General features: G+C 62.6%; 453 protein-coding genes, 5 tRNA genes and 2 riboswitches (2 of these 460 only partly in view). Of the genes, 243 read left to right on the top strand and 215 right to left on the bottom strand.

What is annotated here, in order from left to right; all coding sequences use genetic code 11:
* Both P7228_RS09680 and P7228_RS09675 read right to left on the bottom strand, forming a co-directional pair.
* Positions 1–273: the 5' portion of an acyl-CoA dehydrogenase family protein gene (locus tag P7228_RS09680; RefSeq protein ID WP_278015034.1), read on the bottom strand. It extends 867 nt beyond the left edge of the window; the window shows 273 of its 1140 coding nt (coding positions 1–273); it begins with the start codon at positions 271–273; its stop codon lies off the left edge, out of view.
* Positions 274–276: 3 nt separating this feature from the next.
* Entirely contained in the window at positions 277–1470 is a 1194-nt protein-coding gene (locus tag P7228_RS09675) for an acyl-CoA dehydrogenase family protein (RefSeq protein ID WP_278015033.1), read from the bottom strand.
* A gap of 171 nt (positions 1471–1641) precedes the next feature.
* Here P7228_RS09675 and P7228_RS09670 point away from each other — a divergent pair, with 171 nt between their 5' ends.
* The 5 genes from P7228_RS09670 to P7228_RS09650 all read left to right on the top strand — a co-directional run bounded on the left by P7228_RS09670 (position 1642) and on the right by P7228_RS09650 (position 7594).
* A complete protein-coding gene (locus P7228_RS09670) occupies positions 1642–2511 on the top strand; it encodes an SDR family NAD(P)-dependent oxidoreductase (protein WP_278015032.1) in 870 nt (289 codons plus the stop codon).
* Positions 2508–3977: an MFS transporter gene (locus P7228_RS09665; RefSeq protein ID WP_278015031.1), complete on the top strand. Its 1470-nt coding sequence runs from the start codon at positions 2508–2510 to the stop codon at positions 3975–3977. Before P7228_RS09670 ends, P7228_RS09665 begins: the two co-directional genes overlap by 4 nt.
* A 109-nt stretch (positions 3978–4086) precedes the next feature.
* Positions 4087–5421, top strand: coding sequence for an acyl-CoA dehydrogenase family protein (locus P7228_RS09660; RefSeq protein ID WP_278015030.1), 1335 nt, complete (start codon positions 4087–4089; stop codon positions 5419–5421).
* Positions 5421–6509: a Zn-dependent alcohol dehydrogenase gene (locus P7228_RS09655; RefSeq protein ID WP_278015029.1), complete on the top strand. Its 1089-nt coding sequence runs from the start codon at positions 5421–5423 to the stop codon at positions 6507–6509. The genes P7228_RS09660 and P7228_RS09655 overlap by 1 nt, the downstream gene beginning before the upstream one ends.
* Positions 6509–7594, top strand: coding sequence for a phosphotransferase family protein (locus tag P7228_RS09650; RefSeq protein ID WP_278015028.1), 1086 nt, complete (start codon positions 6509–6511; stop codon positions 7592–7594). Before P7228_RS09655 ends, P7228_RS09650 begins: the two co-directional genes overlap by 1 nt.
* A 15-nt stretch (positions 7595–7609) precedes the next feature.
* On the opposite strand, the gene P7228_RS09645 is transcribed toward P7228_RS09650, so the two are convergent.
* Positions 7610–9994, bottom strand: coding sequence for a S8 family peptidase (locus tag P7228_RS09645; RefSeq protein WP_278015027.1), 2385 nt, complete (start codon positions 9992–9994; stop codon positions 7610–7612).
* Positions 9995–10146: 152 nt separating this feature from the next.
* Here P7228_RS09645 and dapD point away from each other — a divergent pair, with 152 nt between their 5' ends.
* From dapD to P7228_RS09630, 3 genes are all read left to right on the top strand, one after another.
* Entirely contained in the window at positions 10147–10971 is an 825-nt protein-coding gene (dapD, locus tag P7228_RS09640) for a 2,3,4,5-tetrahydropyridine-2,6-dicarboxylate N-succinyltransferase (protein WP_278015026.1), read from the top strand.
* 89 nt (positions 10972–11060) lie between these two features.
* Positions 11061–11378 (top strand): hypothetical protein, encoded by a 318-nt coding sequence (locus P7228_RS09635; RefSeq protein WP_278015025.1) that lies wholly within the window; start codon positions 11061–11063, stop codon positions 11376–11378.
* A 63-nt stretch (positions 11379–11441) separates the two neighbouring features.
* Positions 11442–11666 carry a hypervirulence associated TUDOR domain-containing protein gene (locus P7228_RS09630; RefSeq protein ID WP_278015024.1) on the top strand — a complete coding sequence of 75 codons (225 nt, stop codon included), beginning with the start codon at positions 11442–11444 and terminating at the stop codon, positions 11664–11666.
* A 10-nt stretch (positions 11667–11676) separates the two neighbouring features.
* On the opposite strand, the gene P7228_RS09625 is transcribed toward P7228_RS09630, so the two are convergent.
* Complete coding sequence (locus tag P7228_RS09625; protein ID WP_278015023.1) at positions 11677–12939, bottom strand: dipeptidase; 1263 nt, start codon at positions 12937–12939, stop codon at positions 11677–11679.
* 83 nt (positions 12940–13022) lie between these two features.
* Between P7228_RS09625 and P7228_RS09620 the strand changes: the two genes are divergently transcribed.
* Both P7228_RS09620 and P7228_RS09615 read left to right on the top strand, forming a co-directional pair.
* Positions 13023–13313, top strand: coding sequence for a DUF427 domain-containing protein (locus tag P7228_RS09620; RefSeq protein WP_278015022.1), 291 nt, complete (start codon positions 13023–13025; stop codon positions 13311–13313).
* Positions 13310–13750, top strand: a complete 441-nt coding sequence (locus P7228_RS09615) for a cupin domain-containing protein (RefSeq protein WP_278015021.1) — start codon at positions 13310–13312, stop codon at positions 13748–13750. Before P7228_RS09620 ends, P7228_RS09615 begins: the two co-directional genes overlap by 4 nt.
* A gap of 54 nt (positions 13751–13804) precedes the next feature.
* Here the strand turns inward: P7228_RS09615 and P7228_RS09610 are convergent, their stop codons facing one another.
* From P7228_RS09610 to P7228_RS09580, 7 genes are all read right to left on the bottom strand, one after another.
* Positions 13805–14053: an SWIB/MDM2 domain-containing protein gene (locus P7228_RS09610; RefSeq protein WP_278015020.1), complete on the bottom strand. Its 249-nt coding sequence runs from the start codon at positions 14051–14053 to the stop codon at positions 13805–13807.
* Positions 14054–14084: 31 nt separating this feature from the next.
* Positions 14085–14675: a YbhB/YbcL family Raf kinase inhibitor-like protein gene (locus P7228_RS09605; protein WP_347402835.1), complete on the bottom strand. Its 591-nt coding sequence runs from the start codon at positions 14673–14675 to the stop codon at positions 14085–14087.
* 261 nt (positions 14676–14936) lie between these two features.
* The gene (locus P7228_RS09600; RefSeq protein ID WP_278015019.1) at positions 14937–15335 is read right to left on the bottom strand and encodes a response regulator; all 399 of its coding nucleotides are present in this window, start codon (positions 15333–15335) and stop codon (positions 14937–14939) included.
* Entirely contained in the window at positions 15332–16417 is a 1086-nt protein-coding gene (locus P7228_RS09595) for a PAS domain-containing protein (RefSeq protein WP_278015018.1), read from the bottom strand. Before P7228_RS09595 ends, P7228_RS09600 begins: the two co-directional genes overlap by 4 nt.
* Positions 16418–16610: 193 nt before the next feature.
* Positions 16611–17012 carry a GFA family protein gene (locus tag P7228_RS09590; RefSeq protein ID WP_278015017.1) on the bottom strand — a complete coding sequence of 134 codons (402 nt, stop codon included), beginning with the start codon at positions 17010–17012 and terminating at the stop codon, positions 16611–16613.
* A 3-nt stretch (positions 17013–17015) separates the two neighbouring features.
* Positions 17016–17381: a hypothetical protein gene (locus P7228_RS09585; protein WP_278015016.1), complete on the bottom strand. Its 366-nt coding sequence runs from the start codon at positions 17379–17381 to the stop codon at positions 17016–17018.
* Positions 17381–17830 carry a COG3650 family protein gene (locus tag P7228_RS09580; protein ID WP_278015015.1) on the bottom strand — a complete coding sequence of 150 codons (450 nt, stop codon included), beginning with the start codon at positions 17828–17830 and terminating at the stop codon, positions 17381–17383. The genes P7228_RS09585 and P7228_RS09580 overlap by 1 nt, the downstream gene beginning before the upstream one ends.
* 136 nt (positions 17831–17966) lie before the next feature.
* Between P7228_RS09580 and P7228_RS09575 the strand changes: the two genes are divergently transcribed.
* Positions 17967–18554: a hypothetical protein gene (locus P7228_RS09575; protein WP_278015014.1), complete on the top strand. Its 588-nt coding sequence runs from the start codon at positions 17967–17969 to the stop codon at positions 18552–18554.
* 136 nt (positions 18555–18690) lie between these two features.
* Here the strand turns inward: P7228_RS09575 and P7228_RS09570 are convergent, their stop codons facing one another.
* The 4 genes from P7228_RS09570 to P7228_RS09555 form a co-directional block, all read right to left on the bottom strand.
* On the bottom strand, positions 18691–19317 hold the full coding sequence (locus tag P7228_RS09570; RefSeq protein WP_278015013.1) for a protocatechuate 3,4-dioxygenase: 627 nt from the start codon (positions 19315–19317) through the stop codon (positions 18691–18693).
* 92 nt (positions 19318–19409) lie between these two features.
* Complete coding sequence (locus P7228_RS09565) at positions 19410–19925, bottom strand: nuclear transport factor 2 family protein (protein ID WP_278015012.1); 516 nt, start codon at positions 19923–19925, stop codon at positions 19410–19412.
* Between the two features lie 116 nt (positions 19926–20041).
* Complete coding sequence (locus P7228_RS09560; protein ID WP_278015011.1) at positions 20042–20500, bottom strand: RidA family protein; 459 nt, start codon at positions 20498–20500, stop codon at positions 20042–20044.
* A gap of 116 nt (positions 20501–20616) precedes the next feature.
* Positions 20617–21117: a nuclear transport factor 2 family protein gene (locus tag P7228_RS09555; RefSeq protein ID WP_278015010.1), complete on the bottom strand. Its 501-nt coding sequence runs from the start codon at positions 21115–21117 to the stop codon at positions 20617–20619.
* Between the two features lie 133 nt (positions 21118–21250).
* Here P7228_RS09555 and P7228_RS09550 point away from each other — a divergent pair, with 133 nt between their 5' ends.
* Positions 21251–21820: a lipocalin family protein gene (locus tag P7228_RS09550; RefSeq protein WP_278015009.1), complete on the top strand. Its 570-nt coding sequence runs from the start codon at positions 21251–21253 to the stop codon at positions 21818–21820.
* A 1-nt stretch (position 21821) separates the two neighbouring features.
* Here P7228_RS09550 and P7228_RS09545 read toward each other — a convergent pair whose 3' ends face one another.
* The 3 genes from P7228_RS09545 to P7228_RS09535 form a co-directional block, all read right to left on the bottom strand.
* Complete coding sequence (locus P7228_RS09545; RefSeq protein ID WP_278015008.1) at positions 21822–22037, bottom strand: hypothetical protein; 216 nt, start codon at positions 22035–22037, stop codon at positions 21822–21824.
* A 71-nt stretch (positions 22038–22108) separates the two neighbouring features.
* The gene (locus P7228_RS09540; protein ID WP_278015007.1) at positions 22109–22321 is read right to left on the bottom strand and encodes a cold-shock protein; all 213 of its coding nucleotides are present in this window, start codon (positions 22319–22321) and stop codon (positions 22109–22111) included.
* Positions 22322–22575: 254 nt separating this feature from the next.
* Positions 22576–22920, bottom strand: a complete 345-nt coding sequence (locus P7228_RS09535) for an HPF/RaiA family ribosome-associated protein (protein ID WP_278015006.1) — start codon at positions 22918–22920, stop codon at positions 22576–22578.
* Between the two features lie 154 nt (positions 22921–23074).
* On the opposite strand from P7228_RS09535, the gene P7228_RS09530 reads away from it, so the two are divergent.
* A complete protein-coding gene (locus P7228_RS09530) occupies positions 23075–23209 on the top strand; it encodes a hypothetical protein (RefSeq protein ID WP_278015005.1) in 135 nt (44 codons plus the stop codon).
* 130 nt (positions 23210–23339) lie between these two features.
* Here P7228_RS09530 and P7228_RS09525 read toward each other — a convergent pair whose 3' ends face one another.
* Complete coding sequence (locus P7228_RS09525; RefSeq protein WP_278015004.1) at positions 23340–23681, bottom strand: hypothetical protein; 342 nt, start codon at positions 23679–23681, stop codon at positions 23340–23342.
* Between the two features lie 74 nt (positions 23682–23755).
* On the opposite strand from P7228_RS09525, the gene P7228_RS09520 reads away from it, so the two are divergent.
* Positions 23756–24229 carry a YaiI/YqxD family protein gene (locus P7228_RS09520; protein ID WP_278015003.1) on the top strand — a complete coding sequence of 158 codons (474 nt, stop codon included), beginning with the start codon at positions 23756–23758 and terminating at the stop codon, positions 24227–24229.
* Positions 24230–24272: 43 nt separating this feature from the next.
* On the opposite strand, the gene P7228_RS09515 is transcribed toward P7228_RS09520, so the two are convergent.
* Both P7228_RS09515 and P7228_RS09510 read right to left on the bottom strand, forming a co-directional pair.
* Complete coding sequence (locus tag P7228_RS09515) at positions 24273–25175, bottom strand: nucleotidyl transferase AbiEii/AbiGii toxin family protein (RefSeq protein WP_278015002.1); 903 nt, start codon at positions 25173–25175, stop codon at positions 24273–24275.
* Entirely contained in the window at positions 25168–26028 is an 861-nt protein-coding gene (locus tag P7228_RS09510; RefSeq protein WP_278015001.1) for a hypothetical protein, read from the bottom strand. The genes P7228_RS09515 and P7228_RS09510 overlap by 8 nt, the downstream gene beginning before the upstream one ends.
* A 374-nt stretch (positions 26029–26402) precedes the next feature.
* On the opposite strand from P7228_RS09510, the gene P7228_RS09505 reads away from it, so the two are divergent.
* A complete protein-coding gene (locus tag P7228_RS09505; RefSeq protein WP_278015000.1) occupies positions 26403–26741 on the top strand; it encodes a hypothetical protein in 339 nt (112 codons plus the stop codon).
* Positions 26742–26813: 72 nt separating this feature from the next.
* On the opposite strand, the gene thiC is transcribed toward P7228_RS09505, so the two are convergent.
* Both thiC and P7228_RS09495 read right to left on the bottom strand, forming a co-directional pair.
* Positions 26814–28673, bottom strand: coding sequence for a phosphomethylpyrimidine synthase ThiC (thiC, locus tag P7228_RS09500; protein WP_278014999.1), 1860 nt, complete (start codon positions 28671–28673; stop codon positions 26814–26816).
* 36 nt (positions 28674–28709) lie between these two features.
* A riboswitch (TPP riboswitch) is annotated at positions 28710–28824 on the bottom strand.
* 41 nt (positions 28825–28865) lie between these two features.
* Positions 28866–29489: a TetR/AcrR family transcriptional regulator gene (locus P7228_RS09495; RefSeq protein WP_278014998.1), complete on the bottom strand. Its 624-nt coding sequence runs from the start codon at positions 29487–29489 to the stop codon at positions 28866–28868.
* A 125-nt stretch (positions 29490–29614) separates the two neighbouring features.
* On the opposite strand from P7228_RS09495, the gene P7228_RS09490 reads away from it, so the two are divergent.
* The 3 genes from P7228_RS09490 to P7228_RS09480 all read left to right on the top strand — a co-directional run bounded on the left by P7228_RS09490 (position 29615) and on the right by P7228_RS09480 (position 32575).
* Entirely contained in the window at positions 29615–30682 is a 1068-nt protein-coding gene (locus tag P7228_RS09490; protein WP_278014997.1) for a YadA-like family protein, read from the top strand.
* An 83-nt stretch (positions 30683–30765) separates the two neighbouring features.
* Entirely contained in the window at positions 30766–31383 is a 618-nt protein-coding gene (locus P7228_RS09485) for a hypothetical protein (protein WP_278014996.1), read from the top strand.
* Positions 31384–31591: 208 nt separating this feature from the next.
* Entirely contained in the window at positions 31592–32575 is a 984-nt protein-coding gene (locus P7228_RS09480; RefSeq protein ID WP_278014995.1) for a glutathione S-transferase, read from the top strand.
* Here the strand turns inward: P7228_RS09480 and P7228_RS09475 are convergent.
* From P7228_RS09475 to P7228_RS09465, 3 genes are all read right to left on the bottom strand, one after another.
* On the bottom strand, positions 32562–33188 hold the full coding sequence (locus P7228_RS09475) for a TetR/AcrR family transcriptional regulator (protein ID WP_278014994.1): 627 nt from the start codon (positions 33186–33188) through the stop codon (positions 32562–32564). The genes P7228_RS09480 and P7228_RS09475 overlap by 14 nt on opposite strands.
* 66 nt (positions 33189–33254) lie before the next feature.
* Entirely contained in the window at positions 33255–33656 is a 402-nt protein-coding gene (locus tag P7228_RS09470; protein WP_278014993.1) for a hypothetical protein, read from the bottom strand.
* A gap of 23 nt (positions 33657–33679) precedes the next feature.
* The gene (locus tag P7228_RS09465) at positions 33680–35218 is read right to left on the bottom strand and encodes a flavin-containing monooxygenase (RefSeq protein ID WP_278014992.1); all 1539 of its coding nucleotides are present in this window, start codon (positions 35216–35218) and stop codon (positions 33680–33682) included.
* Positions 35219–35350: 132 nt separating this feature from the next.
* Between P7228_RS09465 and P7228_RS09460 the strand changes: the two genes are divergently transcribed.
* Entirely contained in the window at positions 35351–36469 is a 1119-nt protein-coding gene (locus P7228_RS09460; protein ID WP_278014991.1) for an NAD(P)H-dependent flavin oxidoreductase, read from the top strand.
* 1 nt (position 36470) lies between these two features.
* On the opposite strand, the gene P7228_RS09455 is transcribed toward P7228_RS09460, so the two are convergent.
* The 6 genes from P7228_RS09455 to P7228_RS09430 form a co-directional block, all read right to left on the bottom strand.
* Positions 36471–36926, bottom strand: coding sequence for a hotdog fold thioesterase (locus tag P7228_RS09455; protein WP_278014990.1), 456 nt, complete (start codon positions 36924–36926; stop codon positions 36471–36473).
* 6 nt (positions 36927–36932) lie between these two features.
* A complete protein-coding gene (locus P7228_RS09450; RefSeq protein WP_278014989.1) occupies positions 36933–38807 on the bottom strand; it encodes a DUF3604 domain-containing protein in 1875 nt (624 codons plus the stop codon).
* A 94-nt stretch (positions 38808–38901) separates the two neighbouring features.
* Positions 38902–40725 carry a DUF885 domain-containing protein gene (locus P7228_RS09445; RefSeq protein WP_278014988.1) on the bottom strand — a complete coding sequence of 608 codons (1824 nt, stop codon included), beginning with the start codon at positions 40723–40725 and terminating at the stop codon, positions 38902–38904.
* 135 nt (positions 40726–40860) lie between these two features.
* Positions 40861–41784 (bottom strand): MBL fold metallo-hydrolase, encoded by a 924-nt coding sequence (locus P7228_RS09440; RefSeq protein WP_278014987.1) that lies wholly within the window; start codon positions 41782–41784, stop codon positions 40861–40863.
* Positions 41781–43055 carry a metal-dependent hydrolase family protein gene (locus P7228_RS09435; protein ID WP_278014986.1) on the bottom strand — a complete coding sequence of 425 codons (1275 nt, stop codon included), beginning with the start codon at positions 43053–43055 and terminating at the stop codon, positions 41781–41783. The genes P7228_RS09440 and P7228_RS09435 overlap by 4 nt, the downstream gene beginning before the upstream one ends.
* A 79-nt stretch (positions 43056–43134) precedes the next feature.
* The gene (locus P7228_RS09430) at positions 43135–44001 is read right to left on the bottom strand and encodes a MipA/OmpV family protein (RefSeq protein ID WP_278014985.1); all 867 of its coding nucleotides are present in this window, start codon (positions 43999–44001) and stop codon (positions 43135–43137) included.
* Positions 44002–44138: 137 nt separating this feature from the next.
* Here P7228_RS09430 and crtY point away from each other — a divergent pair, with 137 nt between their 5' ends.
* From crtY to P7228_RS09395, 7 genes are all read left to right on the top strand, one after another.
* Positions 44139–45347 carry a lycopene beta-cyclase CrtY gene (gene crtY / locus P7228_RS09425; protein WP_278014984.1) on the top strand — a complete coding sequence of 403 codons (1209 nt, stop codon included), beginning with the start codon at positions 44139–44141 and terminating at the stop codon, positions 45345–45347.
* On the top strand, positions 45344–46912 hold the full coding sequence (locus P7228_RS09420) for a phytoene desaturase (RefSeq protein WP_278014983.1): 1569 nt from the start codon (positions 45344–45346) through the stop codon (positions 46910–46912). The genes crtY and P7228_RS09420 overlap by 4 nt, the downstream gene beginning before the upstream one ends.
* A complete protein-coding gene (locus P7228_RS09415; protein WP_278014982.1) occupies positions 46909–47490 on the top strand; it encodes an LOG family protein in 582 nt (193 codons plus the stop codon). The genes P7228_RS09420 and P7228_RS09415 overlap by 4 nt, the downstream gene beginning before the upstream one ends.
* Before the next feature lie 76 nt (positions 47491–47566).
* Positions 47567–48580 carry a phytoene/squalene synthase family protein gene (locus tag P7228_RS09410; RefSeq protein ID WP_278017745.1) on the top strand — a complete coding sequence of 338 codons (1014 nt, stop codon included), beginning with the start codon at positions 47567–47569 and terminating at the stop codon, positions 48578–48580.
* Positions 48581–48675: 95 nt separating this feature from the next.
* On the top strand, positions 48676–50538 hold the full coding sequence (locus tag P7228_RS09405) for an acetyl/propionyl/methylcrotonyl-CoA carboxylase subunit alpha (RefSeq protein WP_278014981.1): 1863 nt from the start codon (positions 48676–48678) through the stop codon (positions 50536–50538).
* A 4-nt stretch (positions 50539–50542) separates the two neighbouring features.
* Positions 50543–51130 carry a hypothetical protein gene (locus tag P7228_RS09400; RefSeq protein ID WP_278014980.1) on the top strand — a complete coding sequence of 196 codons (588 nt, stop codon included), beginning with the start codon at positions 50543–50545 and terminating at the stop codon, positions 51128–51130.
* The gene (locus P7228_RS09395) at positions 51127–52677 is read left to right on the top strand and encodes an acyl-CoA carboxylase subunit beta (RefSeq protein ID WP_278014979.1); all 1551 of its coding nucleotides are present in this window, start codon (positions 51127–51129) and stop codon (positions 52675–52677) included. The genes P7228_RS09400 and P7228_RS09395 overlap by 4 nt, the downstream gene beginning before the upstream one ends.
* A gap of 51 nt (positions 52678–52728) precedes the next feature.
* Here P7228_RS09395 and P7228_RS09390 read toward each other — a convergent pair whose 3' ends face one another.
* Positions 52729–54006, bottom strand: coding sequence for a multidrug effflux MFS transporter (locus P7228_RS09390; RefSeq protein ID WP_278014978.1), 1278 nt, complete (start codon positions 54004–54006; stop codon positions 52729–52731).
* A gap of 99 nt (positions 54007–54105) precedes the next feature.
* Here P7228_RS09390 and dinB point away from each other — a divergent pair, with 99 nt between their 5' ends.
* Positions 54106–55221 (top strand): DNA polymerase IV, encoded by a 1116-nt coding sequence (gene dinB / locus P7228_RS09385; RefSeq protein ID WP_278017744.1) that lies wholly within the window; start codon positions 54106–54108, stop codon positions 55219–55221.
* Here the strand turns inward: dinB and P7228_RS09380 are convergent.
* From P7228_RS09380 to P7228_RS09365, 4 genes are all read right to left on the bottom strand, one after another.
* The gene (locus tag P7228_RS09380) at positions 55207–55686 is read right to left on the bottom strand and encodes an NUDIX domain-containing protein (RefSeq protein ID WP_278014977.1); all 480 of its coding nucleotides are present in this window, start codon (positions 55684–55686) and stop codon (positions 55207–55209) included. The genes dinB and P7228_RS09380 overlap by 15 nt on opposite strands.
* Positions 55674–56297: a 6-phosphogluconolactonase gene (locus P7228_RS09375; protein WP_278014976.1), complete on the bottom strand. Its 624-nt coding sequence runs from the start codon at positions 56295–56297 to the stop codon at positions 55674–55676. Before P7228_RS09375 ends, P7228_RS09380 begins: the two co-directional genes overlap by 13 nt.
* Before the next feature lie 74 nt (positions 56298–56371).
* Positions 56372–56833, bottom strand: coding sequence for a Dps family protein (locus P7228_RS09370; RefSeq protein WP_278014975.1), 462 nt, complete (start codon positions 56831–56833; stop codon positions 56372–56374).
* A gap of 102 nt (positions 56834–56935) precedes the next feature.
* Positions 56936–57496 (bottom strand): hypothetical protein, encoded by a 561-nt coding sequence (locus P7228_RS09365; RefSeq protein ID WP_278014974.1) that lies wholly within the window; start codon positions 57494–57496, stop codon positions 56936–56938.
* A gap of 143 nt (positions 57497–57639) precedes the next feature.
* Between P7228_RS09365 and P7228_RS09360 the strand changes: the two genes are divergently transcribed.
* Together P7228_RS09360 and P7228_RS09355 are read left to right on the top strand one after the other, a co-directional pair.
* Positions 57640–58434, top strand: coding sequence for an SDR family oxidoreductase (locus tag P7228_RS09360; RefSeq protein WP_278014973.1), 795 nt, complete (start codon positions 57640–57642; stop codon positions 58432–58434).
* Entirely contained in the window at positions 58431–58817 is a 387-nt protein-coding gene (locus tag P7228_RS09355) for a nuclear transport factor 2 family protein (RefSeq protein WP_278014972.1), read from the top strand. The genes P7228_RS09360 and P7228_RS09355 overlap by 4 nt, the downstream gene beginning before the upstream one ends.
* A 13-nt stretch (positions 58818–58830) precedes the next feature.
* Here P7228_RS09355 and P7228_RS09350 read toward each other — a convergent pair.
* Positions 58831–58904, bottom strand: a tRNA-Gly gene (locus tag P7228_RS09350).
* A gap of 148 nt (positions 58905–59052) precedes the next feature.
* Between P7228_RS09350 and P7228_RS09345 the strand changes: the two genes are divergently transcribed.
* Positions 59053–59847 carry an enoyl-CoA hydratase-related protein gene (locus P7228_RS09345; RefSeq protein ID WP_278014971.1) on the top strand — a complete coding sequence of 265 codons (795 nt, stop codon included), beginning with the start codon at positions 59053–59055 and terminating at the stop codon, positions 59845–59847.
* A 100-nt stretch (positions 59848–59947) separates the two neighbouring features.
* On the opposite strand, the gene P7228_RS09340 is transcribed toward P7228_RS09345, so the two are convergent.
* On the bottom strand, positions 59948–60613 hold the full coding sequence (locus tag P7228_RS09340; RefSeq protein WP_278014970.1) for an OmpW/AlkL family protein: 666 nt from the start codon (positions 60611–60613) through the stop codon (positions 59948–59950).
* Between the two features lie 169 nt (positions 60614–60782).
* Between P7228_RS09340 and P7228_RS09335 the strand changes: the two genes are divergently transcribed.
* The 21 genes from P7228_RS09335 (at position 60783) to mmsB (ending at position 78885) form a co-directional block, all read left to right on the top strand.
* The gene (locus P7228_RS09335; protein WP_278014969.1) at positions 60783–61469 is read left to right on the top strand and encodes a helix-turn-helix domain-containing protein; all 687 of its coding nucleotides are present in this window, start codon (positions 60783–60785) and stop codon (positions 61467–61469) included.
* A 96-nt stretch (positions 61470–61565) separates the two neighbouring features.
* Positions 61566–63221, top strand: coding sequence for a cytochrome-c oxidase, cbb3-type subunit I (ccoN, locus tag P7228_RS09330; protein ID WP_278014968.1), 1656 nt, complete (start codon positions 61566–61568; stop codon positions 63219–63221).
* 11 nt (positions 63222–63232) lie between these two features.
* Entirely contained in the window at positions 63233–63994 is a 762-nt protein-coding gene (gene ccoO / locus P7228_RS09325; protein ID WP_278014967.1) for a cytochrome-c oxidase, cbb3-type subunit II, read from the top strand.
* Positions 63994–64155: a cbb3-type cytochrome oxidase subunit 3 gene (locus P7228_RS09320; protein WP_278014966.1), complete on the top strand. Its 162-nt coding sequence runs from the start codon at positions 63994–63996 to the stop codon at positions 64153–64155. The genes ccoO and P7228_RS09320 overlap by 1 nt, the downstream gene beginning before the upstream one ends.
* Positions 64145–65071, top strand: coding sequence for a cytochrome-c oxidase, cbb3-type subunit III (gene ccoP / locus P7228_RS09315; protein ID WP_278014965.1), 927 nt, complete (start codon positions 64145–64147; stop codon positions 65069–65071). Before P7228_RS09320 ends, ccoP begins: the two co-directional genes overlap by 11 nt.
* Positions 65058–66653 carry a cytochrome c oxidase accessory protein CcoG gene (gene ccoG, locus P7228_RS09310; protein WP_278014964.1) on the top strand — a complete coding sequence of 532 codons (1596 nt, stop codon included), beginning with the start codon at positions 65058–65060 and terminating at the stop codon, positions 66651–66653. The genes ccoP and ccoG overlap by 14 nt, the downstream gene beginning before the upstream one ends.
* Positions 66653–67099 carry a FixH family protein gene (locus P7228_RS09305; RefSeq protein WP_278014963.1) on the top strand — a complete coding sequence of 149 codons (447 nt, stop codon included), beginning with the start codon at positions 66653–66655 and terminating at the stop codon, positions 67097–67099. The genes ccoG and P7228_RS09305 overlap by 1 nt, the downstream gene beginning before the upstream one ends.
* Positions 67096–69219 carry a heavy metal translocating P-type ATPase gene (locus P7228_RS09300; RefSeq protein WP_278014962.1) on the top strand — a complete coding sequence of 708 codons (2124 nt, stop codon included), beginning with the start codon at positions 67096–67098 and terminating at the stop codon, positions 69217–69219. The genes P7228_RS09305 and P7228_RS09300 overlap by 4 nt, the downstream gene beginning before the upstream one ends.
* Positions 69216–69368 carry a cbb3-type cytochrome oxidase assembly protein CcoS gene (gene ccoS, locus P7228_RS09295; protein ID WP_278014961.1) on the top strand — a complete coding sequence of 51 codons (153 nt, stop codon included), beginning with the start codon at positions 69216–69218 and terminating at the stop codon, positions 69366–69368. Before P7228_RS09300 ends, ccoS begins: the two co-directional genes overlap by 4 nt.
* Positions 69365–69586 (top strand): hypothetical protein, encoded by a 222-nt coding sequence (locus tag P7228_RS09290; protein WP_278014960.1) that lies wholly within the window; start codon positions 69365–69367, stop codon positions 69584–69586. Before ccoS ends, P7228_RS09290 begins: the two co-directional genes overlap by 4 nt.
* 19 nt (positions 69587–69605) lie before the next feature.
* Positions 69606–70919 (top strand): radical SAM protein, encoded by a 1314-nt coding sequence (locus tag P7228_RS09285; protein ID WP_278014959.1) that lies wholly within the window; start codon positions 69606–69608, stop codon positions 70917–70919.
* A gap of 87 nt (positions 70920–71006) precedes the next feature.
* Positions 71007–72029: a LacI family DNA-binding transcriptional regulator gene (locus P7228_RS09280; protein ID WP_278014958.1), complete on the top strand. Its 1023-nt coding sequence runs from the start codon at positions 71007–71009 to the stop codon at positions 72027–72029.
* A gap of 106 nt (positions 72030–72135) precedes the next feature.
* On the top strand, positions 72136–73632 hold the full coding sequence (locus P7228_RS09275) for a CoA-acylating methylmalonate-semialdehyde dehydrogenase (protein ID WP_278014957.1): 1497 nt from the start codon (positions 72136–72138) through the stop codon (positions 73630–73632).
* Between the two features lie 22 nt (positions 73633–73654).
* Positions 73655–73960, top strand: a complete 306-nt coding sequence (locus P7228_RS09270) for an I78 family peptidase inhibitor (RefSeq protein WP_278014956.1) — start codon at positions 73655–73657, stop codon at positions 73958–73960.
* Positions 73957–74346 (top strand): RidA family protein, encoded by a 390-nt coding sequence (locus P7228_RS09265; RefSeq protein WP_278014955.1) that lies wholly within the window; start codon positions 73957–73959, stop codon positions 74344–74346. The genes P7228_RS09270 and P7228_RS09265 overlap by 4 nt, the downstream gene beginning before the upstream one ends.
* A gap of 47 nt (positions 74347–74393) precedes the next feature.
* Complete coding sequence (locus P7228_RS09260) at positions 74394–75539, top strand: acyl-CoA dehydrogenase family protein (protein ID WP_278014954.1); 1146 nt, start codon at positions 74394–74396, stop codon at positions 75537–75539.
* Complete coding sequence (locus P7228_RS09255; RefSeq protein WP_278014953.1) at positions 75536–75931, top strand: VOC family protein; 396 nt, start codon at positions 75536–75538, stop codon at positions 75929–75931. Before P7228_RS09260 ends, P7228_RS09255 begins: the two co-directional genes overlap by 4 nt.
* Positions 75928–76974: an enoyl-CoA hydratase/isomerase family protein gene (locus P7228_RS09250; RefSeq protein WP_278014952.1), complete on the top strand. Its 1047-nt coding sequence runs from the start codon at positions 75928–75930 to the stop codon at positions 76972–76974. Before P7228_RS09255 ends, P7228_RS09250 begins: the two co-directional genes overlap by 4 nt.
* On the top strand, positions 76971–77765 hold the full coding sequence (locus tag P7228_RS09245; protein ID WP_278014951.1) for an enoyl-CoA hydratase-related protein: 795 nt from the start codon (positions 76971–76973) through the stop codon (positions 77763–77765). Before P7228_RS09250 ends, P7228_RS09245 begins: the two co-directional genes overlap by 4 nt.
* A complete protein-coding gene (locus tag P7228_RS09240; RefSeq protein WP_278014950.1) occupies positions 77762–78019 on the top strand; it encodes a hypothetical protein in 258 nt (85 codons plus the stop codon). Before P7228_RS09245 ends, P7228_RS09240 begins: the two co-directional genes overlap by 4 nt.
* Positions 78016–78885, top strand: a complete 870-nt coding sequence (gene mmsB, locus P7228_RS09235) for a 3-hydroxyisobutyrate dehydrogenase (protein ID WP_278014949.1) — start codon at positions 78016–78018, stop codon at positions 78883–78885. The genes P7228_RS09240 and mmsB overlap by 4 nt, the downstream gene beginning before the upstream one ends.
* On the opposite strand, the gene P7228_RS09230 is transcribed toward mmsB, so the two are convergent.
* The 14 genes from P7228_RS09230 to P7228_RS09165 all read right to left on the bottom strand — a co-directional run bounded on the left by P7228_RS09230 (position 78872) and on the right by P7228_RS09165 (position 94367).
* Positions 78872–79597: an Nmad3 family putative nucleotide modification protein gene (locus P7228_RS09230; RefSeq protein WP_278014948.1), complete on the bottom strand. Its 726-nt coding sequence runs from the start codon at positions 79595–79597 to the stop codon at positions 78872–78874. The two genes, mmsB and P7228_RS09230, sit on opposite strands and share 14 nt — an antisense overlap.
* Positions 79598–79618: 21 nt before the next feature.
* Positions 79619–81244, bottom strand: a complete 1626-nt coding sequence (gene gcvPB / locus P7228_RS09225) for an aminomethyl-transferring glycine dehydrogenase subunit GcvPB (protein ID WP_278014947.1) — start codon at positions 81242–81244, stop codon at positions 79619–79621.
* Positions 81241–82602, bottom strand: coding sequence for an aminomethyl-transferring glycine dehydrogenase subunit GcvPA (gcvPA, locus tag P7228_RS09220; RefSeq protein WP_278014946.1), 1362 nt, complete (start codon positions 82600–82602; stop codon positions 81241–81243). The genes gcvPB and gcvPA overlap by 4 nt, the downstream gene beginning before the upstream one ends.
* 33 nt (positions 82603–82635) lie before the next feature.
* Positions 82636–83007 (bottom strand): glycine cleavage system protein GcvH, encoded by a 372-nt coding sequence (gcvH, locus tag P7228_RS09215; protein ID WP_278014945.1) that lies wholly within the window; start codon positions 83005–83007, stop codon positions 82636–82638.
* A 3-nt stretch (positions 83008–83010) separates the two neighbouring features.
* Positions 83011–84141 (bottom strand): glycine cleavage system aminomethyltransferase GcvT, encoded by a 1131-nt coding sequence (gcvT, locus tag P7228_RS09210; RefSeq protein WP_278014944.1) that lies wholly within the window; start codon positions 84139–84141, stop codon positions 83011–83013.
* Between the two features lie 154 nt (positions 84142–84295).
* Positions 84296–84390: riboswitch (glycine riboswitch) on the bottom strand.
* A 75-nt stretch (positions 84391–84465) separates the two neighbouring features.
* Positions 84466–85386, bottom strand: coding sequence for a sulfite exporter TauE/SafE family protein (locus P7228_RS09205; RefSeq protein WP_278014943.1), 921 nt, complete (start codon positions 85384–85386; stop codon positions 84466–84468).
* A complete protein-coding gene (metH, locus tag P7228_RS09200) occupies positions 85383–87995 on the bottom strand; it encodes a methionine synthase (RefSeq protein WP_278014942.1) in 2613 nt (870 codons plus the stop codon). Before metH ends, P7228_RS09205 begins: the two co-directional genes overlap by 4 nt.
* Positions 87995–89041, bottom strand: a complete 1047-nt coding sequence (locus P7228_RS09195) for a homocysteine S-methyltransferase family protein (protein ID WP_278014941.1) — start codon at positions 89039–89041, stop codon at positions 87995–87997. Before P7228_RS09195 ends, metH begins: the two co-directional genes overlap by 1 nt.
* Positions 89038–89967 (bottom strand): methylenetetrahydrofolate reductase, encoded by a 930-nt coding sequence (gene metF / locus P7228_RS09190; RefSeq protein ID WP_278014940.1) that lies wholly within the window; start codon positions 89965–89967, stop codon positions 89038–89040. Before metF ends, P7228_RS09195 begins: the two co-directional genes overlap by 4 nt.
* Entirely contained in the window at positions 89964–90950 is a 987-nt protein-coding gene (locus tag P7228_RS09185; protein WP_278014939.1) for an ArsR/SmtB family transcription factor, read from the bottom strand. The genes metF and P7228_RS09185 overlap by 4 nt, the downstream gene beginning before the upstream one ends.
* Positions 90951–91503: 553 nt before the next feature.
* Positions 91504–91902: a VOC family protein gene (locus tag P7228_RS09180; RefSeq protein WP_278014938.1), complete on the bottom strand. Its 399-nt coding sequence runs from the start codon at positions 91900–91902 to the stop codon at positions 91504–91506.
* 181 nt (positions 91903–92083) lie between these two features.
* A complete protein-coding gene (locus P7228_RS09175; protein WP_278014937.1) occupies positions 92084–92965 on the bottom strand; it encodes an amidohydrolase family protein in 882 nt (293 codons plus the stop codon).
* Positions 92966–93227: 262 nt separating this feature from the next.
* The gene (locus tag P7228_RS09170) at positions 93228–93788 is read right to left on the bottom strand and encodes a thermonuclease family protein (RefSeq protein WP_278017743.1); all 561 of its coding nucleotides are present in this window, start codon (positions 93786–93788) and stop codon (positions 93228–93230) included.
* Positions 93789–93926: 138 nt separating this feature from the next.
* On the bottom strand, positions 93927–94367 hold the full coding sequence (locus tag P7228_RS09165; protein WP_278014936.1) for a Ros/MucR family transcriptional regulator: 441 nt from the start codon (positions 94365–94367) through the stop codon (positions 93927–93929).
* A gap of 721 nt (positions 94368–95088) precedes the next feature.
* Between P7228_RS09165 and P7228_RS09160 the strand changes: the two genes are divergently transcribed.
* The gene (locus tag P7228_RS09160) at positions 95089–95400 is read left to right on the top strand and encodes a hypothetical protein (protein WP_278014935.1); all 312 of its coding nucleotides are present in this window, start codon (positions 95089–95091) and stop codon (positions 95398–95400) included.
* Positions 95401–95570: 170 nt separating this feature from the next.
* Here the strand turns inward: P7228_RS09160 and P7228_RS09155 are convergent.
* Positions 95571–96763 (bottom strand): IS3 family transposase gene (locus P7228_RS09155; RefSeq protein WP_278014934.1). Its coding sequence is split into 2 segments (ribosomal slippage): positions 95571–96499 and positions 96499–96763, totalling 1194 coding nucleotides; the frame shifts between segments, so codons are not numbered across the junction.
* A gap of 1007 nt (positions 96764–97770) precedes the next feature.
* On the opposite strand from P7228_RS09155, the gene P7228_RS09150 reads away from it, so the two are divergent.
* The 5 genes from P7228_RS09150 to P7228_RS09130 all read left to right on the top strand — a co-directional run bounded on the left by P7228_RS09150 (position 97771) and on the right by P7228_RS09130 (position 103251).
* A complete protein-coding gene (locus P7228_RS09150) occupies positions 97771–98625 on the top strand; it encodes a GAF domain-containing protein (RefSeq protein WP_278014933.1) in 855 nt (284 codons plus the stop codon).
* 236 nt (positions 98626–98861) lie between these two features.
* Positions 98862–99425, top strand: a complete 564-nt coding sequence (locus tag P7228_RS09145) for a hypothetical protein (protein ID WP_278014932.1) — start codon at positions 98862–98864, stop codon at positions 99423–99425.
* Positions 99426–99540: 115 nt separating this feature from the next.
* The gene (locus P7228_RS09140; protein ID WP_278014931.1) at positions 99541–100008 is read left to right on the top strand and encodes a hypothetical protein; all 468 of its coding nucleotides are present in this window, start codon (positions 99541–99543) and stop codon (positions 100006–100008) included.
* Complete coding sequence (locus tag P7228_RS09135; protein ID WP_278014930.1) at positions 99971–102568, top strand: TcfC E-set like domain-containing protein; 2598 nt, start codon at positions 99971–99973, stop codon at positions 102566–102568. The genes P7228_RS09140 and P7228_RS09135 overlap by 38 nt, the downstream gene beginning before the upstream one ends.
* A 2-nt stretch (positions 102569–102570) precedes the next feature.
* Positions 102571–103251: a fimbrial biogenesis chaperone gene (locus tag P7228_RS09130; RefSeq protein ID WP_278014929.1), complete on the top strand. Its 681-nt coding sequence runs from the start codon at positions 102571–102573 to the stop codon at positions 103249–103251.
* Positions 103252–103285: 34 nt separating this feature from the next.
* Here P7228_RS09130 and P7228_RS09125 read toward each other — a convergent pair whose 3' ends face one another.
* Complete coding sequence (locus P7228_RS09125; RefSeq protein ID WP_278014928.1) at positions 103286–105736, bottom strand: ATP-binding protein; 2451 nt, start codon at positions 105734–105736, stop codon at positions 103286–103288.
* A gap of 204 nt (positions 105737–105940) precedes the next feature.
* Between P7228_RS09125 and P7228_RS09120 the strand changes: the two genes are divergently transcribed.
* Complete coding sequence (locus tag P7228_RS09120; RefSeq protein ID WP_278014927.1) at positions 105941–106291, top strand: Hpt domain-containing protein; 351 nt, start codon at positions 105941–105943, stop codon at positions 106289–106291.
* A 2-nt stretch (positions 106292–106293) separates the two neighbouring features.
* On the opposite strand, the gene P7228_RS09115 is transcribed toward P7228_RS09120, so the two are convergent.
* Entirely contained in the window at positions 106294–106893 is a 600-nt protein-coding gene (locus P7228_RS09115) for a response regulator (protein WP_278014926.1), read from the bottom strand.
* Between the two features lie 1885 nt (positions 106894–108778).
* On the opposite strand from P7228_RS09115, the gene P7228_RS09110 reads away from it, so the two are divergent.
* The 3 genes from P7228_RS09110 to P7228_RS09100 all read left to right on the top strand — a co-directional run bounded on the left by P7228_RS09110 (position 108779) and on the right by P7228_RS09100 (position 111748).
* A complete protein-coding gene (locus P7228_RS09110; protein ID WP_278014925.1) occupies positions 108779–109405 on the top strand; it encodes a response regulator transcription factor in 627 nt (208 codons plus the stop codon).
* Between the two features lie 154 nt (positions 109406–109559).
* Positions 109560–110174 (top strand): PilZ domain-containing protein, encoded by a 615-nt coding sequence (locus P7228_RS09105; protein WP_278017742.1) that lies wholly within the window; start codon positions 109560–109562, stop codon positions 110172–110174.
* An 11-nt stretch (positions 110175–110185) separates the two neighbouring features.
* Complete coding sequence (locus P7228_RS09100; RefSeq protein WP_278014924.1) at positions 110186–111748, top strand: putative bifunctional diguanylate cyclase/phosphodiesterase; 1563 nt, start codon at positions 110186–110188, stop codon at positions 111746–111748.
* Between the two features lie 584 nt (positions 111749–112332).
* Here P7228_RS09100 and P7228_RS09095 read toward each other — a convergent pair.
* The 3 genes from P7228_RS09095 to P7228_RS09085 form a co-directional block, all read right to left on the bottom strand.
* Complete coding sequence (locus tag P7228_RS09095; RefSeq protein ID WP_278014923.1) at positions 112333–113238, bottom strand: IS1595 family transposase; 906 nt, start codon at positions 113236–113238, stop codon at positions 112333–112335.
* Positions 113239–113273: 35 nt separating this feature from the next.
* Entirely contained in the window at positions 113274–113945 is a 672-nt protein-coding gene (locus tag P7228_RS09090; protein WP_278014922.1) for a hypothetical protein, read from the bottom strand.
* 338 nt (positions 113946–114283) lie between these two features.
* Positions 114284–114745, bottom strand: a complete 462-nt coding sequence (locus P7228_RS09085; protein ID WP_278014921.1) for an Lrp/AsnC family transcriptional regulator — start codon at positions 114743–114745, stop codon at positions 114284–114286.
* A gap of 118 nt (positions 114746–114863) precedes the next feature.
* On the opposite strand from P7228_RS09085, the gene P7228_RS09080 reads away from it, so the two are divergent.
* The 4 genes from P7228_RS09080 to P7228_RS09065 all read left to right on the top strand — a co-directional run bounded on the left by P7228_RS09080 (position 114864) and on the right by P7228_RS09065 (position 116923).
* Positions 114864–115208, top strand: a complete 345-nt coding sequence (locus tag P7228_RS09080) for a DUF6356 family protein (protein ID WP_347402833.1) — start codon at positions 114864–114866, stop codon at positions 115206–115208.
* A gap of 446 nt (positions 115209–115654) precedes the next feature.
* A complete protein-coding gene (locus P7228_RS09075; RefSeq protein WP_278014919.1) occupies positions 115655–116218 on the top strand; it encodes a hypothetical protein in 564 nt (187 codons plus the stop codon).
* On the top strand, positions 116215–116559 hold the full coding sequence (locus tag P7228_RS09070; protein ID WP_278014918.1) for a thermonuclease family protein: 345 nt from the start codon (positions 116215–116217) through the stop codon (positions 116557–116559). Before P7228_RS09075 ends, P7228_RS09070 begins: the two co-directional genes overlap by 4 nt.
* Before the next feature lies 1 nt (position 116560).
* Positions 116561–116923 carry an excalibur calcium-binding domain-containing protein gene (locus P7228_RS09065; protein ID WP_347402832.1) on the top strand — a complete coding sequence of 121 codons (363 nt, stop codon included), beginning with the start codon at positions 116561–116563 and terminating at the stop codon, positions 116921–116923.
* A gap of 384 nt (positions 116924–117307) precedes the next feature.
* Here P7228_RS09065 and P7228_RS09060 read toward each other — a convergent pair whose 3' ends face one another.
* From P7228_RS09060 to P7228_RS09045, 4 genes are all read right to left on the bottom strand, one after another.
* Positions 117308–117517 carry a hypothetical protein gene (locus P7228_RS09060; RefSeq protein WP_278014917.1) on the bottom strand — a complete coding sequence of 70 codons (210 nt, stop codon included), beginning with the start codon at positions 117515–117517 and terminating at the stop codon, positions 117308–117310.
* A 77-nt stretch (positions 117518–117594) separates the two neighbouring features.
* Positions 117595–118749, bottom strand: coding sequence for a site-specific integrase (locus tag P7228_RS09055; protein WP_278014916.1), 1155 nt, complete (start codon positions 118747–118749; stop codon positions 117595–117597).
* Between the two features lie 278 nt (positions 118750–119027).
* Positions 119028–120284 (bottom strand): VapE domain-containing protein, encoded by a 1257-nt coding sequence (locus tag P7228_RS09050; protein WP_278014915.1) that lies wholly within the window; start codon positions 120282–120284, stop codon positions 119028–119030.
* 148 nt (positions 120285–120432) lie between these two features.
* The gene (locus tag P7228_RS09045) at positions 120433–120573 is read right to left on the bottom strand and encodes a hypothetical protein (RefSeq protein ID WP_278014914.1); all 141 of its coding nucleotides are present in this window, start codon (positions 120571–120573) and stop codon (positions 120433–120435) included.
* A 482-nt stretch (positions 120574–121055) separates the two neighbouring features.
* On the opposite strand from P7228_RS09045, the gene P7228_RS16110 reads away from it, so the two are divergent.
* Positions 121056–121376 carry a LysR family transcriptional regulator gene (locus tag P7228_RS16110; protein ID WP_430732469.1) on the top strand — a complete coding sequence of 107 codons (321 nt, stop codon included), beginning with the start codon at positions 121056–121058 and terminating at the stop codon, positions 121374–121376.
* A gap of 253 nt (positions 121377–121629) precedes the next feature.
* On the opposite strand, the gene P7228_RS09040 is transcribed toward P7228_RS16110, so the two are convergent.
* The 3 genes from P7228_RS09040 to P7228_RS09030 form a co-directional block, all read right to left on the bottom strand.
* Complete coding sequence (locus P7228_RS09040; protein WP_278014913.1) at positions 121630–122001, bottom strand: hypothetical protein; 372 nt, start codon at positions 121999–122001, stop codon at positions 121630–121632.
* 146 nt (positions 122002–122147) lie between these two features.
* A complete protein-coding gene (locus tag P7228_RS09035) occupies positions 122148–122546 on the bottom strand; it encodes a hypothetical protein (RefSeq protein ID WP_278014912.1) in 399 nt (132 codons plus the stop codon).
* A gap of 83 nt (positions 122547–122629) precedes the next feature.
* Positions 122630–123160 carry a DUF805 domain-containing protein gene (locus tag P7228_RS09030; RefSeq protein ID WP_278014911.1) on the bottom strand — a complete coding sequence of 177 codons (531 nt, stop codon included), beginning with the start codon at positions 123158–123160 and terminating at the stop codon, positions 122630–122632.
* 110 nt (positions 123161–123270) lie between these two features.
* On the opposite strand from P7228_RS09030, the gene P7228_RS09025 reads away from it, so the two are divergent.
* From P7228_RS09025 to P7228_RS09015, 3 genes are all read left to right on the top strand, one after another.
* On the top strand, positions 123271–123474 hold the full coding sequence (locus tag P7228_RS09025; RefSeq protein ID WP_278014910.1) for a helix-turn-helix domain-containing protein: 204 nt from the start codon (positions 123271–123273) through the stop codon (positions 123472–123474).
* Positions 123475–123602: 128 nt separating this feature from the next.
* Positions 123603–123809, top strand: coding sequence for a hypothetical protein (locus tag P7228_RS09020; protein ID WP_278014909.1), 207 nt, complete (start codon positions 123603–123605; stop codon positions 123807–123809).
* A gap of 15 nt (positions 123810–123824) precedes the next feature.
* Positions 123825–124235, top strand: a complete 411-nt coding sequence (locus tag P7228_RS09015) for a response regulator (RefSeq protein ID WP_278014908.1) — start codon at positions 123825–123827, stop codon at positions 124233–124235.
* An 81-nt stretch (positions 124236–124316) separates the two neighbouring features.
* Here the strand turns inward: P7228_RS09015 and P7228_RS09010 are convergent, their stop codons facing one another.
* A complete protein-coding gene (locus P7228_RS09010) occupies positions 124317–125300 on the bottom strand; it encodes a PAS domain-containing protein (RefSeq protein WP_278014907.1) in 984 nt (327 codons plus the stop codon).
* A 233-nt stretch (positions 125301–125533) separates the two neighbouring features.
* Between P7228_RS09010 and P7228_RS09005 the strand changes: the two genes are divergently transcribed.
* A complete protein-coding gene (locus P7228_RS09005) occupies positions 125534–125968 on the top strand; it encodes a WapI family immunity protein (RefSeq protein WP_278014906.1) in 435 nt (144 codons plus the stop codon).
* Between the two features lie 87 nt (positions 125969–126055).
* Entirely contained in the window at positions 126056–126262 is a 207-nt protein-coding gene (locus P7228_RS09000; RefSeq protein ID WP_278014905.1) for a dodecin, read from the top strand.
* A 184-nt stretch (positions 126263–126446) separates the two neighbouring features.
* Here the strand turns inward: P7228_RS09000 and cueR are convergent, their stop codons facing one another.
* On the bottom strand, positions 126447–126839 hold the full coding sequence (gene cueR / locus P7228_RS08995) for a Cu(I)-responsive transcriptional regulator (protein WP_278014904.1): 393 nt from the start codon (positions 126837–126839) through the stop codon (positions 126447–126449).
* A complete protein-coding gene (locus tag P7228_RS08990) occupies positions 126836–129187 on the bottom strand; it encodes a heavy metal translocating P-type ATPase (protein ID WP_278014903.1) in 2352 nt (783 codons plus the stop codon). Before P7228_RS08990 ends, cueR begins: the two co-directional genes overlap by 4 nt.
* 208 nt (positions 129188–129395) lie before the next feature.
* On the opposite strand from P7228_RS08990, the gene P7228_RS08985 reads away from it, so the two are divergent.
* Genes P7228_RS08985 through P7228_RS08975 form a run of 3 tightly spaced genes read left to right on the top strand, consistent with a single transcriptional unit; the run spans position 129396 to position 131936 of the window.
* On the top strand, positions 129396–130109 hold the full coding sequence (locus tag P7228_RS08985; RefSeq protein WP_278014902.1) for a VV20781 family protein: 714 nt from the start codon (positions 129396–129398) through the stop codon (positions 130107–130109).
* Complete coding sequence (locus tag P7228_RS08980) at positions 130102–131187, top strand: sensor histidine kinase (protein WP_278014901.1); 1086 nt, start codon at positions 130102–130104, stop codon at positions 131185–131187. Before P7228_RS08985 ends, P7228_RS08980 begins: the two co-directional genes overlap by 8 nt.
* A complete protein-coding gene (locus P7228_RS08975; RefSeq protein WP_278014900.1) occupies positions 131184–131936 on the top strand; it encodes a LytR/AlgR family response regulator transcription factor in 753 nt (250 codons plus the stop codon). The genes P7228_RS08980 and P7228_RS08975 overlap by 4 nt, the downstream gene beginning before the upstream one ends.
* Positions 131937–132040: 104 nt before the next feature.
* Here P7228_RS08975 and P7228_RS08970 read toward each other — a convergent pair whose 3' ends face one another.
* Positions 132041–132640 (bottom strand): outer membrane protein, encoded by a 600-nt coding sequence (locus P7228_RS08970; protein WP_278014899.1) that lies wholly within the window; start codon positions 132638–132640, stop codon positions 132041–132043.
* 999 nt (positions 132641–133639) lie between these two features.
* Between P7228_RS08970 and P7228_RS08965 the strand changes: the two genes are divergently transcribed.
* Entirely contained in the window at positions 133640–134377 is a 738-nt protein-coding gene (locus tag P7228_RS08965) for a DUF3800 domain-containing protein (protein ID WP_278014898.1), read from the top strand.
* Positions 134378–134651: 274 nt separating this feature from the next.
* Here the strand turns inward: P7228_RS08965 and P7228_RS08960 are convergent.
* Positions 134652–134727, bottom strand: a tRNA-Thr gene (locus P7228_RS08960).
* 64 nt (positions 134728–134791) lie between these two features.
* Positions 134792–134865: transfer RNA gene (locus tag P7228_RS08955), tRNA-Cys, on the bottom strand.
* Between the two features lie 125 nt (positions 134866–134990).
* Here P7228_RS08955 and P7228_RS08950 point away from each other — a divergent pair.
* Complete coding sequence (locus tag P7228_RS08950) at positions 134991–135770, top strand: acyl-CoA thioesterase (protein ID WP_278014897.1); 780 nt, start codon at positions 134991–134993, stop codon at positions 135768–135770.
* Positions 135771–135797: 27 nt separating this feature from the next.
* On the opposite strand, the gene P7228_RS08945 is transcribed toward P7228_RS08950, so the two are convergent.
* The 7 genes from P7228_RS08945 to P7228_RS08915 form a co-directional block, all read right to left on the bottom strand.
* Positions 135798–136604: a crotonase/enoyl-CoA hydratase family protein gene (locus P7228_RS08945; RefSeq protein ID WP_278014896.1), complete on the bottom strand. Its 807-nt coding sequence runs from the start codon at positions 136602–136604 to the stop codon at positions 135798–135800.
* 81 nt (positions 136605–136685) lie between these two features.
* Entirely contained in the window at positions 136686–137078 is a 393-nt protein-coding gene (locus P7228_RS08940; RefSeq protein ID WP_278014895.1) for a winged helix-turn-helix domain-containing protein, read from the bottom strand.
* Positions 137075–137491 (bottom strand): JAB domain-containing protein, encoded by a 417-nt coding sequence (locus P7228_RS08935; RefSeq protein WP_278014894.1) that lies wholly within the window; start codon positions 137489–137491, stop codon positions 137075–137077. The genes P7228_RS08940 and P7228_RS08935 overlap by 4 nt, the downstream gene beginning before the upstream one ends.
* A 21-nt stretch (positions 137492–137512) precedes the next feature.
* Positions 137513–138025, bottom strand: coding sequence for a hypothetical protein (locus P7228_RS08930; protein ID WP_278014893.1), 513 nt, complete (start codon positions 138023–138025; stop codon positions 137513–137515).
* Between the two features lie 24 nt (positions 138026–138049).
* Positions 138050–138382 carry a hypothetical protein gene (locus P7228_RS08925; RefSeq protein WP_278014892.1) on the bottom strand — a complete coding sequence of 111 codons (333 nt, stop codon included), beginning with the start codon at positions 138380–138382 and terminating at the stop codon, positions 138050–138052.
* 24 nt (positions 138383–138406) lie between these two features.
* A complete protein-coding gene (locus tag P7228_RS08920) occupies positions 138407–139018 on the bottom strand; it encodes a helix-turn-helix transcriptional regulator (protein ID WP_278014891.1) in 612 nt (203 codons plus the stop codon).
* A gap of 51 nt (positions 139019–139069) precedes the next feature.
* Positions 139070–140269 (bottom strand): LL-diaminopimelate aminotransferase, encoded by a 1200-nt coding sequence (locus P7228_RS08915; protein ID WP_278014890.1) that lies wholly within the window; start codon positions 140267–140269, stop codon positions 139070–139072.
* 146 nt (positions 140270–140415) lie between these two features.
* Between P7228_RS08915 and P7228_RS08910 the strand changes: the two genes are divergently transcribed.
* The 3 genes from P7228_RS08910 to clpS all read left to right on the top strand — a co-directional run bounded on the left by P7228_RS08910 (position 140416) and on the right by clpS (position 143802).
* Positions 140416–142305 carry a PHA/PHB synthase family protein gene (locus P7228_RS08910; protein ID WP_278014889.1) on the top strand — a complete coding sequence of 630 codons (1890 nt, stop codon included), beginning with the start codon at positions 140416–140418 and terminating at the stop codon, positions 142303–142305.
* A gap of 108 nt (positions 142306–142413) precedes the next feature.
* Complete coding sequence (locus tag P7228_RS08905) at positions 142414–143202, top strand: phasin family protein (protein WP_278014888.1); 789 nt, start codon at positions 142414–142416, stop codon at positions 143200–143202.
* Positions 143203–143472: 270 nt separating this feature from the next.
* Entirely contained in the window at positions 143473–143802 is a 330-nt protein-coding gene (clpS, locus tag P7228_RS08900; RefSeq protein ID WP_278017740.1) for an ATP-dependent Clp protease adapter ClpS, read from the top strand.
* 3 nt (positions 143803–143805) lie between these two features.
* Here the strand turns inward: clpS and P7228_RS08895 are convergent, their stop codons facing one another.
* Positions 143806–145089: a hypothetical protein gene (locus P7228_RS08895; RefSeq protein ID WP_278014887.1), complete on the bottom strand. Its 1284-nt coding sequence runs from the start codon at positions 145087–145089 to the stop codon at positions 143806–143808.
* 126 nt (positions 145090–145215) lie between these two features.
* On the opposite strand from P7228_RS08895, the gene lptF reads away from it, so the two are divergent.
* The 4 genes from lptF to P7228_RS08875 all read left to right on the top strand — a co-directional run bounded on the left by lptF (position 145216) and on the right by P7228_RS08875 (position 148402).
* Positions 145216–146436 (top strand): LPS export ABC transporter permease LptF, encoded by a 1221-nt coding sequence (lptF, locus tag P7228_RS08890; RefSeq protein ID WP_430732467.1) that lies wholly within the window; start codon positions 145216–145218, stop codon positions 146434–146436.
* A gap of 12 nt (positions 146437–146448) precedes the next feature.
* Positions 146449–147546, top strand: a complete 1098-nt coding sequence (gene lptG / locus P7228_RS08885; protein WP_278014886.1) for an LPS export ABC transporter permease LptG — start codon at positions 146449–146451, stop codon at positions 147544–147546.
* An 11-nt stretch (positions 147547–147557) separates the two neighbouring features.
* Complete coding sequence (locus P7228_RS08880) at positions 147558–148076, top strand: GNAT family N-acetyltransferase (protein ID WP_278014885.1); 519 nt, start codon at positions 147558–147560, stop codon at positions 148074–148076.
* 71 nt (positions 148077–148147) lie between these two features.
* Positions 148148–148402, top strand: a complete 255-nt coding sequence (locus P7228_RS08875) for a hypothetical protein (protein WP_278014884.1) — start codon at positions 148148–148150, stop codon at positions 148400–148402.
* Positions 148403–148493: 91 nt separating this feature from the next.
* On the opposite strand, the gene P7228_RS08870 is transcribed toward P7228_RS08875, so the two are convergent.
* Positions 148494–149585 (bottom strand): fatty acid desaturase family protein, encoded by a 1092-nt coding sequence (locus P7228_RS08870; RefSeq protein WP_278014883.1) that lies wholly within the window; start codon positions 149583–149585, stop codon positions 148494–148496.
* Positions 149586–149727: 142 nt separating this feature from the next.
* On the opposite strand from P7228_RS08870, the gene P7228_RS08865 reads away from it, so the two are divergent.
* Positions 149728–150885: an N-acetyltransferase gene (locus tag P7228_RS08865; protein ID WP_278014882.1), complete on the top strand. Its 1158-nt coding sequence runs from the start codon at positions 149728–149730 to the stop codon at positions 150883–150885.
* A gap of 126 nt (positions 150886–151011) precedes the next feature.
* The gene (locus P7228_RS08860; protein ID WP_278014881.1) at positions 151012–151503 is read left to right on the top strand and encodes a response regulator; all 492 of its coding nucleotides are present in this window, start codon (positions 151012–151014) and stop codon (positions 151501–151503) included.
* Between the two features lie 228 nt (positions 151504–151731).
* Here the strand turns inward: P7228_RS08860 and P7228_RS08855 are convergent, their stop codons facing one another.
* Positions 151732–152478 carry a Crp/Fnr family transcriptional regulator gene (locus P7228_RS08855; RefSeq protein ID WP_278014880.1) on the bottom strand — a complete coding sequence of 249 codons (747 nt, stop codon included), beginning with the start codon at positions 152476–152478 and terminating at the stop codon, positions 151732–151734.
* A 155-nt stretch (positions 152479–152633) separates the two neighbouring features.
* On the opposite strand from P7228_RS08855, the gene P7228_RS08850 reads away from it, so the two are divergent.
* Positions 152634–153428 carry a response regulator gene (locus P7228_RS08850; RefSeq protein WP_278014879.1) on the top strand — a complete coding sequence of 265 codons (795 nt, stop codon included), beginning with the start codon at positions 152634–152636 and terminating at the stop codon, positions 153426–153428.
* Between the two features lie 78 nt (positions 153429–153506).
* On the opposite strand, the gene P7228_RS08845 is transcribed toward P7228_RS08850, so the two are convergent.
* Entirely contained in the window at positions 153507–155183 is a 1677-nt protein-coding gene (locus tag P7228_RS08845; protein ID WP_278014878.1) for a CHASE domain-containing protein, read from the bottom strand.
* Between the two features lie 80 nt (positions 155184–155263).
* Here P7228_RS08845 and P7228_RS08840 point away from each other — a divergent pair, with 80 nt between their 5' ends.
* From P7228_RS08840 to P7228_RS08830, 3 genes are all read left to right on the top strand, one after another.
* The gene (locus tag P7228_RS08840) at positions 155264–155539 is read left to right on the top strand and encodes a NepR family anti-sigma factor (RefSeq protein WP_347402831.1); all 276 of its coding nucleotides are present in this window, start codon (positions 155264–155266) and stop codon (positions 155537–155539) included.
* Positions 155539–156150 carry a sigma-70 family RNA polymerase sigma factor gene (locus P7228_RS08835; RefSeq protein WP_278014876.1) on the top strand — a complete coding sequence of 204 codons (612 nt, stop codon included), beginning with the start codon at positions 155539–155541 and terminating at the stop codon, positions 156148–156150. Before P7228_RS08840 ends, P7228_RS08835 begins: the two co-directional genes overlap by 1 nt.
* An 87-nt stretch (positions 156151–156237) precedes the next feature.
* Positions 156238–157431: an AI-2E family transporter gene (locus P7228_RS08830; RefSeq protein ID WP_278014875.1), complete on the top strand. Its 1194-nt coding sequence runs from the start codon at positions 156238–156240 to the stop codon at positions 157429–157431.
* Positions 157432–157495: 64 nt separating this feature from the next.
* Here P7228_RS08830 and P7228_RS08825 read toward each other — a convergent pair whose 3' ends face one another.
* Positions 157496–158095 (bottom strand): superoxide dismutase, encoded by a 600-nt coding sequence (locus tag P7228_RS08825; protein WP_278014874.1) that lies wholly within the window; start codon positions 158093–158095, stop codon positions 157496–157498.
* A gap of 87 nt (positions 158096–158182) precedes the next feature.
* Positions 158183–159439, bottom strand: a complete 1257-nt coding sequence (locus P7228_RS08820; RefSeq protein WP_278014873.1) for a dicarboxylate/amino acid:cation symporter — start codon at positions 159437–159439, stop codon at positions 158183–158185.
* 110 nt (positions 159440–159549) lie between these two features.
* On the opposite strand from P7228_RS08820, the gene glmM reads away from it, so the two are divergent.
* Genes glmM through thiD form a run of 3 tightly spaced genes read left to right on the top strand, consistent with a single transcriptional unit; the run spans position 159550 to position 161917 of the window.
* Positions 159550–160887 (top strand): phosphoglucosamine mutase, encoded by a 1338-nt coding sequence (gene glmM / locus P7228_RS08815; RefSeq protein ID WP_278014872.1) that lies wholly within the window; start codon positions 159550–159552, stop codon positions 160885–160887.
* Positions 160887–161111, top strand: coding sequence for a DUF1272 domain-containing protein (locus tag P7228_RS08810; protein WP_278014871.1), 225 nt, complete (start codon positions 160887–160889; stop codon positions 161109–161111). Before glmM ends, P7228_RS08810 begins: the two co-directional genes overlap by 1 nt.
* Complete coding sequence (gene thiD / locus P7228_RS08805; protein ID WP_278014870.1) at positions 161108–161917, top strand: bifunctional hydroxymethylpyrimidine kinase/phosphomethylpyrimidine kinase; 810 nt, start codon at positions 161108–161110, stop codon at positions 161915–161917. Before P7228_RS08810 ends, thiD begins: the two co-directional genes overlap by 4 nt.
* Here the strand turns inward: thiD and P7228_RS08800 are convergent, their stop codons facing one another.
* The gene (locus tag P7228_RS08800; protein ID WP_278014869.1) at positions 161918–162802 is read right to left on the bottom strand and encodes an LOG family protein; all 885 of its coding nucleotides are present in this window, start codon (positions 162800–162802) and stop codon (positions 161918–161920) included.
* 99 nt (positions 162803–162901) lie between these two features.
* Between P7228_RS08800 and P7228_RS08795 the strand changes: the two genes are divergently transcribed.
* The 3 genes from P7228_RS08795 to P7228_RS08785 are packed head-to-tail and all read left to right on the top strand — an operon-like array spanning position 162902 to position 166105.
* Complete coding sequence (locus tag P7228_RS08795; RefSeq protein ID WP_278014868.1) at positions 162902–163981, top strand: phosphotransferase family protein; 1080 nt, start codon at positions 162902–162904, stop codon at positions 163979–163981.
* Position 163982: 1 nt separating this feature from the next.
* Positions 163983–165068, top strand: a complete 1086-nt coding sequence (locus P7228_RS08790; protein WP_278014867.1) for an Rv3169 family protein — start codon at positions 163983–163985, stop codon at positions 165066–165068.
* A gap of 29 nt (positions 165069–165097) precedes the next feature.
* Entirely contained in the window at positions 165098–166105 is a 1008-nt protein-coding gene (locus P7228_RS08785) for a phosphatase PAP2 family protein (RefSeq protein ID WP_278014866.1), read from the top strand.
* 36 nt (positions 166106–166141) lie between these two features.
* Here P7228_RS08785 and P7228_RS08780 read toward each other — a convergent pair whose 3' ends face one another.
* Both P7228_RS08780 and P7228_RS08775 read right to left on the bottom strand, forming a co-directional pair.
* On the bottom strand, positions 166142–167191 hold the full coding sequence (locus tag P7228_RS08780; protein WP_278014865.1) for a copper resistance protein B: 1050 nt from the start codon (positions 167189–167191) through the stop codon (positions 166142–166144).
* Positions 167188–168906: a copper resistance system multicopper oxidase gene (locus tag P7228_RS08775; protein WP_278014864.1), complete on the bottom strand. Its 1719-nt coding sequence runs from the start codon at positions 168904–168906 to the stop codon at positions 167188–167190. Before P7228_RS08775 ends, P7228_RS08780 begins: the two co-directional genes overlap by 4 nt.
* Positions 168907–168976: 70 nt before the next feature.
* Between P7228_RS08775 and P7228_RS08770 the strand changes: the two genes are divergently transcribed.
* Positions 168977–169249, top strand: a complete 273-nt coding sequence (locus P7228_RS08770; protein WP_278014863.1) for a metal-sensitive transcriptional regulator — start codon at positions 168977–168979, stop codon at positions 169247–169249.
* A gap of 9 nt (positions 169250–169258) precedes the next feature.
* Positions 169259–170008: a MauE/DoxX family redox-associated membrane protein gene (locus P7228_RS08765; protein ID WP_278014862.1), complete on the top strand. Its 750-nt coding sequence runs from the start codon at positions 169259–169261 to the stop codon at positions 170006–170008.
* Between the two features lie 40 nt (positions 170009–170048).
* Here P7228_RS08765 and P7228_RS08760 read toward each other — a convergent pair.
* A tRNA-Gln gene (locus tag P7228_RS08760) sits at positions 170049–170122 on the bottom strand.
* A 180-nt stretch (positions 170123–170302) separates the two neighbouring features.
* On the opposite strand from P7228_RS08760, the gene P7228_RS08755 reads away from it, so the two are divergent.
* Together P7228_RS08755 and P7228_RS08750 are read left to right on the top strand one after the other, a co-directional pair.
* On the top strand, positions 170303–171547 hold the full coding sequence (locus tag P7228_RS08755) for a Ppx/GppA phosphatase family protein (protein WP_278014861.1): 1245 nt from the start codon (positions 170303–170305) through the stop codon (positions 171545–171547).
* The gene (locus tag P7228_RS08750) at positions 171544–172209 is read left to right on the top strand and encodes an RlmE family RNA methyltransferase (protein WP_278014860.1); all 666 of its coding nucleotides are present in this window, start codon (positions 171544–171546) and stop codon (positions 172207–172209) included. Before P7228_RS08755 ends, P7228_RS08750 begins: the two co-directional genes overlap by 4 nt.
* A 24-nt stretch (positions 172210–172233) precedes the next feature.
* Here the strand turns inward: P7228_RS08750 and P7228_RS08745 are convergent, their stop codons facing one another.
* Complete coding sequence (locus P7228_RS08745; protein ID WP_278014859.1) at positions 172234–172872, bottom strand: c-type cytochrome; 639 nt, start codon at positions 172870–172872, stop codon at positions 172234–172236.
* A 149-nt stretch (positions 172873–173021) separates the two neighbouring features.
* On the opposite strand from P7228_RS08745, the gene P7228_RS08740 reads away from it, so the two are divergent.
* From P7228_RS08740 to P7228_RS08695, 10 genes are all read left to right on the top strand, one after another.
* Positions 173022–173930, top strand: a complete 909-nt coding sequence (locus tag P7228_RS08740) for a prephenate dehydratase (protein ID WP_278014858.1) — start codon at positions 173022–173024, stop codon at positions 173928–173930.
* Positions 173931–173981: 51 nt separating this feature from the next.
* The gene (locus P7228_RS08735; protein WP_278014857.1) at positions 173982–174680 is read left to right on the top strand and encodes a hypothetical protein; all 699 of its coding nucleotides are present in this window, start codon (positions 173982–173984) and stop codon (positions 174678–174680) included.
* Positions 174677–175948 (top strand): DUF4350 domain-containing protein, encoded by a 1272-nt coding sequence (locus P7228_RS08730; protein ID WP_278014856.1) that lies wholly within the window; start codon positions 174677–174679, stop codon positions 175946–175948. Before P7228_RS08735 ends, P7228_RS08730 begins: the two co-directional genes overlap by 4 nt.
* Entirely contained in the window at positions 175945–176919 is a 975-nt protein-coding gene (locus P7228_RS08725; RefSeq protein ID WP_278014855.1) for an AAA family ATPase, read from the top strand. The genes P7228_RS08730 and P7228_RS08725 overlap by 4 nt, the downstream gene beginning before the upstream one ends.
* Positions 176920–176923: 4 nt before the next feature.
* The gene (locus tag P7228_RS08720; RefSeq protein WP_278014854.1) at positions 176924–178267 is read left to right on the top strand and encodes a DUF58 domain-containing protein; all 1344 of its coding nucleotides are present in this window, start codon (positions 176924–176926) and stop codon (positions 178265–178267) included.
* On the top strand, positions 178264–179328 hold the full coding sequence (locus P7228_RS08715) for a stage II sporulation protein M (RefSeq protein ID WP_278014853.1): 1065 nt from the start codon (positions 178264–178266) through the stop codon (positions 179326–179328). The genes P7228_RS08720 and P7228_RS08715 overlap by 4 nt, the downstream gene beginning before the upstream one ends.
* Positions 179325–180242: an RDD family protein gene (locus P7228_RS08710; protein WP_278014852.1), complete on the top strand. Its 918-nt coding sequence runs from the start codon at positions 179325–179327 to the stop codon at positions 180240–180242. Before P7228_RS08715 ends, P7228_RS08710 begins: the two co-directional genes overlap by 4 nt.
* Complete coding sequence (locus tag P7228_RS08705) at positions 180239–180703, top strand: GNAT family N-acetyltransferase (protein ID WP_347402830.1); 465 nt, start codon at positions 180239–180241, stop codon at positions 180701–180703. Before P7228_RS08710 ends, P7228_RS08705 begins: the two co-directional genes overlap by 4 nt.
* A gap of 128 nt (positions 180704–180831) precedes the next feature.
* Positions 180832–181998, top strand: a complete 1167-nt coding sequence (locus P7228_RS08700) for a mechanosensitive ion channel (RefSeq protein WP_278014851.1) — start codon at positions 180832–180834, stop codon at positions 181996–181998.
* Positions 181999–182079: 81 nt separating this feature from the next.
* The gene (locus P7228_RS08695; RefSeq protein WP_278014850.1) at positions 182080–183045 is read left to right on the top strand and encodes an SDR family NAD(P)-dependent oxidoreductase; all 966 of its coding nucleotides are present in this window, start codon (positions 182080–182082) and stop codon (positions 183043–183045) included.
* Between the two features lie 7 nt (positions 183046–183052).
* On the opposite strand, the gene P7228_RS08690 is transcribed toward P7228_RS08695, so the two are convergent.
* The 4 genes from P7228_RS08690 to bufA2 all read right to left on the bottom strand — a co-directional run bounded on the left by P7228_RS08690 (position 183053) and on the right by bufA2 (position 186012).
* On the bottom strand, positions 183053–183985 hold the full coding sequence (locus P7228_RS08690; protein WP_278014849.1) for an alpha/beta hydrolase fold domain-containing protein: 933 nt from the start codon (positions 183983–183985) through the stop codon (positions 183053–183055).
* A gap of 31 nt (positions 183986–184016) precedes the next feature.
* Entirely contained in the window at positions 184017–184769 is a 753-nt protein-coding gene (locus P7228_RS08685) for an HvfC/BufC N-terminal domain-containing protein (RefSeq protein WP_278014848.1), read from the bottom strand.
* Positions 184770–184795: 26 nt separating this feature from the next.
* Entirely contained in the window at positions 184796–185635 is an 840-nt protein-coding gene (bufB, locus tag P7228_RS08680; RefSeq protein ID WP_278014847.1) for an MNIO family bufferin maturase, read from the bottom strand.
* A gap of 89 nt (positions 185636–185724) precedes the next feature.
* Entirely contained in the window at positions 185725–186012 is a 288-nt protein-coding gene (gene bufA2 / locus P7228_RS08675; protein ID WP_278014846.1) for a BufA2 family periplasmic bufferin-type metallophore, read from the bottom strand.
* A gap of 181 nt (positions 186013–186193) precedes the next feature.
* Here bufA2 and P7228_RS08670 point away from each other — a divergent pair, with 181 nt between their 5' ends.
* From P7228_RS08670 to P7228_RS08655, 4 genes are read left to right on the top strand one after another with little or no spacing between them, the layout of a single operon-like run.
* Positions 186194–186475, top strand: coding sequence for a BufA1 family periplasmic bufferin-type metallophore (locus P7228_RS08670; protein ID WP_278014845.1), 282 nt, complete (start codon positions 186194–186196; stop codon positions 186473–186475).
* A 29-nt stretch (positions 186476–186504) separates the two neighbouring features.
* A complete protein-coding gene (locus P7228_RS08665) occupies positions 186505–186963 on the top strand; it encodes a DoxX family protein (protein WP_278014844.1) in 459 nt (152 codons plus the stop codon).
* Complete coding sequence (locus P7228_RS08660; protein ID WP_278014843.1) at positions 186960–187490, top strand: sigma-70 family RNA polymerase sigma factor; 531 nt, start codon at positions 186960–186962, stop codon at positions 187488–187490. The genes P7228_RS08665 and P7228_RS08660 overlap by 4 nt, the downstream gene beginning before the upstream one ends.
* Position 187491: 1 nt before the next feature.
* Complete coding sequence (locus P7228_RS08655) at positions 187492–188133, top strand: DUF1109 domain-containing protein (protein ID WP_278014842.1); 642 nt, start codon at positions 187492–187494, stop codon at positions 188131–188133.
* Positions 188134–188141: 8 nt separating this feature from the next.
* On the opposite strand, the gene P7228_RS08650 is transcribed toward P7228_RS08655, so the two are convergent.
* Complete coding sequence (locus P7228_RS08650; protein ID WP_278014841.1) at positions 188142–189224, bottom strand: S41 family peptidase; 1083 nt, start codon at positions 189222–189224, stop codon at positions 188142–188144.
* Positions 189225–189386: 162 nt separating this feature from the next.
* Here P7228_RS08650 and ispG point away from each other — a divergent pair, with 162 nt between their 5' ends.
* Together ispG and P7228_RS08640 are read left to right on the top strand one after the other, a co-directional pair.
* On the top strand, positions 189387–190520 hold the full coding sequence (gene ispG / locus P7228_RS08645) for a flavodoxin-dependent (E)-4-hydroxy-3-methylbut-2-enyl-diphosphate synthase (protein WP_278014840.1): 1134 nt from the start codon (positions 189387–189389) through the stop codon (positions 190518–190520).
* Positions 190492–190770, top strand: a complete 279-nt coding sequence (locus P7228_RS08640; RefSeq protein WP_278014839.1) for a hypothetical protein — start codon at positions 190492–190494, stop codon at positions 190768–190770. Before ispG ends, P7228_RS08640 begins: the two co-directional genes overlap by 29 nt.
* 62 nt (positions 190771–190832) lie before the next feature.
* Here the strand turns inward: P7228_RS08640 and P7228_RS08635 are convergent, their stop codons facing one another.
* Entirely contained in the window at positions 190833–191669 is an 837-nt protein-coding gene (locus P7228_RS08635; RefSeq protein ID WP_278014838.1) for a 2OG-Fe(II) oxygenase, read from the bottom strand.
* On the opposite strand from P7228_RS08635, the gene P7228_RS08630 reads away from it, so the two are divergent.
* Genes P7228_RS08630 through P7228_RS08615 form a run of 4 tightly spaced genes read left to right on the top strand, consistent with a single transcriptional unit; the run spans position 191655 to position 195776 of the window.
* Positions 191655–192671 carry a hypothetical protein gene (locus tag P7228_RS08630; RefSeq protein ID WP_278014837.1) on the top strand — a complete coding sequence of 339 codons (1017 nt, stop codon included), beginning with the start codon at positions 191655–191657 and terminating at the stop codon, positions 192669–192671. The genes P7228_RS08635 and P7228_RS08630 overlap by 15 nt on opposite strands.
* A 34-nt stretch (positions 192672–192705) precedes the next feature.
* Positions 192706–193593, top strand: a complete 888-nt coding sequence (locus tag P7228_RS08625; RefSeq protein WP_278017737.1) for a histone deacetylase family protein — start codon at positions 192706–192708, stop codon at positions 193591–193593.
* A gap of 49 nt (positions 193594–193642) precedes the next feature.
* Positions 193643–195097: an NAD(P)-binding protein gene (locus P7228_RS08620; protein ID WP_278014836.1), complete on the top strand. Its 1455-nt coding sequence runs from the start codon at positions 193643–193645 to the stop codon at positions 195095–195097.
* A gap of 43 nt (positions 195098–195140) precedes the next feature.
* Entirely contained in the window at positions 195141–195776 is a 636-nt protein-coding gene (locus P7228_RS08615; RefSeq protein WP_278014835.1) for a murein L,D-transpeptidase catalytic domain-containing protein, read from the top strand.
* 39 nt (positions 195777–195815) lie between these two features.
* Here P7228_RS08615 and P7228_RS08610 read toward each other — a convergent pair whose 3' ends face one another.
* The gene (locus tag P7228_RS08610; RefSeq protein ID WP_278014834.1) at positions 195816–197201 is read right to left on the bottom strand and encodes a L,D-transpeptidase family protein; all 1386 of its coding nucleotides are present in this window, start codon (positions 197199–197201) and stop codon (positions 195816–195818) included.
* Positions 197202–197388: 187 nt separating this feature from the next.
* Here P7228_RS08610 and P7228_RS08605 point away from each other — a divergent pair, with 187 nt between their 5' ends.
* Positions 197389–198285 carry a DMT family transporter gene (locus P7228_RS08605; protein ID WP_278014833.1) on the top strand — a complete coding sequence of 299 codons (897 nt, stop codon included), beginning with the start codon at positions 197389–197391 and terminating at the stop codon, positions 198283–198285.
* On the opposite strand, the gene P7228_RS08600 is transcribed toward P7228_RS08605, so the two are convergent.
* A complete protein-coding gene (locus tag P7228_RS08600) occupies positions 198282–198434 on the bottom strand; it encodes a hypothetical protein (protein ID WP_278014832.1) in 153 nt (50 codons plus the stop codon). The two genes, P7228_RS08605 and P7228_RS08600, sit on opposite strands and share 4 nt — an antisense overlap.
* Before the next feature lie 560 nt (positions 198435–198994).
* Here P7228_RS08600 and acnA point away from each other — a divergent pair.
* The 5 genes from acnA to P7228_RS08575 all read left to right on the top strand — a co-directional run bounded on the left by acnA (position 198995) and on the right by P7228_RS08575 (position 203733).
* Complete coding sequence (gene acnA, locus P7228_RS08595; protein ID WP_278014831.1) at positions 198995–201670, top strand: aconitate hydratase AcnA; 2676 nt, start codon at positions 198995–198997, stop codon at positions 201668–201670.
* Complete coding sequence (locus tag P7228_RS08590) at positions 201670–202101, top strand: rhodanese-like domain-containing protein (RefSeq protein ID WP_278014830.1); 432 nt, start codon at positions 201670–201672, stop codon at positions 202099–202101. The genes acnA and P7228_RS08590 overlap by 1 nt, the downstream gene beginning before the upstream one ends.
* Before the next feature lie 64 nt (positions 202102–202165).
* The gene (locus P7228_RS08585) at positions 202166–202675 is read left to right on the top strand and encodes a rhodanese-like domain-containing protein (protein WP_278014829.1); all 510 of its coding nucleotides are present in this window, start codon (positions 202166–202168) and stop codon (positions 202673–202675) included.
* Positions 202676–202836: 161 nt separating this feature from the next.
* A complete protein-coding gene (locus P7228_RS08580) occupies positions 202837–203217 on the top strand; it encodes a hypothetical protein (protein WP_278014828.1) in 381 nt (126 codons plus the stop codon).
* A gap of 6 nt (positions 203218–203223) precedes the next feature.
* Positions 203224–203733: a hypothetical protein gene (locus P7228_RS08575; protein ID WP_278014827.1), complete on the top strand. Its 510-nt coding sequence runs from the start codon at positions 203224–203226 to the stop codon at positions 203731–203733.
* Between the two features lie 745 nt (positions 203734–204478).
* On the opposite strand, the gene ruvB is transcribed toward P7228_RS08575, so the two are convergent.
* From ruvB to ruvA, 5 genes are all read right to left on the bottom strand, one after another.
* Positions 204479–205522 (bottom strand): Holliday junction branch migration DNA helicase RuvB, encoded by a 1044-nt coding sequence (gene ruvB / locus P7228_RS08570; protein ID WP_278014826.1) that lies wholly within the window; start codon positions 205520–205522, stop codon positions 204479–204481.
* Between the two features lies 1 nt (position 205523).
* The gene (locus P7228_RS08565) at positions 205524–206069 is read right to left on the bottom strand and encodes a DsrE family protein (protein ID WP_347402829.1); all 546 of its coding nucleotides are present in this window, start codon (positions 206067–206069) and stop codon (positions 205524–205526) included.
* Positions 206066–206497: a DoxX family protein gene (locus tag P7228_RS08560; RefSeq protein ID WP_278014825.1), complete on the bottom strand. Its 432-nt coding sequence runs from the start codon at positions 206495–206497 to the stop codon at positions 206066–206068. The genes P7228_RS08565 and P7228_RS08560 overlap by 4 nt, the downstream gene beginning before the upstream one ends.
* Positions 206498–206501: 4 nt before the next feature.
* Positions 206502–206657, bottom strand: coding sequence for a hypothetical protein (locus P7228_RS08555; RefSeq protein WP_347402828.1), 156 nt, complete (start codon positions 206655–206657; stop codon positions 206502–206504).
* Between the two features lie 447 nt (positions 206658–207104).
* Positions 207105–207713, bottom strand: a complete 609-nt coding sequence (gene ruvA / locus P7228_RS08550) for a Holliday junction branch migration protein RuvA (protein WP_278014824.1) — start codon at positions 207711–207713, stop codon at positions 207105–207107.
* A gap of 292 nt (positions 207714–208005) precedes the next feature.
* Between ruvA and aroC the strand changes: the two genes are divergently transcribed.
* From aroC to P7228_RS08510, 8 genes are all read left to right on the top strand, one after another.
* Entirely contained in the window at positions 208006–209076 is a 1071-nt protein-coding gene (gene aroC, locus P7228_RS08545; RefSeq protein ID WP_278014823.1) for a chorismate synthase, read from the top strand.
* Between the two features lie 17 nt (positions 209077–209093).
* Positions 209094–209564: a hypothetical protein gene (locus tag P7228_RS08540; RefSeq protein ID WP_278014822.1), complete on the top strand. Its 471-nt coding sequence runs from the start codon at positions 209094–209096 to the stop codon at positions 209562–209564.
* Positions 209565–209662: 98 nt separating this feature from the next.
* Entirely contained in the window at positions 209663–209947 is a 285-nt protein-coding gene (locus P7228_RS08535; RefSeq protein WP_278014821.1) for a PilZ domain-containing protein, read from the top strand.
* 212 nt (positions 209948–210159) lie between these two features.
* Complete coding sequence (ahpC, locus tag P7228_RS08530) at positions 210160–210726, top strand: alkyl hydroperoxide reductase subunit C (protein ID WP_278014820.1); 567 nt, start codon at positions 210160–210162, stop codon at positions 210724–210726.
* Positions 210727–210899: 173 nt separating this feature from the next.
* Entirely contained in the window at positions 210900–212489 is a 1590-nt protein-coding gene (ahpF, locus tag P7228_RS08525) for an alkyl hydroperoxide reductase subunit F (RefSeq protein WP_278014819.1), read from the top strand.
* A 172-nt stretch (positions 212490–212661) separates the two neighbouring features.
* Positions 212662–214878: a catalase/peroxidase HPI gene (gene katG / locus P7228_RS08520; protein WP_278014818.1), complete on the top strand. Its 2217-nt coding sequence runs from the start codon at positions 212662–212664 to the stop codon at positions 214876–214878.
* A gap of 617 nt (positions 214879–215495) precedes the next feature.
* A complete protein-coding gene (locus tag P7228_RS08515; protein ID WP_278014817.1) occupies positions 215496–216041 on the top strand; it encodes a cytochrome b in 546 nt (181 codons plus the stop codon).
* A 107-nt stretch (positions 216042–216148) separates the two neighbouring features.
* A complete protein-coding gene (locus tag P7228_RS08510; protein WP_278014816.1) occupies positions 216149–216706 on the top strand; it encodes a Pr6Pr family membrane protein in 558 nt (185 codons plus the stop codon).
* On the opposite strand, the gene P7228_RS08505 is transcribed toward P7228_RS08510, so the two are convergent.
* Genes P7228_RS08505 through P7228_RS08495 form a run of 3 tightly spaced genes read right to left on the bottom strand, consistent with a single transcriptional unit; the run spans position 216690 to position 219142 of the window.
* Positions 216690–217244 (bottom strand): Smr/MutS family protein, encoded by a 555-nt coding sequence (locus tag P7228_RS08505; protein WP_278014815.1) that lies wholly within the window; start codon positions 217242–217244, stop codon positions 216690–216692. The two genes, P7228_RS08510 and P7228_RS08505, sit on opposite strands and share 17 nt — an antisense overlap.
* The gene (gene mltA, locus P7228_RS08500) at positions 217241–218449 is read right to left on the bottom strand and encodes a murein transglycosylase A (RefSeq protein WP_278014814.1); all 1209 of its coding nucleotides are present in this window, start codon (positions 218447–218449) and stop codon (positions 217241–217243) included. Before mltA ends, P7228_RS08505 begins: the two co-directional genes overlap by 4 nt.
* Before the next feature lie 33 nt (positions 218450–218482).
* Positions 218483–219142 carry a Tim44/TimA family putative adaptor protein gene (locus P7228_RS08495; RefSeq protein WP_278014813.1) on the bottom strand — a complete coding sequence of 220 codons (660 nt, stop codon included), beginning with the start codon at positions 219140–219142 and terminating at the stop codon, positions 218483–218485.
* A gap of 274 nt (positions 219143–219416) precedes the next feature.
* Here P7228_RS08495 and secB point away from each other — a divergent pair, with 274 nt between their 5' ends.
* The 4 genes from secB to P7228_RS08475 all read left to right on the top strand — a co-directional run bounded on the left by secB (position 219417) and on the right by P7228_RS08475 (position 223447).
* A complete protein-coding gene (gene secB / locus P7228_RS08490; RefSeq protein ID WP_278014812.1) occupies positions 219417–219947 on the top strand; it encodes a protein-export chaperone SecB in 531 nt (176 codons plus the stop codon).
* Between the two features lie 25 nt (positions 219948–219972).
* A complete protein-coding gene (gene murJ, locus P7228_RS08485; protein ID WP_278014811.1) occupies positions 219973–221538 on the top strand; it encodes a murein biosynthesis integral membrane protein MurJ in 1566 nt (521 codons plus the stop codon).
* A gap of 20 nt (positions 221539–221558) precedes the next feature.
* A complete protein-coding gene (gene trpS, locus P7228_RS08480) occupies positions 221559–222575 on the top strand; it encodes a tryptophan--tRNA ligase (protein WP_278014810.1) in 1017 nt (338 codons plus the stop codon).
* A 167-nt stretch (positions 222576–222742) separates the two neighbouring features.
* The gene (locus P7228_RS08475; RefSeq protein WP_278014809.1) at positions 222743–223447 is read left to right on the top strand and encodes a DUF4136 domain-containing protein; all 705 of its coding nucleotides are present in this window, start codon (positions 222743–222745) and stop codon (positions 223445–223447) included.
* A 56-nt stretch (positions 223448–223503) separates the two neighbouring features.
* On the opposite strand, the gene P7228_RS08470 is transcribed toward P7228_RS08475, so the two are convergent.
* The gene (locus P7228_RS08470) at positions 223504–224535 is read right to left on the bottom strand and encodes a winged helix-turn-helix domain-containing protein (RefSeq protein WP_278014808.1); all 1032 of its coding nucleotides are present in this window, start codon (positions 224533–224535) and stop codon (positions 223504–223506) included.
* A 115-nt stretch (positions 224536–224650) separates the two neighbouring features.
* Here P7228_RS08470 and P7228_RS08465 point away from each other — a divergent pair, with 115 nt between their 5' ends.
* Positions 224651–225217: a hypothetical protein gene (locus P7228_RS08465; protein ID WP_278014807.1), complete on the top strand. Its 567-nt coding sequence runs from the start codon at positions 224651–224653 to the stop codon at positions 225215–225217.
* 160 nt (positions 225218–225377) lie between these two features.
* On the opposite strand, the gene P7228_RS08460 is transcribed toward P7228_RS08465, so the two are convergent.
* The 3 genes from P7228_RS08460 to P7228_RS08450 are packed head-to-tail and all read right to left on the bottom strand — an operon-like array spanning position 225378 to position 228028.
* Entirely contained in the window at positions 225378–225896 is a 519-nt protein-coding gene (locus P7228_RS08460) for a hypothetical protein (protein WP_278014806.1), read from the bottom strand.
* 10 nt (positions 225897–225906) lie between these two features.
* Positions 225907–226365 carry a dUTP diphosphatase gene (gene dut / locus P7228_RS08455; protein WP_278014805.1) on the bottom strand — a complete coding sequence of 153 codons (459 nt, stop codon included), beginning with the start codon at positions 226363–226365 and terminating at the stop codon, positions 225907–225909.
* On the bottom strand, positions 226358–228028 hold the full coding sequence (locus P7228_RS08450) for a bifunctional phosphopantothenoylcysteine decarboxylase/phosphopantothenate synthase (protein ID WP_278017735.1): 1671 nt from the start codon (positions 228026–228028) through the stop codon (positions 226358–226360). The genes dut and P7228_RS08450 overlap by 8 nt, the downstream gene beginning before the upstream one ends.
* Before the next feature lie 211 nt (positions 228029–228239).
* Between P7228_RS08450 and P7228_RS08445 the strand changes: the two genes are divergently transcribed.
* Positions 228240–228638: a DUF4345 family protein gene (locus tag P7228_RS08445; protein WP_278014804.1), complete on the top strand. Its 399-nt coding sequence runs from the start codon at positions 228240–228242 to the stop codon at positions 228636–228638.
* On the opposite strand, the gene P7228_RS08440 is transcribed toward P7228_RS08445, so the two are convergent.
* From P7228_RS08440 to P7228_RS08430, 3 genes are read right to left on the bottom strand one after another with little or no spacing between them, the layout of a single operon-like run.
* A complete protein-coding gene (locus P7228_RS08440; RefSeq protein ID WP_278014803.1) occupies positions 228635–229732 on the bottom strand; it encodes a hypothetical protein in 1098 nt (365 codons plus the stop codon). The genes P7228_RS08445 and P7228_RS08440 overlap by 4 nt on opposite strands.
* 3 nt (positions 229733–229735) lie before the next feature.
* A complete protein-coding gene (gene ubiB / locus P7228_RS08435; RefSeq protein ID WP_278014802.1) occupies positions 229736–231292 on the bottom strand; it encodes a 2-polyprenylphenol 6-hydroxylase in 1557 nt (518 codons plus the stop codon).
* A 1-nt stretch (position 231293) separates the two neighbouring features.
* Complete coding sequence (locus tag P7228_RS08430) at positions 231294–232025, bottom strand: class I SAM-dependent methyltransferase (RefSeq protein ID WP_278014801.1); 732 nt, start codon at positions 232023–232025, stop codon at positions 231294–231296.
* Between the two features lie 55 nt (positions 232026–232080).
* On the opposite strand from P7228_RS08430, the gene mutM reads away from it, so the two are divergent.
* The 3 genes from mutM to dnaA all read left to right on the top strand — a co-directional run bounded on the left by mutM (position 232081) and on the right by dnaA (position 235211).
* The gene (gene mutM / locus P7228_RS08425) at positions 232081–232896 is read left to right on the top strand and encodes a bifunctional DNA-formamidopyrimidine glycosylase/DNA-(apurinic or apyrimidinic site) lyase (protein WP_278014800.1); all 816 of its coding nucleotides are present in this window, start codon (positions 232081–232083) and stop codon (positions 232894–232896) included.
* 149 nt (positions 232897–233045) lie between these two features.
* Positions 233046–233306, top strand: a complete 261-nt coding sequence (rpsT, locus tag P7228_RS08420; RefSeq protein WP_278014799.1) for a 30S ribosomal protein S20 — start codon at positions 233046–233048, stop codon at positions 233304–233306.
* Between the two features lie 495 nt (positions 233307–233801).
* Positions 233802–235211, top strand: a complete 1410-nt coding sequence (gene dnaA, locus P7228_RS08415) for a chromosomal replication initiator protein DnaA (protein ID WP_278014798.1) — start codon at positions 233802–233804, stop codon at positions 235209–235211.
* A 160-nt stretch (positions 235212–235371) separates the two neighbouring features.
* Here dnaA and P7228_RS08410 read toward each other — a convergent pair whose 3' ends face one another.
* Positions 235372–236145 carry an SDR family oxidoreductase gene (locus P7228_RS08410; RefSeq protein WP_278014797.1) on the bottom strand — a complete coding sequence of 258 codons (774 nt, stop codon included), beginning with the start codon at positions 236143–236145 and terminating at the stop codon, positions 235372–235374.
* Positions 236146–236253: 108 nt separating this feature from the next.
* Here P7228_RS08410 and P7228_RS08405 point away from each other — a divergent pair, with 108 nt between their 5' ends.
* Together P7228_RS08405 and P7228_RS08400 are read left to right on the top strand one after the other, a co-directional pair.
* Positions 236254–237021, top strand: coding sequence for a HesA/MoeB/ThiF family protein (locus P7228_RS08405; RefSeq protein ID WP_278017734.1), 768 nt, complete (start codon positions 236254–236256; stop codon positions 237019–237021).
* A 68-nt stretch (positions 237022–237089) separates the two neighbouring features.
* Positions 237090–237632, top strand: a complete 543-nt coding sequence (locus tag P7228_RS08400; RefSeq protein ID WP_278014796.1) for a GNAT family N-acetyltransferase — start codon at positions 237090–237092, stop codon at positions 237630–237632.
* 224 nt (positions 237633–237856) lie between these two features.
* Here the strand turns inward: P7228_RS08400 and P7228_RS08395 are convergent, their stop codons facing one another.
* Positions 237857–238573 (bottom strand): NAD-dependent deacylase, encoded by a 717-nt coding sequence (locus tag P7228_RS08395; RefSeq protein WP_278014795.1) that lies wholly within the window; start codon positions 238571–238573, stop codon positions 237857–237859.
* Positions 238574–238608: 35 nt separating this feature from the next.
* Between P7228_RS08395 and dapB the strand changes: the two genes are divergently transcribed.
* The 4 genes from dapB (at position 238609) to P7228_RS08375 (ending at position 240929) form a co-directional block, all read left to right on the top strand.
* Positions 238609–239337, top strand: coding sequence for a 4-hydroxy-tetrahydrodipicolinate reductase (dapB, locus tag P7228_RS08390; protein WP_278014794.1), 729 nt, complete (start codon positions 238609–238611; stop codon positions 239335–239337).
* Positions 239334–239684, top strand: coding sequence for a hypothetical protein (locus P7228_RS08385; protein ID WP_278014793.1), 351 nt, complete (start codon positions 239334–239336; stop codon positions 239682–239684). Before dapB ends, P7228_RS08385 begins: the two co-directional genes overlap by 4 nt.
* A 115-nt stretch (positions 239685–239799) precedes the next feature.
* A complete protein-coding gene (nth, locus tag P7228_RS08380) occupies positions 239800–240447 on the top strand; it encodes an endonuclease III (protein WP_278014792.1) in 648 nt (215 codons plus the stop codon).
* A 62-nt stretch (positions 240448–240509) separates the two neighbouring features.
* Positions 240510–240929, top strand: coding sequence for a hypothetical protein (locus P7228_RS08375; protein WP_278014791.1), 420 nt, complete (start codon positions 240510–240512; stop codon positions 240927–240929).
* Between the two features lie 3 nt (positions 240930–240932).
* On the opposite strand, the gene P7228_RS08370 is transcribed toward P7228_RS08375, so the two are convergent.
* On the bottom strand, positions 240933–242171 hold the full coding sequence (locus tag P7228_RS08370) for a dicarboxylate/amino acid:cation symporter (RefSeq protein WP_278017733.1): 1239 nt from the start codon (positions 242169–242171) through the stop codon (positions 240933–240935).
* Between the two features lie 13 nt (positions 242172–242184).
* Positions 242185–243324 (bottom strand): succinyl-diaminopimelate desuccinylase, encoded by a 1140-nt coding sequence (gene dapE / locus P7228_RS08365; protein ID WP_278014790.1) that lies wholly within the window; start codon positions 243322–243324, stop codon positions 242185–242187.
* Between the two features lie 29 nt (positions 243325–243353).
* Between dapE and P7228_RS08360 the strand changes: the two genes are divergently transcribed.
* On the top strand, positions 243354–243821 hold the full coding sequence (locus tag P7228_RS08360; protein ID WP_278014789.1) for a cupin domain-containing protein: 468 nt from the start codon (positions 243354–243356) through the stop codon (positions 243819–243821).
* Positions 243822–243826: 5 nt separating this feature from the next.
* Here the strand turns inward: P7228_RS08360 and P7228_RS08355 are convergent, their stop codons facing one another.
* Complete coding sequence (locus P7228_RS08355; RefSeq protein WP_278014788.1) at positions 243827–244495, bottom strand: glutathione S-transferase family protein; 669 nt, start codon at positions 244493–244495, stop codon at positions 243827–243829.
* A 262-nt stretch (positions 244496–244757) separates the two neighbouring features.
* Between P7228_RS08355 and P7228_RS08350 the strand changes: the two genes are divergently transcribed.
* Together P7228_RS08350 and P7228_RS08345 are read left to right on the top strand one after the other, a co-directional pair.
* Complete coding sequence (locus P7228_RS08350) at positions 244758–245177, top strand: VOC family protein (RefSeq protein WP_278014787.1); 420 nt, start codon at positions 244758–244760, stop codon at positions 245175–245177.
* A gap of 72 nt (positions 245178–245249) precedes the next feature.
* Complete coding sequence (locus P7228_RS08345; protein ID WP_278014786.1) at positions 245250–245873, top strand: hypothetical protein; 624 nt, start codon at positions 245250–245252, stop codon at positions 245871–245873.
* A 39-nt stretch (positions 245874–245912) separates the two neighbouring features.
* On the opposite strand, the gene yihA is transcribed toward P7228_RS08345, so the two are convergent.
* The 6 genes from yihA to P7228_RS08315 all read right to left on the bottom strand — a co-directional run bounded on the left by yihA (position 245913) and on the right by P7228_RS08315 (position 250231).
* Positions 245913–246578 (bottom strand): ribosome biogenesis GTP-binding protein YihA/YsxC, encoded by a 666-nt coding sequence (gene yihA / locus P7228_RS08340; protein WP_278014785.1) that lies wholly within the window; start codon positions 246576–246578, stop codon positions 245913–245915.
* A 3-nt stretch (positions 246579–246581) separates the two neighbouring features.
* The gene (yidC, locus tag P7228_RS08335) at positions 246582–248387 is read right to left on the bottom strand and encodes a membrane protein insertase YidC (RefSeq protein WP_278014784.1); all 1806 of its coding nucleotides are present in this window, start codon (positions 248385–248387) and stop codon (positions 246582–246584) included.
* A 65-nt stretch (positions 248388–248452) separates the two neighbouring features.
* Complete coding sequence (yidD, locus tag P7228_RS08330) at positions 248453–248662, bottom strand: membrane protein insertion efficiency factor YidD (protein WP_278014783.1); 210 nt, start codon at positions 248660–248662, stop codon at positions 248453–248455.
* A complete protein-coding gene (gene rnpA, locus P7228_RS08325) occupies positions 248659–249060 on the bottom strand; it encodes a ribonuclease P protein component (RefSeq protein WP_347402863.1) in 402 nt (133 codons plus the stop codon). Before rnpA ends, yidD begins: the two co-directional genes overlap by 4 nt.
* 14 nt (positions 249061–249074) lie before the next feature.
* Entirely contained in the window at positions 249075–249209 is a 135-nt protein-coding gene (rpmH, locus tag P7228_RS08320; protein WP_160674864.1) for a 50S ribosomal protein L34, read from the bottom strand.
* Between the two features lie 98 nt (positions 249210–249307).
* A complete protein-coding gene (locus tag P7228_RS08315; RefSeq protein ID WP_278014782.1) occupies positions 249308–250231 on the bottom strand; it encodes an alpha/beta hydrolase in 924 nt (307 codons plus the stop codon).
* Positions 250232–250390: 159 nt separating this feature from the next.
* Between P7228_RS08315 and P7228_RS08310 the strand changes: the two genes are divergently transcribed.
* The 3 genes from P7228_RS08310 to P7228_RS08300 all read left to right on the top strand — a co-directional run bounded on the left by P7228_RS08310 (position 250391) and on the right by P7228_RS08300 (position 254305).
* Positions 250391–251899 (top strand): YifB family Mg chelatase-like AAA ATPase, encoded by a 1509-nt coding sequence (locus P7228_RS08310; RefSeq protein ID WP_278014781.1) that lies wholly within the window; start codon positions 250391–250393, stop codon positions 251897–251899.
* 160 nt (positions 251900–252059) lie between these two features.
* On the top strand, positions 252060–253013 hold the full coding sequence (locus tag P7228_RS08305) for a TolB-like translocation protein (RefSeq protein WP_278014780.1): 954 nt from the start codon (positions 252060–252062) through the stop codon (positions 253011–253013).
* A gap of 92 nt (positions 253014–253105) precedes the next feature.
* The gene (locus P7228_RS08300; protein WP_278014779.1) at positions 253106–254305 is read left to right on the top strand and encodes a serpin family protein; all 1200 of its coding nucleotides are present in this window, start codon (positions 253106–253108) and stop codon (positions 254303–254305) included.
* A 41-nt stretch (positions 254306–254346) separates the two neighbouring features.
* Here the strand turns inward: P7228_RS08300 and P7228_RS08295 are convergent, their stop codons facing one another.
* On the bottom strand, positions 254347–254901 hold the full coding sequence (locus P7228_RS08295) for a winged helix-turn-helix transcriptional regulator (RefSeq protein ID WP_278014778.1): 555 nt from the start codon (positions 254899–254901) through the stop codon (positions 254347–254349).
* A gap of 165 nt (positions 254902–255066) precedes the next feature.
* Between P7228_RS08295 and P7228_RS08290 the strand changes: the two genes are divergently transcribed.
* Positions 255067–255411: a DUF8200 family protein gene (locus P7228_RS08290; RefSeq protein WP_278014777.1), complete on the top strand. Its 345-nt coding sequence runs from the start codon at positions 255067–255069 to the stop codon at positions 255409–255411.
* Positions 255412–255495: 84 nt separating this feature from the next.
* Here P7228_RS08290 and P7228_RS08285 read toward each other — a convergent pair whose 3' ends face one another.
* Positions 255496–256113 carry an HAD-IA family hydrolase gene (locus tag P7228_RS08285; RefSeq protein WP_278014776.1) on the bottom strand — a complete coding sequence of 206 codons (618 nt, stop codon included), beginning with the start codon at positions 256111–256113 and terminating at the stop codon, positions 255496–255498.
* 96 nt (positions 256114–256209) lie between these two features.
* Positions 256210–256335 carry a type B 50S ribosomal protein L36 gene (gene ykgO, locus P7228_RS08280; protein ID WP_007165381.1) on the bottom strand — a complete coding sequence of 42 codons (126 nt, stop codon included), beginning with the start codon at positions 256333–256335 and terminating at the stop codon, positions 256210–256212.
* Positions 256336–256616: 281 nt separating this feature from the next.
* Between ykgO and P7228_RS08275 the strand changes: the two genes are divergently transcribed.
* The 6 genes from P7228_RS08275 (at position 256617) to P7228_RS08250 (ending at position 259749) form a co-directional block, all read left to right on the top strand.
* Entirely contained in the window at positions 256617–257225 is a 609-nt protein-coding gene (locus tag P7228_RS08275) for a DUF4136 domain-containing protein (protein WP_278014775.1), read from the top strand.
* The gene (locus P7228_RS08270; RefSeq protein WP_278014774.1) at positions 257226–258365 is read left to right on the top strand and encodes a M14 family metallopeptidase; all 1140 of its coding nucleotides are present in this window, start codon (positions 257226–257228) and stop codon (positions 258363–258365) included.
* 49 nt (positions 258366–258414) lie between these two features.
* Positions 258415–258777, top strand: a complete 363-nt coding sequence (locus P7228_RS08265; protein ID WP_278014773.1) for a hypothetical protein — start codon at positions 258415–258417, stop codon at positions 258775–258777.
* Positions 258778–258881: 104 nt separating this feature from the next.
* Positions 258882–259016, top strand: coding sequence for a hypothetical protein (locus P7228_RS08260; protein WP_278014772.1), 135 nt, complete (start codon positions 258882–258884; stop codon positions 259014–259016).
* Positions 259013–259342 carry an ArsR/SmtB family transcription factor gene (locus P7228_RS08255; RefSeq protein WP_278014771.1) on the top strand — a complete coding sequence of 110 codons (330 nt, stop codon included), beginning with the start codon at positions 259013–259015 and terminating at the stop codon, positions 259340–259342. The genes P7228_RS08260 and P7228_RS08255 overlap by 4 nt, the downstream gene beginning before the upstream one ends.
* Positions 259339–259749: an ArsI/CadI family heavy metal resistance metalloenzyme gene (locus tag P7228_RS08250; RefSeq protein ID WP_278014770.1), complete on the top strand. Its 411-nt coding sequence runs from the start codon at positions 259339–259341 to the stop codon at positions 259747–259749. The genes P7228_RS08255 and P7228_RS08250 overlap by 4 nt, the downstream gene beginning before the upstream one ends.
* Before the next feature lie 10 nt (positions 259750–259759).
* Here the strand turns inward: P7228_RS08250 and P7228_RS08245 are convergent, their stop codons facing one another.
* Genes P7228_RS08245 through P7228_RS08235 form a run of 3 tightly spaced genes read right to left on the bottom strand, consistent with a single transcriptional unit; the run spans position 259760 to position 261404 of the window.
* Complete coding sequence (locus P7228_RS08245) at positions 259760–260176, bottom strand: cytidine deaminase (protein ID WP_278014769.1); 417 nt, start codon at positions 260174–260176, stop codon at positions 259760–259762.
* A 13-nt stretch (positions 260177–260189) separates the two neighbouring features.
* Positions 260190–260897, bottom strand: coding sequence for a glycoside hydrolase family 25 protein (locus tag P7228_RS08240; RefSeq protein ID WP_278014768.1), 708 nt, complete (start codon positions 260895–260897; stop codon positions 260190–260192).
* A 21-nt stretch (positions 260898–260918) separates the two neighbouring features.
* Positions 260919–261404 carry a UPF0262 family protein gene (locus P7228_RS08235; protein WP_278014767.1) on the bottom strand — a complete coding sequence of 162 codons (486 nt, stop codon included), beginning with the start codon at positions 261402–261404 and terminating at the stop codon, positions 260919–260921.
* Between the two features lie 139 nt (positions 261405–261543).
* Between P7228_RS08235 and P7228_RS08230 the strand changes: the two genes are divergently transcribed.
* Positions 261544–263052, top strand: coding sequence for a replicative DNA helicase (locus P7228_RS08230; RefSeq protein WP_278014766.1), 1509 nt, complete (start codon positions 261544–261546; stop codon positions 263050–263052).
* 9 nt (positions 263053–263061) lie between these two features.
* On the opposite strand, the gene P7228_RS08225 is transcribed toward P7228_RS08230, so the two are convergent.
* On the bottom strand, positions 263062–264246 hold the full coding sequence (locus tag P7228_RS08225) for a phospholipase D-like domain-containing protein (RefSeq protein WP_278014765.1): 1185 nt from the start codon (positions 264244–264246) through the stop codon (positions 263062–263064).
* Between the two features lie 127 nt (positions 264247–264373).
* On the opposite strand from P7228_RS08225, the gene rpoZ reads away from it, so the two are divergent.
* From rpoZ to P7228_RS08210, 3 genes are all read left to right on the top strand, one after another.
* Positions 264374–264718 carry a DNA-directed RNA polymerase subunit omega gene (rpoZ, locus tag P7228_RS08220; RefSeq protein ID WP_278014764.1) on the top strand — a complete coding sequence of 115 codons (345 nt, stop codon included), beginning with the start codon at positions 264374–264376 and terminating at the stop codon, positions 264716–264718.
* Positions 264719–264806: 88 nt separating this feature from the next.
* Positions 264807–265535 (top strand): ParA family protein, encoded by a 729-nt coding sequence (locus tag P7228_RS08215; RefSeq protein WP_278014763.1) that lies wholly within the window; start codon positions 264807–264809, stop codon positions 265533–265535.
* Positions 265536–265605: 70 nt separating this feature from the next.
* Positions 265606–266691, top strand: a complete 1086-nt coding sequence (locus tag P7228_RS08210) for a DUF3667 domain-containing protein (protein WP_278014762.1) — start codon at positions 265606–265608, stop codon at positions 266689–266691.
* A gap of 6 nt (positions 266692–266697) precedes the next feature.
* On the opposite strand, the gene P7228_RS08205 is transcribed toward P7228_RS08210, so the two are convergent.
* Entirely contained in the window at positions 266698–266970 is a 273-nt protein-coding gene (locus tag P7228_RS08205; protein WP_278014761.1) for a hypothetical protein, read from the bottom strand.
* Positions 266971–267009: 39 nt separating this feature from the next.
* Positions 267010–268986 (bottom strand): ATP-dependent zinc metalloprotease FtsH, encoded by a 1977-nt coding sequence (ftsH, locus tag P7228_RS08200; RefSeq protein WP_278014760.1) that lies wholly within the window; start codon positions 268984–268986, stop codon positions 267010–267012.
* 186 nt (positions 268987–269172) lie between these two features.
* On the opposite strand from ftsH, the gene P7228_RS08195 reads away from it, so the two are divergent.
* The 3 genes from P7228_RS08195 to P7228_RS08185 are packed head-to-tail and all read left to right on the top strand — an operon-like array spanning position 269173 to position 270754.
* Positions 269173–269772: a TetR/AcrR family transcriptional regulator gene (locus P7228_RS08195; protein WP_278014759.1), complete on the top strand. Its 600-nt coding sequence runs from the start codon at positions 269173–269175 to the stop codon at positions 269770–269772.
* Positions 269769–270362: an SRPBCC family protein gene (locus P7228_RS08190; protein WP_278014758.1), complete on the top strand. Its 594-nt coding sequence runs from the start codon at positions 269769–269771 to the stop codon at positions 270360–270362. Before P7228_RS08195 ends, P7228_RS08190 begins: the two co-directional genes overlap by 4 nt.
* Positions 270362–270754 (top strand): DUF1761 domain-containing protein, encoded by a 393-nt coding sequence (locus tag P7228_RS08185; RefSeq protein WP_278014757.1) that lies wholly within the window; start codon positions 270362–270364, stop codon positions 270752–270754. The genes P7228_RS08190 and P7228_RS08185 overlap by 1 nt, the downstream gene beginning before the upstream one ends.
* On the opposite strand, the gene P7228_RS08180 is transcribed toward P7228_RS08185, so the two are convergent.
* Positions 270751–271317 (bottom strand): TetR/AcrR family transcriptional regulator, encoded by a 567-nt coding sequence (locus P7228_RS08180; protein WP_278014756.1) that lies wholly within the window; start codon positions 271315–271317, stop codon positions 270751–270753. The two genes, P7228_RS08185 and P7228_RS08180, sit on opposite strands and share 4 nt — an antisense overlap.
* A 185-nt stretch (positions 271318–271502) precedes the next feature.
* Between P7228_RS08180 and P7228_RS08175 the strand changes: the two genes are divergently transcribed.
* The 4 genes from P7228_RS08175 to P7228_RS08160 are packed head-to-tail and all read left to right on the top strand — an operon-like array spanning position 271503 to position 275801.
* Positions 271503–272636 (top strand): ABC transporter permease, encoded by a 1134-nt coding sequence (locus P7228_RS08175; RefSeq protein ID WP_278014755.1) that lies wholly within the window; start codon positions 271503–271505, stop codon positions 272634–272636.
* Positions 272637–272647: 11 nt separating this feature from the next.
* Positions 272648–273379 carry an ABC transporter ATP-binding protein gene (locus P7228_RS08170; protein WP_278014754.1) on the top strand — a complete coding sequence of 244 codons (732 nt, stop codon included), beginning with the start codon at positions 272648–272650 and terminating at the stop codon, positions 273377–273379.
* Between the two features lie 11 nt (positions 273380–273390).
* Complete coding sequence (locus P7228_RS08165) at positions 273391–274374, top strand: efflux RND transporter periplasmic adaptor subunit (protein ID WP_278014753.1); 984 nt, start codon at positions 273391–273393, stop codon at positions 274372–274374.
* Positions 274371–275801 (top strand): efflux transporter outer membrane subunit, encoded by a 1431-nt coding sequence (locus tag P7228_RS08160; RefSeq protein ID WP_278014752.1) that lies wholly within the window; start codon positions 274371–274373, stop codon positions 275799–275801. Before P7228_RS08165 ends, P7228_RS08160 begins: the two co-directional genes overlap by 4 nt.
* On the opposite strand, the gene P7228_RS08155 is transcribed toward P7228_RS08160, so the two are convergent.
* From P7228_RS08155 to P7228_RS08130, 6 genes are all read right to left on the bottom strand, one after another.
* Positions 275771–276748 carry a HupE/UreJ family protein gene (locus tag P7228_RS08155; protein ID WP_278014751.1) on the bottom strand — a complete coding sequence of 326 codons (978 nt, stop codon included), beginning with the start codon at positions 276746–276748 and terminating at the stop codon, positions 275771–275773. The genes P7228_RS08160 and P7228_RS08155 overlap by 31 nt on opposite strands.
* Positions 276745–277551 (bottom strand): peptidylprolyl isomerase, encoded by an 807-nt coding sequence (locus P7228_RS08150; RefSeq protein WP_278014750.1) that lies wholly within the window; start codon positions 277549–277551, stop codon positions 276745–276747. The genes P7228_RS08155 and P7228_RS08150 overlap by 4 nt, the downstream gene beginning before the upstream one ends.
* 10 nt (positions 277552–277561) lie before the next feature.
* Entirely contained in the window at positions 277562–279487 is a 1926-nt protein-coding gene (locus P7228_RS08145) for a DUF3604 domain-containing protein (RefSeq protein ID WP_278014749.1), read from the bottom strand.
* Between the two features lie 71 nt (positions 279488–279558).
* The gene (locus P7228_RS08140) at positions 279559–280185 is read right to left on the bottom strand and encodes an exopolysaccharide biosynthesis protein (protein ID WP_278014748.1); all 627 of its coding nucleotides are present in this window, start codon (positions 280183–280185) and stop codon (positions 279559–279561) included.
* A 69-nt stretch (positions 280186–280254) separates the two neighbouring features.
* Complete coding sequence (locus P7228_RS08135; protein WP_278014747.1) at positions 280255–280707, bottom strand: MaoC family dehydratase; 453 nt, start codon at positions 280705–280707, stop codon at positions 280255–280257.
* A 3-nt stretch (positions 280708–280710) separates the two neighbouring features.
* Entirely contained in the window at positions 280711–281793 is a 1083-nt protein-coding gene (locus P7228_RS08130; RefSeq protein ID WP_278014746.1) for a CaiB/BaiF CoA transferase family protein, read from the bottom strand.
* A 113-nt stretch (positions 281794–281906) separates the two neighbouring features.
* On the opposite strand from P7228_RS08130, the gene P7228_RS08125 reads away from it, so the two are divergent.
* From P7228_RS08125 to wecB, 4 genes are all read left to right on the top strand, one after another.
* Positions 281907–282353: a glycosyltransferase family protein gene (locus tag P7228_RS08125; RefSeq protein WP_278014745.1), complete on the top strand. Its 447-nt coding sequence runs from the start codon at positions 281907–281909 to the stop codon at positions 282351–282353.
* Complete coding sequence (locus P7228_RS08120) at positions 282350–282835, top strand: glycosyltransferase (protein WP_278014744.1); 486 nt, start codon at positions 282350–282352, stop codon at positions 282833–282835. The genes P7228_RS08125 and P7228_RS08120 overlap by 4 nt, the downstream gene beginning before the upstream one ends.
* Positions 282836–282928: 93 nt before the next feature.
* Positions 282929–284209 carry a UDP-N-acetyl-D-mannosamine dehydrogenase gene (gene wecC, locus P7228_RS08115; RefSeq protein ID WP_278014743.1) on the top strand — a complete coding sequence of 427 codons (1281 nt, stop codon included), beginning with the start codon at positions 282929–282931 and terminating at the stop codon, positions 284207–284209.
* The gene (wecB, locus tag P7228_RS08110; protein ID WP_278014742.1) at positions 284206–285363 is read left to right on the top strand and encodes a non-hydrolyzing UDP-N-acetylglucosamine 2-epimerase; all 1158 of its coding nucleotides are present in this window, start codon (positions 284206–284208) and stop codon (positions 285361–285363) included. The genes wecC and wecB overlap by 4 nt, the downstream gene beginning before the upstream one ends.
* On the opposite strand, the gene P7228_RS08105 is transcribed toward wecB, so the two are convergent.
* Positions 285353–285907, bottom strand: coding sequence for a hypothetical protein (locus P7228_RS08105; protein WP_278014741.1), 555 nt, complete (start codon positions 285905–285907; stop codon positions 285353–285355). The two genes, wecB and P7228_RS08105, sit on opposite strands and share 11 nt — an antisense overlap.
* Positions 285908–286132: 225 nt before the next feature.
* Here P7228_RS08105 and P7228_RS08100 point away from each other — a divergent pair, with 225 nt between their 5' ends.
* A complete protein-coding gene (locus P7228_RS08100; RefSeq protein WP_278014740.1) occupies positions 286133–286813 on the top strand; it encodes a polysaccharide biosynthesis/export family protein in 681 nt (226 codons plus the stop codon).
* Between the two features lie 8 nt (positions 286814–286821).
* A complete protein-coding gene (locus P7228_RS16105) occupies positions 286822–287577 on the top strand; it encodes a hypothetical protein (RefSeq protein WP_430732462.1) in 756 nt (251 codons plus the stop codon).
* Here the strand turns inward: P7228_RS16105 and P7228_RS08085 are convergent.
* The 3 genes from P7228_RS08085 to galE all read right to left on the bottom strand — a co-directional run bounded on the left by P7228_RS08085 (position 287547) and on the right by galE (position 291300).
* Entirely contained in the window at positions 287547–288611 is a 1065-nt protein-coding gene (locus tag P7228_RS08085) for a YeiH family protein (RefSeq protein WP_278014738.1), read from the bottom strand. The genes P7228_RS16105 and P7228_RS08085 overlap by 31 nt on opposite strands.
* Before the next feature lie 126 nt (positions 288612–288737).
* Positions 288738–290027, bottom strand: coding sequence for a hypothetical protein (locus tag P7228_RS08080; protein ID WP_278014737.1), 1290 nt, complete (start codon positions 290025–290027; stop codon positions 288738–288740).
* A gap of 268 nt (positions 290028–290295) precedes the next feature.
* A complete protein-coding gene (gene galE, locus P7228_RS08075; protein WP_278014736.1) occupies positions 290296–291300 on the bottom strand; it encodes a UDP-glucose 4-epimerase GalE in 1005 nt (334 codons plus the stop codon).
* A 370-nt stretch (positions 291301–291670) separates the two neighbouring features.
* Between galE and P7228_RS08070 the strand changes: the two genes are divergently transcribed.
* The 3 genes from P7228_RS08070 (at position 291671) to P7228_RS08060 (ending at position 294239) form a co-directional block, all read left to right on the top strand.
* Positions 291671–292180, top strand: a complete 510-nt coding sequence (locus tag P7228_RS08070; protein ID WP_278014735.1) for a PilZ domain-containing protein — start codon at positions 291671–291673, stop codon at positions 292178–292180.
* A gap of 196 nt (positions 292181–292376) precedes the next feature.
* Positions 292377–292802, top strand: coding sequence for a hypothetical protein (locus tag P7228_RS08065; RefSeq protein ID WP_278014734.1), 426 nt, complete (start codon positions 292377–292379; stop codon positions 292800–292802).
* A 462-nt stretch (positions 292803–293264) separates the two neighbouring features.
* Complete coding sequence (locus tag P7228_RS08060) at positions 293265–294239, top strand: cell wall hydrolase (RefSeq protein WP_278014733.1); 975 nt, start codon at positions 293265–293267, stop codon at positions 294237–294239.
* Between the two features lie 42 nt (positions 294240–294281).
* Here P7228_RS08060 and P7228_RS08055 read toward each other — a convergent pair whose 3' ends face one another.
* Together P7228_RS08055 and P7228_RS08050 are read right to left on the bottom strand one after the other, a co-directional pair.
* Positions 294282–294971 (bottom strand): response regulator transcription factor, encoded by a 690-nt coding sequence (locus P7228_RS08055; protein WP_278014732.1) that lies wholly within the window; start codon positions 294969–294971, stop codon positions 294282–294284.
* A 306-nt stretch (positions 294972–295277) separates the two neighbouring features.
* Positions 295278–295769 (bottom strand): polysaccharide biosynthesis/export family protein, encoded by a 492-nt coding sequence (locus tag P7228_RS08050; RefSeq protein ID WP_278014731.1) that lies wholly within the window; start codon positions 295767–295769, stop codon positions 295278–295280.
* Between the two features lie 525 nt (positions 295770–296294).
* Here P7228_RS08050 and P7228_RS08045 point away from each other — a divergent pair.
* The 5 genes from P7228_RS08045 (at position 296295) to P7228_RS08025 (ending at position 303449) form a co-directional block, all read left to right on the top strand.
* Positions 296295–296939 (top strand): sugar transferase, encoded by a 645-nt coding sequence (locus P7228_RS08045; RefSeq protein ID WP_278014730.1) that lies wholly within the window; start codon positions 296295–296297, stop codon positions 296937–296939.
* A gap of 326 nt (positions 296940–297265) precedes the next feature.
* Positions 297266–298633, top strand: a complete 1368-nt coding sequence (locus P7228_RS08040; RefSeq protein ID WP_278014729.1) for an outer membrane beta-barrel protein — start codon at positions 297266–297268, stop codon at positions 298631–298633.
* A gap of 69 nt (positions 298634–298702) precedes the next feature.
* Entirely contained in the window at positions 298703–300844 is a 2142-nt protein-coding gene (locus tag P7228_RS08035; protein WP_278014728.1) for a GumC family protein, read from the top strand.
* 38 nt (positions 300845–300882) lie between these two features.
* Positions 300883–301983, top strand: a complete 1101-nt coding sequence (locus P7228_RS08030) for a glycosyltransferase (protein ID WP_278014727.1) — start codon at positions 300883–300885, stop codon at positions 301981–301983.
* Positions 301984–301994: 11 nt separating this feature from the next.
* Entirely contained in the window at positions 301995–303449 is a 1455-nt protein-coding gene (locus P7228_RS08025; protein ID WP_278014726.1) for a glycoside hydrolase, read from the top strand.
* Positions 303450–303527: 78 nt separating this feature from the next.
* On the opposite strand, the gene P7228_RS08020 is transcribed toward P7228_RS08025, so the two are convergent.
* Positions 303528–303830 carry a hypothetical protein gene (locus P7228_RS08020; protein WP_278014725.1) on the bottom strand — a complete coding sequence of 101 codons (303 nt, stop codon included), beginning with the start codon at positions 303828–303830 and terminating at the stop codon, positions 303528–303530.
* A 602-nt stretch (positions 303831–304432) separates the two neighbouring features.
* Between P7228_RS08020 and P7228_RS08015 the strand changes: the two genes are divergently transcribed.
* The 3 genes from P7228_RS08015 to P7228_RS08005 all read left to right on the top strand — a co-directional run bounded on the left by P7228_RS08015 (position 304433) and on the right by P7228_RS08005 (position 308250).
* Entirely contained in the window at positions 304433–305146 is a 714-nt protein-coding gene (locus tag P7228_RS08015) for a GIY-YIG nuclease family protein (RefSeq protein WP_278014724.1), read from the top strand.
* A gap of 73 nt (positions 305147–305219) precedes the next feature.
* A complete protein-coding gene (locus P7228_RS08010; RefSeq protein ID WP_278014723.1) occupies positions 305220–306362 on the top strand; it encodes an acyltransferase family protein in 1143 nt (380 codons plus the stop codon).
* Between the two features lie 256 nt (positions 306363–306618).
* Positions 306619–308250 (top strand): glucosamine inositolphosphorylceramide transferase family protein, encoded by a 1632-nt coding sequence (locus P7228_RS08005; protein ID WP_278014722.1) that lies wholly within the window; start codon positions 306619–306621, stop codon positions 308248–308250.
* A 33-nt stretch (positions 308251–308283) separates the two neighbouring features.
* Here P7228_RS08005 and P7228_RS08000 read toward each other — a convergent pair whose 3' ends face one another.
* The 10 genes from P7228_RS08000 to P7228_RS07955 form a co-directional block, all read right to left on the bottom strand.
* A complete protein-coding gene (locus tag P7228_RS08000; protein WP_278014721.1) occupies positions 308284–309657 on the bottom strand; it encodes a transporter in 1374 nt (457 codons plus the stop codon).
* Between the two features lie 33 nt (positions 309658–309690).
* Positions 309691–310284, bottom strand: a complete 594-nt coding sequence (locus tag P7228_RS07995) for a peptidoglycan-binding domain-containing protein (RefSeq protein ID WP_278014720.1) — start codon at positions 310282–310284, stop codon at positions 309691–309693.
* Positions 310285–310304: 20 nt separating this feature from the next.
* A complete protein-coding gene (locus P7228_RS07990) occupies positions 310305–311156 on the bottom strand; it encodes a hypothetical protein (RefSeq protein WP_278014719.1) in 852 nt (283 codons plus the stop codon).
* 10 nt (positions 311157–311166) lie between these two features.
* Positions 311167–311820 carry a C39 family peptidase gene (locus P7228_RS07985; RefSeq protein ID WP_278014718.1) on the bottom strand — a complete coding sequence of 218 codons (654 nt, stop codon included), beginning with the start codon at positions 311818–311820 and terminating at the stop codon, positions 311167–311169.
* Positions 311821–312034: 214 nt separating this feature from the next.
* The gene (locus P7228_RS07980) at positions 312035–313084 is read right to left on the bottom strand and encodes a hypothetical protein (RefSeq protein ID WP_278014717.1); all 1050 of its coding nucleotides are present in this window, start codon (positions 313082–313084) and stop codon (positions 312035–312037) included.
* A 23-nt stretch (positions 313085–313107) separates the two neighbouring features.
* Positions 313108–313719 (bottom strand): hypothetical protein, encoded by a 612-nt coding sequence (locus tag P7228_RS07975; protein ID WP_278014716.1) that lies wholly within the window; start codon positions 313717–313719, stop codon positions 313108–313110.
* Positions 313716–314219, bottom strand: coding sequence for a hypothetical protein (locus tag P7228_RS07970; RefSeq protein WP_278014715.1), 504 nt, complete (start codon positions 314217–314219; stop codon positions 313716–313718). The genes P7228_RS07975 and P7228_RS07970 overlap by 4 nt, the downstream gene beginning before the upstream one ends.
* Positions 314220–314440: 221 nt before the next feature.
* Positions 314441–315097, bottom strand: coding sequence for a helix-turn-helix transcriptional regulator (locus P7228_RS07965; protein ID WP_278014714.1), 657 nt, complete (start codon positions 315095–315097; stop codon positions 314441–314443).
* Positions 315098–315625: 528 nt separating this feature from the next.
* On the bottom strand, positions 315626–317497 hold the full coding sequence (locus P7228_RS07960; protein ID WP_278017676.1) for an AMP-binding protein: 1872 nt from the start codon (positions 317495–317497) through the stop codon (positions 315626–315628).
* Between the two features lie 80 nt (positions 317498–317577).
* Entirely contained in the window at positions 317578–318978 is a 1401-nt protein-coding gene (locus tag P7228_RS07955) for a DcaP family trimeric outer membrane transporter (RefSeq protein ID WP_278017675.1), read from the bottom strand.
* A 171-nt stretch (positions 318979–319149) separates the two neighbouring features.
* Here P7228_RS07955 and acs point away from each other — a divergent pair, with 171 nt between their 5' ends.
* Positions 319150–321099 carry an acetate--CoA ligase gene (acs, locus tag P7228_RS07950; protein ID WP_278017674.1) on the top strand — a complete coding sequence of 650 codons (1950 nt, stop codon included), beginning with the start codon at positions 319150–319152 and terminating at the stop codon, positions 321097–321099.
* A gap of 4 nt (positions 321100–321103) precedes the next feature.
* Positions 321104–321736, top strand: coding sequence for a response regulator transcription factor (locus P7228_RS07945; protein ID WP_278017673.1), 633 nt, complete (start codon positions 321104–321106; stop codon positions 321734–321736).
* Here the strand turns inward: P7228_RS07945 and P7228_RS07940 are convergent.
* The 12 genes from P7228_RS07940 to P7228_RS07885 all read right to left on the bottom strand — a co-directional run bounded on the left by P7228_RS07940 (position 321719) and on the right by P7228_RS07885 (position 340890).
* Complete coding sequence (locus P7228_RS07940; RefSeq protein WP_278017672.1) at positions 321719–325081, bottom strand: PAS-domain containing protein; 3363 nt, start codon at positions 325079–325081, stop codon at positions 321719–321721. The two genes, P7228_RS07945 and P7228_RS07940, sit on opposite strands and share 18 nt — an antisense overlap.
* A gap of 100 nt (positions 325082–325181) precedes the next feature.
* Positions 325182–326960: a sodium:solute symporter family protein gene (locus P7228_RS07935; RefSeq protein ID WP_278017671.1), complete on the bottom strand. Its 1779-nt coding sequence runs from the start codon at positions 326958–326960 to the stop codon at positions 325182–325184.
* 10 nt (positions 326961–326970) lie between these two features.
* Positions 326971–327240, bottom strand: a complete 270-nt coding sequence (locus P7228_RS07930) for a DUF4212 domain-containing protein (RefSeq protein WP_278017670.1) — start codon at positions 327238–327240, stop codon at positions 326971–326973.
* A 123-nt stretch (positions 327241–327363) separates the two neighbouring features.
* Positions 327364–328056, bottom strand: a complete 693-nt coding sequence (locus P7228_RS07925; RefSeq protein ID WP_278017669.1) for an exonuclease domain-containing protein — start codon at positions 328054–328056, stop codon at positions 327364–327366.
* Positions 328057–329943: a putative nucleotidyltransferase substrate binding domain-containing protein gene (locus P7228_RS07920; RefSeq protein WP_278017668.1), complete on the bottom strand. Its 1887-nt coding sequence runs from the start codon at positions 329941–329943 to the stop codon at positions 328057–328059. It lies immediately after the preceding gene.
* Between the two features lie 147 nt (positions 329944–330090).
* Entirely contained in the window at positions 330091–330627 is a 537-nt protein-coding gene (locus tag P7228_RS07915) for a molybdenum cofactor synthesis domain-containing protein (RefSeq protein WP_278017667.1), read from the bottom strand.
* 45 nt (positions 330628–330672) lie between these two features.
* Positions 330673–331485, bottom strand: coding sequence for a peptidylprolyl isomerase (locus P7228_RS07910; protein ID WP_278017666.1), 813 nt, complete (start codon positions 331483–331485; stop codon positions 330673–330675).
* On the bottom strand, positions 331478–332179 hold the full coding sequence (gene narI / locus P7228_RS07905) for a respiratory nitrate reductase subunit gamma (protein ID WP_278017665.1): 702 nt from the start codon (positions 332177–332179) through the stop codon (positions 331478–331480). Before narI ends, P7228_RS07910 begins: the two co-directional genes overlap by 8 nt.
* 3 nt (positions 332180–332182) lie before the next feature.
* Positions 332183–332887, bottom strand: a complete 705-nt coding sequence (gene narJ, locus P7228_RS07900) for a nitrate reductase molybdenum cofactor assembly chaperone (RefSeq protein WP_278017664.1) — start codon at positions 332885–332887, stop codon at positions 332183–332185.
* Positions 332887–334413, bottom strand: a complete 1527-nt coding sequence (gene narH / locus P7228_RS07895; RefSeq protein WP_278017663.1) for a nitrate reductase subunit beta — start codon at positions 334411–334413, stop codon at positions 332887–332889. Before narH ends, narJ begins: the two co-directional genes overlap by 1 nt.
* Entirely contained in the window at positions 334410–338147 is a 3738-nt protein-coding gene (locus P7228_RS07890; RefSeq protein WP_278017662.1) for a nitrate reductase subunit alpha, read from the bottom strand. The genes narH and P7228_RS07890 overlap by 4 nt, the downstream gene beginning before the upstream one ends.
* A gap of 1 nt (position 338148) precedes the next feature.
* Positions 338149–340890: a nitrate/nitrite transporter gene (locus P7228_RS07885; RefSeq protein WP_278017661.1), complete on the bottom strand. Its 2742-nt coding sequence runs from the start codon at positions 340888–340890 to the stop codon at positions 338149–338151.
* Between the two features lie 216 nt (positions 340891–341106).
* Here P7228_RS07885 and P7228_RS07880 point away from each other — a divergent pair, with 216 nt between their 5' ends.
* Complete coding sequence (locus tag P7228_RS07880; RefSeq protein ID WP_278017660.1) at positions 341107–341793, top strand: helix-turn-helix domain-containing protein; 687 nt, start codon at positions 341107–341109, stop codon at positions 341791–341793.
* A 4-nt stretch (positions 341794–341797) separates the two neighbouring features.
* Here P7228_RS07880 and P7228_RS07875 read toward each other — a convergent pair whose 3' ends face one another.
* Entirely contained in the window at positions 341798–343012 is a 1215-nt protein-coding gene (locus tag P7228_RS07875; RefSeq protein ID WP_278017659.1) for a porin, read from the bottom strand.
* Between the two features lie 82 nt (positions 343013–343094).
* Between P7228_RS07875 and P7228_RS07870 the strand changes: the two genes are divergently transcribed.
* The 5 genes from P7228_RS07870 (at position 343095) to P7228_RS07850 (ending at position 349206) form a co-directional block, all read left to right on the top strand.
* Complete coding sequence (locus P7228_RS07870; RefSeq protein WP_278017658.1) at positions 343095–343718, top strand: carbonic anhydrase; 624 nt, start codon at positions 343095–343097, stop codon at positions 343716–343718.
* An 8-nt stretch (positions 343719–343726) separates the two neighbouring features.
* Positions 343727–344923, top strand: coding sequence for an NnrS family protein (locus P7228_RS07865; protein ID WP_278017657.1), 1197 nt, complete (start codon positions 343727–343729; stop codon positions 344921–344923).
* A 117-nt stretch (positions 344924–345040) separates the two neighbouring features.
* Entirely contained in the window at positions 345041–346891 is a 1851-nt protein-coding gene (gene ilvD, locus P7228_RS07860) for a dihydroxy-acid dehydratase (RefSeq protein WP_278017656.1), read from the top strand.
* A 21-nt stretch (positions 346892–346912) separates the two neighbouring features.
* Positions 346913–347845 carry an NAD(P)-dependent oxidoreductase gene (locus P7228_RS07855; protein ID WP_278017655.1) on the top strand — a complete coding sequence of 311 codons (933 nt, stop codon included), beginning with the start codon at positions 346913–346915 and terminating at the stop codon, positions 347843–347845.
* Positions 347842–349206 carry a GntP family permease gene (locus tag P7228_RS07850; RefSeq protein WP_278017654.1) on the top strand — a complete coding sequence of 455 codons (1365 nt, stop codon included), beginning with the start codon at positions 347842–347844 and terminating at the stop codon, positions 349204–349206. The genes P7228_RS07855 and P7228_RS07850 overlap by 4 nt, the downstream gene beginning before the upstream one ends.
* 85 nt (positions 349207–349291) lie before the next feature.
* On the opposite strand, the gene P7228_RS07845 is transcribed toward P7228_RS07850, so the two are convergent.
* The 5 genes from P7228_RS07845 to P7228_RS07825 form a co-directional block, all read right to left on the bottom strand.
* Complete coding sequence (locus P7228_RS07845; RefSeq protein WP_278017653.1) at positions 349292–350692, bottom strand: FAD-binding oxidoreductase; 1401 nt, start codon at positions 350690–350692, stop codon at positions 349292–349294.
* Positions 350689–351867 carry an L-lactate dehydrogenase gene (locus P7228_RS07840; protein WP_278017652.1) on the bottom strand — a complete coding sequence of 393 codons (1179 nt, stop codon included), beginning with the start codon at positions 351865–351867 and terminating at the stop codon, positions 350689–350691. The genes P7228_RS07845 and P7228_RS07840 overlap by 4 nt, the downstream gene beginning before the upstream one ends.
* Before the next feature lie 9 nt (positions 351868–351876).
* Positions 351877–353424, bottom strand: a complete 1548-nt coding sequence (locus tag P7228_RS07835; RefSeq protein WP_278017651.1) for an acetolactate synthase large subunit — start codon at positions 353422–353424, stop codon at positions 351877–351879.
* A gap of 211 nt (positions 353425–353635) precedes the next feature.
* Positions 353636–354685, bottom strand: a complete 1050-nt coding sequence (locus tag P7228_RS07830; protein WP_278017650.1) for an AraC family transcriptional regulator — start codon at positions 354683–354685, stop codon at positions 353636–353638.
* A 175-nt stretch (positions 354686–354860) separates the two neighbouring features.
* Positions 354861–354947: transfer RNA gene (locus tag P7228_RS07825), tRNA-Leu, on the bottom strand.
* 178 nt (positions 354948–355125) lie between these two features.
* Between P7228_RS07825 and P7228_RS07820 the strand changes: the two genes are divergently transcribed.
* The gene (locus tag P7228_RS07820; RefSeq protein WP_278017649.1) at positions 355126–356076 is read left to right on the top strand and encodes a complex I NDUFA9 subunit family protein; all 951 of its coding nucleotides are present in this window, start codon (positions 355126–355128) and stop codon (positions 356074–356076) included.
* Between the two features lie 6 nt (positions 356077–356082).
* Here P7228_RS07820 and P7228_RS07815 read toward each other — a convergent pair whose 3' ends face one another.
* On the bottom strand, positions 356083–356562 hold the full coding sequence (locus tag P7228_RS07815) for an NfeD family protein (protein WP_278017648.1): 480 nt from the start codon (positions 356560–356562) through the stop codon (positions 356083–356085).
* On the bottom strand, positions 356562–357563 hold the full coding sequence (locus P7228_RS07810; RefSeq protein WP_278017647.1) for an SPFH domain-containing protein: 1002 nt from the start codon (positions 357561–357563) through the stop codon (positions 356562–356564). The genes P7228_RS07815 and P7228_RS07810 overlap by 1 nt, the downstream gene beginning before the upstream one ends.
* 139 nt (positions 357564–357702) lie before the next feature.
* On the opposite strand from P7228_RS07810, the gene P7228_RS07805 reads away from it, so the two are divergent.
* The 3 genes from P7228_RS07805 (at position 357703) to P7228_RS07795 (ending at position 363740) form a co-directional block, all read left to right on the top strand.
* Complete coding sequence (locus P7228_RS07805; RefSeq protein WP_278017646.1) at positions 357703–359811, top strand: PQQ-dependent dehydrogenase, methanol/ethanol family; 2109 nt, start codon at positions 357703–357705, stop codon at positions 359809–359811.
* Entirely contained in the window at positions 359811–360269 is a 459-nt protein-coding gene (locus P7228_RS07800) for a protein tyrosine phosphatase family protein (RefSeq protein WP_278017645.1), read from the top strand. Before P7228_RS07805 ends, P7228_RS07800 begins: the two co-directional genes overlap by 1 nt.
* 243 nt (positions 360270–360512) lie before the next feature.
* Positions 360513–363740 (top strand): TonB-dependent receptor domain-containing protein, encoded by a 3228-nt coding sequence (locus tag P7228_RS07795; protein ID WP_278017644.1) that lies wholly within the window; start codon positions 360513–360515, stop codon positions 363738–363740.
* A 157-nt stretch (positions 363741–363897) separates the two neighbouring features.
* Here P7228_RS07795 and P7228_RS07790 read toward each other — a convergent pair whose 3' ends face one another.
* From P7228_RS07790 to P7228_RS07770, 5 genes are all read right to left on the bottom strand, one after another.
* Positions 363898–364782: a dienelactone hydrolase family protein gene (locus P7228_RS07790; RefSeq protein ID WP_278017643.1), complete on the bottom strand. Its 885-nt coding sequence runs from the start codon at positions 364780–364782 to the stop codon at positions 363898–363900.
* Between the two features lie 84 nt (positions 364783–364866).
* Positions 364867–366276, bottom strand: coding sequence for an alkaline phosphatase PhoX (locus tag P7228_RS07785; protein ID WP_278017730.1), 1410 nt, complete (start codon positions 366274–366276; stop codon positions 364867–364869).
* A 104-nt stretch (positions 366277–366380) separates the two neighbouring features.
* Positions 366381–367400, bottom strand: coding sequence for an NAD(P)H-dependent flavin oxidoreductase (locus tag P7228_RS07780; RefSeq protein ID WP_278017642.1), 1020 nt, complete (start codon positions 367398–367400; stop codon positions 366381–366383).
* A gap of 43 nt (positions 367401–367443) precedes the next feature.
* Positions 367444–368370, bottom strand: a complete 927-nt coding sequence (locus P7228_RS07775; RefSeq protein ID WP_278017641.1) for a GGDEF domain-containing protein — start codon at positions 368368–368370, stop codon at positions 367444–367446.
* A gap of 239 nt (positions 368371–368609) precedes the next feature.
* Positions 368610–369284 (bottom strand): helix-turn-helix domain-containing protein, encoded by a 675-nt coding sequence (locus P7228_RS07770; RefSeq protein ID WP_278017640.1) that lies wholly within the window; start codon positions 369282–369284, stop codon positions 368610–368612.
* A 171-nt stretch (positions 369285–369455) separates the two neighbouring features.
* On the opposite strand from P7228_RS07770, the gene P7228_RS07765 reads away from it, so the two are divergent.
* On the top strand, positions 369456–370067 hold the full coding sequence (locus P7228_RS07765) for a redoxin domain-containing protein (protein ID WP_278017639.1): 612 nt from the start codon (positions 369456–369458) through the stop codon (positions 370065–370067).
* 1 nt (position 370068) lies between these two features.
* Here P7228_RS07765 and P7228_RS07760 read toward each other — a convergent pair whose 3' ends face one another.
* Positions 370069–371349, bottom strand: coding sequence for an aspartate kinase (locus P7228_RS07760; RefSeq protein WP_278017638.1), 1281 nt, complete (start codon positions 371347–371349; stop codon positions 370069–370071).
* A 54-nt stretch (positions 371350–371403) separates the two neighbouring features.
* On the opposite strand from P7228_RS07760, the gene ubiG reads away from it, so the two are divergent.
* Positions 371404–372162 carry a bifunctional 2-polyprenyl-6-hydroxyphenol methylase/3-demethylubiquinol 3-O-methyltransferase UbiG gene (ubiG, locus tag P7228_RS07755; RefSeq protein WP_278017637.1) on the top strand — a complete coding sequence of 253 codons (759 nt, stop codon included), beginning with the start codon at positions 371404–371406 and terminating at the stop codon, positions 372160–372162.
* On the opposite strand, the gene P7228_RS07750 is transcribed toward ubiG, so the two are convergent.
* The gene (locus tag P7228_RS07750; RefSeq protein ID WP_278017636.1) at positions 372143–373159 is read right to left on the bottom strand and encodes a glycerophosphodiester phosphodiesterase family protein; all 1017 of its coding nucleotides are present in this window, start codon (positions 373157–373159) and stop codon (positions 372143–372145) included. The genes ubiG and P7228_RS07750 overlap by 20 nt on opposite strands.
* 46 nt (positions 373160–373205) lie before the next feature.
* Between P7228_RS07750 and P7228_RS07745 the strand changes: the two genes are divergently transcribed.
* Entirely contained in the window at positions 373206–373358 is a 153-nt protein-coding gene (locus P7228_RS07745; RefSeq protein WP_278017635.1) for a hypothetical protein, read from the top strand.
* A gap of 10 nt (positions 373359–373368) precedes the next feature.
* Here P7228_RS07745 and P7228_RS07740 read toward each other — a convergent pair whose 3' ends face one another.
* The 7 genes from P7228_RS07740 to P7228_RS07710 all read right to left on the bottom strand — a co-directional run bounded on the left by P7228_RS07740 (position 373369) and on the right by P7228_RS07710 (position 377159).
* Positions 373369–373710 (bottom strand): ArsC family reductase, encoded by a 342-nt coding sequence (locus tag P7228_RS07740; RefSeq protein WP_278017634.1) that lies wholly within the window; start codon positions 373708–373710, stop codon positions 373369–373371.
* Positions 373711–373844: 134 nt separating this feature from the next.
* Positions 373845–374327 (bottom strand): crossover junction endodeoxyribonuclease RuvC, encoded by a 483-nt coding sequence (ruvC, locus tag P7228_RS07735; protein WP_278017633.1) that lies wholly within the window; start codon positions 374325–374327, stop codon positions 373845–373847.
* 90 nt (positions 374328–374417) lie between these two features.
* The gene (locus P7228_RS07730; protein WP_278017632.1) at positions 374418–375164 is read right to left on the bottom strand and encodes a YebC/PmpR family DNA-binding transcriptional regulator; all 747 of its coding nucleotides are present in this window, start codon (positions 375162–375164) and stop codon (positions 374418–374420) included.
* A gap of 94 nt (positions 375165–375258) precedes the next feature.
* On the bottom strand, positions 375259–376107 hold the full coding sequence (locus tag P7228_RS07725; RefSeq protein WP_278017631.1) for an alpha/beta fold hydrolase: 849 nt from the start codon (positions 376105–376107) through the stop codon (positions 375259–375261).
* 7 nt (positions 376108–376114) lie between these two features.
* Positions 376115–376462 carry a heavy metal-binding domain-containing protein gene (locus P7228_RS07720; RefSeq protein ID WP_278017630.1) on the bottom strand — a complete coding sequence of 116 codons (348 nt, stop codon included), beginning with the start codon at positions 376460–376462 and terminating at the stop codon, positions 376115–376117.
* Between the two features lie 51 nt (positions 376463–376513).
* Positions 376514–376750: a DUF2312 domain-containing protein gene (locus P7228_RS07715; RefSeq protein WP_278017629.1), complete on the bottom strand. Its 237-nt coding sequence runs from the start codon at positions 376748–376750 to the stop codon at positions 376514–376516.
* 94 nt (positions 376751–376844) lie between these two features.
* Complete coding sequence (locus P7228_RS07710; RefSeq protein ID WP_278017628.1) at positions 376845–377159, bottom strand: DUF1244 domain-containing protein; 315 nt, start codon at positions 377157–377159, stop codon at positions 376845–376847.
* A gap of 49 nt (positions 377160–377208) precedes the next feature.
* Between P7228_RS07710 and pyk the strand changes: the two genes are divergently transcribed.
* The 4 genes from pyk (at position 377209) to P7228_RS07690 (ending at position 379792) form a co-directional block, all read left to right on the top strand.
* Entirely contained in the window at positions 377209–378693 is a 1485-nt protein-coding gene (gene pyk / locus P7228_RS07705) for a pyruvate kinase (protein WP_278017627.1), read from the top strand.
* A gap of 376 nt (positions 378694–379069) precedes the next feature.
* A complete protein-coding gene (infA, locus tag P7228_RS07700; protein WP_278017626.1) occupies positions 379070–379336 on the top strand; it encodes a translation initiation factor IF-1 in 267 nt (88 codons plus the stop codon).
* 43 nt (positions 379337–379379) lie between these two features.
* Complete coding sequence (locus P7228_RS07695) at positions 379380–379532, top strand: hypothetical protein (protein ID WP_278017625.1); 153 nt, start codon at positions 379380–379382, stop codon at positions 379530–379532.
* A 59-nt stretch (positions 379533–379591) separates the two neighbouring features.
* The gene (locus P7228_RS07690) at positions 379592–379792 is read left to right on the top strand and encodes a hypothetical protein (RefSeq protein WP_278017624.1); all 201 of its coding nucleotides are present in this window, start codon (positions 379592–379594) and stop codon (positions 379790–379792) included.
* 24 nt (positions 379793–379816) lie between these two features.
* Here P7228_RS07690 and P7228_RS07685 read toward each other — a convergent pair whose 3' ends face one another.
* The 6 genes from P7228_RS07685 to rpoB form a co-directional block, all read right to left on the bottom strand.
* Positions 379817–380113, bottom strand: coding sequence for a PilZ domain-containing protein (locus tag P7228_RS07685; protein WP_278017623.1), 297 nt, complete (start codon positions 380111–380113; stop codon positions 379817–379819).
* Positions 380114–380284: 171 nt separating this feature from the next.
* Positions 380285–381301: a histone deacetylase family protein gene (locus P7228_RS07680; protein WP_278017622.1), complete on the bottom strand. Its 1017-nt coding sequence runs from the start codon at positions 381299–381301 to the stop codon at positions 380285–380287.
* A 21-nt stretch (positions 381302–381322) separates the two neighbouring features.
* On the bottom strand, positions 381323–382657 hold the full coding sequence (gene gltX / locus P7228_RS07675) for a glutamate--tRNA ligase (protein WP_278017621.1): 1335 nt from the start codon (positions 382655–382657) through the stop codon (positions 381323–381325).
* A 27-nt stretch (positions 382658–382684) separates the two neighbouring features.
* Entirely contained in the window at positions 382685–383170 is a 486-nt protein-coding gene (locus P7228_RS07670) for a hypothetical protein (RefSeq protein WP_278017620.1), read from the bottom strand.
* A gap of 96 nt (positions 383171–383266) precedes the next feature.
* A complete protein-coding gene (rpoC, locus tag P7228_RS07665; RefSeq protein WP_278017619.1) occupies positions 383267–387574 on the bottom strand; it encodes a DNA-directed RNA polymerase subunit beta' in 4308 nt (1435 codons plus the stop codon).
* 79 nt (positions 387575–387653) lie between these two features.
* Positions 387654–391838 (bottom strand): DNA-directed RNA polymerase subunit beta, encoded by a 4185-nt coding sequence (gene rpoB, locus P7228_RS07660; protein WP_278017618.1) that lies wholly within the window; start codon positions 391836–391838, stop codon positions 387654–387656.
* A 354-nt stretch (positions 391839–392192) separates the two neighbouring features.
* Between rpoB and P7228_RS07655 the strand changes: the two genes are divergently transcribed.
* Positions 392193–393263, top strand: coding sequence for a metallophosphoesterase (locus P7228_RS07655; RefSeq protein WP_278017617.1), 1071 nt, complete (start codon positions 392193–392195; stop codon positions 393261–393263).
* Complete coding sequence (locus tag P7228_RS07650; protein WP_278017616.1) at positions 393260–394297, top strand: hypothetical protein; 1038 nt, start codon at positions 393260–393262, stop codon at positions 394295–394297. Before P7228_RS07655 ends, P7228_RS07650 begins: the two co-directional genes overlap by 4 nt.
* An 18-nt stretch (positions 394298–394315) precedes the next feature.
* On the opposite strand, the gene P7228_RS07645 is transcribed toward P7228_RS07650, so the two are convergent.
* Entirely contained in the window at positions 394316–395005 is a 690-nt protein-coding gene (locus P7228_RS07645; RefSeq protein WP_278017615.1) for a DUF4956 domain-containing protein, read from the bottom strand.
* A 121-nt stretch (positions 395006–395126) separates the two neighbouring features.
* Between P7228_RS07645 and P7228_RS07640 the strand changes: the two genes are divergently transcribed.
* The 4 genes from P7228_RS07640 (at position 395127) to P7228_RS07625 (ending at position 396850) form a co-directional block, all read left to right on the top strand.
* A complete protein-coding gene (locus tag P7228_RS07640; protein ID WP_278017614.1) occupies positions 395127–395753 on the top strand; it encodes a LuxR C-terminal-related transcriptional regulator in 627 nt (208 codons plus the stop codon).
* Positions 395754–395940: 187 nt separating this feature from the next.
* Positions 395941–396069, top strand: a complete 129-nt coding sequence (locus P7228_RS07635) for a hypothetical protein (RefSeq protein WP_278017613.1) — start codon at positions 395941–395943, stop codon at positions 396067–396069.
* Positions 396070–396098: 29 nt separating this feature from the next.
* The gene (locus P7228_RS07630) at positions 396099–396644 is read left to right on the top strand and encodes a DUF2975 domain-containing protein (RefSeq protein ID WP_278017612.1); all 546 of its coding nucleotides are present in this window, start codon (positions 396099–396101) and stop codon (positions 396642–396644) included.
* Positions 396644–396850, top strand: coding sequence for a helix-turn-helix domain-containing protein (locus P7228_RS07625; RefSeq protein ID WP_278017611.1), 207 nt, complete (start codon positions 396644–396646; stop codon positions 396848–396850). The genes P7228_RS07630 and P7228_RS07625 overlap by 1 nt, the downstream gene beginning before the upstream one ends.
* 55 nt (positions 396851–396905) lie before the next feature.
* Here the strand turns inward: P7228_RS07625 and P7228_RS07620 are convergent, their stop codons facing one another.
* Both P7228_RS07620 and P7228_RS07615 read right to left on the bottom strand, forming a co-directional pair.
* Positions 396906–398045: a hypothetical protein gene (locus P7228_RS07620; protein ID WP_278017610.1), complete on the bottom strand. Its 1140-nt coding sequence runs from the start codon at positions 398043–398045 to the stop codon at positions 396906–396908.
* Between the two features lie 51 nt (positions 398046–398096).
* Entirely contained in the window at positions 398097–398834 is a 738-nt protein-coding gene (locus P7228_RS07615) for a helix-turn-helix transcriptional regulator (RefSeq protein ID WP_278017609.1), read from the bottom strand.
* A gap of 463 nt (positions 398835–399297) precedes the next feature.
* Between P7228_RS07615 and rplJ the strand changes: the two genes are divergently transcribed.
* Positions 399298–399813, top strand: coding sequence for a 50S ribosomal protein L10 (gene rplJ / locus P7228_RS07610; protein ID WP_278017608.1), 516 nt, complete (start codon positions 399298–399300; stop codon positions 399811–399813).
* A gap of 81 nt (positions 399814–399894) precedes the next feature.
* Positions 399895–400275: a 50S ribosomal protein L7/L12 gene (gene rplL, locus P7228_RS07605; RefSeq protein ID WP_278017607.1), complete on the top strand. Its 381-nt coding sequence runs from the start codon at positions 399895–399897 to the stop codon at positions 400273–400275.
* A 73-nt stretch (positions 400276–400348) separates the two neighbouring features.
* On the opposite strand, the gene P7228_RS07600 is transcribed toward rplL, so the two are convergent.
* The gene (locus P7228_RS07600) at positions 400349–401200 is read right to left on the bottom strand and encodes a helix-turn-helix domain-containing protein (RefSeq protein WP_278017606.1); all 852 of its coding nucleotides are present in this window, start codon (positions 401198–401200) and stop codon (positions 400349–400351) included.
* A 117-nt stretch (positions 401201–401317) separates the two neighbouring features.
* Here P7228_RS07600 and P7228_RS07595 point away from each other — a divergent pair, with 117 nt between their 5' ends.
* Entirely contained in the window at positions 401318–402946 is a 1629-nt protein-coding gene (locus P7228_RS07595) for an MBL fold metallo-hydrolase (protein WP_278017605.1), read from the top strand.
* Between the two features lie 59 nt (positions 402947–403005).
* On the opposite strand, the gene P7228_RS07590 is transcribed toward P7228_RS07595, so the two are convergent.
* Entirely contained in the window at positions 403006–403545 is a 540-nt protein-coding gene (locus tag P7228_RS07590) for an acyloxyacyl hydrolase (RefSeq protein WP_278017604.1), read from the bottom strand.
* A gap of 185 nt (positions 403546–403730) precedes the next feature.
* Between P7228_RS07590 and P7228_RS07585 the strand changes: the two genes are divergently transcribed.
* From P7228_RS07585 to P7228_RS07565, 5 genes are all read left to right on the top strand, one after another.
* Positions 403731–405125: an MATE family efflux transporter gene (locus tag P7228_RS07585; RefSeq protein ID WP_278017603.1), complete on the top strand. Its 1395-nt coding sequence runs from the start codon at positions 403731–403733 to the stop codon at positions 405123–405125.
* Between the two features lie 161 nt (positions 405126–405286).
* A complete protein-coding gene (groES, locus tag P7228_RS07580) occupies positions 405287–405574 on the top strand; it encodes a co-chaperone GroES (RefSeq protein WP_278017729.1) in 288 nt (95 codons plus the stop codon).
* 53 nt (positions 405575–405627) lie between these two features.
* A complete protein-coding gene (gene groL / locus P7228_RS07575) occupies positions 405628–407265 on the top strand; it encodes a chaperonin GroEL (protein WP_278017602.1) in 1638 nt (545 codons plus the stop codon).
* A gap of 138 nt (positions 407266–407403) precedes the next feature.
* On the top strand, positions 407404–407811 hold the full coding sequence (locus P7228_RS07570; RefSeq protein WP_278017601.1) for a baeRF12 domain-containing protein: 408 nt from the start codon (positions 407404–407406) through the stop codon (positions 407809–407811).
* 139 nt (positions 407812–407950) lie between these two features.
* Positions 407951–408973: a serine hydrolase gene (locus tag P7228_RS07565; protein ID WP_278017600.1), complete on the top strand. Its 1023-nt coding sequence runs from the start codon at positions 407951–407953 to the stop codon at positions 408971–408973.
* A 115-nt stretch (positions 408974–409088) separates the two neighbouring features.
* Here P7228_RS07565 and P7228_RS07560 read toward each other — a convergent pair whose 3' ends face one another.
* Positions 409089–409340, bottom strand: coding sequence for a hypothetical protein (locus P7228_RS07560; protein ID WP_278017599.1), 252 nt, complete (start codon positions 409338–409340; stop codon positions 409089–409091).
* 264 nt (positions 409341–409604) lie between these two features.
* On the opposite strand from P7228_RS07560, the gene polA reads away from it, so the two are divergent.
* The 3 genes from polA (at position 409605) to P7228_RS07545 (ending at position 414893) form a co-directional block, all read left to right on the top strand.
* Positions 409605–412439, top strand: a complete 2835-nt coding sequence (polA, locus tag P7228_RS07555; RefSeq protein WP_278017598.1) for a DNA polymerase I — start codon at positions 409605–409607, stop codon at positions 412437–412439.
* Positions 412440–412549: 110 nt separating this feature from the next.
* Complete coding sequence (locus P7228_RS07550; protein WP_278017597.1) at positions 412550–413803, top strand: sensor histidine kinase; 1254 nt, start codon at positions 412550–412552, stop codon at positions 413801–413803.
* On the top strand, positions 413778–414893 hold the full coding sequence (locus P7228_RS07545) for a mechanosensitive ion channel family protein (protein WP_278017596.1): 1116 nt from the start codon (positions 413778–413780) through the stop codon (positions 414891–414893). Before P7228_RS07550 ends, P7228_RS07545 begins: the two co-directional genes overlap by 26 nt.
* Before the next feature lie 15 nt (positions 414894–414908).
* Here the strand turns inward: P7228_RS07545 and P7228_RS07540 are convergent, their stop codons facing one another.
* Positions 414909–417251: a CDC48 family AAA ATPase gene (locus P7228_RS07540; protein WP_278017595.1), complete on the bottom strand. Its 2343-nt coding sequence runs from the start codon at positions 417249–417251 to the stop codon at positions 414909–414911.
* Positions 417252–417634: 383 nt separating this feature from the next.
* Between P7228_RS07540 and P7228_RS07535 the strand changes: the two genes are divergently transcribed.
* The 9 genes from P7228_RS07535 (at position 417635) to P7228_RS07495 (ending at position 424304) form a co-directional block, all read left to right on the top strand.
* A complete protein-coding gene (locus tag P7228_RS07535) occupies positions 417635–418342 on the top strand; it encodes a CoA transferase subunit A (RefSeq protein ID WP_278017594.1) in 708 nt (235 codons plus the stop codon).
* Complete coding sequence (locus tag P7228_RS07530) at positions 418339–418671, top strand: DUF5076 domain-containing protein (RefSeq protein ID WP_278017593.1); 333 nt, start codon at positions 418339–418341, stop codon at positions 418669–418671. The genes P7228_RS07535 and P7228_RS07530 overlap by 4 nt, the downstream gene beginning before the upstream one ends.
* The gene (locus P7228_RS07525; protein ID WP_278017592.1) at positions 418671–419564 is read left to right on the top strand and encodes a hypothetical protein; all 894 of its coding nucleotides are present in this window, start codon (positions 418671–418673) and stop codon (positions 419562–419564) included. Before P7228_RS07530 ends, P7228_RS07525 begins: the two co-directional genes overlap by 1 nt.
* A gap of 10 nt (positions 419565–419574) precedes the next feature.
* Positions 419575–420231, top strand: a complete 657-nt coding sequence (locus tag P7228_RS07520; RefSeq protein WP_278017591.1) for a CoA transferase subunit B — start codon at positions 419575–419577, stop codon at positions 420229–420231.
* Positions 420232–420278: 47 nt separating this feature from the next.
* Complete coding sequence (locus P7228_RS07515) at positions 420279–420947, top strand: ferritin-like domain-containing protein (protein ID WP_278017590.1); 669 nt, start codon at positions 420279–420281, stop codon at positions 420945–420947.
* 40 nt (positions 420948–420987) lie between these two features.
* Positions 420988–422151: a CaiB/BaiF CoA transferase family protein gene (locus P7228_RS07510; RefSeq protein WP_278017728.1), complete on the top strand. Its 1164-nt coding sequence runs from the start codon at positions 420988–420990 to the stop codon at positions 422149–422151.
* Between the two features lie 66 nt (positions 422152–422217).
* Positions 422218–422949 (top strand): hypothetical protein, encoded by a 732-nt coding sequence (locus tag P7228_RS07505; RefSeq protein ID WP_278017589.1) that lies wholly within the window; start codon positions 422218–422220, stop codon positions 422947–422949.
* A 326-nt stretch (positions 422950–423275) separates the two neighbouring features.
* Positions 423276–423818, top strand: coding sequence for a GbsR/MarR family transcriptional regulator (locus tag P7228_RS07500; RefSeq protein WP_278017727.1), 543 nt, complete (start codon positions 423276–423278; stop codon positions 423816–423818).
* Positions 423819–423905: 87 nt separating this feature from the next.
* Positions 423906–424304: a hypothetical protein gene (locus tag P7228_RS07495; RefSeq protein WP_278017588.1), complete on the top strand. Its 399-nt coding sequence runs from the start codon at positions 423906–423908 to the stop codon at positions 424302–424304.
* 51 nt (positions 424305–424355) lie between these two features.
* Here the strand turns inward: P7228_RS07495 and metK are convergent, their stop codons facing one another.
* From metK to hisS, 6 genes are all read right to left on the bottom strand, one after another.
* Positions 424356–425609: a methionine adenosyltransferase gene (metK, locus tag P7228_RS07490; protein ID WP_278017587.1), complete on the bottom strand. Its 1254-nt coding sequence runs from the start codon at positions 425607–425609 to the stop codon at positions 424356–424358.
* Positions 425610–425667: 58 nt separating this feature from the next.
* A complete protein-coding gene (gene lnt / locus P7228_RS07485) occupies positions 425668–427254 on the bottom strand; it encodes an apolipoprotein N-acyltransferase (protein WP_278017586.1) in 1587 nt (528 codons plus the stop codon).
* Between the two features lie 43 nt (positions 427255–427297).
* Positions 427298–427936, bottom strand: a complete 639-nt coding sequence (locus P7228_RS07480; protein WP_278017585.1) for a DUF4167 domain-containing protein — start codon at positions 427934–427936, stop codon at positions 427298–427300.
* A 232-nt stretch (positions 427937–428168) separates the two neighbouring features.
* Positions 428169–428990: a peptide chain release factor N(5)-glutamine methyltransferase gene (gene prmC, locus P7228_RS07475; protein WP_278017584.1), complete on the bottom strand. Its 822-nt coding sequence runs from the start codon at positions 428988–428990 to the stop codon at positions 428169–428171.
* The gene (gene prfA / locus P7228_RS07470; RefSeq protein ID WP_278017583.1) at positions 428987–430054 is read right to left on the bottom strand and encodes a peptide chain release factor 1; all 1068 of its coding nucleotides are present in this window, start codon (positions 430052–430054) and stop codon (positions 428987–428989) included. The genes prmC and prfA overlap by 4 nt, the downstream gene beginning before the upstream one ends.
* 6 nt (positions 430055–430060) lie before the next feature.
* Positions 430061–431323 (bottom strand): histidine--tRNA ligase, encoded by a 1263-nt coding sequence (gene hisS, locus P7228_RS07465; RefSeq protein WP_278017582.1) that lies wholly within the window; start codon positions 431321–431323, stop codon positions 430061–430063.
* Positions 431324–431495: 172 nt separating this feature from the next.
* On the opposite strand from hisS, the gene ppa reads away from it, so the two are divergent.
* The gene (gene ppa, locus P7228_RS07460; RefSeq protein ID WP_278017581.1) at positions 431496–432023 is read left to right on the top strand and encodes an inorganic diphosphatase; all 528 of its coding nucleotides are present in this window, start codon (positions 431496–431498) and stop codon (positions 432021–432023) included.
* Here ppa and P7228_RS07455 read toward each other — a convergent pair whose 3' ends face one another.
* Both P7228_RS07455 and P7228_RS07450 read right to left on the bottom strand, forming a co-directional pair.
* On the bottom strand, positions 432024–433406 hold the full coding sequence (locus P7228_RS07455; protein WP_278017726.1) for a mechanosensitive ion channel family protein: 1383 nt from the start codon (positions 433404–433406) through the stop codon (positions 432024–432026).
* 110 nt (positions 433407–433516) lie between these two features.
* Positions 433517–433882, bottom strand: a complete 366-nt coding sequence (locus tag P7228_RS07450) for a hypothetical protein (protein WP_278017580.1) — start codon at positions 433880–433882, stop codon at positions 433517–433519.
* Positions 433883–434092: 210 nt separating this feature from the next.
* Here P7228_RS07450 and lptB point away from each other — a divergent pair, with 210 nt between their 5' ends.
* The 7 genes from lptB (at position 434093) to trmB (ending at position 440806) form a co-directional block, all read left to right on the top strand.
* Positions 434093–434872, top strand: coding sequence for an LPS export ABC transporter ATP-binding protein (lptB, locus tag P7228_RS07445; protein ID WP_278017579.1), 780 nt, complete (start codon positions 434093–434095; stop codon positions 434870–434872).
* Positions 434873–434892: 20 nt separating this feature from the next.
* Positions 434893–436356: an RNA polymerase factor sigma-54 gene (gene rpoN / locus P7228_RS07440; RefSeq protein ID WP_278017578.1), complete on the top strand. Its 1464-nt coding sequence runs from the start codon at positions 434893–434895 to the stop codon at positions 436354–436356.
* A 180-nt stretch (positions 436357–436536) separates the two neighbouring features.
* The gene (gene ctrA / locus P7228_RS07435) at positions 436537–437232 is read left to right on the top strand and encodes a response regulator transcription factor CtrA (protein ID WP_278017577.1); all 696 of its coding nucleotides are present in this window, start codon (positions 436537–436539) and stop codon (positions 437230–437232) included.
* A 109-nt stretch (positions 437233–437341) separates the two neighbouring features.
* On the top strand, positions 437342–438016 hold the full coding sequence (locus tag P7228_RS07430) for a LytTR family DNA-binding domain-containing protein (protein ID WP_278017576.1): 675 nt from the start codon (positions 437342–437344) through the stop codon (positions 438014–438016).
* Positions 438017–438075: 59 nt separating this feature from the next.
* Positions 438076–439140, top strand: coding sequence for an alpha/beta hydrolase family protein (locus P7228_RS07425; protein WP_278017575.1), 1065 nt, complete (start codon positions 438076–438078; stop codon positions 439138–439140).
* An 81-nt stretch (positions 439141–439221) separates the two neighbouring features.
* Positions 439222–440055 (top strand): class I SAM-dependent methyltransferase, encoded by an 834-nt coding sequence (locus P7228_RS07420; protein WP_278017574.1) that lies wholly within the window; start codon positions 439222–439224, stop codon positions 440053–440055.
* A gap of 49 nt (positions 440056–440104) precedes the next feature.
* Positions 440105–440806 (top strand): tRNA (guanine(46)-N(7))-methyltransferase TrmB, encoded by a 702-nt coding sequence (gene trmB, locus P7228_RS07415; protein ID WP_278017573.1) that lies wholly within the window; start codon positions 440105–440107, stop codon positions 440804–440806.
* A 7-nt stretch (positions 440807–440813) separates the two neighbouring features.
* Here the strand turns inward: trmB and P7228_RS07410 are convergent, their stop codons facing one another.
* The 3 genes from P7228_RS07410 to P7228_RS07400 form a co-directional block, all read right to left on the bottom strand.
* Positions 440814–441926, bottom strand: coding sequence for a DUF1501 domain-containing protein (locus tag P7228_RS07410; protein WP_278017572.1), 1113 nt, complete (start codon positions 441924–441926; stop codon positions 440814–440816).
* Between the two features lie 4 nt (positions 441927–441930).
* The gene (locus P7228_RS07405; protein ID WP_278017571.1) at positions 441931–443376 is read right to left on the bottom strand and encodes a DUF1800 domain-containing protein; all 1446 of its coding nucleotides are present in this window, start codon (positions 443374–443376) and stop codon (positions 441931–441933) included.
* Between the two features lie 167 nt (positions 443377–443543).
* Positions 443544–445808 carry an NADP-dependent malic enzyme gene (locus P7228_RS07400; protein ID WP_278017570.1) on the bottom strand — a complete coding sequence of 755 codons (2265 nt, stop codon included), beginning with the start codon at positions 445806–445808 and terminating at the stop codon, positions 443544–443546.
* 117 nt (positions 445809–445925) lie between these two features.
* On the opposite strand from P7228_RS07400, the gene mutS reads away from it, so the two are divergent.
* Positions 445926–448232, top strand: the 5' portion of a protein-coding gene (gene mutS / locus P7228_RS07395) for a DNA mismatch repair protein MutS (RefSeq protein ID WP_278017569.1). It continues 339 nt past the right edge of the window; the window shows 2307 of its 2646 coding nt (coding positions 1–2307); it begins with the start codon at positions 445926–445928; its stop codon lies off the right edge, out of view.

Raw genomic sequence — 448232 nt, 5'->3', positions numbered from 1 at the left:
GAGGAAGGGCGAAGGTGTCAGGTTGCGCCCGATCTGTTCGAGCACGATCCCGGCTTCGACATTGCCCATGCCCATGCCGCCATCGGCCTCGTCGACCATGATGCCGGTGAAGCCCATTTCGGCAAACTGCTTCCACAGCGCATGGCCGAAACCGTCCTTGCATTCACGGTCGCGCCAATGGCGCAGCTGTTTCGCGATCGCGCCTTCCTCGGCCATGAACTGGCTGGCGCTATCGGCCAGCATCGCCTGATCTTCGTCGTGATAAAGTGGCATTGATCAGGCTCCCGGCAGGTCAAGAATGCGTTTGGAAATGACGTTGAGCATGACCTCGCTGGTGCCGCCCTCGATCGAATTGGCCTTGGTTCTCAGCCAGTTGCGCGAAGGTTTGCCGCCCCCGGTCGCGTCGCTGTCCCATTCGAGGCTGCGCGAGCCGCCCACGCTCATCATCAATTCGTGACGGCGCTTGTTGAGCTCGGTCCCGGCGTATTTCATCATGTTGGGCTGCGCCGGATGTGCCTTGCCGACCTTGACCTCGTCGAGGAATTTCTCGCCCATGCAGGCATATGCGAGCGCATCGACATCGAACATCGCCAGCTCGGCTCGCAGCACCGGATCGATCTCGCCGCCTTCCTTGCCGGCGAGGCGCTTCATCGCCGCGCCGATCGCGGCCGTCCGCGTACCGCCGCCTGCGCCGGAAATCATCTCGCGTTCGTGCCCGAGGAGGTATTTTGCCACGTCCCAGCCTCGGTTGATCTCGCCCACATAGCCGGGGATGTCGTCGCCATAGCTCTTGGGCACCTTCACGTCGTCGAAGAAGGTTTCGCAGAACGGGCTGTTGCCGCTGATCAGCTTGATCGGCTTGGTCGAGACGCCATCGCCCGCCATGTCGAACAGCATGAAGGTGATGCCCTGGTACTTGTTCTCCTTGTCGGTGCGGACGAGGCAGAAAATCCAGTCGGCTTCGTCGGCATAGGAGGTCCAGATCTTTTGGCCATTGACGATCCAGTGATCGCCCTTGTCCTCGCCAAAGGTCTGCATAGAGACCAGGTCGCTGCCGCTGCCCGGTTCCGAATAGCCCTGGCACCAGCGGATTTCGCCGCGCGCGATCTCATTGAGGAAGTGCTGCTTCTGGCCCTCGGTGCCGAAGTGCAGCAGCGCCGGGCCGAGCATCCAGATCCCGAAGCTCGAGAGCGGCGGGCGCGCGCCGATGCGGCTCATTTCCTCGCGCAGGATCTTCGCCTCGGGCGGGGTCAGGCCAGCGCCGCCGTAGTCCTTGGGCCACGCCGGGACGGTATAGCCCTTCGCCACGCAGGCTTCGAACCATGCCTTCTGCGCGTCGTTCTTGAATTTGGCGTTGCGGCCACCCCAATAGATGTCTTCCTCGTCGCGGACGGGTTCGCGCATTTCGGGGGGACAATTCGCTTCGAGCCACGCGCGTGTTTCGGAGCGGAAAGCATCAAGATCGGACACCACCGACTCTCCTTTGGTCACTTCCGGTTGACGCTTACGTTAGGGTGATTCGGTCGAAGGCCGCAAGCTAAGTTCTCGGCCTCCGCCATGCCGTAGCGTCGGCATCGCCGCCGTTGACGCGCCCCTGCTTGCGCCTAAGCTGGTTTCAAATCGAAATGGGAAGGAGAGACCATGCGATTCTCTGGCAAGACCGTGGTCATCACCGGCGCGGGATCGGGCATTGGCGAAGAAGCGGCCCGGTTGTTCGCGACCGAAGGCGCGACGGTCTACGCCAGCGACATCGATGAGGCGAACGGCCGCCGCGTGGCCGATGGCAGCGCGAATGACACGGGTGGATCGATCCGTTTCAAACGCTGCGATGTGTGCTCGCCCGCTGAGATCAAGGCGCTGATGGATCACGCCGCTGGCGAAACCGGCGGGATCGACGTGCTGTTCAACAATGCAGGAGCGCCGGGCGAACGCCCGCCGATCCACGAAATCGAGCCCGACGAGTGGGACCGCACGATGGACCTGCTGTTGCGATCGGTGGCAATGTGCATCCGTTATGCAGCGCCGCACATGATGGGCAGGCCGGGCGCTTCGATCGTCAACGTCTCAAGCGTGGCGGCCGTCGGCCCGGGCTATTCGCCCACCGCGTATGCCGTCGCCAAGGCCGGGGTGCTGCACCTCACAAAGATGGCGGCGGCCGATCTCGCCCAGTTCAACATCCGCGTCAACGCGATCCAGCCCGGCTTCATCAACACGAACATCTTCACGCGCAACCTCGCCGTGACAGACGACCAGAAGGAATTGGCCAAGGGCATGATCGCCCAGATGAGCTCGAACGCACAGCCGGTGAAACGCGGCGGGCAATCGCGCGATATCGCCGAGGCTTGCGCCTATCTGGCGAGCGATGCGGCGGGCTTCGTGACCGGTACATCGCTGCTGGTCGATGGCGGGCTTACGCTCGGGCCGCGCTACAGCTGGGATCCCGATGAGCCGGGTGTCTATGCGCCACTCGAAGCGCTCGAGGAAGAAGCGAGGCAAGCTCAAGCCGAATGAGTCTTTCTCCTGCTGCCCCTGTGATCCCTACTCCACCGCCCGAACGACTGCCGGTCCGGCTCAAAGTCGTGCATGGCTTTGGCAGCATCGCCTATGGGGTGAAGGAGAACGGTTTCGCGACCTTCCTGCTGCTGTTCTACAATCAGGTCGTCGGTCTCGATGCGGGCCTCGTCGGCACCGCGATCATGGTCGCGCTGATTGCCGATGCCTTCGTCGATCCGGTGATTGGCGAGTTGACCGACCGGACGCAGACCCGCTGGGGCAGGCGCCTACCCTGGCTCTATGGCGCACCCATCCCGCTCGCCTTTGCCTGGATGGCCTTGTGGCATCCGCCCGAAGCCAGCGACGCGATGACGATCGTCTGGCTGGTCGGCTGGGCGATCGTGGTGCGTTCGCTCGTCTCGATGTGCGAAGTGCCCTCGATCGCCCTCGTCCCCGAACTAACCGGGGACTACGACGAACGCACCATCCTGATGCGCTATCGCTTCCTGTTCGGCTGGGCCGGAGGCCTGCTGATCCTGATCCTCGCCTATGCGGTGTTTTTCCGCGCCGCCGGGGAGACCGATCCGGCCGGTTACGCCGCCTATTCGCTGACCGGGGCGGTGTTGATGGCGGGCGCTGTACTGCTGTCCGCTGCCGGCCAGCACAAGCGCATTGCAAAGCCCTCGCCGCCGCTTCCCGCAAATACTGGTGGGCTGAGGCAGATTGCAGGGGAGATGCGCCAGACCCTGTCCAACCGCGCTTTTCTGTGGCTCGTTTTCGCCGCGCTGTTCAGCTTCGTGAACCAAGGCATCGCCTTTTCGCTGAGCAATTACATGATCGGTTTCCTGTGGCTGTTCGACCAGGCCGAGAAGACCGCCTATGCGCTGATCCTGTTCGGGACGATGATCGCGGCCTTCTTCGTCGTCGCACCGCTCGCCCGCCGACTGGGCAAGCGCCAGGCGGCGATATTCTCGGGGCTGGCGTCGATCTCCTTCAACACGCTGCTCTACCTGCTCTACGTCTTCGACGTCTTTCCGGAAGTCGCCGGGAAGCCCAGCGTGCTGCTGGTGTTTGCGATCATCTTCATGTCGAACACCTTCGGTATCGCCCTGATGATCCTGTCGAGTTCGATGATGGCCGACGTGGTCGAAGCGTCGCAGTCGGAAACCGGCCGCCGGTCCGAGGGCCTGTTCTTCGCCGGCTATTTCTTCATGCAGAAATGCGCGACCGGGATCGGGATTTTCATCGCCGGGATCATTCTGTCGTCCGCGGCCTTCCCGCGCTCGGCAGCACCGGGGCAAGTCACCCAGGGCGTGCTCGATGGACTCGCGCTCGGCTATGTCACCGCGATACTGGTGATCGGAGCCACCGGCCTGCTGGTATTGCGGCGCTTCCCGATCAACCGCGCCGATCACGAGGCACGCCTGGCCAAGCTCGATGCCGAGGCCAGGGGAGATATCGACGGGACGAGGATCCTGCCTTGATTGGCAGCAATGACAAATCGGGCTTGGCGACCAAGGGTCGCTCTGCCAGTTTCACAGCGAAACGGATTCGCCAGATCAACCGAATGATACATAGAGAAGGATAGACAGGATGGACTTCGAACCGACCGAACGGCAGCAATATTGGCGCGACCGCGTCAAGAATTTCATCGATGCCCATGTCCGTCCCGCCGTCCCGACCTACAAGGCGCAGGATGCCGAAGGTGACAGGTGGAAAGTCATTCCGGTCGTCGAAGAGCTCAAGGCCAAGGCCAAGGCCGACGGCATCTGGAACCTCTTCATGCCGCCGCGCAACGACGGCCACCATCATGTCGACGAAAGCTACGAGTTCGAAGGCCCCGGCCTGACCAACCTCGAATATGCGCTCTGCGCCGAGGAAATGGGCCGCATCGGTTTCGCCTCGGAAGTCTTCAACTGCTCGGCGCCCGACACCGGCAATATGGAGGTGTTCCACCGCTACGGCACGCGCGAACAGAAGGATCAATGGCTGACGCCGATCATGAACGGCGAAATCCGATCTGCCTTCCTGATGACCGAGCCCTTCACCGCATCTTCCGACGCGACCAATATCGAATGCCGGATCGACCGCGACGGCGACGAATATGTGATCAACGGCCGCAAGTGGTGGTCATCGGGTCTAGGTGACCCGCGCTGCAAAGTCGCGATCGTCATGGGCAAGACCGATTTCAGCGCCGGCCGCCATGCCGCGCAATCGATGATCCTGATGCCGACAGATGCGGAAGGCGTGAACGTGATCCGTCACCTGCCGGTGTTCGGCTATGACGATGCGCCGCACGGGCACATGGAAGTCGAACTGAAGGACGTGCGCGTTCCGGTCACGAACATGTTGCTCGGCGAAGGCCGCGGCTTCGAGATCGCGCAGGGCCGCCTCGGCCCGGGCCGCATCCACCACTGCATGCGCACCATCGGCGTGGCCGAGGAAGCGCTGCACAAGATGTGCAAGCGGCTGCAAGAACGCGAGGCGTTCGGCAAGCCGATCTACAAGCATTCGGTGTGGGAAGAGCGCGTCGCGCGCGCCCGGATCGACATCGACATGACCCGCCTGCTGTGCCTCAAGGCCGCCGACATGATGGACAAGGTCGGGAACAAGGCCGCCAAGCAGGAAATCGCCATGATCAAGGTCCAGGCGCCCAACATGGCGCTCAGGATCATCGACGATGCGATCCAGGCGCATGGCGGCGGCGGCGTATCGGACGATTACGGTCTCGCCAATGCCTACGCTCACCAGCGCACGCTGCGGCTGGCCGACGGCCCGGACGAGGTCCACGCCCGTTCGATCGCGCGGATGGAGTTCGCCAAGCACCTGCCCGAGAAGGGTCCGAGCGCCAACGCCCTGCGCGATGGCAAGGGGCCGCAGGCCGACAATGACAGCCTGAGCTCGGGCGATATGGGAGTGGCGCGCTGATGGCGAAGGCTGCCATTCTCGAGAAGCCCGGCGATGGGCTGGTCATCGGCGAGGTCGAATATGCCGAACCCGCCGCGCATGAGGTGCTGATCGACACCAAGGCCTGCGGGCTGTGCCATTCGGACCTGCACTTCATCGAGGGCTCCTATCCGCACCCGCTCCCGGCCATTCCGGGCCACGAGGCGGCAGGGATCGTTCGCGCGGTTGGCAGCGAGGTAAAGACCGTGAAGCCAGGCGACCACGTGGTCTCCTGTCTGTCGGCCTTCTGCGGTCACTGCGAGTTCTGCGTAACCGGCCGCATGGCGCTCTGCATGGGGGCCGACACACGCCGCGCGCCCGACGCGAAGGGCCGCATTGCCCGCGCCGACGGTTCGCCGGTGATGCAGATGCTCAATCTCTCGGCCTTCAGCGAGCAGATGCTGATCCACGAGAATGCCTGCGTCGCGATCGACAAGGATATGCCGTTCGACCGCGCCGCCCTGCTGGGATGCGCGGTGACGACGGGTGCCGGGACGATCTTCAACGCGGCCAAGGTCGTGCCGGGTGAAACGGTAGCGGTGATCGGCTGCGGCGGCGTTGGTCTCGCAGTCGTCAACGCGGCCAAGATCGCCGGTGCGGGCAAGGTTATCGCGGTCGATCCGATTCCGGAAAAGCGCGAACTGGCCAAGGTGCTCGGCGCGACCCACACGGTCGATGCCGTGGCCGACGATGCGGTCAAGCTGATCCACGAGATTTCGGACGGCGGGGTGCATTACGGGATCGAGGCCGTCGGCAGGCAGGCTTCCGCCGATCTCGCTGTGGCATCGCTGCGGCGCGGCGGCACGGCAATCATCCTCGGCATGATGCCACTGGACTGCAAGGTCGGGCTCAGCGCGATGGACCTCCTGTCGGGCAAGCGGTTGCAGGGCGCGATCATGGGCTACAATCACTTCCCGGTCGATTTGCCGCGGCTCGTCGACTTCTACCTGCGCGGGCTGCTCGATCTCGACACGATCATCGCCGAGCGCATCCCGCTCGAGGACATCAACAAGGGCTTCGACAAGATGCGCGACGGACATTCGGCGCGTAGCGTGGTGGTGTTCGACTGATGTCCGGAGAAGCGCAACCGATCGACTACCAGAAGGAAATGGTCGGCACGGTCAAGGTGACCGAACGCGACCAGCTGGACCTCGAACGGCTGACACAATGGTTCGAAGCCAATGTCGAAGGCTTTGCAGGGCCAATCAGCTACTCGAAGTTCAAGGGTGGTCAGTCGAACCCGACCTACCGGATCGACACGCCAGCTGCGTCCTACGTGCTGCGCCGTCAGCCGTTCGGCAAGCTGCTCCCCAGTGCGCATGCGGTCGACCGCGAATACAAGGCGATGACCGGCCTTTACCCGACCGGGTTCCCGGTGCCGCGCACCTTTGGGCTATGCGAGGACCCGGACGTGATCGGGTCGAAGTTCTTCGTCATGAGCATGGCCGACGGACGCAGCCTGTGGAACGGCGCACTGCCCGACAACACGCCGGAGGAACGCCGCGAAATCTACAACGCCATGATCGACACCATGGCCGACCTGCATCTCAAGAAACCCGACGAGATCGGGCTTGGGGATTTTGGCAAGCCGGTCGACTATTGCGCGCGCCAGATCAGTCGCTGGACCAAGCAGTACAAGCTCTCTGAAACCGAGCACCAGCCGAAGATGGAGCGGCTGATCGAATGGCTGCCCGAAACCATCCCGCCGCAACATGAAAGTTCGGTGGTGCATGGCGATTACCGGCTCGACAACATGATCTTCGCGAAGGATGAGAACCGGGTCCTGGCAGTGCTCGACTGGGAACTGTCGACGCTGGGCGATCCGATCGCCGATTTCAGCTATCTCATGCTCAACTGGCACAATCCGGCCGACGGACGGGCCGGCCTGCTCGGCCTCGATATCGAGGCGCTGGGCATCCCGTCGCAGGACGAAGCGGTGGAGCGCTATGTCGCGCGAACCGGCTATCCGGTGCCGCCGATGGACTGGTATTTCGCCTACAACCTCTTCCGGCTCGCGGGGATCATGCAGGGCATCAAGAAGCGCGTGATCGATGGCACCGCGTCGTCGGCCCATGCCAAGCAGATGAGCGAGCGGGTCACTCCGCTGATCGAGCGCGCCTATGAGTTCGCGATTGCCGCCGGAATGCCCGAATAGCGCGAGAGCGGAGCGCTAGAACTTCGCGTCCCATCTCACCACGACACCCGCATCGTCCGGGGCGGCGACGTAGTGTCCCGGCTGTCGACGGTAGAACAGGCTCGCCGCAGCGTTGCCCCACAACAGTGGTCCGCGCCATGCCAGTTCGCCCATCACCTCGCGGCCCCGCGGCGCCAGGTTGAGCTGGCGGATGCCGAAGCTCGCGCTCTCGGTCGCGTAATCATAGGCGATCGGGAGATTGAGGTTGAGCCCACCGCTTTCGACGCGCAGGGGCTGGCTCAACCGCAGGCCGATGCTGTCCGCTTGCGAGAGGAAGCCATGCCGCGCCAGATCGAAGGCCCAGGCATTGCTCCAGATCCGCGAACCACTGGCCAGGAGACCCCCGCCGCGCGGAGTCGTCATCCCCTGGCGCCATTCGGCCCCGACCTGCCATCGTGGCCCAATCGCCCGCCGCAGCGCGAGATCGGCAAAGACACTGTCCGCCCCTGTGATGCCAAGACTCTCGTGGAAATAGCCGCCCAATACGGTGGCATCTTCGTTCCGCCAGCTGAGGTCGAGCGTTGCCACCGTCCCCTTGAACTCGCGGTCGACGGCGAAGCCGATACTCTGGGTCGGGCGTTTCTCGCGCACGCCGAGATAGATATCTTCCCCAAAGCGGGCGTTGCCGTACCAGGTGTCGCCTCGTTCGGCATGGAGTGTCAGGCCCCATGGCCCGAACTGATGACGCAGCGCAATCGCTATGTCGCCTTGCGCGAAATGCCCCTGTTGGCTGCGCGCGTCCGGCGCAATGAGGAATGCAGGGCGCGACAGGCTCGCATCCTGCCCCTGCAATTGCGCAACGATGCCGTCTGCCCCTTGCGCATAGCCGACGCTGAGATCGAACCCGGGCGCCAGTTTCGCGGAGACGCGCGCTGCCAGCACCTTTGACTGCTCGGCATCATCCTGCGTCAGGCTGAGCTGTTGCGACCAGTCTAGGCCGGCGGCGCGACTGCCCTCACCCACCGTGAAGGCAAGTGCGAGGTCGCGATTGCCCGCAGCGACGGTGCGGCCGTGACGCTCAACGGCATTGAAGAGCCGCGGGGTGATCTGCGCACTGCGCAAGCGCGCCGAAATGTCGAAATTGAATGCCCGATCGTATTTGTCGGTAATGATCGACTGGATGTTGGCGACGCGGACGGCATCGCCCATCGGCGCCGAGCCCACCCCCATGTCGCCCGAGGTCGAGACCGGTGTCGCACTACCCGCCATCGTCGTCACCCCCTGGGGCTGGAACGCCTGGTGGATGTTGAGGATGCCGTAGCCATAGACATTGTCGACCCCTGCCGCACCGACGTCCTGCGCCGTGGTGAGCAGCAGTTGCACGATTTCGCGCGCCGTCAGGTTGGGAAAGGCCTGGGCCAGCAGCGCAACAGCACCCGATACCTGCGGTGCGGAGAAGCTCGTGCCGGAAATGAGCCAGCCCGAACCGTCGAACACGACGAAGACACCCTCTCCAAGCGCGGTGAGGAAGTGCTGCGTGACATTGGTCGCCTGGTTGCTGAAGTCGGAAATCACGCCGTTGCTGTCGACCGAACCGACAATGATCACATTACCATTGCCCGAAGCGGCGAGGTCGCGCGCGAATGCGTCTGGCGTCGCGACCCCGTCATTCCCGGACGATATCACAACCACCACGTTGTTTGCCGCGGCATATTGCACGGCCGAGCGCTCGGCCCGCGAACTGCCCTCGCCCCCCAGCGAAAGGTTCACCACCACGGCACCATTATCGACCGCATGGACGATACCCGCGCCGATATCGCTGAAGACGCAGTCGTCATCGGTCGCGCAACTGCCGGGGTCGTCGGCGCGAATTGTCAGGATCGTCGCGTCGTAGGCGATCCCGACGTTCCCCGAGTTGTTGTTGTCGGCGGCGGCCACCAGCGACACCAATGTCCCGTGGTTATCCTCTTCCTGGATCGTGGTGTTGCCGTTGATCCCGATCGAGGCCGAGGAGATCCGGCCGGCGAATTCAGGATTGTTCTGGTCAATCCCGCTGTCGATGATCGCGATGGTCTCCCCGGCACCAGTCGCGCCCCGAACCCAGGCGGTTGGCGCTCCGTGAAAACCAGGGCCGTCGGACCGGCGGAATTCCGAGGTGTTGTAGCCGATCGTGTCGTTGGGCAGCGGCGGCGGCGCATAGCCTGACCCGCCCGGAGTAGGCGTCGGAGTGGGCGTAGGCGTTGGGGTAGGTGTTGGAGTTGGAGTCGGCGTCGGTGTGGGTGTGGGCGTCGGAGTGGGAGCAGGCGCGGGCGCTGGCGTGCTGCGCGTACCTCCACCGCCCCCGCATGCAGCAAGGGCCAGACAGGCCGCAGCAAGCGCGGCCGAACTCGACGAAAACGGTAAAGAGCGGGTTACAGGCATGGGGCGACCTCATTATCCTGCCCCCATTGACCGTATTATCTACGGCAAGGGTTAGCGGCGTGGCAACTTTTTCTACGTCCTTCACGCCTTGCGGCCACCCACCCGGCTCGCTAGCAGCGCTTAATATCCCCCGATTATTGCACGGAGCCATAATGTCAGATGAACTAGCCAGCGCCATCGAGTCTGCCTGGGAACGCCGGAGCGAGATCACTCCAGCCAGCGGCGATGTGCGCAAGGTGGTCGATACGGCCATCGAATTGCTCGACAGCGGCGAAGCGCGCGTGGCCGAACCCGATGGCCAAGGCGGGTGGACGGTTAACCAGTGGCTGAAGAAGGCCGTGCTGCTGAGCTTCCGCCTTAACGACAACCGGGTGATGGAGGGCGGCAGTGCCGGCCAGCCGGCCTATGACAAGGTGCCGAGCAAATTCGCTGGCTGGGGGGAAAGCCGGTTCACCGATGCCGGAATTCGCGTCGTTCCCGGCGCAATCGCCCGGCGCGGCGCCTACATCGCTCCGGGCTGCGTCCTCATGCCGAGCTTCGTCAACATCGGCGCCTATGTCGGGGCAGGCACAATGGTCGATACCTGGGGTTCGATCGGATCCTGCGCGCAGATCGGCAAGAACTGCCACATCTCGGCCGGCACCGGCATTGGCGGAGTGCTCGAACCGATGCAGGCCAACCCCACGATCATTGGCGACAACTGCTTTATCGGGGCGCGTAGCGAAATCGTCGAAGGCGTGATCGTTGGCGAAGGTTGCGTTGTCGCGATGGGTGTTTTCATCACCCAGTCGACCAAGATCGTCTTTCGCGAGACCGGCGAGATCATCCGCGGCCATATCCCGCCCTATTCGGTCGTGGTCCCGGGAACGCTCCCCGATCCCAAGGGTGGCCCGTCGCTTGCGTGTGCGGTGATCGTCAAGACGGTCGATGCGCAGACGCGCGAAAAGACCGGCATCAACGATTTGCTGCGGGATTGATCGCGCTCCGCTTCGACGGAACATTCGGCCTCCGGTCTCGTTGTGGCCCAAGGGGATGCACACGATCCTAAAGAGCGGGAGCGATAGTCATGGAAAAGCAAGGCGACGAAATTCACCTGGACGATACCGAAGCGAAGGCTGGTGAGACATCCGGACACATGCGCTGGGTCCTGGGGATTGGGACGGTACTCGCGATCGTCCTGCTGTCACTGATCTGGATGACGGGTGCGTGGCAGGAAGGTGAAAAGGCCGAGGAAGCCCGTGACCGCGGAGACTACGCCCAGAACTTCGAGGACAGTGGCGACGACACCGATTCGATCGTCAGCGACCGCTTCGACGAAGTGGGCGACGCGGACGGCGCAGAGGTCGACACGCCCGCAGCAACTATCGAGAACGAGACAGAGTAATCGGCCGCGAAAGGCCGGAACCTCGCGCAATGCTTGGTCATTGTCTCCGTGAAGGAGACAATGATGAGTAATTCCAACAGCTTCCAGACCAATCAGTATGTGAAATGGTCATGGGGCAATGGCGAAGGTTGCGGCCAGATCTCCGAACGGTTCGAACGCGAAGTCACGCGCACGCTCGAGGGCAGCGAAGTCACCCGCAAAGGCTGCGCCGACAACCCCGCCTACCTGATCAAGCAGGATGACGGAGCCGAGGTGTTGAAGCTCGGCTCCGAACTGTCCGCGGCCTGAGCCGCCGCGTTCAATCCTTGGCGATCAGCGTCTCGATCGGTGCAGTATCGCGCAGCCGACTGGCAGTGCGCTCGGCCTCGCGCATCACGCGCATGACATTGCGCGAAGCGATCATCTCCAACTCCGCCTGAGAATAGCCGCGCCGCGCCAGTTCGGTGAACAGCGCCGGATATCCGGCAACGTCCTCCATGCCTTCCGGCCCGTTCGGCATGCCGTCGTAATCGCCACCAATGCCGATGTGTGCCACGCCGGCGATATCGCGGATGTGATCGATATGATCGGCCATGTCCGAAATGGTCGCCACCGGCGTCGGATTGCTTGCGTCCCATTTGGTGAGGAGTTCGGCAACCTTCTCCGGCTGGCCCTGCCATAGCGCCTTGAGCCGCGCATCTTCTGCCTGCCGCGCTGCATACCACTCGCGCTGCGTTTCGCTCAGGAAACCCGGCAGCGCGACAACCATGAGCACGCCGCCATTCTGCGGCAGTCGCGCCAGCACGCTGTCGGGCACGTTACGGGCGTGCCCGTTGATAGCCCGGGCTCCGGAGTGGCTGAAGATGACCGGCGCCTGCGCGATGTCGAGCGTGTCGTGCATGACCTTCTCGCTCACATGGCTGAGATCGACGATCATGCCCAAGCGGTTCATTTCGCGCACGACGTCCTTGCCGAAGGAGGTCAGCCCGTTATGCGCCGGCGTATCCGTCGCGCTGTCTGCCCATGGCACGTTCTTCGAATGCGTCAGCGTCATGTACCGCGCGCCCAGATCGTACATCTGGCGCAGCACCGCGAGGCTGGACCCGATGGAATGGCCGCCTTCCATGCCCATCAGCGAGGCGATACGGCCGTTGGCCATGGCCGTCTCGGCCTGGTCCGCGGTGAAGGCCAGTTGCAGCGCATCCGGATATTTCGCGACCAGTCGCTTGGTCAGGTCGATCTGTTCGATCGTGGTCTGAACCGCTTCCGCCTCCGGCAAGTTCGCCGAAGCATAGACGGACCAGAACTGCGCGCCGACCTTGCCTTCGGCCAGCCGCGCTAGGTCCGTATGCATTGGCTTGATCTTGCCGTCCGGCGATCCCGTGTCGAGCGTGTCGTGAAAATCGAACTCGTTGATCTGGTTGTTGGTGCGCATGCGCAAGGAATAGGGAACGTCGTTATGCCCGTCGAAAACGGGCGCCGCTTCGAGTGCCGCATTCGCCACTTCTTCGGGGGTTTGCGAGTGAGCAGCAGTTGCAACCAGGGCAATCGCGCTGGCTAGGCAAGTCATGGCGGTTCTCATTATTTCTCCCACTTGGCGTAATGGCTGCTAGGTTTGCGTTGCCCTCCATAGAGCAACCGGCACCAATGAAAAGGAGAACAGCCATGACTGTCGAAGCCCGCTGGAACGACCGAGTGATCGCCAGTTCGGACGATACGGTCGTGGTCGAAGGCAATCATTACTTCCCGCGCGACGCGGTCGACGACGCCGTGCTCGCCGCCAGCGATACGACCAGCGTCTGTCCGTGGAAAGGCACGGCGCATTATCACAGTCTTGAAGCTGATGGCATGATCAACGAGGACGCGGCCTGGTACTATCCCGAGCCCAAGCCCGCGGCGGCCGAGATCGCCGGCCGGATCGCGTTCTGGAAGGGCGTGGAAGTCAGCGAGGCGTGACTGACGCCCGCGCGCTGATCGATCGACTCGAACTCATCCCGCACCCCGAGGGTGGATGGTATCGCGAGACCTGGCGCGGTCCTGGCGGGCCAAGCGGGCGCGCCGTCGGTACCGCGATCCTGTTCCTGCTCGAGCGTGACCAGCGCTCGCACTGGCACCGGGTCGACGCGCATGAGCTATGGTTGTGGCAGATGGGCGACCCGTTGAGCCTGCATATCGCCGCGACCGAAGCCGATCGGGCGGTGCCGCTCGTGCTGGGCCCCAATTCCGAAGAGGGTCAGCAGTTTCAGGCTGTGGTGCAAGCGGGCCATTGGCAAGCCGCGATACCCGCGAATCAAGGCTCTGGATTCGGCTTTACGCTTGTCTCATGTGTCGTGACGCCGGGATTCGAATTTGCCGGGTTCGAACTTGCGCCGCCTGGCTGGGAGCCAGGCTGAAGAGGTTTGGCCGGCGGCGCGCATCCGCGACCCGCGCCGCCCGAACCATTCAGATCAGCTGAGGTGCTTGGAAACCGCAGCCGTCATCTTGAACATGGAGATCTGCGAAGTGCCGATCACCGCGCCAAGCTTGTCATCGGGATTGATTTGGCGCTTGTCCTTCGAATCCTGAAGTCCATTTGCCTTGATGTAGTCCCAAACCTTGGAGGTGACCTGGGCGCGGGTCATCGGACCCTTGCCAACCACATTCTCCAGCTGCGGCGAGAGGTTCACCGGCTTTTGCAGTGCGTTGTTGCCAGCCATTGTCAGTTCCTTTCCTATTTATGGCCGTTGATCACTCGAAGTCGTCATCGTTCCAGTCGGCTTCTTCTTCATCCGACTTGGTGTATTGGGCGACCAGCGCATGGCTGGCGACGACATGCCCATCCAGGGCTGCGAGCAGTTCCCCCCGGCTCGCCCCTGGCATCAGGGTGAGCGGAAGATCGAGTGCGAACAGCTGGAATACGAATGTGTGGGTTTCGCCCTTTGGCAGGTCGGGCAGGAGCCATTCCGAGTTGCCGAGCGAGTTCTTTCCGGTGCGCGGGGGGACTTCCCCTTCAAGCAGCTTGCCGCGTTGCCCTGCAAGCCCCCACACCAGCCAATGGCAGCGGGGCTCGTCACCCTCGGTCGAGGCATCCTCGACAATCACGACGAGTTCCTGCGTTCCGGGGGGCGGCGCGCTCCATTCGAGCGGCGGCGCAACCGCGTCTTCCTCGTCGGCAGTAAAGCACGGGTCGAGTTCGCCACCGTCGCGAAAGGCCGGACTGGACAGCGCAAGGCCGCCCTTGCCGTGCACACCGGCACTACCGAGCTTGGCAACAGCCAGACCCGAATGCTGGGCAGCTGGCGGCAAAGCCGAAGTCAACCAGTCGGGCACGCTATTCACCGGGGCAATACTCCTTGTTCCGGCCCCCGGTGCTAGGCGTTTCCCTAGGGCGTGACGAGGCAGCCAAGGCGAATTTGCACCGGTTTTCCCCCGATGCAGCGCAAAATTGCGCCGAAGCGAAAGAATCCAAGGGAGAATCTGGCGTCAGAGGGGTTGCTGGAGGCGAAATTGTATCCTGCGCACGGGGAAAATCCTGTGCGCATAACCTGGTGGCAGCGCACCATATCCTGCCGTGGCAGCGAGTCTCAGCCCCCCAAAAGGCTATTCGGCGGCGAGGCGCATGCTCGCGCCCGACCGGGGATCGATCCTCGATAAAGCGATCTCGATGACCTTGTCGGAGGGCGCGGGCTTGGCGATCAGCTCGGCGTCGAGCTCGCGAATGCGCTCGTTGTGGCGATCGAGGTCTGCGGAGTGGAGAATGAAGGGGATGCCAACCTGCTTGAGCGCGTTCGCCACCGGGAAACAGGTCTTCCCCCCGCCCAGGGACACGTCGAGAATGGCGACATCGAGTTCTTCGTCATGCTGCTCGATCAATGCCAGCGCGGCCTCGGCGGTGGTGGTCGAATGCACCGAGCAGCCGAGGTCTTCGGCAGCCATCTCAAGATCCATCAGGATCAAGGGCTCGTCCTCGAGCAACAGGATGTTATAGGTTTCGCTCATTTCCGGTCCTTGGCGGGCAAGGTAATAACGACCGAAAGCCCTTCCGGTTTCCAGCGCCGCTCGATTGTGCCTTGCCCGGCGCGCAGCAGGCGATCCATGATCGCGGTCCCGGTGCCGGGCTGGATTGCCTCCTGGTCAATCGGCGGTCCGCCTCTTTCGCTCCAGGCGATGACCAGCGCGTCACCCGCCTGATCCATGCCCCAGTCGACCGTCACCCAGCCGTCATCATTGGACCACGCGCCGTACTTGGTCGCGTTGGCGGCAAGTTCGTGCAGCATCAGCCCGACCAGGGACACCGTCCCAAACGGCATGCGCGCGCCATTGCCCTTGAGCTCGAGGTGCTGGCCTGCGTCCCCGTAGGGAGCGAGGACCGCCCGGATCGCCTCGCCGATCTGGATACTGCCGCTGGAGGCGTCATCGAGCGTGGTTTCATACGCCCGGCCCAATGCCTGGATGCGCTCGTTGATCTCGGTCGCTTCGGCTTGGATGCCGCGCATTCGCCCGGTGACGTTGACGATGCCGGAAATCACCGCAAACATGTTTTTCATGCGGTGCGAAAGCTCACGCGCCATTGCCTTGGCATGGCGTTCCTCGGCACGCGCTGCCCGGACATCGCTGACGTCCCATTGGCTACCGAAGAAATACACCAGGTCGCCGTCGCTATTGTAGATCGGCCCGAGGTGGAGTGCATTCCAGAAGCTCGACCCATCCTTGCGATAGTTGAGCAGTTCGACCACCACGACCTCTTCATGCTTGAGGGCGTGACGGATCCGCTCGACCGCCGCAGGATCGCTGTCGGGGCCCTGCAGGAACCGGCAATTGTTTCCGATGATATCCTCTTCGTCGTAACCGGTCAGCTCGCGGAAGGCGCGGTTGGCGAACACGATCGGAAGGTCGTCGAGCTTCGGATCGCACAGGCAGATCGCCATGCGCGTCTGCGCCATCGCCTGTTCGAAAAGCACGCCTGAGGCGCCGGAGAAGTGATCCCCTTCATGGCCTTTCTGGAAGCGTTCTGGCGCGTCGTCGAAACGCATGGACGCCTGCGCCACGCGACGCGCGTCGTGATTGTCATCTGTCGTCAATGTAAATGCCTAATCAGTTGCAGCCCAAGCAAGGGGCCAGCGCTTTGCGCTTTATTGCCAATTGGCAGACTAACGGCACAAACGGGCAGAGCGTTCCCTCGTAACCGCGCGCTACTCCGGCAGAGGCGAGTGAAATCTTTGCTTGGCAAAGGCAATTTTCGGAAAATTTTTTTCCGTGGTTACTACGAAAACCCTAACCTGGGGCGGTATCGAACGCCGGAAGGTCACCCAATTCGACCCATGCCTGCTTGCTCTTGGTAAAGATGTGCATCGCGGGCTGCAGGTTCGAAGTATCGTCGAGCGTCCCGGCCTTGACGAAGACCATCTGCGGCAAGCTGCCAACCAGTGAGAACAGCGGAGATCCGCAATCCGGGCAGAACTGGCGGTCGACCGAACCCCCGCTGTCGCCCTTGTCCGCGTAGGTCTTGATCTCCCCTTCATACTCCAGCGCCTCGCGCGGAACGCCGATAATCGCGGAGAAGGAGGAGCCGGCCTGCCTCTGGCAATTCTTGCAATGGCAGATCACGCTCATCTGTGGCTCGCCGGAGATCTTGTAGCGAACCTTGCCGCACAGGCAGCCGCCGGTCATCGCCATAACCTATTCCCCTCCCGCGTCGGCGCCGGTGAACAGGAACGCCAGGAACCCAAGCGCGAAGAGCGCGTCACCGACGAGAACTGCGGCAACGAGCGGTTCGCCATTCTCGCCAAATGCCTCGGGCGCGAGCAGTGCCACGACCCCGACTTTGCCGATGACCCCAGCCCACAGGACCTGAGCGTATCTCAGCGGATCGCGCGCCACGAAATAGTAGACCACGCCGAAACAGAAAACGAGCAGCCCGACGATCCGTGCGTCGACCGAAGCGTCGGGCGTGATCATCCCGGCGAGGCCGATCAGAAAATTGAAGATAGCAGCGATCCAGAAGAAATTGCGCCAGCCACGCGCCACGTCGCCAGATTCGTTCATCAAGGTGTCTCCTCGCCTGAATATTTTTGGACGTCGGTATAGCCGCAGCCTGTCAACTGCCGGTCGCCGATCGTGATTGTAGCCGTGAAAGGATAGGTTCGGTCGCTCATTCCGTCGGAGCATTCGCCCGGCGTGACCGCGATCTGCATCGCTTCCCCTTCGAGCTCGCCCGAATATCCGAGGCCATTATTGCCGGCAAAGCGAGCGACCTGGATGGTCACCCCTTCGATGTTCTCAGGCGTGGTCCACCTGAGATCCTCGCCCGTGATCTCGGCGCCCCAGAATGGCTCCGTACCGACGAGCGTCACGGCCTCATCAGCCGAAATTCCCGAATAGGCCGCCGTGTCCTCGCTAATGCTGTCCGCCTCGGCCGTCGCACTTTCCTCGCTTGTGCATGCACTTGCGAGGAAACAGGCGATCGGCGCCAAGATAATAAGTCTATACTTCAAGGACAAAGCTCCTCCCCCTGAACAACGAGACTAGGCAATCGCTGCCTGCTCCACAAGCGCCCTGTGCGCTGTGTGGAACCTACGATGCCGTTGGCCCGTTGTGCAATCAAACACTGTTTCAGTTGGAGGTAGTACAATGAAGCGCACGCCCATGATCTTGGGCGCGATGGCGCTTGCCATCGGTGCCGGAACGGCGGTTGGCATGTCGACGCCGACCGATCCGCTCAGCCGTTACGGCGACACCTTCGATAACATTCCCCGGCACGCCACGCAGTTTGCCACCGTGGACGAGCAACGGCGGATGATTGCCGCGCGCGATCAATATCCGCTCGTGACGCCGGAAGGCACCATCGAGGTTGCCGAATTGGTTTTTCACGGGCGCCTGCGCGACCGGGTGCGACGCGTCCAATCGCTTGAGGAATCGCTCGACCTGGCGGGCTCTCAAGAGGGCTATTATTCCGCCCGGAATGTGAGTTTCGAGCAGGCCCAGGCGCTCGATGCCCAGCAACCCATTCCTCAACCTTCCGACGACAGATTGGAGACGGCTCGTTTGCAACAGGCAAGCTACGTCCCACTCGAACAGGGCATCTTCGAACAGCGCGTCGCCGTGCGGGAAATTCCGGCGCGCAACATGTCCGCCAATCGCCTTGCCCAGCGCGAGGCGGCAAATGACAGCAGGGCTCGGACCATCGACGTCGAGGCAGAACTCGCCGCGCGGAACTGATCCTTGCGCCATGCGGGCGACCGAACGTGGCAGGATGGCAGGATAAGCCATCTCCCCGGGTCGTAACGGCTCGGTCGCCCGCAAACCGTTATCAACTCCGCACGTTCGGCGACGGTGCGTGCAAGCGCTATCTTGGCTAGCCTTCGAGCAGGACGATGTCCCAACTGTAGCGATTGTCGCCCAGCGCCGTGGCGACCGATGTGGGCGCGCCTGCGCCAAGCGACTTGTAGAGCTCGTCGCGCCGGTTCGCCGCATCGTCTTCCGGGAAATACATTTGCAAGACGTTCCGGGCATCGATGCCGGTTGCGTCCATGTGAATATGCGGCGGCCTGTTCCCGATCGGACTGTCGTAGCTGCCGGGCTTGATCGTGGTCAGCTTCCAACTGCCATCGCTGCCGGTATGGATGCTGGCATAGCCCTGGAAGTCGGGGTCGAGCGGCATGATCGCCGGATCCTGCGGATGGGCGTAGCGCCCTGCGGCATTCGCCTGCCAGATATCCAGCCGTGCGCCGTGGATCGGGTTTCCACGCATGTCGAGCACGCGGCCCATCACCTCGATGACCTGTCCCTTCGCGCGGTTCGCATGACCGGCGATGCGCGTCAGATCCGCATCCGTCTCGCCGCGATAGGAGGTCGGGAAAAACGGCCCCATCGGCGACTCGGCCGTCACCGTTTGCGCCAGCACGCTGGAGGCGCTCGCTGCGCCGACCAATGCGCCCGCCGCGAAAGCTCGGCGTGAAACAACGTATTTGCGATTTGGCATGACCGCCCTCCCCTCATCGATCCAAGGCGACCCAAGGTGGAAGATTAGGCGGTTTCGCGAAGCCTGTCTATCGGATGCCGCGTTGTGGCTTGCTATGCGCCCCTCGCTGCCTTCACCGCCGCGTTGAAGGGCGCGTAGTCGACATAGTCGCGATGCTTCACGACCTTGCCATTCTCGACAGTCAGGATGATGACCATCGGTGTCACGCTCGAAACCAGGGTGCCGTCACCAAGGTCGAGGCCCCAGTCGAGTTCACCTTCGTAGATCGCGAGATCACCCGACACGAAGCGACGAGCGGTCTCGAATTCCATATGCGTGATGCCTGCATATCCGACGCGGAAGCGCTCCATCATCGCCGTGCGGCCTGCCGAGGCCACGCCGCCGAAGACGTAGGTCGCGGTCGGGTCCTCGAAACTCGCGTCGTCGGCTGCCAATGCCTCGAGCCGGTACCAATCGCGGCCGGTGTAAGCCGCGAAATAGGCATCGGCAATCGGTGCAGTCGCGGCTGTCATTTCCCCATAGCCGGGGCGCTCACCCTCCTCGGCAGCGAGCGGAGCTGCGGCGAGCGAAACGAGCGGCAACAGGGCGGCGAACATCAGTCTTGTCATAAATAGGCGCTCCGATGGGAGGGGGCACGACCACGCCTCGCCCCGTAACGGGGCAGCACCGGGTGCCGCCTCTCCCATTCGACCAGCGACGCCCGCCTCTCGACCGGCGAAGGCGCTCAGGCCGCTTGCTTGTAAGCCCAGCACTCGAGCTCGACCCGCGCGCCGAGCGCCAGCCCGTTGGCACCGAAGGCCGAGCGCGCCGGATAGGGTTTCGCGAAATATTCGGCGTAGATGGCGTTGAATGCTGGCCATTCGCTCATGTCGGTCAGCATCACGGTGCATTTGACCACATCCTTGTAGTCGAGGCCATGTGCCGCCAACCGCTCGCCGAGCCGGATCATGATCCGCCGTGTCTCGGGCTCGATGCCACCCGGTTCGACGGTCTGCCCGTCCTCTGCCATCCCAATATCGCCGGCAAAGATCAGCAGGTCGCCCACCTGGACCGCATCGGAAAAGGGGTACGGCAGGGGTGACGGCGTGAACACCGGCCCCTTGTCATGCGCCGCAGCCGACACGGTCAGCCCGGCGGCCAACGCGGCAGCACAGAAGCGAATAAAGGTCTTCGACTCGATCATGGGCTCCTCCCTCTCCCTCCCGGCAGATACACCGCCCGGCCGCGGCTGGGAAACGAAAGCCGACCGACCTGTCCGGCCGGTGTGGATTGACTAGGGAAACGAGCGGGGCAGCACTGTCAGTGCTTCGCGCAAGTCGCACTTGCGGTCGCCGGATCCCAACCGACTTGTCGATCGAAGGCAGGGGCAGCGAAGAAATCGCGTTGCTCTACTATCAGGCCGTTTTCGAGCTTCCAGTATGTGGTGAATGCCACCTCAAAAGGGCAATGGTGGAAGGTACCCGACCAGTTGCCATAGATCACAACCTTGTCACCGGAGGTCACGACCTCGGCAATGTCCCACTTGATATTGCGATAATTGCTCTGTGCCGTTCCGAGTTCGGCATAGGTTTCGCGAAACTCGGATTCGCCATTCATGACAATCTCGTAGGTCGGATCAACGAATGCGATGTCCGGCGAATAGAACTTCATCAGATCGTCGATGAGAAAGCCGGGCTGCTGGAACTTGGCGTAGTACCGGTCGACCAATTCCTCGGCGACCTCTTGACCGATCCCTTCATCCTGGTCGAACTGGCATCCTGCCAGTGCCAACGCCGCGACCAGAGTCACTGCTGTCCGCATGTCCAATTATCCTCCCGTTGCAGCAATCAGGCGGTCCCTTAGCTTGTTCGCGGGACGACCCAGCACAGTTACAATACGGACGCATGTTGCAGCGCCGCACGGAACCTCCCCTTGTCGCAGCGGTTCTCTTGCCATGAACAACAAGACCCTCGCCCTCGCCTTTCTCGCCGGTACCGGCCTGCTCCTCGCCGCCTGCGTCGGCACGCCCGGCCCGGTCGGCAATGCCAGCGTGCCGCAGCCTGCCAAGCCGGTCGAGCTCAACGCCTATCTCGGGAAATGGTATGAATACGGCCGCTACGAAGCGCCGTTCCAGAAGGGGTGCGAGGGCGTGACGGCGGAATACTCGCTGCGCGATGACGAGCGGATCCGCGTGGTCAACTCCTGCTACCAGGATTCGCTGGAGGGCAAGTTCCGGCAGTCCACCGGCAAGGCCAAGATCGTCGAGGGCAGCGAGGGTGCCAAGCTCAAGGTCAGCTTCTTCGGCCCGTTCTACGGCGATTACTGGGTGCTGGACCGCGGTCCGCAAGGGCCGGACGGGCTCTACGCCTGGTCGATCGTGGGCGAGCCGAGCGGCCGCTATTTGTGGATGCTCACCCGCGAGGCGCGACCCGATGGCGAACTGCGCGCTCTACTCGAAGGGCGGGTGAAAGAACTCGGTTATGATTGGGGCCTGGTGCGGCTGACGCAGCAGGCAGCGCCATAAACTAGGTCGCAGGCTCGTCGGCCTGCTCGCGCTTTTCGGCCTTCTCACGCTCGACCTTCTCGCGCTGGACGGCGACCGCGCGCGCCTGGTTGGCGAGACCGCGCCAGGTCTTTTCCGAACGCAATTCGCGGTCGCGCACATTCGCGAGCGTCGCGTTCTTGGCGGCGGCAGCGGCCTCTTCGGCACGCTGCATGTAGAATTCGTAGGTTACGGCCATGGGTGCTCCTAGGTGGGATGGGCGGGCGAAGGGGGGCGCGGCGGCAATCCACCGCACCCCCGCATGCAAAATCAGTCGGCAGCCGACAGGTTGACGGCGCTTTCCTTGCCGTTGCGGCCGGTTTCGACTTCGTAATTGAGGCGCTGCTCCTTATCGAGCGTGTGCATCCCAGCGGCCTGCACGGCCGAAATATGGACGAAGCTGTCGGCCGAACCGTCGTCGGGCTGGATGAAGCCATAACCCTTGTCGGCGTTGAAGAATTTTACGGTGCCTACCTTGGACATGTGTGTTCCTTTCAAAGAACTGAGGTTGCCCGCGCGCGAGATTGCGCGGGGGTCGTGCGTCAAATCGTCCGATGAAAGGAAATCGTCGCCTGGTTTACGCCGGGGCCCAGCCTTGCGATACGCAAAAGGGGCAAGCGGCGGTCTTCAAATCTCGACATCCGTCGCAAATTTCGACGTCAGCGCGGGGGCATTAGCACGGCTTGCCCGGTTCACCTAATCTATTCGGGCGTAAGGCGAATCCGCCGCCGCCGAAGCTAGAGCTGCTTTTCGGGCCGCGGGTCCTTCTTGTGCTTCGTCTCCTTGCCGAAATGCCGCTGCAAGCGCTGGGCGAGCGTGATCGCCGCCTTGCGCGCGGCATCGTCGACGGTCGAGCCATGCTCGGTCACCCCGATCGCCCGGCCACCGCGCGGCCGCGCCTCGAGCGTGCAGGCCTTGTCGTCATGGCCGTGGGTGTGGCGATGCTCGTCATGCACATGGACTTCGAGCCGGGTCAGCCGCTCCTCGAACCGCGCCAGTTTCTCGCGCACCCGCGCCTCGATCCGGGTCGCGACCTCCTGGGTGCCCATCACCGTGCTGTCGGAATAGAACTGGACCTGCATTGACGGATGCTCCTGTTTGGCTGTGGTTCTCTCCTACCAATATGGGAAGCATCGCGGCGGTTCCCAGCGAATTCGAACAGACGAATTGATGCGGGCATTCGCGCAAAAGGGCGTAGCGTGCGCGCGGGGCATTCCGCCCCGACTGGAAACGATCATGGCCAAGGGCCAACGCAAGAAGAGCCGCGAAGCACGCAAGCCCAAGAAGGAACAACCGCCCAAGCACAACGCCTCCAACCCCAGCCTCAAGCCCGGCGCGATCAGGGGGCTGGAGAACATGAAGAACGGCTGAGCCGGGCCGGGCGCGGCCTGCGCCCCCCCGCGAAATCCAACAGGATGGAACACTTGGAACAGGGTCCAGGGCCAAAAAGCCGCATTCTATAAACCTGGCGCGCCAAAGCGTAACTCTGCGCGCCAGATTGTCACCCTGCGCGGCCCGAGCGTGACTGTACGCGGGCGAACTGTGACCCGCCCTGCGCCGGAGTGTGACCCGCGCGCGGCGAAGGTGTGACCCGTTTGGCGAGCAGCGGATGGAGTGCCTTGCCGCGGCGCCTGCGCTCCGCTTTGGCGCCGGCCGCGTCGCGCATCGCGATTTCCCAGAACTCGGCAAATTTCGGAGCGCGAGCGCGCAGGCGATAGGCCGCCTGCCGGCTCATCCCGACGCTGCGCGCGGCGGGAGCGACCTTGCCGGTGCGGGCCAGCGCCTTGAGGAAAGCGGTCGCCTTCTCAGGCGTCCAGCGGGTGTTGTCAGGGGTGGTTTCCATCCGAAAGGGTTACGCATCGATTGGGGCTGTAGGAAAGTTTTGCGCCTACCTCCCCTTCCGTTAGCTAGGCAGGCATGAGCGTACCCGTCACCATCCTCGTCGATGCCGATGCCTGCCCGGTGAAGGAGGAGATCTACCGCGTGGCCGACCGGCACAAGGCGCATGTCCGCGTGGTCAGCAACAGCCCCTTCCGCGTGCCGGTGAGCGAGCGGGTCAAGCGCGTGGTGGTGAACGACAGCTTCGACGCGGCGGACAACTGGATCGCCGAGAACGCAGGAGAGCGCAGCGTGGTGATCACCGCCGACATCCTGCTGGCCGAACGCTGCCTGAAGGCAGGCGCGACGGTGCTGCGCCACGACGGCAAGAGCTTCGACGCCGCCAGCATCGGCAGCGCCATCGCCACCCGCGCGATCATGGCAGACCTGCGCGCCGGGATGGACGGCCCACTCGGAGCAGCTGGCGGCGGCCCGCCGCCGTTCAGCAAGGCAGACCGGTCGAACTTTCTGCAGGCGCTCGACCGGGTGCTGGTGAGGATGGGGCGGGACTAACTGAGTCTGGGTTCCCAGAGATCATCGGACACTCTGGGCAACATCATTCTCCGGAATTCCATGGCCACGAGTGGTAATAATCTCGCACTGTTTCGTAGGACTGCTTGAATTCAGGCAGTTCCTCGACCTCTGATGCCAAAGTCGCCCAATCTCTTTCTGATCTCTCGATCACATCTGGGTCGTCCAGTGAATCTTTCGTCGGCTGGATATCTCTCGACTCACACTTTCTTCGAAATGTTGAGAGGAGTTGCGTTTTATCGAGGCCCTGAATGATCTTTTCCGAGATGAGATAATCCAAATCGAAAACGTCTTGCCTTCTTGCGCGATTGCGTACCTTTTGCTGCAGTATTGCTCGATATTTTTCGGCGACCAAGTCTATTAGAGAATAAGCAAGTATCCTTACCTCGGATCCTTCTATATAGACCTCTTGGACAAAATCGATCGGCTCGTTGAAGCTAATGTCTGCGTGAAGAACCTGAGAACACGTTCCAGCAAGAAGAGATTTCTCTTGTGGGCTTCCTCTTTCGGCGTAGGCGAACTTCGCAGAAATTGCCGGATATGACGCCTCTACAAAAGAGTCTTCTCTAGGTCGAAATTTAACCGATTGAAGATCTAATAATATCTCAGGCATTCCAAGTTTAGCGGTCGCGCGAGGCAACGCTTCGCCGAGCTCCTCCCGAAGCTTATCTGGAAAATCCTTACTGGGTTCAAGAACGGTCGAAAAGTCGATATCTGCGGTGTTACGGCCGCTCGAATATATTGCACCAATCAGAATTCCGCCTTTGAGGAATATTTTTTCGCCGCAACTCTTCGTCATACCCAAGGCGACGAGGAAAACCTCAATCACCTGCCTTTCCAATTGTGTCTTCGTATCCGCCTTGGGGTCGGCGCTCCATAATTCCAGATTGACTGACAGGGCTTCTTCGATTTGCTCAGGACTAGACATTGATCGACATCATCCACCGTTCCGAGAATTGTGGTTCAAAAGGCTTCTCGGGATCAAGCACACGGCTGCTTCCTCGTTGCGCGAACTGCGTCCAGCCTGAGACTGTTTCGTGAGATAAGGAAATGTATTCCTCTAGGATATATCCCGCCCTTACCTTGGCGATTTGACTTCCGGATTGCTCAACGGTTCGAACGATTTCGGACAGGTGTGTTTCGGCGTACTCCTCGTAGACTTCAAGCACATGCGTCATTCCACCACAAAGAGAAGGCTTTTCCACCATATCGAGAAATGTCTGGCCTATGGTCGCCACTCGCTGGCGCGAATTGCGGGTCGTTAGGTGGTCGCCATATTTTTTTGTCGTCAAAGTCTCGAGTAGTCGGCCTCGGACTCGTTTGGGGTGGTGCACGTTGGAGAGCGGCTGAGTTTCATATTTCGGGTAGAATTCGGCCTCTTGGACTTTTTCCTGGATTTCTTTCCACGCGGCTCCCGAAGCCTTTGTTAGATAGAGCGGCTTTGGGCGGCGCGTTGTGAGGTTGTAGATCACCATCGCAGATAGGTGTGAGACATAGATTGCAGGATCCACATGGGTGACAATTTCCGCTACGTCGTTGTCTGGCACTATATTGAGACGCCAAAACCTTCCGTAGTCACGATCTCTAGAAATGATATTTTCAGCACTGAGTGCAGCCTTCGTCGACTCAAGCATGCTCAAGGTCGGTTCATTGCCTCGCAAGTATTTGGTCTCGCCAGCCTCGTACACGCGCACCATCGCTCGAAATATCTCTCTGTCTGCTATCACAGAGAAAGCACTTTGCTGCAGCCGCTCGGCGGTGGCCTCTGCCAAATGCGTCAACTGCCGACGCCTTGCAAATCGGTCCATTTTCCGTGCTGCCCTATACCCTACGTCCTAAGGACGTAGGGTATAGGGCAGCATGTCAAAAGTCAATAGTGTCGGACCAGAAGGTGGATGCAGTTGACTTTGTTATCACCACCCCTTATACGCGTCCTAAGGACGCGTATAAGGGGTGGTGAAGCTCAAGTGGGCACTCCCTGCCTCCGTGTTGCTTTTCGCCGCAGTCAATCGTCCTCCGGCAAATACAACTTCTCGCCCTTGTCACGGTAAACCTCGCTCACCTCCTCCATGCCCTTCTCCGCTTCCGCGGCCTCTTCGGCTGAGGTCTCGGCACGCAAGTTCTCGCTCGCAAGGTAGCTCTGTCCGAATTCTGCTTGGCGGCGAAGTCGCGCAGCTACCGCGCGATCCTGGCCGGGGAGACCGGGCTCTCAGCCAATCACCTTCACGCCTTCGTGCGGCCAGTCTACGTCAACGTCGACGCCCTGACGCTCCCATTCGGCGCGGGTCCAGCACCTGACGGATTCGATGCGGCTGCCGGTCACGGCGGCAATACGCATGCAGTACCGGGTGTCGGCGCTTCCGGCGGGGGCGGTGGCGGGGCGGGCCTCGTTGGTGGCGGCCAGCGGCGCGCTCGCAGCGAGGAGCGCGAAGGCGAGGATCGGTCTGGTGATATGCATGGCGAGGCTCCCGATGGGGTGGTTCTGCGCGCATGATACCACGATTTTGTGGTGGAGGCGAAGCGGTGTCAGCCGCCACCGCTCACCTTGCAGGTGGCCCCGGTTGAGCTAGTCCTCCGTCTTCACGTACAAGTCGCCGCCGTCGCGGTACTTCTCGGCCATCTCCTCCATGCCCTTCTCTGCCTCGGCCACGTCCGATGCAGCGATGAAGCCGGTCGATTCCTGGTCCTGCTTCGCAGCGAAGTCGCGCACTTCCTGCGTGATCTTCATCGAGCAGAACTTGGGCCCGCACATGCTGCAGAAATGCGCGGTCTTGGCGCCTTCTGCGGGGAGGGTCTGGTCGTGGTATTGCTCGGCCGTGTCGGGGTCGAGCGAGAGGTTGAACTGGTCGCGCCAGCGGAATTCGAAGCGCGCCTTTGACAGCGCATCGTCGCGGACCTGCGCGGCGGGGTGGCCCTTGGCGAGGTCGGCGGCGTGGGCGGCGAGCTTGTAGGTCACCACGCCCACTTTCACGTCGTCGCGGTCGGGCAGGCCGAGGTGTTCCTTGGGCGTGACGTAGCAGAGCATGGCGGTGCCGTACCAGCCGATCTGCGCCGCGCCGATGCCGCTGGTGATGTGGTCGTATCCCGGCGCGATGTCGGTCACGAGCGGGCCGAGCGTGTAGAAGGGCGCCTCGCCGCAGGCCTCGAGCTGCTTGTCCATGTTCTCCTTGATCTTGTGCATCGGCACGTGGCCGGGGCCTTCGATCATCACCTGCACGTCCTGCTCCCAGGCGCGCTTGGTCAGCTCACCCAGCGTGTAGAGCTCGGCGAACTGGGCTTCGTCATTGGCGTCGGCGATACTGCCGGGGCGCAGGCCGTCGCCCAGCGAATAGGCGATGTCATAGGCCTTCATGATCTCGGTGATCTCGTCGAAGCGCTCGTAGAGGAAGCTCTCCTTGTGATGCGCGAGGCACCATTTCGCCATGATCGAGCCGCCGCGGCTGACGATGCCGGTGACGCGCTTGGCGGTCATCGGGACATAGGGCAGGCGCACGCCGGCGTGGATGGTGAAATAGTCGACGCCCTGTTCGGCCTGCTCGATCAGCGTGTCGCGGAAGATCTCCCAGGTCAGGTCCTCGGCAATGCCGCCGACCTTTTCCAGCGCCTGGTAGATCGGCACGGTGCCGATGGGGACGGGCGAGTTGCGGATGATCCATTCGCGCGTGTCGTGGATGTTGCGGCCGGTCGAGAGGTCCATCACCGTGTCGGCGCCCCAGCGGATCGACCAGACCATCTTGTCGACCTCGTTCGCAACGTCGCTGGCCACGGCGGAGTTGCCGATATTGGCGTTGATCTTGACGAGGAAGTTGCGCCCGATCGCCATGGGCTCCGTCTCGGGGTGGTTGATGTTGGAGGGGATGATCGCCCGGCCGCGCGCAACCTCGTCACGGACGAACTCAGGGGTGATTTCCTGCGGGATCGCTGCGCCCCAGCTGTTGCCCTCGGGCATTTGGGCGAGCTTCGCGCGGCCGATGTTCTCGCGCTCGGCGACATATTCCATCTCGGGCGTGATGATGCCGCGGCGGGCATAGTGCATCTGGCTGACGTTCATGCCCGGCTTCGCGCGCAGCACGCGCTTGTGGACATTGGGGAACGGCGGGACGCCGCCCGAGCGGTCGGGGCCGAGCTGGCCGTTGTCCTCGGGCTTTACCTCGCGCGCGTCATATTCCTCGACATCGCCGCGCGCCATGATCCACTCGCGGCGCAGCTGCGGCAGGCCCGCCTGGATATCGATATTGGCCTCGGGGTCGGTGTAGGGCCCGGAGGTGTCGTAGACGCGCACCGGCTCTTCGCCGCCCTCCAGATCGATCTCGCGCATGGCGACGCGAACGCCCGATCCGGTGCGCGCGCCGACGTGGACCTTGCGGCTGCCCCTGATGGGCCCGGTGGTCACGCCAATCTCGAGCTTGCTGTTGATGTCGGCCATGCGAAGTCTCTCCTCGAGGCGGAGCACGGACTTCTGGCAGGATAGCCGCCCGCTCCCTCCGCCGATGCTAATCGGTTCAGGTTCGACGGGTCGGGCAGCGCAACCTGCCCCTCTCAGCCAAGTTCGAAAGCTGGCTCCCCGGGGATGGGCTGGATGTAGGCCGTTGGCGGGCGAATGTCTATCGCCGGTGGATCAGGTCGGCTGCGTTTCTGCCTGGAGATCGCGCAGATGCTTGAGCCCCGCCCCGATCGCCGCGGCAAGGCTGTCGACATGTTCGAGCGCGTTTTCGATCCGGCCCTGGCGTTGCGAGCGGGTGATGAATTCGGCCGGCCCCAGCGATAGCGACTGAAACACCGTCGGCGGCAGCAGCGGCAAGGCACCGCTGGCGAAATGGGGCATCGCCCATTCGACGACCGGGCGCTGTATGTCGTTGGCGGCATCGAGCCACAGCTCCTTGTTCGCGCGCAGCCATTCGCTGTCGCTGAAGTCCGCGACCAGCCGCATGAAGCGCTCGATGTCCTGCAGCTGGTAATCAACCGCCCGCCTCGCCCCGGCAGCGAAGGCATCGCACGGATCGCCTTCATGGTGGACGATCGCATCGGCGATCGCGCCGAGATAGAGGCGCCGTTCCTCGATGAATATCTCGCGGACAATCCCTTCCTTCGAACCGAAGTGATGGAAGATCGAGCCGTTCGAGATGCCGGATTTCTCCTGCACGTGCTTCATCGTGAGCTCGTTGAAACCGTGCGCCATCAGGAGTTCACGGGTCGCATCCAGCACCCTGTTTCTCGTCTCTTCGCTGCGTGATTGCACCATCCGGCTCCCTTGGCACGCGCCTGCACGAATGTCACTCTAGACTATTTCTCTAGATTGTCACTCTAGACTTTCACTCCAATTTCGATTAGTGGGTGATTCGTCAACGCCATCAGGAGGATTGAAAAATGCAGGCTTCGACCAACAAAGAGCGGCTCGACCGGCTCAAGATTGCCACGATTTTGCTGGGGGGCGTGGCCGCCTTTGCAGCGATTGCCCCTACCCCTGCCGCGGCGCAGGCATGCACCGACGGCGCCGGCGCCGGTTCGATCCAGTGCGGCGATTTCGCCCAGGCGGACGAATCCGGTTCGAGCGCGGTCGGTGACGGTTCGAGCGCTACCGGAATCTTTTCGACTGCCATCGGCAGCAACACTGTTGCTTCTGACACCAGCGCCACAGCCCTGGGACAGAGCGCTGACGCAACGGCGCAGAACGCCTCGGCCGTGGGTCGTTCGAGCGAAGCCTCCGGGACCAGTTCTACCGCGGTCGGCGCTAGTTCCATCGCCAGCGAGCAGAACAGCACGAGCCTGGGTGCCGCAGCCGAAGCGGGGGCGCCACGCTCCATGGCACTCGGCGCCCTGTCGACTGCGAATGCGACCAGCAGCGTCGCGATCGGCTATGCCTCGGTCGCCGATGAAGAATCCACGGTGTCGGTCGGCAGCGCCAATTTTCAGCGCCGCATCACCAATGTCGCGGATGGTGTGAATGCCACAGATGCGGCGACTCTTGGCCAAGTGCAGACAGGGTTGAGCTCGCTCGGCACCTTCCTGCAGGACCAGATCGACGACACCACCACCACGCTACAATCGCATGCCATCGCGATCGGTGCGGCTAGTGTCCAAATCCTGGATAACGCTGCATCGATCGCCGCCAACAGCGCGATGCTCGGCGACCATGAAACACGCTTGCAAACCCTCGAAGGCCTCGCCTTCAACCTCGACAACACGCTCGATCGTTTCGACGACGAGATCGACGGCTCGACCGCCGTCGCCATCGCCATGTCGGGCAACGCCTTCCTTCCCGGCAAGCGGTTCAACATGACCGGCAACGTCGGCACCTACAACGGTGCCTGGGCCGGCGCGCTGCAGATCGGCGCGCTGGTGAAGGAGAACATCGCCATCAACGCCGGCATCGCAACCGGTTTGAACAAGCGCGGCAAGACGGGCGCCCGCGTCGGCTTCAGCTTCGGCTGGTGAGCCACCCGGCGGGGACCGCCAACAGGCGGCCGGCGCCCTCCAAGTCCAAGTCCAACCAAAATCTGAAATGCAGGAGAGTAACCATGAAAACGTTTGTATCGATTATCGCCCTTTCGCTTGTCGCCACCTCGGCGACGGCCAATGCCGGGCTGCTGAGCTCGGTCAAGAAGATCGCCAAGAAGGAACTGACCCGCGTTGCCCAGAACGCGACCGACGGTGCGGTTGAAACCAGCTGGAATGTCGAGAAGGGTGAAGCCGCCAATGGCAAGCCTTTCCGCCAGGAAGGTGGCACCACCGTTCCAACAGCAGACGATGTGCAGGCTCCCCAGCGTCCGCAGCGTGCGAAGATGAGCCAGAACGGCACCACCGTCGAGACCGCCAGCGAAGTGCAGGCGCCGCAGCGTCCGCAGCGTGCGAAGATGAGCCAGAACGGCACCACCGTCGAGACCGCCAGCGAAGTGCAGGCGCCGCAGCGTCCACAGCGTGCAAAGATGAGCCAGAACGGCACCACCGTCGAGACCGCTAGCGAAGTGCAGGCGCCGCAGCGTCCACAGCGTGCAAAGATGAGCCAGAACGGAACTACCGTCGCGACCGCCAGCGAAGTGCAGGCGCCGCAGCGTCCGCAGCGCGCCAAGATGAGCCAGAACGGCACGACCGTCGCGACTGCCAGCGAGGTTCAGGCCCCGTCGGAGCCGCGCTAACCGGATCCCCTGATCGCGCAGGCTCGACTGCGATCAGGGAAGAATGGAAAGACCAGCCAACCGAGCCTGCATGGCTGGACTTGGGAGAGGCGCGCCACGACCGGCGCGCCTCTCTTTTCCTTGGCGGGTGTTTTTGCATGAGCGCGATTTGCGGATAGTCTGCCCCGCACGGCCTCCGCCCGAGGCCGCCCGCGGGAGAACTGGACCGATGTACACACTCTATGGCGCGCTCGCCTCGCCCTATTCGATGAAGATCCGCAGCCTGCTGCGCTATCGCCGGTTACCCTTCGTGTGGCGTGACGGTGCTGCGACCCAGGAGGCTTTGCGCCAAGTGCGTGCCCCGGTCATCCCCGTGCTGGAATATCCCGACGGCTCGTTCGCCAATGATTCCACGCCCCTGCTCTACGATCTGGAACAGCGGCACGAGGCGCGCGGTGTCGTCCCGCCAGATCCCGCGATCGCCTTCGCCGCCCATCTGCTCGAGGATTTCGCCGACGAATGGATGACCAAGCCGATGTTCGGTTATCGTTGGCTGGAAGAGGTCGACCAGGTGCAAATGAGCCGCTGGCTCGCCTTCGACAACCTGCACGGCGGCGGGTTGAAGACCAGCCAGTCGTGGGCGGAGCAGTTTCGCGCGCGGCAGGTCGGACGCATGCCGATGGTGGGCTGCACGCGCGAGAATTTCGGGTTGATCGAGGCCTCGGCGCGCGCCGTGCTCGACATCCTCGAACGCCGCGTGACCAGCGCGTTCTTCCTGTTCGGCACCCGCCCCAGCCTCGCCGAATTCGGCCTCTACGGCCAGATCTCGCAACTGGCGACCGATCCCACCCCGCAGGCGATGATGCGGGCGGAGTTCCCCTACACCTACCGCTGGTGCGCCCACATGGACGACCTCTCGGGTGTCGAGGGCGAATGGGCCGACGAACCCAGCGATGCCGCGCTCGAGTTGCTGGGCGTTGCGGGAGAAGTCTACGCGCCGTTCCTCGCCGCGAATGCTGCCGCGCTGGCGGCGGGAGCCGAGGAACTGGAAATGGAAGCGATGGGCCACCGCTATCGCCAGGCGCCGTTCAAGTACCAGGCCAAATGCCTCGCCGACCTGCGCGCCCGCTACACCGGCCTTGCAGATGGGGATCGCGCGCGGGTCGATGCATGGATTGGCAGCGCGTGGACCGATTTGCTCAGTCCGCGGTGACCGACCTCGCCTTGTCGCGCAGGGCGCGAATTCCCAACGCCACGAACTCGCCGATGGCCTCGATCTGCGTTTCGAGATCGCCCGAAAAGCGCCCCTGTCGATAGGAACGCGTCGCCACTTCGGCGGGGCCCAGCATCATCGACTGGAACGCCGCGGGCGCCAGCATCGGCAAGGCACCGTTGGCAAAGTGCGGCATCGCCCACTCGATCACCGGCCGCTCGATCGCACTCGCCGCTTCGAGCCAGACATCCTCGTTGCGCCGCAGCCATTCGCTTTCGCTGAATTCGGCGACCAGCCGGTCGTATTCCTGGGGGAATTGCGCGTGATAGTGCATCGCTGCCTTCGCGCCTTCACCGATCGCATCGCAGGGGTCGCCCTTGAAGGCCAGGATCGCATCGGCGACCGAGCCGAGATATCTCTGGCGCTCGCGCACGAACAGCGCCTGGATGATCCCTTCCTTCGATCCGAAATGGTGGAAGATGCTGCCGTTCGAGACACCCGACAGCTCGGAGATCTCCTTGAGCGAGACGGATTCGTGGCCATTTGCGAGGATCAGCTGGGTCGCTGCCTCGAGCACTTTCGCGCGCGTTTCCTTGCTGCGTCTCTGCACCATGCTACCCACTTGGCAGCGCGGGGCGCGAATGTCACCAGCCCTTGCCGCTACGGCTGTGCCGGAGGCTTAACCGAAGCGCAGCATGCCAGCGCCCGCCAGCACGACGCCGATCACCAGCGTGACCAGCGGCCAGCCGCGCCGCATCGCCGCCAGGTTCTTGAGCCAGGTCTGGAAATAGAGGTCTGAAATCGCCATCACCACCAGCGCCTCGAGCATCATCATCCCGCCCATGATCTTCATCACGATCGAGAGGATGTCGGCCGGATCCCACGGCGAGAGCAGATAGACGGCAGCGCCCACGAACAGCTCGATGAAGCCGCTCAGCAATTGCAGCGCGGGCGACTTCTCGATCTCCTCGACCATCTTGGCCCATTTGCCGGGCGAGCGCAGCGCGCCAATCGCCACCGCGATGGCGAAGAGGCCCAGGAGCGTGGCGCTCCAGGCGACCATGTCGAGATTGTCGTACATCCTTCCCCCTTGTCCTTGCTGGCCTAGGCCAATTCCTGCGCGCGTTCACCCAGCGCGCGTTCACCGTCATAGACGAATTCGGCGCCATCGAGATCGATTGTCGGTATCTCCTCGCGCTCGCGCCAATAGTCCTGGTTGTGCCGCCATTCGGGCTTGTCCCCGCGCCGCGGCAGCTTGTCGAGCCCGCGCATCAGATAACCCGGGTTGAAATTGTCGGCCTCGATCCACGGGAGCAGCTCCATGTCCCGATCCTCGGGCCGCAGGGCAACTTCAACCCGGGCTACACCCTTGTCCTTCATCCGGTTGAGCAGCGCGCAGACGAAATCGCCCAGCATGTCGACGCGCAGGGTCCAACTGGCGCGGAAATAGCCGAACACCCACGCCATGTTGGGGACGCCGGTGAACATCATTCCGCGATAGGTGACCGTGTCGTGCCAGTCGATCGCCGCGCCATCGACCTCGAACGGGATGCCGCCCATCACCGAGAGCTGGAATCCCGTCGCCGCGACAATCAAGTCTGCCTCGATCTCCTCGCCCGAGGCGGTGCGCACGCCCGTCTCGGTAAAGCGCTCGATCGTGTCGGTCACCACTGTCAGCTTGCCGGCTACCGCCGCGCGGAACACGTCGCCGTCTGGGCAGAAGGCGAGCCGCTGCTGCCACACGCGATACTTGGGCGTGAAGTGCGGTTCGAATTCGAAATCGGGCTTGCCGGTAAAGGCGCGGACCAGTTCCTTCAGCTCCTCGAACACGGCATCGGGTTCCTCGATGCAGCGCCGCGTCATCAGGTCCTGGTCGTGCATGATCTGCTGGCGCACCACGCGATGGATCGTCGGTTCGTCGATCCCGACTTCGCGCAGGCGGTCGGCCAGCTCGTTCTTGTTCTCAGAGCAATAGAAATAGGTCGGCGAGCGCTGCAGCATGGTGACATGCGCGGCCTTCTCGGCGAATTCGGGCACCACCGTCGCCGCGGTCGCGCCCGACCCGATCACCAGGATGCGCTTGCCCGAGAAGTCGTAATCCGGGTCCCACAATTGCGCATGGACGAAGTCGCCCCGGAAATCGTCAAGGCCCTTCTCGCGCCATTCGGGCGGGATGTAGGGCGTCTCGTGGTCGTAATAGCCCTGGCACATCCACAGGAAGTTGCAGGTGAAGCGCTGGAGGGCGCCATCGCTGAGCCGCTCGGCCTCGACCGTCCAGAGATTGGTGCCGCGCGAGAAGGCGCAGCGCGTGATCCGGTGGCCGTAGCGAATGTGTTCGCCGATCCCGTTCTCTTCGATCACCTCGCCCATGTATTTGAGGATTTCCTCGCCGTTCGCGATCGGGGGGCCGATCCACGGCTTGAAGCGATAGCCGAAGGTGTAGAGGTCGCTGTCCGAGCGGACGCCGGGGTATTTGTGCGTTTCCCAGGTGCCTCCGAAGGTCTCCTTCATCTCCAGGATCTCATAGCTCGCCCAGGGGCACTGGTCCTGCAGGTGATAGGCGGAGCCGATGCCGGAAATCCCCGCGCCGACGATCAATACATCGACATGGATGGCGTCGGGTTGGCTGGCGGGTCGATCCATGGCTTGGTCCTCTCGTGATGATGGCAAGATGCGCGCGCTACGGCCAGCAATCATTGATCGAGGTCAATCCTGCGAAAGACGGGTTGCCGCAAGCAACCTTTTGCGCCAGCTTTGCCGGGAGAGGAGAATTGGATGCCGTTCCGCATGACCGAGATGGTGGGATGCGAATTCCCGCTGTTCGCCTTTTCGCATTGCCGCGACGTGGTAGCCGCCGTGAGCCGTGCAGGCGGTTTCGGCGTGATGGGCGCGGTGCGCTTCACCCCCGAGCAGCTTGAGACCGAGCTCAGGTGGATCGACGATCACATCGACGGCAAGCCCTATGGCATCGACGTGCTGATCCCCGAGGTGCAGGCGGTCGAGCGGCAGGTCACCGCCGACGAAGTCGTCTCCATGATCCCCTCGCAATATCGCGATTTCACCCGCCAGATCCTGCGCGAATGCGGCCTCGCCGAAGACGATGCGACCCCGTTCGGCGGATCGCAGGCGCCCAACACCTCGCTCGGGCAGGAACTGCTCGAAGTCGCGCTCAATCACCCGGTCAAGCTGATGGCCAATGCGCTCGGCACCGCGCCGCCGATGATGATCGAGGCGGGCAAGAAGCACGGCGTGCCGGTCGCCGCGCTGGTCGGTGCCAAAGAACACGCGATGAAGCAGATCGAGGCCGGGGTCGACGTGATCGTCGCCCAGGGCGGCGAAGGCGGCGGCCATTGTGGCGAGGTCGCGACCGTGGTGCTGATCCCCGAAGTGCTGCAGGCGATCGAGCAGGCCGGGGCCGATATCCCCGTGCTCGCCGCGGGCGGCATCATGAACGGCCGTCAGATGGCGGGGATGATGGCAATGGGCGCGGCCGGCGTGTGGTGCGGCAGCGTGTGGCTCGCCACCACCGAGGCCGAAACGCATGAGGTATTCCGCGAGAAGATGGTCGCCGCGACCAGCCGCGACACGATCCGTTCGAAGCACCGCACCGGCAAGTACAGCCGCCAGCTGCGCACCGGCTGGCACGCGATGTGGGAGGAAGCGGGCCTCCCCGCCCTCCCCATGCCGCTGATGATGCTACTGTCGGAACCGGCGCTTCGCGCAATCGACAAGGCCGCGGTGAACGGCAATCCCAAGGCGCAGGAGCTATGCTCCTATTTCGTCGGGCAGGGTGTCGGGCTGGTCAGGGAAGTGACCTCGGCCGGGCAGGTCGTGCAGGACTTCAAGGAGGGTTTCGCCGCCGGTTACGAGACGCTGAGCGAAGCGATCGCCTGATTCAGTTCTTCACGCCGCGCTCGCGCGGGATCACCGCCGCGGTGAAGCGCGAGATGCAAATCAGCTTGCCTGCCTCGTCCTCGATCCGGATCGACCATATCTGTGTCGTGCGGCCCAGGTTGAGCGGGGTCGCCGTGCCGTAGACATGGCCGCTGAAGGCCGGGCGGACGTGGTTGGCGTTGATTTCCAGCCCCACTGCCACCGATAGCTGCGGATCGACCACCCGGCTCGCCGCGACCGAACCGACCGTTTCCGCCAGCACGACCGAGGCGCCGCCATGCAGCCTGCCGAACGGCTGCTGGGTCCGGTGATCGACCGGCATGCGCGCGGTGAGAAAATCGGGGCCGATTTCCGTGAATTCGATCCCGACGTGCAGCGGCATGCCGCTCTCGTTCAGCAGATTCAGTTGCTTGAGTTCGGGCAGCTTGCCCGCCCACCAGATGATCTTTTCGCTCATGCGCGGCTAGTGGCTGTGCGCGGCGCCCATGTCCATCGACTTCTCGCCTGCGCCACCCACCCAGATCGGCGAGCTCCAGCCGCGCTCCTGGATCGTCAGCGCAAGTCCGTCGCGGACCGGCTTGCCCAGCCGGTTGGCTTCCCAGGTCGACCAGCGGCAGGTCGGCCGTTCAAGCACGCGCAGGTAATAGAAGGCGCGGCGGTCGGGATCGTAATCGGGATCCTGCCAGCGCGCCTCGAGCTGGGTCGCGCCGTAACCGGTGGGGATGGCGCAGTTCGCCGTATCGATCCGCGCGCGTGCCGCCGGGCAGCGATGCGTCCGCCGGTCGGGGGTGCCTTCGGCGCAGGCGATGTCGTAGACCTGTTCGCGCAGTTCGCCCCTGGCATCGACCCAGCCGCGGATCAGCTGGAGCCGTTCGAGCCCTGCGCTGTCGGGGTCCTTCATCGCTTGGGCAAGAAAGGTCGGCGCGCCATCGCCATGGCCAGCAAGGTCGCCGCCCATCGCCACGCCGCCGCGATAGGCAAGTCTGGCGAAATCGTCGCGATTGAAAATGTCGACCGGATAGCCGTGCCCGGCGAACAGTCGCAGCTTCACCCTTGTGCCGCTAGTCGCGAAGGTCTCCTTGCGGCGCATCGCGGCATAGATGTCCTCGCGATTGTTCTGTTCGGCCCACACTCCGGCCAGCCCCGCCGCGCTCCATTCGTAGAACGGGGTCGCCGCTGTTCCCTGCAGGTTTTCCTCGCCCGGCCAGACCACCGCACGGCGCCCGTCGGGCAGGCCATCGAGCGCGCCCGTCTTGCCGAAATAGCTCTCTTCGTCGACCGGCCCGCCGCCATTGTGCGTGTCGGACGAGCCGATCAGGCCGAACTTGTAGGGATTGACCCCCATTTGCTGCTCGAGCGTCAGCCCGCGCTGCAGCGCCTGCCGGACGTAGCTGCCGTTGGTCTGCCCCTCTTCGACCGTGCCGAGCAGGATGTTGTAGATCTCGAAATCGGCCCATTCGTCATTGGGCGAGAGCAGCGGGTGGGTGTCCGATGTGCCCTTGACCTGGCTCATCTCGACAATCGGTTCGTTGCGCATGCGCTGCGCCGCATATTCGGCGGTGATCGGCCCACCCGAATAGGTCGTCAGCTCGAACATCCGGCCGTTCGATACGTTCGAATTGTGCGGGATCGCCAGCCCTTCGATTCCCCTGGCGCGCATCGAGTCGAGCCAGTTCCACAGGCCTTCGGGATTCTGCGAATCGAGACTGTTGAACGGCAGGTCGGGGACGTTGGCACCGCGGAACAGCACGATCCGGTGAAGGTTCTGATTGCCCGGCGCGGAGGTGTATTCGTAGCCGTGGAAGGTGGTGAACTTGCCCGGCTCGTAATAGCGCTCTGTCGCGGCGCCGATTTCCGCCCAGGTCGAGCGCATCACGTCCTTGTCATAGACTTCCGCGAGCGGCTCGCCGGTGCGCAGCGTGCCTGCCACCTTGCCGAATGCGGCGGCGATCTTCTCGCGCGCAGTCGAGAACATGTCCCGGGCGTATTCGACCAGCGACAGAGGATGGTTGGGATCGTCCATGGCGGGCAGGACGCCGAGGTATTCGGCGTGATCGGTGACCGCGTAGAAATCGAGCGCTCCGCCCTTCAGCTTGATATCGTAGCCACCCATGTGGCGGATCGTCTCGCCTCGTGCATAGCGATAGGCGTCATCGGGCGTGGCGCGGATGCCGAAGATATAGGCATCGAAGGAATACTTGGTGTGGACGTGGACGTCGCCGAACAGCGCCTGGCGACGCTCGGGTACGTCCGCGCCCGCAGGCACGGCAGCGAGCAAGGCCACGGATGCCAGCGCCGCCGCACGCAGGCGCGCAAAATTCTGTCGGTTTTCCCTCATAGCGACTCTCCCCTTCGCCAATCGATCGGGGAGAGACTGCCCCTCGCCGGGACACTTGTCCAGCGAGGGTCAGGAACTCAAGCTTGCCGTAGCGTCAGGCGCCCTTCTGCTCCGCGATCCAGCGATCGATCTTCGCTTCGAGCACCGCCAGCGGCAGTCCGCCGGTGTTGAGGACCTGCGCGTGGAATTCGCGAATATCGAAATCCTTGCCCAGTGCCTTGGACGCACGCTCGCGCAGTTCCTGGATCTTGAGCGCGCCCACCTTGTAGCCCAGCGCCTGCGAGGGAATCGCGATGTAACGATCGACTTCGGCGACCACCTCGGTGCGGGTCATGCCCGAGTTCTCGAGCATGAAATCCACCGCCTGCTGGCGAGTCCAGCCCTTGGCGTGAATGCCGGTATCGACCACCAGCCGCATCGCGCGCAGTTGCTCGTCCTGCAGCGTACCGTAGCGATTCCACGGATCTTCGAAGAAGCCCATCTCGTAGCCGAGCGTCTCGGCATAGAGCGCCCAGCCCTCGATGAAGGCGGTGGTGCCGCCGAAGCGCATGAAGGCGGGCAGCGCCTCGTTTTCCTGCGCGAGGCTGATCTGGAAATGGTGCCCCGGCGCGCCTTCGTGCAGATAGAGCGTCATGTTGCCGGTCGTCAGGCGGCTGGGCAGGTCGTAGGCGTTGAAATAGAAGACGCCGGGCCGCGATCCGTCCGGCGTTCCCGAGCGGTAGGAGCCACCGGCCTGGAACTGCTCGATCGAGGGGTCGTAAGGTTCGATCTTGAGTTCGGATTTGGGCAGCAGCGAGAAGTAGTCGCCGATCTTGGCATCGACCTGCTTGCCGATGTCGTAATAGGTCTGGGTCAGCGCCTCGCGGCTTTCCGGCTTGAACTGCGCATCGGTGCGAACGAATTCGAAGAACTCGTTGAGCGTCCCGGCAAAGCCCGTCTCGACCCTGATCTTTTCAAGCTCGCTCTTGATCCGCGCCACTTCGCTGAGGCCGAGATCGTGCAGGTAATCGGCCGTCAGAGGCAGCGTCGTCGTCTGCTCGATCATCTGGGCATAGAGCTTGTCGCCGCCCTTCATCTGGCTGAGGCCGATGCTGTCGCGGGCGACCGGCAGATATTCGTCGCGCAGGAAATCGCGCAGGCGGCGATGCGAGGCATAAAGCTCCTCGGTCTTAGCGCGATAGGCTGCGGTCAGACGCGCCTTGTCGGCGTCGGAGAAATCCGCCGGAAACATGGTCGTCGGCCCCATGAACTGGGAATCCTCCAGCGGCGTGTCGATCTGGGTCGTCAGCTGCTCGATCACGATCCCGATCGTCAGGCTGGTTTCCAGCACTCCGCTCTCCATGCCTTCGCGAAAACGGGCGATCGCCCGGTCGTTATAGGCAATGTAGTCGTCGTGACGGCTGAGATTGTCTTCGTAATTGGCGACGGTCTTGAACGGGGCGGCGCCCTTCCCACTGGAGAAATTCGGGTAGAAGGTATGGAAACCGGAGAAGTGATCGACCGGGCGGACTTCGGTCAGCGCGCGGATCTCGTCGGTACTGCCGGCGAGCGATTGTTCCTCGTTATACTTGAACACATCGTAGGCAAGCTGGTCGGTCGGATCGAGCTTGCTGCGATCGATCTGCGCCAGCATCGCGAGATTGAGCTGGGTGTCGAGCCGTCCGGCGAGGAAATAGGAGTCGGTCAGATAGTCGCCCAGCCGGTCGGCGCCTTCCGAATCCCCGCGAAAGATGCGCGATAGCGGATTGAGCTCGAGGCTGCGCTCGTTCGACTCTTCGAACAGCGCGAAAAGCTTGTCGCGCTCGGTCTGCGGCTCGACCGCCTCTGCGGCTGCCTCGGCATGATGGTCGGCCAGCGCCGGGGCGGCAGGCAGCGCCAGGGCTGCACTTGCGAGAAGGGCTTTGCGAATGAAAGTCATGGATTAGTCCCTGGATGTGAGCGGCTGTCACGCAGCCACGAAAATTTGGATGATGCCCGCTAGCGAGCGGCTGGCCGATATCCTGCAAATGCTCTGCGAATGGGCATGGCTGTTCGATGAACGCCCAGACCGCGCTCAATCAAGGCACAATCGATCGCCCCCGCGCGCTACCTTGAAGCCCCGCTCTGTCACCGTGCGACTCTCGGCACTGGCCGGATCGCGGATCGGGTTGGTGTGGTTATAATGGATGAAATGGACCTTGGCGCGCTGCGCGGGCGGCAAGTCCTGCAGCATGTCCATCGTTTCGGTCACGCGAGGGTGAGGGATTTCGGACATGTCGCGGCCGGGCAGTTCGTTGTCATCCCAGAAGGTCGCGTCGAGAAACACGTAATCGAGCCGCTCGATTACGCCTGGAAACGGATCGTCGGCCAGCATCTCCCATTCTTCCCAGCTGTCGATATCGGGGATGTAGAGAAACTTGCCGCTGTACGGGTGGGTCACGGCAAATCCGACAGTTTCCGAATATTCGTCACGATGGGGAACACGCAGTCCTGCGACCATCGAGCCTTCGGCCAGAATTATCGGGAGGTCGGGCTCCATCGCCTTGATGGAGATATTGCCCAACTCGACCAACTGGCTCCACGGACCATTGCTACGCAGGAATCCCGCCATGCGCGGCATGGCATAGACCGGCACGCCTTTGGCGCCGGCCGCCTCGCGCCCGAGCCACGCCAGCCCGAGGTAATGCCCGATATGCGCATGGGTGAGGAAGATTCCGTCGATGCCCAGCCCGCCTTTTGGCGGCGCGATCGCGTCGAGCATGGCCAATTGCTCGGTAATCGCGGGGGTCGCATCGAAGAGGTAGCGCTTGCCCTCGGTCCGATCGATCAGCGCGAGCGAGCTAGGCAACAGGCGTGGGCCAGCATCCCGGGCATTGCCGATCTGTGGAGCGCCGGCATCCTGGCCAGCGCCGAGCACGACCAGTTCGCGCTGGCATTTCGCCGGGACGACATCTGCGGGCACCCCCGCCGCGGCGAGCGCGAAGGCAAGCAGGCTCACTCGATCACCCGCCCCCGAACCATCACGAACTCGACCTTTTCGAGCACCGCGACATCGGCCAGCGGATCGCCCTTCACCGCGATGATATCTGCCGAATAGCCCGGCGCGAGGCGCCCGATCTCGTTATCCAGCCCCAGCACTGCCGCCGCGCCGGTGGTTGCGCTGGCCAGCACTTCGCGGTCACTCATCCCGCCCTTGCGCATCAGCGCCAGTTCACCGGCATTCTCGCCATGCGGGAAGACCCCAGCATCGGTGCCGAATGCTGTCTTCACACCCCATTTGCGTGCGCGCTCGACGATGCTCTCGGCATAGGCGCTGACCGCGCGGATCTTCTCCTCGACCACCGGCGTGTAGAAGCCCTTGCCGAGATTTTCCTTGATCCCCTGAAACGCCATCAGGGTCGGGATCAGCACCGTGCCATTCTCGCGCATGGCCTTGGCAGCGGCTTCGTCGATATAGGTGCCGTGTTCGATCGTCTGCACGCCTGCTCGCGCGGCCGACTCGATCCCGCGCGCGCCATGCGCATGGGCCGCAACCTTGAGGCCAAGCGATTTCGCCGTGTCGGCGATCGCCTTCATTTCGGCATCGCTGAAATGCGCCTCGAGGCCCCTGCCCTGCTGGCTCAGCACGCCGCCAGTGGCGGTGATCTTGATCAGATCGGCGCCGTATTTGGAGGCCTGGCGAACCTTCTCGGCACACTCGACCGTGCCGGTGCAGGTGAAGCCCGAGTCCAGCGCCTCGCTGGTTTCGCGATTGAACCCGTTGGTCTGTTGGCCGTGACCTCCGACGATGGAAATTGTCCGCGCCGAGGTGACGACCCTCGGCCCAGACACCACGCCGTCGGCGGTCGCCCTGCGCAGGGCCTGCGTTACCTGGTCGCTGCGCGAGCCAAGATCGCGCACCGTGGTGAAACCCGCAAGCGCAGTCAGCCGGGCATTCTTGGCCGCGAGCAGCGTGTACCATTCGGGCGAGTCGACCGCCGCGCGCCAGAATTCGCCGCTGGGATCACCGGACAGATGCGTGTGGAGGTCGATCAGCCCGGGCAGCACGGTATGATCGGGCAGGTGGATCATCTCGGCGCCCTCGGGCGTCGGCTGGAATCCGTCCTCGATGCTTACGATTCGCCCGTCGGTCACCGTGATGGTCGCCGGCCCGCTTGGCTGGCCGGACGCATCGGTGATGACCGAGCCGGCGTGGATGACGGTGGTATCCGCCAGCGCAGGTGCCGCGATCAGTGCGGCAGCGGCGGCAAGCATGGGCTTGAACTTCATGTCGGCTGTTCCCCCCTAGAATCGGTGGAAGTGATGCGCCGCGAAGGCGAGCGGCGCAAGGGCTAGCTGAGCACCGGGATCAGAAGGTGTAGCCGATCCCAACTGCCCCAAAGAATTGGTCGGCGCTGCCGCGGATCGAGGTATAAGGCGTGCGCTTGGCGTCGCCCAGCAAGCGCGAATATCCGCCGATCACCACGATTGCCAGACCGCCATTGATCGCATTCCCGTCGAGATCGACCGCCAGCAGCATGTTGGCGCCAAGGCTGTTGAGGCCGCCATCGGCGGTATATTCCGGCAGGCCACTGGCAAGGCTCTGGGCGGGACTGACCGAGTAGTAATAGCCGGCGTAATCGTCATCGACGAATTCGGCGCCCAGCGACAGCGAGAGTGCGGTGCCGCGGTCGAGCGGCGTGAAGTAGGTCACGTTGGGTTCGATCACCATCCCCTCGTGCGCTCCGGCAACGTCCCAGCGCGCATCGACATTGAAGCTCAGGCTGTCGCGCGGATTGAGCGTTCCTGGCAGGCTGATCCCGGCGGCAATTCCGATCTCGAACGCGCGATCGAGTTCGCCCGCCAGCTTCACCACGTCATCCTTGATGTTGTCGGCGCGATCGCTGCGCAGCCTGAAGGTGGGGCCCAGGGCGAAGTTCGGCCCCTCCCGTGAATCGGGGATGAAGTCGAGCGCCAGTCCCGCCGGGCGGGTGTTGATGTCGACCCCGCCAAGGCTGCCCTGGATGATCGGCGCGGGGAAAACGGCATAATCGTCCGATCCATCGTAGCTCGGGCCGATACCGGCGCCGACCCCGACGCGCAGCCAATCGCCGTCGAACACATTCTCGGCCGCAATGTAGGGCGGCGGACCCCCTTCGCCCCCTTGCGCGAGCGCCCCGGTCGGGGTGACGGCGATGGCGCAGGCGAATGCACTGGCGAGAATGGCACTTTTCATCAAGATTTCCTTACGTTGGCTACCATGTAACCAGCGATCGAGGGTTGCCGTTCCAATTATTGTCGATTGCGCGGTCCCGCGCTTTGTCCAGCGTCAAAGATTGCTCCCGCCTCTCCTCTGCCCTAGGCAAAGGCGCAATGAACGGGCGCATGATCGATGTGGCAATAGTGGGGGGCGGACTGGCCGGTGGGCTGATCGCGCTCGCGCTCTATCGCCAGCGCCCCGAATTGCGCCTCGCGCTGATCGAAAGCGGCGACGTGCTGGGGGGAAATCATCGCTGGAGCTGGTTCGCGAACGACCTGTCGGACGATGGGCAGGCCCTGCTCGAAACTTTCCGCCAGGCCGAATGGGACAAGGGCTACAAGGTCGCCTTCCCGAGCTATCATCGCAGCCTCTCGACACCCTACCGCTCGCTGGCAAGCAGCGAGTTTCACAAGGGCCTGATGCGGCTGCTCCCGCCCGAGTCCGTACGCCTCAAGACCGAGGCGACAGCGCTCGACGCCGAGGGGGTGACGCTGGCAAGCGGCGAGCGGATACCGGCGCGCGCAGTGATCGATTGCCGCCTCTTTGTACCGAGCCCGCATCTTAACGGCGGCTGGCAGGTGTTCATGGGGCGCCATATCCGGCTGGCGGAGCCGCACGGGATCGACCGGCCCGTGATCATGGACGCAGCGCTTGACCAGCTTGCCCCTGCCGGAAACGGCGGCGCCTACCGCTTCGTCTACGTGCTGCCGTTGGCGGCGCACGACCTGTTTATCGAGGACACCTATTACGCCGATGACCCCGCGCTCGATCGCAGCGCGCTATCGTCTCGCATCGACGCCTATTGCCGCCGCGGCGGCTGGCAGGATGCCGAGATAGTCGGCGGGGAGACCGGTGTGCTGCCCGTGATGAGCGGCGGCGATTTCCGCGCCTACCAGCGCAGCATCGCCATTCCCGGCGTCGCCGTGGCAGGCGCACGCGGCGGGTTCTCGCACCCGCTGACGAGCTACACCGTGCCCATCGCCGTCGAGAACGCGCTCGCCATCGCCCGCGAGGTCGATTTGACAGGCGCGCAACTTGCGGCTTTCTGCGAAGCGCGGGCGCGCCGGCATTGGGGGAGGACCGGGTTCTATCGCAGGCTCGCGCGGATGCTCTTCCAGGCGGCGGAACCGCATCGCCGCCGCGATATCTTCGAAAGGTTCTACAAGCTGCCCGAAAGTCTCATCGAACGCTTCTACGCCGCGCGCTCGACGCGCACCGACAAGCTGCGCATCCTTTGCGGGAAACCGCCCGTAGCTGTTGGGCCAGCACTGGCCGCGCTTTCGTCGCGCGGCCAACCGTTAAGCGAGAACAGGGTAGCATGACCACGACACCAGCCAGCCTTTTGCAGACGAGCGCGTCGGGCGAGATTTCGGGCGACCGCTCCGCCTACGAGGGCAAGCGTGCCTGTGTCATTGGCGCCGGGTTTGGCGGGCTCGCGCTCGCGATCAGGCTCCAGTCCGCGGGGATCGCAACCACGCTGATCGAGGCACGCGACAAGCCCGGCGGCCGCGCCTATTTCTGGGAGCGGGACGGATTCACTTTCGATGCCGGCCCGACGGTCATCACCGATCCCAATTGCCTCAAGGAGCTGTGGCAGCTTTCCGGGCACGACATGGGCGAAGACGTCGAGCTGATGAAGGTCATGCCCTTCTACCGGCTCAACTGGCCCGATGGGGTCAATTTCGACTATTCGAACGACGAGGACCAGCTCTTCGCCGAGATCGCCAAACTGAACCCCGAGGATGTCGCGGGCTACCAGCGCTTCCTCGAATATTCGGAAGGGGTCTATCGCGAAGGCTACGTCAAGCTGGGCCACGTGCCCTTCCTCGACTTCAAGTCGATGCTCAAGGCGGCCCCCGCGCTGGCCAAGAAACAGGCCTGGCGCAGCGTCTATTCGATGGTGTCGAGCTTCGTACAGAGCGAGAAGCTGCGCGAGGCGCTCTCCTTCCACACGCTACTGGTCGGCGGCAATCCGATGAAGACCAGCGCGATCTACGCGCTGATCCACAAGCTCGAGAAAGATGGCGGCGTGTGGTGGGCGCGCGGCGGCACCAATCGCCTCGTCGCCGGCATGCTGCGCCATTTCGAACGGCTCGGCGGCACCTCGCGGATCGGCGACCCGGTAGTGCGGCTTCACACGATCGGCAGCCACGCGACCGAGGTCGAAACGCAGAGCGGCTGGAAGGAGCGGTTCGACGCGATCGCATCCAATGCCGATATCATGCACACCTATCGCGACCTGTTGCGCGGCACCAAGCGGGGTGACGATTACGCCCACTCGCTGTCCAAGAAGAGCTTCAGCCCGTCGCTGTTCGTGGTGCATTTCGGGCTCGAGGGGACCTGGCCCGGCATTCCGCATCACATGATCCTGTTCGGCCCGCGCTACCAGGGCCTGCTCGAGGACATCTATGATCACGGCGTGCTGCCGGCCGATTTCTCGATCTACCTGCACCATCCCACCGTGACCGATCCGAGCATGGCACCCAAGGGCAAGAGCACTTTCTACGCGCTCGTCCCCGTCGCCCATATGGGCAAGCTGGCGATCGACTGGGACCAGATCGGCCCGATGCTGGAGAAGCGCATCCTCGACGAGGTCGGGCGGCGGCTGATCCCCGACATCCACGACCGCATCGTCACCAAGTTCCACTATGCGCCCAAGGATTTCAGCCACGATCTCAACGCCCATGTCGGCAGCGCCTTCAGCCTCGAACCGCTGCTCACGCAAAGCGCCTGGTTCCGCGGCCACAACCGCGACGACGTTATCGAGAATTTCTACCTCGTGGGGGCCGGAACGCACCCCGGTGCAGGAATTCCTGGCGTGGTCGGGAGCGCAAAGGCAACTGCGGGATTGATGCTGCAGGATCTCGCTGCCAAGGGGCCAGCATGAAACGTCTAGCTGTCTATTGCGGATCGGCGTCGCCCGAGGATCCGCGCTATCTCAAGCTCGCCCGCCAGGTGGGCATATCGCTCGCCTCGCGCGGCATCGGTGTCGTCTATGGCGGGGGCCGGCTCGGCCTGATGGGCGCAGTCGCCAGCGGCGCGCTCGAGGCAGGCGGCGAAGTGATCGGGGTGATCCCCGATGCGCTCGCCAACAGCGAGGTGGCCAACCAAGACTGCACCGAGCTCTATACCGTGTCCGGCATGCATGAGCGCAAGCAGATGTTCACCGATTTGTCGGACGGTTTCATCACCATTCCCGGCGGCGTCGGCACGATGGACGAGCTGTGGGAAGCGATCAGCTGGGCGCAGCTCGGCTATCATTCCAACCCAGTCGGCCTGCTCAACGCCTTCGGCTTTTTTGACGAGCTGATCGCCTTCAATCGCAAGATGGCCGATGTCGGCTTCGTCCGCCCCGCGCACCAGAACATCCTGATCGCGGCCGACAAGATGTCGGACCTGCTCGAGAAGATGGCCGCCTATCAGCCGCACACCCCCATTTTCCGGATGAAGGCCGAGGACCTCTAGCTTGGACAGCGCGCCGCGCCCTCCCCGCAAGGTCGTGCCGCGCATGCTGGCGCCATCGCGTATCCTGCGCCCGACCATGCGCAGCGCGGGCGGCGGTCGCTATCGCGAACCCCTGGTCGCCAAGAGCTACGACATGATCGCGCAGGGCTCGAAGAGCTTTGCCGCCGCCTCCTGGCTGTTCGACCGCGCAACGCGCGAGCGGGTGTGGCTGCTCTATGCCTGGTGCCGCCGCTGTGACGACATCGCCGACGGGCAGACCCTGGGCGGCGAACTGGGCGACCAGAGCGGTATTTCCGGACGGGTGAAGGCCATCCGCGCGCTCACCCGCCGCGCGCTCGATGGCGAACCGACCGCCGATGTCGGCTTCGACGCCTTCGGCCAGGTCGCCAGCGAATGCGGCCTGACGATGGAGATGGCGGATGATGTGATCGCCGGGTTCGAACTCGACGCGGCCGGATGGCGGCCACGCGGCGAGAAGGACCTTGCGCGTTACTGCTACCACGTCGCCGGCGCGGTCGGCGTGATGATGGCGCGGGTGATGGGCGTGCCGAAGGACGATTCCGCCACGCTCGACCGGGCCTGCGACCTCGGGCTAGCCTTCCAGCTCGCCAATATCGCGCGCGATCTCGACGAGGATGACGCCGCCGACCGCTGCTACCTGCCGATGGAGTGGCTGGCGGAAGAGGACATCGAGCCCGGCCAGCTGATGAAGCCGCATCACCGCTGGGAGGTCGCGGAACTCGCCAATCGGCTGGTGCTCAAGATGGACAAGCACCTGCGGGCGGCCAAGCTGGGCACGGTCGGCCTGCCCTTCCGCAGCCGTTGGGCGGTGCTTTCCGCCGCCAATATCTATGGCGCGATCGGCTACGAAGTGCGGCGCCTGGGGCGCGATGCCTGGAACCATCGCGTGGTTGTCTCGCGCTTCGAAAAATTGCGGATCATCGCCGCCTCTTTCTTCGAGGCGCTGCGCAACAACCCGATCCCGCCCGATGAGATGCCCGAATGGACCCGCGCCGACATACTGATCGAGGTGCGGATGGCGGGCCCAATCCCCGAGCCTGATTTCAAGCCATTGCCCGACGAGGAATAGCAACCTCGTTCGCCTCGAGCTTGGTCGAGAGGCGAAGGCGCGCCCGTGTCTCGACTGCGCTCGACACGAACGGAAGCTGGGGCTAACCCGCGCAGATGATTTCAAAGCTCTTGATTGCCAATCGCGGCGAGATTGCCTGCCGCATTATCCGCACCGCGGGCGAGATGGGGATCGCCACCGTCGCGGTCTACTCGGACGCTGACGCCAAGGCGCTGCACGTGCGCAGCGCCGACGAGGCGGTGCATATCGGCCCCTCGCCCGCTGCCGAGAGCTATCTCGTGGGCGAGAAGATCATCGCGGCTGCCAAGGAAACCGGCGCCGAGGCGATCCATCCGGGCTACGGCTTCTTGGCGGAAAACGCAGGCTTCGCGCGGGCGGTAATCGACGCGGGGCTGATCTGGGTCGGCCCCAAGCCCGAAAGCATCGAAGCGATGGGCCTCAAGGATGCGGCCAAGGAACGCATGATCGCCGCCGGGGTGCCGGTGACGCCGGGCTATCTGGGCGAAGACCAGTCGGTCGAACGCCTCAAGAAAGAGGCCGACACGATCGGCTATCCGGTGCTGATCAAGGCGGTCGCGGGCGGCGGCGGCAAGGGCATGCGCAAGGTCGATGCGCCTGAGAACTTCGAGGCCGACCTCGAAAGCTGTAGGCGCGAGGCCAAGGCGAGCTTCTCCAATGACGAGGTGCTGCTGGAAAAGTGGATCACCTCGCCCCGCCATATCGAAGTGCAGGTCTTCGGCGACAGCCACGGCAATGTCGTCCACCTGTTCGAACGCGACTGCTCGCTCCAGCGCCGCCACCAGAAGGTGATCGAGGAAGCCCCCGCCCCCGGCATGGACGAGGCCACGCGCGAAGAAATCTGCGCTGCCGCCGTGCGCGCCGCCAAGGCGGTCGATTACGAGGGCGCAGGCACGATCGAATTCATCGCCGATGCCAGCGAAGGCCTGCGCGCCGACCGCATCTTCTTCATGGAAATGAACACCCGCCTCCAGGTCGAGCACCCTGTGACCGAGGAGATCACCGGGGTCGATCTGGTGGAATGGCAGCTGCGCGTCGCGAGCGGCGAGCCGATCCCGCTGCGGCAGGAGGAGCTGAGCATAAATGGCTGGGCCATCGAAGCGCGGCTTTATGCTGAGGATCCAGCCGCAGGGTTTCTCCCGAGCACCGGACGCCTCCACCATTTCGACCTAGGGGAGTACGGCCGGATCGAAACCGGGGTCGAAGAAGGCGATGCCATCAGCCCAAACTACGACCCGATGATTGCGAAGATAATCGCTCACGGGTCTGACCGGATCGACGCCATCGAGGGCTTGGCGACCATGCTCGCCGGGGTCGAGGTCTGGCCGGTCAAGACCAACGCCGCTTTCCTGCTTCGTTGTTCTACCCATCCCGATTTCGTCGAGGCCGATCTCGACACAGGCTTCATTGCCCGCAACGAAGACACGCTGATCCCCGGTGAAGCGGGCGAAGAGCATTGGCGTACGGCTGCAATGATCGGCATGGCTGAAGTTGAGGACGACGGACTTGCGGGACTTCGGTTGAACGCCTCACCCCGCCTCGTCCTGTCGCTTGCGCACAAAGGCGAGCGGCGCACGGTCGACCTGATGCAGTCAGGGCCGACATTGCCCGCCTCCGGCTTCAGTGACGGTGACCGCGTCGTCATGTTCTCGGCTGGTGAGACCCATGAGTTCGCGCTCGCTTCACGCGATGCGGGTGGCCACCATGCCCATGACGGCGACATCATCGCGCCCATGCCGGGCAAGGTCATCGCGGTCGACGTAAAGGATGGCGACAGCGTCACCGCGGGCCAGCGGCTGATGGTGCTCGAGGCGATGAAGATGGAACACGCCCTCACCGCACCGTTTGACGGCACCGTGCGCGATCTTGCGGCAACTGCCGGAGCGCAGGTCCAGGTCGAGGCTGTCTTGGCGGTTATCGAACCTTCGGACGAGGACTGATTAGGTGGCGAGCTGGCTGAAGGCAGCGGCATGGGCCGCGATTCTGATGCCCCTCACCCTCGTTCTCCACGAGGCAGCACACTATGTCGGCTACCTGATCTATGACCTCCCAAATCCCACCCTGTCCTATGCTTCGGGCGGGTTCGAGGGGATGCGCCAATACTGGATCATGTTGCGGGAGGGCGAGCGCGAAGCGGCCGAGGCGATAGCACCGATTTTCGGCGTCGGCATATCCGCGCTGTTTGGCCCGGCCCTCACTTTCCTGATGGGGGCCGTCGGCATGTATTTGCTGGCCGCCCGCAATTCGATTTTTGGCGGCGCGCTGGCGCTCGCTTGTTTCTGGCGCGCAGGTGCGATTGCGCTGCTTTACGTGCTCGGTAGGCCTGAGCACACCGATGAAGCGCATATCGCCATTACTTTGGGCATCCCGGATGTTCCGAACATGCTTGCTGGCGTAGCCGCGCTGATCGCCGCTCTTTGGCTTCTGTTCACACGGCTGGGCTGGCGCATTGTGCTGGCGATGATCGTCGGAGTCGGCGTTTCGCTGACGGTTTGGATGACCGCGTTGGGTCCGCTACTGCTTCCCGAATGACCTGGGCCAAGGAACTCGAGGAACTGCGCAAGCGCGAAGCGCTCGCCGAGGCGATGGGCGGGCCGGAGAAGGTCGCGCGCCAGCATGGCCGCGGCAAGATGGATGCCCGCGCACGGCTCGCGGCGCTGGTCGATGAGGGCAGCTTTCGCGAGATCGGCAAGATCGCCGGCAAGGGCAGCTACAACGAGGATGGCGACCTCGAAAGCGTCCTCCCCGCGCCGTTCCTGTTCGGCAAGGCACTGATCGAGGGGCGGCCGGTGGTCGCCACCGCCGACGATTTCACCATTCGCGGCGGGGCGGCCGATGCCGGGATCAGCCGCAAGATGGTGCAGGCCGAGAAGATGGCGCACGAGCTCAAGCTGCCGCTGATCCGCATGATCGACGGCACCGGCGGCGGTGGCAGCGTCAAGACGCTCGAGCAGATCGGCGCGACCTATATCCCCGCCGTTCCCGGCTGGTCGGACGTGGTGAAGAACCTCGACACCGTGCCGGTCGTGGCGCTGGCGCTCGGTCCGACGGCGGGGCTTGGCGCGGCCCGCACGGTCGCCAGCCATTACTCGATCATGGTGCGCGGGCTGTCGCAGATATTCGCCGCTGGACCGGCGGTGGTCGATGGCCTTGGCGAAAGCTACAAGGGCTCAACCGACCACCAGCAGGCAAAAGAAGACCTCGGCGGATCGGACATCCACACCCGCAACGGCGTGGTCGATGACGAGGTCGCCAGCGAGGCCGAGGCCTTCGCCCGCGCACGCCACTTCCTCTCCTTCATGCCCGAGCATGTCGGCCAGCACGCCCGCCGCTCGAACTGCATCGACCCGGTCCATCGGCGCGAGGAGGCGCTGCTCAGCCTCGTTCCGCGCGATCCCAAGGCGGTCTATTCGATGCGCCGCTGCCTCGACATGGTGTTCGACCACGGCACCGTGTTCGAGATCGGCAAGATGTGGGGCCGCGCTGCGATCACCGCCCTCGCCCGGCTCGACGGCTGGCCGGTCGCGGTGGTAGCGAGCGATCCCAGTTTCCTCGGCGGGTCGTGGGAGGCCAAGACCAGCGAGAAAGTCGAGCGCTTCGTGAAGCTCGCGGACCAGTTCCGCTTGCCGATCGTCCATCTGGTCGACAATCCCGGCTTCATGATCGGGCGTGAGGCCGAGATGGCGGGGACGATCCGCTACGGCGTCAACGCGATGAACGCGATCTACAAGGCCACGGTGCCGCTCGCCTCGGTGGTGCTGCGCCGCGCCTACGGCATTGCCGGAAGCGCGATGAGCAATGCCGAGACCTACCAATACCGCTTCTGCTGGCCCTCGGGCGACTGGGGCAGCCTGCCGATCGCAGGCGGGCTCGAGGTGGCTTACAAGTCGGAGCTCGAGGCGAGCGAGGATCCGGAAGCCGAACTGGCGGCCATTCGCGAGCGGCTCGACAAGGTCACCTCGCCCTTCCGCAGCGCCGAGCGCTTCAATGTCGAGGACATCATCGACCCGCGCGACACGCGGCCGCTGCTGTGCGAATTTGCTGATCTCGCGTGGCGAAAGCTCAAGAGCGAACCTTGATCCGGCCCGCAGGGCCGCAAGGGCGACCGCCCGCGCCTGAGGTCAAACAGACTAATGCCGCATGATATCGTGCAGCAGCATATAGCGTCGCGCCTCGCTCGGGCGACGGAACAGCTTACCGCGCTCGCTGAACAGCACCAGCGCGAGGCTCACCAGCGAACATAGCAGCATGGCGATCGCCAGCGGGACGGCGGTGCCGTCATAGGCCTGGCCGATCACCGCGCCGAGTACCGCGCCCGTGATCATGCGCAGGCTCATATGCGCCGATGACGCGGCGCCCGCGATCTGCTGGAACGGCTGCATCGCGATCGAGCTGAAGTTGGCGCCGACGAAACCGAGCATGGTCATCGACAGTGCCAGCAGCGGCACGAAGGTCCACAGCGTTTGCTCCGGACCGGCGAAGGCCAGCTGCGCCAGGCTGACCAGCAGGAAGCCCAGCAGCGCGGTGTGGCTTACGCGGCGCGCGCCGAACCGCTCGACGATGCGCGAGTTGGTGAAGCTCGCGATCACCATGCCGAAGACCGAGGCACCGAAGATCAGCGCGAAATAATCGCCCGCGCCGAACGCCTCGCTGATCAACTGCTGGCTTGAATTGAGGAAGCCGAACAGCGAGCCGAACACCAGCGAGCTTCCCGCGACATAGCCGAACGACACGCGGTTGGAGAGCGACTTGCCCATGTTGCGCAGGATGGTCGGCGGGTCGATTTCCTGCACGTTCTCCTCGGCCAGCGATTCGGGCAGCCGCAACCAGGTCCAGATACCTACCGCGATGGCGAGCAGCGCCATGACGACGAAGATCTCGCGCCACCCGGCGACCATCAGCACCAGCTGGCCGATCGCCGGGGCAAAGATCGGAACCGCGAGGAAAATCATGATGATGAGGCTCATCATCCGTGCCATGCGGTCGCCACCGACCCGGTCGCGCACGATGGCGGTGGGAACGACGCTGAGGCCCGCGCACAGGATTCCCTGTGCGATCCTGAGGCCGATCAGCATCCAGTATTCGGTCACCATTGCGCAGGCGAGCGACAACACCACATAGGAAACGAGGCCGAGGAACAGCACCGGACGGCGCCCGAAACGGTCGGCGAATGCTCCCGGGAAGAAGGCGCCGATACCCGCGCCGAGGAAATAGGAGCTGATGACATATTGCCGATCGTTGCCAAGCGCGCCCAGGTCATCGCCGATATGACCGAGCGCGGGCAGCATCGAATCGATGCCCAGCGCCTGCAACGCCATAAGCGACGCCATGAGCACGATCAGCTCTGTCTCGCCAAATGGGCGCTTGGTTGCAGTTGCGGTGGCCATGATCACGAAGTCCTTGGCCACTACGGCCCATCTTGGAAAGCAAGTTTTTCCCGTGACGGGTGAAAGCGCTTCGATCCACTGGTGGTTCCGCTAGCGCAGGACAGCGACTATTATTCGCCCATGAGCGGCGACGACCAGGACGCGGGTGACGAGGCGCAGGGCCTGCGCAAGATCATCCATGTCGACATGGACGCCTTCTTCGCCAGCGTCGAACAGCGCGATAATCCCGAACTGCGCGGCAAGCCGGTCGCGGTCGGCGGTTCGGGCGGGCGCGGCGTGGTCGCGGCGGCAAGCTATGAAGCGCGCAAGTTCGGGGTGCGCAGCGCCATGCCCTCGGTCACTGCCAAGCGGCTGTGCCCCGATCTCATCTTCGTGCGGCACCGCTTCGACGCCTACAAGGAAGCCTCGCGCACCATTCGCAAGATCTTCGAACATTACACCCCGCATGTTGAACCGCTGAGCCTCGACGAGGCCTATCTCGACGTTACTGAAGACCTGCTCGGGATCGGCTCGGCCACCCGCATCGCCGAGCTGATCCGGCAGGAGATCAAGGCCAAGACCAAGCTGACCGCAAGCGCGGGCATTTCGTACAACAAGTTCCTCGCCAAGCTGGCGAGCGACCAGAACAAGCCCGACGGGATGTGCGTGATCCGCCCGGGACAGGGTGCGGATTTCGTCGCCAGCCTGCCGGTGCGCCGGTTCCACGGCGTGGGGCCCAAGGGCGCGGAAAAGATGGCGCGGCTCGGGATCGAGACCGGCGCCGACCTGGCCGCCAAGGACATCGAGTTCCTCCGCACCAATTTCGGCAGCATGGGCGACTATCTCTATCGCGCCGCGCGGGGCATCGACCTTCGTCCGGTCCGCGCGCACCGCATCCGCAAGTCGGTCGGCGGTGAGCGGACCTTCAGCGAGGATATCTCGTCCGGACCGGCGCTGCGCGAGACGCTCGACAACATCATCGACATTGTGTGGGACAGTATCGAGCGGACCGAGGCGAAAGGGCGGACGGTGACGCTGAAGATGAAATATACCGACTTCCAGACGATGACGCGCGCCAAGACGGTCGATCATCCGGTTGCCAGCAAGGCCGAGTTTGCCGCGATGTCGCGCGCGCTGCTCGACGAGGCGTTGCCCCTGCCGATGCCGATCAGGCTGATGGGCCTGACCCTGTCGAAACTCGAAGGGACCGAGAGCGACGCCCCGGCGCGGGACGACCCACAGCTATCGCTGCTCTAGCTTGCGCTCGCGCCAGATCGCCAGCCGCGACCGGGTATACCCACTAAGCGGTTCGGGGAGCGAATGCGGCGGAAAGAAGCGCGCCTCCACCACCTCGCGCCCATCGGCAACTGGCCTGCTATCCGCGATGCCTGCGAACAGATGCGCAGTGTGCGGCGATCCCGAGACTTGCTCCTCGATCACGCCGAAGGAGGTGAGCTTGCCGAGCCTGATGCCGGTTTCCTCCTCGACTTCGCGCCGAGCCGCCTGCTCCGGGCTTTCACCGCGATCCATGCCTCCACCGGGCAGGCACCACACGCTCGGCCCGTAGCTGTGCCTGATCAGCAGGATTGCGCCGTGGAGATCGGTCACGATGACCGAACAGCCCGCGAGCGGAATCTTGCGCCAGCTGCGGTAACGATGCCGCAATCGATGGGCGATGCGAAACAACGCCCGGTGCAGCGACGGCGGAATCAGGCGAAGCATGTGACCGGTTGGCGCGAAGCGGCGAGGAAGCGGGCGATAGGCAGGTCGTTCTCGTCGCGGGCGGCGGCTTCGAACAGTTCGCGTTTTTCGGCCGAGCCGCCCAGCGTGAACAGTATCTCGTCGCTGGCCAGCAGGCTCGGCATCGTCAGCGTGATGCGATCGAAAGGTGCTTCGGGCGGCAACGGATCGGGCGTCAGCCGCCGCATGGCGAGCGGATCGTCCGATTTGGGATCGGTGTTGGGAAAGAGCGAGGCGATATGTCCGTCGGCGCCCATTCCCAGCCAGGCTATGGCAAAGTGCGGCACCTGTTCCATCTCGGTCAGCGTGACGACCTCGGCCCCGACCTGTTCGAACAGCGCGCGGATTTTGCCGGTATTGGAGGCCGGGTGGTCTTCCGGCACGATCCGGTCGTCTCCGGGCCAGACCAGCAGGCGCGCGAAATCCAGCTCGCGCTGCACCAGCTCTTCGAAAATCGGGAATGGCGTCGAGCCGCCGGGGACGGTGATCGCCACCGAGCCTTCGGTTTCGGACAGCGCACGGGCCAGCCGTTGCTCGAGCCAGTCGGCAACGGCAGCCGCGTTCGCGCTTTCGACCATGTTTACATTTGGCATGACCGACCAGATAGCAAAAGGGCCGCTCCCGCCAAGCGGAAACGGCCCCCCGGAGGAAATTCTCCGTATTCGAATTACTTGAGCGTTTGCGTCAGGAACCAGACCCGCTCTTCCGCCATGTCGGTCCAGTCATCGAGCAGGCCGTCGGTGGCATTGTCGTTGGCCTGTTCGGCGAGCGGCTTCATGTCCTTCAGTCGCTTGACCATCGCGGCATTGTCGTCGCGCAATTCCTTGACCATCGCCTCGGCGGTCAGCGTGACATCGTCCTGGTCCTTGACCTGCGTGTGCTTGGCGATCGAACCGACCGAGGTCAGCGTGAAATCGTCGAGCTTGCGCACCCGCTCGCCGATCACATCGATCTGATCGCGCAGCTGGATTGCATGCTCGTCGAACAGCAGATGCAGGTCGCGGAAGCGCGGCCCGGCAAGGTGCCAGTGGAAGTTCTTGGTCTTGATAAAGAGCGCGAGGTGATCGGCCAGCAGGCCATTGAGTTCGCCCACCAGCGCCTTCTTCGCATTGTCTCCGGATTGAGCCATGATTTTTCCTCCTTCGTGGATTTTCCGTACGTGTGTTCAACGGATCGAAGGAGATCGAGTTTCTCGAACAATAATGATCGCTGTGATAGATTGAGTCGATTGTCAGAGGAGTGCCCTGGCCGACAGGGCGAGCACGATCGCCGCAATCGCTAGGGCGCCGCCGAGCGCAATGCGAATGCCGCGTAAGGGCAGGCGGCGCTCAAGCTCCCCTCGCATCATCCAGCCAAGCAACAAGGCGGCAAAACCGCCCAGCGCTCCGCCAATGGCCGCCATCGGCGCGAGCACCGTCGCCGCGGCGAAGGCAAAGATGGCGAAGCGCGCGCCATCACCGATCTGGCGAAAGAACAGCGCCAGCGCGATGGCCCCGAGCGAACGGGTCGGCTCCGTCGGCGCCTTCATCCGGACCGGCCAGAACAGTTCGATCGCTGCGGCAAGCAGCGCGAAGGCCACGAGCATCTGCTTGGCCGCGCTCGGCAGCAACTCGGCGACGGTGAGGCCGGCGGTTGCCATCAGCGCCGCCGTCGCCGTCGATACCAGTGCCCCTGCCGCCAGCAACCCCGGCGCCGGACCGAGCCGCTCGGCCAGACGCGCGACCGTCAGCTGGTCGCGCCCGCCGAGCGAGATCAAAAAGGTCGCAATCAGGGGCAGGAGGAAGGAGTCCATCGCCGCATGGCATAGCGCAGCCGCCGGAGCATCGCTACGCGCCTGTCCACCGTCTTCCCCTATCGGATTGGCGCTTGCACCCCGGCCCGAGCTGCCTAGTCTGCCGCCCAGCAAATCGTGATTGGTGGAAAGGATGCGGGCGGATGAAACTCGAACAGGGAATGGCAGCGGTGGTGACGGGCGGCGCGTCCGGGCTCGGTCGAGCGAGCGCCAAGGCGCTGTCGGATGCAGGCCTGAAGGTGGCGATCTTCGACATCAATGACGAGGCCGGCGAGGAGCATGCGGCGGCAATAGGCGGCACCTTCCACCACGTAGACATCATGGACGAGCAATCGGTCGAGGACGGCTTTGCCGCCGCGCGCGCCGCGAACGGGCAGGAGCGCGTCACGGTCCATTGCGCAATGGCCTCGCAGCGCGGCAAGACCTTGGGCTTCGACAAGGAGACCGGCGGCTACAAGCGCCTGCCGACCGAGGATTATGCCTTCGGCGCCGAGGGTATCCTGGTCGCCAGCTATCGCATTGCGAGCATCTCAGCACTCGGCATGGCCAATGCCGAACCGCTCAACGATGATGGCGAGCGCGGCTCGATCACCCTCACCGCCTCGGTCGCCGCGCAGGACGGCCAGATCGGGCAGGTGATCTACGGCAGCTGCAAGGCCGGCGTGAACGGGCTGGTGCTGCCGATGGCGCGGGACCTGATGGACCTCGGCATTCGCGTCAATTCAGTGATGCCGGGGATCTTCGCCACGCCGCTGATGCTGGGCATGAAGGATCGCAACCCGGCAATGTGGGCGCAGCTCAACGCCAGCGTGCCCTTCCCCAAGCGGCTGGGCGAACCGGAGGAATTCGCCTCGCTGATCCTCGAGATCGCCCGCAACAGCTACATCAACGGGCACCAGTTCCGGCTCGACGGCGCGATCCGCATGCCGCCGAAATGAGCCAGAACCTCCAAGCGAACAAGGCCAATGCCAAGGCATTCTACGACCTCATGTTCAACGAGTGCCTGCCGCGCGAAGCGGTCGAGCGCTATGTCGGTGCCACCTATATCCAGCACAATCCCGAAGTCGGCGACGGGAAAGAGGCGTTCATCGAGTATTTCGAGCGGATGGCCCGCGAATTCCCAGGCAAGCGCGTCGACTTCAAGCGCGCCGTCGCCGAGGGGGAGTTCGTCGTTTTGCACTGCCATCAGACCTGGCCGGGCGATCACGACTATGCAGGGATCGACATCTTTCGCTTCGATAATGAGGGCAAGATTGTCGAACACTGGGATGTTCTACAGGCAGTGCCCGAGACCGCGAAACACGACAACGGAATGTTCTGAGATGCCGGGAAGCTGGAGCGGGTGAAGGGAATCGAACCCTCGTCGTCAGCTTGGGAAGCTGCTGCTCTACCATTGAGCTACACCCGCGGCACGGATTGCGCGCCTTTGCCGCGAAGCTGAAACGCGGTCAATGCCATTCGCACGCCGGCAGGCGCAGAGCGGCTATTCCTTAAGTCAGGTTGCAATTCGGTACCCAACCAAGCAAAGCGGGCTCGCACCGTGGCCAGTGAGGGAGATGCGCGCCGTGAGCCAGTTCGAAATGATTGCCGTCGAGAGCGACGGTCCGGTTACCACAATCACCCTGAACCGACCCGAACGCCTCAACGCCTGCCCGCCGCAGATGGCCGACGAGATTTTCACCGCCTTGGGCGGTCTCGGCGATGCCCGCGCCCTGCTGATCCGGGGTGAGGGTCGCGCCTTCTGCTCGGGCGCCGATCTCGCTGTCAGCGCGGACTCGTCGATCAAGGGGGGGCGGCGCTCGTTCATTTCGCTCCAGCACCATTACAACCCGATGATCCAGACGCTGTTCGACCTGCCGATCCCGGTCGTGGCCGAAGTGTCGGGGCCGGCCGCGGGCGTGGGATGCTCGCTCGCATTGACCGCCGATTTCGTCGTTGCCGGCAAGAGCGGCTATTTTCTGCAGGCCTTCGTCAATATCGGGCTGGTTCCCGATGGCGGTTCGAGCTGGTTCCTGCCGCGCCTGATCGGCCTGCCGCGCGCCACGCAAATGATGATGCTGGGCGAACGCATCCACGCCGAGGAAGCCGAGCGGATCGGGCTGATCTACAAATGCGTCGAGGACGATGCGCTGGCGTCCGAGGCCAGGTCATTGGTCGAGCGGCTTGCCAATGGGCCGACGGTCGCGCTCGGTCACATGAAGCACAATGTGCGGCGCGGACTGATGGCCGACCTCAACACCGCGCTGCAGAACGAGTCGCGCACCCAATGGGCCGCCGGCGACAGCGCCGACGCGGGCGAAGGTATCAGCGCCTTCCTGGAAAAGCGCGGCGCGAACTTCACGGGACGCTAAGGCATCACCGGCAAAAAATCAGGGCCGCCGCCGCTCGAAGCCTCTCCGACCTCTCGAGCAGCAGCGGCCCCTCCCCACAACAGGGGCGACCCGATGGGGATCAGAAGCGGAAGGCGACGCCTGCGCTCAGCACCCACGGATCGAGCTTGTGTTCGGTCTGGATGGCGAGCGTATTGCCCGCATACCAGCGCGCCGTCGTGTCGACGAAGTAGCGCTTCGCATCGAAGGTGATCGCGGCGCTTTCGTTGATCGGCACATCGACGCCTGCCTGGAGCACGAAGCCGAATTCATCGGACAGGGTCGTCTTGGTGACGCCCAGCGGAATGGTCGCCGCACCCGGTTCGACATCGACCCACAGGAAGTAGGTCACGCCCGCACCGACATAAGGCTTAATGCTGGCGGTCGGGAAATGATACTTGGCGGTGAAAGTCGCCGGGATCACCTTGGCATCCGACACCAGTTCTGCACCGGGCAGGCCGGTGGTCCCGTCCACGTCGTGCTGGGTCACGCAGCAGATCGTTTCGAGCGAGACGTTGTCGGTGAAGAAATACTCGATCGCCACGGTCGGGACGTAATTGTCATTGGCCTTGGTCTGCGTTCCCGCGGGCAAGCCCACGATATCCGTGTCGAATTCGGTGATCTTGCCATCGGGCAGCACGCCGGTGGCGAGGATCTTCACCTGCACATCGCCCTGGCGGTCTTGCGCGGCGGCCGGGCTGGCAATCATTGCGAGAGTGGCGACGCCAGCTGCGAGAATCGCTTTCATTAGACTTTCCCTTTGCCCCGCAGCGGTCGCCCCTCGCGACCTGAACCTCCTGCGGTGCGGGGTCCAACTATTCATCCAGCCGATCCGCTTCATTGATCCAGATCAAGGACTGTTCGGCCAGTCTCTCCGATTAACTTCGCCAATGAATATCATGTCGCGAGTGCCGAGAATGGATGTCCGCAAGGTCACCGATGAATTCCTGAAGACTGCGTTCGATGTCGAATGCGGGAGTCGCGCCTCCCGCCAGCTGGGCGAAATAGCGCGCCTGCTGACGCCTTGCCGCGGCACGTCCGCAGCGATCGAGCGCGATCGCGAACAGATCGTCTTCGTGGCCAGCGGCGCGACCAAGCTGGTCGCCAGCGCTTCGGACAACCGCGAGCAGGTGGTCGCCTTCCACTTCGGCGGCGACATCATCTCGATCCCGGCCGATGGTATGCACGCCTACACACTGTTCGCCCTGGCCGACAGCACGCTGCTGATCTTTCCGGCAAGCGAGTTCAAGGCATGCGCGCTGAGCCATCCGGCGGTCCTCCGGGCCATGCTCGAGCGGACGCAGACCGCGCTCTATCGCTGCCGCGACAAGGCCGTCGACCTTGGCCGCAAGAATGCGAAGGAACGCCTGGCCGGCTTCCTCGTCGCCATGTCCGAACGCATTGGGCGGACCGCAAACGGCAAGTGCCGGATCGAGCTGCCCATGTCTCGCCGCGACATCGGCGATAGCCTGGGCCTGACGATCGAGACGATCAGCCGCCAGTTCAGCGAGCTCAAGCAGGCCGGCCTGATCGTGACCGAGGGGCGTTCGGGTGTGACCGTGCAGGATCCGGCGAAGCTCCTGACGATGGCAGGTCATATCTGACGGAGAAGCCGAATTATTTTCGAAATTTGATCTGCATCAATGCAGGTGTCCGGGCGGGGCACTACCACCACCCGGTCTAGGAAGGGGCTAAATCTCATGGAAGCTGTACTCGGCAGGGTAGGACTGTGGTTCCTCGTTCTCCTGCTCGCAATCGCCGCCATCGTCGGGGCGAAGGACGCCGGCTTTGCCGCGCACGCCACCATCGTTGCCATCGTCGCGTTCATCCTGATCTGGGCGACCGCGGGCAGCTATGACCCGATGGCCAAGGCGCAAAGCCTGTTCAAGATGCCTCCGGGCCCGTCGAAATATGACGATGACCCGGTGCGCTGGGGCGTCATTGCGACGATGTTCTGGGGTCTTGCCGGGTTCCTGGCGGGCCTGTTCATCGCGACCCAGATGGTCTTCCCGCAGCTCAACTTCGAGCCTTACCTGAACTTCGGTCGCCTGCGTCCGCTGCATACCAGCGCGGTGATCTTCGCCTTTGGCGGCAACGCCCTGATCGCGACGAGCTACTACGTGGTGCAGCGCACTTGCCGCGCCCCGCTCGCCTTCCCCGGCCTCGCCCGGTTCGTATTCTGGGGCTACCAGCTGTTCATCGTGCTGGCCGCGACCGGCTATCTCCTCGGCGTCACCCAGTCGAAGGAATATGCCGAGCCCGAATGGTATGTCGACCTGTGGCTGACCATTGTTTGGGTCGCCTATCTGGTGGTCTTCGTCGGCACGATCCTGAAGCGCAAGGAGCCGCATATCTATGTGGCGAACTGGTTCTTCCTCGCCTTCATCATCACCGTCGCCATGCTGCATGTGGTCAACAATCTGGCCATGCCGGTGAGCCTGCTGGGTTCGCGCAGCTACAGCGCCTTTGCGGGCGTGCAGGATGCACTGACCCAGTGGTGGTACGGCCATAACGCGGTCGGCTTCTTCCTTACCGCCGGCTTCCTCGCGATGATGTATTACTTCGTGCCGAAGCAGGCCGAACGACCGGTCTATTCCTACCGCCTGTCGATCATCCACTTCTGGTCGCTGATCTTCCTCTACATCTGGGCGGGTCCGCACCACCTCCACTACACCGCGCTGCCCGACTGGGCGCAGACGCTCGGCATGGTGTTTTCGGTGATGCTGTGGATGCCCAGCTGGGGCGGGATGATCAACGGGCTGATGACGCTCAACGGGGCGTGGGACAAGGTGCGCACCGACCCGATCATCCGCATGATGGTGATTGCGCTCGCCTTCTACGGCATGAGCACCTTCGAAGGCCCGATGATGAGCATCAAGTGGGTCAACAGCCTGTCGCACTATACCGACTGGACCATTGGCCACGTTCACTCCGGCGCCTTGGGCTGGAACGGCATGATCACCTTCGCCTGCGTGTACTATCTCGTACCGCGCCTGTGGAAGCGCGAGCGGCTCTACAGCCTGCGCATGATCAACTGGCACTTCTGGCTCGCGACCGTCGGCATCGTCTTCTACGCCGCGAGCATGTGGGTGGCAGGCGTGACCCAGGGCCTGATGTGGGCCGAGTACGGCGCCGACGGCTACCTGGTGAACAGCTTCGCCGACACGGTCGCCGCGCTCAAGCCAATGTTCGCGCTGCGCGCCTTCGGCGGCCTGCTCTACCTCACCGGCTTCGTCATCATGATCTACAATGTGTGGCAGACGATCGCCGGGAACCTGCGTGAAGAAGCGCCGATGACCGAAACCCCGCACGACGAGGCCGCCGATCGCCCGATCAGCGCGGTTCCGGCTGAATAGGATCCCCAGCGATGAGCACTGAGAAGAAAGGCTTTGCCGAGCGCCACAAGAAGCTCGAGCGCAATGTAACCCTGCTTGGGGTGGCCACCCTCGTCACCGTCGCCATCGGAGGCGTGGTGGAGATCGCACCGCTGTTCTGGATCGACAACACGATCGAGGAAGTAGAGGGCATGCGCCCCTACTCCCCGCTCGAACTGGCGGGACGCGACATCTACATCCGCGAGGGTTGCTACACCTGCCACAGCCAGATGATCCGGCCGTTCCGCGACGAGGTCGAACGCTATGGCCACTACAGCCTCGCCGCCGAGAGCATGTACGACCATCCATTCCAGTGGGGATCGAAGCGCACCGGGCCGGACCTGGCGCGCGTGGGCGGGCGCTATTCGGACGAATGGCATGTCCAGCACCTTGAGGATCCGCAAGCGGTGGTGCCCGAAAGCATCATGCCGCAATACGGCTTCCTCAAGGATGCGCCGCTCAAGATCGCCGATGCCTCGGCCAATCTCACGGCGCTGCGGCGGCTCGGCGTGCCTTACTCGGACGAGGATGTCGAGAAGGCCAATGCCGACTTGATGGCGCAGGCCGATCCTGACGCCGACGCCGGCAATCTCGCCGAGCGCTATCCCAAGGCGCAGATCCGCGATTTCGACGGCGATCCCGACCGCGTGACCGAGATGGACGCGCTAGTCGCCTACCTGCAGATGCTCGGCACGCTGGTCGATGTGAACAGCGCCGCCGCGCAGGAGAAACTCGCGACAGAGAAGGGGCGGTAATGGACTACGAAACCCTGCGTCACTTCGCCGACAGCTACGGCCTGGCGATCATGGTCGTGCTGTTCCTGGCGCTGTGCCTGTGGCCGTTCCGCCCGGGCGCGCGCGAGCACAACCAGAAGGCTGCCAATTCCATTTTCGAGGGACAAGACGATGGCGAATGATCCATCCAGCAACAGCCGGATCGACGAAGCGACCGGCACCGAGTTCGTCGGCCACGAATGGGACGGCATCGAAGAACTCGACACGCCGATGCCGCGGTGGTGGCTGTGGACCTTCTATATCACCGTGGTCTGGGCGATCATCTACACCGTGCTCTATCCGGCATGGCCGATGCTCTCCAAGGCGACCGAGGGCACGCTCGGCTGGTCAAGCCGCGGCGACCTCGCCGAACAGATCAGCCTCGCCGACCAGGCGCGGGTGAGCGTCGGCGAGCGGATCGCGGCGATCGATACGACCAAGCTTTCGGGCAATCCCGAACTGCTGCAGCAGGCGGTCGCGGGGGGCGCGGCGGCGTTCAAGGTCAACTGCGTCCAGTGCCACGGCTCGGGCGCGGCGGGCAATCAGGAGCTCGGCTACCCCAACCTCAACGACGATGACTGGATCTGGGGCGGCGACATGCAGGCGATCGAATATTCGATCGTGCACGGCATCCGCCAGCCGGGTTCGGACCAGCGGCAGGGCGCCATGCCGGCCTTCGAGGGCATGTTCAGCAATGCCCAGCTCGACGCGCTGGTCGCGCAGGTCCAGTCGCTCGGCGGCACCGGCAAGAGCAATGCCGTGGGCGCGCAGCTCTACAGCGAGAACTGCGCCATTTGCCACGGCCAGAACGGCGAGGGCGACCGCACTGTCGGCGCGCCGCGGCTCAACGACGCGATCTGGCTCCGCGGCAAGAGTGCCGACGCCATTCGCAGGCAGATCCTCAATCCGAAGATGGGCGCCATGCCCGCATGGGGCGAGCGTCTCGATCCGGTCACCATCAAGATGCTGACCGCCTATGTCCATTCGCTCGGGGGAGGCGAAGACTTCCTGGAGGCTCCGGTTGAAGAACCGGTGGCCGAAGTCAATGAGCAACCCTGACGAAACCAGGCCCGATCCCAAGCCCGGCGACGATCGCGATTGGTCGGTCGTCGTCGAGGATGGGGTGGCCAAGACCAACGAGCCGGTGTCGAGTGCGGTAGCCTCGCCCGGCGCGGCCACGCGGCGGCACGAACCGCACGAACCCCCGCGCACCACCCTGCCCGAAAAGCTCTACGAGAAGCGCAAGGCAGTCCATAACAAGCGGATCGACGGCCCGTTCCGCCGCTTCAAGTGGTTCGTCATGGTGGTGACGCTGGGGATCTACTGGATCACCCCGTGGCTGCGCTGGGATCGTGGACCCTACGCCCCCGACCAGGCGGTGCTGATCGATCTCGCCAATCGCCGTTTCTACATGTTCGATATCGAGATCTGGCCGCACGAGTTCTACTTCGTCGCGGGATTGCTGATCATGGCGGGTATCGGGCTGTTCCTGGTCACCAGCGCGGTCGGCCGCGCGTGGTGCGGCTATGCCTGCCCGCAGACGGTGTGGACCGATCTCTACCAGCACGTCGACCGCTTCATCGATGGTGATCGCAATGCGCGCATGCGGCTCGACGCCGCGCCCTGGACCGCCGGGAAGATCGCGCGGCGCGCCTTCAAGTGGTCGATCTATCTCGCCATCGCCTTTGCCACCGGCGGGGCGTGGATCCTCTATTTCGCCGATGCGCCGACGCTGTTCCGCGATTTCTTCACGGGCGATGCGGCGCCGATCGCCTATGGCACGGTGCTGGTCCTCACCGCCACGACCTTCACTCTGGGCGGTTTCATGCGCGAGCAGGTGTGCATCTACATGTGCCCCTGGCCCCGCATCCAGACCGCCATGCTCGACGAGAAATCGCTGATCGTCACCTACAAGGACTGGCGTGGCGAACCGCGCGGCAGCGTCAAGAAGGCGGCCAAGAACCCCGACCAGTTCGGCGACTGCATCGATTGCCTGCAGTGTGTGCAGGTCTGCCCCACGGGCATAGATATTCGCGAGGGGCCGCAGATCGGCTGCATCACCTGCGCGCTGTGCATCGACGCCTGCGACCGCGTGATGAAGGACATCGGTCGCCCGCGCGGTCTGATCGACTATGCCACGCTGGAGGACTGCGAGCGCGAGGCGGCAGGCGAAACGCCGCGACCGGTGTGGAAGACGCTGCTCCACCCGCGCACCATCGCCTATTTCCTCATCTGGGGCAGCATCGGCCTCGCCATGCTGTTCGCGCTGGGCGCACGCAATCACACCGACCTCACCGTCTCGCCCGATCGCAATCCGCCCTTCATGCTGATGAGCGACGGGTCGATCCGCAATTCCTACACGCTCAAGCTGCGCAATATGGAAAGCCGCCCGCGTGAAATGGAAATCGCGGTCGAAGGGCTGCCGGGCGCCATGCTGTGGACCGATACCATCGCGCGCGAGGATGCCTCGCCGACCCAGCGCTTCATGGTCGATTCGGACCAGATCCGCACCGTGCGGGCCTATGTCATGGCCCCTGCCAACACCGGACCGCGCGATTTCTCCTTCCGCCTCACCTCGCTCGACGAACAACGCGAGCAGGATGTGGTAGAAACGGGCTTTTCCGCGCCAGGAGGCGAATGATGAGCAAGCACTTCACCGGCAGGCACATGTTCTGGATCCTGTTCGCCGGCTTCGGCGTGGTGGTCGCGGTCAATTTCGGGATGGCGGCGCTCGCTTCGCGCAGCTTCTCTGGCGTCGTGGTCGAGAATTCCTACGTCGCCAGCCAGGAATTCAACCAGTGGCTCGATGCGGCAGAGAAGCAGAAGGCGCTGGGCTGGGACGTGGCGTTGTCGCGCGACGAGGCCGGACGCCTGCTGGTCGAGACGACTGGCGTGCCGAGCGGAGCAAAGGTCAGCGCCGAATTGCGCCGCCCGCTGGGCGAGCATGACAGCAGCACGATCGAACTGTCCGCGAGCGATGGCGGTCTGTTCCGTTCGGACGACGTGCTGCCCGCCGGGCGGTGGACGGTGCGGCTACTGATCGAAGCGGGGCAGGATCGCTTTGCGCTGGAGGAACCCTTGGCGTGAACTTCCCAGCCCGCCTCGACGATGCACGCGCCCAGCAATTCGCGGATACGCGGTTCACTGTGCCGGGCATGCGCTGTGCGGGCTGCATCGCCAAGATCGAGCGCGGGCTTGGCGATCTGGAGGGCGTCGAAAGCGCGCGGGTGAATTTCTCAGCCAAGCGTGTGGCGGTACGGCACGATGCCGGGCTGACGCAGGACCACCTCGTCGAGGCGCTCGAACATCTCGGCTTCGAGGCGCAGGCGGTAGCCGACAATCCGCTCGCGACCGACGACAAGGAATCGAAGGCGCTGCTGCGCGCGGTCGCCGTTGCCGGCTTCGGCATGATGAACATCATGCTGCTTTCGGTGAGCGTGTGGTCGGGCGCGGGCGGCGTGACCCGCGAGATGTTCCACTGGCTCTCGGCGCTGATCGCGCTGCCGGTGGTTGCCTATTCGGGGCGTCCCTTCTTCGCCTCTGCCGCCATGGCGCTACGCTATCGCCGCACCAACATGGATGTGCCGATCTCGATCGGGGTCATCCTCGCGACCGCCATGAGCCTCTACGAGACCGCAACCGGGGGCGAGCATGCCTATTTCGACGGCGCGGTCATGCTGCTGTTCTTCCTGCTCGCAGGGCGGGCGCTCGATGCGACGATGCGCAATCGCACCCGCGCCGGGATCGGCGCATTGCTGTCGCGCATGGGCAAGAGCGCGGCCGTGCTCCAGCCCGACGGCTCAACCCGGCGGGTCGCGGCGGAAGAGCTGGAGCCGGGGATGGTCATGCTGGTGGCTGCCGGGGAGGCCCTCGCCGCCGATGGCGTGATCGAGATTGGCGAGAGCCGGATCGACAATGCCATGCTGACGGGCGAGAGCACGCCCGAACCGGTTGTCGAAGGCCGCGAAGTGCACGCCGGCGCGGTCAACCTCGCCAATCCGATCCATGTCCGCGTGAGCGCGGTCGGGGCCGATACCGCACTCGCCGAGATCGCGCGGCTGATGGACGAGGCCGGGCAATCGCGCAGCCGCTATGTCCGGATCGCCGATCGCGCTTCGCGCCTCTATGCGCCCGCCGTGCACTCGCTGGCGCTGTTGTCTTTCATCGGCTGGATGATCGCAGGGGTCGGCTGGCATCAGTCGATGCTGATCGCGATCGCGGTGCTGATCATTACCTGCCCTTGCGCGCTGGGGCTCGCCGTCCCGGCAGCGCAGGTGGTCGCTTCCGGAGCGCTCATCAAGAAGGGCTTCCTGGTCAAGGACGGCAGCGCGCTCGAACGGCTGGCAGAGGTCGATGTCGCGCTGTTCGACAAGACCGGGACGCTGACCCTGGGCGAGCCGCGGGCAGATCTCGGCGCGCTTGACGAAGATGCGAAGCCGGTTGCCCTGGCGCTGGCGCAGGCGAGCCGCCACCCCTTAAGCCGGGGGCTGGCCAAGAGCCTCGCGATCGATGGCGCCACGCCAGCCTCGCTCACCGGGCTCACCGAAGAAGCCGGGTTCGGCGTGCGGGCCAGTCTGGATGGCCTGTCCGTCGCGCTGGGCAAGCCCGCCACCGCGCAAGACGGGCTGGCGAGCGAACTGACGGTTGGCGAGCGGCGCTATCTGATCCAGTTCAGCGATGCGCTCCGCCCCGATGCCGCGCAGGCGATCGAACGGCTCGACGGCATTGGTGTCGAGAGCCGGATCATCTCGGGCGACAAGCGCGAAGCGGTGGCCACCATCGCCCGCGAATTGGGCATCTTCGCCTACCACCAGCAGTCGCCGCAGCAGAAACTCGACGCCATCGCAACGATCAAGCAACAGGGCCATAGGCCGCTGATGGTCGGAGATGGCCTCAACGACGGCCCCGCCCTCGCCGCCGCCCATGCTTCCATCGCACCCGGCACGGCGAGCGATGCCAGCCAGCAGGCCGCCGATGCGGTGTTCATCGGTGACAAGCTCATGCCCGCTGTGCTCGGCGTGCAGGTCGCGCGGCGCTGCATGCAGATCGTGCGGCAGAATTTCGCCTTCGCGATCATCTACAATGTGTGCGCAGTGCCGCTGGCGCTCGCTGGCATGGTGACACCGATGATTGCGGCGCTCGCCATGTCGATGAGCTCGCTGATCGTGGTCGGCAACTCGCTGCGCCTGGCCAAGGCCGCCGGATGAGCGGCCTCGCGATCCTGATCCCGATTGCGCTGGGGATGGGCGCGTTCGGTCTGGCCGCCTTCTTCTGGGCGATGCGCGATGGGCAGTTCGAAGACATGGACGGCGCGGCGCACCGCATCCTGATCGAGGATGAGGACGACAGCGAATGAAGCTCGTCGCGCTGCTTGCCATTGCTTCGCTGGTCCCCTTGGGCACCGGCCCGCTGCCGACAGAGAAGCGCACGCTCGCTGTGGCGCTGTGCGACGGTGGCACGCTCTCGATCCCGCTCGGCAATGATGAGGATGCACCCTCCCCCTGCCCGGCCAAGGCATGCCATGCCGGCACCTGCCGCAAGCAAATTGATTCAGCGCAAAGACGCGCGCGCTGATCCGCTCCAGAGGGGCCTCATGTGGCCCTATCACCCAGACCTGCTCGCGACGCCCGTTCCGCGTTACACCAGCTATCCGACCGCTGCCGAATTCGGCGAGATCGACGCGAGCCTATATCGCGACGCCCTCGAGCATACCGCAGGCGATATCTCGCTCTATCTGCATATCCCCTTCTGCGAGAAGATCTGTTTCTATTGCGGCTGCAACACCAGCGCGGCGGGCAAGACGCAGCGGCTCGAAAGCTACCTCGCCGCCCTACACGCGGAGATTGCGCAAGTCGGCCTGCTGATCGGCAACACGGCCCGCGTGAAGCGCATCTCCTTCGGAGGCGGCAGCCCCAACGCGATCGCGCCGCATGAATTCGAGCATCTGGTCGAAGGTCTAGAGACGCATTTTCACCTCTCGGCGCCAACCTATTCGATCGAGCTCGACCCGCGCACCATGACCGCCGACTGGGCCGCAGCGATCGGTCGGGTCGGCATCGAGCGCGCCAGCCTGGGCGTCCAGACGTTCGCCGCGCACTGCCAGGAGGCGATCGGCCGCGTGCAGAGCGAGGACACGATCCTCCAAACAGTCGACTGGCTGCGCGACGCCGGCGTCACCTCGCTCAATTTCGACCTGATGTATGGCTTGCCCGGCCAGAGCCGCGACGACCTGCTCGACACGCTCCAGCGCACGCGTGTGCTCGGCGCCGACCGGATCGCGCTGTTCGGCTATGCCCATGTCCCGCATATCGTGCCGCGCCAGAAGGTGATCGATACGAGCGCCCTGCCCGATCAGGACGAACGCTTCGCCATGGCCGAACTGGGCTACATCTACCTCTGCACCCATGGCTACACGCCGGTCGGCTTCGACCATTTCGCCAGGCCCGGCGGCGACCCGCTCGCCCACGCCGCGCTAGAAGACCGGCTGCACCGTAATTTTCAGGGCTTCACCGACGACAATGCCGAAACGCTGATCGGCCTCGGGGCTTCGGCGATCAGCAGCTTCCCCGAATTGCTGGTGCAGAACGAGAAGAATACCGGACGCTACCGGATGATCGCCTCTCAGGGCCGGCTCGCTGCGCGCCACGGCATCATACGCAGCGCGGAGGATCGACGCCGCGGAGCCCTGATTGAACAATTGCTCTGCCACGGTCACATCCGCCTGCCGGCAGATATTCGCGCGGAGATCGCGCCCAGGCTATGCGCCTTCACCGTGCGCGGGCTCGCCTCGCTCGACGGCAACGACCTGACGATCCCGACGCGCGGCGTCCCCTATGCGCGGAGCATCGCGGCGCTGCTCGATCCCTACCGGCAACAGTCGCTGCGCCAGTTCAGTTCGGCTATCTGACCCCCGCACATTGCCAGCGGGACCCACTGTGCATAATATGCACAGCCAGAGCGCCAGCAAATGGCGCCGTGGGAGAGAACAGCACCAATGGATCGACCGATCCGCAAGAGCACCGCTTGGGATGTCGCCGAAAAGGCCGGCGTCAGCCAATCGACGGTAAGCCGGGTATTCACCGGATCGACCCGCATCAGCGAGCAGACCCGTGCGCGGGTCATCGCGGCGGCCGAAGCGCTCGATTATCTCCCCGACAAGCGCGCTTCCCGCCTGCGCAGCGGACAGACCGGTGTCATCGCGGTGGTCTTGATCACCCGGGCCGAGGATCGCGCGCAGGAAGTCAATCCATTCACCTACGCCCTGCTCGGCGGGGTGTGCCGCGCGGCATCGGCGCGGGGGTACGAGACGCTGGTGTCATTCCAATCGAGCGCCGACGAATTCTATGGCCGCTATGTCGAACAGCGCGATGCCGACGCGCTGATCGTGCTGGGGACGACCCAGAATCCGGCGGCGTGGGAACATTTCCGCCCCATCCTCCAGCAGGAAGACCATTCGATCTGCTGGGGCCTACCCTTCGACGAGGCGCATTCGGTGCGATCGGACAATCACCTTGGCGGCAGGCTGGCCGCCGAACACCTGTGGAGCCGCGGCTATCGCAATCCCGTGTTCCTGGGGCCGATTGAGGGCACCCAACGCCAGTTCTCCGAACGGCTCGACGGGTTCTGCGAGGCACTCAAGGAGCGTGGCGGCGATGCGCATGTGGTGGGCAATCTCGGCAGCAACGACCGATACGGCCAGGGGCGCGAGGCGATCGAGCGGCTGGTCAGCGAAGGCCGCGAATACGATTCGATCTTCGCGGCCTGCGACTTTATCGCGCTTGGCGCGCTTGAGGCGCTGACCGCCAAGGGTATCGCCGTTCCTGGCCAGGTCGGCCTCATCGGCTATGACGGGCTCGCTGCTACGGCGCATGCCAACCCGCCTCTGACCACGATCAAGCCCGATCTCGAGGAAGCGGGGCGACAACTGGTCGCCCGCGTGCTCGACGAGGAGACGGAAAGCGACACTTCGCTCGCGCCGGTCGAGCTGATTGCCAGGGCGAGTACGCAGCGCGGTTGATCGACATACCGGCCCATCCGAACTGGCAGATCGGATAGTAGCGGGAACTCGTCCTTGCACCTCCCGGTCCGACGCGCCATTGGACTGCGCAAGGAGAATCTAAGACATGCGTCAAGTAGATCATTTCATTGTCGGCGGGGCGGGAGGCTCTGGCGCTCGCAAGCATCAGATCTGGAACCCTTCGACGGGTGAAGTGCAGGCCGAGGTGGTTCTGGGCGATGCGGCGCTGCTCGACCGCGCGGTGGCCGAAGCGAAGAAGGTCCAGCCGGCCTGGGCGGCGACCAATCCGCAGAAGCGCGCGCGTGTGATGTTCAAGTTCAAGGAGCTGATCGAGGCCAATATGCAGAGCCTCGCCGAGCTGCTCTCGAGCGAGCACGGCAAGGTGATCGATGATGCCAAGGGTGATGTCCAGCGCGGGCTCGAGGTAATCGAGTTTGCCTGCGGCATCCCGCAGGCATTGAAAGGCGACTATACGCAGGGCGCAGGCCCCGGCATCGACGTCTATTCGATGCGCCAGCCGCTCGGCATTGGCGCGGGCATCACCCCGTTCAACTTCCCGGCGATGATCCCGATGTGGATGTTCGGCATGGCGATCGCGGCGGGCAATGCCTTCATCCTAAAGCCCTCCGAGCGCGATCCGAGCGTGCCGGTCCGCCTCGCCGAGCTGTTCCTCGAGGCTGGCGCGCCCGAAGGCCTGCTGCAGGTGGTCCACGGCGACAAGGAAATGGTCGATGCGATCCTCGACCATCCCGATATTCCGGCGATCAGCTTCGTCGGCTCGTCCGATATCGCGCAGTATATCTACTCGCGCGGTGCGGCCAATGCGAAGCGCGTCCAGGCCTTTGGCGGGGCGAAGAACCACGGCGTGGTCATGCCCGACGCCGATCTCGACCAGGTGGTGAACGACCTAGCGGGCGCAGCCTTCGGTTCGGCGGGCGAGCGCTGCATGGCGCTGCCGGTCGTGGTGCCTGTGGGCGAAGACACCGCCAACAGGCTGCGCGAAAAGCTGATCCCCGCGATCAACGCACTGCGCGTCGGCGTCTCGAACGATCCCGACGCGCATTACGGCCCGGTCGTCACCCCCGAGCACAAGGCGCGCGTCGAAAGCTGGATCGACACCGCCGAGAGAGAAGGCGCAGAAGTCGTGATCGACGGGCGCGGCTTTTCGCTGCAGGGCCATGAGAAGGGCTTCTTCATCGGCCCGACGCTGCTCGACCGCGTGACGCCGCAGATGGAAAGCTATCAGGAGGAGATCTTCGGTCCGGTGCTCCAGATCGTGCGCGCCAAGGATTTCGAGGACGCACTGCGCCTGCCGAGTGAGCACCAGTACGGCAATGGCGTCGCCATCTTTACCCGCAACGGCCACGCCGCGCGCGAATTCGCAAGCCGCGTCAATGTCGGCATGGTCGGCATCAACGTGCCGATCCCCGTGCCTGTCAGCTATCATAGCTTCGGCGGGTGGAAGCGTTCGGGCTTCGGCGACATCGACCAGTACGGCATGGAAGGCCTCAAGTTCTGGACCAAGGCCAAGAAGGTCACCCAGCGCTGGCCCGACGGCGGCGGCGACGGCTCCAACGCCTTCGTCATCCCGACCATGGGGTAATCTTCGCGCAAGGAGATTCCGGATGCGAACATCATTGATCATCGGCGCGGTGCTTGCGCTGTCGGCCTGCGCCACCACCACGGCAAGCGAGCCTGACGAGCAGGAGCCCAAGCGCATGGGTGAAGGCAATTGCGATGCCTCCGGCTTGCAGGAGCATGTCGGCCACAAGGCCTCGGCCGAAAGCGGCGCGATCCTGCTGAAGCTTTCGGGTGCCAAGACCTTGCGCTGGGGCCCGCCCGATTCCGCCTGGACGATGGACTATCGGACCGATCGCCTCAACGTCAGCTACGACCGCGAGATGACCATCACCCGGATCGCCTGCGGATGAGCGCGCGCCAACACGCGAGCTCCGGTTCTCCGTTCGAGGACCAGTTCGGCTTCAGCCGCGCGATCCGCGTCGGCAATGCGATCAAGGTCGCCGGAACCGGCCCGATCGAAGACGACGGGTCGAGCACGCCAGGCGGCGCAGCCGAACAGGCGGAGCGCTGCCTCACTCTCATTGTCCGCGCGATCGAGCAGCTCGGCGGTTCGGCCTCAGACGTCGTCCGCACCCGCATGCTGCTCACCGATCCGGCCGACCAGGACGCGGTTGGCGCAGCCCACGCCCGCTTCTTCGGCGAGGCCCGCCCGGCTGCGACCATGCTAGGCGTGTCGTGGCTATGCCGACCCGAATGGAAGGTCGAAATCGAGGCCGAAGCCATCATAACGGACTAGCATTCCCGCCCCTTTCCTCTCCCATCACCCACGGCTAGAGCCACAGCATGACCGGACAATTCCAACTCACCGACGACCAGCTTGCGATCCAGGAAATGGCGCAGCGGTTTACCGCCGACAACATCACCCCCTTCGCGGGCGAGTGGGATGAAAAGAGCCACTTCCCGCGCGATGTCATCCAGCAGACGGGCGAGCTCGGCTTCGGCGCGATCTATGTTTCCGAGGAATCGGGCGGCATCGCCTTGGGCCGGCTCGAGGCGGCGCTGATCATGGAGGCAATGGCCTATGGCTGCCCCGCGACGAGCGCCTATGTCTCGATCCACAATATGGCGACCTGGATGATCGACCGCTTCGGCGGCGAGGAAGTCAAGGCGCGCTTCCTGCCCAAGCTGGTGACGATGGAACACATCGCCAGCTATGCGCTGACCGAACCGGGTTCGGGCTCGGACGCGGCGGGGCTCAAGACGACTGCGGTGCTCGATGGCGATCACTACGTCCTCAACGGCACCAAGCAGTTCATTTCGGGCAGCGGCTTCAACGATATCTATGTCGTGATGGTCCGCACCGGCGAGCACAAGTCAAAGGGCATTTCCTGCCTCGTGATCGAGAAGGACACCCCCGGCCTAAGCTTTGGCAAGCCCGAGAAGAAGCTAGGCTGGAATGCTTCGCCTACCGCGCAGCTGATCTTCGAGGATTGCCGCGTGCCGGTCGCCAACCGCGTCGGTGCCGAGGGCGAGGGGTTCAGCTTTGCCATGGCAGGGCTCGACGGCGGACGCCTCAACATCGGCGCTTGCTCACTCGGCGGGGCGCAGCGCTGCCTCGACGAGGCGGTCAAATACACCAAGGAACGCCAGCAGTTCGGCCAGCCGATCGCCGATTTCCAGAACACGCAGTTCATGCTCGCCGACATGGCGACCGAGCTGGAGGCGGCGCGCGCGCTGCTCTACCTCGCCGCCTGCAAGGTGACCGAGAATGCGCCCGACAAGTCGCGCTTCTCCGCCATGGCCAAGCGGCTGGCGACCGACAGCGGCAGCAATGTCGTCAACAACGCGCTGCAGCTGTTCGGCGGCTATGGCTACCTAAGGGAATATCCCATCGAGCGGTTCTGGCGCGACTTGCGCGTCCACTCGATCCTCGAAGGCACCAACCAGGTCATGCGGATGATCGTAGGCCGGGACCTGCTGCGACAGTGAGCGGCTTGCGCTTCTCGATGATGGCATTGGTGGTACCCGATTACGATCAGGGTATCGCTTACTATCATGGTGCGCTGGGGTTCACGCTGGTCGAGGATACCGACATGGGTGGCGGCAAGCGCTGGGTGGTGGTCGATCCCGGCAGCGGCGCCCGACTGCTCCTCGCCAAGGCAAGCAACGACAGACAGAGCGCATCAATTGGCAACCAGACTGGCGGCCGGGTTGGCTTTTTTCTGGAAACTGAGAATTTCGCGGCGACCCACGCACGTTTCATCGCTCAAGGAGTGACCTTTGAGGAGGCTCCACGAAGCGAGCCGTACGGCATGGTCGCCGTATTCAGCGATCCTTTTGGCAATCGCTGGGATCTGATTGAAACCAGGAATGCAGCATGAGTAACGATGTTCTGATCCACCGGCATGGTCGCGTCGGCCACATATCGCTTAATCGTCCCAAGGCGCTTCATGCGCTAACACTCGACATGTGCCACGCGATGAGCGCTGCACTGAGCGAGTGGGCCGATGATGACGATATCGTAGCGGTAATCCTCGATCATGCCGAAGGGCGCGGCTTCTGCGCGGGTGGTGACATTTCCTTCCTCCGCAACTCGGCGCTCAATGACGGCGGCGTGTCAGGGCGCAAGTTCTTCCACGACGAGTACCAGCTCAACCATCAGATGTTCACCTATGAGAAGCCTATCGTGGCATTCATGGACGGCATCACCATGGGCGGCGGCGTCGGTATCGCCATGCCCGCGAAGTTTCGCGTTGCGACCGAGAACACCCGCTTCGCCATGCCTGAGACCGGGATCGGCCTGTTTCCCGATGTCGGCGGCGGCTGGCATCTGTCGCGGCTCGAGGGGCGGCTGGGCCAGTTCCTCGCGCTGACAGGGGCGCGGCTCGACGGCGCCGAGTGTCACTGGGCGGGCATTGCGACCCACTACCTTCCCAGCGACATGCTTGCCGAGGCCAAGGCGCGGATCATCGACAAGCCCGACCGGATCGCCGGAATCCTGTCCGAAATGCCCGGCACGCCGCCCGAGGCGCGGCTCGCAGGCAACATGGCCAAGATCAATCGCCTGTTCGCCTCCGACAGCCTCGAAGAGATCGTCGCTGCCTTGGAAGCCGACGACAGCGAATGGGCGGCGAAGGAGCGCGACACGCTCGGCACCAAGAGTCCGCAGACCTGCAAGGTCGCGCTGCGCCAACTGGCGGAGAGTGCCGCGTTGAGTGACTTCGCCGAAAACATGCAGATGGAATACCGCATCGCCAGCCGCGTGCTGACCCGGCCCGATTTTGCCGAGGGCGTCCGCGCGGTCATCACCGACAAGACCAACGATCCCAAGTGGGATCCGGCCACCCCCGAAGGAGTGACCGAAGAGCTGCTCGACAGCATCTTCGCACCGCTGCCTGCCGCTGAGGAATGGAAACCCCTATGAGCTTCGAAACCATCACTGTCGAAACCGATGCCCAAGGCACCAATGGCGTCACGCTGATCACGCTCAATCGTCCGCAGGCGCTGAACGCACTCAACAGCAAGGTGCTGGAAGAACTGATCGACGCCTTCGCCGCCTATCAGGCTGACGGCAGCCAGCTCTGCGCCGTGCTGACCGGATCGGGCGACAAGGCGTTCGCAGCGGGCGCCGACATCAAGGAAATGAGCGAGAAGGCCGCGGCCGATTTCTATCTCGACGATTTCTTCAGCCCGTGGACGAGCGAGATCGTGAAGAAGACCCGCAAGCCGTGGATCGCCGCGGTCAACGGCTTCGCGCTCGGCGGCGGGTGCGAACTCGCCATGATGGCGGACTTCATCATCGCTTCGGCGAACGCGAAGTTCGGCCAGCCCGAGATCAAGCTCGGCGTCGCCCCCGGCATGGGCGGATCGCAGCGCCTGACCCGCGCGATCGGCAAGTCGAAGTCGATGGAAATGTGCCTCACCGGACGCATGATGGGCGCCGAGGAAGCCGAACGCAGCAATCTCGTCGCGCGCGTCGTCCCGCATGAGGACCTGATCGCGGAAACACTCAAGACCGCCGTGACCATCGCGGGCATGCCGCCGATGGCAACCATCGCGAACAAGGAAATGGTCAATTCGGCCTTCGAAATGACACTCGATCAGGGGCTGATCGTCGAGCGCCGCATCTTTCAGATCCTCACCGCGAGCGAGGACAAGAAGGAAGGCATGGAAGCCTTTATCGAGAAGCGCGAAGGCAACTGGAAGGGGCGGTGATCATTGGGCTTTGCTATCTGGCAGTTGGCTGCTTTCTCTTCTGGATTGGATACCAACACTGGAAGTTCCGCCGAGAGGAAACCGTTGGAGCATTGGAGGCGGCCATTCTGAAGGCCGCCAACGAGGAGCCGCAAAAGCTTTCGAAGCTTGATTGGATTCTGAAATACTTTCAGGCGATCATGGGTTTTATTCTCGGCCCCATATTCGCTGCCTTCGGAGTTATCATCGTATTGAACGAATTGGATTTGCTATGAAAATCGCATTTATCGGCCTCGGCAATATGGGCGGCGGGATGGCCGCAAACCTCGTCAAGGCGGGGCACGAGGTGAATGCCTTCGACCTCAGCGAAGAGGCGCTTTCAGCCGCCAAGGGCAATGGCTGCGCGACTTTCTCCGATGCGCGCGAGGCCGTTCAGGGCGTCGAGGCAGTGGTGACGATGCTTCCAAACGGCGCGATCGTGAAGTCGGTCTATACCGACAGCGTGATCGGCCATGCTCCCGCTGGTGCAGTGCTGCTCGACTGCTCGACGATCGATGTCGCCAGCGCGCGTGAGGTGATTTCCGCTGCCGAAGCAGCAGGTTACGACATGGTCGATGCCCCGGTTTCGGGCGGGATCGCGGCGGCCAACGGCGGCACGCTCACGTTCATGGTTGGCGGCACGGGCGAGGCTTTCGCACGCGCCGAGCCGATCCTGGGCGCGATGGGCAAGGCGGTGATCCATGCCGGCGATGCAGGCAACGGCCAGGCCGCCAAGATCTGCAACAACATGCTGCTCGGCATCCACATGATCGGCACCTGCGAAGCCTTTGCGATGGCGCAGAAGCTCGGGCTCGACCCACAAACCTTCTATGACATCTCGAGCGTCAGTTCGGGCCAGAACTGGTCGATGACCTCCTATTGCCCGGTCCCCGGCGTTGGCCCTCAGAGCCCGTCGGACAACGACTATCAGGGCGGCTTCGCGACCGCGCTGATGCTCAAGGATTTGCGGCTGGCGATGGAAGCAGCCGAGAGTTCCGGCAGCGCCACGCCGATGGGTGCGCGCGCCGCTGCGCTCTACGAGGACTTCAACGGTGCGGGCAATGGCGGTCTCGACTTCAGCGCCATCATCAAGATGCTCTGATTTCTTCTAAGATCCCGGCAAGCCATTCGCGCGGAGCCTGCCGCCGTCCGATATCGGCGACGAATTCCTGCCCGCGCGCGACGCTCCTGAGCCGCCCGCCGCGTAGCCAGCGATCCGCGCGGTCGTGATAACTAAGCCCGCCGCGCCTGAGCCAATCCGGGCGCTGCCACAGGGTGACCGGGCCGCCGGGGACGGTCAGGCGCAATGCCTCTGAAGCGCGCCTCGCTGTCCGCCCCGGCCCACGATAGATGACGTCGTTCCGGTGGTGCATCGCCAAGGCATGCGGGTGTGCAAGATCGCGCAGGTCCTGCGGTACGCCGTCGGCGAGCGGGACCAGCTCGTCGACTTCGAGATAGCCAAAGATGCGGTGGTGCGGTTCGCCGGTTTCCTCCTCGCGGAACAGCCCGAAGAAGAGGAAAACGTCGCCCGCACCCACGCCCTGCCTATCAAGGTGCGTCTGCGCCGCCCCGCACTGGCCGAACAGGCACTCCCCCGTATCGAGGAACATCGGATCGTGGTGGCACAAGTCGCCCGCACCGAACCTGCCGCGGCTCGACGATGCGACATGATCGCCCAGCCCCAGCGCCCCATAGGTCGTCGTCGATGCGGTCCCGGACGGGATCGGCAGGCTTAACGGGCGACCATCAACGATCGGCGAAGCCCCGCCCCCGGCAGCGCTGTCGAACCCCTTGCGGCTGAAGATGATACGCATGGCCGGCCCTGCCGGGCGGGATCAGCTCCCGCCCTGCTCGCTCAGCGTCGGCGTCCCGGCCGGCGGTGAGGGTTCTTCCCAAGCCAGCACCGGTTTGCGCGCGGCCTGCGTCTCGTCGAGACGGCGGCGCGGCGCATAATAGGGTGCCTGCTTCATGCTCTCGTCGCCCGCCCGAGCACGCTCGGCGACGCCGCGCAGCGCGGCGATGAACTGGTCGAGCCCCGCCTTGCTCTCGGTCTCGGTCGGTTCGATCAGCATCGCGCCATGCACCACCAGCGGGAAGTACATGGTCATCGGGTGGTAGCCTTCGTCGATCAGAGCCTTGGCGAGATCCAGTGTAGAGAGACCGCCCTCGAATCCCTTGTCTCCAAAAATCGCCTCATGCATGCACGGGCCGCTGTGGCCGAACGGCGCGTCGAGCAGATCTTCGAGGCTCCGCAGGATATAATTGGCGTTGAGTACCGCATCTTCCGCCACCTGGGCCAGCCCATCCGCGCCATGGCTGAGAATGTAGGTCAACGCCCGAGTGAACATGCCCATCTGGCCATGGAAAGCCGTCATGCGGCCAAAGCTCTGCATGCGTCCGCCGAAATGCTCCTCCGAGAAGCTGTCGGCGCTCTCTTCCTCAACGAGATGGACGACACCATCCTTCGTGCGCGCCGTATAGGGCAGCGGGCCAAACGGGCTGAGCGCCTCGGACAATACGACCGGTCCCGAACCCGGACCGCCCCCGCCATGCGGAGTGGAAAAAGTCTTGTGGAGGTTGATGTGCATCGCATCGACGCCAAGGTCGCCGGGGCGCACCTTGCCCACGATCGCGTTGAAGTTGGCACCATCGCAATAGACGAAGCCGCCGGCGGCATGGACCGCGTCTGAGATCGCCTTCATGTCACGCTCGAACAACCCGCAGGTATTGGGGTTGGTGATCATCACGCCTGCAACGTCCGGCCCGAGGCGAGCCTTGAGCGCTTCGAGGTCGACGCGGCCATCGCTGTTCGCCGGGATATCCTCGACGCGGTAACCGGCAAAGGCGGCGGTGGCAGGGTTCGTACCATGCGCGCTTTCGGGCACGAGAATGACCTCGCGCGCGTCGCCCCGCGCTTCGAGCGCCGCGCGAATGCACAGGATGCCGCAGAGTTCGCCATGGGCACCCGCCTTGGGGCTCATCGCGACGCCGTGCATGCCGGTCAATTCGATCAGCCAGTGGGCCAGCTCGTTGATCACTTCGAGCGCGCCGCGCACGGTCGAGACCGGCTGCAGCGGGTGGACGTCGGCGAAACCGGGCATCCGCGCGACCTTTTCGTTGAGCCGCGGATTGTGCTTCATCGTGCAGGAGCCGAGCGGGAACAGGCCGAGGTCGATGGCATAGTTCTGGCGGCTGAGTCGCGTGTAGTGGCGCATCGTTTCCGGCTCGGTCAGGCCCGGCAGACCGATGGCGTCGCTGCGGTCGAACCCGCCGAGGCGGTTGGCTCCTCCGGTTGGCTCGGGAAGATCGACCCCGGTGTTGCCGACGTGGCCGATCTCGAACAGCAGCGGCTCTTCGAGCATCAGTGCGCGATTACCGGTTACGGTCTTCGGGCCGTTGTGCATCCCGTCATCGGCGGCATTCATCTCGGGCTTCCAGCCGCTCTTGTTGGGCGCGTTCATGCCAGTTCTCCCTCAAGCGCGGAGGCGAGCGTTTCGATATCCTCCTCGCTGGTGGTCTCGGTCACCGCGACAAGCAATGCGTCGCCCAGTTCCTGATGGTCAGGATAGAGCCGCCCGAGCGATACGCCCGCGAGAACACCCTTGTCCGCGAGATTGCGCACGACCTGCCGCGCGTCGCGGCCCAGTCGCAGCGTGAACTCGTTGAAGAAATTCTCGTTGAGCACCGTGATGCCGGGCACTTGCGCCAGACGGTCGGCTGCCTTGCACGCGAGGCGATGGTTCTCGGCTGCAAGTTGGCGGAGCCCCTTCTCGCCGAGCAGCGTCATGTGAACGCTGAAGGCGAGCGCGCAGAGACCGCTATTGGTGCAGATGTTCGAGGTCGCCTTCTCGCGGCGGATGTGCTGCTCGCGGGTCGAGAGCGTCAGCACGAAACCGCGCTTGCCCTCCGCATCGACGGTCTCGCCGCACAGGCGACCGGGCATCTGGCGCACATGCTTGGGATCGCGCACGGCGAACAGGCCGAGGTAGGGGCCGCCGAACTGCAGGCCGACGCCGATCGACTGGCCCTCGCCCACGACGATATCTGCGCCGAGCTCGCCCGGCGACTTGATCGCCCCGAGCGCCACCGGTTCGGTATTGACCGCGATCAGCAAGGCGCCCTTGGCATGCGCCGCTTCTGCGATCTCGGCGAGGTCGGGGATGCGCCCGAGGATATCGGGGTATTGCACCACCACGCAGGCGGTTTCGTCGTCGATCCGGGCGATCAGCCCGGCATTGTCGGGGGTCGCCTCCATCGAGGGCAGACTGTCGGCAATCGTGTCGCCGGTGAACTTCGCCATCGTCTTGACGACCTCGGTGTAGTGCGGGTGGAGCGCACCCGACAGCACCGCCCTGTTGCGGCGGGTAACGCGGGTCGCCATCGCCACCGCTTCCCAACACGCAGTCGAGCCGTCGTACATCGAAGCGTTCGCCACGGCGCAGCCATAGAGCCGCGCGACCTGGCTCTGGAATTCGAACAGCATCTGCAGTGTGCCCTGCGCGATTTCGGGCTGATAGGGCGTATAGGCCGTCAGGAACTCGCCGCGCTGGATGACGTGGTCGACCGTCGCCGGGACATGGTGGCGATAGGCGCCAGCCCCGAGGAAGAACGGCGCGTCGGCCGCAGCGAGGTTTTTCTTCGACAGCGCGCGCATATGCCGCTCGACTGCCATCTCGCTCATGTGCATGGACAGACCCTCGATCGGGCCCCTCAGGCGCGCCTCCTCGGGCACGTCGACGAAGAGATCGTCGATACTCGCAGCACCGACCTTGGCGAGCATCTCGCCCCGGTCGGTGTCGGTCAGCGGCAAATAGCGCATTCTTACTCCTATCCCCTCAACGGGGTTCGCGGATCACAGTCCGGCGACAAAACTCTTGTAGGCGGCTTCGTCCATCAGCCCTTCGAGCTGGCTGGCATCGCCGACGGTCATCTTGAAGAACCAGCCACCGTCCTCGGGGTCGGTGTTGACCAGCGCGGGATCCTCTTCGAGATCCTCGTTGGTTTCTGTGACCTTGCCGTCGATCGGCGCATAGACGTCGCTCGCAGCTTTGACGCTTTCGACCACCGCGGCATCACCACCCTGGTCGAGGTTTGCGCCCACGGCGGGCAATTCGACGAAAACGATGTCGCCGAGCTGTTCCTGCGCATAGTCGGTGATCCCGACCGTCGCGGTATTCCCTTCGACATCGATCCATTCGTGCTCATCGGTGAAATAACGCGGCATAGCTCAACTCCCTCGATAATAATTGTGAGGCACAAAAGGCATGGGTGCGACGGTCGCCGAGAGGCGCTTGCCGCGAACTTCGATTTCGAGCGCGCCGCCCTGTTCGGCATGCGCGGCATCGACATAGGCCATCGCAATCGGCTGGCCGAGTGAGGGCGAGAAGCCGCCGCTGGTGACCGTGCCGACCTTGCTGTTGCCGACGAACACTTCCGCGCCTTCGCGCGCGGGCATGCGCCCATCGAGCTTGAGCCCGACCAATCGGCGCTGCGTGCCCTCGGCGATTTCGCGGTTGATCCGTTCTGCGCCGGGAAAGCCGCCTTCAGTGCGACGGCGCTTGTTGATGCCGAAAATCAGCCCCGCCTCGACCGGGCTGTTATCAGGCGAGAGGTCATGGCCGTAGAGCGGCAGGCCCGCTTCGAGCCGCAAGCTGTCGCGCGCGCCTAGCCCGATCGGCTTCACCTCGGGCTCGCTGCAAAGCAGCGTCGCGATCTGTTCGGCCGCTTGTGCCGGGATCGAGATTTCGAAGCCGTCCTCGCCGGTGTAGCCCGCGCGGGCGATCCAGACCTTGTGTCCAGCGAGGGTGTAATTGGCGAACTTCATGAACGTCAGCGAGGACAGGTCCGGCCCGTCCTCGGCATGCCGCGCCAATGCATCGGCGGCCTTTGGGCCCTGCAGCGCCAGCAGCGCGCGATCCTCTAGGTGATTGAGCGTGATCTCGTCGGGCAGGACTTCGCGCATATGGCCGATGTCGTCCCATTTCGTCGCGCCATTCACGACCAGATAGAGCGCCTCGGGCTGGCGCGAGACCATCAGGTCATCCAGCACGCCGCCATGCTCGTCGAGCAGCAGCGAATAACGCTGGCTGCCGACCTTGAGGGTCGAGAGGTCGATCGGCAGCAATGCTTCGACCGCTTCGTCGAGCCCTTCGCCCGACAGCAGCAACTGACCCATGTGGCTGACATCGAACAGGCCGGCCGAATTGCGCGTCCACTCGTGCTCGGCAACGATCCCTTCGTACTGGATCGGCATTTCGTAGCCGGCAAAGGGGACCATGCGGGCGCCCTGCGCGCGATGCCAGGCATCGAGCGGCAGTTTCTCCAGCGGCAGGTCTTCAGGTGTTTCTTCGTCGCTCAACAATCAGTCCCCGAACAAGGCGCACGGACGTTTCGCGCTGAAACGCACATTACGCGCCCCCTCTGTCGGGAAACCTGAGAGCTTAGCCGGGCGATGAGCCCAGCCTTCCCCTTCGGTGGCAGGCCCAGTTGAACCCACGCTTTCCAGAGTGCCGATCGGTCATGCGGTCCATTGACCTGAGAGTTTCCGGGGCGGTTGCTCCTTCGGTGCCGCAGGCTTGCGCCAGACGGGCTCTCCCGCATGGCCGGATCGCAGAATCGCTCCTGCGAAAGGCGGTTTCGCTCTGCGCGATTCAAGCGGATTGGTCAATCTCTCAAGCGCTGGCTAGCGCCAGTTGAGCCACAGCAGGTAGAGCGCCGACAGCACGATCCACGCGCCGTCGAGCGTCTTCAGGCGCCGTGCACCCAGCCACAGAGCAATGGGGCGGGCGAGAAAGCCTCCTAGCGCCGCGGCAGGTCCTGCGAGCAGCACCACCTCCCACTGGATCGTTCCCGCCTCGAGGTGCCAGATGCTGCCGAGAATGACGCTTACCGAGGAAATCAGGCAGGCTGCCCCGGTGCACAGCAGGACCGGATAGTGCCGGATGAAGAGGTAGAGCGCGACAAGCTCGCCGATACCGACCGAGAACAGGGCAGTCAGGATGCCGCCCGGCACCGCAATCAGGAGCAGCGCCACGAGGTCAAATCGTTCGAGACGTCCCTTCTCCGGTCGCGCCAGGTTCACCGTCCAGGTCGAAACGATCAGCGCCACGCCCAGCACGATGGAGAAGGCCTTGTAGCCCATCAGCACAGCGTGCTGGTCGAAGGCGGTGAGACGCTGGGTCAGCAGCATGGCGGGCAAGGAAAGAGCCAGCACCCCTAGTGCGACCACGAAGAAATCGCGCGGTCGAACCAGCGCATGGAGCGGTTCGGGATCCGGCTGGTGAAACAGCCGGTCGGTCCAGCGCAATGCCCCCATCGTCATGCCAAAGCTCTGGATCGCCATCGACACGCCCACCACTTGCAGCGGCTGGAGATCCATCACGCCCCATTCGCGCGCCGCGTTGAAGACCGGCACGAACACCACGCCGCCGCCGGTCCCGGAAGTGTTGGCGATGATCGCCCCGACGATCCCGACACCGGGCAGAAACCACAGGCTGCGCAGCAGGTTCGTGTCGTAGGGCACGATGAAGAACAGCGCGATAAAAGCCGCCAGCAGAATGCTGCCGCCGATCCACACCAGCCGCCCGCGGGGCAGCGCGCTCAATCCAGATTGGGTCGCAACCATCTCTCGGCGGTCGCCATATCGACGCCGCGACGCCGCGCATAGTCTTCCAGTTGATCGCGGCCGATGCGGGCGACGCCGAAATACTGTGCCTCGGGATGGCCGAAGTAGAACCCGCTCACCGCCGCTGTCGGATACATGGCGAAGCTCTCGGTCAGCGTCAGTCCGGCGTTGTTCGGTACATCGAGCAGGTCGAACAGGATCGGCTTGAGGCTGTGATCGGGGCAGGCCGGATAGCCCGGTGCCGGTCGAATGCCGCGATACTGCTCCTTGATCAATGCCTCGTTGGTCAGCTGTTCGCCGGGCGCGTAACCCCACAGATCGGTGCGGACATGCTGGTGGAGCCGCTCGGCAAAGGCTTCTGCGAAACGGTCGGCCAGCGCCTTCAGCAAGATGTCCGAATAGTCGTCCTTGTCATCCTTGAAGCGCGCCGAGTGCGACTCGATCCCATGGATACCGACGGCAAATCCGCCGATCCAGTCGCCCGCCGGATCGATGAAGTCGGCGAGGCACATATTCGCCCGGTCGCGGCTCTTCTTGACCTGCTGGCGCAGGAAGGGGAGCACGACATGCTCCTCCTGCTCGGGGAGATGGATCGTGACGTCATCGCCGTCGCGCGCGCAGGGCCAGAAGCCGCACACGCCCTTCGCCAAGAGCCATTTCTCGGCGACGATTTTGTCGACCATGGCGTCGGCATCGGCCTTGAGGTTGCGCGCCGCCTCGCCCACCACCGAATCTTCGAGGATCGCCGGGTAATTGCCGTGCAGTTCCCAGGCGCGGAAGAACGGCGTCCAATCGATATATTCGCGCAGATCGGCGAGATCCCAGTCGTCGAACACGTGAACCCCGGGTTCGAGCGGCGGCGCCGCCTTGTCGCTCTGGAACGCATCGTAGAAGTTCGCGCGCGCTTCCTCGAGCGTAAGCAGCGGGCTCTGGCCCTTGCCCTCGCGCACCTCGCGTACGTGCGCATACTCGCCGGCGGTCTCGTCTACGAAGCCATCACGCTGCGTGTCCGACAGCAGCTTGCTCGCGACGCCGACCGCGCGGCTGGCGTCAAGGACATGGATCACCGGGCCATCGTAAGCGGGGTCAATCCGCAGCGCAGTATGCACCTTACTGGTGGTGGCTCCGCCGATCAGCAGCGGGATCGACAGTTCCGCACGGGTCATTTCCTCCGCGACGGTCACCATTTCGTCGAGCGACGGCGTGATCAGGCCCGACAGCCCGATGATATCGGCTTGGTTGTCGGCAGCGCTCTTGAGAATGTCCTGCCACGGCACCATCACGCCGAGGTCGATCACTTCGTAGCCGTTGCACTGGAGCACGACACCGACGATGTTCTTGCCGATATCGTGGACGTCGCCCTTCACGGTCGCCATCACGATCCGGCCCTTCGACTGGTCGGCCAGCCCGCTGGCTTCCTTCTCGGCCTCGATAAAGGGGATGAGATGGGCGACTGCCTTCTTCATCACGCGCGCCGACTTGACCACCTGCGGCAGGAACATCTTGCCGCTGCCGAACAGGTCGCCGACGACATTCATGCCGTCCATCAGCGGGCCTTCGATTACTTCGATCGGCCGCGCAAACTGCTGCCGCGCCTCCTCGGTATCTTCGACCACATGGGCGTCGATACCCTTGACCAGCCCATGCTCGAGCCGCCGCTCAACCGGCCAGCTGCGCCATTCCTCGGCCTCTTTCTCGGCCTTGGCGTCCCTGCCCTTGTAGCTTTCGGCCAGCTCGATCAGCCGCTCGGTCGCATCCGGCCGCCGGCACAGGATCACATCTTCGCAGGCATCGCGCAGCGCGGGGTCGATATCGTCGTAGATGTCGAGTTGCCCGGCATTGACGATCGCCATGTCGAGCCCGGCCGGGATCGCATGATAGAGGAACACCGAGTGCATCGCGCGGCGCACGGTCTCGTTTCCGCGGAAGCTGAAGCTGAGGTTGGACAGCCCGCCCGAAGTCTTGGCATGCGGGCAACGCGCCTTGATCTCGGCCACCGCCTCGATGAAATCGAGCCCGTAGCGGTCATGCTCCTCGATCCCCGTCGCGACGGCGAAGATGTTGGGATCGAAGATGATATCCTCGGGTGGGAACCCGATCCCGGTCAGCAGTTCGTAGGCGCGCGAGCAGATCTCGACCTTGCGCTCCCTGGTATCGGCCTGGCCGGTCTCGTCGAAGGCCATGACGACGACCGCCGCGCCATAGAGCATGCACAACCGCGCCTGTTCGAGAAACGCCGCCTCGCCTTCCTTCATGCTGATCGAGTTCACGATCGGCTTGCCGCTGACGCATTTGAGCCCGGCCTCGATCACCTCGAATTTCGAGCTGTCGATCATCACCGGCACGCGCGCGATATCGGGTTCGGCCGCGATCAGCTTGAGGAAGGTCTCCATCGCCGCCTTCGCGTCGAGCAGCCCCTCGTCCATGTTGACGTCGATGATCTGCGCACCGTTTTCGACCTGCTGGCGGGCGACCTCCACCGCAGCCGTATAGTCGTCGGCCATGATCAGCTTCTTGAAGCGCGCCGATCCGGTGACGTTGGTGCGCTCGCCGATATTGACGAAACGGGCGGTGTTAATCTCAGACATCAGGCAGCAATCGAAAAGGGTTCTAGCCCCGCGAGGCGCATCTCGGGTGCCACGGTTGGGATCTTGCGCGGGGCAGCACCCTCGACCGCCTTGGCAATCGCGGCGATATGTGCCGGGGTCGAACCGCAGCATCCGCCAAGGATATTGGCCCGGCCGTTTTCGGCCCAGCGCCCGAGAAACGCCGCGGTGGTTTCGGGCAGTTCGTCATACTCGCCCATTTCATTGGGCAGTCCGGCATTGGGATAGGCCATCAGCAGCGTGTCGGCGATGTTCGAAAGCAACTGGACATGCGGGCGCAATTGCTCGGCGCCGAAGCTGCAGTTGAGCCCGATCGTCACCGGCTTGGCATGCCGCATAGTGTTCCAGAATGCCTCGACCGTGTGGCCCGACAGGTTCCGACCCGACAGGTCGGTCAGCGTGAGCGAGATCATCAGCGGAATGTCCCGCCCTTGTTCGTGCTCCAGCTCCTTGACCGCCATGACTGCGGCCTTGCAATTGAGCGTGTCGAAAATCGTCTCGATCAGGATGAAGTCGGCCCCGCCTTCGAGCAGCGCCGCGGCCTGTTCGCGATAGACCGCCTTCACCTCGTCGAAGCTCACTTCGCGATAGCCCGGGTCCTCGACCTGCGGCGAGAGCGACAGGGTCTTGTTGGTCGGCCCCATCGCTCCGCAGACGAAGCGCGCGACGCCGTCTTTGGCGGTCGCGTCCTCGCAGGCCTCGCGGATGATCCGGGCGGCAGCGACGTTGATGTCGTGCACCAGGTCTTCCGCCCCGTAGTCGGCCTGGCTGATGCGGTTCGCGTTGAAGGTGTTGGTCGCGAGCACGGTTGCGCCCGCGGCGATATAGCTGTCGCAGATCGCGCGGATGACCTGCGGCTGGGTCAGATTGACGAGGTCGTTGTTGCCCTTCTGGTCATGCGTGAGCCCGGTGGCGCCCGCATAATCCTCGGCCGACAGCTTGGCGCGCTGGATTTCGGTGCCATAGGGCCCGTCTTTGACCAGCACGCTCTTGGCAGCGGCGGCGATCAGCTTCTCGCGCGCAGTCATTTGGCTTCTCCTGCCGGACGCTTGCCGAGCATGTGGCAGATCGCATAGCTCAGCTCGGCACGATTGAGCGTGTAGAAGTGGAACTTGCGCACTCCGCCCGCGTAGAGCCGACGGCAGAGTTCGGCGGCTATGGTCGCGCTGACCAGCTGACGTGCAGCGGGCCGGTCATCGAGGCCCTCGAACAGCCCTTCCATCCAGTGTGGAATCCCCGTGCCGCACAGGCCCGACATGCGCTGGACTGCCGAAAAGCTCAGCACCGGCATGATGCCGGGGACAATTTCGCCATCGATCCCGGCCGCCGCCGCCCTGTCGCGGAACCGAAAGAAGCACTCGGGCTCGAAGAAGAACTGCGTGATCGCGCGGGTCGCTCCGGCGTCGAACTTGCGCTTAAGATTGTCGAGATCGGATTGCGCATCGGGCGAATCCGGGTGCACCTCGGGATAGGCAGCGACCGAGATCTCGAAATCCGCCACCCGCTTCAAGCCGGCAATCAGGTCGGCGGCATTCTCGTAACCGCCAGGGTGCGGCTGGTAATGCTCATGACCTTCTGGCGGATCGCCGCGCAGCGCGACGATATGCCGGATGCCTTCTTCCCAATAATGCCGGGCGACCGCATCGACCTCCTCGCGCGTTGCATTGACGCAGGTGAGGTGCGCGGCGGCCGGGATGCCGGCTTCGTTCTGGATACGGACGACCGACTGGTGGGTCCGTTCGCGGGTCGAGCCGCCAGCGCCATAGGTGACCGAAACGAAACGCGGCGCAAGCGGAGCAAGAGTCTCGACGCTTTGCCACAAGGTTTCGGCCATCTTCTCGGTCTTGGGCGGGAAGAATTCGAAGCTGACATCGATGTCGCCCGCCATGTCTGAGAATAGCGGGCTCTCGAGAGCCAGTTGCGCCTCGCGCATCTGCTGGACGGTTGGGCTCATGCGCTTGCTTCCCGGCGAGTTGCGGTCACCGGCGTTCCGCGCCGTTGCCCGATCCAAATCTTGACCACCAATTCGCGGCCTTCGAGCGCGATCGGCGTCTGGCTGCTGAAACCCGCTTCGGTCAGCAGCAACTTTAATTGTCTGTCGGAGAATCCCAGACGCGCATGTGCATGGCGCTCGCGCAGTTCCTCGTGATCGTGCGCCGCGAAATCGATGATCGCGATCCGACCGCCGGGGCGCGTGACGCGGGCAGCCTCCGCGAGCGCAATCTCGGGATCCTGCGCGAAATGCAGCACCTGATGGAGCATCACCGTGTCGAATTGCTGCGCCGCGAATGGCAGGTCGGTGAAGTCGCCCTGCACCAGCTCGACGCGCTCGGCCGGGAGGTGCTGCAACTTGGCGCGCGCAATGCGCAGCATTTCGAGGCTCTTGTCGAGCGCGACGATGCGTTCAGCCTTGGGCGCAAACAGCTCTGCCATGCGACCGGTACCCGTGCCGATATCGAGCAACTGGCCCAGCGGCGCGTCGCCCAACGCCTCGTCGAGCGCCTTCTCCACCAATCGGTCCGGGCTGTGCAGCCGACGCAGATCGTCCCATTCATCGGCGTGACGCGCAAAGTAACCCTGCGCCGTTTCCTCGCGCGCGGAACGGATCGAGGAGAGTTTGCGTCGATCCTCGTCGCATTGTGCGGCGAATTCCGCATCTTCACGCTCTGCGGTCGCAAGCAGCCGAGTGACCGCCGATGGCAGCGGGGTGGCGCTATCTGTTCCGCCTGGAGTGCGCAGAAAGACCCAGCTTCCTTCGCGTCGCCGTTCGGCTAGACCGGCATCGACCAGGATCCCGACGTGGCGCGAAACGCGCGGCTGGCTCTGGCCCAGCACCTGCGCGAGCTCGCCCACGGCCAGCTCCATCGTGCCAAGTAGGCGCAGGATGCGGAGCCGGGTCGGATCGGCCAGCGCACGGAAGATTGCATCGACGCTCATCGCGAAGCACATATAAAGATATTTTTATGTCTGTAAATTCCGACAGGCCGCGGAAAGCGATCGATGAGGCAAAGAAAACCTCGCAACGGTCCGAACGCAACTTTCCATCGCGACCCTCCAACGGAAGCTCACGGATGGTCTCGCTCGGGAAGTGAGGGAGTGGTGCCGCTTACTGGACTCGAACCAGTGGCCCCATCATTACGAAATCGTGTCCTGTTTTTGCAATATCTTTTTACCACAACACTTTAGGGCCATTATTTTGCGAGATCTTGGCTCGTCCCAGCGGAATCCCAAAGTTGCTTGACTAGCAAGCAACTGGAGAAGCAAGTTTGAGTTCGTTCAGCCGGATGAATTCAAAAATGCGTCCTGCTGCCAACCCACTTGAACTTGGTGCGGCTTGCGAAAGGGTTGCCACCTCTAGCATCAGCGTGATGTCCGAATTTAGGTGACCGCTGTAGGTAGATGAACGACCGACAATGGGTGGAAAGCAGACATTCGCGGGATCGCATGATCGAGGTCCGTTAGGCTTAGAAGCAGACCCGTGCCGGACAGATCAGGCAGGAAAATGAATTCCGCACAGTTTGTTGCCGTCGGGATCACGAAAATAGGCCAGTTCGATGGTGCCCATGGAGGCAGTTTCGCGCGGTCCCGGCGGATCTTCGATCGAGGTTCCGCCAGCGGCAACGGCGGTATCGTGAAGCTGCTTCACCTGCTCGGGCGAGTCGCAGGAAAAGGCGACTGTGCTGCCATTGGCGACGCTTGCCGGTTCGTCGTTGATCGGCTGGCTGACGATGAAGTTGGTTCCGTTGCCGTTATTGTAGATCAGACGGGTATGCCCGCTGTCGGCGATGTTCCGCGTCCCTTTCCCTGCACCCAAGGTGCCGAGCACCGTGTCGTAGAAGCGCTTGGATCGTTCAATGTCGTTCGATCCGACCATGGTGTGAAAAAGCACGCATACTCTCCTGAAGGCTGATCGACTTCCGATCACCATTAGCGGTTTCACCTATCAGGCACGTGAACCGCAGTCACCCCCGGCCCTCGGAATGTCCGCTATTGGGTCGCAAGGCGACTGTCCGCTTTTGCGGACAAAAATACGAGAAGCTGCCTGTCAGGAATCGACCCAATTGCGGACGTTATTCTGTGATCCGAAAAAATCTTTCCGCATTGCCATGGAGGATTGCAGCTTTTTGCGCGTCGCCCAGCCAATCGAAGCTATCCAGCCTTGCGAGAATTGGCTTGATGGGAAGGTTGTCGCTCCCGAACATGATCCTGTCGCCGAAGCCAGCATCTATGAGCGTTTTCAGCGTTGCCTCGTATTGGTCTACCGGCATCGCGCCGTTAGTGATTGAGAGATCGACGTAGACATTCGGGAAGTCGTGCAACAGTTTGAGTGTCTCAGGCCAGAAGGTGTCGTAATCCGCATTCCCTGACCCTACGTGCTGCAGCCAGATCCTGAGGTTTGGATGCTTGGCGAGTACCGGCCGCAAGAGCTCGGGGTTGCCCATTTCAGGGTCGAAGTCCGGACAGCAATTTGGGTCAGACCGCGTACTAAAGCGGCCGCCTGGTCTTGGCCCGCGCTGGGTGTGAATGCCCACCGGAATGTCGAATCTCTCGGCTAGCGCCCAGTACGGTTCTAGACGCGGATTGGCCGGAGAAATTCCGTAGTAGCTTGGACCAAGTTCGTGCAGGGCACGGACCTTGCCCAAGAATACCTGCTCTTCCAGCCAAGCCAAATCGGCCCAGCCTTCAGTCGCTGGAAAGCATTTGTATCGCGGTTCCGAGAGGTTTCGGGGACAGGCGAGGGAAACCCCGACTATGATGCCAGGCATCTGCCAACGATCGACTTCTTCGGGTGTGGTCACGGCAACGACGGCGACAATCACGTCGTCAGACGCCATCTCCACCAACTGTTCCTCGCGAACTGTGTCGTAATCGCCGTCAGGCCACGCTGCATGCCGATGGACATCGATCAGTCCGAGGGACGCCAGAAGTGACGATGCAAGCGTTATTGACACGTAGTCGGCTCCCTCCGCCGGAACTGCACATCTTACGTATCACAACGCACCGCCAATGTCCGCTTCCCACCCATTAGCGGACATCCGGCTCGGCAATGTCCTACGCCGAAAGCCGACCGAAGGACTGATAACCTGCGACATGTTAAATCAAGGCGCGCGACTCATGTGAAAACGGCGCGACCAGCCGAAGTCAAAAAAGGCCGTTCTCCACCGGTTGTACGGGGTTAGATGGCGCAAGAGGTCTCGAGGAGGTGCTTATTACCTAGCGTCGATTGCGGTACGGCTCGCAAGCAACCCCATCATTGTCAGCGTCGAGCTCAGGACGGTAGCCTGGCTGGCCTCGTCTGATCGGGGCGGCGCCAGCTGCGCGTGCGGAAGCGCAATTCTGATAATATGCCGATCCTCGCGAGGACGGATGGGCAGGCGCGAGAGTTTGCCGCTGACGGCGCAAGGCTGGACGCGGCTCGGATTCCGACGGATTGCTCGCCCGATAATCGGCGGGAGTCTCGAATTGAGAACTCCAGATCCCGACGCTTTCCTGCGTGGCTACCGCCTCCAATTCGACATAGGTCTCGCTGAACTGTGGTAGAGCGACTGCCCATCCGGCCCTGACGATTTCTGCGGCAAGATCCCGTCCGCTGACTGTGCAGATCGACACCTGTCGGCCGTATTGATCGAGATCGACCTGGCGGCAGCTCAACCTTCCATTGCGCAAAAGGCTGGCGAGAAATTGTGCTGCATCTTCGCCGCAGCGCCAGGCTTCACCGTTTCTCGAGCAGTGCTGCGACCGTTCTACCGCGTCAATTCCGTGAAGCCGGATCATGTCATCGCCGAATGCAATCGTATCGCCGTCGACCGCCTTGGGCGCGCCCACCATCAATTGCGCATGGGCCGGCGCATAGAGGAGTATCAGCAGTGCGAATACGAGTGGCTTCATCGCGCGCCCCTGCGACTATCTACCTCAGCGTGACTTCTTCTTGCGACCGCGATTCTGGTTCGCTTTCGTTCCCAGTCCGAGCTTCTTGGCAAGATCGCTGCGAGTGGCGGCGTAGCTGGGCGCAGTCATCGGATAGTTTGCCGGAAGCTCCCAACGTTCGCGATATTCGTCAGGTGAAAGCCCGTGGTCTCCTCTGATGTGCCGCTTGAGCATTTTCATCTTCCTGCCGCAGTCGAGACAAACGAGGTGGTCCTGTTTGACCGACGAGCGGATCGATACCGCCGGATCGGGACGCGGCTCTTGCGCATCGCTACCCTTACCCAGGCTTGAGAGTGCGCCGAAAACGCCGGCGATAAAGCCGGGTAGTGCTTCGACCGCGACGCGGTTGTGACCGACGTGCGCCGAAACAATCTCTGACGTCAGGATGATAAGGGTCTCGTTTTCCTTTGCTTCGTCTTCCACCATTGGTTCCTCATCGTTCTTATGTGTCGCTGGCTCAGCCTGAGAGATGTAACCCCTGTTGACCGTGCAATACGCAAGTCTTCTGCACTGCCCGCCCAATGTCAAACCTGAGCAATCGCCATCATAGGGCATCCGGCTTAACATCAACATTCATGTCATCGCCTGACGAGCAGTTTTGAAAATCCGGTTTGGATTGAGGGGCTTTTTCCTACCGGCCCAATTGTATGCATTTCTCAGCCTAGAGGACTCACGATTGGACCGAGCGAGCGCGATCTTAGTTGCCAGAAGTACAGCTTTGTAACGATGTGGACTTTCTCGGTTGTTGCGCCGGCCTCGTGAAAATATCGCAAATGATGCGACCCGTAGGGCTCGAACTTCTTGTTCGGTCCTCAACTCAGCAACCCCGCCCGAAGCCACGCTCGAGGCGGGGTGTTTTTTCGCAAGAAGCGATTGTCCAAGTCGAAATCACCTGGCGCTGACCAATCAGTTCAACCGAACGGCCGCTTGCGCAAGTTGTATGCTGAGCGCCCGCTCTCGCGCAATGGGTTTTCGCATGACCTGAGCGTTGCGAGCTTCCAACACAATCTGGTCCTGCATCTGCAAATCACCTGCCATCAGCCCGAACGCAATTGACTCGATTGTGCACTGCAGCATAACCTTTGCTATGGTTGGTTCGCAAGATTCCACCAACTGCGCAACATGCCCTTCTCAAGGAGGCCAATCAATGAACTTCGAACCCGACAGGCTCGGCGAAAACATTGAAGAGATTGCCACCAGGAGCCACGCAAAGCCAGTCACCGAGGAACTGAGCAAGCTGAAAGAAGCGCTGAAGTCTGAGTTCCCGAAGGCAGTGTGGATCGAGTTCGAATTCCGCCAACAACTTCGTATTCACATCGATGTGCGGACAATCGAGGAAGTGACCCTCATAGAAGCACGTCTGCCGGCTCTCTGCGGGGGGGCCTTTAGCGGCGTGTTCAGTGGCCGGACCCCCAATCATGCATTTCTTCACCGGGTAACCGCGTCGGTCGACCGATAGCTCCCCATTACGGCATTCTTCTTGAGAAACGGCTCGCCCGATCGCGGAAAACGGACCTTCCGAGTCGCGGCATCGAACAATCAGCTCAGCTAGAATGCGCGCGACGCTCCCGATCATTAAACCGTTCAATACAGGAGTTAGATTGCTGACGTCTTGAGTGACCTGCCCCATTAGGGTGGTCCACCGGTTAAGTTAGAGTTCCGGCGGTTGTGGTCGCCCTGCTGGGCGGCCTGAAGCGTAGCGTAAGGCAGTTCAGCAGGGCGAGGCAAGATTGTTTGTGGTGCCGGCGCTCTGTAGCCGAGCGATGAGTGTGGCCGGACGGTGTTGTAATGGATGCGCCAACGCTCGATCAGGATGACCGCTTCCTTGAGCGTGTAGAAGATCTCCCCGTTGAGCAGCTCGTCCCTGAGCTTGCCGTTAAAGCTCTCATTGTAGCCATTCTCCCATGGTGACCCCGGTTCGATGTAGAGCGTCTTCACACCGATCCGGCTCAGCCAGCCGCGCACGGCGTGTGCGGTAAACTCAGTCCCATTGTCAGAGCGGATGTGATCGGGCGGACCATGCCGTTGGAACAGCTCGGTCAGAACCGCCAGCACATCATCGCTCTTGAGCTTGCGCTGGACATGGATTGCCAGGCATCGGCGGCTGTGCTCGTCGATGACAGTCAGCATGCGGAACGCCTTTCCGTCATGTGTGCGGTCCATGACGAAGTCGTAGCTCCAGACGTGACCGGGATATTGCGGTCTGAGACGCACGCATGATCCATCGTTAAACCACAGCCGTCCGCGCTTTGGCTGCTTCTGCGGCACCTTCAGCCCTTCTCGTCGCCATATCCGCTCAACCCGCTTGGCATTGACCAACCAACCTTCATTGCGCAGCAGAGCCGTGATCCGGCGATAGCCATACCGGCCATATTGCTGGGCGAGCTTGATGATCGCAGCAGTGAGCGGCTTCTCGTCTGCGGGAGGCGTTGGTTGCTTCCGCTGAGTAGAGCGATGCTGGCCAACGACCCGGCAAGCACACCGCTGGGATACGCCCAACACCTCCTGCACATGATCGATGGCCAGCCGTCGTCGCGAAGGGCTCAGTACTTTCCCTCAACAACCTCCTTCAGGATCAAGGCGTCCAGCGTCAGATCAGAAACTGCTTTCCTCAGCCGCTGATTCTCCTTCTCGAGATCCTTCAAACGCCGCGCCTGGCTGACCTTTAGCCCGCCATACTCACGACGCCAGCGGTAGTAGTTCTGCTCCGACACGCCCAACGATCGGCTGATCGCGCCAACCTTCTCTTCCTGCGATAGCCGAACCTCGGCCTCTCGCAGCATCGCGATAATCTGTTCTGGCGTGTATCTCTTCCGTGCCATTCATCAGCTCCCTTCAAGCCGTAAATAGCCGAAATCCTAACTCTCAGTGTGGCTCACTTTCCGGGGGGCAGGTCAAGGCGACCGATCGTAAATCGCCTCGATTTTACTGACTGTTAGGCATGCTGATTCAGCGATTTGCTTCGCTAACTGATGTAACGCTGTACTCTCAAATCAACGGAGATTGAAATTATGAGTGTTCGGCGCATTGAAAACATGAAGTTGATTGCACTTGGCGCTGCTCTGGGATTTTGGTTTGTCTACCATGCTTGGGGCACCTCCAAAGCTGATGCACCGGCAATAATCTTTACTATCGCTTGGCTTGGGATCGCAGCTTGGCAGCGGCTTGCAAGCCGGCCAATGTTAGCACCGCAAGGCGCATAGCTCTCTCCCATTAGTAGCGCAGAAATGAGCCAAGTATCCTCTGTTTGCCGGCAATCCAGCCTGTGCCTAGTAAAACTGGGTGCACAGCACCAAGTTCTCGATAAGAGGCCGGGAGCGGAGCGTCAGCCACCGTACATGTCATCACGCTTTAGTCTATCAGCCCGCCGCTAAGTGGTGGGGATTTCGTGGGCCATAGATTCCTTTTCTTGCCTCATCCTCGACGGGCGGACCAGTGCTCTTCCAAGGATTGACGACTGCAGAAGTCTACATTGGCTAGGGGCTAACTGACAGGATGCATCGCAGCCTTTCGCCAAGGTTGACGCTTTCGCATTGATAAGAACGAACATACGGAAGATCTTGTCTACGCCATCGCCACGATACACGTATGGGGCGAAAGATTTTACAACCGCGTTGATCAATTCATCTGGCCAAGTTATGCAACGATGAGTGGAAGTCTCGCTGAGCCGCGGTTCGGATAGGACAGGAAAATAACTGTCCGTCGAGGAGAATCGTACTGGTAGATCGCCGCATTGATGGGCGCCGCGGGGCGCGCGTTGGCGGCACGAAATTGGGCTTGGGGTGACTTGAAACACGAATTTTCGATCCAGGACAGGCGAAGTAGGGCATTGGAGGAATTGATCTTGGGAGGTGCGCCGCCGGGCGTGGCAATCTCAGGGTTATCGCGCCTCGCCACGAAGATCGCCGGAGGCGCCGCGGGTGCAATTACTTACGTGCAACACGGCCGACAATTGTTCTATGCACCTAATGGATTTGACCTTGTAGAAGCGTCACTTGACGACTCCTTCTGCATTCATGGGATTAGCGAAAATGAAGCGCTCCTGGTTGCTGATGCTCGCCAAGACCCGCGCTTCTCGCAAAATCGCTTCGTAACAGAGAAGCCCTTTATCCGGTCATACCTAGGATTGCCAATTTGCGAACATGATGGTGCAGCTGTCGGAATGCTTTGCGTAATGTCTCCGCGTCCTGCCGCTTTCGACTCTGGCCACATCGAGACGCTTAAGCCAATCGTAAAGGCTATTGAAGATCTGCTCGAGCTTCGTTGCGTAGAAGCTGATCTTGCCCAAGCAGAGAACCAGATCGCAGATGAACGCAAGAATTCCAGTCAATTAAGTGCTATCTTGAGTCAAACAGAAGAGGTGGCCGGAATTGGCGTCTGGCAAGTCAAGCTCGACACCCAAGAGCTTGTTTGGTCTGACAAGGTCTACGCGATTCATGGCCATCCGGTCGGAGAGCCGATCAGCGTTGAGCAAGCAATTGAGTATTATGTGCCTGAGGATCGAGATCGGGTCGCCGAAGCGGTAAACAACGCGATTATGTATCGAGAAGAATTCGACTTCGAGGCAACAATCCGAGATGGCGACGGGAAGCTGAGGCGGGTGCGTTCCAAGGGCGAGCGCGTAGATATTGACGGAACCGACGACCGGCTACTGGGTATCTTTCAAGAGGTCGGAGGGCCATGAGCGTAGACACCTTACCTTAGGGCAATTGTCGGTCTTGTGTGAAGGAGTTGCCCGTATCCTGATGCCTAAGCCCGATGCCCTCTATTTGATCAGACATTTCTCCATTGCATGTTCCTGAAGAGGTTTGGCCGACTCGCCAGCCAAGAAAGACTTTCGGCGACAAACAGGTTGTTAACCAAAGTCGCCTAAAGAGTCGTGGCAGGACCACGGACCAACAGGACCAAATCGGGAAATTCATGATGAAGACACTCGCTTTCTCAAGCGCTTCGACACGAGTTGCAATCATAGCGGCAGGAATTCTAGTTGCAGCAAACCCCGCAAAAGCGGAAACACAAGGCACGCTTGGCGCGACATCGCAGGGTTCGATCGATATCCAGGCCTCGGTTCCCAGCCGCGCACGGATTACGAAGCTGGTTGACGTGTCGTTCCTCAATCAAGATCCGACCTCACCGGCCACGAGCAGCCAAAGTGTTTGTGTCTGGAGCAACACCTCTACAGGAGCCTATTCCATCACAGCCACCGGCAGCGGCACGGGCAATGCCTTTACGCTCTCGGATGGTTCGGACGAGGTTGCATATTCTGTCCAATGGAATCAGGCGGCAGGACAGTCGAGTGGTTCTACACTTGCTACGGGCGCCGCATCTGCAACTTTGACTTCAGCAGCAACCCACCAAACCTGTACCACCGGTCCCGCTTTTTCGGCGAGCCTCATCGTCGGAATAGACACAACCGAACTTAGTTCAATGAACGCCGGATCTGTCTACTCAGGTTCCTTGACGCTTCTTGTGACGCCTCAATAACAAGGCTGGAGCGGCGTCGAGGAACGCTCGGGACGCCGTAGAGCTTCACCAAATATTAACCCTGTTAGGTAAGACATGGGTTATGTCGAAAAGGCCACACTCTTTGCGAGCAATTGTGACCCTTGGTTTGCTTGGGTTTGCAATGGCGCTTCCAGGGAAGGCAATCGGTGCCGATAAGGCTCGGGCCAGCGGTTTTACGGACATTTTCTTTGGAGAGGTCGGAGTCTCAGGAGGTGATGTAACCGCCCAGCGCGAATTGTGTATCTATTCCAATTCGTCGAGTGCTCAATATTCGGTGATGGTTACAGGCAGCCGATCCGCGGACGATCTGGTGCTGTCTTCATCCAACAATAACATCGCGCTCGAAATCCAATGGGCGGATCAAGCAGGTCAGTCGAGCGGTCGAATCCTGCGACCGAATGTTTTCGAAAGCGGTTTCACCACAAACGCGCAGAACCAGGGTTGCAAGAGCGGACCCGCGGCTACCGCAACTCTTATTGTCAACCTGCGCGGATCAGAGCTCGGCAAGGCGAAAGCAGGGTCCTATGCTGGTTGGCTTGCTGTCACAGTCTCACCCCTTTGAGTTGGCTGTGATGCCAAACGAATCCAATAACAATTCCAACCGAGCCGACTGGGGCGGGATCTGTTTGGTAGCCGGAATGCTCGCAGGTCTACAGTCATTCCCTGCCCAATCGCAAGACGAGTTGCCTCCTCAGATCCAGACCGGAGTTCCAGCCGAATTCGAAGACCTTAATGAACCGCAGATTGTCCTAGTTGATGCTTACCTCATGGGCCAACGGCTCGGTTCAACAAGGATTGTGACATCTCCGGGCTCCATTCAATTTCTCGAGCCAAAAGACCTCGTCGCCAGGATGGTGGAGATCGCAGAGCCCGACAAGGTGCTCACAGTGCTGTCGCGTGAACAGCTACCGTCCAATAGCGCCCTCGCCTGCTCTCTGGGCAGCGATCCCCAGCTTTGCGGGAGACTAGATGTCTCCGAAGCTGGCGTAATCTACGATCCTAATCGCCTCCGTGTTGACATTTTCCTCAATCCTGCATTGCTAAACGATCCGCTTACAGGAGAAACTGAGTACCTTTCGCCGCAGTCCGAAGGGTTGTCCCTGGTCAGTATGGGTTCTGTCGTACTTGCCGGAGGAGAGTCCCAGCCAGACTTCGTCAACATCCAGAACCAAGTGGTGGTTTCGGCAGGTGCGACGCGTGCGAGGGGTGATTTCGGCTACGCTAGCGAATTCGGCTTTCAGACCGACCATCTGTATCTCGAGACCGACCTTGACGGGGTGAGGCTTCTTGGCGGAGCGATGTGGTCGCAAGGGAGTGCGCTTTCAGGTCGACGAAAGTTCCTCGGATTTGGTTTAGAATCTCAGACAGACACCCGCAGGGACAGCCAATCAGTTGAAGGGAACCCTTTGGTTGTCTCCCTTGATGATCGCTCCCGGGTCGATGTCTTTCGAGATGGCAAGCTCATTGCCAGCGGGACCTATAGATCGGGCAACCAGCTTATTGACACGAGTGCTTTTCCGGAAGGATCTTATGGATTGCTGGTCCGGATTACCGACAACGCTGGGCGCGTTCGTGAGGAAGAGCGGTTCTTCACCAAGTACGCGCGGATAGCAACCATTGGCCACGATCGTTTCCGCCTGCTCGCTGGCATGCAGATAGACCAGCGCGCGCCCGGATCGGTCGTTCCGAAGAACTCCCCTTATGCATTGGCGAATTGGTCCAGGAGGATGAACGAGCCAATCGCGCTTGATGCGACGTTGATACTGGAGAATGAGCGCTATCAGGCCGAGTTGGGAGCATTTTGGCTCACGAAGGACGCCACTGTGAGGTTGGCGGGGATGGTCACAGAGGAAGGAGCGTTGGGTGCTGTCCTGCAAGCCCAGTCAACCGGGAGTTCAAGACTCTCGTATTCGTTCGACATTCGACACGTTTCAGATGGTGCTACTGGCAAAGGCTATCTGATAGGAGCAGAATCAAATGCCGGACCTGGCGATCCACGCTTTGGCAAACTCGCAGGGATCGGCGATTTCAGCCAGATTGCGGGAAGCCTTTCCTATAGCTTGACCGATACCCAATTCTTTCTTTCCGGAAACTATTCTTCAAGCGAACTATCAGGATCTAGCTATGTCGTGGGCCCGGCTTTTCGCTGGCGTGTTCTTGATCGCGGCCGTTTCCGCATTGCATTCGACGGCAGCTTGACGTTCTCGGATCGGGGAGAGAACGGATTCTTCGGAATCAGCTTCAACCTTGTCGGGGGAAGCTCCAGCAGCTCTGCCCGTGTCGGGCAGCGCCTCGCAAGTGGAGCATCGGGCAGTGACGACAGTATCATCGCGAGCCTGGATCAGACTTGGCAACTTGACAGCTTGACCGGTGGACAGTCCAGCTTAGGGGCCTTTGCAGAGTTCCAAGGCCAAAGTGAACAGGTTGGCGGCTCGCTCGAAATGCGCCAGAAGCAAGCGTCAATCTCCGGACAGATTGCTCGGGTGAGCGAGAGCGGAGAGTCGAATCTGCAATATGGCTTGGGAATAAGGACTGGGTTTGTCGCGGGCCAGAGCGAGAAAGCGATTGTAGGCGAGCTTTACCGCGAAGCGATGGCGATTGTGCGGGTCGAAGGAGCCCGAGTGTCAGATAGGTTCGAGGTTCTGGTCGATGAGCATGTTGCAGGGACGATCGAAGGATCGAAGGATCTGGAGATACCGCTTGCCGTATATCGCGCTTATAGCATTCGAATTCGCCCTCGGGATGCAGGCTTAGTATTTTATGATGGAAGCACGCGTGAGGTCGTATTGTTTCCAGGCAACGTGGTCGGCCTCACATGGGACGCCGAGCCCGTCTCGATCTACATTGCACGCGCTGTCGACGCCAATGGAGACCCCATATCTAACGCTTCAGTCATGGCCAAGGGAGGAATAGCGGAAACCGATCCTTCAGGCTTCTTTCAGATCGAGGCAGTTGCCGGTGCGAAGCTTGAATTCGTCAATTCACAAGGCATGCGTTGGTTCGCCCGTTTGCCGGTCGACATCCAAGAAGGCAATCTCCGGAAATTGGGCAACCTGATGGTCACACAGACCGCCGACGCAGAGATCGAAATACCAGCCAACAACGCAGTATCGGGAGAATAGGCATGAAGAAATACGCAGGACTAGTCGCATTTCTGGCAGTCGTATTCTCGTCACCGGCGAGCGCAGAAATGGTGCTTAGCAAAGTTATTCTGGATCTCAATGGCGAAGATCATCGACAAGACGATATCGAAATCTTCAACTCGGGTGCAGAGCGCATCTACGTTGTGGCAGACCCCTACGAGATCATAGCTCCCGGCACCGAGCAACAACTGCGTAAGCCAGCGATTGATCCCGAAGTCTCCGGCATACTCGTCTCCCCTCGCAAGCTGATCATCGAACCGGGTGAAAGGCGAATAGTGCGAGTGGCAATCCTGGATGAGCAGCGCGTCCGAGAGCGCATATTCCGGCTAGCGGTGAAGCCCGTCGTTGGTGATGTTACTGCAAACACCAATGCACTTAAGGTACTTATTGGATATGACGCGCTCGTAATCTCGAGGCCCACCAGTTTAGTGGGGAATATCGAGAGTGATCGTGAAGGCAGAACGCTCACCATCATCAACAACTCTAACATGGCTCGAGAGTTCTTCGGGGCCGTCCAGTGCGATCAAGACGGAGTAAACTGCGTGAAACTGCCCGCCAGACGTCTTTACGCTGGCACTTCCTGGTCCCTCGAACTGCCTTACAATCAGCCAGTCACATTCGATACAGCATGGGCTAGTCAAAACGAGCGCCTGACTTTCTAAGCTGGTTCACCGCAAGGTCAATTGCCGTCCCCTACTAGGCTAGCCATTGCACTAAGGCATCTTTCAACGTTTCCAGCTTTACCGGCTTTGCAATGTGCGACTGCATCCCGGCATCGATAGCGGCGGTGACATCTTCCTCATAAGCATTGGCAGTAAGCGCAATGATCGGCAGCTCCGCTTCAGAGTACCCCAGATTTCTCAGATGCGTTGCGGCCTGATGGCCATCGCAGTTTGGCATCTGAATATCCATCAAGATTAGATCGACCGGGTGTCCTCCATCTTTCGCAGCCTTTACTGCCTCAATCGCCAACATTCCGTCTTCAGCCAAGACGACCTCTTGGCCGCATTTCTCTAGCATCGCTTCCACTAGGCGCCGATTTACCGGATGATCTTCTGCCAGCAGTATTTTTCGCCTAGGGAGCTGCAACCCACTCTTATCGGAACGGACTATGGCCTGATTTTCGGGAGTGTTCATGTCTACCTGCCGCAAGGGCAGGAGCAAGGTGAAGGTCGATCCTTTCCCCGGTGCGCTCGTAACTCGCAGTGAGCCGCCTAGGAGTTCGGCCAACTGCCGAGAAATGGCGAGGCCCAGACCGGACCCGCCATAGGATCTTCGAGCTTCACTTTCGACCTGTTTGAACGGCTCGAAAATGAGGTCCGAGTGGTCCGGAGCAATGCCAATTCCTGTGTCGGACACTGTGATTTCAATCTGATCGCGAACTGTCCCGGCGTGAACGCTGATGCTACCCGAACTGGTAAACTTTACTGCGTTGCCGACAAGGTTGTGAAGAATTTGCCGCAATCGTAGAGGATCTGTCACGAGGTAGTCCGGCAAGTCTTTACTAGCGGTCCACGCAACGTCCAGCCCGCGACTTTTTGCGTTCTGAGCGTGAAACTCTACGCAAAATTTCAGAAGACTGCGGATTTCGCATGTTTGCTCTTCAATCCTGACGGTGCGCGACTCAATTTTTGCGATATCCAGGATATCGCTCAACAGCGACATCATGTTGGATCCAGATTCGGCGATGAGCTCAACTTGAGCCCGTTGTTCGTCGGTAAGGTCGGAAGTCAGCAGCAACTGGGCAAAACCAAGGACGCCGTTCATCGGCGTCCGGATCTCGTGACTCATGTTCGCGAGGAATTGAGACTTGGCAGCCACAGCATTTTCCGCATGACGCCTTGCTCTTACCAGATCTTTTTCGAGATTAACCCTTTCGGTCACGTCGCGGGTCGATACGACGATTTCCTCGGGCAAGTTCGTCGCCGAGTCCCGCACTAACCCGCACGTGGCTTCTATAAATACAGGCCTGCCGAGATCATCGTCCAGATACCTGCGATAGACAAATCGGTCCTTCTCGACTTGACCGCTGACCAGTTGACGCGTTGCCTGTTCGATACGTCCGCGCGCTTCTTCGTGGACGCGCTCACTCGCCACAGACCCGACCATCTCTTCAGGTGGCACGCCCTGAACGTCGATTGCAGAGGGCGACGCAAAGATACACCGGCCAGCTAGGTCATAACGCAGGACCGAATCTGTAATGTTCTCGCAGACTGTCTTATAGTCCTTGCGGCTCTCTTTCAGCGCCTCCAGTGTCATTTCTCTTTCGTGCAGCAGCGCCGCGATTGGCAGGCTGATGACAAAGTTAGTCGCAAGAAAGAGCTGCATTACGATCAATTGCTGCTGACCACCTCCCGGCAGGTCAGAAATCGGCCCCAAATCCAAGAGCGTGCAGACTGTCGAGATTGTCGCGACTTTGATGAGGGAAAATGCTGTGCCAGGTGCACCAAGAAAGAAAGCGTGGATGACTACGACCGGCGCAATAAGGAACAACAAGGGATATTCTGATTGGATGAAGACCAAAACGGTAATCGAAGTACCGCCGATCGTTAGGATGGCCCAAGTTCTGGCTTCCGCGACTGTGAGCCGCTGCCTTCGCGAGATTGCGTCGAGCAGTATCATCAGGACCGGAGCGACTGTGAGCATTCCTAGGGAATCGGTGACTGCCCACATCGCGAAGTCTTGGAATGAGGGAATGCCCCTGCTTGTCGCGAGCACAAACATCGCCAAAGCTGCCGAGAAGAGCGGAGCAACGATCCCAGCCGAGAAGGCAAATCTTCCCAACTGGCGCATCTCGCGCAAATCAGGAGAAAATCCGCAGAGACGTCTGCAAAGGTAGAAGGCAATTGCGATCTCAAGAATGTTGCTCAGCGCGAGACCAACTGCGAGAACAACTGGATCGTTGTGAAGCAAGTTTGCACCAATGTTTCCTGCTCCACACGCGAGAAGAACCAACCAGGGATTCGCAGTGCGCTGACGAAGGAGAAATACGAGCGCGACTGCGTTTGGAACCCAAACCGCCGCTATTCGACCCTCGCCAGTCATGAGCATAAGATCCAGCCAAGCAAAGGCTGCAAAGCAAATGCCGGCCGCAATGGTCGCAAGAAGTCCAGGGCCGAAGTGCTGCCGCTGCTGTCTATTCGCCATGCATCAGACTTCCCATTCCCGGTACTCGTTGGATATTGATCTGCCACATTCGCTTGACTTCAAGAACCAAGTTTCAGGGGCTTGTGCACCGTTTCTTCCGGACAGTTCAAATTTCTCCGCAGCTGGCTTGCGCCAGACAGCAGGAAGATAATAAGTCGTCGGCAAGCAGTCTTCGAGCACAATAACGGTAGAGGTGGAGTGGATATGCCAGAGCCCGAGGGGCTATTCAGCATTGAAGAGTTGCATGAACTGACGTCGCTGATTGGTGCAGATGGGACGCGGGAAATGTTCGAGAAGTTCTTCACGCTTGCCGATCAGGATGCAGCAGATGCCATGGCCGCTTTCCAAGCAGGTGACCGTCATGGGGTAAACCAAGCAGCGCACCATGTTGCAGGCGCTGCACTTGGCCTCTCCTTTCGAAGGATCGCAGTGATTGCACAATCGATAGAGCGGGCCGAGAATGTGTCGCGTAAGGACCTTGGCGACTTGAGCCGCGCGATCGCTGAGACTAGCGAAGGTGTCGAGCAATGGTTTGGCGATCAAGGGTCCGCGTGAGATTACTCGGGATTTCCGCCAGACTGCAGTTTGATAATCGCCTGACCGCGGCTCTTAACACCCAACGCCTTGAGGACAGTCGCCACGTGCTTTTTGATGGTATCTTGCGTTAGGCCGAGCTTGTCCGCGATTCCCTGATTGGACAGGCCTTCCAAGAGCAGTGGAAGTACCCTTAGCGGACCTGCCGGAATCCGGGGTACGTCGTCGCGCATGTCTATTGGCTGGGCCAGACCTCGCCCCTCTGAAATCGTTTGAATAGCCAAGGCCAGATCTTCGCGAGTCAGTTCTTTTGAAAGTATCCCATCAGCACCCAACGCTCTGGCGCCCCGGATCAACTCATCGTTCGCGTTCGCGCTAAAAACAAGCACGGGAACGTCAGGATGGTGACCACGAACCATCGCGAGAGTTCGCAATCCTGAACTGTCGTCAAGGTTCAGGTCGAGGATAAGCAGCTTCGTACATTCGTCATCAAGAAGGCCCAGCAAGGCGCCCAGCGACGTTACTGTCTTGATTTCCGCATCGTCCCATCGCGAACGAATCGCGAGAGTTATCATCGATGAGCAAATGGGATGATCGTCAGCAACGATGAATGTGTTGGCCATGCTGATCGACTACAAAGATGTACTTGCCATGGCAATGACGAGCTGACCACTAACAAGCTTGAATGGGTTCATGATCCTATGCAGGTCTAAGACCAAGAAGCAAGTTGCGCAAAATAATTGCCATTATGACCTGCACGAGCTCGTCCTCGTTCTCTGCGTGTGTTTGGGTAGTCCCACATCCCTCCGCGGTTTCAGGTCTATATCTGCGCCGCAATGAATCGTGCCTCTCGCCCTCAAACCGTAAGGCCAGGCCATAACCTCCTCTTGGCAGTTCAACGCGATAACCGTTTACGGGGGAGAAGTGACGATAGTGTGCGTCGAGTTTAGCTCTGAGCCGCTTAGCCTGTACCCTCACGACTGAGCTGCGAGCGGGATCGAAGTCCTCCCTGCGCTCTAGGACGTCGACGGCAAGGGCGTACTCGCCGGGATCTTCGGTACCGGCGTATGTGTCAGCATCGGCAAGATGCCGCAGCAAGGCCTTCATTCTAGGAGATCGACTCAACGCAGGGGCACGGCAAATCGCCTCAACCTCTTCGTGCATCAGATGACTATTCTTCATGGCTCCACTCCAACTTCCGTTAGCCAGCATCTTTGATGAGATTCCCCTACTTTTGGGTTACCAACTCCGCCTCGAGCGAAGATGCATTGTTTTATATCGTTGATTTATCAGGCTTTTATGATTGTTACATTTTCGTGTAACCGATCAAGGCTTCATACTTTCGTGCCATTGAGTTATGATTCGGTCATGTGGAAGATAATGTCTCTTGCCTCTGCTCTTATCGCTGCAGCCGCTCCCGTCGCCGCATCTGCTCAAACCGCTCATGCCAAAGCAGGGGTGCGGATTGTTACTGGGGACTATAGTGTGCTCTCATTGACGCCTGGGAAGCCAGAGGAGATAGCTGGTAAGGTAGCAGGGCGCCCGGATCGGCAGGTGAGCCAGAAGAAGCTGAGCAATGCAGAGGGTGAGCCAGGTATCGAGACGAACGAGAAGTTCCATCTGATCTTGCTGGAGCAATTGTGATGGTTATTCCACCGAGATTTGCCACACCGAGTGCAATGGCCTCGCTGCTCTTACCTGCTCTATTGCTTTGGTCGAACGAGGCGGGCGCGGCTCAACAAGGGGAGATCGGAGCGCAGTCGACGGGTAAAGTAGGCATCGTACTTTCGCTCCGTGAACCGATCTATGCGAGCGGCCCCACGGAGCTGATCCTCAGTCACGGCGCAGATCGGAAAGATGATCTTTCGAAGAATATCGAGTACTGCGTGAGAACCTCAGGCCGCGCGTCCAGTTTCAGCGTTATGGCACATGGCAGCGGTCCAACCGGAAACTTCGAGCTCGCCTCAAACGGCACCACCGCACCCTACAGCGTCGAGCACTTGGGGTCGCCAAACTCAAACCAAGGGCTTCTGTTGAGGCCGCATCAAGAATTGGCACTTGAGGCCAGCGCTGACCCTAGCCGATGTGCTCCGGGGTCCGTTACGATCGGCACCCTCAAAATTACTCTTGCGGAAGTCGATTTACGAATGGCCGCTAACGAAACCCGAGCCGGAACTCTGACCCTTTTCGTCCGTCCTGAGTAGAGCGAGAGTCCCTACTCATTGATCGCACTGATCAGAGCCCCCTCTCGGGTCTCGACCGCTGCGATCAGCCTCGAAGAAGGGGTAGTCATTCTCTTCCATGAATAAGGTGAGGCCAGCCCTTCGGGAGATGGACTGGCCTCCGGGATTTGACCGATAGCGGAGCAGGACCATCACTCCACCACCTCAAGGTGAGATGGCACTAACGTATGAATTTTCCATTATCACAGCTCCTGCCACTCATACCTTCGGTACTATTGCGGTGAGGGCGGGCGCGGACTAGAGCTCACAACGGGAGGATTGAGAGTTGGCAGCCAAGAATCGAATTCTGATCGTTGACGATCATCCTATTTGCATCGATGCGCTTGAGATTGCCGCCCATCAGGCCGCGAGGGACTTGGTTGCCGATCATGCCGCAACAAAGGCGCAGATGGTCGCGCGTCTCCGAACGGTAACATACGATGCCGTCTTCCTCGATCTGGCCCTGCCCGACGCGACAGGCATCGCTGCTTTGCAGGCTGCCAGGCAAACGCAACCAGACACCTCGATAGCGATCGTCAGCTCAAGCCTTGACGCGCCACTCGTGCGCGATGCAATGGCCGCAGGTGCAAAGGCCTATCTGCCAAAGTCGCTTTCGCTCAAAGAACTCGCGTCGGCTATTGCGGTCGTTCTCCATGGAGGCATCTATTTTCCGGACCATGTTCTCGCATCCTTAGCGCCCGCAGTACGGAATGGCACCGAGGCGTCAGCGAAGCTCTCACGAATGCAACTTCGCGTTCTGGAAGCGGCAGCAAGCGGCAATTCGAACAAGGGTATCAGCGACGAACTCGGTATTGCGGTCCCGACCGTCAAATCGCATCTTTCAGAAATCTTCCGCATTTTGGAAGTCAGCAACCGCAATGAAGCTATCCTAGCCTTCCAGCGCCTGCAGTGAGCTTGCGGTAGAACCATGGCACTTAGGTGGGGGTAAATCACTTCCCTGGAAAGATTTTTTTCATACTTTAGTGCCATTCGTTTGACATGAGGGATGGTAAGTGTGGCATCTGCCCCGTGAGCCTCCCGTTTGCAAAGCAACAGGAAGGCGCTTGATGCTGCATTCATGTCTAGACACCGCAATTCCGCCAGATCCCCGTCGTTCAGACAGGACTTCCCTCCTCATACGCCCAATCAAGCTGGTGTCGCGCAAGGACGAGTTCCTTTGCCTCGTTCGCGACATTTCGGTCACCGGGGTGAGCATACGCAGCTTTCACGACCTTCCCCCAATGGACGACGTCAGACTCGAATCACAAACTGGTGAGACTCTCGAGGCGACAGCAGTTTGGCAGATGGACCGTCGAGCGGGGTTCGCTTTCAAACAGGACATCGATGTAGAATCAGTGATTGCTGAAATGGGGCTGTATCCCAAGCGTCCGCTTCGTTTTGAGCTCTCCACACCGGCCACCCTGTTTCGTGCCGGTCAGCCCACACCTGCCACAATTCTCAACCTCTCCCAGCAGGGTGCAAAACTGCAAACAACGCAGAGACTGTCGATCGGCGAATTGGTTAGGATTGAAGATGGCTCCTTGCCATCTCTTGTCGCGAAAGTCTGTTGGCGTGACGGCGAACTTTACGGGGTGGTATTCGAGACGCGCTTCACATTGGCGGACTTTGCAGTCATGGCGGCAAGAATGCAGCAGCCAAAATTACTGGCCCGCGCGAGTTAGGATTGCTCGGAATGCCAAGCATCCAGCCTTCGCACGAGCGGACCCTCGTATCGCTGCTAGCTGGCGCCAGCGTTGCTATGATTGGGGTAACTACAGCAATCTTGTTCTACTCGATCCAGGGTGTCGGGAACTTCTCTCAGGCCGCTGATGACTTGGTCGTCCGCCTGCTCGCAGTATCGAGCACTGCTACAATTCTGGTAATGAGCACACTACACGGTCAGCTTCGTAATCTTTATTCGATGCTTGCGTCGAACAATGAACTCGCCATGGAAGATGCCAGGCGTGATTCGCTGACAGGTGTTGGTAACCGGAAGTTGTTGCTTGAGGAACTCAAGAGTCGCCAGTCGATGCGCTCAAAAGAGAAACGCCATGCTCTCTTTTTCCTCGACCTGGATCAGTTCAAGCGAGTCAACGACACTCTTGGGCACCATGTCGGCGATGGATTGATCCGAGCGGTCGCTGACAGACTTGCCACCCTCGGCAGCGAGGTGGTGGTAACAAGGCTAGGAGGTGATGAGTTCGCGCTCGTCGCGGATGTCGGTAAAGAACGGAACATCGTGACATTTGGCAACGACATCGTTCGTCTTCTCGCCGGCATGTATCAAATTGGGGACACAAACCTGTCCGTCGGAGTCAGTATCGGTGCAACCTACCTCAAGGATGCGATCGACGCTTCGACCGCAATGAGACAGGCTGATATCGCGATGTATGCCGCCAAAGCCGATGGTGGGGGATTTCGAGCATTCGACAAGAGAATGAGCGTGCAGATCGATCGCCGTGCGTTGATTGAACAAAGGCTGGTCGAACTCGTCAAGCGAAACGGAAACAAGGGGGATTCCAAGGCGACGCTCTCCGCGGTTTTTCAGCCAGTGGTCGACATCGACGGAAAGCTTGTAGCGGCTGAAGCTCTGCTGCGCTTCACAGATGACGACATCGGGTCAGTCTCGCCAGAGGAGGTCGTAGCGGTCGCAGAGCAGGCACACTTAATTGGCGATGTCGGTCAGATTATGGCGCGCGCAGCGCTATGCGCAGCCAGAACGATCGGCGATGCGTCAGTGTGCCTAAATGTGAGTCCGATCGAGTTGCTTGATCCGTCATACGCAAAAAATCTCGAATCTATGGCACGGGCCCTTAAGGTCGCTCCAGAGCGGGTCCAGATAGAAATTTCAGAAAGATCCCTACTAGAGCGCGGTGGCGCCGTGGCCGAGACACTTGCCGAGTTGAGGGAGACTGGGTTTGTTCTTTCGGTAGACGACTTTGGCTCCAGCGTGGCGTCGGTCAATCACCTGAGCGATCACGCCGTTTCGATCGTGAAAATCGACGCAAGGCTCGTTCGGAACGCGAAGAAGGCGCGCAGTGTCGCCGTACTGAGCTCGCTTGTGAAACTAGTCAAATCACACGACATCGCAGTAGTCTGCGAAGGTGTCGCCGACAGCGAGGATGAGGCCATCGCATTGGCGACCGGCTGCTCGTTCTTGCAAGGGTTTCATTTCTCCAAACCGATGGAGATAGGCGCACTGGTCGAAGCTTATGTCAAGCCGAGGTTAGCACCCGGAATGCGCAGCGCTGCCTGATCCCCGCCGACCAAGACGTTTCGAGTGCAATTGTGCCTAATCTAGCCCTTTGCAGTGGATATCTGTCACCAGAGGTAGTGCGGGTTTGGACTGCGCTGCTAGGCTTCAATCCATGTCAACGCGCCACAAAGGCCCGCGGGAAAAGCGGGAGATGCCGGGCTTCGAGCTTTCGGTCATTGTGCTTATTTTGATTGTTGGATACGCAATTGGGGCTCATGCTTGGTGGCAAGTCTTGAGCACAAGTTCTTAAATCGAACTTCGGCGGTCATCTGATCGACTTTGCTGGACAACCGATGTTACGCCAGATGTCTTAGGTTTGGCGGCGTATCTTCCCGCAGGACTTGCATGACCGTCCTGGTCGCTTAGACCGGACGACATCGCGCCCTCGAACTACTTGGCAGAATGTTCTATCGAGCATCAAACGACCGGAAAGCGGGTCGAGGAGAGACTAACCGGCAATCTACGTGTGCTGGTAGATTGGTTGAAACGGCCGGTTTGTCTCTTTAGCTTGACTGCAGAAGATCGGCCGACCTTCTACAAAGACCTAAGGTCAAGCCGAAGAGCACAAGAACAAGTTCCTGCGCCTAGTCGAAGGGCTGGTTTCCCCAGCAGAATGCGCGCTTTACCCGCTCTAACTCATCAAATGAAAAGTCTGGGAATCCCCCAATCAGTTGGTCGAAAACTGATACTTTTGCGTCTCTGCAATTGTACTTGAATTCGGCTTCTGACAGGTAGAGCCAGAAATTTTCGTCGCGTATTCGTCGATGTGCCCTCAGATTTCTCCTGACTTTCGCCCAGTACGCTTCGATCGCGTTGTTCTTTACGTTCTTGCTACTCGCTGCATGCTGGATCGGACATGCCGTGATATGGTTCCAGCCGCGGCGAGAGAGCGAAAGATAGGAACGATGGCCGTCAGTTACCAGAATCGATCCCTTTCGAACGAGGCGCTCGATATTTCCCACCAAGGATGGGATCGTACGGTCAGGTACGGTGCCGCATAAGACTTGACCTTCACAAGATAGGCCAAGGACGATCTGTCTATTATAGCGCTCGGGGCGTTCAGTGCTGAAGCACCTGAAGTTGGCTTCATCAATATGGATAAGCTTCCCGGCGCCCCCGATCTGTTCGTGACGGCGATGCAGGGCTATGTGGACTCTGATCAGTTTGCCGATCCGGTATGCCGTATTGAACCTTACCCCCAAATGCCTGGCCAAGAAATGGGTGCGCACACCATGCGTCGAGTTTGCGAAAATTAGCATGGCATAAAACCACATGCGGAGCGGCAAATAGGTCTGGTAGAATATCGTTCCCTTCACAACAGAGACATCCTCGCGGCAGCTGCTGCATCGATAGGCCATTCTTCTTTTCAATCGGAACCAGCGACCGATCGAATCGCAGTGTGGACATGGCGAGTGATCGCCAAATCGGGTCTCGAATAGGTGCTTGATGCATGCATCCTCGGTCGGAAATCGTAGGAAGAACTCCGTCACACTAGTGTGAGTTGTTGATACTAACTTGGGAGGTGTCACTTTGCGCTCTGGATGAAGCTCTTAGCTTCAATCCTGTCGACATCTGCTTTTCCCAGATCGGGGAAGCGGCCGATCAGATCCCAATAGACACTGCTGGGATTACCTATGCGATTGTGCCTAAACTCAAATTCCTTCAAGTAGGTCCAGAGCCTGCCAGTCGTGACGCGCCCAAACTGTCCTTTGAGGTGCAACTTTACATGCGCAACGAACCCTGGCGCCCTGTCTGGGATGGAAGGGTGACGTGCGGAGTTGTCGTGCTCGAACCAAGCCAATGCTGATCGCGCTCCGATGTCACAGAGCACATCAAGAGTTCGGCGGCACGTCGTCACCTGCATCGCCCCTGCATGACCTCTTTGATTGATCGCTTTGAGAATCGAGTGCTGATCCAGATTTTCAACCACGACAGAAACGATCTGTGAAACGTCGGAAAGAAGAACGGCCCAACACGATTTCACTTGTCGTTGAGACGCGCAAGGCTTTGTCGGAAACTCCACAAGCTTCACGAAAAGCCGTTCTCCTTTTCGACCGACGACTCGGTCATTTTCCAAGGCCGCCATGTGCATTCGTATCCGTGCGGCCATTGTGAAGGCGGCAAAGTAGCCAATTCCCAGTTGCCTTTCGAGAAACCGCGTCGCGACACCCTCCTTCGAGTTTGCGAAGAGCAACATTGCATAGAACCATAATTGCAGGGGAATGTATGTCTTGTTTAGCAAGGTCCCAGTCAGGGGCGAGAAGAGTTGTCCGCAAGAATGGATGAGGTATCTCTCGGAACGCTTGCGAAATTTACCGCTCCCTCCGCAAGCTGGACAGACGGGGTCAGCCCCAAACCTTGTTTCGAAAACATGCTGCCAGCAAGCCTGCTCATTTGGAAACCTGCGAAAGAATTCCGGCAGGCTGGTTACCTTGCAACTAGTCCTGTCGCGATGCTGTCCTTTGATCGGACCTCCAATATCGAAGAGCACTTCCTTAGTTTCTTCCTCGCGTAAGCTTGCCCGATGAAGCTCGCTCAGTTTGCATAGTCGAGCGGTAGAACAGTGGTAGCCTTGATGAGTTCCATCGAAAAGCTCGCGCTCACATCAGAGAGCTTAACCTTCTTAATGAGGCGCTTGTAGATGCGATCATAGCCCTCCATGTCCGGTGCAACGACCTTCAGAATATAGTCGATATCGCCTGCCATACGATGAACCTCAATGACCTCGGGAATCTCCGCCAGAACGCCTGCAAACTGAGCCAGCCATCCCTCACTGTGATCGCTCGTCCTGATAAGTACAAACCCGGTAAGTTTGAGGCCGATAGCTTCCGAATCGAGCAGGGCCACGCGACACCGGATCACTCCGGTCTTCTCAAGACTCTTGAGGCGTTTCCAGACAGGCGTCGACGAGATCCCGATTCGATCGGATATCTCAGCGACTGTTGCCGTAGCATCGCGTTGGATAAGCGCGAGCAGGCGTCGGTCAATGTCATCCATATTCACCCCCACGAGGCCGCTACTGTAGAAATTTATTCTACATCTCTAGACAAAGGGGGTGAAAATTGGAAGAGTTTTGCTCTGGAGCTTGTGTTAGGCTTTCGCGAACGGCATCGCGTTGGAGGCAGCCTTGTACAAGCTATTTAGCGAACATCCGGCTACGGTAGGCGAGACATATTTCGAACACCTCTTGGCGGCAGCAAACTTCGGAATTCGAATGATGCTCGCAGGGATCGCCTGCCTGCTTCATGGTGTTTTCCCTTTCCTATTTGTGAAGACCGGAAGCCGCGCTGTCGCGCAGCTACATGAGTCGATGCTCACCAAGCGGGATCGCCGATTACTGGCGACTACTGATGCAGCAACGGCAACGCCGCAACCACCGCGCTCGAGGGATACCGGGCACCGCCTTTCTGTGCCAACGCAACCGTTGAGCCACTCCGCTGGCATCACGAGCCGCCATTAGCGTGATGAAACAGCAATCTAATGCCTTGCCTCGCCAAGCAAGTTACGGGCTAATTTTCGGAAAGCTGGATCGTTAGCGCAAGGCGCCGCCGGCATCTCCATCTGATCTGAGAATTAGTAGAAAGACCCACGTCGCGACGGGACTTGCTGAACCAATGGAGGGCAAGTGCGGAGAATGCGCTCCTTACAGGTCTTGCAAACCAAGCTCGCCTTCGCGTCAGTGGTCTGAGTGGCCTCTGTGGAATCAACCGCGGTCGCCATCGCTCTTTTATCATTTCCGGCAGCCACACTCACCGTTGGCGGCCTTGGCTTCTCATGCTTGAAGGCCAGTTCCACTTTCCAAAGAGATTGAGTTTCTTACATTCAATCATGCCCTTATCCCGAATGGGAATTGACACCTGACCGATTGGCACAAATAATCGCGATGTGTTTTACTCGGGGGTCGAAATGAAAATCCAAGTCTTTGTCGCAGCATTTGTGCTTTCTTCCGGCGCATTCGCTCAGTCGCAGCCTGTCGAGATCAAAGTTGGTCAATTGCAAGCCAAGGCGCAGGCCAACGCGGAGCAGAAGGAGGCGGAAGCCGAAGCTGCCGCGGATATCGAGACCCGCTACTTGCCTGCCAGCACTATGGTTACTGTCACGCCGCGTGCGGAAATCAGTTCCAAGCGCGTTGAGGAAGGGCACCGGGTTCAGTTCGTAGTGGTTGATGATGTTGTTCAGGATGGCGTCGTTGTCATTCCTCGTGGCACTCCTGTTCAGGCGAACATCCCTTGGAAAACGGGGCGCGCCGTTGGCGGGAAGAGCGGCAAGTTTGAAGTCGCGTTCGAAACGATCCGCCTCAATGGCAAGAGTTACGCAATGAGTGGCCAGCATAGGCAGGAAGGACGTGGAAACACCGTTGGAGCCCTACTTGGCACTCTGCTGATCAGCGGTCGCTCGGCAGTCATGTTGCCAGGTCAGATTGTGAATGCCTTCACAGACGAACCTATCCCCTACACCGTTGCCCAATGATCGTTGCCGCACTCGCTCTTGCGATTTGTCCGCCCGGACCCCGCGACAACTGCGTCGTTGATGGGGACACATTTTGGTGGAGCGGCGAGAAGGTTCGCATTGCCGACATCGATGCACCTGAAGTCAACGGCAAGTGCGAGCACGAGCGTAACCTTGCGCTGGAATCGAGGGACCGCCTTGCAGAACTGCTTGGTAACGAGTTTTCGATCCACCGTGAGGGGCAAGACAAATACGGGCGGACCTTGGCCATTGTGAAGGTCTCGGGTCGCTCCGTGGGTGCCCAGCTCGTACGCGAGGGGCTCGCTCGAACGTGGAACGGAAGGCGCGAGGCGTGGTGCTAAGATGAGACCTTGGGGAGACGACGACCTTGAGCCGGAGGGCAAGCTGTGGATGGAGTTTGGCGTGATTGCGGCCATAATGGCCGCTTCGTTGCTCTTTGCGCTCTTTGCGCTGTTCTCATCCTCTCCGGCGAGTGCTCACGGCGGCGGGCTTGCCGCAGATGGCTGCCACAATGACAACAAGAATGGCGGCCGGCATTGCCATCGTGGTTCGAACGCCGACAAGCCGACGCGCACTCCAAGTGGTGAGGTCTACTATCCCAATTGCACAGCAGCGAGAAATGCTGGAGCGGCGCCTGTCAGGCGTGGCCAACCAGGCTACGGCTCACATCTGGATCGTGATGGAGATGGAGTCGGGTGCGAGTAGCGTTCCTTTGTCCGCTGTTGGATTCAGAGTGAGCTGAACTGGTTGAGCGCTTCATGACCAGGAAGTTCTCTTCGCCGTCAAAGTGGCACCTGTAGGGTCGCAATTGGAATGGCGGGTAGCGCGCGAGTGATCCTAGATGCGCTCCTGAGAACGCCCCTCCGCGAGTTGCATTCGGCAAAGACCTCTCACCGACAGAGTGCTGCGCGCGCCGCGCCGGAAATCACCGATGAAATCCCAGCATTCTGTTCTTGACCCAAAGAGATCCGAGATAGTGCCGCTCACGAAGGAAGGTTTGGAAAAAGCAAAAAAGGGGGCCCGACCCCCCCGAAGGAGCCGGACCCTGGCCAAGCGGCCGAGTTCTTCACGGACATGCCAGCAAGCGCACTAGTCTGCTGCCAGCCGGTAGCGCCCCTGCGCGTCGCGGAACCACGGGCAGCTATCGATTTTCCCAAGGTTGCCATCGTTGAGCGTCATGCCAACGTGGCGCTTGTTGTAACCGATAAGAGTTAGTGCGAGGGTGATCAGCGGCCCTTTGGTGATCCCCTCCACGATGCAGGCAGGGATCAGTGCCATGAGACGATCGGAACTCGTCATTGACGAATCCAGCAAACCATCGAAGTCCCTCAGCCGAGCGACTAGAGCTGGGTCAATGGGGAGCGTGTCGTTTGTCATCAAGCGGCCTCTCCCAGCTTGGCAGCCCCCGCCTCGACCGCTGCCATCAGCGTATCGTTGGCTAGGTGCGAGTACCGCATGGTGCTCTGGTGGTCGCCGTGCCCGAGTATTTTGCCGACAGCGAAGAGGTCAACACCCGAGTTGATCATGAAAGACGCGGCACTGTGCCTCAGGTCGTGGATGCGAAGCCCCGGTAGACCCGCCGTCTTGATTGCTGTGGCCCAAGCTTGCTTCAGCCCGCTGTAAGGTTTTCGAGTAAGCGGGTTTGGCACCAACCATGGGCAGCCAGGAATTCTGACCAAACCTTCGAGCACCTTGGCGGCTGGACCAGACAGCGGAACCCGCCGTGCCTTCCCGGTTTTGCTGTCCGGGATCAGCCAAGACCGCCGTTCGAGATCAACGTGCTCCCATCTGGCATGAAGCAGTTCGGACTTCCTCGCGCCGGTGTAGAGCAGCAGGCTGACGATCGCCCACAGCTGCGGGTTGCTCGACCCTTTGCAGGCCTTGAGCAGTCGCCCAGCTTCTTCAGCGGAGAGATAGCGCTCCCGGGCATTATCGAACTTGAAGCGGGGTACGGCTCGAACCGGATTAATCTCCGCGCCAGAGATGTTCCACTGTCGACCCAGTTCGAAGGAGCGGCCCAGCATCATCCGCAGCTTCTCTACGGTGGCAGGGGCGAACTCTTGCCGCTTCTCCGCCAGCCACTTCGAAATCTCCTGCTGCGTGATCTCGTCCAGCCGGTACTTGCCCCACTTTGGAATGAGGTGGGTTCGGAGCACCGCCTCCGTATTCTCGGGACGCTTCTGATAGGTCCGCGCATGGTCGAGGTGCTGCTTCGCAAGCTCGGCGTAGGTCGGGGTTGCTTTCTTCTTCTCCTTTCGTTCGGCTGGGTTTCCGTCGAGTACGACCTCAGACCGGAGCCGCTGGGCTGCCTTCCTGGCTTGGGCAAAGGTGATGTCCTCGAACCGCCCAATCTTCACTTGGCGTTGGCGTTGGTTCGGGTCGATATAGCGCAGGTAGTAGGTTTTTCCTCCGCTGGCGCGGACCTCGAAAACGAAGCCGGTCGTCTCCGTATCCCAGTAGTCTGTCTTCTTTTTGCCGTACTGGCAGGTTGCGGTTTGACAGAAGGCCGCATCAAGCTTGCGCTTGGGCATAACGTAGTTCCTTTATCTGTGATGATCGCGGACCCGGCATTTTCCGGGCCACTGAGGCCGTCTGCGGGGTCCGCGATGGTGGGGCATGGGCGGCACTCAAATCGTGCTCTCTGAGGCCCTCTGGGGACCCTGGGGCAGCACTGAATCTGAGCTCGCGCCCCGCCGGGCGTCGGTGGGTGGAGGGGGTAGCAGTTGCGCCGACCCCGCTCCGAAAATTTGGCAGGGGGAACGGGAGCCCGACGTTTGCCGCCCCTTCCCCCCACCTTAGGTAGGCTCGACTAGTAGATGTCTTCGTCTTCTTGCGGGCAAAAGGCCTCCCAGGCCTGCTCGGTGGTCTTGAGCGGCACCTGCCAGCGCGTGCGTCCATCGACCCGCTTCGGGGGTCCATACCTTTGCCGAAGGATCGCCCCGCACTCTCGGCACTGCGGATTGGTGGGTGAATTAAACCCGATCGCTTGGAGGACCTGCATGGCGGTCATGTAGCGCGGCGCTCCCTTCTCGCGTTCAAGTGCATCGAGCAGCCGCTCTTCGATCACGCTCACCGCCTGGAAACGCTTGTTATGATCTTCGAGCAACTTCTCTTGGGCGGGGCTGAGCCACCACTCTGCGCCATTGTTCACTTCGACCAGTAGCTGCGCAAAGACTTGCTGCATGTCGATTTCGTGCCGGTAGTCGAGCTTGACGACCGGAATGGTCCAAAAGCGGTTGTTGCCGGTTTGATCGATGAGGAAGTGCGGGTCGTTGACGCTGGCCGCGTAAACTGTCTTGCGCTTCATTTCGATCGGCGACTTTGCGTAGGGTAGCCGCAGCTTGTCGCAGCTATTCGTGATGTGCCCCTTTAGCCGGGCCACGTCCTTCTTGAACGAGCTGTCAAGCTCGCCAATTTCCGTGATCCAGTGGCTGACCGCGATGAACACCGAGTCCTTGTTGTGCGGGTCGAGGTGATGGTCGAGCTTGACGAAGTCGCCGGTTAGTCCTGACGGTACCAGCCGCGCTATCCAGCTTGTCTTGCCGCACCCTTGTGGTCCCTGGAAGGTGAGGACACCGCGCGAGCGAAAATCGTCAACGGCTGCAGCGGCCACCGCGCTTCTGAGCCAGTGGTTGATGAGGAGGCACTTGAGGCCGTTGTGAAACTCCTCATCGCACGTGACCGTCTCGTAGAGTGCGCACAGCCGGTCGGTGCCGTCCCACGGCTTGCTCTCGATCCAGTCGCGCACAGGATTGAGCGGGTTGCTCTCTGCGATCTCCTGGATGAAGTCGCCGAACCATGGACTGTTGAGAGAGTTGAGGTTCGCCAGGCCGATGAGGTCGGAGAACTTGAGAGCCTCGCCGTTCCTCGTGAAGCTCTGCCGCTTCTTGATCACGTCGTAGCTAACGTTGACCTTGCACTGTTTGAGCAGCTGCTCGACGTTCTGCTTAGTCGCAGGCAGCTTGGTCGCGCCTTCGGGCGGCTGGTGCGGAAACGCCTCTCGACTGATCCGCTGTGGGAAGGGCTTTTCGCTTCCCCCTTCTTGATTGCTCGCTAACTTATTCATTTCTTGACCTTTCTCACCGTTCTATCGCGGTGCTCGTTCGTTTGTTGTGTTGTTGGCCGGACCATCCGGCGTTTGTGCGCCACTCGGCGGTAGTTTCTGTGCTGAGCCAGTTCTCTGCGCCGGTCTCGGCACTTCAGGCGAGGGAGTCTCACTTGTCTTCCCCCGCAGCCTTGCCGGTCGTTTCCGTAGCGAACCCTTCGCTAAGCTGTTCGGACTGCCGGTTCAGGTAGGTCACGAGGTCGCGCCAGATCTCGGCGATCCAGGCTCCCGTGTTTCGTAGTCTTGTCATTCTTTTCCTTGCTTGGCCGTTTCCTGGGCCATGCTGTGTGGTTGGTGAAAGGAAGCGTTGTGACACTTCCGGTTTCGCTTCTTGCTGGCATTGATGCGGCCAGCGCCGCTCTCACTTTCGAGCGAGCCAATCATTTGGCTTTCTATTCATGCGCCGTGGCTGATCGCGGTCTGTCAAAGAGCCTGACACCTTCGCCGGAGGGCCAGCGCACCTATTCCGGGAGGGCGAAACCGACTGCCTGTCTCCTGCGCCTTCGCGCGTCATCTTACGTCCTGAGCGGCATCTCAAAGGTAGCGGAAACGATAGATCCGAGGTGGATAAATTTGCTTTCCGCATGTCCAAGCTCAACGGGCCTTTCGCCTTGGACATGCGTTTCATTCATGAGGATTTGATGCTAGCTGCTCGCATCCGAATCGAGCGACAGATTGGAAAGGCCGAGCCGATTTGCCCACAGACGAAGACGCAAAAGGAAGGATTGCTCCATGGCGTACGGCAGGCGCCCGACGGTTAGACTTTCAGATTTGGAATTGTTCGTCGCCGCAGTTGAGTGTGCGACTTTTGACGATGCTGCCACGCGAATGGGTTGCCATCAATCAACGGTCACCAACGCAGTCATCAGGCTGGAGACTTGGCTGCACTTCCCCCTGCTAAGTGGTGATCGTCCGAGGGAGTTGTTGCCTACTGGAGAGGAGTTCTTACCAATCGCCCGCCAAACGATTCAGTTGCTCAACGGTGCTCGTAAGGACCCAACGATAGTTCCGCCGCCTCCCCCGCATATCTCCGGAAGTGACATCAAGATTTGACGGCATGGCAGCTATTTCTTTTGTCCGAGGGTGACCCCGGCTGCGACCACCGCCGCCCCAAGAACTAGTCCAGCCAAAGGGTGGCTTGCGAAAGCCCCGATCACGACTAGCCCAAGAATAGCCTTGAGTGTCTCGGCTGGCGCACGAGCCAAGCAGCAGGCGATGTAGAACCACAGCAAGATCACACCAGCTTGCACGGCAAGTCTGAGAGCGACCACGACCATAACCGCTCCCAAGAACCACGTCAGCACCTTCACGCTTTGACCTCGCTTCGGCAAAGGCGCGCAAGCGGTGAGCGCGGATCGTCCTCGACGAGTAGGATATAGGCGAACCCGTCGTTGCCCACCGTGTAGAGCAACTCCCACCAAGCACCGTGGCGTTCGATCCAGTCCCAGTCCGGCTGGCAGCGCTGTTGGTCGATCCGAGAGACAAACGGGGAGAAGCCGATCGCGTCGACAACTGCCGCCTCATCGTCTTCGGCTTCAACGACGAGCACGTGAGTCAGCTCCTGCAGGCCGCAGTGGAGCGTGTCGGCCAGCCGGTCGGCCAGCAGATCGCGCAGCGCTTCGCAGGGTACGGTGGTTGCCGCTTGTTCGAGCGCGGCCATGGTAGGTAGGTTGAGCATGGGTCTTCCTTTCAGGCATGAAAAAGGCGCCCATTGAGGACGCCGCGTGGTTGGTCGCTGTTGGGAGCAACCGTTGGTTTTCTTCGGTTTGTGAATTCGAGGTTGAAGCGAGGACGTGTCCGTTCGACTTCGGTCGGCTAGCTTACCTAGCGGCTGGTCGGGTCCTGCATCGCAGCACCAATCGCCTCGCAGGCGGTGCGCCAGTCGGCACCGGGATAGGGGTTTGTGGGTACGAAGAGCACCAAGCCGGACCCATCGTCCGACAGGATGAAGGTCAGCTCCAACCAGCCATCATGCTGGCTCGCCGTCTCGACTTCGAGCACGAACCTGTTGCCCTCAACCAGCCGCAAGGGACTTACCTTGTTGAGGTCGCCGAGGGTGTCGCCCGGCTGGGCGATGATAAAGATCGCGAGTTCTTCCAGGGCGTATTCGTCCAGATAGTCGCAAAGGGTTTTGCTGCGTGCATCAAGGCGAGTTCGCAGTTTGGTTTCGAGCGGAGAGTCGAGTGCGTACGCCAGCTCCTCCGCTGTGCGAATTACAAGCATCGGGATTTTCCTTTCGGGCAAAGAAAAAGGCCCCCGGAGGTCATCCGAGGGCCCTGTTTGGTGGGGGGAAGGGGCGGCAGAATTTAACGCTTGGGATCGGGCCCGTACGCGTTGTCGCCCTGCTCGCCTTCGATCAGCATGAAAGCCAAGACGACGAAGGGACCGATGTAGGGGATGAGATTAGCAAGAGCGATCCAGCCGGTGCGCCCCTGATCGTGTAGGCGGCGAACTTGAACCGCCACGTAGGGAACGGCGATTGCCAGCAGACCCAAGAGCCAGAGGGCAGTTGCGGCCTGAAAGCCGATCATCACTCCAAGGATCAGGAAGACCAAGGTCGCAATGTTGGCGGCCAGCAAGAACAACCAAAACTCCTTCCGGCACGACCGCCCTGTGAACTGCGCATACCGCCGAAGCGGAAGGAGCACCCAGGCAAGGTAGTCATCTTCGGCTGGTTCGGTGACCGGTTCCCTTATCGGCGGTGCTGACGTCAGGCGTGGCTGCTGCCCCGACAGAAGCTTGGCCTTGGCTTCCTCGAACTCGGTGTCGGAGAGTATGCCGTTGGCCTTCATCTCGTGCAGCTTCTCGATGCTCCGAAGCGCTTTTTCATCAATCATTGCAGTCTCCTGTCCATGCCGGATGTTTTGCCAATGCGGACGCAAAGGCAAGTGAAAATGAGATTCATAGTCCGTAGTATCTTGGACTACATTTCGGTTCAGTCTGGTGGATGGATGTCCGCTGCCGTCTCGCCACGAACATGAAGGCGCTCAGGAAGGAGCGCGGCTGGTCACAGGAAGCCTTGGCCGGAGAGGCCGGGCTTGATCGGACCTACATCAGCGGGATCGAGCGCAAGTTGAAGAACCCGACAGTAACTGTCGTCGAACGAATAGCCAATGCGCTTGGGTGCAAGCTTGGTGACCTGCTCGACTAACCGAGTACCATATAAGATACCCAATTTTGCGCAGCAGCTTTGCGCCCCGATCCAAGACGTAGTTACCCGAAATCTTAGTTCCTGTTAGCGGACGTTCTCTGTGGTCATTCCGGCCAAGGAGAAAGACAATGGCATACACCCAATCCGATTTGGCAGCGCAGAATCGCTTTCCTTGGTATTTCGGTGCGAAGATCGGTTTAAACTGGTTCCACCTGAACCGATCCTTCTTATGGCAAAAATCAAAGCCGCAGTTGCCTCAGTCGGAAAAAACTTCCGGCTTCCTTTGTCCGCGTCTGAAACCTTCTCTGTTGCCTGTGCGTTCATCAAAAATGTAATCCTAAAGGAAGGTGATGAACGCTCCCGGCGTAGCATTATCGGGACTTAACATCTGGGTCGTGGAAGACGATGCCGTGATTGCGCTGTCGATCGAGTATCTGATTGAAGACCAAGGTGGAAGTGCTTTCGGACCAGCAGGCTCGATAACCGACTGCTTCGAACAATTTGCTGCATTCGACGAACTGCCCGATGTGGCTATCTTGGATCTCGATCTTCGAGGGCAAGAGTCGATGCCGATTGCGAAGCTCTTGCAACGAAAAGGCGTACCCTTCCTTTTCTATACTGGGCACGGCCAAACCGACGCGCTCATAGCGCAGTTCGGAGAAATCCCTGTTTGCATCAAGCCGGTCTCAGAGCAGGAACTTGTCCAAGCGCTGTGCAAACTCTGTTCACGCTCTGCCAAACATGGCCGCTCCACCTACTGAGTATCATTGGATTTGGGCAGTTAAATGGATTTTCGAACCGCAACATTTCGATGATTGCATCACCGATATCTGCGCGCAAAATTAGCCATTCGGCAGTTCGATCCTCGCCTTGATCCCTTCGGGCTCCCAGTCGAACTTAATTGAGCCACCGACACGCTCAAGTAGTCGTGTTATTAAATTAGACCCGCTGCTTCGACTCGACTTCTCGACCGAGGGTCCCTCGCTCTCTCGCCAAAGCATCTCGACAATTTTCCCGCTGTCGTTTGCGCTCCATGTAATGTCTATCTTGCCATACTCGCAGCTCAACGCGCCATACTTAGCCGAGTTCGTTGCGAGTTCATGAAGTGCCAGTGAGAGGGGAGAGAGCACGTGCCGAGAAAGCACGATACTGGCGCCTCTAATCGAGACCTGATGCGGGTCAGGGGCATAATTGCGCACGATACTGTCGCAAAGCTCCGACGTTGACGCAGGTGTATCACCGTCTTTTGTCAGCGTCGCAATATGCGCCAATGATAAGGCTTCAAGCCTTCCAACCGACAATTCAGCAAACTCGTCCATGTCATCTGTATAGCGGGCGGTCGTCCGCATGATCGAGCTCATCACAGTGACGAGGTTCTTCATGCGATGCGCGACTTCGGCATTTGCGAGCCTTTGAATTTCCGATTCCTCAGCCCGCTGAGAGGTGACATCAATTTGCGAGCCGAACATCAGCACTGTTTCACCGTCCTGATCTATGACCGGTCCTATCTGGAGGGAATTAACGAACTCTGTTCCATCTTTGCGATAGTTCACGATGTCGACGGTCGACATGCTCTTTCCGGCAACCATCCTTCGAACAGCGATCACACTTTCCTGGGTCGTGTTGGGTCCTTGTAGAAACCTGCAGTTTCGACCAAGCACTTCCTCTTCCTCGTAACCTGTAAGCTCGAGGAACGCTCGATTAACGTAGATAATCGGATTGTCGGGTTGTTCTGGATCAGTCACACACAGGGCGAGACGCACGGATTGTAAGACCATGTCCAGATTCAGCGAATCAATAAGCTTTTTGCGAGTCGCTTCACTCACGATTCCGCCCCCAACCCTCGGCCTCTTTTCTTCTAACACTAGATCATGAAGGCGCCAAACATGCTGTCGTTAGGACTGCCTGTCCGCATTCGCTCTCTGGGATCGCGAGCTACTGATCCGTATTGATCTCTGACTGTGCTCAAGTACTTGAACTGCTCCTAGGACGCCCTCCGAATCAGGTTCGTAAACGCTTGTGAGTGGGAATTGGATGTCGGTTATGACACAGGATGCGAATGGCTAAAGAACCAGCTTTCAGCCTTTCGGGCCTTTCCATCTGGATCGACGGACGTCAGTTCCCAGGAAGCAACGACTATTGGGACGCCAACTGGTTGAACTTGCGAGTGCAGATGCAAGCCGAAGGTGCCACCGTCAAATGCAGCGGTGCGATCCTAATGACGACTGACTTTGAGAGATTTCGGTCAGATTTGAGGGAGCTGCACAAGAATCTGAAGGGCTATGCGCAGCTTGCCGGACACGAACCCGAACTGAAGCTCATTTTGACGGCAGAGCAGCTCGGACAGATAAACGTAGCGGTCGAAGTCACTCCGGATCACCTAAGCCAATTCCATCGTTTCGAATTAGGTCTCGACCAATCATATCTACCTGGCCTCCTCCACTCTCTGGACCGTATCTTGGTCGAGTTCCCAGTCCTCCATGCTGAAAACTGAACGTTGGCAAGGAGGTCGGAAGCGGACAGTTCAATAATTGATGTGCTATATGGCTATCGACACAACATAGCCTCGGAGAAGCAGACCGTGCCTGATCATGTATACAAAACCATCGAGATTGTAGGAAGTTCGACTAAGTCCATCGAGGACGCAACGCGAGGCGCAATTGCCAAGGCTGGCGAGACCGTACGAAACATGAGTTGGTTTGAAGTAATCGAAACGCGAGGGCATATCGAAGACGGACGCGTGGGCCATTTTCAGGTCACCCTGAAAATTGGTTTCACCCTCGACTGAGGCAGGATTCGGCCCAATTTCAACCGGTCCGCTACGCGCCCCGATTCCGGACGTTCAGGCTTTCCCTGCGGATGCCTGAAAGCGGGCCGGCAGCTTTGCTCCGGTAATGAGCATCGCGAATGTCCGATTATGGGTGAATAGCGGACACCAGTGATCGCGCAAATCAATGCGCTCCTATGTGGCCCTAGGGGCGCCGCGCCATTCCATCGATGATCGGGCAATCCGGCCGAGCATCGCCAACGCAGTGCTCGGCCAGATGGAGCAGGCTCTGACGCATCGCCGACAGAGCCTCGGCCTTGCGCCCGAGTTCGTCCGCTTTCGCCAGCGCGAGGGCTTTCACCTCCGCGCTAGTGCGATATTCGTTGCTCCACAGATCTAGCAGGTCACCGATTTCCGTCATGGCGAACCCCAGGTCGCGGGCATTGGCAATGAAGACGAGGCGCTGCACGTCGCTGTCCGTATAGTCGCGATAGCCGCTGTCCCGGCGCAGCGGCGCCGGGATCAGCCCTATCTTCTCGTAATGGCGGATCATGCGTTGCGAAACGCCCGATGCCCTAGATGCCTGCCCGATGTTCACAGCCGGGCCGCCTTCAGCCGCAGCGCGTTGCCTATCACGCTTACAGAGGACAGCGACATGGCCGCTGCGGCGATGATCGGCGACAGCAGGATACCGAAGTGCGGATACAGGATGCCTGCCGCAATCGGCACGCCCAGCGCGTTGTAGCCGAAGGCGAAGACCAGGTTCTGGCGAATGTTCGACATTGTCCGTTTGCTCAGCACGCGCGCCCGGACGATGCCGGTGAGTTCGCCGCTGAGCAAGGTTACGCCGGCACTCTCGATGGCCACGTCGGTCCCGCTGCCCATGGCGATGCCGACATCAGCCGCCGCGAGTGCGGGCGCGTCGTTCACGCCGTCTCCGGCCATTGCGACGACCCTGCCTTGGGCACGCAGGGATTCGATGACCACCTTCTTTCGATCGGGCAGCACGTCGGCCTCCACCTTGTCGATTCCGAGTCCGTGCGCAACGGCCAGTGCCGTCGTGCGGTTGTCGCCGGTCAGCATGACCAGTTCGATGCCCTCGGCCTTCAGCGCCGTAATGGCTTCGGGCGTCGTTGGCTTCACCGGGTCGGCAATCGCGATCACGCCGCCAGGCTTGCCGTCGACGGCAACCAGCACAGCAGTCGCGCCGGTTTCGCGCAGCCGGTCGGCCTGTTCGGAAAGGTCCGTCGCCGCAATGCCATGCTCTGACAGGAAGTTGGCATTGCCGATCAATACGGCATGACCGTCAACCTTCGCCAGTACACCCTTGCCGGTGGGCGAATCGAAGTCGGTCGCGGCAGGAATGGTGATCGCTCGCCGTTCTGCTTCGTTGACGATGGCCTGTGCCAGCGGGTGCTCGGATGCATTCTCCACGCCTGCGGCAAGCCGCAGCAGGTCGTCCGTGGACAAGACACCAGCAGTCTCGATGGCGACCACCGAAGGCTTGCCTTCGGTCAGCGTGCCGGTCTTATCGACCACTAGCGTGTCGACCTTTTCGAGCCGCTCCAGGGCTTCGGCGTTCTTGACCAGCAGGCCCAGTTCGGCACCGCGACCGACACCGACCATGATCGACATGGGCGTGGCCAGGCCGAGCGCACAAGGGCAGGCGATGATCAGCACGGCCACTGCTGCGACGAGCCCGTGGGCCAGCCGCGGCTCGGGTCCGAACACGGTCCAGGCGACGAAGGCAGAAACCGCCACCAGCAGGATCACCGGCACGAACCAGCCAGCGACCTGGTCGGCCAGCCGCTGGATCGGTGCGCGTGAGCGCTGCGCCTGCGCCACCATCTGCACGATCCGGGAGAGCAGGGTATCGCGCCCCACCTTCTCGGCGATCATCACCAGCGAGCCAGTTCCGTTGATGGTGCCACCGATGACGGAGTCGCCGACAGTCTTGGACACCGGCATGGACTCGCCGGTCACCATCGCTTCGTCGACCGCCGAGGAACCTTCCCAAACCGTGCCGTCGACAGGAATTTTCTCGCCGGGACGGATGCGCAGTACGTCGCCGATCACCAGTTCGTCCAGCGACACTTCCTCGTCGCCATGTTCGCCAACCCTTCGGGCAGTACGCGGGGCAAGGCCCAGAAGCGCCTTGAGCGCGTCTGACGTGCGTTCGCGAGCGCGCAGTTCCAGTACCTGCCCCAGCAGCACCAACACGGTGATTACCGCGGCTGCCTCGAAATACACCGCAACCGACCCATCGTGGGCGCGGAAGGCTGCTGGGAACAGTTGCGGCGCGAGCAGCGCCACCGTGCTGTAGGTCCAGGCGACGCCCGTCCCCAGCGCGATCAGGGTGAACATGTTGAGGTTGCGCGTGCGGATAGAATCGGCGGCGCGCCGGAAGAACGGCCAGCCGGCCCACAGCACCACCGGCGTCGCCAGCGCGAACTGGAGCCATGAGGATACCGGCATGGGCACAAGCTGATGAATGGCCGCGAACAGGTGCCCGCCCATCTCCAGCACGAAGACCGGCAACGTCAGCACGAGGCCGATCCAGAACCGCAGCGTCATATCTTGCAGTTCCTCGTTCGGGCCCGCATCGGGATCGAACATCTCGGGTTCCAGCGCCATGCCGCAGATCGGGCAGGAGCCAGGGTGGTCTTGCCGCACCTCCGGGTGCATCGGGCAGGTCCACATGGTCCCTTCGGGCACGGCTTCGGGCTCGGTCGGGGCGTCGCCCAACCAGCGGTCGGGCTCTGTTACAAACCGTTCGCGGCAGCGCGCGCTGCAGAAATGATACGCCTGCCCGTCGTGTTCGGCGTGATGGGCGGTCGTGGCTGGGTCCACGGTCATCCCGCAGACGGGATCGGTCACCAGTGTGTCGTGGTGATCGGTGTGGGCGTGACCGCCGTGGTTATGGTGACATTCGTGGTGTTCATGCATCGGCTTTCTCCTTGGCCGATGCGACATATGAACCCTGACACGATGTCAGGGTCAAGCCGCAAATTCGGAAGACAGACCGGTTTCGTCGCAGGATTGGCGGCTTTGGGCGACGGCGCCTGCCTTTGCCGTACAACCAGCCATATCGAACGATCAGGAATGAAGGCACGCCAACCCGGCCATGCCGCTGCCTTTTTCAAGGACGATCCCGATGCGGTCGATTGGAGTCACGCTTGCCCTGGTGGCACTCGGCGGATGTTCCGCCATCCAGCCCGCGCGGATGCGCTTGCCTGTCGAATTATCCGCTGCATCGGCGCGGATGGTCTATTCCGGTATCGGCGGTTCCACACGCGGCAAATTCGCCGTGGGTGCATACCATGGCAGCTACGAACGGTCGGAGCAGCGCCTTGCCATTTTCGATGCCTTCGTGCGCAACTACGGCCATTCGGAATTCGAGATCGCGGGACCGGAGATCAGCTCCACCATCGAGACCCGGTGCCAAATGCGCGAGAAGGTGCTCGACTTCGGCATTGCCGAGTTCACCACCCGGCCCATGGCTTATCGCTGCGAGTTCACCGCCGAAGGGCGGGCGATCCCGTCGCGCTTCGAACTGCAGGAGGTATCCCGCGGGATCGGCGGCGCCCTGTCCCGTGAGGAACGTATGGGCGAGATTGCCTTGGGCGGGGAAACGGTGCAAATCCGTTCGGTCCACAAACTTGACGGGTCACCGATCGAAATGGCCAGTCCTATCGGATACGTTTTCGAACAACATGGCGAGCCGGTCGGTGCGGTTGAACTCAACGGCGCGCCGGTGCTCTATCTTGGCAACACCGCCGATCCCGGCCTTGTCCGTACGTTGACGGTAGCGGCCACGACGCTGGCCGTATTCTGGGACCCAGCCAACAGCGCGCTAGACGATGACTGAGAACCGTCTGGCCCGCATTTTTCGCGAGGGAGAGTGGCGCATCGCAACAGGCATCACCGTGAGTGTGTGGTTTGTCTCGTCGATTCTGTTCGTAGTGCCGATGCTGGTCGCTGGAACGCCTGTTTCATTCTATCTCGTTGCTTCAATCCTCGCGATAGCTGTTGCCGGCTCGCTGGTTTCCTTGGTCTTGATGGCTGCGATCTGGCGGTTATTCGAAAGTGGAGTGCGGCCGAAAATCGTGGTCGCCGGGGTGGCCATAGTCCTCGCGGCGATCCTGCTGACCCTGTTGGACCTCGCTGCTGCCGGAATCCTGACGTCGATCCAGCCGGGCAACCAGATGTCGAGTTCATTGACCTTTCGCGCCATCAACAACTTCGCGGTGTTCGTGCCGCACTTCGGCCTGCTGGGCGCGATCTATGCCTTGCTGGCCGATACGCAGCGGGCGGCGCGGCAGGAACGCATGCTGGCTGAAGCCAATACGCAGGCGCAACAGGCCAAATTGTCCGCGCTGCGCTACCAGCTCAACCCGCACTTCCTGTTCAATACGCTCAACTCGATTTCCTCGCTCGTGGTTACCAAGCGGAACAGCGATGCCGAGGCGATGCTCACAAGCCTCTCCGAATTCCTGCGCACCACCCTGGCTGGCGATCCCAATGCCATGCAGACGCTGGAAGGCGAGTTGGAAACGATCGATACCTATCTGGGGCTCGAACGGATCCGGTTCGGCCAGCGACTGGAGATCGTCATCGACTGTCCGGCGGAACTGCGCGAGGCGCAACTGCCGCACTTCCTGCTGCAACCGCTGGTTGAAAACTCCGTAAAGCACGGTCTCGCGCCAAGCGACTGCCCTGTCACCATCCGCGTGTCCGCCCGGGCGCAGGGATCTGAGCTGATGATCGCCGTCGAGAACGATTGCTGCTCCGAGGGCGCTGCAGGAAACGGTACAGGCGTTGGTCTGCGAAATGTCCACGAGCGACTGGAAACGGTCTATGGCGAGCGCGGGCGGCTGGAAACCATAGCGCGGGAAGCGGGCTTCATCGCCATCGTGCGGCTGCCGCTGGAATTCACAAACGCATGAGCCTGCGACTGCTGATCGTTGATGACGAGCAGCTGGCGATCGACCGGCTGCAGGAACTGCTGAGTGCGCTCGACAATGTCACCGTAGTCGGCACCGCCAACAACGCCCGCGCGGCGAAGGCGGCGATTGCAGAACTGTGCCCGGATCTCGTGCTGCTGGACATCCAGATGCCCGGAGGCAGCGGCATGGCGCTGGCCGCTGACCTGCCCGCAGAGCGGCGACCCGAAATCGCCTTCGTCACGGCATTCGAGAACTTCGCGCCCGATGCCTTTGCCGTCGATGCGATCGACTACCTGCTCAAGCCGGTCCGCTTCGACCGCCTGCGGCAGGCGATTGTCCGGGCCCAGCGCCGCAAGGACCTGGTTGCCGCTGCCCAGCGGGGCGAGGCGCAGGCAGAGGAAGCCAGCCGTTTCGTGCGCGAAATCTGGGTGACGATGCGCGACGGCCAAGTAAGGGTCGACGTCGCCATGATCGACTGGATCGAGGCCGCGAAGGATTACGTCCTGCTGCATACGGCAACCCGCAGCTACCTGCACCGGATGTCGATGAACGCACTTGAAGATATGCTCGATCCCAAGGAACTGATGCGCGTACACCGCTCTGCTTTCGTGCGGCCCGCCAGGGTCAACAAGCTGGAGCGACCGGGCAAGGGCAGCGTCAACCTCGTGTTGTGCGATGGCGTCAGCGTGCAGGTGGGACCAAGCTACGTAAAGGAAGTCCTGAGGGCAATTGGACCGGAGGCCGCCTGAGGCCTTCACCCAATGTTTCGACAGGAGGCAAAAAAGCCCGCCCGACCTTTCCAGGCCGGGCGGGGACGCTTCCAAACTCGGGGGGGCGGAAGGGGTGACGATTCTCAGAAGCGCATGCCGGCAGTCAACATGAGCTGGTGGCGGCTAGTCTCGAGGTCGGCATCCGAGAACCTGCCATAGCCGGAGTACCGGTATTCGATCCGGCCGAAGGGAGCACCAAGATCGAGTTCGACACCAGCGCCGAGGCGATAGCCATCCATGTTCTCGCTCACCGACATCGTCTCGTCGTCGAAGGTGTAGGACGCGCTGAAGCGCTGGTTGGTATAGCCGGCCTTGGCATAGGCCAGCACCGTATCGCTCAGCGGCACACCGATGCGCACGCCGGCATAGAGGTCGCGGCCCACCGACAGGCTGAGTTCGTCGCCGTCTTCGAGGATGTCAGCAGCCGTGGCTTTCACAGAGCTGTCAGTCGCTTCGATTTCGGCACCTACGAGCACACCGCCAAGATCAAAGTCGTAACCCAGCGCGATGCCGTAGACGAAACCATCTTCGGCATCGGTGTCGGCACCGGCATCGAACCCGTCGTAGCCGCCGGTAGCGCCAACCCAGGCACCATCGAACGCGTTGTCGTCCTGGGCCATGGCCGGGGTCGCAACGGACATCAGGGCGACGACCAGCGTCGTCGCAAGCAAATTACTCTTCATAAAGTCATTCCTCACTTCGTGACGCTTTCGTCACGTGTTGTCCAAAGTCCCGGTCGACCCGGGCTTCTGCTTGAGGAATGGCTCAAGAACTAAGGCTGCGCGCGGAGCGCGCGCTGAACCTTACCTGCCGCGCGACAAGCTTTGAATCATACGACGAACATTGGTTCTGGCGCGACCAAGTTTGAAATGGATCGTCTGCGATGTTTGGTCAAATATTGCAGTTCTATCGGCTCAAATGGGACGCCAGCGCCCAATGTCCGCTTTTGCCCTAGCCACAATTGAAGGCTGCCCTTCCGCTAGCGGCCCACTTTATGACATTGTGCAGGCAAAGACTGGCAGTTCCGGCAGAAGTGGGTTTGAAGTGGGTTTTGGCTTTTTGTCTACCCAAAGCGACCCACACAGGACCCAAAGCCAGGGCCAGCGGAACGAGCCGATCGCAGTATGTCTCGAATTTTCCTGCTAAAAGGGGTGGTGCCGCTTACTGGACTCGAACCAGTGGCCCCATCATTACGAAAAAGGAATTGCCATTGTTTTTATTATGTTTTTTTGTAAACTTTCCTCCCATTGATACTCTGACCCACCTCAGAAGACCCCAAACAGTGTAAACTTTCTTGATCAGAAATTCGGAGGATTTGTTGTGCCTCAGAGTTCTTCGAAACGAACAAGATTCCCAGCGACACCAGAGATTAGACGAGTGGTCTCTGCAGTGAGATCGATTGGGATCGTTGTGGTCGCGGTTGAGGTGGAGCCGAAATTGATACGAATATTTTCTACTGCAGCTTTGGACGAAAAAGCACCTGAGGAACGGGCTTACGAAAGTTACAAGGCTCTTTCAGATCGATCGAGGATCGACACATAGGTGGCAAAGAAGACTGAACCGAGTCACAGCGTACATGCAATCTAGATGCGCGCCCTAGCAAAACCCGAATGATTCATTTCACAGGGAAAACCTAGAGATACTGGCTGTCCTCCCTGACCGAATTACGCCACCAAAAAGCAATGACGAACACTAAGATCGAAAAACTGCAACCGCCTGTGACGTTCTTTGGCGACGCCAGCAGTAAGAACAGTGCCTATATGGTGGCAGGTGGGTTTGCAGTCTCTGCTCCTCGGATACAGGAAATAGAGGCTACGATCGCTTCCCTTCGCGAATTGATCGGAGGCAAGGAATTCCACTGGGCCGACTACAAAGGCGGACCCTCTCGTGCAGCGTACTCGGTTCTCGTTCAATACGCCTTCGAACTGGTCCACAACGGCCATGCGGCATTTCATGCGATCATTACCCCATTCAAGGGCTACAGGCACAAGAGGTCCCCTGGAGAGAATAAGGACACCAGTGTCAATCGGATGTACTTCCAATTGCTCCTACATAGACCCGCCAGATTTTACGGTCCGAAGCGGGACATTCACGTTCGGCTAGATGCTGGCGCAGATTCACAGGATATCTGCAGAATGCGAAATGAACTTTGCGCTACGGCTTATGAGAAATACCGAACGCGCCCTAACTGCATTAAGAGTCTACAGTCATACCCATCTCATCAGTCTGGAATTATTCAGATGGCTGATGTCGTGCTTGGCGGGATTGCGGCCAAGCGAAATGGCATAAAGCATACGACCGAGAAGGCCGCACTTGCTGACTTGATCCAAAAGAAATCGAAACACCCCGCGTGGGAAATCGATACCGGTAGGAACGCAAGAAACCTGACGATCTGGAACTTCAAAGGATCAAAGGAGTGATGGTTACCCTATAGCCCTATTCTCCATCGGGAGGCACAGGCTCGCAGGCCGTATTCGGGCTATAGGGGCCAGCTACCAGGATAGCACCGCATCTCAGGAACTCAAGATGAACCATTCTGGTCCAACTCGATCCACGATTAATTGCAATGGGGAGAATTATGAATCGAAGAAGTGTTTTCAACCACTTAGGCCTCAATAACTGTAAACGTCCCAAAAAACCACTTCTCTGTGTAAACTCACAGGAGAGGTAAAAGGCTGCTAAGTGATTGAAAAGTGGTGCCGCTTACTGGACTCGAACCAGTGGCCCCATCATTACGAATGATGTGCTCTACCAACTGAGCTAAAGCGGCACTCTCGCCCGGCCCATAATCGCCTTGCGGACGCGCCGCAACGCCATCTTGCGCCAGAAAGAAGTGGAGGCCCGAGCCGGAATCGAACCGGCGTGCAAGGATTTGCAGTCCTCTGCGTAACCACTCCGCCATCGGGCCTCGCCCCGCCCTTTCGGACAGGGAAGCGGCCCTCTAACGAGTCCGCTGGCCGATGGCAATCATTGAGATGGCTTCCGTTACGTCAATCTGGACGAAGCGAGGTGAAATGGTCAGGAGGCATGCGCATGAGTGTCCGCGCGCTTCTAGAACCCGTCACCGGCAGGGCCGGCCCGGCAACGCTATCTGCCGCCTCGAGCTGGCAACAGGGGCGCACGCTCTATGGCGGAGCCTCGGCGCTCATCGCCTACACGATGGCAAAGCGCGCCTTCCCCGACCTGCCACCGCTGCGCGCCGCCCAGATCGGCTTCGTCGCGCCGATCGGGAGCAAGGTCGAACTCGCGGCCGAGATCATGCGCGAGGGTCGCAATGTCACGCAGGTACGCAGCGAGATCCATTGCGAAGGCAAGCTCGCGCTGACCGCTTTCTGGCTGTTCGGTGCCGAGCGCGAACCGAACGCGATCCATCCCGCTTCGCAGGTGCAGGATTGGCCGGGCGCGCCAGAGGCTTTCGAACCGCTGAGCCTCGAACGCGGCCCGTCGTTCCTGAAAGAGAATTTCGAGATGCGCCGCGCCCAGGAATCCTCCGGTCCGGGCGAGCCCGTCGTCAGGCGCTGGTTCCGTCTGGTTGAACGCGATGCGCTAGACCCGGTCAGTGCGATGATCCTGCTGGGCGATACGCTGCCACCCGGTGCTATGCGGAGAATGCAACGGCAGGGGCCGATCAGCTCGATCAACTGGTCGCTCAACCTGCTCGAGCCGAACCCCACCACCCGCGATGGCTGGTGGCTGGGCGAAACGCGCAGCGAACATGCCGATCACGGCTATTCGAGCGAAAGGCTCTCGATGTGGAATACCAACGGAGTGCAGGTGATCAGCGGGCTGCAGTCGGTCGCCATCTTCGGTTGAGCGCCGGATCGGGGCTTCGTGTGGTTTTCAGACGTCGTCGAACTTCGGCGCACGTTTCTCCATACCCGCCATCACGGCCTCGACCTGGTTGCGTGACCGGATAATGGCATGCTGCTCAATGCTCTCTTCGAGCAGGATCGCATCGGTTTCACGGTCGACCATCCCGGCATGGAGCCGCTTGGCCGCACGGATCGCATGCGGGTTGCGGTTGGCAATCTCGGCCGCGATGGCGGTCGCGCGCGCATGTGGGTTCTCGTCGACATGCGTGGCGAGGCCGTATTCCTTGGCTTCCGCCCCGGTGAATTCGCGGTTGGTGTAGACGAGCTCGCGCAGCACGTCGTCACGCACGAGGCCGCGCCACAGGACATAGCCGCCCATGTCGGGGACGAGGCCCCAGCGCATTTCCATGATCGCCATGCGCGTCTCGGGATGGACCACGCGGATGTCGGCACCACTGGCGATCTGGAGCCCGCCCCCGAAGCAGACCCCGTGAACCGAGGCGATGACGGGGACAGGCAGCTTGCGCCAGACCATCGCCGCCTGCTGGGCGCGGTTGGAATTGCCATGGGTGCGCTCGGTCAGGTCCGGCTCGTCAGGCGCAGGCTGGCGACCGAAATTCGACAGGTCGAGACCGGCGCAAAAGGCGCGGCCCTCCCCAGACAGCACCACCGCACGGACGCCCTTCATCTTGTGCAGGACATGACCTGCCTCGATGATGCGTTCGAACATCTCCGGGTCGAGCGCGTTCATCTTGTCGCCGCGAATCAGCCGCACCTGCGCGACGCCATCATCGCCAAGATCTATCGATACCCGCTCGTTTGGAAGCATTGTCATGTCGTGGCCCCGTGATTGAATTTGCGTGCGCAAGGGTGGCACCGGCAATGGGCCCTGTCCAGCGCGGCTTCGCGCCCCAATCTACGTGCGGGTGCTGGTGAAGCGGTAGGAACTCGGTCCCGGAGGTGCATCGATCAGATACCCACCTTCTGGATGGGTTACGATCAGTTGCGCCAGTCCGAAGTGCGACAGCTTGGACCTGACCCGGGCGACATGGACGGCAACACTGTTGGTGTGCGGTTCGTGTTGGATGCGCCACACCTCGGAAAGCAGCTGACGTCGGGTAAGCCGCTCCCCCGGCTGCTGGGCAAGTCTCCAGATCAGCTCGAATTCCCGTGGATGAAGGCCGAGCCAGCTATCCTCGACCCGGCCGTCGCGATGCAACAGGTCAAGTGTCACGTCCCCGACCTCGCGGAAACGTGGCAGCAATTGATCGGCCTCGCGCGAAAGATCGCATGCGGCGCGTGTAGTCAAAGAAGTCCTCCTGCGCGCATCGAGTAGGCGCTGGCATCGGTTATGATGAGGTGATCGAGCAGTTCGATGTCGAGTGCGCGCGCTATGTCCGAGAGCTTGCGGGTGGCCTCGATATCGGCTCGGCTGGGCTTGCAATGGCCGGAAGGGTGGTTGTGGGCGATGATGAGTCCGCTCGCCCTTGCGGCCAGGGCTTCGGCAAAAATCTCGCGCGAACGGGTGCGGATGCAGTCCGAGCTATGACCACGGATGGCCTTCTCTCCGACGAGCCGCCGTTTCGAATCCAGGAACAGCGCGTGGAAGTTTTCCTGCCGGCTGGCTTCCGGCACCAGGCGCATCCTGAAAAATTCGACGATCACGTCGCTTCGCGCGCGGGTGTTCGCGTCCGGAACGGCGACGGTGGCAATTGCATTCACTGTTGCGACCTTCCCATTCGATCAGCTCGCCGGGCTCGGACAGAGACGACCGAGAAAGAAAGGGGGCTGTCCACGCCAGCCCCGGTAGTCACCAAATTCCTTGCGCCTTCGCAGGTGCCGAGCAAAGCCCAGGATCATCGCGACGAGAATGCCCCATGATGGCGCGAACACCATGACCGCGTAAGCGATCGGGGTGATGGATTCGACCAGTTCGCGGGTAAGGTGAGATGTCGCCGAAAGCAGCTGGAAGGCCGCAATCACCAAGGGATACAGCCGGTTGGCGTATAGTGCGATGATCACGAAGGCGATTGCGACGGCTACATCGAGCGCGGCATGGAAAGGGTCTATCGACTCAAGCACGTAATTAGCACCCGAAATCGCGTGATAGACCCAATCCACCGCCTCGATACCGATTAGCCAGGTCAGCGCTACGGCGCGTTCCGGCCCGCCTCCCCATCGCAGCATAGCCAGACACAGGATCAAGGCGCCGTAGGTTTGTACCTCGGCCCGATAGATGAAGATAAGATCTAGCATGCCACAGGATTGGCCTAGCGGCAGTTAGGAAACAACAGTCCGTTCGTCGGCGATCGCTGACGGCGTAATCTCCGTCGGCACGCCTTCGTCGCCTGATGCTTTTTCGCGGGCAACCTTGCTCAGCTCATCGTGGACGCGCAGCAGGCTGGTCGACATCGACATGGCATGTTGTTCGGCCTGGTTGAGGCGCATCAGTGCGCGCTGGCCGGTATCGACTTCGATGGCAGGGTTCTGACGGGCGATCAGCATGGCTTGCTTGAGCTTGGCGAAGGCCAGCATCGATTCATCGGCAAGCGCTTCGGCTTCGCGCATCAGCTTCTTGAGGTTGTAGGCGTCGTTGAGGATCCGGTCGGTCATGGGCAGTCTCCTGACCCGCCGCGCTCAAACGTCAGGTCGTGAATAATCCGCAGGGATGGCTGCCTTGCCCTCGAGAGCTTCGCTCACGGCCATTGTGGCCGTTACCGCCAGGATCACCGCGGCGAGAATGCCGAACGCGATCCCAACGATTATCGCGAAGCGCACGAGTACGGCATGATCGCCATCGAGCACCCCGGGGACAACCCTCGGCTCATCCAGTCGCTCCCACGGAGCGAGATGATCCAGTGGTAAGACATCGCCAAAGACGATCTCTCCCGGGTCGACCCGCCGCGGGTTGTCGCTGACGGAGTGTCCTGAGGGGACCTGATTTTTTGTATATGAAGTTTCGCTAAAGCCCCCTTCACCATCTTCGGGCGACTGGGTCTCCACACGGTAAACCTCAACCAGCTCGTTGAGGCTTTCTGCCCTGTAGATATCCTTCAGGGCTCGGATGTGCTGGTTAATGCGGGTTTCGGATACGCCAAGTTCCTGCGCGATCACCTTGATCGGGACGCGCCGGTCAATTCGCTCCATCACTGCCTGCTGACGGTCGGTCAGCGGCCGCGTGGCTGCGGAAGACATCTGCTTCTCCTCAACATCAATCGGCAGAATCATCGTATCATAGATGTTAACCAACTCACATTTTACGAGTGTGAATCTATACTAACTCTATTTTACAATACCTTACTAAGCCGCCGAGCTGTTGATACCGATCGACGAGAAGTATCGCTTGATGTTGCGCGCCGCCTGGCGCAGGCGCTGTTCATTCTCCACCATGGCGATGCGGACATAGCCTTCGCCCTGCTCCCCGTATCCGACGCCGGGCGCCACGGCGACCTTGGCCTCGGTCAGCAGCCGCTTCGAAAACTCCAGGCTGCCCATCGATTTCAGCGCCGGCGGTAGCGGCGCCCAGGCGAACATCGAAGCCGGTGGAGCAGGAATATCCCACCCTGCCCTGCCGAATGCTTCCACCATGATGTCGCGTCTCTTGTGATAGAGCAGGCGGTTGCTCTCGACGATGTCCTGCGGCCCGTTGAGCGCGGCGCACGCCGCTGCCTGGATCGGCGTGAAGGCACCATAGTCGAGGTAGCTTTTTACTCGCGTCATCGCGGCGATCAGCTGCTTGTTGCCGACCGCAAAGCCCATCCGCCAGCCCGCCATCGAATAGGTCTTGGACATGCTGGTGAATTCGATCGCAACATCCTTGGCGCCCTTCACCTGCATGATCGATGGGGTCGGGTTTCCGTCGTAATAGAGTTCCGAATAGGCGAGATCCGACAGGATCCAGACCTCGTTCTCCTTCGCCCAGGAGACCAGACGTTCGTAGAAGGCAAGATCGACCACTTCGGCTGTCGGGTTCGAAGGATAATTGACCACCAGCACGCTTGGCCGCGGGACGGTGAACGCCATCGCCTTCTCGAGGCTGACGAAATAGTTTTCGTCGGGCGTTGTCGGCACGCTGCGGATAGTAGCGCCGGCCAGGATGAAGCCGAAAGTGTGGATCGGGTAGGACGGATTGGGTGCCAGCACCACGTCGCCCGGTGCCGTGATCGCTGTGGCGAGGCTCGCCAGCCCCTCTTTCGATCCCATCGTCACCACGACTTCGCTCTCGGGATCGAGGTCGACCCCAAAGCGGCGCGCATAGTAATTCGCCTGCGCCCGGCGCAGGCCCGGTATGCCCTTGGACTGCGAATAGCCGTGCGCGGTCGGCTTCTGCGCCACCTCGCACAGCTTGTCGATCACGTGCTGCGGAGGCGGCTGATCCGGATTGCCCATGCCGAGGTCGATGATGTCCTCGCCCGCCTGACGCGCCGCATGCCGCATCGCGTTGACTTCGGCGATGACGTAGGGTGGCAAACGCTTCATGCGGTAAAAATCGCTCTGCATGGTGTCCTTCTTCTGGTTGTCGCGCGACCGGAACGATCGCCCTGCATACGAATCTACGCATATATCGGATGCAGTTGGAAGGCACTTTCGCTATGTCCGACTTAAGCACAAGGGACATTCCTGCGCGACAAAGGCATTGATTGGGCATGGCAAACGATACGAACGAATTCTGGGGCAAGCAGGCCGAGCCCTTCCGGGCATTCTTCGATATGCAGGGCGAAGCCATGCGCGAGATGTTCGGCCAGATGACCCCTCAGGGGCTCTCAGGCGCGATTCCGAGTGCCACCATGGCACCTGGGGACATGGCCGAATGGGCCAAGGTCGCCGGCGAACTCCAGCGCATGTGGCTCGAATTCGTGCAAGAGCGCGCACAGAAGGACATGGCCGGTGCCAATCCGATGGATCCGGCGCAATGGATGCTGATGACGCAGAGCCTGGCCAAGCAGGTGCCGATGGCCCCGCTCGAAAGCGCGCAGAAGATGGCAGGCGATGCGATGCAGATGTGGCAGAGCGTCTTCACCCGCTTCATGGCGGGCGGCGATCCCGAGGATAAGCCCGACCTGCCGCGCAAGGACCGCCGGTTCGCCGACCCGGCATGGCAGGACCACCCCGCATTCGCCCTGCTTCACCAGACCTACCTGATGCTTGCCGAATACTTCACCAAGGCGGCGCGGGATGTTGAGGGTATTGCGCCCGACAAGCGCAAGCAGCTCGAATTCGCGACCACCATGCTGGTGGAGGCGATGAGCCCGGACAATTTCCTGCTCACCAACCCGGTGGTGATGAAGCGGACAATCGAGACCAAGGGGCAGAACCTGGTGCGCGGGATGCAGCACCTGATCAACGATCTGCGGCGCGGCCAGCTGACGCATACGGATAGCGATGCCTTCACCCTGGGCGAGAATCTGGCCGCGACGCCCGGCAAGGTGGTGCACGAGACCCCGCTCTACCAATTGGTCCAGTACAGCCCCTCAACCGAGGAGGTCTACGAGACCCCGCTCGTCATCTTCCCGCCGTGGATCAACCGCTTCTACATTCTCGACCTGACGCCGAAAAAGAGCTTCATCAAATGGGCGGTCGATCAGGGCATCACCGTGTTCGTCGTCAGCTGGAAATCGGCCGACGCGAGCATGAAGGACGTGGTGTGGGACGACTATATCCGCAGCCAGATCGAAGCGATCGATCACGTCCGCGACCGGCTGAACGTCCCGAGCGTCCACACCATCGGCTATTGCGTGGCGGGCACCACGCTCGCTGCCACGCTTGCCGTACTCGCTCGGCGCGACGAGGCCGACAAGGTCAAGAGCGCCACCTTCTTCACCGCCCAGGTCGATTTCGAGAAGAGCGGCGAGCTCAAGACCTTCATCGACGACGGCCAGCTGGAGATGATCGGCAAGCTCTCGAGCGAAGGCTATCTCGACGGGCGCTACCTTGCCGCCACCTTCAACGCGCTGCGCGGCAAGGACCTGATCTGGAACTACGTCGTCAACAACTACCTGCTGGGCGAAGACTATCCGGCCTTCGACCTGCTGCATTGGAACGGCGACGTCACCAACCTGCCGGCCAAGTGGCACCGGGACTATTTGCGCGACCTCTATCGCGACAACAAGCTGGTCGTTCCCGATGCGCTGTCGGCCGACGGCACGCCGATCGACCTCACAAGGATCGAGACACCGGCCTATATCCAGGCGGGCAAGGAAGACCACATCGCGCCAGCTGCAAGCGTGTGGCGCGCAACCCGCCACTTCAAAGGCCCCGTCACTTTCCTGCTCGCCGGCTCGGGCCATATCGCAGGGGTTGTAAATCCGCCGGCCGCCAACAAATACCAGTACTGGACCGGCGACAGCTCCGCTGCTTCGCTCAAAGAATATGTCGAAGGAGCGGATGAGCACCCCGGCAGCTGGTGGCCGCACTGGCTCGACTGGCTTGAAAGCCACGGGGCCAAGAAAGTCCCCGCCAAAGGAAAGCGCAAGCCCGGCGGCAAGGGCGATAAAGTGATCGAGGATGCGCCCGGTCGCTACGTGAAAACGCGCTAACCCACTGTAAACACGGTCTATCTCAGTTTATTGTGCAGTGCACAAAAAATCCTTGACTTCGCAGGTGCAATGCCTATTTTGTGCAGTGCAACATAAAGCGAGGTTTCCATGGCTGACAACGCCAACATTTCGAAGATCGATGCCGCTGCCGAGAAGGCTTATGCCGAAGCAGCTGCGAAGAACAAGGTAAGTGAAACGGCTGTCGAAAAGGCAGTCGAAGCTGACGCGCCCAAGGCCGAAGTGAAGGTCGAAGCCGTCAAGAAGGCCGTCAAGGCCCCGGCCAAGAAGAAGGCCGCTCCCAAGAAGAAGGTCGCCGCCAAGAAGGCTGCGCCTAAGAAGATTGCTGCGAAGAAGCCTGCCCCGAAGAAGGTGGCTGTCGCAAAGAAGGCCGCGCCGAAGAAGGCTGCCGCCAAGAACACCGCTTCCAACCCAGTTTTTCAAATCAAGGACAAGATCATGGCCACTGCAAAGACCACCGATTTCACCAAGACCGCCAAGGAAGTCGCTTCGGACGTCCAGGCTCGCGCCAAGACCGCTTTCGCCAAGACCGGCGAATATGCCAACGAGGTAACCGAATTCAGCAAGGGCAACGTTGAAGCTCTCGTCGAATCGGGCAAGATCTTCTTCGCCGGCGCCCAGGAACTGGCTCGCGCTGACATCGAAACCGGCAAGACCGCGCTCGAAACCGTCACCGCCGACGTCAAGAAGATGGCTTCGGTCAAGACCCCGACCGAGTTCATGCAGCTCCAGGGCGAACTGGCTCGCCGCAACTTCGACGCCGCCGTTTCGTTCGGCTCGAAGCGCACCGAAGCCCTCGTCAAGCTTTACAACGATGCTTTCGCGCCGATTTCGAGCCGCGTCAGCGTTGCTGCTGAAAAGATCAAGAAGGCTGCCTAAGCCTCAGGCGATCTGATGAGTTAGCGAGGTCGGCATCTCCTCTCCCCCCGCCGACCCGTGAACGAGAGCCGGGCGGACCCAGTGGGTCCGTCCGGTTTCTTTTTGCCCTTCCTTAAGGGGTTTGCGGCAAGACCGAGCGCGACGAGGCGAGCGATTGGCCGCACGCACCACCTTGCGAATTTGCATCGCGATACGATAATGGCCCCACGCATGACCGAACCGTACACCACTCTTCCCCTTGCCCGATCCCGACCCTTGGCGGTTTTCGCCATGGCGGGCAGCGATGGGGACGACGCGGATTCGGATGGCCAGGTCGGCGTTGCGACGAAGACCAAGGCACGGCCCAAGAAGCCGAGCCAGTACAAGGTGCTGATGCTCAACGACGACTACACGCCGATGGAATTCGTCGTGCTGGTGCTCAAGCGGTTCTTCTCGATGGACCTCGAGGAAGCGACGCGCGTCATGCTCCACGTCCACCAACGCGGTGTCGGCGTGTGCGGGATCTTCCCCTACGAGGTGGCCGAGACCAAGGTGAACCAGGTGATGGATTTCGCCCGGCAGAACCAGCACCCGCTGCAATGCACGCTGGAGAAGGCCTGAGGTCTACCGGTTGAACTGCGTGATGCACCTGTCGCGCAATTCCAGGCCGCTACGTCCACGCTTCTCATAGCGCTTGTAGCAGTCGATCACACGTACCCAGGCATCCTCGTAGCTGAGCCGCTTGGCGAGCGCGTAATCCTTCAGCCAATCGTCGAAAGGCAGCGAGAACAGCCGCAGGCTCTGGGGCGAGCCGATATTGACGATCTCGCCCTCGCCGCATTTCGATCGCAGCTCACGTACGGCAGCGCTGTCGTCATCGTAGCCATTGGGGCCGCCCCATGCGCCCATCTCCCCGATGCGGTATGTTTCGGCCGCCCATCCGTCGCCTGTGCGGGCGATCAGATAGCCTTCTTCATCGAGCCCAAGCTGCGTGTCGTAACCGAACATCACCAACGGCGATGGCTGATCATGCATGCCGCGGTCGAGGCGGAAGCATCCGTCCTCGAGGACTACGCGGCCGATGCCCAGCGCAGCGAGCTGGATCACGGGTGAGTTCTCGCTGCGGGTGAAGGTGCGCAACAGCGACGCAATCCCGTCTTCGAGAAAGGCCGGCGGCGGCGGCGCAGCGAAGGTGAACTTCACTTCATCGCCCCAGGTCCACCCCTTATCCCTCGCAGCCTGGCGGAATTTCTCTTCGGTCACCCCGGTCTCGACCTCGATGATGCCCCGCTTCGGGTCACTGCTGATGGCAGAGGGCCATTTCATTTCCTGGACGCGCGCGATCCAGACTTGCGACAGCGCTTCGCGTTCGCCCTCGGTCATCCCGCCTTGCCGTGCGAAGATGTCGGGCCTGTCGGTGTATTTCGCCAGCGTCTTGGCAGCGTCGCGCTTGAACCAGACCTCGGCGCCCAGCAGCGTTTGCGGATCGGAGGTCGAGCTCTCGTCGCGAAGCAGATTGATCTGGACGAAGTTGCCGGCTTCCTGCGCACTCAAGACCTGCTGCAGTCGCTGGACTTCGGCCTGGAATTCCTCCGACCCGTTTGCCTCTTCCCACAAGCGAGCCTGTTCCTCTGGGGATGCATCGGAGAGGCGGCGCGCGAAGCTATCGATCGAAGCCGGTTCCGGCGGAGGGTTGGCCGGATAAGGGGTCGCCAGAACTTCGCCGATCGATATGAAACCGCTCGGTTCGAGCTTTGCGCCCATGGGCAGCACGGTCATCTGTCCCTCTTCGGCGACGACCTGGGCTGGCGGCGTTGTAGGATCGTCCTCGCTCACGGTTGCACAGCCTGACAAGGCCAGGCCCGCAAGTGGAAGGAGGAAAGCGCCCGATAGCAATGACTTGTTCATGGCGGGACAACGCTCATCCGCCAAGTTTTCTCCCGAAATCGCAACAGGGCATGACCGCGGAGCTTTTTCGCGCTAGGGGCAGTTTCGAAACGCAACCCGAGCCCCCGCGAGCCCTTGTCGAAATTCTTGCCCGCCATTGATCGTTACATCCTGCGGCTGACGGTTATCCCGATGCTGGGCGTGTTTGCGCTCGCGGCATCGCTGCTCCTGCTCGAAAAGATGTTGCGCCTGTTCGACTTCGTCGCGGTAGAAGGCGGGCCGATCGGCGTCGTGTTCAAGATGCTCGGCGCGCTGATCCCCGAGTACGCCAGCCTCGCGATCCCGCTTGGCCTGCTGCTCGGCGTGCTGCTCGCTTTCCGCAAGCTCGCCACATCGAGCGAGCTCGACGTGATGCGGGCGGTCGGCCTCAGCTACAACCGCTTGCTGCGCGTTCCCTACATCATCACTGCCATTCTCGTGGCGATCAATGTGGCGCTGGTCTTCTACATCCAGCCGGTCAGCCGCTATTATTACGAGCAGATGGAATACGAGCTGCGCTCGGGCGCGCTCGGCGCCTCGATCAAGGTCGGAGAATTCACCACGCTCAAGGACCGGATGGCGCTAAGGATCGAGGAAAGCGAGGACGAGGGTCGCCGGCTCAAGGGCATATTTGCCCGCGTCGCGGATACCAAGGGCCAGGTGCTGTCGATCAGCGCCCGCGAAGGCGCTTTCCTCGCCACCAGTGACAGCCCCGACACGATCATCCTGCGGCTGACCGACGGCACGATCGTGCAGGATAGCAAGGGCAATACCCCCCGCGTGCTTTCCTTCAGCCGACACGATCTGCCGATCGACCTGCCGCGGGTCGAGGATTTTCGCGAGCGTGGCGATGCCGAGCGCGAGTACATCCTGCCCGAACTGCTCCGCATCGGCTGGAGCGACAACCAGCCCGAGGCCAAGCGCGATGCAAGCCAGGCGAGCTTCAACTTCCGCATGGTCGAAGTGGTGATGATGGTGCTCATGCCGCTGCTGGCCGTAGCGCTGGCGATCCCGCCCAAGCGTTCGACCAGCGCGTTGGGGGTATTCGTCTCGATCATCATGGTCGTCAGCTATCACAAGATAAACCAGTACGGCGAAGACCTCGCCGCGCTCGGGCGGTTCGACCCGATCCTCGCCCTTTGGGGCCCGTTCGTGCTGTTCGCCGCCCTGATTCTGTGGATGTACTACCGGGTGGCCTATGTCCCCGGCGGCCAGGCGATCGGCGCGCTCGAAACCTGGTTCGCCAAGCTTTCCAAGCGCCTGCGCCGACTATTCCGGCGGCGGCGGCCCCGGCAGATGGCCGTACTCGAACCGGCTGCGGCGGAATAGGGCAGCTCCACCATGCAACTCGATTTCTTCCCATCGAAGAGCCTCACCCTTTACCTCGGCAAGCTGTTTATCGCCCGCATTCTGGCGGTCCTGATCATGCTGGTGCTGGTGCTGATGATGCTCGACCTGCTTTCGAAGAGCGGCGACATCCTGGCGGTCGAGGGCAACGGCCAGGGCGAACTGCTCACCTATGCCAGCCTGCGCATCCCCCAATTGGTGCAACGGTTCGTGCCCTACTCTGTCCTGCTCGCAACGATCATCACGCTGGTCACGCTTAACCAGAACAGCGAAGTGATCGCGATGAAGGCGGCGGGGCTGTCGGCGCACCAGGTGCTGGCGCCGCTGCTGCTGACCGCAGGACTGGTTTCGGCAGTCAATTTCGCCTTCAACGAGCGCGTGGTGACCCGGGCGACTGCCACGCTGAAAGCTTGGGAAGGTGCCGAATACGGGGCCGTACCGCAGGAATCCAATGTCAGGTCCAACGTATATTTGACCGATGGAGAGGGGATCCTCACGGCCACCAGTATCACCGGGGCTGGCGACCAACTGCGGATGACCGGCGTGACCTGGTATGAACGCGGACAGGGCGGAATGATCCGCCAGCAGCTGCGGGCCGAACGCGCCACCTTCGTCAATCCCGGCTGGCAGCTGGAGAATGCGACCCGTTTCGACGTCCGCAGCGCCGATACGACCACAGTCGAGCGCGTGGTGGTCGGCAAGCAGCTGACCCCGGCGCAGATCGAACTCGAGGCGGTCGATCCCGACGCTCAGGGCTTTTTCGAATTGTCGGACTCGATCGCGGCCTATGAGGCAGCGGGCCGGCGCACCGGCGAGCTCCGGGCCAAATGGTGGCACAAGCTCTCCGGACCGCTCTCTGCCTTCCTCATGCCCCTGCTCGGCGCAGTTGCCGCTTTCGGCCTGGCGCGGTCGGGCCAGCTGTTCCTGCGCGCGATTATCGGCATGGCACTGGGTTTCGCCTATTTCGTCGTCGACAATGCCGCGCTCGCGATGGGAAGCTTTGGTGGCTACCCGCCTTTCCTCGCGGCCTGGGCGCCATTCTTTCTGTTCCTGCTGGTCGGCGAAACGGTTCTGATCCGTACGGAAGAGTAGTGACGGCGGGCATGAGCGAGTTTTCGATCCGTCTCGCCCGCGTCGAGGATGCTCGAGCATTTCACAAGGTCGAGGAAGACGCTGCCGACCTTCTGCGCTCTGAACCCTCCCTCAAGGGCATACCGGTGCCGCCATCAACCAGTGCCGAGGAATACCGGGCAACGATCGCAAAGGGACATTGCCTCGCTGCAACGATTGCGGACGAGGTTGTCGGTTTCGCCGCTGCGGCGCGGGTCGGGAGGGAGTTGCATCTGCACGAGTTGAGTGTCGCACGCGCTCACCAGGGCAAGCGGATTGGCGCAACATTGCTGACGGCACTCAAGATCGATGCTGCCAATTCGGGCTTGCGCGCGATTACGCTCAACACCTATCGCGACATCCCATGGAACGGGCCATTCTATTCGCGGCATGGTTTCGTCGAGATCGAGAATTTTGAAGGCCGCCAGCATCTCGTTCAGTCATTGGACGAAGCGGTCGCGTTCGGCCTCCCGCGCGATCGGCGCTGCGCAATGATACATTTCCTAAATTGAGTGAATTCTCGGAACCTATCGCTTCCTGCCGCATTCCTTTGCCACATTCTTGCCACAAAGGAGTTTCCGGCATGAAGAAATTTGCAGTTCCCGCCCTGGTCGCCGCTCTGGCTCTCGCCGCCTGCGACCAGTCCGAAACCACCGTCGAGGGCGATGAAGTCGCCGCACCGGCTCCGACCGCCACCGAAACCGCTGTCGTGACGGACACTGTCGCAGTTCCCGTGGAAGGCGATGCCGACAAGGGTTCGAGCCTGACGATCGACGGCGGCGATGTTGATGCCACCATCAGCGAAGATGGCGTCAAGGCGGACATCAAGATCGATTGATCCTGTCGCCGGACAATTGCCGAAATAAAGAAAGGCCGCTGCCTCGATGCGAGATGGCGGCCTTTGCTTATGGTGTTCGTAGTCGGTGAGACTAGGCCCGCGGACGCATGGTACTACGGGCAATGCGCGCGACCAGCACCGCCATGCCGGGATGGTTCGCCCCGTCATAGGTCGAGTAGTCGCCGAGTTCCTTCTTCAGCCTCCGGTGCGCCTCGGGCAGGTCATGATAAGGCATCGAAGGCATCAGGTGATGCAGCGCGTGATAGCGCAGGCCAACCGGCGCCCAGATCTCGGCCACCAACCCCGGCGGCGGTACGTTCACGCTGTCGAGGAACTGTGCGGTTACCGTCATTGGCTCGCCCTCGTTCTCCCACAGATGGGCGACCAGCGTGCGCAACTGGTTGAGCACGGCGGTGAGTGAGACGATTGCCAGCGCAATCAGCAAGGGCCGCCAACCGATAAACGGGATGCTGCCCAGCACCACCCACGACCACACGAAGCCGCCCAGCTCCTGCCACAAGACCCGTGGCTTGAGCTCGCCCTCGGGGGGCTTGCGGCGAAATTCCGGATTGATCATCAGCGCGGAGGCGCGCTCCCACACCAGCCTGCGCAGCGGCGGCAGGATCAGGCCCAGCGGGACGAGCACCGCGAACCGGAACAGCAGGCCAATCGGGGCCAACAGTGCAATCAGCACGAAGCCGGGCAGACTCCATGGCTTCATCAGTGCCAGCGGCAGATATTCGGGGTCCTCGACGGTGCCGTATTGGGTGCGCTTGTGATGAAGCGTGTGGACGCCTTCGTACATGAAGCTCGGCACCAGCATGGGAATACCGACCAGCAGGTTCCAGGCGAGACGGAACCCCGGCAGCGCGTCGCGATGGATGTGCGTCAGCTCATGGATGAACATCAGCGCGCGATACAGCGCCAGCGCCGAAACCAGCCCCAGCAAGACCGCCAAGGCGACATTGCCGACCAGGATCGCGCCCGCCATTGCGCCATATCCGACGATCACCGAACCAAGCATGTCGGGCCAGTAATAGGCGCCTTTCGCCACCCCCAGCCCCTTGGTCAGGTCGCGTGCTGCGCGCAGCATGTCCTTGTCGTCGGCCGAGCGGAACTGCTCGCGGGTGGCACGCTCGCGCGGCGCAACGACAGGGGATTCGAGAGCTTGTTCCATAGTCATGTCTGTTTCTTGGACGGCCTTTACCGCACAATGGGGCGGAAGGACAAACCGGTACTCTCTACCAGAGTGATCGATTGGCTTGCTTGACTTCGCTCAATCTAATCGCACAGGGCTAATCCAGGCTGAACAGGAACCCCAAAGCGTGAGCGAAGCCCAGATAGTGATCACCCCCGTATCCGGCAAGAAGGGCCGCGCCCGCTTCGTCGACCTGGGCCGCGAATTCGCCGCGCGCCTGCCGCATTCGGTACCGCAACTGCGCGGCGAACAGCTCGAACTGATCGATTCGGGCAAGAATCCCTTCTTCGGGCATGCCCGTACGCAGCTGTTCGTTGCGGAACGCGGCGGGCGCGATGTTGGCCGCATTTCGGCGCATATCGACGAGCTCGCCCTCGCCATGCCTGCAGAACAGGGGTTTGGACCAGGCACGGGCAATTTCGGCTATTTCGACGCGGAGGATGAAGCGACGGCCCATGCCTTGCTCGCCACAGCTGAGGACTGGCTTCGTACGCAGGGCATGACGCGCGCGCTCGGACCGATCTCCTTGTCGATCTGGGAGGAACCGGGATTGCTGGTGCGTGGCCAGGACCACGCGCCGATGATCATGATGGGGCACCATCCGGCCGAATATCGCGGCTGGATCGAAAGCTTTGGCTACACCACGGCCAAGTCGCTGCTCACCTACGAACTCGACATCAGCAGGGAGTTCCCACCGCTGATCCAGCGCATCGTCAAAACCGGTGAGCGCAACGAGCGGATCAATGTCCGCCGGGTCGACAAGAGTAAGTGGGATCAGGAGGCGGCCATCGTCCTGTCGATCCTCAACGATGCATGGTCGGACAACTGGGGCTTCGTGCCGTTCACGCCGGAAGAGGTGGCCTACGCCGGCAAGAAGCTGAAACCGATCATTCACGAACCGCTCAACATGATCGCCGAACTTGACGGCAAGCCGGTCGCCTTCATGCTGACATTCCCCGATATCAATTCGGAGCTGTCCCGTATCGGCGGCAAGCTATTCCCGTTCGGCTGGTTTCATTTGCTGCGTTGGCTGCACAAGCCCAAGCAGGCCAATATGCGCGTCCCGCTGATGGGCGTGCTTAAGGAGCTGCACAATTCGCGGCTCGCCAGCCAGTTGGCCTTCATGATGATCAGCGAGATTCGTCGCGCCGCCGAGAGCGAGTTCAACGGCCAGCGCGGGGAGATAGGCTGGATCCTCGACGACAATCAGGGAATGGTGGCCATTGCCGACGCGATCAACAGCACCGTCAACCGCGAATACCTGATTTTCGAGAAAGCACTCTAGCGATCGCCCCGGCCTGTTGTGGCCCGGGAGCCACAACCGGAAATTCTCGTCCGGTAACGGGAACTTGGCGAGCCCCGGCGCGCTCCCATAATGCAGGGACATGGCTTCCTGCCCATTGGAGCGCGCATGGACGGAAAAGACCTAGGGGCCAAGGCCAAGATAGCCGCGAAGCCCTTGCGCGCTGCGGCAAGCAAGATCCGCAAGCCTGCGAAGGCCAAGATCGGCCATGTGCTGGTGGTCGAGGATGACGCAATTCTGGCGCTGACAATCGAGCAGGCGCTCCAAGCTGCAGGCGCGAACAAGATCTCGATCTGTGCGGGTGCGAACGAGGCTTTGGAGGAACTGCGGGCTGCCAAGCCGGACGTCGTTGTGCTCGATGTCCACTTGGCCGATAGCAACGAAGGGTGGGAAATCGCCGAACTGCTGTCTGCGATCAGCCCCAAACCTCCCAAGATCATCTTTTCGACCGGCGCGCCGCAGGATATTCCGGAAGAGATTGCCGCTCTCGGGCCTGTCCTCGAGAAGCCCTATGACCCCGAACGCCTCGTCGAACTGGCTCGCAAGCCCCGCCGGCAAGGCATCCTGGCCCTGCTACGTCGCAAGAACGCCAAATCCTGAACATCCTTACGCGTGTCGGATAGGCTCGCCCGGGCCGCGCCTTCTTCGGCGCGTGAAATCCACGCACCAAGAAAAAAGGCCTCCACTCTTTTTGAGTGGAGGCCCTTCGGGATCGTATCACCAGCCGCTTGGACGGGAGGGGGGGTCTCGGCGGTGATACCCTCTAAATGAGCGGCCGCGGGAGCGGTTCCCGGGGCTGAAAAATTTTTTCGAATTTTTTCTGAGGGGTCAGATGAAGGGGCGTTCGAGCTCGGTGTCGCGCTCGTATTGCGCGAACTCGCAGGCTGCATCCATGTCGGGAATATGGATCTCGCCCGGGCGCCATTCGACCAGCCCGCTGTCGAGCAGGGCACGCAGGGTACGGTTCGTGTGAACCAACGACAGCCCCAGCATGTCTGCCACCTGCGACTGGGTGATCGGCAAGGTCAGCGTGTTGCCCTTGTCGCTGATCCCACTGATCTGGGCGCGGTCGACCAGCCAGACGGCCAGATATACCAATCGCTCCTTGGCGGTCCGCTGGCCAAGCGCCACCAGATGCTCTTCGAGTTGCGTTTCCTCTGCTGCTGCGAGCCATACGATATCGTAGGCAAGGCGCGGATGCTGGCCGATGAATTCCGGGAAGCTCTTGCGCTCGAACATGCACAGCCGCGCTTCCACCAGCGCCTCGACCGCGTGATTGGCAGGGCCTTCGAACGCCGATTGCAGTCCGATGAGATCTCCGGGGAACACGAAGTTGACGATCTGCCTGCGGCCGTCGTCCAGGGTACGATAGCGGATCAGTACTCCTTCGAGCACGGTGTAAAGGTGCGGACCGAATTGCCCCTGCTCGATGACCATGCCCTCACGCTCGACCGACATTTCGCCGCGCTTGAAGTCCTGCAAATAGTCGATCTGGCGCTCGTCGAGCGTGCGGAGGCGTGGCTGTTTCTGCAACGGGCAGTTGCGGCAGGCAACAGCTTGTGCACGGCGGTTCATTGGTCAGCCCCCGTTCGGCATCGTCCGACTAGTCATCCAACGGTCTCGGCGTAATGCGTTGGTTTGTCAATTTCCCTTGCGGGCAAGCGCACTTGCAGATGGAACCGAATTCTCGGCCAATCGTTAAGCGCGCGACTCCTACGGGAAGGGAAAACATGTCACTAAGCGAACAGGTTGCTACTAATCTCCCCTATCTCCGCCGTTACGCCCGCGCGCTGACCGGCTCGCAGGCCACTGGCGATGCCTTCGTCAGGGCCACTCTCGAGGCCGCGCTTGCGGACGACGATCTTAAGTCCACCCTCGAGAACGGCAGGGTTCCACTCTATCGCGCCTTCAATAAGGTATGGTCGAGCGCCTATCTCGAAGTTGCCGGAGACGACAGCGGCCAGACCGAGCACGAGGCCGCTGCCAACTCGCGGCTTGGCTCCATTACACCGCTCAACCGTCAGGCTCTCCTGTTGACGACGCTTGAGGACTTCAGCGTCGCGCAAGCGGCAGAGATCATGGATCTCGAAGATGAGACGGTACAGAACCTCGTGCGGGAAGCGATTTCGGAAATCGACGCTGAGTCGGCGACGAGCGTTCTCATCATCGAAGATGAACCCTTGATCTCGATGCAGCTCGAAGACCTCGTCCGCTCGCTCGGGCACGATATCTGCGGCACCGCCGCAACCAGGACGCAGGCGAAGGAAGTGGTGGCCGAGAAGACCCCCGGTCTTGTCCTGGCCGACATCCAGCTTGCCGACGGATCATCCGGTCTCGATGCGGTTGACGACATACTTGCCATCGGCAGCGTCCCCGTCATCTTCATCACTGCATATCCGGAGCGACTGCTTACCGGCGATCGGCCCGAGCCTACCTATCTGGTCACCAAGCCATTTCAGGAGCAGACGGTACGTACCGCCATCAGCCAGGCGCTCTTTTTTGGATCGAGCCGACCGCTCGACTGAGGCGACCCGGGAAGTCCGGAACGAAAACCGGTCGTAACTTCGATGTTGCGGCCGGTTTCTGATTCTCAGCGAGCGGGATCAGTGACCAGTACGAGGCGGTAGCTCGCGGATCTGGAACTCGCCTCTAACCCGGACAGGAATTCGCAGGACGCAGCGGACGCCGGTCTCGGCAAACACGAGTTCGACGGGGTGCTTGAGCTCATGTGCGACGATCTTCTCGATCAATTCGGTGCCGAAGCCCGGCTCACGCAGTTCGGAAACCGCAGGCCCCCCGCTTTCGCTCCACTCCAATTGCATCAGGCCCTCATTCACCAGATACCACTCGACGTTCACCCGCCCCTCGGGCGTGCTGAGCGCGCCGTATTTTGCCGCATTGGTCGCAAGCTCGTGGATGGCCATGCCGAGCGTAAGCGCGTCATTGGGTGCGAGCCCCACATCGGGGCCGTCGAGCACCAGCGCTGTCTCGGGATCATCGACATAAGGGGCCAGTTCCTCTTCGATGATCGCACGAACCGGGGTGACGCCCCATTCCGATTGCGTCAGCAATGCATGGGTGGCCGAAAGCGCTCTCACGCGCTCGGCCAGGCCATCGGCGAATTCGCCGACATCGTCCGTACGACGACGGGTCAGGGAAACGATCGAGAGCACGTTTGCTAGCGTGTTCTTGACCCGATGATTGAGTTCACGCGCCAGCGAGTCGCGGATCGAGTTCTGCTCACGGAAGAACTCGATGGCCCTCTCGTCCTCCTTGGCCTGCTGCGCCAGCAACCGCGAGACCAGCATCAGCAGGCTGGCGACAGCCAATCCGAACAGCAGCGTCGCCATCGAGAGCGACGAGAGCATGTCGACCTTGTTCGATTCGATCTCGACCAGCATGGGCCGATTGGCGATCTCGACTTCCTGGCGCACGATCAAGCCGGTGCGATTCTCGGGCTCGAGCTCCGCCAGAAGGTTTTGCGAATTCGCTTCTCCATCGAAAAAGCGCACGCCGCGTCCGCCGAGAGTATCGGTTTCGATCGAATCCTCCAGGAACTGCTGGGCATTGAAAGGGCTGTAGATGAACCCCTTCAAGTCGAGATCCGCAAAGTCGCGATCGAATACCGGCATGTAGACGAGGAAGCCGGGAGCGTCCTCGCCACCCTCCTGCAGCAGTACGACTTTGCCTGATGCAGTCGGCCGCACCATCCGGACCGCCTCGTCCATCGCAGCGCGACGCATACTTTCCGAGTACATGTCGAATCCAAGGGCACGCCGATTGCGGGCGGTATCGGGTTCGAGATAGGTAACGGGGACAAGGACCTCGGGCGCACCCTTGCTGCGCGTCGTCACCGTTATCCGCGTGGGCATCTCGCTCCCTATGCGCTGCTCGTAGGCAGTGATTTCCGCGGCACTGATCGCTTCCGCCCAGCCGATCCCGTCGGCACCGCGATAGTCGGAGTCGAGGCGGAGTTCGCTCACAAATCGACGGAACAAGGAGAGGTTTACATCGTCCACCGTCGTGAACAGCGCAGCGCCCGCGCGCAGGTAGGACGAGCTGGTATTACCGCGACGTTCGAGGCCGGATACAACCGCCTGCGCGGTCGCGCGCATCAGGGAGTCTTCGCGTTGGCGTTCTCCGCGTTCGATCGCAAAGACACTCAGGCTGGTAATGGCAGCAATGGCAATGAATATTCCGACTGGGATGGCGCGCGGGTATCCGATCAGCCAGCGCGTCGTGCGCCCGCGACCATTTGCCGCACTGCCCCGTTCAGCCATTACGTTCATGCGTCTACAGAAACCCCTTCGTGTGGTGGGAACCAAAGGGACTGCCTATCGTTCCCCAAGCACTTCATTTAATGGCGGGCAATTCCCGGGGACGCAGGAAAGAGGCACGACATGCGAGGGGCATCCAGACAAGCATGACTTCCGAGAAACCCAAAGCGGGAAATACTCCAAACAAGCAGGCCAATAACGCTACCCGATCGCAGGATAAGACACCTGGCTGGGCGGACGGCCTTCGCAAACTTTACGATTCTGTCGTTGACGAACCAATACCGGATAGTTTCAAAGACTTACTTTCCAAGTTGGACGAGTCGGGATCGAGCGGCAGCAGCCAAGGCGACGGGGCCTGATGGCAAAAAGCAAAAGAACGGCCGAAGAATTGGCCGATTTCAAGCGGGAATTGACCGAGGTGGTCCCCCACCTTCGCGCCTTTGCGCGTGGGCTTTGCGGGCGACCCGACATGGCCGACGACCTCGTCCAGGAAACCATGCTCAAGGCGTGGGCGGCACAGGAACGGTTCGAGCCCGGTACGTCGATGCGCGCTTGGACCTTCGTCATCCTGCGCAACGCCTATCTCACCGACATGCGGCGCAATCGCTTCCGCGGTGAATATGACGAAGGCGTTGCCGAGCGAATTCTGACAGCGCCCGCCGGGCAGGAGGAGCCGATCCATCTGTCCGATATGCATCGCGCCCTGCTGACTCTTCCGCCGGAACGGCGCGAAGCACTCCTGCTGGTCGGGGCCGGCGGCTTTTCCTATGAGGAAGCGGCAGAGATTTGCGGCTGCGCCATCGGTACGATCAAGAGCAGAGTCGGCCGTGCGCGTGCCGCGCTGACGTCGATGCTTGAGGATGGCGACATCCCGCAGCGCTCGATCGACGATGCGCGGGCGCACCGGGCGATCCTCGAGGAGCTTGACGAGGTTGCGGCAGGCAATGGTGTCGCAGCCGCCAAGGACTGACATCCGCGCAACGTTGAGCCGGGGAAATTTCGCCCACACAATCGGCGGTCTTGCCCGAAACTGGCCGCTCGCGCAGATAGACCGTCGATGACGAGCGAAAAGCGATCCTCACAGCAGCAGTTGCAGCCCGGATCGGTCGGCGGCAGCAAGCGCATGGCCTTTGCCGAGCAGGAACTGCGGCTGATCTCGGTTCTGGTCATGCTTATCGGCATTGGCCTGTTCCTCGCGCTACCCTTCGTCCTGTCGATCGGGTCGGTCGTTTTCCTGCCGCTCGTCACCGCGCTCATCCTGACGATCCTTCTGTCCCCGCTTGCCGATCGCCTCGCGCGGCTCGGGCTGCCGAATGTCTTGGCCTCCCTCGGTTCCCTGATTGTGTTTCTCGCGATCGTCCTGCTCGCGCTCGGGCTGGTGCTCCAGCCTGCGACCGCACTTTTCGAGCAGCTTCCGCGGATGATGGCGACGATCGGGGAGAGATTTGCCGAATTGCGCGACCGGTTCGCCTGGCTCGGTGCAGCCAACCGCGAACTGTCGGAGATCATTGGCCCTACCGAAGGGCGGGAAGTCGTCCTTGCGAGCCCCAGCATGCTCGAACAGCTCGCCATCGCCACACCGACTGTACTGATCGAGACGCTGCTGACGATCCTGATGACCTTCTTCATGATCGAGGCGCGCGTCCGCCTGCGGCGTCACCTGCTGCTCGATCGCGCCAATATCGGATCTTCGGTGAAGGCGGCGCGGGTGATGCGCGAGGTTCAGGACCGTGTCGCCGCCTATATTCTGACGGTTGCCTGGATCAACGCCGGGGTCGGCATTATCGTTGCCACTGGAGCTTGGTTGATGGGGGTCGAGGCCCCGCTCATGTGGGGAGGCCTTGCGGCGATTCTCAATTTCGTGCCCTACATCGGCCCCCTGGCGATGACGGCCTTGCTGGCCCTGTTCGGCATCGGAACGGCGGAAACGCTATTCATCGGGCTGCTGCCCGCAATCGCCTACGTCGGCCTGCATACCGTCGAATCGAACATCGTCACACCTTCAATCCTGGGCGCGCGTTTCACGATGAATCCCGTCCTGATCCTCATCGCCCTGAGCTATTTCTCGTGGGTGTGGGGGGTGTTCGGCGCCCTGCTTTCGGTGCCGATCCTGCTGACCCTGACCGCATTCTTCGACCATGTCGGCAAGCCGAACCTGATCGGGTTCATTTTTGGTGAGCCGTTATTCAAGACCGACTTACTGGGGCTTGGTAGCGAAGATCAGGAGCGTTCGCGCCAGGGCGCGGAATAGAAAAAGAAAGGCCCGCCCCAACGGATTGGTGAGCGGGCCTCTCGAATTGCCGAAACGCTTTACCTCAGCACGGATATTCCCAGGTGGTTCCGCGCGCGAGGTTCTCTGATGCGAACTTCCAGTTGAGCTTGTGATCGATCACCGCTTCGAGGTAGGCGGGGCGCTTGTTCTGGTGGTCGAGGTAATAGGCGTGCTCCCATACATCGATCGTCAGCAGCGGGTTGAAGTCGCTGTCGGCCAGCGTGTCGCCATCGTGGGTTTCCTCGATCGAAAGCTTGCCGTCCTTTTCGGCCAGCCAGACCCAGCCACTGGCGAAGTGGCCCGCGCCACGATCCTTCAGTTGCTGCTTCAATTCATCCAACGAGCCGAAAGCGTCGTCGATCATCGCCTTGAGTTCGTCCGAAGGCGAGCCGCCGTCTGCGGCCATGGAGTGCCAATAGAATCCGTGATTCCAGCTCTGCGCCGAGTTGTTGAATAGCCCCTGGTTCGAACCTCGCGCACCCGCGATAACCTCTTCCAGCGATTGGTCGCCGTCCACCGCCGCATTGGTCTTGTCGATATAGGCCTGGTGGTGCTTGCCATGATGAAACGAGAGGGTTTCCGCCGAAACCGCCGGATCGAGCGCATCGTCGGAATAGGGGAGAGGCATCAGTTCGAAAGCCATGATTGCTCCATTAAGTGCAGTGATTGAACGTCCTAGGCTAGAACGCTCGGACAGGGGATTGGTTGCAATTCTTATGCGAAATCAGCGCTAGTCTGCGGGGCCCACACGATCAACGGCGCTCGCCACCGCCACGTTCATCGTGACATTGCCCAGCGTGCGCATGATGTCGGGCAACATCTCGACCGCAACCAGCAGCGCGAGGGGTTCGATGGGAACGCCCATCGCCAGCGCAATCGGCCCCACCGAGATCACGAAGCTGATCGAGCCCGGCAGGCTGACCGAACCGATCGAGATGATGAAGGCGACCGCGATCCCTGCTGCGAGCAGCATCGGGTTGAGTGTCACGCCTGCAAGATGCGCGACATAGACGGCTACCGCCATGTTCATTGCCGGACTGGTTGCCCGGAACACCGCCACAGCCAGCGGTAACACGAATTCCGACGTGCTCTGCCGCAGCCCGAGACGATTCGAGCTGTCGAGCATGGCCGGCAAGCTCGCCAACGAGCTCTGGGTCGAAAGCGCGACGGCCTGGGCCGGAATCATGGCCTGCGCGAATGCCAATGGCGATTTCCTGCCGACGAAGAACGCCACCAGATAGGCGCCGAACAGGACGACCAGGCCCATCGCGGAAACCACCAGGATGTAGTGGGCCAATGCGGCGAATGCGCCGCCTCCGCTGCGAGCAGCCACCCCAAGGGCAAGCGCGAAAACGCCGATCGGCGCCACCCACAACACCCAGCCGATGATGATGAGCATTGCATTGCCGAGCGCGTGGAACAGGCCGAGCAGACTCGCACGCTGCCCCTCCGGCAGCCGCGTGATTGCGATTGCCAGGACGGCGAAGAAGATCGTCAGCGGTAGCATCGCCGTGTCCGCCGCCGCCGCGATCACATTGGAGGCCACGAGCGAGGTCACGAAATCGCCAAGGCCCGGCAATTGCTGTTCGCCCTCGGGCACTTCGGAAAGGAACCCTACTGCAGATGTGGGGATCGGAAAGACTTCGAGCAGCAGCGGCATGAGGACCGCGGTCGTCAACCCGCTCGCGATGAGGATAATGAACACCAGGGTGACAAACCGCCGCGCCGCCGCGCCTGCCCGCGCCGCACCCACCATCTGGGCGATACCGAGCACGAGCAGGCTGGCGACCAGCGGAATGATCGTCATCTGGAGCGCACGCAGCCACAGCGTCCCGATCGGCTCTGACACCACCAGGATCCGATCGATGAATGCGGTCTGTCCCAGCAAAGCACCGAGCGCCAACCCCGCCACGAGGCCGAGGAATGTCCACACCACCGGCAGGCGGATGGTGACCAGTTCGAAACGCTCTGCAGGCTGACTTGTCAAAACTGTCCCCCTCCCCTTCCCTTCGGGCGATAACCGCGCCAGAAGCGACTGGCAATCTGGCGGGTCCCAACCATGCCCGCCGCTCGATCGACAAGGGACGCATTGAAGCGATGGTACGCAAGTTTTTCGGCACCGACGGAATTAGGGGCCGCACCAATCAGGATGTGATGACCGCCGCGATGGCCATGCGTGTGGGGCAGGCGGCTGGCGCGCATTTTGTTCGCGGCGACCACCGCCACCGCGTCGTGATCGGCAAGGATACACGACTCTCGGGTTACATGATGGAGAGCGCGCTGGTGGCCGGATTTACCAGCGTCGGCATGGACGTGATCATGACCGGTCCGCTGCCCACGCCCGCTATCGCACTCCTCACCCGCGAAATGCGCGCCGACCTGGGCGTGATGATCTCCGCCAGCCACAATCCCTATGAGGACAACGGGATCAAGCTGTTCGGACCCGACGGCTTCAAGCTGTCGGATGAAGACGAACTGGCTATCGAGGCGCTGCTCGAACAGGAACCGCGTCTGGCCGACGCAACCAGGATCGGTCGGGCTCGCCGCATTGACGATGCCCGCGGCCGCTACATCCACGCAGTCAAGCAGTCGGTATCGGATGACACCCGATTCGACGATCTCAAGGTGGTGGTCGACTGCGCGAACGGCGCCGCCTACCAAGTGGCCCCTTCCGCGATCTGGGAGCTTGGTGCCGAAGTGGTGACGATCGGCGTCACCCCCAACGGCACCAACATCAACGACAAGGTCGGTTCCACTTCGATCGAGGCGCTACAGGCCAAGGTCGTCGAGGAAGGCGCTCATATCGGGATTGCACTCGATGGGGATGCCGATCGCCTGATCGTCGTCGATGAGAAGGGCCAGAAGGTCGATGGCGACCAATTGATGGCGCTGATCGCTACCCGCATGGCGGAAAAGGGTTCGCTGCGTGGCGGCGGAGTGGTCGCCACGGTGATGTCGAACCTAGGGCTCGAACGCTATCTGCAGAGCCAGGGGCTGACGCTCGAACGCACCAAGGTTGGCGACCGTTACGTTTTGGAGCGCATGAAGGAAGGCGGCTTCAACCTCGGCGGCGAGCAGTCGGGGCACATGATCCTGCTCGATCATGCGACGACCGGCGACGGTACGGTTGCCTCAATGCGCGTACTCGCCAGCCTGGTTCGCTCGGGCCAGCCGGCAAGCGAAATGCTCCACCTGTTCGATCCGGTCCCGCAACTGCTCAAGAATGTCCGCTACTCCGGCGGAAAGCCGCTCGAGGACGGCAATGTCCAGCGCGTCATCGCCGATGCGGAAGCTGAACTGGAAGGCAAGGGTCGGCTCGTTATCCGCCCGTCGGGCACCGAACCGGTCATACGCGTAATGGCCGAAGGGGACGACGAGGCGCAGGTCAAAGCGGTGGTCGACCGCATTTGCAAGGCAGTGGAGGAGGCAGCCTGATGCTTGAAATGCGCCCCGACTGCGAGCGTTGCGGAACCGATCTCCCTGCGGAGACGCCTGGCGCCTTCATTTGCAGCTTCGAATGCACCTTCTGCGTCACCTGCGCCGAAGAGCTCGATGATGTGTGCCCCAATTGCGGCGGTGAATTGATGGACCGTCCGACCCGGGCGAAGAAGCTGCATGAGAAATATCCGCCTTCGACCGAGCGGAAATTCCAGGGGTGACCAAAGCGCCGCCCCGCATTCTCTCGATCGCCGGCTCCGACAGTTCGGGCGGTGCCGGGATCCAGGCCGATATCAAGACCATCACCATGCTGGGTGGTTACGCGATGACAGCGATCACGGCCGCCACCGCACAGAACAGCATCGGGGTGCAGGCAATCGCGCCGATGTCAGGCGAATTCGTCGCGACGCAGATCGCCTCCTGCGTCGGGGATATCGGTGTCGATGCGATCAAGATCGGAATGCTCCACGACAGTGAGATCGTGAGCAACGTCGCGCTTGCCCTGGAGAAGATCGATCCTGCCGTTCCCGTCGTGCTCGATCCGGTCATGATCGCCACCTCGGGCGCCGCGCTGATCGCTCCCGATACCGTGGCGATGCTGCGCGACATGCTGTTTGGGCGCGCTACCATCATTACCCCCAATCTGCCCGAACTCGAGCACCTTGCCGGCCGCAATTTGCGCACGGTCGAATTGATGCGCGAAGCCGCGCTGGAAATGGCCGAAAAGCACGGCTGCTACGTCCTCGCGAAGGGCGGCCATACCGAGGATAACCGGGTGATCGACACGCTCCTGGGCCCTAATGGTGAGCGCGCGGTCGCTTTCGACCATGCTCGGATCGACACCCCCCATACTCACGGAACCGGCTGCACCCTGTCGAGTGCCATCGCCACCATGCTCGGTCACGGGCAACCGATGGAGCACGCGGTGCGATTGGCCCGGCAATTCGTCTATCGCGCGATCGAACTTGCACCCGGTTTTGGCGAGGGCAACGGGCCGCTCGGCCATCAAGCCGTCAGGAAGCTGTGATCAGCAATCGAGGTCGTAGAATTCGGCGATGTGACACCAGGCATCCTCGGCCGTTTCACACCAGCGGAACAATTCGAGATCGCGCTTCGAAATAGTCCCTTCCTCCGCAATCGCCTCGAAATTGACGACCCGGCTCCAGAAATCCTTGCCGAACAGCAGGATAGGGATCGGCTTCATCTTGCCGGTCTGGATCAGCGTCAGTAGCTCGAAGAACTCGTCGAAGGTTCCGAACCCGCCCGGAAATACCGCCACTGCACGTGCGCGTAACAGGAAATGCATCTTGCGTAGCGCGAAGTAGTGGAAATTGAGCGAGAGATAGGGCGTGACATAGGCATTGGGAGCCTGTTCGTGCGGCAGGATTATATTGAGGCCGATCGACTCCGCCCCGGCATCCGATGCGCCCCGATTGGCCGCTTCCATGATCGAAGGGCCGCCGCCCGAGCAAACGACGAACTGGCGCTTGCCGTCCTCGACGATTGATTTCTCGCTCGCCAGCTTGGCCAGCTTGTAGGCTTCCTCGTAATACTTCGCCTTGGCGGCGAGGTTCTTTGCGACGAGTTGGTCGTACTCGCTGTCATTCTTCGATGCTTCGAGCCTCGCCTCAGCCTCTTCGGGCGAAGGAATGCGCGCCGATCCATACACCACGAGCGTCGAGCCCACGCGCGCTTCATCGAGCAGCATCTCGGGCTTGAGCAGTTCTAGCTGGAATCGCACCGGGCGCAGCTCGTCGCGCAGCATGAAATCGGTGTCGCGGAAGGCCAGACGATAGGCCGGGTGCTGCGTCTGGGGAGTTTCGTGCGGTCCAGCGTCGTGAAAGGCGGCTTCCTGGCTGGCGGCGTAAAACTTGCGATCGGTCAGATCGCGATCCGAATGCTTCTTATCCATTGCTCCGGCCCTAGGGCGCGGCGCTGGCATCGGCAAGATGTCTTGATCGTTGCGAGCGGCTGGCTGCCGCCATATGGTCCAGCCGGAGAGGGGAGAGGCTTGGCCGAATTTCCGACACGGCCGGACGAAATCACGCCCGCATGGGTGGAAGAAGCCCTGCGCGCGTCAGGAGCGCTCACCCGAGGAAAGATCGCTGCACTGACTTGGCAAGCCATCGGCACCGGGCAGGTCGGCGACAGCGCCCGCTTCACCATCACCTACGCCAGCGAGAGCGACGGTCCGCAAACGGTCGCGGCCAAGTTCACCGCTGCCGATGCCACCAGCCGCGCGACGGCGGCGATGTTCGGCCTCTACCGCAAGGAGGTGATGTTCTACGGCGCCGCCGCACCCCTGCTCGACGTGCGCGTACCGCAAGTCTTCGCCTCGCACCTGAGCAAAGACGGTGAGGAATTCATCCTGCTGTTCGAGGACCTTGGGCCCGCGCGTGGAGGCAACCAACTCGATAGCTGCGGAATCGCCGATGCCCGCCATGCCATCCGCCAGGCGGCCGCGACCCACGCGCCAAGCTGGGGCAGGACGGAGATTATCGAGGCCGAGTGGCACAAGCCGCCGCCCGATATCGGTGTCCGCATTGCCGCGCTCTACCCGCAAGCGCAGGCGGTGTGGCGTGAGCGCTATGCCGAGGCTCTCGAATCCCAATACATGCAGATCTGCGAATTATTGGCCGAATGCGGCGCGATCTGGTTCGAGCGCAACCAGCCGCCGCAATGCCTTGTCCATGGCGATTTCCGTCTCGACAACATGCTGTTCGACATTCGCGGCGGTGCCGAACCCATCGCCATCCTCGATTGGCAAACTGTCACTGCCGGAAATGCCATGACCGATATCGGGTATTTTCTCGGCTGCGGCATCGGCGACGGGTTACGCAGGGGTCACGAGAACGAACTGCTCGACCTCTATTGCGAGGATATGACCGCACGCGGCGTCCCGCTGACCCGTGATGCCATTTGGGACGATTACCGCATCGGCGCGCTGCATGGCCTCTCGACGGCGGTGTTCAGCGCGGCCTTCGTCGAGCGCACCGAACGCGGCGACGCCAATTTCCTGTCGATGGCGCGGGGGGCTTGCGCGCTGGCGCTCGAACATGACAGCATCGGCGCCTTGAAGGAGAGAGCTTGAGATGGTCCTGACCAGGGGAGACGACTACCCGCTGCACCAGACGCCGGAGCCGATCGCCTTCGCCGGCACCGATCGCAATTTCTACGATCGCTATTTCTTCAACGGCTACGCGCCCGACGGCAGCGGGTTCTTCGCTGCGGCCTTCGGCGTCTATCCGCAACTCGATATCGCAGACGCCCATTTCAGCTTCATCCGCGGCGGCTCGCAATTCAGCCTCCATGCGAGCATCGAGTTAGGCATGGAGCGGATGGCGCTGCGCTGCGGCCCGATATCGATCGAAGTGCTCGAGCCACTTAACCGGCTACGGCTGGTGGTCGAGCAAAGCGAGGGTATCGTCGCCGACATCACCTTTACCGGCCGCTCCTTTCCGATCGAGGAGCCACGCTTTATGCATCGCCAGGGCGCGCGTGCCTTCATGGATTACACCCGGATGACCCAGAACGGTCACTACGAGGGATGGATTTCACTGGATGGCGAGAAGGTCGATCTGGCCGAAGGTACCGCGGGGACGCGCGACCGCAGCTGGGGGATCAGGCCCATCGGTGCGCGCGACCCGCAGCCGATCCCTGGCGCGCCTGTGCCAAGCTTCTTCTGGCAATGGATCCCGGTGAATTTCGACGACGGCAGCCTGTTCTTCCACGTCAACAATGATGCCCATGGCGAACCGTGGAACACCCGCGCCGCCTGGGCGCCCGACGGGGCGAGTGCAAGCCAGTTGGCCGAAGGCGAAGGCAGCATGCGCACGCGGTTGTCGTCGGGAACGCGCTGGCCTTCGGGCGGGACGCTGTCGCTGGCCCTGCCGGGTGGGCCCGAGCAAGTCACGTTCGAGCCGCTCGGCAGGTTCCAGATGCGCGGGCTCGGCTACACGCACCCGGTCTGGGGTCACGGGATGCACCACGGCGCGCTGAAGGTCGAGCGGGAGGATCTCGACCTGGACGACCTCGACCCGCTGGCACTCGAAAACCTCCACGTGCAGATTCCCGTGCAGGTGCGCGGCGGCGAACGCGATGGTATCGGCGTATTCGAACAGCTCATCCTCGGGCCGTTCTCGCCGCTCGGGCTTAAGGGAATGCTCGGTGCTGGCTAGGATAAAAGGATAGGATAGGGTTGCGGCACATGTCCGATTTTCGCGGAAAGGCAGCCAGCCTTTACCCTTACTCGGTACCCATCATTCTGACGGGGCTGATAAGCGCAATTGCATCCATCCTCCCAACGAATACCAATGAATACGACTTTCCCCCTTTTATTGTTTTCGCATTCTACACCTTCGTGCTGATCGTAATCTGCCGCCCGCTGTGGTTGGTTTTTTCCCGTCATCCAGAACCTACCAAGCAGATTCTTACGGATATCAAAGACCGCTGGCCGTGGCTGATCGCCTGCCTCGTAAGCGGTTTCTCGCTTGCCCAGACCGTGGACATGGTCATGAGAATAAAGGTGATCATTCCCGAATTGGTCCCGTTCTACGCCGATCCAGTTTTTCTCAAGATGGATAGGATTCTCTTCTTCGGTCAGGATGCCTGGCGGATTAGCCACGCAATTATTGGTACGGGTCTTACACGACTACTTGATCAGATTTATGTTGGCTGGCACTTTTTCCAAGTTGCCCTTTACGTATTCGCTACAGTCAACACAAATCGTATGTTGCAACTCAGGGTCGTAATCACTGTCCAGCTTTGCTGGATATTTCTTGGTGGTGCGATGGCTTTACTGGCCTCATCTGTGGGGCCATGCTTTTACAAGGAATTTTACGGCGCCGAGACATTCACTCCCCTACTGACAACTCTTGAAGAAAAAGGTGCTGACTGGGCAATTCTTGGCTTTTCCTATCTCTTGGATCCGGATTCTGGAATAGGTGCCGGAATCTCCGCAATGCCGTCCATGCATGTTTCCATCGCGACTATCTTCGCCTTGGTGTTGAGAGACTGGAAGCCTAGCTACCAAGTTTTCGCTTGGCTCTATGCCCTGATAATCTTCTTGGGTTCGTTTCACCTCGGATGGCATTATGCCGTAGATGGAATTGTCGCGGCGCTTGCTACAGGAGCCATCTGGGTTGCCACAGGTAAATTGGTCGATCACGTAGGCCGTCACCCAGAGCGGGCAACGAACGGGCAGAATAGGAATTAAGGGATTGCTCGACGGCGCCTGAAGCGCAGCCCCCGGTCAGAACCAGGCGCGCAATCCTAAGAGCAGCTTGATACCGTCAGGGTCTTCGCCGTTGGCGCGCGCGATGTCCGCCGTCTCACCAAGCTTGGCCTCATACTCCACGCCGATATAGGGCGCGAACTCGGGCACGATTTCGTAACGCAAACGCAGTCCGGACTCGATCTTGGTCAGGCCCCCACCGATTTCGCGTTCGGGGATGTCCTGCAGGCTGGCTTCCAGTTCGATACGAGGCTGGAGGATCAGCTGCTGTGTGATCTTTTGGTCGTATTCGCCCTCGATCCGCGCGGTCAAATCGCCGCGATCGGACAGGAAGGCCGCTGCATCGACATGGAACATGTAGGGCGCCAGCCCCTGCACACCGATAACGAAATGACTACGGGTTTCAGGTTTGAGATCGAGGCGGACGCCCGCCTGCAGGTCGAAGAAGGGGCCGATCGCGCGGCTATAGAGCGCCTGCACCTCGGCATCTTCGACTTCGCCCGAGAATTCACCTTCGCCTTCGCTCTTGAGCACGAAGCGGACGAGATCACCGCCGTACCAGGCCTGCGCGTCCCACAGAAATCCCTCGTCCCCACCTTCGGCGGGGATGCGCGCCTCAAGCCGTTCGAGCATGATCATGCCGGTGGGCATGGCGCCGTGCATGCGGTGGTTTTCAGCGCGGGCAGCGGCCATGGCTTCGGCGCCCCAGATCGCATCGGCGGCGTGCTGCGGCCCTTCGAAGGCGCGCGGTGGGATCGCATCTTCCGGCGCTGCGCCGGAAGCGGACTTATCGACCATGGGCATGGCGTGCTGCGAATGGTCCATCGCGCCGGTATCGCCCGCTTCTTTCATCGCGCCGTGCTGCGAGTGGTCCATTTGCGAATGGTCCATCGGTTCGGATGCCGGAGCAGCCTCTTCCTTTGGCGGACATTGCTCAGGCGGTAGGTGCCCCATGGCGCAGTGGTCCATCGCCGGCGCATTGGCCGGCATCTGGTGGCCAGAATGGTCTTGTGCCGCGGCGGGCACGGCCAGCAGCGAAGCGGAAGCGAGCAGCAGGGCGCGCATCATGCTTCTCCCCCAACGGGGAAGGGCCGCACGGTCACCACCTGCATCATGCCCGCGTGCATGTGGTAGAGCAGGTGGCAGTGGAAGGCCCAGTCGCCCGGCTCGTTGGCGGTCAGGTCGAAGGTCACGGTTCCACCGGGCTGCACGATCACCGTGTGCTTGAGCGGCTGGTGCATGTGATCGGCGCCGTTGACCAGTTCGAAGAAGTGGCCGTGCAGGTGGATCGGGTGGGCCATCATCGTGTCGTTGACCAGCTTGACCCGGACGCGCTCGTCGAAGCCGAAACGGATCGGATCGTCCGTGACGGCGGAGAATTTCCTGCCGTCGAAGCTCCACATGTAGCGTTCCATGTTGCCGGTGAGATGGATCTCCATCTCGCGCTCTATCTCGCGGTGCGGATTCATCCGCTTGGCCTTGAGGTCGGTGTAGCGCAGCACGCGGTGCTTGACCTGGTCGAGCCCCAGGCCGGGGAAGTCCATCCGGTCCATCGGCATGGGTGCGACCATGTCGACGCCGGGGCCGACCTTGACGTCGCCCGGCAACTTCGACGTGTCGCGCATGCTGTGATCCATGCCGCCCGATGCCGCCATGTCGTCGTGGCCCATCGCGGCGTGGTCCATCATGCCCATGTCGGTCATGCTCAGCGTCACCGGCTCGCGCAGCGGCGGCGGGGTGGCGATGTGGCCGGCATGCGAGGTGAGGCTGGCAACGCCCATCCCGCTGCGATCCATCGCTTCGGCTACTAGGGCATGGCTGCCTTCGGGCGGGGTGACGATCACGTCATAGGTTTCGGCAGTCCCGATCTGGAATTCGTCGACCACCACATCGTCGACCGGCTGGCCGTCGGCCTCGATCACCGTCATCGGTACGCCGGGAATCCGCAGGTTGAAGAAGGTCATCGCGCTGCCGTTGATGATGCGCAGGCGCACCCGCTCACCCGGCTTGAAGGCCAGCTGGAGATTGTCCGCCGGCCCGTGGCCATTGATGAGGTAGGTATAGGTCGCGCCGGTCACGTCGGAGATATCGCGCGGATTCATCCGCATGGCGCCCCACATGCGGCGCATTTCTCCCGACATCTCGCCCTCGGTTGCGGTCTGCATCTGGCGGTTGAAGTAGTGCTCGCCGACCTTGAGCTTGCGCGCGATCTCGTGCGGATGCAGCGGGGTGAATTCGCTCAGCAGCACGACGTAATCGCGGTCGTAGCGCGGATCGGGCTCGGCGCTCTCGATCACGATCGGGCCATAGTGGCCAGCCTGCTCCTGCAGGCCCGAATGCGAGTGCCACCAATAGGTGCCGCTCTGCCGGATCGGGAATTCATAGGTGAAGGTCTCACCCGGCTTGATTCCCGGGAAGCTCACGCCTGGCACACCGTCGAACTGGAATGGCAGCAGCAGCCCGTGCCAGTGGACCGAGGAATCTTCGCCGAGATTGTTGGTGACATGCAGCCGCACGTCCTGACCTTCGCGCAGCCGGATCATCGGGCCGGGAACCGTACCGTTGACCGCAATCGCATGGCCCGACCGTCCGCCAGTGCCGAAATGATGATCGGCAATTGTCAGGCGGATGTCTTCGCCTGAAAGCTCGCCGAAACCCCGCCGCGCGTGGGTGAGCGAGCCACCCTTGGCCCAGGCCGGGAGCGGCAACGCGCTCGCTGCGGCAAGGCCGACGGTGCTAGTGATGAGGCGGCGGCGGGACAGGTTCAGTTTTGGGCTGGACATAGGGCCTTCTTGAATGAATCGTCGCGCGCCTATATATACCCCCCCAGGGTATTTAAAAGGACTTTCTCCGATGGGCGAACAATCCGCCGCCAAGATCAGGCGCCTCAACCGCATTGCCGGGCAGGTGCGCGGCGTCGCGCAGATGATAGAGGACGATCGCTATTGCATCGATATTCTCCACCAGATCCAGGCGATCCGCTCTGCCCTGGCCAAGGTCGAAAGCCAGGTGCTCAAGGACCACGCCGCCTGCTGCGTCCATGAAGCGATCGCCAGTGGCGACGAGGCCGAGCAGAAGCAGAAGTTCGAGGAACTCGTCGACCTGCTCGAACGCACCCGCAAGTAAGGCTCGACCATGACCACTACCAAGACCGCCACCCTGTATCGCATGGTGATGCCCGATCACCTGTGCCCCTCCGGTCTCAAGGCCAAGTGGCTGCTCGAGCGCGAGGGTTTCAAGGTCGAAGACCACCCGCTCACCTCACGCGCGGAGACCGATGCCTTCAAGGCCGAGCATGGCGTTGAAACCACGCCGCAGGCTTGGATCGATGGGGAGCGTATCGGCGGCTATACCGACCTGCGCCGTCACTTCGGCCGCAAGCTGCTCGCCAAGGGCGAGACGACCTATCGCCCGGTGATCGCGCTGTTCGCAATGACGCTGCTGATGGCGCTGGCTGCGGGCTTCGTTGCGACCGGACAGGCCGTTTCGATCCTTGCTGCCGAATGGTTTGTCAGCTTTTCCATGTGCGCGCTCGCCTATCTCAAGCTGCGCGATGTCGAGAGCTTCTCGACGATGTTCCTCAATTACGACCTGCTGGCGCGGCGCTGGGTGCCTTACGCCTATATCTATCCCTTTGCCGAAGGTCTTGCGGGCGTTCTGATGACTGCGCACTGGCTCGACTGGATCTCGATCCCGGTTGCGCTGTTCATCGGTTCGGTCGGCGCAGCGAGCGTGTTCAAGGCGGTCTATATCGACCGGCGCGAACTCAAATGCGCCTGCGTCGGCGGCGACAGCAATGTGCCGCTCGGCTTCGTTTCACTGACCGAGAACCTGTTCATGATCGGCATGGCGGTCTGGATGCTGATCAAGCCCGCACTGATGTAGGGGCCACGCGAGCCCAATTTTCAATAAGACGAGTGCGGTTTGGATGCCCCGTGAGGATTCGAACCTCAATTGACGGAGTCAGAGTCCGTAGTCTTACCATTAGACGACGGGGCAACAGCATCGCGGGGGCAGCGCCACCTGCGAGCGAGGCGTGCATCTAGTTTCGCGCGCGCCGCAGGTCAAGGCCGCTCTCGCCCAATCGCGCCCCCAACTTGCCCCGATCACCGCAATTGGCTAGCATCGCTCCCAAGTCCTCGTGCCGCTTGGGTACGAGAGGAAAAGAAAGTACTGATTATGGCGGATTATTCTCCGCCGGACGCCAACAGGAGGGCTGGCGGAAGAAGGAACGGCAGGTCCGGCAAGGTAGCCGATTTTCGCTACAAACGTTCCTCGCAGCCCGGCAAGAACCGAGGGCCCGCACAAGATCGGGCCGAAGTACGCGATTCTTCGCCAAAAGATCGACCGCAGCGCACGAAACACCGCGAATCGGCCCGCACGCCGGTTGCGCGGCAGCCCATTCGCAAGACGGGCGGCCCGCACCCGCGCCAGGCCTATGCCGCGCTCGACCTCGGCACCAACAACTGCCGGCTGCTGATCGCCCGCCCCTCGGGCGACGGGTTCACCGTCATCGATGCCTTCAGCCGGGTAGTGAAACTGGGCGAGGATCTGGCCAGGACCGGCAAGCTGTCCGACGCGGCGATGGAACGCACGCTCGGCGCGCTGTCGATCTGCGCGGAGAAGCTGCGGCGCCGCAACGTCTACCTCGCGCGCTCGGTCGCGACCGAGGCGTGCCGCCGTGCCGCCAACGGCCCCCAGTTCATCGAACGTGTCCGCCAGGAAACGGGCATCGCGCTCGACATCATCAGCGCGGAGGAGGAGGCCCGGCTGGCAGTGCTCGGCTGCCATATCCTGCTCGAACAGGGTAAGGGCCCCGCGGTCATCTTCGACATCGGTGGCGGCTCGACCGAGCTTGTGCTGCTCGAACCCGGTGGCCGGGTGCCGCGCATCCTCGACTGGCTGAGCGTACCCTGGGGAGTGGTCTCGCTGACCGATACCGTCGGGCGCAGTGAGGGCGATGCCGGTGCACGCGCAGAGCGCTATGCCAGGATGCGGCAGGTGGTTGGCGAGAGCTTCGCCCCCTTTGCAGAACGGATCGCGGCGGCAGCGAAATCCGATGATATTCGCCTGCTCGGCACCAGCGGCACGGTAACCACACTCGCCAGCCTCCACCTCGAACTGCCGCAATACGACCGCAAGGCGGTCGACGGCCTGATCGTGCCCAGCGAAGCGATGCGCGGAATCAGCGCGCGCCTATCGGGCATGTCGCAATCGGAACGCGGGGAACTGCCCTGCATCGGCCAGGACCGGTCCGAACTGGTGGTCGCCGGATGCGCTATCCTCGAATCGATCCTCGACATCTGGCCCGCCGACAAGCTGGGCGTGGCCGACCGCGGTATCCGCGAAGGCATCCTGCGCAGCCTGATGGCATCCGAACTTCAGCGCCCTGAATCCGGGACCGGCGACAGGGCGGCGAAGTGAGCCGCTCGGGGCGCAATCCGGACAAGCGGGTCAAGACTGCCAAGCGGCGCACCGCATCCTCGACCCGCTGGCTCGAGCGGCAGCTCAACGATCCCTACGTCAGGCAGGCCAAGGCCGAGGGCTACCGCAGCCGCGCGGCCTACAAGCTGCTCGAGCTCGACGAGAAATTCGACCTGCTCCGCGGCGTCAGGCGGGTGGTCGACCTCGGCATTGCCCCGGGCGGGTGGAGCCAGGTGGTGCGCAAGGTCGCGCCCAAGGCCGCGATCGTGGGAATCGACCTGCTGCCAACCGATCCCATCGAAGGGGTGACGATCTTCGAGATGGATTTCATGGACGATGCCGCGCCTGCGGCGCTCGAAGGAGCTCTCGACGGCCCGCCCGATCTGGTAATTTCGGACATGGCGGCGAACACAGTGGGCCACAAGCAGACCGATCACCTTCGCACCATGGGCCTGGTCGAAGCGGCCGCGTGGTTTGCGATCGAGAATCTCGAGAAGGGCGGAGCCTTCGTCGCCAAGGTACTGGCGGGCGGGACCGACCAGGAATTGCTGACCCTGCTCAAGCAGAACTTCGCCAGCGTCAAACACGCCAAGCCACCGGCGAGCCGCAAGGGCTCTTCCGAATGGTACGTGATTGCGCAGAAATTCAAGGGGCGGGACTAACTGCCCCTGGGTATTTGCTCAGGCTTATTCGGCCTCGGCTGCGGCTTCCGCCTCTTCCTGGACTTCCAGCTGCGCTTCGGCGCTGGCTTCGGCATCGACCGGCTCGCCTTCGGCGGCGGGTTCTTCAACCGCAGCCGGTTCAGGCTTGGCCGGGGCACCGCCCATGGTTTCCATGTAGAGCATCAGGTTGGCGCGGTCTTCCGCCTTGCCGAGACCGGCGAAGCTCATCTTGGTGCCGCTGGCGAACCCCTTGGGGCTCTTCAGCCATTCGTCCATGTTCTCCCACGACCAGTTGCCACCGTGGTCGGCCAGTGCCGAGCTATAGGCGAAACCGGGAACATGCGAACCGATCGGAGTGCCCATCACCCCGAACAGGTTGGGACCGATGCCATTGGCGCCACCCTGGTTGATGGTGTGGCAAGCCGTGCACTTGGCAAACACCTTCTCGCCTGCGACCGCGTCGCCGCTCGCCAGCAGCGTACCGAGATCCGGGCCAGCATCGCCGCCACCGCCTTCTTCGACGCCCTCGATGAAGAAGCCCGGGGTTTCCGGACCTTCATGGCTATCGGCATGGAAATACTTCCCGCTGAGGATCGAGGCGCCCAGCGCGACGATGCCGGAAAACAGCACCCAGCCGGCGATAGTGTTGAAGCGATCTTGCATGGTCAGATGTAGTCCGCGAGTTGTGTTGCGCAATTGCGCGAGGCTCTAGTCGCGAGAGGCGCAAGGTGCAAGGGCGATGGTAGCATCATCCGTTGCAAGCTACGCAACTGGGCTTGCGGCCTCCCTCGCGCGCCTCTAGCAGCGCCTTGATGCACAGCTTTCCCGCCCCTGCCGAAGCAATGGTCGAGACCATGCGCGAATCGGCCGCCGCCGAACCCGCCCGCGCGATCGCGTTCCAGGGCTCGCCCGGTGCCAACTCGCACCGCGCTGCAATGGAGGCCTGCCCCGACTGCCTGCCCCTGCCCTGTTTCAGCTTCGCCGACGCGCTCGAGGCGGTGAAGACCGGCAAGGCGGGGAGCGCGATCATCCCAATCGAGAATTCGCAGCACGGGCGCGTGGCCGACATCCACTTCCTGCTGCCCGAAAGCGGGCTGTCGATCGTCGGCGAGCATTTCATGCCGATCGACCATGCATTGATGGGGCTGGGCGACGGGCCGTTCGAGGCCGCCTACAGCCATCCGCAGGCGCTCGGCCAGTCGCGACACTTCCTGCGCGAGCGGGGCATCGTGCCGATGAGTTATGCCGATACGGCGGGCGCCGCCGCCTATGTCGCGGAGAAGGGCGATCCGGCGCTCGCCGCGATCTCGCCCCCGATTGCGGCCGAACTCTACGGTCTCAAGATCGTCGAAGAGCATGTGCAGGATTCGCCCGACAACATGACCCGTTTCGTGATCCTGGCCAGGGACGCCAACGATCCCGCATCCTTCGACGGCGAGAGCACCATCACGACTTTCATCTTCGAGGTGAAGAACATCCCGGCGGCACTCTACAAGGCCATGGGCGGGTTCGCGACGAACGGCGTCAACATGACCAAGCTCGAAAGCTACCAGAAGGGCGCCAGTTTTGCGGCAACCATGTTCTATGCCGACATCATCGGTGCCCCGGGCGACCCGCGGGTCGATCGTGCGCTCGAAGAACTTGCCTTCCACAGCAAGGAATTGCGCTTGCTCGGCACTTATCGCCAGGGCCGCAAACGCGGCGACCAAGCGGTTGATTGAGCGCGCGGCGCTGTTGCACACGCAGCGCTTGCATGCCACCACCAGCGCCGAATGACGACGGGATCGGCGATTGCGACAGCGGGGGAGACCGCGGCCACTTCGGGGGCCGAAGGGTCGTCCGCTTGGCGCAAGCTGCGGGCCGACGAGGATATCCAGTTCGAGCCGGTCAATATTCCCGAGGTTCCGCCCGAACCGCCCGGCTGGTTCCAGAAGTTCCTCGAATGGCTGGGCGAAGTCATCGGGCCGCTTGGCGGGTTCATCGCGCGCAGTTGGCCAGTACTCCAATGGATGCTGCTGGCGCTCGCGGTCGCGCTCATACTCTACATGCTCTACCGCACTTTCGGCCCCACCCTGGGGCTGTCGCGAAACGGCGAGAGCGAGGATGAGATCGAGGAATGGCGCCCGGACCAGCAGGAAAGCCTCACCCTGCTCGAGGACGCCGACCGGCTCGCTGCCGAGGGCCGCTTCGACGAGGCGACGCACCTTCTGCTCAAGCGCAGCGTCGGGCAGATCGCCAGCGCACGGCCCGACTGGGTCGAACCATCGAGCACGGCGCGCGAACTGGCCACGCTCGAACCTCTTCCCGAGGCCGCGCGCAGCGCGTTCGGGGTAATCGCCGCACGGGTCGAGCGCAGCCTCTTTGCCCTGCGCCGCCTCGAACGGTCGGATTGGGAAGCGGCGCGGGCCGCCTATGCCGACTTTGCGCTCGCGAAGATCGGCCACCGCCAGCTTGACCGGGTGCGCGGATGAACGCGCGTCGCTCCTCGCCCTTCAGCATTCGCACCGTGTTGGGCCTGGTGCTGTTCGGAGCAATCGCCTTTATCGCGATGCTCTATTTCATCGGTGCGGGCGACACCGGCAAGGGCGGCAACGATGGCCGCGCGCATGCTGCCTCGAACGGGCTCAACGGGTTTTCCGGTTTCGCCAAGCTGCTCGAACTCGAGGGCTACGACGTCAATGTCTCGCGCTCCCCTTCGGGGCTCGATACCTACGGCCTCCTCGTACTGACCCCGCCCAGCTATTTCGATGCCGAAGAACTCGCCGAATTGCTCGAGAAACGCGAGGATTACGGCCCCACCATCGTGATCCTGCCGAAATGGTACGCCTCGCAGATCCCCAAGCGGCTGCCCAAGAAGGTGCGCGAGCAGATGGACGTCGAGATCAAGGACGGCTGGGTCCGGCTCAATGGAGCGCAAGCAGGCGACTGGACGAAGGATCTTCCCTCGCCTTACGGCTTCACCTCTACGGGCGAAACGCTCGAGGCAGGCGACGGCCGGCAATGGGAAGGCATGGGCTTACGCGGCAAGCTCCCGAGCGGCTCGTTGGTCTATGCCGAGAGCTCGAACGTGCACGAGCCGCTCGTCAGCGATGCGGCCGGACACGTGCTCGCACTGAGCGTCCTCGGCGAAGAAGGAAGCGACTATTACGAGAATGCGCATTGGGCGCTCTTCGTGGTCGAACCGGACCTGTTGAACAATTACGGACTGGCCGAGGCGGCCAATGCGCAACTGGCGACCGCGATCATCGACTATGTCCGCCATCAGGATAACAAGAGCGTCACTTTCGACCTGACGCTCAACGGTTTCGGTGGCGAAGCCAACCTGCTGACCCTCGCCTTCACTCCGCCATTCCTGGCCGCGACCCTGTGCATGATCCTTGCCTTGCTGGTGATCGCCTGGCGCGCCTTCATGCGGTTCGGGCCGGCGCGAGCGGAAGGCCCGGCGATCGCTTTCGGCAAGCAGCGTCTGATCGCCAATGGTGCCGGCTTGATCCTGCGCGGCAGGCGGTTCGGGCTGCTGACTACGCCCTACGTTGCACTGATGGCGCGGCGGCTGCAGGCGAGGCTGGGGCTGGTCAAGCCCGACCACGGCATGATCGACCAGGCGCTGGCCCATCGCCTGCCCCAGGACGAGCCCTTTACCAATCGGGCGGCCGCGCTCCGTAAGGCCCGCCGCCCATCCGAAATCCTGCGCGCCGCCGAGGCGCTTCACGAGCTTGAGAGGAAACTGATCCAATGAGCGATGCCGCAACCATGTCGCTGGCCGAATTGCGCGAGCTGGCGGGCGCGATCCGGAGCGAGGTCGACAAGGCGATCATCGGGCAAGACGCGATGGTCGATCTGCTGCTGATCGCGATGGTGAGCGAAGGGCACGTGCTGCTCGAAGGTCCGCCGGGCACCGCCAAGACCTTCCTCGCGCAGAGTTTCGCCACCGCGCTGGGGCTCGATTTCGGACGCATCCAGTTTACCCCCGACCTGCTGCCGGGCGATATTCTCGGCTCCAACCTGTTCAATTTCCAGACCAGCCAGTTCACGCTCACACGCGGGCCGATTTTCTGCGAATTGCTGCTGGCCGACGAGATCAACCGCACCCCGCCCAAGACCCAGGCTGCGCTGCTCGAAGCCATGCAGGAGAGGCGGTTGACGCTCGACGGCGAGACCCACACGCTGTCGGACCGGTTCATGGTGGTGGCAACGCAGAACCCGATCGAGAACCAGGGCGTTTACCCGCTGCCAGAAGCGCAGCTCGACCGGTTCCTATTCAAGCTGCTGGTCCCCTACCCCGAGGAAAGCGAAGAGGCTGAGATCGTCAAGCGCTATGGCCAGCGCCAGGGGCCGCCGCGTCCCGCCGACCTCGGCGTTAGCGCGGTCGCCGACACGACCCGCCTTGCTGCCGCAAGCGCCGCCATCGGACAGGTGACGGTGGCCGAGGAAATCGTCTCCTACGTGGTTAGGCTCGTGCGCGGTACTCGAAAGCATGCCGAGCTCAGCGTCGGGGCAAGCCCCCGTGCCGCCGTGCTGCTGGCCAATGCCGCCCGCGCTCGCGCCGCGCTCGACGGGCGCGACTACGTGATCCCGGACGACGTGAAGGCGCTCGCCGTGCCGACCCTGCGCCACCGCCTGACTCTCAGCCCTGCAGCCGAAATCGAGGGCCGGGACCTCGAGGCACTGGTCGCCGAACTGGTCGAAAGCACCGAGGCGCCGCGCTGACCACATGCGACTTCCGCGCCTCCCTGCCCTGCCGGTTGTCCCGACCCAGCGTACTGCATGGATCGCCGCAGCCGCGGCGCCGATCGCGCTGGTAATTGCAGCGAGCGCGCCGCAGGCCTGGATCGTCGCGCCAGCCGCCGCGCTGGCATTGCTGCTCGTGGTGGTGCTCGACGGGTTGCTGGCGGGCAAGCTCGCGGTGTGGGAGCTTGCCGCACCTGCCGACACCGAGGTCGGCGAACCGACTCCACTGACCCTGCGTTGCCAGTTCGCTTCGGGCGTCCCGACCCGAATCGATGGCGCACTCGAATTCGATCCGCGGCTGGACCAGGGCGGGCGAGCAGAATTTACCTTGCGCGCCGATCCAGAGGCGCAAGGCTATCGCGGCATCCATCACGCCCAGCCCACTAGACGCGGCACCGCCGCAATTACCCACGCCTGGCTACGCTGGACCGGCCCGCTCGGGCTTGGCGCGAGGCAGGTCGAGCGCGAGCAGACCGAAGAGATCCGAATCTGGCCCGACCTTTCGCCGGTGCGGTCGAGCGAATTGCAGACCTTCCTGCGCGACGCGCAATTCGGCCTCATCGCGCGGCGCATTCGCGGCGAAGGCACCCAGTTCGAGGCGCTGAGCGAATATGAGCCGGGGATGGACCGCCGCCGGATCGACTGGAAGGCGAGTGCCCGCCACACGCGACTCTACGCCCGCGAGAACGAGAGCGAGCGCAACAACCAGATCGTCTTCGCCTTCGACTGCGGCCAGGCCATGTGCGAGCCGGTCGACGGCCTGCCGCGCATCGACCGGGCGGTTTCAGCAGCCCTCACCTGTGCCTATGTCGCGCTCAAGAGCGGCGACCGGGTGTCGCTGTTCGGCTTCGCTCAGCGGCCCGAGGTCGTGACTCCGTTCATCAACGATGCCCGCGCGTTTCACCGGTTGCAGAGCGCCGCCGCGGGGCTCGATTACCATTCGGCCGAACCCAATTTCACATTCGCGCTGGCAACTCTCACGGCGCGGCTCAAGCGCCGCTCGCTGATTGTGCTGTTCTCCGACTTTGCCGACCCTACGGCCGCCGAACTGATGGTCGAAAGCGTCGGTCGGCTGGTCGACAAGCACCTCGTCCTGTTCGTCACCATTGCCGATACGGAGGTCGAGGAATTTACCGCCGCGGAGCCTGCCGACCTGGCGACGCTCGCGCGCAGTGTCACGGCTGACACGCTCGCCCGGCAACGCGCGCTCGTGCTCCAGCGCATGCGCCGCCTCGGCGTCGATGTGATCGAAGCGCCGTGGGATCAGATCGGCTATCGCCTGATCGACCGCTATTTCGCGATCCGCCGCAGCGAGGCGATCGGATGAAGGCCCCGGTTATCTCCAGCTGGTTCGGCAGGCGCGAGATTGCTCCGCCCCCGGATATCGAGAGCGCGGCGCTGCGCTCCGACCGCTTCCGGCTCGAGCGCGAGGGCGACTGGCGACGGTTGGAAGACATCCTGCGCCGCATGGAAGGCGGCTCGCTGCGCCGGGTGAGCGATCAGGAATTGCTCGAACTGCCGACGCTCTATCGCACCGCGGCATCGAGCCTGTCGGTGGCGCGCGAAACATCGCTCGACCGCGCGACGCTCGATTATCTCGAATCGCTGGTTCAGCGCGCCTGGTTCCAGGTTTACGGCCCGCGCCAGGGGTTGTTTGCATGGCTGCGCAGCTTCCTGCTCGGCGGATGGAGCCGCGCCGTCCGCGAGATCTGGCTCGACATCTGCATCGCGGCCTTCGTGATGGTGGCGGGAACGATCGTGGGGTGGCTGCTCGTGGCGCAGGACCAGGAGTGGTACTATCGCCTCGTCCCGACCCAGTTTACCGACACGCGTGTGCCGGGGGCGAGCCGCGAAGTACTGATGGAATCGCTGTCGACACAGGAGGACGCAGCAGGTCTGTCGACCTTCGCGGCCTCGCTGTTCAGCAACAATGCCGGCGTCTCCATCCTGGCCTTCGCACTCGGCTTTGCCTTCGGCATCCCTTCGCTGCTGCTGATGGTCCACAACATGGCGGTGCTGGGCGCCATGATGTGGCTGTTCGCGGGACAGGGGCTCGAACTGCAATTCGCAGCCTGGTTGTCGGTCCATGGGACGACCGAGATCTTCGGCATCATGCTGGCGGGTGCCGCGGGCCTTCACATCGGAAGATCGATGGCATTTCCGGGCGATCGCACGATCCTCACCGCCGCATCGGAAGCCGGCAAGCGCGGGGCGATGGTAATGACCGGGGTAGTCATCATGATGGTGATTGCCGCAGTGCTCGAGGCCTTTCCCCGCCAGTTGATCGGCGGGATGGAAGATCGCTTCATGATAGGCGGCACGATGCTGGTGCTGTGGCTCGTCTATTTCTTCGTCTATCACCCGGTCGAACGCGGGGGTGACGCATGAGCGGCGCTGTCATGACAAGCGTCGTGACCGACAAGCGCCGCCGCGAGATGGTGACGCCCGAGGGGGTGACCGTGCCGATCACCGTCGCCTCGCGCGGGGCGCGGATCGGCGCGTTGATGCTCGATTTCACAATCCTCTTCTTCGGTTTCATGGTCTTCAACCTGCTGATGATCTGGATCTTCGGCGGGCTGGTGGACGAGCTTGTCGAGGGCGTCGAGGAGGATGTGACGGGGGCAGGCGAATTCCTCGTCATTCTCTACATCATCGTGCTTTTCCTCGCGCGCTACGCCTATTTCCTGGTCTTCGAACTCGGGCCGCGCGGCGCAACGCTGGGCAAGCGGATCACCGGCATCCGGATCGCGACCCGCGACGGTGGGCGGCTGACGGCCGAGGCGGTGATCGCGCGTAACCTGCTGCGCGATATCGAACTGTTCATGCCGCTCATTTTCCTGCTGGTCGCACCCAGCGGCGAGGCGGGCAGCGCCGGTCTGGCAGGCCTCGCCTGGTTCCTCCTGTTCATGGCCTTCCCCTTCTTCAACAAGGACGCGATGCGGGCAGGCGACGTGATTGCGGGGACCTGGGTGGTCGAGGCTCCGAGGGCCAAGCTCGCCGACACGCTTTCGACCCAGGGCGGAGCGACGGGATCCAGCGACCTCACCGGCGTATGTTACGAATTCGGTGAGCGGGAACTGTCGATCTATGGCGAGCACGAATTGCAAACGCTCGAGCGGGTCCTGCGCGATGGCCAGCAGGAAGCGCTGGTCGCTGTGCACGACACCATCTGCCGCAAGATCGGCTGGAACCCCGGCGCGGGGGACGAGCGCGCCTTCCTCGAGGCCTATTACGCACAACTGCGTGCGCGGCTGGAAGGCGACATGCGTTTCGGCAAGCGCAAGCGGGACAAGTTCTCGTGATCGCCTATCGCGTGGAGACCGGCGATCTGACCGATCCCGCCATCCTGGACCTACTACGCCTGCACCTGGACGAGATGTACCAGTGGTCCCCGCCCGAATCCGTCCATGCGCTGCCACCGGAAAAGCTGGCCGAGCCGGGCGTGACCTTTTTCGCCGCGTGGGACGGCACAAGCCTGGCAGCAGTCGGCGCGTTGAAGGAACTCGATGCCGAACGCGGCGAGCTCAAATCGATGCGGGCTGCCCCTGGCTATCGCGGCAAGGGCGCAGGAGAAGCCATCCTGCTCCACCTGATCGAGGAAGCAAGGCGACGCGGCTATCGCTGGCTGGGGCTTGAGACCGGCCGTCCGGAGCCGTTCCAGCCCGCCGCCCGTCTCTATGCCAAACATGGCTTTCGCGAATGCGGCCCGTTTGGCGACTATGTGTCGGACGTATTCAGCATGTTCATGTCGATCGATCTGTGATTTCCCGACCTGAGGGCATCTCGAGGCTGGTTGCGCGATCAAAGTTATCCACTGATCCGGTGGGATAATTTCCGCGTTCCGTAGCGTCATGGTAGGCTCGCCGCCTCACTCATTGGGGGAGAGAGCCAATGGATTGGAAATACCGCTTCGACCAGGAAGTGGCTGTGCAACTGGCCGAGAAGATCGGCCTCGCACTCGTCGCGCTGCTGGTCACCTGGGCACTGGCACGGGCCGCAAAATGGGCCTTCGCCAAACTGGTCGACAATGTCGATTTCTTCAAACGCGGCACGGGCAGCGGCACTTCGCTGGGAGAGTCGCTGGGCAAGATCGTTTCGCTGCTGATCTGGCTGTTCGGCCTGCTGGTGGTCCTCAACATCCTCGAGCTCGGGGGTGTGGATGGTCCGATCGAAAGCCTGCTGCAGAATGTGGTTTCGTTCGTGCCCAACCTGCTGTGGGCCGGTCTGATTTTCTTCATCGGCATGATGGTGGCGCGGATCGTCCGCGATATCGTGGTGACCGCGCTGGAAACGGTCGATTTCGACAAATGGGCCAATCGCGGCGGCGTCGACAACGTCACCGGAAACAGCGCCATCAGCAAGACCATCGGCACGATCGTCTATGTCCTGATCGCTATACCGGTCGCCATTGCCGCGCTGGAGCAGCTGGGGATCGAGTCGATTTCCGAACCGGCCAGCGACATGCTGCGGATGATATTCAACGCCATTCCGAACATTATCGCCGCGGCGATCCTGCTCGGCATCGGCTATCTCATCAGCAAGTTCGCGGTGCAGATCATCAAGGAAATCCTGCCCGGGCTGGGCGTCGACAGGGCCCTTGCCGAAAGCGGGCTGGTTTCCGAAGGAACGACAGCTTCGGGCATCATTGCCCGCGTGGTGCAGGTCGCCATCGTGCTGTTTTTCGCCATTGCCGCGACGAGGCTGCTGGGCTTTCCTGAACTGACCCGGATCCTCGACCAGCTGCTCGAACTTGGCGGCCGGGTGATATTCGGCGCAGTGGTGATCGCCTTCGGCTTCCTGATTGCCAACCTGCTCGCGCGCCTGATCGGCGGTGAGAGCGGGGAAGGAACCGCAGCCATGATCGTGAAATGGGCGACCATCGTCCTGTTCGTTTTCATGGGCCTGCAGTTCACCGGCATCGGCGGAATGATCCCGGCCAATGCGCTGACGATCATCATCGCCGGCATCGCGGTGGCTGGCGCGCTCGCCTTCGGCCTTGGTGGCCGCGAATGGGCAGCACGCAAACTGGACGAACTGGACCGCAAGACCCGACCGTAATCCTTACGCGGGACTTGCCCAAGTGACGGGGCGCGGTGGCCATGCTACCGCGCCCCTTTCCATGCCCGAGAGGAGAAGTCGATGAGCGCGTTCGGTTCAACCAGCACTGCGGACGAAGTACTCGCGGGCAAGGACCTCAGCGGCAAGACCGTGTTCATCACCGGCGGCGCTTCCGGGCTTGGGCAGGAGACGGCGCGGGCGATGGCCGCGAAAGGCGCTCATGTGGTGATCGCAGCGCGCGATCAAGCCAAGCTCGACCAGGCCGCTGCCGCCATTCGCGCGGGATCGGCAAGCGATCAGGTCGACACCATTGTCGTTGACCTCGCCTCGCTCGACAGCGTGCGCGCCTGCGGCAAGGAAGCGAACGAGCGCTTCGACAAGATCGACCTCCTCATCAACAACGCCGGGGTCATGGCCTGCCCGCTGACATATACGGCAGACGGGTTCGAAGTGCAGTTCGGGACCAATCATCTCGGCCATTTCCTGCTCACCAAGCACCTCATGCCGCTCGTCGAGAAGGGCGCTGACAAGCGCATCGTCAACCTGTCGAGCCGTGGCCACCATATTGCGCCGGTCGACCTCAGCGATCCGAATTTCGAGAACCGGGAATACCAGCCCTGGCTATCCTACGGCCATTCGAAGACCGCCAACGTCCTCTTCAGCGTCGGCCTGGAGCAACGCTTCGCCGACCGGGGCATTCATTCCTATGCGGTCCACCCGGGCGGAATCGCGACCAATCTCGGTCGGCACCTCAGCGAGCAGGACATTGCCGAACTGATGCAAAGGATCCGGGAATCGGCCGAAGCCGACGGGAAAGAGCCTCAACCCATGAAAACCGTCGAACAGGGGGCAGCGACCACATGCTGGGCTGCCACCGCCGACGAGCTTGAGGGAAGCGGCGGGGTCTATTGCGAGGACTGCCACGTCGCGCCGGTAGACGACGTCAGCCGCACTTCGGGCGTGCGCTCCTACGCGGTGGACCGTCAAACTGCCGACGATCTGTGGGCACTGAGCGAGGAATTGGTCGGCGAAAGCTTCTCCAACTAGGAGGAGCTCAACCGCGCATGAATTCGGCCACTAGCCGGAGGCAATCCTTTGCTTCGCGCGTCGGCAGCAGAGCCATGAAGACATGCGGCGCGCCGGCATATTCGTAGAGCCTGACCGGCTTGCCAGCTTCGGCCGCGCGCTTTGCGTAGGTGCGGCAATCGACCACGAAGAGATCGTGCTGCCCCTGGAATATCGCGGTCGGCGGCAGCTGCAAGAACTGCTGCTGGCTGGCGTAGAGCGGGCTTACCAGCGCGTCTCTTGGATCGCGGGCACCTGCCCATTTTTCGCCCATGACGCGCAAAGCGTCGACCCTCAGCATGATGTCGTGCGGCTCGATCCCCCGCGCAGCTTCGTCTGACAGGGTAACGTCAAGCCAGGGAGCAAACAGCACCAGCTTCCCTGCCTGGGGTCCGCCTGCCTCGGCCAGCCGCAACGCCAATGCCGCAGCAAGATTCCCGCCCGCGCTGTCGCCCATCAGGGTAATGGTTTCAGGCGACCAGTCCTGCGAGATCTTGGCGAAGAGCGCATCGGCCATCGCCTCTGCTGCCGAGTGATCGGCTTCGGGAACCACCGGATAGAGCGGAACAGAGACGCTGGCCCCCGTGGTATCGATCAGCGCCGCAATCAATGGCCAGTGCACCTCGAGGATCGGCAGGATGAAGCCACCGCCGTGGAAATAGAGAATGTGCCCTTCGCCTTTCCCGGACCGCGGATGCAGCGTCACGCATTCGTGACCCTCGCACTGCCAGCGCTCGACCTGGAACCGAGTGTTGAACTTGTCCGGCATCGGTGCGTCTTCGGGCGCCGGACGGGTGGCCAACAGGTGACGTAGTTCTGCGGGATCGTCCGGAAAGACCTTGGGCTGCTTGGAAACAAACCAGGTCAGCAGCCGCATGAGGAGGCTGGGCTTGCGCGCGCGTAGCTCGAAGATGTCGCTCATGCCGCGATGCTCGCTGCACCCGCCGCGACCGTCAAGCAAAGACTTGCGCGATCAATCCTTCGTTGAGCCAGCGGCCAAGCATGGCCCCAGCCCGCATGGCTGCATCCTGCATGGCTTCAGGCGATGCATCCTCGCCAGCCAGTGCAAGGCACAGTTCGCCATAAGGCATGCCTTCGCGCGCCAGTTCGAAGGCGTGGACCTCATCGGCCTCGACCATCAGGAAGGTCGGTCGTTCGCCCTCGCGCCAGACGATGACGCCCCTGCCCTCACCGGAGAAATCCGCCGGCCGCTCGAACTCCTCATCCTTGAGCGCAGTCCACAGCTTGCGCAGGTCATGGCCGACCTGACGGGATACCGCACCGGGAAGGAAGGATACCCGCATCCCGGCCCAATCCTCGTCGTTGAAGCTCGCGGTGGATCGGGCAAATCCCTCCGGATCGAGCGGCGCAATGTCTTCGCCCGTAAAGACGTCGAGCATCGCCCATTCGAGCCAGGCCAGTTCCGCGACTTCGGGATCCTTGGCGAAGAGTTCGGCACAGGTGCTATCGAAACCGCGGCCGGCCTCGTCGATCGTCCAGCTCGTTGGCGGGTGCGTGATGAGATGATGAGCGGCAGCCTGGCGGAAGGCATCCTCGCCCACCCAGCGCGCGGTTCGCTCGTAGGTGCTGCGCAGCGCCTCGACCAGGGCGCCGCGATAATTGTTGCGATAGATCGCAAGCCCGGCTTCATGGCGCTCGCCAAAGCCCGGGACGGTCGGGGCGTCCTCGTCCAGTACCTGAGCCATGAAGGCAGCCTGTTTTGCCGCGAGGCTCATGCTGCGACGCTCGGTCGCGCGCTCCGCGCCAGTTCGCGCGCGTTGTCCAGCTCCACCAACAGCTCGGGCAGCGGCGGGATCTTGTCATCGCGCTCGATCATGGTGGCGACGCCGTGCGGCAGTAATGCCATCGCCTTGGCATAGAGCGCCCAGACTTCGTCGCAGACCTCGCGGTCGTGGGTGTCGATGATGATCTCGCCGGGAGTGTGGCCGGCGAGGTGGATCTGGCGCACCCGTTCGAGCGGCAGCCCTTCAACGTAATCTTCGGCAGAGAAGCCGTGGTTCTGAGCGCTGACGTAGATGTTGTTGACGTCGAGCAGCAGAGAGCAGCCGGTGCGCCGGGCCATCTCGGACAGGAATTCCCACTCGGTCATCTCATCCTCGGGAAAGGTCAGATAGCTCGACGGGTTTTCGAACAGCATCGCGCGACCGAGATGGTCCTGCGCGCGTTCGATATTGGCGCAGACCACCTCTAGTGCCTCACCCGTCAGCGGCAACGGCAGCAGATCATGGCTGTTGTGGGCGCTGGTGCGGGTCCAGCACAGATGGTCGGAGACCCATAGTGGGTCGATCCGCCGCTCGAGTTGTTTCAACTTGTCGAGATAGCCTGCATCGACGCCGCCGGCGGAACCGATCGACATGGAAACGCCATGCAGGATGACGGGGTGTTTCTCGCGCACCTCTTCAAGCACGCGGAGCGGTTTGCCGCCATCGACCATGTAGTTTTCGCTGATGACCTCGACGAAATCGACCGCCACCTCGCCATCGAGAAACTCGGCGTAGTGCGTACGGCGCAAGCCGAGGCCGAAACCGTCGAAGGGGACAATCGCGTTCATGCTGTAATGGCCACTCTAGATGAGTGGTGACCCGGCGTCACGGGGGATGAGGGGGTCCGACGCCGGGTCACCTTGGCGATCTGTTTGGGTCAGCCCAGATCGCCGATCGTTCCGCCTGCGGTCAGGCATTCGCCAGCCTTCATGGCCTTGAAGCCGTGGCCCTTGCATTCGTTCTGGCCCTTGCAGGCGTTCTCGGTGGTGGCGCAGTCAGCCTGGCCCTTGCAGCTGTGAACGCCATAACAATGAACCTTGTCGTCGCTGTTGATCGCGCCGCCCTTGCTTCCGGCGGGGGCTTCGGCGGCAAAGGCTGCTGCCGAAGACAGCGCGATTGCACCTGCGAGCGCTGCGAAAGTGGCCTTGCGGGAATCGATGTTCATTCTTGCTCTCCAAATCTCGTGCCCCTGATTGGGCATGGGCTGGTTCGGAACGCGAAGGATCGGGGTTACAGGCAGGAAAATTTTTCGCCGGCTGTAACGTTGGCAGGGACCGGCGCGAACTCGCAGTCAGTTCCGGCACATCGCCGAGACGCTGACATACCGACCCCTTCGGAGAGAATAAATGAACACCAAGATCGCACACATGGCCGGCCTCGCCCTCGCTGCCGGCATCACCGCTGGCCTGACCGCCACTCCCGCTGCCGCGCAGAAGGCACCGATGGAAAAATGCTATGGCGTCGCCAAGGCGGGCGAGAACGATTGCGCCGCAGGCCCCGGCACCAGCTGCGCCGGCACTTCGACCCGCGACTACCAGGGCGATGCCTGGAAGCTGGTCAAGAAGGGCAGCTGCGAAACGACCAAGACGCCCAAGGGCAACGGTTCGCTCAAGCCGATCAAGCGCTGAGGAAGCCATTTCGGGACTGGAGGTGACGCATGAGCAGCCTGGTATCTCTTTATGACCGACTGGTCGCGCTCGCGACCAGCCGCTGGTTCGAGGGGCTTGCGCTGCTCTTCACCCGCGTCGCCTTCGCCGGAATCTTCTGGCGCTCGGGCCGCAGCAAGGTGGAGGAAGGGAGCTGGCTCGAGATCAGCGACACCACCTACTTCCTGTTCGAGAACGAGTATGCCGGTGTCCCCATCCCGGCCGATTTTGCCGCGCCAATGGCGACCTATGCCGAGCATACATTCCCGATCCTGCTCGTGCTGGGACTGGCGACCCGGTTTTCCGCCCTGTCGCTGCTCGGCATGACGCTGGTGATCCAGTTCTTCGTCTATCCCGAAGCCTGGTGGGCCGTGCATATCCTGTGGGTGGCCATGGCACTGGTGCTGATTGCGCGCGGCGCGGGCATCTTCTCGCTCCACCATGCCATCGCTAAGGTGCGCGGTCAGTGATTGCCGAAGAAGCCACATTCGCCCGCCTGATGGCTGCGACGCAAAAAGGCGACAAGGCCGCCTATAACGTGTTGCTGTCGGAAGCGGGCATGTGGCTGGAGCGCTATTTCCGGCGCCGCGTTCCGCCGACCCAACTCGACGATCTGGTGCAGGACGTGCTCCTGGCGCTGCACAACAAGCGGTCGAGCTACGATATTTCGCGCCCGTTCCTGCCGTGGCTGGCTGCCATCGCCCGCTATCGCTGGGTCGATCATCTGCGCAAGGTCTACAAGCACGAGAGCGATCTGCTCGAGGACGGGCACGGAGTCCAGGACAGCGACGAAGACGTGGTGGAAGCGCGGGTCAGCCTCGAGCGGCTGTTCGTCCATCTCCCGCCCAAGCAGGTCGAAGTAATCGAACTCGTCAAGATCGAGGGGCTCTCGATCAGCGAAGCCTCCGAACGAACGGGGCAGAGCGAAAGCCTCGTCAAAGTGAATATCCATCGCGGACTGAAGCGAATGTCCGCGCTAATTGAGAAAGCAGACTAGAATGAAGCGCGACCGAGACAACCTCATCGCTGGACTCGCCGATGACCTCGCACCCGTGCGGGGTTTTAGCGCCCGGGACGGAGCGGTGCTTGTGACCCTCGCGGTGCTGGCCACCGTGCTGGGCGTATCCTTCTTCCAGGGGCTATGGGCCGGCATTCTCAGCGGAGAGGCAGAGCCGTTCTTCTGGATTACCAACGGCCTGCTGCTGTTGCTCGGGCTGGCGAGCGCGAGCGCCGTCGTCGCCATGGCATCGCCGCACGTCGGTGCCCGCCACGATGCGCCCAATTGGGCGGCGGCGATGGTCGGTATCCTGCCCGTCGCCGCGATCATCAGCGTCATCCCGCATGGCCACGGTCCGAGCGCGCTAATGGACCCGGTTTCGATCCACTGCCTCACCTCCTCGCTCATCGCCTCGACCGTGACGGGCGGTGCGCTGCTCTATTGGCTGCGGCGTGGTGCCCCCGTCTCGCTTGAGAAGGCGGGCTGGTTCACCGGCCTCGCAGCCGGAGCACTGGGCGGGGTTGCCTATGGCCTCTCGTGCCCGCTGACGACGGTGACGCACCTGGGTATCTGGCATGTCCTGCCCGTCGCGATCACCGCCGTTATCGGCAGGCTCGCAATCCCACGCTTGGTCAACTGGTAAGGCGCCGATTAGCTGGCTTTCTTGCGCAATGGGCGCTTGGGTGTCCGCGCGTCCGACAAGGTCTTGGCCTCGTCGGCCGGGATACCCTCTTGCCGCAGGACCCACTCGAGCGCCTGCTCGACGGACACCTCGACATCGGGGGCCACACCGTCGCCTTCCCAGTCCTTGCCGGTGACCGGATCGTAAGTTCGCCCGACCGGTACGAAAACCGTGAACCCGCCGGGCAGAAGATTCTCGCCGCCGAAATGGTTGGCACCATAGGTCGCCTCCCCCACCAGCGTGGCGCGTCCGGTATGCTTCATTGCGAGCGCAAAGTGCTCTGCCGCTGAACCCGTTCGCGGGCCGGTGAGAACATAGACCCTGGCGTCACGCAATTCGCCATGCTCGTTGGGGGCGATCCAATGTTCGCGGACGACTTCCTGCGGAGTTGAGCCGGATTCGATCAGGGTCGGGTTGCCGAACATGCTGCCCATTTCCTCGTCGATCGATCGGCGTGTCGCCATGGTCACCAATCGCGTGGGCTTGTCGAACAACCAGGGGAAGATAACGTCCATCTGGTCGATTCCGCCGCCGCCATTGGTGCGGATGTCGAAGATGATCGCTTCCGCTTCCTTGTGCTCCTCCATGAATTTCGCGGCCTCAGCCGTGACAGCGCTGTCGCCCGGGAAACCGTTGAACCGCACGAAAGCGATTCCTGGCGCGATCCAGCCCGGCTGTTCGACCATGCTCGGGCGTTCTCCCGAACCTGCCCGCGGTTGATGTTCCGCGTCGGCCTCGGCGACGCTGACGCGCAAATGGCCGTCGGACTGGACCGCCTGCAAATCGCTGGTCAGGCGCTCCGCCAGTTCCCGGCCCCCGAGCGAGGCGTAGGCACCACTCGCTACATTCCCGCGGAGCATCGCGGCATATCGCTCGCCGACTGCGGGATAGACGAAGCCCCGCTCCAGTTCGCTGGCCAATGCGCAAGCGGTCGCCTCGCTCGAATTGGCCACCGCGGTCGCGCAGGAGGCCGCACTATCGGTCGATCCATCTTCCGATGCGAATGCCAGTTGCGAAGCGAGTCCTGCGGCGATCAGGGCGCCGTAACTCATGAGCTTGATTTTTCCGTTCATGGCGCAGGACTTTGCCGTCAAGATGTCGATCTGACAATTACGCTTGTAGTCGATAGTTTGCCGTTCGTCGAAGCGGCGCGCGGTTCAGAGCTGTCGCCCATGTCATTGCCCCTTCATGTGCGCGTGACTATATGCCCGGTCATGTCTTCCATCAGACCTTGGCGCGACATCATGCGTCGCAAGAGCCGCCAGATCATGGTCGGTAACGTCCCCGTGGGCGGCGATGCGCCGATCACCGTGCAAACCATGACCAACACGCCGACCGAGGATGCGGTCGCGACGATCGATCAGATTCGCCGCTGCGAGGATGCAGGCGCGGACATCATCCGTGTCTCCTGCCCGACAGAAGAAGCGACCAAGGCCTTTGCGAAGATCACCAAGGCGGCGCGCGTCCCGATCGTTGCCGACATCCATTTCCACTACAAGCGCGCGCTTGAGGCGGCAGATGCGGGCGCGGCGTGCCTGCGGATCAACCCCGGGAATATCGGCTCGTCGGAGCGTGTGGCCGAGGTCGTGCGCGCGGCCAAGGCCAATGGCTGCGCGATCCGCATCGGCGTGAACGCGGGCAGCCTCGAGAAAGACCTGCTCGAGAAGTACGGCGAGCCCTGCCCCGAAGCGCTGATCGAAAGCGCGCTCGACCACATCAAGCTGCTGCAGGATCACGATTTCCACGAATACAAGGTCGCGGTGAAGGCGAGCGACGTATTCCTCGCGGTCGCGGCCTATCACGGGCTGGCCGAGGCAGTGGACTGCCCGTTGCACCTCGGCATTACCGAGGCTGGCGGCTTGATCGGCGGGACGGTCAAATCCTCCATCGGCATCGGTTCGCTGCTCTGGGCCGGGATCGGCGACACCATTCGCGTCTCGCTCAGCGCGGAACCGGAACAGGAAGTGAAGGTCGGCTTCGAAATCCTGAAAGCGCTTGGCCTGCGCACTCGCGGCGTTCGCGTGGTTTCATGCCCGTCCTGCTCGCGCCAGGGCTTCGACGTCATCCGCACGGTCGAAGCGCTCGAGGCGCGGCTCGAACACATCAAGACCCCCATGAGCCTCTCTGTCCTCGGCTGCGTCGTCAACGGCCCGGGCGAGGCCCGCGAGACCGATATCGGCATCACGGGCGGCGGCAATGGCAAGCATATGGTATATCTCTCCGGCGTGACCGACCACCACGTGCAGTCGGACGACATGCTCGACCACATCGTCGAGCTGGTCGAAGCCAAGGCTGCGCAAATCGAAGCGGAGATGAGCGATGCCGGACAAGCAGAAGCAGCAGAGTAGCGTCGAACCCAAAACCCAGCAGGAAGTGCTGCCTGCGATCGACAGCGATAGCGCGGTACCGGCACACGCGGCGGGAGCTCGCTCGGTCGGCGCCATTGCGGCGGGCGCCTTCGCCCTTGGCGCGCTCGCGATGGGCGCGGTCGCGATCGGAGCGCTGGCGGTCGGCCGTATGGCGATCGGACGGTTGCGAATTCGCGACGCCAGGATCGATCGGCTGCGGGTCGGCAAGTTCGAGGTCGGCGAGGATTGAAACGAAAGGTTTGGCCTGGCCCACTGTCACAATCAGTGGACCAAGTCGGCAATCCCACCGAGCTAACGTGCCGGAAATGCCTTAGGCGGCTCATCCGCCCTGAGCCAGCCGGTGATCGACAAGCGCAGGCCGGGCGCATAGGGCGTCACCGCGCTTACCGAGTGTGGCTGAGGTACGGTGAAGATGTTGAGCGCGTTGAACGCTGGGCGGAACGCCTGCTCGATGTCCCCCTTCCTATCCCAAAACTGTAGCAAGCCGCCCCAGTCGGTGTCCCAATCGCGCGTGAAGTTCAAGACATAGGCAGCGAGCCTCTGCTCCGCCTTCACCTCGTCGGTGTGAACCTTCAGAAAATGGGTCGCACGATAGAGTGTCGCCTGACCATCAGCCCAGCGAATGTTCTCCAGACCGGTCAGGGTCCGAGCGAATTCGAGGAACGGTTCGCTGTTGATGAACTCATAGACTGGGAACAGCGACATCGGCGGGATCTTGGGCGAGAAATACGCCGCGAACAAAGGGTAGTAGTTATAAAGGAACTGGTACCCGCTCTGCGCGCCGCGATAGACCTCGCGCTGTATTTCTGCCGCCTGCTGCGGTTGCAGGTTCCGAAGATCCTGAGGTGGCCACTGCTGTACCTCACTCCCCTCATTATAGGTCAGCCACCAATCCACCTCCATCAACCGACGATGTATTTCCTCTGCAGTCTGCGGATCGAAAAAGTCCTTGACCTGCCCACGCTTCCTGAGGGCGTAATCAGCAGATAGCAGCGTTGGATCATTGGCTGGATTGAGCTTGAACATGGCAAGCCAGACCATACGAGAGCAGATCGCGCCGCGCCAGCGTGTCGCTTGTCCGGCACGCCGATTTCTGCCACTTGATCCGGCGACATGGCTACCGCTCAAGAAGTCCTCGTCGACCCCGCCTGGCTGCCCCACCAGTACGACGCCGCGCAGGACCGCGTGCTGTTCCTTCACATTCCGAAGGATATGCGCGAACAGCTGACGTTTCTCGCCGACTATAAACCTGCGACTGCCGCCGAGGCGGTCTGGGTAGCGGGCGCAGATGTGAGGGGCACCGCAATCGAAGCCCCTCCGGTACATTACGTGTTTCATACCGCCTTTTGCCGCTCGACGCTGATGGTGAAGGCGCTGGATCAACTTACGGGGATCTCCGGGCTGAGCGAGCCCATGATCGTCAACAATCTCCAAGCGAATGCAGGCAATGCGAGTGCTCGGGCTATGTTGCCTGAGTTGATGCGGTTGCTGGGTCGCTCTTCCGAAGGCGACCGCTGCACTGTCGTGAAACCTTCAAACTTCGCCAACGGCATTATTCCAGCGCTACTCGACGCTGAAGGCCAGAGCCGGGCTGTTTTGCTCTATGGAACGCTGCGAGACTTCCTCGATTCCGTCGCGCGCAAAGGGCTGCAAGGTCGAATTTGGGGTCGTCGACAATTGCGCCACAACCAGCAGATCATCCCGCTCGAGCTCGGCATGGACGAGCGAGCAATGTATGAGTTGACCGACATGCAGGCAGCCGCCCTTGCCTGGCTGTTGCACATTCGACAGTTCGCGACCTTGCTTGAGAAGTTTCCGTCGAGACTTCGCGCACTCGAGGCCAACGAATTCAACGCGAAGAAGGAAGCGAGCCTACAGGGCATGGCCAACTTCTTCGGGATCCCAGCCACGACAGAGAGCATTCGCGCTGTCGTCGATGGGCCGTTGTTCGGTTCACACGCAAAGCTAGGCGGGGACTACCAGGCAACGATCGCAGACCAAAGGGCAGCGGCCAACAGCAAGGTGACAGAGGAGGAGATCGAGCAGATCGGGCAGTGGATCGAAGTGATCATGAGCCAACTTCGCTTGACACTGCCTCTATCTCACCCACTCCTGTCAAGCGAGGCTTAGTCACGTGCTCCACGTCGTCCATCACGCCGATTACATGGCGCCGCGCCCCGAGCGCGGCACGTTCAAGTTCGACAAGTACTTCCTGGTGATGGAAGCCTTGAGAGAAAGCGGCCATCCCCTCACCGAACATGCCCCTGAGCCGATGCCGCGCAAATGGCTGGAGGCGGTGCACTGCCCCACCTATGTCGACGAGGTGTTCCGCGCCGCGGTCCCGCGCGAGAAGGAACGTCGGATCGGCTTTCCCGTCACGCCGCATATCGCCAGCCGCGTGCGCCACACCAATGGCGGAACCTGGCTCGCGGCCCAGCTGGCAATGAAGCACGGTTATGCCGCCAACAGCGCTGCCGGGAGTCACCACGCGCTGCACGATACAGGCGCCGGCTATTGTGTGTTTAACGACCTTGCCGTTTGCGCAAACCGCCTGATCGCCGAGGGCGCGGCGCGCCGCGTGCTGATCGTCGATTGCGACGTCCACCAGGGCGACGGGACTGCCAGCCTGACTGCCGGGCGCGAAGACATCTTCACCTTGTCGTTCCATGCCGAGAAGAACTTTCCGGTTCGCAAAGCCCGCTCGAGCCGCGATGTCGGCCTTCCCGATGGCATTGACGACGATGGCTACATGGCAGCGCTCCACCGCCATCTGCCCGAGGTGATCGGAAATTTCGAGCCGGACCTCGTGCTCTACCAGGCCGGTGTCGACCCGCATCGCGACGACAGGCTCGGCCGCCTCGCCCTCAGCGATGATGGTCTTGCTGCACGCGATCGCTTCGTCGTGGCCCAGTCGCGCCGACGCGGCCTGCCGATCGCATCAGCGCTGGGCGGAGGTTACGGGGAGGACCAGCGCGCGGTGGCCCAACGCCACGCCAATTCGATGCTCGCCATGGCGCAGGAAAATGCGCGGGTGCACCAGGTAGCGAACTAGTCTAGAGACCGCAGCGGTCGCAGCACTGCAGCAAACGGGAGCTCCATGCATGGCCGATTTCGAAACCGATTACCTCATCGTCGGTGCAGGAGCCGTCGGCCTCGCATTTGCCGATACGCTGGTCGACGAGGATCCCGATTGCCACATCACCTTCGTCGACAAACATGCCAAGCCCGGCGGGCACTGGAACGACGCCTATGGTTTCGTCGCCCTGCACCAGCCTAGTGCGACCTATGGCGTCAACTCGCTCGAATTCCAGACCGAACATATCGACGAGCACGGCCCCAACAAGGGGCTACATGCGCTGGCAAGCGGTACCGAAGTGCTCGCCTATTTCGAGAAGGTCATGAACCTCAAGCTGCTGCCGACCGGGCGCGTCGAATACCACCGATTAAGCGAGTACAAGGGCAGGAACGAGGCTGGCGATGCTCGGATCGTGTCGATCTTTTCGGGTGAGGAAACCACGGTCAAGGTCCGTCGCCGGATCGTCGATGCAACCTATTACCAGACCTCGGTGCCTTCGACCCACACCCGCAATTTCGCGGTTGCCGGGGGAGTGGAGGTGGTTCCGCCAGGACACCTGCCCGAACTCTGGAAGCGCACCGATAACCTGCCCGACCACTACGTAATTCTCGGCGCGGGCAAGACCGCGATGGATACCGGCGTGTGGCTGATCGAAGGGGGTGTCGATCCCGACCGGATCAGCTGGGTTCGACCTCGCGAAAGCTGGCTGTGGAACCGGGTCTACACCCAGCCGGGCGAAGACTTTATCGAGCGCGTGATCGACATGCAGATCGGCCTGCTCGAAGCCGCCAGCAAAGCCGGGAATGGCGACGAGTGGATGCGCTTGCTCGGCGAACAGGGCTACTACCTCAAGATCGACGAGGACAGCGAGCCCGAGATGTTCCACTACGCGACCATCTCGCAGGGCGAGGTCGATATACTGCGGCGCATCAAGAATGTGATCCGCAAGGGGCGCGTCACCAGCATCGAGCGAGGCAAGCTAATTTTCGGCGAGGATGCCGTCGAACTTCCCGACAACACCCTGTTCATCGATTGCACCGCAACCGCAGTGCCGTTCCGCGCGCGACGCAACGACCGCCCCGTGTTCGATGGCGACACCATCACCCTACGCCCGCTACATATTCCGCTGGTGACGTTCAGCGCGACTGTCGCCGCATTCCTCGAGGCGAATTTCGACGACGATGCGACCCGCAATGCCCTCGCCCAACCGGGACCGCTGACCGACACTCCGGCGACATTCCCTTATGCCTTCATGGTGACCATGATGAACCGCGGGGCGTGGGCTCAGAACCCCGAAATCTCAGCCTGGCTCACCAAATCGCGGCTCGATCTTGCCAGCCCGACGATTGCGAAGCTGGTCGCCGAAAACAGCCCCAAACTGGCAGTTCTCTCGAAATTTCAAGAAGCTATTGCCGAGAATATGCCGCATCTGGCGCGTCTTGGAATGCAGGCCAAACAGATTCACGAGGCGCAAGTTTAGGCTATTCACGGGAACGATAGATTTTTGCTATTATTGTGCCGGTATGAAGAGACGCGATCTCCTCAAGGGTTCACTGGTGGCAGGCGCAGGCCTGGCGCTGCCCGCGCGCGTCTTCGCTGCACCGCAAGCTGGCACCAAGCGCGATCGTGCGCTGTTCAAGCTCGCCAAGCGCGAGCTCGACCGCGCCGGCGAGGTGATCTGGAAGCGCGATATCGTCGGGATCGCCGACTTTGGGCTGCATTCGGCTGAGCGGCGATTCCACTTCGTCAATCTCGACCGCGAGGAAGTGCAGAGCTACCACGTCAGCCACGGCACGGGTTCCGATCCCGAACACGATGGCTGGCTCAATCGCTATTCGAATGTTGAAGGGTCGAACGCGACCAGCCGCGGGGCCTACATCAGCTGGGAATGGTACGTTGGCCGGTACGGTACTTCGGTGCGGCTCGGAGGACTGGACTCTACCAATTCCAACGCCTTCGACCGCGCTATCGTGATGCACCGCGCAGCCTATGCCGAGCCCGATCACATTTCGCGCTGGGGCCGCCTTGGCCGCTCGAACGGATGCTTCGCCATGGGCGAGGAACAGTTCCGCATTGCCTTGCTCAACCTTTCGGGCGGGCGACTGCTTTACGCTGATAGCCTCGGCTGGGGCGAAAACAGCGAGATCGACGCAGAATAGACCTGTCGCCCGATCCCCTGAAGGTCGTATCTCCGCGACCTAGCTGGTGCGGAGATCGTCCTCGATCACTATTACCTCTTCGTCGGTCTCATTGGCGCGGTTGGACACGCGCGGCTGATCGAGGCTCGCCAGCACCGGCTCATCGCGGCCGTAGATATCCTTGAAGGTCGCGAGCTTGCCGTTGATGTCGGTCGCGACGGTGAAATAGGTGATGTAGACCGGCATTTCCTTGACGATCGGGACCCGCGTGTACTCGCCCGAGGTTGCGACTTCGACAGCCTCTTCCTTGGTTGCACCCTTGCCCAGGATCGCCATGGTGATCGCGAGTTCGAGCGCGCGCTCGGTCCGGATGCAGCCGTGGCTCAGGGCGCGATCGTCCTGGTTGAACAGGCCGCGCGAAGGCGTGTCGTGAAGGAAAATCGCGTGCGGGTTGGGCATGTCGAGTTTCATGCGGCCAAGCGAGTTGGCGGGGCCGGGCTGCTGCACCACGGTAATCCAGCCGTTCTCGCCCTTGGTCGCCTTGTAACCCGCAGCTTTCGCCCAGCCAGGGTTATTGAGCACCTTCGCTCCAAGCCCCTCACCCTTCACGATCGACTGCGGCACCGTCCAGGTCGGGTTGAAGATCACCCCCTCGACCGTTTCCGCAAGTTGCGGGGTCGCGGTGCGGCCGGGCTTGCCGACGATGGTGCGGTAGGTGCTGATGATCTTGTCGTTGACCGTCAGGCGCAGCTGGTACTCGGGCACATTGGTGATCAGGTACTGGCTGCCAAGGTCGCGCTCGAGCCACCGCCAGCGATCCATGTTGGCGCGGATAAGCTTGCGCTTGGCCGGGTCCTGCGTCTTCGCCAATGCTGCCTTGAGCTGGGCATAGTCCGGGTGCGCTGGGGTCAACTGCGCCAAGGTTCCGGCGATATCGCCGCTTTCGAGCGCCTGCGTAAGCAAGTCGCCGGTGCGCAGGACATCGCGGTCGCGGTCCACCACAAACCATTGCTTGCGTGCATCCATCGGCGTGCGGCCGTCGCGCAAATCCTCGACCAGCCAGCCGAAACTGCGGCTCGCAAGCTCGTCGAGCTCCTGCGACGGGCCCGAAGCGATCGCCGTACGCAGCGCGGCCAGATCGTAATCCTTGGGATCAAGACCCTCGGCCCCGATCCCGTCGATCACCGCGGCCAGCGACTGAGCGTTGCGGACGCTCCAAGGCTGCACCAGCGGGACGATTTTAGCCACCAGATCGCCCTGCACCATCGGTTCGGAGACCATGTCGGGGAATGCGGCGTCGAAACTCTTGGGCGCGGCGGACTGGCTCTGCTCGCCCGGGATGAGATTTTCGGGAGCGGATTCCTGCGCCTGCGCCGCAAAGGCGATGCCGCCTGCGATCGTCAGCGTCGTTGCTCCAGCCAGGAATTTGCCCACCAGAAGTTTCATAAGGTCTTTTCTATCCTTCAACGCGGCCTTTCCGGCCCATTCGGCGGGTCCCGCCACCTGTGCAACGGCCTATACCGCCTGTTGGCTCCCGCTATCAACCGGCCCGGCTTTCAGGACGCTGAATTACCTCGATTTGCGCCCACAATGTGGTGACGCGGCAACGGCGCGCGGCTATGGGACGCGTCGCATGAGCCGCAACCACCTCCTGATGCCCATAGCTGCCGCGATGCTCGGCGTCGCGTGCCTGTCGTTGATGGATGCCTATATGAAAGGCGCCGCGCTCGCGGCCGGGGCCTACAGCGCATCGATCCTGCGCTCGGGCATCGCGACTGCGATCATCTTGCCGGTTTGGCTCGGATCGGGCGCAAAATGGCCGGAACGCAGGGTCATGAAGCTGCACATCCTGCGCGGCACGGTGTCCGGTTTCATGGCTTTAAGCTTCTTCTACGCGCTGACGGAATTGCCGATTGCCGAGGCGATCGCGATATCCTTCATAGCGCCGCTGATGGCGCTCTATCTGGCGGCGATCCTTCTGGGAGAGACGATTCGACGCGAGGCGATCACCGGATCGGTTTTGGGCCTGATCGGTACCTTGATCATCGTCGGAGGCCGAATTGGCGCTGCCGATTACGATTCCGGGACGCTCAAGGGACTGGCCGCCATTACCTTTTCCGCGCTGCTTTACGCGTTCAACTTCATCGTGATCCGGTGGCAGGCGCAGGCCGCAAAGCCGGTGGAGATAACCGTCTTCCACAGCGGGGTCGCCTGCGCGGTGTTGCTGGTGTTTGCACCGTGGTTCTTCACGCTGCCGTCAATGGAGGTGCTGGGAGATATCACGATCGCGGCGCTGCTCACGCTCGGCGGATCGCTCGTGATTGCCTGGGCCTATGCGCGGGCTGAGACCCAGGCGCTGGTGCCGATGGAATACAGCGGGTTCCTGTGGGCGGCGCTGTTCGGGTGGTTGTTCTTCCGCGAAGAAATCACGTTGAGCACGATAGCGGGGACGGGGCTGATTGTCGTGGGTTGCTGGATAGCCGCCCGTCAGCGTCCTGTGGTCCCGCAAACGGAACAGTCAGCGCTCTAGTTCTGGTCGGTGGTATTGGCCGCTTCGGCCGGCTCATTGGCAAAGCTCATGGCGGCGCCAAAGCACGCCGCGACAGCCAGGGCTGCTGCCATCACGCCGGCGCGCACGCTGTTGATCGGGCGGGTCACGCCCTGCGAAGCATTCGTCATCAAGTCTATCCTCATCCGGGCGGAGTTATCGACGCCCTTCCTTGTTGCATTAACGGCGAAGCAAGGGTGATGTTCCGAATTGCGATGTTCCGGTGCTGGGACGAGGTTGTCGGCGGAACAAGTGGTATCCGAAGCCCGGTGCGCCCCAACCAGTCCCCTTCTGGTGCGACCCGAAGGATCCGGCGTTCAGTCCTAGCGGACTTCCGCCTGCGAAGTTTCGTCCTGACCAGTCCCTGCACTGCCCCCTGAAAAAGCAAAGGCAAGGAGGAAGCTACCGACCAGCACCATGCACGCGGCGATTAGGCCTGCGCGCAGACTGGCGATTTCTTGCCTTGCTCCTTCCGGTGCACCCAAGACGGCTTCCCTCAACGTTGTTCCGGGCTTCGGATGCAGGTTTGTAACACGATCGGCGAAGAGATGGGGTAAAGCGTTGTAAAACGGACCCCCTACTATCCTCCCCTTGACCTCGCGCGCCTGAAAGAGCAGGTGCCGCGGCAAGTTTCGCTTCCTGTTTTCCTCCCCAGGGGGCCAGACAACCCATGAAAGGATGACACGCGCCCATGACTCAGGTCGGCAAGGACACGCTCGGTACTCGCTCCAACCTCAATGTGAACGGCAAGGAATACGCCTACTACTCCTTCGCCAAGGCTTCCGAGACCATTGGCGACGTCTCGCGCCTGCCGACTTCGCTCAAGGTGCTGCTTGAGAACCTGCTGCGGTTCGAAGACGGGGGCTTCACCGTTTCGACCGACGACATCCAGGCGATCGCCGACTGGCAGAAGGACCCGAAGACGGGCAAGGAAATCCAGTATCGCCCTGCGCGCGTGCTGCTGCAGGATTTCACCGGCGTGCCCTGCGTGGTCGACCTTGCCGCAATGCGCGATGCGATTGCCAAGCTTGGCGGCGATACCGCCAAGATCAATCCGCAGGTTCCGGTGAACCTCGTGATCGATCACTCGGTCATGGTCGACGAGTTTGGCCACCCCAAGGCCTTCGAAAAGAACGTCGAGCTCGAATATGCGCGCAATGCGGAGCGCTACGACTTCCTCAAATGGGGTTCGAAGAGCTTCCAGAACTTCAGCGCAGTGCCTCCCGGCACAGGCATCTGCCACCAGGTCAATCTCGAACACATCGGCAAGGGTGTGTGGTCGAGCCAGGATGCAAGCGGCGCGACGGTCGCCTACCCTGACACCTGCGTCGGCACCGACAGCCACACCACCATGATCAACGGCCTTGGCGTGCTCGGTTGGGGCGTCGGCGGGATCGAGGCGGAAGCCGCCATGCTCGGCCAGCCGGTCTCGATGCTGATCCCCGAAGTCGTGGGTTTCCAGCTCGAAGGCAAGCTTGCCGAGGGTGTGACCGCGACCGACCTCGTGCTGACCTGTGTGCAGATGCTGCGCGAAGTCGGCGTCGTCGGCCGCTTCGTCGAGTTCTACGGTCCGGGCGTGTCGAACCTGAGCCTCGCGGACCGCGCCACGATCGCCAACATGGCACCAGAATATGGCGCGACCTGCGGCTTCTTCGGGGTCGATGACAAGACGCTCGACTACCTGCGTCTGACCGGCCGCAGCGAGAAGCAGATCGCCCTCGTCGAAGCCTATTCGAAGGAACAGGGCATGTGGTTCGATCCGGCCAACGAGCCGGTCTTCACCAACACGCTGTCGCTCGACATGGCAGCGGTTGTGCCCAGCCTCGCCGGCCCCAAGCGCCCGCAGGACAAGGTGATCCTTCCCGAGGTCGATGAGCTCTTCAACGGCGACCTCAAGACCGTGTACAAGAAGGATGCACCCGCGCGCGTCGAAGTCGAGGGCAAGGACCACGATATCGGCGATGGCGATGTGGTAATCGCCGCGATCACCAGCTGCACCAATACCTCGAACCCCGATGTACTGATCGCTGCCGGACTGGTCGCGAAAAAGGCAGTCGAGAAGGGTCTCAAGCCGAAACCCTGGGTCAAAACCTCGCTCGCACCGGGATCGCAGGTGGTCACCGATTACCTGATCAAGGCTGGCCTGCAGGATCACCTAGACGCAATCGGTTTCGACCTCGTCGGCTATGGCTGCACTACCTGCATCGGCAACTCCGGCCCGCTCGCCCCGCCGATCAGCAAGGCGATCAATGGCAACGATATCGTCGCCGCCAGCGTGTTGTCAGGCAACCGCAATTTCGAAGGCCGCGTCTCGCCCGACGTGCGCGCCAACTTCCTCGCCTCGCCGCCGCTGGTGGTGGCCTATGCGCTGAAGGGCACCGTTACCGAAGACATCACCACCACGCCGCTGGGCCAGGACCAGGATGGCAACGACGTCTTCCTCAGGGACGTCTGGCCGAGCAATCTCGAGGTCGCGGAACTGCGTGCCAGCTCGATCGACCGCGAGATGTTCGAAAGCCGCTATGCCGACGTCTACAAGGGCGACGAGCACTGGCAGGCCATCAATGTCGAAGCTTCGGACACCTATCAGTGGCGCCCGGGTTCGACCTATGTCGCCAACCCGCCCTATTTCGAGGGCATGGACATGACCCCGGCTCCGGTGACCGACATCAACGATGCCAAACCGCTGGCGATCCTGGGTGACAGTGTCACCACCGACCACATCTCGCCCGCCGGTTCGATCAAGGCGGATTCGCCGGCCGGCGAGTACCTCCAGTCGAACCAGGTTTCGAAGGCGGACTTCAACTCCTACGGCTCGCGCCGCGGCAACCACGAAGTGATGATGCGCGGCACCTTTGCCAATATCCGGATCAAGAACGAAATGGTCCCGGGCGTCGAGGGTGGCTACACCACCTACAACGGCGAGCAGATGGCAATTTACGACGCTGCCATGAAGCACAAGGCCGACGGTACGCCACTGGTCGTGATCGGCGGCAAGGAATACGGCACCGGCTCGTCGCGCGACTGGGCGGCCAAGGGCACGATCCTGCTGGGTGTCCGCGCGGTCATCGTCGAAAGCTTCGAGCGCATCCACCGCTCGAACCTGGTCGGGATGGGCGTGCTCCCGCTCCAGTTCAAGGGCGGCGACACGCGCGAGACGCTGGGCCTCAAGGGTGACGACAGCTTCACCATCAGGGGCCTCGCAGACCTGAAGCCGCAACAGGATGTCGAGGTCGAAGTGACCCGCGCCGATGGCACCAGCTTCAGCTTCGTCGCGCAGTGCCGGATCGATACCGCCAACGAGCTCGAATACTACAACAACGGCGGCATCCTGCATTACGTGCTGCGCAAGCTCGCAGCAGATTGATGCGAGGCGCGGCAGGCCTTGCAATCGCGGCGGTGAGCCTCGCGCTCGCCGCCTGCGATGCCAGCGAGGCGGCCGATAGCGCAGATAGTGCCGCCCCCATCGTCGAGGCCGCGCCGACGGTTTCGACCATCGACGCCATGCAACTGCAGACCTTGCTAGAGGATGGCGGTATCCGACTGGTCGATGTGCGAACCGACGAGGAAGTTGCCGGGGGCGTGATCCCCGGTGCCGAACACGTCGTGCTCGACGATTTCGATCCGGCCAGGCTCGATCTGTCGGATGGGCGCGAAGTTGTACTCTACTGCCGCTCCGGACGCCGCAGCGAGTTCGCCGCGCAGCGCCTCGCCGAGCATACGGGCAAACCGGCCCGGCACCTCGAAGGGGGGATCACGGCCTGGGCCGACGCAGGGCACCCGATCGTCCAGGACTGACCCGAATTCAGCGCCCATCCATGTTCGCGACCTATCCTTCCCGCATGACTGGGGAGGAAGCGCCATGTTTCACCAGACCTTACTTGCTGCCGCCATCGCCCTCGCCTCGGCGGCGTTGCCCGCGGCGGAGCAAGAGACAAATCCGCAGATAGATTATCAGGGCTTTCTCGAGCTCACGAGTGAATTGGGCGAGGTTCGCGCGCAACATCGGTTGCCGTTGGCCGAATTTCTCGCCCGAGCGCGTGCAGATGGCGCGATACTTCTCGATACGCGCAGCGCTGCTGCGTTCGAGGCCGGGCATTTGGAAGGGGCGGTGAACCTGCCGTTTTCCGACTTCACCGACGACAAGCTGGCCCAGGTAATTGGTCAGGATGCAGACCGACCGATCTTCATCTATTGCAACAACAACTTCTCGGACAATGTCGCCCCGGTCACGTCGAAGCGCGCGCCATTGGCGCTCAATATCCCGACCTTCATCAACCTGCACGGCTATGGCTACACCAATGTCTGGGAACTCGCCGATGTCGTGGCGATCAGCCAGGTGCCCTGGGTTACCGGCTCCCCGCGCGGATAAAAGAACGGGCGGTATCCCGTAAGAGATACCGCCCGGACCAGTTTTGAAGTTCCGTCAGGGGGTCGGTTCACGCCCCCTTGCGGATCTTGAACTTGCGACGGCCAAGGATCGCAGCGGCCGCCGCACCGAACAAGAGGGTCATCGGCGGAGCCGGTACATCGGTGCCGCTCGAAGAACTGGTGCTCGAACTCGAGCTGCTGCTCGAGGAACTGGAAGAGCTCGACGAAGACGAAGAACTACTGCTCGACGAACTGCTGCTCGATGAACTGCTGCTCGACGAAGAAGACGAAGAACCGGTGCTGCTGGTGATCACGCCGGTGCTGCTGCCGCTGGTCGACATGCCCGATGTGCTGCCGCCCGAGCTCGACGAAGACGAGGAGCTGGAGGAGGAGGACGACGAGCTGGAAGACCCGCTCGACGATCCCGAAGAACTACCGCCTGTGCTGGTGCCGCCCGAGCTCGAGGACGATCCGCTCGAGCTGCTCGACGAGGAAGAGCTGGACGATCCGCTCGACGAACCACCGCTGGTCGAGGATCCGTGACCCGGCTTGCCAGGCTTGCCGCTCGAACCGCCCGAGCTGGACGAGGACGAACTGCTGGAGCTGCTCGAGGACGAGCTCGACGACGAGGAGGAAGACGAGGACGACGAGCTCGAGATGCTACCGGTCGTGCTCGAGACCGAACCGGTCGAGGTCGAGACGTTGCCCGAACTGCTCGAAACCGAACCGGTGGAGGTCGAAACGTTACCCGAGCTGCTCGATACCGAGCCGGTCGAAGTCGACACCTGGCCGGTCGAGCTGGAAACATTGCCCGACGTCGTGCTGCTGGTGCTCGAAATCGCGCCGGTCGAAGTGCTCACTGCGCCGGTGGTGCTCGAGGTCGAGGTCGAAACGCCGCCGGTCGAAGTCGAGACCTGGCCGGTGGAGGTCGAGGTCGATACCTGCCCCGTCGACGAAGTGATGCTGCCGGTCGAGCTGGTGCTCGACACCTGGCCGCTCGACGAGGTGGTCGAAGTCGAGTTGTCGATATCGATGATGATATCCTGGCCCTGCTCCTGACCACCCGAAGTCGAGGTGGTGGTGCTCACCGAAACGCTGCCGCCCGACGATCCGCCGCCGAAGAAGCCGCCGAAGAAGCCGCCGCCGAAGCCGCCACCGAAACCGCTGCCGCCATAGACAACGGGGCCGCCGCCACCACCGCCAACGACAGGCGGGAGCGGGGGAAGTGCAGCCGGGATCATCCGCGCCCGAACGATCGGCGGGCATTCCTCGGCATTGGTGTAGGTTTCGACGATCTCGCCACGCGACTCGACGCTGCGCGCGGCACCGCCATCGAGCGGTGCGCATTCGACCACGCGGTTGGCCACCCGGCGCTTGCGCTTGATCGGCTGCGGGATCTCGCGCTCACGCTGCTTGATGTACTTGATCGGGACCTGCTTGATCGGGACGGGCTTGCCCTTGATCTCGCTGGCATAGGCGGGATTGGCCGTCGCCGGATCCTCGGCCACGTGCACGGCACCGCCTGCTAGCAGGGCGACGCCTGCTGCGGTTGCGGACAGCTTTGCTGCGAGCAGTTTAACCGACATGGACAAATACTCTCACTTGCTTCGCGGAATGCGTCAGACCGGCGGTTCCGGCCTAGCGCCTATTCCTTCCCATGCAGTTGACGCAGGTGAGTACCGCCATCGCAATCGCGTTAACTACGATTAGGCGGTTCGGCTGACGAATTTTTGGCGGAATCGCGCGGGTTCGGGGCGAGTTGTCCCGTATTGGAACCGAAATTCAGCTAATTATTGCTCGAATTTTAAGGATTTCCATCGAACAAATTGCTTTGCGACGTTCCGTTCGAGTTGGTCGGAGGCGCCATTTCGAGGTGTTCCCACCCGGCATCGTTGAGCATCCGGCCCCGTGCCGTGCGCGCCAACAGCCCCAGCTGGATGAGGTACGGCTCGATCACTTCCTCGACGGTATCGCGGGGTTCGGCGAGGCCCGCGGCGAGGGTTTCGACCCCAACCGGGCCGCCCTTGTAAGTACCTGCAATCATGTGAAGATACCGCCGATCCATCGCATCGAGACCGAGCGAGTCGATCTCCAGCCGGGTCAGGGCATCGTCGGCCAGCGCGCGCGTGACCGTGTCCTGGCCAGCGACATGGACGAAGTCGCGCACCCTGCGCAGCAGCCGCCCCGCGACTCGCGGCGTCCCGCGCGAGCGGCGCGCAATCTCCCGCGCGCCCGCAGAATCGATCTGCATACCCAGCAGCCGCGCGCCGCGGGTGACCACCAGCTCGAGCTCGTCATGGCTGTAGAAGTTGAGCCGCACCGGAATGCCGAAGCGGTCGCGCAGCGGCGTCGTCAGCAGGCCCTGGCGCGTGGTCGCGCCGATCAAAGTGAAGGGCGGCAGGTCGATCCGCACGCTGCGTGCTGCCGGCCCTTCGCCGATGATGATGTCGAGCGCCCGGTCCTCCATCGCGGGGTAGAGGATCTCCTCGACCACCGGATTGAGGCGGTGGATCTCGTCGATGAACAGCACGTCGTGCGGCTCGAGATTTGTGAGCAGCGCAGCGAGGTCGCCCGCCTTGGCGATCACCGGGCCGCTGGTGGCGCGAAAGCCGACGCCCAGTTCCTTCGAGATGATCTGCGCAAGCGTGGTCTTGCCGAGACCGGGCGGGCCGAAGAACAGCGTGTGGTCCATCGCCTCTCCGCGCGAACGGGCGCTGTCGATGAACACCCGGAGGTTATCGCGCGCCGCCTCCTGCCCGATGAACTCGGCGAGGCTCTTCGGCCGCAGCGCGGCATCGGGGTCGTCGGCCTGCCGCTCGGGCGAATGGAGGGGGATGGGGTCGGTCATTCTAGAACGGATTCACCGTGTAGCCGCGCTGTTGCAGCAGCGCATGGGCGGTCATCGCCGACAGCCCCATTTCGACGCCGGGGATCAGTTGGTCACTGCTGACGCCATAGGCTGCCGCGCTTTGCCCACAGAGGATGAAGCGCACCCCCTCGTCCAGCATCTCGCGGATCATCGCGGCGCTGGGGTTCTCGCCGGCAAGCTCATGCGCCGCCCAGCCCTCCGCCGACAACAGGTCGAGAGTGGCCTTGCCGTGCACCACGACAGCGACGCGGATATTGTCCGGATCGACGCCCGCCGCCGCATGCATGTTGATGAAGCGTGCCGCGCTCTCGAATCCCCGATTGCGCGCGCCCTCCTCGCCCGGCTTGGACACGTCGAACGCATGGGCGAACCCGGTGTCGGCGGGAACCTCGCCGATCCCCTCCACCGGCGCATGCGGGCCGAAGCTTTCGAACACCGGCCCGGTCTTGAATGCGGACATGTCCTGCGCCGCCGCAGGGCTTGCCAGCAGCGCCAGAAAGATCAGCCTAAGCAACAGCTTCATCATCCACCCTCTTTCCGATTGGGCAGGAACCGGTCCATGCCAAAGGGGCCTGCGCCCGCCGCCGCGAAATGCGCACCGAGAAAGACCAGCACTATAGCAGGCCACCAGCCGCGAAAATCCTCCGCCCAGTGTACCATGACCACGGCGACCACGAAGTTGGCGAACACCAGCACCCCTGCCCAACGGGTAAACAGTCCCAAGACCAGCAGGACTCCGGAGATGAATTGCACCCACACCGAGAGCGGGGCGAGCAGTTGGGGCTCGGGAAATCCGAATGCCGTCAGGAAGTCGACGAATTCCTGCATCCGCGCCGGACTGACGATGTTGTCCCATGTGCCGTAGATCAGGAACGAACCAGTCAAAACTCGCAATGCCGCCAGCGTCAGATCCTGTGCGCCCACCGGTACATTCGGATTCAACCATTCTTTCATCGAATCACCCCGCAGCCCTTTTCAATGCCACGCGGATCAATTCGCTTTCACTCGCGTCCTCGCCCAGTTCGCCTTGCGCCCGCGCGACAGCCTGCGCCGCCGCAGGGCTTGCCAGCAGGCCAATTGCACCAATGAAAGTGGTCGTTCTAGCCTTCAGCAACACTGATCTCCAACCGCAATTCAACCGCCCTGCCTCCCGCGCTCCTATAGGGTTCCCAGCCCAACAGGGAGAAGAAGTAGTCGCCCCATGACCGCTCGTAGGTCACGGCTGCCAGAAACTTTTCCGATCCTTCGCCCCGCGGCTTCGTGAACACCGCGACGTAGCCACTATTCCGACCCCATCCAGTGCAAGACGAGAGATTGTCCGGAGCGATCCGATATAGCCTTCCCACCATCGAATCGGGGCCATCATCCACGCGATAGACAGCTGCATGCGATCGCGGAATTGCTCGAATCTGCTCGACCTTGAGCAAGACTGAGCCGGGTGGCCTGGTCGACGGCGGATTGGCAAAGACGATGGCATTCGGAACGGGATTCTGCCCGCAAGCGGCGGCCGGACTTGCAGCGAAAATAGCCCCGAGCGCCAAAGCCAGAGTTGCGACCCTCCTCACCCCGCTGCCCTTTTCAGCGCCACGCGGATCAAATCGCTTTCGCTTGCATCCTCGCCCAGCTCGCCTTGCGCTCGCGCGACAGCCTGCGCCGCCACCGCCGGCTTGAAGCCGAGGTTCTCGAGCGCGGAGACAGCATCGGCGCTCGCCCCTCCTGCAGGAGAGATACCGGTAACAGCTACGCCAGTAGTGCCGCCTCCCGGCAGCGCCCCGGCCTTGTCCTTCAATTCGTTGACGATCCGCCCCGCCAATTTCGGCCCGACGCCTTGCGCCCGCGCGACCATGGCCGCATCGCCGCCAGCACAGGCATCGCGCAGCTCGCCGGTCGACAGGGCCGAAAGGATCGCCAACGCAACCTTGCTCCCCACCCCCTGCACCAGCGTCAGCATGCGGAACCAGTCGCGCTCGCCCGCTTCGGCGAAGCCCAGCAGCCGCATGTCGTTCTCGGAAACCTGCAGGTCGGTATGCACGGTGCATCCCTCGCCGACCTCGCCCAGTGCGGTGAGGGTCTTGGTCGAGCAATGGACAAGATAGCCCACGCCCTGCACGTCGACGATCGCCCAATCCTCGCCCACTTCGTCGAGCCGCCCGGATAGTTTTGCAATCATGAGCCACTTTCTGCGCTATCGCTTCGCTGCTTGAGCGCGGTTTGTTCTTGCCGCATGGCTTGGGAATGCGCCAGTCCAAACACCCATGTTCAGCCTGCCATCCACAAGTCTGAATGGATGGAACACATGGAACACGGTCCTGATGTTGAAATCCTGGCGCGCGAAACACCACAGTGAAGCAGGCCGAAAGGTGCGCGAGAATGGAGGCATGGCGCGCTTGTGCCACGCGCGCTTGAAGTAGGAAAAGTTTGGTTTGCTCGACACGACCGGATGATCCGCTAAGACAGCGCGCATGAGTTGGAACACCTTCGGACGCGTCTTGCGCTTCACTACCTGGGGGGAAAGCCACGGCCCTGCGCTCGGCGCGGTGGTCGACGGTTGCCCTTCGCAGATCGCCTTGTCCGAAGCCGACATCCAGCCCTTCCTCGATGCGCGCAAGCCGGGGCAGAACCGCTTCACCACGCAGCGGCGCGAGGAAGACCTGGTGAAGATTCTCTCGGGAACCTTCGAAGGCCAGACCACCGGCACGCCGATCAGTCTGATGATCGAGAACACCGATCAACGCAGCAAGGATTATTCGGAGATCGCCAAGGCCTATCGCCCCGGCCATGCCGACTACGCCTATGACGCCAAATACGGCATCCGCGACTATCGCGGGGGCGGCCGGTCGAGCGCGCGCGAAACCGCGGCGCGGGTGGCAGCGGGAGCGGTCGCACGGCTGATCATCCCCGAAGTGAAGATCACCGCCTATGTCTGCGAACTGGGCGGCGACGCGATCGACCGCAGCGTGATCGATTTCGACCAGATCGACCAGAACCCCTTCTTTTGCCCCGACAGCTGGGCGGCCAAGCGCTGGGAGGAAAAGGTCGACGAGGCGCGCAAGAACGGTTCCTCGCTCGGCGCAGTGGTCGAATGCGTGGCCGAGGGTGTACCAGCCGGTTGGGGCGCGCCGATCTACGCCAAGCTGAGCGCCGATCTTGCCGCGGCGATGATGGGGATCAACGCGGTCAAGGGCGTCGAGATCGGTGACGGCTTCGATGCCGCACGACTGACCGGCGAACAGAACGCCGACCCGATGCGCCCGGGCGAAAGCGGTTCGCCCGAATTCGACGCCAACCACGCGGGCGGAATTGCGGGCGGCATCTCGACCGGACAGCCGGTGGTGTGCCGCGTTGCCTTCAAGCCGACCAGTTCGATCCTGACGCCGGTCGACACGATCACCGCTGATGGCGAGGCGACCCAGATCCGCACCAAGGGCCGCCACGACCCCTGTGTCGGCATCCGCGGCACACCGGTCGTCGCCGCGATGATGGCGCTGGTGCTGGCGGATCACAAGCTGCTGCACCGGGCACAGCAGGGCTAAGGAGCTAGCGCGGGATCATGCCGGAATTCCTGCGACGCACCTTTCCCGCCCGGTTCGACAATCATTTTCCGGGCACGCCAATCGCCTTCTACGCTTTCGTGCTGATCGCGGTGGCCACCACCATGCGCAGCCTGATCCATCTCGCGGCACCCGACGGCGGGGCGCAGAGCATCGCCACCATCCCGCTGGCCAGCTATTCGACGGGCGCCGCCGGGACGGTGATCGGCATCTTCAGCCTGTGGGGCCTGTCGCAGACGATCATCGCGGCGCTCTATTGGCTGGCAATCCTGCGCTATCGCGCATTGATCCCCCTGTTCTACCTGCTGCTGGTGGTCGAATATGCGGGTCGCATGGCGATCGGCCATACACGGGTGGTCGAAACCGTCTCAACCGCCCCGGGCTCGGTGATCAATCTGCCGCTGGTGGTTGTATGCTCCGCGCTCTACGGGCTCAGCGTGAGCGGAGCCCAGGCGACCCCACCCGACTGAGGCGCCGGCCGGCACCGCCCCACATGTAAATTCTTTCCTCGCCGCCTATCGCGCGCTCCAGCGTGTGATAATGTTCTCAAAGCTTCGGGAGAAAGCGCTTGAGGACTCGCAAGGATGAGCGGCTCGCCACGAGCCGAGCGATTGTCGTCTCGCTTCCGGGTTCGGACCTGGCGGCAACGATGGTCGATATTTCGCGTACCGGGTGCAAGATCGAGGTCGACACCGATCGCGTGGGCGTCGGCTCGACAGTCGTCATCGAGATGTCCGGAGAAACCATCGCCAGCGGTGAGATCGTGTGGCTGGCGCAGCAGGAATGCGGAGTCGCATTCCACCGCCAGATCTCGGCCGAGCAGGTCGATCGCGTCGCGGCAGTGATCGGCTAGGCAAGATTTCGGGTCAGAACCCGGGCTTATCCCCGCCTCAGTTGACCAATTTGCAAGCGACGGCGCGTTTCGTTGCGCTTTTCGAAACTAACTCTTGCTTGATCGAAAATTTCAATCGCAGTCATCGCTCAAAATCGCTTTTGTGCGTCGCAGCAATGCCTATCTGAACCCGTGAGTTTCAACCCGAACATACAGACAAGAGGGACAAATCCATGGGTATCATCGGTTCAACCATCAAGCCGTTCAAGGCCACCGCATTCCAGGCCGGCAAGGACTTCTTCGACGTCACGGACGAGGACGTGAAGGGCAAGTGGGCGGTCTTCTTCTTCTATCCGGCCGACTTCACCTTCGTCTGCCCGACCGAGCTCGAAGACCTGGGCGAACATTACGAGATGCTCCAGAAGCTCGACGTCGAAGTCTACGGCGTGTCGACCGACACCCACTTCAGCCACAAGGCCTGGCACGACACTTCGGAGAAGATCGGCAAGCTGAACTTCCCCTTCCTCGGTGATCAGAACCACCAGCTCGCGCGCAATTTCGACGTGCTGCGTGAAGGCGTGGGCCTCGCCGATCGCGCCACCTTCGTGGTCGATCCCGAGGGCGTGATCCAGCTGGTCGAGCAGACCTGCGAAGGCGTCGGCCGCAATGCCAACGAGCTGGTCCGCAAGATCCGCGCCGCCCAGTACGTGCGCAACAACCCTGGCCAGGTCTGCCCGGCTGCATGGGAAGAGGGCGAAGAAACCCTCGCCCCTTCGCTGGATCTCGTCGGCAAGATCTGAGCCTGACAGGCTGAGTTCAGGTCGGCGTCGATAGTGGCGCCGACCTCAAGAGCCCGAGCTCTTCTCGGGTCGCTGGAAGGCCCGGGGCATCTCTCCCTCCCCCCCCGCCCCGGGCCTTTTGCCTCCGCCGCATCGCCGAAACCCCGTTCCCGCACGCCGCCCGGAGTCCATCCATGCTCGACGATACGATGAAAGCGCAGCTCAAGACCTATCTCGCCAATCTGCGCGAGCCGGTCGAACTCGTCGCCTCGCTCGGCGATGGCGAGAAATCGCGCCAGACGCGCGAACTGCTGGAAGAGATCGCCGCGCTGCACGACATGGTCAGTGCGACCTTCGACGGAACCGATGATCGCACGCCCAGCTTCGTCATTCGCCGGGCCAGCGATGCGGAAAAGTGGGTGCGTTTTGCGGGCCTGCCAATGGGCCACGAATTCACCAGCCTCGTGCTCGCGCTGCTGTGGGCGGGCGGCCACCCTCCCAAGGTCGATGCCGACCTGATCGAGCAGGTCCGCGCGCTGGACGGCGACTTCCATTTCGAGATGTACTTCTCGCTCTCGTGCCACAATTGCCCCGACGTGGTGCAGGCGCTGACGCTGATGGCGCTCGAGAACCCGCGCATCACCGCGACGCTGATCGAGGGTGGAACATTCCAGGACGAGTTCGATGCCCGCGGCGTCATGGCCGTCCCTGCGACGTTCCTCAACGGCCAGCCTTTCTACAACGGCAAGATGGAACTCGCGGAGATCCTTAGTCGGCTCGACACCAATGCCGATGCCAGGGCGGCCGAAAAGCTCTCCGCCAGGGATCCGTTCGAGGTCCTCGTGGTCGGCGGCGGTCCCGCTGGTGCTGCCACCGCCATCTACACCGCGCGCAAGGGCTTCCGCACCGGCATCGCGGCGGAACGTTTCGGCGGCCAGCTGCACGATACGCTCGGGATCGAGAACCTGCCCGGCACGCCCTATACCGAAGGCCCGAAACTGGCCGGCGAGCTCGAGCGTCATGTCGGCGAATACGATATCGACCTGATGAACCTTGCCCGCGCCGTCGAACTCATACCGGCGAAGCGGGAAGGCGGCTTGCACGAGGTCAGGCTCGCCAATGGCGCCAGCCTCAAGTCTCGCAGCCTGATCCTCGCGACCGGTGCGCGCTGGCGCAACCTCGGCGTGCCCGGCGAGGCAGAATATCGCAACAAGGGCGTCGCCTACTGCCCGCACTGCGACGGTCCGCTGTTCAAGGGCAAGCGCATTGCGGTGATCGGCGGCGGCAATTCGGGCGTCGAAGCGGCGATCGATCTTGCCAAGATCGTCGGCCACGTCACGCTGATCGAATACGACGCCAAGCTGCGGGCCGACGAGGTTCTGCAGGCCAAGCTGCGCAGCCTGCCCAATGTCGAAATCGTGACGAGCGGTCAGACCACCGAGATCACCGGCAGCAAAGGCCGGATGAACGGGCTCGTCCTCAAGGACCGCAACAGCGGCGCGGAGCGCCGCATCGCGCTCGACGGCGTGTTCGTCCAGATCGGCCTCGTTCCCAACACCGAGTGGCTGCAAGGCAGCGGCCTCGAGCTTTCGGCGCATGGCGAGATCGTCACCGACGGAGAGGGTCGGACCAATCTCCCGGGCATCTTCGGCGCAGGCGATGTGACCACGGTGCCCTACAAGCAGATCGTGGTAGCGATGGGCGAGGGTTCGAAGGCCGGCCTCTCGGCATTCGACTATCTCATCCGGACTCAGCCGACAGAGGATGTGGCGGAGGCCGCCTGAGTCTCGTCCGCACCTAAATTGCCCTGCCGCAAGCGGCGGAGCTCAAATCGGGTTTCTCAATCAATCAATAGAAATTAATCGATTAGACAGCTTACTGCGCAAGGCGCATTCTCCCCTCATAAGGCTTGGGCTGTGGTCCGAGTCCCCCCATCTGGTGAGAGGAGAATTTCCCATGGACGCAAAGACAGGCGAAATGAGCGGCGGCTGCCCCGTACACGGCGGATCGATGCGCGGCCTGCTGGGACGCACCAATCGTGACTGGTGGCCCGATCAGCTCCAACTCGACATCCTGACGCAATCGGGCAAGAGCGCCGATCCGCTGGGCGAGGACTTCGACTATTGCGAGGCCTTCAACGCGCTCGATTACAATGCGCTCAAGGCCGACCTCACCGCGCTGATGACAGACAGCCAGGCCTGGTGGCCGGCAGACTATGGCCATTACGGCCCGTTCTTCATCCGCATGGCATGGCATGCCGCTGGTACCTATCGCACCGGCGACGGGCGCGGCGGCGCATCGAGCGGGCAGCAGCGTTTCGCTCCGCTCAACTCCTGGCCAGACAACGGCAATCTCGACAAGGCTCGCCGCCTGTTGTGGCCGATCAAGCAGAAATACGGCAAGCACATCAGCTGGGCCGACCTCTTCATCCTGACCGGCAATGTCGCGATCGAATCGATGGGTGGCCCGGTGTTCGGCTTCGGCGGTGGACGCAAGGACGTCTACGAACCCGAAACGGTCTACTGGGGAACGGAAGAACAATGGGTCAACGAGGGCGTTGCCACGCGCATCCGTCCCGATGAGGGCAAGGCGCTGGAGAACCCGCTCGCCGCGATCCAGATGGGCCTGATCTACGTCAATCCGGAAGGTCCGGGCGGCAATCCGCACGATGCCGAGGGTATGGCGCGCGACATGCGCGAGACCTTCAGCCGCATGGCGATGAACGACGAGGAAACCGTCGCGCTAACCGCGGGCGGCCACGCCTTCGGCAAGGCGCACGGCGCCAAGCCCGCCGATAGTTTCGGCGGCGCGCCCGAAAGCGAGCACCTGGCGCTGATGGGCTTCGGCTGGCTCACCGACAAGGACGAGATCGAGAAAGGCCACATCACCACCTCGGGCATCGAGGGGGCGTGGACGCCCAACCCGACCGAGTGGGGCAACGATTACTTCCGCCTGCTGTTCAAATACGAATACGAGCTCGTCCAGAGCCCGGCGGGCGCGAACCAGTGGCAGCCGATCAATCCGGACCCCGAGGACATGGCGCCCGATGCGCGCGATCCGTCCAAGAAGGTCCCGACCATGATGACCACCGCCGACATGGCGCTGAAGCGCGATCCGGAATATCGCAAGATTTCCGAGCGCTTCCGTGACGACCAGGCGGCGCTCGACGACGCCTTTGCCCGCGCATGGTTCAAGCTGTGCCACCGCGATATGGGGCCCAAGGTGCGCTACATGGGTCCCGAAGTCCCGTCAGAAGACCTGATCTGGCAGGATCCGGTACCGGCAGGCTCGACCCCTTCGTCCGGCACGGTATCGGACTTCAAGTCCAAGGTGCTCGGCAGCGGCCTGTCGGTCAGCGAACTGGTCAAGGCGGCCTGGGCCTCGGCCTCGACCTTCCGCAATTCGGACCATCGCGGCGGTGCTAATGGTGCCCGGGTCCGGCTCGCCCCGCAGAAGGATTGGGCCGCGAACGATCCGGAAGAACTGTCGCGCGTCCTGTCGAAGCTCGACGAGTTGCGCGGCGAGTTGTCGATGGCCGATGCCATCGTGCTCGCAGGCGCGGCGGCGATCGAGAAGGCGGCGAAGGATGGCGGTTTCGACGTTTCGGTCGATGTCACCACCGGGCGCGGCGACGCCTCGCAGGAGCAGACCGATGCGGAGAGCTTCGAGCCGCTCGAGCCGTTTGCCGATGGCTTCCGCAACTACCTCAAGACCAAGGCCGACGTGAAGACGGAGGACATGCTGGTCGACAAGGCACACCTGCTTGGCCTCTCGATCCCCGAGATGACCGCACTGGTCGGCGGGATGCGCGCGCTTGGCGCGATCAGCAAACATGCCAAGCATGGCAACAGCATCGGCGTACTCACCGATCGGCCGGGCACGCTCAGCAACGACTTCTTCGTCAACCTGCTGTCGATGGACACAGAGTGGTCGGTGATCGACGATAGCGGCGACGAGGAATTCCAGGGCAGATGCCGCAAGACCGGCGCCGACAAGTGGACCGCGACACGCACCGATCTCGTGTTCGGTTCGAATTCGCAGCTCCGCGCAATCGCCGAAGTATTCGCCGAAAGCGGGGGCGAGCAGAAGTTCGTCGACACCTTCGTCAAGGCCTGGACCAAGGTGATGGATGCCGACCGGGCAGACATCGCCATGGCGAAATACCGTGGCTAAGTAGCGATCGGCCTGAACCGGTTCGACCCTTTGGGTCGCAGGGAATCCCCGGCAGCCAGTTCACTGGAGGTCGGGGGTTTTCTTTTTCAGGGGTGGCGTTCTAGCACAATGTCCCGCCGGGCGAACCATCGCCCTTCTGCGTCACGATCCAGTGTCACAATCCCACTTCCGCCGCGCAACTCCTGTCTCTCGCGATAGAAATCGTCCACGAGGACTTCGCCCGCAAACACGACGTCATCGACATAATAGGGCCTTCGCCCGGGTTCGCGCACATATAGGTGTATATGCGCGGGCATGGTCATAGCAGGATAGGGGCCGGGCTTGATCGTTTCGAATCGATAGCGTCCGTCTGGTGGGCATAGATTATCACTCCCGGAGCGGGCGTTGTACCATCGCTGCGAAAGACAGTTCCGGTCAAAACCATCGGTTCGCCCGGCTCCTGTGCAGGTCCGATTCGTGCAGTCCAAGAGATGTCCTCGACCGCCATTTCCAGCGTCGCTTCGCAGCCTTCGCAGGCATAAAGATCCTCGCGAGCGCCGTCTTCGGCAGCGGGCGCTCTCCCTGAACATGCGACAACCAATAGCGGCGCAAGAATGCGGATTGCAGGAGGCATCGAAATGTTCAAGATCGTGCTCATGGGACACAGATATACTGGCGTTGCGCGCGGTTTCCACTGGATCATCGCATTACTTTTAGTGTGCCAGATCGCCTTGGGAATGTTAGCCGATGATGCAAGCCCGCCGCGATCGTGGCATTATCTCGACGCGCATGCCCAGTTGGGGATTACGCTCTTCGGTCTGATGCTGTTGCGGGTCGCATGGCGGCTAGGTCATCCACCACCACCGCTTCCCGCGCGCACTCCTGTCTGGCAGGCGCTCCTTGCGGGAAGCGTCCATGGTGCGATCTACGTGCTGGTTCTGTTGCTGCCAATTACCGGTTATGCTTTGTGGATGTGGGACCAGCGCATGGTGCGGCTCTATGGCCTGTTCCCGCTGCCTTTGGTCGACACCTCTTCGGTGGCCGAATTCTGGCGCTCGCTGGCCGGATACGCCCACGAATGGGGATTCTACGTCCTGTGTGGCCTGCTAACATTGCATATCGGCGCAGCCGCGGTGCACGAGCTTCTTCTGCGCGACCGCCTCGTGCGCGAGAGGATGCTCTAGCCGCACTTGGTTGGCGCTGTTAGGAGCCACCAATGGACCGACCCTTTCGATCACCAAAGCGTCTCACAGCGGCTTTCCTTTCCCTAACCACTTTTATGGCTCTCGCCTTGCAGACTACGATCAACGACGACCGCGACGGATCGGCGTTGGTCGCATTCGCACTCCTGTTCCGATTTTTCACCATCTGGAGCAATTTCGCCGCCGGTCTGGTGATGGGTTGGATCGCGTCGGGTCGCCACATTCCGCGGGCGGCGCTGTTTGCGCTCGCGACCGCGCTGACCATCGTCGCGCTGGTCTATTGGGCCCTGCTTGCGGCAGACCATCATCCCGTTGGGCTCGACTGGTGGACCAACCTTGCCTTTCATGGGCTGATCCCAGCCGGGGTGATCGGCTGGTGGATGGTCGTCACGCGGCATGATGCCGCTCGCTGGGCCTTGCTGCCTTTCGTGATGATCGCCCCGGTGATCTACACGATGTTTGCGCTCGGTTACGGCGAGTTGACCGGGTTCTACGCCTATTTCTTCCTCGACAAGAGCGCACTTGGCTGGGGCCAATTGCTGGCCAATATCGCCGGCCTGGCGCTGTTCTTCATGGCCATGGGCGCGGCGCTGATGGGCATCCGATCCCTCGTCGGGCGCGGACCCCGCCCTAGCGTCGCCGCTTGAGTACGAGGTAGAGCGCACCCTCGCCGCCGTGCCGGATATGGGCGCGTCGTATAGCGGTGATCGCATTCTCGTGGCGGCTGGCAGCAAGCCAGTCGAGGATCTTGGCACGGATCGCCCCACGCTTCGCGGCGCGATCAGCAGGGTCGACGGGCCGCGAGCGCCCGGCGATCAGCAGCACCACGCGGGCGTCCATCGCGAGCGCCTGGTCGAGCCCGCTCATCAAGCGGTCATAGGCTGCATCGAGCGAAAAACCGTGCAGGTCGAGCGTGAAGTCAGGCTGGATCGCGCCCGACTTGATCCGCCGATCCCAATGGCCATCGAGGCCGGAATCGTGCTGCATCGCTTGCGGAGCGGGCGGCGGGGCTGGTCTCGGCGGTGCTGGTTTTGGGCTTGGTCTTGCGGGCCTGGCTGGCACCGGCTTGAGCGGCTCGGCCTGCTTTACAGGTGGCCGTACTCGGCCCTCCATCGGAGTGACGCTGGCCGCAAGCTTGGCCCAGGCGGCAGCTTCCTCGTCGCTCAGCCCCCGCGGAATGCTCATCGCTGCGCTTCGAGGCGGGCAACCGTCCCCTTTGGCACAAGCACTAATGCTTCGCCGCGCGCGCTCATCCCGCCCGCGATCCGGCGCGCATCTTCGCCCGCGCCCCAGAAGGTGTCGAACCGGTTGGCACCCTTGATCGCACCACCGGTGTCCTGCGCAATCCACAAGCCGTTCGCTTCCTGGCGATCCATCTTGAGCCAGACCGGCGCGCCGAGCGGCACGAACTTGGGATCGGCGGCGACCGAGCTTTCACGGCGCACCGGCACGCCAAGCGCACCAAGTGGGCCGTCGCCTTTCAGCTCCCGGAAGAAAATCCAGCTCTTGTTGAGATTGAGGATCTCATCCGCCTCGGTCGGATTGTCGCGCAGCCACGCCATGATCCCCTGCATCGAAGTGGGATAGGCCGTATCCGGCCCGATCAGGCCGCGCTGGCGCATGACCGCGCCTATACCGACATACTCGCGCCCGTTCTGCCCGGCATAGCCGATCCGGATCACCTCGCCCGTCGGCGTGCGCAGGCGGCCCGAACCCTGGATCTGGAGGAAGAAGAATTCGATCGGATCGGCCGCCCAGGCGATCTCGAGACCGCGCCCGGCGATCGCACCGCTCTCGATCTCAGAACGCTCGTAATAGGAAACGAACTTCCCGCTCGCATCGTAACGACCGAGCGGCGGGCGCCCGGTACGCTCGGCCTCGGGCATGTCGTCGGGCCACGCGCGCACCAGTTCGGGTGGCATGGAATAGACCGGTTGCTCGCAGCCCGGCTGGCGGGTCCTGCAGCCGGCAATCTCGGGCTCGAAATAGCCCGTGGCGAAGGCCGAGCCATCGCCGACCCGCGCGGTCTCGAAATGCGTCACGAAGAACTCGGTGGCGCGGCCGACCGGCCAGGTCAGGGCGGCATCACAGGCGGGCTTCCAGTCGCCGCCGTTGGTCAGGCCGCTCGCATCAGCGCGGGTCAGCAGTTTGGGGCAGGATTCGAGGAAGCTCGCAAGGCCGGTGCCAGCATCGCCGAGCGTCATGCCGAGCGCACCGACGCTCGGCCCGCGGACCACTCCGGCGAAGTTTGCGCTCTCGACCGAGGTCGCCGACGGCGGGGTCGGGGTAACAGGTGTCGGCGGTGTACTCTCCGGCACCAGCCGCACGCATGCCGACAGGGTAAACAGCGCCGCGAGCGCCAGCCCCTCCGAAGGCCAGTGCCGTATCATCCGCTCCTCCCTCAATGCGGTTGTGTGGGTGAATTAGCCTTCGTCGGTCTCGTCGAGCAGCCAGTCGGGACCGGCTGCATCGATATTGCGCGAGAACGTCCAGATGTCGCGGCTTTCAACGGCGTCGTCGAGCGAGCCGGCGATGACATTGCCATCCTTGTCGCGCGTCACCGCGGCAATATCGGCGATGAATAATACCGCGACCCGCGCGATGCGACCATCGAGACCGGCCGAGTGGATGCGGGTCTCTTCGATCCGGATCAGCTTGTTCTCGAGCGTGTGGCCTGCCGACTCGCGCCCGTCGATCGCAGCCGAGAAACTGGCGTAGACGTCATCGTCGCACAATTCCTTCAGCGTCGCCTTGTCGCCGTTCCAGAAGGCTTCGAGCACCATGCCGTAGGCACCCTTGGCGCCTTCGAGGAAGTTGATGATGTCGAACCGCGCATCGGCAGCAGCAATTTCGCGCACCCCGCGCTCGACCGCCGGTACCGCTCCTTCGAGTCGCGGCATCACGTTACGAGCCGGTTGGGCGACTGCGGCCGTCGGCTGTGCCTCTGGAGTCGAGCTGTCGGGAGCGTCGAAACGCTTGGGTATGACTTCCTCTTCGTGCTCGGCCCGCTGGCCCAGCACAGAATAGAGCCTCAGCCCGAGAAAGGCTGCGATCATGGCGAGGATGACAATTTCAACTATCACGAGTCTACCTGGCAATCTGGCGTTCTAATCTGCACAACGCCGCAATGTTCCCCTTGGTGCCCTAAATAGGGTCGAATTACAATTCGACAACGGCAATTCCGGAGGATTTGAGCCACTGCAAGCTCTCCATTTGTCGCATAGCCCGCTTGAGCCGCTGCTGAACGGCGGGCGCACCATGCATCTGTTGCGAGCGCGCCCCAGCAGTGCTAGGCGCGCCGCCGAGCCGCACCACCTGCGGCAGTCATAGACATCATAGCACGAAAGTTATCTCATCATGGCCGACGAAGGCGACGTCCTCACCGATATCGATACCGCAGCAGCAGCCAATGGCGCCGACACCGGCCCGGCCGCCGGAATCATCACGCAATATGTCAAGGACATGTCGGTCGAAAACCCAAATGCTCCGGCTGTCTACCAGTGGACCGAGCAGCCGCAGATCGACCTGCAGTTCAACATCGGCGCTGACACGGTCAACGAAGAGATCACCGAGGTCGAACTCAAGATTAACCTCTCCGCCACCACTTCGCAGGGCAATGCCTATCTGGTCGAGCTGGTCTATTGCGGCCTCGTCGGCATTCGCAACATGCCCGAAGATCGCAAGCACGCCTTCCTGTTTGCAGAGGCTCCGCGCCTGCTGTTCCCCTTCGCCCGCCGCGTAATCGCCGACGCCGTCCGCGATGCCGGTTTCCCGCCGCTGATGATGGACCCGATCGACTTCAACGGTCTCTACCTCCAGCAGCTCGCCGCGAAACAACAGCAGGACACCACCGCCGCAGGCGAAACACCGCCCGCCGGCGAAGCCTGATCAGGGCGCTAGCGGGGCCGCCCAGGTGAGCCTGCTCAAGAATGTGGGGACCATCGGCGGGCTGACCGCGGTCAGCCGCATTTTCGGCTTCGTCCGCGACATCCTGCTCGCCCGGGTGCTCGGCGCGGGCGGGGTCGCGGATGCCTGGCAACTCGCGTTCCAGCTTCCCAACCTGTTTCGCCGCTTGTTTGCGGAAGGCGCCTTTGCCAGCGCCTTCGTGCCGCTGTTCAACCGGCACATGACCGAGGGAGAGCCGGAGGCGCGGCGGTTCGCCAGCGAAGTGCTCGCGATCCTGCTGCCGATCCTGGTGTTCTTCGGCGGGTTGATGATGCTGGGAATGCCGTGGATCCTGTGGCTCTTCGCCAATGCCGACCTGCGCGCCGATAGCGAGAATTACGCGCTGGCCGTCACGATGGGGCAGATCGCCTTTCCCTATCTGATGTTCATGAGCCTGGCGACGCTGACCGCCGCCGTGCTCAACTCGCTGTCGCGCTTCGCCGCTGCCGCCGCGGCACCGATCATCCTCAACATCTGCCTGATCACCGCGCTTACCTGGGGGGCGATCCAGGCCGACAGCGAGGCGACGCGGCAGATGACCGGCATGTTCCTCGCCATCGCCGTTTCGGTCAGCGGGTTGCTGCAATTGCTGTGGCTCGGCTTCTGGATGCGCCGCGCTGGGTTTGGGATTCCCTTCGCCCGTCCGCGCGTGACCCAGCGCGTGAAGGAGATGGGCGTACTCATCATCCCCGCCGTGTTCGGCGCAGGCGTTTACCAGATCAGCCGCTTCATCGACCTGGCCTTCATCCGCGGCCTGCCCGATGGATCGCTCACTTACATGGCCATGGCCGATCGCTGGAACCAGCTGCCGCTTGGCATTATCGGCATCGCTCTCGGCACGGCGATCCTGCCCGCGCTCAGTCGGTTCATCGCGCGCGAGGAAAATGACGAGGCGCAGCGTCTGCAATCGAACGCGATTGAGCTTGCCATGCTGCTGACCGTGCCTGCCGCCGTTGCACTGTTCTTCACCGGCAGCGCCTTCGTCCGCGTGTTCATGCAGTCTGGCGCATTCACGATGGAGGATGCGGCGATCACGGGAACGGTGGTCTCGGGGCTCGTCATTGGCCTGCCCGCCTATGTGCTGGTCAAGGTACTCACACCCAATTTCTTCGCGCGCAAGGATACCCGGACCCCTGTCATCACCGCCGCGATCAGCCTGGTGGTGACAGTCGCGCTCAATCTCTACCTTGTCCCGCGGATCGGCGTGCTGGCGCTGGCCGTATCCGGATCGATCGGCGCCTGGGTGAATACCGTGCTGCTCTATGGCATCCTCGCGCGCCGAGGCTTCTTCAGCATGAGCCAGCGCGTGGCCGGTCGGATCGGGCGGATCGTGCTCGCCGCAGCGCCGATGGGGGCTGCGCTGTGGTACGCGATGCAGATGGGCGATCCCTATTTCACCGGCACGACCGCCGAACGCGGGTTCTCGATCCTGGCGCTCGCGGCGATTGGTATCGCGACCTACGGGATCAGCGCGGCGCTGCTCGGCGTACTCGACAAGGCGACCGTCCAGCGCCTAATGCGCCGCCAAGCCTAACCCGAACAGAGAATTTATCCATGCGCGTCGTTTCCGGTATCCAGCCCACGGGCAATCTCCACCTCGGCAATTACCTGGGGGCGATCCGCAATTGGGTGCGCATGCAGGACGAGATGGAGCCGGGCAGCGAATGCCTGTTCTTCCTGGCCGACCTGCACGCGATTTCGATGCCGCACGAACCGGCCGAGCTCTATCAGGGCACTTTGGAAATGGCCGCCGCGCTGGTCGCCTGCGGGATCGATCCGTCGCGCTCGGTGCTGTTCAACCAGGCCCAGGTTCCAGCCCATGCTGAATTGCAATGGCTGCTGGGCGGTACGGCGCGAATGGGCTGGCTCAACCGCATGACGCAGTGGAAGGACAAGGCGGGCAAGAACCGCGAAGGTCAGTCGATTGCCCTGTTTACCTATCCGGTCCTCCAGGCCGCCGACGTGCTGCTCTACCAGGCGACGCATGTGCCGGTCGGCGAGGACCAGAAGCAGCATCTCGAACTGGCGCGCGACATCGCACAGAAATTCAACAACGATTTCTGCACCGAGGACGCGCCGGTCTTCACTTTGCCTGATCCGATCGTCCCGCCCGAAGCGGCGCGGATCATGAGTCTCCGCGACGGCAGCGCGAAGATGTCGAAATCCGATCCATCGGAGATGAGCCGCATCAATCTCGTCGACGATGCCGACACGATCATGCGCAAGATCAAGAAGGCAAAGACCGATCCCGAACCGCTCCCGAGCGAGATCGGCGGCCTGGAAGACCGGCCCGAGGCGCTCAACCTCGTCACGATCTATGCGGCGGTGACCGGTGACTGCCCTGACGCGGTCCTGGCGCAGTTCGGCGGACAGGGGTTCGGCGCGTTCAAGCCCGCGCTTGGCGAACTCCTGGTCGAGACGCTTGCACCCATTTCGGAGCGCTTCCGCGAGCTCAAGCAGGACCGCGAGGTACTCGATGCGATTCTCGCTCGCGGGGCAGCCAAGGCGCGAGATATGGGGGGGTCGACCCTCGCTGCCACATACAAGGCACTGGGTCTGGTACGCGGCTAGAGCCCCCTGGGCCCGAGCAAGGGTCTGAAATCGGATAACAATTGTTAAGGCGGGCGTTCAATGGCCATTCAGGCCATCTTCTTTACAACACGCCCTATCGATGACAGCCTGCGTCCGGCATGAGGGGCGGTGCGTTTGCGCGTCAGTTGTTTTCGAAGGATAAACAAATGAAATTCTCGATCAAAGACACTTCCCGCGCGCTCAAGCTCGCCAGCGTGCCGCTCGTGCTCGCCAGCCTTGCTGCATGTGCCACGCCGTTCAAGGCGGACGTGTCGCGCTTCCAGTCGCAGATGCCGGCGCCGCAGGGCGAGAGCTTTGCCGTTGTGGCCGATGATCCGGCGCTCGCCGGCGGGCTCGAATTCGCGCAATATGCCGACTTCGTCGAAGCGCAGATGGAGCGCCTGGGCTATGCCGAGGCCGCGTCGCCCGAAAGCGCCACGCTGCTGGTGCGGCTCGACTACGGTGTCGACAAGGGCCGCGAGCGAGTTCGCACGACCAACACCGGATTCTACGACCCGTTCTGGGATCCATGGTACCGCTATCGCAGCCCGTTCTATCACTCGCGCTATTACTCGCGTTTCCGCCCGAGCGGTTACTGGGGCTACGGCTTCTACGATCCGTGGTTCGGCGGCCCCGAGGTGCGCAGCTATACCGTGTACACCAGCGGTGTGGACATGAAGATCGATCGCGCTTCGACCGGCGAACGCCTGTTCGAAGGCAAGGCCGAAGCGGTTTCGACCTCGAACCGGCTGCAGTATCTGGTTCCAAACCTGGTCGAGGCGATGTTCACCGACTTCCCGGGCAATTCGGGCGAGACCGTGCGCATCACGATCAAGCCGGAGAAGGAAAATACGGTCCGCCGTATCAACTGACCCGGAATTTCAGAGTAACAAAGTAGGGCGGCTCCAGCGATGGGGCCGCCCTTCTCTTATCGGGAATGCCTCAGGACGCGCTGCACTGCCCAACTGATGCAGGTGACGTAAAGCGCGCCCTCCATCATCGCCGTGCCGAGCTGGCTGAACATGTAGAAGCTATCCTCGCCGAACAGCGGGCCCAGTTCTCCCACCGCGATCCGCGATGCGGGAAAGCTCGCCTCGATCTCGGCAAGGCTGCGGCCGAACAGCTTCCCACCCGACAGAACCACTGCGGCGCCCACCCCGGCACCGAACAGTGCGGTCGCGAGGACATGCGTCATGCGGCCCCATGCCAGCCTGCACGCCGCAGCCGTCATCAACCCCGCGGCAACCCCCAGTGCTGCGCCTTCACCCATGCCGGTTACCGACGACAACTCGATCCCGGTCACGGCCGAAATGCCGGACTGTGCGAGCACCTGACCCAGCGCGCCTACGGCAAGCCCGCCGGCACCTCCGCCCAGCGTCAATGCCAGGTAACCTGGGCCGCGCCAGGCGGCGGCTGCGCCCATGCCGACCCCGATGGCAGAAGCGCCCAGAACAGCGAGCGCAATCGTCAGGATGACGACGGTCGCGATCGACCCGAACCCACCCTGGGTCGCCATTATGCCGTAAAACACCCCGCCGATTGCCCCGGCAGCGGCTCCGCCCATAGTTGCAGCACCCGCGATACGACCGCCGGTCGACGCAAGATCGTCGACCTCGTTGGCAGCCTCCTCCGCCGCGTGGTCCTTTACCGCGGCTACGAACCGGTAGCCGTGCTTGGGCACTGTCTGGATGAAGCGGGGGCTGCCCGGCGTGTCGCCCAAGGACCTTCTCAAGCTGCGAATGCACTGGGTCAGAGCTTCGTCGGTCACCGGGATGCCGCGCCATACCTCGCCCATGAAGCGATCCTTGGAAATGAGTTCCCCCGGATGGGCGGCAAGCAATGCAAGCGCATCGAAATAGCGGTTGCCCAGCTCCACGACTTCGGCTCCGCGCCGCAGCTGGCGGTTGGCCAGATCGAGCTCGAACTCGGCAAAATGCAACACGGTGGGCTGCAGGTCCATGCGCTCCCCTCTTCCCGACCGGAGCTATGTCACGCCGGGGCGAAAGGGAAGCTTTTCAGCGATTTCTCAGGATTTCCTCATGTCGCTCAACCGGGAAACAGGCAGTCATGACGGCATGAACGACACCGCAAGCGCAACCACGGACAAGGCTCACAATACCCGCTGCACAAACGGTTGGCGGATTGCAGGATGGGGCGCACTCGGCGCCCTGCTGGCGCTTCCCGCTATCGCCATGCAACTGACGGGCGAGGTGCAATGGACCACCAGCGATTTCATTGCCGCGGCGGTCATGCTGGTCCTGCTCGGCGCAGGGATCGAGCTCGGCTTTCATTTCTGCCGCGAGGGATTGCATCGTGCAGGGGCGGTGCTTTCTGCCTTCGTCGCCTTCTTGACCATCTGGATCGACATCGCCGTCGGGATCATTGGCGATGGCCCGATCAACCTTGCCTTCTATGCCATGCTCTTGGCGGCACTGGTGGCCGCTATCCTCGCGCGCTTTCGCGCCGCAGCGGCGATGTGGATCGCCGCCACGCTGGGCTTCGGGCAATTGGCGGTCGGACTGGCGGCGGAGTTGGGAGGTTACCCCGACTGGTTCGGCCCGGTCTTCTTTGCCGCCTGGTGGGCGCTCGTCGCACTGCTGTTTGGAAAAGCCGCCGCGGAACACAAGTCCACGGCGGCCTGAATTGGGCGCAACTGCGCGCGCGGCCGAGGCGCCTGCGCGGCGTGCACGACAGCCCTTCCCGCGTTTACTAGCGGGCCGGGCGGATCAGCGGATGGCAAGCTCTGACATAAATTCCCGTTCGGGTTTGATGGCCGAAAGCTGGCGCAGACAGACCACGCGATCAAGCCTGCGGCTTCGGACCCAACTCATCCTCGTCCCACATATCGGCGATCGCGATCAGTCGGTGCAGCAGTTCTTCAGGAAGCGGACCGACCTTTCCCAGCTCTGGATGGCCGGGAATCGGGCCTTGCGGAGCGACGCCCTGTTCCAGCGCCCGCCGCGCGGGCGCCACGGCCTCATCCGTCTTGCCGATCGCGTAAAGGATCATGGCCTGCCCGGCATTGCCGGCGAACGGCTTGTCGAAAGGGCGGCCTCGCTCTGCCTGCGCGCGCGCGTCCCAGCGATCGAGCGTGTCGAGCGCCCGCGCGTAGCGCGACGCATCGGCAAGGTAGCCAATCAGGAAGGCATATTGCATCGACACATGCGCCGCGATGGTCGCGTCATCGAGGTCGATCAGGCGGTCGAGCGCGATGAGGCCGTCTTCCTGGCGTCGCGCTTCGAAATGGGCCAGGGCTTCGGCCTCGAGGGCAGCGAGCTGGCGGGTGAATTCGTCCCACTCCTCATCGCTGCATTCATCCATGACGGACCTCTCAGAGCTTGCCGTGGCCCCCGGTCGAACCGAAGCCACCTGCGCCGCGCTCGGTTTCGTCGAGGCTGTCGACCTCTTCCCACGCGGCCTGCGTGACCGGTGCCAGCACCAATTGCGCCACGCGGTCGCCGCGCGCGATCGGGAATGGCTCGGCACCGTGGTTGATCATGATCACCTTGAGCTCGCCGCGATAGTCGCTGTCGATCGTGCCCGGCGTATTGGGCACGGTGATGCCGTGTTTGAGCGCGAGGCCCGAACGCGGCCGCACCTGGATCTCGTAGCCTGCGGGGATCGCCATCGCCAGGCCGGTCGCGACCGCATGGCGAGCGCCGGGCGCCAACGTCACATCCTCGGCCGAGACGACATCCATGCCCGCAGCGCCGCCGGTTGCGTAGCGCGGCAGGTCCAGACCTTCACCATGCGGGAGGCGGGTTACTCTTACGGCAACCCTGTCAGTCATCTTCGCCGGTCGAATTCAGCGCTGCTGCAATCCGTTCGGCGAGGGCCAGGGCAACATCGATCTTGGGCATTTCGTCCAGCTGTTCGATTTCATCGCCCATGACAATGGTGACCTGGTTCTTGTCCCCACCCATGACATCGCCCGAGACGTCGTTGGCAACGATCCAGTCGCATGCCTTGCGCTTGCGCTTGCGGCGGGCGTTGTCGAGCACGTCCTCGGTCTCGGCGGCAAAGCCTACCACCAGCTGCGGACGTTCCTTGCCCGCGGCGACATTGGTGAGGATGTCGGGATTCTCCTCGAGAATGAGCGCCGGCGGCGCGGAGCCGCGCTTCTTCATCTTTTCGGAACGATATTCCTTGGGCCGCCAGTCGGCGACCGCAGCGACCATGACAGCGGCATCGGCGGGAAGCGCTTTCTTGACCGCCTTGTTCATGTCTTCCGCGCTCTCGACGTCGATACGCTTGACCCCCGCGGGCGTCTTGAGCGCAACCGGACCGGCGACCAGCGTCACCTTCGCGCCGAGCGCGGCAGCCGCAGCAGCAATGGTGAAGCCCTGCTTGCCCGACGAGCGATTGGCGATGTAGCGGACCGGGTCGATGGCTTCCCAGGTCGGGCCTGCCGTGACGAGTACGTGCTTGCCCTCGAGCGGACGGTGGTCCTTCGCGACCGCAAAGCTCTCGCCATCGAGCGCGTCCTCCGCGGAGGATTCGACATCGGCCAGTTCGACCGGCGCGGCGGCGGCTTCGCCCGGTACTGGCTCGGGTGCGTCCTTGTTGTCGCTGACTTCGTGATTGATCGCCTCGGCGTCGGTCGGCGGGGCAGACTTCGCCGCACCCTTCTGCGCCATCAGCGGCCCTTCGAGATCGGGAACCGCATCGGGATCGACATCGTCTTCGACCGGGAGTTGTTCGCTTTCTTCGAGCGCCGCCTCTTCAAGCTCGGCAGCGGCTTCCGCCTCGAGGAACTCGGCTTCGATATCTTCGGCCGACTTCTTGGGCGTCGAGCGCGGGATGATCGAGGACAGCAGTCCGCCCAGCCCGCCGCCGCGCGGTGCAACCTCGGGCTCGATCGCTTCGACTTCTTCCTCGACAACCGGTGCCGATGCAGCCTTGGCGGCAGGAGCTTCCACCTCGATGCCGAAGTGCGCGGCGATCGCGGCCCAGATCGCCTCGGGTTCGGGCAGTCGGCCATAGCCGAACTCGCCGCAGGCCATCGCGCCCTCATCCGGGTGCAAGACCTCGACCCCGGCCTGCTTGAGCCATTCGACATTGCGCTGGGTCGTCGCGTGCTCCCACATGCGCACGTTCATCGCGGGGACCGCCATGACCGGCTTGTCGGTCGCGAGGATCAGCGTGGTCGCCATGTCATCGGCAATACCTGCAGCCATCTTGGCGAGCAGGTCGGCGGTCGCGGGGCAAACCACGACCAGATCCGCTTCGCGGCTGAGCTGGATATGCCCCATCTCGGCTTCGTTCTTAAGGTCCCACAGCGTGGTGTGGACCGGATTCTCGGACAGCGCCGCCAGCGCCATCGGGGTGACGAACTGCTGTCCCCCCTCGGTAATCACGCAGGTGACGTCGCCGCCGCCCTTGCGGATCAGCCGGACGAGCTCGCACGATTTGTAGGCCGCGATACCGCCGCCCACGACCAGCAGGATTTTCATGTCGGTGCCGCTCAAAGGACCATTCCCATGCCAGCGGGCAGCGAAACGCACATGATTATCGCCGAGCTCCCCTCGTCAAATACCTTCGCGCCCTGCCTAGCGACGGGACGCGTTCCCGCCAAGCCTGCGGGGATAGTGGTTAAATTTTACCTAGCACTGTCCTAACATCCGGCTAACGTTGGCATCAATCACATGAGGGGGAGATTTCATCATGGCTGTCGTCCTGCGCGCATTATTGTTCCTCGGCGGGCTGTTTTTCGTCCTCATGGGGATCGGATTCCTGTTCGATCCGGTGGGATCAGGGGCCGATTTCGGCATCGCGCCGAATGGCACGCTGGGTCTAGCCTCGATCCGGGCCGACATGACCGCCTTCTTCATCGTCGCGGGCGGCTGCCTGATCTGGGGCGGCTGGGCGCGCAAGGGCGATCCCTTGCTGGTCACCGCCGCGCTGATGGGGATTGCGATCATCGGGCGCTTGCTGACCCTGTTCGTCGACGGACCGCATGACGACTGGTTTCTTCCGATCATCGTCGAGTCGGTGACGGTGATCCTGGCGCTGATCGGCAGCCGGGTGTTGCCGCACACTGCGCTGATGGGCGATGCCGACTAGGCGGGCTTGCGCGCGCTCGTGACCAGGTCGCGCAGTGCTGCGGGCACCCAATAAAGGCCGACGAACCACGCCGGGACAACCATCAGGCCCCAGTAGAAATTGTTCTCGCGCCCAGCGATCATGAACAGCAGGCCATAGCCGGCAAACAGGAGCAGCGCCTCGAGCCCGATGCGCTCCTTCAGAGCGGCCCAGCCGAGCAGGGGCAGAAACATCAGCGGCGCCCCCAGCCAAGCCGGTAGGAGGTAGAGACCGCTGGTCAGCGTGATCGATTCCAGCCATCCCTGTGGCCCGCGCAGGGCGAGCCAGGAAGGTGAAAGCTGATCGGCGTCGCTGGTCAGCTGCGCGACGGTCCCGACATGAATGGCAAGCAGCACCAAGAACAGGAGCGCGAGCGCAACCCATGCCCCGGCCTCACGCCAATCGCGCCGCCACAATGCGAGCGCGCCCATCAGCAACACAAACGGCAGCGCGTGTTCGCGGATTGCGAGCGCCAGTGCGGCCGCGACCCAGGCGGCGCGCCACTTCCCAGGCCGTTGAAGTGCGAGGGCGATTGCCAGCAAGACGCCGGACCAAAGCTCGTGCAACACGAAGTAGATCGGCTTGTAGCTGACGGCGATTCCGAGCAACACCAAGCCCACCGCGATCATCTTGCGCGGCGGGCGCGCAATGATCGGCGAAAGCCTGCGCCACCAGGCCCAGACAAGCAGCAGGCCGAGGATCGCAGCCATGGCCCATACACCCCCGGGGCCCACCGCCGCGCTGATGGTCGCGAGAGTTGGCAGCCGCACCGCGAAGCCCGGGCGTACCGGGAAGTTGCGCGCGCGCTGCTCCTCGACTGCTACGTCGTAATAATTCTCACCCGCTGCCACGCGCTCGATAATGACGTCATAAAGCGCGAGATCGGTGTCGCGGCCGGACCTTTCGTCTGCAGCGACAGGTGCACTGGTCGGCGCGGCGGCTGCCGGTGCTGTCCCCTGCCCGGTCACAGGCGCGCGATATAACAGGGCCGCGGCGAGCAGGACGATCGCCGTGAAGGCGAGCAAGGCCAGCGCCTGCCCGCGCGTCCACTCGGCGAAACGCGTCGCTTCGCCCATTCGCTAGCCGATCCAGCCCAGCGATAGCGCCCCGGCGACCGCTCCTGCACCGATCGCGGCAGCGAGCACATAACCGAGCCATCCGCGACCTTGCCGCTCGCGCCGCTCCCACATCAGTTCGATATCGGGCAGCGGCGGCGGCTCGGGCGCACCGCCCTTGGGCGGGAAGCGATCCTCGATCCGGCGGATCAAGTCAGGCAGACGCAGCAGTGTTTCGGTATCGGTACGGATGCGGTCTGCCAGCGCCGCTTCCGGCCCCAGCTCGTCGCGGATCCAGCTGCGCACATAGGGCGCGCTGACCTCCCACATGTTGATCTTGGGATTGAGCTGGGTGGCAATGCCTTCGACCATCACCATGGTTTTCTGCAGCAGCAGCAAATGCGGCTGGGTCTGCATGTCGAAGTCGCGCGTGATCGCGAACAGCCCGTCGAGCATCTGCCCGACCGAAAGCTCGCTCACCGGCTTGCCGCGCATCGGCTCGCCCACTGCGCGCAGCGCGGTCGCGAACTCGTCGACCGAGTGATAGCTCGGCACGTACTGCGCCTCGAAATGGATTTCGGCGACGCGGCGGTAGTTGCCGGTTGTCAGGCCGTAGAGGATCTCGGCCAGCCACGCCCGTGCGCGCCGGTCGATCCGCCCCATGATGCCGAAATCGATCGCGACGATGGTGCCGTCGTCTTCGACGAACAGGTTCCCCTGGTGCATGTCGGCATGGAAGAAGCCAGCGCTGATCGCCTGGGTGAGGAAGGCGATGACAAGTCGCGAGGCAAGCTGCGGCAGGTCGTGGCCGCGTGCCTGCAGCTCCTCGATCTTGCTGATCTTGACCCCGTCGACCCATTCGACCGTCATCACGCGGCCATTGGTGCGATCCCAATCGATGTCGGGAATGCGGTAACCCTCGATCCCCTTCATCGCCTCGGCCAGCTCGGAGGCCGAGGCCGCTTCGCGCCGCAAGTCGAGCTCGCGGTTGGTCCAGCGCTTGAAATTGGCAATGGTGAGGCGGGGACGCAGGCGCGCGGCCTCGCCGCCCATTGCCTCGACATGCGCCGCCGCCCATTCATAGGTCTGGATATCGCGCTCGAACCGCTCGCGAATGCCCGGACGCAGCACCTTGATCGCGACCTCGCGGCCCTCGGTCGTCACCCCGCGGTGGACCTGCGCGATCGAGGCCGCACCGACCGGTTCGGGATCGATCGAAGCGAAAAGTGCGTCGATCGGCTGGCCGAAGCTCGCCTCGATCACCGCCTCGATCTGTTTGAACGGAACGGGCGGCAGGCTGTCCTGCAAGTGGAGGAGATTGCGCGCCGCTTCCTCGCCGACGAGGTCAGGACGCGTGGCCAGCGTCTGGCCGAGCTTGATCGCAGCCGGGCCGATATCCTGGAATGCCCCGGCATAGTCGGGCACGCGCGGCGGGAACGTCCCGAGCCGCGCAATCCGCGCCAGCCGCTTGACCGGCGGCGGCGTGTTGGGATCGCGTTCGATCCCCTGGAGCGCGCCGTGGCGGCCCATCGTGCGGCCCCATTTGAGGAGCCGAAAGATATGGGTACTTGGCCGCGTCACCCTATACTTTCCAACCCGAGTGGATCGCGACGAGGCCGCCCATGATCGGTTCGACCCGCGTGTTCACGAAACCTGCTTCGCGGATCATGCCCTCGAATTGCGGCATGGTCGGGAAGCGGCGGATCGATTCGATCAGGTAGCGATAGCTGTCCTCGTCACCCGCGATCGCCTTGCCGATCTGCGGGACGAGTTTGTGCGAATAGAGGTCATAGGCCTCCTTGAATCCCGGCCATTCGGTGGTCGAGAACTCAAGGCAGAAGAACCGCCCACCGATCTTGAGGACGCGGTGCGCTTCCTTCAGCGCTGCGGGGATATCGGTGACGTTCCTGATACCGAAAGCAATCGTGTAGGCATCGAACATGCGCGCCGGATAGCTCAGCACCTCGGCATTCTGCTGCGACCAGGTCAGGCCGGTCAGCCCGCGCTCGACGGCGCGCTCGATCCCGACGTCGAGCATGTCCTGGTTGATGTCGGCCACCGTCACCTCCGCTCCGCGCGCGGCCATGCGGAACGCGATATCGCCGGTGCCCCCGGCCATGTCGAGAATCGCCTCGCCCGACTGCGGCTTCACGCGCCGGACAAAGCGATCCTTCCACAGCCGGTGCATGCCGCCCGACATGGCGTCGTTCATCACGTCATACTTGGCCGCGACATTGGAAAAGACTGCGCCCACGCGCCGGGTCTTCTCCTGCGGATCGACATCTTCGTAGCCGAAGGAAACTTTATCAGTCATCGCCGGGCGCCTTAGGATGAATTGCGGGCGCGGCAAAGGGTGTTAAGGGAAGGAAATGCCGGAACTTCCCGAAGTCGAAACCACTGTGCGCGGGCTCGCACGCTTCATGCAGGGCGAGCGGATCACGCGCGTCACGCTCAACCGGCCCGACATGCGCCGCCCGTTCCCGCCCGAACTGGTACAGGTGATGACCGGCGCACAGATTACCTCGCTCTCGCGCCGCGCCAAATACGGGCTCATCCACACCGACCGCGAACAGACGCTGGTCTTCCACCTGGGCATGAGCGGACGCTGGCGGATCGATCCCGAGGAAGACGACAAGCACGACCATCTGGTGATCGAAACCGCGAGCAACCGCTTCGCGCTCTGCGACCCGCGCCGCTTCGGTTCGGTCGACCTGATCGGTACCGGCGCGCTCAACGAATGGGCGCCCTTTGCCGCGCTCGGTCCCGAGCCGCTGGGCGACCAGCTTTCGCCTGCCTACCTCAAGGCGGCACTCTCCGGCCGCAAGCAGGCGATCAAGCTCTGCCTGCTCGACCAGCGCATCGTCGCAGGGCTCGGCAATATATATGTATGCGAGGCGCTGTGGCGCGCCGGGATCAGCCCGCGCAAGGCAGGCGGCCGGGTGACACGCCCGCAGCTCGAACGCCTGGTCCCCGCCATCAAGGAGGTGCTGGCGCAGTCGATCGATGATGGCGGCTCGTCATTGCGCGACTACGCCACGCCGACCGGCGAACTCGGCTACTTCTCCACGCGCTTCGACGTCTACGACCGCGAGGGCCAGCCCTGTCGCCGCGACGATGGCGGCACGATCAAACGGTTCGCCCAGGGCGGCCGCAGCACGTGGTACTGTCCCAAGTGCCAGAAGTGATGGTGGCGCGCCTGCGGAGGGGCGGGAATAGGTTGACGATTCGCCCTCTCGCTACTATGTGCGCCGCTTTCCGGCGTGAATCGCCGTTTTTGCAAACAGATTAATCAGGAAATCGGTCGCCGCTTGGGTGACCCGAAACAAGGACGAACATGGCCAACACGCCGCAAGCCAAGAAGCGCATCCGTCGCAACAACCGTCGTGCCGAAGTCAACGGCGCGCGCATGAGCCGCATCCGCAGCTTCGTCAAGAAGGTCGAAGCCGCTTGCGAAGCCGGCGACAAGGAAGCTGCCGCCACCGCCCTCAAGGCTGCACAGCCTGAAATGGCGCGCGGCGTCGCTCGCGGTGTGCTCCACAAGAACACCGTTGCACGCAAGATGTCGCGCCTCACCAAGCGAGTCGCAGCACTCTGATTCGCTCCGACCCGGCCGGGTCGCGATCGATTTTACAACATTAGGGCCGCCCCGTTTGGGAGAGGCCCTTTGTTTTGTGTCGGATATGTGAACACTCCTGGTGGCCTGTCGAAGCGTAACCCTAGGAAACCTCACGATTCGCACCCGGCCGAACACCAAAATCTATATTTTTCAAATATTTAAACGCAAGTCTGCGGGGTTGCGGCGAGTCAACCGATTTATTTCAGATTTTTTGCACTATCCCCCCTTGTGTGAATCGCTCAGGCGTAGATAAATCCAAATCACACCCGGGGCGGGACAGCCTGGGTTCTTACAGATCGGCTCGATGGGGGGAAGCTCGGGATACCGTTTCCGAGCTAAGGCGAAGCTTTGCCCGTCGCATTAGAATTGGGGTCACTCTGGATGTATTTCCGGAGGCGGGATAGGATTGTCTGAACGATGGCGCAGAACGGCGATAATGGTCGCGCATTTAAACGGAAAGTGGATGAGGATCTGATGGAAGACGCCGAGGCGGTAAATCTCGCTGCCGATTGGGCGGACATCAGCCAGGGGCTGCGCAAGGACTTGGGGCACCAGTTGCACAGCCAGTGGATCAAACCGATCCAGATCGGTGGCATCGACAAGGACACAGGCACGCTCGATCTGTTCCTGCCGACCGAATTCTCGGCCAATTGGGTCAACGACCGATTCCACGACCGGCTGCAGCTGGCATGGAAAATCGCCCGCAGCGAAGTGCGCAAGGTTCGCGTCCAGGTCCACCCGGGCCGTCGCCAGATCCACGAACTGCGTCTCGATGGTGGCCGCCGCGCCGCCAACGATGGCGGCGACACCAGCGCGATCGCAGTTGCCGCAGGAACGATCGGCGATGCCGGTTTCACCAGCTCGGTCGGCCTCGACCCGTCGCTGACGTTCGCTGCCTTCGTCACCGGTGAGGCCAATGTGCTGGCCAAGAACGCGGCCGAGCGCATGGCGGCCACCGAACAGCCGCAATTCTCGCCGCTCTATCTCAAGGCCGCGACCGGCCAAGGCAAGACGCACCTGCTCCACGCCATCGGCCATGCCTATCTCTCGGCACATCCGCGGGCGCGCATTTTCTACTGCTCGGCCGAGCGCTTCATGGTCGAATTCGTCCAGGCGCTGAAGCAGAACCAGATGATCGAGTTCAAGGCGCGGCTGCGCAGCTTCGACCTGCTGCTGGTCGACGACATCCAGTTCATCATCGGCAAGGCTTCGGCGCAGGAAGAGCTGCTCTATACGATCGACGCGCTGCTGGCCGAAGGCAAGCGCCTCGTCTTCGCCGCGGACCGCGCGCCGCAAGCCCTGGACGGGGTCGAACCGCGGCTGCTTTCGCGGCTGTCGATGGGCCTCGTTGCCGATATCCAGGCAGCCGACATCGAACTGCGCCGCAAGATCCTCGAATCGAAGCTCACGCGCTTTGCGCCGCTCGATGTGCCCGGCGATGTGGTCGATTTCCTCGCCCGCACCATCACGCGCAACGTTCGCGAATTGGTCGGCGGTCTCAACAAGCTGATCGCCTACGCCCAGCTGACCGGCCAGGAAGTTTCGCTACAACTCGCTGAAGAACAGCTGACCGACATTCTATCGGCCAACCGCCGCCGGATCACCATCGACGAGATCCAGCGTACCGTGTGCCAGTTCTACCGGATCGACCGCAGCGAGATGAGTTCGAAGCGCCGGGCTCGCGCCGTGGTCCGCCCGCGCCAGGTGGCGATGTATCTCGCCAAGGTACTGACACCGCGCAGCTACCCGGAAATCGGGCGCAAGTTCGGTGGCCGCGACCATTCGACGGTGATCCATGCCGTGCGCCTGATCGAAGATCTGCGGCAGCGCGACGCCGATATGGACGGTGACGTCCGCAGCCTCTTGAGGCAGCTGGAAAGCTAATCAACAGGGGAATTTGGCCCGGGATAGGCGGGGGAATACATCCGCCTCCCTTCGGTTCGCTCCACAGGGTCTCAACATCATGTCGACAGGGTTGTGAACAGCCCTGTCGACAGGCTGTTCGCACGCTATCGACAGCCTATCGACATGCTTATTCACAAGCTCAGCCGGCAGTATATCCGCCGTCGACCACCATTTCGCTCCCGGTCATGAAGGCTGCCTTGTCGGAGGCAAGATAGGCCACTGCATGACCGATGTCGCTCGCCTCGCCCATTGACCCGAGGGCGTGGGCTGCAGCGATCTGGTCCCGGGCCTCATTCGCCCCCACACCCGTCGCCGCTGACACCCCTTCGATCACCTCGCTGCCCATCGCAGTGTCGATCACGCCCGGATGGATCGAATTCACCCGGATCCGCATCGGAGCGAGTTCCAGCGCCGCGCTCTTTGAAAATATGCGGACGGCCCCTTTCGAGGCATTGTAGCAGGCGGAATTCGCGCCCCCGACAAGCCCCATGATCGACGACATGTTGATTATCGAGGTGCCGCCTTTCCACTTGGGCGCACGATCAGCAAGCAATGGGATTGCCGCCTTCGTGCCGAGAAAAACGCCCTCTACATTGACCGCATGGAGCTTGCGCCATTCCTCGAGGCTGGTCTCGGATATCGGCTTCATCTGCAGTATGCCGGCATTGTTGACGAGAATATCCAATCCGCCCGCTTCTGCCTTGAGCCACTCCATCACCTCGGCCCAATCCGATTCAGAAGTAACGTCCTGAGCGCGCGCCATTCCGCCCAATTCGCTTGCCAGACCGGTCGGAGCGGACAGGTCGGTCAGCGCAACCCTTGCTCCCGCAGCCGCCAGCGCCCTCGCCGCCGCTTCGCCAATGCCGCGTGACGCCCCCGTTACAAGGGCGATGCGTCCATCCAGTTCACTCATCCCGATTCTCCCCGCGCAATATTGGCGAGACTGGCCGATCAAGTGAGCAATGTCATGGCGTTTCCATACCCACTCGCCTCGCGCCGAGAACTACCGTATGCGCTCGCCATGTCGCTGACCAATGAACGCCTGGACCGCTTTGCCCGCCATATCGTGCTGCCCGAGGTGGGTGGCGCGGGACAGGTGGCGCTGGCAGGCAAGAGCATCGCGGTGATCGGTCTTGGCGGGATCGGATCGCCGGCCCTGCAGTATCTCGCCGCGGCGGGGATCGGGCGGTTAGTTCTGATCGACGACGATATCGTCGATGCAAGCAACCTCCAGCGCCAGACGATCTTCACCACCCGCGATATCGGCCACGGCAAGGCGGTCGCCGCGCGCCGCTGGCTCGCCAATTTCGACGAGGCACTTAAGGTCGAAATCAGCGACAAGCGCATCGACGCCGGCAATGCGGCGGAGTTGCTGAATGGCGTCGATCTGGTGCTCGACGGAACCGACAATTTCGCCACGCGACTGGCTGTGTCGGACGCCTGCGTCGCAGCGGGGATTCCGTTGCTGTCGGCCGCGGTCGGGCGCTTCCAGGGGCAGGTCGGCGCCTTTGCCGGGCATTTGCCGGACGAAGCCTGCTATCGCTGCTTCGTCGGCGATGCCTTCGATGCGGACGACTGCGACACCTGCGCAGCCGACGGCATGCTGGGCGCGATGGCGGGTTGGGTCGGCACCTTTGCCGCGATGCAGGCGGTGCGCGTGCTGCTCGACGGTGTGAGCACCTTCGGCGATCCGCAATGGGGGCAGCTGCACCTGCTCGACGGGATGAAGCCCGGCATGCGGACGCTCAGGATTGCCAAGGACCCGAAGTGTCGGGCTTGTGCAAGATAACCGCGCCCTGCAATCCAGATGGCGAGATCCGCATTATCGCGCCGCAGAGTAATCGGTAGGTTCAGCCCATGACAGCCATCTCCATATCGCGTGTTCACTTGGACGGGCTTTCCACGCTGGCGGATATTGGACGAAGGACTTTCGAACAGACTTTCGCAAGCGGCAATAACCCCGAGGATTTCTCCGCTTACCTCAGCCGAGCCTTCTCCCATGAGCAACTCTCGCTCGAGTTAAGCAATCCTGGGTCGCGTTTCTATTTTGCGGAGACAGCGAACGGGGTCGCCGGATACTTGAAGGTCAATCACGGAAGCGCGCAGACCGAAACGGTTGAAGGCAAAACGCTGGAGATCGAACGCATTTATGTCGATACCGAAATGCAGGGAACGGGCGTTGGCAAGGCGCTCTTTCAGTTTGCGCTCGAGGAGGCGAGAGCCATAGGAGCAGACGCTGTATGGCTGGGCGTTTGGGAAGCCAATCCCAAGGCTATCGAGTTCTACTCCCGGCAGGGCTTTACAGCCTTTGGCGAGCACAGTTTCGCGATAGGCAATGACTTGCAGCGAGATATCTTGATGCGCCGGGAACTACGAGATTGGGATGGGATCGAGAGCTAGCATGATCGGTCCGATGTTCACCAAGGCGCGGACGTTCCCCTAGAGGCTTTCCTACTCGACACCCTTGATCGCACATTGTGGCGATGCGCTGTCCTGCACTCCATCCTGCCTGGACCACACCTCCAGCGGAAAGTCACACATCAGGGGTATCAGAACCCGCCCTCGCCCTAGGCATTTCACGGAAAGTCACACTTTCCAGAAGAGCGTTCCGTGTTCCACCCGGATCAGCGACCGAGCAATTCCTCCACCCATTGCGGCACCAACTCCCCCGCCCTGCCAAGCCGCGATTCGTGGAACCAGTGCGAGCCCTCGCTGCGCTCGAGGTTCAACTCCAGCGTCCGCACACCGAGGTCGCGCGCATCGCGCACGAAACCCGCCGCCGGATATACCGCTCCCGAGGTGCCGATGCTGACGAACAGGTCCGCCTGCCGCAGCGCGGCGTAGATGCGCTCCATCTGGTAGGGCATCTCGCCGAACCAGACGACATCGGGCCTGAGCGTCGGCGCCTGGCACACCGGGCACGGCGGGCGTTGCCCGGTATCATTGGCCGACATCGGCGCATCCCAGGGGCTACGCATCTCGCACGAGGTGCACAGCGCGCTCTTGAGTTCGCCATGCATGTGCAGCACCCGCTTGGCACCCGCCCGTTCGTGCAAATCGTCGACATTCTGGGTGACGATCAGCAGTTCGCCCGAAAACTCGGCATCGAGCCGCGCCAAGGCTCCATGCGCCAGATTGGGCTCTTTCGTCAGCAGCGCCTCGCGCCGCATGTCGTAGAAGCCGAGCACCAGTTCCGGGTCGCGCGCAAACCCCTCGGGCGTCGCGACATCCTCGACCCGATGTTGCTCCCACAGGCCTCCCGCATCGCGAAAGGTATCGATCCCGCTTTCCGCGGAAATCCCTGCGCCCGTCAGGACAACGATATTGCGAATGTTTGCCATGCCGCCCATGAAGCATGGCGGACGGAGGTCACGCAATGGCGCAATTCGGAATCATCGGACACAAGGGGCGCATGGGGCAGGCGCTGCTCAAGGCGGTTGCCGAAGCGGGGCACGAAGTCTCGGGCGGTGTCGACGAGGGCGAACAGCCCGGCCCGCTCGCCACGCGCTGCGAGGTGCTGGTCGATTTCTCGGCACCAGGAGCGCTCTCCGCCAATCTCGCGGCGGCGCGCGTCGCCGGCACGCCGATCGTGATCGGCACCACCGGACTTACCGACGAGCACCACCGCATGATCGACGATTCCGCCGCCTATCTGCCGATCCTGCAGACCGGCAACACCTCGCTCGGCGTGACGTTGCTGGCGCATCTTGTCCGCGATGCCGCGAGCCGCCTGGGGCCGGAGTGGGACATCGAGATCGTCGAAATGCATCACCGCATGAAGGTCGATGCCCCATCGGGCACCGCGCTTCTCCTGGGCGAAGCAGCCGCTGCCGGGCGCGGGGTCGACCTCGCGTCCAGCAAGGAAAGCGGGCGTGACGGCCAGACCGGCGCGCGGGCCGAGGGAGCGATCGGCTTCGCTTCGCTGCGCGGAGGTACGGTCGCGGGCGATCACAGCGTCATTTTCGCCGGCGACGAGGAGCGGATCACCCTCACCCACAATGCCGAGAACCGCATGATCTTCGCACGCGGCGCGGTGAAGGCAGCCGAATGGCTGATCGGCAAAGAGCCCGGCCGCTATAGGATGGAGCAGGTGCTGGGCCTGTGAAGGCCCTGGCTGCAGGGTGCGGGCTGGCGCTGGGAGTCCTCCTGGCCATCATCGGTTATTCGATCAGCCAAACGGCCGCGGTGCAGGATTATCGCGCCCCTCTGTGGGCAGGATTGGTGGCGACGGTTACTCTCCCGCTGCTCTATCCCATGCTGGTCAGACCGGTAGCGCCATGGCGTTTCGCCCTCGCCTGCACTGTCGTGATGATCCTGGGGATTGCTCTTGTGTGGATGCCGCTGGTCTGGTCTGTGCAGCTCCGCGAACAGGAAGGCGCCGCGGTCATGATTTGGACGGCGTTGTGGATTGTCGCGGCAGCACCTTTCATGCGCAGCGCCACCAAGCGATGACCGAAATCGCGGCTTGGCGGAAATCGAGGGAGTTGGGCGAAGACCATGATCGACGCATTGCTGCGGAGCGCTTCCGCAAGGGAGCTCGATAGTTTGCCGAAATGACGAAACGCTGATGACCAAGGACCAGATCTTCGAGTTTTTCCGCCGCCTGGCGGAGGATAATCCCGAACCGGAGACCGAGCTCGAATATGGCAATTGCTATCAGCTGGTGGTGGCGGTGGCGCTCAGTGCGCAGGCGACCGATGTCGGCGTGAACAAGGCGACACGCGCGCTGTTCGCCAAGGTCGAAACGCCCCAGCAAATGCTCAATCTGGGCGAGGATGGACTCAAGGAGCACATCAAGACGATCGGCCTGTTCAACTCCAAGGCGAAAAATGTCATCGCGCTCTCGCAGCTGCTGGTGGACGAATATGACGGGGAGGTGCCCGATACCCGCGACGATCTCGTCCGGCTTCCCGGCGTCGGTCGCAAGACTGCCAATGTCGTGCTCAATTGCTGGTTCCGCCAGGAAACCTTCGCGGTCGACACCCATATACTGCGGGTCGGCAATCGTACCGGCTTGGCCAAAGGCAAGACGCCCGAGCAGGTCGAGGCCAAGCTGGAAAAGCGCGTGCCGCAGCCGTTTCGCCTGCACGCCCATCACTGGCTGATCCTGCACGGTCGCTACATTTGCAAAGCCCGCACGCCCGAGTGCTGGCGCTGCCAGGTTGTCGACCTGTGCAGCTACAAGCAGAAGGTGCTCGAAAAGCCCAAACGTTGACGCAACTTGTAAATCCCGGCCGATGGGGTCACACTTGCCCGATAAGAGGGGGAGATGAGCTCATGCCAATCCGTCGAGTGATGACTATCGCGATTGCCTGCGGGGCTATCGTCATGCCGGCATCCGCATATGCTCAGGATGCTGCCGAGACGGCAGTGATCCTGTCCGGAACCAGCGGCCAGGCGAAGGCCAGCCGTTCGCTCGGCGATGCGGTCAGGGGCAGCATCAATTCCGCCAGCAGCGCGGTGCGAGCCTCGACCCAGCAGCGTCGATCCTCGAATTCCCGCGCACGGCGCAGCGGAGGCGGGGCGCCGGTCGTGATCGGCACCGGCGACGCGCTCGAGAATACCGACGCCAGTTCCTACACGCTGGGCAGCGGGGCGACGATCCGGGTGAGCGGCAGGCTCAACCCTTCGGCGACAACGCGTTGCAGCGAAAATTGCTCGACCCAGGCCGAACCCGAGGCGCCGCCGGAAGAATAATCCCTAGACGTCGTCCGCGCTGATCATCTCGGCGCGGTCGATCTCGTTGGTGAGCGCGGCCACCGTGGTAGCGACCGCTGCGTCCCCGCTGACATTGGTCGTGGTCCGCATCATGTCCATGATCCGGTCGACGCCCGCCACGAAAGCGATCGTTTCGAGCGGCACGCCCACTGCGCCGAATACCAGCGCCATCATGATCAGGCCGGCGCCAGGGATGCCCGCCGCCCCGACCGCGCCCAGCGTACCGAGGATCGAGATCAGGATGTAGTCGCCCATGTCGAGCTGAACGCCAAAGATCTGCGCCCCGAACAGCGTCGCCAGCCCGAGATACATCGCGGTACCGTTCATGTTGATCGTCGCGCCCAGCGAGATCACGAAACTGGCGACCGAATTGCTGATACCGAGGTTGCGCTCGGCAGCGCGCAGCGTCACCGGCAGGGTCGCGTTCGAACTCGCGGTGGAATAGCTGACCGCGATCGGATCGATAATACCGCGAAAGAACGCGATCACCGGCAGGCGCGCGATAAACTTGATCATGCCGGCGTAGATGATGCCGATAATCAGAAGGCATCCGAGGTAGTTGAGGAACACAAGCTTACCGAGCGCGCCCAGCGCATCGAGGCCGAGCGTTCCGGCGACCCACGCCATCAGCGCGAAGACGCCAAAGGGGGTCAGTTCCATCACGATCATCGTCACCTTCTGCATGATGATCGCGCCCGAATCGAAGATCTTGAGAACCGGCTCGCCATCCTCCTTCGCCATCAGGATGCCGATCCCGAGCAGCATCGAGAAGATGATCAGCGGCAGGACATTGACGTCCGCCATGACCTGGACCGGGCTTTGCGGCACCATGCCGAGCAGCATTTCGCGCCAGGTCGTCTCGTTCGGCTCCGGCACCGCACCCATTTCGATCATCGAGGTATCGACGCCCATTCCCGGTTGCACGAAGGTGCCCAGCGCCAGCCCGAGCCAGACCGCGATCTGGCCAGTGACGACGAACAGCAGGAGCGCGCGCCAGCCGACGCTGCCGAGCTTGCGCAGGTCGCCGATACTGGCGACCCCGGCGACCAGGCTGAAGAAGATCAGCGGGACGACCAGCATCTTGATGAAAGCGACAAAGATGTCGCCGATGATCTTGATGCTCTCTGCCTGCGGCCCCCACAGCCAGCCGGTCAGGACGCCCAGGACCAGCGCCGCGATCACGCGTTGCCACAGCGGTATTGCAAACCAGGCGCGCATCAGGCGACCCTCCCCTTTATTCTGCTGCCAGCGCCGCTTTTGCGATCGCGGTGTAGATACGACTTAGCGCATCAAGGTCCTCCAACGCCACAGCTTCGTCACGCTTGTGCATGGTGGCGTTGCACAGACCGAATTCGATCACCGGGCACACTGCCCGCAGGAAACGCGCGTCCGACGTGCCCCCGCTGGTGGAAGGCTCCGGATCCAGCCCGGTTTCCGCCTTCACCGCCGCCGCAATAATCTGCGAGAATTCGCCCGGCGGCGTGAGGAACGGCTCCCCGTAAATCACCTGCTTGGTCGTCCCCCCGTGCCGCTCGGCGATCTCGCGCACTTTTTCGCCGAGGCTCTCGCCCGTATGGCAGTCGTTGAAGCGGATCGAAACGCGCGCCCTGGCGCGGTGCGGAATGACGTTCGACGCAGGATTGCCGACTTCCATGTCGAGTATCTCGAGATTGCTGGCCTGGAACCAGTCGGTCCCCTCGTCGAGCACCAGCGCATCGAGCTCGGCCAGGATCTTCACCATCCGCGGGATCGGGTTGTCGGCCAGATGCGGATAGGCGACGTGGCCTTCCGTCCCTTCGACCTCGAGCCAGATGATCGTCGATCCGCGCCGCCCGATCTTCATCATGTCGCCCAGCCGATGGACGCTGGTCGGTTCGCCGACCAGACAGAGGTCTGGCTGGATATCGTTGTCGCGCATGAAGTCGATCAGCGCGCGCGTGCCATGCTTGGCGTGGCCTTCCTCGTCCCCGGTGATGATGAAGCTGACCGTCCCCGCATCCTGCGGTACATGCTCGGCCGCTGCGACCATGGCAGCGATGGCGCCCTTCATGTCGACCGCGCCGCGCCCATAGAGCAATTCGCCGCGCACTTCGGGAGCGAAAGGCGCGCTGGTCCACCCCTCTCCCGGGGGCACCACGTCGAGGTGCCCAGCGAAAGCGAAATGGCGCGAACCGGCCGGACCGTTGCGGATCGCGAAGAGGTTTTCTACGGCTTCCTCGTCGGTGCCGACCTCCCCGCTGCCGCGCTGGAAGCGGTGCACTGCGAAGCCAAGCGGGGCGAGCATCGCTTCCATCACGTCGAACACGAGCCCGGTGGCCGGGGTCACGCTGGGCGCCTCGATCAAACGATTGGCGAGCTCTGCGACTTGGTTCATAAATCGCCGACTAGCAGGAGTGTGCCCCGATGCCCAAGCTCGATCTTGACGCCATCCCCCAGACCAATGTGACCGGCTATCCGGCGCCCTTCGACGCCGAAGTCGAGGGCCGCTGGTACCGCCGGCTCGCCCCGCCGGCCGGGCTGACGAAGCTCGGCGCCAGCCACGTCGTGCTGAAGCCGGGTGCGTGGTCGAGCCAACGGCACTGGCATGCCGGGCAGGACGAGCTGGTCATCATGCTCGAAGGCGAGGCCGTGCTGGTCGAGGACGAAGGCGAGAGCACCGTCCGCCCGGGTGACGTGCTCGCCTGGCCCGCAGGCGAAAGCAATGGCCATCACCTGCAGAACCGCTCGGACCGCGATTGCGTTTTCGTGGCGATCAGCGGCGGCGAGCGGGACGAAGATCGCGGCGAGTATCCCGATATCGACATGGTGTTCGAACCCGATGGATACTTCCGCAAGGACGGCACGCCCTACCCGACCAGCCGGATCCCCTGACCGCGCTACTCGGCGGGTTCGACCTCGAACTGTTCGATCACCCAGTCCTCCTCCTCGGAGGCGGCGACCCATTCCTGCATCCAGTCGTGCTCCCAGATCGCCTCCATATAGGTCTGCGCGAAGCCGGGAACGCCGACGCCGTAGGTGACGAAGCGCGATACGACCGGAGCGTAAAAGATATCCGCCGCGCCGAAGGTGCCGAACAGGAACGGCCCGCCCTGGCCGAAACGCGCGCGGGCCTCCGCCCACAAGGTCAGGATTCGGACGATATCGTGCTTGGTCGCATCGGAAACCTGCTGCAGCGCGATCCGCTTGCGCACGTTCATTGGCAATTCGCGGCGCAGCGACATGAACCCGCTGTGCATTTCGGCAACCATCGCGCGGGCCATGCCGCGCGCGGAATCATCCTTGGGCCAGAAGCGATCACGGCCAACCTTGTCGGCGAGAAACTCCATGATCGCGAGACTGTCCCAAATGACTGTGTCGTCGTCCCACAGCACGGGCACCTTGCCCGAGGACGGCTGCACCTCGCCCATCTCGCGCTTGGTATCGGCCCAGCCCTCGCCATAGATCGGCACGGTCAGTTCCTCGAAATGCAGGCCTGATTGCTTTGCGGCGAGCCAGCCGCGCAGCGACCAGCTCGAGTAATTCTTGTTGCCGACAATCAGCTTCATATTTCGCGCGCTCCACCTTGCATCCGTCTTGCGACCTAGGCGTTCATCAATGCGCTGTCGAGGCTGAACGGATGGAACACATGGAACAGGGTCCAAATAGCGTTTCAGGAAGGCATCCGGGACCCGCTTTCCGGCGCGGGCATAAGCGCGAATTTGCTCGATGACGCGGCGGGCTTCTCCCGGTTCCATGTCACGCCTGTGCCCATCGCGCCGCGAGTAGGAAAATCTTTCGAGACTGCGGGCTGCGGTGTATGCGGGGCGCATGAGCCTGCGCCCGTTCCACCTCGCCTTCCCCGTCGACGATCTGGCCGCGGCGCGCGCCTTCTATGGCGGCGCGATGGGCTGTGCCGAGGGACGCAGCAGCGACGAGTGGATCGACTTCGACTTTTTCGGCCACCAGATCGTGGCGCATCTGGCACCGGGCGAGGCCGGAGATCGCGCCAGCAACCATGTCGACGGGCATGGCGTGCCGGTGCCGCACTTTGGCATCGTCCTGAAGCTCGAGGACTGGCAGGCGCTGGCTGACCGGTTGATCGCGGTCGGAACCGAATTCGTGATCGAACCTACCATCCGCTTCAAGGGCGATCCCTGCGAACAGGCGACGATGTTCTTCCGCGATCCGTCAGGCAATGCGCTGGAGTTCAAGGCATTTGCGGACGATGCGATGCTGTTCGCGAGCTAGCTTCGTTTTTACGAGCAAATGTCTGCTAGCGACCCAGTTGCGGACATTGGGAATGGTCCATAGTCTGGTGATATGACGCCGATCGAGAAGCTTCCCCCACCGTTCAAGCGCTTCAGGAAGAAGGGCGGCGTGCTGAAATTCGCTATCAGTCATAACTGCTCAGGCAACCACGAAGAAGTGTTGGCTGCAATCCGGCGTGTAATCCCACACCGCTACGATGTGGACCTAAAGATGATCGAAGGTTTCGGTTACCACAAGATAAGCGAGCGCAAGTTCTTTGGCGATTGGTATGACTATGATCGCGGGAACCTGGTGAAGAAGGGATGGCACACGAAGTCTGATGGCTCCACGCTGGTCGACCCACCATTGAAGCGGCTGGATGGCGTGAGGATTGTCTCTGGGGCGAGCGCCCACCCGGGACCAAACGATCAAGGCCAGTTCGCATATGCGTTCTGTTGTCCACCTTATCCGCTTGATGGGAGACCCAGCGAGACCCAGTCCCTCTTTGAGGAAATCCGCGACTACATTCTTCCGCCAGGTGAGTTGAGCCAAATTTACGATTGGGGTCATCCACAGCTACCGAAGGCATCGCAGTTTTTTGAAGCGGGCTCTGAATGGTGGGGGATGTTTCTCTGGAGCGTATACATCCCGTCCTTGCAAAAGCTGACTGTTATTGCCGGTTCAACGACGGACTGATTTTCCTGTCCGCTTTCCACCCACACTAGGGCGTAGCGCCTAGACCCAATCCGCGCCCAGCGCATCCTCCAGGATCGCCGCGCGTAGCTCTGCGATGCCCATGCCTTTCTCGGCACTGGTCACATGCAGCTCGGGGAAGGCGGCGACATGTTTCTTCGCCTCTTCGGCGACCTTGGCCACGGTCTTGTCGAGTTCCGATTTCTTGACCTTGTCCGCCTTGGTCAGGACGACGCGATAGACCACCGCCGCCTCGTCAAGCATCTTCATCATGTCGCGGTCGACATCCTTCAACCCGTGACGGCTGTCGACCAGCACCAGCGTGCGCGCCAGCACCTGCCGCCCGCGCAGGTAGCTCCTCACCAGTGCCTTCCACTTCTCGACCACCTTGGGCGGCGCCTTGGCAAAGCCGTAGCCGGGCATGTCGACCAGCCGCAGCCGCGTCGGTTCACCCACCTCGAAGAAGTTGAGTTCCTGCGTGCGGCCCGGCGTGACCGAAGCGCGGGCGATGTTCTTGCGCAGTGTCAGCGCGTTGAGCAACGAGCTCTTGCCGACGTTCGAGCGTCCGCAAAAGGCGATCTCGGGCACCTCCGGATCGGGCAGGAACTTGAGCTGGGGCGCGGACAGCAGGAAGTCGACGCGGCCCGAAAAGAGCTTCGCCGCTGCGTCCTCGCGGAAGGCCTTCAGCTTCTCTTCTTCGGGCGTCACGCCTCAGCCCTTGCTCTTCTTTTCGCGGGCCTTGTCGCGCGCGGCCACCATCTCCTGGTCGGCCTTCTGCTTCTCGGCGGCGGCCTTCAACTGCGGATGGCGCGAGTAGAGATAGCTCTGCTGCGCCAGCGTGAGGATGTTGGAGGTTACCCAGTAGAGCAGCAGGCCCGCCGCGAAGGGCGCCATGATGAACATCAGCACCCAGGGCATGAAGTTGAAGATCTGCTGCTGGACCGGGTCCATCGCGCTCGGATTGAGCTTGAAGGTGAGCCACATCGTCACGCCGAGCAGGGCCGCGAGGATACCGATGCCAAGGAAGCCCGGCGGGTCGAACGGCAGCAGGCCGAACAGGTTGAGGATCTTCGCCGGGTCGGGCGCGGAGAGGTCGTCGATCCACAGGTAGAACGGCTTGTGGCGCATTTCGATCGCCAGGATCAGCGCCTTGTAGAGCGCAAAGAAAATCGGGATCTGGATCAGCAGCGGAAGGCACCCGGCGAGCGGATTTACGCCCTCGTCCTTGTAGAGCTTCATCACCTCCTGCTGCTGCTTCTGCTTGTCGTCCTTGTAGCGTTCCTGGATCGCCTTCATCTTCGGCTGGACCGCCTTCATCGCGGCCATGCTGGCGAATTGCTTCTGCGCAATCGGGAACATCAGGCCGCGAATGATGATCGTCAGCAGGATGATCGCAACGCCGAAGTTGCCTGCGAAGTCGTAGAGCTGGCGCAGCAGCCAGACCATCGGCTTGACGAACCATTCGAACCAGCCCCAGTCGATCGCCTTGCCGAAATTCTCGATCCCGGCGTCGGCATACTGGTCGAGCACCACGCTTTCCTTGGCGCCCGCGAACAGGCGCGTCTCGCGGCTGACCCGCTGGCCGGCCGGAACGGTCTCGGGCGCGTAGATCAGGTCCGCACGGAAGAGGTTGTCGCCCAGCGAGCGGAAGCCCGGCGTCGCATCGATACCCTGCTGCGGGACCAGCGCGGAAAGCCAGTAGATGTCGCTGAAGCCGAGCCAGTCGGGGGCCCCGGCCTCCGGCGTGAAGCTGCCGCTCTCGACCAGGTCCTCGTAATCCGGCCCGTATTCGACGGTGTCGCCGAACGCTCCCATCGGGCCCGAATGCGCGTTGAAGGTGGAGGGGCTGGCATTGGCCGAACTGCGCGTGATCAGGCCATAGGGCTGCACCACGATCGGACCCGCGCCGGTATTGGCGACGGTCTGCGTCGCGGTGAGCATGAAGTTTTCGTCGATCGCGTAGCGGATGCGGAAGACCTGGCCTTCGCCATTGTCCCAGCTCAGCGTGACCGGCCGCGTCGCACTCAGCGTTTCGCCGTCGGCCTGCCATACGGTCTTGCCATCGGGCAGCGTGACGCCCTGGCCGATCCAGCCGAACTGCGCGAAGTGCTGGTCCGTCGTCCCCTGCGGCGCGAACAGCTGCACCGGGCGGCTGTCGTCCTTCACCGTCTGGCGGTGATCCTTGAGCTCGATATCGTCGATACGCGCGCCGACGAGATTGATCGAACCTTCGACCCGCGGCGCATCGATCCGCACGCGCTCTTCCGAAGCGAGCGCCTGGTCGAGATCGACCGGCACACCAATACCGGTGGCGCCGGCATCGATGCTACCCGGCGCAGCGATCGGTGCGGTTCCAGCGGCCGCGCCAGTGGCGGTCGGCGCAGCAGCGGTCTGCGTCTGCTCGGGCGCACCGGAAAGCGATGCCTCGGGATAGAAATACCGCATGGCCGTATCCCAGCCGAGGATCAGCAGGAAGGAGAGCGCCACGGCGAGCAGGAGATTGCGCTGATTGTCCAAGATTCGTCTCTTAAAAACTCGAATGTGGGGAGGTGTATTACATAGTCAAGACAGTTGGTGCCCGGTCAGGGCACCGGATCGTGACCATGCCCTCCCCAGGGATGGCAGCGCATTAGCCGCTTGAACGCCAACCATCCACCCTTGATTGCGCCATATTTCCCCAGCGCCTCGATCGCATATTGCGAGCATGACGGGGCATAGCGGCAACTGGGCGGGAGGATGCGGCTCGGGCCCCATTGCCACAGGCGGGCGATGAAGATGAGAATATGCTTCATCGGGTCCGTGCCTGGTTCGGTTTTCCGCCATCGCCCTTGCGAGGCCGCCGGCGCGGCGGATCGCCCTTGCCTTCGGCGGCACGGGCCAGGGCTTCGTCGAGTTCCTGCGCCAACTTGGCAAAATCGCGCTCGATCCCGCGGTCGCGGCCAATCAGCACGTGATCGTGGTCGGGCAGGCCGTGTTCCGGCAGCGCGGCGCGCAGCAATTCGCGAAAACGGCGTTTCATCCGGTTGCGGACCACGGCGTTGCCGACCTTCTTCGTCACCGTGATGCCGTAGCGCATGCCCTTTCCGTCGTTCGGGTGCGCCAAAAGCACGAAACCGGGACGCGCTACTCGCAAGCCCCGGTTTGCAGCAATGAAATCCGCGCGGCGACGTATCACCGCGATTGATTGAATGTCAGTCGATGCGCTTACGCACAAAGGTTCTTGCGACCACGCCGACGGCGAGCGCGCAGGACCTTGCGACCACCCGGAGTCGCCTTGCGGGCGAAGAAACCGTGACGGCGGGCACGCACGAGGTTGCTGGGTTGAAAAGTCCGCTTCATATCGTCCTCGAAATCTAGATAGTGCGCCGCGAACGAATCACCAGAGCACCAACAAAAAGGGCCGCCTGCAAAGGCGACCGCCTGTATGGCGCGTGCCGTTAAGGGAAGGCGCTGCCCAAGTCAAGCCGTGCGAGCTTGATCGGGGCCAATTCCGCGAGCGGCAATTCGGGCGCGCCGATCGCCAGCGGGCCGGTATCGGCAAGACTGACGTCGAGATAAGCGAGCCGGGGCGCGTCGAGCTTGATAGCGCGCGTTCTTTCAGGGGTGATCCAGCCGCGCATGTCCGCGGCGTCGAGCCACAGCGCCTGCACATGCGGAACCGAGTTGGTCATGTCGTAGAACGCCCGCGCCCGTTCCGGCGACATGCCCATGTCCTCGTAGAAATCGAGATAGAGGCGGTTCTCGGGAGCGTCCACGGCATAGTCACCCGGCTCGCGGCCGAAGTTGTCGCGCCAGCTGTGAACCGCGAATTGCGCGCCCTCGTCGATCGTGCGGCGCTCGCCAGCGAGGAACAGTTCCACCGCCCCCGAACGGACCGACCCGCCGTGCGGCACGTGGGTTGCGATGCCCGCCGCGCGGATCTTCCGGGCGAGCGCCAGATTGGCAATGTCGTCACGCGTTCCAGGCGCCTCGACCAGATCGATTCGGCTGATCCCGGGATGGTCGCGCAGCATTGCTTCGAACGCCGCCGGGCTGGCATGGTCGGTCGTATCGACCAGTTCCGCCCGCTCGCCATCGAGTACGCGGAACGGACCATAACGACCAAGGGCATGGTCGACTGCGAAGCGCGGCTGGTGGATCGGGGTTGCGAAACGTTCGAACCGGGTTGCGCCGCGATCGGCGGCCTGGACCGGCGCCGGCTCGTCGGCCACCCGCACCCATTGCTGGGTCGTCTCGTCCCATTCCTCGACCCAGCTTTCGACAGCGATTACACGGGCGGAATACTGGTTCTGGGACTGCGCAGCCGCCGGCATCGCCACGAAGTGGACAAGAGCCAATAGCAAGATGACAAGAGTGCGCATGACTCTCTCATGCGCCCCAGCCCCTTCCGAAAGGGCAAAGCGATATACTTAGGATTTGCTTGACGAGTACTTAGATTACCATCCGTAGCACCTCGACAAGTCCTTCTTAATTCGCCACAAATCGCCCAAGCCGCACGAAGCGGCATAGGGGGTTAAGAAGTGGTCGCGCTGGTCAAGACGGTGGCCTATCTCGGGCTGGAGGCGCGTGGCGTCGAGGTGCAATGCCAGGTCGTGGCCGGGCTGCCGCGCTTCACCATCGTCGGCCTGCCCGACAAGGCCGTGAGCGAAAGCCGCGAGCGGGTGCAGTCCGCGCTCGCCGCGATGGGGCTGGCGCTGCCGCCCAAGCGGATCACCATCAACCTCTCGCCTGCCGACCTGCCCAAGGACGGTTCGCATTACGATCTGCCGATTGCGCTGGCTTTGCTCGCAGCCATGGGCGTGACCGATGCCGAGCAGCTGACCGACTGGATCGCGGTGGGCGAACTGGCGCTCGACGGTCGGATCGTCGCCTCACCGGGCGTGTTGCTCGCCGCGCTGCACGCCAGCGAAGTCGAAGTGGGTCTGATCTGCCCAGCCGGACAGGGGTCGGAAGCGCGCTGGGCCAGCGGCGTGCCGGTGCTGGCGGCGCCCGATCTCGTCAGCCTGCTCAACCACCTCAAGGGCACGCAGCAATTGCCCGAGCCTCCGCGCGGCGAGGTCGAACTGCCGCCGCCCGTAGCGGATCTGAGGCAGGTCAAGGGGCAGGAAACCGCCAAGCGCGCGCTCGAGATCGCGGCGGCAGGTGGGCACAATCTCTTGATGGTGGGGCCACCCGGTGCGGGGAAGAGCCTGCTGGCAAGCTGCCTGCCGGGAATCCTGCCCGAACTGACCCCTCCCGAGGCGCTCGAGGTGTCGATGGTCGCCTCGGTCGCCGGAACGCTTGAGGGCGGCAAGATCAGCCGGGCGCGCCCGTTTCGCGCGCCGCACCATTCGGCCAGCATGGCCGCGCTGACCGGCGGCGGGCTTAAGGTACGCCCGGGCGAGGTCAGCCTCGCGCATCTGGGCGTGTTGTTCCTCGATGAATTGCCCGAATTCCAGCGCCCGGTGCTCGATTCGCTGCGCCAGCCGCTCGAAACCGGCAGTGTCGACGTTGCGCGCGCCAATGCCCATGTCACCTTCCCGGCGCGGGTCCAGTTGATCGCGGCGATGAACCCGTGCCGTTGCGGCCACTTGGGCGATCCCGCGCTCGCCTGCTCGCGCGCACCGCGCTGCGCGGCCGATTACCAGAGCAAGGTCTCCGGCCCGATGCTCGACCGCATCGACTTGCATGTCGAGGTGGATCCCGTAAGCGCCGCCGACCTCGCCTTGCCTCCACCCGCCGAAGGCAGCGCGGAAGTCGCCGCGCGCGTCGCCGCGGCTCGCGCGATCCAGACCGCCCGGGCGGAGAATACCGGCGCACGCAGCAATGCCGAACTCAACGGCCCGGCGCTGGAGCAATGGGCGACGCCCGACGAAGCGGGGCAGAAACTGCTGCTGCAGGCGGCCGAAGCGATGCGGCTATCGGCGCGCGGCTACACCAGGATGTTGCGGGTGGCGCGGACCATCGCCGATCTGGCGGGCGCCGAACGCGTCGGGCGCATCCACATTGCCGAGGCGCTGAGCTATCGGCGGCAGGCGCCGAGAGCCTGAACCGACCCCAAAGAACGCCGGCTTTCGCGATCCATCGGCAAATCATCAGCCCGCCATCGTCAAGGATCGGCGATCGCTCATGGCCTAAGGCGATCAAACCGTCTCTGCTGCAGGCGTCGGCCCTCGATCATGCCGGGGGTCACCTTTCGGGGAGAGAAACATGCCTATCTCGATTTCGCCGAGATTCTGTCTCGGCCTTGCAGCATCCTGTCTGCTGACAACGTCGACCGTCACCCTGGCAGCGCCCCCCTATGAAGAATGGGGCACGCCAATCAACGCCAACAACATGCCGGGGTCGGCGCCCGACGTGAATTCGGGCGCGATCGATGGCTGTGTCAGCCTGTCACGCGACGGACTCGAACTCTATCTCACTTCGTTCCGTGACGGCCTCGCCGACATCTATGTCGCCGCGCGTTCGGATACCTCGCAGGGATTCGGCAGCCCGCAGAAGCTGCCCGGAACGGTCAATACACCCGGAGCCAACGAAGCCTGCCCGACGATCATCGGGCGCAACACGCTCCATTTCCTCCGCAGCTCGCCGGGTGATCCCGGTAGCTTGTATGTGAGTCGACGTACCTCCGGCGATTGGCAGACCGCCGTCCCGTTCCTGCCGCAGTACAATACCAACGCGCTTGAAGAGAGCGTAGGCATCTTCGAGGACGAGGAGGGCCGCGAGGTCGTGATCTTCTCGCGGCGCAATAACGATGGATCGGGCGGCGAGATCCTCCAAAGCGTCGACGGCGGCGCACCCGTGCCCGTCGCGGGCGGCCCCAATGCCGCGGGGGCCAACAACCGTCCCTGGGTTTCGCGCAACGGGCTGGTGATCGCCTTCGATTCGACCAGGCCGGGCGGTGTCGGCGCGGTCGACATCTGGTTTGCGGAGCGCGACTCCACCAGCGAACCATTCGGGGAAGCGTACAACATCCCAGAGATCAACTCGCCGGCAATCGATTTGCGCCCGGCGATATCGTGGGACGGAACGCAGATGTTCTTTTCTTCCTGGCGCCCGGGGGCTGTCTATCCCGGAGCCGGTCCGCTGTTTCCCGACATCTGGTATGCCGAGAGGGAACGGAGGCGGGGGCCAAAGATGATCGAGTTCCCGTCGGGCGATTGATCCGGGCCAGGGCGATCATCGGGGTATGATCGCCCCGCGATCGGGCTCTGTGCAATCATGCAACTCTTTGAGATGTCGTGCGTTCGAGCGGAATGACACGACATCTCTTGCTGCTCGCCCCGCTCGCCCTGGCTGCATGTGCAACCACCGAACCCGTCGCCACATCGCCTGATTCCATCGTCGAGCGGGATGGCTCCGGCGCGATGGCACTGTTCCCGATTCTCGATCGCGAGGCGGGGCCAAAGGAAAACATCGTCTACTCGCCCGCGAGCGTCGACCAGGCATTCGGGCTCCTGCGCCTGGGTGCCGCGGGCAGCACGGCCGAGCAGCTCGACCGGGTCCTGCCCGCGCCGCGCAATGCCGACTACCTGCGGGTCGACAAGGACGACGTCGAGGTGCGGATCGCCAATGCGCTGTTCCTGTCCGACGCATTTCGCTTCCGCCAGAGCTTCGTCAGCTCGGCGAAGTCACGCTACGACGCGACCACTCAAGCGGTGGACTTTCTCACTCCTGCCCCGACCGCCAAGACGATCAACGACTGGGCCGAAAAAGCGACCGAAGGGCTGATCCCGCAAGTAATCACCCCCGGATCGATTACGCCCGACATGGTCGCCGTGCTGGCGAACGCGCTCTATTTCGATGGCAGATGGGAAACCAAGTTGACCCACGGTGATATCCGGGCGTTCCTGTTCGGCGATGGATCGGAGAAACCCTTCCGCTTCGTGGGAAAGGTCCTGTCGCTGAACAAGGTCGAGGCAGATGGCTGGTCGGCTGTCCGTATTCCCTACGCCAACGATCGCTACACGATGGACGTGATCATCCCGGAAAAACGACGGGTCATGGCGGAAGCGCCGTCGCCCGAGATGATCGAGGAACTCGGCGCGAAGCTTGCCGGTGAGAAGCATCAGCTCGTCGATCTGCTGATCCCGCAATTCGAAGTCGACTATTCGACCGGGCTCATCCCAGCCCTCCAGGCTCTGGGAGTGACCGCACCTTTCGAAAAGGGTGTGGCCGACCTGTCGCCGATGGCGGAGCCAGGCCAAGCGCCGCTGGTGGTTAGCGATGCCCGCCACGTGACCAAGCTGCAGGTGTTCGACGCGGGAACCAGGGCGGCGGCAGTGACGACGATCAGCATTGTCGTGACATCCGGTGCAATCTACGAGAAGGAGCCGGTCCCGTTCATCGCCGACCGGCCATTCGTGATCGTGATTCGCGATCTGGAAGCGCGCGAGGTGCTGTTCGTTGGCCGGATCGCCAGTCCTGAAGCGTTCGAACCTGAAGTGATCGAATAGGCACCCCGGTCGAGGGCGCTCAAGGCAGGCAGGCGGGCGGGTTACCGTCCGGCGGCCGCCTTCTTCGCGCGCGCCATGTCGATCACATCTCCGCGCCCCAGAACGCTGCCCGCTTTCGCGATGCTGCCGTCAGCTCGAACGCCGATATTCTCCGGCCGCACCAGCCATAGGTCCTGGTGGTTCAATATCCGGCCGTCATGGGCAAGGATCGACACTGGGCCGATCGGCAGGCGATCGAGCTCGTCCACCAGCACCGGATTCTCCTCGATCTCGGCGCCATACTTCTGCCCCCATTGGCGCAGCGCGAGCATGGCAGGGAGGAGGTCGAACCCTTTGTCGGTCAGGCGATATTCGATCTTGCGGCGATCGTCGGCGCAAGGTTCGCGCTTGAGGATCCCATGCTCGACCAGCTTGGCGAGTCGATTCGAAAGGATGTTCCGCGCGATACCCAGTTCGCTCAGAAATTCCTCGAAGTGATGCAGGCCGTTGAAGCTGGCGCGCAGGATCATGAACGACCAGCGTTCTCCCATAACTTCAAGCGCTTGCGGCAGACCGCACTCGATAAGTTCGCGCAGTGGTTCTCTGATATCGCCCATTTCAGTCCTTTCCCTGCAACCTATTTAGCGCGGGTTTTCGAGGGGGGCAAAAAAGTTTTGCACTTTTGGGTTGCTTTCTGAAACCTACTTGAATAGGTAGTGAATAGCAACTGGTTTCGATTCGAAACTTAGCGCTGCAAGACAATGCTGTGAAGGAATATCGTCATGACCCTCTCTCTCCCCCGCTCGAACCGGCTTGGCGTGCTCGCGCTTGCCGCGATCTACACCACGCTCACCCTGGGCGCAGTCACCTCTCCGGCTCCTGCACAGGCCGCATCGAACACGGTCTATTACACCGCCGAGCTGGCCCAGCCGACCAGCGAAAGCCGCGCCATTGCCTCGGGCATCGCCTGGTATTGCGAAGGCACCACCTGCAAGGCAGCCAAGGGCAATTCGCGCCCGCTGCGGATCTGCCGCGGCCTGGCGCGCGAACTCGGCGAAGTGACCAGCTTCACCGCCAAGGGTGAAGCCCTCGCGGAAGAACAGCTCGCCACCTGCAACGGCAAGTAATCCCCCACACCCTCGTCCTCTCCACCAGGGTGTCCCCGAAGGCCTCCGGCTGTCCCCAACCGCCGGAGGCCTTTTCGTTTCCTGTCAGGCCGGGATCAGCCCACGCCCCTTGAGGTCGCGTTCAAGTGCGCCGGCCTCGGTGAAGTGATGCACCTGCCAGCCCAGCGCCTCGGCCGCCGCGATATTGGCCGCGTTGTCGTCGATGAACAGCATGCTCTGGGCGCGGTGGCCGAAGCGCGCTTCGGCAAGATGGAAGATCGCCGGATCGGGCTTGGCGAGCTTCTCCTCCCCCGACACCACGATCTCCTGAAAGTGATCGAACAAGGGTTCGGTCGGCCGGAACATGGCCCAGAATTCGGCCCCGAAATTGGTGATCGCGTAGAGCGGCACGTCGTGGGACACGAGCCGTTCGATCAAGTCAGCGGTTCCCGGGACGCGGCCAGGAATGGTCTCGTTGAAGCGGGTCGCATAGACATCTATCAGGTGCGCATGCTTCGGGAATAGCGCCTTACGTTCGGGCACCATCTCGGCCAGCGGTCGCCCGGCATCGTGCTCGAAGTGCCATGCCTCCGTCACAACATTGGCGAGGAACCAGTCGAGCTCGGCCGCGTCATGGATCAGTTTCTCGAACAGGTGGCGCAGGTTCCACTGGACGATCACCCGCCCGACATCGAACACCACCGCTTCGATCTTCTGTGTCACGTTCCCAACTCCTCAAACAGCAACGGCCCGCACTCCGTTGGGAGGCGGGCCGGTAAGCTGCGCGACCGCCATAAGCGATCGGCCAACTGGCTCAAATCAGCCCTGGCGGGCCTTGAAGCGACGGTTGGTCTTGTTGATCACATAGGTGCGACCGCGGCGGCGAATGACGCGGCAATCGCGATGGCGGTTCTTCAGCGACTTGAGGCTGTTGCGGATCTTCATGTTATCTTCCTGAGAATAAAACAGGCACCGGAGGTAGTCTCCGATGCCGGAAATTCAAGCGGGGCGCATAGAGGCCGAATCGTGGAAGGTCAACCGTCGTAAGCGGTGTCGGCGGCCGAATTTCGCCTTGGTCGAGCCCGCGAACCTCCGTCATCGTAAAGAAATCGCAAGACTCCTTTTACAAAGAGCGGGGCCTTCAATCGCCTCCCGCGCGTTGAGTAAGAATATAGGCGCTTGCGCTCGGCAGGCGGCTCGACCAAAACGCGCCCCGGAGAGGACCCATGACACGCTTCGTTCTACCTATCGCCGCGGCGGCCTTGCTCGCCGGATGTGCAACCGCACCAGCGCCGGCCAGCCCGGTCGAAGTAACGCGGTTCCACAATCCCGCCGGCCTGAGCGTGATCGAGGGCGGCACCGTCTTTATCGAGAGCGCCCCTCGGGGCGGCGATAGCCTCGCCGCCTCGCCCTACAAGGCCGCAGTGGCACGCGAACTGTCGCGGCTTGGCTATCGCGAGACCAATCGCAGCGAGGCGACATTGATCGCGCAGGTCGAGGTCGATCGCTTCGCCATCGGCTCCGACGGTGAGCGTCGCGGCCCGGTGAGCGTCGGGGTCGGCGGATCGACCGGATCATACGGCTCGGGCGTGGGGGTAGGCGTGGGCATCAATCTGGGCGGTGGTCGCAGCCGCGAACGCGTCGGCACCGAACTGTCGGTCATGCTGCGCGATGCGAAGAGCAACCAGGCGGTATGGGAAGGCCGCGCGCAATTCTCGGTCGGTCCCGAGGCGGCGCAGGCCGAACCAGCTACCAATGCATCCATTATTGCCGAGGCCCTGTTCCGGGATTTCCCGGGCGGCAATGGCGAAACCGTAAGAACAAAGGTCAACTAAGTGAGCAATATCGTGATCGATGCCGCCTTCGACAGCGGCAATATCGAAGTGCTGGAAATCGCCGGAAACACGGCCAGGCTGGCGATCCGCAAGGACAAGCAGTCCGAATTCGCGCAATGGTTCCACTTCCGCGTTACCGGCGCGGCTGGCGCACCGGTCGAGCTGAAGATCGTCAACCTCAATAACTCTGCCTACCCGCAGGGCTGGCCGGGCTACACCGCCTGCGTTTCGGAAGACCGCGAGTACTGGGCGCGCACCGAAACCGCGTTCGACAAGGACGCGGCCGACGGCACGCTGACCATCAAGTACACGCCCGCAGGCAATATCGCCTGGTTCGCCTATTTCGCGCCCTATTCGATGGAGCGCCATCACGACCTCGTTTCCGAAGCGGCTGCCAGCGAAGGCGTCGAGTTGGTCCGTCTCGGCCAGTCGGTCGAAGGCCAGCCGATCGATTGCCTCGAAATGGGCGAAGGCCAGACGCGGGTCTGGCTGACCGGGCGCCAGCATCCGGGCGAAACGCAGGCCGAATGGTGGATGGAGGGCGCGCTCGAATGCCTGACCGATCTGGCCGATCCGGTCGGTCGCGCGCTGCGCCAGCGCTGCCGCCTCTATGTCGTTCCCAACTGCAACCCCGACGGTTCGTGCCGCGGCCACCTGCGCACCAATGCCGTGGGCGTGAACCTCAACCGCGAATGGGAAAGCCCCAGCGAAGAGAATTCGCCCGAAGTGCTGTGCATCCGCAACCGGATGGACGAAACCGGCGTCGACTTTGCGATGGACGTCCATGGCGACGAGGCCATTCCGGCGGTGTTCCTAGCCGGCTACGAAGGCATTCCCGACCTGACCGACGCGCAGCTCGCCGGGTTCAATGACTACGAGGCGATCCTCGACCGCCGTACGCCTGACTTCCAGACCAAGCTCGGCTATCCCAAGGCGGCACCGGGCAAGGCCAATATGACTATGGCGACCACGCAGATCGCGCATCGCTTCAAATGCACCGCGATGACGCTCGAGATGCCCTACAAGGATCTGGCCGACTTCCCCGAGCCCGAGCAGGGCTGGTCGCCCGAGCGGTGCAAGATGCTGGCACGCGACTGCCTGGCGGCGCTGGTCGAGTGGCTCGAAACGCGCGAGCAATAGCAGCGGGCCAGTCAATCGACGGTTCAGCGACCGCCGGATAGAAGGAGGCATGCGCAACCTTCTCGCTCTATCGTGTCTCGCCGCTGTGACCCTGGCTTCTCCGGCTCAGGCGACGGGCGGCTATATGTGCAAGACCGCCGACGGCAGCGAGGTCGCGATCGCGGTGGGGTTCGGGCACGTGCCGGGCGCTCCCCTGATCGGCGGGCATCTATGGGTGAAGGAGAAGAAGGTTTCTGTCACGACGCCACAGTGGTGGCTCGACCGCTCGGAGCTGCGGCTGGTGCTGACCGACGAGCAGGCGCTGGATACGCTCGCCACGGTGCGCGCCGAATGGAACGACCGCAACCACAGCTATGACGGCACGGTCGAGTGGCAGGGCAAGCAACGCTGGATCCGCTGCTACGAGAATTAGGGCGCGCAGCCGACCGATCCTTATTTCGAGATTTTTCGAATTGAGCTTGACAGCGCGCTTCGCATCCTTCATTTCGACATTCTTCGAATTGAAGGAGATTCGCTGTGACTACCCCCAATCGCCTCGAACGGTATCTTATCATGATGTCGCGCTCGCTCAGCCTGTGCTGCCAGCGCGAGGTCGGCAATATTCCCACCCGCATGCTGGGCGGGCCCGACATGCGTGGCTGCCGCAAGTGAACGACGCTGCGGCCATCGCCTCGCTCTCTGCCCTCGCGCAGGATAACCGGCTGGCGGCATTTCGCCGGCTGGTGCGCGCGGGCGAGCGGGGCATGTCGGCCGGCGCCATCGCCGAAGCGCTCGGCATGGCGCCAAGCTCGCTGTCGTTCCACCTCGCCCAGCTGTCCGAGGCCGGCCTGGTGACGCAGGAACGGCAGCACCGCACCATTATCTATCGCGCCGACTATTCCGCGATTTATTCGCTGGTCGGCTATCTTCTCGAAAACTGCTGCGAGGCCGATGGCTGCGGCGCCGCAGCGCTCGAAGCACTGGAGCAAGCATCATGAAACGATTGCACGTCCATGTCGCGGTCAAGGATCTCGACCATTCGATCGGGTTCTATTCGACCCTGTTCGCCGCCGAACCCACCGTCGTGAAGCCGGACTACGCCAAATGGATGCTCGACGACCCGCGCGTGAATTTCGCCATCTCGCAGCGCGCCGACCATGGCGTGTCCCACCTCGGAATCCAGGTCGAGGACCAGGCGGAACTCGCCGAAGTCTATGACCGTCTGCAGGCGGCCGAAGGCCCGATCCTCGATGAAGGTGCGACCACCTGCTGCTATGCCCGCTCGATGAAACAATGGATCAGCGATCCGCAGGGCGTGACGTGGGAAACCTTCCTCACCACCGGCGACGCGGTCGATTACGGCAAGGGTCCCGATTTCACCGCGATGACAGCCGACGCCGCCTGAACTGCGGCGATCAGCCGAGGCTGGCCGGGCCGAATGCGCGCGGGAGGAGGTCGGACAGCCTGGTCTGCACGACTTCCTCCTCGCCCGCGCACCACACGACCGGATCCGTCCCGCCAAGTTCTGCCAGTTCGTTCAGCACCTGACGGCACCGGCCGCAGGGCGTGATCGGTGCGGCAGTGTCGCCGATCACGGCGACTTCCTCCAGCCCGCCGCGATGGCCCTCATCCATGGCCTTGGCCACAGCAACGGTCTCGGCGCAAAGCGCAAGCCCATAGCTGGCGTTCTCGATATTGGTCCCGGTTACCACCGTGCCATCGGCAAAGCGCAGCGCCGCGCCCACGCGAAACGACGAATAGGGTGAGTAGCTGTTGTCGAGCGCCGCCCGGGCCGCGGCAATCAGGCTGTCGCGATTGTTGTCTTTGCTCATCGCATGCCCTTCATCACGGTTGCACCACCACCCATTCGAGCTTCTCTTCCGACGCTTCCGTAGCGCGCTTGGCGTTGGCCGACCATAGCAGCCAGGGCCGCCCGCCATAATCGGGCGCGATCCGGTCGCGCACGAGCCACAGATCGCGCTCGATCTGCACGGCCAAACGATAATACGCCTCGAAATCCGGATAGATCTTGAGGATGGCCTGTTTGCCGGCATGCATTTCAACCTGGTTGATGAAGGTCATCAGCTCGCTCTCGACCCGCGCACTGCTGACCGGCTCCGGGCAGGATTCTCCCGTTCCGCTCAAGGTGATTGCGGGCGGCAGCAGGTCTGCATCGCGCGGCACCATCGTCACGAAATTGGCCGATTGCGCATCGGCGCTGGCGCAGGGATCGAACAGGTGCAACGCGCCGACCTTCAGTCCCGCGCGCGCCGCCGCCGCGACATTGCGCGCGAAACGCGCATCCTTGGCTGCTGCACCTTCGCTCGCGCGCAGATAGACGAACTGCCCGCCGAGCGCGCGAACCGTTTCGAACCCCACCAGGCCGTTTAGATCGGTCACATAGGCGCCCTGTTCCGGGTACGACGCCTCGTCCGGTGCCCAGCGCTGCATGTCCCACCAATACCACAGCGCCCCGGCCAGCAGCGCCAGCGCGAACGTTGCGACAAGATAGAGGCGCCACTTGCGCCCTAGGCTGGATTTCCTGCGTGCCATGAAGTTCGAGCCGACCCCTTATCAGCCCTTGATATGCAGCACGCAAATGAGCGTGAAAAGCCGCCGCGCGGTCGGAAAGTCTAGCTCCACCTTGCCTTCCAGGCGTTCCATCAGCAGCTCGGCGGCATTGTTGTGTATTCCCCGCCGCGCCATGTCGATCGTCTCGATCTCGGCCGGGGTGGCCTTGCGAATGGCCTGGTAATAGCTGTCGCAGATCGCGAAATACTCGCGGATCGGGCGACGAAAGCGGGCAAGGCCGATGATCAACTGCTCGAGCAGTTGTTCGCCCTCGTCGCTGATTGCCATTACCAGCCTGCCGTCCTGCACCGAGAGGCCGAGGCGATAGGGACCGCCGGCGCCACGCTCGACACTGCGCACCGGCTTGAAGCAGTTTTCCTCGATCAGGTCGAAGATCGCCACGCGCCGTTCCTGCTCGACATCGGCATTGCGCCAGATGATCGTTTCCTCGTCGAGCGAGATATGCGCGATGCGATGATTGTCGGCCATTGCACTGCGGCCTTTCGCAGATGCGAAGGGCGATTAGCAAGCGTTTCGGCAATCCATCCCCGCTATCCACAAGCCAGTGCGGCGCGAATGCCATGATTGGCCCTTGCGCGCTGCGACCATCGCAGCGCAAAAGGCCGCCATGGCCGAAACCGATCTGTTGATCCGCACCGTCGAGGATGCCCCGCAAGGGCGCACGCTCCCCTCCAATATCGAGGCGGAGGCGGCCTTTCTGGGTGCAGTGCTGATCGACAACCGCGTGCTGGAAGAACTGCGCACGCCGATTCGGCCCGAACATTTCTTCGAGCCGCTGCATGAACGTATCTTCGAGCGGATCGTCAAACTGGTCGACCGCAATGCAACTGCCAGCCCGGTCACGCTCAAGCCCTATTTCGAGGCCGACGAGGCGCTCAAGGCTTTGGGCGGCACGACCTATCTCGCGCAACTGACCGCCGACGGCGCCGGCCTGCTGGCAGCAGGCGAGCTCGCCGCGCAGATTTACGACCTCGCGCTGCTGCGCGAACTCGTGAGCGTCGGGCGCGGGCTGGTCGAAGGCGCGCTCGACACCTCCGAAGATGTCGCGCCGATGGACAAGATCGCGCAGGCCGAAGCGGACCTGTTCAAGGTGGCCGAGGGAGCAACCACCGGCAGCGAAGCGTCGAGTTTCAAGCAGGCTGCGCTGACCGCCATCAAGATGGCCGAGGCAGCGATGAATTCGGGTGGCGGCCTGTCGGGCAAGACCACCGGACTCGACAGCATCGACCAGAAGACCTCGGGCCTGCACAATTCCGACCTCGTGATCCTCGCCGGGCGTCCGGGCATGGGCAAGACCTCGCTCGCCACCAACATCGCCTTCAACTGTGCCGAAGAGCACCTCAACTGGCAGCGCGACGGCGGCGAATTCAACTACGGCGCGCCGGTCGCCTTTTTCAGCCTCGAAATGAGCGCCGACCAGCTGGCAACGCGCATCCTCGCAGAGCAGGCCGAGATCAGCAGCGAGAGCCTGCGTTCAGGCAAGCTCAGCCGCGAGGAATTCCAGAAGCTTTCCTACGCCAGCCAGCGGCTCGCCGAGCTGCCGCTTTATATCGACGACACCCCCGCGCTCACCATCGCCGGGCTGCGCACCCGTGCGCGGCGCCTCAAGCGGCGGCACGATATCGGGCTGATCGTGGTCGACTACCTCCAGCTGCTGCAGGGGTCGGGCCGGGCACAGGACAACCGGGTCAACGAGATTTCGGAAATCAGCCGCGGCCTCAAAACATTGGCCAAGGAACTGAGCGTCCCGGTGATCGCGCTGTCGCAGCTCAGCCGCGCGGTCGAACAGCGCGAGGACAAGCGCCCTATGCTGTCGGACCTGCGCGAATCGGGCTCGATCGAGCAGGACGCCGACATGGTCTGGTTCATCTATCGTGGCGACTACTATCACCTCGCGTCGAAGCCCGACTTCCCCGATGCGACCTCTTCCTCCGAAGCGCAGGAAAAATATCGCATGTGGGAGGAGAAGCACGAAGAGCTGGTGGGCAAGGCGACGCTGATCGTGGCGAAGCAGCGCCACGGCTCGACCGGCAACGTCCCGCTGCATTTCCAGAGCGAGATCACCAAGTTCACCAGTCCCAACCGCAAGGATTATTCGGACTGGGGTTACGAATAAGGGCTTGGGCTAAAGGCCCAGGTTGAGCCGCCGCGACACGGTGTAGTCGACCACCGACACCAGGAACCAGGCGAGATTCCAGCGAATCCGATTGAACAGGGTCGCCTTCTTGCGGTGGCTTTCGCGCGTGATGTTCTCGGCCCCTGCCACATGCCAGTCGACATGCTCGCGCATCTTGGCCGCCAACGCGGCGTCTTCGATCCGCAGCATGATCTCGAGATTGAGATAGAGGCTGCGCATGTCGAAATTGGCGCTGCCGATGTAGGTCACATCGTCGATCACCAGCAGCTTGGTGTGAAGCTTGCACGCCTGAAACTCGTGCAGCTCCGCCCCCCTGTCGAGCAGGTAGGTATACAAGGAACGCGTAGCGCCGATGGTTGCGCCATTGTCCGATTTCCCCGCCATCACCAGCCGCGCGCGCCCGCGCCGCGCGATCGCGGCGATCTTGCGCATCATCCCGTTCGAGGGCGAGAAATAGGCCATCATCAGGTCGAGCCGCTGGGCCCCATCGAGGTCGCGCCTGACGCTGAGTGCCCAACTCGACAGGCGCGCCGTCGGCCCGCCGATCAGCACCTTGACCGCGCCTTCGCCGCCGCTCCATTCGCGCACCGCCCGGCGGATCGCGAGCCATTGCGCCTTGCGGCTCGAAACCCAGGATTCGAGCTTGGCAAACCATTCCTCGAGCTGATCGACCACCGGACCCTCGACAATGAGCCCGAGGTCGTTCCAGCCGTTCTCCTGCGGGCTGGCGAAATAGTCGTCGCCGACATTGAATCCGCCGACCATCGCGCGCTCGCCATCGGCGATCACGATCTTCTGGTGATTGCGGATCAAGAAGCGGCGGGTCCATTTGGGGCTGAACAGCCAGAACTTGCCGCCCGCCAGCACCAGCGGACGGAACTGGCTGTCGTCGCCGCTCGCGCCGAAACCGTCGACGATCAGCTTGACCTCGACCCCGCGCCGTGCCGCCGAAACGAGCGCATCGAGCACGCGCCAGCCGCTGTGGTCCTTGTCGAAGATGTAGAATGCGAGGCTCAGCGTGTGCTGCGCGCCGTCGATCATCGCGAGCAGCGCATCGAGCCGATCGCGGCCACCCGCGAGGATCTCGAAACCATGCCCCGCGGCTTCGATCGACAGGACCGGGGGATCGCGGAAATCGCGCACATCGATACCCCGTGCATCTTCCCCGCCCATGGCCAATTCGTTCCCCATTGCCATGCCTCTAAACGCATGTGGTGGGCACAAGCAATTTCTTGACTCATCGCCGCCCCTTCCCTAGGTGCAGCGCCTTTCCGACACTTGCATTTTATTGGAGTGCCCTATGGCGCGCGTTACTGTCGAAGATTGCGTCGACAAGGTTCCTAATCGCTTCGATCTCGTCCTGCTGGCTGCGCAGCGTGCGCGCGAAATCTCGGGCGGCAGCGAACTGACCATCGATCGCGACCGCGACAAGAATCCGGTCGTTGCGTTGCGCGAGATCGCCGAGCAGACGATCAAGCCCAAGGACCTGCAGGAAGCGGTCGTGACCAACCTGCAGAAGATCCTGCCGGACGACGAGGACGAGGCCGATGCGATCGGCTCGCTCAGCCAGTCGGCCGAAGCGCTGCGGATTACCGCGTCGGCGCCGGCCCGCTCGACCTCGCTCGGCGGCGACTACGACGGCTAAACCGGACGGTTGGCATTATCAAAGGGGCCGCTCCGTTGTGGGCGGCCCTTTTTGTTTGGATTGAACAGGCAGGAAGACGGAACAGAGCATGGCTGTCATCGCAGTCTACAGTGCAAAAGGCGGGGTGGGGAAAACCACCATCGCGGCCAATCTGGCATGGTTCTCGGCAGTCGAGGCCGGGCACGATACGCTGCTGTGGGACCTCGACGCTGCCGGCGGCGCGGGTTTCCTGTTCGGCGTCGAGCTCAAGGCCAAACGCGCAGGCGCCCTGTTCTCGCGTGACGAGGCGCCAGAGGAATTGCTGTGGGAGACCGGCTATCCCGGCCTCGACCTGCTGCCCGCCGATGCCAGCCTGCGCCAGCTCGATACCCAGTTGACCCAGATGGGCAAGAAGCGTCGCCTGGCGAAACTGGCGAAGGGGCTCGATCAGCAATACGACCGAGTCATCCTCGACTGCCCCCCCGGGATCAACGAGATTTCGAGCCAGGTCTTGCGAACCGCCGAGATCGTGATCGTGCCGCTCCCGCCCTCCCCACTGTCGCAGCGCGCGCTCGATATGGTGACCGCCGAGATCAAGCGGGTTGGCGACAAGGGGCCGTCGATCCTTCCCGTGTTCTCGATGGTCGATGGCCGCCGAAAACTGCACCGCGAGGCGCTCGAGGCACAGCCGCGTTATCCCGTGCTGCCCTATTCGAGCCCGGTCGAGCAATGCGCTGTGCGCAACCAGCCTGTCGGAGCTTTCGCCCGCTCGACGCCCGCGGCCGAGCAGTTCGCCCGGCTGTGGAAGGCGATCGACGCCAAGCTCAAGCGCCGCTGAGCATAGGGCGCCACGCGCCCTTTCCCTCTCGCGTCGCGCTCGCCTATAGTGGTCGCAGACGGGGAAAGGCATGAGCGATTTCGGCGAAGCATTGGGTACGGCGGTCGAAGGCAGCCTGTTCTCGCGCGCGTTCGGCGGGAAGAAGGGCGCCCTTACCGACAAGGATGGCCACCCAATCGAGCGGGGCCATTTCACCGAGGGCGATTGCCTCAATTGCGGCACCAGTATCCAGGGTGCGCATTGTCACAACTGCGGCCAGAAGGCACATCTCCACCGCACGCTAGGCGCTTTCCTGCACGACCTGCTCCACGGCGCCCTCCATTTCGACGGCAAGACCTGGCGCACGCTGCCAAAATTGCTGTTCAAGCCGGGGGAACTGACGCGTCGCTATATCGAGGGCGAGCGCGCCAAATTCGTCAGCCCGATGGCGATGTTCCTGTTCAGCGTATTCCTGATGTTCGCGGTGTTCCAGGCGCTGGGTATCAGCACGCCCAGCGAATTGCCCGACGATGCCGTGGTAGACGACGCAGTCATCCGCGCGGAAGAACGCGCTGCTACACAACTACAGGCGCTGGAGGAACGCGCTGCGTCCTTGCCCGAAGGCTCGCAAGAGAAAGAGGAGACCGAAAAGAGCCTGGCGGAAACGCGCAAGACGATCGAGGATCTGGAGAAAGCCGACCTCATCCAGGTGGGGCCAGATGGCAAATTTACGTTCAAGGGCACCGGCATCGGCTGGGTCGACAAGGTGATCGACAAGTGGCGCACCAATCCCGACCTGATGCTCTACAAGCTGCAGGCGAACGGCTATAAATTCAGCTGGTTGCTGATCCCGCTCTCGATCCCCTTCGTATGGCTGCTGTTTGCCTGGAAGCGTCGCTTCAAGGCCTATGATCACGCGATCTTCGTGACCTATTCGCTCGCCTTCATATCCATGCTGTTTATCACGCTGTCGCTTCTTTCGGCAGCAGGCATCGGAGGGGGATGGGTCTTCACTGCGCTGGCCATCATTCCGCCGGTCCACATCTACAAGCAGCTGCGCGGGACCTACGGGATCTCGCGCTTCTCGGCCTTGTGGCGACTGATCCTGCTGCTGGTCTTTGTCGTCGTGATCCTGCTCATGTTCCTGCAGATATTACTTCTGCTGGGAGCGTTCTGAGCACGCTTAGTTGCCGTTGAACGCTGGTGCTTTTTCCAACTCGTCCTGCGGGTCGTCCTCGTCGCGAAGATGTTCCTCGACCGCATCTGCGCCCTCGCTGACCCCTGCGGCGGCATCGGCAATGTGATCTTCGAGCACTTCGCCCGCAGCGTCGAGATTTTTGGCCGTGTCGTCGGCCGCGTGTTCGGCCATGACCTCGGCGTTGTCGCGCGTTTCTTCCGAACAGGCGGCAAGCGGCAGCGCCACGGCTGCGATGGAATAGGCAAATATGTTGCGCATGGTTTGGCTCCTGAAGCTTGGGTTCAGGAGCTCAACGCTTCAAGCGCCCTGAGGTGCCGGACCTTCCGACCCGCCGAACTTCTTGCCTGCCTTGGGCACGGCAGAACCGGTCGCCGGTTGGACCGCAATCGGACCTGAAGGCCGATCGGGACGGTCGATCTTGCCGTCCTTCATCAGTTGGTCGATCTCGTCGCCGGTCAGTGTCTCATATTCGAGCAGCGCCTGCGCAAGCAGGTGGAGCTTGTCCTCTTGGGTCTTGAGCACGTCCTGCGCCCGCTTGAGCCCGCCTTCGACCAGCGCCTTGATCTCGGCGTCGATCAGCTTGTTGGTTTCCGCGCCCGCCATGGTGCGCGCGGTCTGACCCATGCCGAGGTAGCCTTCCTGGCTCGCTTCGTACTGTAGCGGGCCGAGCTTGTCGGACATGCCCCACTTGGTGACCATGTTGCGCGCCAGGTCGGTGGCGTACTGGATGTCGCCCGAGGCGCCGGAAGACACCTTGTCGTGCCCGAAGATGATCTCTTCCGCCACGCGGCCGCCCATGGCGACTGCCAAGTTCGCGTGCATCTTGTCACGATGGTAGGAGTAGTTGTCGCGCTCGGGCAGGCGCATCACCATGCCCAGTGCACGGCCGCGCGGGATGATCGTCGCCTTGTGAATCGGGTCTGATGCCGGTTCGTTGATCGAGACGAGCGCATGCCCGGCTTCGTGATAGGCGGTCATCTTCTTCTCGTCGTCGGTCATGACCATCGAACGCCGCTCGGTGCCCATCATGACCTTGTCCTTGGCGTCCTCGAATTCCTGCATGGCCACGAGACGCTTGTTGCGGCGCGCCGCGAGCAGGGCCGCCTCGTTGACGAGGTTGGCGAGGTCCGCGCCCGAGAAACCGGGCGTGCCGCGCGCAATGGTGCGCGGATTGACGTCGGGCGCCAGCGGCACCTTCTTCATGTGCACGGCGAGGATCTTCTCGCGCCCGTCGATATCGGGGATCGGCACCACGACCTGGCGGTCAAAGCGGCCCGGGCGCAGCAGCGCCGGGTCAAGCACGTCGGGGCGGTTGGTCGCCGCGATGATGATGATGCCTTCGTTGGCTTCGAAACCATCCATTTCGACAAGTAGCTGGTTGAGCGTCTGCTCGCGCTCGTCGTTCGAATTGCCGAGGCCATGGCCGCGGTGGCGGCCGACCGCATCGATTTCGTCGATGAAGACGATGCAGGGCGCGTTCTTCTTGGCCTGTTCGAACATGTCGCGCACGCGGCTCGCGCCGACGCCGACGAACATCTCGACGAAGTCCGAACCCGAGATGGTGAAGAAGGGGACGCCCGCCTCGCCCGCAATGGCCCGGGCCAGCAGCGTCTTGCCGGTACCGGGTGAGCCGACCAGCAGCGCGCCCTTGGGGATCTGACCGCCAAGCTTGGAGAAGCGGTGCGGGTCCTTGAGGAATTCGACGATCTCCTCGAGCTCCTCGCGCGCTTCATCGATGCCGGCCACGTCGTCGAAGGTCACGCGCCCCTGCCGCTCGGTGAGCAATTTGGCCTTGGACTTGCCAAATCCCATCGCGCCGCCGCCTCCGCCTTTCTGCACCTGGCGCAGCGCGAAGAAGGCGATCCCGAGGATCAGCAGGAAGGGCAGTGTCTGGATGAGGATGTAGAGCAGCACATTGCCTTCATCCGCCTCGGCCCCCGAATATTTCACCCTGTTGGCTTCGAGCAGCTTGGGCAGTTCGTCGTCGTTCGCGACCGGCACGGTCGAGAATGTCTTCTTGTTCTTGAGCACACCAGTGATCCGGTCGGGCGCGATCTGCACCTCCTGCACCGAACCTTCGGCCACACGCTCGCGGAAATCGGAATAGCGGATCTGCGTTCCGGCCGGCTCGCTCGCGCTGCCGAACATCGACACAACCAGCAGCAGCGCCAGGAAAACGCCGCCCCAGATCATCAGGCTCTTGACGAGGGGGTTCGGCCCTTCGGGGCCTTCGCCGCCGGAGTTGGGGTCGCGCGGGTCGTTCTGGTTGCTCATCGGAAAAGCATTCCTTTCTGTTCGACTATGTAGGCGTAGGCGGGTGAATGGCAAGATAACGCGCCGCCATTCGCGCGGCTGTTTTTCGATTGGAGAAATCGAGGGTTCCGAAAGACACCGCTAGCGCCCACTTGATTGATCAATCAACTTGTGCTTGGTTGAACGCTCAATCAAGAGGTGATTCGCATGAATATCGCTACTCGAGACAAGATCGTGATGACGGCGCTCGAACTCTTCTACGTGAAGGGATTCAACTCGACTTCGATCGCCGACATCCTCAGCCGCAGCCAGGTGCATTCGGGCAGTCTCTATCATTTCTTCCCGGGCAAGCAGGACCTGCTCATCGCGGTGCTCGAGTTTTACCGCGACGGGATCAAGGAACACCTGCTCGACCTCGCCTGGGTCGGGGTCGAGGATCCGGTCGAGAAGGTGTTCGCGCTGCTTAACGGCTATCGCACCGGCCTGTTGATGAGCGACTTCGCCCACGGCTGCCCGATCGGGAACCTGGCGCTTGAGCTGTCCGAGCCCGATCCGCGCATCCGCGAATTGCTCGACGTCAACTTCAAGAACTGGATCGGCGCGGTCGAGCACTGCCTGCTCGAGGCAGGCAATCGGCTGCCGCCGGAAACCGACCGCCGCGCGCTGGCCGAGTTCATCCTGACCACGATGGAAGGCGCGATCATGCAGGCGCGCACCGCACGCGACATCGGCGTGTTCGATCGCAACATCGCGGTGCTCCGCGCGCATATCGAACTGCTGATGGACAAGGCGAGGCAGCCGTCATGAAGCGCCGTGCACTCCTGAACTTATGCGCCGCGCTCACAATCGGCCTGGCGTCACCGCTCGCTGCGCAGGAAGGCGAAGTATCGGTCGAGGTGATCGAAGAGAGCGACGGCACCCGCACACTCGTCCACGAGACGATCATCGATGCCCCGGTCGCCGCCGTGTGGGCGACACTTTCGACCGAAGCGGGATGGCTGATGTGGGGCCCGAAGTTCGCGCGCTTCGACTTGCGGGCGGGCGGTTCCATCGAAACCGGCTATCATGAGGGCGCAACGATGGGCGACCCGCAGAATATTCGTCATCGCATCCTGGCGTTCGTTCCCGAACGGATGATCGCGCTCAAGGTAGAACAGGCGCCGGAGAGAGGGCTGGTCAGCATGGATACGCTGGCGCCCTTGTGGGGCGTCTACGAACTGGAGCCTGTCGGGCCGGATCGCACAAGGCTGCGGATTGCCGGGCTAGGCTACGGCAATGACGACGCCTCGTCGCAGATGCTCGGGTTCTTCAAGGCAGGCAACGTCTATTCGATCGAGCTTCTGCGCCAGAACCTCGCCGAGCGATCGGCAGCCAAAGTTCAAACAGGGAGGGAATGATGGAAGTAAACTGGATTGGCATTATTGCCGCTGCCGTGTCCGCCTTCGTGCTCGGCGGACTGTGGTACGGGCCGCTCTTCGGCAAGAAATGGATGGCCTATGTCGGCCTCACCGAAGAGGACGCGAAGAAGGCCAATATGGCCATGATTTTCGGCGGAGCCTTTGTCCTGTCGCTGCTGGCCGCCTTCGTTTTCGCGATGTTCCTGGGGCCCGAGATCACCATGCAGGAAGGCGCGCTCTACGGCTTCTCTGCGGGTCTGTTCTGGGTCGGCGCGAGCTTCGGCATCAACTACCTGTTCGCGCAGCGCCAGTTCGGGCTGTGGCTGATCGACGCCGGCTACGCGACGCTGCAGTTTACGCTCTACGGGCTGCTGATCGGGCTGTTCAACTAGGCCGCGGCATAGGCCGCAAGGAAGACCTCGACCGCTCCCTCGATCCGGGCGCGGTCGACTTCCTCGTTGCGCTCCATGCCGAAGCGGCGTTCGAGGTCGCCCATGCCCTTGACCATGGAGACGAATTGCTCGGCTGCGATGGCGCAGTCGTCGATCTCGAGCTCGCCTGCCTCGACGAGGCTCTCGAGGAGGCCCGCGAAGGCTCCTTTCATGCGGTGAGGTCCGGCATTGAGGAAGGCGCGGCCGATTTCCGGATCGTGTTCGGTCTCGGCCGCGACCCGGCGGTCGAACCGGACGAGTTCGGGGCGCGAGAGGAACGCGCTCATCGCCTCGCCAATCACGGTCAGGCGATCGACCAGCGAACCAGACGACGCCGGCCGCATCTCGAACAGGCCGCGCATGCGTTCGCATTCATATTCGACCGCGGCTCCGAACAGCGAACGCTTGTCGCCGAAGTGATTGTAGACGGTGACCTTCGAAACGCCGGCATCCGCGGCGACCTGTTCGATTGCTGTAGCCTCGTAGCCGACGTCGAAGAAGCTGCGCGCGGCAGCGGCAATCATCGCCTCGCGCTTGGCAAGGTCGGTCGGGCGACCGCGAGCACCCGCCCGCGCGCGCGGGCAGAACCTTGATTCTCCAGGGCGAAGGCGGGTTGACAAAATGAACGCATCCGTACAATTAAACGCAACCGTTCAATAATGGCCGATAAGGTCGCGAGTCGCAACCCCAACCAGGAGTTCCTCTCCACATGCTCTGGATAGCCATCCGCATGCTGACCGGGGACCGCCAGAAGTTCTTCGGCCTGTTGTTCGGGATCGCCTTCTCGACGCTGCTGATCACGCAGCAATTGGTCATCTTCGTGAACCTGATCGAGCGGGGTGCCAGCGGCGTCTACAACAACGCCAATGCCGAGATTTACGTGATGGACCCGGTCAGCCGCACGACCGATGTGATCTATCCCCTCCCCTCGACCGCGCTCGACCAGGTGCGTTCGGTTCCCGGCGTCGAATGGGCCGTCCCGCAATTGCGCGCCAACGCTGCCGTGCGCACAAGCACCGGCGATCTCGAGCAGGTGGCGATCATCGGGGTGGACGATACGACCCTGATCGGCCTGCCCAAGAACCTGCTGATTGGCAGCAAGGAGGATCTCTCGATCCCCGATACGGTCATCATCGACGACGTCGGGGCCGAGCGGATGTTCGAGGATGGCGATCCGATCGGGCAACGGCTGGAGCTCAACGACCAGCGCGCGGTGATCCGCGGCATGGCCGACACGATCCCCAGCTTCACCAGCACCGCAGTGCTCTACACCACCTATTCGCAGGCGCTGCGCTATGTGCCCGGGACGCGCAACCGGATGAGCCTGGTGCTGGCCGGCGTAGCCGAGGGCACGACCCCCGAGCAGGCCGTCGCGCGGATCGAGGAACAGACCGGATTGCGGGCGCGCACCAGCAAGCAGTTCGCGCAGGACGGGGTCGATTTCATCATCGAGAACACCGGCATCCCGTTCAATTTCGGCATCACGGTCGCGCTCGGCTTCGTCGTCGGCGTGGCGATCGTCGGCCTCACCTTCAGCCTGTTCATCCGCGACAACATCAAGCAGTTCGGCGCGCTCAAGGCGATCGGCGTGACCAACGGCAAGCTCGTGCGCATGGTAGGGGTGCAGGCCGGCATGGTCGGCGCGATCGGCTATGCGCTGGGGCTGGTCGGCACGGCCGTCTTCATCTGGGCGTTCGGCAATAACCCGACCTTCAAGGGATTCTATATCCCCTGGCAGATCCCGCTGATCAGTTTCGTGGCGGTCGTCCTGATCCTGGCGATGACCGGCTGGATCGCCATGCGCAAGGTGCTCAACACCGAACCCGCGGCGGTGTTTCGCTGATGGGAACGGCCATGGACACGAGCGCGATCGGCGGCTGCTCGCCCGAGGCGGCGATCTGCGCCCGCAATATCGCGCGCGATTTCGAAAGCGGGCAGCAGGTGATCCGCGTGCTGCACGGGATCGATACCGATATCCGGCCAGGCGAGATGACCTACCTCGTCGGCGAAAGCGGATCGGGCAAGACCACGCTGATCTCGATCATGTGCGGGATCCTGTGGCCGACCGAGGGCGAGGTGCGCGTCTTCGGGACCGACATCTATTCGCTGAGCGACGACGAGCTCGTCAACTTCCGGCTGCAGAACATCGGCTTCATCTTCCAGCAGTACAACCTCATCCCCTCGATCGACGCCGCTGCCAATGCCGCCGTCCCGCTGATCGCACAAGGCATGCCGGTCGAGCGTGCCCGCTCCAAGGCCAAGGAACTGCTCGACGCGCTCAACATCGCGGACCAGGCAGACAAGCTGCCCAACCAGCTTTCGGGCGGCCAGCAGCAGCGCGTCGCGATCGCCCGCGCGCTGGTGCACGAACCGCGCCTCGTCGTGTGCGACGAGCCGACCGCCGCGCTCGACGCCAAGTCGGGCCGCCGGGTGATGGATTTGCTGCGCGAAGTGGCGGTCGCGCCCGACCGCGCCTGCGTGATCGTCACCCACGACAACCGCATTTTCGACCTCGCCGACCGCATCCTCGTGCTCGAGGACGGACGCATCATTCATGACGGCACGCAGATGCCGGACGGCCACTAGGACCAATCGCCATGGCATTACTCCCCCAAGGTTTCAGCTTCTCGCGCAAGGCGCTGCCGGTGATCGCCGCGATCGGCTTCATCGCCGCGGTCCTCTTCATCGCCTTCAGCCTACCCAATCGCGAGCTGAGCGAGCCAGAAGAGCAGCCCGCGCGTGCTACGGGGCCGCTGGCCAATGCGCCGCGGGTGGCCGGGGCGGGCGTGGTCGAGCCGTCGAGCGAGATTATCGATGTCGGCACGGCCCTGTCGGGCCTTGTAACCAGCCTCTACGTCCAGCCGGGCGACCGCGTGACGAAAGACCAGTGGCTGTTCACGGTCGACACGCGCCAGATCCGCGCCGGTCTTGGCGAAGCGCAGGCTTCGGTTGCCGAGGCCAATGCCAGCATCGCCGACGCGCGCAGCGCTCTAGCGACGGCGCAGCGCCAGCTCGACCTCTATCGCAGCATCGACGATCCTGCCGCGGTGAGCCGTGCGGAAGTCATCCGTGCAGAGGGCGAGGCAGACATGGCGCGGCAACGGCTGAAGCTGGCGCAGGCGCGGCTGCAATCGGCCCGCGCGAGGGTCAATGCCGCGCAAACCGAACTCGGTCGCGCCAGCGTTCGCGCGCCGATCGCCGGTGAGATCCTCGCGGTCAACATTCGCGAGGGAGAATATCTCTCGACGATGGGCGGGCAAAGCCAGCCCTTCATCCAGATGGGCGAAACGCAGCCATTGCACGTCCGCATCGATATCGACGAGGACGAGGCAGGTCGCATCAAGCAAGGCGCAGAAGCTTACGTCAGCCCGCGCGGGGCAGCCGAAATGCAGGTCAAAGCGACATTCGTGCGCGCCGAACCTCTGGTCATCCCCAAGCGCTCGCTCACCAACTCGGCGCAGGAGCGCGTCGACGTCCGCGTGCTGCAGCTCATCTACGCATTGCCCGATAGCGCGCGTGAGAGCTTCAACGTCGGCCAGCAGGTCGATGCCTTTATCCCTGCGAAGGACGGCAGCAAGTGAGGTTGCGCAACTCCCTCGTATTGATCCCGGCTGTGGCGCTCGGCGCCTGCGTCGCCGGTCCTGCGCCCGAGATCGCGACGCCGGTTCCCACGCTGCCCGGCGCGTTCTTCTACGTTCCGGCCACCACCGAAAGCGCCGCGCTCGAGGCGCTGCTGCCCAGTAGTGACCCCGCATTCGTCGCGCTGTCGGACCAAGCGTTGAGCGACAGCCCTACCCTCGGTGAAGCGCTGGCACGGGTAGAAGCCGCACGAGCAGGAGCCGCTCGCGCGGGCGCAGAGCGCCTGCCGAGCGTCGGCGCCGATGCCTCGGTGACCGGAACACGCACCAATCCCAACCAGTTCGGCAACAGCTTGCCGCCCGGTATCTCAATCGACACTGAGCGCACATCCTACGCCGCCAATCTCACCGCGCGCTGGGATCCCGACCTGTTCGGCGTGCTCAAGGCGAGCGAGCGTGCCGCCCTGGCGCGGATCGATGCCGCCAGTGCGGGCGCGCAGGCCGTACGACTGGCATTGATTTCGGAAATTGCCGCCAGCGTGATCGACTGGCGGACGCTCAGTTCCCGGCGCGAGGCGCTGGAGCAGGATGTCGCCGCCGCGACGCGCCTCGCCGACCTCGCCCGGCAGCGCGAAGAGGCCGGTATCGCGCCCGGCTTCGACCGCGTCCGCGCCCAGGCCACCGCCAGCCAGTCGCGTTCGCGGATGGCCGCGCTCGCCAGCGAAGAGGCACGGCTCATCGGTCGCCTCGTCACGCTGACCGCGCGCGATGCGGCGTGGGTAGCCGCGGCGCTCGAGACGCCTGCGCCGGATAGATTTGATACGACCGCCCCGGCAGCGCTGCCGTCGCTCCTGCTGGCCAATCGCCCTGACGTAGCGCGTGCCGAAGCCGAACTGGCGGCGAGCGATGCGGAACTGGCGGCAGCGGCGCGCAAGCGCTTCCCGCGGCTGACGCTCTCTGCCGCGCTGGGCCTGCTCGCCTTCGATCTGGGTGAATTGTTCGACAGCGATTCAGTCGTGGGCTCGGCCGGCGGAAGCCTGCTCGCTCCCCTGCTCGACTTTGGCCGGATCCAGGCTGAGATCGACGGAGCCGCTGCCGAGAAGCAGGCCGCCTTCGCGCGCTATCGCGGGGCGGTGTTCGCAGCGCTGGGCGATGCGGAAACCGCCTATGGCCTGGTCGCAGCGGCGGATGCCGAAGCGGCCGCCGCCGCCGACGAGTTCGCCCAGCTCCAACGCGCCGCCGCGCTGGCCGACACACGTTATCGCGCGGGGCTGGCCGATTTCCTCACCGTACTGGAGGCGCGCCGGGCCGCCGATGCCAGCGGAGAACGCGCGGCCGCCTCATTGGGCCGGGCGCAGCGCGCGCGCGTGCTGTTGTGGCAGGCTCTGGGCGGCGACGTTCAGCCGACCAGCCGGTCGATCAGCCAGTAACTCGCGGTGATGCCGATCCCATAGGTCGCGAACCGTAGAGCCGGCTGTTCGGCCTTGGGTGCCAGCCGCGTTACGGCATGGCGCAGGCCGATCACCGCGGCGATCACCAGCAGCTGGCCCGCCTCGACCCCGACATTGAAGGCGAACAGCGCCGCGGGCACTTCGCCCTCGGGCAGGCCGATTTCGCGCAAGGCCCCGGCGAAGCCGAAGCCGTGAAGCAGGCCGAAGCCGAACGCGACCAGCCACGGCCAGCGGCGGGTCCATGTCTCGCGATCCGTGTGCAGCAGTTCGACCGCGAGGAACACGATACTGAGCGCGATCAGCGCCTCGACCGGCTTTTGCGGCAGGCCCGTCATGCCGAGCGTCGTCGCCACCAGCGTGATCGAATGTGCGATGGTGAAAGCGGTCGCCGCCTTGACCACCTGCCAGCCGCCGACCACCAGCAGGACAAGCGCTACGACAAACAGCAAATGGTCCCAGCCCATCAGGATGTGCTCGGTCCCGATCACGAAATAGCTGCGCAGGACCTGCCAGCGATCGGGCCGGGCGATGATGGTCGCAAGCGGTGCGCTCGCCGTCAAACGATGGCTTTGAACCTCACGGTCGAGCGGTGCGATCCGCACGAGCGCATCGGCCTTCCCGGCGAGCTCGGGCAACCCGATAGTACCGCCGGAGACCTCGCCTTCGCAGCGCACTTGCGCATTACCGATCAGTGCCGCGGCCCCGAGCGAACGCGCAATCTCGCCCTCTATGGCGCAATTCTGCGGCAGCGTAGGCACGATAAACTGGACCGCGCCCGGTGATGCAACGGGCTGCTTCCAGTCGAGCGACCATTCACCGGGAGTAGTTTCGGTAAAGTCGATCGAGGCCGGGCGCACTTCGTCGGCCTGTGCCGGTACCGCCATCAGCAGCAGCGCGAACAATCCGGCCAGTAGCCGCAACATCATTCGATCTCGATCCGGTAGGCCTCGCGCAGGATCTGGTAGGCTTGCTCGCGTCGTTCGGCGATCGTCGCGCTGCGCCAGTCGTTTTCGACATCCTCGCGGACGTCCTCGAACGGTGGCACGCTGCCCGCTTCGCGCGATCTCGTCCGCACGAGGTGCCAGCCGAGCCCAGAGGGGATTGGTCCTTGCCAACTATCGCCGACATTGAGCGCATCGATCTCGGCGACAAAGCGCTCCCCGAAACGATCGAGCACTTCGCGGCGCGGCTCGTCGTCGAGCGACACCGGCAGGCTGATCCGCTCGCCGAGCGCCTGCCAATCCCGCGCGGCACCAATCCGCGCCTTGGCCGCGCGCGCTTCATCCTCGGTCGAGAACCAGAGCTGGTCGAAGGAGTAGCTCGCTTCGTCGGAGAACCGCGCAGAATTGTCGGCATACCATTGCCGCAGCGTCGCCTCGGCGGGTTGCTCGGTCTCGGCCCGCCCGCTCGCCAGCATGTCCATCTTCTGCGCCAGGCGCCGCCGGACGATCGCATCGTCCTGGTCGAGGCCGAGCCGCAAGGCCTCGCGATAGAGCACTTCCTCGCGGACGTAGCGGTCGATCTGCGCATCGAGTTCGGCGTCGGTCGGCGCACGGCTCATCAACCGTTCGAACCCGAGCGCGATTTGCGCCTGCGTCTCGCGGTCGATGGCGATGACCCGGCTGGATGGATCGACCTCGCCGCCGCGCAACGAGAACAGCGCGAAAACCAGCGCGCCTCCGACCAGGAAGTGGACCAGCGGTTCGCGGGTCCAGGCAGGTAGGTTCACTTCGCCCCCGTTATTTGAGTGCAGCGGGTTTGAGCCAGATCGGCGAGCTATAGGCACGTTCCTGAGCCACGGCATCGGCCAGCGCTTCCTCGGGAAGCTTGATCCCGAACCGAACCATGTCGAACAGCGTCCAGCGCGGCGTCGGGATCTCGATCACGCGCACATAGTAAAAGGCGCGCTGTCCCTGGCGGTAGTCGGGATCGGTCCAGGCCGCCCGGAGTTCGGTGGCTCCGATATCGTTGGTGTATTCGGCCGTCTTGCGATCGACGGTGTCGCCCACGGCAGGAACCTTGCCGCCGGTGCGAACCCGCGTTTCCATATCGCTCCAGACGACATCGTAGACCTGCTCGCGCAGCTCGCCCGAAGCATCGAGCCAGCCCTTCACCACCTGCACCCGGTCGAGGTTGGCCCCATCGGGATCCTTGAGTGCCGAGATCAGGAAGGTCGGCGCCTGGCCGCCATCGGTCAGTTCGCCGCCCATCGGCACGCCGCGCGTATATCCCGCACGGACCCAATCGCCGTCCCAATCGCTCTCGGCGAAGTCGAACCCGCCGAAGACCCGCAGCACCATGCGCGGCCCGGTGGTGGCATAGACCTCGCGCCGCTTGAAGGCATCGAAGATTTCGGCGCGCGTATTGCCCCGGGCCCAGGCGGCCGCGTAGCCGCCGGCGAGATAATGCCAGCCGAACCGCTGTGCATTGGTGCCAAGGTTCTGGCCCTTGAGCGCACGGTCCTTGATCGCCGGCTCGCCGCCGGTGTGCTTGCCGAAGAAATTGTCTTCATCGCCGGTCGCGAAGGCCGTGTGGCTGTCGGTCGAGCCGATCATCCCGAAGGCGTAGGGGTTCACGCCCAGCTTCTCTTCGAGCGAGATGCCGCGCTTGAGCGCTTCGCGAATGTAGTTCCCGCCGAACATGTCGGGCGTCGCCTCGCGAGTGAGCGGGAGATTGCCCAGTTCCCAACCCTTGACCCCAAAGCCGGCGAATTCGTCATTGGGCGAGAGATAGGGGTGCGCCTCGCTGTCACCCTTGATCTGCGTGGCCTCGACCACCGGTTCGGCGTTGGCCCGCTTGCGCGCATACTCCGCGGTCATCGGGCTGCCGTCGGGCATGGTCATCTCGAACATCAGGCCATTCGAAACGTTGGAATTGTGCGGGATCGCCAGCGCCTGGCCGCCGGTCTTCTTGGCGTAGGACGCCATGTAGTCCCACAGGCCTTCGACCTCGGTATCGAGGCCGGGATAGGGAATGACCTGCTTGGTCCGCGCGCTGCCATCGCGGAACATCACCACGCGGTGGAGATTGTTGCCGTCCGGCATCAGCGTGTATTCGAAGCCTGCCAGCGCGGTGAACTGACCCGGCTTGTTGTAGCGGTCGAGCGTTTCGAGATGCGCGTCCCAGATGTCGCGGGTCGCCTTGTCCTGCGTTTCCTCGTCCGACAGCAGCGCTTCCGGTACTCGATCATTCGCCGCCGCATCGATCAATTCAGCAATTGCGCGCTGCGATTGCTCGGGGCTCTCATGCATCATGTCGTACCAGCGCAGCACGGTCTCGTCGTTCATGGCGAGAATCGCGACGCGCGGTGCCTCATAGAGCCGCCGGGTCGAGCCTAGCCCGTCCGAGTGATCGGAGATAACGAGGAAGTCTAGCGGCCTGGACAGCTTGGCCTTGATGCCGGTGGTCGAGGTCACTTCCTGGCCGCTGGCGAATTGCAGCGCCTCTTCCGGCCCAAGCCTGACGCCAAAGCCGAAGGCATCGATCGAGTTGTTGGTATGGAGGTGGGTGTCGCCCCAATAGGGCCGGTCGGGAAACTCGGCGAGTTCGATGGTGCCCTCGCCGTCGCCCGCCCGGCTCTCATCTACACTGCCCATCCCATTGCAGCTAGCCAGTGCCAGTGCCGCAACGCCTGCCAAAGCCCATCCGGGCGCAATCCGGCGCATAAAACCTCTCCCACCTATGCGATATGCGCAGGAAGCTTGCGCTCTCAGAACCAGTGGTCAAGGAAAACTTTTTAGAAGATTCCGAGGAATCCGCCGCCGCCGGACCCGTTAGAGTTCCAGTAGTAATAGGTCCCGAAACCGATTGCCGCTACGGAAAGCGCAGTTGCTATCAGCATCAGCAGGCCATCGCGCACGGTCAGCGCCAGGCCGAAAGCAGCGATCGCCAACATCGGGGCGCTGCTGGCAAAGGGCAGGAATTCGAGCGGCGGGACAGTGAGGCAGAGCAGGAGAATCATCACTGCGGCCACTTTCTGCATCGGCGCCGAGGTGAACTGCTTGAGCCGCCCGTGAAACCAGTGGTCGAGCTTTTCAGCGATCCCCTCCAGCTTGTGGGCGGACTTGTTGAGCTTGTCAGCACCGACCGAGCGTTGTTCGATCCAGTTGGGTAGCCAGATGTGATCGCCCGCAAGGAGCATTTGGACCGCGACCAGAGCGCACATCAGGGCGAGGAAGCTGGGGACGCCGGGAATGCCGCCCAGCGGGGTGAGTTCCAGCAACGCAAAAATCAACAGGAACGGGCCGTAGCTGCGCCTGCCGAACTCGTCGACGACATCGCCGATGCGGACCTTGTCCTGCTTCTCGGCCAGGTCCTCGATCGCTTCGACCGCCTCTTCGACGCTATGTGGTTCGTGCGACATTGCTGGCCTCCTCGCGCCAATCAACGCACCACGGAGGGTTTCGGCACCCGGGCGCGAGGCTTTGTCGGCTCAGCCCGGGCGTTTCTGCACTAGCGCACTCCGCAGGCACCGGCACACCACCTCGTCGCGCTGATTGAGCATTTCATGCGTCCAGGTGACGATTCCGGCAGTCGGTCGGGACTTGCTTTCGCGCAGCTCGGCGACTTCGCTGGTCGCGCGCAAAGTATCGCCGATCGCTACCGGCTTGGGCATCGCCAGCTTGTCGTAGCCAAGGTTCGCGATCAGCGTGCCGAGCGTCGTGTCGCCGACCGACAGCCCCACCATCAGGGCGAAGGTGAAGGTGCCATTGACGAGGATCTGACCGAATTCGCTGGCCTTGGCCGCCTCGATATCGAGGTGCAGCGGCTGCGGGTTGTGGGTCATGGTAGTGAACAGCAGATTGTCTGTTTCGGTCACGGTGCGCCGGATCTCGTGCTCGATCCGGTCACCGACCTGCCATTCGTCGAAATACCTACCGGCCATCGGTCAGCCCCCTGCCTTCCAGCGCTCTACCACTTCGGCACCGTCCTGTGCGCTTTCGCGGATGGTCCCCGGTGTGCGGTCGAACCGCGGCGCCGGGGCGGTATGCCATACTCCGTCGCGCTCGACATAGGCATTGCGTGCCTTCATGTGCGGATGTTCGCGTGCTTCCTCCAAGGCGAGGACTTCGGCGGCGCAGGCGTCGGTTCCTTCGAGCAGGCTGGCCCATTCCGCCGCCGGTTTCGTCTTGAATAATGCCGCGAGGCGCGCGGTGTAGTCGGCCCAGTTCGCGGGATTCATCTGGCCCTCGCGAAGCTCAGCCGGGGCGTCGATCCGCTCGAGAAGCTCGGCATAGAATTGCGGCTCGATCGCGCCGACGCTGATCTCGCGCCCATCGGCGCATTCGTAGCAGCGATAGAAATGCGCGCCGCCGCTGAGCATGCCCTTGCCGCGGTCGGTCGAAAGGTGCGGTTGATGCCGCACCCCGAAGAAGAAGCTCATCAGGCTGGTCGCGCCATCGACGATCGCCGCGTCGACGACCTGCCCTTTCCCGCTGCGCTCGCGTTCATAGAGAGCGGCGAGAATGCCGAACGCACAATACATCGAGCCGCCGCCAAAATCGCCGACGAGGTTCTGCGGCGGCTGTGCCGGTTCGCCCGGACGGCCCACAGCCGCCAGGGCGCCGGTGATCGCAATATAGTTGATGTCGTGGCCAGCCGCCTGGGCGAGCGGGCCATCCTGACCCCAGCCGGTCATCCGTGCGTAGACGAGCCGCGGATTGTGCGCGAGCATGGCGTCGGGGCCCAGCCCGAGCCGCTCCATCACGCCCGGTCGATACCCCTCAACCAGAACATCGGCATGCGCCGTGGCGTCGTGAATGAACTGGCGACCTTCCTCGCTTTTCAGGTCAACTTCGACCCGGTGCCGCGCGCGGTCGACCACGGGGTTGGCCATCCGTCCGCCCGGTCGCTCGATCCGGACGACCTCCGCGCCCAGATCGGCCAGCAGCATGGCAACATGCGGTCCTGGTCCGATCCCGACGAATTCGACGACCCTGAGGCCAGTCAACGGCCCGTTCGATTGCGGCATGAAACGCTTCTCCCTCTGGCGCTTGCATGGCCCGCGTCACCGGCTCTGGCAAGGGTGGGATTTCCGTTAGCTGCAGATTGACTTTGCGCGCCGCGAAGCCGGATAGGGGGCGTATGAAGCGGGTCTTGGCAGTGGCATCGGGCGGCGGGCATTGGGAGCAGTTGATGCTGCTCGCCGACGCCTTTGCGGGCCACGAAGTCCGATTTGCGACTACGGCCGCGGCGCAGGCGGAGTATTTCGGCGTCGTGGATGCGATGGCGCTGCCCGACTGCAACCTTGGCCAGCCGCTGCGTTCCCTGGGATGCGCGATCGTCTCGCTGGGACATCTCGTGCGGAGCCGCCCGGACGTGGTGATATCGACCGGTGCGGCTCCGGGATTGTTCTGCATTCTGTGGGGGCGAATGCTGGGCGCGCAAACGCTCTGGATCGACAGTATCGCCAACGCCGAACGCCTTTCGCTGTCAGGACGACTGGCGACGCGGATCGCGCATCGCTGCCTCACGCAATGGGAACACCTCGCCGACGGCAAGCGAGTACAATTCGCCGGAGGGGTGCTGTGATTCTCGTCACCGTCGGGACGCAACTCGGCTTCGATCGGCTGATTCGGGCCATGGACGCGATCCAGCCCGGGATTGGTATCGAATTCGTCGCGCAGATCGGGCGCGGTCGCTTTATTCCGCGCAGGATGGATTGGGCGAAAACCTACTCACCGGCGGATTTCGAAGCGCTCACGCGGCGTGCGGCGCTGATCGTGTCGCATGCCGGGATCGGCTCGGTCCTCGCGGCAAGGCGTCTTGGCAAGCCGATCGTTCTCCTTCCCCGGCGCGCTACACTGCGCGAACATCGCAGCGATCATCAATTGGCTACCGCGCGCCAACTTGCTGACCGCAAAGGGATTTTCGTCGCGATAGACGAACGGGAGCTGCCGGGAGCCATCGCCCGCGGACTGGCGTGCGGAGAGGTCGAGCACGGGCATCCGCCGGAACTCCTTCGGCTGCAAGCCGCCGTCTCCGGCTTCATCGGCTTTGGCGAACTGCGTTAACCGCGCTGAACCCGCAGAAAACGGCCAATTGTAAAGTCGGCAATCCTGCCCGAGTTAACCAGTTTTTGAGGTGATCGCGGCAATGTCGGCGGCATGGAAGCTGTCGTCAAACCGTGGCCGGAACCGGCCTTCGATCATCAGGTCGCCGTCGTGGGACTGGGCTATATCGGTCTGCCTACCGCCGCGGTGCTGGCAAGCTATGGCTGGTCGGTGTGCGGCGTGGATGTCTCTCCGCGCGTGGTCGAGACCGTCAATTCCGGCGGTGTTCACATCGAGGAGCGCGATCTCGACCGGCTCGTGCACGAAGCCGTGGAAGCGGAGCGTCTGGTGGCCTCGACCGCCATGCCGCAGGCGCATTTCTACATGATCGCGGTGCCGACGCCGCTCGCTTCCGGCAACCAGCCCGATATCTCCTTTGTCGAGGCGGCAGCGCGGTCCATTGCGCCCAATCTGTCGCGCGGCGCATGCGTGATCGTCGAAAGCACTTCGCCCATTGGCACGACCGAGCGGGTCGGGGAAATCATCGGCGAACTGCGCCCCGACCTGACGATGCCGGTCTTCGGCAGCGAGCGCGGCGGAGATATTGCCCTCGCCTATTGCCCCGAGCGCGTTCTTCCGGGGCAGATCGTGACCGAACTTGTCTCCAACGACCGGGTCATCGGCGGCGTTTCCGTGGCCTGCGCCGAGAAAGCCGCGTCGCTTTATCGCAGCTTTGTGAAGGGCGATTGCCTGGTCACGAATGCGCGCGTTGCCGAGACGGTGAAGCTGGTCGAGAACAGCTTCCGCGACGTCAACATTGCGTTTGCCAATGAGCTTTCGATGGTGGCCGACGCCGTCGAGATCGACGTGTGGGACGTCATCCGGCTCGCCAATCGCCACCCGCGCGTCAACATCCTCCAGCCCGGACCGGGGGTAGGCGGGCACTGCATTGCGGTCGATCCCTGGTTTCTCGTCGCTGCCGCGCCACAACAGACCAAGCTCATCCGCTCGGCTCGCGAGGTGAACGATTACAAGGCGCACCATACAGGCAGCCGCATCCGCGCGATGATGGCAGCTTCTCCCGAGGCGAAGGTCGCGCTGCTGGGCCTCGCATTCAAACCCAATATCGACGATTTCCGCGAAAGCCCTGCGCTGGAGATCGCGGCCGAACTTGCCCGAGACGAAGGCGACCGGCTCCTTATCGTCGAACCCTACACCGATGAATTGCCGCGAGATTTCATCGGCACGGGCGCCGAATTGCTAGAGCTTGACGAAGCGCTGAAAGCTGCAGATGTGGTCGCGGTGCTGGTCGATCACGACGCGTTCAAGCACCTCGACCTCGCCGCGCTGGCGGGCAAGATGGTCTATGATACGCGGGGCATGCTGAAGCGATGAGTCGACCGAAAATCCTCGTGACTTTCGGGACACGGCCCGAAGCGATCAAGATGTTTCCGGTCGTCGACGCGCTTCGCGCAACAGACCAGTTCGACACGCGCGTGGCGGTGACGGCCCAGCATCGCGAGTTGCTCGACCAAGTCCTGCAACTGGCGGGGATCCTGCCCGATGTCGACCTTGACCTGATGCAACAGGGCCAGAGCCTCGACGAGCTCTCGGCGCGCATCGTCACTCGGTTCGGCGAAGCGCTCGACCGCGAAAAGCCAGAGCGCGTGCTGGTCCATGGCGACACGCTGACGACCATGATGGTGACGCTTGCCTGCTATTTCCGCCGAATCCCGGTAGGCCATGTGGAAGCCGGGCTGCGCAGCGGCGACATCTACTCGCCCTGGCCCGAGGAAGTGAATCGCCGCGTCACCGGGGTGATCGCCGACCTCCACTTCGCCCCGACGCAGATCGCCGCCGATGCATTGACGGCAGAGACAGTTGACCCGGCGAACATCTTCATCACCGGCAACACCGTAATCGACGCGCTGCTTGCCACGCGACGCCGAATTGCGGCGGACCCCTCAATGGCGCCCGCGATCGCAGAGCTGCAACAACGCTTTGCAGGGAAACAGATCATTGCGGTGACGGCCCATCGGCGCGAAAATTTCGGCGACGGCATGCGAAATATCGCCACAGCGCTATCGGCCCTGGCTGCGCGCGACGACGTCGCGATCATCTATCCCGTGCACCCCAACCCCAATGTCGGCGGCGTCATGCGGGCAATGCTGGGAGATTACCACAACATCGCGCTGATAGAACCGCTCGACTATCCCAACTTCGTGGCGATGATGGAAGCCTCCCGCCTGATCCTTACCGACAGCGGCGGCGTTCAGGAAGAAGCCCCGAGCCTCGGCAAGCCAGTGTTGGTCATGCGGGACACGACCGAACGACCGGAAGGAATTTCCGCCGGGACTGCCAGGCTGGTTGCGACCGATCCGGAAAGGATCGTCGGCGAAGCATCGAAGCTGCTTGACGATCACGTTGCCTATGACGCCATGTCGAAGGCGCATAATCCTTACGGAGACGGCCAGGCCGCGCACAGGATCGTCGCCGCGATTGCCCAGCGCCACGGTGTCGGGCTGGAGCCGGCGCGACTTACCGCCTAGGTTCTCTATTTTCCGTCAGCGCCGCGTAGCGCGATGCAGCCAGGCCGACGCACAGGCTCGCTCCGAGATCGATAATCCAGTTGGGCCGTAGGGGTCCGAACAGCACATAGTCGATCGGCCCGAGCGAAATCAGCCTCATGCCGACCAACGCAATCATTGCGCAGGCTGCAAGCTGGGCAAGTCGCAGGGCCCGGACCAGCGCGCGCGTTTCGCGGATCGCTGTCCAGATGATCGCACCCAATACGGCAGAAGTCGCGAGGAGCGCCAGCAGCGCGAGCGGGCGTTGCAGGCTGCGCCTTGTCTCGTAAAGCTCCGCGCCCGACAGGACCGCACGAAACGCCATGCGAACCTGATCCTCGACGAGAAACACCCGCATCGCCGCCAGCAGGACGAAAAGTGACGCGATGGCAAACCACCACGCCATGTCGCCTTTTTCACCGCCGCCCAGGCCCGAGGTCTTCCCTGCCCGTCCGGCCACAGCAGCCACGCCGAGATAGAGCGCCGCCGCTATCAGGCTGAGCATGGAAGGCGAGCTATCGGGCATGGCGATCACCATACACCGCCCTTGCGACGATACGATCCGTGTAAACTGTCGCATCCACTGCAAAATAGCGGTGCATTACCTTCGCGCAGCCCGTGAACTGCACCGCCGTTTGGCCTAGGTTGTCGGTCGAATGAATTCGGCAGGATCGGCCCTGCCATCCTTTGGGTCGCGACGGGATCGATGAAACACACGGGCTCGAAAATATGTCAGGCCAAGTTGGGCGCGATGGCAACAGCCACTTTCCTGGTGGCGGCCTGCGGTACCACCCCGCCGCCCGCGATCGGCCCCACGGTTATACAGCCCGCCACCGGAATGGGTCAGGATAGCTATAGCTCGGCAGCACCGACGCTCTACCGCTTGCGCGGGACGGACAAGATTTCGGTGGTGGTCTACCGCGAACCCGATCTCTCGCTCGAAGAAGTTGCCATCGCACTCGACGGCACCGTGGGCCTTCCTCTGCTTGGCGCCGTTCAGGCTGCGGGCCTGACGACCAACGAGCTGGCCGAAGACATCGAGCTCCGCCTGCGCGCAGCGGGCGTGAAGGATCCGCAAGTCAGCCTGAACCTCACCAGCGCCGCCTCGCACAGGGTCACTGTCGAAGGCGGGGTCGAGGACCCCGGAGTCTACACTTTCCAGCCCGGTGACCGGCTTTCGGCCGCCTTGGCACTCGCCGATGGCCCCACGCGGGTCGCCAATCTGAAAGAGGTCGCGATTTTCCGCGAAGGCGAAGGCGGGATCTCAGTGGCCAAGTTCGATTATCGTTCGGTCAGCCAGGGCACGATGATCGATCCCGTCCTCGAGCCGGGCGACCGGGTCGTGGTCGGCCTCTCGGGGCTGTCGCAATTCTGGCAGGACTTCCTCCGCGCGCTACCCGCGTTCGGTTTGTTCACCAACGTCAACTGGTAGGCTGAGCGATGAACGAAGTTAGCAAGGTCGAAGCAGGCGGTGGCAAGAGCGAATATTGGCTCGATCAATTCCTGCCAGATGGCGAAGAGGGTGAGCGGCGGACCAAGGCGCTGACGCTTCCTGCAATCAGAGGCTTCCTCTACCGCCAGCGAATCACGATGGCCGCAACGCTCGGCCTCGTGATGCTCGCCGCCCTGCTCTTCACGCTACTGACCACGCCGATCTATCAGGCGACTTCGACCGTACGGGTCGAGCCCTATGGCAACAATATCGTCGAAGGGCAGGATCTGGCACCGACCGTTCCGACGAACGAAATCGGACGCTACTTCTTCACGCTCGGCAATGTCGTCGAGAGCCGGAGCATGGCCTACCGCGTGGTCGACGCCCTCAGTCTCGACGAGCGCGCCCATTTCCTCGGCGATGCCTTTGCCGAGGACGCGCCGGAAGGCATGTCGGAGCGAGAATGGGCGCGGCTGAAGCGCGAGGAAGCGGCAGAGATTCTCCTCGGCAATGTGACTGCAGTGGTCCCCCGCGATCGAGGAAATCGTAGAATGCCATCGCATGGCAGGCGACATCGATTACATGCTCAAGCTGCGCGTTCGCGATATCGCCGATTACGACCGCATCTACCAGCGGCTGATCGCGCGTGTCCCGGGGCTATCCGATGTTACCTCCAGCTTCTCGATGGAGGAGATGAAGTCGACGACGGTCCTGCCGCGCCCCGACTGATCCGCTACTGCGCCACCCACAGCGCGGCCGCGTAGGCGGCGAGGAAAGAGGCGAGGCTTGCGGCGATGACCGGAAACAGCGTGCGCCAGCCAGTTTCCAGCAGGGCAGACAAACGCGAGCGCATTGCCGTAGCGGTCACCGCCACCAACAACATCGCTTTGGATAGCGTGAGGGCACCATCGCGGAGCGGCTCCGGCACCGCGATCACGCTGTTGACCACCAGCAATGCCATGAAGCCGAGGATGAAACCGGGCAGTGCGATCTTGCGCCAGCTGGCTTTCCCACCTTTCTCCGATGACCCGAGCCACAGGGCAACGCCTGCCGCTATGGGCGCGAGCATGGCCACCCGGGCGAGCTTGACCACGGTGGCGTTGGCGCCGGCTTCATCGGAATAGCTGTAGCCGCCGCCGATCGCCTGCGCCGCATCATGGACCGATGCACCGATCAGGAACCCGGCTTGCGTGTCGCTGAAACCGACCAGCTTGGCGAGCGCCGGATAGAGCGACATGGCGATGGCGCTGGCAACCGAAATGCCGACCAGGGTCACGGAAAAGCGCGCCTGGTCGAGACGGTCGCGGCCGATCACGCCGTAAAGAACGAGGGCTGCCGAAGCCCCGCAGATGGCGGTTGCACCACCTGCGAGAATGCCCGCGGCGCGCGATTCCCCTACGATCCGCGCCGCCAGCAGGGCTGCCGCGAAGGCCGCGGCCATGACCCCCAGGAGGCTCGCGAAGACTGCCCAGCCAAGCGAGCTGACCTGGGCTGCGGTGACCTGCAGGCCAAGGAGCACGATCCCGGCGCGCAGGAGGTGGCGCGACGCGAAGTCGAGCCCTGGTGTGGTCGACTCGGCATCCGAAACGAAGCTGAGGGCGAGGCCGATGAGCAGGCCGAGTAGAATGATCGGAAAGCCGTATTGCTGCGCAAGGAAGGCCGCCGCCAGTGACGCCGTGCCACATACCAGCAGGCCAGGCAGGATGCTTGCCCCTGGTGCGGCGGGCACCTGTTCTTCCGCCTGGTAGATCTCTCCAAAGAGATCGCCGGCAAAGAATTCATGGCCTTTCTGATTCATCGGTGAACTGACCTGCCCTCCCCGTCTGCACCATCAGCGCGGCACAGGAAGGCGACATAGCCGAGCTACGCCGCGTGGCAAACGCCTTACGATGATCAGGCCCCACCCGTGGCGGGAAAGAAATGGCTAAGAGGAGGCCAGCATCTGCTTGCCGAGTTTCTCGATCATGGCGGCATCGTCGCTGACCTCACCGACCATCACGACCGAACCATCCTCAAGCTGGCGCACCATTACCAGCCCGAACTCGCCGCCTTCGAGCCGCACCCGTTCGAGCGGGCTGGTCGAGAGCTTGCGGAGCTTCTTCGCGGTTGCCTTCCTTACCTCTCGGCGCACTGAGTCGGAGGGGCCGTCACCACGCCGAAGCAGGCGTGCTTCCGCGACGATCCCCTTGATCCCGCCTTCTGCGTCCTGGAGGAAGTCCGACATTCCGCCCATCGGGACGTCCCGATAAACGCCGTGCGCCAGCACGGTGGCGTATTCGGTCACCCTCGTGCGGTCGAAGTCTGCTCCGAACACCAGCTTCACGATCGGGGTCATCGGCGCCCGTTCCTGCATGGTGATCCCTGCCCGTTCGATCAGGTCGACAAACTCGTCGGGCGAAGCATAGGCGAGAAGCGCGAAATCATATGCCTTGCTGATCGCGGCATAGAGCGCCCTGTGCGAGCGGCGCTCGAACGCCTTGGCATATTCGGCAAAGGTACGTGCTTCGTCCAGAGCGCTGGCGAGCGGGGTCTCGCCAAGCGGCGGCGGAACCTGCTTGGGCGCCATCTCGACTTCGGATTCCACGAGCAGTTGGTCGAACTCCAGTTCCAGCGTGTCGACCGGATCGTCCTCGAAGTATTCCGAGGTCAGATCGAGCACGTTCTCGTCCTCTCGCGAATTCTTGGCCAGATCGATCACGGCGAAGATGTGCAGCATGTTGTCGCTGTCGTCTCCGAACGGCAGCAGCACGCCATCGAAGCGGGCCTCTCCCTTAGGCCCGATGGCCTTGAGATTGCTGAATTCGATCGGGTTCATCGATCGCCCGACATGGGCGTTGAAGCGAGGAAGCTCCGCCAGGATCGAACCATCGGGCGCATCCGACAGCATTTCCAAATCGCTCCGGTTCGCCACGCGAGCATTCTCGGCGATGGACAGCCCGAGATAGCCGATCCGCGCGTCGCTGCCATCGCCCGAGAGCGACACGAGCACACCGTGGCCACGGAACCTGGGCAGGAGGAGCGACTTGAGCGAGTCCACTCCCGGCAAGCCTCCATCTTTCGGGATACGCGCCCAGATCTCCTTCGCCTGGGTGCGGAAATTGTCGCGATCGAACCCATACTGGACCGGCTGTAATTGGGTCGGCCCGGTGGCAGGTCTGGGCGCGGCGCCGTTCGGCTTCGCCTCGCCCGTCGTGATCGTCGTGTCGGTAGCCATGTCAAATTCACCCCTCACCGCCAGCAATAGGTGCGGTTCCCTGCGACCCTGACTTTCTTGTTATTATTCAATATGCTCTTTTCGCGAGCACGAGCCAATTGCCCTAATGGGGTATCTTCGCACCGAAGGAATCGCTCCCCACAGGACCATGGCAGCCGCTGAGGTTAGCGCGGAAAACTAACGACCGCAAAGATTCCGGGCCTGTAGGTTGGCCTGACCCGCGAGTGCAAGAGGCGGCGGCTCAACTGCCGAGCGCCGCCATGGCGATTCAATCCGGTCGTTCCAGCGATCTCTCCCACTCAAGCGCATGCTTCACGATCAGGTCGAGATCGTTGAAACGCGGCTGCCACGGCAGTGTCGCGCGAATGAGGGCCGGATCGCTGACGAGCGCATCGGGATCTCCCGGACGGCGCGGCATCAGCTCGCGCCTGATCGTCGTTCCTGCCACACGGTCCACGGCGTCGAGCACTTCGAGGACGGAATAGCCGCGGCCGTAACCGCAATTCATCTGCATCGATTTCTCGGGCTCGGCGATCAAATGCTCAAGTGCGAGGACATGGGCGGCCGCAAGGTCGCTGACATGGATATAGTCGCGTACGCCCGTGCCGTCCGGCGTCGCGTAGTCCGTCCCGAAGACCGCGACTTGATCGCGCTTGCCGAGCGCCGCTTCGACCCCGACCTTGATCAGATGGGTCGCGTTCCGCGTGGCCTGCCCGCTGCGGCCATCCGGATCCGCGCCAGCGACGTTGAAATAGCGTAGCGCACAATGGTTCATTCGATGCGCCGCGCTGACGTCGCGCAGCATCTGCTCGCTCATCAGCTTCGACCAGCCGTAAGGGTTGATCGGGCTGAGGCTGGCCGTCTCGGTAACCGGCGTCACTTCAGGAATGCCGTAGGTCGCCGCAGTGGAACTGAAGATGAAGTGCCGGATCCCCCGGTCCACCGCCATTTCGATCAACCCGCGCGTCCTGACGGTGTTGTTGTCGTAATACTTGAGCGGATCGCTCACCGATTCAGGCACCACGATCGAACCTGCAAAATGCATGATCGCACCAATGCCCTGCTCGTCGACGATCCGGTCGAGCAGCGCGCGATCGGCGATATCGCCCTCGTAGAACGGAACGCCTTCCGGTACTGCCGTGCGAAAGCCAGTCACGAGATTGTCGATAACACTGACCGCCCAACCGGCATCGCGCAAAGCCAGGACCGCATGGCTGCCGATATATCCGGCTCCGCCCGTGACGAGGACGGGCAACTTGCTCTTCTCGCTCATTGAAAGGATCCCTGCAGCAGCAGGCCGAGGTTGGTTAGGGGGATTACAGACCCGACCATCATGGCTTCGCGTGAAATGACCATCACTCCGTAAACATGCTTGCTCGATCGCGTCGTAACCGGACCCGAATTGACCGACAAGTCTGCCATTGGAATGGTCTCGTTATGGTTCGGAGCCAGCACATTCGGGCACCGTCTCCCACCTTAGGAAGCGATGATACTCCAAATGCGCTGTTGATAGATCGCTATCTTGCTGACAGCATGTGCATGACGCGCGGCAGTCTCCCCTCGACGGGTTTGCAACCAACACAGAACATATGGGAGTATTCTGGGGTGCGATAGGCGTTATCCCGGTGGGGTGTGGTGCGGTAATGGGAAAGCTTGTTCAACCTCTACAAGCTGAAATCTTCAAGGACGACAGAAGTGCAGAGCGGCGAACGCTCCGCCTGACCGCGAGCGTTGGCTCATCGACCAACTGGGATCGGGTGTTGATCCATGACCTGTCAGAAGCCGGCCTCATGTTCGAAACTTCAGCCGACCTGGCCACTGACGAGATCGTCATGGTCGACCTCCCGTTCATAGGCTCCAGCGAGGCGCGGATCGTCTGGCGCAAGGAGAAGTCCTACGGCTGCGAGTTTCTGACCCCCGTCTCCCGCACCATGGTCAGCGCAGCGCTGCTGCAAGCGTCATCGAACCTTTCGGAACCGGACGCCGGCGCACGGATCGAGGAGATGGAAGTGGGCATCAGGCCCAGCCTCGAGGAAATGACCGAGTGGAAGGTCGAATTTGAAGCGACGCGCGGCGCCAACGGATATCGTCTCGTCGGCTTCCGCCAGACCAAGGACGGCATGACCATCGCAATGGTGACAAAGACGCATTGAGCGGGATCTGCCGCGCTGGACGCACCGTCGAACGGTGAAAAAACCCGTCTACCCGATGCCACTGGGCGGCAACTCTTTTGGGTAATATCAATCGAAATGGCGCACCTGTAACATCCATCCCCGGTTGAGCCGGCCGGAAACCGTCAGTTTTCCGAGCGGGCCAATCAGGGAAAAAATAAGGTGAAGGGTGAAAGCGATGGGTGAAGCCAACGGTCGTTTGGAAAAGCGGGGTCTCGCGGGGATTGAGGCAGATCTTCTGAAAGCAGAGGAGGCCTTTGCCGATGCGGATGCGCGCTTCAAGGAAGCCGAGCAGGATCGTCGCGCAGCACTCGAAACCATCAACCTGCATCAGCGCGAGATGGACGAGGCATTCGCCGAACTGCGCAAGCTCAGCATTCCCGGCACCCGCTGGCGCTCAGAGCAGGCAGGCGGTGAAGAACCGCTCGAGCTTCATTCCGAAGATATCGTCACAGATGGGCGGCGCGTTGCCGCTGGCGAGCCCAGCCTGACATCCGAGGCCACCAAGAAAGCCTTTGCCAAGGATTTCGAGTTGCTGAAAGCTTCGGCCAAGGCCCGCAATGACGATCCGGTCCTGAAGGTCGTGGCCAGCCCAAAGGGGTAGTCGGCACGCCAGTCTGGCGCGATTTCACGACTGAACCGATTGGGCTCGCCCTGATTGCCGGCGATGGCTGAGCCGCGCTGTCGGCGGGGTTTCGACCGGTAGAGGCCAAGCGCCCACTGCTACTCTCCGAGCTAACTCTAAAGCGCAATGGCGGGCCATTCGCCGGAGGTGGTACTCTGGCGAGGCAAAGTGGACAGATCATTGAAAGCCCCCATGAGGATTCTCGCGCTCTCGGACATCGCAGAACGCAAGCTCCCCGGCCTATCCGGGTTGATGCATGCTGTTCGATCGTCTTGGTCGCGCAGGAAGTCGGCCGCGATATTCACCTGCTTCGCTGCGGTCCTGTTGGTCTCGGGACCATTGCCGCAGCGGGACTCGCGCGCTCAAGGTGCACAACCGGCCAGCGAGTTGACGGTCAACTTCGGGCGTGAACTCGTCACGGGCGCAGCCAATGAGACCGGAATGGCCGCTCTCGCAGCCGAAGGCGTTCTCGCCAAAGCCAGCCTGATCGATGCAAAACCCTTCCATTACGGCGGCTCGGTATCCAACCGGGTGAGGGCCGCAGACTGCCTGGCGGCCGCCGCCTGGTACGAGGCGGGCAATGATCCGGTCGGACAGCGCGCTGTCATCCAGACCGTCATCAACCGGGTAAATCATCCGGCCTTTCCCAATACGGTCTGCGGGGTCGTATTCCAGGGCTCGGAACTGAGCACGGGCTGCCAGTTCACCTTTACCTGCGATGGTTCGCTGGCCCGACGGCAACCGCCAAAGTCCAGCTGGAAGAAGGCACTGGCGCTGTCGGAAGATGCGCTCAATGGCTTCGTCGATACCTCGATCGGAACCGCAACACATTACCACGCTTCCTACGTCAATCCGTGGTGGAGCAGTAAGCTGGAACGACTAACTTCGGTCGGGCCGCATATCTTCTATCGCTGGGCCGGAGCGAGAGGTTCGTTCCGCAAGCAAGCGTTCTTCGGCACCGAGGCCGAATATCGCGAACTGGTCCGCAAGAGCACTGAACGGGGAGCCATTGGACCTGGCCTGGAAGACGGTGAAATCGATCAGGATCTGGCCAACCTGCATGGCGATGGATTGGTTCCAGGTACGAGAACACCGACCGTCCCGGTCAGTAATGCGATCTTCATGCAGGTGGGGGATGCGAGCGCCAGCGGACGCTGGGCCATCTCGGCAATGAAGGCGTGCGAGGGACGTCGGGCGTGCCAGGTGTTGGGATATGGTGACGGGGGGAAGGTCCAGGCGAACCAGCAGCGCAGCGCATCAGAACGCGATCGGCCGCTATTCCTGTTCGTGCGGGATGCCGCTTCGTCGATGAACATCGCCTTGTGGGATTGCGAGCGGACATCGCGACCGCAGCAAAGCCAGTGCCTGCCGACGGATCGCGGCGCGCTACTCAACTTGATGCGCGAACGCAGCTGAACTCAGTCAAACAGTCGAGTGCTCCGCGGGGTTCGCCCCGCGTCAGGCGCTGGGCAGTGGCGTGCGCTGCTGCGAGGCGACGTGATAGTGCGAGAAGCCCCGCGTGCTGGCCCACATGGCCGCTTGCGTGCGGTTGCTGACATCGAGCTTGCGCAGGATCGCCTTGACGTGGACCTTCACCGTGGCTTCGCAAACGTCGAGTTCGCGCGCGATGACCTTGTTGGAATAACCGGCCATCAGGCAGCAAAGAACGTCGCGCTCGCGCGATGAAAGATTGGCATCTTCCATTTCGTGCTCGAGATCGCCGCCGCCGATAGGATGCTCGAAGTTGTGCTGGCTGAGCACATTCGCGAGTTCGGACGGCAGCACCTTCTCGCCCAGGGTCACGAGACGCAGGGCTGTAATCAGCGGCTGCGAGCTCATCGACTTGACGATATAGCCGTCCACACCGGCATCGAAACACTCGATCATGCTGCTCATGTCGAACTGTTCGACCAGCACGGCGATTTTGGCCAAGGGATAGGCGGCGCCTATTTCTTCGATGGCCTTCATCTGGACGTCGCGGTCCTGAAGATCGATTACTACCGAGAAATCGCAATCAACCCGTGCTTCGATTATTTTTTCGACTTTTCGGCAAGACACAAGAATGTTGAACCCGTCAGAGGACAGGATTCGATGCAAGCCCTCGCGGGAAATATCATGAAGGCTGACTAGGCACAGGTCGCTGGACATTTCGAGTTTCCTCGGATTTTCGTAGTTTACCCCAGACCGTTCATTGCAACACAACCACGGTAGGATTTTCTGACGAATTATTGCCGTGGCAGCGACTCCGAACGGCTAAGTGATATGGTGCTGTAATCCCCCCAAAGAATCAACGGCGTTTTTTCAGTTAGCTAAAATAGTCTCACAAAGGGACAGAATGGTACATTTCGGTCGCCGGGAATCGGCGCGAGAATGGCCCATCTGCGCTGTGAGCGCGATGCCGGAGCGGCCAGCGCCGCCCGGATATCGGATGAAGCAAGCCGTCGAAGCTGCTGTCTAGAAGAACGATTCCTGAACCGTGATCGTGTCGCCCGGCGCAACCTTCAGCGCCGCCTGGCCGAGCTTGACCAGCTTGCTTTCAGGCCAGGACTGGCGCCTCAATATCACCGAGCCCTTGTCCGCCCGCGGAGTATAACCGCCGGCCTTGGCCACCGCCTGTTCCAGCGTGAGCTCGCCATTGTGGGGATACTCGCCCGGCGAGGCCACTTCACCGAGAATGAAGAAGGTGCGATGCTCCATGATCTCGATCGAGACCTTGGGGTAGAGAACGTAGCCGCCTTCGGCGAGGCTCTGCTCGATCAGCTTGGCTACCTCGGGCGGCTTCTTGTCCTGGACGACAACCGGTTCGATCAAGGGAAGCGCAAGGATCCCACCTACACCAACATCGTATTCACCGGTCAGTGTTTCCTCGTCGAACACCGTGACCTTCAGCCGGTCGCCCGCGCCAATCAAATAGCCGGTCGAGATTTCGCTGTTGGCTTGCGCCACGGACACCGACCCCAGGTTAGTCGACGCGCAAGCGGCCGACATGAGGCACGCCGCGACCAGGAGAGCGGTTCCCAAGAGACGGGGCTTCGAAACGCTCGTTGCAATGTCCATCGGAAATTTCTCCCTCTCGAATCTGCTGCGACCAATTTGGGGGCAGCGCCGCGCGATTGCGGGATGTCGCATCACCCAGACTGAAACGGATAAGCGATTGATGCTTGGGTTTATATTACCATTTGGAGGGAGAATTCGCGCCCACGAGCAATCCCATTTAGCCCCTTTGGCTGGATTCGACTTACAACCGATGCGCGATTGTCCGTTGGGGCAAACTGGTGAAGCTTGTGAATTGGCTCACTGCTGCATCGAACCGATCTCAGAGTGCGCCAGGGCAGTTCATTGGCCAGCACTAGAAAATAAAGACTGATGCACACGACAAAACATGACAGTGCTCTGAGAGAAGCGAAAACATCGGGGGACAGGAAGCTGTTTAGCACAGCCTCCTCACTCTCCGAACGCGAACTCATTCTCATGGCTGCCGATCTCGCTAATCACACCCGCGAGCGCGACAGTCGGTTGAGCCGCGCGCTCGATATCGTCGTGGCGCTGGCCATGCTCATCTTCCTTCTTCCTGTCATGGTGCTGGTTGCCGCCAGCATCGCTATCACGAGCCCGGGGCCGATAATCTTCAAGCAGGAGCGGATGGGGATGAATGGGCGGACCTTCGGATGTCTCAAGTTCCGCACCATGCGATGTGATGCGGAGCAGGCGCTCAGCGCACTGCTCGCCGCCCGTCCCGAACTACGCTACGAATGGGCCAGCACCCAGAAACTTGCGCAGGATCCGCGCATTACGGGGGTCGGATCTTTCCTGCGCCACTCGAGCATCGACGAGCTTCCTCAGCTCATCAACGTGCTCCGCGGCGAGATGAGCCTGGTCGGCCCGCGACCGATCGTGGCGAATGAAGTGCCCCGCTATGGCCGCTACATTACAAGTTATTTCAGCGTGCGCCCCGGTCTGACCGGGCTGTGGCAGGTAACGGGACGCAATGAATCGAGCTATCGGCGCCGGGTTGCGGCAGACGTGCTCTACTCGCGTTCAAAGTCGCTGATGTTCGATCTGAAGATACTGCTGATGACGATCCCGGCAGTGCTTTCCGGGAAGGGGTCCTGCTGATGACCGAAAGTTCGATCGATCAGATGAGCCAGAATATGAATGTCCAGAGTAAGATCGCTGCCGGTACAGCGAACAGCAACCCGCGACCGAAGCTTGCGCCCTTGACGGCCGCTCGGCGGGAACCGCGGACTTTAACAGAAGTCGAAGACTTCTTCGCGCCGATCGCACTATCCATAATGGCTAACAACCTACTCCTTTTGGCTGAGAAAGGCCATAGGGCAATTACTCAAGCTTGGTACTGGGTAAGAACGCAGTTTTCCGGCTGGAGGTTCCAGCAATTTGGCCCGCGCGAATGGGCACGGTATCAAGGCGCCGCCGGGGGTGGATTGCTGATCGCATTCTTCCGTGAAATTCAGGATGTTGCCTTTGTTGTCCGCCTCCTGATCGCTCCGAGGCGCAAGAGCCGCGAAAGCGTTTATCGCGCGATTGTCGTGCGCTCGGCGGCAAAGAAGCAGACCCACAGGATCCTCGCGCTGCGCCTCGCCGCCTTCTGCTGCGTCTGCATGGTCGCGCCGCGCGTAGCCCATGCCGAAGCGCCCGATGTCATCACGCCGATCGAGATGTTCGATCCGGATGCCGGCGACGGCATTCGGGTTTCGCCGGGCTTTATCCTCTACCCGCGCGCAACCGCGGATGTCACTTACGACACCAACATCTACAATTTCGAGAATGCCGAGGTTGAGGACGCCGTCATGTCGTTCCGCCCGTCATTCGCGCTGCGATCCGATTTCGCCCGGCATGCCGTGTCGCTCGAAGGCGGCGCCGAGATCAGGCGCTATTTCGACATCTCCGACGAGAATAGCGAACAATACCGGCTCAACGCGCTGGCGCTGCTCGAGCTCGGGTACGGGATCGACGTCGAGGCAACCGCAGGCATCGCCCGCGCGATCGAGCGACGCGGTACGGCAGGCGACCTGTTCCTGACCGACGAGCCGGTCGCATTCGACGTCAAGCGCGCCGGGCTTGAGATCAAGCGCACCGGCAATCGCCTGGAACTGGCGGTCGCTGCCAGAATTCTCGACCGCGAATACTCCGACACCCTGGTCGGCGGCGTGCCGGTCGATCTATCGCGGCGCGACGTCACGGTTCGCAGGGCCAGCGGGCGAGCCGATTTCGGTCTCAACGCGCGCACGAGGCTTTTTGCAGAGATCAGCGGAAACGAGATCGACTACGACATCGCCACGATCCCGCCTCGCGACTCCAGCGGCTATGCCGGGCTGGTCGGCGTGAAGCACGAACTGACCGCACTGATCGATATCGAAGCCGGCGTCGGTTTCATCCACCAGGACTTCGACAATCCGGCGGTGAGTTCGGCCAAGGGGTTCAATTACCGTCTGGCGGCAAGCTGGACCCCGAAGCCCGAGTGGCGGATCACTGCCAGCGCCAGCAAGGTAGTCGATCCGAGCCGCAGGCTAGATTCGCCTGCGATCATCACCAATGAATTCAGGCTTGGGGCAGAACGCGCGCTGGGCGACCGCCTGCTGGTCAGCGCCGAAGTGGGATATGTTGAAGAGGACTTCCGCGCCTCGCCTCGCAAGGACAAGCGGTTCGTGGCGGGGGCATCGGCAATCTATCGCCTGGCGGACAAGATCGGCCTGACCTTTGGGGCGGGATACCGCGACCAGGACGGCGGGGCATTCGGCCGTTCGTACGACGGATTCTCGGCCTCGGTAGGCGTGAGGGTCGCGTGGTGATGGTAACTTGGAAAATCTTTGAAGGGCAGTTTGGGCTCAACCCTCCTCCCGGCATGGCGGAGCAATAACATGAGTGGATCGCGAGAACTCGTCAGGAGCAACAATCACGGGACCGGGACTGCGGTCGCCCATTACGGCGAGCGCTCATTGGTGCCCTCCGACCAGATGGATTTGTCAGGCAGCCTGAGCTTCTTTCGCAGGCAGCTCAAGCTCATCCTGATCGTAACCGGGCTGGCATTGCTCGGCGGGCTGGCACTGTCGCTGCTTGTCGGGAAGACCTACCTCGCTGAATCGACGGTCATGCTCACCAACGATGCGGCGATTGTCACCCAGTCCACCACCGCGACTTCACCGCAGACTGCGCTCAGCGCCGAAGTGGTCGACACACAGATGGAAGTCATCACCTCGCAGGAGATGGCCAATCGCGTGGCAGGTGCGCTTGGGCTGACCAACGGAGTCGATGCAGGTGAGCGACGGAAAGTCCTCGACGAACTGCAGGAAAACGTGTCGGCGCGGCGGGCAGGCGAAAGCTATGCCCTGACCATCGCCTACCAGGCGGAAGAACCGGAGGATGCGGCAAAGATCGCCAACGAGTTCACCCGCCAGTACGTCAATTGGGACGTAGCCGAAGAGCGCCAGCGCAACGAGGACGCACGAAAAATCGTGGCCCAGCGCTTGGCCGAGCTACGCGACCAGGCACAGGCCGATACCCAGGCCCTGCAGCAATATCGCATTCAACATAATCTGCTCAGCACTTCGGGCGCATCCCTGACCGAGCAAGAAATCTCCAGCTACAACCAGGAAGTAACGAACGCGCGGGCGGCCGCGGCCGAGGACCAGGCGCGTTTGCGCACTGCACTCGCCCAGCTCCGCTCGGGTTCGGTCGGTGACGATGTCGGTGAAGCGCTCGGCTCACCGGTCATCAACTCGCTACGATCGCAGGAAGCGCTCGCCGCGACGGCAGTGGCCGATCTTTCAGCCAAATACGGGCCGAACCATCCGCAGCTCATCCGCGCGCAAAGCCAGCTCGACGAAGTCCGGCGGAGGATCGAGGCCGAGATTGGCCGCGTCATTTCGAACCTGCGCGCCAAACAGGAAGTGTCGGCCCAGCGGCTCGCTTCTCTCAACAGCAGCCTATCCTCAGCCCGGGCAAAGCTGTCGCAGAACAATGATGCCATGGTCGGCCTGAGCGAAGTCGAGCGTGCCGCGGAGGCTTCGCAGGGCATCTACGAGACCTACCTCAATCGCTACAAGGAACTGATCGCGGCCGAAGGCAGCGAAAAGGCGAATGCGCAGATTCTGACGCTGGCGCAGACCCCGATCCTGCCGCACTCGCCCAACATCCCGCTCAACCTGGCGCTGGCGCTCGTAATCGGGCTCGGCCTCGGCATTCTGGCAGCCTATATCAGGGAAGCGCTCTTCAACGGAGTGTTGACCCCCGACGAGATCGAGCGCGAGTTCGGCATGCCGTGCCTTGCCTCCATCCCGCTCCTCTCTTCGGTCGATACTGCGGGAGAACATCCGGCGACCGCCATTCAAGACGCCCCGAAATCTCCTTTCGCAGAGGCATTCCGATCGCTGGGCGCATCGATCGACCTGGCCAGCTATGGCCAGGCCAAGGTGATCGCGGTGACTTCGGCGCTGCCCAACGAAGGCAAGACCGTGATGTCTTGCTGCCTCGCCAGCGTGCTGGCGGCGGGTGGACAGAAGACCATGTTGATCGATTGCGATCTGCGGCGCCAAGGGATCAGCCGCCTGCTCAATATGCAGGCCGGACAGAAGGGCCTGATCGATGTGCTGAACGGCTCCGCCCCGATCGACTTCGAGCAATATGTCGGCGACAATGTCTTCTGCGTCCTTCCGCTATCGCCGAGCAAGGAGGAGCCCGAGCATCTCTTACGCGGCGACGAATTCGTCGAACTGCTCGAAAACCTGCGCGGCCATTTCGATCGCATCATTCTCGACCTGCCGCCGATCCTCCCGATCGCTGCCACCCGCATCCTGGCCAGTCGCGCCGATGCCGTGGTGATGGCGGCCAAGTGGCGTGAGACTTCGCGTTTTGCGATCCGCGCTGCCCTGCGCAGGCTGCCGCCCGACCAGGTCAATGTCGCGGGCATGGTGCTCAGCGGGGTCGACATGAAGCGGCGCTCGTTCCTCGATCCGCACGATCCATATTTCTATTACTCGCAGTACAAGGAATATTATGCCTAGTCTCATTTCTGCGAGGCCAGGGTCAGGATAATCCCTTGATGCACGGAAGCTTTTCGGAACGGCGCGTCGCGATCATCCACTACTGGTTTGTCTCAATGCGCGGCGGCGAACGCGTGGTCGAACGACTGCTGCGCCTGTTCCCCAATGCCGACATCTTTACCAATGTCTATGACCCGAAGAGCATGTCCGCCATGCTCAACCGGGCGCCGATAAAGGCCGGGTTTGTCAATCGACTCCCATTCGCGCGTCGCCTCTACCAGTATTACCTGCCGCTGATGCCGATGGCCCTGGAAGGCCTGGACCTCAGCGATTACGACCTGGTCATCAGCAGCGAATCCGGGCCGGCCAAGGGCGTCATCACCCGCCCGGATGCAATGCACCTGTGCTATTGCCATTCGCCCATGCGCTATATCTGGGATCACTATCATCAATATCGCGCCGAGGCTCCGGCGATCGCGCGCGGGGCCATGCCTTTTCTGTATCATCGGCTGCGGCAATGGGACGTGGCGTCAAGCGCCCGGGTCGATCATTTCGTCGCAAACTCGCACTTCATCCAGCAGCGCATCCGCAAGGTGTGGCGCCGCGAGTCCGACGTCATCCATCCTCCGGTCGAGACTGACCTGTTCACGCCGTCAAGTGAAGTTGGCAACAGCTATCTGTGGGTCGGCCAGATGGTTCCCTACAAGCGGCCGGACCTCGCGGTGAAGGCCTTCAATGCCAACGGCCTGCCGCTCACCATGGTCGGCACCGGGGGAATGCTGAAAAAGCTGAAGGCCATCGCGCGGCCCAACATCACCTTCGTCGATCGGCTGGACTTCGAGTCCCTGAAACAGGCCTATGCCCGCTCAAGGGCCCTGGTCATGACGGCCGAAGAGGATTTCGGCATTACGCCGGTCGAATGCATGGCCTCGGGCCGCCCGGTCGTGGCTTTCGGACGCGGAGGCGTGAGAGATAGCGTCGTTCCGGGCCGGACTGGCGTCTTCTTCAATCAGCAGAGTCCTGAGTCGCTGATCGACGCTGTCAACGAGATGGAATTGTTCCTCAAGCATTTCGATCCTGCCGCTGCGGTCGACCAGGCCAGGCTGTTTGCGCCGGAACAATTCGATCGCAAGATCATGCAAGTGGTACGGACGAGCTGAAGGATGGCCCGATGGAACTGACCTTTGTCGGCATTATCCTGATAGTGGTCGGGACATATGTCGTGCTGCTTGGGAGCGTCCGCACGGCAATCGTCTTTCTGGTGGTGAGCGCCTTGTTTGACGGCTCTGCCGCGATATCGCTGCCCAGTCTCGGCGGCTCGTCGATCCCGCCAGTGCAGTTCGCCCTACTCTTCACAACGCTGCGCATCCTGGCGCCCAAGGGTGGATATCTCGGTCTGCTCCCCACAGCGATCATCGAGAACAAATGGATCGTGTTGTTCGCGATCTACGGCATCGCCAGCGCGTATCTCGCACCGCGCATGTTTGCCGGAGCGATCGACGTCTTCCCCATGCACGCTGATAGACGGCTCGGGCTGTACGGCACGGTGCCGCTGCGCCCCACGGCGCAAAATCTGACCGCGGGTTTCTACATGGTCGGTGCGCTCTTGCTTGCGATCTCCAGCTACATTTTCTGCCGGATCCCAAGGGGCGGGAAGACACTGGCCAACGTTTTGATGATCGCTTGCTGGATTCACATCGTCACCGGCCTGAGCGACCTTGCCTTGCGTGGCACACCTTTCGAGGAGGTTCTCTCGGTATTCCGCAATGGCGGATACGTTCTTCTCGATCACTCAGCCTCGGGTTTTGTCCGCATCCGAGGGGTGCTGCCCGAAGCATCGACCTATGCCGGTATCGGCTTTGCCCTGTTCGTCGCCAATATGGAGCTGTGGTACCGATCGATCCAGACGCGTGCGACGGGCCTCGCGGCTGCGGTGATGGCTCTGGTGCTTGTGATCAGCACATCCTCCACGGCTTATGTGGCCCTACTGGTTTACGGCGTATTTTTCGTCCTTCGTGGCATCCTGTTCCCGACCGTCGCTCCGCCGGGCAAGATCCTTCTTGCCGCCTACTCTGCTGCGGGGATCTTCTTCCTGGTTTGCATCCTGATGGCGGTTGTCCCGGAACTTCCCTTCGCAGTCTACGAGCTGGTTGTGGATATGACGGTCGGGAAGCCTACGAGCGATTCAGGGCAGCAACGGCTGTTCTGGGCCATGCAGGGTTGGGACGGTTTTCTCGTTTCCTATGGCCTCGGGATCGGCGCCGGTAGCTTCCGCTCTTCCAGTATCTTCATGGCGATCCTGGGCTCAATGGGTTTCGTGGGCGTCATCACTTTCGCAACATATCTCGTGACGGTTTTCCAGGGATCGCGCAGGTCGACCTGGGGGCTGGGGCCGACCGAACTCCAATCGATCGGGGGGGCGCTTGGCACGGCCGCGCTGCTGAGCCTCGTGCCCGCGGGGATTTCCTCACCTCACGCCGTCCCAAGCGACCTGTTCTCGATCATGGCGGGGGCGGCCATCGCATTGCGGTCGTCCGCTGCCGAGGGCTTGGCGCGACCTTCCAAGGGCGAGCGGCAGTTTAGCTGGAAGGAAGCCACGCCACGCGAAGAGACTTCGGCGGCTTAGCGAGCCCGATTGCAGAGCAGAGGCCAGCGTCAATGACGCCTAGCAATCAAAGCTGGGGCGCAACGGCCTAGATCGGTTTCAGGAAAGTGCCGCTTGCTCGATCCGGTCAGCTAGGCTGCGCAGCAGGTGCGGTAGGCTGTCCCGCATCTCGAAAATGTCATAGAGGTTGACTGTCGCGCCCAGCATGGCTGCCCCGACCATTTCGCCGGGGAGGCCCTGACGAATGAAGCGAGCGTAACCAGCCATGAGCGAGTCCGATACTTCGACCAGATCGCGGTAATGCATCGGATCAAACTGATCGATGTCTATCTGCAGCTCTTCGAAGAACCAAGGCTGTCGACTTGAGCTTTGCTCGGTTTGACTGGTCCCGGAATCTGGCATGGCATTTCGACCCTTTCGTCATGATTATCTGACTTTTTGCCGTCACTAATCTGCACGAACGCCCTTGCCTGGTTCATTTCCGTACCGATGAACTCTACGTCGCAAATTTGGACCGATCCGACAATCCCGTGTCGAACCCCTAGTTCGCTATTTCCAGCGGTGCGCCTACTTGGGCCAAGGCGCGCGCCAATACGGTCTAATCCCATGGGAGGAGACAGGCGCGCCAGTCCGGCATCCAGAGTGATAAATCCCCGGCACAAAAGGCTTTTCAACCCGATCCGGCCACCGCCTGACACCCTATTGCACCACTCGGAGTTGGAGCCCGGTAGGACGCGGATTGCCCAGGGTTTCTGCGGTATTTGCATGCTAGCTCGCCCCTCTCATAGAGCCCGTCATCTGGAACCGACGGTGCGCTTCACGACGCAGTCAAAATCGAACTAGTCCGAGATAGCCTTTGCCCATCGAATGACAGCGATCATACTGCGAATCCGCGAAAGAAGATTGATTAACAAGGCGCTGCGGATGGCGCGGTTGAAGGGTCGGTATCACGTTCTCCTGATCCTTGCCGAGACCCGTATGGCGTCACAGCGAGGGGTGATTTCATGAGCGGACGAGAAGGCACGGTCTTCATCCTCACGAACGATGCGATGCCCGGCTTTTCGCGGGTTGACTACACGACCGGCGATGACCTGGGGAGCAAGATCTCTCGCGTCAACAAATCGGCCTTGCCTGTGCCATTCCGCCTCTATTTCGCGGCCAAGGTTCCTGACGTGAAACTCGTCGATCGCAACCTGCATTACCTGTTTGCCGATTACTGCGATGCGCGTGATGCGCAATTCTTCAAGATCAACCCCGACATGCTCCGCGCTGCGATCGAACTGGCGGCAATTTCGGTCATCCAGGTAAGCGATAAGGAGCAGGGCATTTCCGCCTTCGATCGCGCCCAGATGGACCGGCTAAGGACCGCCCACGACAACGTCAGGTTCGAAGCACTCAATGCTGAAGCCGGTACCGAACTCTACTTTTCGCGCGATCGGACCATCACCTGCACCGCGCTGGGGAACGGCCTCGTCGAATTCGATGGTACGGCCATGTCGCCAGCCGAAGCCTCGGCCAGTGCCATGCGAGCGATCGGTTTCGACTGGGCCGAGGTTTCATCGGTCGACTACTGGCTTTCCCAGGGCGATCCCGCCGCTCGCAAAGCTCGCGGCGACGTGATTCCGCCGGACGTCGACCATGGCATGCCCGAGGTACCGATCGTTCCCAACGACGCCGACGATTCCCCGGTAATGTTCATCCGAAGTAAGAGCAGCTAAGCAAGAAAAGAAATAACATGGGTCGTAAATTGCAGTTCAAGACAGCGCTTGTGCGCGCAGCGTCGGCGCCTCTGTGAAGAGGTCCGCCCCCGCTACCTACTTCTGGACCCTTGATTTGATCAGGTTCGGGTCTGCCGTATTGGTCGTGCTATTTCACATTTCGGCCTACGGCGGCGCGTCGCCCGCTTGGCCGGCACCCGCTGCAGAGGCTCCTTTGTCGGCTCTCCAGCCGATCGCGTGGATGGGTTGGGTCGGAGTCCAGATTTTCTTCGTGCTGTCGGGTTTCGTGATCGCCGCAAGTGCGCGCAACTGCAACGCGTCGACGTTTTTGAAGAAACGCGCGATTCGACTGATGCCGGCGCTGTGGATTTCAGCGAGCATCGCATTGCTGGTTCGCGTCCTGTGGGGCGAATCCCTTGGGGAACTGGGCCTCGCATTCCTGCGCACCATCGTCCTCTCCCCGAAGGGACCGTATATCGACGGGGTGGTGTGGACACTGGCGGTCGAGGCCATCTTCTATGTGGCCACGACGCTCGTGATCTCGTTCTCATCCCTGATCGGCGGCATAGATCGAGCCCTGAGCAAGTTTGCGTTTGCGCTGGGGTTGGCGAGTGCAGCCTTCACAATCGTCCACCTGGCAGCGGAAACCAACCTTGGTGGCTTCGGGGAAATCGTGCCGTCTGAATCGCTGTCGTGGTTTGGCTTCGATGTTTCCTTGCTTCGGCACGGCGTCTTCTTTGCCTTGGGTATCTTGCTGTTCCAGGCAATCGATAACGGGATCGGGCGTCGTACCTCGCTGGCCGTGTGGGCGCTATGCGCAGCATGCTCCCTGCAAATCCTGATCAAGGCAGGACTATCCTTCGCAGCGCTGGTTCCAATTGCGTGCTGGGCTCTCGCAACCGTGATGATCTACCTTGGCGCAAAGCATGGACATCGCCTCATTAAGCGCGATGTACGGCCGATAATGCGCCCCATCGGCTTGATGACCTATCCGCTCTACCTCAATCACTTCGTCCTGGGACAAGCGCTGCTCCCCATCCTCGCCGGATGGATCTCGAACTCCGCACTGCTCGGCACGGTGCTGATGGCGATACTGCTCGTCAACGCGTGGCTGATCGCACAATTTCCAGAACAGTGGGTCCAGCGGCACCTCAAGACTGCACTTCTTGGGAATACGAAGCGGGTTCCTCATCGGGAAACGGAGGCCTTGGCCTGAGCAGGCATCATGCTCAGCTTGATCTAGCTGCCTGTTTCCTGAAATTCCGCCATCGGCCGTGTGCGGTATAGCCTTGCAACCCACGCGACTGGGTTATCGAGCTCCAAAAATTGATTAATTTTTTCATGCATTTATATCAAATCATCGATCGATTGACTAGGTTGGAGTGCAAGACATCTAGAACTCGCTTCGCCAATACTCGTACCACTTAATATACAGTGCATCGGCCCCGACCTCTCGGTATCAATAGACGCGCATGCACGAACATGGAAATCCGCGCCCTCCGCTTCGAACGGGGATCCTGGCTTGTTCCGGCCAGGAATTTGAAGCCTGGGAACTGGCCCTGTTCGAGCGACTGAAGCGACATCCAAATCTGACGATCGCGGGGCTGGTTCTCTTGCCCGCGGAAGCGCGCGCCGCGCCACCTTCGGGCGCCTTCCGCGTGGTGTCGGCCATCGATGGATATCTGTTCGACCCCGGTCAGAAGAAGCATGCCCTGACGGAAGCTGAAGCGCTCGCAAGCGTACCGCGAATTTCGCTTGAGGCGTTGGTGGACGGCGAGAGCAGCTTCGACATCCTGCTTGCCCATTCCCCTATGCCGCCGGGATTTGAACCCGGCGATTTCGGCGGAGAGATCTGGGAATACCAATTCAATACCGATCCAGCGGGCAATCCTGAGCTTTTCGGCTTTCGCGAAAGCCTTGGGCGCGCGCCGCTGACTCGCAGTGCGATCTTGCGGCGCCGCGAAGGTGGCACGCACGAGGTGATTGCGTCGCTGACAACCAACACCAAGTTCAGTGGCGCCAGGAACGCTCACCATGCCAAGAGCAATCTGCCCGCGCTCGTCGAACGCGAACTCGCGCGGCGCTGGCAAGACAGCTCAAGCGGGGCTTGGTCTGAGTCTTTGCCATCGACGGAGGTATCGACGCCCGATTCCGCGATGACGTCGGGCGAACTCGTCCGCTACGTCGGCCACCTCGCGTCAAACCTCGTGCACCGCCTGGGGGATTCGATGATCGCCAAGGTGGGCGGAGGGCCGGGCAGATGGTCGCTGGTCGTCAGCCGCGGGGACGTCCTCAACGGAGGCATGGACGACCTGCAGGAGCTACACCAGCCGGATGGCGAGCATCGTGCCGATCCTTTCCTGTTCGAGAAGGATGGACACACCTACGTATTCTTCGAGTGCTGGCGCACGGGCGGCGCTCCAGCTCGCATCTGTGTGGGCCGCATCCAAGGAGAGCTGCTGGTCGACGTCGAGGAGCTCGACTTCGGCGGCATCCACCTCTCCTACCCGTTTGTGTTCGAAACCGCGGAAGGGATATTCATGATCCCTGAAACTCACCAGAGAAACCGTGTCGAGGTCTGGCGCTGCACCGAGTTTCCCTCCCGCTGGGAGCTTCATGCCACGGCCCTCGAGGGATTATCGCCCGCCGACTCGGTGATCCTTGAATGGAACGAGCAGCACTGGCTGCTGACCAGCCTCAGTAGCGGGGACATCCTCGACCACTGCATGGAGTTGCATCTCTATCGGGTCGACGGTCCGGGCCTGAACTTTGTCGAACCGCACCCCCTGAACCCGGTTGTCCTCGACACGACCTGTGCGCGGAACGCCGGTCGACCGTTCGTCCGCGACGGGCGATTGATCCGGCCGGCACAGATCACCAGCCATGGGATCTACGGCTATGGACTGGTATTCATGGAAGTGACCGAGATCTCCATGGAAGGGTATGCGGAGAAAGAGATCAGGCGCATCGAACCCGATCGCGAAAAGGCAACCACCGGTTGCCACCATTACGATTGCAATGGCGACCTGTTCATCATGGATGTTCGCCGCGCCTATGGATCGAAACTGCTCGGCGCGGGGCCGATCGCGCTCAGAGTCAGCTAAGCACCGCGCCCAAGTTGCGGCTTCCTGCGAGAGCTAAAACCGATAGGGCACGCGCAGGCCGACCACCATGTCGGGGCTGTCGTCGGTCAGCCCGATGCCGACCGTCGTGATGAGCGACATCGCCTCCGCGACGGAGAAGGTCGCACCCATGTTGACGAGGGCGACATTTGCCTGGCTGCCGATTACCCGTTGCCAATCGAGCCCCTCGAGCCGCAGCCGCGACCGCTCGACGAGGCGCTGCGAATAGGACATCGAGATGCTCGATTTCTCGTTGAGCGCAAAGGCGAGACCCGCCCCGAACTGAAGCGCGTTGCCAATATCGACCCGGCCCGGCTGGTCGCCCGGGTTCTCGTCGATATCGGCGAAATTGCGCTCGAAATTGTAGAAGTAGTTGAGGCTGCCGAACACCACCATCGGGTCGATCGTCTTGAGCGCCGAAATGCCGAGCGACGCACCGTAGACCCCGCTGCCCGTCGCCAAGGTGGCCGGGACCTGGAGGTTGCCTTCGCTCCCCTCCACTTCGACGAAATCGATGCCGTAGGGTTCGCGCCCGGTCGGGAATTTTACCCGGCCGCTGAGAACGATGTTCGGCCTGCTCGCGGTCTCCCGCAGTATCTGGTAGCTCGCGCCAATGCTCATGTCGCCGATGCCGCCATGGTTCTTCGTAACCTCGACCGGCTGGTTGGCGGCACCGCCTGCCCCTCCGCTCCGGAAGGTGGAGGTGCGGTAGAGAAACGGGGCGCTGACGTCGAAGAACAGGTCGTCGGTCAGGCCATAACGCAGGGTCGCCTCGGTTGTCAGGATATCGGCGTCGACCTCGTCGATACTGATAGTGCCGAGGAAGATCGCGTCGAGCGCGAGAAAGCCATCGAGGTTGATGCGTGCATCACCGAAGTGCGAGTAGCCCACCGCCAGCTCCGCGCCGAAGCGGCTCCGCTGCGTGCCCTGCTGCTGCTGCACGATGTCCTGCACCGCTTCGGTGGGATTGGGCGCCTTCTGGACCGGCTCCTCGTCGACTGTGCGCCCGCTGACGAGATCGGCATCCGGATCCTGCGCATTGGTGATCTGGGCGAGCCGATCGAACCCCTGCCCAACCCGTCCGTTGCGGAAGAAGTCGAGATTCGACGTCGTGCTATGGGGCTTCTGTGGTTCGGGCACATAGCGGCCCCGGACGGACCCGGCTTCGGCCGTGCTGATCGGCTCGACCTCCATCTGCAGCAGGCGCGTTTCGAGTGCCTGCAGGCGCTCGTTCGAATGTGCCTCCCTCGCCTTCAGTTGCGCCACCTGCTCACGCAGGGACTCGACTTCCTGCTCGAGGGCCTGGTCCTGCGCAATCGCCTCGGCGGGCATGGCAAGCAGCGACGCGGTACCGAGAAGTCCGATCGTGAAGGTTGTCTTCCTGAGCATGGGTTTTCTCCCTCGCTTGTTAATGTTCCGGATTCAGGGATTGAGCAGCGTCCACAGCGTGGCCGGGTCCGGTACACCGGTTGCGTAGAGGTCGGAGTTCTTCTGGAAGGTGAGCAAGGCATCGCGCATCTGCGGGGAGTACTTTCCGTCTTCCGCCCCGCTGTAGAGACCGCGTGTACGTAGAACCGCCTGCGCGCGGCGCAGGATGGTCTCGTAAACGAAAGCGCGGTTCTCCCCCGATCCGACCTCGACCATCGGCGAGAATTCGGCGACCCTGACCGGGCGCAACGCTCCGACCATCTTCTGGACTACCGAGACCAGTGCCTCCTGCGGGTTCTCGTTGCAGTGTTTTTCGAGAATGAGGTCGAAAGCCGCAGCATTGTGCCACGGCGAGAGGTCGAAGGTGTTGGGCTCGTACCGGTTGGCTGCGCTCAGATAGCCTTCGACGAATCCGATGAAGCGTTGAAACTCGGCCGAACCCTTGTCGACCCGCGCCTTGGTGAAGGTCGCACAGTCGAGCCGGCCCGCGCCTTCGACGGCGAACTGCTTTTCCTCGTCTTCGGCCTGGGCAACGCCCGGCCAGGCTGCGATCAGTATCGCGCCAGCAATTAGATTTACGATCCGCATAGCCTTACCTCCTTGCAGATTCAGAATCCGTGTCCTTTCATCGATGAAAGCGCTTCGGACGCCCGGATGGCGTCGAAGCCTTGCGCGCTCAGGTCGGTCCCGATCACCACCGCGGCGTTGTTGAGGACCGAGTTGCCGTCGCTGTTGAGCACCGTCTGTTGCAGCATTCGTCCAGCATCACCGCCGACGCTCTGGAGCGTGCTGTCGCTTCCGTTGTTCCCGATGAGGATGAGACCGAGTTCATTGGCACCGAGGCGGAATTCCAGGCTATCGCCATCGGCAAAGCTGAGCGCGGTCGTATCGCTGATCGCCGTCAGCCCGCTGTCTCCCATCTGTGGCAGGCTTGACGTCGGGATCAGCGCGATCTGCATGCCGTTGAGCGCTGCATTGTCGGCGCCCGCGATGACATTGGCTTGCGCCGCACCCTTGGTCTCGCCCAGGCTGCCAACGGGTAAGACGCTCTCGCCGACGATTAGCGGCGTGTAGCCGGAATGGCTCGTCGTCACGTCCATCGCCGGATCGCCTTCGCGCACCCAGCCGACCATCAGCTTGGCATCAGGCTTGCCGGTGCTCGCATTGGCGAGGAAATCGACGTTGAACGCCAGGCGGGCGACGGTCGTGACGCCGCTTTCGTCCTGCCAACTGGTGACCATCGAGATCCCGAAGAAGGAGACCGAGTCGGATTGAATGAACTTCCCGCGGATTTCTGCGAGCTCCGCATCGGGAAGCGGGGGGCCGACGGTCTCGTCATCGACCATTTCGTCCTGTGCCTGTGCCGGAAGCGCGAACCCGAAGAGCACGAGCGCAGGAACTATCGCGGACAGGATTCTCCTGCCTGTCAATCGTCTGCAAGTGGTGGACTGAATGGCCATGATAGCCTCCTCAGAAAGTAAAGTCGTAGCCCGGCGAGAAGCCGAATTCGGCGGCTTGCGCGGGGGGCAGGCTGGCGCTGGTCGCCAGCAATTGTCGGGCGGAAAGGGGCGATGGGGGGTCGAGCAGGACGTTCTGCGGATCGTATCCTTCGCCCATCACGACGAAGGCGATCCCGTTCCATGCCGCTTCGAACTCGGGGCGCGTCATTACGCGGTTGCCGAGCGCGGGGTCGCCGATCGCGATGCTGTCGCCGAAGATCCGGCGCACGATCACGAAGTGCTTGTAGCCGCGGATGTCGAGCAGGACGATGGAAGGAATATTGATCGAGGCAAGGGTCGGATAATCGACCTTATAGCCTTCGGCCGACAGGCCGATGACCTGGGCATAGGTCTTCATGTCGAGCAGCGAGAAGCCCTTCTGCCGCACGAGATCGGGGTCAGCGACCTTGAGCATGTTGACCAACACCTGGCGTTCGGTCGTCTCGTGGCCGTAAGCGTAGTTGAGGATCGTCGCCATGACGGCTGCGCCGCAACTGAAGTCGGCCTGCTGGCGCACGACGTCCTCGAACCGCATCGCCTTCCAACTAGCGGGGCTAGCACCCATCACCGGCGCGCCCGGGCTCAATTGGCCCAGCCAGACGGGCGTCCGATCGGACTCCGGCATGGCGCAGCCATGGAGAGCAACAACGCAGATTCCGAGCGTTGCGGCTGCACCAATCTTTGACCTGGGGCTGAGATTCTGGGACATTGGGGGTCCTGCCTTTGCTTCGGGCAGCTGGCATCCTGCCTTTCGCGGGTGGGATATCGCTCCGGCCGCACCACGGCCGGGGAGATGGGGAGGAGGAGGGTAAGGTCTCCCCCTCCCCGCCTGCGGTTGATCAGCTTGGGTCGTTGATCCCGCCGCCGGTCTGTGGGTTCCCCGAACCGTCACCCTGCGATGCTGCAATGGTGAGCGAGTTCGTCTGCTGGTTGCCGACACCGGCCGCCATGTTGACGCCGATGTTGCCGGATGCACCACTGATATCCAGGCCGGAGATCGAGTTGATGCTGTCCTGCTGTTCGACACCGCTCAGCAACGCGGTCTGGATGAGGCCAGCATTGGCTTCGGCCAGATCGGCATTGTTGGCGACAGCCAGAGTCATCAGGTTGGACTGCTGGTTGAGGCTGCCGGCCGCCACGTTGACGCCGATGTTGCCCGATCCGGTGATCGTCGCACCCAGGATTGTGTTACGGTCGCGGAAGTTGTTCTGTCCGCCACCTTCTTCCGGATCGTCTTCGTCGAGGAAGCCGCGCGCCGCATATTGCGCCACGCCGATCAACGATTGCAGTCCGGTCGTGGACGCTTCGGCCCAGCCGCCGGCTGCTTCTTCGTTGTTGTCTTCCGACACCGCAATCGAGGCGCTGTTCATCTGCTGGTTGAAGTAACCCGCAGCGAGGTTGACCCCGACATTGCCCGACGAATCGACGTTGAAGGCATCCACCGTGTTGATGATCGGGGCGAAGAAGCCCGCCCGGATCTGATCTTCAGGCACGCCATTGGCAAACGGGTCTGGCGAAGGGCCGTTGAAGCCTGGTTCGCTCCAGCCAATCCCGAACACTTCGGCCACATAGCCGTTCTCGCCGTTCAGCTCGTTCTCTTCACGATAGGTTACCTCGACGCCAGTCAGGAACTGTTTGGCATCGGTGACCGCGACAGCAGAGCTGTCGACGTCGATGGTCCCCCGCAGACGGACAGCGCCGCGCAGGGCAACGTCTTTCGTATAGGTCACATCGGTCGTCACGCTGGTGTCGATGTTGTTGGCATAGCGCAGATCGACCTCGACCCCGGATTCGCCATCATAGCTGCCGGGTTCGCTGTCCTGCGCCATGGCAGTGCCGGATACGGCCAAGGCCGATCCTGCAACTGCCGCTAGCAGTGCATACTTCATGATCCTGTCTCCTTTGCTTCGGTTCATGGATTGCCCCCGGCCGAGACGTTCAGCGCGAAGGTGTTGGCAGAGGAATTCCTCTCGCCGCCGACAAGGTTGATCTGGACCAGGCCGCTGTTCCCCGCCAACGCCGAGTCATCGATTGCGATGGCGTCATTGGGGGCTTCGAGGCCCGGGCCAGATTGCCCGGCCGGATTGGTGGGAGCGCTCGTCTGGGCGAGCATCTGGTCAGAGACCACTCCGCTTGTTCCGATCGTCAGCGTCGCGAGGTTCGCCGACTGGTTCTGGTTGCCGGCGCTGAGGTTCACGCTCAGCAAGCCGGAATTGTTGGAAAGGGCGCCAGGTCCCACGGCGACCGCGGTGCGCCGGTCGGTCATGTCCGGCGTAGCGATGTGTTGGGACACCGCATTGGCACCGATGGGGATATCGCCGATCGCGATCACGGCCGAACCCGCCTGCTGGTTTTGCGAACCAGCCGCGACGTTCACCGCGATCCGACCGGAGTTTCCACTGGTGCTGCCCTCGGCCACCAGCACTTCGTCCTGCGCTCCCTGATCGTCCTGGGCCGCGAGCGGGACTGCTCCGAATAGAAGAAAAAGCACCGGGAGCGGGCCAATCGATGGGGCCGCGATCATTGCCCACTCCCGGTGGTGTTGCCGATGACGGCAAGCGCTGAAGGCAGCACGCTCAGCCCCTGGCTGATGATGCTACCGGTTGAACTTGCGCCGCTCTCGGAACGCGTGAAGTCGCCGCCACTGCCGGTCGCGGTAACGACTGACAGCCCGACGTCGATGGCATTGCGCCCAACTTCCAGCGAGCGCACGAGCGGGGCCGAAACAGCAGCCTGTTCCGCGTCGCTCAATGGCTGGAGCCCGACCAGCAGGCTGTTCTCTATCAGGATGGTCTGATCGGGGTTGACGGTCCGCGCCTCGCCTTGAGCGAAGCGGCGGGTGGCCGTGCCGTAGGGAACGTCGCGGGAGTACACGATCTCGCCGGGATGGGCCTCGGCATTCGAGGGCCAGACCTCCTCCTGCGCGAACGCGGGCTGGGATGCCAGGGCGGCCCCGGCTACCGATCCGATGAGCACAGCTCTACCGGCGCGCAGAATCCTGCGCTTGATCTCAAGATCACGCACGTCGTCCTCCTTGCAAGATGCAAGTAATTTCAATTCGGACAGCTGTTGTGAAACAGGCTGGTGTTGAATCGGACTGTAATGTCCGGACGACCCACCTTTAGATTATGACTTGAGTTCTAGACCGATTCGCAAACCCGCACATCGTCAATTGAAAGTAGTCAATATTAACTATCTTTAGAGTGCTGGTTTAGAATAATGGTATAAAATCGACAGATTAGCGGTCAATTCAGTCGATAGGGGGCGAGTTTCTGCCACAGCTCCTCGCGCGACGAGACATCGAGCTTCTCGTAGCAATGGCGCAGGTGCGCCCGGACGGTGTGCACCGAGATCGCCAGGTCATGGCCGATCTCCTGCGGCCCGCATCCCTGCAGCAATAGCTCGACGATATGGGTCTCGCTGGGCGTGAGGCCGAAAGCCTCCTCGAGGTCCGCCATCTTCGGTTCGAACCCGTTGTGCGCGATCTGCAATGTAACCGCGATGGCTTCGGTGCACAGCCCGGCCCCGCGAACGATGCAGTGACCTTCGGTGGCATAGCGTTCCAGCACCTGGCTATCGACCTTGCCGACGCCGACGTTGAACAGCTTGTGCAGCTTGACCTGGGCTTCGTTCCCCAGGGCCCGCAAGGTGTTCTCCCTCAGAAAGAGGCAGTCTGAGCGCTCGAGCCATTCGGGGAAGTGGCGGCCAGCCGCCAATAGGGTCCCGTCACGTTGCACCACCAACCGGGCCCGATCGTCGAGTTTCTCCATGCCTGTGAGAACGGCATCGAGTGCGGGGCGCACATTCTCCGCGGTAAGAACATCCAGTCGCGACGACGGCTGCATCAATTGCCCCTCATACGTGTTGAGCGCGCCCCTTCCGATAATGGAATCGCCCTTCATTCTTCGCCCTCCCTCGAGCGTCGCACATTGCCGCCAGCCCCCGCCAAACGCGGTGACCGAGCCATCGAGGGATTGCTCCCTCGCAAGCACGAATGCGCATGGCCGCTGCCCCGGCGTCCTTGCTGCATGCCTTGGAAAATTTTTTGTAGTTTCTTCGCTAGGTTAGAAAGCGAAGAGCGGCCCGATGCCCTAAACTATTCGGCGTCGGGACGAACCTAACAAGATCAATGTTACATTTTCCCGACGAGCGCACCCAGAAAGGCGACGAGTTGAGAATCTTTGTCGTCTCAACAAGCAATTAGTCGCCGTATAACCCGGCTAATTACCTGAAAACGGTAGCATCTTTGCAGTTTCTTGGCGTGATTCCGCTGTTTTTGCGTTGGAATCGACGCCATTTCGATATTAAGCATTTGAAATTTATAGTTTTATTCTCCCTCTCCGAGTCCGACCACGACTAGGAAGGATGACAAGAACGCGCGCGGCTAGCCGTCGCAGCACCCCACCCGCCAATCCCAAGTAAGTCGCGCGTCAGGCTGGTGCCTTACGCTCGACCTGTTCGATGATCGGTTCGATTACCCCCGCATCGTCGATGGTCTGAGGGATAGAGATGTCGGCGCCATTGGTGATGTCGCGCAGCAGGTTGCGCAGAATCTTGCCCGAACGGGTCTTGGGCAGGCCGTCGACGAAATAGATGCTGCGCGGGCTGGCGATCGGCCCGATGTCGCCCCGGATCGATGCGACCAGTTCGCTATGGACTTCGTCCAGTCGCGCGCAGCCCGGGCGCGTTACCACGAAGCCGACCGGCATTTCCCCTTTCAACTCGTCGGTCGCCCCTACCACGGCGCATTCCACGACTTGCGGGTGATTGGCGACGACTTCCTCCATCTGGCCGGTCGAGAGGCGATGCCCGGCGACGTTGATGATGTCGTCGGTGCGGCCCATGATGTGGATGTATCCGTCTTGGTCGATCATCCCTGCATCGCCGGTGGTGTAATGTCCTGGGAAGTCGACGAAGCCCGCCTGGAACTTCACAGGATTGTTCCACAACGAGCGGAAGGCGCCCGGCGGCAGGGGTTGCTCGATGAGCAGATTGCCGACCACGCCGGCATCGACCGGATCGCCGGCATCGTCCCTGACCTTGAACCGGTATCCGGGCACCGCACGTCCTGCGCTCCCCGCGCGGATCTCGGTCTCACCCAATCCGAAACAGGTCGCGATGGCCGGCCAGCCCAGCTCGGTCTGCCACCAGTGATCGATCACCGGCTTGCCCAGCTTGTCTGCGATCCACAGCAAAGTGTCAGGGTCGGCCCGTTCACCAGCCAGGAACAGGGCCTGAAGCGAGGACAGCGAGGCATCGTCGATGAAGCTGCCATCGGGATCGGAGCGACGGATTGCGCGGATCGCCGTGGGCGCGGTGAACAGCACCTTCACCTGATGCTGGTCGACCAACCGCCAGAAGATCCCCGCATCGGGCGTTCCCACAGGCTTGCCTTCGAAGAGGATCGTCGCACAGCCCTTCAGCAGCGGTCCGTAGACGATGTAGCTGTGCCCGACGACCCAACCGATGTCCGATGCGGCCCAGTAGGTATCCCCGGTGTCGATCCCGTAGATGCTGCCCATCGACCAGTGCAGCACGGTCGCATGGCCGCCATTGTCCCGGACGACGCCTTTGGGGGTGCCGGTCGTGCCCGAGGTATAGAGAATGTAGAGCGGATCGCTCGATGCGACCGGCACGCACGGCGCCGGATCGGCTTCGGCATAGTTCGCTTGCCAGTCGAGATCGCGACCCTCTTGCAGCGCGGCCGACAGCTCCTCCCGCTGCAGGATGATGGCGGCGGTCGGCTTGTGCCGTGCCAGTTCGAGCGCCTGATCAAGCAGCGGCTTGTAGGCGATCGTTCGGCCCGGTTCGAACCCACAGGAAGCGCTCAGCACCAGCTTCGGCTCGCAATCGTCGATCCGCTTCGCCAGCTCAGGCGCGGCGAAGCCACCGAAGACGACCGAATGGACGGCGCCAAGCCGCGCGCAGGCCAGCATGGCGAAGACCGCTTCGGGTACCATCGGCATGTAGATGATGACCCGATCGCCCTTCTCGACCCCTTGCGCGGCAATCATCCCGGCGGTGCGCGCCACGCGCTCCTGCAGCTCTGCGAAGGAGAAGCGCGCCGATTTCCCGGTGATCGGGCTTTCGTAGATCAGTGCAGTGGCATCGTCCCTGCCAGCCTCGACGTGGCGGTCGACTGCGTTGAAGCAGGTGTTGAGTTCGCCGTCGGGAAACCAGCTATCGCTTGCGGCGTCATGCGCCTGGTTGGGAAAGCGCGTCCAGTCGAGGCCAGCTGCGGCATCGAGCCAGAAGGCCTGCGGATCCCGCGCCGCGCTCGCGGCGACATCGGCTAAAGACATGCTCTCTCCTACTCTGTGTCAAGCGTGGGGCGGCCCCAGCGGGACCGCCCTCGTCGCAAACCTGGCCGAGCTTCCCGCAATTAGAAGCTGTATTTTGCCATGACCTGGACCTGTTGCAAATTGCCGTCGAGCCCGGCCTCGTTGGTGCGCTCGGCGTACATGTACTCGAGCCCCAGATCGAGCTTGGGCACAGGCGAGTAGATGATATTGCCGAGGATATTCCAGACCTCGTCGGTCGGGGCACCGCTGGTCAGCAGGACCGGGTTGTCAGCCTTGAAGTAGCTTCCTGCAATGGTGGAGCGCGCCTTCGGACTCCACACATGCCGGAAGGCCGCGAAGCCGGAATAGGTCGCAATCGGATCGAGGTTGCCGCTCGCATCGATCGCGGCATCGTTGACGATATTTGCGCCGAGGTAACGGCCCAGCCCTTCACCGACAGTTCCCATGAAGCGGAAATCGTCGCCGCCGCTGCCGATCGGGACCTTGCCCGAGATGCTGAGGCCATAGCCAAACGCCGAATCCGATCCGTTCGGCAGGACAGCATCGGACGCGGTTAGCTGGCGAACGATCGCCGCAACGGTAAAGCCCTTGCCGTCATAGCGCGCGGTAATATCCGGAAGCTTGTCGTCTGCCGGGAGAATACGCCCGCCGGTGCTGGTCGTGATGGCCGTTTCGGGATTTTCGACGGAGACCGAGAAGCCGCTCTTGCTCTTGTAGCGGATCATCGGCTGGCGCACGAAGACCGTGCCCGGCATTGTCCCGACGAAGTCCACGCTGTCGGGCAATGCCGCGACATTCTGGAAGTTCGACCACGCCTGCCCGAACGTCCAGCCATCGTAAGTGATGAAGGCCTGCCGCATGCGCGGGGTGTAGCTGTTCGACACCCGCTGATCGCCGCCCGCCGTGACCAGGAAGTCGAGTTCGAGATGGCTGCCGATCGACTTGTCGCCGACCGGAGTGGCGGTCGAGATGATGAAGCGGCTTTGCCGCGCATGGAAATGCGTGTCCCAATCGGACGACGAACCGCCGACCGGGATCAGGCTGGGAATCAGGAAGTCGCGCCCGACCGAGTCGCCGGGCAGCTGGCCACCGCTGGTGCGGATGCTCTTGGCATCCATCTTGGCATACCCGCCGATCTTGATGGTGGTGTCGCCGACGCGGAAGCCGTTGGTCGAATCCTTCTCCACCTGGGCGACCCGGGCCTCGGTCTCCGCTTGCTGCTGGGCCAGTGCTTCGTTCTGGGCACGCGTTTCTGCAACCGCGGTGCTGAGCTGGCTGACCGCTTCGGATTGGGCGGCACCGGCCTGCTGACCGGCCATTTGCTGCTGCAGGGCGACGATCATCGCCTCCAGCCGGTCAAGCCGGTCGTCGACCGATTCGCGTTCGTCCGCTGCATGCGCCGTTGCCGGCACCAGCATGCTGGCAGCCAGCAGCGCGATGGCGTATTTCCTCCTGCCGATTCCGCTTGAAGAACTGACCACGAGTATCCCTCCCCACGATTGATTTTGCGGGTTGGAAAATCGCAGCAATTACCGCGCCTAGTCTATCGGCAGATGGTCTATAAGACTAAGGTCGTAACGCATTGACGGGCCGAGTGGGATAAGCTCGCGCAACAAGCGACAGCTGCGATCGAGACATCGGGAGAGACCTCTATGAGCAACACCGCGCACGACCAGGAATGGGTCCGCAAGCCGGGCGAGGCTGCGAACGGGACGGCATGCACGCTCGACCAGTACCAGGCGATGTATTCGCGCAGCGTCGACGATCCGGATGGCTTCTGGGCCGAACAGGCCGACCGCCTCGACTGGTTCGAAAAGCCCGGCAAGATCGCCAACTGGTCGTTCGATCCGGTCGACATCAAATGGTTCGAAGGCGGCAAGCTCAACATCTGCCACAATGCGGTCGACCGGCACGTTGCGGCCGGCAACGGCGAGCGGGTAGCGCTGATCTTCGAGCCTGACGATCCGGCGGCTCCGAACCGGCACATTACCTACGCCGACTTGCAGCGCGAAGTCGTGCGCATGGCGAACACGCTCAAGAAAATGGGCGTCGAGAAAGGCGATCGGGTCACGATCTACATGCCGATGATCCCCGAAGGCGCGTTTGCCATGCTCGCCTGCGCGCGCATCGGCGCGATCCATTCGGTGATTTTCGGAGGCTTCTCGCCTGATGCGATCGCCGGGCGGGTCGAGGATTGCCAGAGCGACTGGATCGTGACCGCCGACGAGGGGCTGCGCGGATCGAAGAAGATCCCGCTCAAGGCCAATGTCGACGCCGCGCTCGCCAAGGTCGCTGCGAAAGCGGTGCTGGTTGTGCGCCACACCGGCGGCGACGTCGCCATGACCGAGGGCCGCGATCACTGGTACCATGACCTCTCCGCCGATGTCGGCGAGGAGTGCCCGTGCGAGCAGATGGACGCGGAAGATCCGCTGTTCATTCTCTATACTTCAGGCTCCACCGGCAAACCCAAGGGTGTACTTCACACTACCGGAGGCTATTCGGTCTGGACCGAAACCACCTTCCGTTACGTGTTCGACTATCGCCCGGGCGAGATCTACTGGTGCACCGCGGACATCGGTTGGGTCACGGGGCACAGCTATATCGTCTACGGACCGCTGCAGAACGGCGCGACGGCGCTGATGTTTGAAGGCGTGCCGAACAATCCCGATCACGATCGCTTCTGGCAGGTCTGCGACAAGCACAAGGTCAATATCTTCTACACGGCGCCGACCGCCATTCGCGCCCTGATGCGCGAAGGCGACGCCCACGTCACCAAACACGACCTGTCATCCTTGCGCTTGCTCGGCTCGGTCGGCGAGCCGATCAACCCTGAGGCGTGGCGGTGGTATCACGGCACGGTCGGCCACGGGAAAATCCCGATCGTCGACACCTGGTGGCAGACCGAAACCGGCGGGATCATGATCACCACATTGCCCGGCGCGCACGACATGAAGCCGGGGAGCGCGGGCAAGCCCTTCTTCGGCATTTGCCCGCAACTGGTCGATGGCGATGGCATGGTGCTCGACGGCGCGACCGAAGGAAACCTCTGCATCACCCATAGCTGGCCTGGGCAGGCGAGGACCGTCTACGGCGACCACGAACGCTTCATCCAGACCTATTTCAGCACCTATCGCGGCAAGTATTTCACCGGCGACGGCTGCCGCCGCGATGTCGATGGCTATTACTGGATCACCGGCCGCGTCGACGACGTGATCAACGTCAGCGGCCACCGTATGGGTACCGCCGAGGTCGAGAGTGCCCTGGTGCTCCACCCGAAGGTGTCCGAAGCCGCCGTGGTCGGCTTCCCGCACGATATCAAAGGTCAGGGCATTTACTGCTATGTCACTCTCAACTCCGGCGAGGAAGCAGACGACGTCCTGACGGGGGAACTGCGGCAGTGGGTGCGCAAGGAGATTGGCCCGATCGCCTCGCCCGACCATCTCCACTTTACCCCCGCGCTGCCCAAGACCCGCAGCGGCAAAATCATGCGCCGGATCCTGCGCAAGATCGCGGAGAACGAATTCGGCTCGCTTGGCGACACTTCGACGCTGGCCGACCCGAGCATCGTCGAAACGCTGGTCGAAGGAAGGTTGAACCGGTGACACCATGACGCGACGAATTGTCATCGCGGACGATCATCCCCTGATGCGCGGCGCGATCCGCGCGGCAGTGGAGAAGGTCTGGCCCACCCACGACATCGTCGAAGTCAGCGATGCGGCCGCGGCCAAGTCCGAGATCATGTCCGGGGACGTCGAGCTCGCCACACTCGATCTTCACATGCAGGACAGCAGCGGCCTCAACGCCCTGCTGGAAATGCGCAAGCTGTGCCCGGCCGTGCCGGTGGTGGTTATCTCCGCGACCGAGGACGGTCGCGTCGTGGCGGGGGCCCGCGAACTGGGTGCTTCCGGTTTCATCTCCAAGACTGCGTCGCTCTCCGAGATGACCGACGCGCTACGACAGATCGGCGACGGCGATCTGGTGTTTCCCGATACCGATGACAGCGGCGGTGAAGCCGTAACGCGGCTCGCCAGCCTCACTCCCGCCCAGGCGCGCATCCTGGGCTATGTGTCGGAAGGCCTGCTCAACAAGCAGATCGCCTATGAAATGGACATCAGCGAAGCGACCGTCAAAGCGCATATCACGGCGATTTTCCGGCGCCTTGGCGTAACCAACCGCACCCAGGCGGTGTTGGTGGCGAAGCAGCTGGATATCGGCGAGCCGTCAGGCATCAATCCTTAGTACCGCATTGATCAGGGCGCGCAGCGCCGCCGGACTGGCCGGCTTGATCATCCGTTGCGCGCCCATGGCAGCGGCGGCCGACTTGGTTTCATCGGTATCTTCCGCTGTCAGCAGCACGACCGGCGGGAGTTCGCCCAGCTTCTCACCCAGGGTTCGCCATGCGATGTCGCCGGTAAGCCCGTCGTCGAGCCGGTAATCGAGCAGGATCAGCGCCGGCTCCAGATCGGCTGGAACCTCGTCCGGGTGGCGCGCCCCGACCGCATCGAGACCCCAGCGCCTCAGCAACGCGACCATCGCCTCGCAGCTCGGCCCATCATTGTCGATACAGAGCACGCTCGCGCCATCGTGCGCGATCGCTTGCCTGCTCGCCTCGTCGCGAACCTCCGTGACGATTGCGGGCTCGACCACCGGCAATCTGAAGGAGAAACAGCTTCCCCGACCGAGTTCGGATCTGACGTCGACCCGTGTTCCCAGCATCGCAGCGATCCGTTTCACGATAGCGAGGCCGAGACCGAGACCCTCACTCTCGCGCCCTTTCCCGAGCTGGGTGAACTCGTCGAAAATCCGGCCGAGATCCATTGGCGCAATACCCGGGCCTTGATCGGCGACCAGAATTTCCACTTCGGTCCCGCGCCGCTTGCCGCCCACCAGCACCTTGCCGCTTTCGGTATAGCGCACGGCGTTGGTCACCAGGTTCTGCAACACCGACACGAACAGGCCGCGATCGGTCTCGATCCATAGACCACAGGGCTGGACGATCAGCTGGATGGCTTTCGCCTGGGCCTGCACTTCGAACTCGTTGACGATCTCGGCAAAGGCGAGATCGAGCGAGAACCGCGTGGTAGCAATATCGACATTGCCGCCGTCGAGCCGCGAGATATCGAGCAACGCCCTGAGCAGCCGGTCAGCTGTACGGATCGAACGATCGATCTGGCCCAACAGGCGCTGTTCGCGGGGGCGTTCCTGATCAATCTCTTCGCTCAGCGCGCTGGCGAACAGCCGCGCAGCATTGAGCGGCTGAACCAGGTCGTGGCTGGCTGCCGCGAGAAACCGGGTCTTTGAGCGCGTCGCGGCTTCGAGCGCCGTGTTCGACCTGACCAATTGTTCCGTCCGCTCGAGAACTTTCGCCTCCAGCGCCTGTTCGGCGAGACGATCGGCGGTCACGTCGGAATAGCTGGTGACATAGCCGCCGTTGGGCGCCGCATTGCCGAGGACGCGCAGAACCCGCCCGTCGGAGAGCACCCGCTCGGTGCTGTGGCGGGTTCCCGCCCGCAGAAAACCGAGCCGTTTTTCGACCTCGCTTTCGATCGTGGGTTCGGGGAAGCCGAGGGCTCGCATGTTGAAGCCCAGCAGGTCAGCAATCGGGCGGCCGATCTCGACGAGCTCCTGGGGCAGGTCGAACATCTCGACATAGCGACGGTTCCAGGCCACCAGCCGCTGGTCCTTGTCGACCACCGAAATCCCCTGGTCGATGTTCTCGATCGCGATCTGGAGCAGCCCCGCCCCGAACTGGAGCCGCTGTGACGTCTCGTCGAACATCGCCACCACATGCTCGAGCGAGACCGGGTCGCCCTCGATCGTCGACTGGATCAGCGCGCGCGCGGAAGAACTGCCGATGATCGCGCTGATCACGCGCTCGCTGGCGTTGCGCAAGGCCGCATCGGCCCGGTCCGCGTCGCGGTAATTCCGGCCGGTTTCGAGCCGCAGGCCGTTGAGCACTTCCTTTGCCTGCACGTCGCCGACGAACTGTTCAAGCAGCAGGCGAAAGTCGGCGACATGCGCTTCGGTGGAAAGCTCGTCCGGGTCCGGCAACAGGGCGCGTCGATCGACATAGGCAATCGCCTGGACGCGGTCGGCCAGATTGGTTTGACCAACGAGGGAGAATATCACCAGCAGCGCGGTATTGGTGGCAAGGCTCAGCACCGTGCCCGACACCAGCAGATCGTCCCCGATCACAAAAGGCGCTATCGATGGATCGAACACCGGCGCGGCAAGCAGAACCAGCCAGCCAGCGAATCCGCCGATCAGGCCAGCGATCATCCCGACCCGGTTCGCCCTGCGCCAGGTAAAGCCGAGCAGCAGGCCGGGCGCGAATTGCGCCACCCCTGCGAATGCAATCTCGCCCAGGCCGGCAAGCGTGGACCCGCTACCCACCGCCCGCACGTAAAGATAGGCCAGCAGCAGGAGAGCGACGACGGTCAGGCGCCGGACCAGGATCAGGACCGGGCCGACAACCTGTTTTTCGCCGCGCTGAAGCAGGCGGTCGCGAAAGAACACCGGGACGATCAGGTCGTTGGTCACCATGCCCGAAAGCGCAATGCTAGTGACAATGATCATACCGGTGGAGGCGCTGAAACCACCGATGAACGCCAGCATTGCCAGCGCATCGGAGCCATAGGCCAGCGGCAGGCTGAGCATCAGCATGTCGGCCTGGGCATTCTCGGGCATCAGGGTCGCGCCCGCAAGGACCACAGGCAGTACCGCGGCGCAGATCAAGACCAGGTAGGCCGGGAACAGCCACCGCATCGGGCCGACCAGTCGGTTTTCCTGCGCCTCGACAACCAGCATGTGAAACTGACGCGGCAAGCACATGATCGCCATGGCGGAGATGGCGGTAAGCGTGACGAAACGCGCGTCGATCTGCGACCAGGAGAAGGTTTCGGCAGCGACCCGCCCCACTCCGGACGGACTCGATTCTGTCAGCAAAAGCGCGATGGCGAATGCGGCCACTGCTGCGATCGCGATGAGCTTGATCAGCGCTTCGACTGCAATCGCGAGAACCATGCCGCGGTTGTGCTGGGTGAGGTCGAGGCGGCCGGTACCGAACAGGACCGCAAAGGCAGCCATTGCTCCAGCCACCGCCATCACGATCTCGCCGTCGCGCAAATATTGGGTGATGCCAGGCGATAGTGCCGCGAGCGTTTGGCTGATCGATTTCAGCTGCAGCGCCATGTAAGGGAGCGCGCCGAACAGGGCGATCAGCGTTACGAGTGCGGCGACCCAGGCGCTCTTGCCATAACGCGCCGACAGGAAGTCCGCGATCGAAGTCGAATGCTGCGCCTTGCCGACTTTGAGCACGCGCTCGAGGAAGCGCGCGAAGAACACGAACATGATGATTGGGCCGAGATAGATCGGAAGATAGCGCAGGCCCGAACCCATCGCGGTGCCGACCGCGCCGAAAAAGGTCCAGCTGGTGCAATAAACCGCGAGCGACAGCCCGTAGATAATGCGGCGGTGGCGATTGGCGAATTCGCTTACCGGATGCCGGTCGCCGGCATGGGCGATCCAGAACAGCAGCGCAGCATATGCCACTGCAACCAAGACCGGCACGAACCAAGCTGACATCGCCCTGGCATCCCTCCCTCGACGCGAGCCTAACGGCAAATCCAAACGGGAGCGACAGTTTCCTGTCGCCCCCGCCGGAGACCCTCACTCCTGGAGGAGATTAGTGTGAGTGGGCCTCCCCGGCTCCGCGCGGAACGCGGATCGATTCGACTAGGCGATCGATCTCGGCCGGCGGTGCCGACGTCATCTTGGCCACCACGATCGCCACGATGAAGTTGAGAACCATTCCGACCACGCCGATCCCTTCGGGCGAGATACCGAACAGCCAGTTGGCCTCCACATTCATCGCGGGATCCACCATGAGCTTGAAGTAGGCGATGTAGAGGAAGGTGAAGGCGAGGCCGACAACCATCCCTGCAATCGCTCCCTCCTTGTTCATCGACTTGGAGAAAATCCCCATGAAGATGGCCGGGAACAGCGAGGCCGCGGCAAGTCCGAATGCGAAGGCTACCACCTGCGCCACCCATCCGGGCGGATAGATGCCGAGATAGCCGGCCACAACGATCGCCGCCGTCGCCGCCACGCGGGCTGCGAGCAACTCGCCTTTCTCCGAAATCTCCGGACGGAAGGTCGACTTGAGCAGATCGTGACTGACCGCGGTCGAGATCACCAGCAGCAACCCGGCTGCGGTCGACAGGGCGGCGGCAAGACCACCCGCCGCGACCAGGGCGATCACCCATCCTGGGAGATTGGCAATCTCCGGGTTGGCGAGCACCATGATGTCGCGGTCGACATAGACCTCGTTCGGATTGTCGCTCAGCACTTCGTTCGAGACGAGCTGCTGGCCCAGTGGACCGGTTTCGCCGGTGTATTCGGGCGCACCCTTGAAGGCATCGCCCTTGGCCACCTGCATCACACCGTCACCGTTCTTGTCGGTCCAGGCGATCAGCTTGTTGCTTTCCCAGTTCTTGAACCACGCCGGAGCTTCCTCGTAGGCGGTTTGATCGACCGTCTCGTTGAAGTTGATCCGGGCGAAGGCCGCCACCGCAGGAGCAGTGGTGTAGAGCAAGGCGATAAAGATCAGCGCCCAACCTGCCGACTTACGGGCATCCGAAGCCTTGGGAACGGTGAAGAAGCGGACGATGACGTGCGGCAGTCCGGCGGTCCCGATCATCAGCGCTGCGGTGATGCAGAACACGTCGATCATCGATTTGCTGCCGTCGGTATAGGCCCCAAAGCCCATCATCTGCAGGCTCTCGTCGAGCTTCTCCAGCACGTACATGCCGGACCCGTCGTTCACCATCGATCCGAGGCCCAGCTGGGGCACCGGATTGCCGGTGATCAGCAGCGAGATGAAGATAGCCGGCACCAGGTAGGCGAAAATCAGCACGCAGTACTGCGCCACCTGCGTGTAGGTGATGCCCTTCATCCCGCCGAGCACGGCATAGACGAAGACGATCGCCATCCCGATGATCACGCCCATCGTGACTTCCACTTCGAGGAAGCGGCTGAACACGATACCCACGCCGCGCATCTGCCCGGCGATATAGGTGAAACTGATGAAGATCAGGCAGATCACGGCGACCGTGCGCGCGACGTTCGAATAGTATCGCGTCCCAATGAAGTCGGGCACGGTGAACTGGCCGAATTTGCGGAGATAGGGCGCCAGCAGAAGCGCCAGCATCACGTAACCGCCGGTCCAGCCCATCAGGTAGACCGAGCCGTCATAGCCCATGAAGGCTATGAGCCCTGCCATCGATATGAAGGACGCGGCGCTCATCCAGTCGGCGGCGGTCGCCATACCGTTGACGACAGGGTGGACCCCGCCGCCCGCGACGTAGAATTCCTTGGTCGATCCGGCCCGCGACCAGATCGCGATGCCGATGTAGAGCGCGAAGCTCAGCCCGACGAAGAGATAGATCAATGCTTGTGTCGACATGGTCCCCTCCTCAATCGTCGAGATCGAATTCGCGTTCGATCTTCTTCATCTTCCACGCGTAATAGAAAATCAGCACGATGAAGACGTAGATCGAACCCTGTTGGGCGAACCAGAAGCCGAGCGGGAAACCCCCGATCATGAACTGGTCCAGGAACGGACGGAACAGGATCCCGGCGCCGAACGACACCAGGAACCAGATTGCCATCAGTGTGACGAGCAGGCGGATATTGGCTTTCCAATACGCGCCCGCCGACGCGGCATTGGGATCTTGATCAGACATATTAAGTGCCTCCCCCTCGAATGGATACGAGTGCCGCGGATCTTCCACGGTCCACCATCAAGCCTAGAGCCTGGCCCGATCTTTCACAGCGCGACTTTGGTCTAATGCCCGCACGGGCGGCGACTAGCTTCGGAGCAGTTCGGCGACGGGCGCACGCTCCCGCTTCGCGTAGGCCAGCTGGGCAAGGAACACCTCCGCACATGCCAGCGCATCGGTCAGCCCGTCGTGCGCGCGGTAGGGTGGCAGGCCGTATTGCGAACGCAGCTTGCCGAGCCTCAATCCGTCCCGCGCCCGCGAGCGCGGAAACCAGCGCGCCTCAAGCTGCATCGTGCAGATAAACGGCGCGACGAAGGGCGCTCCGTATCGCTTGCGACATGCTGCATCGAGAAACCCCGCCTCGATCTCGGCAAAATGCGCCACGAGCACCCGGCCAGTGCATTGCTCCAGGACCAGGGCCAAGGCCTCCTCGGCGGGAAGCGCGTCCGCCGCCTCGTCATCGGTAATGCTGTGAATGACAACGGCTTCGGCATTGAGCGGTCGCTCGGCCCGGAACCTGATCCTTCGCGCCGATCCTCCCTGGATCGATCCCATGTCCAGCGCGACCGAACCCGATTCAAGGATCATGTCGCGCGAGGAGTCGAGACCGTCGGTTTCGAGATCGATCGCCAGCAATGGGACCTCGCTCACCTCGGCCTTTAGATCTGGAAGCCCCCGGGCATAGTAATCGGCCAGCGGCCCTGATGAAATCTTCGCGGAGGCGCGTTCGAAGGCCCGCTCAAGCTGGCGCTCGGGACCGCCGAAAAGCCGGTCAAACATTCAGGTCAAACCGCCGGCATAGGCCGTGCGCAACCGATCGAGCTCGGCGCGGATGAGCTTGAATGCGTCGCGCAGATGCTCCCGGTCGAAGCGCGATAGTTCGGCTGGATCGAGCTTGTTGCTGGGGCACTCGCCCCGCCGGATCTGTGCTGCCTGATGCCGGAAGCGAACATCACGCACGAACTCGAAGCAGGCTGCAAGATCGCGTGCAGCTTCCTTGTCGAGCGCCCCCGCATCGCTGGCGGCGCGCAATCGCTCGACGGTGTTGGTGGCCTCGATTCCGTTGGCAATCGCGTGGGTTCGCGCAAGATCGATAACAGGGTTTATCGCCTGCGCCTTGAGGTCGAGCACCTTGCCTTCGACCGCGTCCTTCTCGAGCAGGAAGTTGCGGAAGAAGCCGAGCGGGACGGCCGAGCTCGCTGCAGCCCGCGCGACAAACGATGTGAAGATCCGGTTTTTTGCCGCCCTCTGATAGGTCTCCGTCCGAAGCTGTTCGACCAGCCTCGCCTCGCCGGTAACGGGACGGATGTCGAAGAAGATGCCGCTCTCCAGGATGGCCTGCGGGTCGGGATCTTCGATCCATCCGGCAAAGCGCTCGATCCATTCGCCGACCGTCGCCCGATACTCCGGGTTGGACGCCATGATGTCCCCCGGGCAATAGCGATATCCGGTGCTGTCGAGCCCGTCTGCCAGACGTCGCCCGAGCTCGGCGAAATAGCCGTCATGCTTTTCGCGCGAATAGGTCTCTGCAAAGACGAATCCGTTATCCTGATCCGATCCGAGCGATACTTCGCTGCGCGCCAGCGACCCGAAGCAAACCAGCGCGTATGGAACCGGCGGCGGCCCGAGCTCCTGCTCGGCCAAGGCCAGGATGCGGCGGTGGAACAACTCGCCTATCGAGCTGACGTAACGCGCGACGGGATCGGCATCGACGCCCGCCTCGACCAGGCCCGCGACCGCCCGCGGCAAATGGGCGCTCGCGTCGACCAGCGAAGGCAGGTCGCGCGCAGTTTGCACTTCGCGCGCAAGGTGAAACGAGTTCGACCCTAGCTGGGACAGTACGTCGCTAGATGACACGATCCCAACCAGGTCATTCGATGCATCGACCACCGGCAGATGGCGAATATTGTGCGTGGTCATGGCGACTAGGGCATCGAGCACGGTCTGGCTCTCGCCGGCGGTGATTGGATCGGGCGTCATCACCTGCGCCACCGGCACGGTGAGGTCGAGCTGCACCGCCAGAACCCTGCGCCGCAAGTCCTTGTCGGTAAGGATTCCCACCAGCGCATCCTGCTCCAGCACCGGGAGTACGGAGACGTCCTGATCCGCCATCATTCTGGCGGCATCGCCGATCGTCAGTCCCGGATCGCAGGAGACGAGAACTCGCGGCGAAACGATCTTGCCGAGCGGGATATGCGTTCCGAAGCTTTCTTCGGGGGCAGAGCCGGCGTTCTCAGCCCGTAGCGACCCAACCGCTCGCCGTAGCCGCCCGGCTTCGTCGAGATCGAAGAAGTGCCTGAACGCCGGATGATCTTCCCACAGCCTGTGAAAGCGTTCGGCAGGCAGCCGGTAGAGCAGGCAATCCTCGTTGGCGGTCGCCTCGTTTTGCGCTGGTCCGCGGCGGATTAGCGAGGGATATCCGAAGCAATCGCGTTCGCCCAACCGGGCATGCAATTCCGTTCCGCCAAGGCGCAGTTCGACACTGCCCGAACGAATGATCGAAAGGAACTGATTGTCGTCGCCGGCTTGCGTGATGGGGGTCCCGCGGCGAAAATACGAGATCTCGATCTGCTTCGATACGGTCTGGCGCGTCGCGATGTCGAGCGCAGCGAACGCGGGAACATCGACGAGGAAACCGTCTATTTCATGGAGAAGCGAGGTATCCATGTGTTGCCGGTTCTACTTCAGTCGGCCCGCGCGTCCAAGCACGACGAAAGTATGAGAGCATCGGCTCTTCACTCGCCGGCGCGGCGAAGTTTACAGCCTTGGCGCTCGAGCCAGCCTTGAGGCAGCCGGGGCTTTCGAAACTGGTGTTCAGGCACACACTTCCCGCAATCGCGGCAGCGCTCCTGCGATCGAGCACGGCTTGTGGCGGCTGTCGAATTCGAACTCAAGCAACCCGTCCCAAGCATCGCGGCAGGCGCCTGTCGATCCCGGGATGCAGAAGACGAAGGCATCTCGGGCCTGCCCTGCAAAGGCGCGCGACTGCATCGTAGCGACGCCGACCGATTCAAGACTCCTTTGGTGGAAGGCGACCGAGAAACCGTCCATTTCGCGCCGCAACAGCGGCCTGACAGCCTCCGGCGTGTTGTCTCGCGGCGAGAAACCGGTGCCGCCGGTCGTAAGGATGATTTCGATCTCGGGTTGTGCCAGCCACGCCTCTAGCTGGGCCCGGATGGCGGCAACGTCATCCCTGACGATCGCCCGAGCGATCAAGTCATGGCCAGCAGTGACGATACGCGACGCCAGAAGCTCGCCCGAAGTGTCCGTCTCGAGCGTCCGCGTATCAGAGATTGTCAGTATCGCGATATTCAGCGGATGAAATGTCAGGGTTTCGTCAATGCCTGGCAATGTTCGCTCTCCGGTCGGAAGGTGAGTGTCAGCGAGAATCCGCGGTCACTGGACCAGGGGTCCATCCGCGATTGGCAGTTCGACGCCCTGGATTTCGGTTCGGCTGGCGAGGATCGACAGATATTGCGCCACGGCGCGGCGATAGCTCGCCTCCTCGAGATAGGCGCGGATCGAAGCGGCGACCGCCTCAAACGGCAATTGCTGGCTCTCCGCCCGGCGGCCTGCACGAATGACATGGACGCCGAACCGGGTGCGGACCGGCTCGCGGCACAGCTCGCCCTCGGCGAGCGCAAACAGCGCTTCCTCGAATTCGGCGACGGTCTGACCCACGCCGATCTGCCCAAGATTGCCGCCCTGCTCCTTCGACGGGCAGGCGGAATACTCGCGGGCCAGTCGCGCGAAACTGTCTGGATCAGCCGCGACCTGGCGGATCAGGCCGCGCGCATCGCTCAGCGCCATATTGTAGGCCAGCGTATCCTCGGGCGATGCGGCGAGCAGGATGTGCTCGGCCTCGACTAGCGCCTCGCTGGCAAAGCGGTCCCGATGCTGCGCGTAGAACCGGCGCGCCTCTGCCTCATTGGCTTCAGGAACCGTGATCTCCTGCGCCAACAGGGCTTCGATCCTGGCATCATCGCCGGCGAGCTTGCGACCCGCGGCATCCTCGATCTCGCCCGCCTCGATCCCCAACCGTTCGGCCTCGGCGAGCAGCATGTGCTTGATCGCCAGGGCCTCGGCCGCCGATTGCCACGCTTCCTCGGCGTCTCCGGCCGGATGGTTTTGCGCCTCGGCAGCGATGGCGGCGGGTGAGATCTCGACACCGCCGACCGTCACGGCCTCGCGTTCGATCACATCAGCCATGGCCGATCGCCTTGCGCGAGCGGACCACCTGGTAGCCGCCCCGCCACAGGTAACGGACGGGCGCGGAGAGCATGTGCACCAGCCGGGTGAAGGGGAACAGCAGGAAGATCGTCAGACCCAGGAAGATATGGGTCCGGAAGATCCAGTGCGAACCGTCGAGCCACAACGAAGCCGTGGGGTTGAAGGTGAAGATGCCATTCGCCCACGCCATGAAGCGCACCATCTGCTCGCCATCCATATGGCCGAGCGACAGCGGCACGGTGGCAAGGCCAAGCGCAAGCTGGATCCAAAGCAGCGCCAGGATGCCGGTGTCGGCGAAGGTCGAATTGGCGCGGATGCGTGGGTCGAACAACCGCCGGTGGAGCAACATCGAGGCGCCGATGAAGGCGATAGTGCCAGCAAAACCGCCACCGTAGACCGCCAGCGCCTGCTTCCATTCGTGCTTCACCGCCAGCGAGTCGAACACCCAGATCGGCACCAGCAGGCCGACGATGTGGCCGAACAGCACGAACAGCACGCCGGCATGGAACAGCACCGAACCCCACATCAGCTGCTTGCGGCGCAGGAGCTGGCTCGAACCGGATCGCCAGCTGTAAGGCTCGCGATCGAAGCGGATGATCGAGCCGACCGCCAGCGTCGCCAGTGCGATGTAGGGATAGATGCCGAAGAGCAGGTGGTTGAGATAGGTGTTCATGGCTCAATTCCTCCTGTCGGTCGCGGCCAGGGATGGATCGCGCATCCGTTCGAGCATCGCGCTCACCTGAGGGCACGCAGCGTTGGGATCGGGCGCAGCCTCGGCGGAGAAACGGATTTCCTTCTCCTCCCATTGCGCATCGAGTTCCTCCAGCGTCTCCGGATCCTCGGGCGGCGGCATCGAACTTGCCGCTTCCGCGTCCATCTCGATCCCGGCGATGTCGCACAGCAGCGCGAAGAGCGGGGCATAGTCGGATTGCTTCTCGGCAAGGCGCGCAGCCAGCGCGACCAGCACCAGACCGGGCTCTGCCAGCGTGTCGCGCGCTTCTGACTCCGGCAAGGTCGAGCAATAGTCGAGGAACAGCGGCAAGTAGTCGGGCAGTTCCTTCGCCACCGGATCGAGCCCGGCCTCGAGATAGCGCCGCCGCAGGTCGACCATCGCCTGCCCGCGGTCGCGACTTTCGCCGTGGACATGCTCGAACAGGTGCAGGCTGTGCGCCCGGCCGCGGTCGAACAGCTCGACATAGGCTTCCTGCGCATCGTAGATATCGCTCGCCGCGAGCCGGTCGATCAGCGGCGCCAGTCGCTCGGTGGTGCCGGGCGGAAGCGCCGGATCGGCGGCCAGCCGGTCGCGCAGCTCATCAAGCACGTCAACGAGCTGGGTGGTCGGATACTGCAGCAGCAGCGAGATCAGGTGCAGGCTCTTCATCAGAACACCTCCGTCGGAGTCTGGAGTTTCTTACGCGCTGGCGCGCCGAAAAGGTTGGTGTCGCTGGATCCGCCCGAACAGCCGTTGCCGAAGGAGAAGCCGCAGGCTCCGCGTTCGTCGTACATATCCTCAGCATCTTCGCGGTGGCCGGTGGGGATGACGAAGCGGTCTTCGTAGTCCGCAAGCGCCATGACCTTGTACATCTCCTCGATCTGCAGGCCGGTGAGGCCGACATTCTCGGCGATGCTGGCGTCGGTCACGCCCTCGACCGTCTTCGCACGCATGTAGCCGCGCATCGCGAGCATGCGTTCGAGGCATTGCGCGATCGGCTCCTCGTCGCCCGCGGTGAGCAGGTTGGCGAGGTATTTGAGCGGGATCCGCAGCGAACGGATGTCGGGCATGCCGTTGTTGACCGCGATGTCGCCCGAGCTTGCCGCCGCGCTGATCGGCGAGAGCGGCGGCACGTACCAGACCATCGGCAGCGTGCGGTATTCAGGGTGAAGCGGGAAGGCGACCTTCCATTCCATCGCCATCTTCCACACCGGCGAGTTGCGCGCAGCCTCGAGCCAGGCTTCGGGCACGCCGTCCTTGCGCGCCTGTTCGATCACGGCCGGATCATGGGGGTCGAGGAAGATATCGAGCTGGGCCTGGTACAGGTCCTCGATATTCTCCGCGCTCGCCGCTTCCTCGATCCGGTCGGCATCATAGAGCATCACGCCGAGGTAGCGGATGCGCCCGACGCAGGTTTCCGAGCACACGGTCGGCTGGCCGGCCTCGATGCGCGGGTAGCAGAAGATGCACTTCTCGCTCTTCCCGGTTTTCCAGTTGTAATAAATCTTCTTGTAGGGGCAGCCCGATACGCACATGCGCCAGCCGCGACAGGATTCCTGGTCGATCAGGACGATGCCGTCTTCCTCGCGCTTGTAGATCGCGCCCGAGGGGCAGGCCGCGACGCAGGTCGGGTTGAGGCAGTGCTCGCACAGCCGCGGCAGGTACATCATGAAGGTGTTTTCGAACTGGCCGTAGATCTCCTTCTGGACCCCTTCGAAGTTGTAGTCCTCAGACCGCTTGGCGAATTCGCCGCCGAGAATTTCCTCCCAGTTCGGCCCCCACTTGATCTTCTCGATCCGCTCGCCCGAAATTAGCGAGCGCGGCCGCGCAGTCGGGAAGGCCTTGCTCTCGCCCGCCTTCTGCAGATGCGCGTAATCGAAGGTGAAGGGTTCGTAATAGTCGTCGATCTCGGGCAGGTCGGGGTTGGCGAAAATCTTCGCCAGCACCCGCCACTTGCCGCCCATCTTTGGGCGGATCGAGCCGGCGGGGGTGCGTTCCCACCCGCCGTTCCAGCGTTTCTGGTTCTCCCAGTCCTTGGGATAACCGATGCCGGGCTTGGTCTCGACATTGTTGAACCAGGCGTATTCCATGCCGTCGCGGCTGGTCCACACGTTTTTGCAGGTGACCGAGCAGGTGTGGCAACCGATGCACTTGTCGAGGTTGAGCACCTTGCCGATCTGGGCGCGGATCTTCATGCTGCATTCTCCCCTTCGGCAAGCGCCCCTTCGAGCCAGTCGACCTTCTGGAGCTTGCGGACGATCACGTATTCGTCGCGGTTCGAACCGACCGTGCCGTAGTAGTTGAAGCCGTAGCTCTGCTGGACGTAGCCGCCGATCATGTGGGTCGGCTTGAGTACGGCGCGGGTGACCGAGTTGTGGATGCCGCCGCGCTGGCCTGTGAGCGGCGAGCCGGGGACGTTTACGATCTTCTCCTGTGCGTGGTACATGAAGAGCGTGCCTTCCTTCATGCGCTGCGAGACGACCACGCGGGCGACCAGCGCGCCATTGGCGTTGAAGGCCTCGACCCAGTCGTTGTCCTCCAGCCCGGCCTTGGCGGCATCGGTCTCGCTCATCCACACGATCGGCCCGCCGCGCGACAGCGTCAGCATCAGCAAATTGTCGGTATAGGTCGAATGGATCCCCCACTTCTGGTGCGGGGTGATGAAGTTGAGCACGACATGCGGCGCATCCTTGGCCTCGTCGAGCATCGGCTTGACCGCCTTGGTGTCGATCGGCGGACGATAGACGCACAGCGCCTCGCCGAAGGCCCGCATCCACATGTGGTCCTGGTAAAGCTGCTGGCGCCCGGTCAGCGTGCGCCAGGGGATCAGCTCGTGGACGTTGGTGTAGCCGGCGTTGTAGCAGACATGCTCGCTCTCGAGCCCCGACCAGGTGGGCGAGGAGATGATCTTGCGCGGCTGCGCCTGCACGTCGCGGAAGCGGATCTTTTCCTCTTCCTTGGGCCGCGCCAGATGCGAGTGATCGCGCCCGGTATTGGCCGACAGCGCCTCCCACGCCTTGACCGCGACTTCGCCATTGGTCTCAGGCGCGAGCATCAGCAGCACCTCGCAGGCATCGATCGCGCTTTCGATCTGCGCCATGCCCTTGGTCGGTCCTTCCTCGGTCACAACGCCGTTGAGCGCGCGCAGGTTCGCGACTTCATGTTCGGTGTTCCAGGCGATCCCCTTGCCGCCATTGCCGAGCTTGTCCATCAGCGGGCCGAGCGCGGTGAAACGCTTGTAAAGATTGGGGTAATCGCGTTCGACCACGGCAACATTGGCCATGGTCTTGCCCGGGATCGGGACGGTCTGGCCCTGGCCCCAATCGGCCACGTCGAAGGGCTGGGCGATCTCGTTTGCAGTGTCGTGCTGGATCGGGACCAGCACCACGTCCTGCTCGACGCCGAGCACTTCGGGCGCGACTTCGGAGAACTTCTTCGCGATCCCCTTGTAGATGTCCCAGTCGCTGCGCGACTCCCATACAGGGTCGACCGCCGCCGACAGCGGGTGGATGAAGGGATGCATGTCGGAGGTGTTGAGATCGTCCTTCTCGTACCAGCTCGCGGTCGGCAGGACGATGTCCGAATAGACGCAGGTGGTCGACATGCGGAAGTCGAGCGTGACGAGCAGGTCGAGCTTCCCCTTCGGCGCATCGTCGTGCCACCGGACTTCCTTGGGCTTCTGGTGACCCATTTCGCCCAGGTCCTTGCCCTGCACGCCGTGCGCCGTGCCTAGCAGGTGCTTGAGGAAATACTCGTGTCCCTTGCCCGAGGAGCCGAGCAGGTTCGAACGCCACACGAACAGGTTGCGCGGCCAGTTGGCCGGATCGTCGGGGTCGAAGCACGACATCTCGAGCTCGCCCGATTGCAGCGCCCCCGAGACGTAGTCCTTGGCCTCGACGCCCGCTTCCTTGGCCTTGCGCCCCACTTCGAGCGGATTGGTCTTGAGCTGCGGCGCGCTGGGCAACCAGCCCATACGTTCCGCCCGCGCGTTGTAGTCGATCAGGCTCGCGTCCCAATCGCCCTCGGGCGCGGTCGGCGAGAGGATCTCGTCCACGCCCAGCGTCTCGTAGCGCCACTGGTCGGTGTGCGCGTAGAAGAAGCTGGTCGAGTTCATCTGGCGCGGCGGGCGGCCCCAGTCGAGCGCGAAGGCGAGCGGCAGCCAACCGGTCTGCGGGCGCAGCTTCTCCTGCCCGACATAATGCGACCAGCCACCGCCCGACTGGCCCACGCACCCGCACATCACCAAGAGGTTGATGATGCCGCGGTAGTTCATGTCCATGTGGTACCAGTGGTTGAGACCGGCCCCGAGGATCACCATCGACTTGCCGTTCGTCGCCTCTGCATTGCCCGCGAATTCGCGCGCGACGGTGACGATCTGCTCGGCCGGAACGCCGGTGATCTTCTCCGCCCAGGCGGGGGTGTAGGGGACGTTCTCGGCGTAATCCCGCGCCACATGCTCGCCGCCCAGACCACGATCGAGGCCGTAGTTGGCACAGAACAGGTCGAACACGGTCGCAACCAGCGCCTTGCCATCCGCCAGTTCGACCTCGCGCGCGGGGACGCGGCGATTGAGGACGTCGGGGTGGTCGGTGCCCTCGAAATGGTCGTGTTCGCGATTGCCGAAATAGGGGAAGCCGACTTCGACCACCTCGTCGTGCTGGCCGTCCATGATCGAGGTCAGCCGCAGCCGGGTGTCGCTGCCCTTGCCGTCCTTCTCCTCGAGGTTCCACTTGCCCTTCTCGCCCCAGCGAAAGCCCGCCGAGCCGAGCGGAGCAACCGGCGCACCGCTGGTGTCGTCAATCGCGACCGTCTTCCATTCGGGATTGTTCTCTTCGCCCAGCGCTCCTTCGAAGTCGGAGGCGCGCAGCAGCCGGTCAGGCACATAGCCGCCGTCCTTGGCAACCAGCCGCACCAGCATCGGGAAGTCGGAATATTTGCGGCAGTAGTCCTCGAAATACTCGGCCTGCCGGTCGAGGTGGAACTCGCGCAGGATCACATGGCCCATCGCCATGGCGAGCGCGGCGTCGGTCCCCTGCTTCGGGTTGAGCCACAGGTCGGCGAACTTGGTCGCCTCGGCATAGTCGGGGCTAACCACTGCGACCTTGGTCCCGCGATAGCGCGCTTCGGTCATGAAGTGGGCATCGGGCGTCCGCGTCTGCGGCACATTCGAACCCCACATCATCAGGAAGCCGGAGTTGTACCAGTCGGCGCTTTCGGGAACGTCGGTCTGTTCGCCCCAGGTCATCGGGCTCGAGGGCGGGAGGTCGCAGTACCAGTCGTAGAACGACATGCAGGTGCCGCCGAGCAGCGAGAGATAGCGCGAGCCCGCCGCGTAGCTGACCATCGACATGGCGGGGATCGGGCTGAAGCCGATCACCCGGTCGGGGCCATAGGTCTTGGCGGTATAGGCATTGGCCGAGGCGATGATCTCATTCACCTCGTCCCAGGTCGAGCGGACGAAACCGCCGTGGCCGCGGATCGCGGTGTAGCTCTTGCGCTTGACCGGATCCTCTACGATCGAGGCCCAGGCCGCGACGGGGGTGCGCACCGCCCGCGCCTCGCGCCACAGCTTAAGCAGGCGCGAGCGCACCAGCGGATATTTCAGCCGCTGCGCCGAATAGATGTACCAGCTGTAGCTCGCGCCGCGCGGGCAGCCGCGGGGCTCGTGATTGGGCAGGTCGGGCCGGGTGCGCGGATAGTCGGTCTGCTGCGTTTCCCAGGTGATGATCCCGCCCTTGACGTAGATCTTCCACGAGCACGAGCCGGTGCAGTTCACGCCGTGGGTCGAGCGGACCACCTTGTCGTGCTGCCAGCGCTTGCGATAGCCGTCTTCCCACTCGCGGCTCTGGTTGGTGGTGACGCCATGGCCTTCGGAGAACGGCTGCTTGGCCTGCTTGAAGAATGTGAGACGGTCGAGAAGCTGGCTCATCTCAAGCCTCCTTCAGCGCTAGAGGGGTGGAGATGGGCGCGGGCGCATTGCCGCGTTCGATATCATGGAGCAGGCCGCCGCGGCGGGTGTAGGCCCACCAGGTCAGCGCCGCGCAGCTTCCGTAGAAGATCAGGAAACCCCACAGGGCCGTCAGCGGCGATCCGGTGGCCTCGATCGAGGTGCCGAAGCTCTTCGGGATGAAGAAGGCGCCGTAGGCTGCGATGGCCGAGGTAAAGCCGACGATTGCCGCCGATTCCTTCTCCGCCTGGCGCGTGCGCTGGGCAGCATCGAGATGCGGCATCAGCCGGGGCACTTCCTGTCGCATGATGATCGGGATCATCTGGAAGGTCGACGCATTGCCCACGCCGGTCAGGAAGAACATGGCGATGAACATTCCGAGGAAGCCCCACCAATTGCCCGCTTCGATGAAGTAGACGATGCCGACCACCGCCAGCATCATGCCGACGAAGACCCAGAAGGTCACGCGGCCGCCGCCCCAACGATCGGACAGCCATCCGGTTGCGGCCCGGCTGAGCGCGCCCACCAGCGGCCCCAGGAAGACGAACTTGAGCACGTCGATGTCGGGGAACTGGTGCTTGGCCAGCAGCGGCAGGCCCGCCGAGAAGCCAATGAAGCTGCCGAAGGTTCCAGTGTAGAGCCAGCACATCAGCCAGTTGTGCTTGCGCTGGAAGATCACCGCCTGTTCCGCGAAGCTGGCCTTGGCATCGGCGATGTCGTTCATGCCGAACCAGGCGAGCAGGGCCGAGGCCATGATGAACGGCACCCAGATGAAGCCCGCGTTCTGCAGCCACAGCTGGCCGCCCTCGGCAGTCTGCTGCGCCGCCCCGCCGAGCGCACCGAATACGCTGGCCGCGATCACCAGCGGCACGGCGAACTGCATCACCGAGACGCCGAGGTTGCCGAGACCGGCATTGAGCGCCAGCGCGTTGCCCTTCTGCGCCTTGGGGAAGAAGAAACTGATGTTCGCCATGGAGGAAGCGAAATTGCCCCCGCCAAGGCCGCACAGCAGCGCCAGCACTAGGAAGATGAAGTAGGGCGTATCGGGATTCTGGACCGCATAGCCGATGCCGAATGCCGGGATCAGCAGCGAGGCGGTCGACAGCGTGGTCCACAGCCGGCCGCCGAAGATCGGCACCATGAAGCTGTAGAATATCCGCAGCGTCGCACCCGACAGGCCCGGCAGCGCCGCCAGCCAGAACAGCTGGTTGGTCGTATAGTCGAAGCCGATCGAAGGCAGCTTGGCGACCACCACCGACCACACCATCCACACGCAGAAAGCGAGCAGCAGCGCGGGGATCGAGATGTAGAGGTTGCGCCGGGCGATGCGCTCACCGGTGCTTTCCCAGAATCCGGGATCCTCTGGCGCCCACTCGGTGAGTACCTTCGATGGGGTTGCCACCACGTCCTTGGTCTCGTCGTGGAGCTCCGCCATCTCGGGGAACTCGGGAAGCGAGCGGGTGTCGATGCCCGCGGCCTTCTGCTCCATCTGGCGGATCGCGAAGTGCATCCAGCCGAGCGCGACCGCGACCAGCGCGAACAGCACCATGAAGCAGCTGGTCCAGATGCCGGTAAGGTCGCTCACTGCGCCGAACACGATCGGCAGGATGAAGCCGCCCAGCCCGCCGACGAGGCCGACGAGACCGCCGACCGAGCCGACATGGCCGGGGTAATAGACGGGAATGTGCTTGTAGACCGCGGCCTTGCCCAGCGACATGAAGAAGCCGAGCACGAAGATCGTGATCACGAAGGGCACCAGGCTCATCGAGGTCGAGAAGACGATATCGCCCTCGATCCCGTGAATGACGTAGTCGGTCGCCGGGTAGGACAACATGAACAGCAGCACGAGCGACACGCCGAAGGTGGCGTACATCACCTTGCGCGCGCCGTAGCGGTCGGACAGGATGCCGCCATAGGCGCGGAAGATACTGGCCGAGAGCGAGAATGCCGCGGCCAGCATGCCGGCGGTCTTCACGTCGAGATCGTAGAGCCCGACCATGTATTTCGGCAGCCAAAGCGCGAGCGCGACAAAGGCTCCGAACACGAAGAAATAATAGAGCGAGAAGCGCCAAACCTGCTCGTTCTTGAGCGGTTCGAGCTGCTGCTTGAGCGTCATCGGCTTGGCGCCGCTGATCTTGCGCGCGGCGAATTCCGGGTCGTCCTTGGCGAACAGGTAGAACACCACGGCCACGACCGCGGCGACCCCGGCCCAGATCTGTGCGACGGCCTGCCAGCCGAGCGCGACCATCACCCAGGGTGCAACGAACTTGGTCAGCGCCGCACCGACGTTGCCCATGCCGAAGAACCCGAGGGCGGAACCCTGCTTCTCCTGCGGATACCACTTGGAAACATAGGCCACACCGACGGCGAAGGTACCGCCCGCGACGCCCAGCCCGAGCGCGGCAAGCAACATCACCGAGTAGCTGGATGCGTAGGACAGCAGGAAAGTGGCAGCCGCCGATGCCAACATCGTCAACGGGAAGACTATCCGGCCGCCGTATTGGTCGGTCCAGACCCCGAGGAACAGGCGCGTGAGCGACCCGGTCAGGATCGGCGTGCCGACCAGCAGGCCGAATTGCGTATCGCTGAGCCCCAGCTCTTCCTTGATCTCGATCCCGATGATCGCGAAGATCGTCCAGACGGCAAAGCAGATCGTAAAGGCGAAAGTGCTAAGCCCCAATGCGCGGTTCTGTTCTCCTGCGCTGGCGATTTCCCGTGGTGACATGACGTGCTCCCTGAACCTGAAAGGTTGGCAGGGATGGCATCCGGGGATTCCGCCCGTCTCTCTTTGACATCGATCAAATGGCACGCTGCGGCGGCTGCAATCGATCGGGCGCCTGATCCATGTCCGATAGCTGCCCAATCTTGATCAAGGGTTGAATTGATAATCATCAATTCACGCGCTAAGAGCGGCTGATACCGAGGGGAGGTGAATGCGTTCGTGAGAATCGGCGAAAAGCCAGAGATTGCCCGGCTACCCCTGTTTCGCGAAATGGATGACGCGAAGCGGGAACGGGTCTTTGCCGGCTCCTTCCTGCAGGTCTTCCCGCCGCAGCTGACGCTGTTCGAGACGGGACAGCACGCCGACTTCCTCCACGTGCTGGTCGATGGCCTCGTCGAGCTCTCGGCCACCAGCGGCGGACGCGACACAACGATGCGCATCGTCGAGCCGGTCACCAGCTTCATCCTGGCGGCAGTGGTCAACGATCTGCCCTATCTGATGACCGCGCGCACGCTCGAACCATCGCGTATCCTGCTCGTCCCCGCAGCGCTGATCCGCGAAGTGATCCGGCAAGATACGGCGCTGATGCAGGCGACCATGCGCGAACTGGCGCTGGCCTATCGCGACCTCGTCCGCGCCCTGGCCGACATGAAACTGCGCCAGTCTGCCGAACGGCTCGGCAACTACCTGCTGCAACAGGAAACGCGGCAAGCCACAAGCGGCGTCATTCAACTGCGCGCCGAAAAACGCCTGCTCGCCTCGCTGCTGGGCATGACGCCCGAGAACCTCTCGCGCGCCTTCTCGATGCTGGCGGGGCATGGGGTGCGGGTCGACGGGAGCAATATTGCGATCGTCGATCGCGAAGCGCTTTGCGCCTTCGCGCGGCCCGACCCGATACCCGTCTGAACCGCTAGAACTTCGCCTCCACCTGGAACCACGCCTTGCGCGTGTCGGTCGCCAGTTCCTTGGCGTCATAGCTGGCGAACTTCGCGAGCAGGCTGATCTGCTTGGTCAGGGGATACGCAACCAGCGCGTTCCATTCGCTCCCATAGGAGATGTCGCCACGGGTCGAATCGAAGTCGTGGTAGGCGACCCGCAAGGTCAGTCCCTTGAGTGCCGACCCCTCGCCGAACTTGTATGCCGCATCCGCGTAGAGATCGCGCAATCCGTTGGCAGGCGTGGCCAGGAACTTGTCGGCCCAACCGTTGAACGCATGAAGGGTTGCCAGCGGGGTTTGCAAGGCCGTGGTCCCGTCGCCTTCCAGGCGTTCAAGCCCCGCCTTGACGGTGAAGCCCGAGGCCGAAAAGCCCGGCTCAAGCAGCAGGTAGTCGAGTTCGAAATCCGCCGGATTGGCGGCATGGTCGGACTGGCGCGCATATTCGGCGGTGTAGAGCAGCTTGCCGCCTTCCCCCACCGAGTGCGCGCCAGCCATCCGCACCCCAACGGTCTTGCTGCTAGCGGCTGGAGCGGAAGGGATGTCCAGCCAGTAGCCATAGGCCGACAGGGTGCCGATATTCGCAATGTCGTAACCAACGCGGAGGCCATGAATGTCGTTGTCGCGCCAGATGCCCTGGGGCGAATCCGGCCCGAAGATCCGGTTGACCCGCCAGGCATAGAAATAGTCCGCGGTAAGGCCTTTGACCGGTTTGACCGTCAGGCGGGCCGCGTCGAGCGTCTGGTCATTCTGGCGCCAGCCGACCGAACCGATCCAGCGCTGGTTGTCGAGATTGACGGCCTGCCGACCCACGGTCGTCTCGATCGCGGGATCGGGCCGCCACCGAAGATAGGCCTGGTTGAGCAGGACATCGGCGGGATCCGCGACGACGGGAAACTGGGTCCGCCCGTTGACCGTGTCGTTGTAATCTTCTGGACCAAGGCGGGCGATGGCTTCGCCTTCGACCAGCGCGCTGAATCCGTTCCACTCGCCAAGCTTCACGCCCGCCTTGACGCGCAGGGTCGACGCGGTGGCGTCCTCCGGCAAGCCGTCCTGATCGACCAGTTCAAGCCGGTAACGAATATCGGCGTAAGGCGTGATGTCCGGATTTGCGTCGGTCTCGGCCTGCGCGACCGAGGGGACAAGCGCTGCAACAATCAGCGCGGCGAGCGGAAGAGTTGCTTGATTCATGTCGCTCAGATACCGACCCAGGCGCACCAGTAATTGATTTTTGTCAAAGAAGCCGAGCGCGGTTAGGGTATGGCCGCTTCATATGAAAGAATCCGATGTCTTGCCGCTAACGCCTGCCGAGGTGCTGGAGCGCCTCAAGGAGGGCAACCGGCGCTTCCTCGAAGATGCGCCCTATCAACCGCCGATGGATCGACTGCACCGTCTCCACCTCGCGGCAGCGCAGCGCCCGTTCGCCGCCTATCTGTCGTGTTCGGATTCGCGTGTCCCGCCGGAGCTGCTGTTCGAACGCGGGCTCGGCGAGCTCTTCATAGTGCGCAACGCCGGCAACACGCTGTGCTCGAGCGCGCTCGGCAGTCTCGAATTCGCCGTGGCGCACCTGCAGGTCCCGTTGATCGTGGTGATGGGCCACGAGGCCTGCGGGGCGCTGCGCGCCGCTGTTGCGGTGGCGCGCGAGCAGCGCCAGTTCTCGGGCAATGTCAGCAAGGTGCTGCAGTCGTTACTGCCCGCAGTGCTGGAGGCCGACCCATGGGCACCCGATCTCGTCAACGCCGCCGCGCTTTGCAACGTACGCAAGGTGGTGCGTGAACTGCGCGAGGAAGCCTCTCCCGCGCTGCTTGAACCGCAAAAAGCAGGTAGGCTTCGGGTCGTCGGCGCCTACTATCATCTCGACAGCGGCCGGGTCGATTTCCTCGACACTGCGGACTGACGGAACAGATGGACAACCGCGAACGACTGGAACTCCGCCGCCGCCGCATGGCCGAGGCTCCGCCGATCCTGCGAGGCGGTTTCCGCCCCTTCTTCCTTGGCGCAGGGATCTGGGCGGTCGTCGCGATAGCGATCAGGTTCTGGTCGCTCGAGACAGGCGCGATGCGCATCGGAGCGCTCGATCCTCTCGCGTGGCATCGCCACGAGATGTTGTTCGGTTTCGTGGGCGCGGCCATTGCCGGCTTTGCGCTCACCGCGGTTCCCAACTGGACTGGCCGACTCCCGATTGCCGGGTGGCCGCTCGCGGCACTTGCCTCGTGGTGGCTGACCGCGCGGCTACTGCCTTTCGCGCTCCCGGCCCTGCCGCTGTTCCTGTTGGTGCTGGTCGACGCCGGCTTCTACATCGGGCTGGCGCTCCTGATCCTTCGCGAGATCCTTCAGGCCAAGAACCGCAATGTGCCGGTGGCTGCAGTCATCGGTCTCTTCGGCGTCGCCAACGCCCTCGATTACTTGGGCGTCGCGGGCTCAGTCGATCAAGGCCTGGGCATCAGCTTCGGCATCGCGCTGGCGGTGGTTCTGGTTTCGCTGATTGGCGGCCGGATCGTGCCCTCATTCACGCGCAACTGGATGCAGCGAGAGAAGCTGTCGGGGACCATGCCAACACAACCCGGCAAGTTCGATATTGCGGTCATCATCGCGACCGCTGCTGCGCTTCTCGCCTGGATTATCGCCGGCTATGGGAAGTTACCATCGGCGCTCCTCGCGATTTCCGGGCTGCTCCAGTTCGTGCGGCTATGGCGCTGGCGGGGCTGGCGCACCACGTTCTCGCCGATCGTCATCATCCTCCATGTGGCCTACGCCTGGATCCCGATCGGCCTGCTCCTCCTCGCGGCAGTCGGGCTGGGGCTTCCCATTCCGCCGAGCGCCGGAATTCATGCGCTCACCGTCGGGGCGATGGCGACCATGATCTTGGCTGTCATGTCACGGGCGACGCTCGGCCACACGGGACGAGCATTGGAAGCGGATTGGCCCACCAAGGCGTGCTATGCTGCGATCCAGCTGGCGGTCCTTGCCCGCGTATGCGCGTCGCTGGTCGCGGATTTCCATCGGGCGCTGTTAGAGGTCGCCGCGGCGTCCTGGATCGCCGCCTTTGTGCTGTTCCTGATCGCTTACGGACCGAAACTGCTGACGCCGCGGCTGGATTAGAGGCCTCGCAACCCCTGCCACCCTTGATCTTTCATGACATAAAATTGGGATGCAAAGTCAAATCCCGTTGATGAAGACTGCTTAGGAAGCGACCTCAATCCGTCGAGGAAGCATCGCATGGCACTCAGATCGAACAAAGTCACTACCGGGCAATTGGCAGCGGGCGCGCGGGCGCTGTTTCGCGCCGGTGGCGTAAAGGGCAGCGATTTCGGCAAGCCCATAATCGCGGTCGCCAACAGCTTTACCGAATTCGTGCCTGGGCATGTCCATCTCAACGGTATCGGGCGCATTGTCTGCGATGCGATCTGGGAGGCCGGCGGCATCCCTCGCGAGTTCAACACGATAGCGATCGATGACGGTATTGCGATGGGGCATGACGGCATGCTCTATTCGCTACCTAGCCGCGACCTGATTGCGGATTCGATCGAATACATGGTCAACGGCCATTGCGCCGATGCGCTGATCTGTATCTCCAATTGCGACAAGATAACGCCCGGCATGCTCATGGCAGGGATGCGCCTGAACCTGCCGACGATCTATGTCTCCGGCGGACCTATGGAAGCTGGCAGGATCGAGGTGAATGGCGCGACGCACCGCATGGACGCGACCGACACCGTGATTTCGTCGCTCAACCCCGAGCATCTGGGCGGGAAGGTGCAAGAGGTGGAGGAGAATGCCTGCCCCACCTGCGGTTCGTGCTCTGGCATGTTCACCGCAAATTCGATGAATTGCCTGGCGGAAGCGCTGGGGCTGGCTCTACCGGGCAACGGTTCGTTGGTCGCGACCCACGCGGATCGAGGACGCCTCTACGAATTGGCTGGGCGCACGGTAGTGGACATCACCAAGCGATATTACGAGCAGGGCGACGAGAACGTGCTTCCTCGCTCAGTCGCAACTCGCAAGTCGTTCCTCAACGCGATGGCAATGGATATCGCAATGGGCGGATCAACCAACACCATCCTGCATCTGCTGGCAATTGCCGAGGAAGGCGGCGTCGATTTCTTGATGGCAGATATCGACAGCTTGTCGCGCGAAGTGCCGTTTCTGTGCAAGGTCGCGCCGGCTACTGCCGACTACTTCATGGAAGACGTGCATAAAGCCGGCGGCGTGCTGGCGATTATAGGCGAGCTCGAGCGGGCGGGCAAGATCGACACTTCGGCGCGACACCTCGCCGAACCTGGCGGCTCGCTCGGCGATGTGCTGAAGAAATGGGACGTCAAGCTGACCAAGGACGAGGCCGTAATCCAGTGGTATTCCGCTGACGCTTCGGGTGTGACTGGGGCTCAAGCTCTGTCGCACGAAACCCGCGGTGAATTAGATCTCGACCGCGAGAGCGGTTGTCTGCGCGATGTCGACCACGCACACTGTCAGGAAGGTGGTCTCGCCATCCTATATGGCAACATCGCCCGCGACGGCTGCGTCGTGAAAACCGGATCGGTCAAACCTCACATGCTCAAGTTCGTCGGGCGCGCTCGTGTGTTCGATGCGCAGGACCCCGCCGTTGCTGCCATCGGTAGGGGCGATGTAATCGCACCCGGGGACGTTGTCGTGATCCGCTACGAGGGGCCAAAGGGTGGTCCAGGCATGCAGGAAATGCTGATGCCGACCACGATCCTCAAGGGCATGGGTCTGGCTGAAAGCTGTGCGCTTATCACCGATGGACGCTATTCTGGCGCAACCTCGGGCCTGTCAATCGGGCATATTTCGCCCGAAGCGGCGGCTGGAGGCGAAATTGCCCTTGTCGAAGAGGGCGACCAGATTGAAATCGACATCCCCAATCGCAGCATCAACCTGCTGGTCGATGATGAGGAACTGGCGCGGCGCAAGGCGGAAGAGGATGCGCACGCCAAGGGCTGGATGCCAAAAGGCATGCGCAATCGCCAAGTCTCGAACGCGCTCAGGATCTATGCCCATTTCGCAACCAGTGCCGATCGCGGCGGAGTGCGACTGCCCCCGGAAGGTGCCTGAGCCGTGCAAGCGACCATCGCCATGAGCCAGCCACTGCCGCTGACAGAGATGAACCTGGCCGGGCAGCACCTTCGCTTTGTGCATGCACAGAATGCCCTGGCGATCCCTCCTGATGCCGTAGTCTATCTGGCAACTGCCGTCGATCCGGTCGACGAGAAAGTGATCGGCGCCTTTCCGGAGACGATCGGCCTCATCGCCAATCTCGGTGTCGGCTATGACAACATTGATCTTGCCGCTGCCGCACGCCGTGATCTGCTCGTCTCGAACACGCCGGTCGTTACACAAGATACCGCGGATCTCGCGTTTGCATTGATTCTTGCTGCGGCCCGGCGAGTGGGCGAAGGCGAGCGTTTCCTGCGCCGAGGTGACTGGGGCAGTGTCCCACTGCCTCCGCTCGGAACGCGCGTTCACGGCGCTACGCTTGGGATCGTAGGATTTGGCGCAATCGGCCAAGCGATAGCGCGCCGAGCCACCGGCTTTGGCATGACAATTCTCTATCACAGTCGCAGCGAGATACCGGAAGCCGCCAAGGACTTGGGAGCTATGTATCGAGCCGACCTGCTTGCGATGCTCCCCGAATGCGACATCGTCTCGATCAATGCCCCATTGACTCCCGAGACACGCCACCTGATCGATGCCAGAGCTCTTTCGTCCTGTAAGCATGGCGCGATCTTGGTCAACACGGCCCGGGGCGAATTGGTCGATGAGGAGGCTCTCATTGCGGCCCTCCGGTCGCGGCAAATAGCCGCCGCCGGACTCGACGTTTTCGATGGCGAGCCGAGAGTACAGAGGGAACTGCTCGAAATGGAACAGGTTGTGCTTACCCCGCATATCGGCAGCGCAACCGCGCATTGCCGCAGCGATATCATCCAGCGCGGACTTGGAAATATCGCCAGCTTCCTTGCCGAAGGAACGGTGATTGATCCAGTCCTCCAGCCGCGAGCCTTCTCGTGATCTCGGCGCTCGGCCTACTAGCCAGCCTCGCGCTGCTGATCACCCTCGCGCTGCGGGGGGTGAACATCATTCTCGCTTCGTTGCTGTGCTCGCTGATCGTGATCGTTACCAGTGCGCTCCCCTTGGGGGAGACGCTCGACCAGAGCTATCTTTTCGGCAAGCTCGGTGCCTTTACCTTCGCGGGGCGTTTCTTCCTGCTCTTTGTGGCTGGAGCGATGTTTGGCCGGGTTATGGGCGATAGCGGCGCAGCAGCTAGCATCGCCTTGGCGCTTGTTCGCAAGCTGGGGGCCGAGCGCGCGCTCTGGATCACGGTGTTGGCCTGCGCCATGCTCACCTATGGTGGAGTGGTAGTCTTCGTGGTGATCTTCGCTATGTACCCACTTGGCTTGCGCCTGCTCCGCGAAGCCGACATTCCCAAGCGCCTGTTCTGTGCGGCGCTGGCACTGGGCGGCGGCACGTTCACCTTGACCGCGCTGCCAGGAACTCCGTCGATCCAGAACATAATTCCAACGTTGTCGCTTGGCACCGATCTATATGCCGCACCGCTGCTCGGCTTTGTGGGGGGCGCGATCATGTTCGGTTTGGGCATGACCTATCTCGAATGGCAGCGCCGCAAGGCGAAGGTGGCAGGCGAAGGGTTTGATCCAGCACCGGGCGATCCGATCGGCGCGCTGGTCGATGCCGATGGCAAGCCACTGAAGGAGGTGTTGCCCGCGCTGATCCCGTCGATCTTGCCGCTCGTCGTCGTGATCGCGATCATCGTCTCACCGAGCGTGCTCGGCGATGCCATGCCCGCGACGCTCGCCACCTTCGCCAAAGCGCAGCCCGTCTTGTGGCCATCCCTGGCCCTCTTCATCGGCAGCCTGCTTGGTCTGGTGCTGTTTCATGCGGTGCGCACGCGGCCGCTCGCCGTGGCAGGAGAAGGAATGCAGGACGCAGTCGTGCCTCTTTTCGCAACTTCGGTGGTGATCGGCTTTGGCGGGGTGGTTGTCCAGACCGCGGGCTTCGGCAGCTTTGCTTCAGCGCTCATGTCCTTCGACAGCTATCCGCTGCTGTCGATGTTCGGCGCGGTCAGCACGGTTTCCGGCATCACCGGATCAGCATCCGGCGGGCTTCAAATCTTCATGGAAACGCTCGCGCCGAGCTACCTCGCCATGGGCATTGCACCAGAAGAGCTGCATCGTCTCGCGGTTATGGCAAGCGGCGGCTTCGATTCATTGCCGCACTGCGGAGCGATCATCGCAATGCTCGCAATCACCCGTTTGACGCACCAGAACGCCTATCGCGATGTCGCGGTGGTGACGGTGGTCATCCCGGTGATCGCGACCCTGTGCTGCATCGCCATTGCATCGCTCACCTGAGGTTGCAGGGGGTCGCAGGAGAAATCGAGTTCGATAAAACCACCGCGGTCGCTGCCATTAGACACGACATGGTGGATAGGCGCCATTAGTCAGACCGCTTGGCAAGAACCTTGCCTGGGTTGAGCAGGCCCTTGGGATCGAGCGTCGCTTTGAGCAGGCGCATCAACTCGATCTCTTGGGGGTTGCGGGTGACATGCAACCAATCGCGCTTCTCGAGGCCGATCCCATGCTCGGCCGATATTGATCCGCCGAATTCGGCAAGCGGCGAATAGACCAGTTCTTCGACGCGATGCCGAGCTTCCTCGCTCCACGGTCGCGGGGCTACACCAATGTGCAGATTGCTATCGCCGAGATGCCCGAAGGTAACGACCCGGGCCTCATCGCCCCACTCTCCCGCTACTGCCGCTTCGAGGTCGCCGATGTATCGGTCCATTGCCGCGATCGGGAGACTGACATCGAAGATCGCGACCGGTGACACAACATGCAACAGACCCTCGACGTCTTCGCGAATGTTCCAGATGGCCTTGCGCTGGGTATCGGAGGACGCAATGACGGCATCGGCGACCAGCTCTTCCTCCAGCAACGCTGCGATCAACTCGGTGAAGAACTCCCAGTCGCGCTCGGGGTCCATACCCGATGCTTCGACAACGACGTAGAATCCGTAGTCACCCGACAGAGGCGGCGAGTGCCGCCCGCTCTCGACGGCGACTGTGCGGTAATGCGACCTCCACATCACCTCGAAGCTCGTCAACATCGGCCCGAGCTTGCCCGAAACCTTACCGAACAGTGTCATCACGTCTTCAAACGATTCTACGCCAAGGAGCGCGGTCGAAGTGGTCAACGGTTTGGGATGCAGGCGAAGCACGGCCTTCGTCACCAATCCAAGCGTTCCCTCAGTTCCGATAAACAGTTGCTTGAGATCGTATGCGGCATTGTTCTTCAGCAGCGTATTCATGGACGAGACCACGGTTCCGTCAGCCAGAACCGCTTCGAGGCCAAGTATGTTCTCGCGCGTCATCCCGTAACGGATAACCTGGTTGCCGCCGGCATTGGTGGAGATGGTCCCCCCGATGGTCGCCGAACCCCGTGCACCGAGATCGACCGCATAGATCAGCCCGTGCTTCTGTGCCTCTTCCTGTGCGAGTTGTAGCGGCACGCCGGCCTCGACGGCCATTGTTCGGCCCACCGGATCGACGGTGATCACGCTTCGCATGCGTTCGAAAGAAATCTGTACCTGCTCGCCCGTCGCATCGGTTCCGTGAACGAGGCCGGTCAGCCCACCTGCACCGACCACCGGCTGGTCGTTCGCATGGCAAAGGCGCAAGACCTGCGACAATTCATCGGTCGAACGGGGGCGCACGATGGCGACAGCCCCGCAACTGGACTGGCCGAGCCAATCGCCAGCCCGCGTCGCCAGATCCTCTCCGCAAATGACACCGGATTCACCGCAAACTGCACGAAATTGCGATAGCAGTTCGTCTTTCATGCCCTTTCGCCCAGATCCTGCAACAGCGCACCCCGATCGACCTGGCTGGCATGCGGATATCCGCTCAATCCCAGTGCTGTTTTCATGTCCAGTTTGAACATCGTGAGCAGGCGCAGCAGCCCCGCCTCACCCTGCGCTGCCACAGCGTAGATCCAGGGACGGCCGATCATCACTGCTCGCGCCCCCAACGCAAGCGCCTTGACCACATCCTGACCTGACCGCACACCGCCATCGACGATCAGGGGCAAGTCGTCATGCAGGGCATCCGCGACCCGGGGAAGCATTGCAGCGCCCGATGCGACACCATCGAGTTGGCGCCCACCGTGATTGGAAACGACCAGGGCATCGGCTCCAATCCGCTTGGCGTCACGCGCGTCCTGCGGATCGAGAATGCCTTTGATGATCAGCTCCCCTTTCCATTGATCACGCAGCCAGGCGATGTCTCCCCAGTTCACGGACGGGTCGAACTGGCTGTCCACCCATTCCTTGAAATCGGTCAAGGCGCGCGCCGCTGGAGCGTATTGGGCGATATTGCCGAAAGTCAGTGGCCCGCCGCGCAAAGCGACATTCCACAGCCAGTGTGGATGGGAGAAGTACTCGATCGGTCCGCCGCGCAGCTTGCCCCAGGTGCTCGTTCCGCCGCCCAATCCGTTGCGGATATCGCGGTATCTGGTCCCGACCACACTGAGATCGACAGTGAAGACCAGCGTGCGCACACCGTATTCCCATGCTCGCCTAAGGATTTCCTGAACGACGCCGCGATCGCGCAGCATGTAGAGCTGATACCAGGCCGGTTTATCGGACACGGCCGCGACCTCGTCGATGGGACAGATCCCGACCGTCGAGAGGGTGAAGGGAATGCCCATGGCGTCCGCGGCTCGCTTGGCCTGCACTTCGGCGCGTCGCGCCATCATCCCCGCCATGCCGACCGGCGCGAGTATGACCGGCAAAGCCAATTCCTCGCCGAGCAGTTCGATTTTCGTGCTCGTATCCGAGATGTCGCGCATGACTCGCTGGCGCAGCCGCAGCTTCTCGAAATCCTCGACATTGTCGCGCAAGGTGACTTCCGCTCCGGCTCCGCCATCGACATAGTCAAACAACGAGCGCGGCAGGCGCTTCTCGGCCCTGCGTCGAAAATCCTCGACGCTGGCGGGAACAAGATCGAGCGTTGGCATGGTGTGTGACTAGAGGATGGCTTCGATCAGGCGCGGCCCCTTGTGGGCCAGGGCTTCAGCGAGTGCCTCGTGCAATTCCGCGACTGTTTCGGCCTTTTTCGCAGGTACGCCCATGCCTTCGCTCAGCGCGACCCAGTCAAGGGCGGGATTTCTCAGGTCGAGCATGGAGAGAGCCTTCGGGCCCGGGTTTTGGACGCCCACGCGCATCAGCTCGATATTGAGGATCGCATAGCTGCCATTGTTGAGGATGATGGTGGTCACATCCAGATTCTCGCGCGCCATCGTCCACAGCGCCTGGAGAGTATACATCCCGCTTCCGTCAGCCTGCAGCGCCAGCACCTTGCGGTCCGGACAGGCAACAGCGGCACCAGTTGCAAGTGGCAGACCCTGGCCGATTGCACCGCCCGTGAGCGTCATCCAATCGTGCATCGGTGCACCGGCTGTCGCAGGAAAGATCATCAGCCCGCCCGTTGCCGCTTCGTCGGAGACGATCGCATTCTCGGGCATCATCGCACCAATGACCGCCCCGAGCTTTGTCGGGTCGAGCTTGCCTTCGACCTCCGCCGGTCGTGTCGCTTCTTGGACCAGAGCAGGCTCTGCCGGGGCGCCCAGTTCATCTGCCAGGCGCGTCAGCGCATCCTCGGCTTCCTCTTCCATCGAAGCAAGCCGGACCAGCCGAGCGCCCTCGGGTGAAAGCCAACTGGGCTTGCCCGGATAGGCGAAGAACGAGACCGGTGGCTCGCTGCCGCAGAAAACGATAGTCTTGAAATCCTTGAGGTATTCCTCGCCCTGCTCACCGAAATACGGCAGGCGTTCGACCGCGACGCGACCGGCACCACGCTCCAAGCGGGTAGGAAAAGTTTCGCAAATCAGACGCGCGCCCGTTGCGGCGGCGATGCGACCTGCCTGCGTTAGCGCGCCTTCGCGCAAGGCCCGGCCACCTAGGAAAATCGCCTTCGAACCGTCCGCTGCGCCCAATGCTTCGGCCGCGTCCTTGATCGCGCCCTCAGGCACATTGGCAGGCGCGAGGATGGCAGCTACGGCAACCGGGGCGCTGCCTTCATTCCACGCGTGATTAGCGGGTGTCACTACGGTCGCGATCTTGCCGGGGTAGCTACTGGCGACGCTCCAGGCCTCCGCCCCCACCTGGGCGAGATCGCGCTCGGAACGAGAAACCTTGAGCCAGTGCGACATCGGCCTGGCGACGCCCTCGAGGTCGCTGGTGAGCGGCGAGTTATATTGCAGATGGTAGGTTGCATGATCGCCGACTATGTTGATGATCGGCGATCCGGCACGCTTGGCATTGTGCAGATTGGCCAGACCGTTTGCCAATCCTGGACCGAGGTGCAGCAAGGTGGCCGCAGGCTTGTCCGCCATCCGGCCGTAACCGTCTGCAGCCCCTGTCACCACACCCTCGAACAACCCCAGTATGGCGCGCATGCCGTGCTGTTGATCGATCGCGGCGACCAACTGCATTTCCGAGGTCCCTGGATTGGCGAAGCATACGTCCACGCCGCAACCGGCGAGTGTTTCGATCAAGGCTTCCGCACCGTTCATCCTGCTCTCCATCTATCAAGCGTGGACCGGAAGTCCGGCGCCCCGCATTGTCGCATTTCCCTACCAGCCAAGGCTATCAGGAAATGATCTTCCAGAACATTGCGAGTCTTGCAGGATCAATTTTGCTCCAGGCGTCTTAGTCATGGTTTAGGCGGGGCGCAGGAACACCTCTCATCGTCGCCGAACTTTGAATCGCCATCATGAACCGCCGTCAGTGCGACAAATTCGCGCGGCGCCAGTCGCGCGGTGACATGCCGGAGCGGCGGGCAAAGGCGCGGGTAAACACACCAGACTCGGCATAGCCAAGAGCTCCCGCGATTTCAGAGATCGAGGTCCGTGTTTCTCGCAGCAGGCGGCGGCCCATCTCGTATCGAACATCGTCGAGTATGGCTTGGAAGCTGGTGCCCTCAGCCTTGAGCCGACGCTGCAATATGTGTCGCTTGAACCCAATTCGCCGCGCAATTTCGTCGAGGTGGACCAGTCCGCTCTCAAGATTCTGCTGGAGTATCTTGCGCACTTCCGAACTGAGATCCTCTCCCAATCCTTCCTCGATACTCTCGACATGCTGTTCGAGTATCTTGAAGAGCCCCGGGTCCGATTGACGCAGTGGCTTGAAGAGATCGGCAGTCTTCAATTCCATCGCCGTTATCGTCTGTCCGAAATGGACCGGACAGCGAAACACCGCCCGATACGGTTGCAAGTCGCGCGGTGCAGAATGCTCGAAATAGACCGCTACCGGATCCCAGGTCTCGCTCAATGCTGATCGCATGAACTGACAAGCCAATCCGATCGCAAGTTCGGTCTGTTGTATCGCCGCATCCTCTGCCACTCCAGAAAGGCCATGCATCCACAAGGCCACTGGACCGTCGGCTTGCAATCTGGTCATCGAACCAGTGTCGTGAGTACGGAAGTGCCGGATCAACCGATCGACCGAAATGCTGAGGTTGGGAGCATGCCGCACCAGATAACCAACCGCCCCTAGCTTCTCGAAGGTCTGCCTTTGCGAGAGCAGCAAACCGAAGTGGTGCAGTCCGGTCGCTTGGGCGGCGAGGTTGAGCGCCCGTCTGTAAGCGCGCGTCGTAATGGTCATGTCGGGCTGGTTGAGGACCTCGTCCTCGATACCAGCATTCGTTAGGATGGGTTTCGGATCATACCCCAGCTCCAGCAGTAGGCCGCGAAAACCCTCCATGCTGCCACCCCGGATGATGGGCCCGTCATTGCCGCCCACCTGCGTCCTTCTCAATCTGTCGCGCGAGTGCATCCTGCCCTCCGTTAGCTGCGCAGGATTGCCGTGCTGTCGAGGATTGTCAAAGCATGCCACCTCAAGGCTCCCATGCTGATGGAGGCATTGCTAGCAGGTGGGAGACTATGAGCGACGATGCCAACAGGGGTTGCGCGCGATTCCTCGCAAGCATTGACCAACTTCGGTGAAAAAATGGTGCCCAGAAGAGGACTCGAACCTCCACGCCCTTGCGAGCGCCGCCACCTGAAGACGGTGCGTCTACCAATTCCGCCATCTGGGCACACAGGCGAGTCGGTCATCCAATGCCGTCTCGCGGGTAGGAGCGCGCCACTAGCGAAGCACCACCTTGCCTGTCAACGGCTGTTTCGCGCCCGCAGCCCCCGGAACGCTTGCAGTCCAGCCTGCGTTACGGCAATGCGCCCGGCATAAGTCACGATACTCAAAGCAACGGATCTCGCATGGCCCACAACGCCCCCCTGCAGGACAAGCTCGTCACCGTTCTCGGCGGAAGCGGCTTCGTCGGAAATTACGTCGCCCAAGGCCTGCTCTCGCGCGGGGCGCGCGTGCGCATCGCCAGTCGCCATCCCGAAAAGGGCTGGTCGCTCAAGCCGCTGGCCAATCTCGGCCAGCTTCAGTTCGCTCGCTGCGACATCACCAACGAACGCAGCCTGCGCGCGGCCGTGAGCGGATCCGACGCGGTGGTGAACATGGTCGGGAGTTTTTCCGGCGACCTCATGAAGCTGATGGGACATGCAGCCGGAGACGCCGCCGAGACGGCCAGGGAAGCGGGCGCGACTGCGCTCGTCCATATCAGCGCGATCGGCGCAGACCCCGCATCCGCATCGGTTTATGGCCGCGCCAATGCACTGGGCGAAGAACTGGTCGGCAAGGCGTTTCCCAACGCCACCATCATTCGGCCTTCAGCACTGTTCGGCAAGGACGACAATTTCGTCAACATGTTCGCCCAGCTGATCAAGTTCTTCCCCGTGCTGCCCGTATTCGGAGCGGATTCAACCCTCCAGCCGGCCTATGTCGACGATGTTGCCGAGGCGATCGCGATCGCCCTCAGCGATCCAGCCAGCCACGGCGGCAAGACCTACGAACTCGGCGGCCCAGAGGTCATGACGATGATGGAACTCAACCGCCGCATTGCGGCAGCGCAGGGGCGCAAGCGCAGTTTCATCGCCGTGCCCGACGCGGTTTCGGCACTCACCGCAGCGCTGCCCGGAACCCCGATCAACAATGATCAATGGTCGCTTCTGAAACAGGGCAACACGGTCTCGGGCGACCATCCGGGGTTCAAGCGGCTCGGCATCGAGCCCAAGCCGCTGGGCCTGTTCCTAGAGAAATGGATGGTGCGTTACCGCAAGCACGGCCGCTTTACCGGTCGCCATGCCGCAGCCGGCTGAGCGAGGCTAGGCGTCTTCCTCAGCCTCGGGTGGCGGCAATGCCGTAGCCGGCTCGACGATCAGGATCGCACCGTCATTGCCGATAATACGCACGCGGGTTCCGATGTCGAGTTCGGGACCGCGAGCGAGCCATTCGCTGTCGCCATGCTTGATCCGCCCCGTGCCGTTCTCGATCGGCTGGGTCACGACCGCCATTTCACCGACAAGGCGGCCGCCGCGCTGGTTGAGCAGCGGATCCGAGCTGGTGATGGGTTGGTCGCGCAGGATACGCTTGGCGCTGAAGGCGGCGATAAGCGAAAGCGAGACGAAGATGACCACCTGGGCGGGAAGCCCGATCCCCAACCCGAAGGTCAGCATGCCGGTTATGATCGCGGCCACAGCCAGCCAGATCAAGTAGACGCCCGGCACCATGATCTCGAGCGCGGCGAGGACCAGGCCAATGCCGATCCACACCCAATGGGCGTCGAATCCGCCTAGACTGTCCATCAGCTGTCACCCGAGCGCGGGACGCTCGCCCGCGGCCGGCTCGAGGGCAGCTGTTGCCCCGAACGGCTGGGATCCGAGGTGGTGACATTGCCGTCCTTTCCACCGACGGCTTCGCGCACGAGCTCGCCGATACCACCGAGCGAACCGATCAGCTGGGTCGCCTCGACCGGGAAGAGAATGGTCTTGGCGTTGGGGCTGTCGGCGAACTTGCCGACCGCCTTGGTGTATTCCTGCGCGATAAAATAGTTGATCGCCTGATTGCCCGAAGAGGCGATCGCATCCGACACCATCTGCGTGGCCTTGGCTTCCGCCTCGGCAGAGCGCTCGCGCGCCTCGGCGTCGCGGAACGCCGCTTCCTTCTTGCCTTCGGCAGAGAGGATGGCCGACTGCTTTTCGCCTTCGGCACGCAGGATGCGGCTGGCGCGTTCGCCTTCGGCCTCGAGGATTTCGGCGCGCTTGAGGCGTTCAGCCTTCATCTGGCGCGCCATCGCTTCGGAGATGTCGTGCGGCGGGCGGATGTCCTTGATCTCGACGCGGGTGATCTTGACCCCCCACGGCGAGGTGGCGTGATCGACCACCGACAAGAGACGCGCATTGATTTCGTCGCGCTTCGACAGTGTCTCGTCGAGATCCATCGAGCCCATCACCGTGCGCAGGTTGGTTGTCGTCAGCGCCATGATCGCGGCGTAGAGATTGTGCACCTCGTATGCTGCCTTGCCCGCATCGAGCACCTGGAAGAAGACCACGGCATCGACCCCGACCATCGCGTTGTCGCGCGTGATGATCTCCTGCCCCGGGATATCGAGCACCTGTTCCATCATGTTCACCTTCTGCCCGACGCGGTCGAAGAAGGGGATGAGCAGGTGGAGCCCGGGATCCGCCGCTGTCGTGAAGCGGCCGAAGCGTTCGATCGTATAGACATAACCCTGCTTCACCACGCGCACCGCCATCAGCAGGAACACGACCAGCAGGAACATCAGCGCAACCAGCACGAATTCCATTACGAACAAACTCCCATTTTCCGTCCCATACGCCAGCCTAGCCCGCGTCGACCGCAAACCCAAGCAAAAGCGGAGCTTCCCGCGCCGATGGACAAGCTCGAAAATGCGTTGCAACATGCCACGCAAGGGAGAGAGAATCATGGTCAAAGCTGGATGGGTGCTGGCGCTCGCGCTGGTCTTGGGTGCATGCGGAGAGCGGGCGGCGGAACGCTCCGATCCCGCAACCGAAGGCGTGACCGACGCGATGATCGCGGCCGGCGTGGGCGATGAGTGGCTGTCCTATGGCGGCGGATATGACGAGCAGCGCTTCTCCCCGCTCGAACAGATCAACGCCGAGAATGTCGGCGAGTTGGGGCTCGCCTGGTTTGCCGATCTCGACACCGCGCGCGGACAGGAAGCCACCCCGCTGATGCATGACGGGACGATTTTCGTCTCGACCGCCTGGAGCATGGTGAAGGCCTATGACGCCAAGACTGGGGCGCTCAAGTGGTCCTACGATCCGGAGGTGCCGCGCCAGGTGCTGGCGCAGGTCTGCTGCGACGCGGTCAATCGCGGCGTCGCGCTCTATGGCGACAAGGTCTATGTCGCCGCGCTCGACGGGCGCCTCATCGCGCTCGACCAGAAGACCGGCGAGGAGGCCTGGTCGACAGTCGTGGTTCCCGACCAGGATAACTATGCGATCACCGGCGCTCCGCGCGTGGCCAAGGGCCTGGTGCTGATCGGTAGCGCAGGCTCCGAGTATCGCGCCCGCGGGTTCCTCGCAGCCTATGACTGGAAGACCGGCGAGGAGGTGTGGCGCTTCCACACCGTCCCGGGCAATCCCGCAGACGGGTTCGAGAATGCGGCGATGGAGAAGGCGGCCGAAACCTGGGCCGGGAACTGGTGGGAGTTCGGCGGTGGGGGAACCGTGTGGGATTCGATCACCTTCGACCCTGGCACCAACCTCGTCTATTTCGGCACCGCCAATGCCGAGCCCTGGAACCCGGAGGTCAACGACCGCGGCGATGGGGACGCGCTCTACACCGCCTCGGTGGTCGCGGTCGACGCGGACACGGGCGAGTACGCCTGGCATTTCCAGGAAACCCCCGAGGATCGCTGGGACTTCGATTCCAACTCGCAGATCACCGTGGCCGATCTCGAAGTCGATGGGCAGCAGCGCCGCGTAGTCATGCACGCGCCCAAGAACGGTTTCTTCTATGTCCTCGATGCCAAGACCGGTGAGTTCCTCTCGGGCGAGGCCTTCGGGGTGGTGAATTGGGCCGACGGGCTGGACCCTGAGACGGGGCGCCCGAACATCGTGCCGGAAGCGCGCTACGAGAAGACCGGCGAGGTGTTCATCGGCACGCCTGGGCCCTACGGCGCCCACACCTGGCACCCGATGAGCTACAGCCCGCGAACCGGGCTGATGTACATTCCGGCCAACAACACCATGCAGGCATATCTGGGGGACGAGGATTTCGAAGGCTCGGATATCGGCTTCCAGATCGGTTTGGACGCCGGGGCCGTTTCGACCCCCGCCGATCCCAAGGTCCGGAGCGAGATACTCGCCGCCATGACGGGGCATCTCCTGGCGTGGGACCCAGTTACGCAGAAAGAGGCGTGGCGGGTCGAGTATCCGGGCCCGTCGAACGGCGGGACACTCTCGACTGCGGGCAATCTCGTGTTCCAGGGGACCGCGAGCGGCGAGTTTCGTGCCTATGCCGCCGATACTGGCAGGCAGCTTTGGTCGTTCCCGTCACAGACCGGGATCATCGCCGCGCCGATGACCTATGCCATCGACGGCGAGCAATATGTTGCCATCCTGGTCGGCTGGGGCGGCTTGTGGGACGTCAATTGGGGCATCGCCGCGACCAAATCAGGCTACACGCCCAACATCAGCCGCCTGATGGTGTTCAAGCTGGGCGCGAACGGCCAGCTGCCGGCGGTGCCGCCATTGGCCGAGCGGGTGCTCGACCCGCCGGCGTTCAAGGGCACACCTGAGCAAGCGACACGAGGCCAGGATCTTTACGGGAGATACTGCAGCGCCTGCCACGGCGATGCGGCAATCGCCGGAGTGCTCAATCCTGATCTCAGGCATTCGGCGACCCTGACCAGCCCGGAAGCGATCCGCTCGATCGTGGTCGACGGGGCGCTGGAGCATAACGGCATGGTCAGCTTCAAGACCGCAATCAAGGCGGAGGATGCAGAGGCGATCCGCCAGTACATCATCAAGCGTGCCAACGAGGACAAGGCGTTAGAAGGGACTTGATGGGCGCTGCCGACCCATCGGACATCCGCAATTGGCAGCGCAGGCCGGACGGGATCACCACTTCGGGGAAACTGGAGCCGGGCGATCCCGCGCGGTTGGCCGCGATCGGCGTACAGCATGTGGTGAACCTCGCTCTTGATGAGCATCCCGAGGCGCTGCCGGGAGAGGCCGAACTGCTGGCAGCGGTCGGCATCGGCTACACCCATATCCCGGTCCCGTTCGACGCGCCGACGAGCGAGCATGTCGCTCGGTTGCGAGACGCGATCGCAGCGGCCGACGGCCCAATCCACGTCCATTGCATCATGAACTATCGCGTTACCGCCTTCATGTATTTGCTCGACCTGGAGGGCGGCACTCCCGAGCCGGAGGCACGCGGGCGTATGACCGCTGTATGGAACCCGCCCGAAAGTGACGAACCTGCCGCCCGCCCGTGGAAACGATTGATTTTAAAGAGTTAAAATTCCTCCATCTAAGGCCGAATCCGCGCTGATATTGCACGAAAAAGCGCCATGATTGGCCCGAGATTCCCCGTCACATTCCGGCCATTTTTTGCGCTTGCATTTGGTTTCAATTGAGAGCAAATCCGCTTTTGCTACGAGGCGAATCGGCCCCGCCGGTCACGTGCAAGGCTTGTTGAAGTCTGGCGGTGACCATGCTCTGCGGGCCCGCCTTTGGGGGTTCTTGAAAAAGTGAAAACGATCATGAAGGGCGCGCTTCGCGCTTCGACCGGTCATGCCTGGCTTGCATTTGCGGCCACGACTGGTCTTGTCCTTGCATCCCCTGCCTACGCGCAGGACGATCAGGAAGATGCGGAAAGCATCGCAGAAACCGAAACCACCGCGGATACTGCCAATACCATCGTCGTTACCGGTTCGCGCATTGCGCGTTCGGCGGCGATCGACGGCACCATCCCGATTACCGTGGTGAGCAGCGAAGACATTATGGACACCGGCCAGATTTCGGTCGGCGACCAGCTCAACCAGCTGCCTCAACTCCGCTCGACTTTCAGTCAGGCGAACTCGACCCGCTTCATCGGCACCGCGGGCATGAACTTTCTCGATCTCCGTGGCCTTGGAACCGAGCGTACGCTCGTTCTCGTCAATGGGCGCCGCCACGTCTCCACTTCGCCGGGTACTTTCCGGTGGGACGTCAACAACGTTCCGGCCGACCTCGTCGACCGGGTGGATGTCGTCACCGGAGGCAACTCGGCCATTTACGGATCGGACGCGATTGCAGGCGTCGTGAACTTCGTGCTGCGGCGCGAATACGATGGAATCCAGTTGCGCGGACAGATGGGCATTTCGGACGAGGGTGACAGCGCGTCGCACTTCGTCAGCGGGATCATCGGCAAGAACTTCGGCGACGGCCGGGGCAACATCACCTTTGCCGCGGAATACGCCAAGCAGGATGCGCTCTTTATCCTGGAGCGCGAACAGGGGCGCGACCGCCGCCAGTTCCAGCTGGTTCAGAACCTCGGCGCTCAGTTGAACCCTGCCAACGGTCCGATCCGGACGACCGGCGAACCTGCGACCGGTGACGGCATACCCGACACCGCCTTCATTGGCGGGCTCCAGCGAGTCAGCACCTCGGTTGGCGGGACCTTCACCGCAGTATGCCCGACGGCTGCTGCAACCGGCGAATCCGCCACTGCATTCGCAGCCCGCCGGGCGATCTCCTGCAGCGGGATCTCAAACCCGGGCAGCACCAATGCGCTAAGCCAGTTCGGCAATGCCTTTGCCTTCCTTCCCGACGGCACCTTGACCGCCAATGGCTGTGTCACCGACTTCCGCGGCTTCGGCTCGGGCAACTGCATCGGCGGTCTCGGTTCCACCCTGCGCGAGAGCGGCATGTTCCAGCCGGAACTCGAACGGATCAATGCGACAATGCTCGCAAATTTCGAGGTATCCTCGGCCTTCGAAGCGTTCCTCGAAGCGCAATACACGCATATTGATGCACTGCAGGAAAGCTCGCCGACGTTCGGTGCTCAGACCTTCAGCATCAACAACCCGTTCCTGACGACCCAGGCGCGCAACCTCATCCGCAGCTTGAGTTCGCCGACGGCGACGACCTTCAGCATGGATCGGCAGAATCTCGATTTCGGGGTTCGCGGCGAAGATCACGAGCGCGAGACCTTCCGTGGGGTGATCGGCTTCCGGGGCGATCTGAGCGACAATCTGCGTTACGAGATTTCGGGCAGCTACGGCCGCTTCGAATCTTTCTACGCGACCTCGGGCAATTACATTCGCACCCGGTTCGCCAATGCGATCAACGCAGTCCTGGCCCCGGCCACATATTCCGGTCCGTTCGCGCTGAACGCCGCCGGCCAGCGTGTGGCTTGTTCGATCAACGTCGATGCGAACGCGGCCAATGACGATCCCGCCTGTATCCCGGTGAACCTGTTCGGCGCGGGCCAGGTGAGCGAGGAATCGCTCAATTACTTCGGCTACACGTCGACCCGCGACCAGACCAACGAGCAATACATTCTGTCGGGCTTCATCTCGGGCGACACGGGTGCGTTCTTAAACCTGCCGGGTGGCCCGGTCGGGTTTGCCGTTGGCGGCGAATACCGCGTCGAGGACCAGTACGGTGCCTATGACGATGCAACGGCGCAGGGACTGACGTTCCTGAACCTGCTGCCGGAGTTCAATCCGCCCAAGTACAAGATCAAGGAAGCCTTCGCCGAGCTTCGCCTGCCAATCCTGGCCGGCATGCCGTTCGCCGAAGAACTGACGGTGGAAGGCGCTGCCCGCGTATCCGACTACAATCTCGGCACGACCGGGACGGTGGTCGCCTACAACGGTGGCCTGATCTATTCCCCGGTCCGGGATATCCGACTGCGCGCCAGCTATCAGCGCTCGGTCCGCGCACCTTCGTTGGGCGATCTGTACTCCTCGCCCACGCAGACCTTCATGAACAATTTTGCCGATCCCTGCGGTCAGCAGAACATCAACAACAACCCGTTCCGTGTTGCGAACTGTGCGGCGGCCGGAGTTCCGACCACGCAGACCTTCACCACCGGCGGGGTGACGACGACCGAACCCTTCACCAACCGCCCGTCATCGGGCATCGGTGCAGCCAACCGCGGCAACCCGGAACTGCAGGAAGAAACCGGCACCAGCTTTACCCTGGGCGTGGTGTTCCAGCCGAGCATGCTTCCGGGCCTGACGCTGTCGGTCGACTATTACGACATCGAGATCAAGGATGCGATCAACACGCTGGCGCCGGCCACGGTCGTCAACCAGTGTTACGACAGCTCCAGCGGGATCGATAACCCGTTCTGTGCCGTCATTACCCGACTTCCGAACGGCACGCTCGCCGGGCAGAACAACGTCTTCCATAACGGCAACGTCGTTGTCCTGAACAATCCCGGATTCGCGAGCCTTGGCCAGCCTTTCAACTACGCCAAAACCGATACCAAGGGGATCGACGCCGATCTGAGCTACAGGCACGATTTCGGAGAAGATTCGAACCTGACGTTCCGCGGTATCGCGAGCTATCTGATCGCACGCGATACCTATACGGACGTTACCGATCCTACCTTCCGCAACCGGCTCAAATCGGAGGTGGGCGATCCGGAGTGGCGATTCCAACTGTCGACGAAGCTCAAGCTCGGCGACATCAGCATTGGCCATCAGTTGCAGTATATCGGGAAGCAGATCGTCAACTGCTGCCAGTACGAGACCTTCTTCGGTATTGACGGTCGCGCACCGCTCGATCCGGATGCAACGCCGTTCCCGTACTACCCGGAACGCTGGTACCATGACGTGCGCTTCGAATTCGACGCGACCGAGGACTTCAAGTTCTACATGGGCGTGGACAATGTGACGGATACTCTTCCGCCATACGACATGCTCGGTACCGAAGCGGGTTCGCTCTACGATCCGACCGGTCGCTTCTTCTATGCCGGCGTTCGCGCCAAGTTCCAGTAACACTCTATCGGACCGGGTTTGCGCCCGGTCCGAGACCTGCTTGCACGACACTTCCAGTCCTGTCGTCGTGCATCGGATGGGTCGGGGTCAAGCTCCGACCCATTTTCTTTCCAGATCCCGTCTGGGAGAGCCGTAGAAACAGATGGCTGTAGAGAGGTTAGAGCGCGCCCTCGTAAAGCGCGAGAAGCCGCGCCCATGCCTTCTCTGCCGGACCTTCGACGTAGGCGGGATTGTCGGGTACCGTCCAGCCGTGGTCGCCCGCATAGACCTCGATCTCTGCCGAGACACCCGCAGCGTCGGCCGCTTGGCGCAATTCGGACTTCTCATCAGGCGCGCGAGCGTCGTCGTTTTGCGCAATAGCGATCAGGTAGCTGGTGCCAGGTTCGAGTATTCGGTGCGGACTGTCTTCGTCGTCGCGCACCAGGCCGCCGCCGTGAAAGCTCGCCGCCGCCTTGACCCTGTCGGGCCGCGCATGCGCAGTATACGCGGTGAAGGGTCCGCCCATGCAATAGCCCTGCGTACCGATACCGCGTGCCTTGTCGACCGCTTCCTGACCATCGAGCCAACCCACTAGGGCATCGGCATCGCGCATTATGGCGCGCGACGACAGCTTGTCCCGCCACGGCTTGACCATCTCGAAGCCGCCGCTCTGCCGGAACGCCACCGAACTTTCGAACTGGTCGCTAGGCACGTCGCGGTAATAGGGATTGGCGACGAGGACCGCGTAACCCTTACCTGCAAGTCGCTGCGCTATGCTGCGCTTCGATTCTCGCAGCGATGCGATGTCAGGCCAAAGGATAACCCCCGGATGCTTGCCGCTGGCCGGGTGGACAAAGAACGCATCCATCTCGCCATCCTCGGTATCGATCAGCACACGGCTTTCTGTCAGGGATTGCCCGGCAACCGTTGTACCGTTGGCCGATATGTCTCCCGAACAGGCGGTGATCGCCGCGACACCCGACAGCGCGCCAAACTCGCGCCTGCTCAAGCTGCCTGCAGCGATCTTCCTGTCCCATTCGGCAAAATCGCGTTCATCGCACATCGTCTCGCTCCCGGTATCTCGGCTAGAGCGCTGAGGCTATGCCGCAAGTGTTCGAACGACAAGAGCGTGTTGCGCGGGATGGCGCTAGCTACGCAGGCTGTCCCACGGGCCGGTGATTGCGAAAGTGAATCCAGGCTCCTGCACATTGACGAACATTGTCCGGCCATCAGGCGAAAAGCACGCGCCGCAAAACTCGGCCCGTCCACCATGCGCATTGCGTGCCAGGTCGTAGATCTGCCCCTTGGGCGTCAGCGCGCGCAGATAGTTATCGCCGCGGCCGTCCTCGCACAGGATCAGGTCCCCCCACGGCGCGACCGCCAGATTGTCACACATATCGAGCGTGTCGGCGCCCGGGCTCTCATAGATCAGCGTGAGCTTGCCTGGCTGTTCGGCGGACGTGCCCTCGCCCGCGCCAGGCTCGTAGCGCCAGACCTGACCCGACCGGTCGCGACCGCCTTGCGTGCAGTTGAAGAAGTGCGCCTTGTCGCTTTCGCTTCGCGCGCCATAGGCCATACCTTCGCCGCGGCAGAACATGGCGGCGCCAGCGGCAAACCCCCGTGCGGCAAGATCGGCTTCGGGAGCCTCGACATCCTCGAGATCGATCCACCGGATCGCGAAACTTTCCCCGAGCGCAATCGATCGCGCGCTCGCAGTGCTCCAGTCTCTCGCCCAGTTGCGGGTATCAGCGCTATCCCAGCCAATAATTCCCAGGGCCTGCAACCGGCCGCCCTTGGCAAGCTGGCCCGGAGAGTACGGGATAAATCGGTAGAAGAGACCCGTGAGACTGTCTTCGGTCAGATAGACGATGCCGCTTCCCGGATCGACAGAGGCCGCCTCGTGGGCGAAGCGCCCCATCGCTTTCAGTGGCACCGGATCGACCAGCCCGACCGCCGTTGCGGGAACCTCGAAAACGAAGCCGTGGGCTTGCTGCGCACCATCTTCGCCTGGCTTGAGCATCTGCTCTTCGCAGGTCAGCCAACTGCCCCACGGCGTCGCCCCGCCGGCACAGTTTCCGACCGTGCCGAGCAAGGACAGATTGTCGCGAACGATTTCACCACTGGCAGTGTCGATCACAAGGTTGGTGGTCCCGCCGTAGAACGGATCGTCGGGACGGCGCGCGTCGTAGATCTTTGCTGGCGAGACCCGTGACAGCATTTCACCATTCGCGCCGAAGGGCTTGCCATCGTTCACGTCGGCAAAGATCTCGTGATTGCGGACGAGGATGACTTGCCCCCCTTCCGTTGGATGAGGGAAACAGGCCATGCCATCGGGTCTGCCGGGAGTCAGGAAGCCATCGCTCATCGGCTGACCGGTCTGGCTCAGGAGGCGGTACGAAAATCCTTCCGGAAGGTCGAGCAGTCCTCGTGGATCCGGCATCAGCTGCAAACCGGCATTGGCGCTATGGCCGCTGGCAGACATGCCTGTAGACAGCGCGCCAAAGGCGACGAGTGTCGCTGCACTGCCCCAGATCACTTCCCGGCGGTTTATCTGCACCAAGCTGCCTCCTTTTGCAGACATTATGGCGCGCCAATGTGAACATTCCGATACCGGCCCCAGCAAGGATCCGGGGGTTGGGGCAGCCAGCTGATTTCGCTGAATTATCGCCGGGTCAGCGCTTCTTCGCTTTCCGCCATCAGCGTCTGGATAATATCGGCGACCGGCTCTTCCGACTTGACCATTCCAACCGACTGTCCTGCCATCAGCGAGCCGCCCTCGACATCGCCATCGATGACCGCGCGGCGCAGCGCTCCCGCCCAATAGTGCTCGATCCGCAGCTGTGCCTCGTCCATCGCCACTTCATCGCGGTCAAGCATGCCGGCGACCTCGATCTGCTTGGCGGTGAATTCCTCGGTACCCTTGTTCTTGAGTGCACGTACCGGAATTACCGGCAGGCGCGGATCGACCTGGACGCTGGCGATCGCGTCGCGAGCCGAGGCGCGGAAGAAAGCCTTCTTGAAGTCGGGATGCGCGATGCTCTCGCTTGCGCAGGCAAAGCGCGTGCCGAGCTGGACGCCTGCCGCCCCCATCTCGAGGTAACCGGCGATCGCTTGGCCCTTGCCAATACCCCCAGCGACGAAGATCAGGTGCTCCTCAGCCAGTTCGGGCAGCATTTCCTGCGCCAGGACGCTGGTTGAAACCGGGCCGATGTGGCCGCCTGCTTCCATTCCTTCGATCACGAGGGCGTCTGCGCCCGAACGCAGCAACTTCTTCGCAAGAGCGAGCGTCGGCGCAAAGCAGATCACCTTCGCGTTCGTGCCGCTTTCGCCCTTGATCGCCTCGACGCTACCCTTGGGCGGTATTCCGCCCGCTAATACGACGTGGCCGACGGCATGCTTGCGGCAAACCTCGATCAGCTCGAACAGCTGCGGGTGCATGGTGATCAGGTTCACACCGAATGGCTTGGAAGTCAGCTTCTTCGTTTCGGCGATTTCCGTGTCGAGCAATTCGGGCGTCATCGCCCCGCATGCGATCACACCGAAACCACCCGCATTCGAAATGGCGGAAACGAGGTTGCGCTCCGACACCCAGCTCATCGCGCCGCACAAAATGGCGTAGTCGCAGCCGAGAAAGTCCGTACCGCGCTGCATCAGGCGCGAAGTCTTGCTGTAGGTAGTCATGCGTGCGGCGCTTAGGCGCGTCTGCGCGGGTGGGCAAGACGTGTCAGGCGCTACGCCGGTAACGCAGGCACGAAGGTAGTTTGTCGGCCAACTCTACTCGGCGTCCGCCGGCGCTCGAAGCCACTTTGAGCGCAAGCTCGGCGCGCGACAAGACGCTGTCGACCTCCTCCGTCATCGCCGCGATGCCCGCACTGGCTGAAAGCGCAAGATCGTCGCGCCCGCGCCCGGTGGAAAGCTCGGCGAAGGTGCGGACGGTCTCCTGGGCCGCAGCCATCGCCGATGGAGGCTCCGCGCCCGGCAGTATTGCCGCGAAACGCTCGCCCTCAAGCCGCGTCAGGCTGGGCATCTCGCCCAGCATTGAGCGCAGGAACTGGGCAAATGCCCATAGGACCTCGTCGGCCCGCGCCTGGCCATAACGCATCTTCACTGCCCGAAACCGGTCGATAGAGAAGACGACGACCGATCCTGACTCCCCGAATGCAAGAGCGCGGGACAACATCGCGACGAAGGCCGATCGATTGCTCAACCCGGTGAGCGGGTCGATGGTGGAGACGGCGCGCATGTCGCGCTCGATACCAGCGCCCGCGCCGATCGAGCGCATCACCCCTAGGGCACCGCCGCGATCGCCGTTCTCTTCAGGTGCTGCACGGAGGCTGAGGGAATACCACCTGTCTGCCATCCCCGATCGTTCCGACCCGATCGCCGGGAACTCGATCCGGTCACGAGGTGCCATCCCCGCGAGAGCATCGCCGAAATAGGTTCTCAGCGCATCGCCATGCGACTGCAGCGCCAGATCAGACAGATGTGGTGGAACGAGCAGTTCGGACAGGCGCAGGCCCAGTTGGTCGATCGCGGGCGAGGCATAGGAAATGAAGCCTCTTTCATCCAGTTTCAGAATGATGTCGTCGGCACTCTCTGCCAACAACCCGCAAAGCACAGAACCGTCAACGACGGTAATACCCCTCAACATGCCGCTTGCCCCCGGCTCTGACGACCAACCCCCTGTTCATCCGTCTCTTGGTCAAGCTGTTACAGTTAACTAACCCGAATCGCCTTGTTGTTCAGATTATGTGGCGTTGTACTAGTTAGACAGCTATTTCTCGTTAGCTACGTAACATTACTTAACTAAAAAACGAATCAACTACAGTTATTGTTTACCATATTATTGTTTTCGTGCGTCCGATTTTACAAATTGTTTCGGAGGGTGCATTATAGCTCGATCATTATGCGAACCTTGTCGGGAGTAGTCCCATAACTCTCGGCGATGCGTTCGCGGCTCGTATCGAGGAGTTCGCTTATGCCTGGCGGCTCACGGAAACTAACCAGTTCGGCTTCGTCAATGCCCAGGACTTGCGCGAGCGCGGGAAGGCGTTCGGCCACCGGACGCGCCTTGCCCTTTTCCCATGCCCAGACGGTCGGCTTGCTGACCCCCAGAACCTCGGCCACTTCTGCCAGAGTGAGGCCGCGTCTCTTGCGCATCTGCTCGATCCGCTTGCCGAACACCTCGCCTGTCAATCGGCGACCGACAGCGCTCTGCCCGACCCCGGGAGGTAGCGGTGCGGACGCACGGAGTTGCGCCGCACTAAGCGCAGCCGGATTGAGTTCGCCTTCGAAACGACACCCGAACAGGATTCCGCTGCCCCACACGACCTTCGCTTCGACCTCGCCGGCTTCGGGAAGATCTACCAGGATGCTGGAACCCTCGGCTAGCGGGAGGCTCGTTTCGAGCAGCATCCCTGATTGCGAGATGTTGTGCACCGTCACATTGGCATCCTTGCCCGACGGCAGCGAGCCGCTTGTTGCAAGCAACAGGCTCCGCCGATCACTGCCGCGATTGTCGTCCGTCGTCGAAAATGTCGTGTCGAGATGCGCTTTCAGCGCCATGGGTCCTGCTCCTTCGCCTGCGCGAATGGTTCGGCTGCGGGAGTTAAGGAATGGTTAGCTTGGTATCTTACGTGCGGCGCAAGGATGGCTTGCGCGGGACGAACTGCGGGAGCCGTCGCGAAAGCAGGTTCGACGTCGCGCCCGAATGTCAGATCAAAGGAGAACGTATCGATGGGCCATGAGCCCAACCGCGAGGCGAGAGTGAAGTGGGCGCTGGGGCTGGCCGTCCTGGCAGTGGCCGCGATAGCTCTCTGGCGACTGGGCCCGGCCCTTCTGCCTCCACAACATCTCGAGGTCGGCATCGAGGTGGGTGAGAGAGCGCCGGTCGAGATGTTCGTGCGCGATACCAGCGGTGCCAGACTGCGGATCTCCGAAGCAAGCGGCGAGAACGGGCTGGTCCTCGTGCTCCAGCGCTCCGCCGAATGGTGTCCCTTCTGCAAGGCCGAGATCAAGGAACACAAAGCGGTGGTCAAGCCGCTCGAACGGCGCGGCTACAAGCTTGCCAGCCTCACCTACGACGCACCCGAGATCCTCGCCGAATTCGCCAAGGAGAATGCAATTCCGTTCGAGCTCCTGAGCGACCGCACGATCGGCTTTGTCGACGCCGCGGGGCTGCGCGATCCCGAGTATCCGGAGGGCCATTACGCCCACGGCGTACCGCGGCCAGCGGTGCTGGTGCTTTCGCCCGAAGGAACGGTCAGGGCGAAGTTCGTCACCGCCGACTATCGCCAGCGGCTCGATTCCGACAATATCCTCGAACTTGTCGACGAGGCCGCGCGCTAGCTCAGGCGGCATCTTCCTTGGCATCGAGCCCATAGGCGGTGTGCAGCACGCGCACCGCAAGTTCGGTCTCGTCCTCGTCGATCATCACGCTGACCTTGATCTCGGAGGTCGAGATGGCCTGGATGTTGATCCCGCGCTCGCTAAGCGCGCGGAACATAGTGCTGGCGACGCCGGCGTGGCTCTTCATGCCGACACCGACGACGCTGATCTTGGCAATCTGGCTGTCGGTGATGATGCGGTTGAAGCCGATCACGTCGCGCTTGTCTTCAAGCAGCGCTTGCGCCCGCGCGAGGTCGGCTTGCGGCACGGTAAAGGTTACGTCAGTCTCGCCCTTGTCGCGGCCGACGTTCTGGATGATCATGTCGACGTTGATGCTGGCCTTGGCCAGCGGCTCGAAGATATTGGCCACCGCGCCGGGCCGGTCGGGCACGCGGGTGAGGATCACCTTGGCCTCGTTCTTGTCATGCGCGATGCCGGTTACGAGTTGGCGTTCCATGTCGCCGTTCTCCACTAATTGATCCATTTCCTCGTCCGACACGATCAGAGTGCCGGGCAAATCGTCGGCCGGGATGGCGTCGTCACCGATGAAGCTCGAGAGCACCTGCACGCGCACGCCCTCTTTCATCGCGAGGCCGACCGAGCGGGTCTGCAGCACCTTGGCCCCGACCGAGGCGAGCTCGAGCATTTCCTCGTAGGTCACCGCCTTCAGCTTGTGCGCCTTGGCGACGATCCGCGGGTCGGTGGTGTAGACCCCATCTACATCGGTGTAGATGTCGCAGCGATCGGCCCTTACCGCCGCCGCCACTGCAACCGCCGATGTATCCGAGCCGCCGCGCCCCAGGGTAGTCACGCGGCCGTCTTCGCCGATTCCCTGGAAGCCAGGAATGACGGCGATCTCGCCCGCCTGCATCGAGGCGATCACCGCCTCAGCTTCGATGTCCTCGATCCGCGCCTTGGCATGCGCCTCGACCGTCTTGATCGGCAACTGCCAGCCGAGCCAGCTGCGCGCCTTGCAACCGAGCGATTGCAGGGTGAGCGCGAGTAGCCCGCTCGTCACTTGCTCGCCGCTGGCGACGACCACGTCATATTCAGCCGGATCGTACATTGCATTGGCTTCGCGGCAGAAATTGACCAGCCGGTCGGTCTCGCCCGCCATGGCGCTCACCACCACGGCAACTTCATGACCTGCGGCCTGCTGCTTGCGCACGATATTGGCGACGCGGCGAATCCGCTCGGTCCCCGCCATCGAGGTGCCGCCGAATTTAATCACGATCCGCGCCAACTATCGCCTCCCATCATACTGGTGCGAGCAATCGAGGCCTGTTAGGGGCGCGGCATGAGCGATGCAATATCTGGCGGTGAAACCAAATCTTCGGGCGGCACAACTATCCGGCCCGAAGAGGCAGCGCATTTCTCGGCTTTGGCGCGCGACTGGTGGGACGCCAAGGGGCCGATGGCTTCGCTCCACCAGGTCAATCCGGTCCGCCTTCAGTTCATCCGTGAAGCGATCGACCTGCACTGGGGCGGCGACGTTTGCGCTGCCCGTCCGCTCGTTGGCAAGAGCGCGCTCGACGTCGGTTGCGGAGCCGGGTTGGTGTGCGAACCGCTCCGCCGTCTGGGCGCTGAGGTGACCGGCGTCGATGCCTCGGCCGAGAACATCGGCGTAGCCAGCGCCCATGCCGAAGCGGCGGGCCTCGATATCCGCTACATGACCGGCGAGATCGGTGCGCTCGATCTCGGCACCTTCGATCTCGTCACTTCGCTTGAAGTGATCGAGCATGTCGCTGACAAGCCGCGTTTCCTGCGCGATCTCGCGACAAGCCTCGCCCCCGGCGGTTTGCTGGTCCTTTCGACTCCCAATCGCACGCCGGCGAGCAAGCTTCTGCTGGTCGAGGCGGCCGAACGGATAGGCTATGTCCCGCGCGGCACGCATGACTGGAACGACTTCGTCACGCCCGGGGAATTGGGCGAGCTGCTCGCCGAAGCTGGCCTCGCAATGGGTGAACCACGCGGCATCACCTGGCGTCCGGGCAAGGGGCTCCACCTGTCTGACGACCTCAGCCTCAATTACATCGTCAGCGCGCTTGTGAATTGACCTGAACCGCGAGGTTCGGCGCATCGGTGAAAATCCCGGTGACCCCGGCGCTGACAAGCATTCGCTTCAGCAGATCGATCTTGCCGCGGCCCTGGTCTCCGCCTTCACCTTGGAGCGAGGGGGGAAGGAACGCGTTCTCCGGCCGCAGCGTCCAGGCGTGTACCTCCAGACCAGCGGCCCCGGCATCGGCAATCAGCGTGGTCGGGGAGCCGTCCGGGCCGAGGATCAGGCCGATATGGGCACCAATGGCATCGGCGTATTCGGCAATTTCGGCCAGCCCGCTTGGCGTGACCATTTCGGCATAGCGCATGTCCGGTTCGTCCGCCGGGCCATCCTCCGGCTTTACCAGTTGCACCAGCTTGAAGTCGCTACGCTGGTTGAGCCGCTGGAGCGTGCCGACCTCGAAGCTCTGGACGAAGACTGGATCTGCTTCTGTGACGCCCAGCGTGCGGAACTCCTTGAGCAGCAGGTCGACCATGTCGATCCCGGCTTCCTGCAACAGGAAACTGGGGTGTTTGAGTTCGGGATAGATGCCGATTCGGCGCCCGGTCTCTGCCTCTTTCGCGCGGACCAGCTTCACCACCTCCTCCAGTGTCGGCACCTGGTAAAGCCCGTTGAAGCGGGCATTGGCAGGGCGAATGGCAGGGATCCGCTCCTTGGCGCGCAAGATGCGCAGCTCCTCGAGCGTGAAATCCTCGGCAAACCAGCCCGCGATCTTCTGGCCATCGATGGTCTTGTCGCGGCGGCGATCCTCGAACTCCTCGCGGCTCGACACGTCGGTGGTGTCGGCAAGATTGTTCTCGTGCCGCACCACCAGCACGAGGTCCTTGGTCACAACGAGGTCCGGCTCGATGTAATCCGCGCCCTGGTCGATCGCGCGTTCGTAAGCGGCCAGCGTATGCTCGGGTCGCTCCGCACTTGCCCCCCGATGCGCGATGATAATCGGGCCTTCGGCGGCCTGCGCAATCCCGCCCATGGCAAACAACGCAGCAAGCATTGCAGGAAACCCAAGCTTAACCGCGAAATCCGAAAATCTGCGGGCCATGTTCAAGAAGCTGATCATTGTGGTCGTTCTCGCATTCGGTGGGCTGTGGGCCGCAGGCTATGACCCGATCGAGGTGAAGGACGAAGTCCTCGAAGTTGCCGACGGCAATGCCGGCGAACTGACAGGGCGCGAGGCGATGCGCGGAGACTGAGCCGCGCGCTTCACAACACTGCTTCCCATTCGCTGTCCTTGAATCCCACCAGCACACCGCCGTCATGTTCGACCACGGGCCGCTTGATCATGCTCGGATTGGCTTCGAGCAGGCGCACCGCCTTGGCCTCGTCGATATCGGCCCTGTCCTCGTCGGACAGCTTGCGAAAGGTCGTCCCGCGCCGGTTGAGCACCGTATCGACGCCGTGCAGCGCGATCCATGCCTTGAGCTTGGCCGGGCTCACGCCCTCTTTCTTGAAATCGTGAAATGCGTAATCGACGCCCTTCGCGTCGAGCCACTTCCGCGCCTTCTTGACCGTGTCACAATTGGGAATGCCGTAAAGTCGGATCATTGCAGCTCCTTGGGGCGAAATCCTACAGGATGGAACACATGGAACACGGTCCTGGGTCGGGAATCTTCAGGGCGAAAACCCGGCGCGAAAGCACGAAATTGCAAGGACCTGGCTGAACGCTGCATGTGCGAATTCTAGCGCGCGGTCGGAGAGTAGGACAGATGCGCATCGGCGATTGCGACCGCGAGCGCATCGGCCGCGTCCGCCCCGGCAATCTGCGCGCCGGGCAGCAGGACCTTGAGCATGGCCTGCACCTGTGCCTTGTCCGCCCCGCCGGTGCCGACCACCGATTTCTTGACCAGTCGCGCGGCATGCTCGTTGACCGCGAGGTTCGCCGCCCCGCAGGCAGCCAGCACCGCCCCCCGCGCCTGCGCCAGCTTGAGCGTCGATTGCGGGTTCTTATTGGCGAAGACTTCTTCCGCCGCCGCGCGGTCGGGCGCATACGTTGCGATCACCGCGGCGATGGCGCTGTAGAGATGGTCGAGCCGTGCGCTCATGGGCGCACTGGCGTCGGTCTTGACCTCGCCATTGGCAACATGCGCGATGCGTGACCCTTCGGAACGGATCAGGCCCCATCCGGTGCAGGAAAGCGAGGGATCGAGGCCGAGAATGATCATCTAACCGTCGCGTTCCGTGCGGTTGGGGCGAAGCCGGAATCCGCAAGCGCGCGCCTGCCCCGACTTCGCTCGACACGAACGGCGCAATCGTTAGCCCTCCAGCTTGGCCATGATCTCGTCGGAGATCTCGTAATTGCCCCACACAGTCTGGACGTCGTCATCGTCGTCGAGCGCGTCGACCAGCTTGAGCAGAGTCGAAGCCGCACCCTCGTCCATGTCGACGGTCAAGTTGGGTTTCCATGCCAGCTTGACGTTCTCCGCCTCGCCCAACGACCCCTCGAGCGCGCTTGCGACCGCATGCAGATCGTCGGCGGCAGTCCATATGGTGTGACCTTCGTCAGAGCTCTCTACGTCATCCGCGCCGGCTTCGATCGCGGCCTCGAGGACCTTCTCCTCGTCACCCGCGCTGGCCGGATATTCGATCAGGCCGAGCCGTTCGAAGCCGTGGCTGACCGATCCCTCGCTGCCGAGGTTGCCGCCGTTCTTGCTGAAAGCGGTTCGCACATTGGTGGCGGTGCGATTGCGGTTGTCGGTCAATGCTTCAACGATCAGGGCAACGCCGCCCGGGCCGTAGCCTTCGTAACGCACTTCCTCGTAATTCTCGTCGTCGCCGCCGGAAGCCTTGTCGATCGCGCGCTGGATATTGTCCTTGGGCATCGACTGCGCCTTGGCCGCATTGACCGCCAGGCGCAGGCGCGGGTTCATGTCGGGATCGGGCATGCCCATCTTGGCCGCCACGGTGATTTCGCGGCTGAGCTTGGAAAACAGGTTCGAACGCTTCTTATCCTGTGCACCCTTGCGGTGCATGATGTTCTTGAATTTGGAATGGCCTGCCATGGCTGCAATCTGTCCGTCTGGATGAAGGGTGAATCTGGAATGTGCCCCTAGCCGAGCGACGGGCGGCGGGCAACGGAGGAACCGCGACCGCGGGTCAGGTCGGCATGTGGCGCTTGAGGAAATCGATCACTGCCGCGTTGAAGGCATCGTTCTTGTCGCCTGCGACCATGTGCCCTGCTTCGCTGACATCGGCAGCTTCGGCATGGGGGACCTTGCGCCGGAAGGCGGCGATGCTTTTGTCCGAGACGATATCGCTCAGTTTGCCGCGCACGACCAGCACCGGAAGCTCCGGGCGCTGGCCCAGCTTCTCGGTCGAACGTTCGAGCGGATCGCGAAACTCGCTGGGGTCCTCGACCCCGAACATCACCGGATCCCAGTGCCAGTAGAGCCGACCATCGGCCCGCCGCCGCAGGTTCTTCATCAGACCGCTCGGATCCTTCGGACGCGGGCGTTCGGGATAATTGGCCGCGACCGCATCCGCCGCTTCGTCGAGCGAGGCGAATCCCGCGTGGTGCGCATCCATGAAGCCGACGATCCGGGCGACCCCCTCGGGCTCCATGTCGGGCACGATGTCGACCAGTATCAGCGCCGCCGGTGCAAGGCCCTCGCCAACGGCATGGATCGCGTTCAAGCCGCCCATCGATGCCCCGACCAGGGCGAACGGCCCGGACACGCCGTCGACCACGGCATGAATATCCTTGATCCGGTCGTGGATCGAATAGGCCCTGTCCGCCGACCATTCGCTTTCGCCATGGCCGCGGGCATCAAGATTGACCACGCGGTAGCCGGCAGAGACCAGCGCGCGCATTGCACCGGCCCAGCTATGCCGGGTCTGCCCACCGCCGTGAAGGAGCAGGACGAGCGGGGCATCGTGAGGTCCATCGACGTCGCCGACGAGCGTAAGCCCGTCTGCGGTCGCGAACTCGCGGCGTGCCCCCTTCACCAATCGGTCAGACCTTCACGGCCGTACCGCTGGCGGAAACCATCAGCATCGAACCGGTGTCGCCGATGACCTCATAGTCGAGGTCGATCCCAACCACGGCATTGGCGCCGCGGCTCGCTGCTTCGGCCTGCAGTTCCTGGATCGCCTGCTCGCGCGCTTCGGCGAGGATCCGCTCGTAGCTGCCGGAACGGCCGCCCACGATATCGCGGATATTGGCGAAGAGGTCGCGAAACAGGTTGGCGCCGACGATCACCTCGCCCGTAACGATCCCGAGATAGTCCTGGATCGGACTACCTTCGATCGTGGGGGTGGTGGTGACGATCACGCCGCGCGAATCTTTCCAGGGACCTGCCATATTTACCTCCGTGACTGCTGTATTACCTAGATAATACGCGAATCGATCGAATCAAGCGAGGCCGAGTGCCGCCTTGTAGGTTTCGAGCACCATTTCCATCTCTGCTCGATCGTCGGGCTTCATCTTCCTGAGGCGCACGATCTGGCGCATGATTTTGGTGTCGTAACCGACCGCCTTGGCCTCGGCATAGACGTCGCGGATATCGTCGGCGATGCCCTTTTTCTCTTCCTCGAGGCGTTCGATGCGCTCGATCAAGAGGCGCAGGCGGTCGTCGGTGGCTTCGGCCATCTTTAGTCAGCTCCATGGATTTGAGGTTGGCCGAGAGAATCGGCTTGCGCCCTTCGATAGCCAGCGCATGGGCGGGCGTGAACCCGCGAAGGGATCAATCCACCTTATTTTTGGCGAGGCTCGCTTCCATCGCCGCCAGCTGTTCATCGGTGGCGGGTTTCTGACGGGTCGCCTTCCACTCATCCATCGGCATGCCGTGGATCAATTCGCGTGCCTCGGCCTTGTCGCCCTCGTAGCCGGCATCGCGAATCCATTCGGCGAGGCAGTTGCGGCAGAACCCCGCGAGACCCATCAGTTCGATGTTCTGGGCATCGTGGCGATGGCGCAGATGACGTACCAGCCGGCGGAACGCGGCCGCGGCTACCTCATCGTCGAGCCGATCGAGCGAATCTGGCGCATTCGTATCCATTGAAACCTTTCCTTGAGTTGCCATTGTTCTGTGTCATAGCAGGCGTTCGATGCAAACATCCAACGCCCAGAAAACCACCCTCGCCAAGCTCGACCCGCGAGGTCGCAAGGTGAAGATACTTGCGACGGTCGGCCCTGCGAGCCGCGATCGCGAGATGTTGGCCAAGCTGGTCAAGGCGGGGGCCGACGCCTTTCGCGTCAACATGAGCCATGGCGAGCACGCCGATCATGCCGAGACGATCCGGTCGATCCGCGCGCTGGAGAAGGAATTCGGCAAGCCGATTGCGATCCTCGCCGACCTCCAGGGTCCCAAGCTGCGCGTCGGCAAGTTCAAGGACGGACAGGCGGTGATCCGCCATTCGGGCCACTTCACGCTCGACCGCAATCCCGAACCCGGCGACGAGAACCGTGTCGAGCTGCCGCATCCCGAACTCTTCGGCATCCTCGAGAAGGGCCAGCGGCTGCTGATCAACGACGGCAAGATCCGCCTGCGGGTGATCCGGGCCGATGCGAACGAGATCCTGTGTTCGGCCGAAGTCGGCGGAGTGATCTCCGACCGCAAGGGCGTCAATGTGCCCGATGCCGAAGTGCCGATCCCCGCGATGACCGAGAAGGACCGCAAGGATCTTGCCTTTGCGGTCGAACAGGGGGTCGACTGGATCGGTCTCAGCTTCGTCCAGCGGCCTGAAGACCTGGCCGAAGCGCGCAAGCTGATGGGGCCTGGGATCGCGCTATGCGCCAAGATCGAGAAGCCGATGGCGGTACGGCGGCTGGGCGAGATCATCGAGCTGTCCGACGGGATCATGGTGGCGCGCGGCGATCTTGGCGTCGAGCTCGAACCGCAGGAAGTTCCGCCGCTGCAGAAGAAGATCGTCAACGCCACCCGCATGGCGGGCAAGCCGGTGATCGTGGCAACGCAGATGCTCGAATCGATGATCGAGAGCCCGACCCCGACGCGGGCCGAGGTCTCCGACGTCGCCAACGCCGTCTATGACGGGGCCGATGCGGTGATGCTCTCGGCCGAGAGCGCAGCGGGCGAGTGGCCCGAGGAATCGGTCGCGATGATGGACAAGATCGCGGTGCAGGTCGAACGCAGCGAGGACTACAAGGCGCGGGTGCGCTTTCTCGACACGCCGCCCGATGCGACCACCGCCGATGCGCTCAGCCATGCCTGCATGACCATTGCGGACACCGTCTCGATCAGCGCGATCACCGTGTTCACGTCGTCGGGCTCGACCGCGCGCCGGGTGGCACGCGAACGGCCCGATACGCCAATGCTGGTGCTCACCCCCTCGATGCGGACCGCGCGGCGCGTCGGCCTGCTGTGGGGCGCCCATGCCGTGGCGACCAAGGACATCGGCAGCTTCGAAGAGATGATCGCCAAGGGCAAGCGGATGGCGCTGCGCCACGGCTTCGGCAAGGCAGGCAACAAGCTGATCGCGCTCGCCGGCGTCCCCTTCGGCACCCCGGGCGCCACCAATCTGCTCCACGTCGTCACCCTCCACGGCGACGAGCTCAAGGGTTTCGGCGAGTAGTCGACCTGCCGTTTCAAAAAAGAACCCCCGCCGAAGCGGGGGTTTTTTGAGTTTCGAGCTCATAGGCAAAGCCTGAGCCCTTCGGGTCGCTTGGTCCCCCTACCCCAGCCTTGTTGCAGAACGGAGTCACACGGCGGCACCGGCCCATTGTGGCACGATGCCCAGGGCAAATGTGACCGGCCGCCGAGGCCGTCACAATGCCCGGATCGGGCGTCTACCTTGTAATTTTTTTACAATCCGCTATATGGGAATTGCCTAACGTCGCTTGCGACGGAAGTTGATCGCCGCCCAAGCGGCTCCTCTTTCCTTTCACGCTGCATGGCTCCGCGCAGGGATTCTCCCGTGTGCGGGACACTCCTGCACGCGAGGAAATCAATTGGCGAAGGAAGAGCTCATCACATTGGAAGGCGAGATCGACGAGATCCTGCCCGACGGTCGTTTCGGCGTAACGCTGGACAATGAGCATCGCATCATCGCCTACACGGCCGGAAGAATGCGCCGTTTCCGTATCCGCTCGGTCGTTGGCGACCGGGTGCACGTGGAAATGACGCCCTACGACCTGACCAAGGGACGGATCATCTACCGTGAACCGACCCCGGGCCAAGGCACCAGGGGCGCACGCAGGCGCAACTTCAGGCGCTGATACCCACATAGAATTGCGGCGAACCGCCGCTGAAGAGAAGACAATGAATTACAGAATTTTCGGCGCGTTTGCGCGCCGCGCACCTACGCAGCCGAGGCATATTGCCGAACCGATTGCCCCGACAGGGGCGATGACCCTTCCGGCAGCCTTGTCGATTCCCGAATTGCGACAGCTCGTCGCCGCGATGGTCGACTGAAGCACCGAATGCGACCGCACCACTCTCCGCGCGAACCGCGCCGGAGCAGGAGAACCAGAATGGACCTGAACCTCGAATATGCTGCGCACCAGGAGGCCTTGATCCGTGCCGGGGACGCGGTCGAGTCTGCCGAACGCAGCGCCCATCTGGCCGATGCATCGCGCATCGCCGCCCGCATCTTCACCTATCAGAACAAGCTCGGTGCCGCCGCGGCCTGCGCGTGGAGCGCGGCGCAGCTTGGTTCGGCCGACCGCCCCTGATACGCTCTCTCGGGCATAAGCCCGTCACGCAGCAAGCAGCGATTGTCCCATGATGTGCGCGAGCGTCGCCTCGTGCAGCGGCTCCTCGAGTGCAATTCCGGCGCGTTGATCTTCGATCCACACGACGCTGGCGCCCTGCCAACCGAGTCCGGGCAGCTTGACCGAAACGCGTTCCCACACGTCCGCGCCCCAGCCGCGGGCGTCGACCATGCAGCCGCCGAGCGAGATATCGAGGATATCGAGCACCATCTTGCGCCCGTTGCGATAGCGGCATTCCACCTGCGGAAGCTTCCTGCCTTGCGAACCCGGTGTAGTCATCATCGCGACTATCCTTTCTCTCGTTCCATCCGGTGTGCTTCAGAAGGAGTAACCTGCGATGTTTGCCAGCATCGTACCGATCATGGCGCATTTTGCGTTACACCGCGGCATTGACAGGCGCAGTTGCGGAACGCGGTTAATTCGGAAACACTTCGCCCAATCCGGCCGCCGGGATCATGGCCGAACGTCGAAACCGCCGAGGAAGGCGGCGACATTGTTGCCTAGGGCGCTGACCGCGTACCCCCCTTCCATGACTATTAACGCCGGCAGGCCGGTGGCGTGAATGCGCCGGGCCATGCGCGAAAAATCTTTCGTCTGCAGCGCGAAGCTTGAAATCGGATCGTCTTCAAATGTGTCCGCCCCGAAAGAAACGACAATGAGTCGTGCCCCCCAGCCGACGATCGCCTCGAGCGCTTGGTCCAGCGCTCCCTGGTAGCCGTGCCAATCTGTCCCGCGCGGCAGCGGAAGGTTGAGAGTCGTGCCCTCGCCCGAACCTTCTCCCTGCTCGTCGGCATGCCCCCAGTAGAACGGGTAATCGGTCACCGGGTCGGCATGGATCGAGGCGAAGAACACCTCGCCATCCTCGTAGAAGATGTCCTGCGTGCCGTTGCCATGGTGATAGTCGACATCGAGAATGGCGACCGGACCCAGGCCCATTGCGCTTGCCGCGCGCGCCGCGACCGCGACATTGTTGATGAAGCAATAGCCGCCCATGTAGTCGGCCCCCGCGTGGTGGCCCGGCGGGCGGCACAGCGCGAAGGCATGGCGATCGCCAGCAGCAATCGCATCGAGCGCCGACAGTGCCGCTTGCGCCGACCAATAGGCGGCATCCCACGTCCCTGCAGCGATGGGAGTGGCGGCATCCATTGACCACGCGCCGAGCTTGGCATCGATCCGTTCGAACTGCAGCTTGCGGCGCCGCACGATCGGGAAACCATAGCCGATTGCATCGCCCTGGCGGCCCGCGGCCAGCCACTCATCATGCGCGGCCCGCAGGAAGGCGAGATAGTCGGGATCATGCACCGCTTCGAGCGGAGCCATGCCATGATCGCGGGCTTCCTCGCCACCACCGCAAACTGCAAGAATCTGCGCCAATCGGTCAGGGCTTTCGGCGAAAGGAACCCAATCGCCATTGTGTAGTTCGCGTTCGGGCGCATGGCCCATTTGCGCAGGGTGATAGAACAGCCTCATGAAAGAGACTGCTAAGCGAGATCAGCCGTGCAGGCTAGCATGCGCCAACCGCGCCCGCGCTTCCGCCTCACCGATCAGCGGCAGCAGTTCCTTCATGTCCGGGCCATGATCCATGCCCGTCAGCGCCTGGCGCAGCGGGAGGAACAGCGGCTTGCCCTTGCGCCCGGTCGCTTCCTTGAGCGCGCCGGTGAGCTGATGCCAGGGGTCATCGCCCCAGCTCAACAGGTTTGCCGCCTGCGCAAGAAATGCGCGATCCTCGGCCGAAAATTCGAGCTGGTCGATCGGGCCGGTGACGAGCCGCCACCACTCGCCCGCCTCGCCGACGGTCGAAAGATTGGGCTGCACCGCGCGCCAGCCCGCCTCGTCCATCCCGGCAGGCAGGCGTTCCTGCACATCGGCGTAGGACATCTGGTGGACGATGGCAGTATTGATCCGCTCAAGCTCGGCATCGTCGAACTTGGCCGGGGCGCGACCGAAGGTCGACAGATCGAAGCTGTCGAGCAGCACCTGGCGGTCGGCAATCGGCTCGACCGGGAGCGAGGTGCCGAGCCGCGCGAGCAACGCAACCAGCGCATCGGGTTCGATTCCCTTCTCGCGGAAGGCATCGCAGCCGAGCGAACCGAGCCGTTTGGAGAGCTTGCCTTCGCGCCCGACCAACAGAGCCTCATGCGCAAAGCGCGGCGGTTCGCTGCCCAGCGCGCTGAACATCTGGAGCTGGACCGCGGTGTTGGAAACATGGTCCTCGCCGCGCAGAACATCGGTCACACCCATGTCGATATCGTCGACCGCGCTGGGCAACATGTAGAGCCAGCTGCCGTCGGCGCGGCGGACCACCGGATCGGACAGCGCGGCGGGATCGAAATGCTGCTTGCCGCGGACCCCGTCGTCCCATTCGATCGGCGCATCGTGGTCGAGCTTGAAGCGCCAGTGCGGCGCCGTGCCTTCAGCCTCTTTCGCCGCGCGCTCCGCATCGCTCAGCTTGAGCGCGCCGCGATCGTAGATGGGGGGCAGGCCGCGACCAAGCAGCACCTTGCGCTTGAGATCCAATTCCTGCGCAGTCTCGTAGCAGGGATAGACCCGCCCCGCTTCGCGTAGCCTCTCGAACGCCGCGTCATAGGTCGCGAGCCGCTGCGACTGTCGCTTTTCCCCTTCCGGTTCGATGCCGAGCCAGGCGAGATCGGAACGGATCGCTTCGACATATTCCTCGCGCGACCGCTCGGCGTCGGTGTCGTCGATCCGCAGCAGGAACCGCCCACCCGCCTGTTTCGCGAGCATCCAGTTGTGGAGCGCGGTACGGATATTGCCGACATGAAGCCGCCCGGTGGGAGACGGAGCGAAACGGGTAACTGTAGTCATAGCCGAGCGCTTAGCGCGGGTTCGGTCCTATTGCGAGAACAGCGTGAGGCTATGTCCGCCGCCGGACAGTTCGATGCCGTTCGAGGGCGTACGTCCGATCGTGACGGCGGCATCCAGCGCCACACCCACGTCGACCAGACGCGGTGGCCAACCAATGGTGCAGATCGGCGGCGGCGGAACCCCCGGTGGTGTTGGAGACCCCGACGCGCGTGGCGAGCCGATCGCTAGAGCCGTGCCGTCGATCCGGTAGCTGCGGATCACTCCTGCACAGCGCGGCTCCCACCATATCTCGTTGTCATCCGCACTAAGCGTCAGTCCGTAGCGCTCGTCCAGCGCCTCACCGTCGATACCGGCGACGCGCCATTCTCCGGCCAGGCTCTCTATCGGGACAAGCGCGCCTGAGTTGGATGGCTCGTTCGGAGCCCCCACCCGGTCTTCCGGCGTTTCCTGCACGAAGTCAGGTTGGCAGGCGACCAGTGCCAGGAACGCGAGCAAAGCCGTAAACCATCGCATTCCGCGACAACGCACGGACGAATAAAAAGACCCCGCCGGAAGCGTGTGCCTCCAGCGGGGTCATTGTTGGTCAGCCAGTGACTGGCGGGCAGAGGATTATTCCTCTGCGGCTGCCTCTGCCGGAGCTTCGCTGCCGCCGCCAGAGCCGCCCATCGCCGCCTTCATCGCCTCTTCCGAGGGGATGGCGTCGGCTTCGGGCTCGACTTCGGTCTCGCCAGCCGCAACCAGCGCTTCCTGCTGCTTCTTCCACTGCGCACGGAGCGCAGCGTCGCGGCTGGAAGCGGTGACGCGCATGCGATTCATGCCCGCGCCGGTACCGGCGGGGATGAGACGGCCGACAATCACGTTTTCCTTGAGGCCGATCAGCGTGTCCTTCTTCCCTTCGACCGCGGCCTGCGTGAGCACGCGCGTGGTTTCCTGGAACGAAGCCGCCGAGATGAACGAACGGGTCTGCAGCGAGGCCTTGGTGATCCCGAGCAGGATCGGAGTGCCCTGCGCCGGAGCCTTGCCCTTGGCGAGCCTGCCGTTGATCTCCAGCATCTCGGCCAGGTCGACCTGTTCGCCCGGCAGCAGCGTGGTATCGCCGCCATCGGTGATCTCGACCTTCTGCAGCATCTGGCGAACGATCACCTCGATGTGCTTGTCGTTGATCTTCACGCCCTGCAGTCGGTAGACTTCCTGGATCTCGTTCACGAGATACTCGGCCAGAGCTTCGATCCCGAGAACTTCGAGGATGTCGTGCGGGTTGGGCGAGCCCGAGATGAGCGTATCGCCCTTCTTCACGAAGTCGCCTTCCTGCACGTCGATCACCTTGGTCTTGGGGATCAGGTACTCGACTGCATCACCTTCCTCCGGCACGATCGCGATCTTGCGCTTCGCCTTGTATTCACGGACGAATTCGATCTTGCCCGAAATCTTGGCGATGACAGCATTGTCCTTCGGCAGGCGCGCTTCGAACAGCTCGGCAACACGCGGCAGACCGCCGGTGATGTCGCGCGTCTTGGCTGCTTCGCGCGAAGCACGGGCAAGAATGTCACCCGCATCGACGTGCTGGCCGTCCTCGACCGAAAGCGAGGTACCCGGAGCGAGCATGTAGCGTGCCGCTTCGGTTTCTTCGCCCTTCTTGCCGGTTTCCTCGCCCAGCAGAGTGAGGCGCGGACGCAGGTCTTCCTTCTTCTTGCGGCCGCTGGCGCGAAGTTCGGTGACGACGCGCTGGGCAATGCCGGTCGCTTCGTCGACGCGCTCTTCCATCGTGGTGCCGTCGATCAGGTCCTGATAGCGAACCACGCCCGACTGTTCGGTGATGATCGGCAGGGTGAACGGATCCCACTCTGCCAGGCGTTCGCCTTCCTTCACCTGCGCGCCATCCTTGTGCATCAGCACGGTACCGTAAGGCACCTTGTGGATTTCGCGCTCGCGGCCTTCCTTGTCGATGACCGCCAGCTCGCCATTGCGAGCGAGCGACAGGATGCGGCCCTTCTTGTCGACGATGGTCGGCATGTCGCGATAAACGACCTTGCCGTCCGACACCGCTTCGAGATGCGAGGTTTCGTTGAGCTGCGCCGCACCACCGATGTGGAAGGTACGCATGGTCAACTGCGTGCCCGGTTCACCGATCGACTGTGCCGCGATCACGCCGACCGCTTCACCGATGTTGACCGGCGTACCGCGGGCGAGGTCGCGTCCGTAGCAGGTCGCGCAAACGCCCTGTTCGGCTTCGCAGACTAGCGGCGAGCGGATCTTGGCGACCTGCGTTTCGGCCTCCTCGATTTCCTTCACCATCGGCTCGTCGATCAGCGTACCGGCCTTGACGATCACGTCACCGGTCGAGGCGTTGACGATATCCTCGGCCACGGTGCGGCCCAGGATACGCTCGCCGAGCGAAGCGATGACGCTGCCGCCCTGGACGATCGCACGCATTTCGAGCGCGTTCTCGGTCTTGCAGTCCTCGGTCACGATCACGCAGTCCTGCGACACGTCGACCAGGCGGCGGGTCAGGTAACCTGAGTTCGCCGTCTTGAGCGCGGTGTCGGCCAGCCCCTTACGAGCGCCGTGGGTCGAGTTGAAGTACTCGAGAACGTTGAGGCCTTCCTTGAAGTTCGAGATGATCGGGTTCTCGATGATCTCGCCCGACGGCTTGGCCATCAGGCCGCGCATACCGGCGAGCTGCTTCATCTGCGCCGGGCTACCACGGGCACCCGAGTGGCTCATCATGTAGATCGAGTTGATCTCGGCTTCCTTGCCGTCCTTGTCGATCGGGCGCGACTTGATCTTTTCCATCATGGCATCGGCCACCTGGTCGCCGCAACGGCTCCAGGCGTCGATCACCTTGTTGTACTTTTCCTGCTGGGTGATCAGGCCGTCCTGGTACTGCTGTTCGTAATCGGCCACCAGCGACTTGGTCTGTTCGACCAGTTCGATCTTCTCTTCGGGGATGATCATGTCGTCCTTGCCGAACGAGATGCCGGCCTTGAACGCGTGGCGGAAGCCCAGCGCCATGATGGCGTCGGCGAAAAGCACAGTGTCCTTCTGGCCGGTGTGGCGATAGACCTCGTCGATAACGTCGGCGATGTCCTTCTTGGTCAGCAGGCGGTTGACGATGTCGAAGGGAACCTTGTGGTTCTTCGGCAGGCATTCGCCCAGCAGCATGCGACCCGGGGTCGTGATGAAGCGCTTCATCTCGACATTGCCGTCTTCATCGGCCTGCGGAACGCGGGCGATGATGCGGCTGTGAAGCGAAACCGACTTCACTTCGAGCGCCTGGTGCACTTCGGCCATGTCGGCGAAACGCGGCAGCTTCTCGATCTTGGTGCCGTCCTTTTCCTCGATGTACTCGGGCGTCTTTTCCTGCCGTTCCATCGACAGGTAATAGAGACCGAGAACCATGTCCTGCGAAGGCACGATGATCGGCTTGCCGTTGGCGGGCGAGAGGATGTTGTTGGTCGACATCATCAGCACGCGCGCTTCCAGCTGGGCCTCGAGGCTCAGCGGTACGTGCACGGCCATCTGGTCGCCGTCGAAGTCGGCGTTGAAGGCAGCGCAGACCAGCGGGTGAAGCTGGATCGCCTTGCCCTCGATCAGCACGGGCTCGAACGCCTGGATGCCGAGACGGTGAAGCGTCGGCGCGCGGTTCAGGAGAACCGGGTGCTCGCGGATGACTTCATCCAGGATATCCCAGACTTCCTTGCGCTCCTTCTCGACCCACTTCTTCGCCTGCTTGAGGGTCATCGAAAGACCCTTGGCGTCGAGACGGGCGTAGATGAACGGCTTGAACAGCTCGAGCGCCATCTTCTTCGGCAGACCGCACTGGTGCAGCTTGAGTTCCGGACCGGTCACGATGACCGAACGGCCCGAATAGTCGACGCGCTTACCGAGCAGGTTCTGGCGGAAGCGACCCTGCTTGCCCTTGAGCATGTCGCTGAGCGACTTCAGCGGACGTTTGTTCGCACCGGTAATGACGCGGCCACGGCGGCCGTTGTCGAACAGCGCGTCTACCGCTTCCTGCAGCATGCGCTTTTCGTTGCGGACGATGATGTCCGGCGCGCGCAGCTCGATCAGGCGCTTCAAGCGGTTGTTACGGTTGATGACGCGGCGATAGAGATCGTTGAGGTCCGAGGTCGCGAAACGACCGCCGTCCAGCGGGACGAGCGGGCGCAGTTCCGGCGGAATGACCGGAATGACTTCGAGGATCATCCATTCGGGACGGTTGCCCGAATCGATGAAGCTTTCGACGACCTTCAGGCGCTTGATGATCTTCTTCGGCTTGAGCGCGGACTTGGTGGTCGCGAGCTCTTCGAGCAGGTCTTCGCGTTCCTGTTCGAGGTCGAGATCCATCAGCATCAGCTTGACCGCTTCGGCACCGATGCCGGCGCTAAAGGCGTCTTCGCCATACTCGTCCTGCGCTTCGAGGAGTTCGTCCTCGGTCAGCAGCTGGAACTTCTCAAGCGCGGTCAGGCCAGGCTCGGTAACGATGTAGCTCTCGAAATAGAGCACGCGCTCGAGCTGCTTCAATTGCATGTCGAGCAGCAGGCCGATACGCGAGGGCAGCGACTTGAGGAACCAGATGTGCGCGACCGGCGCAGCCAGTTCGATGTGTCCCATGCGCTCGCGGCGAACCTTGGTCACGGTAACTTCGACGCCGCACTTCTCGCAGACGACGCCCTTGTACTTCATGCGCTTGTACTTGCCGCACAGGCATTCGTAATCCTTCACCGGGCCGAAGATGCGGGCGCAGAAGAGGCCGTCACGCTCGGGCTTGAAGGTCCGATAGTTGATCGTCTCGGGCTTCTTGATCTCACCGAAGGACCACGAGCGGATACGCTCGGGGCTGGCGATCCCGATCTGGATCTGGTCGAAGGTTTCCGGCTTTGCGAGCTGGTTGGTGAATTTGGTCAGTTCGTTCATTTTTCAATTCCCGTACGGGTGAAATTCTAGGGCGCGGATGAGGAGGGGGCCAAAAAGCAAATAACTCGGCCCGCTCCCCTTATTCCGCTGCCTCCGGCCATTCGTCCTCGTCTTCGTCGCCTTCGGTCAGCGACTTGAGTTCGACGTTGAGGCCCAGCGAGCGCATTTCCTTCACGAGCACGTTGAAGCTCTCCGGAATGCCCGCTTCGAAGGTGTCGTCGCCCTTGACGATCGCTTCGTAGACCTTGGTCCGACCGACCACGTCGTCCGACTTGACGGTAAGCATTTCCTGCAGGGTGTAGGCAGCGCCATAGGCCTGCAGCGCCCAGACCTCCATTTCGCCGAAACGCTGGCCGCCGAACTGCGCCTTACCGCCCAGCGGCTGCTGGGTGACGAGCGAGTAGGGGCCGATCGAGCGAGCGTGGATCTTGTCGTCGACGAGGTGATGGAGCTTCAACATGTAGATGTAGCCCACGGTCACCTTGCGGTCGAAGGCATCGCCGGTGCGCCCGTCGTAGAGCGTTACCTGGCCCGAACCGTCGAGGCCGGCCTTCTCGAGCATCGCGGTGACATCGCCTTCGCGCGCGCCGTCGAACACCGGGGTGCCCATCGGCACGCCATTGGTGAGGTTGCCGGCCAGCTCGACGATCTCGGCGGTGGAACGCGCCTCGATCTCGTCGTGGTACTGCTCGCCGTAAACGTCCTTCAGCTTCTCGACGACGGCTGCCGGAGGCTTGGCCTTGGCATAGTCTTCGGCGGCGTCCGGATTGGCAGCCCGCCATTCCTCGAGCGCAGCAGTAACCTGCTGGCCGAGACCGCGCGCGGCCATGCCGAGGTGCGTTTCGAAGATCTGGCCGACGTTCATGCGCGAAGGAACGCCGAGCGGGTTGAGCACGATGTCGACCGGCGTACCGTCCTCGAGGAACGGCATGTCTTCGGCCGGCAGGATGCGCGAAATCACACCCTTGTTACCGTGACGGCCGGCCATCTTGTCGCCCGGCTGCAGCTTGCGCTTCACCGCGACGAAGACCTTGACCATCTTGAGCACGCCGGGAGCGAGTTCGTCACCGCGTTCGAGCTTTTCCTTGCGGTCCTCGAACTTGTCTTCGATGCCCTTGACGGCTTCGTCGTACTGCGACTTGACGGCTTCGATCTGCGCCTGGCGGTTGTCTTCGGCGACCGCGAACTTGAACCATTCGTGGCGCTCGACTTCCTCAAGCAGAGCCTCATCGATCGTGACGCCCTTCTTGATGCCCTTGGGCGCTGCCGAAGCGGTCTGGCCGAGCAGCATGTCGCGCAGACGGTTGTAGGTCGCCCGGTTGAGGATCGCGCGTTCGTCCTGGCTGTCCTTGCGCAGGCGCTCGATTTCCTCGTGCTGGATGGCGCGCGTACGGTCGTCGATCTCGATACCGTGGCGGTTGAACACGCGCACTTCGACGATCGTCCCGGCCACACCCGGCGGCAGGCGCAGCGAAGTGTCGCGCACGTCCGATGCCTTCTCACCGAAGATGGCGCGCAGGAGCTTCTCTTCCGGCGTCATCGGGCTTTCACCCTTGGGCGTGATCTTGCCGACGAGGATGTCACCCGGGTGCACTTCGGCGCCGATGTAGACGATGCCCGCTTCGTCGAGGTTGCGCAGGGCTTCCTCGCCAACATTGGGAATGTCGCGGGTGATGTCTTCCGGACCGAGCTTGGTGTCGCGCGCCATGACCTCGAATTCCTCGATATGGATCGAGGTGAACACGTCATCCTTCACGATGCGTTCGGAGATCAGGATCGAGTCTTCGTAGTTGTAGCCGTTCCACGGCATGAACGCGACGAGGCTGTTGCGGCCCAGCGCGAGTTCACCGAGGTCGGTCGAAGGACCGTCTGCGATGATGTCGCCGGCTTCGACCGTCTCGCCCACCTTCACCAGCGGACGCTGGTTGATGCAGGTGTTCTGGTTCGAACGCTGGAACTTCTGCAGACGATAGATATCGACGCCCGACTGGCCGGGTTCGACGTCGCCGATAGCGCGGATGACGATACGGGTCGCGTCGACCTGGTCGACGATCCCGCCGCGGGTGGCGGTGATCGCCGCGCCGCTGTCACGCGCCACGGTTTCCTCCATGCCGGTGCCGACGAAAGGCGCTTCGGCCTTCACCAGCGGTACGGCCTGGCGCTGCATGTTCGAGCCCATCAGCGCGCGGTTGGCGTCATCGTTTTCCAGGAACGGAATGAGCGATGCCGCAACCGAGACGAGCTGCTTGGGGCTGACGTCCATCAGCGTGACCTGGTCGCGCGGGGCCATAAGGTTGTCGCCGTGCTGGCGGGCCGAGATCAGCTCCTCGACGAAGGCACCCTTGCCGTCGAGTTCGGCCGAAGCCTGCGCGACGGTGTGCTTCTGCTCTTCCATCGCCGAGAGGTAGACCACGTCCTGCGTGACCTTGCCGTCCTTCACTTCGCGATAGGGCGTTTCGATGAAACCGTACTTGTTGACCCGGCTGAACGAGGCCAGCGAGTTGATCAGGCCGATGTTCGGACCTTCCGGCGTTTCGATCGGGCAGATGCGGCCATAGTGCGTCGGGTGAACGTCGCGAACTTCAAAGCCAGCGCGCTCGCGGGTGAGGCCGCCCGGGCCAAGCGCCGAAACGCGGCGCTTGTGGGTGACTTCCGACAGCGGGTTGGTCTGGTCCATGAACTGCGAAAGCTGCGAAGAGCCGAAGAACTCGCGCACCGCGGCCACGGCGGGCTTCGCGTTGATCAGGTCGTTCGGCATCACGGTCGACACATCGACCGAGCTCATGCGTTCCTTGACCGCGCGTTCCATGCGCAGCAGGCCGACGCGGTACTGGTTTTCGAGCAGTTCGCCGACCGAGCGGACACGGCGGTTGCCGAGGTTGTCGATGTCGTCGACTTCGCCCTTGCCGTCCTTGAGGCCGACGAGTTCCTTCACCACGGCCAGGATGTCTTCCTTGCGCAGCGTGGTGACGGTGTCCTCGGCGTCGAGGCTGAGGCGCATGTTGAGCTTGACGCGGCCGACCGCGGAAAGGTCGTAGCGCTCGCTATCGAAGAACAGGCCTTCGAACAGCGCTTCGGCGGTTTCCTTCGTCGGCGGTTCGCCCGGACGCATGACCTTGTAGATCGCCTCCAGGCCCTCGTCGCGGTTCTCGGCCTTGTCGGCCTTGAGCGTGTTGCGGATCCACGGGCCGGTGTTGACGTGATCGATGTCGAGCAGTTCGAGCTTGTCGATCCCGGCATTGTCGAGCGCTTCGAGGTTCTCGGGTGCAACTTCGTCGCCCGCCTCGATGTAGATGCGGCCGGTCTTCTCGTCGATCAGGTCGTTGGCGGCGTAGCGGCCGAAGATTTCCTCGGTCGGCAGCAGCAGGTTGGCAAGACCGTCCTTGGCCGCCTTGTTGGCGGCGCGGGGCGAAATCTTCTGGCCGGCGGGGAAGACTTCCTCACCGGTCTTGGCGTCGACCAGCGCGAAGGCCGGCTTCTGGCCGCGCCACTGTTCCGGCACGAACGGGATCTTCCACCCGTCCTTGGCGCGTTCCCAGGTGATCTTGTCGTAAAAGAAGTCGAGGATTTCCTCGCTGTCGAGGCCCAGCGCATAGAGCAGCGCAGTGACCGGCAGCTTGCGCTTGCGGTCGATGCGGACGTTGACGATGTCCTTGGCATCGAATTCGAAATCGAGCCACGAACCACGATAGGGAATGACGCGCGCAGCGAACAGCAGCTTGCCCGAGCTATGGGTCTTGCCACGGTCATGGTCGAACAGCACACCCGGCGAACGGTGCATCTGCGAGACGATGACGCGCTCGGTACCGTTGATGATGAAGGTACCGTTGTCCGTCATCAGCGGCATGTCGCCCATGTAGACGTCCTGCTCCTTGATATCGAGGACGGAGCGGGTTTCGGTTTCCTGGTCGACTTCGAACACGATCAGGCGCAGCGTGACCTTCATCGGCGCAGCGAAGGTAATCCCGCGCTGGCGGCATTCGGTGGTGTCGTACTTGGGATCTTCCAGCTCGTAATGGACGAAGTCCAGTTCGGCGGTGCCGGCGAAGTCGCGGATCGGGAAAACGCTGCGCAGCGTCTTTTCGAGTCCGGAAACATAGCCCGTTTCCTTGTCCGACCGCAGGAACTGCTCGTAGCTCTCGCGCTGAACCTCGATCAGGTTCGGCATCTGGACGACTTCGTGGATGTCGCCGAAGATCTTGCGGATGCGTCGCTTCGCGGTACCCGAAGCCTTGGTTTTCGGGGCCTTCGCCTTGGTAGCCATGAGGGAGATAACCTCTTTGTGTTGCGCCGGGGCACATGATCCCCGGTCTCGTGAACTCGTGTCGGTCACACGGAAAAGGGCTCCGATATCGAGACGCAAAAAGGCCGCAGCGATAGGCGCACCTCTCTCGGAGCGCAGCTGCAGCTTTGACAAGCGTCGCGAATATGGAGCCCGCTGCTTCCATTCCTTGGCCGATCCCCGCGCATGAATCAGCCTTGCTCGAAGCACGCGGTTGGAGTGGCATGTAGGAACAGCGGCAGGGTTTGTCAAACCCGCTAATCGCCGACCAATGCGAGGCTCGTAAGTATCGGTGATTTTTGTGCTATATGCGAATCGACGCCGGGGGATTGAGGCATGGCTGGCAGATTCGGTATGGCGCTGGTGCAGGCATTCGCGGCGCTGCTCGCAATCCTCTCGCTTGCGAGCGCTTCATGGGCCGAAGAAGCACCTTCGCGCGTGATTGCAGTGGGCGACCTGCACGGCGACCACGCGGCGTGGAAGGACATCGCGCGCGCAGCGGGCCTGATGGATGCCAAGGGCCGCTGGACCGGAGGGGATAGCGTCCTCGTCCAGATGGGCGATGTGACCGATCGCGGCCCCGATTCACTCAAGATCATTCGCAGCCTCCAGGCGCTCGAAGCGGATGCGCCGAAGAGCGGTGGCCGTGTCGTTGTCCTGCTGGGCAATCACGAGGCGATGAATGTCATCGGCGACCTGCGCTATGTCCATCCCGGCGAATACGCCGCCTTCGCCGACCGCAAGTCTAAGCGGCGCCGCGACCTGACCTGGAAGGCCAATCGCGAAATGATCGAGGCAGGCTACGGTGCCCTTGATCCGCCGATCGGGCCGGAGGAAGCCAAGGAACGCTGGTTCGCCGACACCCCGCTGGGCAAGCTCGAGCACCGACGTGCCTGGTCGCCGGGAGGCGAACTGGCGCAATGGGCCGCTGGCCGGCCTGCGGTGGTGCAGGTCGGCACGACGATTTTTGTCCATGGCGGGCTGAGCGCCGAGCGCGCGGTCGAGCCGCTCGATGTGCTCAACGCGCGATTTGCGGCGGCGCTGGCGCCCGGCGAAGAGGTGGATCGCAGCGTGCTCGAGGATCCGCTTGGGCCGCTGTGGTATCGCGGAAATATCACGCGCGCGCCGGAAGAGGTCGAACGTCCTGCGATCGCCGAGGAGCTGGCCCAGGTCCTGACCCGCTATTCGGCCAGCCGACTGGTGGTGGCGCATACGCCTTCACTTGATGGGATACTGGCCGATCATGGTGGCCGCCTGCTGCGCGTCGATACCGGGATCGCGGCGCATTACGGAGGCCCCGCGACTTATCTCGAGCTGATCGGCGAACGGGCGATCGCCCACCAGCGTGCGCCCGATGGGACATGGACCAGCCGCGAATTGCCACTGACCGGGGAGGTTACGCCATGAAGAGGTTTCTGTTCGGACTGGCCGGAACGCTGGCGCTGGCCAGTGTGGCATCGGCGCAGGAGGCTCCCGACAAGGTGACGCCGCTGTTCGCCCAGGATACGCCGCTCGACCTTACGCTCTCCGGCCCGATCAACAAGATTGCGCGCGGAGCCGAGCGTTCGACCGATGCCTATCCTGCGACGCTTGAGACGGCGGGCGAGAGCCACGCGATCACGCTGGCAGCGCGCGGAATCTCGCGGCGTCGGCGCGAGAATTGCCGCTTCCCGCCGCTGCGCATCCGCCTGTCGGAGAAGCCCGCCGAGACCTCGCTGATGCACAAACAGGGCAGCCTCAAGCTCGTTTCGCATTGCCGCGACCAGGGCAGCTACGACCAGACGGTGCTGCGCGAATACGCCGCCTACCGGCTTTATAATGCGGTGACGCCCGAAAGCCTCAAGGTCCGGCTGGCGCGCATCACCTATAACGATGACGGCAAGGTGCTGACCACCCGCCTCGGTTTCCTGATCGAGGATGCCGACGATGCGGCAAGACGGCTCGGCCTGAAAGAGGTCGACACCGGCAATTTCCGCTCCAGCGCACTCATCCCGCAGGACGCCGCGCGTTACGGTCTGTTCCAGTACATGATCGGAAACACGGATTGGGACATGACCATGGGGCCCGATCCCAAGGATTGCTGCCATAATTCCAAGGTTCTCGGCGCCAGCAAGGAAGCGCGGAGCGACCTTACGCCCCTGCCTTACGATTTCGACAATTCGGGTCTGGTCGATGCCCCCTATGCGGTGCCCAATGCCGTGCTCAAGATCCGCTCGGTCACCCAGCGGGTCTATCGCGGCTATTGCAGCGTCAACGCGCTGGTCCCGGCAGAAGCCCAGCGCTTGCGCGATGCGCGCCCTGCCCTGCTGGCCGAACTGCGCAGCATCCCCGGGCTCGAGCCGAAGACTCTGCAGGACATGGAGAAGTATCTCGGCGGCTTCTTCGATGACATTGCCGACGATCAGGCGCTGGAAAAGAACCTGCTTTCGAAGTGCCGCTAGGCTTGCCGGCCCAGGCGGCTAGCCGCGTTCGCTGCCCTCGCCCGATTGGGTGTGATCCTCGGCAATGGGGCCTGCGCCTTCCACCTCGTCTTCGGGATTACTCGGCCTGAGATAGCGGTGCGTCCCGGTGACGCCGCCATAGTCGGCCACCCACAGGAACGCGAAGGCGTAGTTGAACATCACTGTCATGACGAGTGCGATCTCGAGCGCGCCGATGCCCGCTGCCAGGCCGATCCCGATCGCCAGGAGGATGTAGATCGCATCGCCCGAACTCTTGAGCGTGTTGCGGAACCTTACCCCGCCGACGATTCCCGCCAGAGAGAATGCCAGAGCCAGCGAATTGTGCACCATCACGACGATGGCGGTGACCGCGATCGGCAGCACGATCATGGTTTCGACCAGCGCCTGGTCGTATTCCTTGCGGCTGCGGCTAGCCATGTAGACCCAGGTCACCGGCAGGGTGGTGAGCAGCGCGCCCGCCACCGCGACGAACAGCCAGGTGACCGATCCGCCCAGGTTGGCTGCGCGTTCCGCGCCGATGTTCACGCTTTCAAGCGGGTTGCCCTTGGGACCGGAAAGCAGTGTCTGCGCGCCGCCGATCGGGAGGAATTCGCCCAGCGGCGGGTGGATCGAGACGGCCGCAAACACAATTCCCGTGACCAGCGCATAGAATAGCGTCAGCCGGACGAACAGGCGTGCCACTCTCATCCTTGCCCCTCCCAAACCCCGGACGAAAACATCGTTCTCGCAATAGCATAGGCAGGAATCGCTGGCGATCAAAACCGAGTGGGTAGGGAAAATCGCCACGAGCGGTGCTAGTTGAGCCGATATGTCGCCAACCGGACTTCGTGGCCGACCCGCCCATCCCGACATCCTCACGCCGGCCGAATGGCGCGTGGCCGAGGGCGTACGCCATGGGCTGACTAACCAGCAAATCGCGCGAAGGCAGGAGATCAGCGCCAACGCGGTGAAGTTCCATGTCTCCAACATCCTCTCGAAGCTGGGGATGCGGTCGCGGGCGGAATTGAAGCGCTGGCCGGGGATCGACGCCATGAGCGCCATGCAAAGGAGGATCGACATGGTCGAGGAAATTCCGTTCGGCACCATCGGGCAGATCGCCCGCTCGGTCAGCGACATCGAGGAATCGAGACGCTGGTACCGCGACGTCTTGGGGCTGGAGCCGCTGTTCGACGCCGGGACGCTCGCCTTCTTTGCCTGCAACGGGGTCCGGCTGATGCTGACGGAGGGTGAGGCTGCGGCAGAATCGCTGCTCTATTTTCGCGTCGATGATCTTCACGGCGAGTTCGCCCGGCTGGAAGAGCGGGGCGCCAAGGTCCTTTCAGCGCCGCATCGCATCCATACCCATGAGGACGGCAGCGAAGAGTGGATGGGCTTCGTCGAGGACAATGACGGACGGCCGTTGGCGCTGATGTCGGTCGTGCCAGCGCAAAACTAGCATCGATTCGGCGGCGAATCGGGAATCCGTGCCGGATTCGGACGCCTCAGCTCCTCACATATCGATGTTCGATATGCCGCTATCTCGCGAAACAATAAGTGAAATATCGATTTTCGATATTATCGATTGACAATAAGAGAGACTCGCCTTATTGATTATCGATATTGAAATTAAAGGAGATCGATAAATGACACGTTTTGCTTCCCATTCCGCCGCTTTCGTAGCTGCCCTTTTCGTCACCGTTGCCTCGCTCAATGCGATCGTGACCGTCCCGGCCGTCGAGGCAGCCGTGATCGTCGCCCCCGTGCTCGCCTGAGCCGCTTCGGACCGCGAAAGGACCCCCTGATGTTTTCCCACCGCAACGACCCACTGCTGCTGGCCGGCCGCGTGCTGACCATCATCATGCAGGGGCTGCTCGGCTTCGCCGCAGTTGCCCTCGCCATCGCCACCCCCGTGATCCTGCTCATGCGGGGCAGGATCAATCTAGAGATCGCCGAGAAATATGGCGATGCCGCCTCGGCCTTCCCGACCCTGACGGTCGTTGGCCTCATGCTGCTGGGCTTCATCATCGTGACGGGCGCGTTCATCTTCTTCGGCAAGCTGCGCAAGATCATCGAGACCGTCGGCGACGGCGATCCCTTCGCGCCCGAAAATGCCGAAAGGCTCAACCTGATGGCCTGGCTGACGCTCGGGGTCCAGGTCCTGCTGATCCCCGCTGCAGCGCTGGGTGTTCTGGTCGCCAAATGGGCCGATCAGTTCGAGGGCGCCGATATTCACATCGACGCGGGGGTCGATCTCTCGGCGATCCTGCTGGTGATCGTGCTGTTCATCCTCGCCCGCGTGTTCCGCCACGGCGCGGCCATGCGCGAAGACCTGGAGGGGACCGTGTGATGACCATCAACGTGAAACTCGACGACCTGCTGCACGACCGCCGCATGACCCTCACCGAACTGGCCGACCGTGTAGGTCTGACCCTCGCCAACCTTTCGATCCTCAAGACCGGCAAGGCCAAGGCGATCCGTTTCTCGACCCTCGAAGCGATCTGCCGCGAGCTCGAATGCCAGCCAGGCGACCTGCTCGGTTACGACGCGGACTGATCTCTCGCTTTCCGGTCCAAGTCGCGGGCCGCCCCTCCCCCGGGGGCGGCCCTTTTCATTGGGCATCCACCTTCAACCCCTCACGATCGGCAATCGCTCCGGCAAAGGCCCAGCCGCCGAACGTCTCGGACACGGCTGCCGTCAGCACATTCTCACCTTGCCTGAGGTCGAGCATGACGGCGTCCTTGAAACCGACAGTGCCGAGAAAGAAGTGGTCGCGCACGCGCCAGCCGGCATCACCTTCGAACACGAGTTCGCCGTTGAGGAACAGGCGAACGCGGTCGGAATAGCCGAAATTCAGTCGTACCCGCCTGGCCCGGCTTGCATTGATCCGGGTCGATACGAGTACCGTATCCGCCCCGTCGTCGGGCGCAGCGGCGCGCGACAAGTCGGCAATCCCAAAGCTTTCGACCGCGACCGTGGCGATCTGGGGGAGGCTCGCCACCGCGCGCGGAAGAGCGAGCTGGCCCAACACCAGCGCCTCGTCGAACGGTTGCGAGACCGCCCAGCTTCCGATCACCCCATCCGGAGGTGTCTCGACCGCCGCGGGCTGGCCGATAATCGCCTCGCCCGGCGCCAGCGGCCGTATCGCCAGATTGGCAATGTCGATCCTGCCGCCAGGGCCGGACGAACGAAATGCGATCCCCCCGGTTCCGCGGTCGCTTGCCAGATCGGGCACATGGATGACCGGGGCAGTGCTGCCGTTGAAATAGAAGTCGGCCTTGTCGCCCGCGACCACGATCCTGACCCTGTTCCAGCCTTCATGGGTGTAGGCGAAGGGGGCGATCGCATTGGCATCGGTGAAGATCTGCCACGAGGTCAGCCCGCCGCGCACCGGCGTGTATTGGCCGGCATCGGGTTCGCCCGACTTGTGCTGGCGGAGATAGAAATATTCCGAATCCTGGCCATCGTCCGAGACGTGCCAGTTCACACCGCCGAAACCGAATTGATCGGCAAAGCTGATGTCGAATTCGATGACGCCTTCCGCAAATTCGGCATCTGCGAGCATGACCGCGGCACGGCTGACCGTGAGGACCTCGCGTCCGTCGCGCTGTGCAACGGAAACGCCGTCGGCATTGGCGAGAACCTTCAACTCGTAACCGCCGAAGCTGGGCGGATTGTCTTGCGCGGCCAGTGGCATGGCGAGGCTCGCCAGCACGAACGTGAGAGGGAAGATGGCGGGAGCTTTGGGCATCGATACCTCCGGAAAATCGGTGATTTCCGGCAGGGAAGCCGAGCGCAGCGCTCAAGGATTGAACGAAACGGCCATGCCACGCCTTTGGGCGTGGAATTCGCGCGGGCTCTCGCCCAGGATCGCGCGGCATTCGCGGATCAGATGCGCCTGATCGGAGAACCGGTTGCCCGCCGCAATCCCGGCCCAATCGGGCCGGTCGTACCGCTCTGCTTCGAGCAGTGCCGCCGTCAGTCTTAAACGCCGCGCCCAACCGCGAGGCGACAACCCGAACCGTTCGACGAAACCGCGCCGCAGGTGACGCGGGCTGATATCGGCGCGGTCGGCCAGTTCGCCCGGCGTGATCCGCCCTTCGGCAGACCGCGACAGCGCCGCCGCATAGCCGAGCCGGTCGATCTCGGCATCTGCGCCCTGCCGGGCGGTCACTTCGAGCATGCACTTCCAGGCGGAGACAAAGTCGTCCGCGTCGGCCAATTTCCTGACGTCACCGAACAGGTGCAGGAGGTGTGCGGGAACTTCCCGATCGTTTTCATGCAGTTCTGCCGCTCGTAGGCCAAGCGCAGATTCCATCCATTCCGGGGCGAGCCTCAGACCGTAGATCTCCTCGCCCGGTTCGGGACAATAGTGCCCGCCATCCGGGCGAACGCAGGTGATGTCGAACCGATAGCCGGTCGTCAGCCCGTTGCGATCAAACCTTCGCCTTATCGCCAGCGAGGGTTCGCTGTGCGGCAGGAGGCGATGCGCTTCGGGTCGGCCGTGATCGACCCGGCTGTGCCAGGCCAGATCGACCATGCTGGAACCCTGATGCTGGAGCCTCCATGCCCGATAGGAGCCCGTCCGGTGATCGGGCGCGGTGCCAGTGATTTGCAGGGCTGGTTCCATCGCCGCTAACCTAGCCCGCAATCGCCCTTGCGAAACTTCGGTTCTGCAGGCGACAAAGCGAGTCCGACACGCGGCATTCTCCTTGACTCGTCCGTACAAGCCGTTATTGGCGCGCCCCGACTGCTTTTGCGGTCATCCGTCCGAGACAGTTGCTGGCCAGGATCTGCCTGACCTTAATTTGCAGCCTAGACGGGGAAAAGAGATTTCGCGGGTCGCCAAATTTGGCGCTCGCTCGCATGCTCCTTTCGGCGCATGCACCCCTCCTTCCCTTTGTCGACGGACCTAGCCCGTGTCGGAGCATTCGCTGCGGCATGGACAATGTGAGCCGGCCATGCGGGAGCCATCCCGGATGGTCATAGTGAAGGAGTATGGCATGGATCGTTCGCAGAAAGCCGATGCGGTCGCCCAGCTCAACGAAGTCTTCAACGAGGTCGGCGTGGTGGTTGTCACCCGTAACCTCGGCCTGTCGGTCGCCCAGTCGACCGAACTGCGCTCGAAGATGCGTGAAGCCGGTGCGTCCTACAAGGTTGCGAAGAACCGTCTCGCCAAGCTCGCCCTGAAGGACACCGATTACGTCGGGCTCGAGGAATTCCTCAACGGCCCGACCGCGCTGGCCTGGTCGGAAGACCCGGTCGCGGCTGCCAAGGCCGCTGTCGATTTCGCCAAGTCGAACGACAAGCTGGAAATCGTCGGTGGCTCGATGGGCACGCAGGTGCTCGACGAAGCAGGGGTCAAGGCACTCGCCTCGATGCCCAGCCTCGACGAACTGCGTGGCAAGATCGTGGGTCTCATCAACGCCCCGGCAACCAAGGTTGCCCAGGTCGTCAATGCCCCGGCTGCCAAGCTTGCCCGCGTCTTTGGTGCCTATGGCACCAAGGAAGCTGCGTAAGACGAGGTTTTCGCAAACGCGATTTTTTCCGGGATCGACCCCGCAGGGGCATCCCAGCCGAATATTTTGGAGTGAAACATCATGGCCGATATCGCCAAGCTTGTTGAAGAACTGTCGAAGCTGACCGTCCTGGAAGCCGCTGAGCTTGCCAAGGCGCTCGAAGAAGAGTGGGGCGTTAGCGCCGCTGCTGCTGTTGCCGTTGCTGGCCCCGCCGCTGGTGGTGCCGATGGTGGCGCCGCTGCCGAAGAAAAGGACGAATTCGACGTCGTCCTGACCGGCGACGGTGGCAAGAAGATCCAGGTGATCAAGGAAGTCCGCGCCATCACCGGCCTGGGCCTCACCGAAGCCAAGGCTCTTGTCGAAGGCGCGCCGAAGCCCCTCAAGGAAGGCGTCAACAAGGCAGAAGCCGAAGAAATCAAGGGCAAGATCGAAGCAGCCGGCGGCACCGTCGAACTCAAGTAAGAGTTCGCGTCGCAACGACGCTTCGAACCCATTGGTTCAGGAGAGGGCGGTACCTGCGGGTGCCGCCCTTTTTCTATGCGTCGAGAACGGCCCCGCCTTGACGCAGTAGACGCCGCGCCCGCGCCGGAGGGATCGCCAGTTGCCGCGAGAACTCGCGGGTGAAATGGGACTGGTCGGCGTATCCGAGGCTATAGGCGACTTCTGCCACCGGCAGCCGGCGCCCAGCCAATAGGTGCCACGCCCGCGTAAGCCGGTATGCGCGCGCATACTCGCCGACACTGCACCCGTACCGTGCGCGAAAGCTGCGCGCGAGGTGAGAGGGGTGCACCGCCGCGATCGCCGCAAGCTCCGACAGGCTGGCCCGATCTCCCGGCGCGCAGGTGATGCGATCGCACACCCGATCGAGCCACGGCGCCCGCCCCTCATCGGCGGAGCAATCCGGCTCGCACATCAGGCCGAGAAACTCCGCACCGAGTGCCTCGATCGAGAGGTCGTCGTCGCTCGCCCGGTTGGCGGCAAACAGGCGAAGCAGCGCGAAGGAGGCGCGGTCGTCGAGCGTCTGTGAAGCGGGCGAACGCGGATGATAATCGCGCAGGCAAGCCAGTCGGCGATCGTCCACCTCGACGCAGAGAAAACGCGCGCCGCCCGCCGCGATCGAATCCTCGTGATCGAAGCCACCCTCGTGCCAGACGGCGCGGCCGGGTTCGAATTCCGCCACCGTATTCCCGAAGCGCGATTGATAACGGCCGGTCAGCAGCACGCTGACGAATGCTGATGTGTGCGCGTGACGCGGCACGTCACAACCGGCCCGATGATGCACCTCGGCGATTTGCAACCCGTCGAGGCTGCGCCTGTATTCGGGTTCACCGAAGAACTGCGTACCAGCATGTGGCTCGCGACAGTGGGTGCAATGTGCCTCGGGCATGGGGGGAGGCTGCGTGACTATGCCCGATCAAGTCAAACGCCGATGCACCGATCGTTCAAGATTTTCTACCAACGACTGGACTAGCCCTCCCAATTCGGCACCGGGAGGACACCAAAGATGCGAATGTTGGTCGTTGCAGCGTGGATGCTGGGCCTGGTCTGTGGGGCGCCCGCCTACGCCGAGGGGAATGACAGCGAGGCGATCATTGCCGATCTGGCCGAGGCCTATGGCGGGCCAGAGCGGCTCGAAGCAATCGCCGAGGTCGAGATCGACTGGGTCGGATATTTCCACGCGAGGTTCCAGAGCCGCCATACGGAGCCGCCATACGATCGCATCCCCACCCGCAACTTCTATTATCTCGACTACCGGTCGCGGCGCGGGGTCGAGGACAGTATCAGCGCCTGGGCCGGCGATCTGTCGATGGGGAACCGGTACATCTACACCGCCGACCGGGCGATCTCCCTCAACACGATCGAGAAAACCTACACGCCGGGCGGCATGGCCGAGATGCACGGGTTCGATAGCGCCGTTAACGCGGTTCGCGTCCGGCAAGGATGGGCGTGGGTGCGCGACCTGCTGCTCAACCCTCGCGCAGACCTCGTCCGTTCTGGAGAGCGCGAGCTGCGCGGCATCCGATACGACACGATCCAGTATGCCGATGGGCAGGTCACCATCTACCTCCATCCGGAGACCGGGCTGATCCATGCGCTGGCCCAGACAGCTGCTCCCGGCATGATGGGGGTCGAGGACGACACCTTGCGCGTCTACGACCAGTACTTCCGGCGAGACGGGATCTGGGTCAATCGTCGCGCGCGTTACTATCGCAGCGGCACGGCAACCGGCGACTATCTGCTGGCCGCGATCGACTTCTCGCCCGAAGACAGTGCGCGCTATTTCGAGGTGCCCCAAGGCTTCACGTTGGCCGAGGATACGAGCGGATACGACGGGACGGGGTGGTCGATCCAGACGATCGAGATCGCAGACGGGGTCTGGCTGGCCGGGAACGGCGATACCCGCATCCTCTATGTCGATACCGGGGAATTCTGGGTAGCCACCGAAGCAGGGGGCATGCCGAACTATGCGCGGGAGGTCTACCAAGCGATGCAGCCTCACATGGCAGGAGAGCCGCTGCGCTATATCGTCCCGACGCATCACCACGACGATCATGCGATAGCGATCAAATTCTATACCACCATCGGCACGACCATTCTCACCACCCGAGACAAGGAAGGCGAACTCAGGCAACTGCTCGCGCGCACGGTCGATGGAATGGGGCCGCAACGCGAGGCAAGCTTCGCATTCATCGAGGACGAGGTGCTGACGCTCGACAGTGGCGGCACCACCTATCGGGCCCTGGTCTATGCCAATGCTCCCCATACCGAGAACATGGTCGTCGCCTATGTTCCCGCGGCGCGCGCCATCTTTCAGGCGGACATCTGGATCGGCTTCGGCGGTGAAGGGCCGCGGCAGGGCGCAGGTTACGCCATCCGTCATTTCGACGACTGGGTTCGCGGTCAGCAGCAGGCAGGGACGGTCGGCACCATCGAGAGATACCTCGCCGTGCATGGCAGCCCCATGTCCGCCGCACAGTATGCGCAGATGCTGGCACAGGATCGGACCGTCACTGCGCTACCCGGGAACGAGGAGTGGCTGCTCGAAAACTGGTTCGAACGCTATGGGCTGGCCAATGACACGGTCGGCAATGCCAAGCGGGACAGGGTGATCGGCGAACCTGCCTATCGCTAGGATGCGGGTCCGAAGATGCGACGGGATCAGCTACGCTGTCGGTTTCGTCCGCGAAACCTTCAGAGCTTTAGGTTCAGCCTTACGCCCATCATGTCGATGCCGGGGTTCTGTTCGGAATTGAACAGCTGTGCATGGCTGATGTGGACCCAACTCGCTTCGATCGTGACGCGCTCGGACAGATAGGTGCCGATTGCGATCTCGGGCTCGAACAGCACGCGGCTGCCAAGGTCCGTACGCCGGCCGGAATCGGGATCGATCCGAAAGCCCGGCCCGTCATGCACCACCAGGCCTACGCCGGGCCTGACATAGACCGGCCCGATGTGAAACTTCCGCCCGACACCGATGCCGGCAAAGCTCGTATCGCCCTCGCTATTGAGCGAGCCGATGAGATAGGGTTCGATCTTCCACGCCCCCTCGATCGGATGGAAGCGGTAGCCTAGCTGGAAATCGACCCCGCCCTCGTTGGTGGCAAAGGTCAGCGGTGTATCCACCTCATGCGCATAGATCCCCCCATAGACCTCGCCGGCTTGCGCGGCGCTCGCCAGCCCTAGGGCCGCGAGACACGCGGCGCTGAAAACCAGAATGCGGGCTCTTCCCATCGCGACCACTCCAAACGTCCCAAAGAACGACCGCCCTTCGCAGGGCTGCCATTGCTGCAAGATGAAGCCTGACCTTGTGTGCCCAGATCGCCGCACTCTCAAGGTGAAATTCCATTGCCACAAACCAAGGGTTTGAGCCTGCTGCGCGCTTTACCTATCCGGATCGGCTGGCCTCGACCGACGTCATGACCCAGGACCATGCCTTGAAGCCCCTGCCCCTGAGCAGCGATGGCTGGCGCGACGAATTCGTCGCCACCTTTCGGCTTGCCTGGCCGCTGGCGCTCGCCAACCTGTTGCAGATGCTGGTGCATGCGGTCGACGTGATCTTCGTCGCGCGGCTGGGCGAGGTCGAGCTTGCCGCATCGGCGCTCGGCATCTCGGTCTTCGGCTTGCTGATGTGGGCGTTCTCGGGCCTTACCGGTATCGTCGCCGCGCTAATCGCCGAAGAACTGGGGCGCAAGGCGCACGCCGTGCGGGAAGTGCGCCGGTCGGTGCGCATGGGCCTGTGGCTGGCGGTCCTGTCCGGCGCGGTCGGAATGGCGGTATGCTGGTACGGCGAGGAGATCATGCTCGCGACCGGGCAAACGCAGCAGCTCTCGGAGCGTGCGGGCGCCTTCATGCGCATCGTAATGTGGGCGATGATCCCGATGATCCTCGCCAGCGTGCTGCGGAACTTCGTCTCGGCGCTCGGCCGCCCGGTGTTCGCCACCGCCATTACCGCGCTGGCCCTGGGTGCCAGCATCCTGGGCAATTACGCGTTCGTGTTCGGCAATCTAGGCGCACCGGCGATGGGGCTTGAGGGCTCGGCGCTCGCCAGCGTCATCACCTCGCTGTTCGTGCTGGCCAGCTATCTCATCGCGATCAGCTGGGACCGGCGCCTGCGGCGCTACCGGGTTTTCGGCAATTGGTGGAAGCCCGAATGGTCGCGCTTCATGGACCTCCTTCGCCTGGGCAGCCCGATCATGATGATCATCATCGCTGAAGCCGGGCTGTTCAGCGGCGCGGCGTTCCTGATGGGACGGATCGGCGCGTCGGAGCTGGCGGGGCATACCGTGGCGCTACAGGTCGCAGCGCTCGCCTTCCAGATTCCCTTCGGCGTGGGACAGGCCGCGACGATCCGGGTCGGCTATCACTTCGGCGCGCGCAACACGGCGGCCATCGGGCGGGCCGGCTGGGTCGGCATCGCGATGGGCGGCAGCTTCATGTGCTTCACCGCTGCACTGATGATCCTCGCGCCCGAACTGCTGCTGCGCATCTATGTCGACCCGACGCTGGCCGCCAATGCGGCGATGGTCGGCTTCGCGATCCGCTACATGAAAGTCGCCGCGGCCTTCCAGCTGTTCGACGGGATCCAGGCGGTCGCCGCCGGCGCGCTGCGCGGTTTGCAGGATACGCGCGTGCCGATGCTGATCGCGATCTTCAGCTATTGGGTGCCAGGATTCGGAGTCGCTATCTGGCTCGGCTTCTATACGGCGTGGGAGGGTACCGGCGTGTGGATCGGGCTGGCGATCGGGCTGGTGTTCTCCGCGATCCTGCTCACCTGGCGCTGGACACGTCGCGAACGGCTCGGGCTGACCTGACCCGCTGCCGAACCAGCAGCGCCAGCTGCCCCGTCGCCAGAATCTTTTTTCTCCAAAAGCCCGTTGACTCACGGTCGGCGCATCCCCATTTGCGCCTCGCTGGCACTCTCGAGGGGAGAGTGCCAATTGACATTATCAACCCAATGAGAAAGGTCATCACCATGGCATTTCGTCCGCTGCACGACCGCGTACTGGTTCGTCGCATCGAAGCCGACCAGAAGACTGCCGGCGGCATCATCATTCCCGACAGCGCCCAGGAAAAGCCGAGCGAAGGCGAAGTCGTCGCGATCGGCGACGGCGCTCGTGACGACGACGGCGACCGCATCGCGCTCGACGTCAAGGTTGGCGACCGCGTGCTGTTCGGCAAGTGGTCGGGCACCGAAGTCAAGATCGACGGCGAAGACCTGCTGATCATGAAGGAGAGCGACATCATGGGGATCATCGGCTGATCGCCGGATCCTGACGCTTCCCAACAGACAAACCACATTCAGGAGAAACACCAATGGCTGCCAAGGACGTAAAGTTCGGCCGTGACGCGCGCGAAGGCATTCTGCGCGGCGTCGACACCCTCGCTAATGCCGTCAAGGTCACGCTCGGCCCCAAGGGCCGCAACGTCGTGATCGACAAGAGCTTCGGCGCTCCCCGCATCACCAAGGACGGCGTCACCGTCGCCAAGGAAATCGAACTCAAGGACAAGTTCGAGAACATGGGCGCGCAGATGCTGCGTGAAGTTGCCAGCAAGACCAACGACCTCGCCGGTGACGGCACCACCACCGCCACGGTGCTGGGCCAGGCCATCGTGCGCGAAGGCATGAAGTCGGTTGCGGCCGGCATGAACCCGATGGATCTCAAGCGCGGCATCGACCTCGCGGTCGACAAGGTCGTCGAGAACCTCAAGGGCCGTTCGAAGGACGTCGCCGGTTCGGCTGAAATCGCACAGGTCGGCATCATCTCGGCCAATGGCGACAAGGAAGTCGGCGAGAAGATCGCCGAAGCCATGGAAAAGGTCGGCAAGGAAGGCGTGATCACCGTGGAAGAGGCCAAGGGCCTCGAATTCGAACTCGATGTCGTCGAAGGCATGCAGTTCGACCGCGGCTACCTCTCGCCCTACTTCATCACCAACCCCGACAAGATGACGGTCGAACTCGAAAATCCGTACATCCTGATCCATGAGAAGAAGCTGTCGAACCTGCAGTCGATGCTGCCGGTGCTCGAAGCGGCTGTCCAGTCGGGCCGCCCGCTGCTGATCATCGCGGAAGACATCGAAGGCGAAGCGCTCGCGACCCTCGTCGTGAACAAGCTGCGCGGCGGCCTCAAGGTTGCTGCGGTCAAGGCCCCGGGCTTTGGCGACCGCCGCAAGGCCATGCTGCAGGACATCGCGATCCTCACCAAGGGCGAAATGGTCAGCGAAGATCTCGGCATCAAGCTCGAGAACGTCACGCTGGGCATGCTGGGCGAAGCCAAGCGCGTCACCATCGACAAGGACAACACCACCATCGTCGACGGTGCCGGTGATGCCGAAGACATCAAGGCGCGGGTCGGCGAGATCAAGACGCAGATGGAAGCGACCACCAGCGACTACGACCGCGAGAAGCTGCAGGAACGCCTGGCCAAGCTCGCTGGCGGCGTTGCCGTGATCAAGGTCGGCGGCGCTTCGGAAGTCGAAGTGAAGGAGCGTAAGGACCGTGTCGACGACGCGCTCCACGCGACCCGCGCTGCGGTCGAAGAAGGCATCGTCCCGGGCGGCGGTACCGCGCTGCTCTATGCCACCAAGGCCCTCGAAGGCTTGAAGGGCGCCAATGACGACCAGACCCGCGGTATCGACATCGTGCGCAAGGCGATCCTTTCGCCGATCCGCCAGATCGCCGAGAACGCCGGTCACGACGGTGCCGTGGTTTCGGGCAACCTCTTGCGCGAGGGCGACGAGACCCAGGGCTTCAACGCCGCCACCGACACTTACGAGAACCTCGTCGAAGCCGGCGTGATCGACCCGACCAAGGTCGTTCGCACCGCGCTGCAGGACGCGGCTTCGGTTGCCGGCCTCCTCATCACGACGGAAGCTGCGATCACCGAAAAGCCGGAAGACAAACCGGCCCCGGCAATGCCCGACATGGGCGGAATGGGCGGAATGGGCTTCTAAGAGCTCCTTCCGACTTACGGAACATAGCGAAGGCCCGGCGGAGCGATCCGCCGGGCTTTTTCTTTGCGTGAAGTCGGGCCCAAGCTTGGAGCGAAAGCGGCGTTCGTGCGTTGGATCCGGAGAGAAGGAGAAAAACGAATGAAACTGCCGCACAAGGCACATGTCGCCATGGTCGATGGCGAGAATTTCACCCTCTTCCGCAACACCGGCCAGGCCTTCGAGCCCAAGCTTTCGAAGGAAGAGCAACCCGAATTGAACCCGACCAACTTCAGCGCCGGGGTGCGCCATCAGGACGATGTCGGCAAGAAGCTCGGCCGGACCCAGCTCGACGAACTGGCCCACGGTGCCGCCGCCGCCGAATGGCTCAACAGCAAGGCGATCGCCGGCACGCTGGGCGATGTGCTGATCATCGCAGATCCCAAGACGCTGGGCGAAATGCGCCAGCACTATCACGTCGAGCTGAAGGAGCGGCTGGTTGGCGAGATCGCCAAGACGCTGACCGGCGAACCGCTGGCCAATATCGAAAAGGCCATCGCATCGGCCTAGTTGAATCACAATATTGCGAGCGACGATGAATCCCGTCGCTCGCAATGCACTTTTCATCGCATGCGAATGTAAATTTCTTGCTCGGAGGAATCGGCATCCGTTAATCTGCCAAAAACCAGACGCATGTTATTGGGGTCAGATGCGTAGCCGATTCAAGCAATTGAGCCTCGCAGCCTTTGCTGCCTTTGCCGCCACCGCGGCGCCTGCAATGGCGCAAACCGCGGACCTTGAAGCGGCGTTCGATCGTGCGCTAGGCACCGAGCTCCGCGCGCCGCAAACCTACGATGCCATCTACGATAGCTCGTTCGAGCGCCGCATTGCGCAGCTTGCCGACGGCGACCGCGGACGGATCGGGGTGGCCGCAGTCGACCTCGCCACGGGCGAGGAAGTGGCAGTGCTCGGCGACCAGTTCTTCCCGATGGCCTCCACCAGCAAGATCGCCGTGGCCGCCACCTTCCTCGAGATGGTCGAACAGGGCAAATATTCGCTCACCAGCGAATTCCCGCTCATGATTCCCGTCGCCTCGGCCAAGTTCTCGTCGAGCAAGGCACCAGTCCGCAAGGGCGAGTACATGCAGGCGATCGACCTGATCGAGATCATGATCACCCGCTCGAGCAATCCCGCGACCGACGCCCTGCTTGCGGCTGTCGGCGGTCCGGCCAAAGTCAATGACTGGGTGCGCCGCCAGGGGATCAAGGAATTCAGCATCGACCGCGACATCGCCACGCTCGTACGCGACGATGGCGAATACGATCCCGCCTCCTTCATCGACAAGCGCGATGCGGCAACGCCGCGGGCGATGGCGGAGATGCTCAAGGGTTTCTACCAGGGCAAATATCTGTCGGCCGAGGGTCGGCGCGTCTTGCTCGGCGCGATGAGCCGGACGCGAACTGGCAAGCGGCGCATCCCGGCCAACATGCCGATGGAAGCGCGTGTCAGCCACAAGACCGGCTCGCTCAACAACACGTCGAGCGACATCGGCATTATCGAGACCCCCGATGGCCGCGCGATCGCGGTGGCTATCTATGTGACGGGCCAGGGATCGCGCCTGGCGCGCGAGCAGCGCATCGCCCAGATCGCGCGTGCGCTTTATGACGGTTTCGAAGTGAGGGCCCGCACTCGCGGCCCCAATTGGACCAGCGCGACCTCAAGCGGCGGCTAGTCCGACCGGCCGGACAAGGGATCCGCACCGGCTACGCGAATCGCTTCGGGCATAGAAAAAGGGCGGCGCCTTGCGGCACCGCCCTCTAACCAAATCGAAAAATCGATCAGCCGAATTAGTCAGCCTGAGCTTCCGCTTCGGTTTCGCCTTCGACGGCAGCTTCTGCTTCAGCAGCAGCTTCGTCAGCAGCAGCGGCAACGTCGCCAGCAGCTTCAGCGGTTTCAGCGGTAGCTTCGTCAGCAACTGCTTCAGCGTCGGCCATTGCCGAGTCAGCGGTTGCTTCAGCAGCGTCTTCGGTCTGTTCCGAGCAAGCAGCCAGGCCGAGAGCCGAGGTTGCGATTGCGGCAGCAAGAACGATCTTACGCATAGGTCTATATTCCTTAGATCAGCGAGTGATAAGCACCTGACCTGCAAGGCAAATCTGGCGCAAAGCCAACCGAGTATCGGTGGGCTTCGAGTGGCTAAATAATGGCCAATTTGTGGCAACGCAAGCGGATTCGCCACAATTGGCCATCATTTCGCCTCATTTTACCTCGGTGAAAAAACGTCTCACCCGGTGCTTCTCGATGGCAAATACGCCGCGTGGAAAAGCCGCTTACCAGCGTGCCCGCGCGCTGCTAGCACAGCAGCCATGGCAGCGCAGCAGCATCTCTATCTCGTCGACGGTTCTTCCTATATTTTCAGGGCTTACCACCGACTTCCGCCGCTAACCGATCCAGAGGGCACCCCGGTCGGTGCGGTCTATGGCTACACCACCATGCTGTGGAAGCTCGCCGACGATCTCGACAAGGCCGACGGCCCGACTCATCTCGCGGTGATTCTCGACAAGGATTCGCAGAGTTTTCGCAACGAGATCTACCCCGAATACAAGGCGAATCGCCCGCCGCCGCCAGAAGACCTGGTGCCGCAATTCCCGCTGATTCGCGACGCGACTCGCGCCTTCAGCTTGCCCTGCATCGAGGAACAGGGGCTCGAGGCGGACGATCTCATCGCCTCCTACGCCCGCGCCGCACAGCGCGAGGGCTGGAACGTCACCATCGTCTCGTCCGACAAGGACCTGATGCAACTGGTCGGGGAGGTGGATGGCGCGCGGATCGACATGCTCGACACGATGAAGAGCCAGCGCATCTATATCGAGGAGGTCGAGGAGAAGTTCGGTGTGAAGCCCGAACTTGTAGGCGATGTCCTGGCGCTGATGGGCGACAGCGTCGACAATATTCCCGGCATTTTCGGGATCGGACCCAAGACAGCCAGCAAGCTGATCGCCGAACATGGCTCGCTCACGGCGGCGCTCGACGCGGCCGAGGACATGAAAAAGTCCAAACTCAAGGAACGCCTCCTCGAGAATCGCGCCGACGCGGAAATGAGCCGTGTGCTGGTCGAGCTCAAGGAGGATTGCGACCTTCCCGAGCCGCTGGAAGACTTCAAGCTCGACGGCGTCCCGCCCGAACCGCTCTCGGCTTTCCTTGAGAAGCATGGTTTCACTTCCCTGCTACGGCGGCTCGATGCTGGCAGGGGCAGCCCCGACCGTCCCAACAACCTCCATCCCGAGAAGGCGACGACCAAGGGCGATGCCGGAACTGCGGAGGGCAATCGCCAGCCGCTGCCCGAAATGGAGGCGGTCGATCGCAGCAAGTACGAGACGGTGCAGACGCTGGAGCGCCTCGAGGCCTGGGTGGCGCGTGCGCTGGCCGCGCAGGTGGTGGCGGTCGATACCGAGACCAACTCGCTCGACGCGATGCGGGCCGACCTGGTCGGCGTCAGCCTGGCGCTCGGGCCCAATGATGCCTGCTATATCCCGCTCGGCCACGGCAGCAGCGACATGTTCGCCGAGAAGCCGACGCAGGTGCCACTAGAAGAGGCGCTCGCCGCGCTGAGGCCGCTGCTGGAAGCCGACGAGGTGGTAAAGGTCTTTCAGAACGGGAAATACGACCTCAACGTGCTCGCGCGCTACGACATCACGGTCGGCCCGATCGAGGACACGATGATCATCAGCTTCGACCTCGACGCAGGCCGCGGGCAGGACGGCATCGGCGGCGGGCACGGGATGGACGAGCTGTCCGAACGCCATCTCGGCCACACGCCAATCCCGTTCAAGGAGGTCTGCGGCACCGGCAAGAAACAGATCCCGTTCGGCGAAGTGCCGCTCGACAAGGCGACCGCCTACGCCGCAGAAGACGCCGATGTGACCTGGCGGCTCTACCAGCATCTCAAGCCGCGCCTCGCGATCGAGGGCGGCACCAGGATCTACGAGCGGGTCGACCGTCCGCTGATCCCGGTCGTCGCCCAGATGGAACGCCACGGGATCAAGGTCGACCGGGCGCACCTCTCTCGCCTGTCCGAGGAATTCGCCAAGGAGACCGGGCGGCTCGAGAAGGAAATCCACGAGCTTGCCGGCGAGGAATTCACCGTCGGTAGCCCAAAGCAGCTCGGCGATATCCTGTTCGACAAGCTCGGCCACAAGGGCGGCAAGAAGGGCAAAAGCGGGCAGTATTCGACCGACCAGAGCGTGCTCGAACGGCTGGCAGGAGAAGGCGCGCCGATCGCCAACAAGGTGCTCGAATGGCGCCAGCTGGCAAAGCTCAAATCGACCTATACCGATGCCCTGCAAGAGGCGATCAACCCCGATACCGGGCGGGTCCACACCAGCTATTCGCTGGTCGGTGCGCAGACCGGACGCCTGTCCTCGACCGATCCCAACCTCCAGAACATCCCGATCCGCACCGCCATCGGGCGGCAGATCCGCGAAGCCTTCGTGCCCGATGCAGGCAATGTCCTGCTCGCGGCCGACTATTCGCAGATCGAGTTGAGGCTTGCCGCGCACATGGCTGATGTCGAGACCCTCAAGGAAGCCTTTGCCAATGGCGAAGACATTCACGCGCGCACCGCGACCGAGATGTTCGGCGAAGTGACCCGCGACACCCGCGCCCGCGCCAAGACGATCAACTTCGCCATACTCTACGGCATTTCCCGCTGGGGCCTCGCTGGTCGGCTCGAGGTCGAGCCCGACGAGGCCCAGGCGATGATCGACACCTATTTCCAGCGCTTTCCCGGCATCCAGCGCTACATCATGGAGACGCTCGAGACGGTGCGCGAGCGCGGCTATTCGGAGACGCTGTTCGGGCGCAAGACCTGGTTTCCGCGGATCAATTCGAAGAACCAGGCCGAACGCCAGGGCTCCGAGCGCGCCGCGATCAACGCCCCGATCCAGGGCACCAGCGCCGACATCATCAAGCGTGCAATGGCGCGGATGATGCCCGCACTGCGCGAGGCCGGTCTCGGCCATGTGCGCATGCTGCTGCAGGTGCATGACGAGCTGGTGTTCGAGTTGCCCGAAGGCGATGTCGCGGCGGCCAGCCCGATCATCGAGCGGGTCATGGCCGAAGCGGCCGCCCCCGCCGTCACGCTGTCGGTGCCGCTGGGTGTCGAGATCGGCACCGGCAAGAGCTGGGATGCCGCCCATTGAAGTTACTTGTCCGCGACTTGCGCCTCGTCTAGCGACCGCCGGTGCCTGACCGAACGATCCTCGGCCTTAAAAGGTCGCGCCAGCACCGCAATTGGCGGAATCTGGCGCTATTGACCCTGATCGCCATCTCGCTGCTGGGTGCGTTCTACCTGATCTTCACGACTATCGAGGCCGAGCGGGCCGAGCGCGAGCAGGTCCGCATGACCAACCAGATCCTGCTCGAGCTGCGCAATATCCAGCGCGCCGCGCTGCGGGCGGAAACCGGCCAGCGCGGCTATCTCATCACGCTCGACCGCAAATATCTCGACCCCTACCGCCAAGGCAGCGCCGAGATGCGGCCCGCGATCGATCGGCTGCAGCGCTTGCTCGCGCCGGTCGCGACCGAGCGACAGTCCCAGTTGATGGCGACAATCGAGAAACAGGCCGAGGCGAAGCTGGCCGAGCTCGAGGGCACGGTCGAACTGCTCGAGGACGGCGAACTGCTCGAAGCCCGCCGACAGGTGCTTTCCGACGAAGGCCAGGAGGCGATGGCCGCGCTCAAGGCATCGATCGGCGAGATGGAGAATATCGAGCAGGTTATCCTGGAAGACCAGGCCCAGGCCACCGCCGCGGCCGAGGCCAGGCTTTTCCCCTTGCTCGGCCTGCTGCTTTTCCTGGTGCTGGTGTTCATCATCTTCAGTGTCCGGCTGGTGGCACGCACCGCCAGCGCCGAAGCAGAAGCCGCGCAGGCCAGTGCGCTGGCCGAAGCGCATGATCGCGCCGACCTGCTGGCCAAGGAACTCAACCACCGGGTCAAGAACCTCTTCGCGGTGATCCTTGCGATCGTGCAGATGAGCGGACGCGACAAGCCGGAAGCAAAGCCCGTGGTCGACAGCATAGCCACGCGCATCCGCGCCCTGCTCACTGCGCACGAGGTGACGCAGGGTGCGCTCGACCGGCCGGTCGCCTCGATCCACGCGCTGGTCGAGACTACCCTGTCGCCCTATCGGTCGAACAGCCAGCCCGCCGAGGTCTCCGGCCCCGAATTCCTGCTCCCGGCCAAGAGCGTCACGCCGCTCGGCCTCGTGCTCCACGAACTGACCACCAATGCGGTGAAATACGGCGCGTGGGCCAATGGCGGGACCGTGATCGTCACCTGGCAGGTCGAGGGTGCTGCGATCACTATCGAGTGGCGCGAGACCGGCGTTGACGATTGCCCCGAACCCGACCGGGAAGGCTTTGGCTCGATGCTGATGACGAGCGCTTCGCGGCAACTCGGCGGGTCGATCGAGCGCAGATTCGGCCCCGGCGGTTGCACGGTCACCATCACGATACCTGTCGAGGTCGCAAGCGACGAGCTTGAATCCCCTCGCCAAGCCCCATAGGTCGGGCGGGATGCTGGAGCGTTACAATCCTCTCAACTGGTCGATCGACTGGGAAACGGTAATGGTTGGCGGAGCAGCGGTCGCCGTCGCGATCGTGCTCGCCTGGATCGTCTATCGCGTCGTCTTCTCGATCGTCGAGCGCCTCACCAAGCTGTCGGAGACCGAGATCGACGAGATGATCGTCGACCGGGTCCGGCGACCGGTCAAATGGTCCTTCATCGCACTCGGCGTAACGCTCGTCGCGCAATCCATGCCCGAGCTCGAGCGGGTGTGGGAACCGCTGGCCGGTTTCCTGCGTCCGGCACTGCTCGGCTGGATCGCCTATACGCTGGTCAAGGCGTTCACCGCGGCGCTGGAATTCCGGCTCGAGATATCGGACGACCCCGTCGCCGTGCGCAGCCGCCGCACGCGCATCGCGGTCCTGTCACGCACCGCCACGATCGCGATTATCGTGATCACCGTCGGCCTGATGCTGCTCGATGTGCCAGGCGTCCGCGATATTGGGACCACGCTGCTGGCATCGGCGGGCCTCGCCGCACTGGCGGTGGGCGCTGCGGCGCAGCCCGCGCTCAAATCGCTTATCGCCGGTCTGCAGGTGGCCTTTACCGAGCCGCTCCGCATCGGCGACCTCGTCAAGGTGGATGGCCATGTCGGGCGAGTGGAAGAAGTGCGGATGAGCTTCATCACCGTGCGCACCTGGGACGAGCGCGTCCTCGTCGTCCCCACCACCCGATTCCTCGACGACAGTTTCGAGAACTGGTCACGCAAGAGCGAGAGGCTGACCGGCCCGGTGTTCCTGCATCTAGACCCTGCGACCGAGATCGCGCCGATCCGTACCGAATTCGAGCGCTACCTCGACGAGCACAAGCTGTTCGACGGGCGCAACAAGGCGCTGCTGATGACCGAGACCTATCCCGAGAGCATCGAACTGCGCCTGTCGATGAGCGCGGCGTCGATCTCAGACCTATGGGCACTGCGCTGCGATGTGCGCGAGCACATGATCAGCTGGCTGCAGGCCGAGATGCCCGATGCGCTCATCCGCCACCGCCTAGAAGTGCCGCACGGACACCCCAAAGCGGGCGAGCCCTAGGGTACTCGCTGCGGGCTACTCGATCCCGCTGTCTCCGGGCTCGCTGTGCTTGCGGTTGCGGGTCGGCTCGACCATCCCTTCGTGAATGAAGCCGATCGGATTGACCTCCGCCGCACGCTTCTTCAGTTCGCCGCGCATCTTCTTGTACTCGGCTTCCATCTGACTGGTCACCGTGGCGCGCGAATCCTCGAGCGCGGCATCGAAGTCTTCCTTGGCGACTTCCTTCACCTCACCACCCACGCGGCGCAGTGCATTGAGGCCGGCACGGCGCACCACGTCCTCGAGATCGGCGCCGGTGAAGCGCTCGGTCTTCGCGGCAATCGCGCCCAGGTCGACGCCCTTGGCGAGCGGCATGCCCTCGGTGTGAATCTCTAAGATGTGCTTGCGGCCCTCCTTGTCGGGCGTTCCGACATAGACCAGTTCATCGAAGCGGCCGGGGCGTAGGAGCGCGGGATCGACCAGCGCCGGGCGATTGGTTGCGCCGATGACGACCACCGACTGCAATTCCTCGAGACCGTCCATCTCGGCAAGGATGGTGTTGACCACCCGTCCGGTCACCTGCGGTTCGCCCTGGCCCGACCCGCGCGCTGGCACGAGGCTGTCGATTTCGTCGATGAAGATTACGCAGGGCGCAACGGCACGCGCGCGCTGAAACATCTTGGCGATCTGTTGCTCGCTTTCGCCGTACCATTTCGACAGCAGATCGCTCGACTTCATCGAAATGAAATTGGCTTCGGCTTCCTTGGCAACCGCCTTGGCCAGCAGCGTCTTGCCGGTCCCCGGCGGACCATAGAGCAGGAAGCCCTTGGCCGGGCGAATGCCCAGCCGCATGAACGCATCGGGGTTCTTGAGCGGCAGCTCGATCCCTTCCTTGAGCTTGTCGATCGCATCGCCGACGCCGCCGATATCGTCCCACGACACGCGCGGCACCTGCACCATGACTTCGCGCATGGCCGAAGGCTGGATGCGCTTGAGCGCCGAGAGGAAATCCTCGCGCGTGACACACAGTTCCTCGAGCACTTCTGGCGGAATCGTCCGCTCGTCGAGATCGAGCTTGGGCATGATCCGGCGCACCGCTTCGATCGCCGCCTCGCGCGACAGGGCCGCGATATCGGCCCCGACGAAGCCGTGAGTCACGCGGGCAAGCTCGTCGAGATTGACCTTGTCGCCCAGCGGCATGCCGCGGGTGTGGATGCTGAGGATCTCGCGCCGACCCTTCTCGTCGGGCACGCCGATCACGATCTCGCGGTCGAAGCGACCGGGTCGACGCAGCGCCTCGTCGATCGCATCGGGGCGGTTGGTGGCCGCGATGACGACCAGGTTCGCCCGCGCTTCCAGACCGTCCATCAGCGTCAGCAATTGCGCGACCAGGCGCTTCTCGGCCTCGCCGGGGACGCGGTCGCGCTTGGGCGCGATCGAATCGATCTCGTCGATGAAGATGATCGCGGGCGCCGACTTGCTCGCCTGTTCGAACACTTCGCGCAGCGCCTTCTCGCTGTCGCCATAGCCCGATCCCATGATCTCGGGGCCGTTGATGGTGAAGAACTCGGCGTCGCTTTCGTTGGCCACGGCCTGCGCCAGCCGGGTCTTGCCGGTTCCGGGCGGGCCGTGCAGCAGCACGCCCTTGGGCGGATCGACGCCCAGGCGGGTGAACAGCTCGGGATAGCGCAGCGGCAGCTCGACCATTTCGCGCAACTGCTGGATGGTGTCGCCCATTCCGCCGACGTCGTCGTAATTGACCACGGCGCGGGCATCGCGCGGTTCCTCGAACTCGGCCCGCAGTTCGACCTCGGTATTCTCGTCGATATGGACGATGCCCTTGGGCGTGGTCGAGACGACGGAGAGGCGGATCTGGGTGAGCGCATAGGCGGGGGTGCGCAGCAACTGACGCACGTCTGGCGGCATGTTCTGCACCGGTTGCTGCCCGGTGGTGGCGACGAGGTCGCCTGCCACGAGCGGCTTGCCGAAGAAATTGCGCTTGAGCGCCTGGCCCGGCCCCTGCAGCCGCATCTCGCGCTGGGCGGGGGCGAAGACGACCCGTGTCGCCGGGCGCGATTCGGCGCGGGCGATCTTCACATGCTCGCCCGAACCGACTTCAGCATTGCCGCGCTGCAGACCGTCGAGACGGACGACGTCGAGCGCTTCGTCCTCGCTATAGGCTGCCATCGCAATCGCGGCCGTCGAGCGCTTGCCTGTGACTTCGACCACGTCACCCTCGGTGATACCCAGCGCCTGGAACGCCGAACGCGGCATGCGAGCGATACCCTGCCCCGATTCTTCCTGCCGGGCCGCTGCTACCTGGAGCCGAACGGTTTTTTCGTCGGTCTTGTCCTTCGTCGCGGCATCCGCATCGGCCATGAGGCAATTCTCCCGTCGCAATAATCCACTTGGTCGCGCCTCCAAGCTAGGGAGCCGCGTCACTATTGCAAATGAGCGAACTGCCGAAGTGTGCCCTTGCCGGAGAAAATACCTAGTGTGAGCGGCTGGAAAAGGCCCCGCTGGCGAACCGATCGGCGACCAAAAGAAAAAGCCCGGTCGCAAGCGACCGGGCTGGGAAGTTTTGGGAGAGGATGCCTGAAAGGCCCGTCCTATGTGCAGTGCAGCACGCGATTCCGCAAGTGCGAAAAGATCACGGTTCGTTGCAAGGAACGCAACTCAACGCGTGCAAGTGTCGGGCCGCAAAGCAAGGGGTGACACGCGCCTTGCTCCGTCCTAACAGGCGATGCCGTAACGGAGGTCCGATGAACAAGCTTTATCCCGATGCCACCGCTGCCCTCGACGGGCTGCTGAAGGACGACATGCTGATCGCCGCGGGAGGCTTCGGCCTGTGCGGCATCCCCGAGCGCTTGCTCGACGCGATCCGCGACAGCGGGGTGAAGGGCCTGACCTTCGCCAGCAACAACGCCGGGATCGACAATGAAGGCATCGGCAAGCTGCTGCGTACGCGCCAGGTCAGGAAGATGATCAGTTCCTATGTCGGCGAGAACAAGGAATTCGAGCGGCAATACCTTTCGGGCGAGCTCGAGGTGGAGTTCTGCCCGCAGGGTACCCTGGCCGAGCGTATGCGCGCCGGCGGTGCGGGCATTCCCGGCTTCTACACCAAGACCGGCGTCGGCACCCAGGTGGCCGAAGGCAAGGAAGTGAAGAGCTTCAACGGCGAAGACTACATCCTCGAGCACGGCATCTTCGCCGACCTGTCGATCGTCAAGGCGTGGAAAGCGGACGAGACCGGCAACGTGATGTTCCGCAAGACCGCCCGCAATTTCAACCAGCCTGCCGCGACCTGCGGCAAGGTCTGCGTGGTCGAAGTCGAGGAAGTGGTGCCGATCGGCAGCCTCGACCCAGACTGCATCCACCTGCCGGGCGTCTTCGTAAATCGCATGATTGTGGGCGCGCCCTACGACAAGAAGATCGAGTTCCGCACCACCCGGGAAAGGGCAAACGCATGATCTTTGGCAAGAAGGGCGGGATGCCCGGCGAAATCGATGTCGCCAGTTTCGACTTCCTCAAGGGCTCGACCGAGTTCGCGCGCCTCTGGCACGGCGAAAGCGATGGCCTTGTCGCAATCATCGAGCCGCGCGGAATTGGCGCCGATCCGGCGATTTTCGGAATGGCCATGGTCGACACGATCCGCCACGGCGCCAAGGCCTATGCCCATGCGGTCGGGATCAGCGAGGAAGACGCGATCGAACGTATCTGGGCAGGCTTCGATGCCGAGCGCGACAATCCAACCGATACACCGCGCGAGATCGATCCGGAAACGGGCAAGATTCTCTGATGCTGCGCTGGCGGCCCCGGCTGCTGTGCTCGATCCCACTGGCGGGTGCGGCGCTGATGCTGCAGGGCTGTCTCGCGGCTGCAATCCCGGTCCTCGCGGGCAGCGCACTGGCGACCAAGGACGTCATCGAGGATGGCTTCGCCGGCAGCGAGAAACAGCCAGACAAGAGCGTCGAGGTCGCGCGGGGCACGCCTGCACCCAATGTCGCACCGGCCAACCCACCGAAGATGCCGACCGAGGTGATTTCCTCCGAGGGCCAGCGCGCGACCATTCTCGACCTGACCGAGCTTCCCGCACCCGATGGGACCACAGCGGGGTCCTCCGCCGATCTTGGCAGAACGAGTTTCGCCAGCTTTGCCCAATATGCCATGCAAGCGGCGATGCCCGCCGATGGCGAGAGCGCAAACCCTTCGGCAATGCTGAGCAATCCCGGCGCGCTCGACGGCAAGAGGATCGCATGTGCCGGCAAGCCTGCCGCCGTCCTGATCGACCTCGATCCCGAAGGCGGTCGGCTCGCATCGGCCGGCATGTTTCGCGCCGAGCCGCGCCTTGCAATCCTACTCGATTCCCTGCGGCGCCAGGACATCACGATCGGCTGGATTTCGGGCCGCTTCGCCGACGATGCCAGCGTGATCCGCACGGCGCTGGCGCAGAGCCTGCTCGATCCGCTTGGCGAAGATACGCTGCTGCTGATGCGTTACGCCGACGACCGCAAGCAGACGCGGCGCCGCGAGTTCGCCGAGGACTATTGCGTCCTCGCAATCGCAGGCGATCACCGCAGCGATTTCGACGAGCTTTTCCGCTACCTCAAGAATCCTGACCAGGCCGTGGCGCTCGAGCCGATATTCGGCAATGGCTGGTTTCTCACCCCCTCACCGCTGATACAGGAATAGGACACGATCGATGTCGGACGAAAAACACGGCTGGACCCGCGACGAAATGGCCGCGCGCGCCGCGCAGGAGCTGGAGGACGGCTATTACGTCAACCTCGGCATCGGCATCCCGACGCTGGTCGCCAACCACATTCCCGAGGGCATGCATGTCACGCTGCAGAGCGAGAACGGCATGCTCGGCATCGGCCCCTTCCCCTATGACGACGAGGTCGATCCCGACCTGATCAACGCCGGCAAGCAGACCATCAGCGAACTTCCGCACAGCGCCTATTTCGACAGCGCCACCAGCTTCGCAATGATCCGCGGCGGGCATATCGACCTGACCGTGCTCGGCGCGATGGAAGTGGCCGAGAATGGCGACATCGCCAACTGGATGATCCCGGGCAAGATGATCAAGGGCATGGGCGGCGCGATGGACCTCGTCGCGGGCGTCAAGAAGATCATCGTGGTGATGGACCATGCCAGCAAGGCGGGTGACCCCAAGTTCATTCCCGAATGCACGCTGCCGCTGACCGGCACCAATGTGGTCGACATGGTGATCACCAACCTCGGCGTGTTCCATCGCAAGGATCATGACAGCCCTTTCCGCCTGATCGAGCTGGCGCCGGGCGTGACCGAGGAAGAAATCGCCTCGATGACCACGGCCAATTACGAGGTCGCGCTCTAACCGCATGAAATTTGGCGGGACTCGGCGAGGTGTGACACACTCGCCCGATGGGTATCGCATCAGCCTTCCGCGCTCGCTTCCTCGACGTCCTCGCGTCGATCTACATCTATAACGAGCATCGCGGGTACACTTCGCTCGATCGCGTGCTCGAGGCGGTGCGCGCGCGCTGTGCCGACAACCCGAGCTTTATCGCCGAGGTCGAGAAGCACCGCGCCGACGAGGAGAAGCACTATCGCATGTTCAAGCGGTGGTTCGAAGTCCAGGGCAAGATGCCGCTGAAGGTCGACCGCACCTGCGGGCATATCGACCATTTTATCGAAAGCGTGTTCGGTTGTACGATCGATGATCTCGATACCGACGCCATCATCGCCGATGGCGACGAATTCGAAAAACTGTGCCGCGTCATCATGATCACCGAACAGCGCGGGATGGACCAGGTCGAGGTGTTGCTGAAGAACCCGCACATCCTCTCCGACCGCGGCATGACCAGTATCTTCAAGGTGGTCGAGCGTGACGAGCCAAGCCACTGGATGCCCTATGACGCTTGGCTGCGCGCCAATGGCCGCCGCCCCAAGCCGCGCTGGCGCGAGCTGTGGACCGACTACTGGATCCACAAGTCGCTCATGTTGGCCAAGCTGCCCGCGGTGTTCCTCGACCGGCGCAGCCCGCGGCTGACCGCATGGCCCGACGAGGATCCGACGGTCTACGCGACCTAGGCGCTTGACCTTGCTTCGGACCGCGCGCAATCCGCGCCCCATGTGGCTCGATCAACCCCGCAATCGCAACGCTCCGCTCGCCGGCCTGAAAGTGGTCGAACTGGCCCGCGTCCTCGCTGGCCCCTGGGCCGGGCAGATCCTCGCCGATCTGGGCGCAGACGTCATCAAGGTCGAAAGCCCCGATGGCGACGGCACCCGCAAATGGGGGCCACCCTGGATCACTCGCGAGGGGCCGGATGGCGCGACCCGGCGCGAGGCGGCCTATTATCACGCGACCAATCGCGGCAAGCGCTCGACTGTGGCCGACTTCAAGGATGCGGATGACCTCGACCGGATCAAATCGCTGATCGGCGAGGCCGATGTGGTGCTGGAGAACTTCAAGACCGGCGCGCTCGCCAAGTTCGGGCTCGACTATGCGAGCCTCTCGGCACGCAACCCGCGGCTCGTCTACTGCTCGATCACCGGCTTCGGCCAGACCGGGCCGCGCGCGCATGAAGCGGGTTACGATTTCGTCATCCAGGCGATGAGCGGTTTCATGGCGCTGACCGGCGAGCCCGAGGGCCAGCCGATGAAGATGGGGGTCTCGGTGTCGGACCTGGCCTGCGGGCTGTACTCGGTGATCGGGATCCAGGCCGCTCTGGCGATGCGCGAGCGCACCGGAAGGGGCCAGCATGTCGACATGGCGCTGCTCGAATGCTCGGTCGGCCTCTTGGCCAGTCAGGCGACGCATTACCTCACCACCGGCGAGAACCCGCCGCGCATGGGTAATGAGCATGCGCAGGTCAGCGCCTATGGCGTCTTTCCGACCACCGATGGCGAGGTGGTGCTGGCACCGGCCAATGACGGATTGTTCCGACGGTTGCTCTCTTTGCTCGGCCGCGACGACCTGCTGGGGGACCAGCGCTTCGCCACCAACGAAGGCCGACTTGCCAACCGGGCCGAACTCGACGCGATCATCGCGGGAGAAACCGTCAAGTGGCAGATGGCCGTGCTGCTCGCCGACTGCGCGGAGGATGGCATTCCCGCCGGCCCGATCAACCCGCTCGATCGGGTCTTCGCCGACCCCCAGGTGAAGGCGCGCGAAATGCAGGTCGAGCTTGGCGGCATCCCCGGCGTGCGCAGCCCCTTCACATTCTCCGAAGCGGAACTGGCGCTCGACCGCCCCTCGCCCATGCTGGGCGAGGCTGATGACAAGGACGGCTGAAAGGTCCACTGAACGCTGGGATAGAGCCAGCCATTCGGAACCGGGAGCATCAAGAGAGGGATGGAAGTGAAACGGATCGTTCCCTTCATCATCGCCGGACTCATCGTCCTCGCAGGGGCGCTCTATCTGTTGAGGGGCGTTCCCGATGATCGGATCCCCCACCCTCAAGCAAGGCAGACCGATACGCTGGGCGGATATAGCGGGCGGCCGATTCCCTACAATGAGGTCCTGCTGGCCTATCGTTCGTGGTTCGACGTGAAAATCATCGTCTACAACGATCTGAACGACGTGCTTTCAGACGAGGAATTCGACGCGCTGGATCTCGAAGCTATCAAGGAAGAAACCGGCGCGTCCTTCGTCATCCCCAATGGCCGTCGCTATTGGGTGCTCGACAAGATCGAAAGCTATCGCGAAGCACCCAAGCGGAAACTGGGCAACCACGAGTTCCTTGTTCCGGCCTATGTCAGTCTCAGCCTTTGGGAGCTGATGTCCCGAGAACCCTACATCCCGACGAGAGTGGATCGGGACACAATCTACACCTATTTCGCCGGCTCAAAGGTCTACCGGCTGATCGACCCGAATGGGAAGGTCTACACCATGCAGTCCGCGACGAGGGCGATCGACAAGACCCAGACGATCGACCAGCTGGATAGCCTGGGCGGCAAGCTGGACCTTCCCGAAGGTTGGCAGTTCAGGGTTGATATCCTGGATGAGGACCTCGTCCTCGCTTCCGGCGGGAGGACCGAAGTCCTTCAGGACAATTTCCAGAACACCTACCAGCGCAACGTCGAGGATTAGGCGCGCTCGCGCCAGCAGGCCTGAATCAGCCCAGCGCCGCTTTCAGCGCATCGACCAGGTCGGTCCGTTCCCACGGGAACAGGTCGCCGTCTGCCTGTCGGCCGAAATGGCCATAAGCTGCGCTGCAGCTAGCTTGGCCAATGCTGCACCCACAGCAATTGATAGCGCGAGATGGTGTATGAGTTTCAAGACGCTGTTCCCGCGGAGAAGCAGAAAAATTTGCAGAGGAATGTGAGGCGCGCGAACCGATTCAGCGGTGCAGGTTTGACATTTCCGTTTATTTCTGTAATTTCAGAAATGGAAGGAGGTATCGAGTCGTGGCCGAAATGATGGATGTTCCTGAAGTTCGCCAGTTCATACTCCATTGGGGAGAGATGGGCAGCCAATGGGGCGTGAATCGGTCAGTCGCGCAGCTGCACGCCCTCCTATACCTGTCAAACCGACCCTCGCATGCCGAGGAGATTTGTGAGCGACTGGGACTGGCCCGGTCAAATGTCTCCAATGGCCTCAAGGAGCTTCAATCCTACGGCATCGTCCGCAGGGTTCATGTCGAAGGGGACCGGCGCGATCATTTTGTTGCTGAAACCGATTTGTGGGACATGTTGATGAAAATCACCGCCGAGCGAAAGCGGCGCGAGATTGATCCCACAATTCAGCTCTTGGGAGAGCTCGCTGAGAGTCTGGACGGGCGTAAGGATATCCCGGTGCACGTGCGCGAACGGATTGGCCGAATGCACGAGTTCATTGGCACTCTTGGCAACTGGTACGTCGACGTTCGACGATTGCCCAAGACAACCCTAGTCAAACTAATGAAGCTGGGCAGCCGCGTGGCGCGGCTATTGCCGGGGTCCGGCAAGACTTCATCCTGAATATGAGCCACTAAGGAAAGGAGGTCACCTGTAAGCCACAACCATAGCTATATATTTCTGTAATTTCAGAAACAACAGGAGGAAATGATGTACATCGTACCCGCCTATATCTTGTACCTCGTGATCAGCATCGGGCTGACTGCCTGGGTTGCGCAGACGCTGTCAAAAAACGGCTTAATCTTCCTGGTCGAATGCTTCGGCCACGACGAGTTGTTGGCTCGTTCGACCAACCATCTGCTGGTTGTCGGCTTCTATCTCGTCAACCTCGGTTGGATTCTGCTGACGCTAAGGTTCGGAAGCGAACCGGCAACACTGGCGGACACCATTCGCTTCCTGTCGAGCAAGATCGGAATCGCCGTGATCGTGCTTGGCGCGATGCACTTCTTCAACATGAACGCCATCGCGAAATTTGGTCGCAAGGTCGGTGGATGGTTCCGTGAGGAACAATGGGCAGCCCAGGCACGGCCAGCCGAACCAATCGCGTAAAGACGCCGGGAACGAGCCGGTCCGTAACCGGCTCGTTTGCCCGCCTTGTCCCTAGCCCAGCGCCGCTTTCAGAGCATCGACCAGGTCGGTGCGTTCCCAAGGGAACAGGTCGCCGTCTGCCTGTCGGCCGAAATGGCCATAAGCTGCGCTGGTGCGGTAGATCGGCTTGTTCAGACCGAGATGCGTGCGGATGCCGCGGGGTGTCAGCCTAACCAGTTCGGGCAGCACTTTTTCGAGCTGGTCCTCGCTCACGCCATTGCCCGTCCCGTGCAGATCGACATAGATCGACAGCGGTTCCGCCACGCCAATCGCATAGGCAATCTGGATCGTGCAACGCCGGGCGAAGCCGGCTGCAACGACATTCTTGGCGAGGTAGCGAGTGATATAGGCAGCCGAACGGTCGACCTTGGTCGGATCCTTGCCGCTGAAGGCACCGCCGCCGTGCGGGGCCGCGCCGCCATAGGTGTCGACGATGATCTTGCGCCCGGTCAGTCCGGCATCACCGTCGGGGCCGCCGATCTCGAAGCGTCCCGTCGGGTTGATGTGATAAACAGTGTTCACGGTCAGCAACTCAGCGGGCAACACGTCGGCGATCACGCCCTTCACATAGTCGCGCAGCTCGGCGTATTTGACGGCGTCGCCTTCGCCGTCGTGGAAGTAGTATCCTGGCGCGTGCTGGGTCGAAACCACGATAGCGGTCGCTTCGACCGGCCGCTCGTTGGCGTAGCGGAGCGTCACCTGGCTCTTGGTGTCGGGTTCCAGGAAGGGTGCCGCACCGCTCTTGCGGTCCTGCGCCATGCGCTGGAGGATCTTGTGGCTGTAATCGAGCGTCGCTGGCATCAGGTCGGGCGTTTCATCGCTGGCATAGCCGAACATGATGCCCTGATCGCCCGCACCTTCGTCCTTGTTCGAACCGTCCTTGCCCGCATCGACTCCCTGCGCGATGTGCGCGGACTGACCATGGAGGTGGTTTTCGAATTCCAGCGTCTTCCAGTGGAAGCCGCCCTGCTCGTAGCCGATGTCGCGCACCGTGCTGCGAACCGCCTGTTCGATCTCTTCCTTCGCGCCGGGAGCCCAGCCGCCGTTGACCGCCCATTCCTCGTTCTCGAGGTCGTACATCGGAGCGCAGCGGATTTCGCCCGAGAGGATTACGCGCTGGGTCGTAGTCATGGTCTCGCAGGCGACGCGCGCCTCGGGATCCTTGGCCAGCATGAGGTCGACGATAGCGTCCGAGATCTGGTCCGAGACCTTGTCGGGATGGCCTTCGGAAACGCTTTCGGACGTGAACAGGAATTCGCTGCGCATGGGACCTCGGTAGCTGTCGGGATTGGATATAAGGAGTTCTTTATGTCTGCATGACCTCCTAGACGCGGCGGCGGCGCATGGCAACCAAAGATGCAGCGCCGATCAGCCCCGCCCACAGGAGCGCGAGCAGGTTGCCGAGCCGGGCGAACAGCGTCGGGTCCTCGGCCGGGGGGATCAGCCCATCGACGCGGTCGGCGCGGCCGCGCGTGATGGCATCCCGCACCACCCCGTCGGCGTCGATCACCGCGCTGATCCCGGTGGTGGTCGCGCGCAGTACCGGCAGCCCCTCCTCGAGCGCGCGCATCCGCGCCTGCGCTAGATGCTGCGGCGGGCCCCAGGCACCGAACCAGCCGTCGTTCGAGGGGTTAAAGATGTAGTCGGGTCGCCGCCCGTGCTCGACCACCTGGCCAGAGAAGACGATCTCGTAGCAGATCTGGATCCCAGCCTTGCCGAATGCGCCGAGGTCGAGCGTGCGCGGCCCCGGCCCCGGCTCGAACTCGATCCCGCCCGCCACCAGCCGCGTGAGCCCGAGCGGTTCGAGCAGCCACTTGAGCGGCAGGTACTCGCCATAAGGCACGAGATGCGCCTTGGCATAGGTCAGCTCGATATCGCCCTCGCTGTCGATCGCGCTGACCGCGTTGCGCGCGCTGAGGGCGCGCCGGACCCCGCCCACCTCGCCGATGTCGAGATGCACTAGGCCGGTCAGCAGCATGTTGCCATCGCCCAGGATCGAGCCAATCCGCTGGCGGGCGAAGGCCGGATCGGCGTTCGCCGTCGTGTGATCGTAGTAGCGCTGCGGATACCCGTCCTCGAGATAGTCCGGCACCGCGCTCTCGGGCCACAGCACCAGGCGGCGTTGCTCGCCGCCGGGCGCGGTCAGCCGCGCCGTTCGCTGGAACTGTTCCTCGAACTTGGAGGCATCGTTGATCTCCTCCTGCGGGATCAGCGGCTGGACGAGCGTGTAACGCACCGTGCCTTGCGCCGGTTCGGGCGCGGGCCAGTACATCAGGGCCGCAAGGGCGACCGCGCTGGCCAGCAGCGGGACCCACCGGCGGCGGGCCGCGAGCAGGGCCAGGCCGCCCGCGATCAGCACCACGATGCCGGAAAGCGCATAGGTCCCGAACCAGGGCAGCAGGCGGGCAATGCCCGGCGCATTCCACTCCCCCAGCAACATCAGGCCGAGCGGCGGCCAGGGATAGCCGGTGAAGACCCAGCTGCGCAGCCACTCGGTCACGATCCAACAGGCTGCGAACAGCCCTGCGAAGGCCAGCGGGCCGGCACTGCGTCCGAGCCGGTGCGCCGCCACCGCAGCCAGCGCGGGATAGACCGCGAGATAGATGCACAGCAGCGGCACCGCGATCCAGCCGAGCGCGGCGGGCATTTCAGCCTGATAGGTGAAGGCAGTCGCGATCCAGTTGTTGGCGACCGACAAATGCGCCCAGCCAAACAGCCAGCCGAGCGCCGCCGCGTTGCGCCAGCCATCCGCCTTGCGCAGCAGCGCGATAAGTCCGGCGACGGAAAGCAGCCCGATCGGCCACAGGTGCAGCGGTGGGTAGGCTGTCGCCCCGAGCGCGCCCAGGGCCAGCGCGGCCAGCCGCGGATGTCGCTCGATTGCGTTCCAGATCGAGGCGAGCCGCTCGGTCATGCCAGAATAACGCTCCCGGTCCGGCCCGCCCTGCTAGTCTGGGTCAGCCGAAGGCCTGCAGATCGTCGTCCTGCTCGTCGCTGGATGCGGCCTTGGCCGGACGCCGACGCCGACGCGGCTTCTCATCCTCATCGTCGTCTCCGCCCCCGATCGAGGGCGGCAGCACGCCGGCATCGATCTCGCCGCTGGCTTCCTCGGTCCGCGGCTTGCGGCGGGTACGGCGCGGCTTGCGCGCTTCGCTGTCACCGTCATCGTCGTCCGACTGGTCGGCGGAATCGGTATCCCGACCGCGCGAGCCCTCGTTCGACCCGTCGTCGCGATCGTCGCGATCGTCGCGCGACGAACGCTGGCGGCGGTTGCCACGGCGGCGATCGTCATTGTCCTCGTTGTCGTCATCGTCGTTGGCGAGGTCGCGATCGTCCTGACGCTTGCCGCGCGCCTCGTCCTGGCGCGCCTTGTTGTCGGCGATCACGCGGAAATAGTGGTCGGCGAACTGCAGGTAGTATTCCGCCTGCACCCGGTCGCCATTGTGCTGGGCGTCCTGAGCCAGCTTCTTGTACTTGTCGAGCAGCTGCGGCGCATTGCCTCGCGCCCGGCTGTCGATCCGATTGGCGCTGTTGCCGCCGCCTTGCTGGCTGCGATTGCCGCGACCGCGGCGGCGATTGTTGCGATTGTTATTCAAGGAGAGTTTTTCCTCATTCGTGACCGCGTGCGGAACTCAATTGTCCGGCGGTCCATAGACCCCTTGTCACGCGCACCGCCAACCTGGCAGCGCACCCCTATCCGCAGATTCCGGCAAGCACCCATGTGCTGCCAATTCATCCAAAATGCGGAGCTTGGCCTAGTGGTAACCAACGCGGGCAGACCAGAGACCTGAGTTACAGGTAAACACGCGAATCGCTTTTGCCAAGTGCTTATCTCAGAATCAGCCCACGCGGCCTGTGGGCAAGGTCGCGCACGAGCGTGGTCGAGAACCCTGAGTCGTGGGCAATCTGGGCAACGCTATCCCCTTGATCGCGCCCGATTTCGAGTACGGCCACGCCGCCCGGAGAAATCAGCTTGCCAAGCTGCGGGATTATCGCGCGATAGTCGTCAAGCCCTTCTTCTCCGGAGAAAAGTGCCGAGGTCGGCTCGAAATCGCGGACATCGGGGTCGAGCTCGGCCGAGGTTTCGACATAGGGCGGATTGGCGATGACCAGCTCGAACCGGCCGATATCGTCGGCCCAGCCGGACTGGCGCCAGTCGCCCCGCAGCATCCGTGCACGCTCGGCCAGCCCCAGCCGCGCAGCATTGGCAGCGGCCACCGGCAGCGCGGCGAGTGAGGCATCGATCCCCACGCCGGTCAGCCCGGGGCGTTCCGCCAGGATCGTGAGCAGCAGGGCGCCCGAACCGGTGCCGAGATCGAGCACCCGACCCGCGCCGGGCGCATGGGCGAGCGCGGCCTCGACCACGCTTTCGCTGTCGCCGCGGGGGATCAGCACGCCCGGATTGACGAGGAAGCTGCGCCCGTAGAACTCCGCTTGCCCCAGGATATAGGCAATGGGTTCGTGCGCCGCGCGCCGGTCGACCAGTTCGGCAAATCCGGCCGGGGCCGGGTCCGCCATGCTCCGCAGCAGCATCTCCGACCGGCCAGTGCCCAACACTCGGGCCATCAGCAGTTCGGCATCGAGCCGAGCGGTGTCGCTGGTGTGGGAGAGGCGCTGCGCGGCATCGCGGATCGCCTCGGCGACGGTCATTCCGACAGCGCCGCCAACCGCTTGGCCTCGTCCTCGGCAATCAGCGCGTCGATCAACTCGGTCAGGCCCGGTCCGGCGATGATCTGCGGCAGTTTCTGCAGCGTCAGCCCGATACGGTGATCGGTCACGCGGCCTTGCGGGAAATTATAGGTTCGGATGCGCTCGGAGCGGTCGCCCGACCCGACCATGGCCTTGCGCGCCTCGGCCTCGGCGCCCTGGGTCGCCTCGCGCTGCGCCTCGTATAGCCGCGCGCGGAGCACCTGCATCGCCTTCTCGCGGTTCTTGTGCTGGCTGCGGCCGTCCTGGCAGGTCACGACCGTGCCCGTCGGCAAATGGGTGATGCGGACCGCGCTGTCGGTGGTGTTGACGTGCTGGCCGCCCGCGCCGCTGGCACGATAGACGTCGATCTTGAGATCGGTGGGATCGATCTGGACATCGACCTCGTCGGGCTCGGGCAGCACCGCGACAGTCGCAGCCGAGGTGTGGATGCGCCCGCCGCTCTCGGTTTCGGGCACGCGCTGGACGCGGTGAACGCCGCTTTCGAACTTCAGCTTGGCGAAGACGCCGGTGCCGGTGACGTTGGCGACCACTTCCTTGAAGCCGCCGACTTCAGAGGCGCTCATGCTGACCGGTTCGATCTTCCAGCCCTGTTCGGCGGCGAAGCGTTCGTACATCCGGTAGAGATCGCCCGCGAACAGCGCTGCTTCGTCGCCGCCGGTGCCGGCGCGGATTTCGAGCATTGCCGGGCGCGCATCGGCCGAATCCTTGGGCAGCATGGCAACGGCGAGCTGGCGTTCGGTTTCGGGCAGGCGTTCCTTGAGCGCGGCGATTTCCTCTTCGGCCATGGCCTTCATTTCGGGGTCGGCGAGCATGTCCTCGAGATCGACAAGCTCGGCCCGCATGGCCTGCACCTCGGCGGCAACCTTCGCAACCGGCTCCAGCTCGGCATAGTCGCGGCTCGCCTGGACGAATTCATCGCCTTCGAGCTGGCCCGAGGCCATGCGCGCCTCGAGCTCGGCGAAGCGATGGGCGATCTGGTCGAGGCGTTCTGCGGGGACTTTCATGACTCTTCAGCCAATAGTCTGGGCTGCGAATATCTCGGCAGCATCGGCCTCGCGCTGAAAATCCTGGTCCAACGCGCTGAAATTATTTGAGAGTTCTCCATCGCGCAGATCGAGGGAGATCAGGATCGCTGGCTCCGCCTTCCGCGCCTTGTCATATCTCTTCCTCGGGCTGCCGCTCGCGAACACCTCGGTCGAAAATCCTGCATTGCGGAACGCAGCTGCCATTTCTCCTGCCTCCCCTTCGCGATCGGAACTCTCAGCAGCGATAGCAACTTCCAGTTGCTCGCCCCCGGCACCATCGCAAAGCATCGCCAACCGCTCGATACCCGCGGCCCACCCTACCGCAGGCGTAGGCGCGCCGCCGAGGCTTTCCATCAGGCCGTCGTAGCGCCCGCCGCCGAGGATGGTGCTCTGGCTGCCGAGCTTGCCGGCGGCCTCGCTGCCCTCGTCGGGGATGAATTCGAAGGCGGTGTGACGGTAGTAGTCGAGGCCGCGCACGAGGCTTTCCGCGCGCTGCCACTTCACCCCTGCCGCATCGAGACCGCTCGTGACCGCATCGAAAAACGCCTTCGCCTCGTCGGTCAGGAAGTCGTCGATCTTCGGCGCATCGGCGACGAACTTGCGGTCGCGCGGATCCTTGGAATCGAGAATGCGCAGCGGATTCTTCTCCAGCCGCTCCTGCGAATCCTCGCTCAATTCGCCCTTCACCGCGCCGAAATACTCGATCAGCGCCGCGCGCCAGGCCTCGCGGCTATCGCCATCGCCCAGGGTGTTGAGGTGGAGCGTCACGCCCTCGATCCCCAGCTCCTTGATCACCTGGTCGGCGAGCGCGAGCAGCTCGACGTCTGCTTGTGGTTCCGCTGCACCGATGATCTCGGCATCGATCTGGTGGAACTGGCGATAGCGGCCCTTCTGCGGGCGCTCATAGCGGAACAGCGGGCCGTGCGTCGCCAGCTTGAGCGGCGCGTGCTGCTGCCAGCCATTGGTGAGATAGGCGCGCGCGATCCCGGCGGTGAACTCCGGACGCAGCGTCAGGCTCTCGTCGCCGCGGTCGAGGAAGGAATACATTTCCTTCGACACCACATCGGTCGTCTCGCCGATGGCGCGGCTGAACACCTCGGTCTTTTCGAACACCGGCATCTCGACCCGGCGGAAGCGGTACAGCTTGCGCACGCGCTCGAAAGTCTCGACCACGAAGGCGAAAGCCTCGGCCTCGGCGCCGAAGATGTCCTGGGTGCCGCGAATGGCCTGCGGGGTGTTCTTGCTCATGGGCGTTTCTCGATCATTGCCGGGGCGATTAGGCGAGTGTGCCGCTCGCCGCAATAAGCTCGCGTTAGACCAATTGCCTGTTGGCGCGCGCGGCCGGTGCCGCTAGGGGCGCGGGGAATTCACTGGCGCGGCCGATTGGGGAGAGGGGCGGCGCATTGCAGAAGAGTTGAAAATGGACATCAGCAAAATCCCCGTGGGCAGCAACCCGCCCGACGACCTCAACGTCATCATCGAAGTCCCGACCGGCGGCGAACCGGTGAAGTACGAGTTCGACAAGGAATCGGGCGCGCTGTTCGTCGACCGCATCCTGCACACGCCGATGCGCTATCCGGCGAACTATGGCTTCGTCCCGCACACGCTCAGCCCCGATGGCGATCCGCTCGATGCATTGGTGATCGCGCGCAGCCCGTTCATCCCCGGCTGCGTGGTCCGCGCCCGGCCGATCGGCGTGCTCAATCTCGAAGACGAGCATGGCGGCGACGAGAAGCTTATCTGTGTGCCCGTTGACACTACTTTTCCCTATTATTCGGATATCGGAGAGACCAAGGATCTACCGTCGATTATCTTCCAGCAGATCGAACATTTCTTCACGCATTACAAGGACTTGGAAGCGGAGAAATGGGTGCGGATCGGCAATTGGGGTAATCGCGAGGAAGCGCGGCAGATCGTCACCGAGGCGATCGAACGCTATCGGCAGTGATCATTCTACCGGGCGCTTGGCATCGAGCAGGTCCTCGGCCTGCTCGCCATCGCCGCGGCGCTCCTCCTCGACCATCGCGGCAATCTCGCTCTCGGGCCTGACGTCGTTTTCGCGGCGCGCCGGAATCTCGGGCTGCGTGGCCACCTTGCTGGTTTTGCGCGGCGTCGTCTCGGTTACGCTCGCCGTCTGGCCGATGGGGAGCGGGCCCGTCCGGCTGTCGAACCGCAGGCGATAGATCGGCTCCGGCAGAGCGAAGCCGGCATCCTCCAGCGCCTCCTTGACAGCGGCGATCGCAAGGCTCCGCGACTTGAACCAGTCCGCCTCGGTCTGGTCGATCCAGCCGAGGAACAGGATGACGATATTCGAATCGCCCACGTTCTGGATGCGCGCGGCGGGCTCGGGATCGTCGAGTACGAAGGCGAGCCCCTGCAGGACCTCGCGGCCCAGCGCCATCGCGGCGCGCGGATCATCGTCGGCATCGATGCCCAGTTCGAACTCGAAGCGGCGCTGCGGATTGCGCGTGTAATTGAGGATCACCGCCTTGAAGACCTGGCCATTGGGAATGCGCAGATGATTGCCGTCGAGCGTCATCAGCACCGTGGCGCGGCTCGTCAGGCGGATCACCCGGCCTTCCTTGTCGTCGATCAGCACGTGATCGTTGGCGCGAAACGGCTGGCGCAGGCTCAGCATCAGCGAGGCGACATAGTTCTCGATCGTATCGCGCATGGCGAAACCGAGCGCGATGCCGATCACGCCCGCACCGCCGAGGACCGCACCCATCAGCGCGCCAGCGCCGAGCATGTCGAGCGCGACCACGATTCCCCCGACGACAAAGACGAACCGGATCGCACTGCGGATCAGTTCGCCAAGGAAGGCGTTGGGGGCGATCTTGTTCCACAGCGGTGCCGGGAAGGCGATAAGATAGCCGAGTGCGCCGATGGCGATCGCCGCGACCAGGGCCACCGTCAGGAGGGGAAGCAGTTCGAGAAAGCTCGCCACGATCTCGGACATCTTGCCGAGGATCGAAAGATTGCTTTCGACCGACAGGTCGCGCTCGAGTGAATTCTCGACCGTGACCACGCCCGAAACCCGCCCGGCGATATTGGCCGCGCGATCGATCGCGTCGGGGTCGGCAACGGTTCCCGAGAGCGAGACCACGCCTTCGTTCACGTCGACCGAGACGTCCTGGAACGCCGGCAGTTCGGCATAGATGCCCCTGATCCGCTCGCCGATGCGTTGATCGGTTCCCTCGTCCTGGGTTGCCTCAATCACCTGCTCGACCGGCGCGGCGGTTTCGGTCGGTTCGGGGGCGGAGGGTATCAGGGCCACTGCAGGCGCATGCGACAGCGGCGCGACCAGCAAGACCGCAACGAGCGCCAGCATGCGCAATAGGTTGACCACGGCGTCTGTCCCCTGCCTAAGCGAAAGGCGAGACCCGCGGCCTCGCCCTAGCTAAGCGATCCAATCGCCGATGTGGTTCCCGCAAGGCCTGCTCAGGCGACGGTGGAAACGAGCTTGAAGCATCCGGTCAACAGGAACGGCAACCCGATGGCGAGCCCCCACAACATCACCATGTCGCGCTTGAAATCCCCGGCCAGCCCGGGATCGTGCCCCGCCTCGTCAGACAGGCCGACCCAGCGTTTCTCGAACCAGCGGCACGCCGGGATGATCCCGCCGACCAGCACCACCAATGCAAAATAGGGCAGGATCGTCGAAGACCCCGCCTTCAAAGCGTCGACCGTTACGAAAATCTGCAGCGCAGTGTAGACCAACAATGCGTAAGCGACGTGATCGCTTGCAGACTTGCGCCAATCGCGCGCGGTCTCGTCATACGCTTGCTTCTTCAGCGCATCGTTCATCCAGCCAGCTCCCCCAGCGTGCCCCTTTTGGAGCGTTCCTCTCACTTCGATTCGAATTAGATCAAACTTGGGCCGCACATGCAAGAAAAGTAACCATAGCACACTTGCCCGGTAATTTTCGAACGACCCAGCAAGGGCTCATGCATAAATCCTGCCAATTCGCCGCAAAGGGGGCTTTCTTGTCGGAAATGCGCTGCTAAAGCACGCCCAATGAGCGACGCAGAGACACTCCATGCGAGCCCCGCAGACGCCACCGCCCCTCTTCCCAATGGCGGATTGGAAGTCATCTCCATCGCCAAGAGCTATGACAAGCGGGCGGTGCTTACGGACATCTCGCTGACGGTCGGCAAGGGCGAGGTGCTTGGCCTGCTCGGCCCGAATGGCGCGGGCAAGACGACCTGTTTCTATTCGATCATGGGCCTCGTCCGCCCCGACGCCGGACGGATCCTGATGGATGGCGAGGATGTGACGCACCTGCCGATGTATCGCCGCGCGATCCTCGGCCTCGGCTACCTCCCGCAGGAAACCAGCATCTTTCGCGGCATGACGGTCGAACAGAACATCAACTGCGTTCTAGAGATGGTCGAACCCGATGCGGAAACACGAGCTGCCGAACTCGAACGGCTGCTCGAGGAGTTCCACATCGAACGCCTCCGCAGCTCGCCTGCAATGGCGCTGTCGGGCGGCGAGCGGCGACGCTGTGAGATCGCGCGTGCGCTCGCGGCCAAGCCGTCGATCATGCTGCTCGACGAGCCGTTCGCCGGGATCGACCCGCTCTCGATCAGCGACATCCGCGACCTGGTGAAAGACCTCAAAAAGCGCGGCATCGGCGTACTGATCACCGACCACAACGTGCGCGAGACGCTCGATATCGTCGACCGCGCCTGCATTGTCTATGGGGGCCAGGTGTTGTTCGCCGGTACACCGCAGGATCTCGTCGCCGACGAGAATGTGCGCAGGCTATATCTCGGCGAAGGATTCACCCTGTGAGTACTGGCAGGGATTGAACCATGGCGCTGGGTCCAAGGTTAGACCTAAGGCAATCGCAATCGCTGGTGATGACGCCGCAGCTGCAGCAGGCGATCAAGCTGCTGGCGGCGAGCAATCTCGAAATCGAGGCCTTCATCGGAGAGGCGCTGGAGGCCAACCCGCTGCTCGAAGCGGGCGAAATGCGGGTCGAAGATCGCGAAGCGCCGCCGGAATCAGTCGAGCTCGAAATCCATGACGCGTCACCCGGAGACGGCGATCAGGCGCTCGACATCGACGCCGGCGCGCTCGACCGCGATCGCGACACCGGCGATGGCGACTGGGGCGCGGCCGGCGCCCATGTCGCGGTGGCCGACGAACTGCCGAGCCTGGAAGATCGGGCCAGCAACGAGACCACCCTGGCCGATTATCTCGAGGAACAGGTCGGTGCGGCAGCCGGCGATGCGCGCGAGGCCTTTGTGGCGCGCGCAATCATCGGCCAGCTGGACGAGGCAGGATATCTCGTCGGCGAGTTGCGACATATCGCCGCCGACCTCGGCGTCGGAATTGCCGAGGCCGAACGCGCGCTCGAGATCGTGCAGTCGCTCGACCCGACCGGGGTCGGGGCCCGCTCGCTGTCGGAATGCCTCGCGCTGCAGGCGAAGGAGGCCGACCGTTACGATCCCTGCATGGCGCGGCTGATCGACAATCTGGAACTGGTCGCCCGCGGCGAGGTCCAGCGGCTCAAGCGCATGTGTGACGTCGACGACGAGGACTTCGCCGAAATGCTGGCCGAGCTGCGCAGCTACAACCCGAAACCCGGCCTTGCGTACGGCCGCAGCGAGGCGAGCGCGGTGGTGCCGGATATCCTCGTGACGCGGGGCGACGACAACAGTTGGGATATCAAGCTCAACGAGGCGACGTTGCCGCGCCTCGTCGTCAATCGCGACTACTATGTCGAGCTGCGCAACGGCTCACCCGGCAAGGAAGCCCAGAGCTGGCTGCGGGAAAAGCTGGCCGACGCCAACTGGCTGATCAAGGCGCTCGACCAGCGCCAGAAGACCATTCTCAAGACCGCCGCCGAGATCGTGAAGAAGCAGGAAGGGTTCTTCCGGCGCGGGGTGTCCGAACTGCGTCCGCTGACCTTGCGCGAGGTGGCGGAAGAGATCGACATGCATGAATCGACGGTTAGCCGCGTTACCAGCAACAAATACCTCCATTGTGAACGCGGTTGTTTCGAGCTCAAATACTTCTTCTCCAGTGGGGTCGGCCGGGTTGGCGAAGGGGCCGATGGAGAGGGCGCCAGCGCCGAAGCGGTGAAGGCGCGGATCAAGGCATTAGTCGATGGCGAGGACGCCAAGAAGATCCTGTCGGACCAGAAACTGGTCGACATCCTCAAGGGGGAAGGCTTCGATCTGGCGCGGCGCACGGTCGCAAAATATCGCGAGGCGATCGGGATCGGCTCAAGCGCCCAGCGGCGGCGACAGAAGAAGCTGCAGGGGCTCTGACACTCGCCCGAGGCGCTGTGGATAAGTGTGACTCAAAAGACTCACAATCGGCCGCGACTCGCCGGATTCCCTCGGTTTACGAGAAATTAACCTTTTCCGTTCAGACCTTGTGTGGTTAATTCAAGGCAACCTCTCTTATCGCGAGGTTACCGCAAGCTTTGGGGCAAAGGGGGACCACCCATGCGCGTGCTTTTGATTGAGGACGAACCGACAACGGCCAAGGCCATTGAGCTCATGCTCACGACCGAAGGCTTCAATGTCTATTCGACCGACCTCGGCGAGGAAGGCTTGGATCTGGGCAAGCTGTATGATTATGATATCATCCTGCTCGACCTGAACCTGCCCGACATGCATGGCTATGACGTGCTCAAGAAGTTGCGCGTCGCCAAGGTGCAGACGCCGGTACTGATCCTCTCGGGCATTGCCGAGATGGACAGCAAGATTCGCTCGTTCGGCTTCGGTGCCGACGACTATGTGACCAAGCCCTTCCACCGCGAAGAGCTGGTCGCTCGCATCCACGCCGTGGTGCGCCGTTCGAAGGGCCACAGCCAGTCGATCATCCGCACCGGCAAGTTGGCCGTGAACCTCGATGCCAAGACCGTCGAGGTCGATGGTGCCCGCGTTCACCTGACCGGCAAGGAATATGCGATGCTCGAGCTGCTTTCGCTGCGCAAGGGCACTACGCTGACCAAGGAAATGTTCCTCAACCATCTCTATGGCGGGATGGACGAGCCGGAACTCAAGATCATCGACGTCTTCATCTGCAAGCTGCGCAAGAAGCTCAGCCATGCATGCGGCGGCGAGAACTACATCGAAACCGTCTGGGGCCGCGGCTACGTGCTGCGCGACCCCGAAGAGCAGGCCGAAGCTGCCTGACGACACCCGAATTTCCTAGGGGATGGGGACAAGGCGCCCGGGGCTTCCAGCCTCGGGCGTTTTTCTTTGCGCGCTTGCAGCGTGAACTTCCTTCCATATGATGGGCGCGATGAACGCCCTGCTGATCCGCTATGAAGGTTATGATCCGCTGCTTCGCCTGGTGCTGGCGATGGGCGTCGCGGTGATCCTGAACGCGCTCTACTGCCTCGCCTACACCTATAGCGCAGGCCATCCCGAGACCTTGACCGAAGCTTTCTGGTGGGGCGTGATCAACATCGCGCCGTGGATTGCGGCGGTGGAACTGGGGCGGCAGGTGACGCGCAAGCTTATGGTCGGGCTCGTCATCCTCGCCGCGGCGGCCATCTCACTGGCATTGGGCGCGATGATCGGCGGCGAATTGCCCGACGGGTTCGCGATCATCCGCCGGATTCCCGGGGCGGCGGCCACGATCGCGGTCCTCGCCGTGCTCGAGCTCTGGCGCAGCCATCGCGTCAGCCAACAGGCTGCCGCCACGACTGCGACCGCCGAGAGCCTGTCCTGCGACTGGGCGCGCGCCGCCGGCAATTATGTCGAGCTACATGCGCGCGGCCGGAAGCCCCGGCTGGTGCGCACGACGCTGGCGAGCCTGGTCGACGAGACGGACGCATCGTTGCTGCGTGTTCACCGCTCCTTCGCGGTGGCGCCAGACCACATCGCCAGGGTCGAGCGCGCGCATGTGCGCCTGCGGGACGGGACCAGGATTCCCATCGGCAACGCCTTCCGCGCTCCGCTCGACGCGCTCTAACTCGTCCCTTCGTCCCAAGTGGCTTGAACGGCTGCGTGCCGGCTGTTTGCCTGGTGGGCATGAACAGATTGCCCCGGCTTGTCGCCACGCTCGCCGCAGTGATCCTCGCCTGGTCGCCAGCAGCAGCCAGGGCCGAGAGCGCTGCCACCTCGCTTGAACATGACAGCATTCGCGTCACCACGACGGAAGGGCTTTCGCTCGCCGCCTATGTTTCGCGGCCCACTGGGAGTTCGGCGCCGCGCCCTGCCCTGTTCCTGACGCAATGGGTGTCGTGCGGGACGATCAAGCCCAATCCCGCGCGGACCAGCATGGAGGAGCGGGTGGCGCTCGCCGCTGGCTACGCGCTGGTTCGGGTCGATCGCGCCGGCACGGGTGACAGCGATGGGCCAGGCTGCGACAAGCTCGATTACGATACCGAGGTCCGGCATTATCGCGAGGCCTTCGACCAGCTCGCCTCGCACCCCTGGGTGGATCGCCAGCGCATGGTCGTCTTCGGCAGCAGCCTCGGCTCGACCACCGCGCCGCTCGTCGCATTGGGCAAGCCAGTTGCCGGGGTGATCGTGCAGGGCGCCGGGGCGCTGACCTACTTCGAACGGATGCTGCATTTCGATCGCATCGAGCTCGAGCGTCAGCCGGTTTTCGATCCGCTGTCGCTCGACCGAGAGATGCGCCGCCGGATCGAATTCCAACTTCACTACCTCCACGGCAAGCTTACGCCGACAGAAGTCGAGCAGCGCCATCCCCAACTTGCCGGGGTGTGGAGGTCGCTGCGCGGTACCGACGAGGAGCCACATTACGGCCGCCCGTTTGCCTGGCATTGGCAGGCAGCCGACAAGGACTGGCTTGCTGCCTGGGCGCAGGTCGAGGCGCCGGTCATGGTCGTCTTTGGTGAGTACGAGCAGTTCGAGAGCCGGCATGGCCATCGGGTCATCGTCGACACAATCAATCGGCTGCGACCGGGAAGCGCGACATGGCTGGAGATTCCCCAGGCCGGACACGATCTGGGGACCTATGCCAATCCCTATGATGCCTTGTCTTTCGCCAACCGCACCGCCCGGCCCGAGCTGTTCGTGACGCCGGTCGCCGAGTGGCTCCGCACGCTAGAAACGCACAACCGAGACTAGTGCGGCATGCCATGCAGCGCCCTCGCTGGACGCAGGTCCTGCAAGCTGCGATGATTGCACACCTCCACACAGGAGGCACGAATGCCATTGCTGCCCGAATTCTTCGCCGGGCGAACCCCGCCCGATCTTTATCACGAATATCTTTCGCCTGCGTTCGAGCCTTGGGCAAATGCCCTGCTAGAGAGTCTGCCTCCGCAAGGCCTCGTACTTGATATCGCTTGCGGGACCGGACTCGTCAGCCGCAAGGTGGCCGAAGATGGAGCCGTTGACGCAATCAAGGCGATCGACGTTGCTCCGCCAATGATTTCCAAGGCGGAAGGCCTCGGCCTAGGTCGAGGGTCCAAAATTGAGTATTCAATGGCAAGCGCCGACGACCTCCCGTTTCGCGACGGCGAATTTGAGTGCGCCTATTGCCAACAAGGACTGCAGTTCTTCCCCGATCGTCTCGCCGCGATGAAAGAGATACGGCGCGTTTTGGGAAGCGGCGCGAAAGCAGCCATCTCAACCTGGACCTTTGCGGCCGACGGCAATCCCGTTTTCGATGCGTTCGAGCAGATCATTGCAGAAGAATTGGGCCCGGATCTCCTTCCATTCGGACCGTTTTCATTCGGCAATCGGTGGGAGATCGAGGACCTCGCCAGTGACGCCGGTTTCAAGGTTGTGTCTCTCGAAAAAGAGAGCCGCCTCTCTCCGCTACCTGACGTTCGCACCTTTGTGCTGTTCGACATCTCGTTTCTCGGACGTCCTGCGGCCGACGGTACGCTGCAACCGATCCTGGATTTCGCCGATCCCGCAAACGATACGATAATCGAGCGATTGATCGCCCGTGTCAGCGATGCGACCGCGCCCTTTCGTCAAACCGACGGTGCTTTGCTCGCACCAATGACCGCGCACGTTCTGATCGCTGAGGCTTGACGCGCGACCTTCTGGACAAACGGGTGCTAATTGGCATAGCGCGCCGCCCATGTCAGCATTCAAGGAAGGCGACCCGACAACGCTCAACCGGCTCTATGGGCGCAGCCAGAGCAAGCCGCTGCGTGCCCGCCAGCGAGGGCTGGTCGATAATCTGCTGCCGCAGATCGCAGTGCCGCAAGAAGGGCCGGTCACATCGCAGACGCTGTTCGGCGATGAACGCCCGCTGCATTTCGAGATCGGGTTCGGCGGGGGCGAGCACCTCGCCTTTCGCGCCGATCTGCTACCCGATCACGGGTTCATCGGGGCAGAGCCCTTCGTCAATGGCGTCGCTCAGGCGCTGACCCATATCGAGGATCAGAAGCTCGCCAACGTGCGCCTCCATATGGGCGACGCGCTCGAGGTGTTGAGCCGCGTTCCCGACGACTCACTTACCATGCTCTACCTGCTCCATCCGGACCCTTGGCCCAAGAACAAGCATGCCAAGCGCCGAATGATGAACGATGGCCCGGTGCAGATGTTCGCTGCCAAGCTCAAACCCGGCGGCGAGTTCCGCTTCGGCACCGACCACCCGATCTACCTGCGACATGCGCTGATGGTGATGCAACGTCACACCGACACGTTCGAATGGCAGGTCAAGGATCGCTCAAGCTGGGAACAGCGCCCGTCCGGCTGGCCCGAGACGCGCTACGAGCACAAGGCCCGCACGGTCTACGGGCATGAGGTATGGTACTTCCGCTACCGGCGGTTGTAATCGGCGCCTAGGCGAACAGCGATGCGACCTCGCGTGGATCAAGGTTGAAGTGTTGCGCCAACGCGGCCGAGGCAAAATCGCCGAACCGCGTCGTGGGCCGCAGGTCCCTGCCCTCGAACAAGGCGGGCTGCGACAGGCCCGGCCAATCGCCGGTGACTGCAGCCCCTCCCGCCAGTGAACCGCCCAGAAGAAACGCGGCGGAAGCGGTGCCGTGATCGGTCCCCTGCGTTCCATTGACCGCAGCGGTTCGGCCGAATTCGGTCGCAATGATCACCAGAGTGTCACGCCAGGCCGGGCCAAGACCTAACTTGAGCGCGGCCAGCATCTGGTCGAGGCCTTGCAAATGGTTCGCCAATCTGCCGCGCTGGTTCGAGTGCGTGTCCCAGCCACTCGTTTCGATCATCATGACGCGCGCGCCATCATCGGGTGCAAGCAGCGACGCTGCCAGCTTGCCGAGCTTGCCACCGTTGCGACCGCCATTCCCGCCGATATCGCCCGCCAGCCCCTTCGTTTTCATCGCTTCGCTCCATATTGGCGCGAGCAGCGGGTCTTCGTCATAGAGGCCGGTCAGGCGCAGCAGCAGATCCTCGCTGGCATCGGGCAAGCCGTTGAGCGCATAGGTTCCCGCCGGGATCGGTCCGCGCAACGCCAGCGGCACCGCCGGCGCTAGAGCCAGTCCACGCGCCTGGTCACCGGGCAGCATCGGCAGCAGCCGGCCAAGCCAACCTGTTTCACTCGCATAAGGCTCGCTGGCGCCGTTCTCGAGCACGTTTTGTCCATCGAAATGCGAACGGTCGCGATAGGCCGTGGCGACAGCATGGCAGGCGCGCGCCTCGCCTGACTGGAACAGCTCCGCCATGGTGCCGAGCGCCGGATGCAGTCCGAACATTGCATCGAGCTTGACTGCCTCTTCATCCATCAGCGCGCCGCGCAAACGGGGCAGGTCGGGATCGCCCAAGGGTGGCAGGATCGCCAGGCCATCCGCGGCCCCGCGCTGGATGATGAAGACCAGGCGCTTGGCGGTCGGAGCCGCGGCAAAGGCCATGCCTGGCAAGGCAAGTGCTGTGCCCGCGGCACCGGCGAGCTTGAGCAAGAGGCGGCGATTGAATGCGGTGGTCATAGTCTCATCTCCGCAAGAACTCGGGGCTGGCAAGCAGCAGGGCGAGGCCAGTGGATGGCGACTCGGCCCGCGCGATGGCCTGCAATGTCGCTTCGCCAAAGCCGTCGGGCATGATCCATGTCGCGATAGCACGAGGATCGATTGCACTTCCGATCCTGTCCGAAAGCTGCTGCGCGACCTCCACCCTGCTCATCAGGGCGCCGGGTCCGGCCCAATCGGCGGCCGTATCGCCCCACCCGGCCGGGCTACCGGGTCGCCAGATCGGCTGACCAAGTTGCTGAAAGATGGCCGTGGCTCCGCGTTTCCCGGGCAGCCGCTCAATCCCCGTAGCGCGCAGCGATGCAACGACCCAGTCCCATGCGCTGCGGAACTTGACGTTGACGCCATCCCACGCCTCTGGCGAGGCAATGAGCGCGCGGTAAAGCGCCGGCAGATCACCGTCGCTGTCGAGATACGCAGTCTCAAGCCGCGCCACCATGGCTTGCGGCGGGTCGTCGGCAGCGAAGTGCCGTGCCAGCTTGGTCGCAACGTGACGTGCGGTAATGGGAGAGCGCGCAAGATCCTTGAGGATCACCAGCGACTGATCCGCAGCGCCCTCCCGATAGCGCTTGCCCATGATCGTCCGCTCACCCGGTTCATGCAGGGCGGCAACGAACAGTGCCTCGCCCGGCTCGGCGTCGCGCGCCAGCCGTTCCAGTGGCCCGCGGCGCAATCCCGCGACTGTCCAGCCGGTGAGCGCTCGAGCCAGTTCGGTCACATCGCTCTGCGAATATCCGGTCCGCACACCCAGCGTGTGCAGTTCGAGTATCTCGCGGGCAAGATTCTCGTTGAGGCCGATCTTGCGCGCCCCGCCGCGGCTCCGGCGGCGCTCCGCCAGTTCGCTCGACGGCCCCACCGATTGCGCCTGATCAAGATACAGGAGCATCGCCGGATGGAGCACCGCCGCTTTCAGAAGATCGAAGTAACTCCCCATGATATTGGGGCGGATCGCCTCGAACTCGTAATTGCCGACCAATGGCACAACGGGCTGCTTGTCTGCCGATACCGCCAGGTGGTTTGCCCAGAAATGCACCAGCCGCTCCACAAAGGGAGTATCGCTTTGCAGGGCAGAGGCAAGGCGCGCGTTGCTCGCTTCGATATAGGCCATGCGAATGCCGTTAAGTTCGCCCAGATTGCGCGGCCTGTTCTCAGAAGCCTGCGGATCATCCGGATTCTCGCTCATCTGAGCGGCGTCCTGTTGGCGATCGCGCGCGGCCACGACACGCTCACGATAGTCTCGAAAGGTAGTCACCAGCGTGGCGCGGGTGGGCAGGCCCGCCAGTGCGGCGGGCTGGACTTCGAACCGCGTCAACTGGTCGAGCAACCAATCTCGCGCGCCGCCCCCGACATGGTCGGACGGACGAGCCCCCAGCCCGAAGCGATTGAATGCAGTGGTTGTCGTGCCGCGCATCGCATCTTCTCCTACCCCGCAGACCTTAATCGGGTTTGGGCAAGTGCGACGTCGCAATTTGTATCGAATTGTCTTTTGGCGCGCTGATGCTTCGGTCAGCGCCCCTCAAAGGCGAAATGCGAAGGTGTTGTTCCAGCTGGCCCGAGCCGGATAATGTCGGGACAGCTCTACCCCACCACGCCCGCTGCCGCGAGCACCGACAACGTCAGCACATCGGGCGCGATCGCCGTCATCGGCGCGATCTGGACCGGCTTTTCCATACCGATCAGCATCGGGCCGACCGTGGCATTGCCGGCAAGCTCGCGCAGCAGCTTGGCCGAGAGGTTGGCCGATTGCAGGCCCGGCATGACGAGCACATTCGCCGGTCCCGAGAGGCGGCTGAAGGGATAGAGTTCCATCACCTTGGGATTGAGCGCGGCATCGGGCGCCATTTCGCCCTCATACTCAAAGCCCGGATCTTCCGCATCGAGGATCGCCACCGCATCGCGGATATTGCCAAGCCACTGTCCGGACGGGTTGCCGAAGGTCGAATAGGACAGGAAGGCGACGCGCGGTTCGTGGCCCATGCGGCGCGCGACTGCTGCTGTCTCCCGAGCGATATGGGCGAGCATCTCGGCGCTCGGACGCTCGTTGATCGTGGTGTCGGCGAGGAAGGTCGTGTGGTTCTTCCCGATCATCATGTGGATACCGAAGGGCACCGCATCGGGCTTGGGATCGAGCACCAGGTTCACCTCGCGCGCGGTCTGCGCGAAGGTGCGCGTCGCCCCCGAGATCATCGCATCGCCATGGCCGAGCGCGACCAGGAGGGCAGCGAAGACGTTGCGCTCCTGGTTGACCATGCGACGGACGTCACGCTCGGTATAACCTTTGCGCTGCAGCCGCTTGTAGAGATAGTCGACCATGGCGGGGACATGCTCCGACACCGCCGAATTCTCGATCACGAAGCTGCCCGGATCGGAAACCCCGAGCATGTGCAGGCGGTCGACCACGTTCTTGGTCCGGCCGACGAGTATCGGGGTGCCGTAGCCGAAATCGCGATACTGGATCGCCGCGCGCAGCACGACATCTTCTTCCGCTTCGGCGAAGACCATTCGCTTGGGGTTGGCCTTGCACTCCTCGTAGACGCGGGTGAGCGCCGATGTGGTCGGGTTGAGCCGCGCCTTGAGCGAAAGACGATATTCGTCGAGATCCTCGATCGGGGCCAGCGCCACGCCCGAATCCATCGCAGCCTTGGCGACGGCCGAGGATACGACCTCGATGAGCCGCGGGTCGAAGGGAGCGGGAATGATATAATCGGTCCCGAACTTGTGATTGATGCCATAGGCAGCAGCGACCTCTTCGGGCACGCGCTCGCGCGCCAGATCGGCAATCGCCTGCGCTGCGGCAACCTTCATCTCCTCGTTGATGGCGGTCGCCTGCACGTCAAGCGCGCCGCGGAAGATGAACGGGAAGCCGAGGACGTTGTTGACCTGGTTGGGGAAGTCGCTGCGTCCGGTCGCGATAATCGCGTCGGGCCGCACTGCCTTGGCCTCGTCGGGCATGATTTCGGGCGTGGGATTGGCCATGGCGAAGATGATCGGCTGATCCGCCATGTTCTTCACCCAATCGGGCTTTAGTGCGCCGGCTGCCGACAGACCGAGGAAGATATCGGCGCCCACGAGCGCCTCTTCGAGGCTACGCGCTTCAGTCGGCACGGCATGCGCGCTCTTCCACTGATCGACGTCCGCGCGCCCGGGATAAATCGGCCCCGAACGGTCGCACACGATCACATTGGCGTGAGGTATCCCGATCGCCTTGATCAGCGCGGTACAGGCAAGCGCCGAGGCGCCGGCGCCATTCACGACCATGCGACAATCCCTGATGTCGCGCCCGGTCAGGTGGATCGCGTTGATCAGTCCGGCCGCAGCGATGATCGCCGTGCCGTGCTGGTCGTCATGCATCACGGGGATGTTCATGCGCTCGCGCAGGGCCTGCTCGATCACGAAGCACTCGGGCGCAGCGATATCTTCGAGGTTGATGCCACCGAAGCTCGGCTCCATCAGCGCGACAGCTTCGATGAACTTGTCCGGGTCCTCTGTGTCGAGCTCGATGTCGATCGAATCGACGTCGGCGAAGCGCTTGAACAGCACTGCCTTGCCTTCCATCACCGGCTTCGAAGCGAGCGCGCCGAGATTGCCGAGGCCGAGGATCGCAGTGCCGTTGGAAATTACCGCGACGAGGTTTGCCCGTGCAGTATAGCGCGCCGCCAGCTTGGGATCGGCGGCGATGGCCTCGACGGGCGCGGCAACACCGGGAGAATAGGCCAGGGAGAGATCGCGCTGGCTCGCCATCGGCTTAGAAGCGATGATCTCGATCTTACCCGGGCGAATCGTTTCGTGATAGAACAACGCTTCGCGCTCGGTGAAAGTGACTCTGTTCTCTTCTTCGGCCAATTTCGAACCTTCCTTTACGTAACGTCAGGCGCCCTACAGCGTGATTCTCGCAAGCGATAGGGGAAAGCCGCGGGCCGCACCATTTCGAATCGCTTAGAGCGGGGTTAGGCCAAGTTTATGGCTGCAACGTCTGCCACCGGGGCCAAGCCCACTCCCATGATGGAGCAATATCTCGCCCTCAAGCAGGAGGCGGAAGGCTGCCTGCTGTTCTATCGCATGGGCGATTTCTTCGAGCTGTTCTTCGACGATGCCCGCGATGCTGCAGGCGTGCTGGACATCGCGCTGACCTCACGCGGCGAACACGGCGGGGAGCCCGTGCCGATGTGCGGTGTGCCGGTGCATGCGGCGGAGGGCTATCTGGCGCGGCTGATCAAGGCCGGGCGCCGCGTCGCGATCGCCGAGCAGGTCGAAACGCCCGATGAGGCCAAGGCGCGCGCCAAGCGCGAAGGGACACCCTCGTCCAAGGCACTGGTCAAGCGCGATATCGTTCGCTTCGTCACGGCAGGCACCTTGACCGAAGAGGCGCTGCTTGAACCGCGCCGCGCCAACATGCTTGCAGCCATTGCGGAGGTGCGCGGAGCCATTGGCATTGCCAGCTGCGATATCTCCACCGGCGCAATGGTGCTCGAGGAATGCGAGCCCGGACAGCTTGGTGCGGTACTGGCACGGATCGGGGCGAGTGAACTGGTCGCGGCCGAGGAACTCGAATGCGGCATCGACGATGTGATCGAGCGCCCACGTCATGAATTCTCGAGCGACGACGGCGAGGCCCGGTTGAAGAAATTGCACGGCGTCGCCACGCTGGACGGGTTTGGCACCTTCTCACGGGCCATGCTGGCGGCAGCTGGCGGCCTCATCGCCTATCTAGAACACGTTGGTCGTGGCAGTTTGCCGCTGCTGCTCCCGCCCGCCCTGCGCGCGAGCGGGCAGGCCATGCTGATGGACGAGGCAACGCGTGCGAGCCTCGAGATTCTCGCTGCGCAGAACGGCGGGCGGGAAGGAAGCCTGATGGCGGCGATCGACCGCTGCGTGACCGGGGCAGGCGCACGGCTGCTGGCGGAAGACCTGTCATCCCCTTTGCTCGACCGCGCGTCGATCGAGGCGCGGCTGGCCCTGGTGCACTGGCTGCACGTCGATCCGCTCAATCGCGCACAATTGCGCGAGGCAATGCGCGCCGTGCCAGACCTGGGTCGCGCGCTCGGACGCCTGGTCGCCGGGCGCGGCAGCCCGCGCGATCTCGGCCAGGTGCGCGACGGACTCTCGGACGCGCGTCGCATCGGAGAGATGCTTGGCGCATTGCCCGACACGCCCGCACTGCTGGCCGAACTCTTGCCGCGGCTCACCGGACATGGCGCATTGACCGACTTGCTGGACCGAGCGCTGGTCTCCTCGCCACCCACAGAGCGCCAGAGCGGGGGCTATATCGCGGAAGGTTACGACGCCTCGCTCGATGAACTGCGCGCAATCTCGGGCAACGCCCGCCGCGCGATAGCCGCGATGGAAGCGCGCTATCGCGACGACACCGGCATCACTGCGCTGAAGATCAAGCACAACGGGGTGCTGGGGTACTTCATCGAAGTACCTGCGAAACATGCCGATGCGCTGATGGCGCCTGACAGCGGCTTTACCCACCGCCAAACCATGGCAGGTGCCGTGCGCTTCAACTCGGTCGCTCTGCACGAGGAGGCAACGCGGATCGCCGAAGCCGGTGGACGCGCACTTGCTGCCGAGGAGGCGCATTTCGAGGAACTGGTTGCCGAGGTTTGCGCCAGGGCAACTCCCATTGCGACCACCGCTGCCACCCTCGCCCGCATCGACGTCAGCGCCGGACAGGCCGAGCGCGCGGCCGAAGGGGGCTGGTGCCGCCCCGATATCGACGAGCGTCCGATGCTCGACATTACTGCAGGCCGACATCCAGTGGTCGAGGCGGCGTTGGCGCGGCAGGGCGAGCGTTTCGTCGCCAACGACTGCTCGCTATCGACCTTCGACCGTCTATGGCTGATCGGCGGCCCCAACATGGGCGGCAAGTCGACCTTCCTGCGCCAGAACGCATTGATAGTCCTGATGGCGCAGGCAGGCGGTTTCGTCCCGGCGGACAGCGCCACGATCGGGCTTGTCGACAGGCTGTTCAGCCGCGTGGGCGCATCGGACAATCTGGCCCGCGGGCGTTCGACCTTCATGGTCGAGATGGTCGAGACCGCTGCCATCCTCAGCCAAGCGAGCGAGCGGAGCTTCGTCATTCTCGACGAGGTCGGGCGCGGCACGTCGACCTACGACGGGCTGGCGCTGGCCTGGGCGGTGGTCGAAGCGGTGCATTCCACCATCCAGTGCCGCTGCCTTTTCGCAACGCATTACCATGAACTCGCGCGATTGGCGGACAGTTGTGAGGCGCTGTCGTTGCACCATGTCAGGGCACGGGAATGG

Source organism: Altererythrobacter sp. CAU 1644 (assembly GCF_029623755.1).
GTDB lineage: Bacteria > Pseudomonadota > Alphaproteobacteria > Sphingomonadales > Sphingomonadaceae > Erythrobacter > Erythrobacter arenosus.
This window is presented reverse-complemented; position numbering and strand designations above follow the sequence as displayed.

Bases quoted from the DNA above. Each gene is read 5' to 3' on its own strand.
- rplL (WP_278017607.1), top strand. From the start codon at position 399,895: ATGGCCGATATCGCCAAGCTTGTTGAAGAACTGTCGAAGCTGACCGTC.
- P7228_RS08440 (WP_278014803.1), bottom strand. From the start codon at position 229,732: ATGGGCGAAGCGACGCGTTTCGCCGAGTGGACGCGCGGGCAGGCGCTG.
- P7228_RS07510 (WP_278017728.1), top strand. From the start codon at position 420,988: ATGTGGCTCGATCAACCCCGCAATCGCAACGCTCCGCTCGCCGGCCTG.
- P7228_RS09045 (WP_278014914.1), bottom strand. From the start codon at position 120,573: ATGACAAGACTACGAAACACGGGAGCCTGGATCGCCGAGATCTGGCGC.
- thiC (WP_278014999.1), bottom strand. From the start codon at position 28,673: ATGGCCGACATCAACAGCAAGCTCGAGATTGGCGTGACCACCGGGCCC.
- dut (WP_278014805.1), bottom strand. From the start codon at position 226,365: ATGACTGACAGGGTTGCCGTAAGAGTAACCCGCCTCCCGCATGGTGAA.
- P7228_RS08360 (WP_278014789.1), top strand. From the start codon at position 243,354: ATGCCCAAGCTCGATCTTGACGCCATCCCCCAGACCAATGTGACCGGC.
- P7228_RS08195 (WP_278014759.1), top strand. From the start codon at position 269,173: ATGAATATCGCTACTCGAGACAAGATCGTGATGACGGCGCTCGAACTC.
- P7228_RS08895 (WP_278014887.1), bottom strand. From the start codon at position 145,089: ATGAACAAGTCATTGCTATCGGGCGCTTTCCTCCTTCCACTTGCGGGC.
- P7228_RS08875 (WP_278014884.1), top strand. From the start codon at position 148,148: ATGAAGAAATTTGCAGTTCCCGCCCTGGTCGCCGCTCTGGCTCTCGCC.
- P7228_RS08700 (WP_278014851.1), top strand. From the start codon at position 180,832: ATGGATTGGAAATACCGCTTCGACCAGGAAGTGGCTGTGCAACTGGCC.
- P7228_RS09335 (WP_278014969.1), top strand. From the start codon at position 60,783: ATGGATGTCCGCAAGGTCACCGATGAATTCCTGAAGACTGCGTTCGAT.
- P7228_RS08910 (WP_278014889.1), top strand. From the start codon at position 140,416: ATGGCAAACGATACGAACGAATTCTGGGGCAAGCAGGCCGAGCCCTTC.
- P7228_RS09490 (WP_278014997.1), top strand. From the start codon at position 29,615: ATGCAGGCTTCGACCAACAAAGAGCGGCTCGACCGGCTCAAGATTGCC.
- P7228_RS08620 (WP_278014836.1), top strand. From the start codon at position 193,643: ATGGCCGATTTCGAAACCGATTACCTCATCGTCGGTGCAGGAGCCGTC.
- lnt (WP_278017586.1), bottom strand. From the start codon at position 427,254: ATGACCGAGCGGCTCGCCTCGATCTGGAACGCAATCGAGCGACATCCG.
- P7228_RS07875 (WP_278017659.1), bottom strand. From the start codon at position 343,012: ATGAATCAAGCAACTCTTCCGCTCGCCGCGCTGATTGTTGCAGCGCTT.
- P7228_RS07990 (WP_278014719.1), bottom strand. From the start codon at position 311,156: ATGGCCATTCAGTCCACCACTTGCAGACGATTGACAGGCAGGAGAATC.
- P7228_RS08605 (WP_278014833.1), top strand. From the start codon at position 197,389: ATGAGCCGCAACCACCTCCTGATGCCCATAGCTGCCGCGATGCTCGGC.
- P7228_RS07695 (WP_278017625.1), top strand. From the start codon at position 379,380: ATGAATTACAGAATTTTCGGCGCGTTTGCGCGCCGCGCACCTACGCAG.
- P7228_RS09145 (WP_278014932.1), top strand. From the start codon at position 98,862: ATGATGAAGACACTCGCTTTCTCAAGCGCTTCGACACGAGTTGCAATC.
- lptG (WP_278014886.1), top strand. From the start codon at position 146,449: ATGCAACTCGATTTCTTCCCATCGAAGAGCCTCACCCTTTACCTCGGC.
- P7228_RS07590 (WP_278017604.1), bottom strand. From the start codon at position 403,545: ATGGGAAGAGCCCGCATTCTGGTTTTCAGCGCCGCGTGTCTCGCGGCC.
- rpoN (WP_278017578.1), top strand. From the start codon at position 434,893: ATGGCGCTGGGTCCAAGGTTAGACCTAAGGCAATCGCAATCGCTGGTG.
- P7228_RS08860 (WP_278014881.1), top strand. From the start codon at position 151,012: ATGGACGGAAAAGACCTAGGGGCCAAGGCCAAGATAGCCGCGAAGCCC.
- acnA (WP_278014831.1), top strand. From the start codon at position 198,995: ATGACTCAGGTCGGCAAGGACACGCTCGGTACTCGCTCCAACCTCAAT.
- P7228_RS09475 (WP_278014994.1), bottom strand. From the start codon at position 33,188: ATGGTGCAGAGACGCAGCAAGGAAACGCGCGCGAAAGTGCTCGAGGCA.
- P7228_RS08880 (WP_278014885.1), top strand. From the start codon at position 147,558: ATGAGCGAGTTTTCGATCCGTCTCGCCCGCGTCGAGGATGCTCGAGCA.
- P7228_RS08240 (WP_278014768.1), bottom strand. From the start codon at position 260,897: ATGGCACGCAGGAAATCCAGCCTAGGGCGCAAGTGGCGCCTCTATCTT.
- rplJ (WP_278017608.1), top strand. From the start codon at position 399,298: ATGGATCGTTCGCAGAAAGCCGATGCGGTCGCCCAGCTCAACGAAGTC.
- P7228_RS09195 (WP_278014941.1), bottom strand. From the start codon at position 89,041: ATGACTGCGCGCGAGAAGCTGATCGCCGCCGCTGCCAAGAGCGTGCTG.
- P7228_RS09265 (WP_278014955.1), top strand. From the start codon at position 73,957: ATGAGCGCGCGCCAACACGCGAGCTCCGGTTCTCCGTTCGAGGACCAG.
- P7228_RS08850 (WP_278014879.1), top strand. From the start codon at position 152,634: ATGTCACTAAGCGAACAGGTTGCTACTAATCTCCCCTATCTCCGCCGT.
- P7228_RS07985 (WP_278014718.1), bottom strand. From the start codon at position 311,820: ATGCCGGAGTCCGATCGGACGCCCGTCTGGCTGGGCCAATTGAGCCCG.
- P7228_RS08205 (WP_278014761.1), bottom strand. From the start codon at position 266,970: ATGCGCAACATATTTGCCTATTCCATCGCAGCCGTGGCGCTGCCGCTT.
- bufA2 (WP_278014846.1), bottom strand. From the start codon at position 186,012: ATGAACATCGATTCCCGCAAGGCCACTTTCGCAGCGCTCGCAGGTGCA.
- P7228_RS08085 (WP_278014738.1), bottom strand. From the start codon at position 288,611: ATGAATCAGAAAGGCCATGAATTCTTTGCCGGCGATCTCTTTGGAGAG.
- P7228_RS08135 (WP_278014747.1), bottom strand. From the start codon at position 280,707: ATGGCCGGTAGGTATTTCGACGAATGGCAGGTCGGTGACCGGATCGAG.
- P7228_RS08065 (WP_278014734.1), top strand. From the start codon at position 292,377: ATGGGTGAAGCCAACGGTCGTTTGGAAAAGCGGGGTCTCGCGGGGATT.
- wecC (WP_278014743.1), top strand. From the start codon at position 282,929: ATGGAAGCTGTCGTCAAACCGTGGCCGGAACCGGCCTTCGATCATCAG.
- P7228_RS09590 (WP_278015017.1), bottom strand. From the start codon at position 17,012: ATGGCGATGACCGGCGGCTGCCTGTGCGGCAAGGTTCGCTACAAGATC.
- P7228_RS08975 (WP_278014900.1), top strand. From the start codon at position 131,184: ATGAGCCTGCGACTGCTGATCGTTGATGACGAGCAGCTGGCGATCGAC.
- P7228_RS08780 (WP_278014865.1), bottom strand. From the start codon at position 167,191: ATGATGCGCGCCCTGCTGCTCGCTTCCGCTTCGCTGCTGGCCGTGCCC.
- groES (WP_278017729.1), top strand. From the start codon at position 405,287: ATGGCATTTCGTCCGCTGCACGACCGCGTACTGGTTCGTCGCATCGAA.
- P7228_RS08590 (WP_278014830.1), top strand. From the start codon at position 201,670: ATGCGAGGCGCGGCAGGCCTTGCAATCGCGGCGGTGAGCCTCGCGCTC.
- pyk (WP_278017627.1), top strand. From the start codon at position 377,209: ATGCAAACATCCAACGCCCAGAAAACCACCCTCGCCAAGCTCGACCCG.
- P7228_RS09170 (WP_278017743.1), bottom strand. From the start codon at position 93,788: ATGATCCGGCTTCACGGAATTGACGCGGTAGAACGGTCGCAGCACTGC.
- P7228_RS09355 (WP_278014972.1), top strand. From the start codon at position 58,431: ATGAGCCAGAACCTCCAAGCGAACAAGGCCAATGCCAAGGCATTCTAC.
- P7228_RS09550 (WP_278015009.1), top strand. From the start codon at position 21,251: ATGAACAACAAGACCCTCGCCCTCGCCTTTCTCGCCGGTACCGGCCTG.
- P7228_RS08215 (WP_278014763.1), top strand. From the start codon at position 264,807: ATGGCTGTCATCGCAGTCTACAGTGCAAAAGGCGGGGTGGGGAAAACC.
- P7228_RS07975 (WP_278014716.1), bottom strand. From the start codon at position 313,719: ATGATCGCGGCCCCATCGATTGGCCCGCTCCCGGTGCTTTTTCTTCTA.
- P7228_RS09135 (WP_278014930.1), top strand. From the start codon at position 99,971: ATGCTGGTTGGCTTGCTGTCACAGTCTCACCCCTTTGAGTTGGCTGTG.
- P7228_RS08350 (WP_278014787.1), top strand. From the start codon at position 244,758: ATGAGCCTGCGCCCGTTCCACCTCGCCTTCCCCGTCGACGATCTGGCC.
- P7228_RS08235 (WP_278014767.1), bottom strand. From the start codon at position 261,404: ATGGCCGACAATCATCGCATCGCGCATATCTCGCTCGACGAGGAAACG.
- P7228_RS07600 (WP_278017606.1), bottom strand. From the start codon at position 401,200: ATGCCCGAGGCACATTGCACCCACTGTCGCGAGCCACATGCTGGTACG.
- P7228_RS07530 (WP_278017593.1), top strand. From the start codon at position 418,339: ATGATCTTTGGCAAGAAGGGCGGGATGCCCGGCGAAATCGATGTCGCC.
- P7228_RS08745 (WP_278014859.1), bottom strand. From the start codon at position 172,872: ATGCAAGATCGCTTCAACACTATCGCCGGCTGGGTGCTGTTTTCCGGC.
- P7228_RS08610 (WP_278014834.1), bottom strand. From the start codon at position 197,201: ATGAAACTTCTGGTGGGCAAATTCCTGGCTGGAGCAACGACGCTGACG.
- P7228_RS09545 (WP_278015008.1), bottom strand. From the start codon at position 22,037: ATGGCCGTAACCTACGAATTCTACATGCAGCGTGCCGAAGAGGCCGCT.
- P7228_RS08355 (WP_278014788.1), bottom strand. From the start codon at position 244,495: ATGAAGCTGATTGTCGGCAACAAGAATTACTCGAGCTGGTCGCTGCGC.
- clpS (WP_278017740.1), top strand. From the start codon at position 143,473: ATGGCGGGCAGCGATGGGGACGACGCGGATTCGGATGGCCAGGTCGGC.
- P7228_RS09245 (WP_278014951.1), top strand. From the start codon at position 76,971: ATGAGCTTCGAAACCATCACTGTCGAAACCGATGCCCAAGGCACCAAT.
- P7228_RS09630 (WP_278015024.1), top strand. From the start codon at position 11,442: ATGAGTAATTCCAACAGCTTCCAGACCAATCAGTATGTGAAATGGTCA.
- P7228_RS08450 (WP_278017735.1), bottom strand. From the start codon at position 228,028: ATGAAAATCCTGCTGGTCGTGGGCGGCGGTATCGCGGCCTACAAATCG.
- dapE (WP_278014790.1), bottom strand. From the start codon at position 243,324: ATGAACCAAGTCGCAGAGCTCGCCAATCGTTTGATCGAGGCGCCCAGC.
- P7228_RS09280 (WP_278014958.1), top strand. From the start codon at position 71,007: ATGGATCGACCGATCCGCAAGAGCACCGCTTGGGATGTCGCCGAAAAG.
- P7228_RS08625 (WP_278017737.1), top strand. From the start codon at position 192,706: ATGGCGCCGCGCCCCGAGCGCGGCACGTTCAAGTTCGACAAGTACTTC.
- P7228_RS09065 (WP_347402832.1), top strand. From the start codon at position 116,561: ATGAGACCTTGGGGAGACGACGACCTTGAGCCGGAGGGCAAGCTGTGG.
- P7228_RS08765 (WP_278014862.1), top strand. From the start codon at position 169,259: ATGACCACTACCAAGACCGCCACCCTGTATCGCATGGTGATGCCCGAT.
- P7228_RS09485 (WP_278014996.1), top strand. From the start codon at position 30,766: ATGAAAACGTTTGTATCGATTATCGCCCTTTCGCTTGTCGCCACCTCG.
- P7228_RS09555 (WP_278015010.1), bottom strand. From the start codon at position 21,117: ATGCGGACAGCAGTGACTCTGGTCGCGGCGTTGGCACTGGCAGGATGC.
- P7228_RS08225 (WP_278014765.1), bottom strand. From the start codon at position 264,246: ATGGGCGGGGAAGATGCACGGGGTATCGATGTGCGCGATTTCCGCGAT.
- P7228_RS09120 (WP_278014927.1), top strand. From the start codon at position 105,941: ATGCCAGAGCCCGAGGGGCTATTCAGCATTGAAGAGTTGCATGAACTG.
- P7228_RS08835 (WP_278014876.1), top strand. From the start codon at position 155,539: ATGGCAAAAAGCAAAAGAACGGCCGAAGAATTGGCCGATTTCAAGCGG.
- P7228_RS09455 (WP_278014990.1), bottom strand. From the start codon at position 36,926: ATGAGCGAAAAGATCATCTGGTGGGCGGGCAAGCTGCCCGAACTCAAG.
- P7228_RS08155 (WP_278014751.1), bottom strand. From the start codon at position 276,748: ATGATGTTGCGGCTACTGGCCGGATTGTTCGCGCTGCTGCTGATGGCG.
- P7228_RS08405 (WP_278017734.1), top strand. From the start codon at position 236,254: ATGTCGCTGACCAATGAACGCCTGGACCGCTTTGCCCGCCATATCGTG.
- P7228_RS07790 (WP_278017643.1), bottom strand. From the start codon at position 364,782: ATGTGCGATGAACGCGATTTTGCCGAATGGGACAGGAAGATCGCTGCA.
- P7228_RS08265 (WP_278014773.1), top strand. From the start codon at position 258,415: ATGCGCAACCTTCTCGCTCTATCGTGTCTCGCCGCTGTGACCCTGGCT.
- P7228_RS07830 (WP_278017650.1), bottom strand. From the start codon at position 354,685: ATGCACTCGCGCGACAGATTGAGAAGGACGCAGGTGGGCGGCAATGAC.
- wecB (WP_278014742.1), top strand. From the start codon at position 284,206: ATGAGTCGACCGAAAATCCTCGTGACTTTCGGGACACGGCCCGAAGCG.
- polA (WP_278017598.1), top strand. From the start codon at position 409,605: ATGGCAGCGCAGCAGCATCTCTATCTCGTCGACGGTTCTTCCTATATT.
- P7228_RS07840 (WP_278017652.1), bottom strand. From the start codon at position 351,867: ATGCCAACGCTCGATCTTGTTCCCGCCAGCGTCGAGGATTTTCGACGC.
- P7228_RS08755 (WP_278014861.1), top strand. From the start codon at position 170,303: ATGGCGGATTATTCTCCGCCGGACGCCAACAGGAGGGCTGGCGGAAGA.
- P7228_RS08070 (WP_278014735.1), top strand. From the start codon at position 291,671: ATGGGAAAGCTTGTTCAACCTCTACAAGCTGAAATCTTCAAGGACGAC.
- narJ (WP_278017664.1), bottom strand. From the start codon at position 332,887: ATGAAGAGCCTGCACCTGATCTCGCTGCTGCTGCAGTATCCGACCACC.
- P7228_RS09345 (WP_278014971.1), top strand. From the start codon at position 59,053: ATGCGCGCCGTGAGCCAGTTCGAAATGATTGCCGTCGAGAGCGACGGT.
- lptB (WP_278017579.1), top strand. From the start codon at position 434,093: ATGAGCGACGCAGAGACACTCCATGCGAGCCCCGCAGACGCCACCGCC.
- P7228_RS09655 (WP_278015029.1), top strand. From the start codon at position 5,421: ATGGCGAAGGCTGCCATTCTCGAGAAGCCCGGCGATGGGCTGGTCATC.
- P7228_RS09495 (WP_278014998.1), bottom strand. From the start codon at position 29,489: ATGGTGCAATCACGCAGCGAAGAGACGAGAAACAGGGTGCTGGATGCG.
- P7228_RS07800 (WP_278017645.1), top strand. From the start codon at position 359,811: ATGGGCGCTGCCGACCCATCGGACATCCGCAATTGGCAGCGCAGGCCG.
- P7228_RS07835 (WP_278017651.1), bottom strand. From the start codon at position 353,424: ATGAACGGTGCGGAAGCCTTGATCGAAACACTCGCCGGTTGCGGCGTG.
- P7228_RS07525 (WP_278017592.1), top strand. From the start codon at position 418,671: ATGCTGCGCTGGCGGCCCCGGCTGCTGTGCTCGATCCCACTGGCGGGT.
- ilvD (WP_278017656.1), top strand. From the start codon at position 345,041: ATGGCACTCAGATCGAACAAAGTCACTACCGGGCAATTGGCAGCGGGC.
- P7228_RS08005 (WP_278014722.1), top strand. From the start codon at position 306,619: ATGCACGAACATGGAAATCCGCGCCCTCCGCTTCGAACGGGGATCCTG.
- P7228_RS08585 (WP_278014829.1), top strand. From the start codon at position 202,166: ATGTTTCACCAGACCTTACTTGCTGCCGCCATCGCCCTCGCCTCGGCG.
- P7228_RS08845 (WP_278014878.1), bottom strand. From the start codon at position 155,183: ATGGCTGAACGGGGCAGTGCGGCAAATGGTCGCGGGCGCACGACGCGC.
- P7228_RS09275 (WP_278014957.1), top strand. From the start codon at position 72,136: ATGCGTCAAGTAGATCATTTCATTGTCGGCGGGGCGGGAGGCTCTGGC.
- P7228_RS07520 (WP_278017591.1), top strand. From the start codon at position 419,575: ATGTCGGACGAAAAACACGGCTGGACCCGCGACGAAATGGCCGCGCGC.
- P7228_RS08775 (WP_278014864.1), bottom strand. From the start codon at position 168,906: ATGTCCAGCCCAAAACTGAACCTGTCCCGCCGCCGCCTCATCACTAGC.
- P7228_RS09365 (WP_278014974.1), bottom strand. From the start codon at position 57,496: ATGGACTCCTTCCTCCTGCCCCTGATTGCGACCTTTTTGATCTCGCTC.
- P7228_RS09250 (WP_278014952.1), top strand. From the start codon at position 75,928: ATGAGTAACGATGTTCTGATCCACCGGCATGGTCGCGTCGGCCACATA.
- P7228_RS07535 (WP_278017594.1), top strand. From the start codon at position 417,635: ATGAACAAGCTTTATCCCGATGCCACCGCTGCCCTCGACGGGCTGCTG.
- P7228_RS09410 (WP_278017745.1), top strand. From the start codon at position 47,567: ATGCGCAGCGCGGGCGGCGGTCGCTATCGCGAACCCCTGGTCGCCAAG.
- P7228_RS07655 (WP_278017617.1), top strand. From the start codon at position 392,193: ATGGCTGGCAGATTCGGTATGGCGCTGGTGCAGGCATTCGCGGCGCTG.
- groL (WP_278017602.1), top strand. From the start codon at position 405,628: ATGGCTGCCAAGGACGTAAAGTTCGGCCGTGACGCGCGCGAAGGCATT.
- P7228_RS08950 (WP_278014897.1), top strand. From the start codon at position 134,991: ATGAGTGTCCGCGCGCTTCTAGAACCCGTCACCGGCAGGGCCGGCCCG.
- P7228_RS09380 (WP_278014977.1), bottom strand. From the start codon at position 55,686: ATGCTTCGCCTGATTCCGCCGTCGCTGCACCGGGCGTTGTTTCGCATC.
- narI (WP_278017665.1), bottom strand. From the start codon at position 332,179: ATGAACACCTATCTCAACCACCTGCTCTTCGGCATCTATCCCTACATC.
- P7228_RS09610 (WP_278015020.1), bottom strand. From the start codon at position 14,053: ATGGCTGGCAACAACGCACTGCAAAAGCCGGTGAACCTCTCGCCGCAG.
- yidD (WP_278014783.1), bottom strand. From the start codon at position 248,662: ATGAAGCATATTCTCATCTTCATCGCCCGCCTGTGGCAATGGGGCCCG.
- P7228_RS09625 (WP_278015023.1), bottom strand. From the start codon at position 12,939: ATGAGAACCGCCATGACTTGCCTAGCCAGCGCGATTGCCCTGGTTGCA.
- dnaA (WP_278014798.1), top strand. From the start codon at position 233,802: ATGGAAGACGCCGAGGCGGTAAATCTCGCTGCCGATTGGGCGGACATC.
- P7228_RS08540 (WP_278014822.1), top strand. From the start codon at position 209,094: ATGCCGGAATTCCTGCGACGCACCTTTCCCGCCCGGTTCGACAATCAT.
- metH (WP_278014942.1), bottom strand. From the start codon at position 87,995: ATGTCTGAGATTAACACCGCCCGTTTCGTCAATATCGGCGAGCGCACC.
- mltA (WP_278014814.1), bottom strand. From the start codon at position 218,449: ATGATACGGCACTGGCCTTCGGAGGGGCTGGCGCTCGCGGCGCTGTTT.
- P7228_RS07560 (WP_278017599.1), bottom strand. From the start codon at position 409,340: ATGCGTAAGATCGTTCTTGCTGCCGCAATCGCAACCTCGGCTCTCGGC.
- P7228_RS08600 (WP_278014832.1), bottom strand. From the start codon at position 198,434: ATGACGAATGCTTCGCAGGGCGTGACCCGCCCGATCAACAGCGTGCGC.
- ahpC (WP_278014820.1), top strand. From the start codon at position 210,160: ATGGGTATCATCGGTTCAACCATCAAGCCGTTCAAGGCCACCGCATTC.
- P7228_RS07595 (WP_278017605.1), top strand. From the start codon at position 401,318: ATGCGAATGTTGGTCGTTGCAGCGTGGATGCTGGGCCTGGTCTGTGGG.
- P7228_RS08985 (WP_278014902.1), top strand. From the start codon at position 129,396: ATGCGGTCGATTGGAGTCACGCTTGCCCTGGTGGCACTCGGCGGATGT.
- P7228_RS07430 (WP_278017576.1), top strand. From the start codon at position 437,342: ATGAACGCCCTGCTGATCCGCTATGAAGGTTATGATCCGCTGCTTCGC.
- P7228_RS07650 (WP_278017616.1), top strand. From the start codon at position 393,260: ATGAAGAGGTTTCTGTTCGGACTGGCCGGAACGCTGGCGCTGGCCAGT.
- P7228_RS09130 (WP_278014929.1), top strand. From the start codon at position 102,571: ATGAAGAAATACGCAGGACTAGTCGCATTTCTGGCAGTCGTATTCTCG.
- P7228_RS07410 (WP_278017572.1), bottom strand. From the start codon at position 441,926: ATGACCACCGCATTCAATCGCCGCCTCTTGCTCAAGCTCGCCGGTGCC.
- P7228_RS08925 (WP_278014892.1), bottom strand. From the start codon at position 138,382: ATGACCGACCGGATCCTCAACGACGCCTACAACCTCAAGAAGCTGATG.
- ppa (WP_278017581.1), top strand. From the start codon at position 431,496: ATGGACATCAGCAAAATCCCCGTGGGCAGCAACCCGCCCGACGACCTC.
- narH (WP_278017663.1), bottom strand. From the start codon at position 334,413: ATGAAGATCCGCGCCCAGATCGGCAAGGTGCTCAACCTCGACAAGTGC.
- acs (WP_278017674.1), top strand. From the start codon at position 319,150: ATGAGCAACACCGCGCACGACCAGGAATGGGTCCGCAAGCCGGGCGAG.
- ykgO (WP_007165381.1), bottom strand. From the start codon at position 256,335: ATGAAGATCCGCAACAGCCTCAAGTCGCTGAAGAACCGCCATCGCGAT.
- P7228_RS08015 (WP_278014724.1), top strand. From the start codon at position 304,433: ATGAGCGGACGAGAAGGCACGGTCTTCATCCTCACGAACGATGCGATG.
- dapB (WP_278014794.1), top strand. From the start codon at position 238,609: ATGGCGCAATTCGGAATCATCGGACACAAGGGGCGCATGGGGCAGGCG.
- P7228_RS09585 (WP_278015016.1), bottom strand. From the start codon at position 17,381: ATGAACGAATCTGGCGACGTGGCGCGTGGCTGGCGCAATTTCTTCTGG.
- P7228_RS08915 (WP_278014890.1), bottom strand. From the start codon at position 140,269: ATGCAGAGCGATTTTTACCGCATGAAGCGTTTGCCACCCTACGTCATC.
- metF (WP_278014940.1), bottom strand. From the start codon at position 89,967: ATGAGCCCAACCGTCCAGCAGATGCGCGAGGCGCAACTGGCTCTCGAG.
- P7228_RS07750 (WP_278017636.1), bottom strand. From the start codon at position 373,159: ATGCTTGCTGCGTTGTTTGCCATGGGCGGGATTGCGCAGGCCGCCGAA.
- P7228_RS16105 (WP_430732462.1), top strand. From the start codon at position 286,822: ATGAACGAAGTTAGCAAGGTCGAAGCAGGCGGTGGCAAGAGCGAATAT.
- P7228_RS09035 (WP_278014912.1), bottom strand. From the start codon at position 122,546: ATGCTTGTAATTCGCACAGCGGAGGAGCTGGCGTACGCACTCGACTCT.
- P7228_RS08770 (WP_278014863.1), top strand. From the start codon at position 168,977: ATGGGCGAACAATCCGCCGCCAAGATCAGGCGCCTCAACCGCATTGCC.
- P7228_RS08690 (WP_278014849.1), bottom strand. From the start codon at position 183,985: ATGAGCGACATCTTCGAGCTACGCGCGCGCAAGCCCAGCCTCCTCATG.
- ispG (WP_278014840.1), top strand. From the start codon at position 189,387: ATGTCTTCCATCAGACCTTGGCGCGACATCATGCGTCGCAAGAGCCGC.
- P7228_RS09570 (WP_278015013.1), bottom strand. From the start codon at position 19,317: ATGCCAAATCGCAAATACGTTGTTTCACGCCGAGCTTTCGCGGCGGGC.
- P7228_RS08130 (WP_278014746.1), bottom strand. From the start codon at position 281,793: ATGCCGCAATCGAACGGGCCGTTGACTGGCCTCAGGGTCGTCGAATTC.
- P7228_RS08990 (WP_278014903.1), bottom strand. From the start codon at position 129,187: ATGCATGAACACCACGAATGTCACCATAACCACGGCGGTCACGCCCAC.
- P7228_RS08345 (WP_278014786.1), top strand. From the start codon at position 245,250: ATGACGCCGATCGAGAAGCTTCCCCCACCGTTCAAGCGCTTCAGGAAG.
- ccoS (WP_278014961.1), top strand. From the start codon at position 69,216: ATGAGCGGCCTCGCGATCCTGATCCCGATTGCGCTGGGGATGGGCGCG.
- nth (WP_278014792.1), top strand. From the start codon at position 239,800: ATGACCAAGGACCAGATCTTCGAGTTTTTCCGCCGCCTGGCGGAGGAT.
- P7228_RS07940 (WP_278017672.1), bottom strand. From the start codon at position 325,081: ATGTCAGCTTGGTTCGTGCCGGTCTTGGTTGCAGTGGCATATGCTGCG.
- gcvPA (WP_278014946.1), bottom strand. From the start codon at position 82,602: ATGCGCTATTTGCCGCTGACCGACACCGACCGGGGCGAGATGCTCGCC.
- P7228_RS08315 (WP_278014782.1), bottom strand. From the start codon at position 250,231: ATGCGCACTCTTGTCATCTTGCTATTGGCTCTTGTCCACTTCGTGGCG.
- P7228_RS07805 (WP_278017646.1), top strand. From the start codon at position 357,703: ATGGTCAAAGCTGGATGGGTGCTGGCGCTCGCGCTGGTCTTGGGTGCA.
- P7228_RS08905 (WP_278014888.1), top strand. From the start codon at position 142,414: ATGGCTGACAACGCCAACATTTCGAAGATCGATGCCGCTGCCGAGAAG.
- P7228_RS09015 (WP_278014908.1), top strand. From the start codon at position 123,825: ATGAACGCTCCCGGCGTAGCATTATCGGGACTTAACATCTGGGTCGTG.
- P7228_RS08720 (WP_278014854.1), top strand. From the start codon at position 176,924: ATGCGACTTCCGCGCCTCCCTGCCCTGCCGGTTGTCCCGACCCAGCGT.
- P7228_RS09565 (WP_278015012.1), bottom strand. From the start codon at position 19,925: ATGACAAGACTGATGTTCGCCGCCCTGTTGCCGCTCGTTTCGCTCGCC.
- P7228_RS09600 (WP_278015019.1), bottom strand. From the start codon at position 15,335: ATGAGCGAAACCTATAACATCCTGTTGCTCGAGGACGAGCCCTTGATC.
- mutM (WP_278014800.1), top strand. From the start codon at position 232,081: ATGCCGGAACTTCCCGAAGTCGAAACCACTGTGCGCGGGCTCGCACGC.
- P7228_RS07640 (WP_278017614.1), top strand. From the start codon at position 395,127: ATGTCGCCAACCGGACTTCGTGGCCGACCCGCCCATCCCGACATCCTC.
- rpsT (WP_278014799.1), top strand. From the start codon at position 233,046: ATGGCCAACACGCCGCAAGCCAAGAAGCGCATCCGTCGCAACAACCGT.
- hisS (WP_278017582.1), bottom strand. From the start codon at position 431,323: ATGAGCAAGAACACCCCGCAGGCCATTCGCGGCACCCAGGACATCTTC.
- P7228_RS08250 (WP_278014770.1), top strand. From the start codon at position 259,339: ATGAAACGATTGCACGTCCATGTCGCGGTCAAGGATCTCGACCATTCG.
- P7228_RS07910 (WP_278017666.1), bottom strand. From the start codon at position 331,485: ATGGCTGATGTGATCGAACGCGAGGCCGTGACGGTCGGCGGTGTCGAG.
- P7228_RS08685 (WP_278014848.1), bottom strand. From the start codon at position 184,769: ATGGCTCAGGTACTGGACGAGGACGCCCCGACCGTCCCGGGCTTTGGC.
- P7228_RS08055 (WP_278014732.1), bottom strand. From the start codon at position 294,971: ATGTCCAGCGACCTGTGCCTAGTCAGCCTTCATGATATTTCCCGCGAG.
- P7228_RS08210 (WP_278014762.1), top strand. From the start codon at position 265,606: ATGAGCGATTTCGGCGAAGCATTGGGTACGGCGGTCGAAGGCAGCCTG.
- P7228_RS08080 (WP_278014737.1), bottom strand. From the start codon at position 290,027: ATGGCTACCGACACGACGATCACGACGGGCGAGGCGAAGCCGAACGGC.
- rpoZ (WP_278014764.1), top strand. From the start codon at position 264,374: ATGGCGCGCGTTACTGTCGAAGATTGCGTCGACAAGGTTCCTAATCGC.
- P7228_RS07450 (WP_278017580.1), bottom strand. From the start codon at position 433,882: ATGAACGATGCGCTGAAGAAGCAAGCGTATGACGAGACCGCGCGCGAT.
- P7228_RS07730 (WP_278017632.1), bottom strand. From the start codon at position 375,164: ATGGCAGGCCATTCCAAATTCAAGAACATCATGCACCGCAAGGGTGCA.
- P7228_RS08140 (WP_278014748.1), bottom strand. From the start codon at position 280,185: ATGTCGCACGAACCACATAGCGTCGAAGAGGCGGTCGAAGCGATCGAG.
- P7228_RS08945 (WP_278014896.1), bottom strand. From the start codon at position 136,604: ATGACAATGCTTCCAAACGAGCGGGTATCGATAGATCTTGGCGATGAT.
- P7228_RS07925 (WP_278017669.1), bottom strand. From the start codon at position 328,056: ATGTTTGACCGGCTTTTCGGCGGTCCCGAGCGCCAGCTTGAGCGGGCC.
- P7228_RS07765 (WP_278017639.1), top strand. From the start codon at position 369,456: ATGGGCCATGAGCCCAACCGCGAGGCGAGAGTGAAGTGGGCGCTGGGG.
- P7228_RS08800 (WP_278014869.1), bottom strand. From the start codon at position 162,802: ATGGATAAGAAGCATTCGGATCGCGATCTGACCGATCGCAAGTTTTAC.
- P7228_RS07870 (WP_278017658.1), top strand. From the start codon at position 343,095: ATGAAAGAATCCGATGTCTTGCCGCTAACGCCTGCCGAGGTGCTGGAG.
- P7228_RS09320 (WP_278014966.1), top strand. From the start codon at position 63,994: ATGGACTACGAAACCCTGCGTCACTTCGCCGACAGCTACGGCCTGGCG.
- P7228_RS08640 (WP_278014839.1), top strand. From the start codon at position 190,492: ATGCCGGACAAGCAGAAGCAGCAGAGTAGCGTCGAACCCAAAACCCAG.
- P7228_RS08105 (WP_278014741.1), bottom strand. From the start codon at position 285,907: ATGCCCGATAGCTCGCCTTCCATGCTCAGCCTGATAGCGGCGGCGCTC.
- P7228_RS07965 (WP_278014714.1), bottom strand. From the start codon at position 315,097: ATGAAGGGCGATTCCATTATCGGAAGGGGCGCGCTCAACACGTATGAG.
- P7228_RS09270 (WP_278014956.1), top strand. From the start codon at position 73,655: ATGCGAACATCATTGATCATCGGCGCGGTGCTTGCGCTGTCGGCCTGC.
- P7228_RS09165 (WP_278014936.1), bottom strand. From the start codon at position 94,367: ATGGTGGAAGACGAAGCAAAGGAAAACGAGACCCTTATCATCCTGACG.
- ccoG (WP_278014964.1), top strand. From the start codon at position 65,058: ATGAGCAACCCTGACGAAACCAGGCCCGATCCCAAGCCCGGCGACGAT.
- P7228_RS08670 (WP_278014845.1), top strand. From the start codon at position 186,194: ATGAACACCAAGATCGCACACATGGCCGGCCTCGCCCTCGCTGCCGGC.
- rpmH (WP_160674864.1), bottom strand. From the start codon at position 249,209: ATGAAGCGGACTTTTCAACCCAGCAACCTCGTGCGTGCCCGCCGTCAC.
- P7228_RS09290 (WP_278014960.1), top strand. From the start codon at position 69,365: ATGAAGCTCGTCGCGCTGCTTGCCATTGCTTCGCTGGTCCCCTTGGGC.
- P7228_RS08165 (WP_278014753.1), top strand. From the start codon at position 273,391: ATGGCATTACTCCCCCAAGGTTTCAGCTTCTCGCGCAAGGCGCTGCCG.
- ccoN (WP_278014968.1), top strand. From the start codon at position 61,566: ATGGAAGCTGTACTCGGCAGGGTAGGACTGTGGTTCCTCGTTCTCCTG.
- P7228_RS09420 (WP_278014983.1), top strand. From the start codon at position 45,344: ATGACCACGACACCAGCCAGCCTTTTGCAGACGAGCGCGTCGGGCGAG.
- P7228_RS08855 (WP_278014880.1), bottom strand. From the start codon at position 152,478: ATGAACCGCCGTGCACAAGCTGTTGCCTGCCGCAACTGCCCGTTGCAG.
- P7228_RS09435 (WP_278014986.1), bottom strand. From the start codon at position 43,055: ATGAAGTTCAAGCCCATGCTTGCCGCCGCTGCCGCACTGATCGCGGCA.
- P7228_RS09620 (WP_278015022.1), top strand. From the start codon at position 13,023: ATGACTGTCGAAGCCCGCTGGAACGACCGAGTGATCGCCAGTTCGGAC.
- P7228_RS07625 (WP_278017611.1), top strand. From the start codon at position 396,644: ATGACCATCAACGTGAAACTCGACGACCTGCTGCACGACCGCCGCATG.
- dinB (WP_278017744.1), top strand. From the start codon at position 54,106: ATGAGCGGCGACGACCAGGACGCGGGTGACGAGGCGCAGGGCCTGCGC.
- P7228_RS08230 (WP_278014766.1), top strand. From the start codon at position 261,544: ATGGCCGAAACCGATCTGTTGATCCGCACCGTCGAGGATGCCCCGCAA.
- P7228_RS09030 (WP_278014911.1), bottom strand. From the start codon at position 123,160: ATGATTGATGAAAAAGCGCTTCGGAGCATCGAGAAGCTGCACGAGATG.
- P7228_RS09460 (WP_278014991.1), top strand. From the start codon at position 35,351: ATGCCGTTCCGCATGACCGAGATGGTGGGATGCGAATTCCCGCTGTTC.
- trmB (WP_278017573.1), top strand. From the start codon at position 440,105: ATGTCAGCATTCAAGGAAGGCGACCCGACAACGCTCAACCGGCTCTAT.
- P7228_RS08445 (WP_278014804.1), top strand. From the start codon at position 228,240: ATGGCTGTCGTCCTGCGCGCATTATTGTTCCTCGGCGGGCTGTTTTTC.
- dapD (WP_278015026.1), top strand. From the start codon at position 10,147: ATGTCAGATGAACTAGCCAGCGCCATCGAGTCTGCCTGGGAACGCCGG.
- P7228_RS07995 (WP_278014720.1), bottom strand. From the start codon at position 310,284: ATGCGGATCGTAAATCTAATTGCTGGCGCGATACTGATCGCAGCCTGG.
- gcvPB (WP_278014947.1), bottom strand. From the start codon at position 81,244: ATGAACGCGCCCAACAAGAGCGGCTGGAAGCCCGAGATGAATGCCGCC.
- P7228_RS07815 (WP_278017648.1), bottom strand. From the start codon at position 356,562: ATGGACAGTCTAGGCGGATTCGACGCCCATTGGGTGTGGATCGGCATT.
- P7228_RS08000 (WP_278014721.1), bottom strand. From the start codon at position 309,657: ATGCTCAGGAAGACAACCTTCACGATCGGACTTCTCGGTACCGCGTCG.
- crtY (WP_278014984.1), top strand. From the start codon at position 44,139: ATGAACGGGCGCATGATCGATGTGGCAATAGTGGGGGGCGGACTGGCC.
- P7228_RS07620 (WP_278017610.1), bottom strand. From the start codon at position 398,045: ATGCCCAAAGCTCCCGCCATCTTCCCTCTCACGTTCGTGCTGGCGAGC.
- P7228_RS07680 (WP_278017622.1), bottom strand. From the start codon at position 381,301: ATGAGGCTGTTCTATCACCCTGCGCAAATGGGCCATGCGCCCGAACGC.
- P7228_RS08460 (WP_278014806.1), bottom strand. From the start codon at position 225,896: ATGGATGAATGCAGCGATGAGGAGTGGGACGAATTCACCCGCCAGCTC.
- P7228_RS08870 (WP_278014883.1), bottom strand. From the start codon at position 149,585: ATGACTATGGAACAAGCTCTCGAATCCCCTGTCGTTGCGCCGCGCGAG.
- glmM (WP_278014872.1), top strand. From the start codon at position 159,550: ATGGTACGCAAGTTTTTCGGCACCGACGGAATTAGGGGCCGCACCAAT.
- P7228_RS08665 (WP_278014844.1), top strand. From the start codon at position 186,505: ATGAGCAGCCTGGTATCTCTTTATGACCGACTGGTCGCGCTCGCGACC.
- P7228_RS09115 (WP_278014926.1), bottom strand. From the start codon at position 106,893: ATGGCCAACACATTCATCGTTGCTGACGATCATCCCATTTGCTCATCG.
- P7228_RS08970 (WP_278014899.1), bottom strand. From the start codon at position 132,640: ATGAAGAGTAATTTGCTTGCGACGACGCTGGTCGTCGCCCTGATGTCC.
- P7228_RS08565 (WP_347402829.1), bottom strand. From the start codon at position 206,069: ATGATGAAGCTGTTGCTTAGGCTGATCTTTCTGGCGCTGCTGGCAAGC.
- gltX (WP_278017621.1), bottom strand. From the start codon at position 382,657: ATGACTACAGTTACCCGTTTCGCTCCGTCTCCCACCGGGCGGCTTCAT.
- P7228_RS09230 (WP_278014948.1), bottom strand. From the start codon at position 79,597: ATGCGTATCATCTTCAGCCGCAAGGGGTTCGACAGCGCTGCCGGGGGC.
- P7228_RS07780 (WP_278017642.1), bottom strand. From the start codon at position 367,400: ATGACTACCTACAGCAAGACTTCGCGCCTGATGCAGCGCGGTACGGAC.
- P7228_RS09160 (WP_278014935.1), top strand. From the start codon at position 95,089: ATGAACTTCGAACCCGACAGGCTCGGCGAAAACATTGAAGAGATTGCC.
- katG (WP_278014818.1), top strand. From the start codon at position 212,662: ATGGACGCAAAGACAGGCGAAATGAGCGGCGGCTGCCCCGTACACGGC.
- P7228_RS08735 (WP_278014857.1), top strand. From the start codon at position 173,982: ATGACGACGGGATCGGCGATTGCGACAGCGGGGGAGACCGCGGCCACT.
- P7228_RS07630 (WP_278017612.1), top strand. From the start codon at position 396,099: ATGTTTTCCCACCGCAACGACCCACTGCTGCTGGCCGGCCGCGTGCTG.
- P7228_RS09450 (WP_278014989.1), bottom strand. From the start codon at position 38,807: ATGAGGGAAAACCGACAGAATTTTGCGCGCCTGCGTGCGGCGGCGCTG.
- P7228_RS08930 (WP_278014893.1), bottom strand. From the start codon at position 138,025: ATGCTAGATCTTATCTTCATCTATCGGGCCGAGGTACAAACCTACGGC.
- P7228_RS07960 (WP_278017676.1), bottom strand. From the start codon at position 317,497: ATGTCTTTAGCCGATGTCGCCGCGAGCGCGGCGCGGGATCCGCAGGCC.
- ruvA (WP_278014824.1), bottom strand. From the start codon at position 207,713: ATGATTGCAAAACTATCCGGGCGGCTCGACGAAGTGGGCGAGGATTGG.
- P7228_RS07425 (WP_278017575.1), top strand. From the start codon at position 438,076: ATGAACAGATTGCCCCGGCTTGTCGCCACGCTCGCCGCAGTGATCCTC.
- P7228_RS07745 (WP_278017635.1), top strand. From the start codon at position 373,206: ATGTTCAAGAAGCTGATCATTGTGGTCGTTCTCGCATTCGGTGGGCTG.
- ruvC (WP_278017633.1), bottom strand. From the start codon at position 374,327: ATGATCATTCTCGGCCTCGATCCCTCGCTTTCCTGCACCGGATGGGGC.
- P7228_RS08180 (WP_278014756.1), bottom strand. From the start codon at position 271,317: ATGATTGCCGCTGCCGCGCGCAGCTTCTTCGACGTCGGCTACGAGGCT.
- P7228_RS08980 (WP_278014901.1), top strand. From the start codon at position 130,102: ATGACTGAGAACCGTCTGGCCCGCATTTTTCGCGAGGGAGAGTGGCGC.
- P7228_RS08470 (WP_278014808.1), bottom strand. From the start codon at position 224,535: ATGGACCTGCAGCCCACCGTGTTGCATTTTGCCGAGTTCGAGCTCGAT.
- bufB (WP_278014847.1), bottom strand. From the start codon at position 185,635: ATGAACGCGATTGTCCCCTTCGACGGTTTCGGCCTCGGCTTGCGCCGT.
- P7228_RS09340 (WP_278014970.1), bottom strand. From the start codon at position 60,613: ATGAAAGCGATTCTCGCAGCTGGCGTCGCCACTCTCGCAATGATTGCC.
- P7228_RS08020 (WP_278014725.1), bottom strand. From the start codon at position 303,830: ATGCCAGATTCCGGGACCAGTCAAACCGAGCAAAGCTCAAGTCGACAG.
- P7228_RS09665 (WP_278015031.1), top strand. From the start codon at position 2,508: ATGAGTCTTTCTCCTGCTGCCCCTGTGATCCCTACTCCACCGCCCGAA.
- P7228_RS09525 (WP_278015004.1), bottom strand. From the start codon at position 23,681: ATGGAAACCACCCCTGACAACACCCGCTGGACGCCTGAGAAGGCGACC.
- P7228_RS09185 (WP_278014939.1), bottom strand. From the start codon at position 90,950: ATGAGCGTCGATGCAATCTTCCGTGCGCTGGCCGATCCGACCCGGCTC.
- P7228_RS08275 (WP_278014775.1), top strand. From the start codon at position 256,617: ATGACACGCTTCGTTCTACCTATCGCCGCGGCGGCCTTGCTCGCCGGA.
- mmsB (WP_278014949.1), top strand. From the start codon at position 78,016: ATGAAAATCGCATTTATCGGCCTCGGCAATATGGGCGGCGGGATGGCC.
- P7228_RS07635 (WP_278017613.1), top strand. From the start codon at position 395,941: ATGACACGTTTTGCTTCCCATTCCGCCGCTTTCGTAGCTGCCCTTTTC.
- P7228_RS08300 (WP_278014779.1), top strand. From the start codon at position 253,106: ATGACACGACATCTCTTGCTGCTCGCCCCGCTCGCCCTGGCTGCATGT.
- P7228_RS07935 (WP_278017671.1), bottom strand. From the start codon at position 326,960: ATGTCGACACAAGCATTGATCTATCTCTTCGTCGGGCTGAGCTTCGCG.
- rpoB (WP_278017618.1), bottom strand. From the start codon at position 391,838: ATGGCTACCAAGGCGAAGGCCCCGAAAACCAAGGCTTCGGGTACCGCG.
- P7228_RS08810 (WP_278014871.1), top strand. From the start codon at position 160,887: ATGCTTGAAATGCGCCCCGACTGCGAGCGTTGCGGAACCGATCTCCCT.
- P7228_RS07775 (WP_278017641.1), bottom strand. From the start codon at position 368,370: ATGTTGAGGGGTATTACCGTCGTTGACGGTTCTGTGCTTTGCGGGTTG.
- P7228_RS07615 (WP_278017609.1), bottom strand. From the start codon at position 398,834: ATGGTCGATCTGGCCTGGCACAGCCGGGTCGATCACGGCCGACCCGAA.
- P7228_RS09650 (WP_278015028.1), top strand. From the start codon at position 6,509: ATGTCCGGAGAAGCGCAACCGATCGACTACCAGAAGGAAATGGTCGGC.
- P7228_RS08825 (WP_278014874.1), bottom strand. From the start codon at position 158,095: ATGGCTTTCGAACTGATGCCTCTCCCCTATTCCGACGATGCGCTCGAT.
- P7228_RS08790 (WP_278014867.1), top strand. From the start codon at position 163,983: ATGGTCCTGACCAGGGGAGACGACTACCCGCTGCACCAGACGCCGGAG.
- P7228_RS08840 (WP_347402831.1), top strand. From the start codon at position 155,264: ATGGCGGGCAATTCCCGGGGACGCAGGAAAGAGGCACGACATGCGAGG.
- P7228_RS08730 (WP_278014856.1), top strand. From the start codon at position 174,677: ATGAACGCGCGTCGCTCCTCGCCCTTCAGCATTCGCACCGTGTTGGGC.
- P7228_RS07405 (WP_278017571.1), bottom strand. From the start codon at position 443,376: ATGCGCGGCACGACAACCACTGCATTCAATCGCTTCGGGCTGGGGGCT.
- P7228_RS09660 (WP_278015030.1), top strand. From the start codon at position 4,087: ATGGACTTCGAACCGACCGAACGGCAGCAATATTGGCGCGACCGCGTC.
- ftsH (WP_278014760.1), bottom strand. From the start codon at position 268,986: ATGAGCAACCAGAACGACCCGCGCGACCCCAACTCCGGCGGCGAAGGC.
- P7228_RS09005 (WP_278014906.1), top strand. From the start codon at position 125,534: ATGGCTAAAGAACCAGCTTTCAGCCTTTCGGGCCTTTCCATCTGGATC.
- P7228_RS09020 (WP_278014909.1), top strand. From the start codon at position 123,603: ATGGCATACACCCAATCCGATTTGGCAGCGCAGAATCGCTTTCCTTGG.
- P7228_RS08965 (WP_278014898.1), top strand. From the start codon at position 133,640: ATGACGAACACTAAGATCGAAAAACTGCAACCGCCTGTGACGTTCTTT.
- P7228_RS09025 (WP_278014910.1), top strand. From the start codon at position 123,271: ATGGATGTCCGCTGCCGTCTCGCCACGAACATGAAGGCGCTCAGGAAG.
- P7228_RS07515 (WP_278017590.1), top strand. From the start codon at position 420,279: ATGGGTATCGCATCAGCCTTCCGCGCTCGCTTCCTCGACGTCCTCGCG.
- P7228_RS08245 (WP_278014769.1), bottom strand. From the start codon at position 260,176: ATGAGCAAAGACAACAATCGCGACAGCCTGATTGCCGCGGCCCGGGCG.
- P7228_RS09480 (WP_278014995.1), top strand. From the start codon at position 31,592: ATGTACACACTCTATGGCGCGCTCGCCTCGCCCTATTCGATGAAGATC.
- P7228_RS08190 (WP_278014758.1), top strand. From the start codon at position 269,769: ATGAAGCGCCGTGCACTCCTGAACTTATGCGCCGCGCTCACAATCGGC.
- P7228_RS08740 (WP_278014858.1), top strand. From the start codon at position 173,022: ATGCACAGCTTTCCCGCCCCTGCCGAAGCAATGGTCGAGACCATGCGC.
- ubiG (WP_278017637.1), top strand. From the start codon at position 371,404: ATGAGCGATGCAATATCTGGCGGTGAAACCAAATCTTCGGGCGGCACA.
- rpoC (WP_278017619.1), bottom strand. From the start codon at position 387,574: ATGAACGAACTGACCAAATTCACCAACCAGCTCGCAAAGCCGGAAACC.
- P7228_RS07720 (WP_278017630.1), bottom strand. From the start codon at position 376,462: ATGGCAGGTCCCTGGAAAGATTCGCGCGGCGTGATCGTCACCACCACC.
- P7228_RS08305 (WP_278014780.1), top strand. From the start codon at position 252,060: ATGCCTATCTCGATTTCGCCGAGATTCTGTCTCGGCCTTGCAGCATCC.
- P7228_RS09395 (WP_278014979.1), top strand. From the start codon at position 51,127: ATGACCTGGGCCAAGGAACTCGAGGAACTGCGCAAGCGCGAAGCGCTC.
- P7228_RS08410 (WP_278014797.1), bottom strand. From the start codon at position 236,145: ATGAGTGAACTGGATGGACGCATCGCCCTTGTAACGGGGGCGTCACGC.
- P7228_RS08400 (WP_278014796.1), top strand. From the start codon at position 237,090: ATGACAGCCATCTCCATATCGCGTGTTCACTTGGACGGGCTTTCCACG.
- ruvB (WP_278014826.1), bottom strand. From the start codon at position 205,522: ATGACCGACCCCATCCCCCTCCATTCGCCCGAGCGGCAGGCCGACGAC.
- metK (WP_278017587.1), bottom strand. From the start codon at position 425,609: ATGCGCAGCGAATTCCTGTTCACGTCCGAAAGCGTTTCCGAAGGCCAT.
- P7228_RS07540 (WP_278017595.1), bottom strand. From the start codon at position 417,251: ATGGCCGATGCGGATGCCGCGACGAAGGACAAGACCGACGAAAAAACC.
- P7228_RS08655 (WP_278014842.1), top strand. From the start codon at position 187,492: ATGAAGCGCGACCGAGACAACCTCATCGCTGGACTCGCCGATGACCTC.
- P7228_RS07645 (WP_278017615.1), bottom strand. From the start codon at position 395,005: ATGAGAGTGGCACGCCTGTTCGTCCGGCTGACGCTATTCTATGCGCTG.
- P7228_RS08560 (WP_278014825.1), bottom strand. From the start codon at position 206,497: ATGAAAGAATGGTTGAATCCGAATGTACCGGTGGGCGCACAGGATCTG.
- P7228_RS09515 (WP_278015002.1), bottom strand. From the start codon at position 25,175: ATGTCTAGTCCTGAGCAAATCGAAGAAGCCCTGTCAGTCAATCTGGAA.
- P7228_RS08515 (WP_278014817.1), top strand. From the start codon at position 215,496: ATGTTCAAGATCGTGCTCATGGGACACAGATATACTGGCGTTGCGCGC.
- P7228_RS07890 (WP_278017662.1), bottom strand. From the start codon at position 338,147: ATGAGCCAGCTTCTCGACCGTCTCACATTCTTCAAGCAGGCCAAGCAG.
- P7228_RS08650 (WP_278014841.1), bottom strand. From the start codon at position 189,224: ATGAGTTACGGCGCCCTGATCGCCGCAGGACTCGCTTCGCAACTGGCA.
- P7228_RS07455 (WP_278017726.1), bottom strand. From the start codon at position 433,406: ATGCTGGCGCTCGTTGCGGTCTTGCTGGTCGCGCCGCTGTCGCATGCG.
- P7228_RS08395 (WP_278014795.1), bottom strand. From the start codon at position 238,573: ATGGCAAACATTCGCAATATCGTTGTCCTGACGGGCGCAGGGATTTCC.
- P7228_RS07495 (WP_278017588.1), top strand. From the start codon at position 423,906: ATGTACATCGTACCCGCCTATATCTTGTACCTCGTGATCAGCATCGGG.
- galE (WP_278014736.1), bottom strand. From the start codon at position 291,300: ATGAGCGAGAAGAGCAAGTTGCCCGTCCTCGTCACGGGCGGAGCCGGA.
- P7228_RS08025 (WP_278014726.1), top strand. From the start codon at position 301,995: ATGGAACTGACCTTTGTCGGCATTATCCTGATAGTGGTCGGGACATAT.
- P7228_RS07710 (WP_278017628.1), bottom strand. From the start codon at position 377,159: ATGGATACGAATGCGCCAGATTCGCTCGATCGGCTCGACGATGAGGTA.
- P7228_RS08715 (WP_278014853.1), top strand. From the start codon at position 178,264: ATGAAGGCCCCGGTTATCTCCAGCTGGTTCGGCAGGCGCGAGATTGCT.
- P7228_RS09090 (WP_278014922.1), bottom strand. From the start codon at position 113,945: ATGTTGCTCTTCGCAAACTCGAAGGAGGGTGTCGCGACGCGGTTTCTC.
- P7228_RS09465 (WP_278014992.1), bottom strand. From the start codon at position 35,218: ATGGATCGACCCGCCAGCCAACCCGACGCCATCCATGTCGATGTATTG.
- P7228_RS07740 (WP_278017634.1), bottom strand. From the start codon at position 373,710: ATGATCCGACTTTACGGCATTCCCAATTGTGACACGGTCAAGAAGGCG.
- P7228_RS08695 (WP_278014850.1), top strand. From the start codon at position 182,080: ATGAGCGCGTTCGGTTCAACCAGCACTGCGGACGAAGTACTCGCGGGC.
- trpS (WP_278014810.1), top strand. From the start codon at position 221,559: ATGCGCGTCGTTTCCGGTATCCAGCCCACGGGCAATCTCCACCTCGGC.
- P7228_RS08430 (WP_278014801.1), bottom strand. From the start codon at position 232,025: ATGACTGATAAAGTTTCCTTCGGCTACGAAGATGTCGATCCGCAGGAG.
- P7228_RS08060 (WP_278014733.1), top strand. From the start codon at position 293,265: ATGGCCGCTCTCGCAGCCGAAGGCGTTCTCGCCAAAGCCAGCCTGATC.
- P7228_RS08045 (WP_278014730.1), top strand. From the start codon at position 296,295: ATGGCTGCCGATCTCGCTAATCACACCCGCGAGCGCGACAGTCGGTTG.
- P7228_RS09260 (WP_278014954.1), top strand. From the start codon at position 74,394: ATGACCGGACAATTCCAACTCACCGACGACCAGCTTGCGATCCAGGAA.
- ctrA (WP_278017577.1), top strand. From the start codon at position 436,537: ATGCGCGTGCTTTTGATTGAGGACGAACCGACAACGGCCAAGGCCATT.
- P7228_RS07885 (WP_278017661.1), bottom strand. From the start codon at position 340,890: ATGTCACCACGGGAAATCGCCAGCGCAGGAGAACAGAACCGCGCATTG.
- P7228_RS08035 (WP_278014728.1), top strand. From the start codon at position 298,703: ATGAGTGGATCGCGAGAACTCGTCAGGAGCAACAATCACGGGACCGGG.
- prmC (WP_278017584.1), bottom strand. From the start codon at position 428,990: ATGACCGTCGCCGAGGCGATCCGCGATGCCGCGCAGCGCCTCTCCCAC.
- P7228_RS09050 (WP_278014915.1), bottom strand. From the start codon at position 120,284: ATGAATAAGTTAGCGAGCAATCAAGAAGGGGGAAGCGAAAAGCCCTTC.
- P7228_RS08830 (WP_278014875.1), top strand. From the start codon at position 156,238: ATGACGAGCGAAAAGCGATCCTCACAGCAGCAGTTGCAGCCCGGATCG.
- P7228_RS08175 (WP_278014755.1), top strand. From the start codon at position 271,503: ATGCTCTGGATAGCCATCCGCATGCTGACCGGGGACCGCCAGAAGTTC.
- P7228_RS09100 (WP_278014924.1), top strand. From the start codon at position 110,186: ATGCCAAGCATCCAGCCTTCGCACGAGCGGACCCTCGTATCGCTGCTA.
- prfA (WP_278017583.1), bottom strand. From the start codon at position 430,054: ATGAAAGTCCCCGCAGAACGCCTCGACCAGATCGCCCATCGCTTCGCC.
- P7228_RS07420 (WP_278017574.1), top strand. From the start codon at position 439,222: ATGCCATTGCTGCCCGAATTCTTCGCCGGGCGAACCCCGCCCGATCTT.
- P7228_RS07565 (WP_278017600.1), top strand. From the start codon at position 407,951: ATGCGTAGCCGATTCAAGCAATTGAGCCTCGCAGCCTTTGCTGCCTTT.
- ahpF (WP_278014819.1), top strand. From the start codon at position 210,900: ATGCTCGACGATACGATGAAAGCGCAGCTCAAGACCTATCTCGCCAAT.
- P7228_RS08290 (WP_278014777.1), top strand. From the start codon at position 255,067: ATGACCCTCTCTCTCCCCCGCTCGAACCGGCTTGGCGTGCTCGCGCTT.
- P7228_RS09285 (WP_278014959.1), top strand. From the start codon at position 69,606: ATGTGGCCCTATCACCCAGACCTGCTCGCGACGCCCGTTCCGCGTTAC.
- P7228_RS08170 (WP_278014754.1), top strand. From the start codon at position 272,648: ATGGACACGAGCGCGATCGGCGGCTGCTCGCCCGAGGCGGCGATCTGC.
- ccoP (WP_278014965.1), top strand. From the start codon at position 64,145: ATGGCGAATGATCCATCCAGCAACAGCCGGATCGACGAAGCGACCGGC.
- ccoO (WP_278014967.1), top strand. From the start codon at position 63,233: ATGAGCACTGAGAAGAAAGGCTTTGCCGAGCGCCACAAGAAGCTCGAG.
- P7228_RS07980 (WP_278014717.1), bottom strand. From the start codon at position 313,084: ATGAAGTATGCACTGCTAGCGGCAGTTGCAGGATCGGCCTTGGCCGTA.
- P7228_RS08100 (WP_278014740.1), top strand. From the start codon at position 286,133: ATGGCAACAGCCACTTTCCTGGTGGCGGCCTGCGGTACCACCCCGCCG.
- P7228_RS07685 (WP_278017623.1), bottom strand. From the start codon at position 380,113: ATGATGACTACACCGGGTTCGCAAGGCAGGAAGCTTCCGCAGGTGGAA.
- P7228_RS09305 (WP_278014963.1), top strand. From the start codon at position 66,653: ATGAGCAAGCACTTCACCGGCAGGCACATGTTCTGGATCCTGTTCGCC.
- P7228_RS08295 (WP_278014778.1), bottom strand. From the start codon at position 254,901: ATGGGCGATATCAGAGAACCACTGCGCGAACTTATCGAGTGCGGTCTG.
- P7228_RS09470 (WP_278014993.1), bottom strand. From the start codon at position 33,656: ATGTACGACAATCTCGACATGGTCGCCTGGAGCGCCACGCTCCTGGGC.
- P7228_RS09370 (WP_278014975.1), bottom strand. From the start codon at position 56,833: ATGGCTCAATCCGGAGACAATGCGAAGAAGGCGCTGGTGGGCGAACTC.
- P7228_RS07920 (WP_278017668.1), bottom strand. From the start codon at position 329,943: ATGGATACCTCGCTTCTCCATGAAATAGACGGTTTCCTCGTCGATGTT.
- P7228_RS07865 (WP_278017657.1), top strand. From the start codon at position 343,727: ATGGACAACCGCGAACGACTGGAACTCCGCCGCCGCCGCATGGCCGAG.
- P7228_RS07570 (WP_278017601.1), top strand. From the start codon at position 407,404: ATGAAACTGCCGCACAAGGCACATGTCGCCATGGTCGATGGCGAGAAT.
- aroC (WP_278014823.1), top strand. From the start codon at position 208,006: ATGAGTTGGAACACCTTCGGACGCGTCTTGCGCTTCACTACCTGGGGG.
- P7228_RS07820 (WP_278017649.1), top strand. From the start codon at position 355,126: ATGGCCCACAACGCCCCCCTGCAGGACAAGCTCGTCACCGTTCTCGGC.
- P7228_RS08145 (WP_278014749.1), bottom strand. From the start codon at position 279,487: ATGCGCCGGATTGCGCCCGGATGGGCTTTGGCAGGCGTTGCGGCACTG.
- P7228_RS09430 (WP_278014985.1), bottom strand. From the start codon at position 44,001: ATGAAAAGTGCCATTCTCGCCAGTGCATTCGCCTGCGCCATCGCCGTC.
- P7228_RS07930 (WP_278017670.1), bottom strand. From the start codon at position 327,240: ATGTCTGATCAAGATCCCAATGCCGCGTCGGCGGGCGCGTATTGGAAA.
- P7228_RS07855 (WP_278017655.1), top strand. From the start codon at position 346,913: ATGAGCCAGCCACTGCCGCTGACAGAGATGAACCTGGCCGGGCAGCAC.
- P7228_RS08475 (WP_278014809.1), top strand. From the start codon at position 222,743: ATGAAATTCTCGATCAAAGACACTTCCCGCGCGCTCAAGCTCGCCAGC.
- P7228_RS09360 (WP_278014973.1), top strand. From the start codon at position 57,640: ATGAAACTCGAACAGGGAATGGCAGCGGTGGTGACGGGCGGCGCGTCC.
- P7228_RS07670 (WP_278017620.1), bottom strand. From the start codon at position 383,170: ATGCGATGGTTTACGGCTTTGCTCGCGTTCCTGGCACTGGTCGCCTGC.
- P7228_RS08185 (WP_278014757.1), top strand. From the start codon at position 270,362: ATGGAAGTAAACTGGATTGGCATTATTGCCGCTGCCGTGTCCGCCTTC.
- P7228_RS09405 (WP_278014981.1), top strand. From the start codon at position 48,676: ATGATTTCAAAGCTCTTGATTGCCAATCGCGGCGAGATTGCCTGCCGC.
- P7228_RS08710 (WP_278014852.1), top strand. From the start codon at position 179,325: ATGAGCGGCGCTGTCATGACAAGCGTCGTGACCGACAAGCGCCGCCGC.
- P7228_RS09375 (WP_278014976.1), bottom strand. From the start codon at position 56,297: ATGCCAAATGTAAACATGGTCGAAAGCGCGAACGCGGCTGCCGTTGCC.
- P7228_RS09575 (WP_278015014.1), top strand. From the start codon at position 17,967: ATGAAGCGCACGCCCATGATCTTGGGCGCGATGGCGCTTGCCATCGGT.
- P7228_RS09520 (WP_278015003.1), top strand. From the start codon at position 23,756: ATGAGCGTACCCGTCACCATCCTCGTCGATGCCGATGCCTGCCCGGTG.
- P7228_RS07795 (WP_278017644.1), top strand. From the start codon at position 360,513: ATGAAGGGCGCGCTTCGCGCTTCGACCGGTCATGCCTGGCTTGCATTT.
- P7228_RS09445 (WP_278014988.1), bottom strand. From the start codon at position 40,725: ATGACTTTCATTCGCAAAGCCCTTCTCGCAAGTGCAGCCCTGGCGCTG.
- P7228_RS09085 (WP_278014921.1), bottom strand. From the start codon at position 114,745: ATGGATGACATTGACCGACGCCTGCTCGCGCTTATCCAACGCGATGCT.
- P7228_RS07845 (WP_278017653.1), bottom strand. From the start codon at position 350,692: ATGAAAGACGAACTGCTATCGCAATTTCGTGCAGTTTGCGGTGAATCC.
- P7228_RS08465 (WP_278014807.1), top strand. From the start codon at position 224,651: ATGAACGACACCGCAAGCGCAACCACGGACAAGGCTCACAATACCCGC.
- P7228_RS09060 (WP_278014917.1), bottom strand. From the start codon at position 117,517: ATGACGAGTTCCGATCGTCTCATGGCACTGATCCCTGCCTGCATCGTG.
- P7228_RS09415 (WP_278014982.1), top strand. From the start codon at position 46,909: ATGAAACGTCTAGCTGTCTATTGCGGATCGGCGTCGCCCGAGGATCCG.
- P7228_RS08725 (WP_278014855.1), top strand. From the start codon at position 175,945: ATGAGCGATGCCGCAACCATGTCGCTGGCCGAATTGCGCGAGCTGGCG.
- P7228_RS09040 (WP_278014913.1), bottom strand. From the start codon at position 122,001: ATGCTCAACCTACCTACCATGGCCGCGCTCGAACAAGCGGCAACCACC.
- P7228_RS07585 (WP_278017603.1), top strand. From the start codon at position 403,731: ATGACCCAGGACCATGCCTTGAAGCCCCTGCCCCTGAGCAGCGATGGC.
- gcvH (WP_278014945.1), bottom strand. From the start codon at position 83,007: ATGCCGCGTTATTTCACCGATGAGCACGAATGGATCGATGTCGAAGGG.
- P7228_RS09635 (WP_278015025.1), top strand. From the start codon at position 11,061: ATGGAAAAGCAAGGCGACGAAATTCACCTGGACGATACCGAAGCGAAG.
- P7228_RS08030 (WP_278014727.1), top strand. From the start codon at position 300,883: ATGCACGGAAGCTTTTCGGAACGGCGCGTCGCGATCATCCACTACTGG.
- P7228_RS09055 (WP_278014916.1), bottom strand. From the start codon at position 118,749: ATGCCCAAGCGCAAGCTTGATGCGGCCTTCTGTCAAACCGCAACCTGC.
- P7228_RS09560 (WP_278015011.1), bottom strand. From the start codon at position 20,500: ATGATCGAGTCGAAGACCTTTATTCGCTTCTGTGCTGCCGCGTTGGCC.
- P7228_RS08785 (WP_278014866.1), top strand. From the start codon at position 165,098: ATGTCCGATTTTCGCGGAAAGGCAGCCAGCCTTTACCCTTACTCGGTA.
- P7228_RS09105 (WP_278017742.1), top strand. From the start codon at position 109,560: ATGCTGCATTCATGTCTAGACACCGCAATTCCGCCAGATCCCCGTCGT.
- P7228_RS09075 (WP_278014919.1), top strand. From the start codon at position 115,655: ATGAAAATCCAAGTCTTTGTCGCAGCATTTGTGCTTTCTTCCGGCGCA.
- P7228_RS09540 (WP_278015007.1), bottom strand. From the start codon at position 22,321: ATGTCCAAGGTAGGCACCGTAAAATTCTTCAACGCCGACAAGGGTTAT.
- P7228_RS08375 (WP_278014791.1), top strand. From the start codon at position 240,510: ATGCCAATCCGTCGAGTGATGACTATCGCGATTGCCTGCGGGGCTATC.
- P7228_RS07770 (WP_278017640.1), bottom strand. From the start codon at position 369,284: ATGGCGCTGAAAGCGCATCTCGACACGACATTTTCGACGACGGACGAC.
- P7228_RS07945 (WP_278017673.1), top strand. From the start codon at position 321,104: ATGACGCGACGAATTGTCATCGCGGACGATCATCCCCTGATGCGCGGC.
- P7228_RS16110 (WP_430732469.1), top strand. From the start codon at position 121,056: ATGGCGTACGGCAGGCGCCCGACGGTTAGACTTTCAGATTTGGAATTG.
- P7228_RS08505 (WP_278014815.1), bottom strand. From the start codon at position 217,244: ATGAGCATTCCGCGGGGGCTGAGCGACGAGGAAGCTGCCGCCTGGGCC.
- P7228_RS09670 (WP_278015032.1), top strand. From the start codon at position 1,642: ATGCGATTCTCTGGCAAGACCGTGGTCATCACCGGCGCGGGATCGGGC.
- P7228_RS09645 (WP_278015027.1), bottom strand. From the start codon at position 9,994: ATGCCTGTAACCCGCTCTTTACCGTTTTCGTCGAGTTCGGCCGCGCTT.
- P7228_RS09535 (WP_278015006.1), bottom strand. From the start codon at position 22,920: ATGCAGGTCCAGTTCTATTCCGACAGCACGGTGATGGGCACCCAGGAG.
- P7228_RS07690 (WP_278017624.1), top strand. From the start codon at position 379,592: ATGGACCTGAACCTCGAATATGCTGCGCACCAGGAGGCCTTGATCCGT.
- P7228_RS08125 (WP_278014745.1), top strand. From the start codon at position 281,907: ATGAAGCGGGTCTTGGCAGTGGCATCGGGCGGCGGGCATTGGGAGCAG.
- P7228_RS07715 (WP_278017629.1), bottom strand. From the start codon at position 376,750: ATGGCCGAAGCCACCGACGACCGCCTGCGCCTCTTGATCGAGCGCATC.
- P7228_RS07810 (WP_278017647.1), bottom strand. From the start codon at position 357,563: ATGGAATTCGTGCTGGTTGCGCTGATGTTCCTGCTGGTCGTGTTCCTG.
- P7228_RS08615 (WP_278014835.1), top strand. From the start codon at position 195,141: ATGAAGAGACGCGATCTCCTCAAGGGTTCACTGGTGGCAGGCGCAGGC.
- secB (WP_278014812.1), top strand. From the start codon at position 219,417: ATGGCCGACGAAGGCGACGTCCTCACCGATATCGATACCGCAGCAGCA.
- P7228_RS08630 (WP_278014837.1), top strand. From the start codon at position 191,655: ATGGCTACCGCTCAAGAAGTCCTCGTCGACCCCGCCTGGCTGCCCCAC.
- P7228_RS09125 (WP_278014928.1), bottom strand. From the start codon at position 105,736: ATGGCGAATAGACAGCAGCGGCAGCACTTCGGCCCTGGACTTCTTGCG.
- P7228_RS07500 (WP_278017727.1), top strand. From the start codon at position 423,276: ATGATGGATGTTCCTGAAGTTCGCCAGTTCATACTCCATTGGGGAGAG.
- P7228_RS09530 (WP_278015005.1), top strand. From the start codon at position 23,075: ATGGCCAAGGGCCAACGCAAGAAGAGCCGCGAAGCACGCAAGCCCAAG.
- P7228_RS09070 (WP_278014918.1), top strand. From the start codon at position 116,215: ATGATCGTTGCCGCACTCGCTCTTGCGATTTGTCCGCCCGGACCCCGC.